This is a genomic window from Campylobacter coli (assembly GCA_039516895.1).
Taxonomy (GTDB): Bacteria; Campylobacterota; Campylobacteria; order Campylobacterales; family Campylobacteraceae; genus Campylobacter_D; species Campylobacter_D coli_B.
Genome location: CP154437.1, coordinates 1,038,089 through 1,499,461, shown reverse-complemented (window position 1 = coordinate 1,499,461; position 461,373 = coordinate 1,038,089). Strand labels below are relative to the sequence as shown.

439 protein-coding genes, 11 tRNA genes, 6 rRNA genes, 1 other RNA gene, 2 pseudogenes, 1 CRISPR repeat array and 1 riboswitch (2 of these 461 only partly in view) are annotated in these 461,373 nt (G+C 31.9%); of the genes and pseudogenes, 312 read left to right on the top strand and 147 right to left on the bottom strand.

What is annotated here, in order from left to right:
* Positions 1 to 1,084, top strand: partial view of an adenosylmethionine--8-amino-7-oxononanoate transaminase gene (locus AAID94_07560; GenBank protein XAK23684.1) — the 3' portion only. 200 nt of this gene lie to the left of the window's left edge; the window shows 1,084 of its 1,284 coding nt (coding positions 201-1,284); its start codon lies off the left edge, out of view; its stop codon occupies positions 1,082 to 1,084.
* Here AAID94_07560 and bioD read toward each other — a convergent pair.
* The 3 genes from bioD to AAID94_07545 are packed head-to-tail and all read right to left on the bottom strand — an operon-like array spanning position 1,058 to position 2,281.
* A complete protein-coding gene (bioD, locus tag AAID94_07555) occupies positions 1,058 to 1,630 on the bottom strand; it encodes a dethiobiotin synthase (protein ID XAK23683.1) in 573 nt (190 codons plus the stop codon). The two genes, AAID94_07560 and bioD, sit on opposite strands and share 27 nt — an antisense overlap.
* Positions 1,631 to 1,637: 7 nt before the next feature.
* Positions 1,638 to 1,952 carry a multidrug efflux SMR transporter gene (locus AAID94_07550; protein XAK23682.1) on the bottom strand — a complete coding sequence of 105 codons (315 nt, stop codon included), beginning with the start codon at positions 1,950 to 1,952 and terminating at the stop codon, positions 1,638 to 1,640.
* A complete protein-coding gene (locus AAID94_07545) occupies positions 1,952 to 2,281 on the bottom strand; it encodes a multidrug efflux SMR transporter (protein ID XAK23681.1) in 330 nt (109 codons plus the stop codon). The genes AAID94_07550 and AAID94_07545 overlap by 1 nt, the downstream gene beginning before the upstream one ends.
* 133 nt (positions 2,282 to 2,414) lie before the next feature.
* Here AAID94_07545 and AAID94_07540 point away from each other — a divergent pair, with 133 nt between their 5' ends.
* The 14 genes and pseudogenes from AAID94_07540 to ubiE all read left to right on the top strand — a co-directional run bounded on the left by AAID94_07540 (position 2,415) and on the right by ubiE (position 16,730).
* Positions 2,415 to 2,951 carry a 50S ribosomal protein L25/general stress protein Ctc gene (locus AAID94_07540; GenBank protein ID XAK23680.1) on the top strand — a complete coding sequence of 179 codons (537 nt, stop codon included), beginning with the start codon at positions 2,415 to 2,417 and terminating at the stop codon, positions 2,949 to 2,951.
* Positions 2,948 to 3,490 carry an aminoacyl-tRNA hydrolase gene (gene pth, locus AAID94_07535; GenBank protein XAK23679.1) on the top strand — a complete coding sequence of 181 codons (543 nt, stop codon included), beginning with the start codon at positions 2,948 to 2,950 and terminating at the stop codon, positions 3,488 to 3,490. Before AAID94_07540 ends, pth begins: the two co-directional genes overlap by 4 nt.
* 1 nt (position 3,491) lies before the next feature.
* Positions 3,492 to 4,550, top strand: a complete 1,059-nt coding sequence (locus tag AAID94_07530) for an LptF/LptG family permease (protein XAK23678.1) — start codon at positions 3,492 to 3,494, stop codon at positions 4,548 to 4,550.
* A gap of 41 nt (positions 4,551 to 4,591) precedes the next feature.
* On the top strand, positions 4,592 to 5,800 hold the full coding sequence (gene lysA, locus AAID94_07525) for a diaminopimelate decarboxylase (protein ID XAK23677.1): 1,209 nt from the start codon (positions 4,592 to 4,594) through the stop codon (positions 5,798 to 5,800).
* Between the two features lies 1 nt (position 5,801).
* Positions 5,802 to 6,569, top strand: coding sequence for an HAD-IIA family hydrolase (locus AAID94_07520; protein ID XAK23676.1), 768 nt, complete (start codon positions 5,802 to 5,804; stop codon positions 6,567 to 6,569).
* A complete protein-coding gene (gene pheA / locus AAID94_07515; protein ID XAK23675.1) occupies positions 6,557 to 7,639 on the top strand; it encodes a prephenate dehydratase in 1,083 nt (360 codons plus the stop codon). The genes AAID94_07520 and pheA overlap by 13 nt, the downstream gene beginning before the upstream one ends.
* Complete coding sequence (hisC, locus tag AAID94_07510) at positions 7,626 to 8,720, top strand: histidinol-phosphate transaminase (GenBank protein ID XAK23674.1); 1,095 nt, start codon at positions 7,626 to 7,628, stop codon at positions 8,718 to 8,720. Before pheA ends, hisC begins: the two co-directional genes overlap by 14 nt.
* An 86-nt stretch (positions 8,721 to 8,806) precedes the next feature.
* On the top strand, positions 8,807 to 10,489 hold the full coding sequence (gene fliF / locus AAID94_07505; protein ID XAK23673.1) for a flagellar basal-body MS-ring/collar protein FliF: 1,683 nt from the start codon (positions 8,807 to 8,809) through the stop codon (positions 10,487 to 10,489).
* Entirely contained in the window at positions 10,489 to 11,517 is a 1,029-nt protein-coding gene (gene fliG / locus AAID94_07500; GenBank protein XAK23672.1) for a flagellar motor switch protein FliG, read from the top strand. The genes fliF and fliG overlap by 1 nt, the downstream gene beginning before the upstream one ends.
* 7 nt (positions 11,518 to 11,524) lie before the next feature.
* A complete protein-coding gene (gene fliH / locus AAID94_07495; GenBank protein XAK23671.1) occupies positions 11,525 to 12,358 on the top strand; it encodes a flagellar assembly protein FliH in 834 nt (277 codons plus the stop codon).
* Positions 12,351 to 14,210 carry a 1-deoxy-D-xylulose-5-phosphate synthase gene (gene dxs, locus AAID94_07490; protein ID XAK23670.1) on the top strand — a complete coding sequence of 620 codons (1,860 nt, stop codon included), beginning with the start codon at positions 12,351 to 12,353 and terminating at the stop codon, positions 14,208 to 14,210. Before fliH ends, dxs begins: the two co-directional genes overlap by 8 nt.
* Positions 14,211 to 14,363: 153 nt before the next feature.
* Positions 14,364 to 14,774: a peroxide-responsive transcriptional repressor PerR gene (gene perR / locus AAID94_07485; protein XAK23669.1), complete on the top strand. Its 411-nt coding sequence runs from the start codon at positions 14,364 to 14,366 to the stop codon at positions 14,772 to 14,774.
* Positions 14,775 to 14,819: 45 nt separating this feature from the next.
* Positions 14,820 to 16,023: pseudogene (locus AAID94_07480) on the top strand (hypothetical protein).
* Positions 16,023 to 16,730 (top strand): bifunctional demethylmenaquinone methyltransferase/2-methoxy-6-polyprenyl-1,4-benzoquinol methylase UbiE, encoded by a 708-nt coding sequence (gene ubiE / locus AAID94_07475; protein XAK23668.1) that lies wholly within the window; start codon positions 16,023 to 16,025, stop codon positions 16,728 to 16,730. Before AAID94_07480 ends, ubiE begins: the two are co-directional and overlap by 1 nt.
* Here ubiE and AAID94_07470 read toward each other — a convergent pair.
* Genes AAID94_07470 through AAID94_07460 form a run of 3 tightly spaced genes read right to left on the bottom strand, consistent with a single transcriptional unit; the run spans position 16,727 to position 19,647 of the window.
* Positions 16,727 to 18,220 (bottom strand): tripartite tricarboxylate transporter permease, encoded by a 1,494-nt coding sequence (locus AAID94_07470; GenBank protein XAK23667.1) that lies wholly within the window; start codon positions 18,218 to 18,220, stop codon positions 16,727 to 16,729. The genes ubiE and AAID94_07470 overlap by 4 nt on opposite strands.
* 13 nt (positions 18,221 to 18,233) lie before the next feature.
* Entirely contained in the window at positions 18,234 to 18,677 is a 444-nt protein-coding gene (locus AAID94_07465) for a tripartite tricarboxylate transporter TctB family protein (protein XAK23666.1), read from the bottom strand.
* 4 nt (positions 18,678 to 18,681) lie between these two features.
* Complete coding sequence (locus AAID94_07460; GenBank protein XAK23665.1) at positions 18,682 to 19,647, bottom strand: tripartite tricarboxylate transporter substrate binding protein; 966 nt, start codon at positions 19,645 to 19,647, stop codon at positions 18,682 to 18,684.
* A gap of 172 nt (positions 19,648 to 19,819) precedes the next feature.
* Here AAID94_07460 and xseA point away from each other — a divergent pair, with 172 nt between their 5' ends.
* Together xseA and serC are read left to right on the top strand one after the other, a co-directional pair.
* Positions 19,820 to 20,983: an exodeoxyribonuclease VII large subunit gene (gene xseA, locus AAID94_07455; protein XAK23664.1), complete on the top strand. Its 1,164-nt coding sequence runs from the start codon at positions 19,820 to 19,822 to the stop codon at positions 20,981 to 20,983.
* Between the two features lie 9 nt (positions 20,984 to 20,992).
* Entirely contained in the window at positions 20,993 to 22,069 is a 1,077-nt protein-coding gene (gene serC, locus AAID94_07450) for a phosphoserine transaminase (protein XAK23663.1), read from the top strand.
* A 130-nt stretch (positions 22,070 to 22,199) separates the two neighbouring features.
* Here serC and AAID94_07445 read toward each other — a convergent pair whose 3' ends face one another.
* From AAID94_07445 to AAID94_07420, 6 genes are all read right to left on the bottom strand, one after another.
* Positions 22,200 to 23,177, bottom strand: coding sequence for a beta-ketoacyl-ACP synthase III (locus AAID94_07445; protein XAK23662.1), 978 nt, complete (start codon positions 23,175 to 23,177; stop codon positions 22,200 to 22,202).
* Complete coding sequence (gene plsX / locus AAID94_07440) at positions 23,170 to 24,156, bottom strand: phosphate acyltransferase PlsX (protein ID XAK23661.1); 987 nt, start codon at positions 24,154 to 24,156, stop codon at positions 23,170 to 23,172. Before plsX ends, AAID94_07445 begins: the two co-directional genes overlap by 8 nt.
* 5 nt (positions 24,157 to 24,161) lie before the next feature.
* Complete coding sequence (gene rpmF, locus AAID94_07435) at positions 24,162 to 24,308, bottom strand: 50S ribosomal protein L32 (GenBank protein XAK23660.1); 147 nt, start codon at positions 24,306 to 24,308, stop codon at positions 24,162 to 24,164.
* 23 nt (positions 24,309 to 24,331) lie between these two features.
* Complete coding sequence (locus AAID94_07430) at positions 24,332 to 24,691, bottom strand: hypothetical protein (protein ID XAK23659.1); 360 nt, start codon at positions 24,689 to 24,691, stop codon at positions 24,332 to 24,334.
* Positions 24,691 to 25,104, bottom strand: coding sequence for a nucleoside-diphosphate kinase (ndk, locus tag AAID94_07425; protein XAK23658.1), 414 nt, complete (start codon positions 25,102 to 25,104; stop codon positions 24,691 to 24,693). Before ndk ends, AAID94_07430 begins: the two co-directional genes overlap by 1 nt.
* A gap of 101 nt (positions 25,105 to 25,205) precedes the next feature.
* Positions 25,206 to 25,490 (bottom strand): 4Fe-4S binding protein, encoded by a 285-nt coding sequence (locus AAID94_07420; GenBank protein ID XAK23657.1) that lies wholly within the window; start codon positions 25,488 to 25,490, stop codon positions 25,206 to 25,208.
* Positions 25,491 to 25,744: 254 nt separating this feature from the next.
* Between AAID94_07420 and AAID94_07415 the strand changes: the two genes are divergently transcribed.
* Both AAID94_07415 and flhB read left to right on the top strand, forming a co-directional pair.
* Positions 25,745 to 26,341, top strand: a complete 597-nt coding sequence (locus AAID94_07415; protein XAK23656.1) for a peroxiredoxin — start codon at positions 25,745 to 25,747, stop codon at positions 26,339 to 26,341.
* A 122-nt stretch (positions 26,342 to 26,463) separates the two neighbouring features.
* Positions 26,464 to 27,552 (top strand): flagellar biosynthesis protein FlhB, encoded by a 1,089-nt coding sequence (gene flhB, locus AAID94_07410; protein XAK23655.1) that lies wholly within the window; start codon positions 26,464 to 26,466, stop codon positions 27,550 to 27,552.
* 14 nt (positions 27,553 to 27,566) lie between these two features.
* Here flhB and motB read toward each other — a convergent pair whose 3' ends face one another.
* From motB to AAID94_07365, 9 genes are all read right to left on the bottom strand, one after another.
* A complete protein-coding gene (motB, locus tag AAID94_07405) occupies positions 27,567 to 28,298 on the bottom strand; it encodes a flagellar motor protein MotB (protein ID XAK23654.1) in 732 nt (243 codons plus the stop codon).
* A gap of 2 nt (positions 28,299 to 28,300) precedes the next feature.
* Complete coding sequence (motA, locus tag AAID94_07400) at positions 28,301 to 29,077, bottom strand: flagellar motor stator protein MotA (protein ID XAK23653.1); 777 nt, start codon at positions 29,075 to 29,077, stop codon at positions 28,301 to 28,303.
* 15 nt (positions 29,078 to 29,092) lie between these two features.
* Positions 29,093 to 31,732, bottom strand: coding sequence for a DNA polymerase I (gene polA / locus AAID94_07395; protein XAK23652.1), 2,640 nt, complete (start codon positions 31,730 to 31,732; stop codon positions 29,093 to 29,095).
* Between the two features lie 63 nt (positions 31,733 to 31,795).
* Positions 31,796 to 32,239 (bottom strand): YqaA family protein, encoded by a 444-nt coding sequence (locus tag AAID94_07390; GenBank protein XAK23651.1) that lies wholly within the window; start codon positions 32,237 to 32,239, stop codon positions 31,796 to 31,798.
* Positions 32,232 to 32,822 carry a hypothetical protein gene (locus tag AAID94_07385; GenBank protein ID XAK23650.1) on the bottom strand — a complete coding sequence of 197 codons (591 nt, stop codon included), beginning with the start codon at positions 32,820 to 32,822 and terminating at the stop codon, positions 32,232 to 32,234. Before AAID94_07385 ends, AAID94_07390 begins: the two co-directional genes overlap by 8 nt.
* Positions 32,819 to 33,505 (bottom strand): hypothetical protein, encoded by a 687-nt coding sequence (locus AAID94_07380; GenBank protein XAK23649.1) that lies wholly within the window; start codon positions 33,503 to 33,505, stop codon positions 32,819 to 32,821. Before AAID94_07380 ends, AAID94_07385 begins: the two co-directional genes overlap by 4 nt.
* Positions 33,506 to 33,520: 15 nt before the next feature.
* The gene (locus tag AAID94_07375) at positions 33,521 to 34,069 is read right to left on the bottom strand and encodes a hypothetical protein (GenBank protein XAK23648.1); all 549 of its coding nucleotides are present in this window, start codon (positions 34,067 to 34,069) and stop codon (positions 33,521 to 33,523) included.
* A 1-nt stretch (position 34,070) separates the two neighbouring features.
* Positions 34,071 to 36,893, bottom strand: a complete 2,823-nt coding sequence (uvrA, locus tag AAID94_07370) for an excinuclease ABC subunit UvrA (GenBank protein ID XAK23647.1) — start codon at positions 36,891 to 36,893, stop codon at positions 34,071 to 34,073.
* Positions 36,894 to 36,980: 87 nt separating this feature from the next.
* The gene (locus tag AAID94_07365; GenBank protein ID XAK23646.1) at positions 36,981 to 37,766 is read right to left on the bottom strand and encodes a sulfite exporter TauE/SafE family protein; all 786 of its coding nucleotides are present in this window, start codon (positions 37,764 to 37,766) and stop codon (positions 36,981 to 36,983) included.
* Positions 37,767 to 38,140: 374 nt separating this feature from the next.
* On the opposite strand from AAID94_07365, the gene AAID94_07360 reads away from it, so the two are divergent.
* The 8 genes from AAID94_07360 (at position 38,141) to AAID94_07325 (ending at position 45,070) form a co-directional block, all read left to right on the top strand.
* On the top strand, positions 38,141 to 39,382 hold the full coding sequence (locus AAID94_07360) for an anthranilate synthase component I family protein (protein XAK23645.1): 1,242 nt from the start codon (positions 38,141 to 38,143) through the stop codon (positions 39,380 to 39,382).
* 1 nt (position 39,383) lies between these two features.
* Positions 39,384 to 40,976: an anthranilate phosphoribosyltransferase gene (gene trpD / locus AAID94_07355; GenBank protein ID XAK23644.1), complete on the top strand. Its 1,593-nt coding sequence runs from the start codon at positions 39,384 to 39,386 to the stop codon at positions 40,974 to 40,976.
* On the top strand, positions 40,963 to 41,562 hold the full coding sequence (locus AAID94_07350) for a phosphoribosylanthranilate isomerase (protein ID XAK23643.1): 600 nt from the start codon (positions 40,963 to 40,965) through the stop codon (positions 41,560 to 41,562). Before trpD ends, AAID94_07350 begins: the two co-directional genes overlap by 14 nt.
* Complete coding sequence (gene trpB, locus AAID94_07345) at positions 41,559 to 42,737, top strand: tryptophan synthase subunit beta (protein XAK23642.1); 1,179 nt, start codon at positions 41,559 to 41,561, stop codon at positions 42,735 to 42,737. The genes AAID94_07350 and trpB overlap by 4 nt, the downstream gene beginning before the upstream one ends.
* Complete coding sequence (gene trpA / locus AAID94_07340; GenBank protein XAK23641.1) at positions 42,730 to 43,479, top strand: tryptophan synthase subunit alpha; 750 nt, start codon at positions 42,730 to 42,732, stop codon at positions 43,477 to 43,479. The genes trpB and trpA overlap by 8 nt, the downstream gene beginning before the upstream one ends.
* 69 nt (positions 43,480 to 43,548) lie before the next feature.
* The gene (locus AAID94_07335) at positions 43,549 to 43,971 is read left to right on the top strand and encodes a hypothetical protein (GenBank protein ID XAK23640.1); all 423 of its coding nucleotides are present in this window, start codon (positions 43,549 to 43,551) and stop codon (positions 43,969 to 43,971) included.
* Complete coding sequence (gene fliN, locus AAID94_07330) at positions 43,971 to 44,279, top strand: flagellar motor switch protein FliN (protein ID XAK23639.1); 309 nt, start codon at positions 43,971 to 43,973, stop codon at positions 44,277 to 44,279. The genes AAID94_07335 and fliN overlap by 1 nt, the downstream gene beginning before the upstream one ends.
* Positions 44,279 to 45,070: a hypothetical protein gene (locus tag AAID94_07325; GenBank protein ID XAK23638.1), complete on the top strand. Its 792-nt coding sequence runs from the start codon at positions 44,279 to 44,281 to the stop codon at positions 45,068 to 45,070. Before fliN ends, AAID94_07325 begins: the two co-directional genes overlap by 1 nt.
* On the opposite strand, the gene AAID94_07320 is transcribed toward AAID94_07325, so the two are convergent.
* The 5 genes from AAID94_07320 to plsY form a co-directional block, all read right to left on the bottom strand.
* Positions 45,067 to 46,527: a Ppx/GppA phosphatase family protein gene (locus tag AAID94_07320; protein XAK23637.1), complete on the bottom strand. Its 1,461-nt coding sequence runs from the start codon at positions 46,525 to 46,527 to the stop codon at positions 45,067 to 45,069. The two genes, AAID94_07325 and AAID94_07320, sit on opposite strands and share 4 nt — an antisense overlap.
* Positions 46,527 to 46,772 (bottom strand): YfhL family 4Fe-4S dicluster ferredoxin, encoded by a 246-nt coding sequence (locus AAID94_07315; GenBank protein ID XAK23636.1) that lies wholly within the window; start codon positions 46,770 to 46,772, stop codon positions 46,527 to 46,529. The genes AAID94_07320 and AAID94_07315 overlap by 1 nt, the downstream gene beginning before the upstream one ends.
* A 113-nt stretch (positions 46,773 to 46,885) precedes the next feature.
* Complete coding sequence (hsrA, locus tag AAID94_07310) at positions 46,886 to 47,557, bottom strand: homeostatic response regulator transcription factor HsrA (protein XAK23635.1); 672 nt, start codon at positions 47,555 to 47,557, stop codon at positions 46,886 to 46,888.
* A 78-nt stretch (positions 47,558 to 47,635) separates the two neighbouring features.
* On the bottom strand, positions 47,636 to 47,953 hold the full coding sequence (locus AAID94_07305) for a dihydroneopterin aldolase (protein XAK23634.1): 318 nt from the start codon (positions 47,951 to 47,953) through the stop codon (positions 47,636 to 47,638).
* The gene (plsY, locus tag AAID94_07300) at positions 47,938 to 48,549 is read right to left on the bottom strand and encodes a glycerol-3-phosphate 1-O-acyltransferase PlsY (GenBank protein ID XAK23633.1); all 612 of its coding nucleotides are present in this window, start codon (positions 48,547 to 48,549) and stop codon (positions 47,938 to 47,940) included. Before plsY ends, AAID94_07305 begins: the two co-directional genes overlap by 16 nt.
* Before the next feature lie 178 nt (positions 48,550 to 48,727).
* On the opposite strand from plsY, the gene AAID94_07295 reads away from it, so the two are divergent.
* The 4 genes from AAID94_07295 to hemJ all read left to right on the top strand — a co-directional run bounded on the left by AAID94_07295 (position 48,728) and on the right by hemJ (position 52,084).
* A complete protein-coding gene (locus tag AAID94_07295; GenBank protein XAK23632.1) occupies positions 48,728 to 49,753 on the top strand; it encodes a cytochrome-c peroxidase in 1,026 nt (341 codons plus the stop codon).
* A gap of 94 nt (positions 49,754 to 49,847) precedes the next feature.
* Positions 49,848 to 51,185 (top strand): phosphoglucosamine mutase, encoded by a 1,338-nt coding sequence (gene glmM / locus AAID94_07290; protein ID XAK24795.1) that lies wholly within the window; start codon positions 49,848 to 49,850, stop codon positions 51,183 to 51,185.
* Positions 51,178 to 51,648, top strand: coding sequence for a signal peptidase II (gene lspA / locus AAID94_07285; protein ID XAK23631.1), 471 nt, complete (start codon positions 51,178 to 51,180; stop codon positions 51,646 to 51,648). The genes glmM and lspA overlap by 8 nt, the downstream gene beginning before the upstream one ends.
* Complete coding sequence (gene hemJ / locus AAID94_07280; protein ID XAK23630.1) at positions 51,632 to 52,084, top strand: protoporphyrinogen oxidase HemJ; 453 nt, start codon at positions 51,632 to 51,634, stop codon at positions 52,082 to 52,084. Before lspA ends, hemJ begins: the two co-directional genes overlap by 17 nt.
* Positions 52,085 to 52,115: 31 nt before the next feature.
* Here hemJ and AAID94_07275 read toward each other — a convergent pair whose 3' ends face one another.
* Positions 52,116 to 53,426 carry a coproporphyrinogen III oxidase family protein gene (locus AAID94_07275; protein ID XAK23629.1) on the bottom strand — a complete coding sequence of 437 codons (1,311 nt, stop codon included), beginning with the start codon at positions 53,424 to 53,426 and terminating at the stop codon, positions 52,116 to 52,118.
* Between the two features lie 123 nt (positions 53,427 to 53,549).
* Here AAID94_07275 and cmeU point away from each other — a divergent pair, with 123 nt between their 5' ends.
* Positions 53,550 to 53,801: a CmeU family protein gene (gene cmeU, locus AAID94_07270; GenBank protein ID XAK23628.1), complete on the top strand. Its 252-nt coding sequence runs from the start codon at positions 53,550 to 53,552 to the stop codon at positions 53,799 to 53,801.
* Between the two features lie 30 nt (positions 53,802 to 53,831).
* Here cmeU and cmeC read toward each other — a convergent pair whose 3' ends face one another.
* The 5 genes from cmeC to ccoG form a co-directional block, all read right to left on the bottom strand.
* On the bottom strand, positions 53,832 to 55,310 hold the full coding sequence (cmeC, locus tag AAID94_07265; protein ID XAK23627.1) for a multidrug efflux transporter outer membrane subunit CmeC: 1,479 nt from the start codon (positions 55,308 to 55,310) through the stop codon (positions 53,832 to 53,834).
* Entirely contained in the window at positions 55,303 to 58,425 is a 3,123-nt protein-coding gene (gene cmeB, locus AAID94_07260) for a multidrug efflux RND transporter permease subunit CmeB (GenBank protein XAK23626.1), read from the bottom strand. Before cmeB ends, cmeC begins: the two co-directional genes overlap by 8 nt.
* On the bottom strand, positions 58,425 to 59,528 hold the full coding sequence (locus AAID94_07255; protein ID XAK23625.1) for an efflux RND transporter periplasmic adaptor subunit: 1,104 nt from the start codon (positions 59,526 to 59,528) through the stop codon (positions 58,425 to 58,427). The genes cmeB and AAID94_07255 overlap by 1 nt, the downstream gene beginning before the upstream one ends.
* Positions 59,529 to 59,635: 107 nt before the next feature.
* Positions 59,636 to 60,271, bottom strand: coding sequence for a multidrug efflux system transcriptional regulator CmeR (gene cmeR / locus AAID94_07250; GenBank protein XAK23624.1), 636 nt, complete (start codon positions 60,269 to 60,271; stop codon positions 59,636 to 59,638).
* Positions 60,258 to 61,634 (bottom strand): cytochrome c oxidase accessory protein CcoG, encoded by a 1,377-nt coding sequence (gene ccoG / locus AAID94_07245; protein ID XAK23623.1) that lies wholly within the window; start codon positions 61,632 to 61,634, stop codon positions 60,258 to 60,260. Before ccoG ends, cmeR begins: the two co-directional genes overlap by 14 nt.
* A gap of 145 nt (positions 61,635 to 61,779) precedes the next feature.
* Here ccoG and rpsU point away from each other — a divergent pair, with 145 nt between their 5' ends.
* From rpsU to AAID94_07205, 8 genes are all read left to right on the top strand, one after another.
* Complete coding sequence (gene rpsU / locus AAID94_07240) at positions 61,780 to 61,992, top strand: 30S ribosomal protein S21 (protein ID XAK23622.1); 213 nt, start codon at positions 61,780 to 61,782, stop codon at positions 61,990 to 61,992.
* 200 nt (positions 61,993 to 62,192) lie between these two features.
* On the top strand, positions 62,193 to 62,795 hold the full coding sequence (locus tag AAID94_07235) for a UPF0323 family lipoprotein (GenBank protein XAK23621.1): 603 nt from the start codon (positions 62,193 to 62,195) through the stop codon (positions 62,793 to 62,795).
* Between the two features lie 9 nt (positions 62,796 to 62,804).
* A complete protein-coding gene (locus tag AAID94_07230; GenBank protein XAK23620.1) occupies positions 62,805 to 63,974 on the top strand; it encodes a glutathionylspermidine synthase family protein in 1,170 nt (389 codons plus the stop codon).
* Positions 63,975 to 63,977: 3 nt separating this feature from the next.
* Positions 63,978 to 64,913 (top strand): D-2-hydroxyacid dehydrogenase, encoded by a 936-nt coding sequence (locus AAID94_07225; protein XAK23619.1) that lies wholly within the window; start codon positions 63,978 to 63,980, stop codon positions 64,911 to 64,913.
* Positions 64,903 to 65,394 (top strand): YajQ family cyclic di-GMP-binding protein, encoded by a 492-nt coding sequence (locus AAID94_07220; GenBank protein XAK23618.1) that lies wholly within the window; start codon positions 64,903 to 64,905, stop codon positions 65,392 to 65,394. Before AAID94_07225 ends, AAID94_07220 begins: the two co-directional genes overlap by 11 nt.
* 91 nt (positions 65,395 to 65,485) lie before the next feature.
* A complete protein-coding gene (locus AAID94_07215) occupies positions 65,486 to 65,875 on the top strand; it encodes a hypothetical protein (protein ID XAK24794.1) in 390 nt (129 codons plus the stop codon).
* 9 nt (positions 65,876 to 65,884) lie between these two features.
* The gene (locus AAID94_07210) at positions 65,885 to 66,706 is read left to right on the top strand and encodes a hypothetical protein (protein ID XAK23617.1); all 822 of its coding nucleotides are present in this window, start codon (positions 65,885 to 65,887) and stop codon (positions 66,704 to 66,706) included.
* Position 66,707: 1 nt separating this feature from the next.
* Positions 66,708 to 68,420, top strand: coding sequence for an ATP-binding protein (locus tag AAID94_07205; protein ID XAK23616.1), 1,713 nt, complete (start codon positions 66,708 to 66,710; stop codon positions 68,418 to 68,420).
* Here AAID94_07205 and AAID94_07200 read toward each other — a convergent pair.
* The 8 genes from AAID94_07200 to AAID94_07165 all read right to left on the bottom strand — a co-directional run bounded on the left by AAID94_07200 (position 68,417) and on the right by AAID94_07165 (position 74,137).
* Positions 68,417 to 68,965, bottom strand: coding sequence for a ferric reductase-like transmembrane domain-containing protein (locus tag AAID94_07200; protein ID XAK23615.1), 549 nt, complete (start codon positions 68,963 to 68,965; stop codon positions 68,417 to 68,419). The two genes, AAID94_07205 and AAID94_07200, sit on opposite strands and share 4 nt — an antisense overlap.
* Positions 68,965 to 69,858 (bottom strand): protein-methionine-sulfoxide reductase catalytic subunit MsrP, encoded by an 894-nt coding sequence (gene msrP / locus AAID94_07195; GenBank protein XAK23614.1) that lies wholly within the window; start codon positions 69,856 to 69,858, stop codon positions 68,965 to 68,967. Before msrP ends, AAID94_07200 begins: the two co-directional genes overlap by 1 nt.
* 61 nt (positions 69,859 to 69,919) lie before the next feature.
* Positions 69,920 to 70,699, bottom strand: a complete 780-nt coding sequence (locus AAID94_07190) for a hypothetical protein (GenBank protein XAK23613.1) — start codon at positions 70,697 to 70,699, stop codon at positions 69,920 to 69,922.
* Complete coding sequence (gene pyrF, locus AAID94_07185; protein ID XAK23612.1) at positions 70,696 to 71,535, bottom strand: orotidine-5'-phosphate decarboxylase; 840 nt, start codon at positions 71,533 to 71,535, stop codon at positions 70,696 to 70,698. The genes AAID94_07190 and pyrF overlap by 4 nt, the downstream gene beginning before the upstream one ends.
* The gene (nusB, locus tag AAID94_07180) at positions 71,532 to 71,930 is read right to left on the bottom strand and encodes a transcription antitermination factor NusB (protein XAK23611.1); all 399 of its coding nucleotides are present in this window, start codon (positions 71,928 to 71,930) and stop codon (positions 71,532 to 71,534) included. The genes pyrF and nusB overlap by 4 nt, the downstream gene beginning before the upstream one ends.
* Positions 71,930 to 72,394: a 6,7-dimethyl-8-ribityllumazine synthase gene (gene ribE, locus AAID94_07175; GenBank protein ID XAK23610.1), complete on the bottom strand. Its 465-nt coding sequence runs from the start codon at positions 72,392 to 72,394 to the stop codon at positions 71,930 to 71,932. Before ribE ends, nusB begins: the two co-directional genes overlap by 1 nt.
* Before the next feature lies 1 nt (position 72,395).
* Positions 72,396 to 73,208 (bottom strand): 3-deoxy-8-phosphooctulonate synthase, encoded by an 813-nt coding sequence (gene kdsA / locus AAID94_07170; GenBank protein XAK23609.1) that lies wholly within the window; start codon positions 73,206 to 73,208, stop codon positions 72,396 to 72,398.
* Positions 73,205 to 74,137, bottom strand: a complete 933-nt coding sequence (locus AAID94_07165; protein ID XAK23608.1) for a DMT family transporter — start codon at positions 74,135 to 74,137, stop codon at positions 73,205 to 73,207. The genes kdsA and AAID94_07165 overlap by 4 nt, the downstream gene beginning before the upstream one ends.
* A 118-nt stretch (positions 74,138 to 74,255) precedes the next feature.
* Between AAID94_07165 and der the strand changes: the two genes are divergently transcribed.
* Genes der through AAID94_07140 form a run of 5 tightly spaced genes read left to right on the top strand, consistent with a single transcriptional unit; the run spans position 74,256 to position 80,795 of the window.
* Complete coding sequence (der, locus tag AAID94_07160) at positions 74,256 to 75,638, top strand: ribosome biogenesis GTPase Der (GenBank protein XAK23607.1); 1,383 nt, start codon at positions 74,256 to 74,258, stop codon at positions 75,636 to 75,638.
* Positions 75,628 to 76,122, top strand: coding sequence for a shikimate kinase (locus tag AAID94_07155; protein XAK23606.1), 495 nt, complete (start codon positions 75,628 to 75,630; stop codon positions 76,120 to 76,122). The genes der and AAID94_07155 overlap by 11 nt, the downstream gene beginning before the upstream one ends.
* A complete protein-coding gene (gene trpS / locus AAID94_07150; protein ID XAK23605.1) occupies positions 76,119 to 77,078 on the top strand; it encodes a tryptophan--tRNA ligase in 960 nt (319 codons plus the stop codon). The genes AAID94_07155 and trpS overlap by 4 nt, the downstream gene beginning before the upstream one ends.
* Before the next feature lie 9 nt (positions 77,079 to 77,087).
* Positions 77,088 to 78,323 carry a serine--tRNA ligase gene (gene serS / locus AAID94_07145; GenBank protein ID XAK23604.1) on the top strand — a complete coding sequence of 412 codons (1,236 nt, stop codon included), beginning with the start codon at positions 77,088 to 77,090 and terminating at the stop codon, positions 78,321 to 78,323.
* Positions 78,324 to 78,332: 9 nt separating this feature from the next.
* A complete protein-coding gene (locus AAID94_07140; protein XAK23603.1) occupies positions 78,333 to 80,795 on the top strand; it encodes a tetratricopeptide repeat protein in 2,463 nt (820 codons plus the stop codon).
* 28 nt (positions 80,796 to 80,823) lie between these two features.
* On the opposite strand, the gene AAID94_07135 is transcribed toward AAID94_07140, so the two are convergent.
* The 7 genes from AAID94_07135 to AAID94_07105 form a co-directional block, all read right to left on the bottom strand.
* Positions 80,824 to 81,438, bottom strand: coding sequence for a hypothetical protein (locus tag AAID94_07135; GenBank protein ID XAK23602.1), 615 nt, complete (start codon positions 81,436 to 81,438; stop codon positions 80,824 to 80,826).
* Between the two features lie 92 nt (positions 81,439 to 81,530).
* A complete protein-coding gene (gene pyk / locus AAID94_07130; GenBank protein ID XAK23601.1) occupies positions 81,531 to 82,973 on the bottom strand; it encodes a pyruvate kinase in 1,443 nt (480 codons plus the stop codon).
* A gap of 51 nt (positions 82,974 to 83,024) precedes the next feature.
* A complete protein-coding gene (locus AAID94_07125; GenBank protein XAK23600.1) occupies positions 83,025 to 84,371 on the bottom strand; it encodes an FAD-dependent oxidoreductase in 1,347 nt (448 codons plus the stop codon).
* 126 nt (positions 84,372 to 84,497) lie between these two features.
* Complete coding sequence (locus AAID94_07120; protein XAK23599.1) at positions 84,498 to 85,127, bottom strand: type III pantothenate kinase; 630 nt, start codon at positions 85,125 to 85,127, stop codon at positions 84,498 to 84,500.
* Positions 85,114 to 85,401 (bottom strand): tram-like protein, encoded by a 288-nt coding sequence (locus AAID94_07115; GenBank protein ID XAK23598.1) that lies wholly within the window; start codon positions 85,399 to 85,401, stop codon positions 85,114 to 85,116. The genes AAID94_07120 and AAID94_07115 overlap by 14 nt, the downstream gene beginning before the upstream one ends.
* The gene (locus AAID94_07110) at positions 85,398 to 86,396 is read right to left on the bottom strand and encodes a hypothetical protein (protein ID XAK23597.1); all 999 of its coding nucleotides are present in this window, start codon (positions 86,394 to 86,396) and stop codon (positions 85,398 to 85,400) included. Before AAID94_07110 ends, AAID94_07115 begins: the two co-directional genes overlap by 4 nt.
* The gene (locus AAID94_07105; GenBank protein XAK23596.1) at positions 86,393 to 86,971 is read right to left on the bottom strand and encodes a hypothetical protein; all 579 of its coding nucleotides are present in this window, start codon (positions 86,969 to 86,971) and stop codon (positions 86,393 to 86,395) included. The genes AAID94_07110 and AAID94_07105 overlap by 4 nt, the downstream gene beginning before the upstream one ends.
* A gap of 132 nt (positions 86,972 to 87,103) precedes the next feature.
* Here AAID94_07105 and gatC point away from each other — a divergent pair, with 132 nt between their 5' ends.
* From gatC to AAID94_07065, 8 genes are all read left to right on the top strand, one after another.
* Positions 87,104 to 87,391, top strand: coding sequence for an Asp-tRNA(Asn)/Glu-tRNA(Gln) amidotransferase subunit GatC (gene gatC, locus AAID94_07100; GenBank protein ID XAK23595.1), 288 nt, complete (start codon positions 87,104 to 87,106; stop codon positions 87,389 to 87,391).
* Between the two features lie 79 nt (positions 87,392 to 87,470).
* Positions 87,471 to 88,031, top strand: coding sequence for a CvpA family protein (locus tag AAID94_07095; protein XAK23594.1), 561 nt, complete (start codon positions 87,471 to 87,473; stop codon positions 88,029 to 88,031).
* 3 nt (positions 88,032 to 88,034) lie between these two features.
* Positions 88,035 to 88,505 carry a Fur family transcriptional regulator gene (locus AAID94_07090; GenBank protein XAK23593.1) on the top strand — a complete coding sequence of 157 codons (471 nt, stop codon included), beginning with the start codon at positions 88,035 to 88,037 and terminating at the stop codon, positions 88,503 to 88,505.
* Positions 88,505 to 90,013 (top strand): lysine--tRNA ligase, encoded by a 1,509-nt coding sequence (lysS, locus tag AAID94_07085; protein XAK23592.1) that lies wholly within the window; start codon positions 88,505 to 88,507, stop codon positions 90,011 to 90,013. Before AAID94_07090 ends, lysS begins: the two co-directional genes overlap by 1 nt.
* Complete coding sequence (locus AAID94_07080) at positions 90,010 to 91,254, top strand: serine hydroxymethyltransferase (GenBank protein XAK23591.1); 1,245 nt, start codon at positions 90,010 to 90,012, stop codon at positions 91,252 to 91,254. The genes lysS and AAID94_07080 overlap by 4 nt, the downstream gene beginning before the upstream one ends.
* Positions 91,251 to 91,796 (top strand): DUF1882 domain-containing protein, encoded by a 546-nt coding sequence (locus AAID94_07075; GenBank protein XAK23590.1) that lies wholly within the window; start codon positions 91,251 to 91,253, stop codon positions 91,794 to 91,796. The genes AAID94_07080 and AAID94_07075 overlap by 4 nt, the downstream gene beginning before the upstream one ends.
* Positions 91,797 to 91,808: 12 nt before the next feature.
* A complete protein-coding gene (locus tag AAID94_07070) occupies positions 91,809 to 92,654 on the top strand; it encodes an SPOR domain-containing protein (protein ID XAK23589.1) in 846 nt (281 codons plus the stop codon).
* Positions 92,651 to 93,442, top strand: a complete 792-nt coding sequence (locus tag AAID94_07065; GenBank protein XAK23588.1) for a shikimate dehydrogenase — start codon at positions 92,651 to 92,653, stop codon at positions 93,440 to 93,442. Before AAID94_07070 ends, AAID94_07065 begins: the two co-directional genes overlap by 4 nt.
* Positions 93,443 to 93,517: 75 nt before the next feature.
* Here AAID94_07065 and AAID94_07060 read toward each other — a convergent pair whose 3' ends face one another.
* A complete protein-coding gene (locus AAID94_07060) occupies positions 93,518 to 94,423 on the bottom strand; it encodes a hypothetical protein (protein XAK23587.1) in 906 nt (301 codons plus the stop codon).
* A 90-nt stretch (positions 94,424 to 94,513) separates the two neighbouring features.
* Between AAID94_07060 and lgt the strand changes: the two genes are divergently transcribed.
* The 7 genes from lgt (at position 94,514) to AAID94_07025 (ending at position 103,612) form a co-directional block, all read left to right on the top strand.
* Positions 94,514 to 95,329, top strand: a complete 816-nt coding sequence (gene lgt / locus AAID94_07055) for a prolipoprotein diacylglyceryl transferase (GenBank protein ID XAK23586.1) — start codon at positions 94,514 to 94,516, stop codon at positions 95,327 to 95,329.
* Between the two features lie 67 nt (positions 95,330 to 95,396).
* Positions 95,397 to 96,182, top strand: a complete 786-nt coding sequence (locus tag AAID94_07050; protein XAK23585.1) for a fumarate reductase cytochrome b subunit — start codon at positions 95,397 to 95,399, stop codon at positions 96,180 to 96,182.
* On the top strand, positions 96,166 to 98,157 hold the full coding sequence (locus tag AAID94_07045) for a fumarate reductase flavoprotein subunit (protein ID XAK23584.1): 1,992 nt from the start codon (positions 96,166 to 96,168) through the stop codon (positions 98,155 to 98,157). Before AAID94_07050 ends, AAID94_07045 begins: the two co-directional genes overlap by 17 nt.
* On the top strand, positions 98,150 to 98,875 hold the full coding sequence (locus AAID94_07040) for a fumarate reductase iron-sulfur subunit (protein XAK23583.1): 726 nt from the start codon (positions 98,150 to 98,152) through the stop codon (positions 98,873 to 98,875). The genes AAID94_07045 and AAID94_07040 overlap by 8 nt, the downstream gene beginning before the upstream one ends.
* A gap of 27 nt (positions 98,876 to 98,902) precedes the next feature.
* A complete protein-coding gene (locus AAID94_07035; GenBank protein XAK23582.1) occupies positions 98,903 to 101,089 on the top strand; it encodes a dynamin family protein in 2,187 nt (728 codons plus the stop codon).
* Positions 101,079 to 102,911 (top strand): dynamin family protein, encoded by a 1,833-nt coding sequence (locus AAID94_07030; protein XAK23581.1) that lies wholly within the window; start codon positions 101,079 to 101,081, stop codon positions 102,909 to 102,911. Before AAID94_07035 ends, AAID94_07030 begins: the two co-directional genes overlap by 11 nt.
* Positions 102,908 to 103,612: a tetratricopeptide repeat protein gene (locus AAID94_07025; protein ID XAK23580.1), complete on the top strand. Its 705-nt coding sequence runs from the start codon at positions 102,908 to 102,910 to the stop codon at positions 103,610 to 103,612. Before AAID94_07030 ends, AAID94_07025 begins: the two co-directional genes overlap by 4 nt.
* Positions 103,613 to 103,634: 22 nt before the next feature.
* On the opposite strand, the gene AAID94_07020 is transcribed toward AAID94_07025, so the two are convergent.
* Positions 103,635 to 104,312, bottom strand: coding sequence for a putative metalloprotease CJM1_0395 family protein (locus AAID94_07020; GenBank protein XAK23579.1), 678 nt, complete (start codon positions 104,310 to 104,312; stop codon positions 103,635 to 103,637).
* 108 nt (positions 104,313 to 104,420) lie between these two features.
* Here AAID94_07020 and AAID94_07015 point away from each other — a divergent pair, with 108 nt between their 5' ends.
* Both AAID94_07015 and AAID94_07010 read left to right on the top strand, forming a co-directional pair.
* Complete coding sequence (locus AAID94_07015) at positions 104,421 to 104,783, top strand: HIT family protein (GenBank protein XAK23578.1); 363 nt, start codon at positions 104,421 to 104,423, stop codon at positions 104,781 to 104,783.
* 75 nt (positions 104,784 to 104,858) lie between these two features.
* Positions 104,859 to 105,431, top strand: coding sequence for a YceI family protein (locus AAID94_07010; protein ID XAK23577.1), 573 nt, complete (start codon positions 104,859 to 104,861; stop codon positions 105,429 to 105,431).
* 10 nt (positions 105,432 to 105,441) lie between these two features.
* Here AAID94_07010 and AAID94_07005 read toward each other — a convergent pair whose 3' ends face one another.
* Both AAID94_07005 and AAID94_07000 read right to left on the bottom strand, forming a co-directional pair.
* Positions 105,442 to 106,392, bottom strand: coding sequence for a hypothetical protein (locus AAID94_07005; protein XAK23576.1), 951 nt, complete (start codon positions 106,390 to 106,392; stop codon positions 105,442 to 105,444).
* 125 nt (positions 106,393 to 106,517) lie between these two features.
* A complete protein-coding gene (locus AAID94_07000) occupies positions 106,518 to 106,766 on the bottom strand; it encodes a hypothetical protein (protein XAK23575.1) in 249 nt (82 codons plus the stop codon).
* 172 nt (positions 106,767 to 106,938) lie between these two features.
* Between AAID94_07000 and AAID94_06995 the strand changes: the two genes are divergently transcribed.
* From AAID94_06995 to AAID94_06970, 6 genes are all read left to right on the top strand, one after another.
* Positions 106,939 to 107,166 (top strand): superinfection immunity protein, encoded by a 228-nt coding sequence (locus tag AAID94_06995; protein ID XAK23574.1) that lies wholly within the window; start codon positions 106,939 to 106,941, stop codon positions 107,164 to 107,166.
* Between the two features lie 8 nt (positions 107,167 to 107,174).
* Positions 107,175 to 107,810 carry a toxin-antitoxin system YwqK family antitoxin gene (locus tag AAID94_06990; protein XAK23573.1) on the top strand — a complete coding sequence of 212 codons (636 nt, stop codon included), beginning with the start codon at positions 107,175 to 107,177 and terminating at the stop codon, positions 107,808 to 107,810.
* A 10-nt stretch (positions 107,811 to 107,820) separates the two neighbouring features.
* Positions 107,821 to 108,237 (top strand): hypothetical protein, encoded by a 417-nt coding sequence (locus tag AAID94_06985; protein XAK23572.1) that lies wholly within the window; start codon positions 107,821 to 107,823, stop codon positions 108,235 to 108,237.
* A 125-nt stretch (positions 108,238 to 108,362) separates the two neighbouring features.
* Entirely contained in the window at positions 108,363 to 109,940 is a 1,578-nt protein-coding gene (locus AAID94_06980; protein XAK23571.1) for an ABC-F family ATP-binding cassette domain-containing protein, read from the top strand.
* Complete coding sequence (locus AAID94_06975) at positions 109,930 to 110,265, top strand: hypothetical protein (protein ID XAK23570.1); 336 nt, start codon at positions 109,930 to 109,932, stop codon at positions 110,263 to 110,265. The genes AAID94_06980 and AAID94_06975 overlap by 11 nt, the downstream gene beginning before the upstream one ends.
* 50 nt (positions 110,266 to 110,315) lie before the next feature.
* Positions 110,316 to 110,693 (top strand): hypothetical protein, encoded by a 378-nt coding sequence (locus tag AAID94_06970; GenBank protein XAK23569.1) that lies wholly within the window; start codon positions 110,316 to 110,318, stop codon positions 110,691 to 110,693.
* 31 nt (positions 110,694 to 110,724) lie between these two features.
* On the opposite strand, the gene AAID94_06965 is transcribed toward AAID94_06970, so the two are convergent.
* The gene (locus AAID94_06965) at positions 110,725 to 111,309 is read right to left on the bottom strand and encodes a YigZ family protein (GenBank protein XAK23568.1); all 585 of its coding nucleotides are present in this window, start codon (positions 111,307 to 111,309) and stop codon (positions 110,725 to 110,727) included.
* A gap of 102 nt (positions 111,310 to 111,411) precedes the next feature.
* Here AAID94_06965 and AAID94_06960 point away from each other — a divergent pair, with 102 nt between their 5' ends.
* The 12 genes from AAID94_06960 (at position 111,412) to rrf (AAID94_06905) (ending at position 126,048) form a co-directional block, all read left to right on the top strand.
* Positions 111,412 to 112,059 carry a GntR family transcriptional regulator gene (locus AAID94_06960; GenBank protein ID XAK23567.1) on the top strand — a complete coding sequence of 216 codons (648 nt, stop codon included), beginning with the start codon at positions 111,412 to 111,414 and terminating at the stop codon, positions 112,057 to 112,059.
* Between the two features lie 228 nt (positions 112,060 to 112,287).
* Positions 112,288 to 113,580 carry an MFS transporter gene (locus AAID94_06955; protein XAK23566.1) on the top strand — a complete coding sequence of 431 codons (1,293 nt, stop codon included), beginning with the start codon at positions 112,288 to 112,290 and terminating at the stop codon, positions 113,578 to 113,580.
* A complete protein-coding gene (gene tcuA, locus AAID94_06950) occupies positions 113,555 to 114,979 on the top strand; it encodes an FAD-dependent tricarballylate dehydrogenase TcuA (GenBank protein ID XAK23565.1) in 1,425 nt (474 codons plus the stop codon). The genes AAID94_06955 and tcuA overlap by 26 nt, the downstream gene beginning before the upstream one ends.
* Positions 114,976 to 116,043, top strand: a complete 1,068-nt coding sequence (tcuB, locus tag AAID94_06945) for a tricarballylate utilization 4Fe-4S protein TcuB (GenBank protein ID XAK23564.1) — start codon at positions 114,976 to 114,978, stop codon at positions 116,041 to 116,043. The genes tcuA and tcuB overlap by 4 nt, the downstream gene beginning before the upstream one ends.
* Before the next feature lie 124 nt (positions 116,044 to 116,167).
* Positions 116,168 to 117,391: a phospholipid carrier-dependent glycosyltransferase gene (locus AAID94_06940; protein XAK23563.1), complete on the top strand. Its 1,224-nt coding sequence runs from the start codon at positions 116,168 to 116,170 to the stop codon at positions 117,389 to 117,391.
* Positions 117,360 to 118,127 carry a prepilin-type cleavage/methylation domain-containing protein gene (locus AAID94_06935; protein ID XAK23562.1) on the top strand — a complete coding sequence of 256 codons (768 nt, stop codon included), beginning with the start codon at positions 117,360 to 117,362 and terminating at the stop codon, positions 118,125 to 118,127. The genes AAID94_06940 and AAID94_06935 overlap by 32 nt, the downstream gene beginning before the upstream one ends.
* A 68-nt stretch (positions 118,128 to 118,195) precedes the next feature.
* The gene (locus tag AAID94_06930) at positions 118,196 to 119,833 is read left to right on the top strand and encodes a methyl-accepting chemotaxis protein (GenBank protein ID XAK23561.1); all 1,638 of its coding nucleotides are present in this window, start codon (positions 118,196 to 118,198) and stop codon (positions 119,831 to 119,833) included.
* 475 nt (positions 119,834 to 120,308) lie between these two features.
* Positions 120,309 to 121,821, top strand: a 16S ribosomal RNA gene (locus AAID94_06925).
* A 100-nt stretch (positions 121,822 to 121,921) separates the two neighbouring features.
* Positions 121,922 to 121,997 (top strand) — tRNA-Ala (locus tag AAID94_06920).
* Positions 121,998 to 122,004: 7 nt separating this feature from the next.
* A tRNA-Ile gene (locus AAID94_06915) sits at positions 122,005 to 122,081 on the top strand.
* A gap of 617 nt (positions 122,082 to 122,698) precedes the next feature.
* A 23S ribosomal RNA gene (locus tag AAID94_06910) occupies positions 122,699 to 125,606 on the top strand.
* 325 nt (positions 125,607 to 125,931) lie between these two features.
* Positions 125,932 to 126,048, top strand: a 5S ribosomal RNA gene (gene rrf / locus AAID94_06905).
* Together the 16S, 23S and 5S rRNA genes with 2 tRNA genes alongside form the textbook arrangement of a ribosomal RNA operon.
* A 794-nt stretch (positions 126,049 to 126,842) precedes the next feature.
* Here the strand turns inward: rrf (AAID94_06905) and murD are convergent.
* Together murD and mraY are read right to left on the bottom strand one after the other, a co-directional pair.
* A complete protein-coding gene (gene murD, locus AAID94_06900; protein XAK23560.1) occupies positions 126,843 to 128,051 on the bottom strand; it encodes a UDP-N-acetylmuramoyl-L-alanine--D-glutamate ligase in 1,209 nt (402 codons plus the stop codon).
* Positions 128,051 to 129,112 carry a phospho-N-acetylmuramoyl-pentapeptide-transferase gene (gene mraY / locus AAID94_06895; GenBank protein XAK23559.1) on the bottom strand — a complete coding sequence of 354 codons (1,062 nt, stop codon included), beginning with the start codon at positions 129,110 to 129,112 and terminating at the stop codon, positions 128,051 to 128,053. The genes murD and mraY overlap by 1 nt, the downstream gene beginning before the upstream one ends.
* A 79-nt stretch (positions 129,113 to 129,191) precedes the next feature.
* On the opposite strand from mraY, the gene gpmI reads away from it, so the two are divergent.
* The 3 genes from gpmI to AAID94_06880 all read left to right on the top strand — a co-directional run bounded on the left by gpmI (position 129,192) and on the right by AAID94_06880 (position 131,896).
* Complete coding sequence (gpmI, locus tag AAID94_06890) at positions 129,192 to 130,670, top strand: 2,3-bisphosphoglycerate-independent phosphoglycerate mutase (GenBank protein ID XAK23558.1); 1,479 nt, start codon at positions 129,192 to 129,194, stop codon at positions 130,668 to 130,670.
* Positions 130,671 to 130,734: 64 nt separating this feature from the next.
* Complete coding sequence (gene fabG / locus AAID94_06885; GenBank protein XAK23557.1) at positions 130,735 to 131,478, top strand: 3-oxoacyl-ACP reductase FabG; 744 nt, start codon at positions 130,735 to 130,737, stop codon at positions 131,476 to 131,478.
* Positions 131,479 to 131,488: 10 nt separating this feature from the next.
* The gene (locus AAID94_06880) at positions 131,489 to 131,896 is read left to right on the top strand and encodes a pyridoxamine 5'-phosphate oxidase family protein (protein XAK23556.1); all 408 of its coding nucleotides are present in this window, start codon (positions 131,489 to 131,491) and stop codon (positions 131,894 to 131,896) included.
* A 19-nt stretch (positions 131,897 to 131,915) separates the two neighbouring features.
* Here the strand turns inward: AAID94_06880 and tenA are convergent, their stop codons facing one another.
* Complete coding sequence (tenA, locus tag AAID94_06875) at positions 131,916 to 132,581, bottom strand: thiaminase II (GenBank protein XAK23555.1); 666 nt, start codon at positions 132,579 to 132,581, stop codon at positions 131,916 to 131,918.
* A 114-nt stretch (positions 132,582 to 132,695) separates the two neighbouring features.
* On the opposite strand from tenA, the gene acpP reads away from it, so the two are divergent.
* The 9 genes and pseudogenes from acpP to AAID94_06830 all read left to right on the top strand — a co-directional run bounded on the left by acpP (position 132,696) and on the right by AAID94_06830 (position 142,722).
* A complete protein-coding gene (gene acpP, locus AAID94_06870; protein XAK23554.1) occupies positions 132,696 to 132,929 on the top strand; it encodes an acyl carrier protein in 234 nt (77 codons plus the stop codon).
* Between the two features lie 33 nt (positions 132,930 to 132,962).
* The gene (locus tag AAID94_06865) at positions 132,963 to 134,177 is read left to right on the top strand and encodes a beta-ketoacyl-ACP synthase II (protein ID XAK23553.1); all 1,215 of its coding nucleotides are present in this window, start codon (positions 132,963 to 132,965) and stop codon (positions 134,175 to 134,177) included.
* Between the two features lies 1 nt (position 134,178).
* Positions 134,179 to 135,117, top strand: coding sequence for an acetyl-CoA carboxylase carboxyl transferase subunit alpha (gene accA / locus AAID94_06860; protein XAK23552.1), 939 nt, complete (start codon positions 134,179 to 134,181; stop codon positions 135,115 to 135,117).
* Between the two features lie 461 nt (positions 135,118 to 135,578).
* A pseudogene (locus AAID94_06855) lies at positions 135,579 to 136,873 on the top strand (SLC13 family permease).
* 10 nt (positions 136,874 to 136,883) lie between these two features.
* Positions 136,884 to 137,714, top strand: coding sequence for a hypothetical protein (locus tag AAID94_06850; protein ID XAK23551.1), 831 nt, complete (start codon positions 136,884 to 136,886; stop codon positions 137,712 to 137,714).
* Positions 137,715 to 137,726: 12 nt separating this feature from the next.
* Positions 137,727 to 138,899 (top strand): CaiB/BaiF CoA-transferase family protein, encoded by a 1,173-nt coding sequence (locus AAID94_06845; GenBank protein ID XAK23550.1) that lies wholly within the window; start codon positions 137,727 to 137,729, stop codon positions 138,897 to 138,899.
* 10 nt (positions 138,900 to 138,909) lie between these two features.
* Complete coding sequence (locus tag AAID94_06840) at positions 138,910 to 139,743, top strand: CoA ester lyase (GenBank protein ID XAK23549.1); 834 nt, start codon at positions 138,910 to 138,912, stop codon at positions 139,741 to 139,743.
* A gap of 243 nt (positions 139,744 to 139,986) precedes the next feature.
* Complete coding sequence (locus AAID94_06835; protein ID XAK23548.1) at positions 139,987 to 142,050, top strand: TonB-dependent receptor; 2,064 nt, start codon at positions 139,987 to 139,989, stop codon at positions 142,048 to 142,050.
* Between the two features lie 78 nt (positions 142,051 to 142,128).
* Positions 142,129 to 142,722, top strand: a complete 594-nt coding sequence (locus tag AAID94_06830) for an NUDIX hydrolase (GenBank protein ID XAK23547.1) — start codon at positions 142,129 to 142,131, stop codon at positions 142,720 to 142,722.
* Positions 142,723 to 142,736: 14 nt separating this feature from the next.
* On the opposite strand, the gene AAID94_06825 is transcribed toward AAID94_06830, so the two are convergent.
* The 3 genes from AAID94_06825 to rpmB form a co-directional block, all read right to left on the bottom strand.
* Positions 142,737 to 143,831, bottom strand: coding sequence for a methyl-accepting chemotaxis protein (locus AAID94_06825; protein ID XAK23546.1), 1,095 nt, complete (start codon positions 143,829 to 143,831; stop codon positions 142,737 to 142,739).
* 9 nt (positions 143,832 to 143,840) lie between these two features.
* Positions 143,841 to 144,056: a YdcH family protein gene (locus AAID94_06820; GenBank protein ID XAK23545.1), complete on the bottom strand. Its 216-nt coding sequence runs from the start codon at positions 144,054 to 144,056 to the stop codon at positions 143,841 to 143,843.
* 198 nt (positions 144,057 to 144,254) lie between these two features.
* Complete coding sequence (gene rpmB / locus AAID94_06815) at positions 144,255 to 144,449, bottom strand: 50S ribosomal protein L28 (protein ID XAK23544.1); 195 nt, start codon at positions 144,447 to 144,449, stop codon at positions 144,255 to 144,257.
* Positions 144,450 to 144,586: 137 nt separating this feature from the next.
* On the opposite strand from rpmB, the gene rpe reads away from it, so the two are divergent.
* The 3 genes from rpe (at position 144,587) to thiC (ending at position 147,457) form a co-directional block, all read left to right on the top strand.
* Entirely contained in the window at positions 144,587 to 145,234 is a 648-nt protein-coding gene (gene rpe / locus AAID94_06810; GenBank protein XAK23543.1) for a ribulose-phosphate 3-epimerase, read from the top strand.
* Positions 145,231 to 145,992, top strand: a complete 762-nt coding sequence (locus tag AAID94_06805) for a 3'-5' exonuclease (protein XAK23542.1) — start codon at positions 145,231 to 145,233, stop codon at positions 145,990 to 145,992. Before rpe ends, AAID94_06805 begins: the two co-directional genes overlap by 4 nt.
* Before the next feature lie 22 nt (positions 145,993 to 146,014).
* Positions 146,015 to 146,119: riboswitch (TPP riboswitch) on the top strand.
* A gap of 45 nt (positions 146,120 to 146,164) precedes the next feature.
* Entirely contained in the window at positions 146,165 to 147,457 is a 1,293-nt protein-coding gene (gene thiC / locus AAID94_06800) for a phosphomethylpyrimidine synthase ThiC (protein ID XAK23541.1), read from the top strand.
* Here thiC and AAID94_06795 read toward each other — a convergent pair.
* From AAID94_06795 to AAID94_06770, 6 genes are read right to left on the bottom strand one after another with little or no spacing between them, the layout of a single operon-like run.
* Positions 147,449 to 147,967: a hypothetical protein gene (locus AAID94_06795; GenBank protein XAK23540.1), complete on the bottom strand. Its 519-nt coding sequence runs from the start codon at positions 147,965 to 147,967 to the stop codon at positions 147,449 to 147,451. The genes thiC and AAID94_06795 overlap by 9 nt on opposite strands.
* The gene (locus AAID94_06790) at positions 147,964 to 148,488 is read right to left on the bottom strand and encodes a hypothetical protein (GenBank protein ID XAK23539.1); all 525 of its coding nucleotides are present in this window, start codon (positions 148,486 to 148,488) and stop codon (positions 147,964 to 147,966) included. Before AAID94_06790 ends, AAID94_06795 begins: the two co-directional genes overlap by 4 nt.
* A complete protein-coding gene (locus AAID94_06785; protein ID XAK23538.1) occupies positions 148,485 to 149,474 on the bottom strand; it encodes a clan AA aspartic protease in 990 nt (329 codons plus the stop codon). Before AAID94_06785 ends, AAID94_06790 begins: the two co-directional genes overlap by 4 nt.
* 8 nt (positions 149,475 to 149,482) lie before the next feature.
* The gene (locus tag AAID94_06780; GenBank protein ID XAK23537.1) at positions 149,483 to 150,106 is read right to left on the bottom strand and encodes a lysophospholipid acyltransferase family protein; all 624 of its coding nucleotides are present in this window, start codon (positions 150,104 to 150,106) and stop codon (positions 149,483 to 149,485) included.
* Complete coding sequence (miaB, locus tag AAID94_06775; protein ID XAK23536.1) at positions 150,090 to 151,391, bottom strand: tRNA (N6-isopentenyl adenosine(37)-C2)-methylthiotransferase MiaB; 1,302 nt, start codon at positions 151,389 to 151,391, stop codon at positions 150,090 to 150,092. Before miaB ends, AAID94_06780 begins: the two co-directional genes overlap by 17 nt.
* Entirely contained in the window at positions 151,388 to 151,630 is a 243-nt protein-coding gene (locus AAID94_06770) for an HP0268 family nuclease (GenBank protein ID XAK23535.1), read from the bottom strand. The genes miaB and AAID94_06770 overlap by 4 nt, the downstream gene beginning before the upstream one ends.
* A 125-nt stretch (positions 151,631 to 151,755) precedes the next feature.
* Between AAID94_06770 and nusA the strand changes: the two genes are divergently transcribed.
* Positions 151,756 to 152,844 (top strand): transcription termination factor NusA, encoded by a 1,089-nt coding sequence (gene nusA, locus AAID94_06765; protein ID XAK23534.1) that lies wholly within the window; start codon positions 151,756 to 151,758, stop codon positions 152,842 to 152,844.
* 26 nt (positions 152,845 to 152,870) lie between these two features.
* On the opposite strand, the gene AAID94_06760 is transcribed toward nusA, so the two are convergent.
* Positions 152,871 to 154,058 (bottom strand): MFS transporter, encoded by a 1,188-nt coding sequence (locus tag AAID94_06760; GenBank protein ID XAK23533.1) that lies wholly within the window; start codon positions 154,056 to 154,058, stop codon positions 152,871 to 152,873.
* A gap of 72 nt (positions 154,059 to 154,130) precedes the next feature.
* On the opposite strand from AAID94_06760, the gene AAID94_06755 reads away from it, so the two are divergent.
* From AAID94_06755 to recG, 3 genes are read left to right on the top strand one after another with little or no spacing between them, the layout of a single operon-like run.
* Positions 154,131 to 155,177 carry a dehypoxanthine futalosine cyclase gene (locus AAID94_06755; protein ID XAK23532.1) on the top strand — a complete coding sequence of 349 codons (1,047 nt, stop codon included), beginning with the start codon at positions 154,131 to 154,133 and terminating at the stop codon, positions 155,175 to 155,177.
* Positions 155,177 to 156,397: a pitrilysin family protein gene (locus AAID94_06750; protein ID XAK23531.1), complete on the top strand. Its 1,221-nt coding sequence runs from the start codon at positions 155,177 to 155,179 to the stop codon at positions 156,395 to 156,397. Before AAID94_06755 ends, AAID94_06750 begins: the two co-directional genes overlap by 1 nt.
* Positions 156,387 to 158,201, top strand: a complete 1,815-nt coding sequence (recG, locus tag AAID94_06745; protein XAK23530.1) for an ATP-dependent DNA helicase RecG — start codon at positions 156,387 to 156,389, stop codon at positions 158,199 to 158,201. Before AAID94_06750 ends, recG begins: the two co-directional genes overlap by 11 nt.
* Before the next feature lie 2 nt (positions 158,202 to 158,203).
* Here the strand turns inward: recG and ctb are convergent, their stop codons facing one another.
* Positions 158,204 to 158,587 (bottom strand): truncated hemoglobin Ctb, encoded by a 384-nt coding sequence (ctb, locus tag AAID94_06740; protein ID XAK23529.1) that lies wholly within the window; start codon positions 158,585 to 158,587, stop codon positions 158,204 to 158,206.
* Positions 158,588 to 158,668: 81 nt separating this feature from the next.
* On the opposite strand from ctb, the gene nssR reads away from it, so the two are divergent.
* From nssR to AAID94_06570, 34 genes are all read left to right on the top strand, one after another.
* Positions 158,669 to 159,265 carry a nitrosative stress-sensitive transcriptional regulator NssR gene (gene nssR / locus AAID94_06735; protein XAK23528.1) on the top strand — a complete coding sequence of 199 codons (597 nt, stop codon included), beginning with the start codon at positions 158,669 to 158,671 and terminating at the stop codon, positions 159,263 to 159,265.
* A 10-nt stretch (positions 159,266 to 159,275) separates the two neighbouring features.
* Positions 159,276 to 159,977, top strand: a complete 702-nt coding sequence (locus tag AAID94_06730) for an amino acid ABC transporter permease (GenBank protein ID XAK23527.1) — start codon at positions 159,276 to 159,278, stop codon at positions 159,975 to 159,977.
* The gene (locus tag AAID94_06725; GenBank protein ID XAK23526.1) at positions 159,970 to 160,626 is read left to right on the top strand and encodes an amino acid ABC transporter permease; all 657 of its coding nucleotides are present in this window, start codon (positions 159,970 to 159,972) and stop codon (positions 160,624 to 160,626) included. The genes AAID94_06730 and AAID94_06725 overlap by 8 nt, the downstream gene beginning before the upstream one ends.
* Before the next feature lies 1 nt (position 160,627).
* The gene (locus AAID94_06720; GenBank protein ID XAK23525.1) at positions 160,628 to 161,365 is read left to right on the top strand and encodes an amino acid ABC transporter ATP-binding protein; all 738 of its coding nucleotides are present in this window, start codon (positions 160,628 to 160,630) and stop codon (positions 161,363 to 161,365) included.
* 133 nt (positions 161,366 to 161,498) lie between these two features.
* Positions 161,499 to 161,574 (top strand) — tRNA-Thr (locus AAID94_06715).
* Positions 161,575 to 161,634: 60 nt separating this feature from the next.
* A tRNA-Tyr gene (locus AAID94_06710) sits at positions 161,635 to 161,720 on the top strand.
* Between the two features lie 6 nt (positions 161,721 to 161,726).
* A tRNA-Gly gene (locus AAID94_06705) sits at positions 161,727 to 161,803 on the top strand.
* Between the two features lie 94 nt (positions 161,804 to 161,897).
* Positions 161,898 to 161,972: transfer RNA gene (locus AAID94_06700), tRNA-Thr, on the top strand.
* A gap of 60 nt (positions 161,973 to 162,032) precedes the next feature.
* Positions 162,033 to 163,232, top strand: a complete 1,200-nt coding sequence (gene tuf / locus AAID94_06695; protein ID XAK23524.1) for an elongation factor Tu — start codon at positions 162,033 to 162,035, stop codon at positions 163,230 to 163,232.
* A gap of 52 nt (positions 163,233 to 163,284) precedes the next feature.
* Positions 163,285 to 163,443, top strand: coding sequence for a 50S ribosomal protein L33 (gene rpmG, locus AAID94_06690; GenBank protein XAK23523.1), 159 nt, complete (start codon positions 163,285 to 163,287; stop codon positions 163,441 to 163,443).
* 11 nt (positions 163,444 to 163,454) lie between these two features.
* Positions 163,455 to 163,530: transfer RNA gene (locus AAID94_06685), tRNA-Trp, on the top strand.
* 18 nt (positions 163,531 to 163,548) lie between these two features.
* Positions 163,549 to 163,728 carry a preprotein translocase subunit SecE gene (gene secE, locus AAID94_06680; protein ID XAK23522.1) on the top strand — a complete coding sequence of 60 codons (180 nt, stop codon included), beginning with the start codon at positions 163,549 to 163,551 and terminating at the stop codon, positions 163,726 to 163,728.
* Between the two features lie 12 nt (positions 163,729 to 163,740).
* A complete protein-coding gene (nusG, locus tag AAID94_06675) occupies positions 163,741 to 164,274 on the top strand; it encodes a transcription termination/antitermination protein NusG (GenBank protein XAK23521.1) in 534 nt (177 codons plus the stop codon).
* A 26-nt stretch (positions 164,275 to 164,300) separates the two neighbouring features.
* A complete protein-coding gene (gene rplK, locus AAID94_06670) occupies positions 164,301 to 164,726 on the top strand; it encodes a 50S ribosomal protein L11 (GenBank protein XAK23520.1) in 426 nt (141 codons plus the stop codon).
* A 55-nt stretch (positions 164,727 to 164,781) separates the two neighbouring features.
* Positions 164,782 to 165,483: a 50S ribosomal protein L1 gene (gene rplA, locus AAID94_06665; protein XAK23519.1), complete on the top strand. Its 702-nt coding sequence runs from the start codon at positions 164,782 to 164,784 to the stop codon at positions 165,481 to 165,483.
* 149 nt (positions 165,484 to 165,632) lie between these two features.
* On the top strand, positions 165,633 to 166,112 hold the full coding sequence (gene rplJ / locus AAID94_06660) for a 50S ribosomal protein L10 (GenBank protein XAK23518.1): 480 nt from the start codon (positions 165,633 to 165,635) through the stop codon (positions 166,110 to 166,112).
* A gap of 16 nt (positions 166,113 to 166,128) precedes the next feature.
* Positions 166,129 to 166,506 (top strand): 50S ribosomal protein L7/L12, encoded by a 378-nt coding sequence (gene rplL / locus AAID94_06655; protein XAK23517.1) that lies wholly within the window; start codon positions 166,129 to 166,131, stop codon positions 166,504 to 166,506.
* Between the two features lie 110 nt (positions 166,507 to 166,616).
* Positions 166,617 to 170,753, top strand: a complete 4,137-nt coding sequence (rpoB, locus tag AAID94_06650) for a DNA-directed RNA polymerase subunit beta (protein ID XAK24793.1) — start codon at positions 166,617 to 166,619, stop codon at positions 170,751 to 170,753.
* On the top strand, positions 170,746 to 175,296 hold the full coding sequence (gene rpoC, locus AAID94_06645) for a DNA-directed RNA polymerase subunit beta' (protein ID XAK23516.1): 4,551 nt from the start codon (positions 170,746 to 170,748) through the stop codon (positions 175,294 to 175,296). Before rpoB ends, rpoC begins: the two co-directional genes overlap by 8 nt.
* 265 nt (positions 175,297 to 175,561) lie before the next feature.
* On the top strand, positions 175,562 to 176,371 hold the full coding sequence (locus tag AAID94_06640; protein ID XAK23515.1) for a hypothetical protein: 810 nt from the start codon (positions 175,562 to 175,564) through the stop codon (positions 176,369 to 176,371).
* 10 nt (positions 176,372 to 176,381) lie between these two features.
* Complete coding sequence (locus tag AAID94_06635) at positions 176,382 to 177,341, top strand: phosphotransferase (protein XAK23514.1); 960 nt, start codon at positions 176,382 to 176,384, stop codon at positions 177,339 to 177,341.
* Positions 177,342 to 177,346: 5 nt separating this feature from the next.
* Positions 177,347 to 178,135, top strand: a complete 789-nt coding sequence (locus tag AAID94_06630; GenBank protein XAK23513.1) for a DarT ssDNA thymidine ADP-ribosyltransferase family protein — start codon at positions 177,347 to 177,349, stop codon at positions 178,133 to 178,135.
* Positions 178,136 to 178,275: 140 nt separating this feature from the next.
* The gene (rpsL, locus tag AAID94_06625; protein ID XAK23512.1) at positions 178,276 to 178,659 is read left to right on the top strand and encodes a 30S ribosomal protein S12; all 384 of its coding nucleotides are present in this window, start codon (positions 178,276 to 178,278) and stop codon (positions 178,657 to 178,659) included.
* A gap of 69 nt (positions 178,660 to 178,728) precedes the next feature.
* On the top strand, positions 178,729 to 179,199 hold the full coding sequence (rpsG, locus tag AAID94_06620) for a 30S ribosomal protein S7 (GenBank protein ID XAK23511.1): 471 nt from the start codon (positions 178,729 to 178,731) through the stop codon (positions 179,197 to 179,199).
* Positions 179,200 to 179,211: 12 nt separating this feature from the next.
* On the top strand, positions 179,212 to 181,287 hold the full coding sequence (gene fusA / locus AAID94_06615; protein ID XAK23510.1) for an elongation factor G: 2,076 nt from the start codon (positions 179,212 to 179,214) through the stop codon (positions 181,285 to 181,287).
* A 27-nt stretch (positions 181,288 to 181,314) separates the two neighbouring features.
* Positions 181,315 to 181,391: transfer RNA gene (locus tag AAID94_06610), tRNA-Arg, on the top strand.
* 77 nt (positions 181,392 to 181,468) lie between these two features.
* The gene (locus tag AAID94_06605; GenBank protein XAK23509.1) at positions 181,469 to 181,624 is read left to right on the top strand and encodes a hypothetical protein; all 156 of its coding nucleotides are present in this window, start codon (positions 181,469 to 181,471) and stop codon (positions 181,622 to 181,624) included.
* Positions 181,625 to 181,626: 2 nt separating this feature from the next.
* Positions 181,627 to 182,328, top strand: coding sequence for a methyltransferase (locus AAID94_06600; GenBank protein XAK23508.1), 702 nt, complete (start codon positions 181,627 to 181,629; stop codon positions 182,326 to 182,328).
* The gene (locus tag AAID94_06595; GenBank protein XAK23507.1) at positions 182,318 to 182,692 is read left to right on the top strand and encodes a YkgJ family cysteine cluster protein; all 375 of its coding nucleotides are present in this window, start codon (positions 182,318 to 182,320) and stop codon (positions 182,690 to 182,692) included. The genes AAID94_06600 and AAID94_06595 overlap by 11 nt, the downstream gene beginning before the upstream one ends.
* A complete protein-coding gene (locus AAID94_06590) occupies positions 182,665 to 183,942 on the top strand; it encodes a tetratricopeptide repeat protein (protein ID XAK23506.1) in 1,278 nt (425 codons plus the stop codon). The genes AAID94_06595 and AAID94_06590 overlap by 28 nt, the downstream gene beginning before the upstream one ends.
* Entirely contained in the window at positions 183,939 to 184,715 is a 777-nt protein-coding gene (gene trpC / locus AAID94_06585; protein XAK23505.1) for an indole-3-glycerol phosphate synthase TrpC, read from the top strand. Before AAID94_06590 ends, trpC begins: the two co-directional genes overlap by 4 nt.
* Before the next feature lie 10 nt (positions 184,716 to 184,725).
* Complete coding sequence (locus tag AAID94_06580) at positions 184,726 to 185,211, top strand: HIT domain-containing protein (protein ID XAK23504.1); 486 nt, start codon at positions 184,726 to 184,728, stop codon at positions 185,209 to 185,211.
* Positions 185,201 to 186,199 (top strand): tRNA 2-selenouridine(34) synthase MnmH, encoded by a 999-nt coding sequence (gene mnmH, locus AAID94_06575; protein XAK23503.1) that lies wholly within the window; start codon positions 185,201 to 185,203, stop codon positions 186,197 to 186,199. Before AAID94_06580 ends, mnmH begins: the two co-directional genes overlap by 11 nt.
* A 313-nt stretch (positions 186,200 to 186,512) precedes the next feature.
* On the top strand, positions 186,513 to 187,748 hold the full coding sequence (locus AAID94_06570; GenBank protein XAK23502.1) for an ammonium transporter: 1,236 nt from the start codon (positions 186,513 to 186,515) through the stop codon (positions 187,746 to 187,748).
* A gap of 71 nt (positions 187,749 to 187,819) precedes the next feature.
* Here the strand turns inward: AAID94_06570 and hemH are convergent, their stop codons facing one another.
* The 4 genes from hemH to AAID94_06550 all read right to left on the bottom strand — a co-directional run bounded on the left by hemH (position 187,820) and on the right by AAID94_06550 (position 191,899).
* Positions 187,820 to 188,731 (bottom strand): ferrochelatase, encoded by a 912-nt coding sequence (hemH, locus tag AAID94_06565; protein XAK23501.1) that lies wholly within the window; start codon positions 188,729 to 188,731, stop codon positions 187,820 to 187,822.
* A 128-nt stretch (positions 188,732 to 188,859) separates the two neighbouring features.
* A complete protein-coding gene (locus AAID94_06560) occupies positions 188,860 to 189,714 on the bottom strand; it encodes a Gfo/Idh/MocA family oxidoreductase (protein ID XAK23500.1) in 855 nt (284 codons plus the stop codon).
* Positions 189,711 to 190,823 carry a 5-methyltetrahydropteroyltriglutamate--homocysteine S-methyltransferase gene (locus tag AAID94_06555; GenBank protein XAK23499.1) on the bottom strand — a complete coding sequence of 371 codons (1,113 nt, stop codon included), beginning with the start codon at positions 190,821 to 190,823 and terminating at the stop codon, positions 189,711 to 189,713. The genes AAID94_06560 and AAID94_06555 overlap by 4 nt, the downstream gene beginning before the upstream one ends.
* Positions 190,820 to 191,899, bottom strand: a complete 1,080-nt coding sequence (locus AAID94_06550) for a DegT/DnrJ/EryC1/StrS aminotransferase family protein (GenBank protein ID XAK23498.1) — start codon at positions 191,897 to 191,899, stop codon at positions 190,820 to 190,822. Before AAID94_06550 ends, AAID94_06555 begins: the two co-directional genes overlap by 4 nt.
* 116 nt (positions 191,900 to 192,015) lie before the next feature.
* Between AAID94_06550 and alaS the strand changes: the two genes are divergently transcribed.
* The 3 genes from alaS to AAID94_06535 are packed head-to-tail and all read left to right on the top strand — an operon-like array spanning position 192,016 to position 197,027.
* Entirely contained in the window at positions 192,016 to 194,544 is a 2,529-nt protein-coding gene (gene alaS, locus AAID94_06545) for an alanine--tRNA ligase (protein XAK23497.1), read from the top strand.
* Positions 194,545 to 194,547: 3 nt separating this feature from the next.
* Positions 194,548 to 195,099: a septum formation inhibitor Maf gene (gene maf, locus AAID94_06540; protein ID XAK23496.1), complete on the top strand. Its 552-nt coding sequence runs from the start codon at positions 194,548 to 194,550 to the stop codon at positions 195,097 to 195,099.
* Complete coding sequence (locus AAID94_06535) at positions 195,096 to 197,027, top strand: penicillin-binding protein 1A (protein XAK23495.1); 1,932 nt, start codon at positions 195,096 to 195,098, stop codon at positions 197,025 to 197,027. Before maf ends, AAID94_06535 begins: the two co-directional genes overlap by 4 nt.
* A 44-nt stretch (positions 197,028 to 197,071) precedes the next feature.
* On the opposite strand, the gene AAID94_06530 is transcribed toward AAID94_06535, so the two are convergent.
* A complete protein-coding gene (locus AAID94_06530) occupies positions 197,072 to 199,645 on the bottom strand; it encodes an AAA family ATPase (protein XAK23494.1) in 2,574 nt (857 codons plus the stop codon).
* Between the two features lie 135 nt (positions 199,646 to 199,780).
* Entirely contained in the window at positions 199,781 to 200,062 is a 282-nt protein-coding gene (locus AAID94_06525; protein ID XAK23493.1) for a metal-sensing transcriptional repressor, read from the bottom strand.
* A 143-nt stretch (positions 200,063 to 200,205) separates the two neighbouring features.
* On the opposite strand from AAID94_06525, the gene AAID94_06520 reads away from it, so the two are divergent.
* The 11 genes from AAID94_06520 to AAID94_06470 all read left to right on the top strand — a co-directional run bounded on the left by AAID94_06520 (position 200,206) and on the right by AAID94_06470 (position 209,818).
* A complete protein-coding gene (locus AAID94_06520; protein XAK24792.1) occupies positions 200,206 to 201,543 on the top strand; it encodes a S41 family peptidase in 1,338 nt (445 codons plus the stop codon).
* Positions 201,544 to 201,545: 2 nt separating this feature from the next.
* Positions 201,546 to 202,256 (top strand): phosphoribosylaminoimidazolesuccinocarboxamide synthase, encoded by a 711-nt coding sequence (gene purC, locus AAID94_06515; protein XAK23492.1) that lies wholly within the window; start codon positions 201,546 to 201,548, stop codon positions 202,254 to 202,256.
* Positions 202,257 to 202,264: 8 nt separating this feature from the next.
* Entirely contained in the window at positions 202,265 to 202,510 is a 246-nt protein-coding gene (purS, locus tag AAID94_06510; protein ID XAK23491.1) for a phosphoribosylformylglycinamidine synthase subunit PurS, read from the top strand.
* Entirely contained in the window at positions 202,510 to 203,154 is a 645-nt protein-coding gene (gene purQ / locus AAID94_06505; GenBank protein XAK23490.1) for a phosphoribosylformylglycinamidine synthase I, read from the top strand. The genes purS and purQ overlap by 1 nt, the downstream gene beginning before the upstream one ends.
* Positions 203,151 to 204,350, top strand: a complete 1,200-nt coding sequence (locus AAID94_06500) for an SH3 domain-containing protein (GenBank protein XAK23489.1) — start codon at positions 203,151 to 203,153, stop codon at positions 204,348 to 204,350. Before purQ ends, AAID94_06500 begins: the two co-directional genes overlap by 4 nt.
* Positions 204,331 to 205,023 carry a lysophospholipid acyltransferase family protein gene (locus AAID94_06495; protein XAK24791.1) on the top strand — a complete coding sequence of 231 codons (693 nt, stop codon included), beginning with the start codon at positions 204,331 to 204,333 and terminating at the stop codon, positions 205,021 to 205,023. The genes AAID94_06500 and AAID94_06495 overlap by 20 nt, the downstream gene beginning before the upstream one ends.
* Positions 205,017 to 205,385 carry a fluoride efflux transporter CrcB gene (gene crcB, locus AAID94_06490; GenBank protein ID XAK23488.1) on the top strand — a complete coding sequence of 123 codons (369 nt, stop codon included), beginning with the start codon at positions 205,017 to 205,019 and terminating at the stop codon, positions 205,383 to 205,385. The genes AAID94_06495 and crcB overlap by 7 nt, the downstream gene beginning before the upstream one ends.
* Before the next feature lie 72 nt (positions 205,386 to 205,457).
* On the top strand, positions 205,458 to 207,287 hold the full coding sequence (htpG, locus tag AAID94_06485; protein XAK23487.1) for a molecular chaperone HtpG: 1,830 nt from the start codon (positions 205,458 to 205,460) through the stop codon (positions 207,285 to 207,287).
* On the top strand, positions 207,284 to 207,604 hold the full coding sequence (locus AAID94_06480; GenBank protein XAK23486.1) for a rhodanese-like domain-containing protein: 321 nt from the start codon (positions 207,284 to 207,286) through the stop codon (positions 207,602 to 207,604). The genes htpG and AAID94_06480 overlap by 4 nt, the downstream gene beginning before the upstream one ends.
* Positions 207,601 to 208,035: a hypothetical protein gene (locus tag AAID94_06475; protein ID XAK23485.1), complete on the top strand. Its 435-nt coding sequence runs from the start codon at positions 207,601 to 207,603 to the stop codon at positions 208,033 to 208,035. The genes AAID94_06480 and AAID94_06475 overlap by 4 nt, the downstream gene beginning before the upstream one ends.
* Positions 208,010 to 209,818: a Na/Pi symporter gene (locus AAID94_06470; GenBank protein XAK23484.1), complete on the top strand. Its 1,809-nt coding sequence runs from the start codon at positions 208,010 to 208,012 to the stop codon at positions 209,816 to 209,818. The genes AAID94_06475 and AAID94_06470 overlap by 26 nt, the downstream gene beginning before the upstream one ends.
* Here the strand turns inward: AAID94_06470 and AAID94_06465 are convergent.
* From AAID94_06465 to mltG, 5 genes are all read right to left on the bottom strand, one after another.
* The gene (locus AAID94_06465) at positions 209,811 to 211,616 is read right to left on the bottom strand and encodes a penicillin-binding protein 2 (GenBank protein XAK23483.1); all 1,806 of its coding nucleotides are present in this window, start codon (positions 211,614 to 211,616) and stop codon (positions 209,811 to 209,813) included. The two genes, AAID94_06470 and AAID94_06465, sit on opposite strands and share 8 nt — an antisense overlap.
* 5 nt (positions 211,617 to 211,621) lie before the next feature.
* The gene (gene fliE, locus AAID94_06460; protein ID XAK23482.1) at positions 211,622 to 211,921 is read right to left on the bottom strand and encodes a flagellar hook-basal body complex protein FliE; all 300 of its coding nucleotides are present in this window, start codon (positions 211,919 to 211,921) and stop codon (positions 211,622 to 211,624) included.
* Between the two features lie 6 nt (positions 211,922 to 211,927).
* Complete coding sequence (gene flgC, locus AAID94_06455; protein ID XAK23481.1) at positions 211,928 to 212,422, bottom strand: flagellar basal body rod protein FlgC; 495 nt, start codon at positions 212,420 to 212,422, stop codon at positions 211,928 to 211,930.
* A 9-nt stretch (positions 212,423 to 212,431) separates the two neighbouring features.
* On the bottom strand, positions 212,432 to 212,863 hold the full coding sequence (gene flgB / locus AAID94_06450; protein XAK23480.1) for a flagellar basal body rod protein FlgB: 432 nt from the start codon (positions 212,861 to 212,863) through the stop codon (positions 212,432 to 212,434).
* A 71-nt stretch (positions 212,864 to 212,934) separates the two neighbouring features.
* Entirely contained in the window at positions 212,935 to 213,939 is a 1,005-nt protein-coding gene (gene mltG, locus AAID94_06445; GenBank protein XAK23479.1) for an endolytic transglycosylase MltG, read from the bottom strand.
* On the opposite strand from mltG, the gene AAID94_06440 reads away from it, so the two are divergent.
* The 21 genes from AAID94_06440 to AAID94_06340 all read left to right on the top strand — a co-directional run bounded on the left by AAID94_06440 (position 213,854) and on the right by AAID94_06340 (position 235,610).
* The gene (locus AAID94_06440) at positions 213,854 to 216,424 is read left to right on the top strand and encodes an AsmA-like C-terminal domain-containing protein (protein XAK23478.1); all 2,571 of its coding nucleotides are present in this window, start codon (positions 213,854 to 213,856) and stop codon (positions 216,422 to 216,424) included. The two genes, mltG and AAID94_06440, sit on opposite strands and share 86 nt — an antisense overlap.
* A 116-nt stretch (positions 216,425 to 216,540) precedes the next feature.
* Positions 216,541 to 218,745 (top strand): NADP-dependent isocitrate dehydrogenase, encoded by a 2,205-nt coding sequence (locus AAID94_06435; GenBank protein ID XAK23477.1) that lies wholly within the window; start codon positions 216,541 to 216,543, stop codon positions 218,743 to 218,745.
* Complete coding sequence (locus AAID94_06430; protein XAK23476.1) at positions 218,742 to 219,650, top strand: malate dehydrogenase; 909 nt, start codon at positions 218,742 to 218,744, stop codon at positions 219,648 to 219,650. The genes AAID94_06435 and AAID94_06430 overlap by 4 nt, the downstream gene beginning before the upstream one ends.
* Complete coding sequence (sucC, locus tag AAID94_06425) at positions 219,647 to 220,810, top strand: ADP-forming succinate--CoA ligase subunit beta (protein XAK23475.1); 1,164 nt, start codon at positions 219,647 to 219,649, stop codon at positions 220,808 to 220,810. Before AAID94_06430 ends, sucC begins: the two co-directional genes overlap by 4 nt.
* 9 nt (positions 220,811 to 220,819) lie before the next feature.
* Entirely contained in the window at positions 220,820 to 221,689 is an 870-nt protein-coding gene (gene sucD, locus AAID94_06420; GenBank protein XAK23474.1) for a succinate--CoA ligase subunit alpha, read from the top strand.
* A 14-nt stretch (positions 221,690 to 221,703) separates the two neighbouring features.
* A complete protein-coding gene (locus tag AAID94_06415) occupies positions 221,704 to 222,015 on the top strand; it encodes a 4Fe-4S binding protein (GenBank protein ID XAK23473.1) in 312 nt (103 codons plus the stop codon).
* An 8-nt stretch (positions 222,016 to 222,023) separates the two neighbouring features.
* Positions 222,024 to 223,148, top strand: coding sequence for a 2-oxoglutarate synthase subunit alpha (locus AAID94_06410; GenBank protein ID XAK23472.1), 1,125 nt, complete (start codon positions 222,024 to 222,026; stop codon positions 223,146 to 223,148).
* Position 223,149: 1 nt separating this feature from the next.
* Positions 223,150 to 223,995 carry a 2-oxoglutarate ferredoxin oxidoreductase subunit beta gene (locus tag AAID94_06405; protein ID XAK23471.1) on the top strand — a complete coding sequence of 282 codons (846 nt, stop codon included), beginning with the start codon at positions 223,150 to 223,152 and terminating at the stop codon, positions 223,993 to 223,995.
* Positions 223,992 to 224,549 (top strand): 2-oxoacid:acceptor oxidoreductase family protein, encoded by a 558-nt coding sequence (locus tag AAID94_06400; GenBank protein XAK23470.1) that lies wholly within the window; start codon positions 223,992 to 223,994, stop codon positions 224,547 to 224,549. The genes AAID94_06405 and AAID94_06400 overlap by 4 nt, the downstream gene beginning before the upstream one ends.
* 128 nt (positions 224,550 to 224,677) lie before the next feature.
* Positions 224,678 to 224,941 (top strand): DUF2018 family protein, encoded by a 264-nt coding sequence (locus AAID94_06395; protein XAK23469.1) that lies wholly within the window; start codon positions 224,678 to 224,680, stop codon positions 224,939 to 224,941.
* Positions 224,941 to 225,471: an exporting protein gene (locus AAID94_06390; protein XAK23468.1), complete on the top strand. Its 531-nt coding sequence runs from the start codon at positions 224,941 to 224,943 to the stop codon at positions 225,469 to 225,471. The genes AAID94_06395 and AAID94_06390 overlap by 1 nt, the downstream gene beginning before the upstream one ends.
* A 16-nt stretch (positions 225,472 to 225,487) precedes the next feature.
* Positions 225,488 to 226,381, top strand: a complete 894-nt coding sequence (locus AAID94_06385; GenBank protein ID XAK23467.1) for a polyprenyl synthetase family protein — start codon at positions 225,488 to 225,490, stop codon at positions 226,379 to 226,381.
* Entirely contained in the window at positions 226,381 to 227,676 is a 1,296-nt protein-coding gene (hemA, locus tag AAID94_06380) for a glutamyl-tRNA reductase (protein ID XAK23466.1), read from the top strand. The genes AAID94_06385 and hemA overlap by 1 nt, the downstream gene beginning before the upstream one ends.
* Entirely contained in the window at positions 227,663 to 229,372 is a 1,710-nt protein-coding gene (locus AAID94_06375) for a proline--tRNA ligase (GenBank protein ID XAK23465.1), read from the top strand. The genes hemA and AAID94_06375 overlap by 14 nt, the downstream gene beginning before the upstream one ends.
* Positions 229,369 to 229,755 (top strand): integral memnbrane protein, encoded by a 387-nt coding sequence (locus AAID94_06370; protein XAK23464.1) that lies wholly within the window; start codon positions 229,369 to 229,371, stop codon positions 229,753 to 229,755. The genes AAID94_06375 and AAID94_06370 overlap by 4 nt, the downstream gene beginning before the upstream one ends.
* Positions 229,752 to 230,678, top strand: coding sequence for a hydroxymethylbilane synthase (gene hemC / locus AAID94_06365; protein XAK23463.1), 927 nt, complete (start codon positions 229,752 to 229,754; stop codon positions 230,676 to 230,678). The genes AAID94_06370 and hemC overlap by 4 nt, the downstream gene beginning before the upstream one ends.
* On the top strand, positions 230,675 to 232,480 hold the full coding sequence (locus AAID94_06360) for a menaquinone biosynthesis decarboxylase (protein ID XAK23462.1): 1,806 nt from the start codon (positions 230,675 to 230,677) through the stop codon (positions 232,478 to 232,480). The genes hemC and AAID94_06360 overlap by 4 nt, the downstream gene beginning before the upstream one ends.
* Before the next feature lie 161 nt (positions 232,481 to 232,641).
* Positions 232,642 to 233,010 carry a FlaG family protein gene (locus tag AAID94_06355; protein ID XAK23461.1) on the top strand — a complete coding sequence of 123 codons (369 nt, stop codon included), beginning with the start codon at positions 232,642 to 232,644 and terminating at the stop codon, positions 233,008 to 233,010.
* A gap of 1 nt (position 233,011) precedes the next feature.
* Positions 233,012 to 234,961, top strand: coding sequence for a flagellar filament capping protein FliD (gene fliD / locus AAID94_06350; GenBank protein ID XAK23460.1), 1,950 nt, complete (start codon positions 233,012 to 233,014; stop codon positions 234,959 to 234,961).
* A gap of 9 nt (positions 234,962 to 234,970) precedes the next feature.
* Entirely contained in the window at positions 234,971 to 235,354 is a 384-nt protein-coding gene (gene fliS / locus AAID94_06345; GenBank protein XAK23459.1) for a flagellar export chaperone FliS, read from the top strand.
* Positions 235,338 to 235,610, top strand: a complete 273-nt coding sequence (locus tag AAID94_06340; GenBank protein ID XAK23458.1) for a hypothetical protein — start codon at positions 235,338 to 235,340, stop codon at positions 235,608 to 235,610. Before fliS ends, AAID94_06340 begins: the two co-directional genes overlap by 17 nt.
* Positions 235,611 to 235,613: 3 nt before the next feature.
* Here AAID94_06340 and rnpB read toward each other — a convergent pair.
* Positions 235,614 to 235,936, bottom strand: an RNA gene (rnpB, locus tag AAID94_06335) — RNase P RNA component class A.
* A gap of 108 nt (positions 235,937 to 236,044) precedes the next feature.
* Here rnpB and efp point away from each other — a divergent pair.
* Positions 236,045 to 236,614 (top strand): elongation factor P, encoded by a 570-nt coding sequence (gene efp, locus AAID94_06330; protein XAK23457.1) that lies wholly within the window; start codon positions 236,045 to 236,047, stop codon positions 236,612 to 236,614.
* A 110-nt stretch (positions 236,615 to 236,724) separates the two neighbouring features.
* On the opposite strand, the gene AAID94_06325 is transcribed toward efp, so the two are convergent.
* The gene (locus AAID94_06325; protein ID XAK23456.1) at positions 236,725 to 237,810 is read right to left on the bottom strand and encodes an FUSC family protein; all 1,086 of its coding nucleotides are present in this window, start codon (positions 237,808 to 237,810) and stop codon (positions 236,725 to 236,727) included.
* A complete protein-coding gene (locus AAID94_06320; protein XAK23455.1) occupies positions 237,807 to 239,039 on the bottom strand; it encodes a glutamate-5-semialdehyde dehydrogenase in 1,233 nt (410 codons plus the stop codon). Before AAID94_06320 ends, AAID94_06325 begins: the two co-directional genes overlap by 4 nt.
* Before the next feature lie 70 nt (positions 239,040 to 239,109).
* On the opposite strand from AAID94_06320, the gene AAID94_06315 reads away from it, so the two are divergent.
* Together AAID94_06315 and AAID94_06310 are read left to right on the top strand one after the other, a co-directional pair.
* Complete coding sequence (locus tag AAID94_06315; GenBank protein XAK23454.1) at positions 239,110 to 240,045, top strand: NAD(P)-binding domain-containing protein; 936 nt, start codon at positions 239,110 to 239,112, stop codon at positions 240,043 to 240,045.
* Positions 240,046 to 240,270: 225 nt separating this feature from the next.
* The gene (locus AAID94_06310; protein ID XAK23453.1) at positions 240,271 to 241,602 is read left to right on the top strand and encodes an MATE family efflux transporter; all 1,332 of its coding nucleotides are present in this window, start codon (positions 240,271 to 240,273) and stop codon (positions 241,600 to 241,602) included.
* Positions 241,603 to 241,624: 22 nt separating this feature from the next.
* On the opposite strand, the gene AAID94_06305 is transcribed toward AAID94_06310, so the two are convergent.
* Entirely contained in the window at positions 241,625 to 242,554 is a 930-nt protein-coding gene (locus AAID94_06305; GenBank protein XAK23452.1) for a DUF2860 family protein, read from the bottom strand.
* Between the two features lie 144 nt (positions 242,555 to 242,698).
* Here AAID94_06305 and AAID94_06300 point away from each other — a divergent pair, with 144 nt between their 5' ends.
* The 4 genes from AAID94_06300 (at position 242,699) to cas2 (ending at position 248,466) form a co-directional block, all read left to right on the top strand.
* The gene (locus tag AAID94_06300; GenBank protein ID XAK23451.1) at positions 242,699 to 244,072 is read left to right on the top strand and encodes a replicative DNA helicase; all 1,374 of its coding nucleotides are present in this window, start codon (positions 242,699 to 242,701) and stop codon (positions 244,070 to 244,072) included.
* Between the two features lie 81 nt (positions 244,073 to 244,153).
* On the top strand, positions 244,154 to 247,156 hold the full coding sequence (cas9, locus tag AAID94_06295) for a type II CRISPR RNA-guided endonuclease Cas9 (protein XAK23450.1): 3,003 nt from the start codon (positions 244,154 to 244,156) through the stop codon (positions 247,154 to 247,156).
* On the top strand, positions 247,146 to 248,048 hold the full coding sequence (cas1, locus tag AAID94_06290; GenBank protein ID XAK23449.1) for a type II CRISPR-associated endonuclease Cas1: 903 nt from the start codon (positions 247,146 to 247,148) through the stop codon (positions 248,046 to 248,048). Before cas9 ends, cas1 begins: the two co-directional genes overlap by 11 nt.
* A gap of 4 nt (positions 248,049 to 248,052) precedes the next feature.
* Complete coding sequence (gene cas2, locus AAID94_06285; GenBank protein XAK23448.1) at positions 248,053 to 248,466, top strand: CRISPR-associated endonuclease Cas2; 414 nt, start codon at positions 248,053 to 248,055, stop codon at positions 248,464 to 248,466.
* Positions 248,467 to 248,612: 146 nt separating this feature from the next.
* Positions 248,613 to 249,571: a CRISPR direct-repeat array (repeat unit 36 nt; unit sequence ATTTTACCATAAAGAAATTTAAAAAGAGACTAAAAC).
* Between the two features lie 148 nt (positions 249,572 to 249,719).
* On the opposite strand, the gene AAID94_06280 is transcribed toward cas2, so the two are convergent.
* The 3 genes from AAID94_06280 to AAID94_06270 form a co-directional block, all read right to left on the bottom strand.
* On the bottom strand, positions 249,720 to 249,989 hold the full coding sequence (locus AAID94_06280) for an EexN family lipoprotein (protein XAK23447.1): 270 nt from the start codon (positions 249,987 to 249,989) through the stop codon (positions 249,720 to 249,722).
* Between the two features lie 429 nt (positions 249,990 to 250,418).
* A tRNA-Ile gene (locus AAID94_06275) sits at positions 250,419 to 250,495 on the bottom strand.
* Positions 250,496 to 250,540: 45 nt separating this feature from the next.
* On the bottom strand, positions 250,541 to 251,647 hold the full coding sequence (locus tag AAID94_06270) for an FtsW/RodA/SpoVE family cell cycle protein (GenBank protein XAK23446.1): 1,107 nt from the start codon (positions 251,645 to 251,647) through the stop codon (positions 250,541 to 250,543).
* A 76-nt stretch (positions 251,648 to 251,723) separates the two neighbouring features.
* Here AAID94_06270 and AAID94_06265 point away from each other — a divergent pair, with 76 nt between their 5' ends.
* From AAID94_06265 to AAID94_06185, 17 genes are all read left to right on the top strand, one after another.
* A complete protein-coding gene (locus AAID94_06265; GenBank protein ID XAK23445.1) occupies positions 251,724 to 252,689 on the top strand; it encodes an RluA family pseudouridine synthase in 966 nt (321 codons plus the stop codon).
* The gene (locus AAID94_06260) at positions 252,637 to 253,869 is read left to right on the top strand and encodes a fibronectin type III domain-containing protein (GenBank protein XAK23444.1); all 1,233 of its coding nucleotides are present in this window, start codon (positions 252,637 to 252,639) and stop codon (positions 253,867 to 253,869) included. The genes AAID94_06265 and AAID94_06260 overlap by 53 nt, the downstream gene beginning before the upstream one ends.
* Complete coding sequence (trmB, locus tag AAID94_06255) at positions 253,869 to 255,065, top strand: tRNA (guanosine(46)-N7)-methyltransferase TrmB (protein XAK23443.1); 1,197 nt, start codon at positions 253,869 to 253,871, stop codon at positions 255,063 to 255,065. The genes AAID94_06260 and trmB overlap by 1 nt, the downstream gene beginning before the upstream one ends.
* Positions 255,066 to 255,113: 48 nt before the next feature.
* On the top strand, positions 255,114 to 255,779 hold the full coding sequence (locus AAID94_06250; protein XAK23442.1) for an ABC transporter ATP-binding protein: 666 nt from the start codon (positions 255,114 to 255,116) through the stop codon (positions 255,777 to 255,779).
* The gene (locus AAID94_06245; protein XAK23441.1) at positions 255,766 to 256,572 is read left to right on the top strand and encodes an ABC transporter permease; all 807 of its coding nucleotides are present in this window, start codon (positions 255,766 to 255,768) and stop codon (positions 256,570 to 256,572) included. The genes AAID94_06250 and AAID94_06245 overlap by 14 nt, the downstream gene beginning before the upstream one ends.
* The gene (locus AAID94_06240; protein ID XAK23440.1) at positions 256,569 to 257,771 is read left to right on the top strand and encodes a peptidoglycan DD-metalloendopeptidase family protein; all 1,203 of its coding nucleotides are present in this window, start codon (positions 256,569 to 256,571) and stop codon (positions 257,769 to 257,771) included. The genes AAID94_06245 and AAID94_06240 overlap by 4 nt, the downstream gene beginning before the upstream one ends.
* Before the next feature lie 51 nt (positions 257,772 to 257,822).
* Positions 257,823 to 258,539: a UMP kinase gene (gene pyrH / locus AAID94_06235; protein XAK23439.1), complete on the top strand. Its 717-nt coding sequence runs from the start codon at positions 257,823 to 257,825 to the stop codon at positions 258,537 to 258,539.
* A gap of 14 nt (positions 258,540 to 258,553) precedes the next feature.
* Positions 258,554 to 258,778: a DNA-directed RNA polymerase subunit omega gene (locus tag AAID94_06230; protein XAK23438.1), complete on the top strand. Its 225-nt coding sequence runs from the start codon at positions 258,554 to 258,556 to the stop codon at positions 258,776 to 258,778.
* The gene (locus AAID94_06225) at positions 258,762 to 260,957 is read left to right on the top strand and encodes a bifunctional (p)ppGpp synthetase/guanosine-3',5'-bis(diphosphate) 3'-pyrophosphohydrolase (GenBank protein ID XAK23437.1); all 2,196 of its coding nucleotides are present in this window, start codon (positions 258,762 to 258,764) and stop codon (positions 260,955 to 260,957) included. Before AAID94_06230 ends, AAID94_06225 begins: the two co-directional genes overlap by 17 nt.
* Before the next feature lie 15 nt (positions 260,958 to 260,972).
* Positions 260,973 to 262,178: a tyrosine--tRNA ligase gene (gene tyrS, locus AAID94_06220; protein XAK23436.1), complete on the top strand. Its 1,206-nt coding sequence runs from the start codon at positions 260,973 to 260,975 to the stop codon at positions 262,176 to 262,178.
* On the top strand, positions 262,175 to 263,266 hold the full coding sequence (locus tag AAID94_06215; GenBank protein XAK23435.1) for a nitronate monooxygenase family protein: 1,092 nt from the start codon (positions 262,175 to 262,177) through the stop codon (positions 263,264 to 263,266). Before tyrS ends, AAID94_06215 begins: the two co-directional genes overlap by 4 nt.
* A complete protein-coding gene (locus tag AAID94_06210; protein ID XAK23434.1) occupies positions 263,266 to 265,236 on the top strand; it encodes an N-acetylmuramoyl-L-alanine amidase in 1,971 nt (656 codons plus the stop codon). The genes AAID94_06215 and AAID94_06210 overlap by 1 nt, the downstream gene beginning before the upstream one ends.
* The gene (mnmC, locus tag AAID94_06205) at positions 265,233 to 267,068 is read left to right on the top strand and encodes a bifunctional tRNA (5-methylaminomethyl-2-thiouridine)(34)-methyltransferase MnmD/FAD-dependent 5-carboxymethylaminomethyl-2-thiouridine(34) oxidoreductase MnmC (GenBank protein ID XAK23433.1); all 1,836 of its coding nucleotides are present in this window, start codon (positions 265,233 to 265,235) and stop codon (positions 267,066 to 267,068) included. Before AAID94_06210 ends, mnmC begins: the two co-directional genes overlap by 4 nt.
* Positions 267,069 to 267,199: 131 nt before the next feature.
* Complete coding sequence (locus AAID94_06200) at positions 267,200 to 268,339, top strand: hydrogenase small subunit (protein XAK23432.1); 1,140 nt, start codon at positions 267,200 to 267,202, stop codon at positions 268,337 to 268,339.
* 5 nt (positions 268,340 to 268,344) lie between these two features.
* Entirely contained in the window at positions 268,345 to 270,060 is a 1,716-nt protein-coding gene (locus tag AAID94_06195; GenBank protein ID XAK23431.1) for a nickel-dependent hydrogenase large subunit, read from the top strand.
* 10 nt (positions 270,061 to 270,070) lie between these two features.
* Positions 270,071 to 270,763: a Ni/Fe-hydrogenase, b-type cytochrome subunit gene (gene cybH / locus AAID94_06190; protein ID XAK23430.1), complete on the top strand. Its 693-nt coding sequence runs from the start codon at positions 270,071 to 270,073 to the stop codon at positions 270,761 to 270,763.
* Positions 270,760 to 271,293: a HyaD/HybD family hydrogenase maturation endopeptidase gene (locus AAID94_06185; GenBank protein XAK23429.1), complete on the top strand. Its 534-nt coding sequence runs from the start codon at positions 270,760 to 270,762 to the stop codon at positions 271,291 to 271,293. The genes cybH and AAID94_06185 overlap by 4 nt, the downstream gene beginning before the upstream one ends.
* Before the next feature lies 1 nt (position 271,294).
* Here the strand turns inward: AAID94_06185 and recR are convergent, their stop codons facing one another.
* Genes recR through AAID94_06170 form a run of 3 tightly spaced genes read right to left on the bottom strand, consistent with a single transcriptional unit; the run spans position 271,295 to position 273,778 of the window.
* The gene (gene recR / locus AAID94_06180; GenBank protein XAK23428.1) at positions 271,295 to 271,870 is read right to left on the bottom strand and encodes a recombination mediator RecR; all 576 of its coding nucleotides are present in this window, start codon (positions 271,868 to 271,870) and stop codon (positions 271,295 to 271,297) included.
* On the bottom strand, positions 271,860 to 273,110 hold the full coding sequence (locus tag AAID94_06175; GenBank protein ID XAK23427.1) for an ArsS family sensor histidine kinase: 1,251 nt from the start codon (positions 273,108 to 273,110) through the stop codon (positions 271,860 to 271,862). The genes recR and AAID94_06175 overlap by 11 nt, the downstream gene beginning before the upstream one ends.
* The gene (locus tag AAID94_06170; protein XAK23426.1) at positions 273,107 to 273,778 is read right to left on the bottom strand and encodes a response regulator transcription factor; all 672 of its coding nucleotides are present in this window, start codon (positions 273,776 to 273,778) and stop codon (positions 273,107 to 273,109) included. The genes AAID94_06175 and AAID94_06170 overlap by 4 nt, the downstream gene beginning before the upstream one ends.
* 145 nt (positions 273,779 to 273,923) lie before the next feature.
* Between AAID94_06170 and dnaJ the strand changes: the two genes are divergently transcribed.
* Entirely contained in the window at positions 273,924 to 275,048 is a 1,125-nt protein-coding gene (gene dnaJ / locus AAID94_06165; GenBank protein XAK23425.1) for a molecular chaperone DnaJ, read from the top strand.
* A gap of 139 nt (positions 275,049 to 275,187) precedes the next feature.
* On the opposite strand, the gene AAID94_06160 is transcribed toward dnaJ, so the two are convergent.
* From AAID94_06160 to AAID94_06145, 4 genes are all read right to left on the bottom strand, one after another.
* Complete coding sequence (locus AAID94_06160; GenBank protein ID XAK23424.1) at positions 275,188 to 276,477, bottom strand: major outer membrane protein; 1,290 nt, start codon at positions 276,475 to 276,477, stop codon at positions 275,188 to 275,190.
* 287 nt (positions 276,478 to 276,764) lie between these two features.
* Complete coding sequence (locus AAID94_06155; GenBank protein XAK23423.1) at positions 276,765 to 278,108, bottom strand: sodium-dependent transporter; 1,344 nt, start codon at positions 278,106 to 278,108, stop codon at positions 276,765 to 276,767.
* A gap of 50 nt (positions 278,109 to 278,158) precedes the next feature.
* Positions 278,159 to 278,827 (bottom strand): MOSC domain-containing protein, encoded by a 669-nt coding sequence (locus AAID94_06150; GenBank protein ID XAK23422.1) that lies wholly within the window; start codon positions 278,825 to 278,827, stop codon positions 278,159 to 278,161.
* Complete coding sequence (locus tag AAID94_06145; protein ID XAK23421.1) at positions 278,824 to 280,524, bottom strand: protein-disulfide reductase DsbD; 1,701 nt, start codon at positions 280,522 to 280,524, stop codon at positions 278,824 to 278,826. The genes AAID94_06150 and AAID94_06145 overlap by 4 nt, the downstream gene beginning before the upstream one ends.
* Before the next feature lie 94 nt (positions 280,525 to 280,618).
* Between AAID94_06145 and ppk2 the strand changes: the two genes are divergently transcribed.
* The 5 genes from ppk2 to AAID94_06120 all read left to right on the top strand — a co-directional run bounded on the left by ppk2 (position 280,619) and on the right by AAID94_06120 (position 287,243).
* Positions 280,619 to 281,500 (top strand): polyphosphate kinase 2, encoded by an 882-nt coding sequence (ppk2, locus tag AAID94_06140; protein ID XAK23420.1) that lies wholly within the window; start codon positions 280,619 to 280,621, stop codon positions 281,498 to 281,500.
* A gap of 4 nt (positions 281,501 to 281,504) precedes the next feature.
* Positions 281,505 to 282,695 carry a M20 family metallopeptidase gene (locus AAID94_06135; protein ID XAK23419.1) on the top strand — a complete coding sequence of 397 codons (1,191 nt, stop codon included), beginning with the start codon at positions 281,505 to 281,507 and terminating at the stop codon, positions 282,693 to 282,695.
* An 81-nt stretch (positions 282,696 to 282,776) separates the two neighbouring features.
* Entirely contained in the window at positions 282,777 to 283,952 is a 1,176-nt protein-coding gene (locus AAID94_06130) for an efflux RND transporter periplasmic adaptor subunit (GenBank protein XAK23418.1), read from the top strand.
* The gene (locus AAID94_06125) at positions 283,952 to 285,877 is read left to right on the top strand and encodes a MacB family efflux pump subunit (GenBank protein ID XAK23417.1); all 1,926 of its coding nucleotides are present in this window, start codon (positions 283,952 to 283,954) and stop codon (positions 285,875 to 285,877) included. Before AAID94_06130 ends, AAID94_06125 begins: the two co-directional genes overlap by 1 nt.
* A 1-nt stretch (position 285,878) precedes the next feature.
* A complete protein-coding gene (locus AAID94_06120) occupies positions 285,879 to 287,243 on the top strand; it encodes a TolC family protein (GenBank protein XAK23416.1) in 1,365 nt (454 codons plus the stop codon).
* A 70-nt stretch (positions 287,244 to 287,313) separates the two neighbouring features.
* On the opposite strand, the gene AAID94_06115 is transcribed toward AAID94_06120, so the two are convergent.
* From AAID94_06115 to AAID94_06100, 4 genes are read right to left on the bottom strand one after another with little or no spacing between them, the layout of a single operon-like run.
* Positions 287,314 to 288,483: a GDSL-type esterase/lipase family protein gene (locus AAID94_06115; GenBank protein ID XAK23415.1), complete on the bottom strand. Its 1,170-nt coding sequence runs from the start codon at positions 288,481 to 288,483 to the stop codon at positions 287,314 to 287,316.
* Positions 288,473 to 289,453, bottom strand: coding sequence for a GDSL-type esterase/lipase family protein (locus AAID94_06110; protein ID XAK23414.1), 981 nt, complete (start codon positions 289,451 to 289,453; stop codon positions 288,473 to 288,475). The genes AAID94_06115 and AAID94_06110 overlap by 11 nt, the downstream gene beginning before the upstream one ends.
* The gene (locus tag AAID94_06105) at positions 289,454 to 290,830 is read right to left on the bottom strand and encodes an MBOAT family O-acyltransferase (GenBank protein XAK23413.1); all 1,377 of its coding nucleotides are present in this window, start codon (positions 290,828 to 290,830) and stop codon (positions 289,454 to 289,456) included.
* 49 nt (positions 290,831 to 290,879) lie between these two features.
* A complete protein-coding gene (locus tag AAID94_06100; GenBank protein XAK23412.1) occupies positions 290,880 to 291,380 on the bottom strand; it encodes a ferritin in 501 nt (166 codons plus the stop codon).
* 452 nt (positions 291,381 to 291,832) lie between these two features.
* On the opposite strand from AAID94_06100, the gene AAID94_06095 reads away from it, so the two are divergent.
* From AAID94_06095 to AAID94_06030, 14 genes are all read left to right on the top strand, one after another.
* The gene (locus AAID94_06095) at positions 291,833 to 292,828 is read left to right on the top strand and encodes a substrate-binding domain-containing protein (GenBank protein XAK23411.1); all 996 of its coding nucleotides are present in this window, start codon (positions 291,833 to 291,835) and stop codon (positions 292,826 to 292,828) included.
* Positions 292,829 to 292,837: 9 nt separating this feature from the next.
* Positions 292,838 to 293,752, top strand: coding sequence for a phosphate ABC transporter permease subunit PstC (pstC, locus tag AAID94_06090; protein ID XAK23410.1), 915 nt, complete (start codon positions 292,838 to 292,840; stop codon positions 293,750 to 293,752).
* On the top strand, positions 293,749 to 294,837 hold the full coding sequence (gene pstA, locus AAID94_06085; GenBank protein ID XAK23409.1) for a phosphate ABC transporter permease PstA: 1,089 nt from the start codon (positions 293,749 to 293,751) through the stop codon (positions 294,835 to 294,837). The genes pstC and pstA overlap by 4 nt, the downstream gene beginning before the upstream one ends.
* Positions 294,834 to 295,574, top strand: coding sequence for a phosphate ABC transporter ATP-binding protein PstB (gene pstB / locus AAID94_06080; protein ID XAK23408.1), 741 nt, complete (start codon positions 294,834 to 294,836; stop codon positions 295,572 to 295,574). Before pstA ends, pstB begins: the two co-directional genes overlap by 4 nt.
* Positions 295,575 to 295,750: 176 nt before the next feature.
* Entirely contained in the window at positions 295,751 to 297,067 is a 1,317-nt protein-coding gene (locus tag AAID94_06075; GenBank protein XAK23407.1) for an MATE family efflux transporter, read from the top strand.
* Entirely contained in the window at positions 297,043 to 297,690 is a 648-nt protein-coding gene (locus AAID94_06070; GenBank protein XAK23406.1) for a SprT family zinc-dependent metalloprotease, read from the top strand. Before AAID94_06075 ends, AAID94_06070 begins: the two co-directional genes overlap by 25 nt.
* Positions 297,691 to 297,736: 46 nt before the next feature.
* Positions 297,737 to 299,254 carry a hypothetical protein gene (locus AAID94_06065; GenBank protein ID XAK23405.1) on the top strand — a complete coding sequence of 506 codons (1,518 nt, stop codon included), beginning with the start codon at positions 297,737 to 297,739 and terminating at the stop codon, positions 299,252 to 299,254.
* Positions 299,235 to 301,421 (top strand): carbamoyltransferase HypF, encoded by a 2,187-nt coding sequence (gene hypF / locus AAID94_06060; protein ID XAK23404.1) that lies wholly within the window; start codon positions 299,235 to 299,237, stop codon positions 301,419 to 301,421. The genes AAID94_06065 and hypF overlap by 20 nt, the downstream gene beginning before the upstream one ends.
* Before the next feature lie 76 nt (positions 301,422 to 301,497).
* The gene (gene hypB, locus AAID94_06055) at positions 301,498 to 302,247 is read left to right on the top strand and encodes a hydrogenase nickel incorporation protein HypB (protein XAK23403.1); all 750 of its coding nucleotides are present in this window, start codon (positions 301,498 to 301,500) and stop codon (positions 302,245 to 302,247) included.
* Positions 302,247 to 302,528 carry a HypC/HybG/HupF family hydrogenase formation chaperone gene (locus tag AAID94_06050; GenBank protein XAK23402.1) on the top strand — a complete coding sequence of 94 codons (282 nt, stop codon included), beginning with the start codon at positions 302,247 to 302,249 and terminating at the stop codon, positions 302,526 to 302,528. The genes hypB and AAID94_06050 overlap by 1 nt, the downstream gene beginning before the upstream one ends.
* Positions 302,512 to 303,603 carry a hydrogenase formation protein HypD gene (hypD, locus tag AAID94_06045; GenBank protein XAK23401.1) on the top strand — a complete coding sequence of 364 codons (1,092 nt, stop codon included), beginning with the start codon at positions 302,512 to 302,514 and terminating at the stop codon, positions 303,601 to 303,603. The genes AAID94_06050 and hypD overlap by 17 nt, the downstream gene beginning before the upstream one ends.
* A complete protein-coding gene (gene hypE / locus AAID94_06040; GenBank protein ID XAK23400.1) occupies positions 303,600 to 304,574 on the top strand; it encodes a hydrogenase expression/formation protein HypE in 975 nt (324 codons plus the stop codon). The genes hypD and hypE overlap by 4 nt, the downstream gene beginning before the upstream one ends.
* Positions 304,574 to 304,918, top strand: a complete 345-nt coding sequence (hypA, locus tag AAID94_06035; GenBank protein ID XAK23399.1) for a hydrogenase maturation nickel metallochaperone HypA — start codon at positions 304,574 to 304,576, stop codon at positions 304,916 to 304,918. Before hypE ends, hypA begins: the two co-directional genes overlap by 1 nt.
* 65 nt (positions 304,919 to 304,983) lie before the next feature.
* On the top strand, positions 304,984 to 305,628 hold the full coding sequence (locus AAID94_06030) for a hypothetical protein (protein ID XAK23398.1): 645 nt from the start codon (positions 304,984 to 304,986) through the stop codon (positions 305,626 to 305,628).
* A gap of 20 nt (positions 305,629 to 305,648) precedes the next feature.
* On the opposite strand, the gene AAID94_06025 is transcribed toward AAID94_06030, so the two are convergent.
* Together AAID94_06025 and AAID94_06020 are read right to left on the bottom strand one after the other, a co-directional pair.
* The gene (locus AAID94_06025; GenBank protein XAK23397.1) at positions 305,649 to 306,614 is read right to left on the bottom strand and encodes a DNA polymerase III subunit delta; all 966 of its coding nucleotides are present in this window, start codon (positions 306,612 to 306,614) and stop codon (positions 305,649 to 305,651) included.
* Positions 306,607 to 308,541, bottom strand: coding sequence for a ribonuclease R family protein (locus AAID94_06020; GenBank protein ID XAK23396.1), 1,935 nt, complete (start codon positions 308,539 to 308,541; stop codon positions 306,607 to 306,609). The genes AAID94_06025 and AAID94_06020 overlap by 8 nt, the downstream gene beginning before the upstream one ends.
* Before the next feature lie 122 nt (positions 308,542 to 308,663).
* Here AAID94_06020 and ilvC point away from each other — a divergent pair, with 122 nt between their 5' ends.
* From ilvC to AAID94_05995, 5 genes are read left to right on the top strand one after another with little or no spacing between them, the layout of a single operon-like run.
* On the top strand, positions 308,664 to 309,686 hold the full coding sequence (gene ilvC, locus AAID94_06015) for a ketol-acid reductoisomerase (protein XAK23395.1): 1,023 nt from the start codon (positions 308,664 to 308,666) through the stop codon (positions 309,684 to 309,686).
* A 2-nt stretch (positions 309,687 to 309,688) separates the two neighbouring features.
* Positions 309,689 to 310,741, top strand: coding sequence for a divergent polysaccharide deacetylase family protein (locus tag AAID94_06010; GenBank protein ID XAK23394.1), 1,053 nt, complete (start codon positions 309,689 to 309,691; stop codon positions 310,739 to 310,741).
* Entirely contained in the window at positions 310,731 to 311,501 is a 771-nt protein-coding gene (gene dprA, locus AAID94_06005) for a DNA-processing protein DprA (protein XAK23393.1), read from the top strand. The genes AAID94_06010 and dprA overlap by 11 nt, the downstream gene beginning before the upstream one ends.
* Positions 311,498 to 311,878: a Holliday junction resolvase RuvX gene (gene ruvX / locus AAID94_06000; GenBank protein XAK23392.1), complete on the top strand. Its 381-nt coding sequence runs from the start codon at positions 311,498 to 311,500 to the stop codon at positions 311,876 to 311,878. Before dprA ends, ruvX begins: the two co-directional genes overlap by 4 nt.
* Positions 311,868 to 312,743: an RsmB/NOP family class I SAM-dependent RNA methyltransferase gene (locus AAID94_05995; protein ID XAK23391.1), complete on the top strand. Its 876-nt coding sequence runs from the start codon at positions 311,868 to 311,870 to the stop codon at positions 312,741 to 312,743. Before ruvX ends, AAID94_05995 begins: the two co-directional genes overlap by 11 nt.
* Before the next feature lie 224 nt (positions 312,744 to 312,967).
* On the opposite strand, the gene msrA is transcribed toward AAID94_05995, so the two are convergent.
* The 4 genes from msrA to aspS are packed head-to-tail and all read right to left on the bottom strand — an operon-like array spanning position 312,968 to position 316,367.
* Positions 312,968 to 313,468, bottom strand: a complete 501-nt coding sequence (msrA, locus tag AAID94_05990; protein ID XAK23390.1) for a peptide-methionine (S)-S-oxide reductase MsrA — start codon at positions 313,466 to 313,468, stop codon at positions 312,968 to 312,970.
* 47 nt (positions 313,469 to 313,515) lie between these two features.
* Positions 313,516 to 314,034 carry an inorganic diphosphatase gene (ppa, locus tag AAID94_05985; protein ID XAK23389.1) on the bottom strand — a complete coding sequence of 173 codons (519 nt, stop codon included), beginning with the start codon at positions 314,032 to 314,034 and terminating at the stop codon, positions 313,516 to 313,518.
* 9 nt (positions 314,035 to 314,043) lie between these two features.
* Entirely contained in the window at positions 314,044 to 314,619 is a 576-nt protein-coding gene (locus tag AAID94_05980; protein XAK23388.1) for an adenylate kinase, read from the bottom strand.
* On the bottom strand, positions 314,616 to 316,367 hold the full coding sequence (aspS, locus tag AAID94_05975) for an aspartate--tRNA ligase (protein XAK23387.1): 1,752 nt from the start codon (positions 316,365 to 316,367) through the stop codon (positions 314,616 to 314,618). The genes AAID94_05980 and aspS overlap by 4 nt, the downstream gene beginning before the upstream one ends.
* A 92-nt stretch (positions 316,368 to 316,459) precedes the next feature.
* Between aspS and AAID94_05970 the strand changes: the two genes are divergently transcribed.
* From AAID94_05970 to mrdA, 12 genes are all read left to right on the top strand, one after another.
* Complete coding sequence (locus AAID94_05970) at positions 316,460 to 317,320, top strand: NAD(+) kinase (GenBank protein ID XAK23386.1); 861 nt, start codon at positions 316,460 to 316,462, stop codon at positions 317,318 to 317,320.
* Positions 317,320 to 318,843 carry an AAA family ATPase gene (locus tag AAID94_05965; protein XAK23385.1) on the top strand — a complete coding sequence of 508 codons (1,524 nt, stop codon included), beginning with the start codon at positions 317,320 to 317,322 and terminating at the stop codon, positions 318,841 to 318,843. Before AAID94_05970 ends, AAID94_05965 begins: the two co-directional genes overlap by 1 nt.
* Positions 318,844 to 318,932: 89 nt before the next feature.
* Positions 318,933 to 320,177, top strand: coding sequence for a diguanylate cyclase (locus AAID94_05960; GenBank protein ID XAK23384.1), 1,245 nt, complete (start codon positions 318,933 to 318,935; stop codon positions 320,175 to 320,177).
* Positions 320,168 to 320,980, top strand: a complete 813-nt coding sequence (locus AAID94_05955) for a TatD family hydrolase (protein XAK23383.1) — start codon at positions 320,168 to 320,170, stop codon at positions 320,978 to 320,980. Before AAID94_05960 ends, AAID94_05955 begins: the two co-directional genes overlap by 10 nt.
* A gap of 2 nt (positions 320,981 to 320,982) precedes the next feature.
* Positions 320,983 to 322,116 carry a transglycosylase SLT domain-containing protein gene (locus AAID94_05950; GenBank protein XAK23382.1) on the top strand — a complete coding sequence of 378 codons (1,134 nt, stop codon included), beginning with the start codon at positions 320,983 to 320,985 and terminating at the stop codon, positions 322,114 to 322,116.
* Positions 322,061 to 322,900, top strand: coding sequence for a septal ring lytic transglycosylase RlpA family protein (locus tag AAID94_05945; GenBank protein ID XAK23381.1), 840 nt, complete (start codon positions 322,061 to 322,063; stop codon positions 322,898 to 322,900). Before AAID94_05950 ends, AAID94_05945 begins: the two co-directional genes overlap by 56 nt.
* A gap of 2 nt (positions 322,901 to 322,902) precedes the next feature.
* A complete protein-coding gene (locus tag AAID94_05940) occupies positions 322,903 to 323,391 on the top strand; it encodes an HAD-IIIA family hydrolase (GenBank protein XAK23380.1) in 489 nt (162 codons plus the stop codon).
* Complete coding sequence (locus AAID94_05935; GenBank protein ID XAK23379.1) at positions 323,382 to 323,894, top strand: hypothetical protein; 513 nt, start codon at positions 323,382 to 323,384, stop codon at positions 323,892 to 323,894. The genes AAID94_05940 and AAID94_05935 overlap by 10 nt, the downstream gene beginning before the upstream one ends.
* Positions 323,895 to 323,905: 11 nt before the next feature.
* On the top strand, positions 323,906 to 324,349 hold the full coding sequence (gene lptA, locus AAID94_05930; protein ID XAK24790.1) for a lipopolysaccharide transport periplasmic protein LptA: 444 nt from the start codon (positions 323,906 to 323,908) through the stop codon (positions 324,347 to 324,349).
* The gene (gene yihA / locus AAID94_05925) at positions 324,333 to 324,923 is read left to right on the top strand and encodes a ribosome biogenesis GTP-binding protein YihA/YsxC (GenBank protein XAK23378.1); all 591 of its coding nucleotides are present in this window, start codon (positions 324,333 to 324,335) and stop codon (positions 324,921 to 324,923) included. Before lptA ends, yihA begins: the two co-directional genes overlap by 17 nt.
* A gap of 1 nt (position 324,924) precedes the next feature.
* Positions 324,925 to 325,419: a hypothetical protein gene (locus AAID94_05920; protein ID XAK23377.1), complete on the top strand. Its 495-nt coding sequence runs from the start codon at positions 324,925 to 324,927 to the stop codon at positions 325,417 to 325,419.
* Positions 325,419 to 327,254 (top strand): penicillin-binding protein 2, encoded by a 1,836-nt coding sequence (gene mrdA, locus AAID94_05915; protein ID XAK23376.1) that lies wholly within the window; start codon positions 325,419 to 325,421, stop codon positions 327,252 to 327,254. The genes AAID94_05920 and mrdA overlap by 1 nt, the downstream gene beginning before the upstream one ends.
* A gap of 49 nt (positions 327,255 to 327,303) precedes the next feature.
* Here mrdA and AAID94_05910 read toward each other — a convergent pair whose 3' ends face one another.
* The 8 genes from AAID94_05910 to AAID94_05875 all read right to left on the bottom strand — a co-directional run bounded on the left by AAID94_05910 (position 327,304) and on the right by AAID94_05875 (position 335,209).
* Positions 327,304 to 329,091, bottom strand: a complete 1,788-nt coding sequence (locus tag AAID94_05910) for an aminopeptidase P family protein (protein ID XAK23375.1) — start codon at positions 329,089 to 329,091, stop codon at positions 327,304 to 327,306.
* Between the two features lie 89 nt (positions 329,092 to 329,180).
* Complete coding sequence (locus tag AAID94_05905; GenBank protein XAK23374.1) at positions 329,181 to 329,738, bottom strand: hypothetical protein; 558 nt, start codon at positions 329,736 to 329,738, stop codon at positions 329,181 to 329,183.
* On the bottom strand, positions 329,735 to 330,811 hold the full coding sequence (locus AAID94_05900; GenBank protein ID XAK23373.1) for a hypothetical protein: 1,077 nt from the start codon (positions 330,809 to 330,811) through the stop codon (positions 329,735 to 329,737). The genes AAID94_05905 and AAID94_05900 overlap by 4 nt, the downstream gene beginning before the upstream one ends.
* Positions 330,801 to 331,676 (bottom strand): GTPase Era, encoded by an 876-nt coding sequence (gene era / locus AAID94_05895; GenBank protein ID XAK23372.1) that lies wholly within the window; start codon positions 331,674 to 331,676, stop codon positions 330,801 to 330,803. Before era ends, AAID94_05900 begins: the two co-directional genes overlap by 11 nt.
* Positions 331,673 to 332,992, bottom strand: a complete 1,320-nt coding sequence (hslU, locus tag AAID94_05890; protein ID XAK23371.1) for an ATP-dependent protease ATPase subunit HslU — start codon at positions 332,990 to 332,992, stop codon at positions 331,673 to 331,675. The genes era and hslU overlap by 4 nt, the downstream gene beginning before the upstream one ends.
* Positions 332,989 to 333,531, bottom strand: coding sequence for an ATP-dependent protease subunit HslV (gene hslV / locus AAID94_05885; GenBank protein ID XAK23370.1), 543 nt, complete (start codon positions 333,529 to 333,531; stop codon positions 332,989 to 332,991). Before hslV ends, hslU begins: the two co-directional genes overlap by 4 nt.
* Entirely contained in the window at positions 333,531 to 333,974 is a 444-nt protein-coding gene (gene rplI, locus AAID94_05880; protein XAK23369.1) for a 50S ribosomal protein L9, read from the bottom strand. The genes hslV and rplI overlap by 1 nt, the downstream gene beginning before the upstream one ends.
* A gap of 14 nt (positions 333,975 to 333,988) precedes the next feature.
* Positions 333,989 to 335,209 (bottom strand): argininosuccinate synthase, encoded by a 1,221-nt coding sequence (locus AAID94_05875; GenBank protein ID XAK23368.1) that lies wholly within the window; start codon positions 335,207 to 335,209, stop codon positions 333,989 to 333,991.
* Positions 335,210 to 335,350: 141 nt separating this feature from the next.
* Between AAID94_05875 and AAID94_05870 the strand changes: the two genes are divergently transcribed.
* From AAID94_05870 to AAID94_05850, 5 genes are all read left to right on the top strand, one after another.
* The gene (locus AAID94_05870; GenBank protein XAK24789.1) at positions 335,351 to 335,596 is read left to right on the top strand and encodes an RNA-binding S4 domain-containing protein; all 246 of its coding nucleotides are present in this window, start codon (positions 335,351 to 335,353) and stop codon (positions 335,594 to 335,596) included.
* Entirely contained in the window at positions 335,593 to 336,000 is a 408-nt protein-coding gene (gene tsaE, locus AAID94_05865; protein ID XAK23367.1) for a tRNA (adenosine(37)-N6)-threonylcarbamoyltransferase complex ATPase subunit type 1 TsaE, read from the top strand. The genes AAID94_05870 and tsaE overlap by 4 nt, the downstream gene beginning before the upstream one ends.
* The gene (gene lptB, locus AAID94_05860) at positions 335,993 to 336,721 is read left to right on the top strand and encodes an LPS export ABC transporter ATP-binding protein (GenBank protein ID XAK23366.1); all 729 of its coding nucleotides are present in this window, start codon (positions 335,993 to 335,995) and stop codon (positions 336,719 to 336,721) included. The genes tsaE and lptB overlap by 8 nt, the downstream gene beginning before the upstream one ends.
* Positions 336,721 to 337,971 (top strand): RNA polymerase factor sigma-54, encoded by a 1,251-nt coding sequence (locus AAID94_05855; protein XAK23365.1) that lies wholly within the window; start codon positions 336,721 to 336,723, stop codon positions 337,969 to 337,971. The genes lptB and AAID94_05855 overlap by 1 nt, the downstream gene beginning before the upstream one ends.
* Positions 337,972 to 338,155: 184 nt before the next feature.
* Entirely contained in the window at positions 338,156 to 339,580 is a 1,425-nt protein-coding gene (locus tag AAID94_05850; GenBank protein ID XAK23364.1) for an anaerobic C4-dicarboxylate transporter, read from the top strand.
* 34 nt (positions 339,581 to 339,614) lie between these two features.
* On the opposite strand, the gene uvrB is transcribed toward AAID94_05850, so the two are convergent.
* Positions 339,615 to 341,588 (bottom strand): excinuclease ABC subunit UvrB, encoded by a 1,974-nt coding sequence (uvrB, locus tag AAID94_05845; protein ID XAK23363.1) that lies wholly within the window; start codon positions 341,586 to 341,588, stop codon positions 339,615 to 339,617.
* Positions 341,589 to 341,742: 154 nt separating this feature from the next.
* Between uvrB and AAID94_05840 the strand changes: the two genes are divergently transcribed.
* The 5 genes from AAID94_05840 to ispG are packed head-to-tail and all read left to right on the top strand — an operon-like array spanning position 341,743 to position 345,618.
* On the top strand, positions 341,743 to 341,973 hold the full coding sequence (locus AAID94_05840; protein ID XAK23362.1) for a hypothetical protein: 231 nt from the start codon (positions 341,743 to 341,745) through the stop codon (positions 341,971 to 341,973).
* Positions 341,963 to 342,208 (top strand): hypothetical protein, encoded by a 246-nt coding sequence (locus AAID94_05835; GenBank protein XAK23361.1) that lies wholly within the window; start codon positions 341,963 to 341,965, stop codon positions 342,206 to 342,208. The genes AAID94_05840 and AAID94_05835 overlap by 11 nt, the downstream gene beginning before the upstream one ends.
* Complete coding sequence (locus tag AAID94_05830) at positions 342,205 to 342,651, top strand: type II secretion system protein (protein XAK23360.1); 447 nt, start codon at positions 342,205 to 342,207, stop codon at positions 342,649 to 342,651. Before AAID94_05835 ends, AAID94_05830 begins: the two co-directional genes overlap by 4 nt.
* A complete protein-coding gene (locus tag AAID94_05825; protein ID XAK23359.1) occupies positions 342,648 to 344,486 on the top strand; it encodes a primosomal protein N' in 1,839 nt (612 codons plus the stop codon). Before AAID94_05830 ends, AAID94_05825 begins: the two co-directional genes overlap by 4 nt.
* A 58-nt stretch (positions 344,487 to 344,544) precedes the next feature.
* Complete coding sequence (gene ispG / locus AAID94_05820) at positions 344,545 to 345,618, top strand: flavodoxin-dependent (E)-4-hydroxy-3-methylbut-2-enyl-diphosphate synthase (GenBank protein XAK23358.1); 1,074 nt, start codon at positions 344,545 to 344,547, stop codon at positions 345,616 to 345,618.
* Positions 345,619 to 345,701: 83 nt separating this feature from the next.
* On the opposite strand, the gene flgH is transcribed toward ispG, so the two are convergent.
* On the bottom strand, positions 345,702 to 346,400 hold the full coding sequence (gene flgH, locus AAID94_05815; protein XAK23357.1) for a flagellar basal body L-ring protein FlgH: 699 nt from the start codon (positions 346,398 to 346,400) through the stop codon (positions 345,702 to 345,704).
* 101 nt (positions 346,401 to 346,501) lie between these two features.
* Here flgH and pta point away from each other — a divergent pair, with 101 nt between their 5' ends.
* From pta to AAID94_05800, 3 genes are all read left to right on the top strand, one after another.
* Positions 346,502 to 348,007, top strand: coding sequence for a phosphate acetyltransferase (gene pta / locus AAID94_05810; protein ID XAK24788.1), 1,506 nt, complete (start codon positions 346,502 to 346,504; stop codon positions 348,005 to 348,007).
* Between the two features lie 13 nt (positions 348,008 to 348,020).
* A complete protein-coding gene (locus tag AAID94_05805) occupies positions 348,021 to 349,211 on the top strand; it encodes an acetate kinase (GenBank protein ID XAK23356.1) in 1,191 nt (396 codons plus the stop codon).
* A 74-nt stretch (positions 349,212 to 349,285) separates the two neighbouring features.
* A complete protein-coding gene (locus AAID94_05800; protein XAK23355.1) occupies positions 349,286 to 349,777 on the top strand; it encodes a hypothetical protein in 492 nt (163 codons plus the stop codon).
* On the opposite strand, the gene AAID94_05795 is transcribed toward AAID94_05800, so the two are convergent.
* Positions 349,765 to 350,655, bottom strand: coding sequence for a hypothetical protein (locus AAID94_05795; GenBank protein XAK23354.1), 891 nt, complete (start codon positions 350,653 to 350,655; stop codon positions 349,765 to 349,767). The genes AAID94_05800 and AAID94_05795 overlap by 13 nt on opposite strands.
* Positions 350,655 to 351,590 (bottom strand): 16S rRNA (cytosine(1402)-N(4))-methyltransferase RsmH, encoded by a 936-nt coding sequence (gene rsmH / locus AAID94_05790; GenBank protein ID XAK23353.1) that lies wholly within the window; start codon positions 351,588 to 351,590, stop codon positions 350,655 to 350,657. The genes AAID94_05795 and rsmH overlap by 1 nt, the downstream gene beginning before the upstream one ends.
* 152 nt (positions 351,591 to 351,742) lie before the next feature.
* On the opposite strand from rsmH, the gene AAID94_05785 reads away from it, so the two are divergent.
* From AAID94_05785 to flgG, 5 genes are all read left to right on the top strand, one after another.
* Positions 351,743 to 353,230 carry a SurA N-terminal domain-containing protein gene (locus tag AAID94_05785; protein XAK23352.1) on the top strand — a complete coding sequence of 496 codons (1,488 nt, stop codon included), beginning with the start codon at positions 351,743 to 351,745 and terminating at the stop codon, positions 353,228 to 353,230.
* Complete coding sequence (ftsA, locus tag AAID94_05780; GenBank protein ID XAK24787.1) at positions 353,227 to 354,615, top strand: cell division protein FtsA; 1,389 nt, start codon at positions 353,227 to 353,229, stop codon at positions 354,613 to 354,615. The genes AAID94_05785 and ftsA overlap by 4 nt, the downstream gene beginning before the upstream one ends.
* A gap of 16 nt (positions 354,616 to 354,631) precedes the next feature.
* Positions 354,632 to 355,744, top strand: coding sequence for a cell division protein FtsZ (ftsZ, locus tag AAID94_05775; protein ID XAK23351.1), 1,113 nt, complete (start codon positions 354,632 to 354,634; stop codon positions 355,742 to 355,744).
* Positions 355,745 to 355,884: 140 nt separating this feature from the next.
* Positions 355,885 to 356,697, top strand: coding sequence for a flagellar hook-basal body protein (locus AAID94_05770; protein XAK23350.1), 813 nt, complete (start codon positions 355,885 to 355,887; stop codon positions 356,695 to 356,697).
* Positions 356,698 to 356,727: 30 nt separating this feature from the next.
* On the top strand, positions 356,728 to 357,519 hold the full coding sequence (flgG, locus tag AAID94_05765) for a flagellar basal-body rod protein FlgG (GenBank protein ID XAK23349.1): 792 nt from the start codon (positions 356,728 to 356,730) through the stop codon (positions 357,517 to 357,519).
* Between the two features lie 367 nt (positions 357,520 to 357,886).
* On the opposite strand, the gene glnA is transcribed toward flgG, so the two are convergent.
* Entirely contained in the window at positions 357,887 to 359,317 is a 1,431-nt protein-coding gene (gene glnA / locus AAID94_05760; protein XAK23348.1) for a type I glutamate--ammonia ligase, read from the bottom strand.
* A gap of 198 nt (positions 359,318 to 359,515) precedes the next feature.
* Between glnA and AAID94_05755 the strand changes: the two genes are divergently transcribed.
* The 19 genes from AAID94_05755 to dnaE all read left to right on the top strand — a co-directional run bounded on the left by AAID94_05755 (position 359,516) and on the right by dnaE (position 376,337).
* Positions 359,516 to 360,217 (top strand): chemotaxis protein, encoded by a 702-nt coding sequence (locus AAID94_05755; GenBank protein XAK23347.1) that lies wholly within the window; start codon positions 359,516 to 359,518, stop codon positions 360,215 to 360,217.
* Entirely contained in the window at positions 360,214 to 361,470 is a 1,257-nt protein-coding gene (locus AAID94_05750) for a peptidase U32 family protein (GenBank protein XAK23346.1), read from the top strand. The genes AAID94_05755 and AAID94_05750 overlap by 4 nt, the downstream gene beginning before the upstream one ends.
* Positions 361,467 to 361,961, top strand: coding sequence for a 5-(carboxyamino)imidazole ribonucleotide mutase (gene purE / locus AAID94_05745; GenBank protein XAK23345.1), 495 nt, complete (start codon positions 361,467 to 361,469; stop codon positions 361,959 to 361,961). The genes AAID94_05750 and purE overlap by 4 nt, the downstream gene beginning before the upstream one ends.
* 10 nt (positions 361,962 to 361,971) lie before the next feature.
* Positions 361,972 to 362,526 (top strand): DUF3972 domain-containing protein, encoded by a 555-nt coding sequence (locus AAID94_05740; protein XAK23344.1) that lies wholly within the window; start codon positions 361,972 to 361,974, stop codon positions 362,524 to 362,526.
* Position 362,527: 1 nt separating this feature from the next.
* Entirely contained in the window at positions 362,528 to 363,391 is an 864-nt protein-coding gene (glyQ, locus tag AAID94_05735) for a glycine--tRNA ligase subunit alpha (GenBank protein ID XAK23343.1), read from the top strand.
* The gene (locus AAID94_05730) at positions 363,378 to 364,103 is read left to right on the top strand and encodes a Nif3-like dinuclear metal center hexameric protein (GenBank protein ID XAK23342.1); all 726 of its coding nucleotides are present in this window, start codon (positions 363,378 to 363,380) and stop codon (positions 364,101 to 364,103) included. Before glyQ ends, AAID94_05730 begins: the two co-directional genes overlap by 14 nt.
* Positions 364,104 to 364,112: 9 nt before the next feature.
* Positions 364,113 to 364,829, top strand: a complete 717-nt coding sequence (locus AAID94_05725; GenBank protein ID XAK23341.1) for a zinc ribbon domain-containing protein — start codon at positions 364,113 to 364,115, stop codon at positions 364,827 to 364,829.
* Complete coding sequence (gene waaA, locus AAID94_05720) at positions 364,826 to 365,983, top strand: lipid IV(A) 3-deoxy-D-manno-octulosonic acid transferase (protein ID XAK23340.1); 1,158 nt, start codon at positions 364,826 to 364,828, stop codon at positions 365,981 to 365,983. The genes AAID94_05725 and waaA overlap by 4 nt, the downstream gene beginning before the upstream one ends.
* Complete coding sequence (locus tag AAID94_05715; GenBank protein XAK23339.1) at positions 365,964 to 366,716, top strand: RluA family pseudouridine synthase; 753 nt, start codon at positions 365,964 to 365,966, stop codon at positions 366,714 to 366,716. Before waaA ends, AAID94_05715 begins: the two co-directional genes overlap by 20 nt.
* A gap of 67 nt (positions 366,717 to 366,783) precedes the next feature.
* A complete protein-coding gene (gene ffh / locus AAID94_05710; protein ID XAK23338.1) occupies positions 366,784 to 368,121 on the top strand; it encodes a signal recognition particle protein in 1,338 nt (445 codons plus the stop codon).
* A 67-nt stretch (positions 368,122 to 368,188) separates the two neighbouring features.
* Positions 368,189 to 368,416 (top strand): 30S ribosomal protein S16, encoded by a 228-nt coding sequence (gene rpsP, locus AAID94_05705; protein ID XAK23337.1) that lies wholly within the window; start codon positions 368,189 to 368,191, stop codon positions 368,414 to 368,416.
* Positions 368,417 to 368,420: 4 nt separating this feature from the next.
* Complete coding sequence (locus AAID94_05700; protein XAK23336.1) at positions 368,421 to 368,663, top strand: KH domain-containing protein; 243 nt, start codon at positions 368,421 to 368,423, stop codon at positions 368,661 to 368,663.
* Entirely contained in the window at positions 368,656 to 369,195 is a 540-nt protein-coding gene (rimM, locus tag AAID94_05695) for a ribosome maturation factor RimM (GenBank protein ID XAK23335.1), read from the top strand. The genes AAID94_05700 and rimM overlap by 8 nt, the downstream gene beginning before the upstream one ends.
* The gene (gene trmD, locus AAID94_05690; protein XAK23334.1) at positions 369,192 to 369,896 is read left to right on the top strand and encodes a tRNA (guanosine(37)-N1)-methyltransferase TrmD; all 705 of its coding nucleotides are present in this window, start codon (positions 369,192 to 369,194) and stop codon (positions 369,894 to 369,896) included. Before rimM ends, trmD begins: the two co-directional genes overlap by 4 nt.
* A 10-nt stretch (positions 369,897 to 369,906) precedes the next feature.
* Positions 369,907 to 370,263, top strand: a complete 357-nt coding sequence (gene rplS, locus AAID94_05685) for a 50S ribosomal protein L19 (GenBank protein ID XAK23333.1) — start codon at positions 369,907 to 369,909, stop codon at positions 370,261 to 370,263.
* A gap of 152 nt (positions 370,264 to 370,415) precedes the next feature.
* Complete coding sequence (uraH, locus tag AAID94_05680; GenBank protein XAK23332.1) at positions 370,416 to 370,829, top strand: hydroxyisourate hydrolase; 414 nt, start codon at positions 370,416 to 370,418, stop codon at positions 370,827 to 370,829.
* Positions 370,830 to 370,853: 24 nt separating this feature from the next.
* Positions 370,854 to 372,197: a 3-deoxy-7-phosphoheptulonate synthase class II gene (locus AAID94_05675; protein XAK23331.1), complete on the top strand. Its 1,344-nt coding sequence runs from the start codon at positions 370,854 to 370,856 to the stop codon at positions 372,195 to 372,197.
* Positions 372,194 to 372,523 (top strand): ArsC/Spx/MgsR family protein, encoded by a 330-nt coding sequence (locus AAID94_05670; protein XAK23330.1) that lies wholly within the window; start codon positions 372,194 to 372,196, stop codon positions 372,521 to 372,523. The genes AAID94_05675 and AAID94_05670 overlap by 4 nt, the downstream gene beginning before the upstream one ends.
* 211 nt (positions 372,524 to 372,734) lie before the next feature.
* On the top strand, positions 372,735 to 376,337 hold the full coding sequence (gene dnaE / locus AAID94_05665; protein ID XAK23329.1) for a DNA polymerase III subunit alpha: 3,603 nt from the start codon (positions 372,735 to 372,737) through the stop codon (positions 376,335 to 376,337).
* Positions 376,338 to 376,353: 16 nt separating this feature from the next.
* Here dnaE and AAID94_05660 read toward each other — a convergent pair whose 3' ends face one another.
* The 5 genes from AAID94_05660 to AAID94_05640 are packed head-to-tail and all read right to left on the bottom strand — an operon-like array spanning position 376,354 to position 380,308.
* Positions 376,354 to 376,986, bottom strand: a complete 633-nt coding sequence (locus AAID94_05660) for a YggS family pyridoxal phosphate-dependent enzyme (GenBank protein XAK23328.1) — start codon at positions 376,984 to 376,986, stop codon at positions 376,354 to 376,356.
* Positions 376,987 to 377,022: 36 nt separating this feature from the next.
* Positions 377,023 to 377,772 carry a flagellin C gene (gene flaC / locus AAID94_05655; protein ID XAK23327.1) on the bottom strand — a complete coding sequence of 250 codons (750 nt, stop codon included), beginning with the start codon at positions 377,770 to 377,772 and terminating at the stop codon, positions 377,023 to 377,025.
* A 36-nt stretch (positions 377,773 to 377,808) separates the two neighbouring features.
* Positions 377,809 to 378,282 (bottom strand): DUF4149 domain-containing protein, encoded by a 474-nt coding sequence (locus tag AAID94_05650; protein XAK23326.1) that lies wholly within the window; start codon positions 378,280 to 378,282, stop codon positions 377,809 to 377,811.
* A 41-nt stretch (positions 378,283 to 378,323) separates the two neighbouring features.
* A complete protein-coding gene (locus AAID94_05645) occupies positions 378,324 to 379,124 on the bottom strand; it encodes a HemK/PrmC family methyltransferase (protein ID XAK23325.1) in 801 nt (266 codons plus the stop codon).
* On the bottom strand, positions 379,121 to 380,308 hold the full coding sequence (locus AAID94_05640; protein ID XAK23324.1) for a M48 family metallopeptidase: 1,188 nt from the start codon (positions 380,306 to 380,308) through the stop codon (positions 379,121 to 379,123). The genes AAID94_05645 and AAID94_05640 overlap by 4 nt, the downstream gene beginning before the upstream one ends.
* Before the next feature lie 129 nt (positions 380,309 to 380,437).
* On the opposite strand from AAID94_05640, the gene AAID94_05635 reads away from it, so the two are divergent.
* Positions 380,438 to 380,623 carry a molybdenum cofactor biosynthesis protein gene (locus tag AAID94_05635; protein ID XAK23323.1) on the top strand — a complete coding sequence of 62 codons (186 nt, stop codon included), beginning with the start codon at positions 380,438 to 380,440 and terminating at the stop codon, positions 380,621 to 380,623.
* On the opposite strand, the gene mog is transcribed toward AAID94_05635, so the two are convergent.
* The 3 genes from mog to AAID94_05620 all read right to left on the bottom strand — a co-directional run bounded on the left by mog (position 380,620) and on the right by AAID94_05620 (position 383,321).
* On the bottom strand, positions 380,620 to 381,162 hold the full coding sequence (mog, locus tag AAID94_05630; GenBank protein XAK23322.1) for a molybdopterin adenylyltransferase: 543 nt from the start codon (positions 381,160 to 381,162) through the stop codon (positions 380,620 to 380,622). The two genes, AAID94_05635 and mog, sit on opposite strands and share 4 nt — an antisense overlap.
* Positions 381,163 to 381,180: 18 nt before the next feature.
* Positions 381,181 to 382,164: a magnesium/cobalt transporter CorA gene (gene corA / locus AAID94_05625; protein ID XAK23321.1), complete on the bottom strand. Its 984-nt coding sequence runs from the start codon at positions 382,162 to 382,164 to the stop codon at positions 381,181 to 381,183.
* Positions 382,165 to 382,550: 386 nt separating this feature from the next.
* Complete coding sequence (locus AAID94_05620) at positions 382,551 to 383,321, bottom strand: basic amino acid ABC transporter substrate-binding protein (GenBank protein ID XAK23320.1); 771 nt, start codon at positions 383,319 to 383,321, stop codon at positions 382,551 to 382,553.
* Between the two features lie 539 nt (positions 383,322 to 383,860).
* Here AAID94_05620 and AAID94_05615 point away from each other — a divergent pair.
* From AAID94_05615 to AAID94_05590, 6 genes are all read left to right on the top strand, one after another.
* Positions 383,861 to 385,373: ribosomal RNA gene (locus tag AAID94_05615) — 16S ribosomal RNA — on the top strand.
* Positions 385,374 to 385,473: 100 nt separating this feature from the next.
* Positions 385,474 to 385,549 (top strand) — tRNA-Ala (locus tag AAID94_05610).
* A 7-nt stretch (positions 385,550 to 385,556) separates the two neighbouring features.
* Positions 385,557 to 385,633, top strand: a tRNA-Ile gene (locus AAID94_05605).
* A gap of 617 nt (positions 385,634 to 386,250) precedes the next feature.
* Positions 386,251 to 389,158, top strand: a 23S ribosomal RNA gene (locus AAID94_05600).
* Positions 389,159 to 389,483: 325 nt separating this feature from the next.
* A 5S ribosomal RNA gene (gene rrf, locus AAID94_05595) occupies positions 389,484 to 389,600 on the top strand.
* A gap of 1,601 nt (positions 389,601 to 391,201) precedes the next feature.
* Positions 391,202 to 391,651, top strand: a complete 450-nt coding sequence (locus AAID94_05590; protein ID XAK23319.1) for a hypothetical protein — start codon at positions 391,202 to 391,204, stop codon at positions 391,649 to 391,651.
* Between the two features lie 308 nt (positions 391,652 to 391,959).
* Here the strand turns inward: AAID94_05590 and AAID94_05585 are convergent, their stop codons facing one another.
* The gene (locus tag AAID94_05585) at positions 391,960 to 392,661 is read right to left on the bottom strand and encodes an energy transducer TonB (protein XAK23318.1); all 702 of its coding nucleotides are present in this window, start codon (positions 392,659 to 392,661) and stop codon (positions 391,960 to 391,962) included.
* A gap of 317 nt (positions 392,662 to 392,978) precedes the next feature.
* Here AAID94_05585 and cfrA point away from each other — a divergent pair, with 317 nt between their 5' ends.
* From cfrA to AAID94_05535, 10 genes are all read left to right on the top strand, one after another.
* Positions 392,979 to 395,069, top strand: a complete 2,091-nt coding sequence (gene cfrA, locus AAID94_05580; protein XAK23317.1) for a TonB-dependent ferric enterobactin receptor CfrA — start codon at positions 392,979 to 392,981, stop codon at positions 395,067 to 395,069.
* A 307-nt stretch (positions 395,070 to 395,376) separates the two neighbouring features.
* On the top strand, positions 395,377 to 396,171 hold the full coding sequence (locus AAID94_05575; protein ID XAK23316.1) for an HrcA family transcriptional regulator: 795 nt from the start codon (positions 395,377 to 395,379) through the stop codon (positions 396,169 to 396,171).
* A complete protein-coding gene (gene grpE, locus AAID94_05570) occupies positions 396,168 to 396,695 on the top strand; it encodes a nucleotide exchange factor GrpE (protein ID XAK23315.1) in 528 nt (175 codons plus the stop codon). The genes AAID94_05575 and grpE overlap by 4 nt, the downstream gene beginning before the upstream one ends.
* Before the next feature lie 21 nt (positions 396,696 to 396,716).
* Positions 396,717 to 398,588, top strand: coding sequence for a molecular chaperone DnaK (dnaK, locus tag AAID94_05565; GenBank protein XAK23314.1), 1,872 nt, complete (start codon positions 396,717 to 396,719; stop codon positions 398,586 to 398,588).
* A 119-nt stretch (positions 398,589 to 398,707) separates the two neighbouring features.
* A complete protein-coding gene (locus tag AAID94_05560; GenBank protein XAK23313.1) occupies positions 398,708 to 400,618 on the top strand; it encodes a class I SAM-dependent DNA methyltransferase in 1,911 nt (636 codons plus the stop codon).
* Positions 400,615 to 401,862 carry a restriction endonuclease subunit S gene (locus AAID94_05555; GenBank protein XAK23312.1) on the top strand — a complete coding sequence of 416 codons (1,248 nt, stop codon included), beginning with the start codon at positions 400,615 to 400,617 and terminating at the stop codon, positions 401,860 to 401,862. Before AAID94_05560 ends, AAID94_05555 begins: the two co-directional genes overlap by 4 nt.
* 12 nt (positions 401,863 to 401,874) lie before the next feature.
* Positions 401,875 to 403,452, top strand: a complete 1,578-nt coding sequence (locus AAID94_05550) for an AAA family ATPase (protein ID XAK23311.1) — start codon at positions 401,875 to 401,877, stop codon at positions 403,450 to 403,452.
* Positions 403,445 to 406,393, top strand: coding sequence for a DEAD/DEAH box helicase family protein (locus tag AAID94_05545; GenBank protein ID XAK23310.1), 2,949 nt, complete (start codon positions 403,445 to 403,447; stop codon positions 406,391 to 406,393). The genes AAID94_05550 and AAID94_05545 overlap by 8 nt, the downstream gene beginning before the upstream one ends.
* A gap of 32 nt (positions 406,394 to 406,425) precedes the next feature.
* A complete protein-coding gene (locus AAID94_05540; protein XAK23309.1) occupies positions 406,426 to 407,445 on the top strand; it encodes an MBL fold metallo-hydrolase in 1,020 nt (339 codons plus the stop codon).
* Between the two features lie 70 nt (positions 407,446 to 407,515).
* Complete coding sequence (locus AAID94_05535) at positions 407,516 to 407,857, top strand: cupin domain-containing protein (GenBank protein XAK23308.1); 342 nt, start codon at positions 407,516 to 407,518, stop codon at positions 407,855 to 407,857.
* Positions 407,858 to 407,935: 78 nt separating this feature from the next.
* On the opposite strand, the gene AAID94_05530 is transcribed toward AAID94_05535, so the two are convergent.
* The 15 genes from AAID94_05530 to AAID94_05460 form a co-directional block, all read right to left on the bottom strand.
* Positions 407,936 to 409,105, bottom strand: a complete 1,170-nt coding sequence (locus AAID94_05530; protein ID XAK23307.1) for a pyridoxal phosphate-dependent aminotransferase — start codon at positions 409,103 to 409,105, stop codon at positions 407,936 to 407,938.
* A gap of 151 nt (positions 409,106 to 409,256) precedes the next feature.
* A complete protein-coding gene (cysE, locus tag AAID94_05525; GenBank protein ID XAK23306.1) occupies positions 409,257 to 409,889 on the bottom strand; it encodes a serine O-acetyltransferase in 633 nt (210 codons plus the stop codon).
* Complete coding sequence (gene speA / locus AAID94_05520; GenBank protein ID XAK23305.1) at positions 409,890 to 411,725, bottom strand: biosynthetic arginine decarboxylase; 1,836 nt, start codon at positions 411,723 to 411,725, stop codon at positions 409,890 to 409,892.
* Positions 411,722 to 412,948: a histidine--tRNA ligase gene (gene hisS, locus AAID94_05515; GenBank protein ID XAK23304.1), complete on the bottom strand. Its 1,227-nt coding sequence runs from the start codon at positions 412,946 to 412,948 to the stop codon at positions 411,722 to 411,724. The genes speA and hisS overlap by 4 nt, the downstream gene beginning before the upstream one ends.
* On the bottom strand, positions 412,945 to 413,523 hold the full coding sequence (gene tmk / locus AAID94_05510; protein ID XAK23303.1) for a dTMP kinase: 579 nt from the start codon (positions 413,521 to 413,523) through the stop codon (positions 412,945 to 412,947). Before tmk ends, hisS begins: the two co-directional genes overlap by 4 nt.
* Positions 413,514 to 413,990, bottom strand: coding sequence for a pantetheine-phosphate adenylyltransferase (gene coaD, locus AAID94_05505; protein XAK23302.1), 477 nt, complete (start codon positions 413,988 to 413,990; stop codon positions 413,514 to 413,516). Before coaD ends, tmk begins: the two co-directional genes overlap by 10 nt.
* 39 nt (positions 413,991 to 414,029) lie before the next feature.
* Positions 414,030 to 414,593 (bottom strand): UbiX family flavin prenyltransferase, encoded by a 564-nt coding sequence (locus tag AAID94_05500; protein ID XAK23301.1) that lies wholly within the window; start codon positions 414,591 to 414,593, stop codon positions 414,030 to 414,032.
* Positions 414,590 to 415,252 carry a flagellar basal body P-ring formation chaperone FlgA gene (gene flgA / locus AAID94_05495; protein XAK23300.1) on the bottom strand — a complete coding sequence of 221 codons (663 nt, stop codon included), beginning with the start codon at positions 415,250 to 415,252 and terminating at the stop codon, positions 414,590 to 414,592. Before flgA ends, AAID94_05500 begins: the two co-directional genes overlap by 4 nt.
* 77 nt (positions 415,253 to 415,329) lie before the next feature.
* Positions 415,330 to 416,106 (bottom strand): MetQ/NlpA family ABC transporter substrate-binding protein, encoded by a 777-nt coding sequence (locus AAID94_05490; GenBank protein ID XAK23299.1) that lies wholly within the window; start codon positions 416,104 to 416,106, stop codon positions 415,330 to 415,332.
* Positions 416,107 to 416,115: 9 nt separating this feature from the next.
* A complete protein-coding gene (locus AAID94_05485) occupies positions 416,116 to 416,886 on the bottom strand; it encodes a MetQ/NlpA family ABC transporter substrate-binding protein (GenBank protein XAK23298.1) in 771 nt (256 codons plus the stop codon).
* Positions 416,887 to 416,937: 51 nt separating this feature from the next.
* Entirely contained in the window at positions 416,938 to 417,711 is a 774-nt protein-coding gene (locus AAID94_05480) for a MetQ/NlpA family ABC transporter substrate-binding protein (GenBank protein XAK23297.1), read from the bottom strand.
* A 191-nt stretch (positions 417,712 to 417,902) separates the two neighbouring features.
* Positions 417,903 to 418,808 carry a methionine ABC transporter permease gene (locus AAID94_05475; GenBank protein XAK23296.1) on the bottom strand — a complete coding sequence of 302 codons (906 nt, stop codon included), beginning with the start codon at positions 418,806 to 418,808 and terminating at the stop codon, positions 417,903 to 417,905.
* Positions 418,805 to 419,815: a methionine ABC transporter ATP-binding protein gene (locus tag AAID94_05470; GenBank protein XAK23295.1), complete on the bottom strand. Its 1,011-nt coding sequence runs from the start codon at positions 419,813 to 419,815 to the stop codon at positions 418,805 to 418,807. The genes AAID94_05475 and AAID94_05470 overlap by 4 nt, the downstream gene beginning before the upstream one ends.
* A gap of 5 nt (positions 419,816 to 419,820) precedes the next feature.
* Positions 419,821 to 422,433, bottom strand: a complete 2,613-nt coding sequence (locus AAID94_05465) for a valine--tRNA ligase (GenBank protein ID XAK23294.1) — start codon at positions 422,431 to 422,433, stop codon at positions 419,821 to 419,823.
* Positions 422,434 to 422,456: 23 nt separating this feature from the next.
* A complete protein-coding gene (locus AAID94_05460; protein XAK23293.1) occupies positions 422,457 to 423,389 on the bottom strand; it encodes a hypothetical protein in 933 nt (310 codons plus the stop codon).
* A gap of 121 nt (positions 423,390 to 423,510) precedes the next feature.
* Here AAID94_05460 and AAID94_05455 point away from each other — a divergent pair, with 121 nt between their 5' ends.
* From AAID94_05455 to AAID94_05370, 18 genes are all read left to right on the top strand, one after another.
* Positions 423,511 to 425,541, top strand: coding sequence for an ATP-dependent helicase (locus AAID94_05455; protein ID XAK23292.1), 2,031 nt, complete (start codon positions 423,511 to 423,513; stop codon positions 425,539 to 425,541).
* A 46-nt stretch (positions 425,542 to 425,587) separates the two neighbouring features.
* The gene (locus tag AAID94_05450; GenBank protein ID XAK23291.1) at positions 425,588 to 426,325 is read left to right on the top strand and encodes a substrate-binding domain-containing protein; all 738 of its coding nucleotides are present in this window, start codon (positions 425,588 to 425,590) and stop codon (positions 426,323 to 426,325) included.
* Positions 426,326 to 426,431: 106 nt separating this feature from the next.
* A complete protein-coding gene (gene tpx / locus AAID94_05445; GenBank protein ID XAK23290.1) occupies positions 426,432 to 426,959 on the top strand; it encodes a thiol peroxidase in 528 nt (175 codons plus the stop codon).
* A gap of 269 nt (positions 426,960 to 427,228) precedes the next feature.
* Complete coding sequence (gene napA / locus AAID94_05440) at positions 427,229 to 430,003, top strand: periplasmic nitrate reductase subunit alpha (protein XAK23289.1); 2,775 nt, start codon at positions 427,229 to 427,231, stop codon at positions 430,001 to 430,003.
* A 17-nt stretch (positions 430,004 to 430,020) separates the two neighbouring features.
* The gene (gene napG, locus AAID94_05435) at positions 430,021 to 430,761 is read left to right on the top strand and encodes a ferredoxin-type protein NapG (protein XAK23288.1); all 741 of its coding nucleotides are present in this window, start codon (positions 430,021 to 430,023) and stop codon (positions 430,759 to 430,761) included.
* Positions 430,758 to 431,543, top strand: a complete 786-nt coding sequence (gene napH, locus AAID94_05430) for a quinol dehydrogenase ferredoxin subunit NapH (GenBank protein XAK23287.1) — start codon at positions 430,758 to 430,760, stop codon at positions 431,541 to 431,543. Before napG ends, napH begins: the two co-directional genes overlap by 4 nt.
* Positions 431,540 to 432,064 carry a nitrate reductase cytochrome c-type subunit gene (locus tag AAID94_05425; protein ID XAK23286.1) on the top strand — a complete coding sequence of 175 codons (525 nt, stop codon included), beginning with the start codon at positions 431,540 to 431,542 and terminating at the stop codon, positions 432,062 to 432,064. The genes napH and AAID94_05425 overlap by 4 nt, the downstream gene beginning before the upstream one ends.
* Positions 432,065 to 432,068: 4 nt before the next feature.
* Positions 432,069 to 432,989, top strand: a complete 921-nt coding sequence (locus AAID94_05420; protein XAK23285.1) for a WD40 repeat domain-containing protein — start codon at positions 432,069 to 432,071, stop codon at positions 432,987 to 432,989.
* The gene (locus tag AAID94_05415) at positions 432,976 to 433,311 is read left to right on the top strand and encodes a chaperone NapD (GenBank protein XAK23284.1); all 336 of its coding nucleotides are present in this window, start codon (positions 432,976 to 432,978) and stop codon (positions 433,309 to 433,311) included. The genes AAID94_05420 and AAID94_05415 overlap by 14 nt, the downstream gene beginning before the upstream one ends.
* A 13-nt stretch (positions 433,312 to 433,324) precedes the next feature.
* Complete coding sequence (locus AAID94_05410; GenBank protein ID XAK23283.1) at positions 433,325 to 433,501, top strand: hypothetical protein; 177 nt, start codon at positions 433,325 to 433,327, stop codon at positions 433,499 to 433,501.
* On the top strand, positions 433,498 to 434,178 hold the full coding sequence (locus AAID94_05405; protein XAK23282.1) for an AzlC family ABC transporter permease: 681 nt from the start codon (positions 433,498 to 433,500) through the stop codon (positions 434,176 to 434,178). Before AAID94_05410 ends, AAID94_05405 begins: the two co-directional genes overlap by 4 nt.
* Positions 434,168 to 434,488 carry an AzlD domain-containing protein gene (locus tag AAID94_05400; GenBank protein XAK23281.1) on the top strand — a complete coding sequence of 107 codons (321 nt, stop codon included), beginning with the start codon at positions 434,168 to 434,170 and terminating at the stop codon, positions 434,486 to 434,488. The genes AAID94_05405 and AAID94_05400 overlap by 11 nt, the downstream gene beginning before the upstream one ends.
* Positions 434,488 to 435,069, top strand: coding sequence for a LysE family translocator (locus AAID94_05395; protein XAK23280.1), 582 nt, complete (start codon positions 434,488 to 434,490; stop codon positions 435,067 to 435,069). The genes AAID94_05400 and AAID94_05395 overlap by 1 nt, the downstream gene beginning before the upstream one ends.
* 43 nt (positions 435,070 to 435,112) lie before the next feature.
* On the top strand, positions 435,113 to 435,361 hold the full coding sequence (locus tag AAID94_05390) for a tetratricopeptide repeat protein (protein ID XAK24786.1): 249 nt from the start codon (positions 435,113 to 435,115) through the stop codon (positions 435,359 to 435,361).
* A complete protein-coding gene (locus tag AAID94_05385; GenBank protein ID XAK23279.1) occupies positions 435,358 to 435,855 on the top strand; it encodes a 2-oxoglutarate:acceptor oxidoreductase in 498 nt (165 codons plus the stop codon). Before AAID94_05390 ends, AAID94_05385 begins: the two co-directional genes overlap by 4 nt.
* Positions 435,824 to 436,939, top strand: coding sequence for a CCA tRNA nucleotidyltransferase (locus AAID94_05380; protein XAK23278.1), 1,116 nt, complete (start codon positions 435,824 to 435,826; stop codon positions 436,937 to 436,939). The genes AAID94_05385 and AAID94_05380 overlap by 32 nt, the downstream gene beginning before the upstream one ends.
* Positions 436,940 to 437,764, top strand: coding sequence for a formyltetrahydrofolate deformylase (gene purU / locus AAID94_05375; protein XAK23277.1), 825 nt, complete (start codon positions 436,940 to 436,942; stop codon positions 437,762 to 437,764). It abuts the gene before it with no gap.
* A gap of 158 nt (positions 437,765 to 437,922) precedes the next feature.
* The gene (locus AAID94_05370; protein XAK23276.1) at positions 437,923 to 438,834 is read left to right on the top strand and encodes an AEC family transporter; all 912 of its coding nucleotides are present in this window, start codon (positions 437,923 to 437,925) and stop codon (positions 438,832 to 438,834) included.
* A gap of 77 nt (positions 438,835 to 438,911) precedes the next feature.
* On the opposite strand, the gene AAID94_05365 is transcribed toward AAID94_05370, so the two are convergent.
* From AAID94_05365 to AAID94_05335, 7 genes are all read right to left on the bottom strand, one after another.
* Positions 438,912 to 442,421 (bottom strand): acyl-[ACP]--phospholipid O-acyltransferase, encoded by a 3,510-nt coding sequence (locus AAID94_05365; protein ID XAK23275.1) that lies wholly within the window; start codon positions 442,419 to 442,421, stop codon positions 438,912 to 438,914.
* Between the two features lie 170 nt (positions 442,422 to 442,591).
* On the bottom strand, positions 442,592 to 444,019 hold the full coding sequence (murF, locus tag AAID94_05360) for a UDP-N-acetylmuramoyl-tripeptide--D-alanyl-D-alanine ligase (GenBank protein ID XAK23274.1): 1,428 nt from the start codon (positions 444,017 to 444,019) through the stop codon (positions 442,592 to 442,594).
* A complete protein-coding gene (locus AAID94_05355) occupies positions 444,013 to 444,744 on the bottom strand; it encodes an alpha/beta hydrolase (GenBank protein ID XAK23273.1) in 732 nt (243 codons plus the stop codon). Before AAID94_05355 ends, murF begins: the two co-directional genes overlap by 7 nt.
* Before the next feature lies 1 nt (position 444,745).
* Positions 444,746 to 444,961: a type II toxin-antitoxin system Phd/YefM family antitoxin gene (locus tag AAID94_05350; GenBank protein XAK23272.1), complete on the bottom strand. Its 216-nt coding sequence runs from the start codon at positions 444,959 to 444,961 to the stop codon at positions 444,746 to 444,748.
* Between the two features lie 59 nt (positions 444,962 to 445,020).
* The gene (locus tag AAID94_05345) at positions 445,021 to 446,061 is read right to left on the bottom strand and encodes a D-alanine--D-alanine ligase (protein XAK23271.1); all 1,041 of its coding nucleotides are present in this window, start codon (positions 446,059 to 446,061) and stop codon (positions 445,021 to 445,023) included.
* Between the two features lie 9 nt (positions 446,062 to 446,070).
* Positions 446,071 to 446,622 (bottom strand): Holliday junction branch migration protein RuvA, encoded by a 552-nt coding sequence (ruvA, locus tag AAID94_05340; protein XAK23270.1) that lies wholly within the window; start codon positions 446,620 to 446,622, stop codon positions 446,071 to 446,073.
* Complete coding sequence (locus tag AAID94_05335; protein XAK23269.1) at positions 446,598 to 448,463, bottom strand: flagellar assembly protein A; 1,866 nt, start codon at positions 448,461 to 448,463, stop codon at positions 446,598 to 446,600. The genes ruvA and AAID94_05335 overlap by 25 nt, the downstream gene beginning before the upstream one ends.
* A 103-nt stretch (positions 448,464 to 448,566) precedes the next feature.
* Here AAID94_05335 and murJ point away from each other — a divergent pair, with 103 nt between their 5' ends.
* Genes murJ through AAID94_05300 form a run of 7 tightly spaced genes read left to right on the top strand, consistent with a single transcriptional unit; the run spans position 448,567 to position 457,154 of the window.
* Positions 448,567 to 450,018, top strand: a complete 1,452-nt coding sequence (murJ, locus tag AAID94_05330; protein ID XAK23268.1) for a murein biosynthesis integral membrane protein MurJ — start codon at positions 448,567 to 448,569, stop codon at positions 450,016 to 450,018.
* The gene (gene cysS / locus AAID94_05325; GenBank protein XAK23267.1) at positions 450,018 to 451,400 is read left to right on the top strand and encodes a cysteine--tRNA ligase; all 1,383 of its coding nucleotides are present in this window, start codon (positions 450,018 to 450,020) and stop codon (positions 451,398 to 451,400) included. The genes murJ and cysS overlap by 1 nt, the downstream gene beginning before the upstream one ends.
* Positions 451,401 to 453,134, top strand: coding sequence for an ABC transporter ATP-binding protein (locus tag AAID94_05320; GenBank protein XAK23266.1), 1,734 nt, complete (start codon positions 451,401 to 451,403; stop codon positions 453,132 to 453,134).
* 45 nt (positions 453,135 to 453,179) lie between these two features.
* Positions 453,180 to 454,238 carry a quinone-dependent dihydroorotate dehydrogenase gene (locus tag AAID94_05315; protein ID XAK23265.1) on the top strand — a complete coding sequence of 353 codons (1,059 nt, stop codon included), beginning with the start codon at positions 453,180 to 453,182 and terminating at the stop codon, positions 454,236 to 454,238.
* Positions 454,235 to 455,476, top strand: a complete 1,242-nt coding sequence (locus AAID94_05310) for a pitrilysin family protein (protein ID XAK23264.1) — start codon at positions 454,235 to 454,237, stop codon at positions 455,474 to 455,476. The genes AAID94_05315 and AAID94_05310 overlap by 4 nt, the downstream gene beginning before the upstream one ends.
* 2 nt (positions 455,477 to 455,478) lie before the next feature.
* Positions 455,479 to 456,375, top strand: a complete 897-nt coding sequence (gene dapA, locus AAID94_05305) for a 4-hydroxy-tetrahydrodipicolinate synthase (GenBank protein XAK23263.1) — start codon at positions 455,479 to 455,481, stop codon at positions 456,373 to 456,375.
* Complete coding sequence (locus AAID94_05300; protein ID XAK23262.1) at positions 456,375 to 457,154, top strand: enoyl-ACP reductase; 780 nt, start codon at positions 456,375 to 456,377, stop codon at positions 457,152 to 457,154. The genes dapA and AAID94_05300 overlap by 1 nt, the downstream gene beginning before the upstream one ends.
* 108 nt (positions 457,155 to 457,262) lie before the next feature.
* Here AAID94_05300 and AAID94_05295 read toward each other — a convergent pair whose 3' ends face one another.
* A complete protein-coding gene (locus tag AAID94_05295) occupies positions 457,263 to 457,568 on the bottom strand; it encodes a hypothetical protein (protein XAK23261.1) in 306 nt (101 codons plus the stop codon).
* A gap of 11 nt (positions 457,569 to 457,579) precedes the next feature.
* A complete protein-coding gene (locus AAID94_05290) occupies positions 457,580 to 458,176 on the bottom strand; it encodes an MBL fold metallo-hydrolase (protein ID XAK23260.1) in 597 nt (198 codons plus the stop codon).
* Between the two features lie 73 nt (positions 458,177 to 458,249).
* Between AAID94_05290 and AAID94_05285 the strand changes: the two genes are divergently transcribed.
* The 4 genes in view from AAID94_05285 to kdsB are tightly spaced (each overlapping or abutting the next) and all read left to right on the top strand, a layout consistent with a single transcriptional unit that may run on beyond the window.
* Positions 458,250 to 458,996, top strand: coding sequence for an NAD+ synthase (locus AAID94_05285; protein XAK23259.1), 747 nt, complete (start codon positions 458,250 to 458,252; stop codon positions 458,994 to 458,996).
* Positions 458,996 to 459,928 (top strand): tetraacyldisaccharide 4'-kinase, encoded by a 933-nt coding sequence (locus tag AAID94_05280; protein XAK23258.1) that lies wholly within the window; start codon positions 458,996 to 458,998, stop codon positions 459,926 to 459,928. Before AAID94_05285 ends, AAID94_05280 begins: the two co-directional genes overlap by 1 nt.
* Positions 459,915 to 461,327, top strand: a complete 1,413-nt coding sequence (thrC, locus tag AAID94_05275) for a threonine synthase (GenBank protein XAK23257.1) — start codon at positions 459,915 to 459,917, stop codon at positions 461,325 to 461,327. Before AAID94_05280 ends, thrC begins: the two co-directional genes overlap by 14 nt.
* Positions 461,324 to 461,373, top strand: partial view of a 3-deoxy-manno-octulosonate cytidylyltransferase gene (kdsB, locus tag AAID94_05270; GenBank protein ID XAK23256.1) — the 5' portion only. The gene runs 670 nt beyond the window's last position; 50 of the gene's 720 nt are visible here — the first part of the coding sequence; it begins with the start codon at positions 461,324 to 461,326; its stop codon lies off the right edge, out of view. The genes thrC and kdsB overlap by 4 nt, the downstream gene beginning before the upstream one ends.

Genomic DNA, 461,373 nt, shown 5'->3' with positions numbered 1-461,373 from the left:
CGCAAATGCTATTAAAAAACAAGTTGATGAGCTAGAGCATGTGATCTTAGCAGGTTTTACGCATGAGCCCATCATCAAGCTTTCTGCAAGACTTTGCGAAAAAGTAGGCAGGAATTTTAATAAATGTTTTTACGCAGATAATGGCTCAAGTGCTATTGAAGTCGCACTTAAGATGAGTTTTCATTATCATTTAAATAAAGGAGTGAAAAAAAGTAAATTTTTATCTTTAAGCAATTCTTATCATGGTGAAACCTTAGGAGCCTTAAGTGTAGGAGATGTAGCACTTTATAAAGATACTTATAAACCTTTACTTTTAGAGTGTTTAAGCACGCCTGTGCCACAAAGTAAAGATTACACTCAAGAGCTTGAAATTTTAAAAGATATTTTAGAAAAAAATGCAAGTGAAATTTGCGCTTTTATACTTGAACCCTTGGTGCAATGCGCGGGAAATATGCATATGTATGAAGCAGGGTTTATTGATGAGGCTATAAAGCTTTGTCATCAATTTGGAGTGCAAGTGATTTTTGATGAAATCGCTGTGGGTTTTGGACGCACAGGGAGTTTATTTGCTTTGCATCAGTGTAAAGAAAGTTCTGATTTTATCTGCCTTTCAAAAGGGATCACAGGCGGATTTATGCCACTTTCTGTAGTGCTTACAAGAGATGAAATTTATAATGCTTTTTATGATACTTATGAAAGCCAAAAGGCTTTTTTACATTCTCATAGCTATACGGGAAATACCTTAGCTTGTGCGGCAGCAAATGCGGTTTTAGATATCTTTGAGAATGAAAATATTTTAGAAAAAAATCAAATTTTAAGCGAGTTTATCAAAAAAGAATTTTCAAGACTTGAAAAATTTGACTTTTTGGGTAATTTTAGAACTTGCGGAATGATCAGTGCTTTTGATATTTTAAGCAGCAAGTATAAACGCGTAGGACTTTTTGTGTTTAGGAAGGCCTTGGAAAAAGGTTTGCTTTTAAGGCCTTTAGCAAATACGATTTATTTTATGCCCCCTTACATCATCACCAAAGAGCAAATTTCTTTCGTGGTAGATACTTTAGAGCAAATTTTTAAGGATTTTTGAGAGATTTTCACAAACCCTATCGTCAAATTCTACGATAGGAATTTGTGTGTATTTGCTGATAAAATCCTTGCTAAAATGATCTTCACTCTTTAGCACTAAGGCAAGGATTTCAATACCTCTTTGTTTTAAAGCTTCTATGCTTAAAAGCGTATGATTGATACTTCCTAGATAGTCTTTGGCTACCAAAAGGGTGGGGTGTTTAAATTCGCTCATATAATCAATCATAGTTTTTTCATCATCAATAGGCGAAAAAAGCCCACCCGCAAGCTCTATGATAAGCTTATCGCTTTGTGGAATTTGTATATCAAAGGCTTTGTAGTTTAGTTTTTCTAAAATTCTTGCCTTATGTGGTGAAGCAGGAGTTTGTAGACACACACCCTCTTTAAAAATCTTAGTTTTAGAGCTGAATTTAGCCACTTCATCACTATCTTTTGGCACCCCTGCTTGAATGAGTTTAAAATAATCAAAACCCAATTCTTTACAAATTCTAGCGCTCAAATAAGTCTTGCCAACATCTGTATCTATACCGCTAATGTATATTTTCATTTTAATCCTATGAAAGAATTTTTAAGCCCACTGTACAGGCGATGATAAGTGCTATTAAAAAAAGTTTTAAAAAGCTTTTGCTTTCTTTGTAAAAAAGCACACCTACTATAACCCCACCTGCAGTGCCAGCTCCTGTCCATATAGAATAAGCCACGCTCATAGCGATATTTTGCATACTAAGACTTAAAAAGCTAAATGATAAAGCAAAACAAGCAGCTAAGGCTAAAAGATAAAATTTGTTTTTAGTGATGACGAGTTGTTTCATCACTATCACGCCTATAATTTCAAAAATAGTAGCTAAAAATAAAAAGATCCACTCCATTATTTAGCCTCCTTGCTGATTAATTTAAGCCCAATAATGCTTAAAAGTAAAATAGCAATTAAAACAATTTTAGCTACCGAAACTTCGATATCAAAAAGAAATATTTCATTTAAAACCACTCCGACAGTCCCAATACCTACAAAAACACTATAAGCAATGCTTACTTCAAGCTTTTCACACGCTTTTAAAAACAGAGTAAAAGAGATACAAACTCCAATAATAGTAAGTATATATTGCCAAAGCTCTGTAGAATACTTAAGTCCGCCTACCCAAAAACATTCTATAAGCCCACCAAAAATAACCATAAACCACGCGATATTGGTATTCATTATGCGCCTCCTTAATATTTTTTGCGCGGCAATTATAGCCAAAACAAAGTAAATAAAAAACTATCATAAATTTACTTTTACCTAAGCCAAAATTAGCTACAATTATAAGCTTATTTTTTAAGAAAGGAAAAAGATGTTAGAAGGTATCGTTAGAGAGAGTATCGGTAGAAAAGCAGCTAAAGCTTTAAAAAGAGATGGTTATCTAATCGCAAACATCTACGGAAAAGGATTAGAAAACATCAATGCTGCTTTCAAAGTAAATGATTTTATCAAAGAAGTTCGCAAAAAAACAACTTTAGCTTTTGATGTAAAAGTAGGTTCACAAACTTTAAATGTTGTTGTAGTGGATTATCAAAAAGATCCTGTAACTGCAGAACTTAAACATGTGGATTTGAAAGTTGCACAAAAAGGTGTTATTTCTAAATACATGGTTCCAGTGAAAATTACAGGAACAGCTATCGGTCTTAAAAATAAAGGTGTTTTAATCCAATCAAAAAGAAGATTGAAAGTAAAATGTGCAGCAGAAAATTTACCAAATTTCTTCGAGCTTGATGTAAGCAAGCTTGATGTGGGTGATGCTTTACTTGTTCGTGATGTTGTAGTGCCTGAGGGTGTAACTATGATAGATGCTGATAGAGTAGCGGTAGTGGGCGTAGAAAAAGCTAGATGATCTTAGTCGTAGGGCTTGGCAATATAGGCAAAGAGTATGAAAATACTCGCCATAATGTCGGCTTTATGCTTGTTGATTTGCTTTTAAAAGAAGGCAATTTCACAAATCTTACAAACTCAAAATTCAAAGGAGAGCTTTTTAAAATGGGCTCTTCTTTATTTCTTAAACCCCATACTTATATGAATAATTCCGGATTAAGTGTAAAAGCAGTAAATGATTTTTATAAATGTGAGAGAATTATAGTCGTTCATGATGATATCGATATTAATTTAGGTGCTTTGCGTTTTAAAAAAGGCGGTTCTAGTGGGGGACATAATGGGCTTAAAAGCATAGATAATTTATGCGGAAGCGATTATGAAAGAGTGCGTATAGGAGTGGGTAAGGGTGAGAATGTTATTTCTCATGTTTTGGGTAAATTTAGAGCCGAAGAAGAGTTAATTTTAAGTAAGGTTTTAGAGCATTCTAAAAAAGCTTTACTTGAGCTTATTCGTAATGATGATTTATCGGCCATATCTTCAAAATATAGCTTAAAGGCTTAAGATGTGGATATTTTTTCGTTTTATTTCAGGAATTTATCTTAAGAATTTTTTCATTATTTTTCTATCTTTGCTGGGTTTTTATTGTGGTATTGATTTACTTTTAAATTTCAATGACTTGCCCGATGCGGCAAATCTTAGCTTGCTTTATGTGATCTTTTTGGCTTTTTCTGCTATTACTTATGTCTTGCCTGTCTCTTTGATCTTTGCTTTAGTGCTTTCTTTAGTTTCTATGATAAGGGCTAATGAATTTGTGAGCCTTTATGCTTTAGGGCTTAGCAAGAATTTGGTTATATTATTTCCTTTTTTATGGGCTTTGTTTTTTTGCTTTGTGTATGTGGGATTAAATTTTACCCCTTTTGCTTATGCAAATGATTATAAAAGAAATATTCTAAAAAATGGCACTATGTTAAAACAAAGCGGTGAAGTTTTTTTGAAATTTAATGATGAATTTGTTTATATTTCTAAGGTTAATAACGGACAAAGTACCGCACAAAATATTAAAATTTTTAATATTAAGGATTTAAATTTAAGTTCTTTTATCGAGGCTAAAAGTGGAGTTTTTGAAAAGAAAAATTGGACTTTAAAAGAAGGAAATTTAACCTTGCTTCCTAAGGAGTATGAGCTTGGCAATAAGGGATTAAATATCAGCGAATTTAAAGAGCTTGATACCCTTGAAGGTTTTAAGCCTAAGATTATCGAAGGGGTGGCTAGCAATAGTGATTATTCTATTTTGGATATACTTGAAAGTTTAGAGCTTTTTAAAACACAAAATATCAGCATAGAAGCACTTAAAATCAATCTTTACAAGCTTGTATTTATGCCATTTTTTGCACCTTTTTTAATGCTTATTATGTATTATTTTTTCCCAGTTATTGCAAGATTTTTTAATTTAGCTTTTGTAGCTTTTGTAGCTTTTGTAGTCACTTTGCTTACTTGGGGTATGTTATTTTTACTATCAAGATTGAGCGAAAATGGTGTGATTTTAAGTGAATTAGGCATTGTTATGCCTATTGTTTTGTTAATTTTTTTAGGTGGTTTTATGTTTTACAAGCACCGATAAATTAAGCTTTAATATAGTAAAATTAAAAATAAAGGTGAAAAATGGATTATAAAAAACTCAAAGATGAATTTCAAACCCCTTTTTATATTTATGATTTTGATTTTATTAAAGAGCGTTTTTTAAGGCTTAAAAATGCTTTTAAAGCTAGAAAATCTCAAATTTTTTATGCGGTAAAAGCAAACTCAAATTTAAGTCTTTTACAAATGCTTGTAAAGCTTGACAGCGGGTTTGATTGCGTGAGCATAGGAGAGGTTAAACGTGCTTTAAAAGCAGGTGCTAAATCTTATAAGATAATTTTTAGTGGCGTAGGAAAAACCCAAGAAGAATTAAAACTTGCTTTGGAATATGATATTTTATATATCAATCTTGAAAGTGAAGCTGAAATGATGCTTTTAGAAAGTGTAGCTAAAGAACTCAATCTAAAAGCAAGGATAAGTATCCGTGTCAATCCAAATGTAAATGCTAAAACTCATCCTTATATTTCTACAGGTTTAAACGAAAATAAATTTGGCGTAGAAATTGATCTTGCAAGAAAAATGTATCTTTATGCTAAAAATTCACCCCATTTAGAGCCTATTGGAGTGCATTTTCATATAGGTTCTCAATTATTAGATATTTCTCCTATCCATGAGGCTGCTACAATTGTTGCAAAATTAGTAAGAGAGCTTAAGGCTTTACAAATAGAGCTTAAATTCTTCGATATAGGCGGTGGACTTGGTGTAAGATATGAAAAAGAAGATATAGAGCCTGATCTTTATGATTATGCGCAAGGAATACTTGCTCAATTGCATGGGCTTGATGTAACCATAGGAATGGAACCAGGAAGATTTTTGGTTGCTAATAGTGGGGAATTTGTATGCTCTGTGCTTTATGAAAAACACAATAAAACAAAGCGTTTTGTTATAGTAGACGGGGCTATGAATGATCTGATTCGCCCAAGTTTATATGAAGCTTATCATGAAATTTTGTTGCCTTATAATCAAGGAGAAGAAAGCCTTTGTGATGTTGTGGGTGGAATTTGCGAAAGTGGAGATTTTTTTGCTAAGGCAAGATTTTTGCCAAGCACTCAAAATGGTGATATAATGGTTATTAAAAATGCTGGAGCTTATGGTTTTAGTATGAGTAGTAATTACAATACAAGAAATAAAGTTTGCGAATTAGCTTTTGAAAATGGTGAGGTAAGAATGATTCGCCAAAGGGAAAGTTTTGAAGAACAAATTGCCTTAGAAGAACAATTTTTAAAGGGATAAAATGTTTTTTTTAGATGTGCAAGGAACTTTGATTTCAGATGCTGATAAATCTTTGATCTATGGCGCTAAAGAATTGATTGATTTTTTAAATATAAAAAATATTCCCTATGTTGTTATTACTAACAATACAAAAAAAATTGATTTCTTAGAAAGATTAAGACAAAAAGGATTGGCCATCAAAGAGGGTGCTTATATCGATCCTTTTAGCGTTTTAAGATATATTTTAAGGCCTTGCAAGGTTGCGGCTTTTGGTGCAGAGGAATTTATACAAAGCCTTGAAGAATTGGGTTTTGAAATGGATTTTGAAAATCCTATGGCTGTACTTGTTGCCAGTTATGATGATTTTAAATTCCAAGATTTTGCTTTGATGATGGAATATGCTAAAGAGGGCGTGCAATTTATCGCTATGCATGAAAGTAGCATTTATAAAAAAGAGGGCAGGCTTTATCCGGGTGTGGGCAGTATAATGGCGATGTTACAAAATGCTATTGATTTTAAATACCAAGTTGTAGGTAAACCTAGCACAGCTTTTTATAAAGAGGCTTTAAGGCTTTTGAGGAATTATAATAAAAATGCTGATTTTGAGGATATTAAAATCATTAGCGATGATTTAAAGGGTGATTTGGTTCAAGCTAAAGAATTGGGTATGAAAACCTTACTTGTTTTAAGTGGTAAAATAAGTGATACCAAAGGATTTGATACAGGCATGGTGGATAAAATTTATCCTAGCGTTTTAGAAATTTTAAAGGATTTGAAATGCCAAATTTAAACTTAGAAGATTTTAGAAATAAAATCGATATGGTAGATGATAAAATTTTAGAACTTTTAAATGAAAGAATGAGCTATGTTAAAAGCATAGGAGAAATCAAGCAAACAAGCGGTGGAGCGATTTATCGTCCTGAGCGCGAAAGAGCGATTATTAATCGCTTAAAAAATGCAAATTTGGGGCTTTTAGATCAAAATGCCATAGAGGCTATTTATCAAGAAATTTTTGCTGTTTCAAGAAATTTGGAAATGCCTCAAATAGTTGCTTATTTGGGTCCTGAGGGTACTTATACTCATCAAGCAGCAAGGAGTCGTTTTGGTGCTATGAGTCGCTATATCGCACTTGCAACTATAGAGGATGTTTTTAAAGAGCTTAACAATAAAGAAGCAAAATATGGAGTTGTTCCTATAGAAAATAACACAGAAGGTGCCGTAGGGGTAACTTTAGATTGCTTAGGTAAGTATAACGAGCTTAAAATTTTTGGTGAAATTTATATGGATATTCATCATTCTTTTGTAGGAATTAATGAAAATCTAAAAGAGATAAAACGCATTTATTCTCATCCACAAGGCTACAATCAATGTCGTAAATTTTTAGAAAGCCATGAGTTAAGTAATATAGAATTTGTACCTTCAAAATCTACAGCAAATGCCGCTTATTTAGCCTCTCAAGATAAATATTCGGCTGCAATTTGTTCTAAAATAGCTGCAAAGCTTTATAATGTACCTGTGCTTTTTGATAAGATAGAAGATAATGCAGCAAATCGTACAAGATTTTTAATTTTAAGTGATATTAAAAATCCAAAAATGCCAAATTGTAAAACTTCTATTTTAGCTCACACTGCACATAAGCCTGGCGGTCTTAGTTCTTTATTAGAGCAATTTAAAAAAGAAAATATCAATCTTACCAAACTCGAATCTCGTCCCGTAAAATCAAAAGAATTTTTACATAGTTTTTATATAGATTTTGAAGGGCATATTGATGATGAAAATGTTCAACGCGCTTTGAAAAATGCAGATGAAGTAGTTTGGCTTGGATCTTATTTATCAGGAGAAAAAAATGAAATTCAATAACTTTTTAAATCACTTAAGCAATTATGAACCGGGCAAGGATATTGAAGTTATCGCTAGAGAGTATGGCGTAAAAGAAGTGATAAAATTAGCAAGCAATGAAAATCCTTTTGGTGCTCCGCCTAAAGCGGTTAAAGTTTTGCAAGAAAATGCTTTTAAGGCAAATCTTTATCCTGATGACAGCATGGTAGAGTTAAAAGGTGAATTGGCGCAAAAATATAATGTAAAAAATGAAAATATCATCATTGGTGCAGGCAGCGATCAGGTTATTGAATTTGCTATACATTCTAAACTTAACCCTCAAAATGCTTTTTTGCAAGCAGGGGTAAGCTTTGCTATGTATGAAATTTATGCTAAACAATGCGGTGCAAAATGTTATAAAACTCAAAGTATCACTCATGATTTATCTGAATTTAAAACACTTTATGAAGCACATAAAGATGAGATTGAGATCATATTCTTATGTTTGCCTAACAATCCTTTGGGCGAGTGCTTAGACACAAACGAGGTGCTTGATTTTATACGCGCTATTGATGAGAATTGTTTAGTGATAATTGATGCAGCTTATAATGAATTTGCAAGTTTTAAAGATCAAAACAAATATCTAAAGCCTTGTGATCTTGTGCAAGAATTTAAAAATGTGCTTTATTTAGGAACTTTTTCTAAACTTTATGGATTGGGTGGGTTGCGCATAGGTTATGGTATAGCAAATGCAGAAATTATCAGTGCATTTTATAAACTTCGTGCCCCTTTTAATGTAAGCAATTTAGCATTAAAAGCAGCGGTTGCGGCTTTGCACGATGAAGAATTTACCAAAAAAACTTTGGAAAATAATTTTTCTCAAATGGAGCTTTATAAGGAATTTGCCAAAAAACATCGTATTAAATTCATCGAAAGCTATACAAATTTTATCACTTATTTTTTTGAGGAAAAAAATAGTACAGATTTGTCTGAAAAATTGCTTAAAAAGGGTATAATAATAAGAAATTTAAAAAGTTATGGTTTAAATGCTATGAGAATTACCATAGGAACGCCTTATGAAAATGAAAGATTTTTTACAGAATTTGAAGAAATTTTAAAATAGGCTTGATTTTTAATTAAAAATAGTTTATTTTGATAATATTTAGAATTAAAATAGGTGAAATTCACTAAACTAAGGGATGAGAATTAATGGATTTTAAAAATATGCTTCACCAAATTGGGCAACTTTATCAAAATTTGACTCGAAAGCAACGCATAGTTATTGCAGCTTCTATTGTCGTAGTTGTCGGATTTTTGGTATTTTTGGCACTATTTCGTGGAAGTGGCAGTAGTGCTAATAATGGCTATGCTGTTTTAGTTGATAATGTTGATCCAAGTTCTTCTGCGGCTATTGTGGCTAAACTTGAACAAAATAGTGTGCCTTATATACTAGAAAACGAAAGTAAAATTTTAGTTCCACAAGATCAGGTATATCGTCAAAGAATGTTTATCGCCAGTGAAGGATTGATAAAAGATAGCCGTGTGGGTTTTGAAGCTTTTGATACGCAAACTTTTGGAGCTACAAATGAAGAACAAAGAGTAAAATATCAAAGAGCTATAGAAGGAGAGCTTGCAAGAACAATCGAAACTTTAGAACCTATACGCAGTGCAGTAGTGCATATAGCTTTTCCAAAAGACAGCGTTTTTACTGAAAGACAAATTCCTCCCACAGCTTCAGTTGTTGTAAATGTACGCGAGGGCTTAAAGCTTACTAGAAAGCAAATCGATGGAATCAAAAACATAGTTTCAGCTGCTATTCCAAAATTAACCAAAGAAAATGTAAGAATTAGTGATCAAAGTGGTGTGCCTTTAGATGAGCAAGAGGCTTATGAAGATGATTTGGTTCGTGCTCAAATTAAATACAAAAGTGATCAAGAAAGAGCTTTAGAAGATAAAATCATAGAAACTTTAGCTCCTTATGCAGGAGGCACGGATAAGGTAAGAGTAAGTGTCAATATAGATTTTGACTTTTCTAAGCAAGAATCCCAAAGTGAAATTTATGATCCAAACCCTATAGTTCGAAGTGAGCAAACTCTTAATGAAGAAAGAACAGGTAGAAAAGAGCCTGAAATTCAAGGTGTGCCAGGTGCGGTTTCAAATATAGGTCCAGTAGAAGGACTTGATAATAAAGGACAAATCGATACCTATAAGAAAAACCAAGTCACTACAAACAATGAGCTTTCAAAAACTATAACAAATACAAAAAAACAATTTGCAACCGTTGTGCGCACTTCAGCAGCGGTAACAATAGATGGAAAGTATCAAGATGTTGTAGATGAAAATGGAGATGTGAAAAGTGAATATGTCCCTTTAAGCAAAGAAGAGCTCGCAAGTGTGGAAAGTATAGTTAAAAATACTATTAATTTTAGTGCTAACAGAGGGGATAGTGTAGTAGTGCAAAATTTACCTTTCCATCGTGAGTCTATTAGAGTGGAAAGTAAAGTTAAAACTTTCTATAATCGTTTTATCGAACCATTTATTCCACCGGTTAAATATTTTATTGCGGCTATTTTACTTTTTATTTTTTACAAAAAAATTATTGCTCCATTTGCACAAAAAATGCTTGAAGATGTTGCAGCACAAGAAGAAGTGCAGCAGGGTCCAAGTGCTGTTTTAGATGATGCTGAGGATGCGTTAGAGAAATTCAATGCCGCTAGGAAAAAGGTTGAAGAGCAACTTGGCTTTGGGGAGAATTTCAATGAAGATTCTATCCAATATGAAGTTTTACTTGAAAAATTAAGAGGCTTAGTAAGCGATAAGAGTGAAGAAATTGCAGCACTTTTACAAAACTTAATCCAAAATGATACCGAATTTGGTGAAAAGGATATGTGATGATAAAACTTAGCGAAGAACAAAAAATGGTTTATGATGATTTATCGATGCCTGAAAAGGTAGCGATATTTCTCATACAACTTGGCGAAGATGCAACGACTTCAGTTTTCTCACATATGGAAATTGATGTTATTACTGAAATTTCACGCTATATTGCTATGGCAAAAAATGTTGACCGCGCCGTAGCTACTGCGGTTTTGGAAGAATTTTATACTCTGCTTCAATCCAATCAATACATTAAAAGCGGTGGTTTGGAATATGCCAAAGAAATACTTTTCCGTACTTTTGGTCCAGAAATTGCCAATAAAATTCTTGAAAAACTTACCAAAAGTATGGAAAATAACCAAAACTTTGCTTATTTGGCTCAGATTAAGCCTCAACAACTTGCAGACTTTATTACCAAAGAACACCCACAAACTATCGCACTTATTTTAGCTCATATGGATTCAATCCATGCAGCTGAAACCTTGGAGTATTTTAGCGATGAGTTAAGAGCTGAAGTTGTTATAAGAATGGCAAATCTTGGGGATATTTCTCCAAGTATCATTAAAAGAGTATCTGCAGTGCTTGAAAGCAAACTCGAAAGTCTTACTTCTTATAAAGTTGAAGTGGGAGGCCCAAGAGCAGTTGCAGAAGTACTTAATCGCTTAGGACAAAAAGCAAGTAAATCTACCATCACTTATATCGAACAAAGTGATGAGCGTTTGGCTGAAACGATTAAAGAATTGATGTTTACTTTTGATGATATACAAAAACTTAGCACTCAAGCTATAAGAGAAATTTTAAAAGTTGCGGATAAGCGCGATTTGATGATAGGCTTAAAGGGTGCAAGCGAAGAATTAAAGCAAAAATTCTTGGCCAATATGTCTACGCGTGCAAGCGAAGCCTTCCTTGAAGAAATGGGATTTTTGGGTGCAGTGCGTGTTAAAGATGTTGAAGATGCTCAAAGAAAAGTAGTTGAAGTGGTGCAAAAACTTGCAGAACAAGGACTTGTGCAAACAGGCGATGCTGATGAAATGATAGAGTAGGTGAGTGATGGTTAATCGTAGTAATGTTATTTCAGGAGGAACTTCTGATCAGCATGTTGTTGAAGGATATCGTTTTAAGGTAATTTCAGAATTTGATAATCATACAGAAGAGAAGCAACATCCACAAATTTCAAATGAAGATAATAGTGCGGCTTTGCCTTCAAAAGATGAAAATCCTATAAATGAAAGTCAAACTCCTGCACCTTCTCAAGTAGTGCAAGAGGTTCAAACTCCTGCATTTCAGCCTAGTTTCGTTGAAGATTTGCTAAAAAAAACAGATGAAATGTCAAGTAATATCATCAAACTTCAAATGCAAATTGAAAGTCAAGAAAGTGAGTTTAACAACCGCTTAAATTCAGAGCTTGAAAGTGCTAAGGAAAAATTTTCCAAAGAGGGTTATGAGCAAGCTAAAGCCGAATTTGAAAAAGAATTGAATGACTTGCGTGATAAATACTTAAAAAGTGTTTCCAAACTAGAAGAAGCTTGTGTAAATCTTAATGTTTTTATTGAAAAAAACGAAAAAGAGCTTGCTGATACAGCTATAGATATCGCTAAAGAAGTCATTTTAAAAGAGCTTGAAAATAATTCAAGTAAAATAGCTTATGCTTTGGCTAAAGATCTTATTAATGAGCTTAAGGGTGCAGGTTCTATCGAGATAAAAGTAAATTCTGTAGATTATAATTATTTAAAAGAGCATTTTAGCGAAAATTCTCATATTAAAATCACTCTTGATGACGCTATTAGCAAGGGTAGTGTTATTATTTTAAGTGATAGTGGCAATATAGAATCCAATTTAAATGCACGTCTTATTAAAATTAAAAAAATGGTTAATAATGAATGAAATAATTAAAAAAGATTATCAATTTGCTTATACTAAAGAACAATTAGAAAAGCTAAATTTAACCCAGCTTGAAGATTTGGCGGCTCGTATTAGAGAAAAAATTATTGATGTGGTAAGTAAAAATGGAGGACACTTAAGCTCCAATTTGGGAGCAGTTGAGCTTACTATAGCTATGCATACAGTATTTGATAATAGGGTAGATCCTCTTATATTCGATGTATCACATCAATCCTATACACACAAGCTTTTAAGTGGAAAAGAAAATGTTTTTGAGTCTTTGCGTCAATTTGGTGGACTCAGTGGATATACCAAGCCTAACGATGGGGATTATTTTGTAGCAGGACACTCAAGTACTTCTATATCTTTAGCCGTAGGAGCCTGTAAGGCTATAGCATTAAAAGGTGAAAAACGCACTCCTGTAGCTTTAATAGGCGATGGAGCTTTAAGTGCGGGTATGGCTTATGAGGCCTTGAATGAATTAGGAGATTCTAAATTTCCTTGTGTAGTCATCTTAAATGATAATGAAATGAGCATTTCAAAACCCATAGGTGCGATTTCAAAATACCTTTCTCAAGCTATGGCAACGCAGTTTTATCAAAATTTCAAAAAACGCGTGGCTAAAATGTTAGATGCCTTACCTGATTCTGCTACTTATATGGCTAAGCGTTTTGAAGAAAGTTTTAAATTAATAACTCCAGGACTTTTATTTGAAGAATTGGGTCTTGAGTATATAGGCCCTATTGATGGGCATAATTTAAGCGAGGTTATTTCTGCATTAAAACAGGCAAAAGCTATGCAAAAACCTTGTATTATCCATGCACAAACCCTAAAAGGAAAGGGTTATAGTTTAGCTGAAGGAAAAAATGCTAAATGGCACGGGGTTAGCGCTTTTGATGTGGATAGTGGAGAAAGCATTAAAAAACCTGATGCTAAAAATTCTGCAACAGAAATTTTTTCTAAGGTATTGTTTGATTTGGCTACAAAATATAAAAATATAGTTGGCATTACTGCTGCTATGCCAAGTGGAACAGGACTTGAAAAGCTTATAGAGCAATATCCTGATCGTTTTTGGGATGTGGGTATTGCTGAGCAGCATGCTGTTACTTCTATGGCGGCTATGGCAAAAGAAGGATTTAAACCTTTTATTGCTATATACAGCACTTTTTTACAACGCGCTTACGATCAAGTTATCCATGATTGTGCGATTATGAATTTAAATGTAGTTTTTGCTATGGATAGGGCAGGCATAGTAGGAGAAGATGGAGAAACACATCAGGGAGTTTTTGATGTGAGTTTTTTAGCTCCCTTGCCTAATTTAACCCTTGTAGCTCCAAGAGATGAGCTTATGATGAAAAATATTATGGAGTATGCTTATATCCATGAGGGATGTTTGGCTTTTCGTTATCCTAGAGGATCTTTTATTTTAGATGAGGAATTTAATCCTTCTAAGATAGAACTTGGAAAAGCGCAATGGCTTGTAAAAAACCAAAGCAATATTGCTTTTTTAGGTTATGGGCAAGGTGTGGGCAAGGCTTGGAAAGTTTTAAGAAAATTACAAGATGAGGGGCAAAACGCTAATTTGATTGACTTGATTTTTGCTAAACCCTTAGATGAACTACTTTTAAAAGAGCTAGCAAAACAGAGTCAAATTTGGTTTGTTTTTAGTGAAAATGCGAGAATAGGCGGTGTAGCGAGTTTGCTAGAGAGTTTTGTGCAGAAGAATGATTTGAAAATCAAAATTGTTTCTTTTGAATATGAAGATAATTTCATCGAACACGGTAAAACTAATGAAGTGGAAAAAGCTTTAAAACTTGATATTGATAGTCTAGTACAAAGAGTGAAAACAAATTGAGTCAATAGCATTCTTTAAATTCGAATCAAAACAATAAAGAATGCTTAAATTTTCATAGCTTCTTATTATCTAATAAAAAATATCATTTGATATAAACTTCTTTTAATAAAAAATTTATTATTATTCTTAGTTAAAAAGAACTAGGATAAAAGAATGGAATTGTTACAAATACTTAAAAAACACGAACTGAAAGCAACTCCTCAAAGACTGTGTGTTTTAAAAATTTTAAAAAGACATGAACATCCAAATATTGAAGAGCTTTATGAGGAAATTAAAAAAGAATATCCTTCTATTTCTCTTGCTACGGTTTATAAAAATCTTAATACCTTGCAAGAACAAGGCTTGGTTGTAGAAATCAATGTGGCAAATCAAAAAACTTGTTATGATATCTATGAAGAAAGACATATACATATCATTTGCAGTAAATGTGGTAATATCGAAGATATGAGTTTTCAAAATGCTGAACTTGATGAATATCAAGAAAAATTAGAGAAAAAAATGGGAAATATCATCGATCATTTAGCAGTTTGTGCTCATGTTAGCACTTGTAAAAAGTGCCATTAAGCAAAATAAAGTTAAAATAACCCAAAGAATTTAAGGGTTATTTTAATGGTTCATGAAATTCAGAAGACTTTTTTACTTCCTGATGCTACTCTTTTAGAAAATTTACAAAAAGATGGAATTGTTTTTGAAATTTATGAAATCGAAACATTCTATACTAAGATAACACATTTTTATGATGTAAAATTTCAAAATCTCAATGGAAATTTTTACAAAATAACCCGATTAAATAATCCGATTTTAGAGCAAAATCAAGAAGAAAAGATTTCTAAAAAGGATTATGAAAAAGCTCGTAAAAAACTCATAGAAAAAAGCATTAAGAAAAAACGCTATGAATTTAAACTTTGTTCTTTTAAAAGCTTTATTGATGTATATGAAGATCTTAATCTATATGTTTTAAAAGTTTTTTTTCCAACTTTGGAGATGGCAAATCTTTTTGCACCGCCTAAAGAATTTAAAATTCAAAGAGAGCTTTGTGGAGTTTTGGATTCTAAAAATATAATACTTTATGGTTTTAACAATTTAGAAATAGATATGGAAAAATGCTTTAAAATTATAGAAAAAAATCAGAACTTTACCCTAGATTTTCCAAGTTCTATTTTAGCTTTTGATGGATATAGAATTTTCTTATTTTATCTATTTAGAAAATTAAAATTATATTGGAATTTGACCTTAGAAAATAGACAAAGAGAGAATTTTTGCGAATTTTTTTCTTATGCGAGAAAAATTTATATTATTTTAATGAGTACAGAAGAAATTTTTGATGAAGAGTTAAATAAAAATTTAGCTCTTAGATTTGAAGACTTAGTGAAACAATCTCATTGTATTTTAGCAAATAATGAACTAGGTGAAAATTTACTTTTATTTTTAAGCAGCGAAGAATTGCAAAATTTATTGAGTGATTTCGATTTTTTTATTAAAGAAGATTCGTTTTATAAGGGCGAGCAAGAAAAATATTTTTTTAAACAAATGATTGCCATGCAGCTAAGAAAAAGACTTGTATTGTTTAAGAAAAATTTATTGAAAAATTTCGAAATTGAAATTTTTGAAGAGAATTTTTTAGAGCTCTCGGTTTTTTTAGAATATTTTCATAATTTATATAATTTGAAAAATTTTGAGTAAATTATATAATAAATATTTTATTTGCGATTTTGAAAAAAAGATGCTTTTAAAATTAACCAAGAAAAAAGAAAAACTTGGAAAATTAATCCATAAAGCAAGTAAGAAATTGAAAATTTATAAAGGATATTAATGCAAAAGCAAGATAAAATCATAAAAATGTTTAATGAAATAGCTCCGACCTATGATAAGGCTAATAGAATTTTGAGTTTTGGTGTTGATGTAAGTTGGCGTAAATTTGCTTGTAAAAGAGTTTTAAAGCTTTACCAAAAGGATAATTTAAACATAGTTGATGTGGCTTGTGGCACAGGAGATATGATAGAAATTTGGCAAGAAAGTGCGAAAAAATTAAATAAAAATATAGCCCACATCAAAGGTATTGATCCAAGCGAGGGTATGTTAAATATAGCAAAACAAAAATTCCCAAATATCGAATTTATAGAAGCTGGAGCGCAAGAATTGCCTTTGCAAAGTGAAAGTGTTGATATCGTAAGTATAAGCTATGGGATACGCAATGTGGTGGAGAGAGAAAAAGCCTTGAGAGAATTTTCAAGAGTGCTTAAACAAGATGGAATTTTTGTAGTTTTAGAATTTACTAAAAGAGAAAAAGGAGGTTTTGTAGCCTCTTGTAGGGATTTTTATCTTAAAAATATTTTACCAAGCTTGGGAGGAATGATAAGCAAAAATAAAAGTGCATACGAATACTTGCCTAATTCTATAGAAGGTTTTTTAAGTAAAGAGGAATTTATTGCCGAACTTAAACAGGTAGGTTTTGAAATGCTTGAATTTAAAAGTTTTAGTTTCGGCGTAAGTTCTATGTTTATAGCTAAGAAAGTCTAAAATTTAGACTTTCTAATCTTTTTTATTAAAAGGGGTATTAGTATAATTAGCACAGCTCCTATCAGTAAACTTTGAGCTATGATCCCACTCCAAAGTATTGAAAAATCTCCATTACTGATAGATAAAGCTCTTCTTAGATTGGTTTCTAATTGTTCTCCTAATACAAAACCGAGTATAAGTGGAGCCATTGGAAATTCAAGTTTTCTTAAAAAATAGCCTAAAATACCAATAATTAAGATTAAAATGATATCAAAATCAGTACTATTGATAGAATAAACACCTATAATTGAAACAATTGCTATAATTGGAGCCAAGCTCCACATAGGTATGCTTAAAATTTTTACGAAAATTCCTACCAAGGGCAAATTCATTAAAAGTAAAATTACATTTGCAAATAATAAGGAAGCTATAAGTCCCCACACTATATTTACTTGATCAGTAAACATTGTAGGACCTGGAGTAATATTATAAAGTGTTAATGCGCCCATCATAACCGCAGTTGTTCCTGAACCTGGAAGACCAAGTGTTAACATTGGGATAAAAGAACCACAGGCTGAAGCATTATTAGCTGCTTCAGGGGCTGCCACACCTTTTAAATCTCCTTGGCCGAATTTACCCTTTTCACCGGCTATTTTTTTCTCACTCATATAAGTAATGGCACTAGCTATAGTTGCTCCAGCACCCGGTAAAACTCCTACAAAAAATCCTATAATAGAGGATCTTATAATGGTCCAAAAGCAAAAGAAGAATTCTTTGATATTTACCAAAATCTTACCTGTTTTATTAATGATGTTTTGACTTGTTTGAGTATGCTCTAACATTAGAAAAATTTCACTAACAGAAAAAAGTCCCATTACTAAAATAACAAAAGAAATTCCATCATATAAATGTGGACTATCAAAAGTAAAGCGATAAACACCTGTATTTCCATCTATACCTATAGTAGTTAAAAAAAGTCCTATCAAAGCTGATAGAAAAGATCTTATAGGTTTTTGGGCTAACATACTTCCTAAAGTTGCTAAACCAAAGACAATAAGAGCAAAATATTCAGCAGGACCAAATTTTAACGACCATTGTGCAATAAGTGGGGCAAAAAGTATAATACCGCAAATTGCTATAAATGAACCAATAAAAGAACTAAGAGCTGAGATGCTAAGAGCTTTTCCTGCTTGACCTTTTTTAGCCAAAGGATGTCCATCTAAGGTTGTCATAATAGCTGCTGCATCTCCGGGTATTCCAAGTAGTATGGAAGAAATTCTACCTCCATATTCACAACCCATATAAACCGTTGCAAGTAAAATAATTGCGGATTCTGCAGGTAAATTCATTGCAAAAGCTAGAGGAAGTAAAATGGCTACTCCATTAATGGGTCCAAGTCCTGGAAGCATACCTACAATAGTACCTATAAAACAACCGATTAAGGCTATAAGAATATTATAAGGATCTAAGGCTATGCTAAATCCTTGCATTAAATACATCCAAGTATCCATAAATTTCCTTTAATTAAAAATTATCAAATATAAAACCAAACGGCAAAGTAATTTGCAATAAAGTATTAAAGAGATAGTATAAAATAATACTACTTGAGATAGAAAAAACAATAGCTTTAATTAAAGTTGCCCCAAAAAGTAAAGTTATTGTAAAAATTAAAAAGATTGTGCAAATTATAAAGCCTAAAAACTCAAAAAAAAGCGCATAAATTAAAAAAGCTAAAGTTAAAACGATGAGCTTTTTCCAAAGAATAAAATCACCCCATTTAACCTTAGTATCTTCAGAGAAAAAAACAAGAAATATAGAACAAAGGGCGATTAAAATTAAAGTACCTACTGGAAAAGGACGCGGTCCTAAGGGCTCATAATTAAAATCTGAATGTATATTCCACCCTATGTAAATTCCAATTAAACTTATAACCAATAAAATTCCAGCGACAATTCTTATACTTGACATGATTTTACTTTATAAGATCGAATTCTTTGGCTAAAATTCTGTATTGATCAGTTTGTTTTTTGACAAAATCTTCTAACTCTTTACCTTTTTTATTGAATTCAAATAGAGATCTTTGTTTTAATTGATCTTTATATTCTTGGGTTTGTTGAAATTTATCAAATGCATCAAGCCACCAATTATAAGCTTCGTCTGAAACTTTTGCTCCCATATAGTAAGCTCTAATTACTGGCCATTCTACCTCATAACCCAATTCTTTAGCAGTTGGAATATTTGCTAAAGTGCCCGGAAGTCTCTTTGGGGAAAAGATAGCCAATACTCTAATAGTTCCTGTTTCGATTTGAGGTACAAGTTCAGCTATGCCTGCGCTAATCACATCAATATGATTTCCTAAAAGAGAAGTTAAAGCATCTCCTCCTCCTTCAAAAGCCACATAGCGTATCTTTTTTACATCGACATTAATAGTTTTTGCAAGTAATGCTGTTTGCATCCAGTCTTGTCCTCCTATTGAACCTCCCGCACCTATACTAATAGAATTTGGGTCTTTATGCAAGGCATTTATTAGATCTTCTAAATTTTTATAAGGAGAGTCTGATTTGACGGCTATCATTCCGTAATCTACACCCGCTGAAGCAAGCCATTTGACATTATTTTCATTATATTTTCCATGTTTTCCTGTGGCTATATTCAGTAATGTCCCACTTGAAAAAGCTACAACAACATTACCATCTTTAGATCTATTATTAACCATAGTGTTATAAGCTACAACACCTACTCCTCCGGGCATATAGGTAACTCTCATAGGCGTTGAAATAATGTTAGCTTTAAGCATACCTACTTGAATTAGCTTACATGTTAGATCAAAACCGCCTCCAGGTTGAGCTGGGGCAATACACTCGGGACGGTTAGGTTCTTTAGCAAAAGTTAACGAAAAACCAAAAATCAAAACAGAACAAAAAATTTTTAATTTCATGATAAAATCCTTTAATTTTTAAGTTTGAAATATATAAGTATTATATATAATCTTTTTTATAAAATTTACTATTTTTATAAGATAAAGATTAAAATTCTTAAAAAAATGTAACTTTATTATACAAAATATAGTTAAATTGATACTTTTTGTAATACTTTATATATGGAAAATCATGAAAGTAAGCGAATTAAATTTAAAAGCCAAGGCTTTATTGGAAACACATTTTAATGATATTGTTTTAAGTGGAGAGCTTTCAAAAATCACTATGCATGGATCAGGACATTGGTATTTTGATCTAAAAGATGAAAAATCAAGTATAGCTTGTGCTATGTTTAAGGGCGCAAATTTAAAAGTTGATTTTCAACCTAAGATAGGTGATTTCTTAGAGCTTGTTGGAAGTGTGAGTTTGTATGCTGAAAGTGGGCGTTATCAATTTATTGCAAACAGTATGAAAAAAGCAGGAATGGGAGATTTAGAGGCTCAATTTCTAGCATTAAAAGAGCGTTTGCAAAAAGAAGGTTTGTTTAACAGTGAACATAAAAAAACTTTGCCTCAATTTCCTAAAAAAATAGGAATCATCACTTCAAAGACTTCAGCGGCCTTGCAAGATATGTTAAAACTTATCAATCAAAAAGAATATTTTCTAGCCAAAATTTATGTTTTTAATGCGCTTACACAAGGAAGTAGTGCGGCTTATTCTTTGATTCAAGCTTTAAAAAAAGCTGATGAGGTGGGATTAGATGTTATCATTATCGCTAGAGGAGGTGGTAGCAGAGAGGATCTTTTTTGTTTTAATGACGAGGGTTTGGCAAGGGAAATTTTTAAAGCTAAAACACCTATCATTTCAGCAATTGGTCATGAGATTGATTATGTGATCAGTGATTTTGTAGCTGATTTTAGAGCGCCCACTCCATCGGCTGCTATCGATACCTTGCTTTATTCTAGACTTGATTTGGAACAAGGACTTGATCTTTTGGAAGAAAAATTGACAAAACTTTGGGAAAGTAAATTAGAATATTGTGAAAATTTACTCAGCAATCTACATAAATTTTTTAAAGCAAAATCTTTAGAAACTATGATAGAAACAAAAGAAAAACAGCTTGCGTTTTTGCTTAAACAAGCAAAAATCATAATGGAAAGCAAAATTCAAAAAGCTGAATTAGAACTACAAAAGCTTCAAAATGCTTTTTTTCAGCATGAAAATTTTTTTAAAAAAAGTAAAAATCTAATTTCTATTAAAAAAAATGGTAAAATAGCAAATTTAGAAGAGCTAAAAAGTGAAGATATCATCACTTTGAGTTCTCAAACTTTACAAAAAGAAGCAAAAATTCTATAAGGAAAAATAATGAGAAAAATTAATTTTAGCGCAGGTCCATCTACTTTGCCTTTAGAGCTTTTAGAATATGCTAAAAATGAGCTTTGTGATTATCAGGGTAAGGGCTATTCCATCATGGAAATTTCTCACCGTTCAAAGGTATTTGAAGAAGTGCACTTTGGAGCAATGCAAAAAGCAAAAGAACTTTATGGTTTAAATGATGATTATGAGGTTTTATTTTTACAAGGTGGTGCAAGTTTGCAATTTGCTATGATACCTATGAATTTATCTTTAGGCGGGGTTTGTGAGTATGCAAATACAGGAGTTTGGACTCAAAAAGCTATAAAAGAAGCTCAAATTTTAGGAGTAAATGTCAAGGTTGTTGCTAGTAGCGAAGAAAGTAAGTTTGATCACATACCTCAAGTTGAGTTTAGCGATAGTGCTGATTATGCATATATTTGTTCAAACAATACTATTTATGGCACACAATTTAAAAATTATCCTAAAACCAAAGCTCCTTTAATTGTTGATGCTTCGAGTGATTTTTTCTCAAGAAAAGTTGATTTTTCAAATATTGCACTTTTTTATGGTGGAGTGCAAAAGAATGCAGGAATTTCAGGTATAAGCTGTCTTTTTATACGCAAAGATATGCTAGAAAGATCTCAAAATAAAAACTTGCCAAGTATGTTAAAATACTCCATACATTCACAAAATCAATCTTTATTTAACACTCCTCCGACTTTTGCAATTTATATGTTTAATCTTGAAATGAAATGGCTTTTAGATCAAGGTGGATTGGATGCTATCGATGCTAAAAATTCTCAAAAAGCCGCAATGCTTTATGAGTGTATTGATTCAAGTGAAGGATTTTATAAGGGGCATGCTGATAAAAAAGATAGATCTTTGATGAATGTAAGCTTTAATATCACTAAAAATTCAGAACTTGAACCGATATTTGTAAAAGAAGCTGAAGAAGCCGGTATGTTAGGACTTAAAGGCCATAGAATTCTAGGAGGAATTCGCGCAAGTATTTATAATGCTGTTAGCTTAGATCAGGTTAAAACTTTGTGTGAATTTATGAAAGAATTTGCTAAAAAATACAACTGATAATAAACTTTCTGCCACACTTTGTATGAACTTCATTCAAAGCAGGCAGAAAATTAACATATATAAAGTTTTTCAGTATTTAAATAGATAGTATAAATTTACACCATATTAGAAGTGTAAATTTAGGACTTTAGGAGAAATTCTCACCACCAAATTTAAGCAAGGCAGAACCCCAAGTAAAACCACCACCAAAAGCGTCAAGCAAGATCAAATTTCCTTTTTTAAGACGACCTTCTTCATAGGCATCATTCATTGCCATAGGGATAGAAGCAGCCGAGGTATTACCATACTTGTGTACAGTTACAATACATTTTTCATCGCTTAAATTTAGTCTCTCTTGCACAGCTTTGATGATACGCAAATTTGCTTGATGTGGGATGAAAAGATCAATTTGTTCGGGTAAAATTTGATTTTTAGATAAAATTTCAACGACATCGTTGCTTAAAGTTTGCACTGCTATTTTAAAAACTTCATTACCTTTCATTTTCATCGCTAAGCTTGAAGCATCTTTTGATTCTTGAGAGCGTTCTGTCATCAGTAAATCACCATAATTTCCATTACTTGCTGTATGTACATCGATTATAGGATTATTTTCATCAAGACTTACAACTCCAGCTCCTGCACCATCGCCAAAAAGTATACAAATACTTCTATCAGTATAATCCATGATAGAGCTAGCTTTTTCAGCTCCTATAATTAAAACATTTTTTTTCAATCCGCTTTCTACAAGAGCTTTAGCTTGTTCTAAAAGATAGATAAAGCCTGAGCAGGCTGCTGAAATATCAAAAGCAGTGATTCCATTGAGTCCTAAATTTGCCGCAATTTTACAAGCGGTTGAGGGCATGGTAAAATAATCAGGGCTTAAAGTAGCTACCAATATCGCATCAATATCTTGAGGTTTTAAATTTGCTCTTTCTATAGCTTTTATAGCTGCTTTGGTACCTAAATCACTTGTGTTTTCATCTTTGCTTGCAATACGTCTTTCTTTTATACCTGTACGTCTTGTGATCCACTCATCTGTTGTATCGATAATCTTTTCAAGATCATAATTGCTTAAAATTTGCTCAGGTACGTAAGAAGCTATGCTTTTTAAACTTGCTTTAGGCATTGTATTTCTCAAGCTCCTTTTCTATTATTTGATTGATGTTTGATTCGCTAAAGTTAATAGCCTGAAAAATAGCATTTTTGATTGCTCTAGCATCGCTTTTCCCATGGCTTATAATAACACAGCCGTTAATACCAAGCAGAGGAGCACCACCATATTCTTGCCAATCAATGTGTTTTTTAAGTCTTTTAAATGAAGGTTTCATTAGTAAAGCACCTATTTTTGATACCAAAGATTGCTTGATTTCATTTTTTAAAATTTGGATAATTGCTGTAGCTACACCTTCGCAGGCTTTTAGGATTACATTTCCATCAAATCCATCACAAACTAAGATATCAACTTCACCATTAAAGATATCTCTACCTTCAGCATTTCCAATAAAACTAGGAATTTGTTTTATAAGTTGATGGGCTTCTTTTGTAAGTTCATTGCCTTTGCATTCTTCTTCGCCATTGGATAATAAGGCTAGGCGAGGTTTTGAAATTTTCATAATTTCTTTTGCGTAAGCATCTCCCATTATGGCAAATTGAAACAAATTTTCGGCTTTACAATCCGTATTTGCACCTACATCTAAAAACAAAGTTTTGCTTACAGTATTTGGCATTAAGGTTGCAATCGCGGGTCGTAATATTCCTTTAAGTCTGCCTAATCTTAAGGTTGCTAAAGACATACTTGCACCACTATGTCCTGCTGAAACAGCAGCTTTTGCTTTTCCATTTCTAACAAGTTCGATGGTTTTATAAATTGTAGTTTCTTTTCTTTTTAAGGCATCTGTTGCATTTTCATTCATAGAGAAAACTTCATTGGCGTTTTCATATTGAATGTATTGTTTTAAATTTTTAGGTATTAGAGGCTCTAAAATATGGGGATCTCCCACTAAGATAGCGTTAAAAGGCTTTTCTTTTAAGGCCTCAATAACACCTTCTATAATGGGTTTTTCTCCGAAATCTCCACCCATTGCATCTATAGCAATGCTAATCATTGATTTTAGTATTCCTTAGTATTTGGATTTGCACGATGAGGCATTTTATAGCTTCCATCTTTGTCTTTTATAGGCATAGGAAGACTTACTTTATAGTGAGTTCTACGTTTTGCCGCGCGAGTTTTACTCACTCTTCTCTTAGGTACTGCCATTTTATCTCCTTTTTTAAAATTTGTTAGCTTTTATTTTTGCAATTATTGCAATAAAAATAATCACTTAAATAAGCTTCAAGTTCGCTCACTGCAACTTCTATTAAATCAATATGACCATCAAAAAATTCAATAGTATTGCTTAATTCATTTGTATTATCTTTAAAAATACCATCACTTGCAAAAAGATCTAAGTCTTCTTTTATTTCAAGTTCAAGTTCTTCACCACAGCTATCACAAGGTCTATAAACAAAACCTTTCATTGTGGTATTTATTTTAACAAGTTTAGGATTTACTTTTACTAAATTTCCTTCAAAAACAACATTTTCAAGGTTGAGTTTAAAAGGATAGTTGGTATTGTTAATCCTAGAAAAGGCTATTTTCATTAGCAAATTTCGTTAGATTTAAAGAAAAATTCAATCTCAATTTTTGCATTTTCTAAACTATCGCTTCCATGAACAGCATTTGCATCAATACTTTCAGCAAAATCAGCTCTGATTGTTCCAGGTTGCGCTTCTTTTGGGTTTGTTGCTCCCATTAAATCTCTATTTTTAAGAACGGCACCTTCACCTTCTAAAACAGAAACCACAACAGGACCACTGATCATAAATTCAACTAAATCTTTAAAAAAAGGTCTTTCTTTATGAACAGCATAAAAAGCTTCAGCTTGCTCTTTGCTAAGTTGAACTTTTTTCATAGCAGCAATTCTTAGTCCATTACTTTCAAAACGATCTAAAATTTTACCTATAACACCTTTTTTTACGGCATCAGGTTTGATAATCGATAGGGTTTTTTCCATGTTGATTATACTCCTTGGTTTTTATAAAGCTTAAAATTATACTTGAATTTGTTTAAAAAAAGTTAAAAAGAGGCTAGCTTTTTAACTAGCCTTTTGTAGAATTATGCAAAAACTGGAATAGTTCCATCTCTCATATCGCTACCGATATTGTCGCGACTTGGTTGACCTGAAGCAATTTCACTCCATACTATACAGCCATCAGTTGGACATGCACTTGCACAGGCTGGTTGATCATTGTGTCCTACGCATTCAACGCATTTGTTTGCATAAACATAGTATCTATCCTCACCCTCTGGGTTATTAGCATCATCAACGATAGCACTAACTGGACATTCATCGATACAAGAACCACAAGCAATACAACTATCTGTAATTTTTACAGCCATTTTATCTCCTTTTTGATTAACTATGAAATTTACTTTTTCAACTAAGCATTTTATCAAAGTATTCTTAAAAAACTCTAATCTTGATAATCAAAAAATAGATATATTTGATAATTTTTAGATTTTGATTATTATTTTATTAATTTGATTAAATTTTGTAAAAAATATTTTTAAAAATTTATTATCATTTAAAAATCTTTAAAGGATTTAAACGATATAATTTCGCCATCAATAAAATTTATTAATTAGGAGAAAACATGATAGTTACAAAAAAAGCTTTAGATTTTACTGCTCCAGCAGTATTAGGAAATAATGAAATAGTTGAAGATTTTAATCTTTATAAAAACATAGGTCCAAAAGGTGCAGTAGTATTTTTCTACCCAAAAGATTTTACTTTTGTTTGTCCTTCAGAAATAATTGCTTTTGATAAAAGATATCAAGAATTTAAAAATCGTGGTATTGAAGTAATTGGAATTTCAGGCGATAATGAATTTTCACATTTTGCTTGGAAAAATACTCCAGTAAATCAAGGTGGTATTGGTCAAGTTAAATTCCCACTTGTTGCAGATTTAACTAAACAAATTGCTAGAAATTTTGATGTACTTTATGCAGAAGCAGTTGCTCTTCGTGGTTCTTTCTTGCTTGATGCAGATGGAACAGTTCGCCACGCTGTAGTTAATGATTTACCACTTGGAAGAAATATTGATGAAATGATTAGAATGGTAGATACTATGCTTTTCACTAACGAACACGGCGAAGTTTGCCCTGCAGGTTGGAATAAAGGTGATGCTGGTATGAAAGCTGATCCTAAAGGTGTTGCTGAGTATCTTGACAAAAACGAAGATAAACTATAATAATAAGCCCTTATAAAAAGGGCTTTTCTTCTTACTAAAATTTCTTCTTTTGATTTTAATTAAAATTCATTATTTTTTTATATAATTTTATCTAATTTTACAGACTTAAATTTAGGCTAATTATGGCAGGTGAAGATCAAGAAAAAACCGAAGAACCCACGTCCAAGAAAATAGAAGACGCAAGAAAAGAAGGTAATGTCCCTAAATCCCAAGACGCAGCAGCTATTGTTACTTTGATAGTTGGTTTTGTGATTACACTTTTTATGATGGGTTTTATTGGTGAAAGAATTACTAATTTATATAGATATTACCAAAGTTTTATAGGTGTTGAATTTGATTTGCGTATTATCCAAGCTATCATGATTAAAAGTATTTTTGAAGTTTTGATTTTACTAGCACCTATAGTTTTAAGTATTATGATTGCAGGTATTTTAGGCAATGTTATGCAGTTTGGTTTTATTTTTACGACTAAACCTATAATGCCTAATTTAGGGAAGATCAATCCACTGAAAGGTTTGAAAAATTTATTTTCTTTAAAAAAGCTTGTTGAGAGTGTTAAAATTGTACTTAAAGTAGGAGTGGTATTTACTATAGCTTTTATTGTACTTTTAAAATTTATGCAAGAATTGCCATTGGTTGAGCGTTATAATATCATCGGGCAGCTCATTTGGCTTAGGGATAGGGCTATTATTTTAGCGGCCATTGTGATTATAGCGTTTTTAGTGATTGCTGTTTTGGATATTTTTTTGGTGCGTTTTCAGTATTTTAAAGGTTTGCGTATGAGCAAACAAGAAATTAAAGATGAATATAAGCAAATGGAGGGGGATCCTCAAGTAAAAGGAAGAATTCGTCGTTTGCAAATGGAAGCAGCGCGCCGCCGTATGGTTCAAGATGTTGCAGGAGCGGATGTGGTTATTACAAATCCGACGCATTATGCCGTAGCCATTCGTTATGATACAACAAAAGAGCAAGCTCCTAGAGTTGTAGCTAAAGGGGTAGATTTTTTGGCTCTTCGTATAAAACAGGTTGCTTATGATAATAATGTTGTTGTTTATGAAAATCCACCTTTAGCAAGAGAGCTTTATAAGGCTTGTGATATTAATGATCTTATCCCTAGGGAAATGTTTAAAGCTGTAGCAGAGGTGCTCGGATTTGTTTATAATACCAACAATAAAAGTCGTTTAGCAGGACAAGTTAAGAAAAATAGTTAAGCAAACAATTTTCATTATTTGCTTTTTTCAATAAGATCAAGTACTGATCGTTTTGCATCGTTATCTTTAATATCTACTTTAAAATAAATTTGCACTCTATTGTTTTCTAAAGCTTGTGGATTTCCATTGATAGGATTGTTTAGTCCATAGCTTTTAAGGTTGATATTTTTGGTGCTCACTCCACCTTCTATAAGGTATTTTAAAACATTTTCCGCTCTTGCATAACCTAGATCATAGCTTCTTAAAGCCGAGTCGCTATTGTCAGTGTAACCTCTGATTTCAATTTCTATTTGAGGAGGTAGGTATGAAATAAGCTGGGCAATGCGTTTGAGATAATCTTGAATATCTACAGATACTATTTGTGCACTCCCTCTTTCAAATTCAACTTTAGAAGGTAAGTTAAGTATTTCTTGATTTTCAGATTGATCAAGAGCGGCTTGAAGTTTTTTAATAACTTCTTGTTGATTTGCAGTCATTTGTTTAAGTTTGCTTAACTCATCTTCTTTTTCTTCTTGAGAGCCCTTATATTTGTAAGTATCTTGCGTTTCTTGTTGTACGGTTTGAGTCGCAGTATAATCAAAGATTTTTACAAATTCGGTTTTTAGTGCTTCTACTTTAGCGGGATTAGTTTTAGATATCGCCCAAAGAGCAATAAAAAGTGCCAAAAGCAAACTAAGAAAGTCTGCATAAGGCACAGCCCATTTTTCACCAGCAGGACATTCAGGACATTTATGTTTTTTAGCCATGATTAACCTTTATCAAATTGTGAAATTTTTGGATCATCGTGACTTAAAAAGTTAAAAAGTTTTGCTTCTAAGTCTCTAGGATTAGCCCCTTCTGCTATGCCTTTAATCGCTTCTGTTATAACAATTTGCTCTTTTACAAGATCCATACCATTTGCTTTCATTTTTCTTCCCCAAGGGGCAAAAAGTGCATAGGCGCCAAAAATACCTGTAACCGTAGCTGTAAAGGCACCTGAAATACCTGCTGCCATTGCTTGAGGATTATCTAGAAGTTTAAGTGCCAAAATCAAACCAAAAACCGCCCCTACTAGTCCCATAGTAGGACAAGTTTCACCAAAAATTATCCAATATTCCGCACATTCTTTATAGTGCTCTTCAAGTTGTTCAGTTTGAATTTCCATACTTTCATGAATTTCTTCGAAGCTTTTTCCATCTACTAGCATCATCATAGCATTTCTTAAAAAATCGTTTTCGATTTCATTTGTTCTTGATTCTAGAGCTAAAAGGCCATCTCGGCGTGCAATGATTGCAAATTCGATAAGCTGAGCTATTCTTTCGGGTAGATTTACACCTGAACCTTTAAAAACGATTTTGAGTTCTTTATAGGCTGCTTTTACAATTTTTTTATGAGTTGAAGTCATGGCACAAAAAGCTGCTGTTGGCATAACGATTAGAAAAGAAGAAAGGTGGATAACATGCAGAGGATTTCCTCCCTCTAGTATATCTCCTACTGAGATACTAGTTACTGCAAGAACCATTCCCAATATGGTTGAAAGATCCATTAAATCACTCCTTGATTATTTTAAATCGCCCCATTTTTTGGCGATACTTGAGCTTGTTTTTAATTTTACCTTTAATTTTACTATATTTTCCATAATATCACTAGCTTTTTTCACAAAATTTTCGCATAATTCATCTTTTACTTCAAAGATAAGTTCATCGTGAATTTGCAAAATAAGTCTTTTATCTTGATCTAAAGTTTTAGCGATTTCTAACATGGCAAATTTTATAATATCTGCGGCTGATCCTTGTAAAATCGAATTTATACTTTCTCTTTCGTACATAGCCACTTGCATGGGTTTAGCATTTTCAAAGTCAAAATAGCGTTTGCGCCCACTTAAAGTACTAATAAAACCATTGGCCTTGGCTTCATTTTTTACTTTTTCAAAATAACTTTTAATGCTAGTAAAATTTTCAAAATATTTTTCTATATAGGTTTTAGCTAAATTGGCTTCAATTTTTAGATTTTTACTTAAGGTTTTATAACCCATACCATAAATCAAGCCAAAATTAATACTTTTTGCTATGCTTCTTGTTTCGTAATTACTCTCGCCAAATATCATTATAGCAGTTCTTGCATGTATATCCTCATCGTTTTTAAAAGCATTTAAAAGTTTTTCATCTTCACTAAAGTGTGCTAGCATTCGAAGTTCAATTTGAGAATAATCAAGACTGATAAAGCTAAATCCTTCTTTGGCTACAAAGCAGGATTTATAATCTTTTGCATATTGTCCATGCGCAGGGATATTTTGTAAATTTGGATCCTTAGATGAAAGACGGCCTGTAGCAGTGCCTGTTTGTAAAAAGCTCGAATAAATTCTTGAATTCTCATCTTTTAAAGCAAGTTTTAACAAAGGCTCGCAATAAGTCGAATAAAGCTTAGCCAGTTCTCTATAATCTAAAATTTTAGAAACAACAGGATGTTTATCTAGGAGTTCATTTAAGACTTTTTCATCAGTAGAATACCCTGTTTTACCTTTCTTTCCGCTTGGAAGTTTGAGTTTTTCAAAAAGTATATCGCCTACTTGTTTTGGAGAATTAAGATTGAATCTATCCTCACATAAAGTGTAGATTTCTTCGCTTAAAATTTTAATTTCAGATTCAAATTTTTTCATAAGAATTTCAAGAGCATGTGTATCAAGTTTTATACCATTTTCTTCCATCATCATAATAATTTTAATGAAATCAAATTCGTAATTTTTCGCAAGATCAAGCAAATGAGGTTCAAGATTTTTTAAAAAATAAAGATAAAATCTTAGAGTAATATAAGCATCTTCAGCTGCATATTTGCAAGCTTTTTCAAGCTCTACGCTTGCAAAATTTTCTCCTTTTTTTACAAGACTTTCAAAATGCAAAGTTTCATAATTAAAAAGCCTTAGGGCTAAATCATCCATATTTACTCTTAAGGAAGGGTTTTTAAGCCATGCTAAAATCATAGTATCAGCATATTTTTGTGGCAAAGAGAGTTTGAAATTATTTTCTATGATTTTAAAATCATATTTAAGATTATGCCCTATGATAAAATGTTTAAAAATAAGCTCTATAGCTTTTTTAGCGCTTTGTAATGATACTTGCTTACCCACACCTAAATAATTATGAGCAAGAGGTACATAAAAGGCTTCATTTTCGCTCATGCAAAAACTAAATCCTACAATTTTTGCTTCTTTAGCATTAATACTTGTAGTTTCGGTATCAAAGGCTATGATACTTTCTTGATCGAGAGAATTTAAAATTTCAAAGAGTTGATTTTCATCTTGGATAAGAGTAGCTTTAAAGCCTAAATTTTTATCTTTATTATCGGGGTTTTGGCGAAGTTTTTTAAGCAAGACATTTAGCTCATAATGCTCTAAAATTTCAAGAACTTTTAAAAGAGGCTCATCTTGTGGAAAATCAGCTTTTTCTAACAAGTTGCTTACTTCTAAATCCTCATACAAAGAAGCAAGTTTTTTACTAAGAAAAGCATTTTCTTTACCTTCTAGAAGCAATTTACGACTTCTTTCATTGCGTACTAGAGTCAAATTTTCATAAATGCCTTCGATACTTCCAAACTCATCAAGCAATGTTTTAGCACCTTTTGCTCCTATGCCTTTAACCCCTGGGATATTGTCCGAGCTGTCTCCGCATAAGGCTAAAAAGTCTTTAATTTGATAAGGTTTTACACCGTATTTTTCCAAGCAAGCTTCTTCGTTATAGTCATTTTTTGAAATAGGGCTATAAATGCTTGTTTTACCATTCTTTATAAGCTGATAAAGATCCTTATCTTGCGTTATAATGCGTACAAAAATATCTTTATCTTTACAAGTTTTAACTACTGAAGCGATGATATCATCTGCTTCATAACCCTCGCAAGAGACACTCATGAAGCCCATTTTTTCTATCATTTCTATGCAGATTGGAATTTGTTCTAAAAGTTCGGGTGGGGGTGGGGTGCGATTTTTTTTATAATTTGGATCAATATCGCTACGAAATGTTTTACCCTTAGAGTCTAGTGCAAAAATAATATAATCACTTTTGTATTCGTTTTTAAGACTGTAGATAAAATTAGCAAAACCGCTAATCATTCCACTAGCTTGCCCTTGAGAATTTTTAAATCCTTTGAGGGCATAGTAAAGACGAAAAAAGAAGCCAAAAGTATCGATAATAGTTAAAGTTTTCATGGTTTTCTTTCTTAGTGGGTTTTAAATTATTATCCCAAAATTCACTTTAAAGATAGATGATTTTTATAAAGAATTAGCGATAAAAATTATAAAAATATAGCGACTTAATTTGCCAAGACTTATGAAAAAACAAGTTTTGATGAAAGGGTATTTTGCAAAACCAAGGCCTAAGGCAAAGATATCGCCTATTAAGGGTAAAAAGGTTAAAAAAGCATAAATGCTTCCAAATTTGGTAAAATTTGCATTGAATTTATCAAGCTTTTTTAAAGATTTGGAAAAATACTTTTCTAAAATTTTTTCTTTACCAAGATAGGCTAGAGCATAGGTACTTAAGCTTCCTAAGGTATTACCTAAAGTAGCTATAAATAAAACCAAATTAGCATTAAAATCAAGTTTTATGAAAGCTACAACAAAGGCTTCACTTGCAAGAGGCAAAAGCGTGCTTGAAAGAAAACATACGATAAAAAGCCCTAAATAATTGATATCATTGTATAAAAAATCAAACATTAAAACTCTTTTTACGCATTAAAATCAATAAAATAAAAAGATAAATAGGCAAAACAAAAGGCGTGGTAAAATCCATAAATTTAAATTCTGTTAAAATTGTACACAAACAAGCACATACAAAAAAGATTTTAAAAAGGTGACTTTGAAAAAATTTATCTAAAAACAAAAGATAAATTAAACAAACACCAACATCAAGAAATCCCTTGTAATACCAAAAAATACTTTCTTTTTGCTCTATACCTTCAAGTAAATTAGCAATAGCACTTATTACCATAAGCACAAAACAAAAAAAGGAATAAGGTATAAATTTTTCTTTTCTAGAAATATAAAAGAAAAATAAATGCACAAAGAAAAATGATATTGTTAGTAAAAAAGCTAAAATAGAATGTAAAAAGCGTAAATTTTGCCTCAAATGATAAAGTTTTTGATCAGCTAAATTTAGCATTTCAAAGCTTTGTGGCGGTGCTTCATAAGCACTATAATCAATAATTAAATAATGATTAAAAATAAAAACCAAAGCACTCTGGCTTAGACTTATAAAAATGATAAATAAAATACTAAATTCAAATATTTTCTTTTTCATTGGATATAAGCTTTAAGTTTGATATTTTGGTTTTTACTAAGCGCGAAAGCAAATAGTGCGTAATAAATGGTAAATAATAAGCCTGCAAATAGAAAAATCATAAAATAAGCGATAATTAAAGCAAGAGAATGCTCGCTATAAATTAGAACAAACATAAATATATAGATAATTATCAAAATCGCACTTTTGAAAATAAAACAAAGTGTAAAATAAATCTTATTTTCGCATAAAGTTTTTAAAGCCTTAAAAAATATAAAAGTGCAAAAAATGGCTATTGCAAGACATAAAAAAGAAAAGCCATATAGAAAAATACGTAATATCTTATCAACAACAACAGGACTAGCAATAAGATAATTCAAGCTTAATAAAGCGATAAATTGAGTAAATGCAGCTATAAAAAAACTGATCAATAAAACCTTGCTTTGACTTACAAAATAAAGTTTTAAAATCATAATCAAATAAGAAATTAAAAAAATTGCATTAAAAACCATGGCTAAAATATTAGTATTAGAATTAAATTTCAACAATTTTAAATCATAAGCAAAATCAAGAATAATGGGTAAAAACTGAAAACAAACACAAAGTAAAAAACTTACAAAAACTACCCACGCAAGCTTTTTGATACTTTTAAAATCATTTTGTCTTTGAATTTCAAATATTTGATGAAAGTTTAAATTTGACATTTTTTTCCTTTAAAATTAAACTCGATACAGCTTTTTTAAAGTTTCATACCTATCAAAAGCATAAGCAAAAGTTAAAAAATGCCACGCTAGAAAAAGGAATAAAAGGCTTAAATTCTCAAAAAATATAAAAAATAAAAACACTAAAGGCGCAAATAAAAAAGCAAAGAAAAAGGACATTTTCACTTCTTTAAAAAGCGAAGCAAGAGTGAGTGAAAATAAAAAATAAAAAACGAAAAATAAAGCTAAAAGCCCTAAAAATAAAATTTTATTTTCCAAAAGAAAAAAAGATGAGCCAAGGCTTATAATGGCAAGCAAAAAATAAATTAAAATTTTATTAGAAGAAAATAAAAAATAAATTCTTACCACCATAAAAATAAAAGCAAGAACTATATAAATCCAAGAAAAAAAGCATAAAAATCTACCGCTGATACAAAGAAATTCACAATGTAAACTTCCCACATTTTCATAAGAAAAAAAGTAAAAAAAATTATATAAAGCACAAAAAAATATATAAATACTTAATCTTTTAATCTTAAAAAATGATATTTTTTGTTCCTGTGTCATTTTAACTCTTTGCGCTTTTAAGCTCTAAATCCAAATAATATCCTGTATAAGATTTTGTTTTTTTATGATCTTTTGCGACTTTTTCCACGCTTCCTGTGCTAATGATTTTTCCACCCTTTACTCCACCTTCTGGGCCCATATCGATGATATAATCAGCATTTTTAATCACATCTAAATTATGCTCTATCACAAAAACGGAATTTTTAAGATCAACTAAGTGTTGTAAAACTAAAATGAGCTTATTTACATCTTCAAAATGTAGTCCCGTGGTCGGCTCATCAAGTATGTAAAGGGTTTTTCCTGTATCGCTGCGGCTGAGTTCTTTTGCAAGTTTTATTCTTTGCGCTTCACCCCCGCTTAAAGTCGTTGCATTTTGTCCTAAGGTAAGATAATCAAGTCCGACTTTTACCAAGGTATCAAGTTTTTGTTTGATTTTTGGCACAGCTGCAAAAAATTCACTCGCTTCTAAAACACTCATATTTAAAATTTCACTGATATTTTTGCCTTTATACTTAATCTCTAATGTGGCATCATTATAGCGTTTGCCATGGCAAGTATCGCAAACTACCATTACATCGGGCAAGAAATGCATTTCTATCTTGATTTCTCCATCGCCACTACATTTCTCACATCTTCCACCCTTAACATTAAAGGAAAAACGCCCCGCTTTATAACCTCGCATTTTAGCTTCTTTAGTAGCAGCAAAAAGATTGCGAATTTCATCCATGGCACCTGTATAAGTTGCAGGATTTGATCGCGGAGTTCGTCCTATGGGGCTTTGATCAAGATAAATAACCTTATCTAGTTTTTCAAGCCCTTCAATTTGCACCCCACCTATTTTTTTTACTTTTTTGGCGCGGTTTAATTCTTCTTGCGCAAAAGGCAGTAGGGTTTGAAGTATGAGAGAGCTTTTTCCAGATCCCGAAACACCTGTGATCGCAACTAAATTTTGCAAAGGAAAAGAAACGCTTAAATCTTTGATATTATTGATATTTACATTTTTAAGTTCTAACCATTCTTTTTGTTTTCTGTTTTGAAGCTGTGAAATTTGCTTTTTGCCGTTCATATAAAGTGCGGTTTCGCTTTTGCTTTTTAAAAGTTCTTTATAAGTTCCAGCAAATACCACTTCGCCTCCAAATTTTCCTGCTTTTGGGCCAATATCTACGATAAAATCAGCTTCTTCTATGGTCATTTTATCGTGCTCTACAACGATTAGAGTATTGCCTTTTTGTTGTAAATTTCTTAAGGTTTTGATGAGTTTTGCTGTATCTCTTTCATGAAGTCCGATACTGGGTTCATCTAAAACATACATCACCCCACTTAAACCACTACCAATTTGCGAAGCGATACGAATTCTTTGTGCTTCACCTCCGCTAATCGTCCTTGCATCACGCCCTAAAGATAAATAGCCTAGTCCCACATCATATAAAAAGAAAAGTCTTTCGTTGATTTCTTTTAATATAGGTTCAGAGATAAGTCTTTCTTGCTCGCTTAGATAGGAGAAATTTTTCTTATTGGCAAAAAAGCTAGTGCTATCTTCTATACTCATATCTAAAATTTCACCCAGTCCTTTAGAAGCTACTTTTACAGCCAAGCTCTCAGGTCTTAAGCGATGCCCTGCGCAATCTTTACAAATTTTTTCACTCATGTACTCTGCTAAGTCTTTTTCATCTTTTAGCATTTCATAAGCCATTTTTACTACGCCTTCAAAGGTGCGTTTTAGGCGATTTCTTTTCCAAAAAAAGTCAATGGTTTTTGCATTCCCATATAGCACAAGGCGTTTTTGTTCTTCACTAAGTTCAGCAAAAGGTAGTTTAAGAGGAATTTCATTTTGCTCGCAAAAAGCAATTAAAAATTTATAATAATAGCTTTTATTAAATCCATACATTATTTTCACCGCGCCATTTTCAAGGCTTAGGCTTTCATCGATGATTTTTTTCATATCTAAGGTATAGCGAATTCCAAGTCCGTCGCAGGCTGCACAAGCTCCTTTTGGAGAGTTAAAAGAAAAACTTAAGGGCTCAAGAGGAACGAAGGAAATTTTACAAGCAAAGCAAGCAGAGTGTTCGCTAAAATGATAATGCTTATTAAGTCCTACTTCATCAGGGTTTAAGACTTCTATCTCGATTTCTCCAAAGCTTTCTTCTAAACCTTTTTCTATATCGCTTGCAAGGCGAGAAAGTAGATCTTCTTGTATTTCAAGCCTATCAATAACGAGTTTTATCGTATGTTTTTTGGTTTTTGAAAGTTCTATATCTTCATCAAGTCTCACCAAAACTCCATCAATTTGAGCTCTTACATAGCCTTTATTACGCAAATTTTCAAGTAAGTCCGCATAAGTTCCTTTTTTTTCACGCACTAAAGGGGCGTAGATGATGATTTTAGCGCCTTTTGGGAATTTTAAAATTTCTCCTACTATATCGCTTGCACTCATAGATGAGATTTTTTGTCCGCATTGATGGCAATGCTGAATGCCCACTCTTGCATATAAAAGTCTTAAATAATCATAAATTTCAGTGATAGTTCCTACTGTAGAACGCGGATTTTTGGAAGTGGTTTTTTGATCAATCGCGATAGCGGGAGTTAGGCCTTCGATTTTATCTACATCGGGTTTGCCCACCTTGTCTAAAAATTGTCTTGCATAAGCACTCAAACTTTCTATATAACGGCGTTGTCCTTCGGCATAGAGTGTGCCAAAAGCAAGGGTTGATTTTCCACTACCGCTTAATCCTGTAAAAACAATGAGTTTATTTTTTGGAATTTCAAGATGAATATTTTTGAGATTATTTTCCTTTGCACCAATGATTTTTATCGTATCATTCATAAGTTTTTCCTAAGCATTAAATAAATTTGGTATTTTAGCATAATAATATAAAAATTATGTTTTTAAATCTTTTAGCATTTTAATGGATTAAAATGCTAAAATTCCAAGTTTTCTAAGTAGAGAATGGGTGGTTGCAAGTATAGATAAAGCATATACGCAAAGTAAAATTTTTCTATGGGCTGAAATATGCATTTTTTCTATGATTTTTATGCCTATGAAAACGCCTATCATAGAGGCAAAACCTACCAAAACACCTTTATGGATAACTTCAGCGTCAATCACACCTGAATTTGAAAAAGAGATAATGCCAGAGATTGAAGCAAAAATAACAAAAAATAAAGAAAGCGAAACCACTTTTTTGCTATCATAGCCCAAAAAATAAGCCAAAATTGGCGCGATTAAAAGTCCCCCACCTATACCCAAAGAAATGGCAAAAATTCCTGTAAAAGCTCCAGCTATAAACAAAATTCCATTTTTAACCCATATACTTTTATGGCTTTTAACAACACTTTCTTTAATACCAAAAGCATATTTGATAAAAAATATACAACTTACTCCTAAAAATATAGCAGTAAGAGCTACATCGCTTAAGGCTTGTAATAAAATTCCACTAAAGCTTGCCCCTAAAAGACCGCCTAGTCCTATAACAATACCATCTTTTAGATTTAAATTCTTTTTTTTATAATTAATATAAGAACCAAAAATAGCCGCAAAAATCATTTGCAATACAGAAATTCCAATAGCATGATGAGCACTTGCTCCTAATGCAAACATTGAAGGCACGATAATCATCCCTCCACCTATGCCAAAAAGTCCTGAAGTAATACCTGAAAATATACCTATAAAAATATAGGGTAAATCTGCAAAATTCATACTTTTTCCTAAATTTATATCATTTCTTGATTAAATAAGGAGTAATTTTATCTTATCAAGCTTATCTTAGTTTTAAAATGTTTTATAAAGCTTGTTTTGACAAAATATTTTTCACAGAGTTACATGGATTTATTTTTTTGAAGATTAAATAAACATTAAAGGATAATTTTATGTTTTTTTCTCTAAAATTAATAAAAGTCATCATAGTTTAAAAAATGAGGCTTAATTTTTGAAAGGTAGAAGATGAATAAAAACGATTTTTTAAATAATTCTTTAATTTTAATATCAACACACACTCTTCGTTCTTGGCGCTTCTAAGCTTCTTTTTTTAACTCTTCATATTTTTTATTTTATTTTTTTACAAAGGTTGTATTATGCTTGAAATGAAAGCAAATTTATATTATAGGCAAATTTTAAAAAAATACCCTTCTTCTTACTTTGCTGAAGATTCTACTAGGGTTATTATAGGTATTGATTGTGATTTTTATGACGCTAAGAATATCACTCTTAGCGAATTAAAGGCGAAATTTTATGAAAATGCTTCAAAGGAGCAAATTTGTAAATATTCTGGATTTTTTGGTGTTTTTAGTGCAAATTTTATCTCTTTGTTTGAGAATTTACCCTCAAATGAAAATAAAAATTATGATTTTCCAAATTTTTTATTTGCTAATGCCAAAGCTTATTTGGTTTATGAAAAAACTAGCAAAATGTTTTTTAAATACGGAGAAAGTAAGTATTTTGATTTCTTAAAAGAAGATTTTATTTTCGATAAAAAAGCTTGCGAATATAAAATCTTGCAAGATTTTCAAGAAGAAAAAAGAGATTTTATCCGTAGTGTGGAAAAAGCTAAAGAATATCTTTTAAGCGGAGATATTTTTCAAGTGGTTTTAAGCAAGCAGCTTTGTATAGAGCATAATTTTGATAGCTTTGAATTTTATGAAACTTTAAGCGAGTTAAATCCTAGCGCTTATATGTTTTATTTTCCGACTCAATATGGGGTTGTGCTAGGTTCTTCTCCGGAGTTTTTACTGAAAATAAAAAATAAAGAAATTTTTTTAGCTCCTATAGCAGGTACTCGAAATTTGGATGAAAATTCAGATATTTTAAAATTAGAAAAAGATCTTTTAAGTGATGAAAAAGAGTTGAGTGAGCATAAAATGCTTGTTGATTTAGCTAGAAACGATGCGTCCAAATTTGGCAAAAATACGCGAGTTGAAAATCTTTTTAGTATAACAAGAAATAAATTTGTGATGCATATAGTCAGCGAAGTTTATGCGACGATGGATAAGCAAGCTAATATTTTTGACATTATAGGAGCGGTTTTTCCAGCAGGAACTTTAAGCGGTGCTCCAAAGATTAGGGCTTTAGAGATTATCAATGAGCTTGAAAATTTAGACAGAGGAGTTTATGGAGGTGCTGTTGGATTTTTAAATTTTAACGAGGATGTGGTTTTAGCTATCGTTATAAGGTCAGCTTTCTTTAAAGAAAATAAAGCTTTTATAGCAAGCGGGGCAGGCATAGTTTTGCAAAGTGATCCACAAAAAGAATATGAAGAAATTTGCGCCAAGCGTAAAGCTTTATTAGTAAGTTTTGAAAAAATGGCTAAAGGGAGTTAAAATGATACTTTTGATTGATAATTATGATTCTTTTGTTTTCAATATCAAGTCCATGCTTGAAAATGTATATGAGGGTGAAATTTTAGTTGTTCGAAATGATAAAATCACTCTTGATGAAATCAAAGCTTTAAATCCAAACTACATCATTTTAAGTCCTGGCCCAAAACATCCAAAAGATAGTGGAGTATGTCTTGAAATTTTTAAATCACAACTCAACATCCCTACGCTTGGAATTTGCTTAGGACATCAAGCTTTGGGTTTTAGTTTTAAGGCTGAAATTGCTAAATTGCAAAATCCTATGCACGCAAAAAATTCCCTAATTAAAATTTATAATAAAAATACCATTTTTAAAGATTTTGAAGATGAAGTAAGTGTGATGCGTTATCACTCTTTAGAGGTTAAAAATTTGCCTGATGATTTTGAAATTTTGGCTTTGAGTGATGATAATGTTATCATGGCTATGAAACATAAAACTTTACCTTATTTTGGCGTACAGTTTCATCCTGAAAGTTATTTTAGCGAATACGGAATCAAAATTTTTGCTAATTTTTTAAATCAAGAAAAAGCAGTTCAGGATAAAAAACATACTCTTGGATTTTATTTGCAAAAAATGAGTGAAAATCATTATTTGGAAAGTGAAGACTTTTCAGAAATTTGCAAGATTATTATGAGTAGGGATTATGAGCCTTTACAAGCGGCTGCTTTACTTGTTTTAATCAGTGAAAAATCCCTTAATCAAAAATCTTTAAGCAGTCTTGTGCGTGAAATTTTACGTTATTCTAAAACCTTTAGCGATGAAAGTGATATGATAGATATATGTGGTACTGGAGGAGATAATTTTAAAAGTATTAATGTATCAACAGCAAGTGCTTTTATTTTAGCAGCTTTAGGAGTAAAGGTAGCAAAACATGGGAATAGAGCGATTTCCAGTTCAAGCGGAAGCACTGATGTTTTAGATGCTTTAGATGTAAAAATTCCTGATAATTTAGAATGTGCTTTAAATGATTTGCAAAATAAAAATTTAGCCTTTTTTCATGCTCCGTATTTTCATCCTTTAGTAGGTGAGCTAAGGGAGCTTAGAGCAAAGCTTGGCATAAGAACTGTATTTAATGTTTTAGGGCCCTTACTTCATCCTAATTTAAAGCTTAAATATCAAATGATGGGAAATTATCACGCACCTGTACATAAACTTTTGGCTGAAGTTTTAAGATCACTAGGACGAAAAAGAGCTTTGGTGGTGCGTGGCAATGATGGTATGGATGAGATTAGCATTTGCGATGAAACAAAGATTTTTGAAGTAAGAGAGGGTGAAATTTATGAATACGGCGTTACACCCGAACAATTTGGCTTTAAACGAGCTTTCCATAGTGAGATTATGGGAGGCAATGCTTATGAAAATGCTAAAGATTTAAAAGATATCTTAGGTGGAAAAATGCAAGGGGCTAAATTTGATATTGTGGTTTTAAATTCTATGTTTGCACTTTATACAGCCAACAAAGTTTCAACACCTTTAAAAGCAAAAGATATTATTTTAGAGGCTATATATTCTGGTAAGGTGATGGAGTATTTTAGGAGCCTAAATGACAAAGCTTAAAATTTGTGGCATTAAGGATGAAAACAATGCCAAGGAAATTGCTGAATTAAATGTCGATTTCATGGGGCTTATTTTTGCAAAAAGTCCTAGACAGGTTAGTTTAGAGCAAGCGATGAGTTTAAGCGATATCATCCATGCGGGATTTAAAAAGAGTGTGGGGGTTTTTGTCGATGAAAATTTGGAATTTATTTTAAAAGCAATCAAGCAAGTAAAGCTTGATGGAGTGCAAATTCATAGAAAAATGAGTAAATTTGAGTTTAAAACTTTAAAAGAAAGTGGAGTTTTTGTTTGGCAGGTTTTAAGTGTAGGGGATCGTTTGGAATTGGAAGAAAATATTTATGCGGATTTAATTTTATTTGATACTAAGGGAAAATTTCATGGAGGCAATGGGGAAAGTTTTAACTGGGATCTTTTGAAAGACTTTAAAAAAGATTTTGCCTTAGCAGGAGGCATAGGAACTCATAATATCAATGAAGCTTTAAGTTTAAAACCAAAAATCATAGACTTAAATTCAAAGATAGAAAAGGAAAATCATTTAAAAGATGTGGAAAAAATCAAATATATTTTAAAGGAGATGAAAAAATGAAAAAGGCGTATTATGGTGAATTTGGTGGGCAGTTTTTGCCTGAGAGTGCGATGTTTGCTTTAAATGAGCTTGAAAATGCTTTTTTGAAATTTGCACAAGATAAAACCTTTAAAAAAGAGCTTAAAGAACTTTTAACTACTTATGTAGGACGCCCCACTCCGCTTTATTTTGCTCGAAATTTAAGTAAAAAATATGGACATGAAATTTATCTTAAGCGCGAAGATTTAAATCATACAGGAGCGCATAAAATCAACAATGCTATAGCTCAAGCACTTTTAGCAAAAAAAATGGGTAAGAAAAAAATCATTGCTGAAACAGGAGCGGGACAGCATGGATTAGCTACTGCTACTGCTGCGGCACTTTTAGGACTTGAGTGTGAAATTTACATGGGAGCGACTGATGTGCAACGACAAGCTTTAAATGTTTATAAAATGGAGCTTTTAGGAGCTAAGGTTAATGCTATACAAAGTGGACTTAAAACCTTAAAAGAAGCTACAACTGCTGCTATTCAAGCTTGGGTGGGGGATATTAAAAATCTTTTTTATGTGGTTGGAAGTGCCGTAGGACCTTATCCTTATCCTAAGATGGTTACACATTTTCAAAGCGTTATAGGAAAAGAATGCAAAAGTCAACTTAAAAAACTAGGTAAAAAAGTAGATTATATCATCGCTGCAGTAGGGGGCGGAAGTAATGCGGGTGGAATTTTTTATGAATTTATCAAAGATGAGGGTGTAAATCTTATTGGAATTGAAGCAGGAGGATTGGGTGTTGATACTCCTTATCATGCAGCAACTTTAACCAAGGGAAAAACAGGTATTATTCATGGCATGAAAACGAAGGTTTTGCAAGATGAATTAGGAAATATCTTGCCTGTGCATAGTGTTTCTGCGGGACTTGATTATCCAGGAATTGGTCCTTTGCATGCTTTTTTATCTCAAAGCGGTAGGGCAAAATATTACGCAATTACTGATGAAGAATGTATGATAGCTTTAAAATTGCTTTGTAAAGAAGAAGGGATTATCCCTGCTATTGAAAGTTCTCATGCTTTGGCATTTTTGGAAAAACTTTGTCCTAAATTAAACAAAAAGAGCGTGATAGTGGTTAATTTATCAGGTAGAGGCGATAAAGATATGCAAACGATTAGAGAATATAAAAAAGGAATGATTTATGGTTGATTTTACAAAATTTTACAAGGATAAGGCAAATGTAGCTTATATGGTTTTAGGCTATCCAAATTTAAAAATTAGTGAAGAGTTTTTAAAGCGTTTGGATGAAAGTTCGATCGATGTTTTAGAATTAGGAATCGCATACAGTGATCCTATTGCCGATGGTGAGATCATTGCTAATGCTGCAAAAATTGCCCTAGAGCAAGGTGCAGACATTCATAAAATATTTGAGCTTTTAGCCAAAATAAAAACAAAAAAAGCTCTTGTTTTCATGGTGTATTATAATTTAATTTTTTCTTACGGCTTAGAAAATTTTGTTAAAAAAGCTAAGGCTTTGGGAATTTCTGCTTTGATAGTTCCTGAGTTAAGTTATGAAGAAAGTAAGCCTTTGTATAAAGAATGTCAAAAGTATGACATAGCCTTGATTACTCTTGTAAGCATTACAACTCCTAAAGAACGCGTTGAAGAACTTGTAAAAAATGCTAAGGGTTTTATTTATTTACTTGCTAGTGTAGGTATAACAGGGGGGCAAAGTGTGGATAATAAACTCTTGCAAGAAAAAATACAAGAGATTCGATCATTTACAAAATTACCTATTTATATAGGTTTTGGAGTAAAAAATAATGCGGATGTAAGAAATATGCGCAAACTAGCCGATGGGGTGATAGTAGGAACAAATATAGTAAAACTTTTTGCAAGTAATGATGTGAATCAAATTTTAAAAGGGGTGGAAGAAATTTTTGAAAAATAATTTTTTAAAACATATTTTTATTTTATATTTACTATAATTTTTAATTAAGTTTTTTATAAAGGTGATATTATGTTAAAAGTTCTTGAATATTCAATAACGCATTTTTTTGAACATATCTTAAGACTTCGTATCGAAAAGGCTGAAGATATAGTAGGTGAACTTTATGGAGCCAGTATTCCTATAATGGAAAAAAGTGGTAGAGAATATCATTTTTATTTATTTTTTCCAAAAGAATTTTTACAAACAATTGCCAATATTCTAGTTCGTGATGAAAAATTTAAAGAAGATGATTGGTGTGACTTAAGTAAAGAATGCGCTAATCAAATCATAGGCTATGCAAAAAATTTACTCAATGATGCCAAGGGAGATGATGAGTATAAGCTTGGTATACCAGAGTATTTGGGCAGAGTTGATTTTTCATCTATTATCTTAGATGAATCTTTAACTTATGGCTTTGAAAATCATTATTTTAGAATAGGATATTGTAAATAATGGGCAGTGACATTGATTTTGGAGATCGTCACGGACTTTTACAGTCTTATGAAGATATTTTAGATATCACTGTAGATTTTGTTAGTGAGCTTGGTACTACAAATATGAGTGTAGCTGAACTTTTAAAGCTTGAAGTAGGTTCGGTTATCGATCTTGAAAAACCTGCTGGAGAAAGTGTTGAATTATATATTAATAAGCGTATTTTCGGCAAAGGCGAAGTTATGGTTTATGAGAAAAATTTAGCAATTAGAATTAATGAAATTCTAGATTCTAAAACCGTACTTCAATATTTTAAAAAAGAAATTTAATGAAAGTTTTATTATTAAGTATACTCGCGCTGCCGCTTTTTGCTGTAGAATTGATCAGTTATAATATTTATGATAGAAATGATAGAGTGGATTTAATGTTATCTTTTGATAGTGCTTATGGGGGCAAAATTTCTCAAAAAAAAGAAAAAAATCTCACTCTTTTAACTTTCAGTGATTTGAAATACAGCAAAGAAGAGCTAAAAAGTTTAAATTCAGGGCTCGTTGATAAGATTAGTATCAGTTCTAAAGATAACAATACATACATCATGCTACAAAATAAACAGCCAGTCTCTTTAGAATTAAGCTCCATTAATGATAAATTTGGAGTTAGGATAAGAGCAGTTCAGCAAGGCAAAGAAAGTATAAATCCTGAACAAAATAATTTAAGCACAAATGAAGAGCTGATTTTGAATTCTAAAAAAACAAGTTTAGAAGGCTATGATTATACAAATTACATTTTAGTAATGTCGGTTTTATTTATTTTGCTTATAGTGCTTTGGTGGCTTAAGAGAACCTTAGCGTTTAAAAATGCAGGTATTTCTAGAGATTTTCATGTAGTATTTCAAAGATTTCTAGATAAAAATAATCAATTGATAGTTTTTGAATATGCAAGCAAGCGTTATACTATGATAGTGGGTAATTCTAATATTGTATTAGAAGAAACTGAAATTTCAGATTATGAGCCAAAGACTACAGAAAAATCTGAAAAAAATTTCGATTCTTTTTTTGAAGAGAATAAAAAGCGTATCCAAAATCTTATAGAGCAGCGTCAAAAAAATAAGAAATCTTAAGGCTTTTGATTGATAGCTAGGGCTATCGTAGCTGGTTTGGTAATTTTTTTGAGCTCATCTTTGGGTAGATCAAGAATTTTTGATTCGCTATAAATATAAAGCGTATTATTGGCAAAGGCAATTTCAATTTTATTTTCATTTGTGCTTAATATTTTGGCTAAACTAAGAATAAAATTCAGCCAAGAAATGATATGAGTGTTTGGTAAAAGCTGCTTATAGGGTTCAAGATTATAAGGATTGACTTTCTTGCCATTGAGTCTAATAAGAGTTGCAATCAACACTTTTTCTTGATGTGAAAAGCCATAATTTAACCCATTTAAAATAAAATATGCTGAGTGTTCGTTAGCAAAATAAAAATTTAAATATTCACCCAAATGACAAAGTTTTGCGGCATTTAATAGACTTTGTTTGTATTTTTCATGGATTTTATGAAGAGTTTGCAAGACTTTAAAAATTTGCATAGAAAAATAAGGTGTTTTATTGTTTATATTTCCTTGAAGAAATCTATCTTGTAGAGATTTTAAACTAGGGTTAAAATTTATAGGAAAAGTATGTTTAGGACGTAATAAATCTTGTAAATATATACCCTCGCGAATACCTACCCCACTAGTAATAATTTGCTTGGTTTTGAGTTTTTCTGCTATTTTTAGAAAGATAAAAATACCTTCTTTAATAGTATCAAAACGATCTTTTTTGATACCAAAATTAATCAACGCATCTGCTTTGCAATTAAAAATTTTTAAAATATGCTCTTTTTCATCTTCAAGCATATATCTAAAATCATGTATATTTTTTAAGGGATAAGAGTTTTTTTGCATAATAGAATTTGAGATTGCTCTTAAGCTTCCACCTATTGCAATGAGATTTTGATTGCAAAATTCAGAAGGAATTTGTTCTAAAATCGGATTGATAAAATCATCCAAAGCATCTGTTTTGCCTTTATCGTAAAACAATTCTTTTAATCTTACCGTTCCTATGTCTAATGAAATACAAGAGATGATTTTATTATTTTTAATAAGGCAAAGTTCGCTTGATCCCCCACCTATATCAAGCGTCGTGCCATCTCTAAAAGGACTCAATAAATTCAAGGTTGCAAGACCACCAAGATAACTTTCGTTTTTCCCATCAATACATCGAATATTTAAGTTTAGCTTATCTTTAATTCTTTTAATAAAATCTTTAGAATTTGGAGCATCTCTTAAGGCCGAAGTACCTATAATGAATATTTTTTTACATTTATGCTTTAGGGCGCATTGTTTAAAAAAAGCCAAAGCATTTTCAGCTCTTTGCATAGAGTCTTCTTGAAGAATTTTTCCATTATTATAAGCATTTTCCCCAAGTCTGACTTTGCGTTTGTATTCACAGGTAGTGTAAAAACTATACCTCGAAGTTTTTTCAAAAACCACCATTCTAATGGAATTTGATCCTAAGTCTACAACAGCGGTTTTTTTTGCCATTAAAATTCTCTATTGCGATTTTTTAATTTTAACTCTTCTATGCTTTCAACATTATCAGGATCAGGTATGATACATTCGTAAGGACATGCTACTATACAAGCAGGTTCTGAAAAATCATTAACACATTCTGAACAAAGATCAGCATCAATCACATAGATAGGACTATGTTCATAAATAGCCTCATCTGGACACTCTTCCCTACAAGCATCACAACATACGCAATCTTTAGTAATCAAAAGAGCCATTGTCACCTTTCAAAATTTTAAAAATAATTTTTAGTTTATACAATAACAAAACTTAAATAAAATATAAAAAATAAATATAAAGATAAAATTTTGCACCAAAGGGTGCAAAATGGTTAGGATTTTTTAGGAAAACAGAAGCGATATCCTCTACGTCGAACAGTTTCTATGGTAGAGATGTTTAAAGGTTTGTCCATTTTTTGGCGTATTTGATTGATTGCTACTTCGATTACATTAGGTGTAACGAGTTCAGGTTCTTCCCAAATAGCATCTAAAAGTTGTTCTTTAGACACAATTTGATCCGAATGTCTTGCTAAATGAGTTAAAACTTCAAAAGGCTTTCCTTTAAGCTCTATATCTTGTCCCTTATAAGTTATTTTCTCTTCATCAGGGTCAATAACTAAATCTTCTATTTTGATTACATTGGTGCCGCCAAGTCTAAGTCTTGCTTCTATTCTAGCCAATAAAATATCAAAATCTAAAGGTTTTTTTACAAAGTCATCCGCTCCAGCTTTTAATGCTTTAATTTCTGTATCTTTGTCTGTTTTTGCAGACATAATCATCACAGAAGTTCTTGGAGACTTATGCTTAATTGTATTTACAAGCTCTGCGCCATCACCATCAGGTAAATTCCAGCTTGCTAATACCAAATCATAGTGTCTTATCCCAATAAAATATTCACCATCTTTGAAATTTTCTGAAGAGTCAGTTTGATAACCAAATTCATTAAGATTATCTATAATAGTTTTATTAAGGCTAATTTCATCCTCTATAACTAAAATCCTCATCATTATATCCTTCGTTAAGAAATTTTTAAAAAATTATAACATAGTTTAAGTAAATGTTTAGATATCTTTAAACAAAATTTAATAAAATTTTTTTAATTTTACTCCAACTCTTGTATTTTTGATTATTTCAGGTTTATAAGTTGAAATTTTGATATAGTAAATTTGTGGAAATTTTTTATGTAATTTTGCACAAACAAATTCTAAAGATTCTTCTAGGGTAAGAAATTGTTCTTTTTTATAGTATTTTTTGATTTTTTTTGACACTTTAGCATAATCTAAAAAATCGTTCGCCTTAGCCTTAAGATGAACGCAAACTTTTTGTTTTTTCTTGCGTTCAAATTTTAATATTCCTATAATGCATTTAAACTGCATTTTGATATTTATATAACTTTGCATTCTTCTTTGAAAACCAATCTTTTGATATTTGGCAAATGTTTATAAATAATTATAAAAGCTATAATAAATACAGGCGCATGCGTCTTGATGGTTTGCATATCATAATTAAAGATAAAAGAACTTCCTATAAAAACTAATAAAGCCAATAAAGATGCTAAAGATGAAATTTTAAAAATTTTACCCACGATAAACCAAACTATAAATGCTGTTAAAAGTTCTAAAGGCAAAAGCACTATCATAGCGCCTGCTCCAGTTGCAACCCCTTTACCACCTTCAAATAAAAGATAGATTGAAAAGCAATGTCCAAATACCGTTAAAACCGCAACAGTCCAAAGTAGATTTAAATCATAATTTAAAAATTTAAGTATAAGCAAGGGTATAGTTGCTTTTGCAAAGTCTAAAACAATAGTGGCAATAGCAAGTTTTTTAGCTAAAACTGGATCTTTTTCCTTAACAACTCTTAACACATTTGTTGCGCCTATGCTTTTTGAGCCTTGATTTTGTATATTAATCTTAGCAAATTGTTTGGCCAAAATTAAACCAAAAGGAATAGAGCCTAAAAGATAAGCAATTGCATAAATGATTAAATTTTCCATTATTAACCTTAAGAAATAATTGAAGTATTATATGCAAAAAAAATAAATAAATCAAAAAAATAGGATATATTTTGTATTAATTAATTATTAATATTATTTAATAATTTTTATAAATATTTAAGTAATAAAGCTATATTATTTAGTTTAAGTTTATATCTAAAAGTAAAGGAGTTTGTAAATGAAAGTCAAATCGTTATTGATTGCATCATTAGTTGCTTTTTCAAGTTTAAATGCCCAAAGTCTTATAGAAGAGGCTAAAAATTCAGGTTTAGTTGCTTTACCAAAAGATCAAAAAGGTGTGGATGAGATCTTGAAAGCAAATGGAGTAAAGGCTACTGAATTTACTCTTGATAAAGTTGAGCTAGGTAAAAAGCTTTATTTTGAGCCTCGCCTTTCAAAAAGCGGTATTATTTCATGTAATACCTGTCATAATCTAGGACTTGGTGGAGCCGATGGTATTAGTGCAGCAGTAGGACATAAATGGACTGCAAACCCTCATCATTTAAATTCCCCAACTGTATATAATGCCGTTTTAAACACGACTCAATTTTGGGATGGACGTGCAGGAACTTTAGCTGATCAAGCCAAGGGACCTATCGAATCTGAAGCTGAAATGGCAACTCCGGCAAAATTAGCTGTAGAAAAAATCGCTTCTTTGCCTGAATATGTTGCAGAATTTAAGAAAATTTATGGCAAAAGCGGTGTGAATTTTGACAATATTGCCGATGCAATAGCAAATTTTGAAAGAACTTTAATTACTCCATCTCGCTTTGATAATTTCTTAAATGGAGATGAAAAAGCTTTAACTAAAGAGGAGCAAAAAGGTTTAAAACTTTTCATAGATAAAGGTTGTGTAGCTTGTCATAATGGTGTAAATTTGGGTGGAAATATGCAAGCATTTGAGGTTGCAGGTAAATATAAATTTGCAAATTTGGGTGATTTTAAAGGGGATGAAAATGGTATGGTTAAAACCCCAACTTTAAGAAATGTAGTTGAGACAGCTCCATATTTCCATAATGGTGCGATATGGAAATTAACCGATGCGATTAAAGAAATGGGTAGTGTGCAACTTGGTATTCAAATTTCTGATAAAGAGGCAAAAAGCATAGAAACCTTCTTGAAATCTTTAACTGGAACTAAACCAGTGGTGGTTTATCCTCAACTTCCTGTTTCTACGGAAAAAACTCCAAAGCCTGAACTATAAGGCCATCAAACCCTAAATCTTTTTAGGGTTTGTTTAAATTTCTTTATCCTAGCTCTGCTATAATTTCTAGAATTTCATTGAGAAAGGTTTAATGATGAAACTTTTTGGAACAGATGGCGTTCGTGGAAAAGCGGGCGAATTTTTAGATAGTTTTTTAGCTATGCGTCTTGCCATGGCCGCTGGAATTTATTTTAAAGATAAGAGTGTTACAAATAATATTTTAGTAGGTAAAGATACAAGAAGAAGTGGTTATATGATAGAAAATGCTATTGTTTCGGGTCTTACCTCCATAGGATATAATGTAATACAAATAGGTCCTATGCCAACGCCTGCGATTGCGTTTTTAACTGAAGATATGCGTTGTGATGCGGGTATTATGATTTCAGCTTCGCATAATCCTTATTATGATAATGGGATTAAGTTTTTTGATGCACACGGAAATAAGCTTAGTGAAGATATAGAAAAAAAGATTGAAGAAATTTATTATGATGATAAGCTTATTCAAAGCTCTAAAGTTGATATGGAGAAAATCGGTCAAGCCAAAAGAATTGATGATGTTATAGGAAGATATATTGTTTCTATTAAGAATTCTTTCCCTAAGGATTTAACTCTAAAATCATTGCGTGTAGTCTTAGATGTAGCTCATGGAGCAGCCTATAAGGTGGCTCCGACTGTTTTTAAAGAACTTGGAGCCGAAGTTATAGTAATGAGTGATAAACCTAATGGGCTTAATATCAATGAAAATTGCGGTGCCTTGCATCCTTCAAATTTAGCTGCTGAAGTAAAGCGCTTGCGTGCGGATGTCGGTTTTGCTTTTGATGGAGATGCGGATCGTTTGGTTGTGGTAGATGAGAAGGGTGAGGTAGCAAATGGAGATAGCTTGCTCGGAGTTTTAGCCCTTTTCTTAAAAGAACAAGGCAAATTAAAATCTAGTGTAGTAGCTACTATTATGAGTAATGGAGCTTTGAAAGAATTTTTAAATCAGCACGGTATAGAGCTTGATACTTGTAATGTAGGCGATAAATATGTGCTTGAGAAGCTAAAAGCCAAGGGTGGAAATTTCGGTGGAGAGCAAAGCGGGCATATTATTTTTAGTGATTATGCAAAAACAGGAGATGGTCTTATAGCAGCTTTGCAATTTAGTGCTTTGATGCTTTGTAAGAAAAAATCTGCGAGTACTATTTTAGGGCAAATCAAACCTTATCCACAACTTTTAACCAATCTTAAAATTTCAGAAAAAAAAGATTTAGATAAGATTAAGGGTTTGAAAGAGTTAAAACAGGATTTGGAAAATAAAAATATTAATGTGTTATTTCGCTATTCTGGAACAGAAAATTTGATCAGACTTTTACTAGAAGCTAAAGATGCTAAAATTTTAGAAAAAGAAATGAAAAATGTAGTTGAATTTTTCAAGAAAGCATTGAATGGTTAAAAAATATAAAACTATCTTGATATTTATTTTAGTTTTTATCGTAGTTTTTGCTTTTGATCAGTGGGTAAAGTCTTTGACTTTATCAGGTTTGCGTTGGCAAAGTGAGTATTTGGATTTAACCTATGCTCTAAACACAGGAGTTGCTTTTTCTATGTTTAGTTTTTTAGAGCATTATTTAAAATACTTACATTTAGCTTTGATATTAGCGCTTTTTATATACCTTTTGTGGCAAAAACAATTCTTAAGAGAGCATTTGGTAGCTTTTGGCATGATGCTAGGAGCGGGGTGTTCGAATTTGCTTGACCGTTTTATACACGGAGGAGTGGTGGATATGTTTTTTTGGCACAAATGGTTTCATTTTGCTATCTTTAATGTAGCAGATGTGATGATAAATATAAGCGTTGCTTTAATTTTATTAAAAGAAATTTTCATAAAAAAGGAAAAAAATGACAGAATGGATTAATGAGTATTATTTTTGGATTAAATGGGTGCATTATTTAGCATTTGTTTCATGGATGGCAGGACTTTTTTATTTGCCTCGTTTGTTTGTATATCACGCAGAAAATAAAGACAATAAAGGTTTTGTTGATGTTGTAAAGATTCAAGAAAGAAGACTTTATTTTGGTATACAAAATCCCGCGATGATAGCAACCGTTATTAGCGGGAGTTTGATGCTTCATGCCCATAAAGAAGTTTTGATGGTAGGTTCTGGATTTATGCATGCAAAACTTACCTGTGCTACACTTTTGATTATTTTTCATATACATAATTATTTTTGTTTAAAAGCTTTGGCAAATGATACTTCTACAAAAAGTGGAAGATATTTTAGAATTTATAATGAATTTCCTACTTTAATGTTTATTATCATTGCCTTAATGATGGTAATTCGTCCATTTTAATTTTCATTATCTATTTAATTTCAAAAAGAAATTAAATAGAGCTTATATTTTCCTTCATTATATTGATAAAATCTTTATTTTTTAAGCGTTTGCTGTCTCTAAATACTGCGCGTACAAGATCCATCCCTGTGTAAAAATCCTTCATTAAAACTACAAAGAGATACTGTCCAAATTCACTTGTAATCAAAGTACCATTTTCTTTTTTGATAGCATTGCTTATTTTAAGTCCTAAAAGTTCTTTAAAGAGTTCTTTTTCAAGATCGCAATTAAGGGTTTGATTGAATTTATCAATTTGTATTTTTCCTGCAAACATTTCAGTTAAAAATATGTATTTGATAATTTCTTTTTGTGTAAAACTCGCTTTTGCTATATTGGCATTTTGTTTTTCTTGTATCATTTTTGCATAATCATTTAAATCAAAAGCATTGATAAGCAACTCCCCGTCTAAAAAGCTAAAAGCTCCACTTCCAACTCCTAAATATTCATGATGAGAGCTTACATATTCATCGTTGAGTTGATTTTTTTCTAAAGAAAAACTCCAGCCATTATTTTGCTGATAATCCTTGAAAAAATCTCGTATCATTTGATAGTATTTAAATTCATTGTCTTTAATCTCAACGCCAAGACTTTTGGCTATATTGTCTTTGGTTAGATTGGATTTCATTAAAGGATAGGTTGTGATTTGTTGAGGGGCTAAATTTTTGGCGATTTCTAAATCATTTAAAAGTTGTTCTTCTGTTTGCGATGGGAAATTAAAAATTAAATCAAGACTAAAAATCGGTAAAATTCCTAAAGCTTTTGAAATTTTTTCTTGCAATTGTTTAGAAGATCCAAATTTATTGTATCTTGCTATTTTTTTTAAAATTTCATCATCAAAACTTTGAATTCCACAGCTTAAGCGATCAATTATACCTTTAAACATAGAGAGTTTTTCAGGGATTATATGATTAGGATCACTTTCGCAAGAAATTTCTTTGATATTAAAAAGTTTTTTACAAAGTTCTAGAGTTTTTAATAGTTCATTTTCGTTGATTAATGTTGTTCCGCCTCCTACATACATTGAGTTAAAATCAAAACCTTTATCTTTTATAAGTACAAGCTCTTTTCTTAAATTTTCAAAATAAATTTTAGCTAATTCCTCATCATAATAGTATTTATGAAAACTACAATAAGGGCAAAAAGTATGACAAAAAGGTATATGAGCATAAAGCATATAGCTTTTATCTTGCTTTGCTTGTTTTTCTTGAGGATTTTTTAAAAGTTCGACATTGAAACTTTTATGCAAAGATTTTTCCATCATGGCATGAGAATATTTTAAAGCCAAATTTTGAAACAAATTCATTAACTCACCTTAAAGGGTAAAATATAATATAACTTTATCAATTTTTTACTAAATCAAGTGTAAATTTCTTTATTTTTAGCAAAAAAATGCTATAACTTTCAAAATAATTAGAAAGGATGGTTTATGGATAAAACAAAAGTAGTGGAAAATTTAAATGCATTGTTTAAACAAAGGGCGGAATTTTATTCTTATTTTGATAAGAATATTTCAAAAGTTGGCAATACTGAAGTGTTTGATTTTAGTAATGCTAAGGATTTAAATGCGGAGGAGGTTTATAAGCAATTTTATCATTTAGATTATGCGATGAGAAAATTGCTGCCTGCTATTTATAAAGCGTATGAGGTTAGTGATTCTGATTTAAATAGAGATTTTTAGCAAGAACAATTTAATTTAGAGAGTAAATTCTTACTCTCTAAAAGACATATCTAAATTTTTTGATTCTTCTTCTATATTTTTACCAATATCTTCATTTTTTTCAAAACCACCACCAAAAGCTTTGATAACATTGACTATAGAATTGGCATAAGAATATTTGGTGTTATTAAAAGCAACTGTAGCATTTAGCCAATCTTGGCGTGCTTGTAGATAATCTTGCAAAGACATTTCACCCACATCATAACGCTCTTTACTTATTTCATAAATTCTTTTATAAGATAATTCACTTGCTTGCGCGTTGTTATACTGCAAGCGAATAGTCTTTCTAGCAATTAAAGCATAGCGAATTTCTCCAAAGGCTGCGACTAGGGTGTTTTGATAATTTACAAAAGCTTCATCTTTATTGAGTTTTGCTAAATTCACATTTTGATAAATTTCTCCCCAGTGGAAAATTGGCATTGTGAAATTCCCACCTATATTCCAAGTTCTAGAGCCCGCTTCTACAAGTGTATTTAAATCCCCACTTTCAAATCCTAATAAGCCCGTCAAAGAAAGATTAGGCAAGAAAGCTGTGCGAGCTACTCCTACTAGATAATTTTGTTGAGTAAGTTTTTCCAAAGAAGAACCAATATCAGGACGTTGCAAGAGTATAGTACTTGAAATTCCACTTGGTATATCAAAATCTTTGAGCTTGAAAACCTGATAAGCTTGATCTTGATAAAGAATATCGTTTAAATCATTTGAAGTTAGAATTTTTAAAGCTTTAAGATAGTTTTCTTTATTTAATTTTGCTTCATTGTATTGTAAAGCAGTACTTTCTAAATTTGCTCTTGATTGTGCGATTTCGTATTCTCCTACTGCTCCTACTTGAAATTTTTCATAATTAATTTGATAAATTTCTTGTGCTGAGTCATAAGCATCTTTTAAAGCTTTTTCATTTTCGTTTGCATTTACAAAATTAAAATAAGTCTGAACTACGCTTGAAACTATAGAAAGTCTTGCAGCTTCATAATCGTACTGACTAGCTTTAAAGCCTGATTTTGAAGCGCGGTAAGTATCGCGATATTTTCCCCAAAGATCAATTTCGTAGCTTAAATCCAGTCCCATTTTAAAATCATTGCCATAACTGACTTCCCCAGTGCGGTTGCTTGGAGCGTTTATGGCTGTTTTTGCACGATTTGCGCTAGCGCTACCATCTAATTTTGGCAACAAATCACTAAAATCTATGCCTAATTGAGCAGCAGCTTGTTCCATATGAATAAAAGCAAGCTTTAAATCATTATTGTTCTTAAGGGCTAAATCAACAACTTGATTTAATTTCTCATCATCAAATTCTTTCCACCATTCCTTAGAAAGAGTATAATTGTTTTCTTTTTCCCAAGATAGAGCACCTAGCTTATTATCAAGACTATAATTTGCTTCGGGAATATTTAAATTTGGACTTAAAGAACAAGCTGAAATAAAAAGGCTTAAGCTTGCTATAACACTTATTGAAATTATTTTATTCATGAACTTTACCCCTTTTCTTATCTAGCCATTCGTTGAAATTTTCTAAAAGATAGAAAAATAAAGGTACAAAGAATATAGCTAAAGTAGAAGCAGCTATCATTCCACCAATAAGCCCTGTCCCTAAAGAATGTCTTGAAGCACTTCCTGCTCCAGTTGCAAAAATCATTGGTAAAACCCCAAAAGTAAAAGCTAAAGAGGTCATAACTATCGGCCTAAAGCGAAGTTTTGCAGCTGCGATAGTTGCATCAAATATTTTCTTACCTTTCTTAAAGCGTTCTTCCATAGCAAATTCAACGATCAAAATAGCATTCTTAGCTGAAAGTCCAATTAAAAGCAAGAGTCCGGTTTGAAAATATATATCATTAGTAAATCCTCTTAAGTATACAAGTAAAAACGAACCAAAAACGGCAAAAGGTACAGCTGTAACAACAGCTAAAGGTATAAGCCATCTTTCATATTGTGCTGCTAAGATTAAGAATACAAACACCATACCCAAAGCAAAGGCATAGCTCCCTGTTCCCTTGCTTGAAACTTCTTGATAGGCTGAACCACTCCAAGCTATAGAGTAATCATCACTTAAAGTTTCTTGTGCTACTTGGGAAATCGCTTCTATGGCTTGTCCTGAAGTGTATCCTGGAGCAGGTTGTCCTTGTATTTGTGCTGCTGGGAAAATATTAAAACGTTTTACATCATCTGGCCCTGAACTTCTTTGTAGAGTTAAGAAAGAGTCAAGTGGTATCATTTTTCCATCATTTGAGCGCACAAAAATATTTTTCAATGCATTTTGGGTATTTATAAAATCTCCTTTTGCGCGAATATTGACTTGAAAATTTTTACCAAGCATAGTAAAATCATTAACATAATATGTTCCGATGGTTGCATTCATTGTACTGAAAACATCTTGCATATTTAAATTAAAATGCTTTAGTTTATCTCTATCAATGATGAGTTTATATTGAGGAAAGCTCGTATCAAGAGTAGTTCGAACCCCATATAATTCCTCTCTTTGATTGGCTGCTGCTACAAGTTTATTTACATCTTCTTGAATTTGATCGTAACTTTTTCCGCTTTTATTTTGCACATACATTTCAAAACCACCCGTGATACTTAGCCCAGGTATAGGAGGTAATCCTCTAAATACACTTGCAGCATTGCGATCAGGAGCAAATTTTTTATTAAGCTCCATGATGATTTCATCAGCGCTTACATTTCTATCTTTCCAATCTTCAAGCCCTATAAACATTGCAGCGGCATTTTCTTTAAGTGAGCTTGTAAATAAATCAAAACCTATCATAGCCATAGCATCTTTTACGCCATTGGTTTTTAGAATTTCTTGACTCATAGAGTCAACTTCCGAGATCGTTCTGTGTAGAGCTGAAGCCGAAGGAAGGTTGATAATACCTATCATTAAACCTTGATCTTCTTCAGGAACCAAAGAGCCAGGAACTTGTTTATAAAGATAAAAAATTGCTCCGAGCATGATACAGAAAATCAAAACAAAACGAATGGTTCTTTTAAGCATATAAGCAACGCCTGCACTAAATATAGAAGTGCTCCAGTCAAAGAAATCATTAAATTTTTGAACAATATAAAAAGGCTTGCTTTCATTGCGTCTTAAAAAGAGTGCACATAAAGAAGGTGTTAAAGTAAGGGCTACAAAACCTGATATGGTCACAGATATAGCTAAGGTGAGTGCAAATTGTTTTTGAATTTCTCCCACAAAGCCTGAAATAAAAGATACAGGTATAAAAACAGCACAAAGTACAAGGACAATCGAAATTACAGGTGAGCTTACTTCTTGCATTGCTTGAATGGCTGCATCTTTAACGCTGATATTTTCATCTTCGTGTAAAATTCTATCTATATTTTCAACCACAATAATAGCATCATCTACGACTATACCTATGGCTAGTATCAGGGCAAATAATGTTAAAAGATTTATACTAAATCCTAATAAATAAAGTCCCGCAAAAGTTCCTAGTAATGAAACAGGAACGGCTATCATAGGAATGAGTGTTGAGCGGAAATTTTTTAAGAACATATACATAACAATAATAACCAAAATCAACGCTTCAACAAAGGTTTTTATAACTTCTTTAATAGACTCGATAACAAATTTAGTTGTATCGTATGGAATTTTATATTCTAAACCTTCGGGAAAGCTTTTTGATAGTTCTTGCATTTTAGCTTCTACAAGCTTTGCTGTATTGAGTGCATTTGCTCCTGATTGAAGATTGATCATAATTGGAACCGCATCATTTCCGTTTAATCGCCCTTGAGATTTATATTGTTGAGAGCCTATCTCAATATCTGCTACATCTTTTAATCTTAAAAAAGAACCATCTTCGTTTGTTCTTAGGATAATATTTTCAAATTCACTAGGGCTTTGCAATCTTCCTTGCATGGTGATAGAATAAACATAAGGTGATTTTTGAGTCAAGGGCTCTTCGCCGATTTTACCTGTGGCATATTGAGCATTTTGATCATTGACGGCTGCGATAACATCAGTAGCTGTTGCACCAAATTTATTTAATAAATCAGGTTTGAGCCAAATTCTTAAAGAATAATTACGATTTCCTATAGCGTTAGCATCTCCAACGCCTGGAACCCTTTTTAATTCATCTAAAATATTTAAAGTAATGTAATTATATACATCCACTGCACTCATTGAACCATTGCTTGAATACATAGAGATAGCAGCAAGTGTTGTAGAAGAGGTTTTTCTAACTGTAACGCCCAGTTTTTTTACTTCATCGGGCATTTTTGCAGTTGCGGCTGAAATTCTATTGTTAACATCTATGGTTGCTTGATCAGGATCTGTACCGATATTAAAATACACGGTTAAATTCATGGTTCCTGAGGAACTTGAAGTCGAATCCATATATATCATATTATCAGCACCATTAATTGCATCTTCGATAGGGTTTGCAACTGTTGTGGCAATGGTTTGAGCATCCGCACCCGTGTAGGTTGCGCTTACTTTAACTGTAGGAGGAGTTAAGGATGGGTATTGTTCTATGGGCAAATTTACAAGTCCAATAGCTCCAGCCAAAGAGATGATAATAGCTACAACAGAAGCAAAAATAGGTCTTTCGATAAAAAATTTAGAAAACATTATTGTGCTCCAACTTCTTTAACTTCGCTACCTAGTCTAATTTTTTTAAAGTTATCCAAAATGATTTTATCTCCATTTTGTAGCCCTTTATCGATAACAGCATATTCATTATCTTGATAGCTTATATGCACAGGAGCTTTAGCAACCTTACCTTCTTTTAAAAGAAAAACATAAACCTCGTTTTGATCTTGCTTGATTGCAATTTGAGGAATTTTAAATCCATTTTTTTGGATAAAACCATTTGAAGTAATTGTTGCAAAGGCACCTGGCAAAAGAGTAGAGTCATTATTGTCAAAAATTGCTTTAGCTTTTACTGTTCCACTATCTGCATCAATGACTGAATCTATAAAATAAAGTTTGCCTTTAACTACTTCTCCATTAAGATTTAAATCTGCATAGATATTGCTTAAATCCCATTTTCCATCTTGAGTATTGCGAACGATATTGAGTTTATCTGTATCTGAAATGTAAAAATCCGCATAGATTGGATTGAGGTTTGTAATTCTTACGAGTTCGGTTGAAGAGGAATTAACATAATCTCCTATATTGATTAAAGCATCTCCTACAATACCATCAAAAGGAGCTTTAATTTCAGTATAAGCTAAATCAATGCGTGCATTTTCTAAGTCTGCTCTAGCGCTAGTGAGATTTGCTTTTGTATTATTAAAATTTGCTAAGGCACTATCGTATTCTTTTTGAGAGATTGCACCTTTGTTGTAAAGAGTTTTTGAGCGGTTATAATCTTTACTAGCATTATCAAAATTTGCTCTAGCCATTAAAGCCTTTCCATAGGCTGAATTTACACTTGCTTTAAATTTATCTTGTTCAATAATAAAAAGAGTTTGTCCTTTTTTAATTAAATCACCTGCTTTGAAAAGTTTTTCTACAATAACACCGCTTACTTGAGGTTTGATGATGACATCATAATCACTAACAAGTTTTGCAGGATAAGTAAAGCTAAGCGGTAAATTTTCGGCTTTGACACTCATAGTGCTAACAGATTGAGGAGGTATTTGTTTTTGAGGTGCTTCTTCCTTACTACAAGCGGAAAATAAAAATAAAGCGCTTAGAAGTAAAAGGGTATTTTTTTGAAACGAATTCATGATTTTTGCCTTAAAATTTTTAATTTAAATATATTGTAATATTTATTACAAAATTTTTAAGACGTATTATAACTCAAATTTGGTTAATAATTTTTACATTTACTTAATTAAATTGAAGTTTTATTTTCAATTCCTTTTAAAAATATATTGACAATAAAATCTACATGTTCTTTTTGTTCTTGTTCACTCATTAAAGGAGTATCAGCTAAAACATTTAAGCTATGATAAGGCTCTCTTAACATAGCGCAAAAAAGCACAGCAAGTTTTTGAGCATTATTTGAAATATAGCTACTATTTTGTTTTTTAAAAAGTTCTATAAGTATGCTATAGGAGAAAATTTTCTGATTATTTTCAATCCAATTTTTAACATGCTTATGTTTATCATAAACTTGAGAAAAAATAATTTTACCAAAGGCAACAGTTTGGACTTGATTGAAAATATCAACAAAAGTAAGCCCAAAAGAGGTTAAAAATTCCTTTAAATTTTCATTTTTAATGGTTTGAGTTTGGGAGGCTATCAAATCAAAATGTTTTTTGCAAACATCATCTAAAATTTCAAAAAATAAACCTTCTTTACTATGAAAACTATCATAAATATTAGAATACGAACCGCCCGATAATTTAATAATATCACTTAAGCTAGTTTCTTGAAAACCTTTGGTTAAAAATAGATCAAAAGCAACATTTTTAATCTTTTCTCTTCTTGCTAAAACTTTTTTAGAAGGTGCTTTATTTGGATTCATTATACCCCTTTAAAATCGTGCTTTTAGGATAAACAAAAATGCTTTCTCTAAAAATGACAATCTCTTTATTATCTTTGGCATAGGCTTTGATGTGAAGTGGAAAAATCACATCTTTTTGATCATTATCAGCCAGTTTTTTAGTAGCTTTTATTACAACAATTTTCTTAGCTTGCTCTCCTGCTTTTAATGTAAAAGCTTTGCTTGGACGAATGATTTCTATGCCATTATCAACGCCTTCTAAGCTGGCTTCAAAATAATATTCATGAGTTTTAGAATCAGTATTTTGAAACAAAAAAGTATACGCATTTGAAATTTCTATACCCTTGTGAGTGTGTGAAATTTGATAAAGCTCACTGCTACGATTGATATTTAAAAGCATATTTTCTTTTTTGCTACCCATGATTATCAAAGCAATCAAAGCAATTAAAAGAACAATAAAATAAGCAATGGTTCTAAAGCGGAAATAATTTACTTTTTTGCGTGTTTCTATGGCTTTTATGCTAGTCCAATTAATCAAACTTGGTCTGTTAAATTTGCTTTGCACTTTAGAACAGGCATCAGCGCATTCTAAACAATTGATACATTCAAGTTGCATGCCTTTGCGTATGTCTATATGGGTAGGACAAATACTTACACAGGCCTCACAACCTATGCATTCACCTTCAGGTGGTTTTTTATAAAGTTTGGTATGTCCATCATAAATCACTCCTCCGCGTTTTTCATCATAAATCACTTGCATGGTATCGCGATCAAACATTACGGATTGAACTCTTGCATAAGGACATACATAAATACAAAATTTTTCTGCTAAATAGGTAATATCTAAGGTTAAAAATAAACTTGCACAAAATAAAATACCAAGCAAAAGCAAATGTTCGCCAGGATTTTGTATATAAGCAAAGAAATCTTCAGGCGGAACAAAATACCAAAGTAAATTACTTACAGCTAATAAAGATATGAAATAAAATAAAATCACACCTATAATTTTTTTAAAATAATACCCTTCATATTCTTTTTGTTTATTGTTGATATTTTTACGAATTTTTAAAAGCTTAGTTTGGATAATATCTCTATAAATCACCCTAAAAATAGTTTGAGGACAGCTCCAAGCACACCAAATTCTTCCTCCCAAAGTAGTTATAAAAAATATAAATAAAAAAAGAAAAATAAGTAAAAAAGGCATAAGATATAATTCTTGAGTTGAAAATGAAATAAAAAATAGATTCAGTTTGGAATGATCAAAACTCAATAAAAAGAAATGGTTTCCATTAATTGTAACAAAAGGTAAACAAAATATTACAATTGTTGCAACTAAATATGTAAAATAACGCTTTTTAGTATAGTTGGTGATATGATTTTCCATAAAAAACCTCGTAAAAAATTAGTAATTACGATTATAGCCCAAAAAACTAAAACAATTTTTAAATGCTTTCTAAGTTTGGATTAATAAGAAATGTTCTATAATCATAATTCACAACAAAAATTTACACAGAAAGGTGGTGAGGATAGTGCCAGGAATCAAGGTACATCCTAACGAGTCTTTTGACGAAGCGTATCGTAAGTTCAAAAAACAAGTAGATAGAAATCTAGTTGTTACTGAAGTAAGAGCAAGAAGATTTTTTGAGCCTATGACTGAAATTCGTAAAAAACAAAAAATTTCAGCTCGTAAGAAAATGCTTAAAAGACTTTATATGCTTAGACGCTACGAGTCAAGACTTTAACCCAAAGCCCGAAAGGGCTTTTTATCCTAATAATTTCGTTATAAAATTACTTTGTTTTAAAATCCTAGTTTTATTTTATATATATTAAGTTTGCGTTTTGTTTCTTTAAAATATTTTCATTTTTGTAAGATTTAATTGATTATTTTTTGTTAGAATTTTATCAAAAAATAAATTCCAAATCTCATTTGAGGATCAAGACTATGAAAAAAATTAAAAAAATTATCCAAATTGGTATGATAAGTGGCCTTACAGCTGTTGCAGGTGGAGCTTTAGTAGGATGTGGAGGTAGCAATGATAATAGCGATACTTTAAATCAAGCAGCAAATGCTCAAGGAGCTTTTGTTATCATTGAAGAAATTGCCCCAGGTCAATATAAAATCAAAGATCAATTTCCAAGTGATGAAACTAGGGTTGTTTTAAAAGATATTAATGGTACAGAAAGAGTATTAAGCAAAGAAGAAATGGATGCACTCATCAAAGAAGAAGCAGCTAAGATTGATAATGGGACTTCAAATTTGACTAAAGAGGGTGGTCAAATCAGTAGTGGAGGATTGAGCTTAGGAGAAACTTTACTTGCAAGTGCTGCAGGTGCGATTTTGGGTAGCTGGATAGGCTCTAAACTTTTTAATAATCAAAATTTTGCTAATCAACAACGAGGTGCTTTTTCAAATCAAAGTGCTTATCAAAGAAGTGTTAATAGCTTTAATAAAGCAGGTACAGCAGGCTCTGCTTCAAGTGCTTCAAAATCAGGATTTTTCGGTGGTGGTTCTAAATCATCTTCAAGTTCTTCTTTTGGATCTTAAGGAGAAAAGATGAGAGTAGTACAGGTTGAAAAACTTCAAAAAGATTATTTAGAAAGTATAGGATTTTCATGGCATAGTGATGAAGATGGAAGTGATTATATAAGTGATAAGTTAGTATGTGTAAGTGAAAATGAAGCTAATGCTTATTATGAAGCAGTGAATGAGCTTTATGATATGTTTGTAGCTGCAGCGCAAAATGTTATAGATAATAATCGTTTTGATGAGCTTGGAATTCCTTTTAATCTTATTGACGCTATTAAAATGAGTTGGGAAAATGAAGTGCATTGGCATTTATATGGTCGTTTTGATTTAGCAGGTGGTCTTGATGGTAAACCTATAAAGCTTATAGAATTTAATGCAGATACCCCAACTGCTCTTTTTGAAAGTGCGATCTTGCAATGGGCGATTTTAAAGCAAAATGGTATGGATGAAAGTAAACAATTTAATAGTATTTATGAAAGTTTAATGGATAATTTTAAAAGATTGATCACTCTTGAGGAGGATACTCAAGGTTTTGAAGAGTATTATCAAGGATGGAAAATTCTTTTTTCAAGTGTGGCAGGAAGTAAAGAGGAGGAAATCACTACAAAATTACTTGCTCATATCGCAAATGAAGCAGGATTTCAAACTGATTTTTCCTTTGTAGATGAGGTTGAATTTAGCGAAGAAGGAATTTTTAAAGAGGGTGTAAATTATGAATATTGGTTTAAACTCGTTCCTTGGGAGGATATAGCCATAGAAGAAGGCGAGCTTGCCATGCTTTTAACACAGATTATGAGAAATCAAAAAGCTATTATTTTAAATCCTGCTTATACACTTTTATTTCAGTCTAAGGGAATTTTAAAAATTTTATGGGAGCTTTTTCCAAATCACCCATTACTTTTAGAAACACGAGATACTCCTTTAGAAGGAAAAGACTATGTGAAAAAACCTGTTTTTGGTAGAGAAGGGGCAAATATTAGTATAATCAAAGAAGGTAAAATTTTACATGAGAATGTAGGTCCTTATGGAAACAATAAAAACATTTATCAAGAATATGTAGAATTTAACTCACATGATAATGAATATTATCAAGCAGGCGTTTTCTTTGCTTATGAGGGTTGTGGCTTGGGCTTTAGAAAAGGTGGGCTTGTGCTTGATAATTATTCTAAATTTGTAGGACATGTTATTGAAGGGTAAAAAATGAAAATTGTATGCTTAGATGCGGCAACTTTAGGGGGTTATGATTTAAGTATTTTTAAGCATTTTGGAGAATTTCAAAGTTATGCTTTAACGGATAGAAAAGAAACCATAGAGCGTTTAAAAGATGCAGATGTGGTTATGACAAACAAAGTTGTTATTGATAAAGAAGTTATGGATGCTTGCCCTAATTTAAAGCTTATTTTAGAAACAGCTACGGGCGTAAATAATATCGATGTTGAATACGCCAAAGAAAAGGGTATTATCGTAAAAAATGCTGCTGGATATTCTACTATGAGCGTAGTTCAGCATACTTTTGCATTTATTTTTGCTTTTTTAAACCATATTCCTTATTATGATAAATGGAGTAAAGAGGGTAAATGGTGTGATAGCCCCATCTTTACGGATTTTAGTAGAATTTTAAATTCAATGGAGGGTAAAAAGCACGGTGTTATAGGACTAGGCAGTATAGGCAAAGAAGTGGCTAAAATTTCTAGTGCTTTTGGGGCTAAAATTTGTTATTATTCAACAAGCGGACTCAATCAAAATGCCGAATTTGAATGCCTAAATTTGGAAGAGCTTTTAAGAACTTGCGATATTGTTAGCATTCACGCTCCTTTAAATGAAAAAACAAAAAATTTGCTTACTTATGAGAAGTTAAAATTTTTAAAAGATAATGCGATTTTGGTTAATGTAGGCAGGGGTGGAATCATTAATGAAAATGATTTGGCAAAAATAATAGATGAAAAAAATATCCGCGTAGGACTTGATGTTTTAGAGAGTGAGCCTATGGTTAAAAATCATCCTCTCTTAAATATCAAAAATAAAGAAAATCTCATTATTACTCCACATGTGGCTTGGGCGAGTAAAGAAGCGGTGGAAAAATTGATGTCTATGGTTTATGATAATTTAAAAGAATGGATAGAAAATGGCAAGTGAACATAGTTTTGATATTTCAGCGGCTTTGGATAAACAAGAGCTTAAAAATGCTTTTGAGCAGGCAAAAAAAGAGCTTGATTCTCGCTATGATTTAAAAGGTATTAAGTGTGAAATTGAATTCAGTGAGAAAGACAGTGTTTTTAAGCTTCATTCTTCAAGTGAAGCAAAACTTGATGTTTTAAAAGATATTGTGATTTCAAAACTTATAAAAAGAGGCATTAATCCTAATGCTATTAAAGAGCTTTCACGCGAAAGCGGGGCGATGTTTCGCTTGAATTTGAAAGCCAATGATAGCATTGATAGCGAAAATGCTAAGAAAATCAATAAGGCTATTAAAGATAGTAAATTAAAAGTAAGTTCTTCCATACGAGGAGATGAAATTCGTGTGGTTGCAAAGCAAATTGATGATTTGCAAGCTGTGATGAAAATGGTTAAAGAGCTTAATTTAGAATTAAATCTTAGCTTTAAAAATTTAAAATAGGTCAAGAGTATTGAAAAAAATTTTTATCTTTTTTTTGCTTTTATTTTTTAGTGCTTGCGCTTTAAAAAATCAAGACTATTCTAGTCAAAAAATGAAGGTTGTATTTAATACTCCAGCTATTAAAATCAACGATTTTGGTTTTTTAAAAAAAGAAAATAAAGCCTTGAATTTAGAAGTTTATAAACTAGGCCAAGCCTTTTTCAAGCTTAAAATAAGAGAGGATATTTGTTTAAATTCGGTATGTTATAGTAAGACAGTATTTAATCAAAAATTTTTCAAGAATGCTTATTATGAAGATATATTAAAAGATATTTTAGAAGCAAAACCTTTATGGAATGGTAAAGATATGCAAAAAACCCAATGTGGTTTCAATCAGAGTTTAAATAGTGCAAATTATGAAATTTTTTACGAAGTGTGTGATAATAAAATAAGTTTTTTTGATAAGACTTCGCATATAAAAATTATTTTAGTGAAATTTTAAGGATAAAATTTGAAAATAGGGCTATTGTTGTGCTTTTGTGTAAGTTTGATTTGTGCGCAAATTTATAAGGGTGAAATTTATTTTTACGATTTAAAAGATAAACAAATTTTTGCTATAGTTTATGATAATGCCCCTTTCGTGCCCATTTTTGATAGGGATGTTAATCAAACTAGTTCCAGTTTTTTAATACTTAGCGATCTTGATACAAATATAGAAATAGCTCTTTTTCAAACATCAAATTCATGGGAAGATGAACAAAAAAAATATAGAATTTCCTCTTCTAAGGAGCTGATGTTTGATAATAAAACAATTCAAGGAGATAGACTAGGAACAACAACTCTTGAACTTATAAAAGAGCAAAACAATACAAGAATCAAACGCAGTCTCGATTTTTTAGTTTATAAAGATGAGATCAGGGAGTTCCATCCTATGCATAAGCAAGTTGTTAGTTTTGAACAAATTCGCCAAAAGCCTATTGTATTAAAAGATGGAAAGCTTGGTTTTGAGGAATGGTATTATTTTTATGAAGAGGATAGTCGTGCAATTTTAGAGCTCAATAATTTTGTTTTCGATATGGATAAAAAAGTATTTTTAAATTTAAATGAGCTTTATGATGTGGATAATTTGAAATTTAAAGAACTCTTGCATCAAAAACTTAAACTTGTTTGTGATGAGTGTTTTGATGATATGGAGCAAGTTTCTTTTAATAATAATTTTTTACTTACAAATTCTGGTTTAAGATTGTGCTATCTTCCTTATGAGAATCATTATTTGGATGAAAATATTTGTGTTGATTTTAATGAAAATGAGATAAAGGAATTTAAAAAATAAAATGGTTAGGCTAAAGGAATTTTTAAGTCTTAAAAACATAGAAGAAAGTCAAATTTATAAAGAATTAAAGTGTTCAAAAAACGAAGCTTTGATTTTAAGAGAACTTTGTAAAAACTATGTCATTTCCATATCTTCCATCAATGCTTTTACTTTATTAACGGGAATTTTTGGCAGTGAAAAATATTCTTATTTGGATACTTTAGAGGATTTAAAAAGGCTTATTGAAAGAGGTTTTATAAATCAAAATTCTGGTTTTTTTAAAAATATAGAAAGCAATAAAAGCCAAAATTTAACTCTTAGTTTATTGCAAAGTGAATTGAGTTTAAGTGAATATTTTTTAGAATTTTTGGAAGCTAAACCTCGTTTGAATTTGGATAAGAAAGAGGCTTATGGAGAGTATTTAGAATACTTAAAAGATGAATTTATGAGAGTTGAGCTATATGAGAGATTGAGTTTTATACGCTCAAGTGCATACAGTGATGAGCTGAAAGCACAAATCAAGCTTTATGAAAAATATATTAAAGAAAGACTTAAGAAAAGTAAATTTTATAATATTTTAGCAGATATCTTTAAAGAGTATAATCTTGAAAGCAAAGAGCAGATTATTTTTCTAGCTCTTCTTAAAGAAGAATATACCTTAAGCAATGAAAACTCAGTATCTAGAGAGATGAACTCTTTACTTTCTTTAGTCAGTGAAAATGATTTGGAAAAACATAAAAATAAAAGCTTATTGCAAGAAAATGCTCCTCTTCTTAATCTGATAGAGTATGATGAGTATTTAAATGCTTTTGGCGATATTTCTAAAAGTTTTTTTATTACAGATGAAATTTTGCAAAGAATTATAAATTTTGAGCCAAAGCAAAATAAAAAAATTAAAATCGAAAATGTTTTAAAAGAGCAAGATATTTTCGAACTTATAGAGCCAAGTATAGATATAAATGATATCATCATGCCTCAAAATACTAAAGAGCTTTTGGAAAATATCTTAAAACAGCAAGATAAAAAAGTACTCGAAAGGCTAAATTCTTGGGGGATAAAAAGCAATAAAAATATAGAAGCAAAGATTATTTTTTATGGACCTGCTGGAACAGGGAAAACTATGTCAGCCTTAGCTATGGCAAAATCAATGAAAAAAACAGTACTTAGTTTTGATTGTTCTAAAATTTTAAGCAAGTGGGTGGGCGAAAGCGAACAAAATGTAAGGAAAATTTTTGATACTTATAAAAATATAGTTCAAACTTGCAAACAAAGTCCTATACTGCTTTTAAATGAAGCAGATCAGTTTTTAAGCACAAGGGTTGAAAGTAGCAGTGGAAGCGATAAAATGCACAATCAAATGCAAAATATTTTTTTAGAGCAAATCGAACGCTTTAATGGTGTTATCATTGCCACAACTAACTTTTTAGAAAGTTTAGATAGTGCCTTTTCGAGAAGATTTGACTATAAGATCGAATTTAAAAAACCTGATTTTAAAGACAGGCTTAAGATGTGGGAGAAATTTTTACCTAGAAAAGCATCTTTTGAAAAAGCATTCGATGTTAATATTTTAGCAAATTACGAATTAAGCGGAGCGCAAATTTTAATGGTTGTTAAAAATACTGCCTTAAAAGTAGCGGTGACCGAAGATGGAGTATTTAAAATGCAAGATTTTATAGAAAGCATACAAAAAGAATTAAATTCCAGCTTCGATAAAAGTAAAATTGTCGGTTTTTAGTTTTTTTTGGGTTTAAAAAATCTTAAATAGCGTATTGCAAAATAAACAAGACTGAGTATTAAAGCGCTCCATTCCCAAAACATAGGAACTTTAGGACTTAAAAAATAATGATAGCTTGCTAGCACTAAACATACATAGCCTAATTTTCTTATCTTTTCAATTCTTTTAAAAACCCTAAAAGAGCTTAAAAACATAAAAAAGATAATAATGAAAGCAAAAAAACCACTTGCTTCTAATAAACGATGAGAGATATCATCAAAAAGTCTTAAAAAGTTAGCATTTCTATCAAAAATAAAATAATTTAAAAAATGTAAAAATGCCCAAAATGCAGCAAATATTCCTAACAGCTTAGGATAGCTTTTGGTTTTTTTGAATTTGCATAAAGAAAATAAAAGGCTTAAATTTAAAAAAATTAAAGCAAAAATTCCTGTATAAATATAAGCTTCTTTGACAAAATCAAAGGCTTTTAATATATGATAAAAGCCATAAATCAAGCTTGCTAAAAAAGCAAAATAGGCAAGAAATTTAAAATATTTTGCGTGCATTAGTAATTTGCCTTTAAATCCATGCCCGCATAAAGACTTGCCACTTCTTTTTCATAGCCATTAAACATTAAAGTAGGTTTGGTAAAAAAGTCTCCTAAAGCCCTTTCATTGGCTTGTGACCATCTAGGATGAGATACATTAGGATTGACATTAGCATAAAAGCCGTATTCATTTGGGGCATATTTTTCCCAAGTGCCAATAGGCTGCTCTTTTACAAATTCTATTTTAACTATGGATTTAATGCTTTTAAATCCGTATTTCCAAGGCACTACAAGGCGAATTGGTGCTCCATTTTGTGGTTTTAAAGCTTTTTTATACATACCTACTGCAAGTAGAGTAAGCGGATGCATGGCCTCATCCATGCGGAGTCCTTCCACATAAGGATAATCAACAGTTGGAAACAAAGCGTCTTGATCAGGGAATTGATTTTTATCTAAAAGAGTGGTAAATTTGATAAATTTTGCCTCACTAGTCGGCTTTGCCATATCGATTAAACGGCGTAGTTCAAAACCTACCCAAGGTACTACCATTGACCAAGTTTCAACACAGCGGAAACGATAAATTCTTTCTTCTAAAGGAAATTTTAAAATATCCTCCATACTAAGACTTAAAGGCTTTTCTATTTCTCCACTTATATCGATTTTCCAATTTTGGGTATTGAAATTTTGTGCTAAAGAGACTGCCCTTCTTTTATCTGTTGAAAATTCATAAAAATTGATATAATTTGTTGCAAGCTCTTCGTCGCTGATTTCAAGCTTGTTTGCATTTGTATCGTTTATAAAATTTAAAGCAGAGAGCTTAGAAGCAATTAAAGAAGAGCCAATTAAAGCTCCTGCTCCAAGCTTAAAAAAATCTCTCCTTTGTTTATAAAGCTTTTCAGGTGTTATAATCATAATTTTTCCTTATTAAAAATTTTTGTTATTAAACTATAACAATGTTAATATAGGATTAATTTTATATGATTTTTTCAAGCTCGATGTTGTAAAATATTTCTTCGCAAAATTCTTTATAGTGATTGAGTAGTTTAATTCTTGACGTTTCTTGCATTAGAATTTTAAATTCTAAATTTTTTAATTTTTTAAGTTCGTTTTTAAGCTCTTCATCCTTTGGAAATAATAAAAAATATTCTTTAAAGATGAGCTCATAAATTTCAAAAGTTCCATCAATAAGATAATTAATCGCTTTATCAAGATGTCGATTAGAGTCCTTAAAATTTAAAGGATTTAAAACCATAAAACAAAGATGAATCATAGCAAGGTGAAAATACTGAAGGCATTTTTCAGGCAATGTAAAAAAGTCATTTTTTTGAAAATTTTGCAAATTGTTAAAGTCAGAATTTAGAAAATGACAGCCGAAGTATTCGTGAATATTTGAAATCAAATTTTTCATTTTTTGCTCTTCGTCAAGCTTTTTTCTAAAGCTTACAAAATAAGCTAAGGCTTTATAAAATCTTTGAAAAAATTCAATATGTTTACTTTCTCTTAGACAAATAAGACTTAAATCTTTTGGAGAAGTAGAGTATTCTTGCATATAATTATGAACTTTAAGGGCGATTTTATTTCTTACTCCAAGTAAAAAATTTAAGTCTTTTTGTTTTAAAATTTGATGATAGAAAAATATAAAATCCTTAATCAAGCTTTTATGATTTTTTTCAAATAATGAAATTTGAAAATCTACGCTAAGAAATTGATTATAAAGATTAAAATAATCACATTCTAATTGCTGATAATTCAATATTTTATCCCGCACTTAGTATAAAATTCTTTTAAAGCTTGCTCCTTATCAGGTTGGGTTTTGATCCATTCTTCAAAATGATTACACATATCCCATTCTTTTTGCTGAATTGCTTCATAATTTTGCTCTATATCGTTTTCGCTTATATTTTTTCTGTGTATTTTATCTAAAATTTTTTCACACACAGCTCTAGGATCTTCATTTTTATATATAGGCCTTCCCACAACGATATAATCGCTTAAATTTTCTCTAGCCATTGTAAGATTAGCAACGCGTTTTTGATCATCGCTTGTTTCTCCGAAAGGACGAATTCCAGGAGTAAGGGTTAAGAAATTTGAACTTGTATGCTCTTTAATTTTTTTGCTTTCAAAAACCGAGCATACCATACCATCAAGTCCATTTTGATAAGACATTCTTGAAAAATTAATCACTGCTTCATCGATATTTTGTTTATAAATGCTATAAAAATTTTCTTCATCAAAGCTAGTAAGTGCTGAAACTGCTAAAACCAAAGGTCTTTTATTTAAGCGATTGAGTCTAGTCATTACTTCTTGCATGGCGACTTTTCCAGCACTTGCGTGGATATTGATCATATCAACACCAAGTTTTGAAATTTCCTCACAAGCATCTGCCATGGTATTGGGAATATCGTGAATTTTAAGATCGAGAAAAATTTTAAATTCATCGATTTTTTTAAGCTCTTCTATGAATTTAAAGCCATCTCTTAAATAAGCTCTTAAGCCCACTTTTAACCAAAGATCCAATCCTTTTAAGTCTTTAGCAAGTCTTAAACATTCTTCTTTAGTGGCAAGATCAAGGGCTACACAGAGTTTCATTGCTTTGCCTTAACAAGAGTGTCTAAAACTCCGTTGATAAATTTTGGAGAATTATCATTAGCAAGTTCTTTGGCAAGCTCTATGGCTTCATTAATTACTATAGCATTAGGCGTATCTGTGAAAAGTAATTCATAGGCACCAAGTCGCAATATGGCTCTTTCGATATGTCCTAACTTTTCAATTTCATTTTCGTTAAGATAAGGATTTAAATTCTTATCTATATCATCAAGATTTTTTATAATTCCTTCGTATAAACTCAGTGTAAAATTTTTTTGCTCATTGCGGATTTTTTTTTCATTTAGAAATTCATCAATGAAATTTTCATTCTTTTCATTCATTTCTAGGGCATAAAGCAAAGAGATTACACTTTGTCTTACTTGGTGACGCGTTGCCATTAAAGTTCCTTGCTTAAATTTAGCATTTCAATAACAGTTGTCATTGCTTCAAAGCCTTTATTTCCTGCTTTGCTTCCTGCTCTTTCTATGGCTTGTTCTATAGTATCAGTTGTTAAAACTCCAAAGCTTACAGGGATGTTATGATTTAAGCTTACATTGGCAATCCCCTTAGTAGTTTCTGCTGAAACATAATCAAAATGTGGGGTTGAGCCACGGATGACCGCACCTACACAACAAATTGCATCAAATTTTTTACTTTCTATAGCTTTTTTTAAAGCAAAAGGAAGTTCAAAAGCACCTGGAACAAGTATAAGGCTAAGATTTTCTTCTTTGCCACCATGTCTTAAAAAAGCATCTCTTGCACCTTCTACAAGGCGATCGGTGATGATGTGATTAAATCTTGCATTGATGATAGCAATTTTTGTATTTGAATCTAAATTTAATTTTCCTTCAATGATAGTCATATTATTTTCCTTCGATGATGTTTTGAATTTCTAAAAGCGTTTTCACGCAAGCTTTAAGACGGTTAAGATCAAGCATATTAGGCCCATCACATAAGGCTTCACAAGGATTGGTATGTGTTTCAAAGAAAAAGCCATCTACTCCTACAGCTGCTGCTGCTCTTGCTAAAGGTTCTACAAATTCGCTTTTTCCTCCGCTACTTCCCCCTGCAGCTCCTGGCATTTGCACGCTATGAGTAGCATCAAATATAACAGGAGCAAATTCACGCATGATAACTAAAGATCTCATATCTACGACCAAATTTCCATAACCAAAGCTAGCTCCTCTTTCAGCTACAAAAATACCATTTTTATCGGCTACTTGATAGCCTTCTTCTTCTATACCCCGTGTTTGAAGTATTTTTTTGACACTGTATTTAATATCGCTTGGATTGAGAAATTGCCCTTTTTTGATATTAACTTTCGCCTTTGTTTTAGCTGCTGCGACTAGCAAATCAGTTTGTCTGCATAAAAAAGCAGGAATTTGTAAAACATTAGCTACCTCGCTTACAGGTGCTGCTTGCGTGCTTTCGTGTATGTCGGTTAAGATCTTCATACCGAATTCATTTTTTACGCTTTGTAAGATTTTTAATCCTTCTTCAAGACCAGGGCCTCTAAAAGAATTAATACTCGTTCGATTTGCTTTGTCAAAGCTTGACTTAAAATAAAATTCTATATTTTCATTTTCATTAAATTCTTGTAAATTTTGTGCTACTTTAAAAACCAAATCCTTGTTTTCTATAACACAAGGACCGGCAATGAGTATCATTTTTTTCATTTTTTTCCTTTATTTTTAACCAAAATTATTCCACCAAAAATAATGCCTATTATACCTAAAAAAACCATAGCGCTTGGTAAATCATCACCCAAAATTATACCCACTATCATGCTAAAGACTACATCAAGATAACTTATGCCTGCTACAACCCCTGCTTGTTTGGCTATGCCATAAGCCTTAGTTACATGAATTTGATAAATAGTACCTAAGGCCCCCATAATGGCGATGATGAGCCAAGCTGTAAGACTAGGCATTACAAAAGGTGCTAAAATAAAATCCAAATGTAAAGCATCAAGATGTTTTGGTTCAAAAAATTCAGCACTTATCATAGAGATTAGAGGCATTAAGGCCCCTAAAAAGATAAAAGAAAATGCAATTTGTTCCGTGGTATAAAATTTTCTAAGCTCTCTTACGCTTGTAAGAGCTAAGGCTGCTAAAAATCCGCTCATAACACCTATGATGGAATTTTTCAAATCAAAACCTGAATGAGTTGAGTTATCTGCCCAAGGTTGTGCGATTAAAAGCACTCCGCTAAATGCGATTAAAATCCCCAGCCAGCCTTTGGTTCCGATATTTTCTTTGAAAATAATAAAAGCTATTAAAGTAATGAAAATTGGAGCGGTTTTTTGAAAGGCAAAAGCACCCCCTAGGGTAATATTTGAAACATTATAAAAAAACATATAAAGCGAAAGTGTTCCTGTTACTCCGCGAAAGACTAAAAGCCAAAAATGTCCCCCTTCTTTGTGAACTTTGGAACGCTTTAGTAGATAAACTATAAAAAATACGCCGATGATATTTCTAAAAAACATAATTTCAATCGAACTCATTTCTTTGCTAAGAATTTTAGCACAAGCTCCCATGAGTGCAAAATCCAAGCACGCTAAAATCATAAAATAAATTCCTAAATTATGCTTGATGACTTTTAGCATCTTTTTTTCCTTGATTAAATTATGGTTAATTCTAGTCTTTTTTTGCTTAATATTAAGGCAAATTTTATATAATTTTTTTAAAAAAAATATACATTAAAAAATTTTATTAGGTAAGCAAATGCAAAGCATCATACTTATAGGTAAGCCAAATGTTGGAAAATCAAGTTTATTCAACAGAATGGCAAGACAAAGAATAGCTATTACAAGTGAAATTTCAGGCACTACAAGAGATACCAATAAAACAGAAGTTTTTATTAATTCTAAAAAAGCTTTATTGATTGATAGTGGTGGTCTTGATGAAAGTAATGAGCTTTTTAAAAACGTTAAAAAAAATACCCTAAAAATTGCAAAAGAAAGTGATATTATCCTTTATTTGGTTGATGGAAAATTAAGCCCTGATGATGAAGACAGGCAGTTTTTTCATTCTTTGAAAAAACTAGGAAAGCCTATTGCTCTAGTGATTAACAAAGTAGATAATAAAAAAGATGAAGAAAGATCGTGGGAATTTGCTAATTTTGGTGTAAAAGAGGTTTTTAATCTTTCTGTTACCCACAATATAGGGCTAGATGAGCTTTATAATTGGCTTGAGAACTTTTTGGATGAAGAGTTTTTAGTCCCTGATGAGGAAGAAAATTTAGAAGATTTTTTAGAACATTATGAAGAGGGAAAAGAATTTCAGTTTAAAGAAGTAGATCAAAATCATATCAGAGTGGGTATAGTAGGGCGTGTCAATGTTGGAAAATCAAGCCTTTTAAATGCCTTGGTAAAACAGGAGCGTAGTGTGGTGAGTTCTATTGCGGGAACGACGATTGATCCTGTTAATGAAAGCATAGTTTATAAAGATAAAGTGATAGAATTTGTTGATACTGCAGGTATTAGAAAGCGAGGTAAAATTCAAGGACTTGAGCGTTTTGCGCTAAACCGCACAGAAAAGATTTTATCTAATTCTCAAATTGCACTTTTGGTTTTAGATGCTAATGAGGGTTTTAATGAGCTTGATGAAAGGATAGCTGGGCTTGCGGCAAAGCATTATTTGGGCGTGATTATTGTATTAAATAAATGGGATAAAACTGAATTTGAATTTGACAAAGTGGTAAAAGAATTAAAACTTGATCGTTTTAAATTTTTAGCTTATGCGCCCATTGTCAGTGTTTCTGCTTTAAGCGGAAAAAGAGTGCATGTTTTATTGGAAAAAATTTTAGAAGTCTTTGCTAATTTTACGCAAAAAATTCCAACCTCAAAACTCAATGATTTAATCGCAAGTGCGACTAAGGCTCATCCTTTACCGCATGATTATGGAAAATTGGTAAAAATTTATTATGCAGTGCAATATGATTTAGCACCTCCTAAAATCGCACTTATTATGAATAGGCCTAAGGCTTTGCATTTTAGCTATAAGCGTTATTTGCAAAATCAAATCAGAAAAGAATTTAACTTTGAAGGTGTTCCTTTGGTTATTGCTTCACGCAAAAAAGGAAGCAAGGAAAATGATGAAAGTTAGAAATATTATTTTTATTGGCTTTATGGGAAGTGGAAAAAGCACCATAGCTAGAGCTTTAGCTAAGGATCTAGATCTTGTTTTTTTAGATAGCGATAGCTTGATTGAGATGAAATTTGATCAAAAAGTCAGTGAAATTTTTAAAGAAAAGGGTGAGGCTTTTTTTAGGCAAGAAGAGCAAAAAGTAGCAAATTTTCTTTGCTCTTGTAATGGAGCTTCTATAGCTAGTGGTGGAGGTTTTATACATGTTTTGGACTTTGATAAAATAGGTTTTTGTGTTTATTTAAAAGCAAGTTTTGAATATTTAAAGAAGCGTTTAAGTGAGAATGAAATTGCTAAAAGACCTTTATTTTATGATGAAGTTCAAGCAAAAAGATTATATAATGAGCGTCTAAATAAATACGAGCAAAAAGCGAATTTGATTTTAGATGTTGAAAATAAAAGTATTGATGAGCTTGTGATAGAAATAAAAAAGGTGATAAAATGAGAGTATTAACAGGACTTCAACCCAGTGGTGATTTACATATAGGTAATTATTTTGGCGCCATAAAGCAAATGGTGGAAGCTCAAGAAAAAAGTGAAATGTTTATGTTTATAGCAAATTATCATGCTATGACTTCAAGTCAAGATGGAAAGAAATTAGAGCAAAACTCACTTAAAGCCGCTGCAGCTTTTTTAAGCCTTGGCATAGATCCGCAAAAAAGTGTTTTTTGGTTGCAAAGTGATGTAAAAGAAGTAATGGAGCTTTATTGGATTTTATCTCAATTTACTCCTATGGGTTTATTAGAGCGTGCTCACAGTTATAAAGATAAGATAGCTAAAGGCTTAAGTGCGTCGCATGGACTTTTTTCTTATCCTGTTTTAATGGCAGCAGATATTTTGCTTTTTGATACTCAACTTGTGCCAGTAGGCAAGGATCAAATTCAGCATGTTGAAATAGCTCGCGATATTGCCTTAAAAGTAAATAACGAATGGGGTGAAATTTTTACTTTGCCTGAGGCTAAGATAAATGAAGAGGTGGCTGTGGTTGTAGGGACTGATGGGGCTAAAATGAGCAAGTCTTATCAAAATACCATAGATATATTTGCTAGTCAAAAGGCTTTAAAAAAGCAAATTTCTTCCATAGTTACAGATAGTACAGCCTTAGAAGATCCTAAGGATTATCAAAATTGTAATGTTTTTAAGATTGCAAAATTATTTTTAAATGAAGCAGAGCAAAAAGAATTGCAAGTTCGTTATGAAAAAGGTGGCGAGGGTTATGGACATTTTAAAATGTACTTAAATGATCTTGTAAATGAATACTTTAAAGAAGCAAGAATGAAATACGATGAGCTATTAGAAAAACCTTCACATTTAAAAGAAATTTTAGAATTAGGTGCAAGTAAAGCTAGAAAAATCGCTCAAGAAAAAATGCAAAAAATTTATGAAAAAATAGGACTTTAAGGAGTAAAAATGCTTGATTTGAAAAATTTACAAAATAATTTCGATGAGGTAGCTAAAAAGCTACAAAATAAAAAAGTAGATGAAAGCATATTAAAAAATCTTGCCGAGCTTTTTGCAAATTTGAAAAAAGAAAAAGCGAGTTTGGAAGAATTTCAAGCTTTTCAAAATAAATTTAGCAAAGAGTTAGCCACTGCAGAAGATAAAGAAAGCTTGAAGGCAAAACTCAGTGAAAACAAAATTAAAATCAGCGAACAGAACGCAAGAGTAAATGCTTTGGAAAATGAGTTAGAAACCATTGCGCATGCTATTCCAAATATCCCTGATGAATGCGTTCCTGTGGGTGAAGATGAGGAAGGAAATGTTGAAATAAAAAAAGTTTTAACACCTCCTCAATTTGATTTTATTCCAAAAGAACACCATGATTTAGGAGAGAGTTTAAATTGGCTTGATTTTGTGAGGGGGGTAAAAATTTCACAAAGTCGTTTTTGTGTGCTTAAAAACGAAGGAGCTTTGTTAAGTCGTGCTTTGGTAAATTATATGATAGATTTTAACCGAAGTCGCGGGTTTGAATTTGTAAATGTACCTTTTTTGGTAAATAGTGCTACAATGTTTGGCACAGGACAGCTTCCTAAATTTAAAGACGATATGTATAAGATAGACGATGAGGATTTGTATTTAATCTCAACTTCTGAAATTCCTGTGACAAATCTTTATAGCGGGGAAATCTTAACAAGTGAAAGTTTGCCTATTAAAATGACTTGTTATAGTGCTTGTTTTAGAAAAGAAGCAGGAAGTGCAGGGCGCGATACAAGGGGTATTATCCGTCAGCATCAATTTGAAAAAGTAGAGCTTGTAAGCATTACTAAACCTGAACAAAGCGATAGTGTTTTTAATGAAATGGTAGAATGTGCGAGTGATTTGCTCAGCTCTTTAGGTTTAGCTCATAGACATTTGATGCTTTGTACTGGAGATTTGGGTTTTAGTGCGGCAAAGACAATAGATCTTGAAGTATGGATACCATCGCAAAATAAATATCGTGAAATCAGCTCTGTTTCTAATTGCCGTGATTTTCAAGCAAGGCGTGCAAAAATTCGTTATAAAAATGAAAAAGGAAAAAATGAATTAGTGCATACTTTAAATGGTTCTTCTTTGGCAGTAGGTAGAACCTTGGTTGCCATTATGGAAAATTATCAAGATAAAGAAGGTAAAATTCAAATTCCTGATGTGCTGAAAAAATATTTTTAAAGAGTGTAAATGGCAGATAAAGAAGATATAGTTCTTGAAAAACCTGAAGATACTTTAAATGAGCCAAGACTTGATGAAAGCTTGGGGGAATTTAAAGGGCAAGAAGGTCAGGCTCCTGAAGATGAAGAATTTACGTCTTTACCAGATGAGTTGCCTAGAGAAAATAGCGGTAGTGGTTTTAAATTTACAAGAGAAAGTGCGCCAGAAGAAACATCAACTTTTGAAGAAGTAGAAGAAGATGAGCCTACTCCATGGTATAAGGATCGCAAATTTATGTCCCTTGTGGGTTTGTCTTTGGGTATCATTTGTATTTTGGTATTTACTTTATTTTATTTAACCTTTAATGATGGAAAAGTCAAGCCTGATATCATTGCAACAAAGCCTATTGAACAGCCTGTAATTATGCCTGATGAGTCTTATGATTATAATGATATGACAAAAGTTGATGGGATGATACAAAAAGCAAATGCGCTTTATTTAAAGGGTGAAGTGGAGCAAGCTTTAAAGGTTTATGAGCAAATTGCAGTTTATAATGAGTCTTTGTCTAATTATAACCTAGGTGTTTCTCAAATGAATGAGGGGAAATTTGATGAAGCTTTTGAAAGTTTTAAAAGGGCAATAGCTAATGGAGAAAATCAAAGCGTAGCAGCTATTAATGCTGCTGTTTGTGCTTTAAAGCTTAATGATAGGGAGAAATTTAAATATTATATAGATTTAGCGCAAGTTTATCTTCCTAAAGAGGGAAAATCTAAATTGTATGATTATTATTTGGCTTTGATTAATTATTACAAGGGTTATTATCCTGAAGCCTTGCAAATGCTCCAACGTGTAAATTCAGAGCCTTATGCGGATGTATCTAAATATTTATCAGCTAAAATTTATGCAAAAATGGATTTTGATGCAAAATCTGTTCAGCAATTAAATACCCAAGGAAGTTTTGAACCTAGCCTTTCCTTGGGACTTTTGTATGCAAGAATGGGAGAATACGATAAGGCTAAAATAGCCTTAAATACAGCGATGAAAATTGAAAGAGATTTTAACCAAAGCCTTTCAGCCTTAACTTTGGTTGATATTAAAACAGGGGATTTTCAAGATATGCTATTGCGCTTGCAAAGCACATATAGAAATGATGAGGATAAGTATAAAATTTTAGATAGATATAAGATCAAGGTTCGTTTAAACAAGGAGTTATTTAATATAACCATAGCACAGAGAAATTTTTCTAACGATATCTTAAAAAAACAAAAAGATCAGTTTGATTTGCTTTTTTATTTTGCGCCTTATCAAGTTTTTGATTCTAAGCAAGCCTCACTTTATATTAAAAAAGCTAATATTACAAATTTTGTAGATGATAGTTCGGATGGTCAAAGCTATTTGGCTACTAGCAAAGCCTTATCTTCGACTAATGTTAAAATTGCTAATATTATCAATAACGCATTAAATCAAAAATTAAGACTCGCAAACCAAGAATTTCTAGCTTTGTTGGAGGATTATCCTGAGCATAGTATTTTGCAATATAATCTTGCTTTAACTTATGCACAGATGCAAAACTATGAGCTTGCTTATAAGCATTTTTCTAGTTCTTATCATCTAAATCCTAAAAATTATTTAGCAGGTGCTTTTGCGATGTTTTGTGGAAAATTGAGTGATAATGATACCACTAAACTTTATCATGAAATTCTTGATAATATTGCAGCCGATTCAAATTTTAAAGCCAATATGCAAAAAAATATGCTGTTTTTAGCTAATGGCGATTATGTTTCTATGTTGCCTTATTTGGATGAGAATGGGCAAAAAACACCTTTAAACCTTATTTTTGAAGCTATTATTGCAAAAAATAATAATCTTAATAATCAAGTAGATGTAAAAATTGCCAAATTAAGATCAGAGCTTCCACAAGATATTGTGGCAAATATTTTGTATTTTAATTCCTTAAATTCAAATTTAAATATTAAAGAGTATGCCCAAAATGCCCAAATTCATTTTAAGAATTTGCAAGTTGATTACCGTAGTGTTTTTGGAGGTTCAAATATTGCTAGGGAATTGTATGTTAATTTAATGCATATTGCAGGACTTTTAAATTTAGAAAGACAAAAATTTAAAACACTGATCAATACCTCTAAGGTTAAAGATGAGGGTATGGTACAGACTTTAGCTTATTTAGATATTTTTGCGCAACAGTATGAGGAATCTTATGCCTTATATAATATTTTAATCGATGAATACGGAGCTAAGGATGCTAGAACTTTGTTTTTAGCCTCTGTGGCTGCTGTGGGTGCAAATAATCCAAATTCAGCAATTGCTCTTTTGCAACTTTCAAAACTTACAGATAAAAATAGTAAGGAAAGTAAAGTAGCTTTAGGTTTGCTTTATCAAGAAGTAGGTAATTACGAAGCAGCTATCACGCAGTATAGAACTTTACCTAATGCTTTTAAGAGTGAATTTTTTACTTTTGATATTAAAAATCAATAAGATGTTTGGTATGATCCAAACATCTTTATTATGCTTTAAGGTCTAAAGTTTTTCCGCCAAGTTCATCGATACGATCGCTAACTTTTTTTATTGTTGCTTCGATTGTATCTTGACTGATTTGAGGAAGCTCTCCGCCCCAAATTTTTTCTGCTTGCTCAAATCCTTGCTTTATACCTTCTAGTCCCTTTTTAAGCTTTTCAACATCGTTTCCAGCACCTTTTATGACAAAATCAGCAATACGATTTGCTGTGTTGTCAATACCAAAAAATCCCTCTTCGCTGATGAGCTGATTGAGTTCATCAGTGTTCATTGCAAGTGGGTTTTTGCCATTATAACCCAAAGACGCAAAGTCAATATCTGAAAGCATAGACTTTATAGAGTTTAAATCATTGCCTCCTAAAAGATTGTTAATCCCAGCTTGAGCATTGCTTGTGTTTAAAACAGTACTCATAGTTTGTTGCTGAAATTGCACTAGATAAATTTGACTAATACCCTTGCCACCAAGAGCATTGAGCTTGTCTAGGACATCTTGATTTGAATTAGCACTTTGAACGTTTGTGTCTTTTGTGTTAGTATCTGCCTTCTTATTGCTAACCTGAGCTTGTGCTATACTAGCGACATTTGAAAAAGTATTTATTTGCATTTCTGCTCCTTTTTATAATGAGGCTAATTTGTATATCGACTATTTTTATTTGAATTTTAGATCAGATTGAAATAGGCTTAAAAATTTTAAGCCTATTTAAGATAGTAAGCAATTTGTTCTTTTGCAAGTATGCGTATAAGATTACTTGTGCCTTCTACTCCGGTTGGAAAACCTGCAGTGAGTAAATAGCATTTATCTTTATCCATAAAACCTTTTTCAACGCTAGATTTTACAGAATCTCTAAGCAAATCTGTTAAATCTTCACTTTTATTAACTAAAATAGCAGGATTAACACCCCAAACTATGCTTAAAGAATTTAATGTTTTTTCAGAATGAGCTACTGCTATAATTTCCATATTTGGACGATATCTTGCAATTTTAATAGCAGATTTTCCACTACTAGTCAAGGAAAAAATAGCATCAGCATTAAGATCTGTCGCAAGATGTGCGGAAGAACGCATGATTTTATCTGTATTGTCAAGATTTACAAATTCGTTAAATTTGTTATAAGGATAGCGTTTTTCAGTTTCTATGATAGTTTGACACATGATATCAACTGCATTTGCTGGATCTATACCTACTGCACTTTCTTCGCTAAGCATTACAGCATCTGTCCCATCTAAAACAGCATTAGCAACATCTGAAATTTCAGCTCTTGTAGCCGTTTTGCTTTTTGCAAGAGAAAAAAGCATTTGTGTAGCTGTGATAACAGGTTTTGAAGCATTATTGGCTTTGTGGATGATTGCTTTTTGTATATTAGGTACTTTATAATAAGGAACTTCTATACCAAGATCTCCACGTGCGACCATTATACCATCGCTAGATGCTATGATTTCATCTATATTTTCTACCGCATCAAATTTTTCTATTTTTGCAAATATAGAGATTTTAGCATTATTTTGAGCTAAAATTTCACGAACTTCATCAATATCATGAGCATTTTGAACAAAAGAAATAGCTAAGAAATCTACTCCATTTTCTATACCCCAAAGCAAATCTTTTTTGTCCTTTTGTGTGATGACATCGATATTGATTTTTGTATTTGGAAAATTAATACCCTTATTTGAATTTAAAAAACCATCATTTTCTATAAGGGTCTCAATTTTTTCATTATCCTTGGCAGTGACTTTTGCTTTGATTGAACCATCATAGAGATAGATGTATTCATCTAGTTTTAGCATATTTAAAATTTCGCTTTGATTAATGCTAAGTTTATAATGATTTGGAGTGATTTGTTCGCCTATAATTTTTTCATAATAAAAATCAAGTTTATCACCTTTTTTAAGTTCAAAAGGAGTTTTCAGCTCTCCTGTGCGAATTTTTGGCCCACTTATATCTTGCAAAATTCCCACACGAGTATTAAGCTCTCTTGAAACTTTGCGTATGGTTTCAAGATTGTTTTTATGATATTCATGTGTTCCATGAGAGAAGTTTAAACGAAAAACATTTACGCCATTGATTATCATCTGGCGCAAAACATCTTCTTTTTCGCTTGCTGGTCCAACTGTAGCCACAATTTTAGTTTTTTTTAGCATACTGTTCTCCTTTTTTTGTTTAATTATAATCAAACTTTGGAAACAAAAAGACTACAATAGTTCTGAAGCAAATTTATCCTCGTCAAATTTAGCCCCTAAATATTCACACATAAGCTTGGCATCTCTTTCAGCATTACCTAAACAGCTTGTTGCTCCAGGACTTGGGGTCATATTGAAAATAATTCCAGGAGTTTCGGTGATACTTGCTTCGCCTAGCATTAATTCCCCTTTGGTTTTATCAATTACTTGAGGACGGACTCCTCCAAAGCCCTTTGCATAATAAATATCGCTTGTTTTTAAACTAGGGACTATTTTTTTAGCATCTTTTACAAATAAACCTTTATCGATAAAAGGTAATTCAAAAAGATAGTTATAAAGTATATAGTTTCTAATCGTTGGATCTTTAAACATACTAAAAGTAACTTTTAAAACGGTTTTATCAAGTTTTAAAGCTTCAAAAAACTCAGGAACGGATTTTAAACCGTGATAGCGTTCAAGTTTTGGAATAACTAGTGCAGTAGGACCAAAACGAGTATTCATATCTGCAAGCAAATCAGGATCTCCATGAAGAGCTGCAAAAGGTAATTTTGGATTTTGCACCATATAGACTTTACCATTGAGTAATTTTTGTTTGGTTAAATAAAAGCTTCCTGCTACAGGCCAACAAGATTTATCCATACCCAAATTCATTTTATGTGCTAGATATAAAGAATGCGCACCAGCATTTACAACTACAGCTTTAGAACGGTATTCTTGATAAGTATTTGTTTTTAAGATAAAAATATCGTCTTTTTTTTCTATGTGAACAATTTCTTGATTGAAAGCTACAAAGGTGTTTTTACCTTGTTTTTGTCCTTGTTCAATTAAACTTGCACTCATTTTCCCAAAATCTACTGTGGTAAAAACTTCTCCAGCTTCAACCCCCATGGCACAGATATTTTCAGGTCTATCATCTATACCATTTTCTCCAAGAGCTACTTTAGGTTCGATTTGTTTAATTTTTTCTTTATCAAAAAATTTCATATAAGGATAAAGTTCGCCAAATTCTTCATGGCGTTTTTTCATGTACTCACATTCTGTATCGCCAACGGCCAAGGCCATTTTTTGATGAGAAAACATAAATTGATTCTGCGCATTTTGCAAAAGCCCATATTTTACTATCATATCAGCAGTTCTTTTAACTTTTTTAGCTTTTTCTAGAGTGTAGTTTGTTTCGATATCTCCACAATGAATAGTTTGAGAATTGCTTGTTCCTTTAGAATTTAATGTTGCAGGAGCATGATATTTTTCTATCAAAGCAATATTTTTAATATCAGTGTATCTTGCAAGCTCATAAAACAAAGCTGCTCCAGAAATTCCTGCTCCGATGACAATTACATCGAATTCTTGTTGAGTCATTTTTTTTCCTTTTTTTGCTTCTAGCAAAGTTAATTTTTCTAAATAAAAGTGTAATCCAATTTATTTTATAAAAAGTTAAAATTGATTGAAGAATATGCAAAATGAGAATTTTTGTAACATTGTAAATTAAAAAAGTAGATTTGGATTTTCTTGTATAATCTTCTTCATTCCTCTAAAAATGAGAAGTTTATCGTAAATAGCATAATCAAAATAATTTGCTAAAAATTGCCCATCTCCACCCGTAAAATAAAGTTTTTTATTTTGTGCAGCATCTTTGATAAGCAAATAAATACTTTTAAACACCCCATAACTTAAGGCATCGCTTGTTTTTTGCGGGAAAGCATCAAGACTGATTTGAGTATTGAATTCATGTTTTAATCTAGGGGAAATATGAGCATAAATTTTTCTATAATTAGCAATACCTGGCAAGATGAATCCTCCCAAGTGTATGGAATTTGATACTATATCTACCGTAATTGCACTACCAGCATCTACTACAACCCCATCTTCTATAGTGTAACAAGCTGCAATGCGATCTACACCCAAACCCTGATAAATAGTATCAAATACAAAATAGGGTTCAAGATTTATAAAGTTTTTACGTGCTTTTAAATGCTCTTTGATGTGTTCATTAACATTGATATAAAAAATTTTTTGTTCACTTTTAAATTCTAAAAATTGTTCTATGCTAAGGGTAAAAAATTTATTATCGTCTAAAAAACTAGCATTGGAATTGCCAATATCACAAAATAACATGAATACGAAATCCTTTTTCTTCAAGGTAATGTTTTGCTTTTGAGCATAGTGGGCTTTTGGTAAAAAAATATTTGTATTTTAGATTAAAACTATTTGCTAAGTTATCTACAAATACAGCATCTTTATTAATAAATCTTGCTTTTCCTGTATATATTAAAAGTAAATTTTCATCATTTAAAGCACAAAGATAAGTTTTCTTTTTTGTTAAATTTGTTAAATCAAAAGGTTTTAAATCTAGTTTTAAAACCTTCATTGCTTCATTTAAAATATTCATAATAAATCTAAAATTTTATTTCCATAATAAAACTTTCCATTACCCATAAAAGATGTTTTTTCAACTGCGTTTGGAAGTTCAAAGATTTGAATATTTTCAAAATTTAGATCACATTTGATTAAATAGCCTGTTTTTTCAAAAGTGTAAAGATGATCATTGTGTATGCTAACTTTTGTAAATATAGCAAAATCAAATTTTTTCTCAGTGATTTTCCTTAGATTATAATCTGTTTTTATGATATTGCCATTTTTTTCTAATATAAATATTGCATTATTATCAAATGCAATATCCTTAATATCAGCGTCTAAATAAAGAGTTCTAGCAGGGCTTACTACTATAACTTTTTTAGCTGTTGCAGCTATCATTTTATCATCACTTATCCCAAGGTGAATGACATTATTAAAAAAACTTTCCGCTGAAATCACTACATCTTTGACAACTTCAAAAGTATTTTTTGACACAATTATAATTTTTCCATCTAGAGTTGGATAGATAATAATATTGTCTAAAAAGATAGGATTTGCAACGCGACTATCTTGTGCTGGTGCGGGTGTTAAGTTTTGGTTAAATTTTATACCCAAAGAGCGATTGGCTAAAACGATGCTATTATTTGCTAAGATTAGTGCTAAATCATCTCCATGTAAGGCTATGCCAAGAACTGCAGCATCAAATTTGTAAGAATAAACTTCATCGTGAGAGCTATTATAAATCTTTAAATTTCCATTATCGTCCGCTTCGATAAATTCACCTTCTTGATATGCTAAAAGCATATAACCTTTATCTAGTTTAAAATCTTCAATTATTATATCATTTTTTAAAATTACTTGATTGTTTTTGAGTTTTGCTGAAATTGTATTCCAGTCTATAATGCTAGCTTTTAAGCTATCGTTAGAACTTAGTTTTCCATCAGTTTGTGAAGGTTCAAAGTATTGTCTTTTTGTTCCGCAAGCGCAAAGAAAAATAAGGCAAAATGAGATTAAAACAAACTGCCTCATTGGGAAATACCTTGATAATGTTTAAGATTTTTAGCAATTTGACTTAGAGCTGAGTCATCTTTAACTTGAGAAAGTAAAATATTAGCTTGTTCGATTTTTCCTTCTCCTAAAAGTCTATAAGCTTGTAAAATTTTATCGTAATTTTTTAAAAATATGGATTTTTCCCCCAAAGAAAGAGAAGCAATATTTTTAAGCAAATGATTTGTATCAGAATGAGTACTTAGGGTTTGTAGTTGGCTTTTAATCTCAGTATTATTAATATCTTTTGCTAATTCTTTCATTAAAAAAATTGCATAAAGGTTGGTATTTTTATTTTTAAGTTGTTCAAGAAGTACTTTATCGTTTGGGTTCTTTAATAAATTTGTATAAATTTTATTACTTTCTTCAACATTATATTGATCAATTTTTCCACTTATAAAGCTTATGGCAAACCATACAATTAAAATTGCTATAAGTGCAAATATATATAATTTATACTTTCTTATAAATCTTTCACCTTTGATAAAATTTTCAATGAATTGTTCTTCGGTATTGATTTCTGCTTTTACAGCTTTTAAATTATCTTTTAATCCCAAAATTTATTCCTTGTAATTTTTAATTTTAAAAAACTGCAGTATTGTATCATATAAATTACAAAATATCCTAAACAATTTAAAGCTTTTTATGATATAATTTTAAAAATTGACTTTATTTTAGTAAGGTTTAGGATGCAAATAGATGAAAAATTGCTTAGCAAACTTGAAAAACTAAGTGCTTTGCAAATTGAAGAAGAAAAAAGAAGCGAAGTGATTCGCGAACTTAGCGAGATTGTGAATTTTGTCGAGAAGTTAAATGAATTGGATTTAAGCTCTTCAGAAGTTACAATCAGCACTATTAAGGGTGGAACACCTTTTAGAAGTGATAGTGTCAATAGTAGCAGTGTGGTAGAAACGGTTTTAAATCATGCTCCAAAAAGCAATGATCATTTTTTCATTGTTCCTAAAATCATTGAGTGATTAATCTAGTGTTTGGTTCTTGTTTGTATAATTTGTAATTTTAAGTGATTTTTAAATGCTTGGTAAGGTGAATTAAAATATGGAATTTTACTGGTTTGATGCTTTTATTTTAGGTTTTACGCTACTTTTGGGTCTTAAGGGTATTGTAAATGGTTTGATTAAAGAAGTATTTGGCTTACTCGGGATCATTGGTGGTGTTTTTATTGCTTCAAAATACGCTTCGCAAGCTGCAGAATTTATTCAAAATACTTTCTATAAAATAGAAAATCAAAGCTTGGCTGAGTTTGCAGGATTTCTAGCGACTTTAATTATTGTTTGGATAATTTGTCTTATACTCGGCAATTTTCTTTCCAAATTAGTTAAATTAAGCGGTTTGGGATTTTTAGATCGCTTGGGAGGATTTATTTTTGGAGGTGCAAAGGTGTTTTTAATTTTTGCAATTTTAGTTTTTTGCGTAGCACGCATCGATTTTTTAAATGATAAATTAAATCAATTTGCCCAAAATAGCTTCACCTTAACTCCTCTTAAAAATATAGGGTCATTTATAATGAATCAGCCTCTAGCGGCAAATGGCTTGGGTCAAATTGATCAAAATTTGCAAGATATTAGAGACGATTTAAGTACTACTCAAGGAGAATAAATTATGTTGATTGAGAATGTAGAATACGATGTATTATTAGAAAGATTTAAGAAAATTTTACGACAAGGCGGTCTTAAATATACCAAACAAAGAGAAATTTTACTTAAAACCTTGTATCATAGTGATACACACTATACTCCTGAAAGTTTATATATGGAGATTAAACAAGCAGAACCGGATTTAAATGTAGGTATTGCTACGGTTTATAGAACTTTAAATTTGCTTGAAGAAGCAGAGATGGTTACTTCTATATCGTTTGGTTCGGCTGGAAAAAAATACGAGCTTGCAAACAAACCACATCATGATCATATGATTTGTAAAAATTGTGGAAAAATTATAGAATTTGAAAATCCTATCATTGAAAGACAGCAAGCCTTGATTGCTAAAGAGCATGGATTCAAACTTACTGGCCACTTAATGCAACTTTATGGTGTATGTAACAATTGTAATCAAAAAGCTAAGGTAAAAATTTAATGTTTGACAATATTTTAGAACAACAAAGAATTCAAAAGGCTAACGAGTTTAAAAACGTAGGAGTAAATCCTTATCCCCATTTTTTAGTTAAAGAACTTTCTTTAGCAGATTTTAAAAAGAAATTTAGCTATATTTTTGATACTGAAAATAAACGTGATGAAAGTATTTCTTCGGTCGTTTCTGGACGCTTAAAGCTTCTTAGGATAGCTGGAAAATCTATATTTGCCAATATAGAAGATGAGAGTGAAAATTTGCAAATTTATTTTAGCAAAGATTCTTTAGGCGAGGAAAAATTTAATTTATTTAAAAAAAATCTTGAAGTAGGTGATATTATCCTTGCAAAAGGCTTCCCTTTTGTTACCAAAACGGGAGAATTTAGCTTGCATGCAAGTGAAATCACTTTAGCAACTAAATCAATAGTGCCATTGCCTGAAAAATACCACGGACTTACGGATGTAGAGCAAAGATATCGTAAGCGTTATGTAGATATGATTATGAATGCAGAGGTTAGAAAGGATTTTTTGATTCGCTCTAAGGTTGTAAGTTTGATTCGTCACTTTTTCGAAGAAAAAGGCTTTTTAGAGGTTGAAACTCCTATGATGCACCCAATTGCAGGTGGTGCAAATGCTAAACCTTTCGTAACTTTTCATAATTCTTTAGGAGTTGAGAGATTTTTAAGAATTGCACCCGAACTTTATTTAAAAAGACTTGTAGTAGGTGGCTTTGAAGCGGTTTTTGAAATCAATCGTTGTTTTAGAAATGAAGGTATGGATCTTACCCATAATCCTGAATTTACTACAATTGAATTTTATTGGGCTTATCATAATTATAAAGATTTAATGGATCTTACCGAAGAACTTTTTGCCTTGCTTTTAGAAAAATTGCAATTGGGAAAAATCATAGAATTTGATGGACAAAAAATCGATTTTTCTAAACCTTTTGAGAGAATTACTTATAAAGATGCGCTTAAAAAATATGGTGCTTTGAGTGATGAGATTATTGAAAATAAAGATAAGATTTTAGAGAAATTAAAAAAAGATGGCTTTGAAGCAAATGATAAGCTTGATTTAGGACATTTACAAGCTGAGCTTTTTGATAATTATGTAGAAAGTAAGCTTATTGACCCTACTTTTATCACAGATTTTCCAATATCCATTAGCCCACTTTCTCGTCGTAGTGACAAAAATTCCGAGATAGCAGAACGCTTTGAGCTTTTTGTGTGTGGTAGAGAACTGGCTAATGGTTTTAATGAATTAAATGATCCTTTGGATCAATATGAAAGATTTTTAAAGCAAATTGAGGCTAAGAACGCAGGTGATGAAGAAGCTTGCGAAATGGATGAAGATTTTGTAAATGCTTTAGGATATGGTATGCCACCAACAGCAGGACAAGGTATAGGGATAGATAGATTGGTAATGCTTTTAACAAATAAAAAATCTATTCGAGATGTGATATTGTTTCCAGCTATGAGGCCATTAAAAACAGAATTAAAGGAGGATAAAGAATGAGTTTAGAGCAGTTTGATAAAGAAATTTTTGATTTAACTAACCAAGAGTTAGTGCGTCAATGTGAAGGTCTTGAAATGATAGCAAGTGAGAATTTCACTTTGCCTGAAGTAATGGAAGTAATGGGAAGCGTTTTAACTAACAAATATGCAGAAGGTTATCCAGCTAAGAGATATTATGGAGGCTGTGAATTTGTAGATGAAATCGAAAATTTAGCTATAGAAAGATGTAAAAAACTTTTTAATTGTAGTTTTGCAAATGTGCAACCTAATTCAGGCTCTCAAGCTAATCAAGGCGTTTATGCTGCACTTTTAAATCCAGGTGATAAAATTTTAGGAATGGATCTAAGTCATGGCGGACATTTAACACATGGTGCAAAGGTAAGTTCATCAGGAAAAATGTATGAGAGCTTTTTTTATGGTGTAGAACTTGATGGAAGAATAAACTATGAAAAAGTTAGAGAAATTGCTCATATTGTAAAACCAAAGCTTATTGTATGCGGTGCGAGTGCTTATGCTCGTATTATTGATTTTTCAAAATTTAGAGAGATTGCGGATGAAGTTGGAGCTTATCTTTTCGCAGATATTGCACATATTGCTGGGCTTGTTGTAGCAGGCGAGCACCCAAGTCCATTTCCTCACGCTCATGTAGTAAGTTCTACAACCCATAAAACCTTACGTGGTCCAAGAGGTGGTATCATCATGACTAATGATGAGGAGCTTGCTAAAAAAATAAATTCAGCTATTTTTCCAGGTATCCAAGGTGGACCATTGATGCATGTTATCGCTGCTAAAGCTGTAGGATTTAAATTTAATCTTAGCGAAGAATGGAAAATTTATGCCAAGCAAGTAAGAAGCAATGCACAAGCTTTAGCTAAGGTTTTAATGGATAGAAAGTATAAACTCGTAAGCGATGGAACAGATAATCATCTTGTATTAATGAGCTTTTTGGAGCGCGAGTTCAGTGGAAAAGATGCTGATTTGGCTTTGGGTAATGCAGGAATTACGGCGAATAAAAATACTGTGCCTGGTGAAACTAGAAGTCCATTTGTAACAAGTGGATTAAGGTTAGGAACACCTGCTCTTACAGCTAGAGGTTTTAAAGAAAACGAAATTCAAATAGTTGCCAACTATATAGCTGATATTTTAGATGATATTCAAAACACTCATTTGCAAAAAGAAATCAAGGAAAAACTCAAAACTCTTGCAAGTAATTTTATAATCTATGAAAAGGCAATGTTTTGATTTCACCTATGGACCTGTCGCTGATTAAAATAATTAGCGATCATTACTATATACGACGCGATAAGATTATGAAAAAAATAACACATCGAGGTCGTTTATTTTTTGATAAATTTGAAAGGATTGACGCTCCTTTAAATTTAAACATAATGAGAGAACATGCAGCAAAGAAAATTGTTGTTGCCCATGATTTGATCACCAAAGACAATAAGGTAGAAAATATTGTTTTTGATTATAATGGTTTTAATGCTGAAAGATTTTACCATCGTGCGCAGCTTATTTTGCGTGAAGAAGGTTTTATAAATTTTACAGCTTACAAAACGAAGACTCCAGGTCATTTACATCTTTATATTCACAAAGGTCATACTGCATTAAATGAAGGTTATTCTTTAGCGTCTAAACTTTCAATGATGTTTGCAAGTAAAATGCCAGTTGAATGGAAGGTGTTTCCAAGTATGGATATTCCTAGAGAGTTTAATATATTAATATTGCCCTACGAAGTCTATCAAAAAGAACGAGGCAGTTCTTGGTCTAAACATATGTAAGAAAGGAATATTATGGAAAATAATAAGAATGAATTTGATGACATTATTTTGGAAAAAAGTAATAAAAGTGAAAAAATGAAAAAAATTCTCTTACGCGTTATTGCTTTGGTAATTTTATTTCTAGTGATTATGATAGTGATGAAACTTATTAATAGTGGCGAAGAAAATGCTGAAAATCAAAGCATTTTACCAAGTGAACCCTTGAATATAACGCAAGATAATAATGCTGATTCTTTTGAGAGTATGCCTATCACTGAGAATACTTCAGCTGAAGATCAATTTGAAGCCTTAAGAAGACAGATTCAAGGAGAGCAAAATGATAATTCTTCAGTATCGACTTCTAATTCTAATGCAAATGATAATATCAATTTAACTGTACCTGATCAAGAAGTGCCTGCTGAACCAAATACGATAAATTCTGAAAAAGCAGCACCTTTAAATACTACAGCTCCTAAGCAAGAAGCAAAACAGGAAAGTAAGCCAAAAGAAGAAGTAAAACAGACTGTTACAAAAAAGGAGCCTGCAAAGCAAGCACCAAAACAAGAAACTAAGCAAGAATCAAAAACAAATGCTAATGATTTGTTTAAAAATGTAGATGCTAAACCTGTTCATCCAAATGGCTTGGCTTCTGGAATTTATGTTCAAATATTTTCAGTAAGTAATTTAGATCAAAAGTCAAGAGAGTTAGCAGCTGTAAAGCAAAAAGGCTATGAATATAAGCTTTATAAAACTACAGTAGGCGGAAAAGAAATCACTAAGGTTTTAATAGGGCCTTTTGAAAAAGCAAATGTTGCAACGGAGTTAGCTAAAATTAGAAAAGAAGTAGCTAAAGACGCTTTTTCCTTCACTCTAAAATGAAATTTTTAGCTGTTATTGGTGATCCTATCTCGCATTCTAAATCACCTAGAATTCATAACAATGCCATTCAAGTTCTTAAACTTGATGGTATTTACACACGCTATCATCTACAAGATTATCATCAATTAAGACAAGATTTTTTTAAGTTAAAGCTTCAAGGTGCAAATATTACTTTGCCATTTAAGGAAGTAGCTTTGGAAATAGCTGATGTCAAGGATGAGTTTGCTCGTAATATCGGCTCTGCAAATACTTTGTGTTTAAGAGATGGAAAAATTTATGCTTACAATACAGATGCCTTAGGTTTTTTAGAAGCCATTAAAGAATTTGAAGGTATTAACAAAGCTTTGATTTTAGGAGCTGGAGGGACTGCGCTCGCTCTAGCATTTGCTTTAAAACAAAAGGGTGTAGAGGTTTGTGTGGTAAATCGTAGTGAAAAAAGATTTAAGGATTTTACTCTATATAAAACTAGTCTTTATGATGCTTTAGATGATTTTGATTTTGATTTAGTGATCAATTCAACTTCAGCAGGCCTAAAAGATGATGATTTGCCTTGTGATAAAATACTTTTAGATAAAATTTTAAGTAGAGCAAAATTTGCCTTTGATGTTATTTATGGCAAAGAGACTTCTTTTTTAAAATTGAGTAAAGAGCATAACTTAAAAACAAAAGATGGATTTGATATGCTCTTATGGCAAGCAGTTTTTGCCTTTGAACTTTTTTTTGATGTTAAAGATAAAAGAGAAAAGATTAAAAATGCCATGCAAGAAGCTCTAAAGCTAGAGTCTTAACTTTTCTTAAAATAATAAAATATTAAGAGAAATTAGAACGCTATTGCCAAGTGGCAATAGCTAGAATTTAAGAAATTATTCAAAAATGATAACCCCATCTTGATTTTTGTTTGTGTTATTTTCATATTGTATATTTGAATTTGAAGATGTTTGCTCTTGAAAAGAAATATCTTGTGAATTGTTATCTAAATTTTGTTCTTGAGGTAAATTTTCTTCAAAGATTGTGTTGGTATCAAAATGATTAAAGCCGCCAGAATCAGTATTGCTATTTGGTACAGTTTTTCCTATATCTGTGGCTTTTGACAGGTTGTTATAGAGCGTATTTAAAGTATTTTTATAAAAATGTAAAAAGCTTTTATCTATTTCAAAAGCCGGTTTTTCTAAACCTTTATTAAGTTGTGTGGGTACTGTTGAAATAGTAGTTTTAAACATATTTATTCCATCTTTGGTTTTAATAGGATAATTTAAATCTACCAAAGAGTCAAGTTTGGTATGACTTGTTAGATTGGTTGAATTTTGAGGGTTATGCTGGTCAATAAAATCAATTTTTCCTTGAAATTTAATTCCTAGATTGGATTTAATAGATTCTCCACTCATGAAATTATTTGATTTTTGTATATTTTTTTCTTCTATAAGAATGCTTACTAAACTTTTCAGGGTATAGTCAGGATTTGAAGTTACTATTTTATAGCCTTTAAGCTGTGCTATGGTTTTAAATTGTTCTTCCAAATTTTCCTTTAAAAGAGCCACTTCTTTGTCGATGCGAATTTTAAGTACAGAGTTTTCAAAATAATCTGAATAATTATTATTTTGTTCTATATTTATAGGTTCTAGCATGATTGAAACCCCAGAATCTATAGGCTCCACTTTGGTAGGGGTTTGAGGCTTGAAATTGGGCATTGAAACATGCACAAAATTATTGCTAGCACCACTGCAAGCAGCTAAAAATAAAGCAATAACAAATAAGAAATATTTTTTCATTTTTTAACCTTTAAGATAAGAAATTATGTTTAATTATAGCAAGTTAAAGTTTTTTTGCTATATTTTTATAAAATAAATAATGGAAAAAGTATGGAATTTTGGCAAAATATTTATTCAAATTTTGATGTTGTAGCTTTTAGTGTTTTAGGGTTTAAAGTACATTGGTATGGAATTATGTATGTTTTGGCTTTACTTTTAGCCTTGCTTTTAGCTAAATTTTTTGTAAGAAAATTCAAGTTAGATATCAATGAAAAACGCCTAGATAGCTATTTCATTTGGGTGGAAATTGGCGTGATTTTAGGAGCAAGACTTGGATATATTTTAATTTATGATGCACATACTATGTATTATATTACTCATCCTTGGCAAATTTTTAATCCTTATGCAAATGGTGAATTTGTAGGCATTCGTGGTATGAGTTATCATGGAGCAATTATAGGATTTTTAATAGCCACTTTTTTATTTTGCAAAAAATATAAAGAAAATCCTTGGAAATTTCTTGATTTGGTAGCTTTGAGCGTGCCTTTAGCTTATGTTTTTGGTCGCATAGGAAATTTTTTAAACCAAGAGCTTTTTGGACGCATTACTAATGTACCTTGGGGTATTTATGTGGAGGGAGTTTTAAGGCATCCATCACAACTTTATGAAGCCTTTTTAGAGGGAGTTGTGGTTTTTATCGTTATTTATCTGGTAAAAATGAAACAAAAATTTCAAGGTGAACTTATTCTTGTTTATGCTTGTGTTTATTCTTTGGCGCGCTTTGTGTGTGAATTTTATCGTGAACCAGATTTTGGTTTGGGCTTTATTTTTTGGGGTATGAGCATGGGACAAATTTTGAGTTTGCTTATGTTTGTAGCAGCCTTGTTATTTTATATTTGCATAAAGTTTAAAAAAGTAAATATTTAATGTGTATTAAAGGCTATTGTACTATAATGAAGAGATTTTTTAAATTTCTTTCTATAAAGGAGTGAAGATGAGTGAGCTTATCGAAGGGTATTTGGGTAAGAGCATTGATGGCAAAAAAAGTAAAATGCCTGCAAAGTTAGATTTTATCCAAAGTGCTTCTGGGCTTTTTCTAGGTCTTTTCATGTGGGTACATATGGTTTTTGTATCTACTATCTTGGTGAGTAAGGATTTTTTTAATTCCGTTGTCCATTTTTTGGAATTAAAATTCATTTATAACGATCCAATGATGAGTTATATTACCTCATTTTTAGCCGCCTGTGTTTTGGTGGTATTTTTTGTGCATGCTTTATTGGCTATGAGAAAATTTCCTATTAATTTTCGCCAATACCAAATTCTTAGAACTCATGCTAAAAAAATGAATCATGGTGATACTTCATTATGGCTTGTTCAAGCATTTACAGGTTTTGTAATGTTTTTCTTAGGTTCTGCACACTTGATTTTTGTTATCACAAATGGAGATAAAATTTCTGCTGATATGTCAGGTGATAGGGTGATCAATCATTTTATGTGGCTTTTTTATATCGCACTTTTAATCTGTGTGGAATTGCATGGTAGTATAGGGCTTTATAGACTTTGTGTAAAATGGGGCTGGTTTGAAGCAAAAGATGTTAAAGATATTCGCAAGAGTCGTAAAAAACTCAAGATGGCAAAATGGATAATCAGTATTTTCTTCTTGGTTTTAGGAGTTTTAAGTCTTGCAGCATTTGCTAAAATTGGATTTGAAAATTATCAAAATCAAACAACTGCAATGGTAAAAACTTATAATGGAGCAAATTATGAATATTCAATATAGTGATGCTTTAGTAATAGGCGGAGGTTTAGCAGGCCTTAGAGCTGCAATAGAGGTGGCAAAAAGTGGTCAAAGTGTAACACTTTTAAGTATTTGTCCAGTAAAGCGTTCGCACTCTGCTGCGGTGCAAGGAGGTATGCAGGCTTCTTTAGGAAATGGTGCTAAAGGTGAAGGCGATAATGAAGATCTACACTTTGCAGATACAGTAAAAGGAAGCGACTGGGGTTGCGATCAAGAAGTGGCAAGAATGTTTGCACAAACCGCTCCAAAAGCTGTTCGCGAACTTGCTTCTTGGGGGGTTCCTTGGACTAGGGTAACTAAAGGGCCAAGAACGGTTGTTATTAATGCACAAAAAACTGTAATCGAAGAAAGAGAAGAGGCTCATGGACTCATCAACGCTCGTGACTTTGGTGGAACTAAAAAATGGAGAACTTGCTATATAGCTGATGCTACAGGCCACTGTATGCTATATGGCGTAGCTAATGAAGCTATCAAACATCAAGTAAAAATCATCGACAGAATGGAAGCGGTTAGAGTTATCCATGATGGCAAAAAATGCTTGGGCGTAATTGCAAGAGATTTAACTAATGGACAATTGATTGCTTATATTGCAAGAGGAACAATGATAGCAACGGGTGGTTATGGTAGAATTTATAAGCAAACTACAAACGCAGTTATCTGTGAAGGAACAGGTGCAGCTATAGCTCTTGAAACAGGACTTTGTAGACTTTCAAATATGGAAGCTGTACAATTTCACCCAACGCCTATTGTTCCAAGTGGAATTTTGCTTACTGAAGGATGTCGTGGAGATGGTGGAATCTTACGCGATGTGGATGGATATCGTTTCATGCCTGATTATGAGCCAGAGAAAAAAGAACTTGCAAGCCGTGATGTGGTAAGTCGTAGAATGATGGAACATATTAGAAAAGGTAAGGGTGTAAAAAGTCCTTATGGTGATCATTTATGGCTTGATATTTCCATACTTGGTCGTGCACATGTAGAAAAAAATCTTCGTGATGTGCAAGATATTTGTAAAACTTTCAATGGCATCGATCCTGCTGATGAAGGTCCAAAAGGTTGGGCTCCGGTTTTACCTATGCAGCATTATTCTATGGGCGGCATTAGAACAAAACCTACAGGTGAGAGTCAATGGTTAGATGGTCTTTTTGCTTGCGGTGAAGCAGCTTGTTGGGATATGCACGGATTTAACCGCTTAGGAGGAAATAGCTGTGCTGAAACTGTTGTTGCGGGTATGATTATAGGGGATTATTTTGCAGATTATTGTAAAAATAATGGAGAAGTTATTGATACAAATGTAGTAAAAGACTTTTTAACAAAAGAATATCAATATTTAAAATCTTTGGTAGACAAAGAAGGTAAATATTCTGTTTTTGAAATTAAAAATAGAATGAAAGAAATCATGTGGGATAAAGTAGCAATCTTTAGAACAGGTGAAGGCTTAAAAGAAGCTGTTGATGAGCTTGAAAAACTTTATAAAGAATCTCAAAATGTAAAAGTGCATTGCAAAGAACTTGACTGCGCAAACCCTGAGCTAGAAGAAGCTTATAGAGTTCCAAGAATGCTTAAAGTCGCACTTTGCGTAGCTTATGGGGCGTTATTAAGAACCGAAAGTCGCGGGGCGCACTATAGAGAGGATTATCCAAAAAGAGATGATTTAAATTGGATGAAGAGAACTCTAACTTATTGGGTAGAAGGTGAAAGCTTGCCTCGTGTTGAATACGATGAACTTGATATTATGAAAATGGAAATGCCACCTGCATTCCGTGGGTATGGTGCTAAGGGAAATATCATAGAAAATCCTTTAAGTGAAAAGCGTCAAGCTGAAGTTGATGCAATCCGCGAAAAAATGGAAGCTGAAGGTAAAAATCGTCACGAAATTCAGCATGCTTTAATGCCTTATGAATTACAACCAAAATATAAAGCGCTAAATCAAAGAATAGGAGTGGATTATGAGTAGAAAATTAACGATAAAGGCGTTTAAATATAATCCTTTAAGCAAAATTTCAAAGCCTCATTTTGTAACTTATGAGCTTGAAGAAACTCCTTTTATGACAGTTTTTGTATGCTTGACTTTAATCCGCGAAAAAATGGATGCGGATTTGAGTTTTGACTTTGTTTGTCGTGCAGGAATTTGCGGATCTTGTGCAATGATGATTAATGGTGTACCAAAGCTTGCTTGTAAGACTCTAACAAAAGATTATCCTGATGGAGTTATTGAGCTTATGCCTATGCCTGCATTTAGACATATTAAGGATTTGAGTGTCAATACAGGCGAGTGGTTTGAAGATATGTGTAAGCGCGTTGAAAGCTGGGTGCATAATGAAAAAGAAACCGACATTTCAAAAATTGAAGAACGCATAGAGCCTGAAGTAGCAGATGAAACTTTTGAACTTGATCGTTGTATCGAGTGTGGAATTTGTGTAGCTTCGTGTGCAACTAAACTTATGCGTCCGAATTTTATCGCAGCAACAGGGCTTTTAAGAACAGCTAGATATTTACAAGATCCGCATGATCATAGAACAGTGGAAGATTTCTATGAGTTAGTGGGTGATGATGATGGTGTTTTTGGATGTATGTCTTTATTAGCTTGTGAGGATAATTGTCCTAAAAATTTACCTTTACAAAGTAAAATTGCTTATATGAGAAGACAACTTGTTGCTCAAAGAAATAAATAATATTTTCCCCTTAAAAAGGGGAAAATTATGAAAGAATTACTCCAAAAACTCTGGCAAAATGAACTCCAGCTTTTAGATTTTAATGCAAGCTTTAAAGATAAAAATATTCTTGATGTTGCCGAACTTGCTATAATATTAAGTGTTAACAAAGACAATTATGAAAGATATTTTCTCTTAAAAGAATTTGGCAATATTTGTAAAAAAATTGATTTAAGAGTAGATATTTTTAGTATTCAAAAAGCTCAAATTTGTGTTTTAAATATGTTTAGAGAAGGTTTTATACCTAAACAAGATTTGTTAAAAGCCTTGCGAATTTTGCAAAAAATTTCAAACAATACTGAAATTTTAGAATATATACAAAATATTCAAGTTCAAAGCGTTGATAAAAAAGCTTTGTTTCAAAGTGGTTTTAATGAGCTTAATCATATCAATATAGAGCTTAGCAAATTGAGTTTTGATGAAAATAGTAAAATAAGACTTCAAAAAACTTTGGAAAAATTTCAAAAATTAGAATTCAATATAGCTATAACAGGGGTTATGAATTCGGGAAAATCAAGTTTACTCAATGCACTTTTAAAAGAGGATTTTTTAGGCGTTTCTAATATCCCTGAAACCGCAAATTTGACTTTACTAAGTTATGGCAATACCCAAGAAGCTGTGATTTATTTTTGGGATACTCAAGAATGGGATAATATATTAAAAAGTTCCAAATTTAGCAAGGAATTAAAAGAATTTATCGATGAGCTTGCTTTAAAAGTAGATATAAAAGAATATGTTCAAGATAAAGCTTTAACGCAAAAAATTAATTTAAATGAACTCAAGGATTTTAGTTCTGCTAAAAACCAAATTTCTGCTCTTATTAAAAAGATAGAAATCAAAAGTAATTTGGAATTTTTAAAAAACAATATCTCTATAGTGGATACTCCAGGGCTTGATGATATAGTCGTGCAAAGAGAAATTCTAACTAATGAGTATCTTAAAGAAAGCGATTTTTTAATCCATCTTATGAATGCTTCTCAAGCTTTAACACAAAAGGATGCTGAATTTTTAATCCATTGTTTATTGAATTCTCGGCTTAGCAAATTTTTAATTGTCCTTACCAAGGCAGATTTGTTAAGCCAAAAAGATTTAGATGAAGTGATAAATTATACCAAGGAAAGTCTTAAGGCTAGACTTGAAAATTTTGACACGCATTTGATAGAAAAGATAGATTTTTTATGTGTAAGTGCAAAAATGGCAAGTGATTTTTACAAGGGTTTATCTTCTGAAGAAAGCTTTAAGAAAAGCGGTATGAAAGAATTTGAGGAATACCTTTTTAATGAGCTTTATTCTGGAGAAAAAAGTAAAATTATTTTACAAGCCTATAAAAAAGAATTGCTTTTAGAGCTTAAAAATATTTTAAATGAATATGAAATGCAAAATAAGCTTATAAAAGAAGATGGACAAGGTTTAAGCGAAGAAAATAATAAACTTTTATCAGAATTTAAAGCCAAAGAAGAAGCGCTTAGGGAAGCAAAGGAAGAGATTTCAAATTCTATTTTAAATCTTGAGAATTTTGAAAATGGGGTGGATAATCTTGTTTTATTATTGGCTAAAAAACTCAAAGAGCGTTTGATTGATGAAATTAAATATTTAAAAGATAAAGCTCAAAAAATTAATATTAATCGTATCTTAAATATGATAGATATCACGGTTAAAGATGGTATTAATGATATTTTAAGAGAGGTTAAATTTGAAAATATTAAAAAAATAGAAGAATTAAAAACAAGTTTGGCTTTAAAATATGATTTCTTAAAAGATGATTTTGACAATGGATTTGAAGGCTTTAAAGACGAAATTTCTAAAAAGATAGAAAATATTTTTAGCGATGAAAAATTTGCATTGTTAAGACTGCAAATCGAGCAAATTATCTCTACCAAAGTCGATTTGTTCGAGCTTGAAACAAGACTAACAGAAGTGATTTTTAGCACTTTTGAAAGCTTTAATATAGGTGCTATATTAAAGGATTTGGATATCAATGGCGCCTTTTTTGCTTTCTTGAATGAAAGAATGGCAAATTATGAAGTGTTACAAAAAGAAAAGCTAGCGAGTATTGAACATTTGATCAATAATCTTAAAAATCAAAATGCTGACATTTTATTTTCTTATGAGGAAAATTTGGAAAAAATTGCAAAATTACAACAGCTTGAAGTGGAGCTTATGAATGCAAATTAATATTTTAAATCATTTTATAAAGGCTTATGAAGATGCCTATAATATAGATTTTGATAAAAGTTTTGAAGGGCAAATTAAAATGCTATGTAAAAAACTAAACGAGCCTTTCATGCACCCAAGCTATAATCTTACTCAAGAGCTTGAAGAATTGAGTTTTTCTTTAGAAAAAAATATTAATATTGCTATCATAGGTCAATTTTCAAGTGGAAAATCCACCCTTTTAAATTTAATCCTAAAAAAAGAATGCTTACCTACAGGAGTGGTGCCTGTTACTTTTAAACCTACTTTTTTGCGTTATGCGGATGAATATTTTTTAAGAGTTGAATTTCAAGATGGAAGTGATGAAATCACTCATATAGAGGAGTTGGCAAAATATACAGATCAAAGAAATAACATAAAAGAAACAAAAAGTTTGCATATTTTTGCACCCATACCTTTGCTTAAAAAAATTACCCTAGTGGATACTCCAGGACTGAATGCTAACGAAGATGATACTTTAACCACTCTAAAGGAGCTTCAAAATATCCATGCGGCGATTTGGTTAAGCTTGATTGATAATGCAGGAAAAAAGAGCGAAGAAGACGCTATAAAGGCGAACTTAGAGCTTTTGGGCGAAAACAGCATTTGTGTTTTAAATCAAAAAGATAAGCTTAGTACTCAAGAATTAGAAAATGTATTAAGTTATGCCAAAACAGTTTTTTCTAAATATTTTAAAGAATTGATTGCCATTTCTTGCAAGGAAGCAAAAGACGAAACAAAATATAAAGAATCTAATTTTAATCTTTTATTAGATTTTTTAGATAGCTTAGATGAGAAAGCTTTAAAACAAAAATTTACAAAGAGAAAAATGCTTCATTTGTGTCAAGTTTTAGAAGATGAAAATAGGCTTTTTGTGGATATTTTTGACAAACTTGTGAATCAATTTCAAATTTATCAAGAGAAATTAAATTCTTCTTTTGATGATTTTATAAAAGAAGTTCAAATTTTAAATCATCAAATTTTAAATAAGCTTAAAAGTATTGGTGAAAGAATTGCAAGTGAAATTTTTAATTGTATTAAAGAAAAAGAGGCTCATTTTTACAAAGAAGCTAAGGGGTTTTTGAAAAAGGATTTATATGTAAAATACGATTATAAAGCTCCTTTTATCTCGAGTGATGATGCTTTTTTGGCAATGTTTTATAACAGCGATATAATGAATAAAGAATTTAAAAAAATCAAAAATGAAATTTATGAATCGTTTGAAAAAATAAAACAAAAATTGAAAGATTTTATAGACAATTTAGAAAAAGATATATTACTTTTTAAAGCCGAATTTTCAAATATACAAAAAGATCATATCTTGCAAAGTGATAAAAATTTTAGTGAACTTAGGGCTTTTTGCAATGCAAGTGATGAGTACTTTTTAAAAGACTTTAAAGAGCTTTTATTTAAAAGTATTTTGGAGTTGGATTTATTTTTTGAAAAACTAAATCTCAAAGCTTTTGCAAATTATGAAAATGCTACAAAATTAAGCTTGGCATTTTTTAGTAGAAAAATCAACGAAAGTCGAGTTCTTTATGAGTTGGATAGCTCCGAATTTACTCTTTTTTATCCTAAGAAGAGTGAAATTTATGAGAGAGTTTTAACCGAACTCAATGTCTATGAATTTGAAGCTTTGCTTATCAATAAGCCGATTTTAGTAAAAATATCTAATCATTTTTTAGAACAAAATAAAAATATAATTGAAGAAAAAAATAAAATCTTAGCTTTAAAAAAAGCAGAATTGCAAAAACGCAAGGAGCAAATTTCAGAAGTAAGAAGTGTATTGAAGGAAAATTTATGAGGATATTTTTCATTTTATCTTTATTTTTTCACACTCTTTTTGCTGTGGACGATTTAGATAATGCTTTAAGGCTTTATGAGGGAAATAAATTTGTAAAAGCATATGAAATTTTTGAAAGACTTTGCGAAAAAGATAATGCTAAAGCTTGTTTTTCTTTAGCTTATATGAATGAAAATGCTCAAGGGGTTGCAAGAGATTTTAACAAAGCGTATAAATTTTATGATAAGTCTTGCAAACTTGGTTTAGCTAAAGCTTGTTCTAATATGGCCTTAACCTTACAAGATCGAGGTTATGTTAATGAATCTCTTTTAGCATTTAACAAGGCTTGTAATTTAGGCGATTCTTCAAGTTGTAACCATATGGGTTTGGTTTATGAAGATGAAAAAGATGGTCAAATGGCTACACATTTTTATAAAAGATCTTGCGATTTAAAAGATGCTAGAGCTTGTTATAAATTAGGCTTTTTGTACGAAAGAGGAGAGCTTGTAAGGCAAAATCTTAAATCGGCTTTAGCTTTTTATTCTAAATCTTGTACTTTAGGTTTTGGGGAGGCTTGTTATTTGATCGGACGTTATTATGAGCTTGAGAAAAAAGATTTGAAAAAGGCTAAGAGATATTTGGGCATGGCTTGTGACAAAAAACACCAAGAAGCTTGTGCTGCTTACAGAAAGCTAAATTCTCAAGATATAGAAATTTATTAAAATATCATCAAAAATATATTATTTAAGAAACTAAACTAAAATTGATTTGATTATTTTGTGAATTTTGTTGATAGATTGTACCAATGAAATTTCGAAAGTCTTTATTTGTTTTTGCTTTTTCGGAGCTATCTTTAGAATCTTGATTATTTGTATCAAGATTTTCTTGTTTTTCTTCGTTTTCTTCTTTTTTCTCTTGTGCTTCTTGTGCTTTAAGTTTTGTTGCTTCAGCTCTTGCTTCAAATTCCATTTTTAAAGCATTTGCAGCGACTCTGTAATCTTGCGGACTAGGATCGGCAGGTGCCATGGCCGCTGCAACAACTTGACGCGCATTGGCTATGGTTTCTTCAGGTGTTCTTCCTTTTTGCATTCTTATAGGAACTTCACCTGCTGTGGCATACATTTGATTATCAGGTCCTCTTGTGTAACTAAAACTTGCAGCCCCTGCCAAACCACCTCCAGCAGCTTGATGCGCTGCTTCGTGAGCTTTTACATTTCTATCTATGCTTTGAAGTTCACGCACTTGTTGTACTTGTTGCATAGTAAGTTCAACTCCGTTTATCATTTGAGTTTGTTCGTTATTTTGCTTTGGGTCTTTATTTTGCGAGTTTGTGTTTTCTGTATTTTCTTGTGCGGTATTATTTTTTTGTGTATTGTCAAAAGAAGAGCTGCTAATATAATTGTAATTTAAATTAATTTGCATTTTTCCTCCTTTGCTTTTTTGTATATTTTAGAAATATTAACGCATTTTGACTTAAAAATTTGATAAATTTTGTAAAATAACAATCAATACAATTTTAAAGGAAGATTAATGATTTATGAAAATAAATGGATTTATATAGAAAAAGAAGAATCTCAAGTACCATGGATTAAAATTTTTACCAAGCAAATCTATAAAGAATTTAGTAATTGTCCCTATGAACTTCAAAAAGAAATTTTTGATAAAATTTTGCGTTGCGAAAAGGCTATGATAGAATTTTACAAACCTGAAAAAATCAATATTGCTTCTTTTGCAAACTATGTTCCAAGAGTGCATTTTCATGTAATGGCAAGATTTAAAGAGGATGCTTTTTTTCCAGAATGTATGTGGGGCAAGCAGCAAAGAGAATTAAGGGATTTAAATTTACCTAGTTTTGATGAATTTGTGATTTTTCTTAAAAATAAAATGGACTAAAATTATCATTAATGGTTGATTGTTTTTTGTTTAATAGAATTCTTCTTACATAAAAAATACAAAAAAAGGAAAAAAATGAAAAAAATTTTATTAAGTTCCCTTGTTGCAGCTTCTTTGCTAAGTGCAGGTTTATTTGCTAAAGAATTTACTTTAGATAAAACTCACACTGATGTAGGTTTTAAAATCAAACATTTACAAATCAGCAATGTAAAAGGAAATTTTCAAGATTATGATGCGGTAATCGATTTTGATCCTGCAAGTTTTGAATTTAAAAAACTTGAAGCAACAGTTAAAGTAGCATCTGTAAATACAGACAACCAAACAAGAGATAATCACTTACAACAAGATGATTTTTTCAAAGCAAAACAATTCCCTAATATGACTTTTGTAATGAAAAAATACGAAAAAATCGACAATGAAAAAGGTAAAATGACAGGAACTTTAACCATAGCAGGTGTTTCTAAAGAGGTGGTTTTGGATACTGAAATCGGCGGTACAGCTAAAGGCAAAGATGGTAGAGAAAAAGTAGGTTTTTCTTTAAATGGCAAAATCAAACGTTCTGATTTTAACTTTGCGCCAGATACTTCAACTATTACTTTAGGTGATGATGTTCATCTTAATATCGAAGTTGAAGCTAACGAAAAATAATTTTTAAGCCTTAGAGTTTTACTCTTAGGCTTTGTAAATTCTGATTCAAATTTCCTTCTTTTTCTTTCCACACAAGTTTAAATTCGGGTTTAAAAGTTTCATTTTCAAGTTTTAATTCTGTGTTTTTTAATGTAGATTCTAAAAAAGCAAGATGTTTTAAAGCTGTATCTTTGTCATCAAAAATTAAAACAAAATCATTTTCTACGATAAAAATTTTTGCTTTAAAGCGTTTTAAAATTTTTGCAATTTGTTTTAGAATAAGCTTAATATATATTTCTTGAGTATCCTTAAATTCGTTAAAGTGAAGTAAAGCTATAGTGTAAGAATTTTTACCTTTGATAAAGCGATTGAGATTTTTTTCATTAGGAAGTTTGGTTAGGGTATCAAAAAATGCGATTTTGTAGGCTTGATAAATCAAATAAAAGCAAAAAACCAAACTTGCAAATTCAAAATAAGCAAATCCCCAAAAACTTTCAAATAAAAATTGAAAATTTGCTCCCAAAAAAGCTAAAAAAAGATAGTTTTCTTTGCTTTTAAAGGCTTTGATGATTAGGATAAGTGAAATAAACATAAAAAATAAAAAGCTAAGCTCACTAAGAGGTCTAAAAAAATTTAAATTTAAAAAATGAAAATTCAAATTTGCAGCGCTAAAACCGGTATTTCTTGGCAAGAAAAAGCTTAAAAGTATTATAAAAATAAGTAAAATCGCAGAGCTTAAATTTTTTTGTTCTATTATAAGTTTTCCCATTTGTTTGACGCTAAGTAAAATAAAAACCAAAGGCAAAAATAAAGAAACAAACAAATGTGCTTGAAAGGTACTTGTATAAAGATAGGGCAGATGAAAAATAAACAAGGCGAGTGTAAGAAAAAAAATTCTTGTATTTTTGAAATAAAATGCCAAAGCAAGTGCTAAAAATTCAAAAAATATACTAAAAATACTTAAAGATTGTAAAAAAAACATTAAATAAAACCTTAAAATTTTAAAGATAAAAGTAGAAATTGTATAGAAAAAATCTTAAAAATTGGTTTTATTTGAATTTATTGATTATAATTTGAGATTTTTTGGCATATGAGATATTGAGCGATCTATTCCATTTGTGTTTTTTTAAATTTGGCATATAAGTCAATAACATTTAAATCACTTTTTAAAACTTTCTTTTCTGCATTTTCACTAAATTTGGCAAGCTTGTGAAAATTTTCATAACTTTCGTTAATTGCTTCATCAATAGCCAACCCTTGTAGTATTACGCGATAAAGATTTGGTCTAGTTTTTTTCCAATTTCGTAAAGTTTGCACATCAACCCCCAAAAAGGCAGCCATATCTCGTTTTGTCATCATTTCTCTTTATATTGTTTTTTGAAATGATAAAATATAAGTTTTTAAATTTTATATATAATAATATTTATGCTTAATTTATAAAAAAAGCATAAATATTATTGTTTTTAAGATTTATTAAAGTTTTTTAAATTTATAATTTGGAGTAATTTTTATATTTTAAGGAGAATTAATGGAAGGCGTAAGTGGCGGATCTATTTTTGTAACAATGTTATTGTTTGTATTATACATGTTACCCGCTATTATTGGTTTGAGTAGAAAGCATTCTAATTGGCTGATAATTTCTTTGCTGAATTTGTTTTTTGGTTGGACTTTTATTGTTTGGCTTGTGTGTTTAATATGGTCTTTTACAGGAAGTTTTAAACAAACTATTATTATTAAAGAAAAAAATGAAAAATAGGAGAAAAAATGACAAAATTTTTAAGTGTTTGTGGTTTAATTGTGGTATTGTTAAATGGTTGTGGAGGCGATTTTCCTGGGCAGCCAAGTGATGTGGTTAAGGTTCAACAAAATAAATACTCAACAACTGGGAATTTAAAAGAAGAAATTCCTTACAATAAAGAGTCAAGGATACATGGAATAAAAAGAACCTTTTATGATAATGGCCAACTAAGAACAGAAGAGAACTATAAAAATGGAAAAAGAGATGGGGTTAGCAGAGAATATTCTAAAGATGGACAACTTTTGGAAGAAATGAATTTTAAAGATAATCGTGGATATGGTGATTATATTGGCTATTATGAAAATGGAAACATTAGAGCGAAGGGTAAATTACTTGGTTTTGATGAAGATGGAATGCAAGAGTTTGAAGGTAACTATAAAGAATATTATGAAAATGGCACTTTAGCTCTTGAATATAATTTTAATAATCAAGGCAAAATGGATGGGTTGCAAAAATCCTACAATCAAAATGGTTCCTTAGAGAGTGAAGAAAGTTACAAAAACGGAATCAAAAATGGAATTTTTAGATACTATAAAAATGGTGAAATTATTAAAGAAGAAGAGTTTACAAATGGAATTTTGATACCAAAATCTAAAAGCTAAAGGAGCAAATATGTTTAAAAAAGTGATTTTGTTTTTATTTATAGGATTTATATACCTTCAAGCCAATCCATTGGAACAATGCGATAATGCTAAAATTATTTCAAGTCTTAAAAAGCAAATTCCTATTGAAATTTTTAAAAATATGTATGAATTGTCAGGATTTAAAGCTCAAGGAATTGATTACGAATCTTATGAAAAAAGTATGAAAGAAATGGCTAAGCATTATGGAAAAACAAATTATACTGATATGATTGAAATTAATTCCATTTCAAATTTTGTTCTTAATTCTGATTCTTGCATGGTTATGGTAAATGCTATCTTAAAGGGGGAAAATAGAAAAGGTCTTTGGAGTGTTACTTATAAAGTTTTCAGTGCAAATAAAGTAAAAATTTCAGAATTAGCTTATGTCAATGGAGATTTTAAATAAGACTTATAAAAAATTAAGTAATGAGAAATCATTGCTTAATTAAATTTTACTACTCAATTAACTTCAAGTCTTTTTTCGCTACAATTTCTTAAAAATTTTTATAAGTAAAAAATTGAAGGAAAATTATGGTTGAAGTTAAAAATCTTACTATGCGCTTTGCAAATCAACTCTTATTTGAAAATGTAAATTTGAAACTTGTTCGCGGCCAAAGATATGGACTAATAGGAGCTAATGGTGCAGGAAAATCTACCTTTTTAAAAATTCTTTCGGGCGAGATAGAGTCAAGTAGCGGAGAAGTCGTCTTTGATGAAGGATTGAGAATAGCTGTTTTAGGTCAAGATCAATTTGCTTTTGAAAATTATACCATCAAAGATGCGGTAATGTGTGCAAATAAGCGTTTATATGATGCCTTAAAAGAAAAAGAAAAACTTTATATGAGCGAAGAATTTACAGATGAGATCAACGAACGCTTAAGCGAGCTTGAAATGATAACAGCTGAAGAGGATCCTAATTATGATTGTGAAACGCGTTGTGAGAAAATTTTAAGCTCTTTAAAAATCAAAGATTTTGATGCTTTGATGAGCACCTTGCAAAGTGCAGATAAATTTAAGGTTTTACTTGCACAAGTATTGTTTTTGGGCGCAGATGTACTTTTTTTAGACGAGCCTACAAATAACCTTGATTTAGAAGCGATTTCTTGGCTTGAAAATGAGCTTTTAAGACATGAAGGAACCTTGGTGGTGATTTCTCATGATAGGCATTTTTTAAATAAAATTTGTACAAGAATTTTAGATGTGGATTTTAAACAAATTCGTGATTTTGCTGGAAATTATGATGATTGGTATATGGCTTCAACACTTTTAGCTAAACAAGCTGAGCTTAAACGCGATAAAACCTTAAAAGAAAGAGAAGAATTAGAAAATTTTATCCGCCGTTTTAGTGCGAATGCCTCTAAAGCAAAACAAGCTACAAGTCGCGCAAAGGCTTTGGAGAAATTAGAGCTTGAAGAGATTAAAATTTCAAGTCGCAGGGATCCAAGTATAGTTTTTAGAACAAATCGTGAAATAGGAAATGAAGTTTTAGAGCTTAAGGGTATTAGTAAGGCTTATGATAAAGAATTGTTTTCAAATTTAGAATTAAAAATCGAAAAAAATGACAAAATTGCTTTAATTGGTGCAAATGGTGTAGGCAAGTCAACTTTGGCTAAAATCATTGCCAATGCTATTGCTCCTGATAGCGGTTCTATGCACCTTGGAGCGACTATAGAACTTGGATATTTTCCTCAAGATACAAGCAATTTAATTTGTGAAAATTTGAAACTTTACGAATGGCTTATGAGTGAAAAATTCAAAGATTTGGATGAAATTCGAAAGTGTTTAGGTAGAATGCTTTTTAGTGGTAGTGATCAAGAGAAAATGGCAGCGAGCTTAAGCGGAGGAGAGAAGCATCGTTTGATGCTTTCGCGTTTAATGCTAGAGCGCCCAAATTTTTTACTTTTGGATGAGCCTGATAACCATTTGGATCTTGAGAGTATCATAGCCCTTGGTGAAGCTTTGTATAATTTCAAGGGTGTTGCACTTTGCATAAGTCACGACAGGGAGCTAGTTTCTGCTTTTGCCAATCGTATTTGGCACTTAAAAGATGGAGAACTGACTGATTTTCGTGGAACTTACCAAGAATTTTTAGGAGAAAATGATGGCTAAATTTAGAATTCAGTATAGCGCAGGCTTTGGACATTTTACCCAAAATCATAAAGGCTTTGGACCTACTATTTATATAGAAGAAGTGGTGGAATTTGATAATGGTAAGGATTATTTTGATTATATAGATTTTTACAATACTTATTCAAAAAGCGATGATACTTATTTCCATATCAGTTTTTTAGAGGATAGACCTTTAAGTGATAAAGAAATCACTATACGTAATGAATATCGTAAAATACGCGATGAAAATTGCAAGAGAGCAAAAGAAGAATTTATAAGAGATAATGAACTTGATGTAGAACATTTACCAACTCATGGTGATTAAGGAACACTTTTTGCTTGTATAGTTTTTGCATATTTTGAAAGGAGAAAGCTATGCAAGTAAGTTATAAAACTATTAGCTCATATGAATATGATGCGATTAGTGGTCAGTATAAGCAGGTGGATAAGCAAGTAGAAGATTATTCTTCGACTTCTGATTCTGATTTTATGGATATATTAAGTAAATTAGAGGAAAATTCGGGTACTTCTAGCACGGAAGAAAATTTACAAAACAATACCCAAAGTTCAAACTCTAATTCCTCTCAATACGCACAAATGTCAAGCATGTATGCTTATCGTTTTAGGCAAAACGAGGGCGAACTTTCTTTAAAAGCTCAAAGTGCGAGTGTGCATAATGATCTTTTAAATCAAAATGCAAATGGACAAAATAAAGACAGTAGTCTTTTGGGTGATTTACTCAATGCGATTTAAATTAAAGCCTCAAACGAGGCTTTAAGATAGATTATAATTTCTCTATTTCAAAAGGTGTAAATTTGGTGCAAAAGATTTCAAACTTTTGCTCTTCCTCTTCGTTTAAATTTAAGTTTAAAATCACTTTTTCATTTTTAAAGTCTCGCTCAAATTCCAAAGAGTGAGTTCTTAAAAAATGTTCGAAGCGATTGAGATTTTTAAAATCTATGGCAATTTTGATATTTTTTTTAAATTCAAAAGTTAGCAAGGAGGCATTGTTAATCGCTGCATTTGCCGCATCACTATAAGCTCTTACAAGTCCTCCTGTCCCAAGTTTGGTGCCACCAAAATATCTTACAGTGATGACTGCAGTATTGATAAGTTCATATCCTCTTAAAACGTTTAAAGAAGGTATGCCTGAAGTGCCTTTAGGCTCGCCATCATCGCTTTTATCTTCTATGATTTGATTGTATTCATTTAAAGTTCGATAAGCATAAACAAAATGAACGGCTTTGGGGTGTTCTTTTTTTAAATTTACAAGCAAATTTTTAAAATCCTTAAAAGGGCAAAGATAGGATAAAAAAGTAGATTTTTTAATTTCAATTTGTGCTTGAAAAATTTGATCAATTGTTTGCATTTTCGCCTTTTTATTTGGTATTATGATTAAATAAGGTAAAATATAATGTATTAATAAAATTTTTAAAAATATACTATAATTTTACAAAAATTAAGGAAAGAAATGTCAAAAACAAGTCAAAAGAATTCAAGTTATAAAATTTATGAGTTTATCATAGAGTCTATAAAAGAAGGAAGTTTAAAACCTAATGATAGAATAAAAGAACAAGATATCGTGCAGCAAACAGGCTTTAGTAGAACACCTATACGCGAAGCTTTAGGACTTTTGCAAAATGATGGAATTTTGGTACAAGATAGTAAAAAAGGGCTTGTTGTCGCTGGACTTGATTTGATTTCTATTACAAAATTATATGAAATAAGAGAATTACTAGAAGGCGAAGCAGCTAAACTTGCTGCCCAATATGCTTCTTCATCGGAGATAGAAATTTTAGAAAATATAGTTCAAGCTCAAAAAAATATCACAGAATTAAATGAATTAAAATCAAATAATGTTTTATTCCATCAAACCCTATATCGTTGTTCAGGAAATCATTATTTGTATAAAATTATGGAAAATTTAGATCGCTCCTTATTGCTTTTAGGAGATAGCACTTTAGCTAAAGAAAATCGTGCTAAAGAAGCCTACAAAGAGCACCTTGCTGTTGTAGAAGCAATAAGAAATAGAGATATTGCAAAAGCAGAAGAAATGGCTAAATTTCATATAAGGCAGGCTTATAAAGTACGTTTAAGTAATATTTTAAATCAATCATAGATTTATAACTCATACTTTTATTATTCTCACACTAGAACTTTCAAAAAATTAAACTTTCAAATTTCTTAAAATAAAACAATCAAATATTTAGTCTTTTAATATTTTTGAATATTTTTAAATATTTTTGTGTAAATATGTAACTTAAAAAATACTTTTGTATGCAAAAAGATATTTTAGTATATTTTTTTTCAAAAACTAGTTTATAATGAAAAGAAAAAAGGAGGTTGCATGGCAACAAGGTCTAAAAGTGATGCTAAAACCATTTTTAGTGTGGCTAGTGGTAATTTTTTAGAAATGTATGATTTCGCAGTTTATGGTTTTTATGCTGCTTTTATTGCTAAAGTATTTTTTCCAGCTGAAAATGAGTTCATTTCTTTAATGCAAAGTTTTATGGCATTTGGTGTGGGATTTTTGATGCGTCCTATTGGAGCTATTGTTCTTGGATCTTATATGGATAAGTATGGTAGAAAAAAAGGACTTGTTTTAACTTTAGGCATCATGGCTTTAGGAACTTTAAGTATAGCCTGTTGTCCTAGTTATGAGAGTATAGGAATTTTAGCTCCTATTATCGTAGTGATTGGAAGACTTTTACAAGGTTTTAGTGCAGGTGCTGAGGTAGGAGGAGCAAGTATTTATTTAGCCGAGATTGCTCCAAAGCATTTGCGTGGTTTTTATGTGTCTTGGCAAAGTGGTTCCCAGCAAGTAGCCACTGTTTTTGCAGGTGCTTTAGGTGTGCTTTTGCATTATCTTGTAGGAGATGCACTTATGCAAGCTTGGGGATGGAGAATTCCTTTTATTATCGGTTGTTTGGTTGTACCTTATATTTTTTATATAAGAAGAACTTTGGATGAAACTCCTGAATTTAAAGCTAAAATTCATCAAGCGCCAAAAACCTTAGGAGCAATATTTCAAAGCATAAGACAAAATATACCTATTGTATTTTTTGGAATTATGTTTGTAATGATGACAACGGTAACTTTTTACTTTATTACAGCTTATACTCCAACTTTTGCTAATAAGGAACTTCATTTTAGTAAGCTTGAAAGTTTTGCAATTACTACCATTATAGGTGTTAGCAATACTTTTTGGTTACCTTTTTCAGGATATATAGGAGATAGGATAGGAAGAAAGCCTATTTTATTGACTGTAACTTTTTTAGGTGTGATTAGTGCTTATCCTATGTTAAATTTCTTAACCAATAATATCTCTTTTACTAATTTGGTTATAGTTGAATTATGGTTTAGTTTTATTTTTGGTGCTTACAATGGAGCTATGGTTGTATCATTATCTGAAATTATGCCAAAAAATGTAAAAGCCTTAGGTTTTTCTTTTTCTTATTCTATAGCGGTGGCAATTTTTGGAGGCTTTACTCCAGCGATTTCAACTTATTTAATAGAAAAAACTGATAATCCTGCTTCACCTGCATTTTGGTTGACTTTTGCGGCACTTTGTTCTTTAATTGCTTCTTTAGTGATATTTAAAAAGGGCGGAATTTATGAAAGACAGCAAAAAGGAGAGTGAAATGGAATTTGATATAGTAGTTATAGGAGGGGGAAATGCAGCACTTTGTGCTGCAATATCAGCTGCTAGTAAAGGAAATGTTAAAATAGCTCTTTTGGAAAGCTCTCCAAAAGAGTGGAGGGGTGGGAATTCACAACATACGAGAAATTTACGCTCGATGCATGACGCTCCTACGGATGTTTTGGTTGAAAGTTATAGTGAAGATGAATTTTTTGAAGATGTTTTTAAGGTAACTAAAGGGCAAACCAATGAAGAATATGCACGTTTTGTTATCTCTCATACTCCACAAGCTGTAGAATTTGCAAAAAAATACGGAGTTCGCTTTCAGCCTTCGATGCGTGGAACTTTGCATTTAGGACGAACAAATGCTTTTTTTCTAGGTGGTGGAAAATCTTTGGTGAATGCTTATTTTAATACAGCTCAAAATTTAGGCATTGAAATTTTTTATGAATTTGAAGCTTTAGATTTGGTTATAGATGAGGGTTGGTGTAAAGAAATTTTAGTTTTAGACAAAAAACAAAATAAAGAATTAAAATTCAAAGCAAAGGCAGTGATTGTTGCAAGTGGTGGTTTTGAGTCAAATTTAGAATGGCTCGAAGAAGCTTGGGGAGAAAAGGCAAGAAATTTTATTATCCGTGGTACACGCTTTAATCAAGGTAAAATGCTAAGGGCTTTGCAAAAAAATCATGCTCAAATTATAGGAGATCCTACACAAGGACATATGGTTGCTATTGATGCAAGGACTCCAAAATATGATGGAGGCATTGCTTCAAGGGTTGATTGCGTGTCTTTGGGTATAGTGGTTAATAAAAAAGCACAAAGATTTTATGATGAAGGGGAGGATTTTTGGCCTAAGCGTTACGCAATTTGGGGTCGTTTGGTGGCAAATGAGGAAGATCAGATTGCTTATTCAATCACAGATTCTAAGGTGCAAAAATGTTATATGCCATCACTTTTTGAGCCTATAGTAGCAAATTCAATTGAAGATTTAGCAATCAAGATAAATTTAGACCCAAAAGCTTTAAAGGCGACACTTGATGAGTATAATCAAAGCGTTGTAGAGGGTGAGTTTAATCACACTATACAAGATAATTGCTATACACAAGGTTTGAAGATAGAAAAAACACATTGGGCTTTAAAGATTAATACTCCGCCTTTTTACTGCTATCCTTTGCGTCCAGGTGTTACTTTTACTTATATGGGGGTAAAAGTGGATAAAAATGCAAGAGTTTATCAAGATGATGGCGAACTTTTTAAAAATGTTTTTGCTGCCGGTGAAATCATGGCGGGCAATATTCTAACTCAAGGTTATGTCGCGGGTTTTGGTATGAGTATAGGAAGTGTTTTTGGGCGTTTGGCTGGTGAAAATGCGTATGATTTAATAAAGGAAGTAAAATGAAAATTACAAAAATTTATGAAGATGCAAATAAATCTTGCATTATATGCAATTCTTGTCGTTATTGTGAAGGACTTTGTGCAGTTTTTCCAGCAATGGAAAAAAAGCGTGAATTTTCTTTAACAGATATGGATTATTTAGCAAATTTATGCCATCAGTGTTCAGAATGTTTTTATGATTGCCAATACGCGCCCCCGCATGAATTTAATGTTTCCATTCCTAAGCAATTTGCTGCACTTAGACAATATAGCTATGAAAAATACTCTTTTCCAAATTTTTTAGGAAGTGCATTTAGAAAAAATGCGGTTTTAACAACTATAGTTTTAATTTTATGTCTATTTTTTGGTTTTTGGAGTGCTAGTTCTTATGATGGCGAAAGCACAAATGGTAACTTTTTTGCTGTAGTTTCATATGAATATATGGTTAGTGTTTTTAGCATAGTTTCCCTTCTGGTTTGTATCGCACTTTTTGGCGGGATTATTAAATTTTATCGTGCCATTGAAATTCAAAATGTAAATTTCAAAGTTTTTGTTCAAAGTATCAAGGATGCAATGACATTAAAATATCTTGGTGGGCATAAAAATGAGGGTTGTACTTATCCTAATGAAAAGCGTTCAAATATAAGAAAAATATTTCATCATTTTACAGCTTATGGTTTTTTATTTTGTTTTATAGCTACATGTTTGGGTGCGATTTATCATCATTTTTTAAATTTGGTAGCACCTTATGATATCACACAGCTTCCTAAAATTTTTGGGATTTTGGGTGGAATTATGCTTTGTATAGGATCTTTAGGTTTATTTGTTTTAAAATGTATAGCGGATAAAAATATCATTGATGAGCAAAGTGTGAGTATGGATTATACTTTTATTTTTATGCTTTTCTTGGTGAGTTTTACAGGAATTTTACTTATGTTTTTAAAGCACAGCTTTTTCTTATCTTATGCGCTTTGGTTTCATTTAAGTTGTGTTTTGGCTTTTTTTATTATGATGCCTTATTCTAAATTCATTCATATGTTTTATCGTTTTATTGCTCTTTTAAAATACAATAGCGAAGAAGAAATTTGATATAAAAATGCCTATTTTTAGGCATTTTTATAGAAAAGTTCATTTTAAATGATACTGATTTTTGAAAAGTATTTTTCAATTTGTATTGGTTGATATTTAAGTTTAATTTTGTAAAATCAAATTTATGGAAAAAATCAAAAATTATAAGCTTATTATTCTTTTACTTGCTTTTGATTTATTGGCTCTACTTTATGGAATTTCAACCCTTAGTATAAGCACAGATGAGGCTAAGATTTATTTTGAAGATAAAGGCAATTTTCTTTTTTTGAATCATAGTTTGCTTTATTATCTTACACATTTTGGAACTTTTGTTTTTGGACAAAACGACTTTGGCTTGAGAATTCCTATTTTATTTTTTCATTTTTTAAGTTGTATTCTGCTTTATATTTTGGCTTTAAAATATACAAAAACTCATTTTGATAGTCTTTTAGCTCTTCTACTTTTTGTCTTGTTGCCAGGTACTGTTGCAAGTGCTTTGTTGGTAAATGAAGCTTCTATAGTGATTTTTTTAACACTAGCTATAATTTGTGCGTATGAATATGAAAAAAAATGGATTTTTTATCCGCTTTTGATTTTAGCTTTATTTATAGATAAGTCTTTTAATATTTTATTTTTAACCTTTTTCTTTTTTGGAATTTATAAAAGAAATTCTTTTTTATTGACTTTGGCTCTTGTGCTTTTTGGCTTGAGTATAAGTTTTTATGGTTTTGATACGGGTGGGCGTCCAAGGGGATATTTCTTAGATACTTTAGGAATTTTCGCTGCTTGTTTTTCGCCGCTTGTTTTTATTTATTTTTTTTATGTGGTTTATCGTTTAACTTTTAAAGAGCAAAAAAGTTTACTATGGTTTTTAATGAGCGTAACCTTTATTTTTTGCTCTTTGCTTTCTTTAAGGCAAAAGCTTTACTTGGAGGATTTTTTACCTTTTTGCGTGATCTGTACGCCATTACTTATCAAAACCTTGATGGCAAGTTATAGGGTGCGTTTACCACAATTTAGGTTAAGATATAAAATTTTTATAGAATGTTCTATCATTTTTTTACTATTTTGTTATTTTGTTATCATAGGAAATCAAATTTTGTATTATTTTGTTTCTGATCCAAAATATAATTTTGCCAACAATTATCACCTTGCCAAAGAATTAAGTAAAGAGCTTAAAAAACAAGAAATTTTTGAATTAAGAGTCGGCACATCTTTGCAGCCAAGATTAAGATTCTATGGTATTAAAGATAGTAATACTTTTTATCTAAAAAGCATTAAAAATAAAGAACAACTTGATAAAAATAAAAAAAATATTATAATAAAGCTAGGAAAATTTGAAAAAATTTATCAAATTCAAAGATACTAGCGATGCTTTTACGCTTTTTGAGCTAGTTTTGGTCGTTTTAATTTTAGCCCTTGTGATTTCCATAGCACAAATCAATCTAAAGCAAGATAGATTGATGCAAGGCGCAAAACAAATTCTTAATGACATACGCTATGTAAGATCTTTAGCGATGATTCAAGAGAGCTTTAGGGATTTGGAATTAGCAGTGGCAAAAAGAGAGTGGTATAAAAGCAGATGGCAATTATATTTTATCAATTCAGCAGCAACAAATTATGAGCAAACCTATACAATATTTTTAGATAAAAATGGCGATGGAAATGCTAATTTAGGGAAAACTGAAATCAATATCGACCGTGAAATTGCTGTAGATATCATAAACCCTAAAAAATTAATGAATTCAGGACAAAGTGGAGTCATTGATAAGAGTGATAACAAGACTACGCAAAGATTTAATATTTTTAAAAAATTTGGCATAAAAAAAGTAGAATTTAGAGGTTCGTGCAGGGGTTCTACAAAGATAATTTTTGACGAAAAAGGAAGATTATATTCTCCTTTACGAACTTCTCAAGGTATTTATGATAAAAATTTAGCTAAAACCAATCAAGACTGTATCATACGCTTAAGCTCAATACAAGCAAATCAAATTTGCATTATAGTCAATCCGCTTAGTGGTTTTGCTTACATACCTAAATTTCAAGATTTTAACAAGCAAATGATAATGATAAATGGTACAACTTCTCAATGTTCTAAAATTTAGAATACTTTAATTTTTATATAAATTTTGCTATAATTTGAATGCAAATATTAAATAAAAAGGGGAAAACAATGAATCGATTGGGAATTTCAGCAAGATTGTATTTAAGTTTTGCTTTGATTATTTTTATTATGCTGTTTATAGCTATTTTTTCGATAGCTAAAGTGAATTTTTTAGATAAAACTCTCACAACAGCAACAGGAGAAAACGCTTTGATTTCTCGTCAAGCAATTAATTTTAGGGGAAGTATTCATGATAGATCGATTTTAATTCGAGATGTTGTTTTAGCACAAGATCAAGAAGACTTAAGAAAAACTTTAGCGCAAATACAAAAATTGGAAAAAGATTATGAAGAAGCCGAACTTATTTTAAACGATATTATAGCTAAGGGTGGAGGCGATTCAAATGTGCGCTCTATGATGGAAGATATTGCAAAAACTAAGAAAAATACCGTGCAAATTTATCAAAAGATTATTGACACAGTGGTAAAGAAAAATGATATTCAATCAGCAACTAAGATGGTTTTGGACTTTGCTAGACCGGAATTTATTTTATGGCTAGCACAGACTAATAAATTGATTGATTATCAAGAATTAGATAATCAAGAATTAACTCAAATAGCGCTTTTAGAAAGTAAATCCTTTCAATTTATCATGATGAGTATCATTATAATTGCTTTAATTATTTCTATAATTATTGCTTATTTAATAGTAAGATATATTAAAAAATCCGTAGGTGGCGAACCAAGAGATGTAAATAGAATTATCACCGAGGTAGCTAATGGAAACTTAACACAGCAAATTCATACAGAATATAAGCAAAGTATACTTTATTCTATTTCTAGAATGCAAGATCAATTGCGAAATATAGTTCAAAAAATGATTACTATTTCTAATGAGCTAAACCACAAAGCTGATCTAGTGGTAGATCGTATAAGCAAAACTGAAAAGGCAGTGATTTTTCAAGGTGAAACTTCTAGAGAATCTGCTCTTAAAATTCGAGAAATCAGTCAAAAAACACAAAATGTTTCCAAAATGGCCCTAGAAACAGAAGAAAATTCAAAAAATACTACTCAAGTTTGTCAGAACAACAAAAAGCATGCCGAGGATACAGCTTCTCAAATGGAATACATAGCAAGCAATTCTTCTAGAGTTTCTCAGCAAATTGCTTTGCTAAGTGAACATGCTAAGAATATAGGAACAAGTACAGAGCTTATTAGTGAGATTACAGATCAAACCAATTTACTTGCTCTAAATGCAGCTATAGAAGCTGCTAGAGCAGGAGATGTAGGTAGAGGCTTTGCTGTTGTTGCTGATGAAATTCGCAAATTGGCTGAAAAAACAGGTGGAGCAACAGATCAAATTGCTATGATTAACAAACAAATTCAAGAAGAAACAATAGCAACAGTAGGCGTTATAGAAGAGTCAATACCATTGATTTCTCAAGGTAAAAGCTTAAGCGAAGAGGTAAGAGATAGCGTAGATTTAATCTATAAACAGGCCAATGATAGCCTTTTTAAAGCACAAGAGGTAAATCAAGAAGTGGCCGCTCAAGTAAAATTAATGGAAGAAATTGAAGAAAAAATTATAACAGTAGCAGATATTTCTTCCAAAACCCAACAAGCTGTCAGTGAAAATAAAAATGCAATGAAAGAACTAAAAAATATTTCAGATAATCTTCAAGCTGAAATAACTATTTTTAAACTCTAACACCCATTTCCAAAAATTTTTTAAAATAAGGCTAAATTTCTAGCCTTATTTAATCCTCCTTTAAGCTTAATTAGTTATACTTTCATTTCCTTTTTCAAAAAAGGACTTTAAAATCTTTAAATTATAAACTAAAGTTTATAAAGCTAAATGAAGATTTTGTAAACCCTTGTTTCTAGTTTTAAATTAATTTTAATCCTAGTCAAATCAATTCAAGTTTATAAAACTTTATTATTACTAAACTTTATTTATAAACAATAAATGATTTTTTGTTTTTGTTCTTTAAAATTAATATTGTTATTTCAAATCTTATTAGTCAATCTTTGAAATCTAAATAAGTGATCGATTGAGCCAGAAAAGATTTAGGCATAAGCAATTATGTAAAATCTATTCAATCTAAATATTTAAAGATTAAAAGTTTTTATTTTTAATCTTCATTACTTTTTCTTTGAAGAAAAAGATTAAACTATCTATAATTTTTATGGAGAGTTTGATCCTGGCTCAGAGTGAACGCTGGCGGCGTGCCTAATACATGCAAGTCGAACGATGAAGCTTCTAGCTTGCTAGAAGTGGATTAGTGGCGCACGGGTGAGTAAGGTATAGTTAATCTGCCCTACACAAGAGGACAACAGTTGGAAACGACTGCTAATACTCTATACTCCTACTTAACACAAGTTGAGTAGGGAAAGTTTTTCGGTGTAGGATGAGACTATATAGTATCAGCTAGTTGGTGAGGTAATGGCTCACCAAGGCTATGACGCTTAACTGGTCTGAGAGGATGATCAGTCACACTGGAACTGAGACACGGTCCAGACTCCTACGGGAGGCAGCAGTAGGGAATATTGCGCAATGGGGGAAACCCTGACGCAGCAACGCCGCGTGGAGGATGACACTTTTCGGAGCGTAAACTCCTTTTCTTAGGGAAGAATTCTGACGGTACCTAAGGAATAAGCACCGGCTAACTCCGTGCCAGCAGCCGCGGTAATACGGAGGGTGCAAGCGTTACTCGGAATCACTGGGCGTAAAGGGCGCGTAGGCGGATTATCAAGTCTCTTGTGAAATCTAATGGCTTAACCATTAAACTGCTTGGGAAACTGATAGTCTAGAGTGAGGGAGAGGCAGATGGAATTGGTGGTGTAGGGGTAAAATCCGTAGATATCACCAAGAATACCCATTGCGAAGGCGATCTGCTGGAACTCAACTGACGCTAAGGCGCGAAAGCGTGGGGAGCAAACAGGATTAGATACCCTGGTAGTCCACGCCCTAAACGATGTACACTAGTTGTTGGGGTGCTAGTCATCTCAGTAATGCAGCTAACGCATTAAGTGTACCGCCTGGGGAGTACGGTCGCAAGATTAAAACTCAAAGGAATAGACGGGGACCCGCACAAGCGGTGGAGCATGTGGTTTAATTCGAAGATACGCGAAGAACCTTACCTGGGCTTGATATCCTAAGAACCTTATAGAGATATGAGGGTGCTAGCTTGCTAGAACTTAGAGACAGGTGCTGCACGGCTGTCGTCAGCTCGTGTCGTGAGATGTTGGGTTAAGTCCCGCAACGAGCGCAACCCACGTATTTAGTTGCTAACGGTTCGGCCGAGCACTCTAAATAGACTGCCTTCGTAAGGAGGAGGAAGGTGTGGACGACGTCAAGTCATCATGGCCCTTATGCCCAGGGCGACACACGTGCTACAATGGCATATACAATGAGACGCAATACCGCGAGGTGGAGCAAATCTATAAAATATGTCCCAGTTCGGATTGTTCTCTGCAACTCGAGAGCATGAAGCCGGAATCGCTAGTAATCGTAGATCAGCCATGCTACGGTGAATACGTTCCCGGGTCTTGTACTCACCGCCCGTCACACCATGGGAGTTGATTTCACTCGAAGCCGGAATACTAAACTAGTTACCGTCCACAGTGGAATCAGCGACTGGGGTGAAGTCGTAACAAGGTAACCGTAGGAGAACCTGCGGTTGGATCACCTCCTTTCTAGAGTACAAAGTAATAAGTCTCACAACTATTACTTCATTATAAACTCAATTGATTCTTGTTTAGATTTCAAAGATTGATGATAAAGCTAATTGTTTATGGGGAATTAGCTCAGCTGGGAGAGCGCCTGCTTTGCACGCAGGAGGTCAGCGGTTCGATCCCGCTATTCTCCACCATTATTAAGGGCCTATAGCTCAGCTGGTTAGAGTGCACCCCTGATAAGGGTGAGGTCACAAGTTCAAGTCTTGTTAGGCCCACCATAGAAATATCAATCTTAAAAGATAAAAACAAGATTTGAAATCAAGTTTTAAAATCTAAAGCAAGTATATATTTTATAAATATACTTTGATATATCATATACTTCCTTTAGGTTTTAAACCTAAATGTTCTTTATAATTATCATTGTTAAGAGTCACAAGCAAGTTTTAATAAAAACAATTTTACAGGACTTGTTAAAGGATAAAACCCAATTATCTTTTCTTTGGTTTTACTTATATCTTTTAACTATCTTTATTTTTTATAATAAAGAGAATATTAGATCTAAAGTTTATAAATTAAAGATAAGTTTCAAACTCACGACTTGGTTTAAATATTAATTGAATTTTAGTATTTATATTAAGTGTTTGAATGCTTTCCGTCTTAAGATAATGAAGTCTTATCATAAAAACTTTAACAAGGAAGTGATGCGTTTTAGAATCAATAAAAAAGGTAGAAGTTAGATTATATCTAACTTTTATGCATATTCTTAGCAGAAGAAGCAAGAAAGACTACTAGTCTTTAACTTACTTTATCAGCCTAATATCTTTTAGGTTGGCGGGGTAGGCCTTTAGCTTGCTTCTTAGTCAAGGCTTTGCCTTGACGCTAAAGAAGGTAAAAAAGGTAAGCTACTAAGAGCGAATGGTGGATGCCTTGACTGGTAAAGGCGATGAAGGACGTACTAGACTGCGATAAGCTACGGGGAGCTGTCAAGAAGCTTTGATCCGTAGATTTCCGAATGGGGCAACCCAATGTATAGAGATATACATTACCTATATAGGAGCGAACGAGGGGAATTGAAACATCTTAGTACCCTCAGGAAAAGAAATCAATAGAGATTGCGTCAGTAGCGGCGAGCGAAAGCGCAAGAGGGCAAACCCAGTGCTTGCACTGGGGGTTGTAGGACTGCAATGTGCAAGAGGTGAGTTTAGCAGAACATTCTGGAAAGTATAGCCATAGAGGGTGATAGTCCCGTATGCGAAAAACAAACCTTAGCTAGCAGTATCCTGAGTAGGGCGGGACACGAGAAATCCTGTCTGAAGCTGGGTCGACCACGATCCAACCCTAAATACTAATACCAGATCGATAGTGCACAAGTACCGTGAGGGAAAGGTGAAAAGAACTGAGGTGATCAGAGTGAAATAGAACCTGAAACCATTTGCTTACAATCATTCAGAGCACTATGTAGCAATACAGTGTGATGGACTGCCTTTTGCATAATGAGCCTGCGAGTTGTGGTGTCTGGCAAGGTTAAGCAAACGCGAAGCCGTAGCGAAAGCGAGTCTGAATAGGGCGCTTAGTCAGATGCTGCAGACCCGAAACGAAGTGATCTATCCATGAGCAAGTTGAAGCTAGTGTAAGAACTAGTGGAGGACTGAACCCATAGGCGTTGAAAAGCCCCGGGATGACTTGTGGATAGGGGTGAAAGGCCAATCAAACTTCGTGATAGCTGGTTCTCTCCGAAATATATTTAGGTATAGCGTTGTGTCGTAATATAAGGGGGTAGAGCACTGAATGGGCTAGGGCATACACCAATGTACCAAACCCTATCAAACTCCGAATACCTTATATGTAATCACAGCAGTCAGGCGGCGAGTGATAAAATCCGTCGTCAAGAGGGAAACAACCCAGACTACCAGCTAAGGTCCCTAAATCTTACTTAAGTGGAAAACGATGTGAAGTTACTTAAACAACCAGGAGGTTGGCTTAGAAGCAGCCATCCTTTAAAGAAAGCGTAATAGCTCACTGGTCTAGTGATTTTGCGCGGAAAATATAACGGGGCTAAAGTAAGTACCGAAGCTGTAGACTTGACTTTGTCAAGTGGTAGGAGAGCGTTCTATTTGCGTCGAAGGTATACCGGTAAGGAGTGCTGGAGCGAATAGAAGTGAGCATGCAGGCATGAGTAGCGATAATTAATGTGAGAATCATTAACGCCGTAAACCCAAGGTTTCCTACGCGATGCTCGTCATCGTAGGGTTAGTCGGGTCCTAAGTCGAGTCCGAAAGGGGTAGACGATGGCAAATTGGTTAATATTCCAATACCAACATTAGTGTGCGATGGAAGGACGCTTAGGGCTAAGGGGGCTAGCGGATGGAAGTGCTAGTCTAAGGTCGTAGGTGCTTATACAGGCAAATCCGTATAAGAATACACCGAGAACTGAAAGGCTTTTTGAAGTCTTCGGATGGATAGAAGAACCCCTGATGCCGTCGAGCCAAGAAAAGTTTCTAAGTTTAGCTAATGTTGCCCGTACCGTAAACCGACACAGGTGGGTGGGATGAGTATTCTAAGGCGCGTGGAAGAACTCTCTTTAAGGAACTCTGCAAAATAGCACCGTATCTTCGGTATAAGGTGTGGTTCGCTTCGTATTAGGATTTACTCCGAAAGCGAAGAAACTTACAACAAAGAGTCCCTCCCGACTGTTTACCAAAAACACAGCACTCTGCTAACTCGTAAGAGGATGTATAGGGTGTGACGCCTGCCCGGTGCTCGAAGGTTAATTGATGGGGTTAGCATTAGCGAAGCTCTTGATCGAAGCCCGAGTAAACGGCGGCCGTAACTATAACGGTCCTAAGGTAGCGAAATTCCTTGTCGGTTAAATACCGACCTGCATGAATGGCGTAACGAGATGGGAGCTGTCTCAAAGAGGGATCCAGTGAAATTGTAGTGGAGGTGAAAATTCCTCCTACCCGCGGCAAGACGGAAAGACCCCGTGGACCTTTACTACAGCTTGACACTGCTATTTGGATAAGAATGTGCAGGATAGGTGGGAGGCTTTGAGTATATGACGCCAGTTGTATATGAGCCATTGTTGAGATACCACTCTTTCTTATTTGGGTAGCTAACCAGCTTGAGTTATCCTCAAGTGGGACAATGTCTGGTGGGTAGTTTGACTGGGGCGGTCGCCTCCCAAATAATAACGGAGGCTTACAAAGGTTGGCTCAGAACGGTTGGAAATCGTTCGTAGAGTATAAAGGTATAAGCCAGCTTAACTGCAAGACATACAAGTCAAGCAGAGACGAAAGTCGGTCTTAGTGATCCGGTGGTTCTGTGTGGAAGGGCCATCGCTCAAAGGATAAAAGGTACCCCGGGGATAACAGGCTGATCTCCCCCAAGAGCTCACATCGACGGGGAGGTTTGGCACCTCGATGTCGGCTCATCGCATCCTGGGGCTGGAGCAGGTCCCAAGGGTATGGCTGTTCGCCATTTAAAGCGGTACGCGAGCTGGGTTCAGAACGTCGTGAGACAGTTCGGTCCCTATCTGCCGTGGGCGTAAGAAGATTGAAGAGATTTGACCCTAGTACGAGAGGACCGGGTTGAACAAACCACTGGTGTAGCTGTTGTTCTGCCAAGAGCATCGCAGCGTAGCTAAGTTTGGAAAGGATAAACGCTGAAAGCATCTAAGCGTGAAGCCAACTCTAAGATGAATCTTCTCTAAGCTCTCTAGAAGACTACTAGTTTGATAGGCTGGGTGTGTAATGGATGAAAGTCCTTTAGCTGACCAGTACTAATAGAGCGTTTGGCTTATCTTTAATAAAGCATCACTTCCTTGTTAAGGTTTTTAGTAAAGCTTTGAATAACAATAATCATTCAAAGTGATATGGAAATCTTGCAAGTAGGGTTTATATTAGAACTTGCTCTTAACATTGTTTTTTAAGTATTCTAAAATAAAAGCTTATCAAAGAGAATAAAGATTTTATTCATTGATAAGATGAAAGATAAGATTTAAAAAATAAAAGAATATAAAGCAAAAGAAATAAAAAAGAATAGAAGAAAAGCAAAAAAATAAAAAAATAGAATAAAAAATAAAAGCTTTATTCTTAAGTTAAATCTTTCAAAGAATATTTAAATAACAATGTCCGTGATTATACAGATGTGGAAACGCCTTGCTCCATCCCGAACCAAGAAGCTAAGCACATCGTGGGTGATGATACTACGCCTTACTGGCAGGGGGAAAGTAGCTCATTGCGGACTTGTTAATTCTTCTTTACTTACTTTATATATAAATCATATGTTTGTTTTTATTGTTGTTTTAGATGGGATTTAGAATAATTATCTTTATGTTTATTGAATCTGTTTTTGTATTAATTGTTCTTTTTTATTATGTTTATTGAAACTGTTTTAATATATTGAATTTGTTTTTATATGTTGATTGTTCTTTATTATGCTTGGTTAGTTTGGTTCAATATGTTGAATTTGTTTTTATATGTATTAATCATTCTTTTTATGCTGAGTTATGGTTATGCTTAGTTATAGTTAGGTTGCTTAGAGTTGTTCACTTTAATCTGTTTTTAGTTTAATTGTTGTCTTTGTGTTTGGTTTATAATTTCATTGTATGGTTTTTTGGGTGGTGTTAAGATATTGATTTACTAGGCTGGTAAATTTGTTTAGGTTATATTTTTATTGTTTGAATACACTTGCTTTAGTTGGTGGGTTGATTGATTGTGAGCTTAGTTGGTTGAGTTGGGCTGATGGTTTAATCATTTTTAATCTGTTTTTAGTTTAATTGTTAAATTTGGTGTTTGCTTGTATATTTTTATCTATTAAATTTATTTTTTATATGCTAATTAAATATGTTTTTGTATTAATTGTTCTTTTTATTTATTGAATCTGTTTTTTAGTTTAATGGTTGTCTTTGTGTTTGGTTTATAATTTCATTGTATGGTTTTTTGGGTGGTGTTAAGATATTGATTTACTAGGCTGGTAAATTTGTTTGGGTTTTTTTATTGTTTGAATGTGTTTGGGGTGAGAGAAGTGAGTTGGGGTTGTTAAATTTTACTCACATATTCTTTAAATTTTTCTCCACGTTGAGCATAAGAGCTAAATTGATCTAAGCTTGCACAAGCAGGGCTTAATAAAGCTACCTCATTATTTTTTAATGTTTTGGAAATTTCTTTTACGGCATTTTCTAAAAATTCACACTTATGAGCTTTTAAATTTGCTTTTAAAGCATAATCTAACATTTTTTGAGTACTAACCCCTATGGCATAGAGTTCTACATCAAAATCTTTCATAAAATTAAATAACATGCTTAAATCTACACCCTTATCATCACCGCCTATAATGAGATGAATTTTTTTATCTTTATAGCGGTTAAGAGCGGCCATTACAGCGTTTTCATTGGTCGCTTTAGTATCATTGACCCAAAGTCTACCTTGATTATCTTGCAATTCTTCAAGTTTATTTTTTTCCATAACAAAATGATTTAAAAGTTCATAGCTTAAGGTATCAAGTAAAATTTTTTCTATACTTAAAGCCATAACAGCATCAAGCAAAAAAGGACTTTTAAAAGATATTTTTTTTATATCAATATCCATTTTTTGAGCAAGATCAAATTCATCTTTATAGGAGATAATATAAGCTTTTGTAGGTGTTTTTGCATAAATTTCAGGCAAAATCGCAATATCACACTCATTCATTCTTTCTAAAACACTCAATTTATCTTTTACATAATTTTCAAAACTTCCATGCCATGAAAGATGATCCGCGCTTATGGGTAAGAGTGCGTAAATTTCAGGTTTTGCAGTATGGGTATAGTGAAGTGTAAAAGATGAAGTTTCAAGTATCCAAATTTTGGCATTTAAATCAAGTTCGGCTAGAGGAAAACCAACATTTGCTCCCATTATTGCTCCTACATGCGAAAGCAGGTGTGTAGCCATTTGTGTAGTTGTGGTTTTGCCATTTGTGCCACTGATCCAAATAGATTTTGGCATAGCATCATAAAAAAAATCATATTCGCTTTGTAAATTTTTTGCTTTTTTTATAAGAATATGATTGGGTGGAAATCCAGGGCTTGGAATTTCAAGCTTGCTTAGTTTTTCATCAAATTCTTTAGGATTTAAAAGATGATTGCCCCATTCATCTTTATTTTCTTCTTGAAAGTGATCATCATAGATGTCAAAAGGACCGAATTTATTAACTAAATTTTTGGCTATTGCCTGTGTGGTTTTTCCATATCCAAAAAGCGAAATTTTCATTATCTTAACTTTATCGATGCAAGTGCAAGTAAATTAGATAGCAAGGCTATCATCCAAAAACGCACTATGATTTTATTTTCTACCCAGCCTATTTTTTCAAAATGATGGTGTATAGGCGCCATTTTAAATACTCTTTTGTTAAAAATTTTAAAGCTTCCTACTTGTAAAATGACAGAAATGGTTTCAAGTACAAAGACAAAGCCTACGAGTAAAAGTAAGATTTCATTTTTACTTATAATAGCTAAAAAGCCTATAAATCCACCCAAAGCCAAGCTTCCACTATCTCCCATAAAAACTTGTGCAGGGTAGCAGTTGTACCATAAAAATCCCATAAGAGCTCCAATCAATGCTGCACAGATAATCACTACTTCACCTAGGCCTTGAATTTTAGGTAAAAGTAAATATTCGCTATAGTTTAAATTTCCACTCAAATATAAAAATATACCCAAGGTAGATAAAGAAAAAATACTAGGAACAGTTGCAAGTCCATCAAGCCCATCGGTTAAATTGACAGCATTAGAACTTGAGATTAAGACCAAAATCCAAAAAGCAAGAGCAAAAATTTTCATATCAAAAAGCGGATATTTATAAAAAGGAAGATAAAATTCCGTATTAAATTCAGGACTAAAATATAAAGGCAAAATACAGATCAATGCCACGCTTATTTGGGCTAAAAGTTTTGCTTTTGGACTAAGTCCTGAGTGGTTGTCTTTTTTTAAAATTTTACCCAAATCATCCACAAGTCCGATAAGACAAAAAAGCACAAGACAAAGTAAGGCTGTGATTGTAAATACATTATCTAATTTGACACAAATAAGGCTTGTAAAGACTGCACAAGCTATGAAAATAACCCCACCCATTGTAGGCGTTTGAGATTTTACCTTGTGAGTTTGGGGTGCTAATTCATAAATGGGTTGATTTGCATTTTTGTTTTTAGCCCAAGCAATAAATTTAGGCATAATGAATAAAGATAAACATAAAGCAATGAAAAATGCAAAGCCTGCGCGCACACTGATATAAGTAAAAAAAGCATAATCACTAAAATAAGAAAGATAATACAAAAGCTAGCCTTCTTTTTGGTTTTTAAAAGCTTAATTTTAGTAAAATCTAGCCAAAAAATTTCTTATAAAAGAGTAAAAAATGAGACAAAAATGTATTTTGGTTATTACAGACGGGATAGGTTTTAACAAGGAAAAAGATTTTAATGCTTTTGAGGCTGCTAAAAAGCCAAATTACGAGAGGCTTTTTAAAGAAGTACCAAATTCTTTAATTAAAACCAGTGGTTTAGCAGTAGGTTTGCCTGAAAATCAAATGGGAAATAGCGAAGTGGGTCATATGTGTATAGGTAGTGGGCAAATTATCTATCAAAATTTGGTGCGCATTAATAAAGCTATAGAGAGTTATGAACTTGAAAAAAACGCAAATTTGAAAAAACTTTTACAAAAATGCAAAAGGGTGCATGTTATCGGTTTATATAGTGATGGCGGGGTTCATTCTATGGATACGCATTTTAATGCTTTGCTTGAAATTTGTGCTAAAAATGGAAATGAAGTTTTTGCACATGCAATTACCGATGGACGCGATGTAAGTCCTACAAGTGGACTAGAATTTATAAAAAAGCTTAAAAATCATTGTGAAAAAATAGGTGTGCATTTTGCTACGCTTTGCGGGCGTTTTTACGCTATGGATAGAGATAAGCGTTGGGAAAGAGTCAAGGAATATTATGATTGTTTATTGGGTAAAAGTAAGGGTGTGCCAAATTTGGTTGATTATGTGGAAGAATGTTATCAAAATGAAATAACTGATGAATTTATCCAAGCGGCTAAAAATGAGAATTATAAAGGTATGCAAGAAGATGATGGATTGATTTTTGTTAATTTTAGAAATGATAGAATGAAACAACTGATCGAAGTTTTAAATTCTCAAAATTTCAAGGAATTTGAGAGAGAGAAAGTGTTTGAAAATTTACTTACTATGAGTGTTTATGATGATAAATTTAATATTCCAGTACTTTTTGAAAAAGAAGAAATTAAAAACACACTTTCTGAAACCATCTCTAAAGCAGGACTTACTCAACTTCACACTGCAGAAACTGAAAAATATGCCCATGTCACTTTCTTTTTCAATGGAGGAAAAGAAGAGCTTTTAGAAAATGAAACAAGGGTTTTAATCCCAAGTCCAAAGGTAAAAACTTACGATGAAAAGCCTGAAATGAGTGCTTTTGAAGTATGTGATGCGGTTAAAAAAGGGATAGAAAAGGGTGAAGATTTTATAGTGGTGAATTTTGCAAATGGTGATATGGTAGGTCATACAGGAGATTTTAACGCTGCTGTTAAGGCTGTAGAGGCAGTAGATACTTGTTTAGGTGAGGTGGTTGAGTGTGCGAGAAAGCATGGTTATGCCTTTATTATTACAAGTGATCATGGAAATTGTGAAGCAATGCAAGATAAAAAAGGAAATTTATTGACCAATCATACAACTTTTGATGTTTTTGCTTTTGTAGAAGCTAAGGGAGTGGATAAACTTAAGGAAAATATGGGACTTAGTAATATCGCTGCGAGTGTGCTTAAAATATTAAATTTAGAAATTCCAAAAGAAATGAACGAGGCTTTATTTTGATCTGTTTGCCTTTTGATATAGATTTTTGTTAAAATTTAATTTTATATTTTTTTTAAGGATAGAAATGAAATTTAGTGGAAAAAATGTTTTGATTACAGGTGCAAGCAAGGGTATTGGTGCTTCTATTGCAAAAACTTTGGCAAGTTTTGGATTAAAGGTTTGGATTAATTATCGTTCAAAACCAGAACTTGCAGATGCTTTAAAAGATGAAATTCTTGCACAAGGTGGCAATGCAGCTGTGATTAAATTTGATGCAAGCAAAGAAGATGAGTTTGAAAATGGTATAAAAACTATAGTAGAAAGCGATGGAGAACTTAGTTATCTTGTAAATAATGCAGGTGTTACAAATGATAAACTTGCCTTAAGAATGAAACTCGAAGATTTTACCAGTGTGGTAGATACGAATTTGAGTTCTGCATTTTTAGGTTGTAGAGAAGCTTTAAAAACAATGAGTAAAAAGCGTTTTGGCGCGGTTGTAAATATTGCTTCAATTGTCGGTGAAATGGGGAATGCGGGTCAGACTAATTATTCTGCTAGTAAGGGCGGAATGATTGCTATGACTAAGTCTTTTGCTAAAGAGGGAGCAAGTAGAAATTTACGCTTTAATTGTGTTACTCCAGGCTTTATTAAAAGTGATATGACAGAGATTTTAAGCGATGAAATCAAACAAGCTTACCAAGATAATATCCCTTTAAAACGCTTTGCAGAACCTGAAGAAGTTGCAAATTGTGTAGCGTTTTTATTAAGCGATTATGCTTCTTATGTGACAGGTGATGTGCTTAAAATTAATGGCGGATTATACATGTAAGGAAAAAGGTATGGATTTAAAAGAAATCGCGCAATTTTTAGATGAAAATACTCCTGCATTTTTGGCAACTTTAGGAACTTGTGGAAATCCTAGAGTTCGTCCTATGCAAAGCCCTTTGCTTGTAGGAGATAGAATTTATTTTTGTACTTCTAACAATAAAGGACTTTTTAAACATATACAAAATTATAATGGTATTGAATTTTGTTCTTGCTCTAGAGAGGGTGTTTTTTTAAGACTTAGGGCAAATGCAGTTTTTGAATCTAATGCAACAGTAAAAGAGCTAATGTTTGAAAAATATCCTTATCTTGTAAGTCTTTATGAGACTCCACAAAATTCTAGATTTGAAGTTTTTTATCTTGATAATCTAAGCGCTAAAATGCAGTTTCCAAACGGAGATTTTAAACTTTACAAAGCTTAAAGCAAGGATTTTCCTTGCTTTAAATATCCATTTTCATTTGTAAAGCATGCTCCCAAAAGGCACTTTCTAAACGCACTACATTATAAAAAATTTCACTAAGATTTTCAAATTTTTCTTGAGATATTTTTTGAGTGTAAGAATTTAAAAAGTCTTCAAATTCTTTAATTTCATTTTGAAATTCATCTGAGCTATAGGTTAAAATCCATTCTTTATAAGGATGATTTTGAAGTTTTTCTTTGTCAAGTCTTTTGTAAATTTCAGCTCCTATATAACCATAACCTATGGCACAAGCACTTAAAGCCACTAACATATCTAAAAAATCTCCACTTTCACCCACGCTTAACATATAGCGTGTGTAAGCTATATTGGTCAAACTTTCATCTTTAACATTTAATTTATCAGCATTGATGCCAAGTTTTAAAATACTTTTATGAAGTTCAATTTCTCCTTCTATAATGTAGTTTTGAAATTTCATTGCAAAGCGTAGTTCTTCGGCATTTTTTGCATTTAAGGCAAGTCGTGCATAGCACTTAGCATAATGGATGAGATAGATATAATCTTGTTTGAGATAAAAAAGAAAATTTTCTTCTTTTAAACTTCCATTTTCTAATTTTTTTACAAATTCATGATGTAAATATTCATCCCAAATGTGTGAATTTGTTTCAATAAGTCGAGAAAAAAGCATTTCTTACTCCTAAAATTCAATGGTTTTTATAAAGTATAGTCAAAAACTATAAATATTTTAAGTTTTTTATTGTAAAATACGCTTTATTTTAATTTTTATCAAGGAGATATATAAATGGCAACATTTGATGATGTAAAAGCAGTGGTAGTAGAGCAATTAAGCATTGATGCGGATGCTGTTAAGATGGAATCAAAAATCATTGAAGATTTAGGTGCAGATTCTTTGGATGTTGTAGAGCTTATTATGGCATTAGAAGAGAAATTTGAAGTAGAAATCCCAGATAGTGATGCTGAAAAACTAATTAAAATTGAGGATGTTGTAAATTATATCGAAAATCTTAAAAAATAATTTTAGAAAATTCACTTTACAAGGAGCTTGTTCTTGAAAAGAGTTGTAGTAACAGGTATTGGCATGATCAATGCCTTGGGTTTAGATAAAGAAAGTTCTTTTAAGGCGATTTGTGAAGGTAAGAGTGGTGTGAAAAAAATCACTCTTTTTGATACTACAGACTTTCCAGTTCAAATTGCAGCAGAAATTGAAAATTTCGATCCTCTAGAAGTAGTAGATGGTAAAGAAGTTAAAAAAATCGATCGTTTTATTCAGCTAGGTATTAAAGCTGCTCGTGAAGCAATGCAAGATGCTAATTTTGATCAAAATTTAGACAAAGAAGAATTTGGAGTTGTTTCAGCTGCGGGAATTGGAGGTCTGCCAAATATAGAAAAGAATTCTGTTATTTGTTCTGAACGTGGTCCTCGTAAAATTTCTCCATTTTTTATACCTTCAGCTTTAGTAAATATGCTAGGCGGTTTAATTTCTATAGAACACGGACTTAAAGGACCTAATATTTCTTGTGTAACGGCTTGTGCAGCAGGAACTCATGCCATAGGAGAAGCTTATAAAAGTATAGCTTTGGGTAATGCTAGTAAAATGTTAGTAATTGGCGCAGAAGCTGCTATTTGTCCTGTAGGAATCGGTGGTTTTGCTTCGATGAAAGCCCTTTCTACTAGAAATGATGATCCTGCTCACGCTTCAAGACCTTTTGATAAAGAAAGAGATGGTTTTGTAATGGGAGAGGGTGCAGGTGCTTTAGTTTTTGAAGAGTATGAAGAGGCTAAAAAGCGTGGAGCTAAGATTTATGCTGAATTGGTTGGTTTTGGAGAAAGTGCTGATGCGCATCACATTACCTCACCTACATTAGATGGACCTTTAAGAGCGATGAAAAAAGCCTTAAAAATGGCAGGAAATCCAAAGGTAGATTATATTAATGCACATGGAACTTCAACGCCCGTAAATGACAAAAATGAAACAGCTGCAATTAAAGAGCTTTTTGGAAGTGAAATTCCAGCGGTTAGCTCAACAAAAGGACAAACAGGACATTGTTTGGGTGCTGCAGGAGCTATTGAAGCGGTTATTAGTATCATGGCATTAGACAATGGAATTATGCCACCTACTATTAATCAATTTGTTAGCGATGAAGAATGTGATTTAGATTATATACCAAATGAGGCCAGAAAAGCGGATTTAAGAGTTGTGATGAGTAATTCTTTTGGCTTTGGCGGCACAAATGGTTGTGTGGTATTTAAAAAAGTAGATTGATATGGCTTCGTATTTAGATTTTGAAAAGAATATTCAGCAAATTGATGAAGATATTATCAATGCTCAAATTAAGGGTGATACCGAGGCTGTTGCTATACTTAAAAAAAATCTCGAAAAAGAAATTGCTAAAACTTATAAAAATTTAAGCGATTTTGGACGCTTGCAACTCGCTCGTCATCCAGATCGCCCTTATGCACTTGATTATATAGATCTTATTTTAAATGATGCTTATGAAATTCACGGAGATCGTGCTTTTAGAGATGATCCTGCTATTGTTTGTTTTATGGGATATTTAGGAGAAAAAAAACTTATAGTTATAGGAGAACAAAAGGGACGTGGCACAAAAGAAAAGATCGCTAGAAATTTTGGTATGCCTCATCCTGAAGGTTATAGAAAAGCTTTAAGAGTGGCAAGACTTGCAGAGAAATTTCAAATTCCTATTTTGTTTTTGATAGATACCCCAGGTGCTTATCCAGGTTTGGGAGCAGAAGAACGTGGTCAAAGTGAAGCTATTGCTACAAATTTGTATGAACTTAGCGATTTAAAAACTCCTACTATAGCTGTGGTTATAGGAGAAGGAGGAAGTGGTGGAGCTTTGGCTATAGGTGTGGCTGATAAGCTTGCAATGATGAAAAATTCAGTTTTTTCTGTTATTTCTCCTGAGGGTTGTGCGGCTATACTTTGGAATGATCCTTCTAAAAGCGAAGCAGCAACAAAAGCTATGAAAGTTACTGCAGATGATTTAAAAAGTCAAGGCTTAATTGACGATGTGATTGAAGAGCCTATCAACGGAGCCCATCGCAATAAAGAAGCTGCTGCTGTTGCTATAGCTGATTATGTTAAAAAAGCCTTGGATGAATTAGAAAAAATAGATCCACGAGAACTTGCTTCAAATCGCATGCAAAAAATTCTTCAACTTGGAGCTTTTAGCGAAAGCTAAAAACTCTACTTAATAAAAATACTCTTTAAAATTTTCAAATTATTCTAAAAAATTAAAATTTTGACAATAAAGCAAAACCTACAAAAAAAGTTTAATAAATATAAGAGATAAATAATGAATACTTTATATCCTCTATATCACAAATAAAACAATATAGAAGATGTAAAGAAGCATTTATACTTTTTAATGGATAAAAAATAATTTGACAAATGGGTAATATTGTAATAAAAATTTATTAATATTTAAAATATCACTTTTATATTAAAAATATATAAAAATGAAATATATGATTTTTTTAAATTTGCTTAATTAAGTAACAATAAATTTAAAATATGAGAATATTGGTAACATTATTAAATAAAATTTTTATTTGTCAAAAATTTGTTGATAGTATTTAAGTGTTTTTTATTGGAAGTTAGTAGAAAATTATCTTAAAATTACTCAAGATAAGGAGCTAAATGATGGATACTATTAATATTATTATTTTATTTTCCCTCATAATATCAATTGCTTTGGGCTATGTTCTTAAAGCAAATATCGGAGTCTTCGCGATGCTTTCAGCCTTTATTGGGGCATACCTTTATGGTATAACACCAGAAAAGGTGATTAATCTTTGGAATGGAAGTTTAAGTTTATTTTTTATACTTCTTTCTATTACTTATTTTTATGGTTTTGCGATTGCAAATGGTACGCTAAACAATCTTGCGTTAAAAGCTGTGTATTCTGTTAGGAACAGACCTTGGAGTATTCCTATTGCACTTTATATTACAGTTATGGTATTTGTAGGAATTGGACCAGGACATTATGCAGGCTTTGCTTTTATGAGTCCTTTGGTTCTTTATATTGCTAGCAAAATCAAAATGAATAAGATTTTAGCAGCTATTATTATTTATTCTGGTTCCTGTGCAGGTGGATTTAATCCCTTTACCCTTGGTGGCAGAGTAACTTTTGATCTTATCGAAAAACTTGGTTATTCAGCAGAAGCTTCTGCAATAATGCAATTAAATTTAGGTAAAAATATGTTTATTGCACATACTTTGATTTTTATAATCGGATATTTTTTGCTAAAAGGTTATAAGGTGAAAATTACTTCGCAAATTACAAAACCAAAAAGATTAAATGCTGCGCAATGGAAGACGATTTTTATTGTGTGCTTTGTTTTTGCGGTTATTATGATCCCATCTTTTTTTCTTGCTTTAAATCCTCATGATGAAACACTAAAAAAGTAACTTCCATTTTTAACCCTGTTTTTGTTTCATTTCTTGGAATCGTTTTAGCAGTAATATTTGGAATTGGTAGTGAAAAAGAAGCATTTAAGAATGTGCCTTGGGATTTGATTTTTATGATTGGAGCACTTTCTATGCTTATTGAGCTCAGTAAAACAACAGGCATAATGGAAAATATCACAACATTTATGAGTGCACACGGTTCAAGTAGCAGTAATTGGCTTTATTATTTGCTTGGAATTTTATCTTCTTGTATGAGTGCGTTTGCCTCAAGCATGGGGGTGGTTATGCCAACATTTTTCTCTATCGTACCATCAATCAAAGCGCTTGAGCCATCACTTGCATTTTCTATAATCGCAGTATTTGCAACATTTACTGGATATTCAAGTTTTTCAACAGGCGGAGCCTTGGTTTTGGCTGGTGCACAAGATGAAAGTGAAAAACGCTATCTTTTTATAAGATTGATAATATTACCTTTAATTTTGGTAGTATTTGGTTTTGTATTATTATTTTTAGGTATTTTAAATTAAGGAGAAAAAAATGAGTTATGAAAATTTTATTGGAAAACAAGAAAAATTTACAGAAAACATCAATGAAAAACAGGTGCAAAAAATTGTTGCAACGCTACAATCTAAGCAATTAAAAAATGGCGATGCCCTTCCATATCTTTGGCAATGGTGCTTTTTTAATGAAGCACTAACTCCAGATAAATTAGGCAGAGATGGCCATCCTAAACTAGGACTAGATAAAAATAGCTTTTTGCCAAGCTTTGGTGAAGTCAATCGTATGTGGGCAGGAGGTAGATTTAAATTTATTACCCCTTTGATTATTGGAGAAGATGCAACAAAAATAACCACAATAAAAAAGATTCAAGAAAAACAAGGAAAAAGTGGAAAACTTACTTTTGTTACCTTAGAACACTGCTATTATCAAAAAGAGCAGTTAAAAATCGAGGAAGAACAGGATATTGTTTATAAACAACCAGCACCTCCAAAGCTTACGAGCGATGTAGTTGCTATGAATGCAGATTATTCTGAAAAAATGCAACCTGATTCCACGCTTTTGTTTCGCTATTCTGCTTTAACCTTTAATGGCCATAAGATCCACTATGATTTTCCTTATGCAACGCAAGTTGAGGGTTATCATGGTTTAGTTATACATGGTCCTTTATTGGCAACTTATATGATTAATTGCTTTGTAAAAAATCATCCCGATAAACAAATTGTTAATTATAGTTATAGAGGTATGCATGCACTTTGTGTTCCTGATAGTTTTGCTGTGGAGTCAAAAATTACTGATAAAAATACTGCTGAAGTATGGATAAATAAAAATGGATTTGTAGCGCATTCTGGCACTATTCATTTTAAATAAAAAGGAGAAGAGATGTTACCTTTAGAAGGAAAACTGGTTTTAAGTATAGAACAAGCAATAGCAGCACCTTTTTGTACAAGACAATTGGCGGATTTAGGGGCTAGAGTTATTAAAATAGAAAGACCTGAAGTGGGAGATTTGGCAAGAGGATATGATAAAAGAGTAGATGGTATAGCTAGTCATTTTGTCTGGGTAAATCGCAGTAAGGAAAGTTTGGCTATTGATTTAAAAGATCCTGACGCGCTTGAATTTATCAAGACGATTTTACCAAAAGTGGATATTTTTGTGCAAAATTTAGCATTTGGCGCATCTAAAAGATTGGGATTGGATTATGAAAATCTAAAAAAATACAACCCAAAGATTATAGTTTGCGATATTTCTGGATATGGCGAAGGTGGAAATTATGGACATAAAAAAGCATATGATCTTTTAATACAATCAGAAAGTGGCTTAGTTTCCATAACGGGTACGCAAGATGAATGTGTAAAAGTTCCAATCAGTATCGCAGATATTTCCGCAGGAATGTATGCTTATAGCGGTATTTTGCAGGCATTATTATACTTAGAAAAAACTGGAAAGGGTTCTAGGGTAGAAATTTCCATGCTAGAATGTATGGCTGAATGGATGAATTATCCTCTTTATTACACCTATAAAAATGCGACTCCTCCAGAGAGAAAAGGTGCATTTCATGCAAGTATTACTCCATATGGTCCTTATAAGGCAAAAGATGGAGTTGTAATGTTTGGCTTGCAAAATCCAAGAGAATGGGAAAGCTTTTGTAAAATTGTATTGCAAGATGAATCATTAATTGATCACGAAGATTTTAAAAACAATACCTTAAGAACCAAAAATGCATCAAAAGTAAAAGAAATAATCGAAGACGCTTTTAAAAACCTTAGCGCAAAAGAAGTGATAAAGCGTCTTGATGAAGCAAAAATTGCAAATGGAAATGTCAACGAACTCAATCAAGTATGGGAACATCCACAGCTAAAAGCTAGAAATCGTTGGAGGGAAGTTGATAGCGAGGTTGGGAAGATACCTGCACTTTTACCGCCGGCAACAAATAACAATTATGAGGCTAGAATGGACAAAATTCCAGCCCTTGGGGAACACACAGAATCAATTCTTAGAGAATTTGGTTTTTCTGATAAGATAAATTTATTCAAAGAAAAAAAGATTATTTAAGGATTTTTCTATGAAAGCTAAAAGTTTTTTATTTGTTCCATCAATTTATCCAGAAAGGTTTATAAAAGCCTTACAAAGCGGCGCTAATCAAATTATTATTGATTTGGAAGATTCTGTTGAAGAGGCAAAAAAAGAAGTTGGAAGAAAAAATATTGCAGATTTTTCAAGTCAATGTGCTGAAAATAACGATAAATTTCTTATAAGGATTAATGAAACACAAAGCGCGGAATTTCAAAAAGATTTGTCCTTAATTTCAACTATTAAAGAATCTAACAGTATTGTTGGCATTGTATTACCAAAGGCGCAAAATTATGAGGATATAGATATACTTAGCAAATTTGAACTTCCTATAATACCCATCATCGAAAGTGCATTGGGAGTGGAAAATTTAGATGATATTGCTAGGCATCCGAGTGTTTTAGCGTTAAGTTTTGGAAGTTTAGATATGACTTTGGATTTAAATTTGCAAGAGGGAGAGGGGAAGAATTTTATTTTAAACAGCATTAGAACGCAGATTGTTTTAAAAAGCGTAAAATACAATCTTTTATCACCAATCAATGGAGTTTATCCTGATATAAAAAATATTGATGGATTAAAAGAAGATTTGCTATTTGCAAAATCAATGGGCTTTGGAGGATCTTTGTGTATTCATCCAAATCAAGTTGTACCAATCAATGAAGTTTTTAGCCCATCAGCTCAACAAATTGCATGGGCAAAAGAAATTTTATCACTTAGAAAAAACAGCAATGATATCATTTTTAATCATAATGGAATGATGGTGGATCTACCCGTTATTAAGAAAGCAGAACAAATTCTGTTAGATAGCAATTCAAATCTCTCATAAGGAGATTTGAATAAATTATTTGTGTTTAAATATAATACTTTTTTTAAGATATTTTTTCCTCTTACTTGTCTTTTAAAATAACTTATAATATTTCTAAAAAGCTATGTTTTGTGCAAATTTTAAGCTTTAAAATTGTTTTTATAATTATTATCAAAGTTAAGTGAATTTAAAGTCATTTTTATCTATACTTCAAAATTGATTTTAACTATCATAATAGCCTAATACAAGAAAGGAAAAAGGACGATGAATGCTAAAAGGCTTAAATTAAGCATTTTGTGTTTTTGTTTGATGGGATTAGGTGAAATTAAAGCAGAAGAACAATACCAACTTGATGATGTGGTAGTGAGCGCAAGTGGTTTTGAGCAAGACTTAGTGGATGCGCCTGCTAGTATTTCTGTTATTACCAAGGAAGAACTTAATAAAAAACCCATTAAGGATATAGGAGAGGCAATTTCAGATATTCCAGGTGTTGATGTTACTATGAATAAAACCGGTACTTATGATTTTAGCATACGAGGTTTTGGGAGTTCTTATACTTTGGTTTTGATTGATGGAAAGCGTCAAAGCGTTGCTAATGGTTTTTATGATAATGGTTTTAGTGGTAGCGAATCAGGATATTTACCTCCCGCATCTATGATAGAGCGTATTGAAGTGATACGCGGACCTGCTTCTACGCTTTATGGTAGTGATGCAGTAGGCGGGGTAATAAATATCATTACTAAAAAAAATCCTAATAAAACCGAAGCGAGTATAGAATTTAACACCCTTTTACAGCAGCATTCTAATAAATATGGAAATGCGAGTGGTTTTAATGCTTATGTGGCTACACCTTTGATTGAAGATACGCTTTCAATTTCTGCTAGGATTAAGTATTATGATAAGGCAGCTTCTGATTTAAAATGGCCTACGCCGGTTTGGAGTAATGGTACTCAAAGACCTGAAAATTATCAAATCGCAAGTCATAGTCCTGGATATTTTACGAGTTTGGGTTTTGGGTCAAGACTGAATTGGACTGTGAATGATAGCAATAATGTTTATTTAGATGTTGAGCGTTATGTCAATGAAATTTCAGTAAATTCTACAAGTGGTAGGGCTATCAAAAGCGAAAGGCAGCTGTTTAAAGATAATGTTGTTTTAAACCATGATGGAAATTATGAATTTGGAACAAGTAATGCGTATTTACAGTATGGCAGCACCAAAGATAAAGAACTACATAGTCAAATTTGGGTAGGGGAAGGAAAGGTTGTCTTGCCTTGGAATTTGGATAAATATGGAAATTTGGTAAGCACTTTTGGAACAAGAATAGACTATGAGACGCTTAAAAACGATCAAGAAAGTGCAGGTAGTGAAGTAAGGGGTAAAAATCTTGATCAAACTACGGTTGCGCTTTATGGTGAGGGTGAATATTTTATTAGCGATGATTTGATTTTTACTACAGGCTTGCGTTATATTTATAGCGATTTGTTTGATTCTGAACTAACTCCTAGAGTATATCTTGTTTATCATTTAAATGATAATGTTGCTTTTAAAGGAGGTGTAGCTATGGGCTATAAAACTCCAGCAGCAAAACAACTTACTAATGGTTATTATAATTATAGCAACGGAAGTGCTTCTTTTGGAAATCCTGATTTAAAACCTGAAGAAAGTACAAATTATGAGTTGGGAGTTGATTTTAGGATATTTGATTTTGCTCATTATTCTATTACAGGGTTTATTACTGATTTTAAAAATCAAATCAGTAGTGAAGAATTAATGGGAACACAAAATGGTATTGATTGTGCCAATGGTGTTACATGCGAGCGTTCTATCAATCTTGGCAAAACGCAAACCAAGGGTGTTGAATTTGCTTTCAATACAAAACCTTATAATGGCTTTAGTGTCAATTCAAGTTATACTTTCATGGATAATCGTTATAAGGATGGACAGACAAATTGGTTTGGTGGAGATAGAATAGAAAATTTGCCAAGACATATTGCTATGCTAAAATTAAATTACGAGCAAGGCAAATTCAGCTCTTATGTTAAAGCACGCGCAAGACTTGATACTATAGCCAGATCAAAAGGTGGCGGTAGTGGAACTTTGCCATGGCAAAAATATAAGCCTTTTTATATAGTGGATTTGGGAGTAAATTATAAAATCGATAAACAATCAAGTTTAAGTTTTACAGTGCAAAATCTTTTCGACAAAGATTTCTTTGATCCACAAGTTACAAGATGGGATAATGCTAATCCAGGAGGCTATGCAAATCGCTATCAAGATTATACAGAAGGAAGAAGTTTTTGGTTAAGTTACAAATATGATTTTTAAAATGAAAAAAAGGAGAGTATCTTAACTTAAAACAAGTAAAAACAAAGTATAATGAAGAAAAAATAAAGGCTTTGTTTTATGATATTTAAAAATTTAAAAGAGCTTCCTTTTTGTGAGTCTAAGTATATCAAACCTAAAAGATTCAGCTATGAAAGTAATGGCAAGCTTTGCACTTGGGATTTTATAGAATCTAAAGATAGCGTTTCAATTCTTTTATACCATAAAGAATTGAAAAGCTTTATTTTCGTTCGTCAATTTCGCATACCGCTTTGGTATCATCAAAAGCAAGATAAAAACTATCAAAAAGATGAAAATATGGGCTATACCATAGAACTTTGTTCAGGACTTGTGGATAAAGATTTACCCTTGGAACAAATAGCTAAAGAAGAATGTATCGAAGAAGTAGGTTATGCTCCTAAAGAATTTGAAAAAGTGGGTGATTTTTATACAGGCTTTGGTTCAGGAGCTAGCAGACAAAGTTTTTATTTTGCAATTGTAGATGAGAATGATAAGGTTTGTGAAGGAGGTGGCGTTGAGGATGAGCAAATAGAGGCTGTTTTTGTAAAGATTAACGAATATGAAGAATTTTCTAAAAAGATAATCCATACACCCTTGCTTGATTTTGCTTATTTGTGGTTTTTAAAAGAAAAGAAAGAGCTTTGCCTTAAATAAGGCAAAGAATTTGATTAATTCGTTTCATTAAGCATTTCTTTAAATACATCAAATAAATGTAAAGATGCATTTTCAGCATTTTCACATTTTTTGATAATTGCATCTTGAGTATTGCCTAAGCTTGCATCTTCTGTGCTCGCGATACGGATAGCACTATTCATATTTTCATGCACTTTTTGATGTGGCTCATTGATTTTTGTAAAGCTTTTGCTGTTGCCAAATCTTTCTTTTCCAGTACTTGCTACCCATTTGCCTAAACGACAACTTGTATGATCTGCTAATTGTTGTCCAGATTTTGCAAAAATTTCTTTATATCCATTGAGTTTAAATGCTATATGATCAAGCTTTGCCAAAGATACAAATGCTTCTGAAGCAATGCCTACGGCATTTGAATTTGTAGAGTGTGCTTCATTGACTAAGTGGGTAAATTTTTCTGAAAAACTCATAATATGTGCATTAGAATTAATAGAAATTTTTTCCACTTGCTCACTTTGAGTATACATTTCATTTGCATTTTGTTTTAGAAGATTGATATTCATTTCCACTTCTGTTGTAGCTTTTTGAGTTTTTTCAGCTAATTTTCTAACTTCATCTGCCACAACAGCAAAACCTCTACCATGTTCTCCTGCTCTAGCAGCTTCTATGGCAGCATTTAATGCTAGAAGATTGGTTTGATCGGATACATCTTTGATAAGATTGATTACATTAGTAATCTCATCAACACTACGATGTAAGGTTCCTGCAACATCGCGTGTTTTATTAGCTGATTCTGTAATATCGCTTAAAGAAGCATTTATAGAATTAGCTATATGATTTAATTCATCCATTTCTGCTAGTGAAGTTTTAGAATAATTAGAAATAATTTCAGCTTTATTAACATTTTCAAGCATATCGCTTTGAACTATGGTAATATTTTTCAAAACACCGCCTAATAATACATTTAAAAGATCGGTTTTTAATTTTGACTCTAAAGCTTCTTGCTCTAAGGTTGAAATTTTATCTTTTAACTCTAAATTTTCAGCCTTGATTTTCTCAAGCTGATGAGCAAGATTTTGGTTTTCATTTTTGATATTTTGAAGTTCTGTATGATTTATTTTACTTCCAAACATATTTGTACCCTATTTTTTGTAGTTTGATAGATATTGGTTCAACTCATCTTTAATATGTAATTTTTCTTTTTTAAGATTTGAAATTTCAATATCACTTAATAGGGCTCTTCCTTCTTCTGCGTCTTTAATTTGATCGTCAAGTTCATTATGGCGCTCAAATAACTTATCAAAATGCGCATCTTTTCCTTTTAACTCTGACATAAGTTCGCGATATTCATGTAGCATAAAATTCTCCTTAAAAATTGATAAAATTTAAAAAATATTAAATGATATGTTACATTATAGCTAATTAAATGATATTTTTGGCTTAAAAAATACTGAACAATTCAATAAATCTTAAATATGTTACAAATTAGCAATTTGTTAAATAAAGTAATGATAATTGAAGAATTTTAAGGTCATTGAGGACGAATCCTCAAGAGTTTATTTAGAGTTTTGTTTTTTTAAAGTTCTTAAAGTAGAAGCAGCAATTCTCATTTTTCTTGTAGTACCATCTTCTAGGGTTACGCGAACTGTTCTAAGATTAGGTAAAAAGCGTCTTTTTGTTTTATTGTTAGCATGGCTGACATTATTACCCACCATTGGTCCCTTGCCTGTGATTTGACATATTCTTGCCATATTTGCATCCTTTGGAAATTTTAAATCAAGATTCTATCAAATTTAAGCTTAAAATATTCAAATATTTATACTATTTTTAATTTATAAATAGATAAAATGTTTTTCTTTAAAATTTTTTACTTTATGAGGCTAATTTTATGTATGTAGCTCCGAGTTTATTATCGGCCAATTTTTTAAAACTAGAAGAAGAGATTAAAGCAATCGATGAGGCGGGAGCTGATCTTTTGCATATTGATGTTATGGATGGACACTTTGTTCCAAATTTAACCTTTGGACCCTGTGTGATAGAAAAAATTTCAACTATTACTTCAATTCCTTTAGATGTTCATTTGATGGTAAAAGATGTAGGTAAATTTGTAGATCTTTTTACCCCTATCAAACCTAAATTTATTTCTTTTCATATAGAAAGTGAGCCTCATCCTATAAGGCTTTGCGAGTATATAAGAAGTCAAGGAATTCACCCTGCTATTGTTTTAAATCCACATACTCCTATAAATTCTATAAAACATATGATAGACTTTGTAGATATGGTGCTTTTAATGAGTGTTAATCCTGGCTTTGGCGGACAAAAATTTTTACCTTTAGTATATGATAAAATCAAAGAATTAAGAAGACTGATCGATGAAAGAAATGCTAAGGTTTTTATAGAGGTTGATGGCGGAATCAATGGTTTAAATGCAAGCGATTTAGAAGCCGCGGGTGCAGATATTTTAGTCGCTGGAAGTTATATTTTTTCTTCAAATGATTATAAAACTTCAATTTCATCTTTAAAGCTTGAATTTTGAGTTTGCAGCAAATTGATCAGATTATTTCTGTTTTAAGTAAGCAAAGTAAGCCCTATGAGTGGGTAATCAAGGAATTTAAGAAGATTGAAGAATTAAAAGATTATGAGCTTGATTTGGAAACTTTTGAGCTTTTGGGTTTGGGTTTGACCTTAGATAAAAATAATATTTTTACCTTGCAAACGCGTACAAAAAAGATTAAAGAAGAAATTTTTTGTATTGTAGATATAGAAAGTACAGGTGGGATTAAAAACGGACAAATTTTAGAAATAGGTGCAGTTAAGATAAAAAATTTGCAAGAAATTGATCGTTTTAGCTCCTTAGTGCAGGTAAAAGAAATTCCTGAAAATATTACAGAACTTACAGGAATTAATTTAGATATGGTAAAAGATGCGCCTAGTTTGACTAAGGTTTTAAATGATTTTAGACTTTTTTTAAAAGATAGTATTTTCGTCGCACATAATGTGCGTTTTGATTATGGTTTTATTTCCAAGGCCTTAAATGAATGCGGTTTTGGAATTTTGCTTAATCGTCGTATTTGCACCATAGAATTTGCGCAATGCTGTATAGAAAGCCCAAGATATAAACTAGATGTTTTAAAAGAACTTTTAGGGATAAAAAATGCTCATCACAGAGCCTTAAATGATGCTTTGGCTGCGGCTGAAATTTTTAAACATTGCCTTGGCAAACTTCCTTATCATATCAAAACCACTGAAGAACTTATAAATTTTACTAAGACTTCTCGTATAAAGCAAAAATAAAATATTTAAAGAGTATAATTAAAACATAAATGACGGGAGCTTGTGATACAGGCTGAGAGTAAGCTAAAAGCTTAGACCGAACCGGAACTAGATAATGCTAGCGTCGGGAAGATTTATACTTTCTACAATTTACTTGCACCCTCATTTATCCAAATTTTTTAAAGGATAAATTATGAAAACTCAAATGCTTTATGCTAAAGAAGGTATTTTTACCAAAGAAATGGAGATTGTTGCCCAAAAAGAAGAAGTAAGCAAAGATTTTTTGCTTGAAAATATAGCTTGTGGTAAGATTATCATTCCGGCGAATATCAATCATAAAAGTCTTGATCCAAATGGCATAGGACTTGGACTTCGTACTAAAGTGAATGTGAATTTAGGTGTTTCAAATGATTGTGTTGATTATAGTGAGGAGATGAAAAAAGTAGAGCTTGCTCACAAATTTGGAATCGAAGCTATTATGGATTTAAGTAATTATGGCAAAACAAGTCGCTTTAGAGACGAGCTTATCGCAGTTTCAAAAGCCATGATAGGAACAGTTCCAGTTTATGATGCGGTAGGGTTTTTAGAAAAAGATCTAAAACAAATCAGCGCTAGAGATTTTTTAGATGTGGTTTATCATCATGCAAAAAGCGGAGTTGATTTTATGACTATACATGCGGGTATAAATTCGCGTGCGGCTAGAGTTTTTAAAGAAAGTAAAAGACTTACTAATATAGTTTCTAGAGGAGGATCGGTGCTTTATGCGTGGATGGCTATGAAAGAAGCTGAAAATCCTTTTTTTGAATACTATGATGATTTGCTTGAAATTTGTTTAAAATACGATGTGACCCTATCTTTAGGCGATGCTTTGCGTCCAGGATCTACACATGATGCAAGTGATGCGGCGCAAATTTCTGAACTTATCGAATTATCTTTACTCACTCAAAGAGCATGGGAAGCAGGTGTTCAAGTGATGATAGAAGGACCTGGGCATATGGCAATTAATGAGATTGAAGCCAATATGCAAATTGAAAAACGCATTTGCAAAGGTGCTCCTTTTTATGTTCTAGGGCCTTTGGTTACGGATATTGGTGCTGGATATGATCATATAAGCGGAGCTATCGGTGGTGCTGTGGCCGCTGCTGCGGGTGCTGATATACTTTGTTATGTAACTCCTGCTGAGCATTTAAGATTGCCTAATTTAAATGATGTTAGAGATGGTATAGTAGCTACTAAGATTGCAGCTCATGCAGGAGATTTAGCTAAACTTCCAAAAGAAAGAAAAAGAGATGATGAAATGAGTAAGGCAAGACAAGATATTGACTGGGAGAAAATGTTTAAACTTGCTATTGATGGCGAAAAAGCTAAAAAAATGTTTAACGAAAGACGCCCTGATGATTTAAATTCTTGCTCTATGTGTGGAAAAATGTGTGCTATGAATACAATGAATCAGGTTTTAAAAGGCGAGAATGTAAGTTTAGTTTGAGTAAATTTGCACATTAAGATTTATCATTATCCCATGATCACTAGCCTTTAAGGTCATGGGATAATCAATCTTTATAAGATTGTTATATTGAGCTAAGGCATCTACAAAGTCATATAAGCGTCTAGGATTATTTATCAATGCTCGAATGTTGATTCTATGGGTAAGATATTTTTCTTTTTTATCTAGTTCAAGTTCTGTTATCTGTATATTTTCAAAGTATTTTTCTAAAAAATTTTGAAGATGTGCTAGATTGAATTGTTGTTCAAATTGTTCTAAGCTTTTATTGTTTTCTGTTCTTAGTGTGATTAGTTTATTTTCACTGGCATCTAACTTAGCTTTCGCTGCATTAAATATAGCTGCTTGTGAATTTTTTCTTAAATGGGTTTGCTTGTAATCTTTTAGCACAGGCAATAATAAAAATAAAATCAAAGCAGTACATACAGTGATAAAGCTTAAAACATAAACAATAATCTTTAAAATATTTAATTCTTCAAGACTTTTATCTTTCATTGTAAAACTCCTGAATTTTGTTTACTTATACTAATGAAGCGATACCAACCATTGTTTAAGCGATAATAAGTTGTAAAACTCTGATCAAAAATACTTTTCAATGGAGTTTCTAAAAGTAAGGCAAACATTTCTTTTGTAGGTGTAACCCCTATAAGCTTAAGAGAATTTTTTTCTTGCTCTACGCTTTCAAGAGTGATTCCATCGGTCTTGACTATTATGTCAAAAAGATTTTTTAAGCTATTTTTAAAAGCTTGGTTTTGGGTATAAAAGGTATTTGCAATTTCACTTTGTTCTAAGAGAATATTATATAATTGTCCATTTTCTTGTGTTTTATTTTGAAATTGTAAAACTTGTTCTTTTTGTTCTTCTATTAGATTATGTGTTAATGCAATCTTGGTAAGGTATAAAAAATATATTGCAAATATAAAAAATATACCAAAACTAAAAAGTCCCAGCCATATTTTATCAAAGAGTGTAAAGATAGGCTTTTTTCTAGGCTTTATGAAGCTATAGGTTGTCACTGAAGCTCCTTTTGCATGAGTTCTGTAATTGAATCTAAAGTATTGATTTGTTTAGTTTGAATTTCTAATAAAGTTTCTTCTTCCAAAAATTCAATAGCGCTTTGATCGAGTTCTTTTGTGCTAAGGATAAAAATATTATCAATAAAAACACTCTGATATTTTTCATCCTTGTAAAATTTTTCAATACTCATGACTATATGGCGACAAAGCTCCATGTCGTTGCCAAATTGATTCATCTCTTCAAGATCGAGTTTATCCCTACCATCTAAGAACCCTGAATCATCTTCGTTATGTTCTAGATCATTATCATCAAATTGATCAAGAGCGTTGAGCTTATCTTCTAGAGTTTCATTAAAATTATCAAGTGTTACTTCAGTATCGCTTAATATATCTTTGCCTAGGCTATCTAAATTCTCTTCTTGATTTTCAATTTCTAAGCCCAATTCTTCTTCAAAGAAAATGATATCTCCATATAAAATTTCAACACCTCGGCAAATTATAAGGGTTAAAATGTACTCATGTCTATAAGCATAAAGAGTTATTTTGTCATTACTTGGTTTTTCTTTTAAAATATTATGATAAAGTATAGCAAAAGGAGAATATAAAAAATCCAAACCACCATAATCCTCAAAAAATTCATTAAAATATTCTATGTGTTCTGTCGCTGTGTATATTAAAGCATTATTTAATGTGACGGATTTTAAGCTCATTTTGCCTACATTAAATCGTTCAAAATCCTTATCATTTTTACTAGGAATCAAACCTTGCTCTTTAACATTTAAAAATAATGCTGTATGGTAAAATAAAAATTTGCTATTGAGTGTTTTTACATATTCTAATAATTTTTCACTTTTGTCGAAAGTTTTTTCATTGCTACTTATAAGTTTTTGGTTTTTATATATAGAAGTTTTAAGGATGTTTTTTTTGTCTTCTAAAATAATACTTGTGAAAAGTTGTGGTAATATTTTTTTAAGTAAAAATAACATTTTATTCCTTAAAATTTATCCATTTGTTCAATATTTTTAAAATGTTCAAGTAAAAAAAATTTAGCTTGATCTTTATCTAAACTTGAAATATCCAAGGGTTCGCTAAGCCTATAGACTAAATGAGTAAAAGGCTTAGGTAAAATCATTTTATCCCAACTTTTAAATTCCCAAAAATTTCTCGCCTCATAGTTTAAAATTCTTATTTTAACATTTTTTTTCTGCGCAAGCAATACTGCTCCATCTGAAATACTATGATAAGGTCCGCGTGGTCCATCAGGAGTGATGACTACATCGTGATTTTCGTCTAGAATTTTAAAAGCACTTCGAAGAGCTGTGCTAGCTCCCTTTGAAGTACTTCCTCGCACTGTATCTAGTCCAAATAATTTAATAATTCTAGCAATTTGCTCTCCATCTCTATGATGAGAGATCATAACATAAGCTTTTTTCCCTTTTTTACCAAAATGCCTAAAGGCAAAAGGCATAAGGGCAAGACGCCCATGCCAAAAAAGTATCACATAAGAATCCTGATCAACTTTATCGCCTTTATAAGTTTTTTTGCAAGTAATAAAAATCAGCCATTGTAGAATGAAAACTAAGCGTGCTATAAAAGCTATTTTAAATGATTTCCCCATATAAAACCATACGCTTTGCATTAGTAATTTTTACTTCTTTAAAAGTTCCTAAGAGTTCTTCACTGCCTTCAACTTGCACCAAAAAATTATTATCTGTTCTACCCGCAATAGCATTGCCCGCTCTTAATTCTTCAAAAAGAACTTTAAAAGTTTTATTTTCTTGTTTTTTGACAATATCGTCTAAAATTTCATTATGACGAGCTTGTAGAGTACTAAGTCGACTTGAAGCTATTGCTTCATCGATTTGATTTGGCATAGTAGCAGCTTTGGTTAAAGGACGCTTGGAGTATTTAAAAGAAAACATTTGTTCAAAGCGTACTTTTTCTAAAACCTCCATAGTTTCTTCAAAATCTTTATCGCTTTCTCCTGGAAATGCAACAATAATATCTGTTGATATGCTAACATTTGGGCAAAGTTCTCTTAACTTTAATGCCCTATCTAGATACCACTCTTTAGTGTAGCCACGCTTCATAGACTTTAAAATTTGACTTGAGCCGCTTTGTAAAGGCATATGCATTGATTTGCAAACTTTTGGATTTTTGGCAAATACTTCTAAAAATTTATCATCCATATGTAGAGGATGAGGACTTGTGAAGCGGATACGTTCTAAACCTTCTATGGTGCTAAGTTCTTCTAAAAGATCTGAAAAATCCATTTTTTTATGTTCATTTCTAAATCTTTTGCCGTAATTATTAACATTTTGTCCTAGTAGGAAAATTTCCTTAGCGCCTTTATCTACTGCTTTTTGTGCTTCTTTGTAGATAATATTTAAAGGGATAGAAATTTCATCTCCTCTTGTGTGCGGAACTATACAATAAGTACAATGTTTATCACAACCTATAGAGATATTAATATATGATTTGTAAATGCTATTTCTAAAATCACCAAAAGCAAATTCACTCTCATCATAATCTATATCAACGCTCATAAATTTAGGAGTGTTAACAGCTTCGGTAATTTTAGAAATATTCCTAGCTCCTAATACAAAATCCACATAAGGGGCACGACGAAAGATTTCACTTCCTAAATGCGAAGCTGTGCAACCACAAACTCCTATTTTTGCACCCGATTTTTTAACCTTTTCAAATCCACCCACTTCTGAAAAAAGCTTATGTACAGGTTTTTCACGCACAGAGCAGGTATTGATAAGTATCAAATCTGCTTCTTTGATATCTTCTGTTAAAGTATAATTATCCTTTTGTGTCAGTTCTGCTATCATATGTTCAGAATCTCTGACATTCATTGCACAGCCTAAGGTTTGAATAAAAAGTTTTTTCGAGCTCAAAGAATGTGAACCTCATACATAAAATCATTACTATCTAAACCATATCTGATAGTTCTATGATAAACACTTAAGCCTTTTTTTTCAAAGTGCTCAACCAAGGCAATAAGATCTTTGTGTGAATTTTCTTTATCAAAATAAAAAAACTTTTGTCCTTCTTGATTTACAGCCTCTTCAATTTTAGCTAGACTAATATTTTTAGGCTCTTCATTGATTAAATTTCTTGCCAATTTTAAATCCATAATTGTATCCTTAGCGTCTTTTAAATCTATAATTTTATCAAATTTTACTTTTAATTAAACTTATTAAAGATATACTTTTAATCTACTTTCTTAAAAAAATCCCAAAAGAAAAGGTATCGATAATTATGGAAAAAATCGCAGACATTATAGAAAGCATTGCGAATGAGAAAAATTTGGATATAGAAAGCGTAAAAGAAAAAGTTATTACAGCTTTGATAAATACAGCAAAAAGAATTTATGGGCAAGAATATGACTTTTTTGTAGATAGAAAAAATTTAAATCTTTATCAAAAAATTACAGTTGTGGCTGACAATGATGAGAGATTGAATGAAAATAAAGAAAGTTACATTGAATTTAGCAAAGCCAAAAAAGAAGCACCTGATGTTGAAATCGGTGATGAGCTCACCTATGAATGCTCTTTAGAAAATTTAGGAAGAACAGCTGTAAATATTTTACACAAAGAATTAGAATACCACATACAAAAGCTGCTTGAGCAAACTATTTTTGAAAAATATAAAAATAAAGTCGGCCAAATGGTTTTTGGAAATGTTGTGCGAATTGATAATGAAGAAAATACTTATATAGAGATAGATGAGTTAAGAGCTTTTTTGCCAAGGAAAAATCGCATTAAGGGTGAAAAATTTAAAGTGGGCGATGTTGTTAAGGCTGTGATACGTCGTGTTTATACAGATAAGGGCATTAAAATGGAGCTAAGTCGCACGAGCCCTAAATTTCTAGAATGCTTGCTTGAAGCAGAGGTGCCTGAAATTAAAGACGGATATGTAAGCGTAGTTAAATGTGCTAGAATTCCTGGAGAAAGAGCAAAAATTATACTTCAAGCAAATGGAGCAAATATTGATCCTGTGGGAGCTACTGTAGGTGTAAAAGGGGTTAGGATCAATGCAGTAAGCAAAGAATTACACAATGAAAATATAGATTGTATTGAATTTAGCAATGAGCCTGAAATTTTAATTGCAAGAGCCTTAGCCCCTGCTATAGTGAGTTCTGTAAAGATTGAAAATGAAAAAGCAATTGTAACTTTAAACAGCGAGCAAAAAAGCAAAGCTATTGGAAAAAGTGGTATTAATATTCGTCTTGCGGGTATGCTTAGCGGTTATGAAATCGAACTTAATGAGGTTAATACTCATACCACAAACAATACTCTAAGCAATGAAGAAGCTCTAAAAAACTTGCAAGATTTATTTAAAATTTAATCTTTTAATTTGTGAATTTATAAAATTCACAAATATTTCTTATCAAACCATTTCCAATAAAAAGCTGCAAATATAAATATGATTCCAAGCAAAGCTGTAATCGTAGCGAGTTTAAGGCCTTGTTCGAATAATAAACCCATGAGTTGAGAAATAAGAGCACTAAAGCTAAGATAAACCATATCCGTATAAGCAATAACTCTTCCATAGTAAGCTTTATCGCAGTTTTTCTGAATCATTGTATAAGTATAAGCCCAAAGAGATGAGGTGCAAAATCCCGCAGCAATAAGACCTATAAACGAAATATAAAAATTAAACTGAGTTAAAGCCCAAAGTATAATTCCCAAACCTTGACCTAGATATAGAAAAAATATATTTTTATTGTTTGTAATTCTACTTAGAAAAAGAGGACCAAAGGCCAAAGCTAAAGCTCTTATAGCATTTAAAAATCCTATAACTAAAGCAGCAGATAAAACTTCTTTATATTCGTGTTGAGCTAATAAAGTTACGAGTGTTTCATAAGCAGTAAATCCTATAAAAGCATGCAATATGATAAGATGAAGGATGATTTTGTTTTGCAAAACATATAAAAAACCTTCTTTAATCAAAGTGAAAAATTTATTTTGAATTTTTTGTTTAAAATGAGGAATATGAAGTCTGGTTAAAAGTAAAATTCCAATAATTATAAGGCAACAATCAAACAAAAATGCTGCTTTTATACCAAAAAAATTGATAAAAATTCCTGCACTTGCCATACTTGCTGTATAAGAAACTGCCCAAATTACACTATGCATTTCATTGGCAAGTTTGAGTTCTTCTGGATTTAAAATTTTAGCTAGCAAACTCATTTCAGCTTGGAAATAAATCGAAGCCACGCAAAGTCTAACAAAAATTAAAATAAATAAAAGCCAAAGCATACTAAGACTTGTTACAAAGATAAGACAGAAAATGGAAACAAGCTCTATGCTAATCATACTCAATAAAAGCTTTTTAGGCTTATTTTTTTCTACTATAACCCCATTAATAGGAGCAAGTAAAACTCCTGGTAAAAAAGCAAGCATAGCGCTTGTAGCCGTTGCCCAAGTGGGAGCGTTAAGGCTTACTAAAAGAGTAAAAACACCTGTTTGGGAAAACCACGCACCAAAATATACGATAAATTGCACTAAGGTTAGTATTCTAATATTTTTATTATTTTTCAATAAGTCAATATAATTCATAAGCGAAACTATAGCATAATTTATGTTTTTAAATGCTATAATAAAGCTAAAAATGGATTTTAAGGAAATAACTTGAAAAGATTAGATAAAGAAGAAGCTCTTTATTTGTTAAGGAATGCAAATTTAGTAGAGCTTGGAGAAATGGCTTACCAAAGAAAATTAGAACTTCATCCTGAAAAAATCACTACCTTTGTTGTGGATAGAAATATAAATTATACTAATGTTTGTTGTATAGATTGTTCTTTTTGTGCTTTTTATCGCCATCATAAAGAAGATGATGCTTATATTTTAAGCTTTGAAGAAATCGGTAAAAAAATTGAAGAGCTCGAAGCTATCGGAGGGACGCAAATTCTTTTTCAAGGTGGGGTGCATCCTAAACTAAAAATAGAATGGTATGAAGAGCTTGTTTCATGGATAAAAGAGCATTATCCAAATATTACCGTGCATGGCTTTTCTGCAGTTGAGATTGCTTATATTGCTAAGGCTTCTAAAATTTCAATTTCTGAAGTTTTACAAAGACTTCAAGCTAAAGGTTTGTTTTCAATACCTGGAGCGGGTGCTGAGGTATTAAGCGATAGAGTGCGAGATATTATCGCGCCTAATAAATGCGATACTGCTACTTGGTTAGAAGTGCATAGAAGAGCTCATGAAATTGGTATGAAAAGTACTGCTACTATGATGTTTGGAACGGTTGAAAGTGATGAGGAGATTATCGATCATTTTGAACATTTAAGAAAATTACAAGATGAAACAGGAGGTTTTAGGGCCTTCATCTTATGGAGCTTTCAAAGCGAAAATACAGCATTAATCCAAAAGCATCCTGAAATTATGAAGCAAAGTTCAAACAAATATTTAAGACTCTTAGCTTTAGCTAGACTTTATTTGGATAATTTTAAAAATTTGCAAAGTTCTTGGGTAACGCAAGGTTCATTGATTGGGCAACTTGCTTTAAAATTTGGGGCCAATGATTTAGGTTCAACTATGATGGAGGAAAATGTTGTAAGCGCTGCGGGTGCGAGTTATAGAATGAATCAAGATGAGATGATAAGATTGATTAAAAGTTTAGGCGAAAATCCCGCTAAGCGCAATACAGCTTATGAAATTTTAGAAAGGTTTTAATGCAGAATTTAGAAGTTAATGAGATAAAAATTCCTTTTATTTTTGAGGAAAATAATGATTTTCCTATTGTTATTTTAAAGCTTGTTTTTAGAAACTGTGGAAGAAGTTATGATGAGATAGCAGGACTTGCAAAGATGTTTGCAAGAATTTTAAACGAGGGTGTAGACGATAGCTTTTTTAAAGAATTGGAATTTAAAGCTGTAAATTTGGAAGCAAGTAGTGGTTTTGAAAGTTTGGAAATCAATCTTTCTTGCTTAGAAGAAAATTTTGAATTTGCTTTAAAACACTTAGAAAATTTACTTTTAAATCCTAGATTTGAAGAAAAAATTTTAGAAAAACTAAAAATTAATGCCCTAGGTGAGCTTGCTAGTAAAAATAGTGATTTTGATTATTTAGCAAAAAATTTGCTTAATAGCGAAATTTTTGGATGTAAAGAATTTCAAAGTCCAAATGATGGTGATGAAAAAACTATCAAGCAAATTTCTTTAAGCGACTTGGAAAGTTTTTATAAGAAAAATATTAATTTAAGCAATCTTGTAGTGATTTTAGGTGGAAATTTAGCCCAAGAAAAGGCTAAAGGCTTATTAGATAAATTATTAGCAAAACTTCAAAAAGGCAGTCAAAATTCACAAAAAACTTATGAAATTAACTCAAAAAATAAAGACATAATCCAAATCAGAAAAGAAAGCGAACAAGCCTATATTTACTTTGCTGCACCCTTTTTTACAAAATTTAATGATAAGGATTTTTATCTTGCAAAAATCGCACTATTTATTTTAGGTCAAGGCGGTTTTGGATCAAGGATAATGGAAGAAATTCGTGTTAAAAGAGGGCTTGCGTATTCTGCTTATGCTATGCTTGATATGAATGCATCTTTTACTAGAGTTTTTGGTTATTTGCAAACTAAAAATGAAAGCGCTAAAGAAGCTAAAAAGATAGTTAAAGAAGTATTTAAAGATTTTGTAAAAGAAGGGGTGAGTCAAAATGAGCTTGTGCAGGCTAAAAATTTTCTCATAGGTTCAACTCCTTTGCGTTATGAAAGTCTTAGTAGGCGTTTGTCGATAAGCTTTAACGAGTATTATCAGGGATTGCCAAAAGGATATTATAAAGAAGAATTAAAGCTCATAGAAAAAGTAGAACTTCAAGAGTTAAATGCTTACATACGAAAGCATAATGAAATTTTAGATTTAAATTTTGCAAGTATTGCAAATGAAAATTAAAGAAAATGATTTTGATTTTTTTAAAAAATTAAAAATTAAAAGCGCGATCGATTTAGCGCTTATCTTACCTAAAAAAATCGAAAATTTGAGTCCTAGTAAAATGCCGAAAGAAAATGAGCTGTGTACTCAAAAAATAATCATTAAAAGTATTCATTCGAAAAAAGGCCAGCTTTTTGGTTTGGGATTTTGCAAGGAATGGAATCAAGACATTTCTTTTGTGTTTTTTCATCCTAGGGCTTGGCACTTTGGAGTTTGCAAAATAGGCAAAGAGCTTATTTTACATGCAAAACTTACGCGTTTTGGTCATATTTGGCAGTTTAATAATCCTAAAATTTTAGCTTCTTTTGCAGGCTTTGCTCCAAAATATCAAATTCAAGGCTTACAAGATAACAAAATTTCTGAATTTATACACCAATATCTTAATTATGAAAATTTAAAAGAAAGCGGGATTGAAGATAAATACATCCATTTTCTTTTAAATTTGCATGCTTATGATGAAAAAAGTTTTTTAATGTTTGAGAATTTGGAGCGTTTTGAGAAAGATTTAAAATATATTGAAATTTATAATTTTTTAAAACGCTTAAAAGCTAAAAAAAACCATTTTAAAGCTTATGAAATTGAAATTTTTAATATAGCCAATTGGTTAAAAAATTTACCTTTTTCACCCACTCGCGATCAATTAAATGCTTTAAAGGATATAGAGCAAGATTTAAGCTCTAAAGAGGCTAAAAGACGAGTGATTATGGGAGATGTGGGCTGTGGTAAGACTTTGGTTTTGCTAGGTGCTGCTTTAATGGTGTATCCAAAACAAGCTATCTTAATGGCTCCTACTAGCATACTTGCCCATCAGCTTTATGAAGAGGCAAAAAAACTTTTACCTGAATTTATGGATATTTTATTTATCAAAGGGGGCAAAAAAGAAAAAGATTTGGAAGAAAAAATCAAAAAAACCAATTTGATTATAGGAACTCATGCGCTCATTCACCTTCAAAGTCATAATGCTGTACTTGTAATGATAGATGAGCAACATCGCTTTGGTTCTGCGCAGCGTCAGCAAATTTACTCTTTAAATGAAGATGAATTAGCCCCACATTTTATACAATTTTCCGCAACGCCCATTCCAAGAACTTTAAGCATGATACAATCAGAGCTTTTAAATTTTAGTTTTATCAAGGAAATGCCTTTTAAAAAGGATATTACCACTCTTTGTATACAAAATGAGGGTTTTGCAAAACTTAGTGAAAAAATCAAAGAGGAAATTGCGCAAAATCATCAAATCATCATCATCTACCCCTTAGTCAATCCAAGTGATAAAATTCCTTATCTTTCTTTAGAGCAAGCAAGGAAATATTGGGAGGATAATTATGAAAAAGTTTTTGTTACGCATGGGAAAGACAAACAAAAAGATGAAATTTTGGAGCGGTTTCGCGATGAGGGAAATATTTTGTTAAGCACTACGGTTGTAGAAGTAGGAATTTCATTGCCAAGGCTTAGTACTATCGTTATTGTGGGGGCAGAACGCTTAGGTCTTGCTACCTTGCATCAACTCCGTGGACGCGTAGGTCGTGTCGGACTTAAAAGCACTTGTTATCTTTATACAAAACTCAAAGAAATTCCAAATCGATTAAAAGAATTTGCTAGTACTTTAGATGGTTTTAAAATCGCAGAGCTTGATCTTAAAAATCGTTTGAGTGGAGATTTGCTTGATGGATTTATCCAGCATGGAAACGAATTTAAATATTTTGATTTTTCCAAAGATGAATACATTTTGGAAAAAGCAAAAAAAGATCTGATGAAAATATAATCTTAATGTCCGCCAAAACGATAAAGCATATTTTGAAAATGCGAGGCTATCATTTGTGCACGCTGTAAAATAACATTTTTCATTTCTTCATTGTAAATTTTATCTAAACTTTCTTCAAAAAGCCCTAGCCAAATTCCAAAAAATTCTTGTGGAAAAGGAGGTAAGTCAAGATGTTTTTTCAGAGGTTGCCCGATATAATCACCTTCTCCTAGTAGCATTCCAGCCCAAAAATTTCCTATTTTTGCCTTATGTTCTTTCCATGCTTCATCACTGGTTCCTATGGCGTTGTTGAAAATAGGTCCTAAATCTTTATCTTTTCTTATTTTGTCATAGAAAAGCTCCATAAGTTTAGCTATACTTTCTTTGTTTATGGTTTCATATTTCATTATGTTTGCCTTTGGATAAAAATTTATCGTTAATATAGCACAAACAAAATGAGATAAAATTAACATAGGTTAAATATTACAATGCAAGAGTATTTGGATTTTTTAAAAGGTATAGGCAAAATAAGAAAATTTGAAAAAAATAATATTTTATTTTTTGAGGGCGAAAAGGCATTAAAATTTTTTATTCTTTTAAAGGGTAGGGTGCGTGTATATAAGAGTACAGCAGGTGAAAAGGAGATTACTTTACATTATTTTACACCACCCAATTTCATAGCCGAAATGCCTACATTTAAGCGTTTGAGATATCCAGCAAATGCTATTTGTGAAGAATATTGTGAAATTTTAGAAATTGATTTTGAGGACTTTGAAACCCTATGCAGTCAAAATAAAGAATTTAATTTTTTGCTTATTTCATCTCTTTTTGAAAAAATCAAAATTTTAGAAAAAAAATTATTAGAAAATTCTTTGGATTTAAAAAGTAAACTTGCAAGATATCTTTTGGAAAATGAAAAGAATTTGACTCAAATTTCGCAAAGACAAATTGCGGTGGACTTAAGCGTTCGTGCTGAATCTTTGTCAAGAATTTTAAAAGAATTTAAAAATTCAGAGCTAATTGAGACAAAAAAGGGTAAAATTGAAATACTAGATAAAGAGGGTTTAAAAAAAGGACTTTGGTAATAGGAATAAAATGGATTTTGATTTTATACTGGCCAATTCAAATGCTTTCGTTGCAGCTGCTTGGCTTACTTTAAAACTTAGTTTCTTTGGTATTATTTTTTCTATAATTATAGGCTTTTTTTGTATTTTAATGAGTTATTTTAAAATAACGATTATGGAAGCTTTTTGTAAGGTTTATATAGAATTTTCTCGTAACACTCCTTTGTTAATACAGCTTTTTTTCTTATATTATGCTTTGCCTAAATTTAATATTCATTTAGAACAAATTCCACCTTTGAATTTGATCTGTTTAAGCGTAGATGAGGCTTTACGTCCAGCGTTTGCATGTGCTATTGTAGGACTTAGTTTCTTGGGTGGTTCTTATATGGCAGAGAGTTTTAGGGCTGGTTTTGAGGCTATTAAAAAGCAGCAATTTGAAGCAGGGCTTTCTTTAGGTTTTACTAAATTGAATAATTTGCGTTATGTTATATTACCTCAAGCTTTAGGAGTTTGCTTGCCAGGAATAAGTGCGAATATTGTTTTTCTTATTAAAGAAACCTCTGTTGTGAGTATTATAGCTTTGCCGGATTTAGTCACTGTTATGAAGGGTTTAAATTCTCTTACTTATAAAACAGATGAGCTTTTATTGCTTTTGTTTTTGGGGTATTTGTGTATCATTCTACCTATTTCTTTGTTTTTGTTCTTTTTAGAAAAAAGGTTTTCAAATGTTTGATTTATTAAATCCAGATACCCTAAGCCGGCTTTGGAAGGGTTTGTATATTACGCTTGAAATTTCTATCGTAAGCATTATTATAACTTCTTTTGGAGGGCTTTTTTTAGGTATTTTGATGAGCCTTAAAAATCGTTATGTTTATATTCTATGCCGTTTTGCTTTGGAATTTGTTCGTGTTATGCCGTTGTTAGTATGGCTTTTTATGGTATATTTTGGACTTTCTAGATGGTTAGGTATAAATTTAAGCAGTGTAAGTTCGGCTATTATCGTTTTTAGTATTTGGGGAAGTTTTGAAATGATGGATTTGGTGAGAACTTCTTTAAAAAGCATTCCTAAGCACCAATACGAAAGTGCAGCAAGTCTTGGTTTAAATAAAACTCAAAGTTATTTTTATGTCATAATCCCACAAGCTATGCGTCGTTTAACGCCTATGAGTATGAATTTGTTAACACGCATGATTAAAAGCACAACTTTTGCTTATTTAATCGGTGCGGTAGAGCTTGTAAAAGTAGGACAGCAAATCATAGAATTTAATAACAAAAATGATTTAGCACCATTTATTATATATGGTTTAATCTTTTTTATCTTTTTTATAATTTGCTATCCTGTTACTTTATATTCTAGAAAATTAGAAAAAAAATGGAGTTAAAATGAGTATTTTAAAGATAAAAAATTTACAAAAATATTATGGCTCTCATCATGCTTTAAAGAATATTAATTTAGAAGTAAAACAAAAAGAAGTGGTAGTAATTTTAGGTCCAAGTGGTTGTGGAAAATCCACTCTTTTGCGTTGTATTAATGGACTTGAGGAAATTGCAGATGGGATTATAGAAATAGGACAAGATAAGATCGATAAAAATTTTAAAGATTGGACAAGGGTGCGTCAAAAAGTGGGCATGGTATTTCAATCCTATGAATTATTTGAACATTTAAGCGTGAAAGATAACATACTTTTAGGTCCTTTAAAAGTACAAAAAAGGGCTAAAGAAGAAGTTTTACAAGAAGCTAAAATTTGGCTTGAAAAAGTAGGTTTGGCACATAAAATTGATGCTTATCCAAGAGAGCTAAGTGGGGGGCAAAAACAAAGAATAGCCATAGTGCGTAGTCTTTGTATGAATCCAGAGCTTATGCTTTTTGATGAGGTTACAGCAGCACTTGATCCTGAAATCGTTCGTGAGGTTTTAGAAGTGATTTTAAATTTAGCAAAAGATGGAATGACTATGCTTATAGTTACTCACGAGATGGGATTTGCAAGAGCAGTAGCTGATAGAATAATCTTTATGGATAATGGAGAAATTATCGAAGAAAATACTCCCGATGACTTTTTTAAAAATCCTAAAAGTGAAAGAGCTAAGAAATTTCTTAATTTATTTGATTATCATAAATAATTTTAATGAAAATCCTAGTTTTTGGATTTTTGATGAGAAATTTTAATTATTAGAATGTTTTTTAAATAATTTATAGTGCTTAATCTTGACAAACTATTTTTTTTAAGATATAATATCGTCTTTAAATTAATTTGCTGGTTTAGCTCAGTTGGTAGAGCAGCTGCCTTGTAAGCAGCAGGTCGGGGGTTCAAGTCCCTTAACCAGCTCCATTATTTTAGCAGTGTTTGACCAGAATATTACGATAAAATTAGATGTAATATTTTATTTATGGTGAGTTACTCAAGTGGCCAACGAGGGCAGACTGTAAATCTGCTGGCTTTCGCCTTCCGTGGTTCGAATCCACGACTCACCACCATGCTTTGCGGGAGTAGCTCAGTTGGCTAGAGCATCAGCCTTCCAAGCTGAGGGTCGCGGGTTCGAGTCCCGTTTCCCGCTCCAAAGTTTGACTGGGAGCTGTATTTTTTTCTAACTTACAGTAAATCCCCTAAAATTATTTTTTAGTTGTCTATGTTTTTATATAATTTTTCTGAGCGCTCGTATGGCTCAGAGGTAGAGCACTCCCTTGGTAAGGGAGAGGTCGCGGGTTCAATTCCCGCTATGAGCTCCATAAAATTGAAAAAATTATAAATATAGACTTGCCTTGTTAAATTTTTATATGGAGGAAAAAATGGCTAAAGAAAAATTTTCACGTAATAAGCCACATGTAAACATTGGTACTATCGGTCACGTTGACCACGGTAAAACTACTTTGACAGCTGCTATTTCTGCTGTTCTTTCAAGAAGAGGTTTGGCAGAACTTAAAGATTATGATAATATTGATAACGCTCCTGAAGAAAAAGAAAGAGGTATCACTATTGCAACTTCTCATATCGAATATGAAACAGATAATCGCCACTACGCACACGTTGATTGTCCAGGTCACGCTGACTACGTTAAAAACATGATTACGGGTGCTGCTCAAATGGACGGTGCTATTCTTGTTGTTTCTGCAGCAGATGGTCCTATGCCACAAACTAGAGAGCACATTCTTCTTTCACGCCAAGTAGGTGTTCCATATATTGTTGTTTTTATGAATAAAGCAGATATGGTTGATGATGCTGAACTTTTAGAATTGGTTGAAATGGAAATTAGAGAATTATTAAGTTCTTATGATTTCCCAGGTGATGATACACCTATTATTTCAGGTTCTGCTTTAAAAGCTCTTGAAGAAGCAAAAGCTGGACAAGATGGTGAATGGTCAGCGAAAATTATGGATCTTATGGCTGCTGTTGATAGCTATATTCCAACTCCAACTCGTGATACTGAAAAAGATTTCTTAATGCCAATTGAAGATGTTTTCTCAATTTCAGGTCGTGGTACCGTTGTTACAGGTAGAATTGAAAAAGGTATTGTAAAAGTTGGTGATACTATAGAAATCGTTGGTATTAAAGATACTCAAACAACAACTGTAACTGGCGTTGAAATGTTTAGAAAAGAAATGGATCAGGGTGAAGCAGGAGATAATGTTGGTGTTCTTCTTCGTGGTACAAAAAAAGAAGAAGTTATCCGCGGTATGGTTCTTGCTAAACCAAAATCAATTACTCCACATACTGATTTCGAAGCTGAAGTTTATATCTTAAATAAAGATGAAGGTGGTAGACATACTCCATTCTTTAATAACTATAGACCACAATTCTATGTAAGAACAACAGATGTAACAGGTTCTATTAAATTAGCTGATGGCGTTGAAATGGTTATGCCAGGTGAAAATGTAAGAATCACTGTAAGCTTGATTGCACCAGTAGCTCTTGAAGAAGGTACTCGTTTTGCTATCCGTGAAGGTGGTAAAACTGTTGGTTCAGGTGTTGTTTCTAAAATTATTAAGTAATTTTAAAAGCCAAGTTTAGTGCTTGGCTTTAAATTTTTTAAGGAAAATATAAATGAGAATTAAAGTTGGTTTGAAATGTGAAGAATGTGGTGATATTAATTATAGCACCTATAAAAATAGCAAAAATACTACAGAAAAATTGGAATTAAAAAAATATTGCCCAAGATTAAAAAAACACACACTTCACAAAGAAGTTAAGCTAAAAAGTTAAGCTTATGCCCTAGGGCAATAGCTCCAACGGTAGAGCGCCGGATTCCAAATCCGATGGTTGGGGGTTCGAATCCCTCTTGCCCTGCCATGATTAAGGTTTAAATAAATGGAAAAATTAATAACTTATTTTAAATTATCAAAAGCCGAATTAAGGAAAGTAATTTTTCCTTTAAAAGAACAGGTAAGAAATGCTTATATTACAGTTTTTGTAGTAGTTACGGTTATTTCTTTGTTTTTGGCGCTAGTGGATTGGATTATGTCCTCTATTGTTTCTGCGATTGTATAAGGAGAACAAATTTTGAGTACTCATAAATGGTATGCAATCCAAACTTATGCTGGTAGCGAAATGGCGGTTAAAAGAGCCATTGAAAATTTAGTAAAAGATAATGGAATCGAAGAGCAACTAAAAGAAATTGTTGTTCCAACTGAAGATGTTATTGAATTTAAAAATGGAAAAGAGAAGATAAGCGAAAGAAGTTTGTATTCTGGTTATGTTTTTGCACATCTTGATTTAAATACAGAACTTTGGCATCGTATCCAATCTCTTCCAAAAGTTGGTCGTTTTATTGGAGAATCAAAAAAACCTACTCCTTTGACAGAAAAAGATATTAATTTAATTTTGGAAAAGGTACATAACCGTGCTGCTCCAAAGCCTAAAATTTCTTTCGAAGAAGGGGAAAATGTAAGAATTACAGAAGGTCCATTTGCAAACTTTACTGCTATAGTAGAAGAATACGATATGGTTCGTGGATTACTAAAACTTAATGTTTCTATTTTTGGACGTTCTACTCCGGTAGAGATCTTGTATTCTCAAGTTGAGAAAATTATTTAATTTTATATCAAGTAAGGAGATTTGTTATGGCTAAAAAAGTCGTAGGCGAAATTAAATTGCAAATTGCAGCTACAAAAGCTAATCCATCGCCACCTGTAGGCCCTGCTTTAGGTCAACAAGGTGTAAATATTATGGAATTTTGTAAAGCTTTTAATGAAAGAACAAAGGATATGGCAGGATTTAATATCCCTGTTGTTATTACTGTTTATGCTGATAAAAGCTTTACTTTTATTACAAAACAACCACCTGCTACAGATTTAATCAAAAAAGCAGCTGGAATTTCTAAAGGTACAGACAATCCACTTAAAAATAAGGTAGGTAAATTAACTCGTGCCCAAGTTTTAGAAATTGTTGATAAAAAAATTGCAGATTTAAATACTAAGGATAGAGATCAAGCTGCGAAAATTATTGCAGGTTCAGCTCGCTCTATGGGTGTTGAAATTGTAGATTAAAACCTTTTACCGCTAAGGTAAAAAGCGGTAGCACTTTAAAAATGCGGAGAAATATATGGCTAAAATAACTAAAAGATTAAAAGAATTATCACAAAAAATTGATGTAAGCAAAGAGTATGCTTTAAATGAAGCAATTGAAACAGTAAGAAATTTAAAGTCAGCAAAATTTGATGAAACTGTTGAAATCGCACTTAAACTTAATGTTGATCCAAGACATGCCGATCAAATGGTTAGAGGTTCTGTTGTGCTTCCTGCGGGAACAGGTAAAAAAGTTCGTGTGGCTGTTATTGCAAAAGATGCTAAGGCAGATGAAGCAAAAAATGCTGGAGCAGATATTGTAGGAAGTGATGATTTGATAGAAGAAATTCAAAAAGGCAATATGAATTTTGATGTATTAATCGCAACTCCTAATTTAATGGGTCTTGTAGGTAAAGTAGGTAGAATCTTAGGTCCTAAAGGTTTGATGCCAAATCCAAAGACCGGAACAGTTACTATGGATGTAGCTCAAGCAGTTAACAATGCTAAAAGTGGACAGGTAAATTTCCGTGTAGATAAACAAGGAAATATTCACGCAGGTCTTGGAAAGGTAAGTTTTTCTAAAGAGCAACTTTGGGATAATATTTCTACTTTTGTTAAAGCAATTAATAAACATAAACCAGCAGCAGCTAAAGGTAGATATATTAAAAGTGCGGCTTTATCTTTAACAATGAGTCCTTCTGTAAAACTTGAAACACAAGAATTACTTGATATGAAGTAAGAGTTGCTATAATGCAACTCTTTTTAAATAAACATTTGAAAGAATTTTTAGTTTTTTGAGATGTTTATTTTAGATTGGAGATAGTCGAGGCGAAAGCTTAATTTGGGTAAAACCACTCTGCTTGAAATCTCAATCGGAAAGGAGAAAATGTGACTAGAAGCGAAAAAGTTGAGATTATTGCTAAACTTCAAGAAGAATTTAAAATTAGCGAAGCAATTGTAGTTTGTAATTACAAAGGCTTGAGCACTAAAAAGCTTGAAGAACTTAGAAATAATGCGAGAGAAAACAATGTAAAAGTTCAAATTATTAAAAACACTTTGGCTAGCATTGCTCTTAATAATTCCGGTAAAACAGGTCTGGTTCTTAAAGATACTAATATTTATCTTTGGGGCGAGGACCAACTTAGCGTTTCAAAAGTAGCAGCTAAATTCGAAGAAAATAATGATAAATTCGAAATTAAAACTGCCCATATTGAAGGCGAAGTTGCAGATGTTGCTAAGGTTAGAGCTTTAGCGAAAATGCCTTCTCGCAACGAGTTGCTTGCTATGCTTTTGCAAGTTTGGAATGCGCCAATCACCAATTTCACTATTGGTTTAAATGCGCTTAAAAATAAAAAAGAATCTGAATAATAATAAAGGATAAAAAATGGCAATTTCTAAAGAAGATGTATTAGAATTTATTTCAAATTTAAGTGTTCTTGAGCTTTCTGAGCTTGTAAAAGAATTTGAAGAAAAATTCGGCGTATCTGCTGCTCCTGTAATGGTAGCAGGTGGTGCAGCAGCAGGTGGTGCAGCAGCTGCAGCTGAAGAAAAAACTGAATTTGATATCGTTTTAGTCGATGGTGGTGCTAAAAAGATCGAAGTAATTAAAATCGTTCGTGCTTTAACTGGCCTTGGACTTAAAGAAGCAAAAGATGCAGTAGAGCAAACACCTTCAACTTTAAAAGAAGGCGTGGCTAAAGCTGATGCAGAAGAAGCTAAAAAACAACTTGAAGAAGCTGGTGCTAAAGTAGAACTTAAGTAATTAAGCTTTAAAAGTTTAAGAAGATTTACTTTTTTAGTAAGTCTTCTTTTTTATTTTTTACCTAGATATTAGGTCTTCTTTTTTAAATTTACAAAAATTTACCACGAGGTATATGCAATATGTTAGACAATAAATTAAGAAATCGTTTAAGAGTAGATTTCTCCAATATTTCAAAGCAAATAGAAATTCCAAATCTTCTTCAACTTCAAAAAGCAAGTTTTGATTATTTTTTAAATCTTGAAAACGGTGAAAGTGGAATAGAAAAAGTTTTTAAATCAATCTTTCCTATCCATGATCCACAAAATAGGTTAAGTCTTGAGTATGTTAGCAGCGAAATTGGAAAACCAAAATACACAATTCGTGAGTGTATGGAAAGAGGTTTAACTTACTCTGTAAATTTAAAAATGAAAATCCGTCTTACTTTACATGAGAAAGATGAGAAAACAGGTGAAAAAGTTGGTATAAAAGATATCAAAGAACAAGAAATTTATATCAGAGAAATTCCATTGATGACAGATAGAGTTTCTTTTATTATCAATGGAGTTGAAAGAGTTGTGGTTAATCAGCTTCATAGAAGTCCGGGTGTAATTTTCAAAGAAGAAGAAAGCTCGACTGTTGTTAATAAGCTTGTATACACTGCTCAAATTATTCCTGATCGCGGTTCTTGGCTTTATTTTGAATACGATGCCAAAGATGTATTGTACGTAAGGATTAATAAAAGAAGAAAAGTACCAGTAACAATGCTTTTTAGAGCTTTGGGGTATAAAAAACAAGATATTATTAAATTATTTTATCCTATTCAGACAATTCATGTTAAAAAAGATAAATTCTTAACAGAATTTAATCCAAATGATTTTATGGATAGAATAGAATATGATATCAAGGATGAAAAAGGAAAAATTATCCATCAAGCTGGTAAAAGACTGACTAAGAAGAAAGCTGAGCAGCTTATTAAAGATGGTTTAAAATGGATAGAATATCCAGTAGAAATTTTATTAAATCGTTATCTGGCTAATCCTATTATTGATAAAGAAAGTGGCGAAGTTTTATTTGATTCCCTAACCTTACTTGATGAAAGCAAACTTGCTAAAATTAAAGAGCAAAAAAGTTTTGAAATAGCTAACGATTTGGCAAATGGAGTGGATGCAGCTATTATTAACTCGTTTGCACAGGATAATGAAACTTTAAAATTATTAAAACAAAGTGAAAATATTGATGATGAAAATGATCTGGCAGCTATTAGAATTTATAAAGTAATGCGTCCAGGTGAGCCTGTTGTAAAAGATGCAGCTAAAGCCTTTGTTAATGATTTATTTTTTAACCCTGAAAGATATGATCTTACTAAAGTAGGTCGTATGAAAATGAATCACAAATTAGGGCTTGAGGTTCCAGAATATGTAACAGTTCTAACCAATGAAGATATTATCAAAACTGCAAAATATTTAATTAAAGTAAAAAATGGTAAGGGTCATATTGATGATAGGGATCACTTAGGAAATCGTCGTATTCGTTCTATCGGAGAACTTTTAGCGAATGAACTTCATTTGGGTCTTGCTAAAATGCAAAAAGCTATCAAAGATAAATTTACCTCTTTGAATGCAGATATTGACAAAGTAATGCCTTATGATTTGATCAATCCTAAAATGATTACAACGACAATTATTGAATTTTTCACAGGTGGACAACTCTCACAATTTATGGATCAAACCAATCCTTTAAGCGAAGTCACGCATAAACGTCGTTTGTCAGCTTTAGGAGAAGGTGGACTTGTTAAAGAAAGAGCGGGTTTTGAAGTACGGGATGTTCATGCGACGCATTATGGTAGAATTTGTCCTGTTGAAACTCCAGAAGGACAAAATATCGGTTTGATCAATACCTTATCTACTTATGCTAAAGTAAATGAGCTTGGATTTGTTGAAGCGCCTTATAGAAAAGTAGAAAATGGAAGAGTAACAGATCAGGTTGTGTATTTAACAGCTACTCAAGAAGAAGGCTTGTTTATTGCTCCAGCTTCTACAAAAGTAGATGCTAAAGGCAATATAATAGAAGAATTTGTCGAAGCAAGACAAGATGGAGAAACTATACTTGCAAGACGTGAAGAAGTACAGCTTATAGATCTTTGCTCGGGTATGGTTGTGGGTGTTGCTGCTTCTTTGATCCCATTTTTAGAGCATGATGATGCAAATAGGGCATTGATGGGCTCAAACATGCAACGTCAAGCAGTTCCACTTATAACTTCTTCAGCGCCTATTGTTGGAACAGGTATGGAAAATATCATTGCTCGTGATGCTTGGGAAGCTATAAAGGCTAAAAGAGGTGGGGTTGTTGAAAAAGTAGATAACAAAAGCATATTTATCCTTGGTGAAGATGAAAAAGGTCCATTTATAGATCATTATATTATGGAAAAAAATCTCCGTACAAACCAAAATACAAATTTTATGCAACATCCTATTGTTAAAAAGGGAGATGTGGTTAAAGCAGGGCAAATTATAGCTGATGGTCCTTCTATGGATCAAGGTGAACTTGCTATCGGAAAAAATGCTTTGATTGCTTTTATGCCTTGGAATGGATATAACTACGAAGATGCTATAGTAGTAAGTGAAAGAATTATACGCGAAGATACTTTTACTAGTGTTCATATTTACGAAAAAGAAATAGAAGCTAGAGAATTAAAAGATGGTATAGAAGAGATTACTAAAGATATACCAAATGTTAAAGAAGAAGATGTTGCGCATTTGGATGAAAGCGGTATAGCAAAAATTGGTACCCATATAAAACCAGGTATGATTTTAGTAGGTAAGGTTTCTCCAAAAGGTGAAGTTAAGCCAACGCCTGAAGAAAGACTTTTAAGAGCGATTTTTGGTGAAAAAGCCGGCCATGTGGTGAATAAATCCCTTTATGCTACTGCTTCTTTAGAAGGTGTAGTTGTTGATGTGAAAATTTTCACCAAAAAAGGATATGAAAAAGACGATAGAGCTTTAAAATCGTATGATAAAGAAAAAATGTCCTTAGAAAAAGAGCATCATGATAGACTTTTAATGATGGATAGAGAAGAGATGCTACGCGTTTGTGCATTGCTTTCTAAATCTGCTTTAATGAGTGATCAAAAAATAGGTGATAAAAACTATACAAAAGGACAAAAAGCAAGCCTAGAGGATTTGGAAAAAATCAATCGTTTTACCTTGACTACTTTAATTAAAGCTTATTCTAAAGAAGTTCAAAAAGAATACGAAGAATTAAAAAATCATTTCCAAAATGAGAAGAAAAAGCTTAAAGCTGAGCACGATGAGAAGCTTGAAATTTTAGAAAAAGATGATATCTTGCCAAGTGGAGTAATTAAGCTTGTTAAGGTGTATATCGCAACAAAACGCAAGCTTAAAGTGGGTGATAAAATGGCAGGACGCCACGGAAACAAAGGTATAGTTTCTACTATAGTACCTGAAGTGGATATGCCTTATTTACCAAATGGAAAAAGTGTAGATATCGCACTTAATCCACTTGGGGTTCCAAGCCGTATGAATATAGGACAAATTTTAGAAAGCCATTTAGGTCTTGTAGGACTTAGACTGGGTGATCAAATTCAAGAAATTTTTGACAGAAAACAAAAAGATTTCATTAAAGAATTAAGAGCAAAAATGCTTGAAATATGTTCTATCCCAAGACTTGCAAATGAAAAAGAATTCATTAAAAATTTAAGTGATGAGGAGCTTTTAAATTATGCAAGAGATTGGAGCAAGGGTGTTAAATTTGCAACCCCTGTTTTTGAGGGAGTAAATATAGAAGAGTTTGCAAAACTTTTTGAAATAGCAAAGATTGACATGGATGGTAAAACAGAGCTTTACGATGGTCGTACTGGAGAAAAAATCGCTGAGAGAGTTCATGTGGGATGTATGTATATGCTAAAACTTCACCATTTGGTTGATGAAAAAGTTCATGCTAGAAGTACTGGACCTTATAGTTTGGTTACTCAGCAACCTGTGGGTGGTAAAGCACTCTTTGGTGGACAAAGATTTGGTGAAATGGAGGTTTGGGCACTTGAAGCTTATGGGGCAGCTCATACTTTAAGAGAGATGCTTACTATAAAATCTGATGATGTTGAAGGTAGATTCAGTGCCTATAAAGCGCTTACCAAAGGAGAAAATGTCCCAGCAACAGGAATTCCGGAGACATTTTTTGTATTGACTAATGAACTTAAATCTCTAGCTTTAGATGTTGAGATTTTTGACAAGGATGAAGACAATGAGTAAATTTAAAGTAATAGAAATCAAAGAAGATGCAAGACCTAGGGACTTTGAAGCATTTCAACTTAGACTTGCGAGTCCTGAAAAAATTAAATCTTGGTCTTATGGCGAAGTAAAAAAGCCAGAAACTATTAATTATAGAACCTTAAAACCAGAAAGAGATGGACTTTTTTGCGCGAAAATTTTTGGTCCTATTAGAGATTATGAATGTCTTTGTGGTAAATACAAAAAAATGCGTTTTAAGGGTGTTAAATGCGAAAAATGTGGGGTTGAAGTTGCAAATTCAAAAGTTCGTCGTTCTAGAATGGGACACATTGAACTTGTAACTCCAGTAGCTCATATTTGGTATGTCAATTCTCTTCCAAGTCGTATAGGAACACTTCTTGGCGTTAAGATGAAAGATCTTGAGCGCGTACTTTATTATGAAGCTTATATTGTAGAAAATGCAGGAGAAGCATACTATGATAATGAAAGCACAAAAAAAGTAGAATACTGCGACGTATTAAACGAAGAGCAATATCAAAATTTAATGCAGCGTTATGAAAACAGTGGTTTTAAAGCAAGAATGGGTGGCGAGGTAGTTCGCGACTTGCTAGCAAATTTAGATCTTGTGGCACTTTTGAACCAGCTTAAAGAAGAAATGACTGCTACAAATTCAGAGGCTAAGAAAAAAACCATTATAAAACGTTTAAAAGTTGTAGAAAACTTTTTAAATTCAAATTTAAACGCAAATACAAACAATGAAGATGCAGTACCAAATCGTCCTGAATGGATGATGATTACAAATTTACCTGTATTACCACCTGATTTGCGTCCTTTGGTTGCTCTAGATGGAGGTAAATTCGCAGTTTCTGATGTAAATGATTTATATCGCCGTGTTATCAATAGAAATACACGTCTTAAAAAACTTATGGAGCTTGATGCACCTGAAATTATCATAAGAAATGAAAAAAGAATGCTTCAAGAAGCTGTAGATGCGCTTTTTGATAATGGTCGTCGTGCTAATGCAGTTAAAGGAGCAAATAAGCGTCCATTAAAATCTTTGAGTGAAATTATCAAAGGTAAGCAAGGTCGTTTTAGACAAAACTTGCTGGGTAAAAGGGTAGATTTTTCAGGTCGTAGCGTTATTGTTGTAGGGCCAAAACTTAGAATGGATCAATGTGGCTTGCCTAAAAAAATGGCTTTAGAACTTTTCAAACCACATTTATTAGCTAAACTTGAAGAAAAAGGTTATGCTACTACAGTAAAACAAGCTAAAAAAATGATAGAAAACAAAACCAATGAAGTTTGGGAATGTTTAGAAGAAGTGGTAAAAGGGCATCCTGTTATGCTAAACCGTGCTCCGACTCTACATAAGCTTTCTATCCAAGCTTTTCATCCTGTTTTGGTTGAAGGAAAAGCAATACAGCTTCATCCTTTGGTTTGTGCGGCATTTAACGCAGACTTTGACGGGGATCAAATGGCAGTGCATGTGCCACTTTCTCAAGAAGCGATTGCAGAGTGTAAGGTTTTAATGCTTTCTTCCATGAATATTCTCTTGCCTGCAAGTGGAAAGTCTGTAACTGTACCTTCTCAAGATATGGTTTTGGGAATTTATTATCTTTCTTTGGAAAAAATGGGAGCAAAAGGCTCACATAAAATATGCACAGGCATTGATGAAGTTATGATGGCTCTTGAAAGTAAATGCCTTGATATTCATGCTAGTATTCAAACCATGGTTGATGGCAGGAAGATTACTACAACGGCAGGAAGACTTATTATTAAATCTATTTTGCCTGATTTTGTTACTGAGAATATGTGGAATAAGGTTTTAAAAAAGAAAGATATTGCTGCGCTTGTGGATTATGTATACAAACAGGGTGGTTTACAAATTACTGCAAGTTTTTTAGATAAACTTAAAAATTTAGGTTTTGAATATGCAACTAAAGCAGGTGTTTCTATATCTATTGCTGATATTATTGTTCCTAGTGATAAACAAAAGGCTATTGATGAGGCTAAAAAGCAAGTAAGAGAAATTCAAAATTCTTATAATCTTGGTTTAATCACTTCAGGTGAAAGATATAACAAAATTATTGATATTTGGAAAACTACCAATAATACTCTTTCAAGAGATATGATGAAACTTGTAGAAAAAGATAAGGAAGGCTTTAATTCTATTTATATGATGGCAGATTCAGGTGCTAGGGGTAGTGCAGCTCAAATTTCTCAGCTTGCTGCTATGAGAGGGCTTATGACTAAACCTGATGGATCGATTATTGAAACACCTATTATTTCAAATTTCCGTGAAGGTTTGAATGTTCTTGAGTATTTTATTTCAACTCACGGAGCCAGAAAAGGTTTGGCAGATACTGCTCTTAAAACAGCAAACGCGGGTTATTTGACAAGAAAACTTATCGATGTGGCACAAAATGTAAAAATCACTGTTGAAGATTGCGGAACGCACGAAGGTGTTGAAATTAATGAGATCACCGCAGATAGTTCTATTATAGAAACTTTAGAAGAGAGAATTTTAGGTAGGGTTATAGCTGAAGATGTAATAGATCCTATTACAAATTCTGTGCTTTTTGCAGAAGGCACTTTGATAGATGAAGAAAAAGCTAGAATATTGGGAGAAAGCGGTGTAAAAAGTGTAAATATTCGCACTCCAATCACTTGTAAAGCTAAAAAAGGAATTTGTGCAAAATGTTATGGAATCAATCTTGGCGAAGGCAAGCTTGTTAAGCCAGGTGAGGCAGTGGGTATCATTTCTGCTCAATCTATTGGTGAGCCAGGAACTCAACTTACACTTAGAACTTTCCATAGCGGGGGAACTGCTAGTACGGATTTACAAGATAGGCAAGTAAGTGCCCAAAAAGAAGGTTTTATAAGATTTTATAACCTTAAAACTTATAAAAACAAAGAAGGTAAAGATATAGTAGCTAATCGTAGAAATGCGGCTATTTTACTTGTGGAGCCAAAAATTAAGGCACCATTTAAAGGTATTGTCAATATAGAAAATATTCACGAAGATGTAATTATTTCTATAAAAGATAAAAAACAAGAAGCAAAATATATTCTTAGAAAATACGATCTTGCTAAACCAAATGAATTAGCAGGCGTTAGCGGAAGCATTGACGGAAAACTTTATTTACCATATCAAAGTGGTGCTGAAGTTGAAGAAAATGAAAGTATTGTTGAGATGATTAAAGAGGGTTGGAATGTTCCAAACCGTATTCCATTTGCAAGTGAAATTCTTGTAAAAGATGGAGATCCTGTTGTACAAAATATCAAAGCAGGGGAAAAGGGGATTCTAAAATTCTATATTCTTAAAGGTGATGGACTTGATAGGGTTAGAAATATCAAAAAAGGTGATATAGTAAAAGAAAAAGGATTTTTTGTTGTAGTTGCTGATGAAAATGATAGAGAGGCAAAAAGACACTATATTCCAAGGGAGTCAAGAATAGAATTTAATGATAGCGAAGAGGTTAATTTTGATTCTATAATTGCTAGTGCACCAAAACAAGAAAAATCTATTATCGCAGAATGGGATGCTTATAATAACACTATCATTGCAGAGATTGATGGTGTGGTAAGTTTTGAAGATATAGAAGCAGGTTATAGTGCAGATGAGCAAATCGATGAAGCAACAGGCAAGCGCTCGCTAGTGATTAATGAATATTTGCCAAGCGGGGTAAGACCAACCTTAATAATCGCAGGCAAAGGCGATAAAGCAGTGCGCTATCAATTGGAGCCAAAAACGGTTATTTTCGTTCATGATGGTGATAAAATTTCTCAAGCGGATATTTTGGCAAAAACTCCAAAAGCGGCGGCGAAATCAAAAGATATCACAGGGGGTCTTCCAAGAGTTTCAGAGCTTTTTGAGGCAAGAAAACCAAAGAATGCAGCAGTAATTGCAGAGATTGATGGTGTGGTTCGTTTTGATAAACCTTTGCGCTCAAAAGAAAGATTGATTATCCAAGCAGAAGATGGTACAAGCGCTGAGTATTTAATCGATAAATCAAAACATATTCAAGTAAGAGAAGGAGAATTTATTCACGCGGGTGAGAAACTAACTGATGGGGTAGTTTCAAGTCATGATGTGCTTAAAATTTTAGGCGAAAAAGCCTTGCATTATTACTTGATTTCTGAAATTCAACAAGTATACCGAGGTCAAGGGGTTGTTATTTCTGATAAGCATATTGAGGTTATAGTTTCTCAAATGTTAAGACAGGTTAAAATTATTGATAGCGGACATACTAAGTTTATCGAAGGGGATTTGGTTTCAAGACGCAAATTCCGTGAGGAAAATGAAAGAATTCTTAGATTGGGTGGAGAACCAGCTATTGCTGAGCCTGTGCTTTTAGGTGTTACAAGAGCAGCGATAGGAAGTGATAGTGTGATTTCTGCAGCTTCATTCCAAGAAACAACAAAAGTACTTACCGAAGCAAGTATCGCGGGTAAATTTGACTACTTAGAAGACTTAAAAGAAAATGTTATTTTGGGTAGAATGATTCCTGTTGGAACAGGGCTTTATGGTGAGCAAAATTTAAAACTCAAAGAACAAGAATAATTTAAAATAGCCTATCTTAGGCTATTTTTCATTTTGCCTCAATTTAAAAACTTAAATTAATTATTTTTTCTTCTTTTACTATCATTATAAAAATTAAATATTTATAAAGTCATAATATCAACAAATGCCAAATAGTATAAATTTATTTTCCATCAGTAAGGTGCTCATTTTATAAATTTTGCAAAAATACTTAAATTATTTATAGTTTATAATTTTATAAGTAAAAATTAAATATTATCTTTATTTTAAAACACAAGGATGATGTGTGGCAAAGCAAGCAAGAAGTAAAAAAAAATATTTTGTCGTATGTGATAATAAAGTACTAGAAAGAGAAATAGAGTATGATTATTTTGGAGGTTTTGCAAACTCTCAAAAACAGAAATGTATAAAATCTTTACATTCTGAGATTAAAAAAGAATATCCAAACGCTCAAATATTAGAAGTATCTACTAAATCTCCTAATAAAATTTTAGGCATAAAGCTAAGCGCCTTTAATTTAAAGCTGAATGGGAGTTGCGTTGAAGATATTTTTCAAACATCAAAAGTTTTTTTAGATAAAGATGGAAATAGGAGAAGTTTTTACGATATAAAAAATGATATAGAAAGTGATATATTTTTATTGGATAAAGTAAAAAAAACAGAGCAAACACAAAAACTTTATCAACAAATAAAAGGAGTGTTTTTTTTAGATACGAAATTAAAACGTAGATTAAACAAGCTTTATTTGTTATTATATCCTGATTCTGTATTAGATTGTTTTTGTTTTAAAAATAAATTATATCCAAATATGCCAGTAACTTTTTTTTACGATTATATTTATATCAAGGCGCTCTTGGAGAACAATATAGATATATCTAAATATAATATATTTACAGATATAGAACTCAGTAAAAATTCCATTAATTGCCAAGCTAGAAGTTGTGCCATATATAATTATCTCTATGCAAATAATGAATTAAATGCTTACATTAGCAAAATTGAAAATATGCAAGATTTCAGTGAAGTAAATTTTAAAGACATAGAAGAATTTTATCAATATAAAATACAAAAATATCATCCAGAAGTATTATTTTAATATCAAAAGCATGCGCAATAATATCTTAAAATCAATTATTTCTACAAAATATATTCAAAATATAATTAGAGAAAAATATAATCTTATAGATATTGAAGATGTAATATTGGTTAAAACTGAAATTAATGATATATATAAAATTGCTACTAAAAATAAATCAACATATATTTTAAAAATATACAGTATGGAGAAACAGTTAAACGACTTGAAATTTGAAATTGACTATATTTTTTATTTAATAAAAAAACAACTATTAGTCCCATGTCTTATAAAATCTATAGAAAATTTATACTATATATTCATTGAATATCCAGAAGGTAAAAGATTGGCTATTCTGATGGAATATATACCCGGTGTGAAAATACAATATAATTTTTCTAGCGCTAGTGCGCTTGGAAAAAATATAGCAAAACTGCATAGCTTATCAGACTTGTTTAATAATTCTATGCTAGATATGAGGGAATACAATGTTTTAAAAATATTAAACGATAGTAAAATAATAATTGATAAATTTGTAATGAATTATTATGCAAAATATTCTTCTGAATTTTATAACATATTTCACTCTTTAGAAATTTTAAAAGAAATAAAATTTACAAAAAGATATTGTCATAATGACTTGCATAGTGATAATATAATCATATATAATAAAAAAATTTATATTTTAGATTTCGATTTTATCGGGTTTGGTTGCGCTTTATATGATCTAGCTGTTTTTAAGTGGAGCTGTATTTTAAATAAGCGTACCGATATATGGAATGATTTTTTAAAAAATTATCAAAATGCTTCACCGATTTTAGATAATGAAATAAGATATATTGATTTTTTTGTTATAGCTAGAGATATTATAACAACTGCCATTTATATTAATAAAATTAATTGTATTGGTAGCAGATTTGTTAATGAGACTTTTATAACAAAAAGAATAAAATTTATCAAAAGTATACTGAATTGTTGCAAAAGGAGATAGATACAATGAGTAGCGAAGCGTTATTTATACAAGATAGTATGGGTGGATTTGATGAATTTGGAGTGCCAAATTTTGTAAAACAAACAAAGAATTTTTATGGCTATAATGAAGAATATAATGAAGAATATAATGAAGAATACGATGAAGAATATAATGAAGAATACGATGAAGAATTGCAAACTTTTCTAAATACTAGAGGGATAAAATTTTTACTCCATTTTACAGACTCTAGAAATATTCCTTCAATATGGAGATATGGAATGTTATCAAGAACTCGTTTAGATGAGATGGGGTTTTCATATTGTTATAGTGATGAAAAAAGGTTGGATAATAGATTAAACTATATTTCATTATCTATTACCAACTATAATAAATTTCTATATCAAGCATATAAAGAAAGAGGTACCATAAAAGATGGTGTTTTGGTATATATTGATGCAAGTATATTATATAAAGAAAACAATGATAGAATATATTATTCATCTAATGCTGCCTCAAAAGATGTTCCACACGGAAGTGAAATACGAGATTTAAAAAATTTATTTAACGATGAGATACATTGGGTAACATCTTATGGTAGAAGATCTGCATACAGAGAAGAAAATAAAGCTGATAACGAACCTACCAATATTCAAGCAGAAATTTTATTTGAAGGTGTTATTCCACCAGAATATATTAAAAAAATTGTTAGAATTGACGAAGAATATGAAGAATATGAAGAATATGAAGAATATGAAGAATATGAAGAATATGAAGAATATCGTTGCAGAGATGATTTCGAACCTCCATTTTAACATAGTAATATAATTAATTTTTATATTTATCAGTTGTTTAATGTTTGTTTTGGTGCTAAAACAAGATCGGTTTATAATCTTATAAGTAAAATTTAGATATCATCCAAAGTTTATTATATTTTTTAAAGAAAGGAATTATTGTGCCTACCATAAATCAATTGGTTAGAAAAGAGCGCAAAAAAGTTTTAGAAAAATCTAAATCTCCAGCGCTTAAAAATTGCCCACAAAGAAGGGGAGTTTGCACTAGGGTTTATACAACAACTCCTAAAAAACCAAACTCAGCGTTAAGAAAAGTTGCCAAAGTAAGACTTACTAGTGGCTTTGAAGTGATTAGCTATATCGGTGGTGAAGGTCACAACCTACAAGAACACAGCATTGTTTTAGTGCGTGGCGGTAGGGTAAAAGACTTGCCAGGTGTGAAATATCATATTGTGCGTGGTGCACTTGATACTGCGGGTGTTGCAAAAAGAACAGTTTCTCGTTCTAAATATGGTGCAAAACGCCCTAAAGCAAGTGCTAAGTAATTTTTTAGACAGACGAATCCGTTAGATTTGATTTTGTTTGAGTAAAATTTAAAATTTGAAGGAAAAATAATGAGAAGAAGAAAAGCTCCAGTAAGAGAAGTCTTGCCTGATCCGATTTATGGTAACAAAGTAATCACAAAATTTATTAATTCTTTAATGTATGATGGTAAAAAAAGCACAGCTACTACTATTATGTATGGCGCTTTAGAACTTATCGATAAAAAAGGTGGCGAAAAAAAAGGTATTGATATCTTTAATGATGCGATTGAAAATATTAAACCTTTGCTAGAAGTAAAATCTCGCCGCGTAGGTGGAGCGACTTATCAAGTTCCAGTAGAAGTTCGTCCTGCTAGACAACAAGCTTTGGCAATTCGTTGGATTATTTCTTTTGCTAGAAAAAGAAGTGAAAGAACTATGATAGATAAACTTGCAGCTGAACTTTTAGATGCGGCAAATAGCAAAGGTGCTTCATTTAAGAAAAAAGAAGATACTTATAAAATGGCTGAAGCAAATAAAGCATTTGCTCACTATCGCTGGTAAGAAGGAGAAAAAATGTCTAGAAGTACTCCTTTAAAAAGAGTTAGAAATATCGGTATTGCTGCACATATTGATGCGGGAAAAACAACTACAAGTGAGAGAATTCTTTTCTTTACAGGTATGAGCCATAAAATAGGCGAAGTGCATGATGGTGCTGCGACTATGGACTGGATGGAACAAGAAAAAGAAAGAGGTATTACTATTACCTCTGCTGCGACGACTTGTTTTTGGAAAGATCATCAAATCAATCTTATAGACACTCCGGGCCACGTGGATTTCACCATAGAAGTTGAAAGATCTATGCGTGTTCTTGATGGTGCTGTTGCAGTATTTTGTTCAGTAGGTGGGGTACAACCTCAAAGTGAAACTGTTTGGAGACAAGCAAACAAATACGGTGTTCCAAGAATAGTTTTTGTAAATAAAATGGACAGAATCGGTGCAAATTTCTATAATGTAGAAGATCAAATTCGCAATCGCTTAAAAGCTAATCCAGTTCCACTTCAAATTCCAATCGGTGCTGAAGATAATTTCAAAGGTGTTATCGATCTTGTAACTATGAAAGCTTTAGTTTGGGAAGATGATACTAAGCCAACAGATTATGTAGAAAAAGAAATTCCCGCTGAACTTAAAGAAAAGGCGGAAGAATATCGCACTAAAATGATAGAAGCGGTTTCAGAAACTTCAGATGAGTTGATGGAAAAATATCTAGGCGGTGAAGAATTAAGCCTTGAAGAAATTAAAACAGGTATCAAAGCAGGATGTTTAAGTCTTTCTATTGTTCCTATGCTTTGTGGGACTGCATTTAAAAATAAGGGTGTTCAACCTTTACTTGATGCTGTTGTAGCTTATTTGCCAGCTCCAGATGAAGTTGCAAACATCAAAGGAGAATATGAAGATGGTACAGAAGTTTCTGTAAAATCAACTGATGATGGTGAATTTGCAGGACTTGCATTTAAAATCATGACTGACCCATTTGTAGGACAATTAACTTTCGTGCGTGTTTATCGTGGATGTTTAGAAAGCGGTTCTTATGCTTATAACTCAACCAAAGATAAAAAAGAGAGAATCGGTCGTTTGTTAAAAATGCACTCTAATAAAAGAGAAGAGATTAAAGTTCTTTACGCAGGAGAGATCGGTGCAGTTGTAGGACTTAAAGATACTTTAACAGGAGATACTCTTGCGAGTGAAAAAGATAAAGTAATTCTTGAAAGAATGGATTTCCCAGATCCTGTTATTTCTGTTGCAGTAGAGCCAAAAACCAAAGCAGATCAAGAAAAAATGTCTATTGCATTAAATAAACTAGCTCAAGAAGATCCAAGCTTTAGAGTTTCTACAGATGAAGAAAGTGGTCAAACTATCATTTCAGGTATGGGTGAATTGCATCTTGAAATTATCGTTGATCGTATGCTTCGTGAATTTAAAGTAGAAGCTGAAGTGGGACAACCTCAAGTTGCTTATCGTGAAACTATTAGAAAAACTGTTGAGCAAGAATACAAATACGCTAAACAATCAGGTGGACGCGGTCAATATGGACATGTATTCTTACGTCTTGAGCCACTTGAGCCAGGTAGTGGATATGAGTTTGTTAATGATATCAAAGGTGGGGTAATTCCAAAAGAATATATTCCTGCAGTAGATAAGGGTGTTCAAGAAGCCTTACAAAATGGTGTTTTAGCAGGTTATCCAGTAGAAGATGTTAAAGTAACTGTTTATGATGGAAGCTACCATGAGGTGGATTCATCAGAGATGGCATTTAAACTTGCTGCTTCTATGGGCTTTAAAGAGGGTGCTAGAAAAGCAGGTGCTGTAATCCTTGAGCCTATGATGAAGGTTGAAGTTGAAACTCCTGAAGATTATATGGGTGATGTAATTGGCGATCTTAATAAGCGTCGCGGTCAAGTAAACAGTATGGATGAAAGAGGTGGAAATAAAATCATCACAGCATTTTGTCCTTTGGCTGAAATGTTTGGATACTCAACTGATCTTAGAAGTCAAACTCAAGGTCGTGCGACTTATTCTATGGAATTTGATCATTATGATGAAGTTCCTAAAAATGTTGCTGAGGAAATCATTAAAAAGAGAAATGGTTAAGTATTAAAGCGGGATTTTCCCGCTTTTGTCCTCGTAGCTCAGCAGGATAGAGCGCAAAATTCCTAATTTTGAGGCCGTGAGTTCGAATCTCGCCGTGGACACCATTTAAAGTTTGTATTTATTTTGCCAAGCTAAGTTTTTTAAATAAACTCAAAATAGAATTCAAATTTCAAGGAAAATTATGTTGAAATTTTTTTTCGTAATATCGTTATTATCTTCTTTACTTTTTGCTCAAAATTTTATAGATTTCGCAAGTCAAAATAATGTTTTAAAACAAGAACAAAACACAAGCAAAGAAAATGCTCCTTTGAAAAGAGTTAAAATTCCAACTCATTGAAAATGCAAGATAATATTAAATTAGCTCAATTGAATGATGGTTATCGTTACAATAGCGATTCTTTGCTTTTGGCTGATTTTGTTTTAGAAATGGGTGTAAGAAATCAAGTCCTAGAAGTAGGTTCAGGATGTGGTATTATAGGAATTTTACTTAAAAAATTTGTTTCTAATTTAGATTTATCTTTGCTTGATATACAGCAAGAAAATATAGAATTAATTCATCGTAATTTAAAACAAAACAATATACAAGCTGAGATATTCCACGAAGATTTTAGGAATTTTCAAAACAATAAAAAATTTGACTTTATAGTTTGCAATCCACCTTTTTATAGAGATGGAGCTCATGAGAGTAAAAATATGCATAAAAATATAAGTAAATTTCAAAAATATTTAACATTAGATGAATTTATTGCTAGATCTAATACTTTGTTAAAGCCTATGGGGGTATTGTATTTTTGTTACGAGGCTTTAGCTTTGGATAAAATTTGCCTTGCTTTAGAGAGTAAAAAGCTAAAATTAACTAAAATTCGTTTTGTGCATACTCATCAAAACACTCAAGCAAGGCTTGTATTGGTGCAAGCTAGAAAAAGTGTAAAGTCACCATGTGAGATTTTACCTCCTTTTTTTGTTTATAAAAATGAGAATTTAAGTGAACAAATGCAAGAGATTCACTCTAGATTTAGGTTGGAGAGTTATGATATTTAATAAAGATTTTTCTTACGGATTTGATGAAAATGCTTGTCAGAAATGTGGTGGAAAATGCTGCACAGGAGAAAGTGGAAATATTTTTGCAAATAAAGAAGAGTTAAAGGCTTTGCGAGAACATTTGCAATTAGATGAAAAAGAATTTGCTTTAAAATATTTAAAAAAGGTAGGCTTTAGAATGAGCTTTAAGGAGGTTGAATTTGAAGATGGATTTGCATGTATTTTTTTTGATAAGGAGAAAAGAAACTGCTCTATCTACGATTTTCGTCCGATGCAATGCCGTACCTTTCCTTTTTGGGAATATTTTAAAACACATCAAGAGGAGCTAAAAAAAGAATGTATAGGAATTTGTTATTTGTCTTAATAGGCTTTTTTTTAACAGCGTGCGGGGCTTCAAAAACGGTTATAGCTTATCCTAATTATGAGCAACAAAAGAGTAATGAATTTGATTTAAGAATCATGAAGGCTTATAATTATGAATATTTTAATCAATACGAAGAAGCTAGAGATGAGTTTTTGGCACTTTTTAGGGATTATAATATTACTAATTTTTTAGAAAATGCTTTTTTGCTGACTCTAGCAAATAATCTTGACAAAAAAGAAGAAATAAATAATATAGCTAAACCTTATCTTGATAAGAGTGATAATCTTAAGCGTCTTAGTGCACTTTATGCCTTAAATTCTTACAATCTTAACGAGGCTCAAAAGCTTATCGAAGAGCTTTTAAAGAAAAAAAGTGATGATCCAAGAAATTTAGAGCTTTATGGAGATGTTTTAATGCGCCAAAACAATTTAAAAGATGCCATAAAGTATTACCAACTAGCTTATAATCAAATTCAAAACGAGGAGATCTTGTTTAAGCTTGTGGGTGTTTATGCGATATTAAACGATACTTTAAGCATTAAAAATATACTTGAAACTTCAAAAAATATTAATGGTTGTACTCTTAAAACTTGTATTTTACTAGCAAAGATTTATAATGACGAGGGAAATGACAAAGCTTTACAAGAAATTTATATAGAGCTTTATAATATTACAAAAAATCAAAGTTTTATTCTAGCTCTTATCGAGCTTTTAAATGCTCAAAATAAAGATAAAGAAGCATTGCATTTTGCCTTAAAATATAATGTAGATGATGATGTAAAGCTTTATTTGTATCAAAGGTTAAAACTATACGGCAAGGCAAAAGATCTTAGTATGCAAATTTATAAACACACTCAAGAGAAAGAATATCTTTTGCGTGCAGCAATTTTTGAATTTGAAGAAGCAAATTTGGAAAAAAAAATTACCCCACAAGTTGTTACTCTTGTGAGTGAAAAATTTTCCGATGCAATTGATGAAAATAGTGATGCCTTGTATTTAAATTATTATGGATATTTGTTGATAGATTATGATTTAGATCTTGAAAAGGGTATAAAATTAGTTCATCTTGCTTTGAAAAAAGAGCCTCAAAATTTATATTATTTAGATTCTTTAGCGTGGGGGTATTATAAACAGGGTGATTGTCAAAAGGCTTGGGAAATTTTGAAGCAAACTTTAGAGGATAAAGAATTTGCAAATTCTGATGAGAGCAAAGCTCATGCAAAAGCGATAAAGGCGTGTATTAAACCATGATTTTAGATAAAATTTTTGAAAAAACTAAAGAAGATTTGAAAGAGCGTAAGGCGCAACTGCCTTATGATGTGTTGGGACGATCTTTAGCATCAAATCCTTTTTTTCCTAAAGATGTTAAAGCTGCTTTAAAAAGAGTAGAAAATGAAGTAAGAATTATCGCAGAGGTTAAAAAAGCCAGTCCAAGCAAGGGGGTTATAAGGGAAAATTTCGATCCTTTGGATATAGCTTTAAAATACGAAAAAAATGGCGCCGCTGCTATTTCAGTTTTAACAGAACCGCATTTTTTTCAAGGGAGTTTAGAATACCTTAGTATGATACGCCGTTATACGCGTGCTCCTTTGTTGCGAAAGGATTTTATTTTTGATGAGTATCAAATTTTAGAAGCTTTGGTTTATGGGGCGGATTTTGTTTTGCTTATTGCTAGAATGTTAAGTATGAAAGAGCTTAAAAGATTACTCGAATTTACAAGGCATTTGGGACTTGAAGCCTTGGTGGAAATTCACGATAAAGAAGATTTGAGTAAAGCGATTTTTTCAGGAGCTGATATTATAGGTATAAATCATCGCAATTTGGATGATTTTTCTATGGATATGAATTTATGTGAAAAGCTTATTCCACAAATTCCAAATTCAAAAATTATTATCGCAGAAAGTGGTTTAGAGGATAAAGATTTTTTAAGACATTTGCAAAATTTAGGTGTTGATGCTTTTTTAATTGGAGAATATTTTATGCGTCAAAACGATGAAGGAGAGGCTTTGAAAGCCTTGCTTTAAAAGGATAAAAATGCAGTATTTGTATGCACCATGGCGAAGTGAGTATTTTGAAAAAGAAAAGAGCGAGTGCCCTTTTTGTGATTGTGCTAATAAAATCAAAAGCGATGAAGAATTAGGGGTGATTTTTAGAGCCAAGCATTGTTTTGGCGTGATGAATCGCTATCCTTATTCTGCAGGGCATTTTATGATAATACCTTATTTGCATGAAGAGCATATAGAAAATTTAAGTGATGAAGTTTGGCAAGAGATAAGTAAATTTGTGCGTCTAGGGGTAAGAATTTTAAAAAGCGAACTCCATGCAGGCGGGGTAAATATCGGTATGAATTTGAGTAAAGATGCAGGTGCTGGGATAGCTCCTCATTGTCATTATCATCTAGTGCCGCGTTGGGCAGGAGATACTAATTTTATCACCACTATAGGAGAGACTAGGGTTTGTGGTACCAATATAGAACAAGTTTATCAAAAACTTGTTTTGGCATTTAAAAATGTTAAATGAAGTAGATTTTACGGAATTTCAAAAAGAAAATTTCTCTCTTTTAATCGATGCAAGAAGTCCTAGGGAATTTTTACATTCTCATTTGATAGGGGCGTTGAATTTTTATGCTTTAAATGATGAAGAATATCAAGAAATAGGGACAATTTATAAAAAAAATCAAGCTTTGGCTAAGGCTAGGGGCGCGAGTTATATTTGTCAAAATATGTCAAAGCATATCTTAGAGCTTACTCAAAAATTCCGTATAGGAGATAAGATCGGAATTTACTGCTCTCGTGGGGGTTTGCGTTCAAAATCTATTGCAGTGATTTTGAGCGAATTAGGCTATAGAGTGGTGCGTTTAAAGGGTGGCTTTAAAGCTTATAGAAGTTTTTTGGCGCATTATTTTGATAATGAAATAAATTTAGATTTTTTTGCTCTTTGTGGTAATACAGGCTGTGGAAAAACAGAGCTTTTGGAGCTTTTGCCCCATCATTTAAATTTAGAAAAAATGGCAAATCATCTAGGATCTTCTTTTGGTGATATTTTAGGTGCTCAGCCTACGCAAAAAGCTTTTGAAGCAAGCCTTTTTCATGCTTTAAATTCTTTAAAAGATTTTATCTTTATAGAGAGCGAAAGTCGTAAAATAGGTGAAATAGTTTTGCCTTTAAAGCTTTATGAAAAAATGCAAAAAGCATTTAAAATTCATTGTTTTTGTTCTTTAGAAAAGCGCATAGACAGGATACAAAAGATCTATCAAGAAAAAATGACTCCTTTAAAATTTAAAGAATGTCTTGCTAAGATTAGTCCTTATATCAGTGTAAATTTTCGTCAGGATTTGCTAAAAAGTTATGAGCAAAGAGAATGGCAAAGGCTTATTGCCTTGCTTTTGGCTTATTATGATAAGAGTTATAAAAAGCCACAAAAAATAGATTTTGAGCTAAACACTGATGATATCTTCAAAGCCAAAGAAGAGCTTTTAGGCTATTTTAAAACGCAATTGCTTTTTTAATACTAGATAATTTCTACTTTTAATTTAAAAAACTTTTACCAAATCATCAAAATTTTTCTTTACCATCTTGCAAGAATTCTTTTTTAATTTTGTTAAATTTTTTCAGTTTAGCTCCAATTTTTTATTTTAATGCTAGTAAATTTGAGTTATAGAGAAGTGAAATATTTTTTTAAAGTACCTATTTATGGTAATTTAAGATAAAAAAATAAACTTTGATAAAAAAATATATAAAATATTTCTTAAATTTATATTTTTTTAAACCATTTTAAATATAATTATCTCGCAATTAAATTTTGTAAGAAAGGATAGGTAAATGAATGCGATAAATTCAAGTTTTATTGTGTTGTGTACTTTGCTAGTTTTGCTTATGACTCCAGCTTTGGCAATGTTTTATTCAGGTATGGTAAGAAGTAAAAATACTCTTAATACTATAATGAATTGCTTTATCGTTTTTGGTGTCATTACTTTACAATGGGTAGTGCTTGGATTTAGTCTTTCTTTTGGTAAAGATGAAGGACTTGGGCTTGTAGGAAATTTCGAGAATTTCCTCTTAGAGGGTATTAGCGGATACAACGCTTCAGGCGTTCCAAATATTCTTTTTGTGATTTTTCAAATGATGTTTGCACTTATTGCATCTGCTATTATAACAGGCTCTTTGGTGGGAAGAATTAAACTGGGTGTCTTGGTGATATTTCTACTTTTTTGGAGTACTTTAGTTTATGATGTGTTAGCGCATATGATTTGGAGTAGCGAGGGATTTTTGCTTAAAAGAGGAAGTCTTGATTTTGCTGGGGGCGGTGTTGTGCATATTAGCTCTGGGGTTGCCGGACTTGTAGGAGCTTTGATGGTAGGCGCTAGAAAAAGTGATGATGAGGATAAAAACGCGCATTCTATTCCTTATGCTTTCTTGGGTGCGATTTTGCTTTTTATAGGATGGTTAGGTTTTAATGCTGGAAGTGCTGGCGAAATGAATGATATTGCTATCAATGCTTTTATAGTAAGTATTATATCAGCGGCTTGTGGCTTTTTATCTTGGGTAGTACTTGAGTGGCTCATCCATAAGAAACCGACTATTTTAGGTGGGCTTAGTGGGCTTGTAGCAGGGCTTGTGGGGATTACTCCAGCTTGTGGTTATGTAGATATTTACGCTTCTCTTGTTATAGGGGCTTTGTCTTCTGTATTTTGTTATTTTGGTTTGAGTTTTATCAAATACAAACTCAAATGGGATGATTCTTTAGATGCTTTTTCTTTGCATGGAATCGGAGGTATTTGGGGAGGAATTGCCACAGGGCTTTTTGCAAGTGCTAAAGTAAATCCTAATGTGATTGCCCAAAATGCACTTGGCGAGGGATTTTTTATCAGTGGAAGTTTAGAGCTTTTAAAAGAGCAAATTTTTGCTATTGTGATTTGTGTAGTTTTGTCAGCTCTTGTAAGCTTTATTATTTTTAAGATCATTTCTTGTTTTACAGACTTAAGGGTAAAAGAAGAAGTAGAGCAAAAAGGCTTAGATGTAAGCTTGCACGGAGAAAAAGCTTATACTTTGGCTTAGTTGGCTAAATTTTTACCGAAAAGTCCTTGTTAATCTTTAAAAAATGATAGACAAGGACTCCAAATTCATTCTTAGTTAAAATCAGACAAGTACTTTAAAACAAATTGAGTAAATTCATCGCTATCATTTGGGCAGGTGATTAAATCATAATCACATTTTGCTAAATGTTTATACTCTATACCTAGCTCAAAAATCGTTTCAGAACAATCTATACAAAAAGAAATAGGATAAATCAAAGCTTTGTTATCTAAATTTGCCAAAATATCGCTTGTATTTGGTTCAAGCCATTTTACTGGACCTAATTTTGATTGGTAAGCTAAGATAATCTTATCAAAATGATCTTTTAATCTTTCTTTTAAAAGTTCTACATGATGATTGACATGTTTTTCATATAAATCACCCTTATCGATAATGCTTTGCGGTAAAGAATGTGCTGAAAAAATCAAAGTTTTAGCATCAAACTCACTTTTTTTAGCCAAAATGTGAGAAATAATCATTTCATTATAAAGCGTATTTTCATAAAAAATGTCCACAGTCTTTATTTTTGCTTTGATTTTTTGTTTTGAAATTTCATTTTGTAAAACTTCAAGTGATGAGGTAACTGTGGTGCTTGAGTGATGTGGATAAAGCGGAAAAAGAATGATTTCATCATTTTCGTTTAAAGTGTATTTTTGCAAAACTTCATTTGCAAAAGGTGGCACATAAAGATTGACAAAGTCAAATTTAAAGTCTTTTGTTTTTGCATTAAGTTTTTCGCACAAACTTTGAGTAAGCTCATTGAGTGGAGATTTTCCACCCATTTGTTTATAATTTTCTCTCATAGCTTTTACGCGAGATTTTGTAATGATCCACGCTACAAATCTTCTTATAAATTTATTTTTAATACCCAAAATATAAGGATCGTTAAACATATTTTTTAAAAAAGTTTCACAATCTTGTAAATTTGTGGCTCCGCCCATATTTAAAAATAAAACCAATTTCATTTAAAAACCTTTTTTAGTTTTATTTTACTTCAGTATGGATTTAAAATCAATAAATTTTTTATCTTAAGTATTTGAAGATTTTATTGAAGCTCAAGTTATTTGAAAGATATTGCATTATTTTAGAAAAATTAAAATTTTTCTAAAATTTCTTGCACAGCGTAAGCATTTTGTATATTTGCTAGGTAATTTTCCTTATTTAAAAACAAATCATATAAAGCCATATGCTCCCCAAAAAGCGGTGTTTGTGTCATCAGCTCCAAGCTTTGTCCGTCTTTGCTTAAGGAAAAATCTACTAAATTTGCCTCGTAAAAATGATTTTTACTTACAAGTGTAATTTTTCTTAGTCTTTGCGTACTGTTCCAGCTTTGATGCACACAAGCGATCGTTTTTTCTAGCTTGCAAGTTATAATGCTTTCATCTTCTCTTTGTTTGTCTTTATTGAAGCTTTTTAAAATGTTAGCGTTTATAATTTTCCCTCCGCTTAAAAAATGAAGCAAGTCAAGATCATGCACAGCCAAATCTTGTAAAATTCCTACATCACTGATTCTTTGTGGGTAAGTGGAAAATCTTTGTATATTGATGCTGATAATTTCCTCGTTTTGAAGCTCTTTTTTTAGAGCTAAAACCGCAGGATTAAATCTCTCGCAAAATCCCACACCCACTTTTACATCATGGTCTTTAGCCAAATTTGAAATTTCATCTATTTCATTTAAATTCAGTGCTAAAGGTTTTTCAATCAATACGCATTTGCACTTACAAAAAACCTTTCTAGCTATTTCTAAATGTGAATTTGTCGGCGTTGCAATGATGATGATATCATTATCTTGATTTAAAAATTCATCCAAATTAGTAAAAAAGGGTGCATTTAAATTTTTATTTTCAACCATATCAAACAAAGCATTGATTTTAAAATTTTTATTTTTACCAAGCTCGTTTAAATGGTTTTGCCCCATTTTTCCAAGGCCTATAATTCCTATTTTCAAGAGAAAAATCCTTCATTTTCAAGCTCACTTAAAACTTGTTTTAAAAGTTTAATTTTTTCCCATTGAGAATGAGTGAAGATTTCATTTCCTTCTTCAGTGGAGCTAAAGCCACATTGTGTGCTGATTTCAATTTGTTTTGGACTTAAAAATTGAGCTGCTATTTTCACTCTTGCTTTTAACTCTTCTACGCTCGGACTTTCATTGGTTTTGCTAGTAAGAATTCCTAAAACCGCAATTTGATCATTTATATATTTTAAAGGTTCAAAATCTCCAGCCCTTTCATCATCAAATTCTAAGAAGAATTTATCGACTCTAAGTTCGCCAAAAAGTTTCTTGGCAACTTTCATATAGCCTCCGCTTGCCACATAGCGACTGCGGTAGTTTCCACGACAAATATGAATCGCGCTCATTATGTTTTTTGGCATAGTTTTTAAACTCTCATTTAAAAAATCTACATATTCTTCACAAATATCATCTGCGTTAATTTCATTTAAAGCGCAAAATTCATAATCACATAAAGAACCAAAGCTTGTATCATCAAGTTGCAAATATACTCCGCCAAGAGCTGCAAATTCTTTGTAAAAATTTTCATAAGCATTTAAAATATCATTTTTAAGTTTTGTAAAATCTTTGCCATAGTAATTAAATTCTGTGTTTTTGCCCCCACGGATAAAAAGCATATATAAAAGCATTGATGGACTTGGAATGGTAAGTTTTAAGCGATTCGTATCTATTTTTAAACCTTTTGCGATTTGTATTAATCTTTCAAAATCTTTTAAAAAAGGATGATTATTGCACTCGATTTTACTTTCAATTTCAATACCTTCAGCTCTTGTTTCTATCCCTTTAAAGACATAACCCTTTTCTTTTTTGATTTTTTTAATACCACCAAAACCCCAGTAAAAATCAAGATGCCACCAAGAACGGCGTAATTCTCCATCGCTTAAATAATAAATTCCCGCCTTATCACACTCTTCTAAAAGATCTCTTATACAAGAATCTTCAATGCTGCGAAGTTGTTCTTCATCTATTTTTCCCAAGGCAAAATTTTCTCTAGCTTCTTTTAAAATTTTGGGTCTTAAAAAAGAGCCCACTTGATCTAATTTCATAGTCCTTCCTTAAATATTTTAATTACACTTTCTTGCTCACTTTGACTTAAAAATGCTGAAAATGGCAAGGATAAAATATGCTCACTCGCAAATTCTGATTTTTCTAATTTTAGACGCGAAAATTCACTGAAGCAAGGTTGTTTATGAAGTGGCGTAGGATAATGGATAGCATAAGGAATGTTTGCTTTTTCAAAAGCTTTTAAAACTCTAGCTCTATCTTCTACTAAAACGCTATATTGTGCATAAGCACTGATAGCGTTTTCATCAATTTTTGGAATTTGACAATTTGTCAAATTTTCGTTGTAGAATTTTGCTATTTCTTGTCTTTTGTTAATTTCTTCATCTAGGTGTTTTAATTTTACATTTAAAATGGCTGCTTGAAGAGTATCAAGACGAGCATTTATCCCTATAAATTCATGTTTATAGCGATCAGTTTGTCCGTGGTTGAGTAAAATTCTTAATTTTTTAGCTATGCTCTCATCATTGCAAAAAATCGCTCCACCATCGCCATAAGCCCCCAAAGGCTTAGAAGGAAAAAAGCTAGTGCATGAAATTTTGGCAATAGAGCAAGATTTTTCACCCTTAAAGCTTGCTCCAAAACTTTGTGCGCCATCTTCAATCAAGCTTATATTTTTACTTTCGCAAAAGGTGTTTAATTCTTGTAAATTACTCATTTGACCAAACATACTCACAGCAATAATTGCTTTTGTTTTGGGGCTGATGGCATTTTTTAAGAGTTCAAAATCGATATTAAAATTATCTAAATTTATATCTACAAATACAGGCTTAGCTCCCAGTAGTGCTACCATTTCAGCGGTGGCTATAAAAGTAAAGCTAGGAACTATGACTTCATCTCCTTGTTTGATATCTAAAGCCCTTAAAGCAAGATATAAAGCACTTGTGCCACTTGAGCATCCTATGGCGTGTTGCACATGAGTGTATTGGGCTAAATTTGTTTCAAATTCATTTAATTTTGCACCCCCTATAAAAGAGGAGCTTGATAAAACACTTGCGATTTCAGAATCGATTTCTTCTTTATATTTAAGATATTGAGCTTGAAGATTGATAAAATTCATAAAAAACCTTGAAAATTAAAGAAATTAATTAAAAAGGCTTATTGTATTTTAGTTTTACTTAATTTAAAGTAATTTTGGTATGATATGCTTTTATAAAAATTTCTTAGGAAAATCTTATGGATGTTAGAAGTGAATATTTAAATTTTTTTAAGTCTAAGGGTCATGAAATCACCCCTTCAAGTCCTTTAGTTCCTGATGATGCAACTTTGCTTTTTACAAATGCAGGAATGGTGCCTTTTAAAAGTATATTTATAGGAGAAGTGCCTCGTCCAAACCCACCACGCAAAACAAGTTGCCAAACTTGTATAAGAGCAGGGGGAAAGCACAATGATTTAGATAATGTAGGCTATACCGCTCGCCATCATACTTTTTTTGAAATGTTAGGAAATTTCAGTTTTGGGGATTATTTTAAAGAACAAGCTATCGCTTATGCTTGGGAATTTGTAACTGAAGTATTAAAACTTCCTAAAGATAGACTTTATGTAACCGTGCATGAAAGCGATGATGAAGCGTTTGAATTGTGGCAAAAACATATTCAAAAAGAAAGAATTTATAGATTTGGCGATAAGGATAATTTTTGGCAAATGGGCGATACAGGTCCTTGTGGTCCTTGTAGTGAGATTTTTTATGATCAAGGCGAAGAGTATTTTAATGGTGAAGAAGATTATATGGGTGGAGATGGAGATAGGTTCTTAGAAATTTGGAACCTTGTTTTCATGCAGTATGAAAGAAGTGCTGATGGTAAACTTACACCTTTGCCAAAACCAAGTATTGATACAGGAATGGGGCTTGAGAGGGTTACGGCTATCAAAGAGGGTAAATTTAGCAATTTTGACAGCTCGCTTTTTATGCCTATTATCAATGAAATTGCAAAACTTTGCGGAAAAACTTATGTTTATGAAAGTGGAGCTAGCTTTAGAGTCATAGCTGATCATATAAGATCGAGTGTATTTTTGCTTGCTCAAGGAACGAGTTTTGATAAAGAAGGTAGGGGCTATGTTTTACGCCGTATTTTACGCCGTGCTTTAAGACATGGGTATTTATTGGGGCTTAAAAAACCTTTTATGTATAATTTAGTTGATGTGGTTTGCAAGCTTATGGGTGATCATTATACCTACCTTAATGAAAAGAAAGATTTTGTAAAAGAGCAAATCCGCTTAGAAGAAGAGAGATTTTTAAGCACTATAGAAAACGGTATTGAAATTTTTAATGAAGAGCTTAAAAACACCAAAGAAGTTTTTAGCGGAGAGGTTGCATTTAAACTTTATGATACTTATGGTTTTCCACTTGATTTAACGCAAGATATGTTAAGAGAAAAAAATCTTGTGGTAGATGAGGCTAAATTTGAAGAATTGATGAATGAACAAAAAAATCGTGCAAAAGCTTCTTGGAAAGGAAGCGGCGATAAGGTAGCAAGTGGAGATTTTAAAAATTTACTTGAAAAATTTGGAGAAAATTGCTTTGTGGGTTATGAAAAAACAGAATGTCAAGCCACCGTTTTAGCTCTTTTAGATGAAGATTTTAAAGAAGTTTCAAGTCTTAAAGGTTTAGGCTGGGTTATGCTTGATAATACTCCTTTTTATGCAACAAGTGGGGGGCAAATTGCTGATACAGGATATATAGGAACTAGCGAAGTGCTAGATACTCAAAAGTTTTTCAATCTCAATCTTAGTCTTGTAAAAGCTAATGAAGAAATCAAGCTTAATGATAAGATCATAGCAAAAATTGATACCGATAAAAGAGAACAAACTGCACGCCATCATTCAGCTACTCATCTTTTGCACCACGCTTTAAGAGAAATTTTGGGCTCTCATATCAGTCAAGCAGGTTCTTTGGTTGAAAGCAATAAATTAAGATTTGATTTTACTCATCACAAAGCTTTAAGCAAGGAAGAATTAGAAAGTATTGAAAAAAGAGTCAATGAAATGATCATTAACTCAAGCGAAGCAATCTTAGAGAATATGCCTTTAGAAGATGCTAAAAAAAGTGGAGCCATTGCTTTGTTTAATGAAAAATATCAAGGCAATGTACGCGTTTTAACCTTAGGTGAAAGTAAAGAGCTTTGCGGAGGAACTCATGTAAAAAATACAGCTCAAATAGGAAGTTTTTACATAGTTAAAGAAAGTGGTGTAAGTGCAGGTGTAAGGCGTATAGAAGCGGTTGTTTCAAGAGCAGCTTTAGAATTTTGCAAGACTTTTATGAATGAAAATTTAAATCTTAAAGAAGAGCTTAAAAGCAATGATTTAAGTCTTGGGGTAAAAAAACTTAAAAATGAAATTCTAAAATTAAAAAATGAGCTTAAAAATTCCAATAAATCACAGCTTAACTCAAGCAATATCAACGGAGTTCAAATTTGCGTTGAATGCGTAGAAAGTGGTGATATAAAAACTATGATTGATGAATTTAAAAACAAATTCGAAAAAGCTGCTATTTTGCTAATACAAGCAAAAGATGATAAGATAACCCTTGCAGCGGGTGTGAAAAATTGTCCTTTAAAAGCTGGAAATTTGGTTAAAAATATTGCTCAAATTTTAGGTGGCAATGGCGGCGGAAGAGATGATTTTGCTACGGCAGGTGGTAAAGATATAAGCAAGATAGATGAAGCTTTAAAACAGGCTTTAGATTTGATCCAAAAAGGACTTTAAGCAATGTTAATTCTTGCTTCAAGTTCTGTTTCTAGATCGAATTTACTCAAAGAGGCAAAGATTGAATTTCAACAAATAAGCTTTGACTATGATGAAAATTTAGACAAAAATTTAAAGCCTAGTGTTTATGTGCAAAAAATTGTCCTAGAAAAAGAAAGACAATTTTGCACAACTTATGAAGAAAAATTTAAAGATAAAACTTTACTCTTTGCAGACAGCATAGTTTGCATAGGAGATAAAATTCTTACTAAGGCAAATACCAAAGAAGAAGCTTATGAAATGCTTGATTTACAAGATGGAAAATGTGCTAGTATTTTAAGTGCTTTTTTGTTAAAGAATTTAAAAAAAAGAGTTTTCTCTCTTTCAAAAACAACGCTTTATTTTTCAAAATTTGACCCTCATGATTTGAAAGATTATGTAGAAAATGGACTTTATAAGGGCAAGGCAGGAGCGATTATGTGTGAGGGTTTTCATAAAAACTATATTATCAAACAAGAAGGAAATTTAAATACTGCTTTAGGGCTTGATACTCAAAATTTAAAGGCTTATTTATGAAAATTTTAAAATATATATTTTCATTTTTTGTGGTGTGTTTCATCGCTGTATTTGTTTATGTAGCTTATCTTTTTACAAATGCAGATACACAAGGATATACTTTTAAAGAATACAAACCTCCACTTACAACGCAAATTTACGATAGAAATGGAAAATTAGTAGCTAATATCTTCGAACAACATCGTTTTTATGCAAATTATGAAGAATTACCTCCACGCCTTATAGAAGCTCTTGTAGCTATAGAAGATACTAGCTTTTTTGAGCATGATGGGGTGAATATTGATGCTATTTTTAGAGCTGTTGTTAAAATTATAAAAAGTGGTGGAAAAACCATGGAAGGAGCTTCAACGCTTACCCAGCAATTTATCAAAAACACAGAATTAACTCCTGAAAGAACCATCACTCGTAAAATTCGTGAAGCCTTGCTCGCCTACAAAATGGAAACGATTTTAAGCAAAGAGCAAATTTTGGAAAGATATTTAAATTATATCTTTTTTGGGCATGGGTATTATGGGGTTAAAACAGCTGCGCAAGGATATTTTCATAAGAATCTAAACGAGTTAAGTCTTAAAGAGATTGCTATGCTTGTGGGTATGCCAAAAGCACCAAGCAGTTATGATCCTACAAAACATTTAGATCTTTCTATCGCAAGAGCAAATAATGTTGTAGCAAGAATGTATACATTAGGTTGGATTTCTAAAGCAGAATACGATGAGGCTATGAAAGAAATTCCTCAAATTTATGATGATACTTTAACGCAAAATGCAGCTCCTTATGTCGTAGATGAGGTGATTAAGCAATTAAGTCCTAGCATTAAAGATCTTAAAACAGGTGGCTATAAAATCACTTTAAATATAGATTTAGATGTACAAGAAATGGCTCAAAACGCCTTAAAATTTGGTTATGATGAAATAGTAAAACGCGATAAAGATGCAAACTTAAGCACGCTAAATGGAGCTATGGTGGTTGTTAATCATCAAAGCGGAGATGTTTTAGCTTTGGTAGGAGGGGTTGATTATGAAAAAAGCAATTACAACCGAGCCACTCAAAGCACGCGACAACCGGGTAGTTCCTTTAAGCCTTTTGTATATCAAGCAGCTATTAATCTTGGTTATTCGCCTGTGAGTGAGATTGCGGATATTTCTAGAATTTTTGAAGGTGGGGCAGGGGATAATAAAGACTGGAAACCCAAAAACGATGGAGGTAAATTCCTTGGCTTGATTACCCTAAAAGAAGCCTTAACACGCTCAAGAAATCTAGCTACTATCAATCTCGCACTCAATATGGGACTAGATGTACTTCATTCAAAACTTGTAGAATTTGGCTTTAGAGATATTCCGGCTAATTTATCGATTGTTTTAGGAAGTTTTGGAATTTCTCCTTTGGAGTATTCTAAATTTTATACTATGTTTGGAAATTACGGAGTTATAAAAGAGCCACAAATTATTAGGCAAGTGCAAGATAGAAATGATCAAATTATTATGGAATTTAACTCAAATGAATACAGAGTGAGCGATGAAGCACAAAGCTTTTTGGTTTTAGATATGATGAGAAATGTTGTAGAGCATGGCACAGGGCGCAATGCAAGGGTTGAAGGTATAGAAATAGCAGGAAAAACGGGAACTACAAACAAAAATATCGATGCTTGGTTTTGTGGCTTAACGCCTGAGATTGAAGCTTTGATTTGGTATGGAAATGACAATAATAAGCCTATGCGTTATACAGAGGGTGGGGCTAGGACCTCTGCTCCTGTATTTAGAGAATTTTTAAACAAATACTTAGAGAAATTTCCTGATACTACAAGAAAATTCAGTATTCCAAATGGGGTATATAGAGGAAGTTACAAGGGGAAAAATGCTTATTATACTATCAAATCGCCTCTACCAAGAGCAAATATGAAATTTAACGAAAGTGAGATTTTATTTTAAAAAGTATGCGAAGAAATAGAAAAATCTATTTCTTCTAAAAAGAGTTAAACTTTTTCGATAACAATCTCATCATTTTTTGCATCGATGATGATCTCATCGTTTTCATCAAGCTTATCTGCAAGTATCATATCGCTTAGTTTGTCTTCGATTAAATCATAAATAGCCCTTCTTAAAGGTCTAGCACCAAAGTCAGGATCAAATCCGTCCTTAGCGATTAAAAGTGCAGCATTTTCACTAAGACTTGCTTTTATGCCTTTATTTTCCAAACTTTTTTGCAAGTCTTTAAATAAAAGCTTAACTATTTCATATGCCTCATCTTTTCCAAGTGGATTAAAGGTGATGATATCGTCTAAGCGATTTAAAAATTCAGGCTTGAAGAAATTTTTTAACTCATTTTTTACCGCATCTTCTTGTTCTTTTCCATTTAAATTCATGATAGCACTTGAGGCGATATTTGAAGTTAAAATGATAATGGTATTTTTAAAATCCACGGTTACACCTTTGCTATCGGTTGCTCTACCATCATCTAAAATTCCTAAAAGCACATTAAATACATCTTTATGAGCTTTTTCGACTTCATCAAATAAAAGCACACTATAAGGCTTTCTACGCACCGCTTCAGTGAGCTCGCCACCCTCTTCATGTCCTATATAGCCAGGAGGTGCTCCTAAGAGTCTTGAAACACTATGTTTTTCCATAAATTCACTCATATCAAAGCGAATCATTGCTTTTTCATCATCAAATAAAAATTTCGCCAAAGCCTTAGCAGATTGTGTTTTTCCTACTCCTGTAGGTCCTAAAAATAAAAAGCTTCCTATAGGTTTGTTGTCTGCATTTAATCCTGCTTTATTGCGTTTGATAGCTCTTGCTAAAGCGCTTAGAGCTTTATCTTGTCCAATTACGCTTTCTTTTAGGTGTTTTTCTACTTCCAAAAATTTTTGTTTTTCTGAAGTCAGCATTTTTTGCACGCTAATCCCTGTCCATTTACTTAAAATTCCAGCAACCAAATCTTCATCAACTTGATTTTTAAGCAAGACTCCATTTTCGCTCATTTTTTTCCATTTTTCTTCCAAATTTGCCACTTCTTTTTCGCATTCTGGAATTTTGCCATATTCTAATTCTGCAGCTTTTTGGAATTCACCCTTGTTTTTCGCAAAAACGGCTTCATTTTTTAGACTATCAATTTCTTTTTTCTTTGCACTTATGCTATCAAAGACTGCTTTTTCATTTTCAAATTGAGAGTTTAAGGCACTTTGTTTTTCTTTTAAATTTGCTAGCTCCTTGGAAATTTCATCTAGTCTTTTTTGATTTTTTTCATCATTTTCCATTTTTAAAGCTTCATTTTCTACTTCTAAGGTTTCTATGTCTTTGCGTACTTTTCTTAAAGAGCTTGGTTCGCTTTCAATTTGCATTTTAAGTTCAGCCGCAGCTTCATCGATTAAATCAATTGCTTTATCGGGTAAAAAACGATCGGCTATGTAGCGTTTTGAAAGCTTAGCTGCCGCTACTAAAGCGCTATCATTTATGGTGACATTGTGATGAATTTCAAGTTTTTCTTTAATACCTCTTAGCATTGCTAAAGCTTCATTTACGCTAGGCTCACCTACATTTACGGGTTGAAAACGGCGTTGTAAGGCTGCATCTTTTTCAAAGTATTTGCGATATTCTTTAAGAGTGGTTGCTCCTATGGTGTGTAGTTCGCCTCTTGCAAGTGCTGGCTTTAAAATATTTGCCGCATCCATACTTCCTTCGCTTGCTCCTGCGCCTACTATGGTGTGAATTTCATCGATAAAAAGTATGATATTTTCACTTTTAATAACCTCATTTACCACCGCTTTTAATCTATCTTCAAATTCTCCACGATATTTTGCCCCTGCGATCAATGCACTCATATCAAGTGCTATGACTTTTTTATTTTGTAAAGATTTTGGTACATCTTTTTTGATAATTCTTTGTGCTAAAGCTTCTACGATTGCTGTTTTTCCTACTCCTGGTTCACCTAAAAGTATAGGATTGTTTTTCGTTTTGCGTATAAGAATTTGCATCAAGCGTTCGATTTCTTCTTCTCTGCCTATAACAGGATCAAGCTTTCCTTCACTTGCTTTTGCGGTTAAATCTATACCAAATTTATTTAAGCTGTCTAAGGTTTCATCACTTGTTTTGCTTTCGATTTTGCGTCCCGCTCTTAGATTTTGGAGTTCTTTTTGAAATTCTTTAATATCTATAAATTTAGCTAAAATTTCTCTAATAGGGTTTTTTTCACTTTCGCTTATAAGCCAAGTATCTACGCTTAAATAGTTATCACCATTGGCACTCATGAGTCCTTTAGCACTTTCTAAAGAATTGATAAATTCATTAGAAAAACGCATATTTTCACGATTTACATTAGAGCTTGTTGCAAGATTTGAAATTTTGCTTTTGATTTCAAGCTCTAAAGCTTCTTTTGAAATATTAAATTTATTACAAATTTGATTTAAAATACTTGAACTGTCTACAATTAAAGCCCATAAAAGATGCAAAGGGACAACTTCATTATTTTTAGAATGAATTGCTAAAGATGCCGCACTTTCAAGATTTGAAAGCATATTGTCGGTTAAAAATTCTTGTATATTTGCCATTGTATATCCTTTTCAAGTTTTATATATACAGCATTATATAACTTTAGTCAAATAATGTCAAGTTATTTTATAATATTTTTGCAATAAAATTAAGTATTTATTTGAAAGTATTCAATTTAGAGTATTAAAAAAAGGCTACTTGACAAACATATCAATAGCTTTGTTTAAATCTTCTATGCTTTGCGTATCTTTTTCCATCACTGCATGATACATACAATGGGCTAAATGTTCTTTAAGTATGGCTTTGGCGGTATTGTTAACCGCTGCTTTGACCGCAGCAAGCTGGATAAGAATATCACTACAATCCTCATCTCTTTCAACCATTTTTTTAATAGCTTCTAAATGTCCTATGGTACGACTTAGGCGATTACTTATGGCTTTGATATGTTTTGGAGAATGTGTATGAGTGTGTTTCATTATATATTCTTTCTTGCTTTAAAATTAAAAAATATAAAATATTTTAGCATTAATTTTTTTAAATCCATTAAACTTATAACAAATTTAGTATTATTTACGAATTTTTAAGCAAAAGTTATTAAAATTTGGGCTTAAAATATTTAATTTTGGAGTTCATTTTGAGTAGTAAAAGATTTCTAGCCGCTATTACAGGCTTTACAGGCTCTTTGGCTCTTTGTGTTTTTTTAGCAAGCAACCTACAAGCAAAACCAAAGAATCAATCTGATTTAATGCAACAACGCTTAGAGTCTTTGGATAAACTGACTAAAACTTTAGCTATAGTCGAGCAGTATTATGTAGATGATGAAAATATTACAGATTTGATTGATAAGTCACTTTCTGGGCTTCTGAGTAATCTTGATGCACATTCCTCTTTTTTAAATGAAAAAGATTTTAACGATATGAAAATTCAAACAAGTGGTGAATTTGGTGGGCTTGGGATCACTGTAGGTATGAAAGATGGTGCCTTGACTGTTATCTCTCCTATAGAAGGAACTCCAGCGGATAAAGCAGGGATTAAATCAGGTGATATTATATTAAAAATCAATGATGAAGCTACTTTGGGAATCAACTTAAATGATGCAGTAGATAAAATGCGTGGAAAACCAAAGACACAAATCACTCTTACTATATTTAGAAAAGGAGCGACTAAGCCTTTTGATGTTGCTTTAACGCGTGATATTATCAAAGTAGAAAGTGTTTATGCAAAGCTTATTGAAAATGAAAATATACTTTATTTAAGAGTTACAAATTTTGATAAAAATGTTGTAGATATGACAAGCAAAGAGCTTAAAAAACATCCTGATGTAAAGGGTGTAATTTTGGATTTAAGAAATAATCCTGGCGGCCTTTTAAATCAAGCCACTGGACTTGTTAATTTGTTCGTAGATAAAGGAGTGATTGTTTCTCAAAAAGGACGCGTTACAAGTGAAAATCAAGAGTATAAAGCAAATCCAAAAAATAAAATTTCTGATAGTTCTTTAGTGGTGCTTGTAAATGGGGGAAGTGCGAGTGCTAGTGAGATTGTTAGTGGGGCTTTGCAAGATCTTAAGCGAGCTATAATTGTAGGAGAAAATACTTTTGGAAAAGGCAGTGTTCAGCAAATTATTCCGATTAATGAAACTGAAGCTTTAAGACTTACTATTGCAAGATATTATTTGCCAAGTGGACGCACTATTCAAGCAGTGGGTGTAAAACCCGATATTGAAGTGTTTCCAGGAAAAGTCAATACTCAAGAAGATAGTTTCAATATCAAAGAAAGCGATTTAAAGCAGCATTTAGAGAGTGAGCTAGAAAAACTTGATAAAAATGAGAAAAAAGAAGACAAGAAAGAACAAAAAAATGATAAGAATATTATTACTCAAAAGCAAATTAATGATGATGCGCAGTTAAAATCTGCCATAGATACTATCAAAATCTTAAATATTAAACAAGGACAATAATTATGAAAAAAAAAGAATTACTTTATGAAGGTAAGGGTAAAAAACTCTATGCTACCGAAGATGAAAATTTTCTTATAAGTGAATTTAAAGATGATTTAACAGCTTTTAATGCCGAAAAAAGGGGGAGCGAAAGCGGAAAGGGCGCATTAAATTGCAAAATCAGCACCGAGCTTTTTCATTTACTTGAAAAAAATGGCATAAAAACCCATTTGGTTGAAACCATTAACGACAATGAGCAAGTGATAAAAAAATGTAAAATTATACCTATTGAGGTTATAGTACGCAATGTTGCAACAGGATCGCTTACAAAAAGATTGGGTATTAAAGATGGCACGGTTTTACCTTTTGTTTTGGTGGAATTTTGTCTTAAAAATGATGAGCTAGGAGATCCTTTTATTAATGATGAGCATTGTTTGATTTTAAATTTAGTACAAAATGAGGCACAGATTAAAGAAATTAAAGAAATGGCTAAAAAGATTAATGCGATCTTAAGTCCTTTTTTTGATGCTAAAAATTTAAGACTTATTGATTTTAAAATTGAGCTGGGTTTAACTAAAGATAACGAGCTCGTTTTAGCAGATGAAATCAGTCCTGATAGCTGTAGATTTTGGGATAAATTTAGCAATGAAAAGCTAGATAAAGACAGATTTCGTCAAGATTTAGGAAATGTTAAAATGGCCTATGAAGAGGTTTTAAAAAGAATTCTAAACTAAGGAATATAATGAAAATAGTTGTCAATGTTTTTTTAAAAAATGGTGTTTTAGATCCCCAAGGAAAAGCTATAGAAAAGGCTTTACATTCTTTAAATTTTAACGAAGTAAAAGAAGCAAGAGTAGCTAAACAAATTATACTTGATTTAGATGAGAGTAATGAACAAAAAGCAAAAGAGCGCGTAAAAAGTATGTGTGAAGAGCTTTTGGTAAATAGCGTAATCGAAGATTATGAGCTTATTGTAAGTGAGAAATGATGAAAGTTGCTATTATTAGATTTCCTGGAACAAACTGCGAATTTGATACCCAATATGCTTTTGAAAAAATCGGCGTAAAAGCGCAAGTCGTTTGGCACGAAGAAAAAGAAATTAATGCAGACTTAGTGGTTTTACCTGGAGGATTTTCTTATGGAGATTATTTAAGATGTGCAGCAATTGCTAAAATTGCTCCTGCTATGCAAGGCGTTATTGCACATGCGAAAAGAGGTGGATATATTTTAGGAATTTGCAATGGTTTTCAAATTTTGCTTGAAAGCGGACTTTTAGAAGGTGCCATGAAGCATAATAATAATTTAAGCTTTATTTCAAAAAATCAAAATTTAAGAGTTGTTTCGAATAATAATGTTTTCTTAAAAAATTTTAAGAAAGATGAAATCATCAATCTTCCTATTGCTCATGGCGAAGGAAATTATTATGCAGATGAAGCTACTTTGAAAAAAATGCAAGATAAGGATTTAATCCTTTTAAAATATGAACCAAATCCTAATGGCTCTGTGTTAGATATCGCAGGAATTTGTGATGAAAATAAAAAAATTTTTGGTCTTATGCCTCATCCAGAGCGTGCTTGCGATAAAATTTTAGGTAATGATATAGGCTTAAGAATGCTTGAAGGCTTTATGTGAGAATAATACTTTTTCTAGTTTTTGTTTGTTTTAGTCTTTTTGCTCGAAGTGAAATTTCTGTTTTTGATGGTCAAGATGAAAATATGCAAAAAGAACTACAAAAACTTCCAAAAGAGGAGCAGCAAATTTATCAAAATATCGCTCCAAGTGATGAAAATTCCGATTTTGATAGTAATATATATGATCCTTTTATACCCCAAAGCTCTTTAGTTCTTACTACTGATGATTATCTTAGCAAAGTATATGTTGGAGAGGCGTTTCCCATAATCCTTCATGCCAAAACTACAGAAGATACAAATTTTGATTTTAATATCACTTTGCAAAAAAGCAAGGACTTGGTTTTTTTAAATCCTGATTTAAAATGGGAGTACATTAAAGGCGATTATAGGGCTGTTTTGTGGTTTGAGGCTAAAACTTCAAATGCAAATTTGGAACAGATTTCAGTCAGTCTTTTAAGAAATGGAAAAGTTTTTCAAAGTGCTAGTATTAGTATAGGTACTATCCAGTTTGAAAATACGCCCAATAATAAAAACTTTTCACATCTTGTGGCAAGTTCTTTGGAAGTTAAAAAAATTAAAACCAGTTATTTTGATGATTCAAATATTATTACAATGATTGAATTAAGTGCTACAAATACAAATCTTAAGAGTTTTTTTGTAAATGGAGTCGAGAAACAGGGTATTGAAAATTTAAAGGGTGATTTTAATTCTTCTAATGCTTTTTATTATGCTATTTTTCCATCGACTAAAACAGATTTTGAATTTTCTTATTTTAACAAAGACACTAAAAAAATGGAAAATATGAGCTTTAAGCTTAAAATCAGCGATGATGAGGTAAGCACTCAAAGCGATTTAAATCCTACAAATAGGGATTTTAATATTTATAAACAATATGCTCTTTGGGCTTTAACTTTTATTTTGGCATTATGGTTTGTTTGGAAGAAAAATTATTTTATTTTAGCAGGAGCGCTTTTATGTTTTATACTTGGTTTTCTTGTAGATACTAACACAGAAAATGCAATTTTAAAAGCGGGTTCTAGAGCTAAAATTTTACCAACTGAGTCATCAACTTATTTTTATACAGCAAATTCTAACGAAAAGGTTGAGGTGTTAGGTAAAAGACTTCATTACGTCAAAGTGCTTTTTCAAGATGGTAGGATAGGATGGGTTGAAAGTAGTGATTTACAAAAAAATTAAAGCTTTATATTTTTGGTTATTTTTTATTATAAGCGTAGCTTTTGTTGTGTTATGCTTTTGTTTTATAAAGTCCCAAGATACTCTTTGGAAACTTCGAAAATCTTGGGCTAGATTTCAAAAAAATATTCTTTTTTGCAAATATGAAGTCATAGGAGAATTTAATCTTAGTGCAAATATGATTTTAATGAATCATCAAAGCACTTTAGACATTATAGCTTTAGAGGATTTGTATCCTAAAAATTTATGCTGGATTGCTAAAAAAGAATTGGGTGAAATTCCTCTTTTTAAAATCGCCATTAAAAAACCCAAGCTTCTTTGTATAGATAGAAAAAATCCACGCGATTTGGTGCGTGTTTTAAAAGAAGCTAAGCAAAGACTGAGTGAAGATAGAGTTTTGGCAATTTTTCCTGAGGGAACGCGTTCTAGAAACGAAAAATTGCTTAAATTTCAAAGTGGTGCTAAAGTTTTAAGCGATAAGCTTGACTTAAAGGTGCAGCCTATTTTAATTGTCGATTCTGCGAAAATTTTAGATACTAAAAGTTTTAGTGCTAGTTCTGGAGTGTTGAAAATCATCTGCATGGATTTAGTGGATACGAGTGATGATAAATGGCTTGAAAATACTAGAAAAAAAATGCAAGAATTGCTAGATCAAGAAAGAGCTAAGCTTTGCTAAATACTATTTTAGTTGTGGGTTTTGGGGGTTTTATAGGGGCAGTTTTAAGAATGCTTTCTATCAATTTGATAAATAAAATTTTACCTCATTCTATAAGCTTTGGTACTCTTTTTGTTAATATCTTAGGATCTTTTATGATGGGACTTTTATTTTCTTATGCGCATCATAAGGGTTTATCTCCTGCCATTAAAAGCTTTGTAAGTACAGGATTTTTAGGGGCTTTTACGACTTTTTCTACTTTTTCTTATGAAAATTTACTGCTTTTACAAAGTGGAAATTATTTTAATTTTTCTTTAAATATTTTATTCAATATAATTCTTTGTCTCATAGCAGTTTGGCTTGGTTTTATAATTTTTAAGTAAGCTCTTGAAATTTACCTTAGAATTTGTATTTTTTGCTAAAATATCTGTTTCAAAATTTATAAAGGAGAAAAAATGCAGTTTCAAACTGAAGTAAATCAACTTTTACAATTGATGATTCATTCCTTATACTCAAACAAGGAAATATTTTTAAGAGAACTTGTATCAAATTCAAGTGATGCTTTAGATAAACTTAATTTTTTAAGCGTGAGTGATGATAAATATAAAAGTTTAAAATTTGAACCTAGAATAGATATTAAAATCGATAAAGATAAAAAAACCCTTACTATTAGTGATAATGGTATAGGTATGGATAAAGATGACCTTATTAACAATCTTGGAACCATAGCAAAAAGTGGTACAAAAAGCTTTTTAGAGAATTTAAGTGGTGATGCAAAAAAAGATTCTCAACTTATAGGACAATTTGGCGTAGGTTTTTATTCTGCATTTATGGTAGCTAGCAAAATCGAAGTTTTAAGCAAAAAAGCTTTAGATGATAAAGCCTATCTTTGGATTTCTGATGCAAATGGCTATGAGATTGAAGATGCGACTAAAGAAGAGCAAGGGACAAGTATCACTTTATATTTAAAAGATGATGAATTTGCAAATTCTTATAAAATTGAAAGTATTATAGAAAAATATTCAAATCATATTCAATTTCCAATTTTTATGGAAAAAGAAGAATTTATCCCTGCTAAAGAGGGCGAGGAAGAAGGAAAAACCGAGCTTAAAATTTCTCAGATTAACAAAGCTAATGCTCTATGGAGAATGCAAAAATCAAGCCTTAAAGCAGAGGATTATGAAAGATTTTATGAGCAAAATTTTCACGATTCTAACAAACCCTTGCTTTATCTTCACACCAAAAGCGAAGGAAAATTAGAATACAATTCTTTATTTTTTATCCCGCAAAATGCACCTTTTGATCTTTATCGTGTGGATTATCAAAGCGGTTTAAAACTTTATGTAAAGCGTGTATTTATCAGTGATGACGATAAAGAGCTTTTACCGACTTATTTGCGTTTTGTACGCGGGATCATCGATGTAGAGGATTTACCACTTAATGTAAGCCGTGAAATTTTACAAGAAAATCAAATTTTAAAAGGTGTAAAAGAAGCCAGTGTTAAAAAAATACTTAGCGAGCTTGAAAAACTTAAAAATAAAGATAAAGAAAAATATTTAAGCTTTTTTAAGAATTTTGGCAAGGTATTAAAAGAAGGACTTTATGGTTTTGGTGGCGAAAAAGACAGTCTTTTAAAACTCATGCTTTATAAAAGCACCAAAGGCGAAAGCTTGCGCTCTTTAGAAGAATACAAAAACGATATACAAGGCGAACAAAAAGAAATTTTTTATATCACTGGAAGCAATGAAAGCTTGCTTAGAAATTCACCTTTGCTTGAAGAATATAAGCAAAAAAATATAGAAGTATTACTCATGGATGATGAGATCGATTCTTTGGTTACTCCTATGCTTGGAGAATATGAGGGCTTGAAATTTGTAGCTATTAACCAAGTTGAAGATAAAAATGAATTAAGTAATGAAGAAAAAAATGAATTTGCTCCATTGGTGGCTAAATTTAAAGAGCTTTTAAAAGATCAAGTTGAAGATGTGAGACTGACAAGTCGTTTAAAAGATAGTCCAAGTTGTATTGTTTATGATAAAAATAAACCTGATTTTGCAATGCAGCAGCTTTTAAAACAAATGGGACAAGAGCAAAACTTTAAACCTATTTTGGAAATCAATCCAAAGCACGCAATTTTTACAGGCCTTAAAAATAATGAAACTTTTAGTGCTGATATAGCAACTTTGGTTTTAAACATGGCAAAACTTAGCGAAGGTATGGGCGTGGATAATCCGGCTGAATTTAATGCAAGTCTTACAAAAATCATTACTAAGGCTTTCTCATGATTACAAATCTCCCAGCAAGTGTTTGGATGAAGCAGGATTTAAGCGAATATCAAATTTTTGATGTTCGCACTCCAGCTGAATGGGAAGAGGGTGTTTTACCCCATGCTGAATGTGTAGCTTTATATGATAATCACGGACTTTTAAATGCTAATTTTTTAGAAGAATTTCAAACAAGAAGGGATAAAAATAAAAAACTTGCTTTTATTTGTCGTGGAGGTCATAGAAGTATGATGGCTGCCAATTTTATTAAAAATGAACTTGGCTTAGAAAGTGTAAATTTAGATGGTGGGATGTTGGCATTAAAAGGTTTGATATGATAGGACTTTATTTGTTAATAGCAGCATTATCTTTTTTACTTCTTTATTTTGCACTTAAAAAACTTACTTTAAATATAGATGAAAAAGCACTGCTTGAGCCTATAAAATCAGATATTTATCCTAAATTTTGTGATATTATTGATGAAAGAATTAGAGAATTTAAGGATAGAATTCAAAATAATAGTTTTGCCTTAAAAGATCAAGATAGAAAAGATGAATTATTGGAAAAATTAGGGGATTTAAGCAGAGAGCTTACCTTTATACAAACAATGAATTTAAGTAATAAAAGTGATAGTGTATGGCAAAATGAGCTTTTTGATTTTTTAAAAGAGCTTGAAAATTTATTGCTCGAGTATTTGGAAAATGGCGAAGAAGAGGCTGAAAATTTAAGAGAAAATTTAATGAGTGAATTTGAAAAGCTTAGAGGATAGGGTGCAAGAAGACAAAAACTTTTTAAAATATCTCAAGATAAGTTTTTGGGGTATTTTTACCTTGATTTTGATCTTTGCTTTAATTCGCTTTAGTGAATTTGCCAACTTATTAGCTGGAGTTGCAATCTTACTTATAGGAATGACAAATTTAAGTTTAGGGTTTAAATCTTTTAGTGGCGGTTTACTTGAAAGAATCCTTGCTCGCTCAACAAATACGAAATTTAAAAGCATACTTTTTGGTGCTATTAGTACTCTTATCATGCAATCTTCGACTTTAGTTTCAATTATTTCCCTTTCTTTTTTAAGTGCAGGACTTATATCTTTGACCGCTGGTGTGGGGATTATTTTTGGTGCAAATTTAGGAAATACTGCGAGTTCTTGGCTGATTGTTTGGCTTACAAGGGTTAATATTTCTATCTTGGCTATACCCTTGCTTGTGATTGGAGTTTTATTTTTCTTTCAAAAAGACAATATTATAAAAAGTTTTGGGAATATTTTTATAGGTATAGGTTTTTTCTTTTTGGGAGTGGATTATATAAAAAATGGTTTTAATGAATTTCAAGATGCTATAGATTTGTCTTATTTTGATTTTACAGGTTTTAAGGGAGTGCTGATTTTTGTAGGACTTGGGGCTTTGCTTACAGGTATTATTCAATCAAGCACAGCGACAATAGCCATCATAGTCGCAGCCTTATTGGCAGGACAAATCAGTTTTGAAAATTCTTTAGCAGCGACTTTAGGTACTAGCGTAGGAGGTGTGGTAACAGCTGTGCTAGCTTCTTTAAGCACTAATGTCGAAGGTAAGAAGCTTGCTTTTGCAAATTGTATTTTTAATTTTACTATTGCAATTATAATCATAGCTATTTTTCCTTATTTTATTGATTTTTTAAATGGGATAGCAGGAATTTTGAATATAGAAAATTTAGCTTTGAAAATGGCTTTATTTCATACCTTGTTTAATCTTTTAGGAATATTTGTTTTTGTATTGTTTATCCCGCAATTGGTAAATTTTTTAAACAAGAGCGTTAAAGCGTCTAAGGATAAAAACAAGGATCGACCTTTATATCTTGATTCTAATTTATTGAAATTTAGCGATACAGCTATCGAAGCCTTGCGAAAAGAAAGCGAGCATCTTTATGATAATGCGTATGCGATTATCGCTCATGCTATAGGTTTAAGTCGCAAGGATATACAAAGCAATAAAAGTTTTGAAGAAATTTTACAAAATAAAAAATGGTTCAGCAGAAATGTGGATTTGGATTATTTGTATCAAACTAGAATCAAAGTGCTTTTTGAAGCGATCATCGATTTTTCAACCAAAGCACAAATTCATATAGATGATGAGCTTAAAAATCATAGAATTTTTACTTTTAAAATCGCTGCTAAAAATCTTACAGAGGCAACTAAAAATTTAAAATTAGTTCAAGAAAATATCAAAAAATACTCTAATTGCAACAATAAAGATTTGGCCTTAGAATACAATAAAATAAGATCTAATTTAGGAGAATTATTAAGAAGTATTCAAGAGCTTAGGGCTGTTGATGATGAAAAAATGTATTTAATTATTAAAAATCTTCAAAAAGGTAAGGAAATTTTAAAAGAAATTGATGGTTTAACTCTTAATAATGTCGAACATCTTATTTTGGTTAGAAAAATCACTACCGCAGAAGGTATATCCATAATCAATGATACAAGTTTTATCGCTAAGATCGCTAAAGATCTCATAGATGCTGTTGAAATCATTTTTGCAAGAGAAAAGGTGCTTTGGGATGATATTAATTAAGAGTTTGGTTATTTTCTACAATGACAGGGGTTAAAAAATCCTCATTGATTAAAATATCTACAACATCTTTAAACATAGGCAAAGCACTTTGCGCAGCATAATAACTATAAGGTTTAGTAGGATTTCTTACTAAAACTCCTATGGTATAATTATGTTTTGCATCATTAGCAAAACCGAAAAAAGAAGCATTGTAGCGATTAGAAGTATAGCCTTGTCTTTCTGCAATACGTGCGGTTCCTGTTTTGCCTCCTATGATTATGCCTTGAGTGATGGCTTTTTTTCCTGTACCTTTTTCTATAACATCAATAAGAATTTTTTGCATGGTTTGTGCTGCTTGCGGGGTTAAGATAACTTCTTTTTTGATATCCTCTTCAAGACTTACAAAGCGTCCATCTTGATAGAATTTTTCAGCCAAATGTGGAGTTATATAAACCCCATTGTTATTAAAAACATTATAGGCAGCAAGAAGTTGTATAAAGGTTGTTTTTAAACCATATCCATAACTTAATACCGACTTTTCTATATCTCTTAAACGCTTGGAATTGGGAATTTCTCCTTTTTGTTCGTAAGGCAAATCAATCCCACTCTTTTCACCAAATTTAAAAATTTTAAGCCCAGCAATGATTTCAAGATTGCTCAATCTTTTGGCAATTTGTATCATCCCTATATTAGAAGAATACCTAATTACCTCTTCCATAGTCATTTGATCCATTTTATGATCATCTCTAATGGTAAAACGACCCAGTTTATAGGCTCCGCCATAGGTATTAATCACTTCATCTGTCTTGAGTTTGCCAAGTCTTAGAGCAGTTGTAAAAATAAAAGGCTTGATAACCGATCCTGCTTCGTATCCATACTCTATGGCGCTTGCATTTAAAACAGATAAATCTTTGCCGCGATTTTGCGGATCATAACGTCTAGAGCTTGCAAGAGCTAAAATTTGACCTGTTTTACTATCCATGACTCCGACTATGATTTCATTAGCTTTTAAATCTTCATTTCTTCCATCAATCGCTTTTTCAATGCTTTTTTGAAGTTTTAAGGATATATTAAGATATAAAAGACAACCATCAATCTTTTTTTGCTGTAATGAATTTAAATTTAAGATTATATTTCCACCTATATCTTTTAAACCTTGAATTTTCTCGTTTTGGAGCGGATTTAGACAAGCATCGTAGTATTTCTCAAGCCCTTTTACTCCAACATTTTTTAAAATTCCACTTTGAGGATCTAAAACCATTTTTGTATAACCTATGGCTGGAGTTAAGGCATCTTTAGACATATAAATTCTATCTTCTTCGTGTTCTATGATGCTCAAGCCCCTTGTTTCGGCTTTTCCTAAGTTATTGGTAAATGCTTTAAAAAATCCTTGTATATAAAGCTTTTTTGCAAGATCTTTAAGATAACTTGCTTGTTTAGAATCTAAATTTTGAGAAAGGATAAAATGATAGGATCGTTTTTTTTGTTTTTGGATTCTTTTTTTAATATCTGCAATTTCACTATCGCTAATCCCACTATATATTTGAAAAAGTTTTAAAAATAAATCAAATTTATCTTTATTGATACTTCTTAAATCAATTTCTGCGCGATAAATTTGTCTCGAGCTTGTGATAGTAAAATTATCTTTAGTGATGATGTTTCCGCGCAAGGCAATAGAGTATTGATCTTTTTCGGTATTGGGGATATGGCGTTTTGAAGTGAGAAAAAAGGTAGAGCTAAGAAAAATAATCATAAAAAAAAGTGCCATGCAGTAAGCAAAGGCGACTTTTGAAACGCGATTTTTCTTATGCTCTTGCATATAAGTTAAATTTGTGTTCTTGTGATTTCTTTATAAGCACTGATAGCTTTATTTCGGACTTCTAGCATAAATTTCATACTGCTTTCAGCTTTTGTAATAGCAATAGCTGCTTGGTGTAAATCTTTTACTTGTCCTGTTGCAATATCCGTCATCGCAGCTTCTGCAGTTTTTTGAGTTTTATCTAAATCTTCAATTTCATTTTTAAGCATTTTGGCAAATTCATCACCGATTCTATCACTAGAGTTTTGGCTTTTGTTTGTATTTGAAATGTTGTTATTTAATCTTAAATCATTAATATTATTCATATTTTATTATCCTCTTAATAAATCAATCGCACTTTGAGCTATAGTCTTTGCGCTTGTAAAAGCACTAACGTTAGCTTGATAAGCTCTTGTTGCTTCAATTAAATCTGCCATTTCGATGACAGGATTTACATTTGGATATGCTACATAGCCTTGTGCATTAGCATCAGGATGAGAAGGATCGTATTTCATACGAAAATCTTTATCATCTCTTACGACTTTATCTACAACAACACTTTGTATAGCAGGCTTTGCCTCTTCAGGCGAGCTTGGATCATTTAAAGGATTTTCATATTTTAAAAAGTTATTGTCTTTATTGATTTGCTCATTTAAAAGCTTGTCAAAATCTGTTGCTTTAAAGATCACTTCGCGTCTTCTATAAGGTCCGCCTTCAGCTGTTCTTGTTGTATTTGCATTAGCTATATTGGAGCTAATAACATTCATTCTAAAGCGTTGAGCACTTAAACCATATCCGCTAATATCAAAATCACTTAAGTATGCCATAATTTACCTTTAACTTAATTTAGAACTTGCATCAAGTATAGAGCTAAAAATATTACTTTGTCTTCTTAAGACCCCATCAAGAGCTGTAATCATCACTGTATTTTTACTCATCTCAGTAGTCTCAACATCTAAATCTACAGTGTTAGCATCATTTCTTGCTAAATGTCCATCTCTTAGATAAATAGTAGATTTGCTAGGATCTGGAAATTTCCAAGGTTTTTGATGCCCTTCTTCGGTTATTGCTAATTGCAATTCTTTATTGTCATTTTTTTTAAAGATTTCATTTGCACGATTTACCAAAGCAGTTTCAAATTCAATATCTCTTGCTTTATAAAAAGGAGTGTCAACATTTGCAAGGTTTGCATTGATGAGTTGATTTCTTAAATTTCTACCCGCTAAAGCACTTGTGATAAGTTCTTTTGATTTGAATGGGTTAATCATTTTTTATCCTTTTTATAATTTCAAAAATTAACAAGCAAATACTGTTCCAACTTGCATAAATTTTTACAATTTCAATTATTTGTTTTTTGCAAATTAATAGCCTTGTTGTGATCGTTAAGATTGGTGCTAAAAATATGCGCTCCTGTGGCTTTATCTCTTACAAAATATAAATAATCAGTTTTTGCAGGAAAGATAGCAGCACGAATTGCAGATAGAGAAACATTGCAAACTGCTTCTTTAGGCAAACCTTCAAATTTATAAGTATTATAGGAACTATTATCTTGTCTTATTCTTTGAGGAGTGATTTTTGCATGAGAATAAATTCCATAGTTTAAAGTCCCATCCATTTGAAGTTTCATACCTTTTTTGATACGATTATAAATAACGCTTGCAACTATAGGCATTTCGCTTTCATTAGCCGCTTCTTTTTGAATGACTGACGCTGTTATGATATATTGGTGCCATTTTTTAGCATTGTATTCACCAAAAATTTTTTCCGAAGTTTTTCTATTTGTATTTTCTGCATGTTTGAGTAAAACTTGAATTAAAAGTGCTTCTGTGATTCCTTTTGGAATTTTGTAGGTTTCAGGAAGAAAAACTCCTTCTTTATATGTGGCTTGTTTTTCAAATTCAGCTAAAAGCGTGTTTTTATCAAGTTCTAATTGTTGTGCAGCTTGTTCTAAAAAAATTACACTGGTTTCTCCAGGGATTAGAGTAAGAGTTTCTAATGCTGCCTTGGCTATGGTAAGTTTGTGTAAAAATTCTATCCTATTGAGTTCTTTTGTGCCTATATTTATCCAACCTGATTGAGGATGGCCTAAGAAAAACAAGATATATTTATCAATCGAGTTCATTTCGTATTTATTTTGCTTTAGATGTGTTATAATTTGAGCAATAGAACCTTGAGGCAAAAAAACAACAGAATTGCTTTTTAAAGGTTGTGTTAAATAATAAAAAATTCCTAAAATAAATATCAAAAAGAAGTTTCTAATGAAAAAGAAAATTGTATATGTATTACTTGTTTTAATTGTATTTATCTCGGCTATATTTTTAGTTCTTAAGAATGGTATTCTCATATCTAATATCCAATTAAGTTTTTTAAATTTGGAGCAATTATATATTAAATTAGATAAAAAACTCATTGTGCGAGCAAAAAATATTACATTTAATGAAGATACTAATGCAAGCATTCAAGATGATAAGAATGAAAATTCTGATTTTGCTTCTAAGGAGTTGTTAAAGATTACTAAGAATTTAAAATATCTTTATACTTTTGTTGAGGAAATAGACATACAAAATCTCAATATTAAAGATAATCATATGCGTATATTGTTTAAAAATGATGAATTTTTTGTAGATAATGATTTATTGTTTTTAAAACTTGCCTTGCACAGAGAGGGGCAAGAAATCAATGCTGATATCAAAAATCTTTGGCTTAAAGATTATAATTTAAGCGTAGATGGAAATTTAAGTATTAATGCAAGAAGTGAATTTTATAATTTTAAAGGCCAAGCAAGTGGTGATTTGATTGATTTTAAAGTAAATATTTCTTATAAAAATCAAAACTTAGCTTATAAATTTGAAGATATTAACATTAGAGATATTACTACTATTTTCAATCAAGCAGAAAAAAGAATAACACTTCCTAAACCTTTAGTTCTTTGGGTTGCACACAGAGCTAAAGGGGATTTCTATCATTTTGACTTTATTCAAGGTTTTGTTGATTTATCTAAAAATAATTATTATTTTGATGATATCAGTGCATGGGGTTATGCAAATAATGTAAAAGTTCGTTTGGACAATCAAATGAATGCCATTAATTTTCCAAAACTTGATTTAAATTTAAGCAATCAAAAATTAAATTTTACTTTCAATAAGGCAAGTTATAATGAATCAGACTTAAGTGAAAGCAAGGTGTTTTTATATGATTTATTTGACAATAAAAAACATGGAATTTATTTGCGTATCAAATCTAAAAATTTAAAATTTGATGAAAAGCTTGCCAAGGCATTAAAAAATTATAATTTAAATTTACCTTTTTATCAAAAAAGTGGAAAGCTTGGAAGTGATTTAGAGCTTATAATCGATTTTAATGAAAAAGGTGATTTAAAATACAATGGCACTTTGTCTTTAGAAAATGCGGAGCTTACATTGGCAAATTTTAATGTGGCTAAAGCTTTTGTTAAACTGAATCAAAATGACTTGAGCATAGAAAATGCAAGTGTAAAAAATGAGTTTTTGGAAGCAAATTTTAATGCTAAAATCGATCTAGCCAACCACAAGGGTATTTTTGATACTCAAATTTCAAGATTGTATTTTGACAATGGTGAGCTTTTTGATATGAGAAATCAAAAAACAGTGATAAATTTAGACTATAAAGATGATTTACAACTTAGTATGCCAGAATGGGATTTGACTTTAAATTTTAAAGAAGGACTTGAAGTATATGCCAATAATTCTAGTGTTTTAATACCTCATTCGCCTTTATTAAAAAATTTCGGTTTTATGAGTGCAAAAAGTATTTATTATAAAAGTATAGATTTTAATGACTTTAATGCACAAATACAGGATGCTCATTTTAAAAACAACTTGTTAGTCGATAATAAACCTTATGAAAATGATAGCTTTGGTATTGTCCGTAAAAATGGTGTTTTAGACATAAATACACAAAGTGGTTTGGTCAGTGCCAAGATTATTGATAATAATAAAACCATACATCTTAAAAATTTGACTTATACTTATCAAAAAGATAAAAATGCTTCCGCTTCTTCATTTGATATAGCAAAAAATACTCAAAATATTATACTCAATGGAGAAAATCTTGCTTTGATTTTAGCAGATTTTAATAAAACTTTAAAATTTGATAAACTAGAGGCAAATTTAAAGAGCGATATCTTAGATGCTAGGGCTACTCGCAAGAATGCAAATTTTGATCTTCATTATAGTCCTAATGATTTGAAATTATTTGTCAAAAATATAAACGATGAGCATCTTAATGAATTTTTACAAAAGCGAGCCGTGCAGGAGGGTGTTTTTAATTTTAGTGTGGTAGGCAGCAGCATAGATTATTTTGAGGGGGAATTTAATTTTAAAGATACTTTTATAAGGGACCTTAAAGGGGTTAATCAGCTTATATCTTTTATCGATACGGTTCCAAGTCTTTTGATGTTTAAAACTCCTACTTTTAATGAAAAAGGTTTAAGTTTGCATGATGGAAGGGTTGTTTTTAATCGTAAGAAGGATTTGCTTAGTTTTGAAGCGATTAATTTAAATGGAGATAGTATGGATTTGTATGGTTTAGGTAGCGCAAACTTAAGATTAAATACCGTTGATGTAGATTTGGAATTAAAAACTTTAAAATCAGCTTCTGAAACTATTTCAAAGGTTCCGATTTTAAATTATGTTATTTTAGGGAAAAATCAAGAAATAAGTACCAATATAAAAGTCGATGGCGCTTTGGATAATCCAAAATTTCATACCCAAATTTTAAGTGATACTTTAAAAACTCCTTTTAACTTGATTAAAAATATCATACAACTTCCTTCTAATCTATTTAATTAAAAGTATTTAAAGTTTGTTTTAAAACTAAAACAAACTTTAAATTTACTCTTGCATTTTTTTTTAATTGTAATATACTTTAGATTGAAAAATAAAATTAGTGTTTAAAAGGACAGAAAATGCAAGTTACTTACACTTTGACAGACGAGTCTCCAGCGCTTGCGACCTATTCGTTTTTACCTATAGTAAAAGCTTTTTTAAGCAAGGCGCATATAGGAGTAAAAACTTCTGATATTTCGTTATCTGGAAGAATTTTAGCTACTTTTAGTGAGTATCTAAAAGAAGATCAAAGATGCGAAGATGCTTTGGAGCTTTTGGGTGAGCTCGTAAAAAAATCAGATGCAAATTTAATTAAGACTCCAAATATTTCAGCTTCTATTCCACAGCTGAAAGCTGCTATTAAAGAATTGCAGGAAAAGGGTTATATGTTACCAAACTACCCAGACGAACCAAAAAACGATGAAGAATTTCAAATAAAAACAAAATATCAAAAGGTTTTAGGTTCAGCGGTTAATCCTGTGCTTAGACAAGGCAATTCAGATCGCCGTTCTACTAAAGCGGTTAAAGATTATGCGAAGAATAATCCTTATCGCGTGGTTGAGTTTAATCCTAATTCTAAAACTCGTGTATCTTATATGAAAGAAGGTGATTTCTTTTCAAATGAAAAAGCGGTTTTAATCGATGAGGATTGTGTAGCAAGTATTGAATTTGTCGCAGATAGTGGCAAAAGTGAAATTTTAAAAGAGGGTTTAAAGCTTGAAAAAAATGAAATTTTAGATGCAACCTTTATGGATGTAGAAAAATTGCAAGATTTTTATGCTAAAGAAATCAAAGCAAGCAAGGATAATGATTTGCTTTTTTCTCTTCATTTAAAAGCTACAATGATGAAGGTAAGTGATCCTATACTTTTTGGCTATGCGGTAAAAATCTTTTTTAAAGAATTATTTGATGAATTTAAAGATGAATTTGAAACACTTGGAATTAATCCAAACAATGGATTAAGCGAGCTTTTAAGCAAGGTAGAAACTTCAAGTAAAAAAGATGAGATTTTAAAAAGATATAATGAAATTTTAAATAGTCGTGCTGATATTTCTATGGTAAATTCAGATAAGGGCATTACTAATTTGCATGTTCCAAGCGATGTTATTGTTGATGCTTCTATGCCTGCTATGCTTAAAAATGGGGCAAGATTATGGGATAAAGAAGGCAAAGAAAAAGATACAAATGCAGTTATCCCTGATCAAACTTATGCGACTATCTATGAAGCAGTTATTGAAGATTTGCATAAAAATGGCACTTTAAATCCTGCAAAATTAGGCAGTGTATCTAATGTAGGCTTGATGGCTAAAAAAGCTCAAGAATACGGCTCACATGATAAAACTTTTGTTGCTAAAGAAGATGGAGTGTTTAAAATCATTGCTAAGGGTAAGGTTTTATTAGAGCATAAAGTTAGAAAAGGTGACATTTATAGAGCTAATCAAGCTAAATTTGATGCTGTTTTAAATTGGATTGACTTGGGCATAGAAAGAGCTGATTTAACAGGGGCTGAGGCGATTTTTTGGTTAGATAGCAAAAGAGCTAGCAATAAAATTATGATAGATTTAGTTCAAAACCGTCTTAAGGAAAAAAATAAAAATATAGCTATCCTTGCTCCTTATGAAGCTTGCTTAAAAAGCTTAGAATTGATTCGCGCTGGAAAAGATGCCATTTCTATTACAGGAAATGTTTTAAGAGATTATTTAACTGATCTTTTTCCTATCTTAGAGCTTGGAACAAGTGCAAAAATGCTTTCAGTTGTACCAATGTTAAATGGTGGAGCTATGTTTGAAACCGGAGCAGGGGGTTCAGCACCAAAGCAAGTAGAACAATTAGTAGAAGAAAACCATTTGCGTTGGGATAGCTTGGGTGAATTTTTAGCCCTACAAGCAAGCTTAGAATTTTATGCTAATAAATGCAATAATCATAAAGCTAAAGTCTTAGCAGAATGTCTTGATGAAGCTATAGGAGAATGGCTTGAAAATAATAAAGCTCCATCAAGAAAAGTAAAAGAAGATGATAATCGTACAAGCCATTTTTATTTAGCAATGTATTTTGCAAATCATTTAGCAAGACAAGCAAGTGATATGGAGCTTCAAAGCTTTTTTAAAGATATTGCTTTAGAACTTTCCTCTAATGAAGAAAAAATTAGAGCTGAATTTAATGACGCTCAAGGCGTGAAGGTTGATTTAGGCGGTTATTATAAATTTGATGATGAAAAAGCAAATAAAATTATGCGTCCAAGTGCAACTTTTAATGCTATCATAGAAAAAATAGGACAAAGATGAAAATCACAATCATCGGTGCAGGGAATGTAGGTTCAAGTGTAGCCTATGCTTTAATTTTGCGTGAGTTGGCGAATGAGATTGTTTTAGTTGATATCAATGAAGATTTATTGATTGCAAAGGAATTAGAATTATCCCAAAGCATAGCTGCTTTAAATTTGGATATAGAATTAATTTGCACCAAGGATTATTCTTATACAAAAAATTCTGATATTGTGCTTTTTAGCGCAGGATTTGCAAGAAAAGATGGTCAAAGCAGAGAAGAGCTTTTGCAACTTAATGCAAACATTATGCTTGATTGTGCTAAAAAAATTAAAGAATTTAATTCTGATCCACTTTTTATCATTTTGACAAATCCTGTGGACTTTTTGCTCAATACTCTTTACGAGAGCGGAATTTTTTCTTCTAAAAAAATTGTTGCTATGGCAGGGGTTTTAGACAATGCAAGATTTAAGTATGAGGTAGCCAAAAAATTAAAAGCCAAAATTTCAAGCGTGGATACAAGATTAATTGGTTTTCATAATGATGATATGGTTTTAGTAAAATCTTATGCAAGTGTTAAAAATCAAAAACTCGGAGAGCTTTTAAGCGAAGAGGAATTTGAAGATTTGGAAAATGAAGTTAAAACCGGTGGTGCAAAGGTGATTAAACATCTTAAGACTTCAGCATATTTGGCACCTGCAAGCGCTTGTGTAAGAATGCTCGAATCCATAAGAAGTGGAGAATTTTTGCCTATGAGTGTGATTTTGCATGGGGAATTTGGAGTGCAAAATAAAGCCTTAGGAACTATGGCAAGATTGGGTTTAGAGGGTGTTGTTGAGATTATGAAGCTTGAGCTTAGCGACGAAGAAAAAGACAAGGTAAAAAAATCATTAATAAAATATCAATATATAAAGGAAGATAAATGAATATACATGAATATCAAGCAAAAGCGATTTTTGCAGACAATGGTATCCCTACTTTAAAGGGAAAGGTTGCATTTAGCGTAGAAGAAGCTGTAGAAAATGCTAAAGAGTTAGGCGGTAGTGTTTGGGCTGTTAAGGCTCAGATCCATGCAGGTGGTCGTGGTCTTGGCGGTGGTGTTAAAATCGCTAAAAATTTAGATGAGGTAAAGGCTTATGCAAGTCAAATTTTAGGTATGAATTTGGTTACTCATCAAACAGGACCTGAGGGTAAATTGGTGCAAAAACTTTACATAGAAAGTGGTGCAAATATAGTAAAAGAATATTATTTAGCTATTTTATTTAACAGAATGGCAGAGCAAATTACAATCATTGCCTCAAGCGAAGGAGGAATGGATATAGAAAAAGTAGCTAAAGAAAGCCCTGAAAAAATTGCAAAAGTAGGTATTGATCCACAAATTGGCTTTAAAATGTTCCATGGTCTTGAAGTAGCAAAAGTTCTAGGACTAGATAAAGATGAAAGCAAAAAACTTATTTCTATGATAGCAAAACTTTATAAGCTTTACATGGATAAAGATATGAATATGCTTGAAATCAATCCTTTAATTAAAACTGCAGAAGGAGATTTTTATGCTCTTGATGCAAAATGTAGTTTTGATGACAGTGCGCTTTATCGCCATCCAGAGATTGCTGAACTTAGAGATATTACAGAGGAAAATCCTGCTGAAAGAGAAGCGGCTGAATTTGGTTTAAGTTATGTAAAATTAGACGGTGATGTTGCTTGTATGGTAAATGGTGCAGGACTTGCTATGGCAACGATGGATATTATCAATTATAGCGGTGCAAAACCTGCAAATTTCTTAGATGTGGGTGGTGGTGCATCTGCTGAAACAGTCGCAAAAGCTTTTGAGATTATTTTAAGAGATAAAAATGTTAAAGTAATATTTATCAATATTTTTGGTGGTATTGTTCGTTGCGATAGAATTGCAAATGGTATTTTAGAAGCAACTAAAAATGTTGAGGTTAATATTCCTATCGTAGTGCGTCTTGATGGTACAAATGCAGCTGAAGCAAAAGCGATTTTAGATAGCTCAAATCTTAAAAATATCAAAGCAGCAACCAATCTTAAAAATGGTGCAGAATTAGTAAAAAGTTTAGTAGGATAAGGATAAAAAATGAGTATATTGGTTAATAAAAATACAAAAGTAATAGTTCAAGGTTTTACAGGTAAAGAAGCAACTTTTCATGCAGAGCAATGCATAGCTTATGGTACAAATATAGTAGGAGGAGTAACTCCTCATAAGGGTGGTCAAACTCATCTTGGCAAGCCTGTTTTTGATACAGTTGCGGATGCAGTTAAGGCTACGGGAGCTGATGTAAGTTTGATTTTTGTTCCTGCTTTTGCTGTGGGTGATAGTGTAATCGAGGCAGCGGATGCGGGTATTAAGCTTGCTGTTGTAATTACAGAACATACTCCGGTTAAAGATATGATGTTTGCCAAGCAGTATGCAAATAAAAAAGGTATGAAAATTATAGGACCAAATTGCCCAGGAATCATTACTTCTGAAGAATGCAAATTAGGCATTATGCCAGGCTTTATCTTTAAAAAGGGTTGCGTAGGGCTTATTTCAAAAAGTGGAACTTTAACTTATGAAGCAGCTAATCAAGTAGTTCAAGGTGGGTATGGAATTTCAACAGCAGTAGGAATTGGTGGCGATCCTATCATAGGACTTGCTTATAAAGAACTTTTAAGTGAATTTGAAAAAGATAACGAAACAAAAGCTATTGTTATGATAGGGGAAATCGGCGGTAGCTTAGAAGTAGAAGCAGCAAAATTTATTAAAGAAAATATTAGCAAACCTGTGGTAGCATTCATTGCGGGAGCGACTGCGCCAAAAGGTAAAAGAATGGGACACGCAGGAGCTATAGTAGGTAGTGCTGATGAAAGTGCTGCAGCTAAAAAAGAAGCGTTAAAGTCTTATGGAATTCATGTAGTGGATTCTCCAGCTTTAATCGGTGAAGAAATACAAAAAATATTAGGCTAAAAAAGGAAAAAGATATGAGTATAGCAGCTCCAAAAGATACCCCTGTTTGGGTAGATGAGCATAGATGTAAAGCTTGCAATATCTGCGTTAGCTATTGCCCTGCAGGGGTTTTAGCTATGCGCGATGATGTTCATGCGGTTTTGGGACAAATGATAGAGGTTGTACACCCTGAGTCCTGTATAGGTTGTACTGAGTGCGAAACACATTGTCCAGATTTTGCTATTATGGTGGCAAAAAGAGATGAATTTAAATTTGCCAAACTGACTCCAGAGGCTAAAGATAGAGCCGTAGCAGTAAAAAATAATAAATATAAAAAATTAGCATAGGAAAGACAATGAGAGAAGTTATAGCAACAGGTAATGTTTTAATTGCAAAAGCAGCAATTGATTGTGGATGTAAATTTTTTGGGGGTTATCCTATTACACCAAGTTCTGAAATTGCACATGAATTAAGCCATATGCTTCCTGCAAATGATGGAACTTTTATACAAATGGAAGATGAAATTTCAGGTGTGAGTGTGACTATCGGTGCTGCTATGAGCGGTGTAAAATCAATGACTGCAAGTAGTGGTCCTGGAATTTCACTAAAAGCAGAGCAAATCGGTCTTGCGTTTATCGCTGAAATTCCACTTGTTATCGTAAATGTTATGCGTGGTGGTCCTTCAACAGGTCTTCCAACAAGGGTGGCTCAAGGAGATTTGTTTCAAGCAAAAGCACCTACTCATGGGGATTTTGCCAGTGTAGCTATCGCACCAGCGAGCCTAGAAGAAGCTTATACAGAAACCATAAGAGCGTTTAATTTAGCTGAAAAATATATGACTCCTGTGTTTTTACTTATGGATGAAACTGTAGGGCATATGAATGGTAAAGCGGTATTACCTGATTTAAAAGATATAGAAATTATTAACCGTAAAAAATTCACAGGCGATAAAAAAGATTATAAACCTTATGCGGCGGGCGAAAACGAACCTGCAACACTCAATCCATTTTTTACTGGCTATCGCTATCATGTAACTGGACTTCATCATGGAGATATAGGTTTTCCAACAGAAGATGGCGCTATAGTTAAGAAAAACATAGAAAGACTTATAGGTAAAATTAAAAATAACCAAGATGATATTTGTACTTATGAAGAGTATATGCTTGATGATGCTGAATTTTTAATTATAGCTTATGGAAGCGTAAGTCGTTCTGCCAAAGAAGCTATCAATAGGCTTAGAGAAGAAGGTATTAAGGTAGGACTTTTCCGCCCTATCACGCTTTATCCTGTAGCTGAAAAGAAAATTGCTGAAGTAGTAAGCAAATTTAAAAAAGTAATGGTAAGCGAATTAAATATGGGACAATATCTTGAGGAGATTGAAAGAGTAAGTTCTCGTCGCGATTTTATTAGCTTACATCGTGCAAATGGCCGTCCTATAACACCTAGCGAAATCATTGCTAAAGTAAAGGAGAATATATAAAATGGCATTTAATTATGATGAATATTTAAGAACTGATAAACTTCCTACTCAATGGTGTTGGGGTTGTGGTGATGGTGTAGTTTTAAAATGTATTATCCGTGCGATAGAAAAGCTGGGTTGGAATATGGACGATGTTTGTCTTGTTTCAGGTATAGGATGTAGCGGTAGAATGAGCTCTTATGTAAATTGCAATACCGTGCACACTACTCATGGTAGAGCTATTGCTTATGCGACAGGCATAAAACTAGCCAATCCTAGCAAACATGTTATTGTAGTAAGTGGTGATGGCGATACTTTGGCAATTGGTGGAAATCATACTATACATGGATGTCGTAGAAATATAGATTTAACTCATATTGTAATCAATAACTTTATTTATGGGCTTACTAATTCCCAAACTTCTCCAACTACTCCAAAAGGTTTTTATACAGTAACTGCGCAATTTGGAAATATTGATCCAAATTTTGATGCTTGTGAATTAACTAAAGCTGCTGGAGCTTCTTTTGTAGCAAGAGGAAATGTTATTGAGGCAAATAAATTAGAAAATTTAATTTATAAAGCTTTAGCACACAAAGGTTATAGCTTTGTTGATGTTTTCTCAAACTGCCATATTAACCTAGGTAGAAAAAATAAAATGGGTGAAGCAGTGGCTATGCTTGATTGGATTAAAAATCGTGTTGTGGATAAGTCTAAATTTGAAAGTATGGATTTTGAAGAAAGAAAAGACAAATTCCCAACAGGTGTTTTATATGAAGATAGCACGCAGCCAGAATATTGTCATGCTTATGAAGAAGTGCGTCGTGCAGCCAAAGAAAAAAGAATGGTTGATTTAGGAGCCTTAAAATGAAATATCAATTAAGATTTGGTGGTGAGGGTGGTCAAGGTGTTATCACCGCAGGAGAAATTTTAGCTGAAGCAGCGATCAAAGAAGGTCGTCAAGCTTTTAAAGCTTCAACTTATACTTCCCAAGTGCGTGGAGGTCCAACTAAGGTTGATATTATCATTGATGATAAAGAAATTCTTTTTCCTTATGCAGTAGAGGGCGAAGTAGACTTTATGCTTTCAACTGCAGATAAGGGTTACAAAGGCTTTCGCGGTGGAGTAAAAGAGGGTGGTATCATAGTTGTAGAGCCGAATTTGGTTCATCCTGAAAGCGAAGATTATAAAAAATGGCAAATTTTTGAAATTCCTATCATTACTATAGCTAAAGATGAAGTAGGTAATGTGGCTACTCAATCAGTTGTTGCATTGGCTATTGCCGCTTATATGAGTAAATGTATTGATTTGGATATTCTTAAAGAAACTATGCTTCATATGGTTCCAGCTAAAACAAGAGATGCAAATTCTAAAGCTTTTGATTTAGGTGTTAAATACGCACAAGAAACTAAAGCTCATTCTTAAATAAATTTGGGTTTATTCCCAAATTTATTGCTTCTTAAAATAAATTTTTAAACTTTTTCATTTTTTAATTTAGCTACTTTTAACGATTAAAATTTTATAATCAAAAACATATTTATTAAGGAAATTCAATGGATATTTTTGACGAAATGTTTAATAAAACTCCTAAGGAAAAATTTATAGAAATTATACAAAATGGAAATTTAGGAGCCTTAGAAAAAGTATTTGAAAACTTTTTTGCTGATCATATTGCTATGATCGAGCTTTTAGAAAAACAAGGTTTCAATGAAATGGATGTGAAAAGCTTTATACTTGAAAATGGAGATTTTATTCAAGAAAGGCAAAATGACCTTTTTATAGAATTAGGTGCTAAAATTTTAGGACATGAGGGCTAATGAGCATTAGGCTTTTGGTTTTTTTTGCTTTGATGGCAAATTGTATTGTTTTAAATGCTGCTCCTGTTTTTGATTATACATATAAATTTACACTTAAAAAAGATGAGAGAGCTAGCGTGGAGATTAAAGAGCTTGGTTATGATAATGGGGTTCAAAATTTCGATTTTTATTGGACTTTGTTTGATAATACCAATATAGTCGTTCATTCTAAATTTCGCAAATATCCGCGTCAATTTGTGATGAGTTTAAGAAGAAATTTGGACTGGGTAACTCAAACTTTAATTCCTGATTATAAAAATCCACATATTGATAGAGCAAGACTTATTTTAGAATTTAGCGAATACAAAAAAGGCGAGGCAATTTTTACTGTGTATATAGAAGATAAGGATTCTAGACTTGAAGTGAAATTTCTTGATCCAAGAAAAATGCAATTAACAAATCCACCTCAAAATAATCAAGTAGTGCCTATGATAGATTTTAATGAGCCTCAAGTAAAACCATTAATACAACGAGAAAATACCACAAACTAAATTTGAAGGATATAGGGTGCAACCAATAGATGATTTGATAAAACAATATTTGCAAGAGCTTGATTATGAGCCTGTTTTAACTATGCTTGCTAATACCAAATCAGGCAAAAAATTGCGTTCAAAGTTACTTTTAGCAATTGCAGGAGAAAATGCAAATTCTTATAAAATTTGTGCCGCAATAGAACTCATACATTTAGCAAGTTTGTTGCATGATGATATCATAGATGAAAGCAAATTAAGACGCGGTGCAAAGTCTGTTAATGCTGAATTTGGTACAAAAAACGCCCTTATGCTTGGAGATATTTTATATTCAAAAGCTTTTTATGAATTGAGCCAACTAGATGCTTGTTTTGCAAGTATTATTTCAGATGCGGTTGTTAAGCTTGCTGTGGGCGAGCTTATGGATGTTGAGCTTAGCAAAAGTTTTAATGCAGATAAAGATAAATATCTAAAGATGATTTATAATAAAACCGCAGTTTTAATCGAAGCAAGTGCAAGGTGCGGGGCTATTTTGGCAAATTTAGATGAAAAAGCTTTTGGGGAATATGGCAAAAATTTAGGCCTTGCATTTCAAATGATTGATGATATTTTAGATATCAAGGGTGATGAAAAAACCCTTGGTAAACCTGCTATGAATGATTTTAAAGAGGGTAAAACCACTTTGCCTTATATTTATCTTTGTGAAAATTTAAATGATGAGGATAGGACCCAATTAAAGAATTTGTTTCAAAAAGATTTAAACAATGATGAAAAAACATGGATGCAAATAAAATTTGAAGAAACAAAAGCTTTAAATAAAGCTATATCGGAAGCTAAAGAATATGCCCAGCAAGCAGCATTAGCCATAAAAGATTTTTCTAATGAAAAACTCCAAGGTATAATTCAAGCTATGATAGATAGGGATTTTTAATGTATTATTGTATATCTTTTACTCATAAAAATACAGATATCTCTTTAAGAGAGAGATTGAGTTTTTCTGATGAGGCGAAAAAAAATGAATTTTTGAGATTGCTAAGCATTCATGAAAATATTGAAGAATGCTTGGTTATAAGCACTTGCAATCGTGTAGAAATAGTAGCTTACGTAAAAGAAGCTTGTGCAGAATATATCATCAAATCCTTAGCTTTATTGTGCAATGTAGACAAAGAAAGCTTGGTTCAAAAAGCCGATATTTTCGAAGATAGCGGAGCTATTCATCATCTTTTTTCAGTTGCAAGTTCGCTTGATAGCTTGGTTGTTGGAGAAACACAAATTGCAGGACAATTAAAAGATGCTTTTGCTTTTGCTTTAAAAAATAATTTTTGTGCAGTACATCTTTCAAGAGCAATTCACAGTGCATTTAAATGTGCAGCTAAGGTTCGCAATGAAACTCAAATTTCAAAAAATCCTATTTCTGTTGCTAGCGTGGCAGTAGCCAAAGCTAAAGAACTTTTGCCTTTAGAGGGAAAAAGTGCTATCGTTATAGGTGCAGGTGAGATGGGAGAGCTTGCAGCCAAGCATTTAATCGCTGCTGGAGCTAGGGTTATAATATTAAACCGAGATATAGAAAAAGCCCGTATTCTTTGTGAGAGATTAGGTGTTTTAAGTGAGTGCGATAGTTTAAATAATTTAAAAAAATATCTTGATGAATACGAGCTTTTTTTCTCAGCTACCAATGCTTCAAGTGCTATTATTACAAATTCTTTAATCGATGAGGTTTCTCATAAGAGATATTTTTTTGATATTGCTGTACCGCGAGATATTGATGTCAGTGAAAATGAAAAAGTATCCGTTTTTGCAGTTGATGATCTTGAAGTTGTCGTGCGAAAAAATTTGGCTTTAAGAGAACAAGAAGCGCGTATGGCGTATGGTATCATCGGGCGTGAGACGGCAGAATTTTTTAGATATTTAAATGATTTAGCTTTAACTCCTATTATCAAAGCGATTCGCTTGCAAGCAAAAGAATGTGCTAACAAACAGCTTCAAATCGCTTTAGATAAAGGATATTTAAAACATTCTGATGAAGAAGAGGCAAGAAAATTAATCCATCAAGTATTTAAGGCTTTTTTGCATACTCCAACTATAAATTTAAAGCATCTACAAGGGAAAATGCAAAGTGATACAGTGATTAATGCTATGCGTTATATTTTTGCTTTAGAAAACAATCTTGAAGGTTTAAATCAATACGCATGTGAATTTAATATGGAGAATAATGATGAAATTTAGCAAATTATATGCACCAAGTCTTAAAGAGGCTCCAAAAGATGCGACTTTACCGAGTCATATTTTTTTAACACGTGCTGGTTTTGTTGAGCAAATCGGTAGCGGGCTTTATAATTTTTTACCTTTGGGAAAAAAAGTATTGGATAAAATTCGCACCATTGTTAAAGAAGAAATGGATAAAGCAGGGGCACAGGAAGTAAGCTTGAGCTTTGTGACTCCAGCAACTTTATGGCAAGAAAGTGGGCGTTATAATGTTTTTGGTAAAGAGCTTTTGCGTTTTAAAGATAGAAAAGAAAATGATTTTGTTCTAGGTCCAACGCATGAAGAGGCTATGCTTTCTTTGGTAAAAAATAAAATCACATCTTATAAACAACTTCCCTTGCATTTGTATCAAATAGGGCTAAAATTTCGCGATGAAGCAAGACCAAGATTTGGGCTTTTAAGATGTCGTGAATTTTTAATGAAAGATGGCTATAGTTTTCATGCAAATGAAGAAGATTTAACGCGTGAATTTGATTTGATGTATAAGACTTATTCTCAAATCTTACAAAGAATGGGCTTAGAATTTAGAGCTGTTGATGCCGATAGTGGAGCGATTGGTGGAAGTGGTTCTAAAGAATTTATGGTTTTGGCAAAAAATGGCGAGGACGATATTTTAATTTGTGAAAATTGTGATTATGCTGCAAATGTTGAAGCTGCAATTAGAGCCAATAAAACTTGCGATGAAGAGCGTCCTGAGGCAAATTATGCAAGTAAATTTCACACTCCAGATGTTAAAACCATAGAAGCTTTAGCACAATTTTTCAAAATCAATGCTTTTTATACCATTAAAGCTGTAGTAAAAAAAGCTATTTACGAAAATGAAAATAAATTAGTTGTATTTTTTATACGCGGTTGTGATGATTTGCAAGAAACTAAAGCACAAAACGCTTGCAGTGCTCTTGAGCTTGTAGATGCAAGCGAAGAAGAATTAGAAAAAGCGGGATTGGTTGCAGGTTTTATAGGCTTTGTGGGTTTGAAAAATGTTGATTTTTATTTAGATAAAGAGCTTGAGGGCGAAAAACAAATGATAATGGGAGCAAATGAAAAAGATTATCATTTGATAGGCATTGATGTGGTTAATTTAAACAAGGATCGTTTTAAGGATTTGGTAGAAGTTAAAGAAAATGATTGTTGTGCTAAATGTGGTGGAAAATTAAGATTAAGCAAGGGTATAGAAGTAGGGCATATTTTTAAACTAGGGCAAAAATATTCTAAGGCTATGAATGCAAATTTCTTAGATGAAAATGGCAAAAGCAAGCCTTTTTACATGGGATGCTACGGTATAGGAGTTTCGCGCTTGCTTGCAGTAGCGATTGAGGCAAATCATGATGAGAAGGGTTGTATTTGGAATAAAACCTTAGCTCCTTTTACACTTGAAATTATAGTTTCAAACATCAAAGACGAGAAGTCTTTAGAATTTGCTACCAAGCTTTATGAGGATTTAAGCAATGTGGGCATTGAGGTTTTACTTGATGATAGAAATGAGCGTTTTGGGGTCAAGATGAATGATTTTGAGCTTATGGGCTTTCCTTATGCTTTGGTTGTGGGTAAGGGTTTAGAAAAGGATGAGCTAGAATTTATAGATAGAAAAACACTAGAGAAAAAAATTCTATCAAGTAAAGAAGCTTTTGATTTTATTAAAAAGAGTGTAGAATGAATTACAAGCTCAGCCTTAGTCCGCTTTTTTTATTAGAACTTGTTGCAAGTATTTTATTTATCGTATTTTTTGGTTTGGGAAATTTTTTAATTTTTATTTTGGCTAGTATGATTTTTGGAGTAATTTTGCTTGGAATTTTTTGGAAAAATATGCTTGAGTTTCGTATAAGTGATTTTAAAAATATGCTTACCCAGTTTGCTTTTATAATGGCGGCTTTTTTGTTTATCTTTCCAGGAATAGTAACGAGCATTTTTGGATTTTTTGTTTTATGTTTTGGCTTGATTTTTAACTTTGCCAAACCTAGATACAAAAGAAACTATAGGCAAAATAATACTTCTGATGAAGAAATTATCGATGTTGAAATCATAGAGGAGAAAAAATGAAAGAACTTGTCATAGCTACAAGAAAAAGCCAATTAGCTCTTTGGCAAAGTGAATTTATAGCAAATTTTTTAAGCAAAACTCATGGCATAGCAGTTCGTTTAGAAGGTTTTAAAACTAAAGGAGATGTGATCTTAGATAGTCCCTTGGCAAAAATAGGGGGTAAAGGGCTTTTTACCAAGGAGCTAGAAGAAAGTATGCTAAGAAATGAAGCACATTTGGCTGTGCATAGCTTAAAAGATGTACCAAGTTTTTTTCCTCAAGGTTTGGTTTTGGCTGCGATCAGCAAAAGAGAACAAAGCAATGATGCGATGTTGAGTCAAAATTATAAAGATTTTCTTTCTTTGCCAAAAGGTGCAAGGATTGGCACTACAAGCCTTAGACGCAAAATGCAACTTTTATTATTAAGACCTGATTTAGAAATTATTTCCTTGCGTGGCAATGTGAATTCTCGTATAGAAAAATTAAAAAATGGGGATTTTGATGCGATTATCTTAGCTATGGCAGGTATTAAGCGTTTGGATTTAGGTAAACAAGTGAATTTTGTTTATGCATTTAGCAAAGATGAGCTAATCCCAGCAGCATCTCAAGGGGCTTTGGGTATAGAGAGCATAGATGATGAAAAAATTTTAGAATTTTTAAAGTGTTTAAATGATGACAATGCTTTGATAGAAACTACCATAGAAAGAGAATTTATCGCTACTTTAGAAGGAGGATGTCAAGTGCCTATTGGTATTAATGCAGAACTTCTAAATGATGAGATTTGTGTGCGTGCCATACTTGGTTTGCCTGATGGTAGTGAAATTTTAAAAGAAAAAAGAATGATTAAAAAAAGCGAATTTAAAGGTTTTGGTGAGAGTTTAGCAAAGGAATTTATCGCCAAGGGAGCTAAAGAAATTCTGAAAAAAGCTGAAAGTATGATATGAAAGATTTTATTAAAATTCTAAAAGACAATGATTTGCTAAAAGTGTATGAAGAACCTGTAGATGTAGATCTTGAAATCGCCCATTTAGCTTATATAGAAGCTAAAAAAGGTGAAAATGGTAAGGCTTTACTTTTTAAAAATCCCGTAGATAAACGAAACAATAAACAATATAAATTTCCTGTTTTGATGAATGCTTTTTGTAATGAAAAAGCATTAAATTTGGCTTTTGGACGAGATTATAAAGAGGTAGCTGATGAAATTTCAAAGCTAACCAAACTTCATATTCCTACTAGTTTTAAAGCAAAAATAGATTTTTTTATGAATTTATTAAGTCTTAAAAATGTCCCACCCAAAAGATTAAAAGCAGATAAAGCTTTGTATGATTATGAGCTTTTAAATTCTCTTGAAGAACTTCCTATACTTAGGACTTGGGAAGAAGATGCGGGTAGATTTATTACTATGGGGCAAGTTTATACACAAAATTTGGATAAAACTCAAAATAATCTTGGTATGTATCGTTTGCAAGTTAGCGATAAAAATGAGCTTTTAATGCACTGGCAAATTCATAAAGATGGGGCAAATTTTTATCACGAGTATAAAAATGCTGGCTTTAAAAAAATGCCTGTAAGTATAGCCATAGGTGGGGATCCTCTTTATATTTGGTGTTCTCAAGCTCCTTTGCCTAAAGGAATTTTTGAACTTTTACTTTATGGTTTTATTAAAAAAACTCCAGCCAAACTGACACCTTGTGAAAATGGTATTTTTGTGCCTTATGATAGTGATATAGTGATCGAGGGTTATGTGGATTTAGAAGAATTTAAAATCGAAGGACCTTTTGGCGATCATACGGGTTTTTATACTCCTGCAGAGCTTTTTCCTGTGATGAAGGTAGAAAAAATTTATACCAAAAAAGAGGCTATTTATCAAGCAACCGTTGTGGGAAAACCTCCTTTAGAAGATAAGATTATGGGGCTTGGAACTGAAAGAATATTTTTACCCCTTTTGCAAACTTCAGTTCCTGATTTAATCGATTATAAAATGCCTGAAAATGGGGTTTTTCATAATCTTATCTTGGCAAAAATTGATGCAAAATACCCTGCTCATGCACAGCAGATTATGCATGCTTTTTGGGGAGTGGGACAAATGAGCTTTGTTAAGCATGCTATTTTTGTAGATAAGAAAGCCCCAAATTTAGATGATTATGATACATTAATACCTTATATTTTAAATCGTTTTAATGCAAATAAAATTTTAATTTCTGAAGGAATTTGTGATCAATTAGACCATGCTTCGCCTAATTCTTGCTTTGGAGGAAAGGCAGGGCTTGATGCTTGTGAAGAAACCATAGTAGAAGAGCTTGAAATTTTAGAAGATGAAAAATTATTAGAGCTTTTTAAAACCAAAATAGAGCTTGTTGATCTAAAGCAATTTTACAAAGAAAGTAAAAGTCCTATAGTTTGTATTTTGCTAGATAAAAAAGAAAAAATCGAGCAAAGTTTTGAAAAACTTTTGGAATTTAAAAAACATTTTAGAATTTTAGTATTTTTAGATACCAATAACAAACTCGAAAATCCTTATATGCTTGTATGGCGTGTGGTAAACAATATAGACGCTAAAAGAGATATTTTTATTAAAGCAGATAGAGTAGGGATTGATGCTACTGCTAAAGGCTTAGTGGAGGGTTATGAAAGAGTTTGGCCTAAACAAACTGATTGTACTAAAAGCGTGATTGAGGATTTGATTTTAAGAAATATTTTGGAAAATAACCCAGAACTTTTTTCAAAATTTGAAATTCTAGGCTAATTCTATCTTAAATTCAGCTTTTTGATAACTTTTGGCACACTTTTTGCTTGTTATTTTTTTGTAATGAAAAATAGATTTTTCTTTATAAAGTATTCATAAATTTATAATTTTGTCGATATAGCCTTTAAACAGCAATATTAAATTTTAAAAAGGATTTTAAAATGGAAATATCAAAGGCAAATGGGCAGTTAGATGCAGCTTTTGCGAATTTAGCTCAAAGAGCAAGTGGAGCGCATCAAACTAATTCAGATATTCAAGCTGGAGGAAATCAAAGCCAAGGAGGCGATGATAAACAGCAAGGAAATTTGAACAATAAATTGACAGATATTGTGCGAAAATTAAATGAGCAAATGGATTCGCTAGATACTAATGTCAGATTTGGATATAGCGATAAAATTGATTCAATGTATATAAGCGTGACAGAGAAAAGTACCGGAAGAGAAATTCGTCAAATTCCTAGCGAAGAAGCTATGAGATTGGCTGAATATTTTAGAGATGTAATCGGTATGATTTTTGATAAGGAGAGTTAAAATGGCATTTGGTAGTTTATCAAGTTTGGGATTTGGATCAGGGGTTTTAACACAAGAAACTATAGATAAATTAAAAGAAGCAGAGCAACAAGCTCGTGTTAATCCTTATACTACAAAGATTGAAGAAAATACAACAAAACAAAAAGACTTAACAGAGATTAAAACTAAACTTTCTACTTTTCAAAGCGCGGTTTCTTCTTTGGGAGATGCTACTGCTTTTGCTAAGAGAAAGGTTGTGGCAAGTATTACAGATAATCCTCCTGCAAGTCTTACAGCTACTTCGGGTGTGGCCTTGCAAAGTATGAATATCAATGTCACTCAACTTGCACAAAAAGATGTTTATCAAAGCAAAGGCTTAGCAAATGATACAGGGTTTATCAATGCAAGTTTAGCAAGTGCTACAAATTTAACCTTTTTTTCTAAAGGTAAAGAATACACCGTAACCATAGATAAAAATACAACTTATAGTGATTTAGTAGATAAAATCAATAGTGCTACAGGTGGAGAAATAGTAGCTAAAATGGTAAATACAGGCGAAAAAGACACTCCATATCGTTTAACTTTGACAAGCAAGGAAACAGGCGAAGATAGTGCTATAAGTTTTTATCCAGGTGCGAAAAATGGCAATGGAAAATATGAAGTAGATAGTAATGCAACAGAAGTATTTAAAAGATTAGGATGGAATCTTGATGAAACAGCTTTAAGTGATAAAGATTTTGATCCTGCTACAAGTAAAAAAGGCGTAGGCATTATAGATAATGCTGAAAATCCTTTGCATATCCAACAAGCTCAAAATGCTAATTTTACCATGGATGGCATTAAGATGACAAGATCGAGCAATACTATTACCGATATTGGTGTAGGAATTACTCTGACTTTAAATAAAACGGGTGAAATTAATTTTGATATTCAGCAAGATAGCGAGTCTATCACTCAAGCTATGCAAGAAATGGTTGATGCTTATAATGATTTAGTTTTAAATCTTAACGCAGCAACCGATTATAACAGCGAAACTGGAACCAAAGGATCTTTACAGGGTGTAACTGAGGTAAATTCTATACGTTCAAGTATTGTTTCGATACTTTTTCAATCTCAATCAGTGGATGGAACAGTAGAAGATGCTAATGGTAATAAAGTAAGCGCTAAGGTTATGCTTTCTTTGCAAGATTATGGTTTAAGCATGACAGAATCAGGAACTTTAAATTTTGATTCTTCTGCCTTTGAAAGCAAGGTAAAAGAAGATACAGCTATGGCCGAGAGCTTTTTTTCAGGCATTACTCAATATAAAGATATAAATCATACAGGAGAGTTGATTAAAGAGGGTAGTCTCAGTCAGTATTTAAGTACAACAGAAGATGATGGTAAAGGTATAGATTTCGAATCGGGCAAATTTCAAATTGTAAGTGATTTTGAAACCTATGATTTGTCTAAAAATGCCGATGGAACAGCTTTTAAGTTAAGTGGCACAACAGAACAAGAAATGCTTCAGAAATTAGCTGACCATATCAATAGTAAAGGGATTGAAGGTTTAACTGTAAAGGTTGAATCTTATAATCAAAATGGAGAAAAAGGTTTTAAGCTTAATTTTAAAACAGATGGGAATGCTGACTTTGCGATTAAAGGGGATAATAATTTTCTTAAGCAATTTGGCTTGAGCCAAGTTTCTATAGCAGCTGAAGCTGTTGAGGGTGCAGGTGTTTTTGCACAGCTTAAAACAACCTTGCAGGGTATAACAGGAACTGATGGTTCTTTAACAAAATATGATGAAAGTTTAACCAATGATACAAAAGCTCTTACTGAATCAAAAGAATCAGCCCAAAAACTGATAGATACTAGGTATGAAACTATGGCAAATCAATGGTTGCAATATGAAAGTATTCTAAATAAGCTTAATCAACAACTCACTACTGTTACAAATATGATTAATGCAGCAAATAATTCAAATAATTAAGGATAAATCATGCAAAATAATTTAGCCTACAATGCTTATTCTCAAAATCAAGCGGGGATAGAATCTCCGCAAAAACTTATCGAAATGCTTTATGAAGGAATTTTGCGTTTTTGCTCAAGGGCTAAAGTAGCGATAAGAAACGAAGATATAGAACAAAGAGTGCATTTTGTAAAAAGAACTACGGCTATTTTTATAGAGCTTATCAATACTTTAGATTATGAAAAAGGTGGCGAAGTGGCTCATTATCTTAGCGGTCTTTATACAAGAGAGATTCAACTTTTATCTTTGGCAAATTTAGAAAATAATGAAGCAAGGATTGATGAGGTTATCAATGTAACTAAAGGCTTGTTAGAAGCTTGGAGAGAAGTGCATAGTAATGAAGCAATGGCTTAGTGATTTTAAACTCGCGCTCATACAAGAGGATGTTAATAAGCTTGAAGGCTTGCTAAATACACTTGATTTAAAAAAAATGCTTGAAGATCTTGCAAGAGATTTTCAAAGTGATGAGTTAAAAGATAAACTAAATGATAATTTAAGTCAAGTTAAAGCACTTTTACAAGAAGCGGTTGTTTTAATAAGTGAAAAAAAGAATTCTAAAGCTTGTGAAATTCAAAAAATTCAAAAAGCTTTAAAATATTTCAAAGATTAAAATTTTTAAAGCATAGCGATAAGCCGAGTTCTGTCTAGAATGCTCATTTATCTAGTTTTGTTTTCGCAAACAAAATCAAGCGAAGGGTTAAAATAAAGACCTTAACCATCCCTTCTTGCTGCACATTGGGTTTACATAGCCGAAATTGTTGCCAAAATCGCTGGTAAGCTTTTACCTCACCGTTTCACCTTTTCCACTTTCGTGGTAGTTTTCTTTCTGTTGCACTGTCCCTTAGGTCGCCCTAGCCATCCGTTAGATGGAATGTTTGTCTTTTGCAGCTCGGACTTTCCTCTTCTTTTTAAAGAAGCGAGCATTTACTATGCTTTAAAGCTAAATTCTAACAAAAAAATGCTTATTTTATTATCAATTATATTGTGATATCAAATAATTTTTGTTAAAATTATAATTTATTTTTAATATAAAAAGGAAAATTTATGGCATCTTATTCAATGGGTGATTTAAAAAAAGGGCTTAAAATCGAAATCGATGGAATTCCTTTTAAAATAGTTGAATATCAACATGTAAAACCAGGAAAAGGTCCTGCTTTTGTGCGTATAAAAATCAAATCTTTTATTGATGGTAAGGTTTTAGAAAAAACTTTTCACGCAGGAGATAAATGTGAAGCTCCAAATTTGGAAGAAAAAACCATGCAGTATCTTTATGACGATGGTGAAAATTGCCAATTTATGGATACAGAATCTTACGAGCAAGTTGCAATCAGTGATGAAGATGTAGGGGAAGCAAAAAAATGGATGCTTGATGGTATGATGGTAGATGTACTTTTTCACAACGGCAAAGCTATCGGCGTGGAAGTTCCGCAAGTTGTAGAACTTAAGATTGTAGAAACAGCTCCAAATTTTAAAGGCGATACTCAAGGTTCAAACAAAAAACCTGCTACACTTGAAACAGGTGCAGTTGTACAAATTCCTTTTCATGTTTTAGAGGGTGAAGTTATACGCGTTGATACAGTGCGCGGGGAGTATATTGAAAGAGCTAATAAATAAATATCAAATTTTGTAAGCTTTTATAAATTAAGATATTTATACAGGAATTTTTAAAATATATTATTTCAGCTTTTAATGCGCATAGGCTTAAAAGCTGAATTTTAAAAGAATTATCTATTTGTCAATCTTACTCTAAAAATGTATTTTGCAATGTATTCAAAATATTTTCTTAAATAAGGTTTATGGATAACAAAACCCCCTAGAAGCCCCAAAAGACTACCTATGATAATATCTTGCAGGCGAGCGTGTATCAGCATATCAACACTTAAATTTCCAAAAGAAGCTGCTTCAGCTAAATAAGTCACATAAGGGGTAAGAAAAATTACGGTTAAGGCATAGTTTCTAACTACCAAAAACTCTATTATAAAGGCTAAAAACATCATCAACAAGACAAATTCTAAAGGAGTAAATTTGATTTTTAAAAGCCACCATGCAAATAAAATTCCAACCGTTGTCCCAAGAATGCGTTGAAGCTGTTTTATCCAGACTGATTTTAAATTAGCTCCTTGCAAGATAACAGTCGTGCTAACTGCAACCCAATAACTTCTATCAAGTTCTAAAAATGCTCCTAGAAATACAGCAAATCCGACAAAAAAAGCAATAATTATAGAATCTACAAAGATAATATCAAAGCCTAAATTCCCATTTTGCAAAACAGGTTTGGGTGGGGAATTTTTAAAAATATAAATGACAGATACAGAGTATAAAAAAGCAGCTATGTTGGCAATGATACCACCTATACAAATCAATCCCACTAGAAAAATATAATCTTTTGCTGGAAAAGGAAAAAATGAAGCCAATAAACAGGAAAAAACAAAGAAAAAATACCCCGGCGCGCCTATGTTATAATAGCGTATCAAAATAGAACTAGCCATAGCCACTAGACCAATTATAAGCGGAGAAAACGCAGGAAAAAAATGGGTGCAAAGTCCTATTAAAAAAGATAAGCACAAACCAAAAGAACAGCACATTGTAACAGCCATTCTATGATACATAGGCGTATTGGTTGTATAAACAAAAGCCATGATTCCTATCATAGCGATTAGTCCCAAGTCCATACGCTCATAATATGCAGCAATGCTAAGTGCAAATCCAACTGCTAAGGCAAAGAAAAAAGGCATTTGCCAAACTCTTTCAGTTGGATTAAGTTGTATGATTTCTTTATATTGTTGTTTTAAAATTTTTCTTTTACTCATTTTCTTATTTGTCCTTCTCCGCTGATTAGGTATTTATAAGTGCAAATATCTTCAACACCCATTGGACCTCTTGCATGAAGTTTGCTTGTGGAAATTCCCACTTCCCCACCAAAGCCAAATTCACCCCCATCACTAAAACGAGTCGAGGCATTGACATAAATACAAGATGAGCGTAGAAGGCGTTGAAATTTGTTTATATTTAAAGCATTGTTTGAGATTATGGTTTCAGAGTGTAAAGAGCTGTGTTGGTTGATATGCTCTATAGCCTCATCGCAATCTTTTACTGATTTTACACTGATAGCAAAATCAAGCCATTCAGTATCAAAAATGCTTTCATCAGCCTTTGAAAGTTCTAATTTTGAGTTTTTAAAATGTTCTAAGATATTTTCATGTGCGTGAATTTTTACCTTAAATTTTTCAAATTCAGGGATTAAAAGTTCTATAAAATCTTTAGCAATTTTTTCATGGATTAAAAGGGTTTCTAGGGCATTACAAACACTTACTCTTTGGCATTTTGCATTAAGGATGATTTCTAAAGCCATATTTAAATTTGCACTCTCATCCACAAAAGCATGGCATAAACCTTTGTCTTGTTTGATGAGTGGAATTTTTGTATGACTAGCGATTTCTTGTATCATATTTGAACTTCCACGAGGGATAATCACATCGATTAAATCATCAAAAGCTAAAATTTGCATGATCTCATTTCTTTCATAAAACATAGCAAAACAATCTTGCAAATTAAACTCTTCTAGTACTTTATAAACAAGATCAAATATTGCTGAATTTGTAAATTTTGCTTCACTGCCTCCTTTAAGCACGCAAGCATTGGAGCTTTTTATCATTAAAGCAATGATTTCAGCACTTAGACTCGGTCTTGCCTCATAAATTACACTGATTAGTCCTATGGGAATGCTGATTTTTTCTATCTTTAAGCCCGCATAATTAACCCAACCTTTAGAAATTTTACCTATAGGATCTTCTAAATAAGCAATTTTTTCCAAAGCATCACAAAGAGAAAAAATGCGTTTTTCATCTAGTAAAAGCCTATCTCGCATTGCTCCACTTTTGGTGAAATTTGCTATATCTTTTTCATTGGATTCTAATATGGTTTTGAAATTCTTTCTTAAAGTGTGAGCTAGTTTCAATATAATATTTTCTTTATCTTTGGGTGTTAAATTGAGCAATTTTTGAGAATTTTTCTTAATATTTTCAAGTAAATTTCGCATTTTTAATCCTTTATTTACAAAAAACTTGATAAATTATACAAAAAAATTTAGAATTGAAAGGTAAATTTGAATGAAAAAAGTAGATTTAATTGTAGTTGGTGCAGGGCCGACAGGAATTGGTTGTGCGGTTGAAGCCAAGCTTAAAAATAAAGAAGTTTTGGTATTGGAGAAATCAAACAATATTTGTCAAACTTTGATGCAGTTTTACAAAGATGGTAAAAGAGTTGATATGGCTTATAAGGGTTGTGAAGGGACAAATCACGGACATGTCCCTTTTCAAGATGGAACCAAAGAAAGCACCATAGAAACTTTTCAAAACGCTTTAAATGAGCATAATATAGAAGTTGAATTTGGCTCTGAAGTAGAGAGTGTTAAAAATGAAAATGGAGTATTTTTAGTAAGCACAGGCAAGGGTGTTTATGAGTGTAAAAATATCATCGTTGCTATAGGTAGAATGGGTAAGCCTAATAAGCCTGATTATAAACTTCCTGGAACTTTAACAAAGATTATTAATTTCAATGCTAACTCTGTTTTAGGTGATGAAAAAATCCTTGTTGTGGGAGGTGGAAATTCAGCTGCAGAATATGCGGTGGATTTAGCTAACTCAAATAAAGTAAGCCTTTGCTATCGCAAGAAAGAATTTACAAGACTAAATGATATCAATCTTAAAGATATTCACGAAGCTGGAAATTCAGGCAAAGTAGAATTAAAACTCGGTATAGATATAGAAGAGCTTGAGGATGATAATGGTAAAGCTAAAGTGAAATTTAACGATGGCAGCAGTGAGACTTATGATAGAATCATTTATGCTATCGGTGGTTCTACTCCTCTTGATTTTTTACAAAAATGCGGAATCAATGTCGATGATAAAGGAGTTCCTTTAATGGATGAAAATAAACAAAGCAATGTAAAAGGCATTTTTGTAGCAGGAGATATTGCAACTAAAAATGGCGCAAGCATAGTAACAGGCTTAAATGACGCTGTAAAGATACTTGCTGTAATTTAATCAAATTTGGCCCTTGGGCTAAATTTGACTTATTAAACTTTCAATATTATAATTTCTTTATTATATTTTAATTTTTAAATATTATTATGCAAACACAAAACAAAAACAATAAAAAAATCATACCGATAGAAACCTATCGCTTAGCTTTCTACATACTAGGACTTCAAACACTCTATTAGCTCCTTTTAAGATATTTGTATTGTTAAATATTTTAAAGGATTTTTTATGTCAAATATTTTTAGCACCTTAAGCCCTTTTAGGCTTTTTGTTAAATGTGCTGTGCCTAATGTAATAAGCATGGCATTTATTTCTTTTTATTATATTGTTGATGGAATTTTTGTTGGAAAATATCTAGGAAATGACGCTTTAGCGGCTTTGGCCTTGATTATTCCTTTTATTATGATATCTTTTGCTTTGGCTGATATGATAGCCATTGGTTCAGCTGTGCAAATTTCTATGCATTTAGGACTTGGGAAGAAACATTTAGCTAGAAAAATCTTTAGCTCTAGTATGTTAATTATCTTTCTTATTTCATGTTTGGTGGGCATTTTAGAATATCTTTTAAGTCCTGTTTTGATTAATTTTTTAGATGTAAGTGAAGATATCAAATCAATGGCAAAAGAGTGTATGCTTGTGTTTGCTTTGTTCGCACCCTTTACCATGTGTTCTTTTGCTTTGGATAATTATCTTAGAATTTGCGGAAAAACAACTTATAGTATGATGATGAATGTGATTATAGCATTGAGTAATATAGTGCTTGATTATATTTTCATCGTTGTGTTAGGTTGGGGCTTGTTTTCAGCAGCTCTTGCGACTTGTTTGGGACTTATGCTAGGCGGTATTTTTGGAATTTTCCCTTTTTTATTTCAAAATTTAGAGCTTAAATTCTCAAGTTTGTATATGAATATGAAGATTTTTAAAAACATAGTTTATAACGGAAGCAGTGAATTTTTTGGCAATATCTCAGGTTCTTTATATGGCATATTTGCCAATTTAGTTTTATTAAAAATTTCAGGCACTCAAGCGGTTGCTGCTTTTTCTATCGTTTCGTATATTGATAATTTTATCATTATGCTTATTATCGCTATGGGTGATGCGATGCAGCCTGCATTAAGTTATAATTATGCTAAAAAGGATTTTTCAAGGATTAAAGATATTTTAAAGGTAATGTTTTTTGCGGGTGCGATTTTGTCTTTGCTGTCTATCGTGATGATATTTGTTTGCGGTAAGGATTTGGTAGGATTGTTTACTCAAGAAGGTGATCAAGAATTTATCATTTTTGCTTATATGGCTTTGATGTTGTTTTCTTTTAATTATCTTTTTGCGTGGTTTAATGTTTTAAGTGGTTCTTTTTTAACAGCGAGCAATAAAGCGAGTTTTTCTTTGATTTTAAGCTTGAGTCAAAATCTTTTTATTCCTTTGTGTTTTCTTTTGATTTTATCTTCTATCATGGGTTTAAAAGGAGTGTGGCTTAGTCCCTTTTTTGCTGAACTTTGTGTTTTGATTTTGGCTTGTATTTTTGTTAGAAAAGTCTTTAAGAAACTATCGTTTTTATGATGATAGTTTCTTTGGATTGATTTTAGAATTTATATCCTACACCTGTAAGCAAGATGTGGTATGTTTCATCGTAAAAATCTATATCACTATTTCTTTTTTCTAGGCCATAATTTACAAAGCCATAAAGTGAGTCATAGCCTAAGAATTGATTTTTTACGAGCTTGAGATTAAATTTTGTGATACTACCATCTTGTTTTTGGTTAAAAATAGGATCTGTGCCATCTGCTTTGTATTGATTTAAGCTTAGGCTTGGAGTTAGGATATAATTTCTTGCAAAAACTAGATGTGTGCCTATTTTAAAGCCATATCTTGAGTAGCTTTGAGCCTTTCCATCAGCGTCATTATAATCATAGATTAAGCCTAAGTTTAATAAAGAATAATTATAGCTTAATTCTAACTCATGATAATTTCCCTCTCGTTTAAGAGAATCAAATTCTATACTTTCTTTATCTAGTTTGTTTTTTGCAAAAACATAAGAAGCATTGAATTTTCCAAAATCACTTTCGTAAAGTTGTGAAATTCTAAAGCCGTATTTACTCACATCAGTTTCTTCACGATTACCTATAAAATAAGGATTAGCATAAGCTTTTTCTCTTAAAGATGAAATGAAAGAAAAAGAAGTGCTAAAGCGTTCTAAATAAGCTCTTTCATAACCCAAAGCAATACCGCTTAAATCTCTTCCGTTATAGTTTTTAAGAAATACTCTATCATTATCGATTAAATTGCCATAATAAAGCTCAAGACCTATAAAAGGTATGGCAGCAGTATCGGAATTTTTAGCGTTATACCCACCTAGATAGTTGCTATTTGCTAGAGGTGAGATATTGCTTTTAACATCTCTTACTCCTATCCCTAAGCTTAAATTTCCGCTAAGACCACTTTGAAATTCTATGGATGAAGCTTGACTTACAAATAAAGAGGCCAAAGCAAAAGAAAATAAGGTTTTTTTCAAGATAAACTCCTTGATAGTTTTTGATTAAAATTATAATTTTATTGTAACTAATATTACTTTAATTTTTTATAAAAAGCTTATGTGAATTTTTAGATTCTTTTAGATAAAATCTTTCAATAAATTTTACTCAAAAAAGGAAAATAGGTGCAGCAAGAGCATTTTGATTTGGATTTAGAACGCGCAATTTTAAGTAGTTGTATTATGAGCGAGGACGCTTATTCTAGCATAGCAGGAGATATAGAACCTAAAGATTTTAGTCTTAAAGCTCATCAGGATGTTTTTAAAGCTATTATTGCTTGTGTGAATGCTGGAGAGCCTATATCGATTAGCTTTTTAAAAAAGCATAAAAAAATAGATGAGCAAATTTTAACAGAGATTATCGCAACTCCTTCGATAATAGATCTTCCCGCTTATGTCAATGAACTTCGCGAAAAGTCGATTAAAAGACAGCTTTTAAGTTTTGCCCATCTTTTGCCAACAAGGATCAATGATAATCGCGCAGTCAGTGAAATTTCTGATGAAATCGGCAAGGAAATTTTTAACATTACCAATCGTGTAAACACCAACGATATCAAAGATATAGAAATAGTCTTAAGCGAGCTTTTGGAAGAATTTAAAAAACAAAAAAGCCTTGAAAACAAATCCGTGATAGGACTTGATACAGGATTTGAAGATCTAAATACTATGACTAAGGGTTTTAAAGGCGGGGAGCTTATCATCATCGCAGCGCGCCCAGGTATGGGAAAAACAACTTTGTGCTTGAATTTTATAGAAAAGGTTTTAAGACAGGATAAGGGAGTGGTGATGTTTTCGCTTGAAATGCCTGCTGCTCAAATCATGCAAAGAATGCTTTCGGCAAAAACTTCCATTCCTTTGCAAAAAATCTTGACTGCGGATTTAAATGATAATGAATGGGAACGCATTGGCGATGCTTGCAATTATTATTCTAAAAAGAAATTATTTATCTATGATAGTGGTTATGCGACTATCACAGATGTAAGAGCGATTTTAAGGCGTTTAAAGGCTCAAGAAGAAAGTATAGGGCTTTGCGTGATCGATTATATAGGGCTTATGATGAGTAATTCTAATTTTAATGATAGACATTTACAAGTCAGCGAAATTTCAAGAGGGCTTAAGCTTTTAGCAAGGGAGCTTGATATGCCTATCATCGCACTTTCGCAGCTCAATCGTTCTTTAGAACAGCGTGCAAACAAGCGTCCTATGATGAGTGATTTGCGTGAAAGTGGGGCTATAGAGCAGGATGCGGATACGATTTTATTTGTGTATCGTGATGAGGTTTATAGGGAGCAGGATGAAAAAGAACGTGAAAACAAGGCTAAAGCCGAAGGCAAACCTTATCAAAGAAATTTCATTCCTAATCCTATGCAAGAAAATGCTGAAATTTTAGTCGGCAAAAATAGAAATGGCCCTGTAGGAGTTGTCGAGGTTTTATTTTTAAAAGAAAAATCTTGCTTTGTGGATAAACCAAGATTTGAGAGTGTTGAATTTCAGGAGTAGGGTTAAATTGTTAGAGGTGCTTTGATATGAAAGCAATGTTATTTAAAATCAATCATAAATACTATATAAAAGTGAGAACGAATGAAAATTTTAGGTTTTGATATAGGGATTAACTCTATAGGTTGGGCTTTTGTTAAAGACAATCAATTGCAAGATTGTGGTGTGAGATTATTTACTAAGGCTGAAGATCCTAAAACAAAAGAATCTTTAGCTTTACCTAGACGCAATGCAAGAAGCAATAGAAGACGACTAGGAAGAAGAAGATCAAGACTGATTGCTTTAAAGCATATTATTTCAAAAGAATTGAAATTAAATTATCAAGATTATATAGCAAACGATGGAGAATTGCCTAAAGCTTATGAAGGAAGGCTTGTAAGTCCTTATGAGCTAAGGTATAAAGCACTTAATGAAAAAATAGAACCCAAAGATTTAGCAAGGGTGATTTTACACATAGCAAAACATCGTGGCTATATGAATAAAAATGAAAAAAAATCAAGTGACAATGAAAAGGGTAAAATTTTAAGCGCTTTAAAAACAAATGCTTTAAAATTAGAAAAATATCAAAGTGTAGGAGAGTATTTTTATAAAGAATTTTTCCAAAAATATAAAGAAAATACAAAAGATTTTATAAATATACGCAATAAAAAAGGCAGTTATGAAAATTGCGTTCTAGCAAGTGATTTAGAAAAAGAATTAAAACTGATTTTAGAAAAACAAAAAGAATGGGGATATTCTTATAATGATAATTTTATAAAGGAAATTCTAAAAGTTGCATTTTTTCAAAGATCTTTGAAAGATTTTTCATATTTAGTAGGAGCTTGCACTTTTTTTGAAGATGAAAAAAGAGCTTGTAAAAATTCATATAGTGCTTGGGAATTCGTAGCGTTAACCAAGATTATCAATGAGCTAAAAAGCTTAGAGAAAGAGAGTGGAGAGCTTGTATCGAGTCAGATTATCAATGAAATTTTAAATCATATCTTAGATAAAGGAAGTATCACTTATAAAAAATTTAGAGAATACATTAAACTTCATGAAAGTATGAAATTTAAAAGTCTAAAGTATGATAAAGACAATGCAGAAAGTGCAAAGCTGATCGAATTTAGAAAATTAGTCGAATTTAAAAAAGCCCTAGGAGAGCATTCCTTAACTAGGGAAGAACTAGATCAAATAGCGACTTATATCACTCTAATTAAAGATAATGAGAAATTAAAAATTACTTTAGAAAAGTATAGTTTAAATAACGAGCAAATCAAGAATTTAATAGAAATTGATTTCAATGATCATATAAATCTTAGTTTTAAAGCACTTAATCTAATCTTGCCTTTGATGAAAGAGGGAAAAAGATACGATGAGGCTTGCAAGCTTTTAAATTTGAAAACAAAATCAAACAATCAAAAATTCGATTTTTTACCTGCCTTTTGCGATAGTATTTTTGCACAAGAGCTTACCAATCCTATCGTAAATCGTGCTATAAGCGAGTATAGAAAAGTTTTAAATGCTTTGCTTAAAAAATATGGAAAAATGCATAAAATTCATATAGAATTAGCAAGAGATATAGGGCTGAGTAAAAAGCTTAGGACTAAGATCGAAAAAGAGCAAAAAGAAAACTATGAGAATAATATTTGGGCTTTAAATGAGTGTGAAAATTTTGGGCTTAAGGCAAATGCTAAAAATATCTTAAAATTAAAACTTTGGAAAGAACAAAAAGAATTTTGTATTTATAGTGGTAAAAAAATATCCATAGAACACTTAAGAGATGAAAAAGCTTTAGAGGTTGATCATATATATCCTTATTCACGAAGTTTTGATGATTCTTTTTTAAATAAGGTTTTGGTTTTTACCAAAGAAAATCAAGAAAAACTCAATAAAACACCTTTTGAAGCCTTTGGAGCAAATGAAGAAAGATGGAGTAAAATTCAAGCTTTGGCTCAAAATCTTCCCTACAAAAAGAAAAATAAAATTTTAGACGAAGCTTTTAAAGGTAAGCAACAGCAAGATTTTATCAGCAGGAATTTAAATGATACAAGATATATTTCAACTCTTATTGTTAAATACACAAAAGAATATTTAGATTTTTTACCTTTAGATGAAAAAGAAGATATAAATCTAAAAAGTGGAGAAAAAGGAAGTAAAATACATGTGCAAACAATCAATGGAATGCTTACATCAGTTTTAAGGCATACTTGGGGATTTGCTCAAAAAGATAGAAACAACCATCTTCATCACGCACTTGATGCCACAATAGTCGCTTATAGCACAAATGCCATTATAAAAGCTTTTTCGGATTTTAAAAAAGAACAAGAGCTTTTAAAAGCAAAACTTTATGCTAAAGAACTTACAAATGATAGTTATAAACATCAAGCTAAGTTCTTTGAGCCTTTTGAGGGGTTTAGAGAGCAAATTTTAAATCAAATAAACAAACTTTTTGTTTCAAAACCTCCTAGAAAAAGAGCAAGAGGAGCTTTGCATAAGGAAACATTTTACTCTAAAGATGAAATGATTAAAAAATACAACTCACAAGAAGGTGTAGAAATAGCACTAAATTGTGGAAAAATAAGAAAAATAGGTACAAAATATGTAGAAAATGACACCATGGTAAGGATTGATATTTTTAAAAAACAAAATAAATTTTATGCCATACCTATTTATACTATGGATTTTGCTTTAGGAGTTTTACCAAATAAAATAGTAATTATAGGTAAAGATAAAAAGGGCAATCCAAAGCAATGGCAAGAAATAGATGAAAGCTATGAGTTTTGTTTTTCTTTGCATAAAGATGATTTGGTTTTGATACAAAAAAAAGATATGCAAGAACCCGAATTTGCTTATTATAATGGTTTTGATATCAGTAACTCAAGTATTTGTGTTGAAAAACATGATAATAAATTTGAAAACTTAACAGACAATCAAAAGCTATTGTTTACAAATGCAGAAGAAGGAAATGTAAAGGCTAAAAAAATAGGAATTCAGGGATTGAGAATTTTTGAAAAATACATTATAACCCCGCTTGGAGAAAAAATCAAGGCTGATTTTAAACCAAGGGAAGATATCGCCTTAAAGACGAGCAAAAAACATGGCCTATGATGAAGCTTTTAAAAGTATATTGATATCCAATCAAGCAAAACTAAGCCTTGAGTTTAATCATCTTGTGATAAAACAAGACGATAAAGAAGCCAAGTTTTTTCTCAAAGATATCAATTTTATCATACTAGAATCTTTGCAAGCAAGTATCACTTCAAGCTTGCTTAGCGCTCTAGCCAAGTATAAAATCATACTTTTAACTTGCGATGAATCTCATCATATCAATGGAATTTTTTCTCCATTTTTAGGTCATTTTATCAGTGCAAAAGTAGCTAAAAAGCAAATTAAAGTAACACTACAAAGAAAAGCGATTTTGTGGCAAAAAATCATTAAAAACAAAATTTCAAATCAAGCCCATATTTTAAAAATTACCCATCATATCAAAGAAGCTAAAGAGCTTCTAGCTTTGGCTAAAAATGTAAGCTTAAATGATGCTAAAAATTTAGAAGCGACTGCAGCTGCTTTGTATTTTAAAACTTTGTTTGGTAGCAATTTTACAAGAAATGAGATATGTTTTGTAAATTCTGCTCTAAATTACGGCTATGCTGTCATAAGATCACTTATAGTTAGAGCGGTTTGCATAAGTGGACTTTTACCTTGGCAAGGTATAAAGCACGATAATATCTATAATGATTTTAATCTTTGTGATGATTTGATAGAAGTATTTAGGCCTTTGGTTGACTTGTGCGTATTTGATTTAAAAGATATAAAAGAGAGTGAATTTTTAGATAAGGAAGCAAAGCAAAGATTAATTGGTATTTTGCAAGAAGAAATCATTATTGAAAATAAAGCTTATCCTTTGAATAGGGCTATAAATTTTTATATTCAAAATTTTAAAAATGCTTTATTGGAAAATGATGAACTTATGATGGTAAATTTATATGATAGAAGATAAATTTATGAGAGTATTATTGATGTTTGATATACCCACTAAAAGTAAGAAAGAGCAAAAAAGTGCAAATAAATTTAGAGTTTCGCTTGTAAAACTTGGCTTTTTTATGATGCAATTTAGCGTATATGTTAAAATTTGTAAAGGAATGACTTCGGCTAAAACAGCAATCAAATCCGTAGAAAGAATTTTACCCCCTTGTGGCAATATAAGAGTATTAACCATAACCGAAAAACAATTTGACAATATGCAAATACTTTTAGGTGGAGTTACTTTTAATGAAAAAATGAATGATGATAAAAATTTAGTTCTTTTTGAGTATGATGAAAAAACACAAGATTTTAAATACAGCAATGACAAGATATACAAAGAAAACAAAACTAAGTCTAATAAAATTAGACAAGCTAGTTTGTTTGAATTTTAACGGTTTTAAAGGGATTGTAACCCTGCGTGGCTAACCGAAAACCACTTATTTTAGTCTCTTTTTAAATTTCTCTTTTAAAATGATAGCATATTTTTATACATTTTTGTATACAAAAAGCTCTATTTTTCTTTATTTGTTCAAAGTCTATTTTACCATAAAGAAATTTAAAAAGAGACTAAAACTTTGCAAGAATATTGCCCTACTAAAATATTATTTTACCATAAAGAAATTTAAAAAGAGACTAAAACAGTGAATTAAGAGTTGATGTAGATAAACCTATTTTACCATAAAGAAATTTAAAAAGAGACTAAAACAAAGACTTTAAGGATGTCATATCCAGAGCTATTTTACCATAAAGAAATTTAAAAAGAGACTAAAACATGATTTTAAATTCGGCTTGCAAGCCTATAATTTTACCATAAAGAAATTTAAAAAGAGACTAAAACTTTGCGCAGCAATTCTTACAAAAAATGACAATTTTACCATAAAGAAATTTAAAAAGAGACTAAAACTTCGCCTTCTTTTATATTAATTTCTAATTCATTTTACCATAAAGAAATTTAAAAAGAGACTAAAACGTAAGTGTTTTTTCAATAAGAGTGGCGTTGATTTTACCATAAAGAAATTTAAAAAGAGACTAAAACTCTGTGGCAAGTTTAAATGATATAATTACAATTTTACCATAAAGAAATTTAAAAAGAGACTAAAACATTATATTCACCATTAACAAATTCACAAAAATTTTACCATAAAGAAATTTAAAAAGAGACTAAAACAGCACAAGCACAATAATTAAAAATCTTGATATTTTACCATAAAGAAATTTAAAAAGAGACTAAAACTATCCTGCAGGGTTTGTGCAAAATTTTAAAATTTTACCATAAAGAAATTTAAAAAGAGACTAAAACGCGTCGCCATCTTCAAGCAAGGCATTTTCATTTTACCATAAAGAAATTTAAAAAGAGACTAAAACAATTAAAAGTCAATATTCAATGTCAGATGAATTTTACCATAAAGAAATTTAAAAAGAGACTAAAACCTTTCTAAGTCTTGTTGTATTTGCAATTCTATTTTACCATAAAGAAATTTAAAAAGAGACTAAAACAAAAATTCAAAATATCTACAAACAAGCGGTTTTAATAAGAGGCGTCCAAGATAAGAGTCCATTTCGTATTATATTTAAAACGCCTTCCGCATTTTCAGCTCCAAAAGCTAAATTTGGAGCAAGAAAAATTAAAAAAATAATCGCTAGTTTATTTCCATTTAAGAGCGTCTGGGTTTGATTTACCCCAAGTTTTTTCAATATAACCTGTATCTTCTGTTTCAACTGCCCATTTTGCATTAGAACAATCCCTTTGTTGAGTTTCATTCATTTTCTCCATTTTTTTACATTCTGCAACTCTAGCTTTTGCCTCATCTAAGTGCGCTTTATAATAATCGCTTGTTTTTGCCTCATCGCTACAACCTGCTAAAAAAGCCAAAGCACCTAAACCAATTAATCCGCTAAAAATAAAATGTTTCATTGTTTTTCTCCTTGATTTAATATAGAAACAAAATATTTTAACATTATTTTATTTCTATTTAAAAATATTAGGACTTGATTGATAAAGATTATTATTTTTTATCTTTTTGAAAAAGTTTTTTATTTTTACTTGTTTTAAAATATCTTTATTATTTTGTGGCTGACATATTGCTTTGATTCGCAATTAACTGATTTTGTTTTTTTAAGCAGTTTTCATAGCCTGTAAATTTCCATTGGAATTTTGCTTAAGTTTTACAGATAAGCATCTTCGCTTTATAAGTTTTTGTATCGAAGTTTTAATTGTTGCAATGTGTTATTTAATTTAATATAATGCAGTTAAAATACACTAAAAATTTTTAATCTAGTTTTGATTTATTAAGCAGGTAAAAAAATATAAGTTTTTTAGATTGTATAAGTGTAATTAATATAATGGTGGATTTAGCAGGACTCGAACCTGCGACCAACCGGTTATGAGCCGGTTGCTCTAACCAACTGAGCTATAAATCCGCCTTAATTTTTAAAGATAAAATTATATCTTATTTTTGCTTAAAATTATTTTATTTTATTTTTACTATCTATCCAAAAATATCTAAAAGTAATCAAATGCTGTAAAATTCCAAAGAAAATCATAAAAATCGTAAAAGAACTTCCTCCATAGCTAAAAAAAGGCAGCGGGATACCAACAACAGGCGCAAATCCTATAGTCATCGAAATGTTTACCGCAGCATAAATAAAAATAAACAATGCTACGCAGTTTATAGCAACCCTAGCAAAATAATCTTCCTTAAGCTTTTGATTTAAGCTTAGCAAATGAAAAATGAGTAGAGTATAGAGCAAAATCAATACAAATCCCCCCAAAAAACCAAACCTCTCTATAAGATACGCAAAGATAAAATCACTTGTGGAGATAGGCAAAAAATTAAAATGTGTTTGCGTAGCTTCATCTTGAGATTTTCCTATAAGGCCTCCATTGCCTATAGCTATCATGGATTGTGCGACTTGATAACTCGGTTTTTCTGAGATAAAATCATGAATTCTTTGTTTTTGATAGGGTTTTAAAAAATGTGTATAAATAATAGGAGAGCTTATACCGATGGCGATGATGATACTAAGCCAAATTTTATAATGCACACCCATGATAAAAAGCACGCCAAAGCCTACGATTAAAAGCACCATAGCACTTCCTAAATCAGGCTCTTGAGCGATCAGTAAAAAAGGCAAAATGATAAAAAAACTAAGTTTTAGAAATTGTTTTAATTTATAGCCATTTTTAGGCGGTGGATCTTGATAGATCAAATAAGCAAGCATTAAAATAAAACTAGGTTTAAAAATTTCAGAAGGTTGAATGGTAAAATGAGTAAAAGGAATTTCAAGCCATCTTTTAGCGCCTAGCTTTTCAACACCAAAAAGATCTGTGCTTAAAAGTAAAAGAATATTTACCCAATAAGCTATAGGTATAAGCCACATCAGTTTGCGGATAGGCAACAAAAAGAACACGCTAAATGCAGCAATTCCTACACAGGCATAGACAAATTGTTTTTCAGCTAAAAAAGCATTGGCCTCAAATATCAAAAAAAATGAAATCAAAATAATAGGTATAAATAAAATAGGTTGCATATAATCAAAATGTGTTAAAATTCTTCTATCGGGTATAAACAAAATTTGCCTTCAATTTGTAGTATTAAAATATAATTATAAAATAAAACTCTAAATTATATAAAATTATAAGGAAAAAATGCAAACTTTTTTGGTTGATGAATCTTCAAGGCTCGATACTTTTTTAGCTAAAAATCTTCAGCAAAGTCGCAATCAAATAGCCTTGATGATAGAAAAAAACTGCGTTTGGGTTAATGATAAAATTCAAAATAAAAATTCATTTAAGCTAAAAGTCGGAGATAGACTTGTTTTAAATTTACCGCTTGTAGAGGAAGTTAAACCTAAATTTGATATAGATTTTGATATAGAAATTTTATACGAAGATGAGGATTTGTTGGTTTTAAACAAACCCTCAAATTTGGTAGTTCATGGTGCAAAGAGTGTTAAAAGTGCGACTTTGGTGGATTGGCTTATAGAAAAACAATACACCCTTTCTACTTTGGGTGGAGAAGTGCGTGCAGGGCTTGTTCATAGGCTTGATAAAGAAACAAGCGGAGCTATATTGATAGCGAAAAATAATTTTACCCACCAAAAGCTTAGCGAGCAGCTTAGCGATAAAACTATGGGAAGAATTTATCTTGCGTTAATTGATTTGCCACTAAAAGAGGATAAAATTATCATAGATAAAGCTTTGATTCGATCAAGTGCTAATGCTATTAAAAAAATAGTTACAAATAGCTTTGTTAAGGGTTCTAAGGAGGCTAAAAGTGCTTTTGCTAACTTGGCAAAAAGCGAGGATGTGAGCCTTATTGCAGCTAAGCTTTTTACAGGTAGAACGCATCAAATCAGAGCACATTTAGCTAGTATAAATCGTCATATTTTAGGAGATGAACTATATGGCTATAGGGGAAAATACGAGTGTAGGATTATGCTGCATGCGTATTTTTTGTATTTTATTCATCCTAGAAATGGAGAAAAAATATTTATTCAAGCTCCATTAATGGACGATTTTAAACAAATTTTAGAAAAAAAATTTATTTTAGGAGAGCTTAATGAAAAAATTTCACTTGAGTCTTTGCTTGGGTGCTTTGACTCTTTTATTTAGTGCTTGCAGTGTTTCGCAACTTTCCAATATAGGTTCAAAGAAAGAACTTTTAGTCAATGAAAGCTTGCCAAAGATTGACAATCTTAAAAGCCTTAGTGATATTAGTAATATAGCGTTTGAATGGGATCCTTTATATGATGATAATATCAAAGGATTTTATTTATATCGTTCAAATGATGCAAATCCTGAATTTAAACTTGTAGGAACGATTAAGGATAAATTTCAAACCCATTATGTAGATGCTAAGCTTGAGCCAAATACGAAATATTACTATATGATGAGAAGTTTTAATAATCAAGGACATATTTCAGAAGATGGAAAGGTGGTTGAAGTAAAAACTATGCCAAGATTAGAGGCTATTGCTTTTGCACAAGCTATTACCAATTTACCAAGCCGAATTAAATTGATTTGGCGTCCGCATTCAGATCCAAGAGTAGCTTCTTATATCATAGAAAGAGCTAAGGCAGATGGACAAGAATTTAAAAAAATTGCTGAGGTAAAAAATCGTTTAAATGCTGAATTTATAGATGAGGATTTAAAGCCAGAGGAGAGTTTTAATTATAGAATTATAGCGGTTGGGTTTGATGGAGTGCAAAGTGAGCCAAGTTCTGTTTTAAATTCTACAAGCAAGGCTTTGCCACCTCAAGTTGAACATTTAAATGCGAGTTTAGATGGAGCCAATAAAATAGTTTTAACATGGGATGCTCCTAAATATAAAGATTTTTCGTATTATAAAGTTTATTCTACGAGTTCAAGTTTACTTCCTTATACTCTTTTGGCGAAAACCGAGCAAAATTCTTATGAGGATATAGTTGAAGGTGCTGCAAAGAGTAGATACTATAAGGTAACTATGGTAGATATAGATGGGCTTGAAAGTTCTATGCCTAAAAATGGAGTAGAGGGCAAAACTTTAGGGAGCCCATCTTCTCCTAGTGTGATTTTGGCTCAAAGTACAAGTGATGGTATTGAATTAGAATGGGTAGATAATGACTCAAGAGCAGTTGAATACGAAGTTAGACGCTATGGCGGTGGGCAAAATGCTATTTTTAAAGGTATAAAAGAGAAAAGATTAAAAGATATCAAAGCTTTACCGGGTGTAGAGTATAGTTATGAAGTGATAGCGATTGATTCTGTTGGCCTTCGTTCAGAGCCTTCAAAGAGAGTTAAGGCGGGGCAATAGTGCCAAATTTTAAAGCTAGAACACTTAAAGAAATCATTCTACCCTTTGAAAAAGATGGGGTAGAATTTGTTTGGATGGCATATAATGATAATGTGAATTTAATCTACACAAAGGTCGAGGAAGAAAGCTTTTTTTTACAGGTTAAAAAAGGAGAAAATGAATTTGTAGTTAAGGTAGATAAACACACTAAGCCTTCTAAAATAGCCTATTTACATAAGGCTTTATATGTTTTTAAGCAATATTTTTGCGAGGATATTATCAGCGAGGCTTTTGGTATAAAAAACAATGCTTTGGCTGAAAAAACTCCTTTGATTGCTAATGATTTTGAGGAAGTATTGGCAAGACTTGAGGGGAGAATTTACATTGAAATTGGCTTTGGTTCAGGAAGGCATTTGCTTTACCAAGCTAAAAATAATCCCCATGTTTTAATTCTTGGGATAGAAATTTATAATCCAGCCATCACACAGGTGGCTAAGCTTGCGAAAGCACAGGGTATTGATAATATTTTATTGGTTCAAAGTGATGCTAGGCTTTTATTAAGCGTTCTTCAGTCTTATTCTGTAGAAAAAATTTTCTTACACTTTCCAGTTCCTTGGGATAAAAAGCCTCATCGTCGTGTTGTTTCTAAAGCATTTTGTAAAGAATGTGCAAGGGTGCTTACAGCCCAAGGGGTGTTTGAACTTAGAACGGATAGTTATGAGTATTTCGACTTTACTTTTAAGGAATTTTTAGATTTTTCATCGCCACAATTTAGCATTAGAAAAAATGAAAATTTAGAAATTTCTAGCAAATACGAAGACAGATGGAAAAGACAGGAAAAAGATATTTATGATCTTTGGGTTTGGAATTTAGATAAAGAAGAAAATAATCCTTTATCAGAAGAATTTGATTTTTCGGATATACATTTAGATAAAAATGATTTAATGCTTTTAGAGAAAAATTTTGAAAATTTTACTTTAAAGAAAGAGGATTTCTTCTTGCATTTTGAAAATATTTACAAGCAAGGGGAAAGTTTATTATTAAAGATAGCCTTTGGTGCGTTTAATAAACCTGAGCATTGTTATTTGCATATAGGAGAGACGATTAGCTTTGTTTTTAAGGAGCCTTTTAAAATACAAGAAAATTTAAAAGCTATAAAAGAGCTTAAAAAAAGTGTTAAATTTCACTTTAATATGAAACATTTTCTTGAAAATTAAGCAAAAATAAAGCATAATTTACGAATTTTGAAATTCAAAGAGGATGGGATGTCAAATTTAATTCAAGCACATAAACTTTCTTTAGGTTATGATGAATTGGTTATTAAAGAAGCTAGTTTCACTTTTAAAGATGATGATTTTGTTTTTATCACAGGTAAAAGCGGAAGTGGAAAAAGCACTCTGTTAAAATCTTTTTATGGGGATTTGGAGCTTCTTTCGGGTCAACTTGAAGTGTGCGGATCTTCTATGCGAAAAATTGGAAATTTAGAGCTTTTAAAATTGCGTCAGCAAATTGGTATTATATTCCAAGATTATAGACTTATACAAGAATATAGCGTAGAAAAAAATGTTATGCTTCCTCTTATGATTAAAGGTTATAGTAAAAAAGTTTGTCATGATCAAGCAAGCAAGCTTTTAAAACATGTAAATTTGACATTTAAAGCAGATAAATTGCCCAATCAACTAAGCGGAGGAGAGCAGCAAAGAGTAGCTATGGCTAGAGCTTTAGCACACAATCCTAAGCTTTTGCTTTGTGATGAGCCTACGGGAAATTTAGACGAGTATTCTTCAGATATTATTTGGACGCTTTTAAAATCAGCCAGAGAGCTTTTGGGTACTTGTGTTGTGGTGGTTACACATAGAATTCCGAGTAATTTAAGACTGAATTATCGTCGTTTTAATATAGAAAATGGAAATATGAATGAAATTTTTTAAAACCCACTTATCTTTGATTTTACCCTTATTATTTATGATGTTTGCTTTTGAGTTTATTTTGCTTACAAATGCTACCTTAAGATATTACGAAGAACTTGTCAATAAAGATTATAATATCATTGTCGCAAGCTCTACTGAACTTGACAAGAATGTTATAAAAACTAAACTTTCTTCCTTTTCTGACTTAGAACTTTTAGATCCTAAAAATTTGATAGATCGCTTAAAAAATGATATTTCCGATAAAAATTTAAAAATTTTACGAGATTCTTTGCCGAGATTTTATAGCATTAAGCTTAATTATTTACCTACGCAAAATGAGCTTAATATGATTAAAAATCAACTTTTAAGTATTCCAAGCATTAGCAAGGTTGAGACTTTTGCTAAAACACATGATAAGGTTTATTCCTTACTTGTTTTGATGAAATTTGTATTTTGGTTATTTTTATTTATCATTATTTTGCTTTCATTTGTTTTATTTTTAAAACAAATGAAAATTTGGCTTTTTGAGCATACTGAGCGTGTGGAGATTATGTGCTTGTTTGGCGCACCTTTTTGGTTTAGATCTTTTATGTTGTATAAGATTGTGGTTTTGGATTGTTTTATTGCTTTTGTTATTTTATTTATATTTTTTACACAAATTTATAATCTTTCTATAGTTCAAGATAGTCTAAAAGCGGTTGATATTATCTTGCCTCCTATTAATTTTATCGTGCATTTGGGCGTGATTTTTTTAGTGACTTTATTTATATGTTTATTGTGTGTAAATTCGGTGATGTTTAGGGTGAAAAAATGAGAAAAATTTTAATTTTTCTTTGTTTTTTTTTACTAAGCAATGAAATTTATGCTAATGCAATCAATGAAAAAACTAAAAATTTAGAAGAAAACAAACGCATTCAAGAGCAGGTAAATAAAAAGCTTGAAGATTTGGCAAATGATATATTAAGCGGAGAAAAGAGCCTAAAAGAATTAAGCGCTCAAATTGAAACTCTTAATTCTCAAACCCTTAAGCTTGAAGCTCGAGCTAAAGCACAAAATAAAGACTTAAATTTACTCACGAGTCAAAATACGGATCTTTTGAAAAATAAAGCCAATATGGAGGGCAAGCTTATAACTTTAATGGCTAAAGATTTTGCTTATGATTTACCTATTCCGCAAGGTTATGTTGAAAGTAAGGAAAGTTTTATGGCTTTTGAGGTTTTAGGTAGCTTGGATAAAATTTTACAAGATGAAATTTTTAAACTCTCTAAAGATTATGAAGATATAAGCAAGCAAATCGACAGCAAGCAAGATCAAATCAAAAAGATCAATGAGGATTTAAAAGATTATAATACCCAATTGGCAAAACTTCAAAATTTAAGACAAAAGCAAGTCAGCGAGATTAACAAACAAAAAACCGATCGGGCAATTTACGCTAAAAAACTTGAAAATTTGCAAGATCAGCAAGATGAGTTAAGAAAAACCTTAAATCAGTTAAAAATTATAGAAAGCAAGCAAGAAGATAAAAAGCAAACTCAAAAAACTGCTAGTGATAGTAAAATCACTAATAATACCCAAAAAATTCGTCAAATTGGCTCTAGTTATCAAGGAAGCTCTACTAAGCGTTATACAGGTAAAAAAACCATAGCTCCTTTAGAGTCTTTTACTGTAAAGCAAAAATTTGGAAATTATATTGATCCTGTTTATAATATTAAAATTTTCAATGAAAATGTTGTTTTAAGAAGTAAAAAAGCTGATGCTGTGGTAAAAAGTGTTTTAGATGGAAAGATAGTTTTTGCTAAAGATACGAGTATGCTAGCAAGAGTTGTGATAGTCGAACATGATAATGGAATTCATACTATTTATGCACATTTAGACAAGATAGCGCCCAATATCAAAGTCGGTAAAAATGTAAAAAAAGGTGCGGTAGTAGGTAGGATAAAAAATGATTTAACTTTTGAAGTAACACAAAAGAATTTTCATATCAATCCTTTAGAACTTATTAGTTTAAATTAGCTAATTTTAATGCAATTTTCAATATAATTTCAAGCTGATTAAGGAGAAAAAATGCAAGAGAGAAAAAGAGTTTTAGTAAAATTTTCAGGAGAAGCTTTAGCCGGAGAAAATGGTTTTGGTATTGAAAATTCTATTTTAAAATTCATAGCAAATGAGATCAAAGAACTAGTTAAAAACAATATAGAAGTAGGTATAGTAATAGGTGGTGGAAATATCATTCGCGGTGTTTCAGCGGCAAAAGGTGGTCTTATCAAACGCACAAGCGGAGATCACATGGGAATGCTTGCGACTGTTATTAATGCTATTGCTATCCAAGAAGCTTTAGAAAGTTGTGGACTTGATGTGAGAGTGCAAAGTGCGATTCAAATGGAAGCTTTTTGCGAAACTTATATCATGAGAAGGGCTCAAAGACATTTAGAAAAAGGTAGGGTTGTAATCTTTGCTGCAGGCACAGGAAATCCTTATTTTACAACAGATACAACAGCTATCTTAAGAGCGGTTGAAATTGATGCACAAATGGTTATTAAAGCAACAAAAGTAAACGGAGTTTATGATAAAGATCCTAATAAATTTGAAGATGCAGTATTTTTACAAACCCTAAGCTATGATGAGGCAATGCAAGATAACATTAAAGTTATGGATGACACTGCAATCGCTCTAGCTAAGGACAATTCTTTACCTATAGTTGTATGCAATATGTTTGAAGAAGGAAATTTATTGAAAATCATACAAGGCGATAACAGTCTTTGTTCTATAGTTAAAAACTAATCAAGGAGAAATAAATGGAGAATAGAATAGAAGAAATAGCAGCTAAAGCACTAGAAAGAATGGGAGATGATCGCTACCGTCTTTCTTTGGTTGTTGCAAAAAGAGCAGAGCAGTTAGCTGATGGTGCAGCACCTTTGGTTGATATTGATAAAAGTAAATTAAAATTCGCAGATATTGCTTTATATGAGATAGCAGAAAATAAAATCACTTTAGAGGGTCTAGTTGAAACCAGTCGATGAGGAATTATTGCTCGAAAAACTCATTGAAGATATTAAAAATTGTAGAGATTTAACAAGAGCAAAAGAACTACTTTTTAGCATTTGCCAAGAAGATGCTATTGTAGAAAAAGCTGTGGATTATTGCATAAAGTCTCACGAAGGTCAGGTAAGAAAAAGTGGAGAACCTTATGCAGTTCATCCCATCTTGGTTGCAAGCTTAGTTGCTTTTTTAAGTGAAAATAAAGCCACAATTTTAGCCGCGCTTTTACATGATGTGATTGAAGATACACAATGTACTGAAGAAGAGCTTAGAGATCAGTTTGGATCTGAAGTTTTAAAGCTTGTTTTAGGCCTTACAAAAATCGTAGAAATCAGAGAAGATAATCTTATTCCTTCAAAATCAAAGAAAAGTTTAACCAAATCTGCTCTTACATTTAGAAATATGCTTTTAGCAAGTATTGAAGATGTTGGGGTTTTGGTGGTAAAACTTTGCGATAGACTTCACAATATGCTAACCTTAGATGCTTTAAGAGAAGATAAGCAAAAGCGTATTAGCGAAGAAACTTTAGTCGTTTATGCACCCATAGCACATAGACTTGGAATTTCTAGTATTAAAAATTATTTAGAAGATTTAAGTTTTAAATATTTAATGCCTGATGAATATAAACTTATTGATAATTATATCAATTCAAACGATCAGCAAATGCAACTAGGCCTTAATGAATTTATTTCAAAAATCGAACTTTTATTTCTTAGCAATGGCTTTAGGCAAGGAAGCTTTCAAATTCAAAAACGTATCAAGCACAGTTATTCTATCTATCTTAAAATGCAAAGAAAGGGTGTAGGTATAGAAGAGGTCTTGGATCTACTTGGCGTGAGGATTTTGGTTGAAAATGTGAGCGATTGTTATTTGGCTTTAGGGGTTTTACATACAAATTTTAATCCCTTGGTTTCGCGTTTTAAAGACTACATAGCCTTACCAAAACAAAATGGTTATCAAACCATACACACAACACTTTTTGATACGAAAAATATTATCGAAGCACAAATTCGTACTTTTGATATGCATAAAATCGCTGAATTTGGTATAGCTGCACATTGGAAATATAAAGAAGATGGAAGCGTTGTAGCTCCGCGACTTGATTGGCTTGCTGATATTTCAATGCAAAGCACAAACAATCTTGAAAACGCGGAAGATTATAATGCTATTGAGCTTTATGAGTATGCAAAAGATAGTCTTTATGTAGAGGATGTGGCTGTTTATTCTCCAAAGGGTGAAATTTTTACCCTACCGCGAGGGGCTACCGTGCTTGATTTTGCTTATGAAGTACATACTAAAGTAGGGCTTCACGCAAAAAGTGCTTATGTTAATCGTGTAAAAGTCCCCCTTTTAACCGAGCTTAAAAATGGAGATATAGTACGGGTTGTAACTTCCAATGATAGATTTTATCGTTGCTCTTGGATTGATAGTGTAAAAACAGGAAAAGCAAAAGCGAGTATAAGAGAATTTTGCAAGCAAAAAATGAGAGAAATCAATCTTTTAAGCGCGATTAATATGTTAAGTTTTATTTTTAGTGTAGATAAGAATAAGATAGAAAATTGGATCGAAAAAGAGAATTTAGGTAGGCGCATACGACAAGTAGCTAGCGATAGTGCTTATTTAAAAGATATAGTCAATGGGCTTAAAAAATATGCTAAGAAGTCTTATTGGTTTGATAAATATGAAATCAAAGAACAAAAAATTGGAAATTTTTTATTATATTCTAATCATAAAATTGCTAATGTGGATTTTGATTACTGTTGCCATCCAAAAAGAGGTGATGCTGTGCTTGCATTTATCGAGAATGGAAACGCTATAGTTCATCATAAACTCTGTGATAGAGCAGACAAAATGATAGATAATAATAAAGACATGGTTTTGATTAAATGGGATTCTAATATACCTAAATCATACAAATTAATTTTTTCTTTAGAAAATAAAAAAGGAATTTTAGCAGAGTTTTTGGCAGTTTTGGCTAAAATGCAGATTAATTTATTAACGATTAGTTTGTCAAGTGATACTAATACAGTGGTGGATTATTTTGAAATCACGATAGAAATTCCTGACAATATAAATCCTGATAATGTCCGAGATAGATTGAAGTCTTATTGTAAAATTTTAGATTTTACTTCATTAAATGACGCTTATAAAGAAGCTTAAACTAAAAGGTGGAAAATGGATATAAAAAATATACTTGCAGAAATCAAACGAGGGTGTGCAGAAATCATCGATGAAGAAAGAGTTGAAAATTTGATTAAAAATTATTACGAAAAGGGTGAAAATTTTTTCGTAAAAGCGGGATTTGATCCTACTGCACCTGATTTACATTTAGGCCATAGCGTGGTTTTAACCAAAATGGCATATTTGCAAAAACACGGAGCTATAGTTCAATTTTTAATCGGTGATTTTACAGGGCAAATTGGCGATCCTAGTGGAAAAAGCGTTACACGCAAAAAGCTTGATAAAGAACAAGTATTAAAAAATGCCAAAACTTATGAAGAGCAGGTATTTAAGATTTTAGATCCTCAAAAGACGCAATTAAAATTTAATTCTCAATGGCTCAATGAACTAGGAGCTGCTGGAATAGTAGAGCTTACTTCAACCTTTAGTGTGGCAAGAATGCTAGAGCGCGATGATTTTACAAAGCGTTTTAAAGAACAAAGTCCTATTTCTATATGTGAATTTTTATATCCTTTACTCCAAGGATACGATAGTGTAGCTTTAAAATGTGATATAGAAATGGGTGGAACAGATCAAAAATTTAACCTCTTAATGGGAAGAACCCTGCAAAGAATTTATAATACCGGAAAAGAACAAGCTGTGATGATGATGCCTCTTTTAGAGGGTTTAGATGGTGTAAATAAAATGAGTAAAAGCTTGGGAAATTATATCGGCGTTACAGAAAAAGCTAATGATATGTATGCTAAAATTCTAAGTATTAGTGATGAGTTAATGTGGCGTTATTACGAGCTTTTAAGTACTAAAAGTTTAGAAGAAATTGAAAATATGAAAAAAGAAATTTCTAGTGGCAATTTGCATCCTAAGCTTGCTAAGGAAAATTTGGCACTAGAGATTACTGCGCGTTTTCACAATGAAGAAAGTGCTAAGGCTGCAAAAGCCGAATTTGATAGCGTGCATAGTGGAAATGCTTTGCCAAGCGATATAAAAGAATTTGAGATACAAGGCGAAATTTGGCTTGCTAAAGCTTTAGTAGAATGCGGTTTGGAAAATTCTACCTCTGCAGCAAGAAGAAGCATTAATGCAAATGCAGTGAGTGTAAATTCACAAAAAGTAAGCGATGAGCAAATGCAACTTAGTGCAGGGGAGTATATTTTACAAGTAGGTAAGAGAAAATTTGCAAAATTAAAGGTGAATATATGAGTTTAAAATCCCTTCAAATAGGAAAACACACTATAAAATATCCCATTTTTCAAGGCGGAATGGGGCTTGGTATAAGCTGGGATAAATTAGCTTCGGCAGTGTCATTAAATGGCGGTCTTGGTATTATCTCATCTGTTGGAACAGGATATTATGAAAATCGCACCCATATTAGCAAAGAACTGAATGCTAAGCCTTATGGTAGTGAAAATTTTTATTCACGAGAAGGCTTGCAAACTTTGATAAATAATGCAAGAAAAGTATGCGGTGATGCGCCTTTGGGTTGTAATATTTTATGTGCAAGTAATGATTATGCAAGAATTGCTCGTGATGCTTGTGAAGTGGGTTTTAATGTTATAGTTTCAGGCGCTGGACTTCCTACTAATTTACCTGAATTTACAGCAGATTTTCCTGATGTTGCTTTAGTTCCTATAATCTCTTCACCTAAGGCTTTAAAAATCATCTGTAAAAGATGGCAAAGCAGATATAACCGTCTGCCTGATGCTGTTGTGCTTGAAGGACCTAAGAGCGGTGGACATCAAGGTTTTACCTATGAGCAGTGTTTAGATCCTAATTATCAACTTGAGAATTTAATCGCACCTGTGGTTGAAGAGGCTAAAAATTGGGGTTCTTTTCCAGTGATTGCAGCGGGTGGAATTTGGGATAAAAAAGATATAGAAAATGCCATTTCTTTAGGTGCTAGTGGGGTTCAAATGGGAACTCGTTTTATAGGCACTTTTGAATGTGATGCAAGTGATGAGTTTAAAAATGTATTGCTTGCATGTAAAAATGAAGATATAGAACTTATCAAGTCTCCAGTAGGATATCCCGCAAGAGGAGTAAGGACTAATTTGCTTGATTTAGTCGATAAAAGAATGGGACCAAAGATCAATTGTATCAGTAATTGTGTAGCGCCATGTGGCCGAGGTAAAGAGGCAACAAAGGTGGGTTATTGTATAGCAGATAGACTTTTTGACGCATGGTCGGGAAAAAAAGAAACAGGATTATTTTTTACAGGAGCTAATGGCTATCGTTTAGAAAAATTAATCAGTGTTAAAGAGCTTATGGATAAACTTGTTAATGGTGAATAATGCTTAGAATTTTAGTTTTTTGTATCGCGCTTTTTAGTATTTGTTTTGGGGCGTATGAAAATGAGCTTGCTAACTTTGATAAGAATTTCATTATGTCAAAAAATGATGCTCAAGTTAAATTTCATCACCAGCTAAAAAGTCTTTATATACAAAGTGTAATTAATGAAGATGAAAAAACTAAAATCGAAATTTTAAAAAGATTGATTATAAGTTCCAATGCTTTAAATTTAGATGATAAATCTTATGCGAATGAACTAGAAGAAAGCGGAGTTGGTAAAGCTAGTATCAATGCTTTAAGAAAGGCAGTTATTCAGGATAAACAAAAACTTCAGTCTAGTTCTAAAAATGTCGAGCTTTCTAGTTTTGATCCCCCTAAAAGCACTCCAAAACCCCAACAAGCTAAACAAGAAATTGTAAAAACGCAAAACAATAAACCCCAGCAGACAAAAAAAGTAGATAAGGTTTATGTTTTAAAATCAAGTAAGACAAGTCAAGGAGTGGTGCTTGATTTAAATACTAATTTAGAGCAAGAAGATATAAAAAGTTTTGCATTGGATGAAAAGGGAAATTATCGTTATATCAGTGATTTTGAAGGTGTTTTAGAAGGTGGAAGAAAAGAATATAAATTTGATGATTACCGCATAGTGATTTCGCAATACAATCCAAAAACTATTCGTATTGTTGCTTATGCTAAGGAAAAAATTCCTATAGAGTTTGATTTTGAAGATGAAAAAATAAATATTTCTAAAAAATCACAACCTGTTCAAAAAAATATTCCTGCTAAACAAGAAACAAAGACAGCAGTAAAACAAGAAAGTGATAAAGTAGTTGCAAAACAAGAGCCTAAGCAAGTTAAAACTCAAGAAGCTAAAACAAATACTAAAAAAGAGCAAGCAGATGATGAACCTTTATATGTTTTAGATGTAGATAAAAGTTCTAATTCTGTTGTTTTAAATTTAAGTGATGAGCTTGATGAAAAAGATATTACAAGTTTTAGCACAAAAGATCAAAAATTCTTTAGACAAGTAGTGAGCTTTCAAGGAATTTTAGAAGGTAGTCGCAAGAATTTTACTTTTGGGCAAAATGCTGTTACAGTTACTCAGTATAATCCAAAAACAGTTCGCATTGTACTTAGTTCACCTAAGGAATTTAAACTTTTTAAAGAATTAGATGGCAAAAATTTGACTTTAGGCTTTGGTGGTAGTGTAAGTAAAAACACTTCTGTTTCAAGTAAAAGCACTTCAAAAACTAGCAATAAAAATGTTTTAAATTCTAATTTCAAATCCGATAAGCTCATAGTGCTTGATGCGGGACATGGAGGTAAGGATAGCGGTGCTTTAAGTGATAAAAAGGGCACTTTAAAAGAAAAAGATATAGTTCTAAGTACGACTTTAAAGCTTGGAAATGAGCTTAAAAAACGCGGTTATAAAGTACTTTATACAAGAAGTTCAGATAAATTTATCAATCTTAGAGATAGAACAAAGTATGCTAATGATAAAAGGGCGGATTTGTTTTTATCTATCCATGCGAATGCAGCGCCTAGTGCATCAAGGGCAAAAAGCAGTGAAGGTGTGGAGACTTTTTTCCTAAGTCCTGCTAGAAGTGAAAGAAGTAAAAAGGCTGCCGAAAAAGAAAATCAAGGTGATTTTGAAGAGATTAATTATTTTTCAAAACAAAGCATTTTAAATTTCTTAAACAGAGAAAAGATTGTGGCTTCAAACAAACTTGCTATCGATGTGCAAAAAAATATCTTAACCCAAACTCGCAAGAAATATAAAATTGTTGATGGTGGAGTAAGAGAAGCTCCTTTTTGGGTTCTTGTTGGGGCTCAAATGCCTGCTATTTTGATAGAAATCGGATACATTACTCATCCAAGTGAAGGAAAAAGAATCGCAAATAAAAGTTTTCAAGACACTTTGGTTAAGGGTATAGCTGATGGTGTGGAGAATTATTTTTATAACAATAGATGAAAAAAGCTAATTTAATCTTTAAAGATAATACTCCATTTTCTTTGGATTTTGATGATTTTTATTTTAACTCAAAAGATGGTTTAAATGAAAGTAAATTTGTTTATAGCGAGGCTTTTGAATTTAAAGAAAATGATACATTTATCATAGCTGAAAGTGGCTTTGGTATAGGACTTAATTTCTTTTTAACTCTTAAAAGATTTCTTCAAGCAAAAAAGCGTCCTAAAAAATTATTTTATGTCAGTGTTGAGGGTTTTTATATCGAAAAAGACAAGCTTAGGGAAATTTATCAAAAGCTTGGATTTTATGAAGAATTTAAAGAAATTTTAGAAGCTTTTTTAAAGTTTTATCCTAAGGCTAAAAAAGGATATTATCGCTTTTATTTCAAAGACTGCTTTTTGGATTTAATCTTTGATGATATTGCTGTTCTTAGTGAGCTTGATTTTAATGCTGATGTTTGGTTTTTAGATGGTTTTTCTCCGAGTAAAAATTCAGCTATGTTTGATGAAAATTTCATAGCTCAAGTTGCTCGACTTTCAAAGATTGATACCCAAATTTGCACCTTTTCTGCTTCGAGTATTTTACAAAAAAATCTTATAAAATATGGCTTTGAAGTTCAAAAAACTAAAGGTTTTAGAAAGCGAGAGATGATCAAAGCTTTTTTACGCAAAGAAAATCCAATCCTAGATAAAGAAGCTTATTTTCAAAGAATTCCAAGTTTATATAAAAACAAAAAAGTAGCCATTATAGGCTCGGGTATATGTGGTGCGACTTTGGCTTATGAGCTTTCTTTGCGTGATTTTGAAGTCAGTGTTTTTGAAAAAAATGATAGTTTAGGATGCGGTGCAAGTGGCAATGAAAGTGGAATTTTAAGCTCTTTGATTTTAAAACCTGATGTTGCTTTGGGCGAATTTTCTCAACTTGCTTTTGTCGAGGCGAGTCGTTTTTATAAGCAAATTTTAAATTTAAATCTAAACGGAGTGATAGAATTTGCTCATACTCCTTTAATGCAAGAGCGTTTTATAAGCCAAAAAGATAATGTTTTATTTAAGATTGACAAGAATGAAGCTTTTTTGGAAGATGGCGGACATATCAAGCCTAAAGAAATTTTAAAATCACTTTTTGAAAAAAGTCAAGCAAAAATGTATTTTAATCACGAATATGATTTTTTTCAACACCAAGAAGACAAATTTACTTTACATTTTAAAAACCAAAAAGCAATCCAAGATTTTGATATTTTAATCTATGCTATGGGTGCTGATACTAAGGATTTTTTAGTTTATGATGGAATACTTTTAAGTAAGGTTAGAGGACAGATTACTCATCTAAAGCCTTTTTTAGATAATGCGTTTGCTCTTTCTTCAAAAGCTTATATTTGTCCTAGTGATGGGGATTTGCAAGTTATTGGTGCAAGTTATGATAGGCTCAATTTAAATCCAAATCCACAAAAAGCTGATGATGAAGAAAATTTGCAAAATATACAAGAATTTTTAAAAGGTGATGAGGAAATTATCATCAAAGGCTCTAGAGTGGGTTTTAGATCTTATTCTAGCGATAGGTTTGCTATTGTAGGGGCAGCTTATGATGAAGCTTTTTATAAGCAAGAATATAAAGCCTTATTATGGACAAAAAACAAGGCACAGGCTTTGCCTCAAAATATCCCCAATTTATATCTTAATTTTGCTCATGGTTCAAGAGCTTTTAGCACCTCTGTTTTAGCTGCAAGATATCTTTGTGCTTTGATTAATGAAGAGCCTTTGGGGGTATTTAAAAAATTTATTCCTTGTATACACCCTGCAAGATTTTTGATTCGCAAGCTAAAGAAAGGGATATAAATTTTTAGCTTTTATTAATATATCTTTAAGTTTTGTTTATATTTTTCTATCGAAATTTAAATTTTAATACATTTTTAATTTGCTTTGTTTTATTATTAAGTAGAACAAATTACATTAATTAAGGAATTTCAATGATTGATTATAATCAAATAGAGTCCCGTTTAAGTGCACTTGAGAAACTTCCTTCTTTAAATCCTGAAAATTCTATACCAAAAGCTTTAGAAAGATCCGGCTTTACTAGAAGAGATTTTATGAAATGGGCAGGGGCGATGACAGCATTTTTAGCATTGCCAGCGAGTTTTACCCCTATGGTGGCAAAAGCTGCAGAACTTGCAGACAGACTTCCTGTGATTTGGCTTCATATGGCTGAATGTACGGGTTGTAGCGAGAGTTTATTAAGAAGCGATACTCCAACTATTGATAGTTTAATATTTGATTATATTTCTTTAGAATACCATGAAACCGTTATGGCTGCAGCGGGTTGGCAGGCTGAAGAAAATTTAGAAAGTGCCATTGAAAAATATAAAAACAAATATATTTTAATGGTTGAAGGCGGTATCCCTATGGGAGATACAGAGAAATTTTTAACCATAGGACCACATGGAAAGAGTGGCTATGAGCTTTCTAAAGTGGCAAGTGAAAATGCTTTGGCTATTTTTGCGATAGGAACCTGTTCGAGCTTTGGTGGAATTCAAGCTGCAAGACCAAACCCAAGCAATGCTCAACCTCTAAGCAAGGTAACAAGCAAAACGGTTATTAATGTCCCAGGTTGTCCGCCAAGTGAAAAAAATATAGTAGGAAATGTTTTACATTACTTACTTTTTGGCGAGTTGCCTGCGCTTGATGTTTATAATAGACCAAAATGGGCTTATGGTTTGAGAATTCACGATCTTTGCGAAAGACGCGGACATTTTGATGCGGGTGAATTTGTACAAAACTTTGGCGATGAGGGTGCAAAAAATGGTTATTGTCTTTATAAAGTGGGTTGTAAGGGTCCTTATACTTTCAATAACTGCTCTAGAGAAAGATTTAATCAGCACACTTCTTGGCCTATCCAAGCAGGACATGGCTGTATAGGTTGTTCTGAACCAAATTTCTGGGATACTATGGGGCCTTTTGAAGAGCCTATGGCAAGTCGTAAATTTGATACTGTTTTTGGGCTAGGGGCTGATAATGTATCAGATAAAATAGGTATAGGTGTTCTAACGCTTACAGGCGTTGCTATTGCAGCACATGCGGTGATCGCATCTATGAAAAAAAATGAGGAATAAAATACATGAGTCAAAAGATAATAGTAGATCCAATTACAAGAATAGAAGGACACTTAAGAGTTGAAGTTGTTGTTGATGATAACAATGTGGTTAAAGAAGCTTATGCGGGTTCTACTTTATGGCGTGGTATTGAAACCATTGTTAAAGGACGCGATCCAAGAGATGCGGGCTTTATGACCCAAAGAATTTGCGGTGTTTGTACTTTTTCTCACTATAAAGCGGGTATAGTTGCGGTTGAAAATGCTTTGGGTATTACTCCGCCTTTAAATGCGCTTTTAACAAGAACTTTAATGAATGCCGCACTTTTCTTACACGATCATATCGTGCATTTTTATCAACTTCATGGACTTGATTGGGCAGATGTAGTAAGTGCTTTAAGTGCTGATGTTAAAAAAGCAAGTGATGAGGCTTTTAAATATACTTCAATGCCTTATGCAACAGGAGCGGATAAACTTCTTGAAGTACAACAAAGACTTAAAACCTTTGTAGATAAAGGAAATCTAGGACCTTTTGCAAATGCTTATTATGGTCATCCTACTTATCGCTTAAGTCCTGAACAAAATTTGATCGTTTTATCACATTATTTAGAGTGTTTAAGAATTCAAAGAATCATAGCTCAATGTATGGCTATCTTCGGTGCTAAAAATCCTCATCCGCAAAGCTTAACCGTGGGTGGTGTAACTTGCGTTATGGATTTGCTAAGCCCTGCTAGAATGGGTGAGTATATGGAAAAATTCAAAGAAGTACAAGACTTTGTTAACCGTGCTTATTATCCTGATCTTGTTATGGCAGGAAAAGCTTATGCAAACGAACCTAGTGTGCTAAACGATATTGGGGTAAATAATCTTTACACTTTCCAAGAATTCCAGCTTGGTAGAGATGAGTGGTTGTTTGAAAGTGGAATTATTAAAAATGGCGATTTAAGCAAGGTATATGAAGTAGAAGAAGATAAGATCACTGAAGAAGCGACTCATTCTTGGTATGCAGATAATGAGCCTTTACATCCTTATGATGGTAAAACAAATCCAAATTATACAGGACTTGTAGAGGGTGAAAGCGTAGATCATCATGGAAATACAGTGCATTCTAAAGTATTTGATACTAAGGGTAAATATAGCTGGATTAAAGCTCCACGCTATGAAGGAAATCCTATGCAAGTAGGACCTTTGGCTAATATCGTTGTAAATTATGCTAAGGGTAATCAAAATGTTGTTCCTGTGGTAGATGAGTTTTTAAAAGAAACAGGACTTCCTTTAAATGCTGTATTTAGCACTCTTGGAAGAACTGCTGCGCGTTGTTTGGAAGCAAAAATTGTGGCTAATAATGCCTTAAAAGCTTTCCGTAATTTAGTAGAAAATTTAAAAGTAGATGAGAGCACTTGTGCGCCTTATGTGATCGATAATTCTAAAGAGTACAAAGGCCGCTATATGGGGCATGTGCCACGCGGAACGCTAAGTCATTGGTGCAGGATTAAAAATGGAGTGATAGAAAATTGGCAAGCAGTTGTTCCTTCTACTTGGAATGCAAGTCCAAAAGATGCTAATGGCGTGGGTGGAAGCTATGAGCAATGTTTGATAGGATTAAAAATCGCTGATGTAAAACAACCACTTGAAATCATTAGAAAAATTCACTCTTATGATCCTTGTATTGCTTGTGCGGTGCATGTAATGGATACTAAGGGAAATAATCTAAGCGAATACAAAGTAAACGCGAGTTTATAAAGGGGCTTTTATGCAAAATAAAGAAGAAAAATTGCAAAGAAAGGCTGAATATGAATTTAGCATAGGTTTGCGTTTAACACATTGGGTGAGAGCTTTTGCTATAGTGATTTTGGTTGTAACAGGATATTATCTTTCCTATGTTTTTCAAAATCCTGTAAGCAATGGCGAGCCGGTTAATTTCATGCAAGCAAAATACAGAATGGTGCATCAAGCTGTCGGTTTTGTTTTGATTGCTTGTGTGATTTTTAAAGTTTATCTTTTCTTTTTCGATAAGATAAGTCGCAAAGAGCGCATCAGTATAGCGGATGTGCTTAATCCAAAATTATGGATAGAGCAGATTAAATTTTATCTATTTTTGGGAAAACATCCACATTTAAAAGGTGTTTATAATCCTTTGCAATTTGTAACTTATGTATTTTTTTATATTGTTATGGTGGGGATTATTCTAACAGGATTGATTCTTTATACTCATACTTATCATGAGGGCTTGGGAGGATTGTTGTATGAAGTGTTAAGACCTTTAGAGGCCGCTCTTGGAGGTTTAGCTGATGTTAGAACTTACCATAGAATTTTAATGTGGGTTATTTTAATCTTTGTGCCCATTCATATCTATATGGCATTTTTCAATGCGATTAAAGGTAAAGATGGTGCGATCGATGCTATAGTTAGCGGTTATAAATTTGTTAAAGAAGAGAAAAATTGAAATTTCTTATCCTTGGTATAGGAAATATTATGTTTGCAGATGAAGGCATAGGCGTTCATCTTTGCAAACTTTTGGAGAAAAATTATAAATTTACCCATCCAAATCACAGTTTAAATTTCGTCGATGGAGGCACCTTAGCCTTGCAACTTAGCTATATTATCGCAGAATATGACAAGATGATAGTGCTTGATTGTATAGATGCAGATGATTCAAAAATCGGCGATGTATTTTTCTTTCCTTATGATGCAATGCCTAAAAAGATCAATTGGAGCGGTAGTGCACACGAAGTAGAAATGCTTCAAACCCTGCAATATATGGAATTAATGGGAGATTTGCCCCCTACGCAAATTTTAGCTTGCGTTCCAAAGCGTATCAAGCCTATGAGTTTTACTCTATCGCAAGAGATTATTAGTGCGGGTAAAATCATGGAGAAAACTTTGCTTGAGTATTTAGCTAAAGAGGGCTTTAGCTATGAAAAAATAGCAAATCATTCTTTGCAGGAATTAGCTGACATTTCTTATAAGAACTGATTTAAACCTTAGTACGAAAATTAATGGCTTTATTTAGAGATATAAAGTCAACATTTTCCAAATTAACTCCACTTGGAATACCCTGCGCGATTTTGCTAAATTGCAAATTTAAATCCTTAAGTTTATCTTCTATATAAAAAATCATTGCATCGGAATTTAAATTGTGAGTAAAAGCAAAAATGAGTTCTTTGCTTTGTAATTTTAGTATCATTTGCCTTAGCTGGGCGAGTTTTTCATCGTTTAAATCATCTAAGACAAAATACAAACCCCCATAGCTTTTACTTTCTTCTATAACCAAAACATCTTTAGGACTTTGCACTATACATAAGAAATTCTTATCCCTTTCTTCATCGGTGCAAATTTCGCAAAGTTCATTTTCACTTAAAGCTCCGCATTGCTGACAAGGTTTTATAAAGCGTATGGCATTTTCTATATTGTGTGCGAGTTTCATACCTTCAAGTTGATTTGCTGTGCAGATATGATAAGCAAGGCGAATAGCAGTTTTTTTACCGATAGTGGGCAAATTTGCAAAACTTTCTACAAGTTCGTTAAATTTTTCTACACCCTTATGTGTCATTGTTTGTTTTTACTCCGAAAAAAATTTTAAAGCAATGTTTGCCTTCTTCGTAAAAATAAATAATATCAAAATTATGTAGTTTACACACTTCAAAAACGATATAAAGTCCTAAACCCATCCCCTTAACTTTCTGATATGGCTCACGCGTAAAAGCCTCAAAATAATGTTCTATAGGCTCACTTAATGGATTGCCAGGATTTTTTATCACAAAACATTCTTTACAACAATAAAGCTCACAAGTCCCATTGCTTGAATATTTTAAAGCATTATCAATGAGATTTTTTAAAATCAAAGGAAAAATTTCCATATCTACATTAATCAAGGCATCGTGTTTTAAGTTAAGCTTGACAACTTTATTGAAATCATCACGCATTAAATAATCTTTGGCTTCATTAAGTATAGTGCTAAAATGTACAGGTTTAAACTGAAGATTGTAGTTTTTTGAAAAAAGATTTTCTATTTTTGCAAATTCATTAATCAACGAATCCATTCTTAAAAAAATATCAATCAATCTTTCTTTTTGTTTCTCTTCTTTTAGCATTTCAGATATAATCCTACCTTTTCCGATAGGAGTTTTAAGCTCATGCATGATGGTGCGTAGAAAAAGTTGTCTTGATTGTATAAGTTCTTGATTTTTTTTAAAAGCTTTTTGAAATTCAAAGGCTATTTTACCTACTTCATCTTGTTGGTAGTTTTCAAAATCAGGTTTTCCACCATTAGCCACTTCTGCGACTTGTCTTCTTAATTTTTTGAGCGGTTCGAGGGATTTTAATACTGAAAAATACATAAAAACTACTAAGAAAGAAAAAAAGAAAAAGCCTATTAATAAAAGATTATACACTCTATTGTTAGTATCCTCTTCAAATAAAGCGTTGAAATCTTTGCATTGGACATCAAGATAGAGTTTGTTTTGATATTTTAAAGAAGAGAGGGTACAGGAATTTTCTCCATTTCCTGCACGAAAAAGGTTTTGTCCATCTATCCTTACGATTTTTACAAAATAGTCATTTTGTATGGCAACAAATCCACTATTATTAAGATGAGCTCCTATATCAACCCCAGAAGAATTGCCATAAGAATTGATGATATTTTTTATAAAACTTTCTTGTTTAAAGCCTTCTTCTTCGCTGTAAGTATTGCTTTCTATTTTTAAAAGTACAATAAATAAAACACAAACTAAAAAGAAGGTTACAACAAATAAAATAACAAGTTTGGTATAAATAGAATAATTTTTTGTCATCCTATAAGTTTATATCCTATACCTCTAACTGAAAATATATGTTTTGGAGATTTAGAACTATCATTTATCTTAGTTCTTAAACGACCGATGATAACATCAAGGCTTTTAGAGTCTTTATCTTTAAGATTTTTACAGCGACTTACAAGTTGTTCTCTTGATACGCTATATCCGTGTTGCTGTATGAGGTATTCTAAAATTTCATATTCGGCAGGAGTTAAAGTTAAGACCTTGTTTTGATAAGTGATTTCGTGTTTTCTTTCATCGATTTTAAAAGCTGAATTGATATTTTCATTGCTAGTATTTTCAGCTCTTTTTGTGCGACGAATAAGACTCATGATTCTTGCGTGCATTTCTTTTGGATCATAAGGTTTTGGCAAATAATCATCTGCACCGATTTGAAGTCCTACTACTTTATCACTCAAATCTCCTCTAGCAGATGAAATGATGATGGGAATATTGTATTTTTGTCTGATTTCTCTACAAACTTCAAGTCCGTCTATTCCAGGTAGAGTTAAATCTAAGATTAAACAATCATAGCCTTGTATACCTACATTTAAAGCTTCTTTAGGATTTTCAAAATTTGTGATTTTGATATTAAATTGAGTTAAATATTCTGACAATAATTGAGCAAAATCAGGATCATCTTCTATCATCAACACATTAATCATTTTGTTATCCTTTATTATTTATGTAAGATTTATATATTTACATAATTTTATTTAAATTTTGATAAATTATTGAGTTTATTTTTGCTAAAATTATATTTTTTATTTTTACAAATTTTATAAATATTTTATTATTTAAAGGAAAAATATGGAGTTAAGCTACTATGAAATTTTAGAAATTACTCAGAGTGCTGATAAAGATACCATTAAAAAAGCTTATAGAAAAATGGCTTTAAAATACCACCCCGATAGAAATCAAGGAGATAAAGAAGCTGAAGATAAATTCAAGCTTGTAAATGAAGCTTATGAAGTTTTAAGCAATGAAGAAAAACGCGCTATTTATGATAGATATGGTAAAGATGCTTTAAAGGGTGGCGGTTTTGGATCAGGGGGAGCAGGTTTTGGTGGCTTTGAAGATTTGGGTGATATTTTTTCTAGTTTTTTTGGTGGTGGCTTTGGTGGATCATCGCAACGCCGCAAAAAATCAAGTGATGAAAAATTTCAAGCTGAACTTGTGGTGAATTTAAAACTTACTTTTAAAGAAGCGGTGTTTGGCTGTAAAAAAAATATAGATTTTACCTACAAATCTTCATGTAAAACTTGTAGTGGAACAGGAGCTAAGGATGGAAAGCTTCAAACTTGTCCAAAATGTAAGGGTAGGGGACAAGTAGGAATTTCTCAAGGTTTTATCACTTTTGCGCAAACTTGTCCTGATTGTAAGGGTAGTGGAGAAAGTGCAAGTGAGAAATGTAAAGATTGTAAGGGTAGGGGCTATGAAGAGCTTAAGGATAGTGTAGAAGTAAACATCCCTGAAGGTATAGACAATGGCATGAATTTAAGAGTTGCAGCTAAAGGCAATCTTAGCAAAAGTGGCAATAGAGGGGATTTGTATGTTAAAGTTATCGTTGAAGAGGATGATACTTTTATAAGAGATGATGAGGATATTTATATAGAATTTCCAGTATTTTTTACTCAAGCCATATTAGGACAAAGTATAAAGGTGCCTACCATACGAGGGGAGGCGACTTTAAATTTGCCAAAGGGTGCAAAAGATGGGCAAAGATTTGTGCTTGAAAGAGAGGGAGTAAAAGATGTGCATAGTTCTCGCATAGGCAATCAAATCGTGCAAATTGCTATCAAATTTCCAAATTCACTCAATGATGAGCAAAAAGAACTTTTAGAAAAACTCAGTGAAAGTTTTGGGATAAAAGATGGTATGCACCATGAGCAAAAAGGATTGTTTGAAAAAATAACCCATTGGTTTAAATCTTAATTTTCTTCAAGCTTTTTAGCTTGGGAAAATTTCTTTGAACTTAAGTTAGAAAGATATTTTATATAAATTTAAGTTTTAAAAAGAAGACATAAAAAAAGGTGGAGTTTTACTCCACCTTGAAGTTAGACTTTAGAGCTTCTTAGAATTTGTAAAGAGCTTGAAGTCTTACAGTATTGTGATCAGCATCTCCATCATTTTTATCAAAATTTACATAAGAGTACCATGCTGAGAAGTTAAGTTTTGGAGAGTATTTATAATCTACTCTTGCAACTGCTTCAAGTTTGTCTCCGCCACCGCCACCGATGTCTGCTTTAGTTCCGCCGAATACGAAGTCACCACCTACACGAACTGTTTCGTTGAAGGTATATCCTGCTTTAACATATCCGAAGATATTTCTACCTGTGTCACCATTTAGTCTTGAACCTTGAGTATAGAAAATTTCTTCACCTGCAAGTAAAGATCCGATATTTCCTTGATCTTCGATTACAGTTAGAGTACCTTTATCTTTTTTACCGTAGTATAAACCACCAAGAGTTGCATCCCAGCCATTTACTTCAATACCACCATTTAAAGCAAGGAAGTTACCATTTCCTAAGCCAGCATCTTTGAGTTCATTGTCAAGGCTGTTTCCTAAATAAGCACCTTCAAGAGTCCAATTTACTCCATCAAAGATAGTAGTGCTATAAGCTGCATCTACAGCATATAAGAAAGCATTGTCAGTCATATAAGCTAACCATAATTGTGGGTTTAATTGACCATTAAATACTTCATAAGAACCGATAGCAGCAGCACCATAAATATTTTTACCCCAATTTAAAACACCGCTTGCATCACCATCGCCATATCTATTACCTGGGTTAAATGCACCAGCACCATTATTAGCAGTTTGATCCCATTCCGCTCCTACTTGTTCATTTGAGCTATCAACAGCAAAAGCAGCTAGGGTTAAACCATCGATGCTGTTATTTACTACTTTGATACCTGTTCCTACTAAACCATCGATTGCATTGTCTGACCAGATGGTGTTGAGTTGTTGTTTACCTAGGATTACACTTGTAGCTACATTTTCATCTGTGTAAGTTAAGTATAATTGGCGAACATTTAAAGTATCACTTGTGTTGCTAAAGCTATCTGCTCCATAACCACCATCTTTTGAATTGTAGTCAAGTTGAACGAAAGCTTTGAAGTTATCCGCTATAGCACCGCTTAGATTGATTTGCGCTCTATATTTGTGCTCTTGCTTGCTATCATTAAGGCTACCTCTTACATTTTGACCAAAATTGTTATCAAAAGTACCTGTTTCGTATCTGTATCTTAAAACACCTGATACATCGATATCTTTGATCGCTTCTTCAAGTGGAGTAGCATTAGCCACTGAGAAAGCACCTGCAGCAAGAGCTGCTACTAAACTAAGTTTAACTAGTTTCATGAGAATTCTCCTTGTTTAAAATTAAGTAAAACGCTGTAATTGTAGCACATAAATCTATAGTTTTTTCTTAAAAGGCACTTAAAATAATAAAAATTCTAAATTTTTAGAGTAGAAAATATAATAAAAATAGGCCTAGCTTGGTATTTACTAGGCCCATTATTTAAGGAGTTTTTCTTATGAATGTTTTCGGTTCATTTGGAAGTATAAGCCTTAAAAGTAAATGAGAAGTAATCAAACATAAGAGATAAAGCGATTCAAATCGCTTGTGTTTATACATTTATAAAAAATTAATTTGTAACTCCATAAACGAAAATTGTAAGAATGATTAAAGGTATAATGAACTTAATATAATAAAACCAAATTTTAAATCCCACGCTTTTTAATTTACCTTCATTACTAAGCTCTTTTATGCTTTGCTCTTTGCCAAGAATCCAACCTACATAGATACAGCAAAAAAAGGCTGTTAAAACAAATAAGATATTTCCGCTGATAAAATCAAAACTATCGAAAATATTTTTTCCTTTAACAAGAGTAATATCTCTCCAAGGCCCATAAGTGAGTATACAAGGAATGTTTCCTAGTATGAAAATCGAACCTAGGGTTAAATTAATAGCTGTTTTTTTAGAAAGTTTGAATTTTTCTTCTAAAACACTGATGATAACTTGATATATAGGCAAACTTGTCGTTAATGCTGCGATGAGTAAAAGTATAAAAAATAAAATGCAAATGATAGTCCCAAAGTGGATATGAGAAAACGCAATAGGCAGGGTTTGAAACACTAAAGAAGGTCCTTTATCGGGCTCAAGTCCTGCTGCAAAAAGTGCAGGAAAGATCATAAAGCCTGCTAGCACAGCAATAAGAGTGTTTAAAACTCCTGTATAAATGGCAGTTTTTGTCATGTTTTCATTTTTGCTAAGATGAGATGAAAGAGTTATCATCACGCCAAAACCCAGAGAAAGCGCAAAAAAGACTTGTCCTAGAACATCGATGAGTAGTTTTCGGGATAGAATTTTGTCAAAATCAGGCGTAAGATAAAATTTTACACCATTCATGGCACCTTCAAGGCTTAAGTTGCGTCCTACAACAAGTATAAGACAAATGAAAAGCAAAGGCATGAGGAATTTAACTGATTTTTCTATACCATCTATAATGCCACGCCTTAAAATGATATAATTGATAAGGACAAAAAGTGTAGTAAAAATTCCTACACCTAAAGGATTGAAAGAAATTTTTTCATTAAAAAATTGCTCGGTAAAATCTTTGGTTACAGTATGAGAGAGATTGAAATTGCCTATGATTAACTCAAAAACATAGACAAAAACCCAGCCACCCAAAACCATATAATAAGCCATGATACCAAAACTACCCAAAAGTCCCATATAGCCTATAAATTTCCATTTACCTTCAAAAGCATCGACGCTGTTTGTCATGGATTTTCTACCGATGACATTTTCAGCTAAGATAACAGGGATACCAATGAGTATCATTGCTATACAAAATACTAAAACATAAGCACCACCCCCATTTTCTCCTACAAGATAAGGAAAACGCCAAGTTGCACCAAAGCCTATGGTTGCTCCTGCGACGGTTAAGATATAAGTAAGAGTGCTACTCCATGTTTGTCTTTGCATGCTTATCCTTTCAAAAAAATTAAATTGTAGCCTAAGAATACTTTAAAAAATTATAAATTTTGCATATAGTTTAAATCGTAGGTATTTTTTAAGCGTTTTTGTATAGTTTCGTGCCAATTTTGTGAAATGAGCGTATCGAGTTTGCTTAATTTTTCAAGCAAAGTTGGATTTTGTTTGAGTGCTTGATGAGGATTGTAAAATAAATGATTGAGTTCTAGGACGCTTAAATTTATAGGATTTCTTTCTATAAGCTGAATTTTAGAATGTGCATGAATTTTTTTACCCTCTAAAATCCGATAATACCACCCGCTTAATCCTGTTTTAAAAATCTCTTGTGTGAAATTTGGATTGTGATGAATTTTTGAAATTTTCACACAAGGTTTGCGTGGTTCGCTTACTTGCAAGATAGCATCTTCAAATCGATGTATATCGCCTATACAAACATTTTGTTCGTGTAAATTTTCAAGGGTTAAATTCTCTCCCATCATACCACACTCAAGTTTTTTTCCAAGAAAATTTTCCCAAAGGGGGTAATTATGATAAGAATTTGCAAACAAGGCTTTATTTTTTCCGCCATGATGTTTTGTATCTGCTATATTGTCGTTAATAATGCCCGAAAAATCAATATCCACTTCTTTTAAATAAATATTTTTTATAAAGGCGCTTTTAAAGCCGCCATAATCCTTGATATGTCCTATTTGCAAGCTTTTAATTTTCATTTTGTCAATTTTTGCAATAAATCATCTGCACTGATAAAACCAGTGATTCTAAGATTTTCTTTACCATTTTCAAAAAATATCAAAACCGGTGGGCCAAAAACACCAAATTCTTTCATGATTTCTAAGTCCTTGTCACTATTTTGAGTGAGATCGATTTTGATTAAATGAAAATTTTTGAGTTTTTCTTGAATTTTTTCATCACTAAAAGTAAGCTCATCTAAGAGTTTGCAATTTTCACACCAAGATGCTGTAAAGTTAAACATGATAGGACGGGTGCTGGTTTTAATCTCTTTTTGAAGAGCATTAAGATCGTTTATAAAGTTATAATTTAATTTTGAAGAATTTAAGAGTGTATTTGAATTTAAATTCAAAGGATTTAAGAAATTTTTTGCGCCAAATATCCCACCTAAAAATATACTTAAAGAATAAGCCAAAACCAAAATCAATAGACTTTTTTTAATCTTAGTTATCACGCTAAAAGCTTGTTCGAAAATTCCCATAAATACACTAAAAAATACGCCCAAAATTCCAAAAGCGATCAAAATATATCTTGTTTCAATGATACGAGAAAGTATCCAAATAGCCATAGCTAGCATAACAAAACCAAAGAAAATTTTTACTTTTTGCATCCAAGCTCCCGCCTTTAAAAAGCCAAGACCTAGACCAATGAAAAGTAAAGGAATCCCCATGCCAAAACTCATGACAAAAAGAGCGCTAGCTCCTAAAAGCGCATCGCCTGTGTTGGCTATGTAGATCAAAGCACCAGTTAGAGGAGCGGCTACGCAAGGACCTACGATAAGAGCGGATAAAAAGCCCATGAGGGCTACACCTAGCACTCCTTTGCCTTTTTCACTTTTTTTGTGGAGAAAATTTTGAAATTTTAGGGGTAGCTCAAAGCGAAAACTTTCAAACATTGCTAAAGCAAGCAATACAAAAATCAATGCAAAAAAGATCAAAACACTAGGTTTTTGCAAAAGTCCTTGAACGCTTGCTCCTAAAAAACTTGCTATAACTCCAGCGATAGCATAAGCTAAAGACATAGAAAATACATAAATAAAAGATAAAAAAAAGCTGTGTTTTTTAGAAAATTTTGTTTCACTTTTGGCTACGATGAGTGAAGATAATATAGGAATCATTGGCAAAATACAAGGAGTAAGTGAAAGTAAAAGTCCATAGCCTAAAAAGCTTAGTAAGATCCAAAAAAGCTTATCTGTGGCTAAGAAATTTGCTATCATACTTTCTTCGGATTTTACCTGAAGAGTCTTTTTCTTTTCTTTATAGGGGGCTGAAATTTCAAAATTTTTATCTTTGTGCTTTAGATCAAAATACCAAGTTTGGGGGTTGTAACACAAGCCTTGTTCGGAGCAGCCTTGAAATTCGAGTTTGATTTGATTGTTTTGACTTTGTGCAAAACGCTCAAGCAGTAGGCTAGGCAGGGCTAAATTTAAATCTTGATAATACACTTTTTCGTTGAGTCTTTGAGTGCTAGGCGGAAGATTGATTAAATGGCTGATATCGTTTTGATTAATATAGAGTTTGAGTTTATCAGAATAAAGATAAATATCTTTTCCCAATTTAATATCGATTGATACAGCGCTATCATAAGAACTCGATTTTACTTCAAAGGCTTCATTTAAAGATAAAACAGAAGCAAATAAAAAATAACAGCTAAATAAAAGTGTAAAAATAAAACGCATTATTATCCTAAACTCAAGTGTAAAATTTATGATTTTAATGTGAATTATAGTTTGTTATGGTAAATTTGCTTTAAATATTTTATAAAGGTTGCTTATGCAAGAAAAAATTCCGGCAAAAATTCAAGAGGATACAAAAAAAGATGAAATTTATGTTTCTATCAAGAAGAAAAAAAGCACTATAGAATATGAAAAAGATTTAAAAAATTTGCAAATCGAGCTTTTAAAATTTCAAAATTATGTAAAAGCAAAGGGTTTAAAAGTGCTTATACTTATAGAAGGACGCGATGCAGCAGGCAAGGGTGGTGCGATCAAGCGTTTGATAGAGTATCTAAATCCTAGGGGATGTCGTGTGGTAGCACTTGAAAAGCCTAATGATGTTGAAAAAACACAATGGTATTTTCAACGCTATGTGACGCATTTGCCTTCAGCGGGTGAGATTGTGATCTTTGATAGATCATGGTATAACCGCGCAGGAGTAGAGCCTGTGATGGGTTTTTGTACCCCACAGCAGCATAAAGACTTTTTAAGAGAGGTGCCTTTGTTTGAAAATATGATTTCAAATAGCAATTTGATGTTTTTTAAATTTTATTTTTCTGTTTCTAAAGAGGAGCAAAAAAGACGCTTTGAAAAACGCCGCATTGACCCTTTAAAGCAATACAAACTTTCTCCTGTGGATCAAAAATCTCAAGAATTATGGGATAAATATACCTTGGCAAAGTATTCTATGCTTTTAGCATCTAATACCCCAACCTGTCCATGGACTATCATTTCTTCAGATGATAAGAAAAAAGCAAGACTTAATTTGTTGCGTTTTATATTGTCAAAAGTGGATTATGCGGATAAAAAAATTGGAGATTTTTCTAAAATTGATCAAGAATTAGTAAGAAGCGGCGAAGAAGAAATTCGTAAAATGGAAGCAAATTTAGAAAAAATAGACAATAAAAAAGCAGATGAAAAAATAAAGGATTTGGACTAAAACTATGTTAGAACGCGTTAAAAATTTAAGTGATAAATACTATGAAAAAATTGTCAATTTAAGACATCAAATTCATATGCACCCTGAGCTTGAATTTGAAGAAGAAAATACAGCAAGATTGGTGTGCGAAATTTTAGATGAATTTGGCATTAAATATGAAAAAAATATAGCTAAAACCGGAATTTTAGCAAGCATAGAAGGAAAAAAACAAAGCACTAAAAAACCTCAATGCGTGCTTTTAAGAGCGGATATGGACGCTTTGCCTGTGCAAGAGCAAACAAATCTTAGCTATGCTTCAAAAATCAATGGAAAAATGCACGCATGTGGTCACGATGGACACACAGCAGGGCTTTTGGGAGCGGTTTTGATCTTAAATGAGCTAAGAGATGAATTTAGTGGAACGATTAAATTTATGTTTCAGCCTGCTGAAGAAGGAAGTGGGGGTGCTAAGCCTATGATAGAAGCGGGCATACTTGAAAATCCCCATGTAGATGCGGTTTTTGGATGCCATTTATGGGGGCCTTTGCTTGAAAATACTGCTCAAATTGTAAGCGGTGAGATGATGGCAGGGGTTGATGTTTTTGATCTTGAATTTATAGGAAAAGGTGGACATGGAGCACACCCTCATACAACTATCGATCCTATAGTCATGGCGAGCAAATTTGTCAGCGATGTGCAATGTATCATTTCAAGGCGTTTAAGGCCTGTGGATGCGGGGGTTATCACCATAGGAAAATTCCATGCAGGAACGACTTTTAATGTGATCCCACAAAATGCTATTTTGCAAGGAACAGTGCGTTTTTTAAGCGATGAAAATCAAAAACTTTTACAAAGCTCCATAGAAAATACAGCCAAAGCTGTTGCTTTGGAATTTGGGGGTGATTTTAAGCTTGATTATAAAAGAGAATACCCTCCTTTGATCAATGATGAAAATGCTGCAAAAATAGCTAGAAAAGCTTTTAGCAAGGTATTGGGCGAGCAAAATATCATTAGCGTAGCTAAGCCTGATATGGGGGCTGAGGATTTTGCTTTTTTAACGCGTGAGAGAATGGGCGCTTATGTTTTTGTGGGTATTTCAAAAGATTTGAAAAACCCTACCTTGCACCATAGCTCTACTTTTTGCTGGGAAGATGAAAATTTAAAAGTCTTAATGCAAGGCGATAGTATGATGGCTTTAGAATTTTTAAATTCTTAAAAAATGAATTAAAAAATTCACAAAAAATTCACTTTGCCCAAGTAGAATTCTAAGATTTATTTTTTTGGTTTAAGGCTTAGGATGAAAAATAAGATCGTTTTGATTGTAGTGATTTTAGCGCTTTTTGGAGTGGGTGCTTATTTTGTATTTTTCAATAATGGTGAAAAAATCAATTATCTCACCCAAAAGGTTAAAAAAATAAATATTTCTCAAACCATAGAAGCGGTAGGGAAAGTTTATGCTAAAGATCAAGTTGATGTGGGTGCTCAAGTGAGCGGGCAAATCATCAAGCTTTATGTTGATGTGGGTTCGTATGTAAAACAAGGTGATTTGATCGCACAAATTGATAAAGATAAACAGCAAAATGATTTAGATATCACAAAGGCGCAGCTTGAAAGTGCTAAGGCCAATTTAGAAAGTAAAAAAGTCGCCCTTGAAATCGCAAGTAAACAATACCAAAGAGAACAAAAACTTTATGCTGCTAAGGCAAGTTCTCTTGAAAATTTAGAAACTCAAAAAAACAATTTTTACACTTTAAAGGCAAATGTTGCAGAGCTTAATGCTCAAGTAGTTCAGCTTGAAATCACTCTTAAAAACGCTCAAAAAGATTTAGGATATACAACCATCACTGCGCCTATTGATGGAGTTGTGATCAATGTAGCAGTCGATGAAGGACAAACTGTAAATGCCAATCAAAACACCCCAACCATAGTCCGCATAGCCAATTTAGATCAAATGGAAGTAAGAATGGAGATAGCTGAAGCGGATGTTGGTAAGATAAAAATCGGCACAGAACTTGATTTTTCTTTGCTTAGCGATCCTCAAAAAACTTATCAAGCAAGCATAGCAAGCATAGATCCTGCAGATACTCAAATAAGTGATTCAAGTACCAATTCTACTTCTTCTTCAAGCTCTAGTTCTTCAAGTTCAAGTTCTAACAATGCCATATATTATTATGCTAAATTTTATGTGGCAAATAAAGATGATTTTTTGCGTATTGGTATGAGTATACAAAATGAAATTGTTGTAGCAAGTGTTAAAGATGTTATTGCTGTACCTACTTATACGATTAAAAATGATGCAAAAGGGTATTATGTTGAAATTTTGCAAGGTCAAAAAGCAGTAAAAAAATATGTTAAATTAGGCATTAAAGATTCTGTAAATACTCAAATTTTAGAAGGTTTAAGCGAGGATGAATTACTGATAGTAAGTTCAAGTGGCGATAGTGCTGCTCCTAAGTTAAGATTGAGATTTTGATGATTTTTTTAAACAATATTTGTAAAAATATAGGCGAGAATGCCATATTAAAAAATGTAAGTTTAAGTATAGAAAAAGGCGAATTTGTCGCTATCATAGGGCAAAGTGGGAGTGGAAAAACTTCGCTTTTAAATATCATAGGAACCTTAGATGAGCCAAGCAGTGGGAGTTATATTTTTGATAATTATGAAGTTACCCAGCTCAATAGCGACGAAAAAGCGAGATTAAGACGCGAAAAAATAGGCTTTATTTTTCAACGCTACAATCTTTTAAATCTTCTAAGCGCAAATGACAATGTTGCATTGCCTGCTGTTTATGCGGGTAAAAAAGTGCAAGAAAGAAATTTTAGAGCTCAAGAACTTTTAGGAAATTTAGAGCTTGAGCACAAGATAGAATCAAAACCCAATGAGCTAAGTGGAGGACAGCAACAGCGTGTTTCTATAGCTAGAGCTTTGATGAATGGTGGAGAGCTTATTTTAGCCGATGAGCCAACAGGAGCTTTAGATAGTAAAAGCGGTATTATGGTGCTTGAAATTTTAAAAAAATTAAACGCACAAGGGCATACCATAGTACTTGTAACGCACGATCCAAAGATAGCAGCACAGGCTAAAAGAGTGATAGAAATCAAAGATGGAGAGATTTTAAGTGATAGCAAAAAAGATAAGTTTGCCTATCAAGGACAGGTTAAAAGTATGCCAAAAGAGAAAAAAACTTTTACCTTGTTTAAAAATCAAGCCTTTGAATGTTTAAAAATAGCTTATTCTTCCATACTTGCACACAAACTTCGTTCTATTTTAACCATGCTAGGGATCATCATAGGTATAGCTTCGGTTGTGTGCGTGGTGGCCTTAGGGCTTGGCTCTCAAGCTAAGGTTTTAGAATCCATCGCAAGACTTGGAACCAATACCATTGAAATCCGCCCTGGTAAAGGTTTTGGGGATTTGCGTTCAGGCAAAACAAGGCTTAATTTTAGCGACTTAGAAACACTTAGAAGTTTAGATTATTTAGAAGCGGTAGATGCGCACTCTAATACTTCAGGCGTAGCAACTTATACTAACATTTCTTTAAGCGCTAGAGCTGAGGGAGTAGGGGTGAATAATTTTGCCATAGAGGGTTTAAAGCTTCAAGTTGGGAGAATTTTAAATAATGAAGATATAGAAACTAATGCTAATGTAGCGGTGCTTGACTTTAATGCTAAGAGAAATCTTTTTCCTCATCAAAAGAGCGAAGATGTTTTAGGGCGTGTGGTGATTTTTAATTCTCAACCCTTTAAAATCATAGGAGTTTTACAAAAAGACACAGAAAAACCCATAGAAGATAATGTAGTACGCCTTTATATGCCTTATACTACACTGATGAATAAGCTTACGGGTGATAGAAATTTGCGTGAAATTATAGTAAAAGTAAAAGACGATGTGAGCTCTACCTTAGCTGAAAATGCCATTATTAGAATTTTAGAGATCAAACGCGGACAGAGGGATTTTTTTACTTTTAATTCCGATACTTTCAAGCAAGCTATCACGGCAAATAAACGCACGACAACTATACTTACTGCTTCGGTGGCGGTGATTGCTTTGATTGTTGGAGGTATAGGCGTGATGAATATCATGCTTGTTTCAGTGAGTGAAAGAACAAGAGAAATAGGAATTCGCATGGCAATAGGTGCTAGAAGAGAAGATATCATGATGCAGTTTTTGATCGAAGCTGTGATGATATGCTCTATGGGTGCGATTTTAGGAGTTTTGCTTTCTGTTTTTGTGATTTTTGGTTTTAATACCTTAAGCACTGATTTTCCTATGGTTTTAAATGCGTATTCTGTGCTTTTGGGGCTATTGAGTTCTGTTTTAATCGGGGTTGTTTTTGGATTTTTCCCTGCAAGAAATGCAGCCAATTTAAATCCTATCAGCGCCTTATCAAAGGAATAAAATGAAAAATTTATTGAGTATTTTACTAGCATTTTTTTTAAGCGCCTGTGGAGTAAAACTTAGCTTACCTAAAGAGCCAACAATGAGCGAGGAGAGCTTTAAAGACTTAAATATCACTTATGATTGGTACAAGGCTTACGATAATGCTAAATTGAATGAATTTTTAAATTTTGTTTTGTTAAACAATAGCGATATAAATACAGCTAGAAGTACTTTGCTTGCAGCTTTAGCAAGGGCTGATTTGATAGATTATGATTTGTATCCGACTTTAAGTGCAAATTTGGGGCTTGGTGGAGATAAGAAGTTAAATTCCGGAGTCCAAAGTAAGAATTTTAATAATAGCTTAAATTTAAGCTATGAGCTTGACATTTATGGAAAGATAAGGGATAGCTCAAGTGCGAGTGAATTCAGTGCAAAGGCTAGTGCTTATGATCTAGAAAATTTAAAAATCAGTATGATTAATACAGCTTTAAATGGTGTTTTTGAACTTGCTTATTTTAATGATGTGGATAATTTACTTAAAGAGTATCTAGCTAATTTAGAACAAATGAGAGAGCTCTATGCTTATAAATTTGAGCTTGGAAAAATCGAAGAACTTGATTTGCTTAATATCGAGCAAAATTTATTAAGAGCAAAACAGAATTTATTACGCAATGAGCAAAATCGAAATTTACTTATAAAAAATCTACAAGATTTGATAGGCAAGCAAGAGGGTTTTGCTTATATTGATTATTTTAAAGCTTTAACTCTTTCTGATTTTAAGAATTTAAATCCTAATTTTAACATCCCTTTAGAAGCTCTTGTGTATCGTCCTGATGTGCGCTCTAAGCTTAATACCCTTAAATCCGCTTTTAAAGACTATGCTTCGGTGCAAAAATCAATCTTGCCAAGTATTTCTCTAAATGGGGCTTTAAATGGTAGCGATAAACAATTTGATGATAGTTTTAAATTTGAAGTTCTTAGTGGTAATATAAAAATTTCTTTGCCTTTCTTAGACTATGGCAGAGTAAAGCAAAATATCAAAATTTCGCAGTTTGATTATGAGAGTGCACTTATTACTTATGAGCAGAGTTTGCAAAGTGCTATGAATGAATTTGCTTTAAATTATAAAGACTATCAAAGCAATACTATGTTGCTTCAAATTTTAAAAGATACTAGCTTTAAACAAGAGCTGATTACTCAAGCTTATTGGGAAAAATATAATTTGGGTAAAAGTGAATTAAAAGATTATTTAGATGCTTCTAATACTTTAAATTCCACTAAACAAAGTTTGTTAGAAGCTAGGTTTAATCTTCTTAAAACCATCAATTCTTATTATCAAATCACAGCTTTAAGCTATGATGAAACCCATTTGGAAATGCCTTAATTTTATATCTCTTCTGCTAAAAATATCAAGCAAATAAGGCTTTTTTAAATTATATTGATAAAATTAAAAATCAATAATGCACATATTTTTTTAAATCATCAAGCAATTTTTTAGCCATTAATTCATAGCCTTTAATGGTTAAATGTACATCTTGCAAGGAGAGCTTTTGTTCTATCCATTTGTTTTTTCCACCACTATCTTGCATGAATTGGTGCATGTCAAAAAGAAGAGTTTTTTCTTCCTTGGCTACCTCATAAAGTGCTTGCCTTATAGCAAAAAAATCAGGAGCTAGGGTATAGTTTTTACCTTGTTTTTTTACCACAGTAGGAGGGGAAACAAGCATGATAAGGGCGTTTTTGTTATAAGTTTTGAGTGTGCGAATCCAATCTTTTAAATTCTTTTTAAATTTATTTTTTTCAAAGCCCTTAAAAAGTGCGTCATTAGAACCATAAGCAAGTAAGATTAAATCATTAGATAGGAGTTTTAATTCTTGCTCGCTTACTTTTTTATTCCACGACATCCAAAGATCACTTTTTGCTCCATTGATCGCTATGGTATCTAAATAGGCATTGTCTTCTTTGCTGGTGATAAAATATCCTCCCAATTGAGCGTTTTTTTGTAGAGCAGAAATTTGCAAAGGAAAAACAAGTTCGTATTCTTTATATGACCATTTATTAGCCACTGATCTTAACTCATAACTTTTGTTTTGAGCATCTTTAATACTAAAGGCATTGGTGTTATTTTGAGCCTTAAAGACAAAACCTACTTTAAATTTTTTTTTGTCTAAATTGGTATCAAGAGTGATTTTTGCACCTTTTTCTTTAGCTTTGGCTATTATCCCACCTAAAGGAAAGTCAATACCTGCGGTGTCTGTATTTCTTGAGTTTAAAATTTCATAATTTTTATAAGAATAATCAAGATTTAAGTTTTGTTGATATTTAGGTTGTAAAGGATAAGCAAAGCCTATGGAATTTGATTTGATTAAATATCCTCTAATAACACGCGGAAAAAAATCTGCTGCTGTGTGAGAATCTCCATAAATTCTAATGCCTATATTTTTTTGATCTTTGAGTTTTTGTTCTAAAATCTTTAAATCTTTTTTAGAAGCATAATTACTCAAAGCGCTTTGATTTTTGGTTTGATTTAAAATTTCATCTATGATATTATTTGTGTTGTTTGCGTATAAATTGATTGAAAATATAAGGATTAATAATATAGCTTTAAATTGCTTAATTTGCATTTTCTTCCTTGATTGTTATATGTTCGAGCAAGAGTTTTGACATCTCTTTTGCGCCATTTGGGGTAAAATGAATTCCATCATCTGTTCTCATTTTTACACTTTTGTTGTTTTCGTTTTTGATATAGGTTGAAAATTCATCATTGACGCTAAAAAATAATTTTGTATTGATAAAAATTTGCTTGTTTTTTAGAATTTCTTCGCTGTAAATTTTGTTTAGAATTTGTATTTTTTCATTGAGCTCATCTTTTTTAACAGGAGGGACTTCAAACCAAAGAATTTTTGCATCATGTTGTTTGGCTATATTGATGATTTCATTTACTCTATAAGTGTAGATATCAATCCAGCTATCTGAACCAAAGCGATGATAAACCCCACCTTTTTTGATATCCCAAGGATCGTTTGCTCCAACTAGGACGACGAGATATTTAATGTTAGGATTTTTTGCAAAAGCTTCTTTGGTTGCTTTTGCCCAGTCAAAATAAGATTTATAAGAAAGTCCTGTATTTTGCTTGCTAAGATCATTGGCTTTTAAACCTAGATCAATTAAATCGCGATTAAGTGCGATTGCCACGCCTTGCATTAAAGAATCACCTATAAATAAAAATTCATCACCTTTGTGAATTTCTAGCTTGGTATTGTCAATAAAACTGACATTTTCATCTTCTGTTTGCTGTATATCTTCAATAGTGGTGTTTTTATCGATAAAATCATTACTTGCATTAAGTTCATCCATATCTTCTTGAACCATGATATTTTCTTCTATATTTTGAGGCAGGGGCTCATTGCTTAGTATTGCACGGATTTGTTCTAGTTTATTTTTAAAACCATTGGCCTCTTGTAAAATATCGTTTTTAGGATAAAATGCAAAGTGATATTTTTGCTCGATATAAGAAAAAATGCTTTGATTCATCACAAGGCAAACAAGTATAAACACTATAATTAAAATAAAGAAAAATCTAATAATTTTCATTTAAAAACTCGAATAAATAAAATCAGGAATACCATTTGGCATAAAAGCAAACACCAAAAGCAAAATAAAAGTGATTACAAACGGCTTTAATAAAAACGGCGTAAGATTTAAAATCTTTACACAATATTCTCTAAAATTGACAAATAAAGGATAAATCATAAAAAGCACAGCAAAACTTACAAGCATATAGATATCATTATAGCTAGGAATTTGGAAAAAGTTATTATAGCAAGCTTTGAAGTATTCTAAAGCATCTTCTAAATTTTTATTATAATAAAAGAAAATCCAAGTAAAACATACAAATTGAAAGGTTAAAAATCTTCCTAAAGCTGGAATTTTTTGAAGACTGAATTTGGTTAAGGCAAGCAAGTGGATAAATACAATACCTAATCCATGCAATAATCCCCAAAGTCCAAAAGCCAAAGTACTTCCATGCCATAAGCCCGAAAGGATAAAAGCGATGAGTATATTGGCTATGGTGCGAGGCATTCCTTTTCTATTGCCTCCTAAAGGAATATAGATATAATCCCTTATGAAAGTTGAAAGACTGATGTGCCATCTAGCCCAAAATTCTTTAAGATTTTTTGCTAAATAAGGCATATTAAAATTCGGTGGTAGAGTAAAACCTAACATTAAAGCAAAAGCACAAACTAGATCTACATATCCACTAAAATCGCAATATATTTGCACCGCATAAGCATAAATTGCACTTAAAAGTTGTATGAAATTATAAGATTGAGGAAAATCTAAAATATTTTTAGCGTAAATTCCTAAATAATTAGCAATAAGAACTTTTTTAACTATACCAAAAATAAGCAAAATGATGATCAAATTTGCATGTTTAAATTCGCGTTTTTGATAAGCTTGTTCGAAAAAAAACGCACTACGCATAATCGGTCCTGCAAGTAGGGTAGGGAAAAATGATAAAAAGGTTGCTAAATTTAAAAAGCTTTCTAAATGGTGTTTTTTATATACATCTACAAGATAAGTAATAGAAGCAAAAGTATAAAAACTAATACCTATAGGTAAGATAAGTTCGATATTTAAAAAATCAAGCCCCAAAAAGCTTAGCACTTGATCAAGACTTCCTTTGATGTTTGGAAAATATTTGAAAAAACATAAATTTAATATTATAAAAGTTAGACAAGTAGCAAAGATATATCGTTTACGACGCACAAAGATAAGTAAGGCGAAAAAATGTATAAAAAAAGTATAAATAAATAAAATTAAAGCAAAATAAGGATTAATCAGTATATAAATAAGATATGAAAAAGCTAAGATTAAAATATTTTGTATTTTATAATTATCTTTAAATGCCCAATATATGGCAAAAAATACAATCATTAAAATGCTAAATTCTAAAGAAAAATAAGTCATACGCTACCTAAGATGAAATTGTAATTTTGCCTTTTTCAAGGCAAAAATATTATTTTTTAGACAAGGCTAAATTTTTGATATATTGATCAGCTAGATACAAGCCGTTTCCATTATCACTGATGAGTTTGATTTTGTCTACTATACCACGGAAAAGTGCTTCTTCTTCGTGTTGTTCGCTTACATACCATTGAAGAAAATTAAAAGTAGAATAATCTTTATTGGCTAACATGTGCTCTACAAGATCATTAATGGATTTTGTAATGCTTTGTTCATGCTCGTAAGTTTTTTCAAAAACATCAAGTAAAGATTTGAAATTTTGTTCAGGTTGCTTAACTTCTTTAAGCTCTACATGTGAATCTGTTTCATTAAGATAAGTTATAAGTTTTCTTGCGTGTTCACTTTCTTCGCTTGCGTGTTGAAAAAGAAAGAGTCCAGCTCCATCAAGACTATTTTCATAGCACCAAGAACTCATACTTAGATATAAATTAGCTGCATACATTTCTTTATTGATTTGCTCGTTTAATAAATCAACTACTTTTTTTGAAAGCATTCTATCTCCTTGTTTTTATTTTTTAGAATGTTTTTAAAATGATATATTGATTTTTTTAAAACAAAATAAATTTTTAAAGGATTGAAATCAAAATATATAAAATAAAAATAAAATGTTTCTAAATGAAATAATTTATATTTTGTTATGAGATAGAATTTTAAAAAGGCTGAAAATCTGCAAAGATTTTTAGGTGGGCGTGCCTTTAGAGGTTTCAAAAGGACTTAGTCCTTTGTCGTAAGACGGAATTTATTTCCGTTGCGAAGTAAGAGAATTTTAAAAAGGCTGAAAATCTGCAAAGATTTTTAGGTGGGCGTGCCTTTAGAGGTTTCAAAAGGACTTAGTCCTTTGTCGTAAGACGGAATTTATTTCCGTTGCGAAGTAAAAAAAATGTTTCCAAAATGTTTCCCACTTTTCCTAAACTTCCGTTACTTTTTTAAAAGTAAGGAGAAAAAATGAAAAAAATTCTAGCTTTAAGTGTTGCAAGTTTTGCTTTAGCAGGTGCTTTAAATGCGGCCGATTTAAAAATCGCAGGTTCATCAACTGTGTATCCATTTACTTCTTTTGTAGCTGAAGAGTATGCAGCGATTCACAATACAAAAACTCCTATCGTAGAGAGTTTAGGAACAGGGGGTGGATTTAAAGTATTTTGCGAGGGTATAACTGATATTTCTAATGCTTCAAGAGCGATGAAATTTAGCGAATTTGAAACTTGCAAAAAAGCGGGAGTTACTGATATAGTAGGGATTATGGTAGGTTATGATGGTATAGTTTTAGCGCAAAATAAGGCCAACACACCTTTAAATATCACTAAAAAAGAACTTTTCCTAGCTCTAGCTAAAGAGGTTCCACAAGGTGGCAAACTTGTCCCAAATCCTTATACAAACTGGAATCAAATCAATAAAAATTTACCTAATCGTAAAATCAGTGTTTATGGTCCTCCATCAAGCTCAGGCACAAGAGATACCGTAGAAGAACTTATAATGAGTGATATTTCTAAAAAAATTTCTGAATACAAAGGCGAGTATAAAACCATACGCCAAGATGGAGCTTATATCCCAAGTGGTGAAAATGATAATCTAATCGTTTCAAAACTTACTATCGATAAAGATGCTTTTGGACTTTTTGGTTATGGATTTTTAGTAAGCAATGTGGATAAAATCAATGCAGCAGATATCGATGGTGTAAAAGCAGATGAAAAAAATATTGCTGATGGAAAATATGATCTTGCAAGAAGTTTATTTATATATATCAATGCAAAGAAAAACCCTAAAGAAGCCTTTGAATTTGCAAAAATTTATATGAGTGATGATTTAGCAAAAAGTGGAGGAGAGCTTGAGAAAATAGGGCTTGTTCCTTTAAATAATGAGCTTTTAAAAGCTTCTCAAAAACATATAGAAGATAGAAAAATTCTAACCGATGAGCTTGTAAAAGCTGGAAAAGTATTTTAAGGAAAAACTTTGCTAAAAGAAAAAATAATTAAATTTATGCTTTTCTTATGCGCTTTTGTTAGTGTGGTGGTAAGCTTTGCCATCATGCTAACGATTTTAATCGAAGCTTTAAAATTCTTTCAAAAAGAAAGCATAAGTACTTTTTTATTTTCAAGCGAATGGGCAGCTGATGCAGCTTTTATGAATGCAGATGGCACGAGCAAGCAAGGGGTTTTTGGTGCAGTGTCGCTTTTTTGGGGAACTTTTTATATCTCTTTAATTGCTATGTTAACAGCTCTACCTTTGGGGGTAATGTGTGCTATATATTTAGGTGTTTTTGCCGGTAAAAAATCTAAAAATTACCTCAAGCCTATCCTAGAAGTTATCGCAGGGATTCCTACTGTTGTTTTTGGATTTTTTGCAGCTATAATCGTAGCACCTTTTATAGTATGGTTTTTTTCTTTGTTTGGTATACAGGCGAGTTTTCAAAGTGCTTTAGGTGCGGGATTTATCATGGGGATTATGATAGTGCCTATAGTGGCTTCTTTGTCGCAAGATTGTATCGAAGCTGTGAGTGAAAAAAGGATTAACGGAGCTTATGCTTTGGGGATGACAAAAAAAGAAGTGGTTTTTGCTGTGATTTTACCTGAGGCTATTCCAGGTATAGTAGCAGCTTGTCTTTTAGGGCTTTCAAGGGCTTTAGGTGAAACCATGATAGTGGTAATGGCAGCTTCTTTGCGTCCAAATTTGACAATGAATTTCTTAGAAGATATGACAACGGTTACGGTTAAGATCGTAGAAGCATTAAGTGGGGATCAAGCTTTTGATAGTTCTTTAGCTTTAAGTGCCTTTTCTTTAGGTTTGGTGCTTTTCATCATCACTTTAATCATCAATATGTTTAGCGTTTATCTTATCAACCGCTTTCACAAAAGGAAAAATTTATGAAAAAGCTTTTCAAAAAACGACAAAAAGCCTCAAAGTCTTTTAAAAGACTTTGTAAAATGGGACTTTATATCAATCTCATTTTTCTTTGTATCTTTTTAGGAAGTGTGGCATATCTTGGAATTGGGGCGTTTAAGCAAACTTATATTTATGTGGAAGCGGATAGAAATTCACCTGCTTATGAGCTTTTATCGCGTGCAGAGCAAAGAAAGATAAGAACAGGACAAATCACTGAAAAATCATGGCTTTTAGCAAATTCAGAAGTGGATCAGTATATGAAACAAAATTACAACCGCTTAAATGAAGAGCAAAGAGCTTTGGTTGATAATCTTGTACAAAAAGATGAAATAGCACTTCGTTTTAATACGAATTTCTTTTTAAATGGGGATTCTAAATCGCCTGAAAATTCAGGAATTTTATCTTCAGCTGTAGGAACTTTGCTTGTTATGCTTGTGTGTATGGCAGTAAGCGTTCCAGTAGGAGTTGCAGCGGCGATTTACTTGGAAGAATTTGCACCGCAAAATTTATTTACACATTTTATAGAAGTGTGCATTAACAATCTTGCAAGTATTCCTAGTATTTTGTTTGGACTTTTAGGACTTGGCGTGTTTATCAATCTTTTTGGAATGCCACGTTCAAGTGCTTTAGTAGGCGGGCTTACTTTAGCGATCATGAGCTTGCCTATCATCATAGTTTCAACCAAAGCAGCTTTAAAAAGCGTGGATATCAACATGAAAAATGCTGCCTATGCTTTGGGTATGACAAAGGTGCAAATGGTAAAGGGCATCATGCTTCCTTTGGCTATGCCTATGATTTTAACAGGTTCTATCCTTACTTTAGCAGGAGCCATAGGTGAGACTGCGCCTTTGATGATTATTGGTATGATAGCTTTTATCCCTGATGTGGCAAGTTCAGTGCTTGATGCAACTAGTGTTTTACCTGCTCAAATTTATTCATGGTCGGCTATGCCAGAGCGTGCGTTTTTAGAAAGAACTGCAGCGGGTATCATCGTACTTTTAGGGCTTTTAGTGGTGCTAAATTTAAGTGCGGTTTTATTAAGAAAATATTTTCAAGGAAAATTAAAGTGATAGCAAAAACAACAAATTTAAATTTATTTTATGGAAAAAAACAAGCTTTATTTGATATCAATATGCAAATCGAGCAAAATAAAATCACTGCATTAATCGGTGCTTCAGGATGTGGAAAGTCTACCTTTTTGCGTTGTTTTAACAGAATGAATGACAAAATCGCAAAAATCGATGGTTTAGTAGAAATCGAAGGAAAAGATGTAAAAAATCAAGATGTAGTAGTTTTGCGTAAAAATGTCGGTATGGTTTTTCAACAAGCTAATGTTTTTGTAAAAAGCATTTATGAAAATATCTCTTATGCTCCAAAACTTCATGGTATGATTAAAAGCAAGGATGAGGAAGAAGCTTTGGTGGTGGATTGTTTGCAAAAAGTAGGGCTTTTTGGAGAGGTTAAAGACAAGCTCAAGCAAAATGCTCTAGCTCTTTCAGGCGGACAACAACAACGCCTTTGTATCGCAAGAGCTTTAGCGATCAAACCTAAACTTTTGCTTTTAGATGAGCCAACTTCTGCACTTGATCCTATAAGTTCAGGCGTGATTGAAGAGCTTTTAAAAGAATTAAGCCATAATCTTTCTATGATCATGGTTACGCACAATATGCAGCAAGGTAAACGCGTGGCTGATTATACAGCATTTTTTCACCTTGGAGAGCTTATAGAATTTGGGGAAAGTAAGGAATTTTTTGAAAATCCAAAGCAAGAAAAAACCAAGGCTTATTTAAGTGGTGCTTTTGGGTGAGATTTATACAAAAACAAGTATCTTTATATTAAAATTATATCCTTAAAAAAAGAATTTCATAAGGATATAGTTTTGTTTGAAACACTTTTAAAACTAAGCGAAGAACCTTTAAAAAGTAATTTAGCCAAAAAGCTAGAGCCTAAAATTTATGAATACGGCTTTTTAAAAGAATAATCATGGCAAAAAAACAACTTTCCCTAACAAAACTCAGTGTTCCTATTTTTTGGGATTTGCTTTCAAAATACCTTACTATCATCATCAATACTGCTATGGTTTCGCATTATTCAAATTCCCTTGTGGGTGCTATGGGAGCGGGGAATTTAATCGCTGATTTGTTTATCACGATTTTTAGTTTTTTAAGTGTGGGTTGTAGTGTTGTGATCGCTCAAGCCATAGGAGCAAGGGATTTAGTCTTAGCAAGAAAAGTGATACATCAAAGCTTGTTTTTAAATGCGCTCTTGGGTTTTGTTTGCGCGGTGTTTATCATATGGCAAGGAGAGCTTTTGCTTAGGCTTGCTAATATCCCTGAAGAAAAATTACAAGATGGCATTATCTATCTAAGAATGCTAGGAATTTGTTTGTTTTTTGATGCTTTGGGGATTGTATTGGCTGCTATTATCAGGGTTTATAATATGGCTTATTGGGTTATGTTTATAGGCTTTTTGATGGATATCATAGTCATTATAGGCAATTTTTACGCCCTGCATTTTACTCAAAGCGAGCTTTTAGGAGTAGGGCTTAGCAATCTTGTTGCGCGTTTTGTGGCGGTGGCTGCTTTACTTATCATACTTTTTTATAAATTAAAAATTCATCTTAAAATTCAAGAAATGATAAAGCTTGAAAAAGCTGTGGTGAAAAAAGTTTTAAACATAGGCGGTTTTTCAGCGGGAGAAAATTTGCTTTGGATAGTGCAGTATTTTATCGCTTTTTCTTTTGTGGCAAAACTTGGATCAAACAATGATAGCGTGCAAACGATTTATTTTCAAATTTCAATGCTTATCATGCTTATTGGACAAGCAATCAGCATAGCAAATGAAATCATCGTAGGTAAATTAGTGGGTGCAAAATACCAAAATATCGCCTATAAGCACGCTTGGAATGCCTTGTATTTGAGCGTGATGGCCAGTGCTTTTGTGGCGGTTTTAAATTTTGTTTTCAAAGATTTTACCATGGATTTGCTTGATTTAAAACCTGAGCTTAGAGAGCTTATGCTTCCTTTATTTACGCTTTCTATTTTTCTTGAAATTTCACGCACTTTTAATATAGTCATGGTCAATGCCCTAAGAGCGAGCGGAGATGCGAAATTTCCATTTTTTAGCGGACTTGTTTTTATGATGGGTGTTTCTTTACCGGTGGGCTATGTGCTTTGTTTTCATTTTGGGCTTGGAATTTTGGGGGTATGGATAGGTTTTTGTGCAGATGAGTTCTTAAGAGGGCTTGTAAATGCTTATAGATGGAAGAGTAAGAAATGGCAAGGCAAAGCTCTAGTGTAAAAAGTTTTCGTTACTTAAATAGGGATTTTTTCTATCAAATCAAAAACATTAAAACCTTGCGTTTAAAGCTCAATGAAAAGGGCGAATTTCATTTAAGTATCCCTCAATTTTATCCGCTAGAAAAAGCAAAAGAATTTTTATATAAAAATGAAATTTGGATACAAAAAACTTATCTTAATTTTCAAAGCAAAAAAGCAAGGCTTAGCGAAAATGAAATATATTTTTTAGGTAAAAAATATATTTTAAATTTAGATGAAAGCTTTAAAAAAACGCGAATTTTAAAGGGTGAAATTCAAAGTGCTTCAAGAGAAGATTTGGATAATTTTTTAAAACAAAATGCAAAAATCATTTTTTCTTTTTATCTTAAAAAATGGAGCAAAAAAACAAATTTGCATTATTCTCATTTAAGCATTAAAAAAATGAAAACGCGTTGGGGATCTTGCAATCATAAAAAAGGCTATATCAACTTAAATTTAAGACTTTTAGAAAAAAACTTAAGAGCTATAGAATATGTGATTTTGCATGAATTAAGCCACATTAAATTCCCAAATCATAGCAAAGAATTTTATGATTTTATCTATTCTTTTATGAGCGATTTTAGGCAAAGAGAAAAAGAATTTTAAGTAAAAAATGCTATATTTATAGTTTATTTTTCAAAAAAGGCACAATATGACTTTGGAATTTGATTTTGTTTATAGTGCGGATAATGATATATTTGAATATTTGTTGCGTTTTTATGCGAAAAATTATCGTTATACTTTAGAAAAACAAGAGGATAAATATCATTTTAGCATTGATGCGGACGAAGAAAATTTAAAGGCTTTTTGTGATTCTTTAAATTCTATGAGTCATAGTATTTTTTTGAAAAAATTTGATGTTAGGGCAGGAGAATTTCATCAGCAAGAAGTAAAGGATAAAGAATTTTTCCCTTTTACTTATCTTACTTATCTTAATTCAAAGCTCTATCAAGAAAAAAAAGAATTAAGTAAAAACGAATGGGGTGTATTTTGCGAGTGTGAATTTTCAAGTGATTTAAACGAATTTCAAAGTCTTAATGAAGATAATTTTGATAAAAATTTAAACACTGCTTTTGATTTGTTGCTAAAAGAAAAAAGTATTTATTTAAAGGATAAAAAGGGCATTTATGAAATTTCTTTATTTAAAGGGGATTTTGAGTGCGATTATTTAATGCCTTGCGATATCAAAGCTATAAATTCTGTCTTTGTTTGCTCAAATGAAAATCTAAAACTTCTTGCGAGTTTGGAAAAACCATTGATGAAGCTAAGATTAAGCGCTGTATTTAGAAAAAATCACGATCTTGATTTTAATGAATTTAAGTTAAGACTAGCGCAGGATTTGTTTTCTTTTGCTTTAGGATTAAAGCTTTGGCAAAATGAGTATAAATTTTTAAGTGTTAAAAAGATAAAAGAATTTCAAAAAGATTTTTATATCACGACTTTAGATAATCAAATAGTAGTCTTAGAGGGTTTTGAATTTATCAACCCAAGAGCAAGAGAGCTTATCTTTTCCAAAGAAGATAAAAATATGGCAAGAATCTCTTATCTTTTAAGTCGTTATGGAGAAAAGGCTTTTGTGTTAGAGCTTAGTAAGGAGTATGAAGATTTATTGCTCGCAAATAAAGAGATCAATTTGCTTTGCCTTTCTTTACCTAAAAATTCTAAAGAGCTTTATGAAGAGATACAAAAAGATGAAATCGGCGCAAGACTTTTAGAAAATTTTGCCAAAGAATTTCCGCTTTTAAATGAGAGTTTTGAACTTAAAAACAATTTTTATTCTTTACTTTGCTTGGTGGGCAGGGTGTTAAATTTGGATGAAAATTTACACAAGGCAGGAGAAAAGCTTTTAAAAATCGCAGACGAATCTAAAATGCCTCGTGGGGTGAAGATTGATTATCGTTTGAAAGAAGATAAAAGTTTTGATTATACTAGGACCTTAAGATCTACTATGAGCTTTATGCTGGCAGGGGTAGATAGTGCAAATATCGCTTATGGAGCTGTGGAAAGCTTGGCTTATTTTTTACGCGATACTTATGATGGCTTAAGAGAAAAAAAACAGAGTGAAATGGCGCTAATTAGTGGATCTTTGTTTGAGCATAAAGCCTTGCTTAGAAATACTTTAAAACATCTTAAAAATTGTCAGTTAAGCGATGTGCCGCTTAGGATATAAACTTCAAATTTCAGGACTTGTTCAAGGTGTAGGTTTTCGTCCTCTTGTCTTTGAGCTTGCCTCTGAATTAGGACTTTGTGGAGAAGTAAAAAATGATGGTTTTGGGGTAGAAATCATTCTTGCTTGTACCAAAGAAGAATGCGAGCATTTCATCTATAAGCTCAAAGAGAAGCTTCCGCCTTTAGCAAGGATAGATAGCATTGATATCACAGAGCAAACGACTACAAATTATACCCATTTTAGCATAGGTACTTCTTTGCAAAATACAAAAACTACTCCAATGCTTAGTGATTTTGCACTTTGCAAAGAGTGTAAAAAAGAATTTTTTGATGAAAAAAATCCGCGTTTTTTATATCCTTTTATCACTTGTACGCATTGTGGGCCAAGATTTAGTATTATTAAAAATCTCCCTTATGATAGGTGTAATACCACAATGGAAACATTGAAAATGTGTGAGTTTTGCAAAAGTGAATATGAAGATCCTAAAAATAGGCGTTTTCATGCCCAGCCTATAAGTTGCCCTCAGTGTAAAATCGATGTTTTTTTAAAAAATAAAAAGGGTGAAATTCTAGCCCAAGATAATGAAGCTTTTAAGACCTGTGCTAAGCTTTTAAAGCAAGGAAAAATTTTAGCTATCAAAGGCATGGGGGGATTTCATTTGATGTGTGATGCCTTTAATCTTGAAGCCATAAAAGAATTAAGACTTAGAAAAAACCGCCCCAAAAAACCCTTTGCTTTAATGTGTAGAGATATAAGCGATGCTAAAGAGCTTTGTTTTGTGGATAAAGAGGAAGAAAAACTGCTTGGTTCTATTTTAGCTCCTATCGTGATTTTAAAAGCTAAAAAAGCCTTTTCTTTAATCGCCCCTGATGTAGATAAACTCGGCATTATGTTAGCTTACACTCCACTGCATCTTTTACTTTTTAGATATTTTGATGGGGTTTTGATAGCAACAAGTGCAAATTTAAGTGGTGAAAGCATTATCAAAGATGAGGATAATTTGCTTAAAAAGCTTGGCAATGTTTTTGATTTTTATCTAGACTATACAAGAGAAATTCACAATCCAAGCGATGATAGCATTGCTCAAGTTGTAAATGGAAAAACTATGTTTTTACGCACTTCAAGAGGTTTAAATCCGACTTATTTGGAAATTAAAAGCGATAAAAAAGGAGTTTTTTTAGCTTTGGGCTCCGAATTAAAAAATGAATTTGTGATTTTTTATGAAAATAAACTTTTGATTTCTCCTTATATAGGGGATTTAAAAAGTGTTGATGTACACGAGAGATTTTTTTCTTTGCTTGATTTTTTTAAACAAAGTTATGATTTAAGTTTTGATCAAATACTTTGCGATAAACATCCTAATTTTAGCTATACAAAAGAATTTTACAATACTTATAAAATTCAGCACCATTACGCACATTTTTGCGCACTTTATTTTGAATACGAAAAAGAATTTAAAAAAGATGAAAAAGCTTTGGGTTTTATCTTTGATGGCACGGGTTATGGCGATGATGGAAAAATTTGGGGTGGAGAGATTTTTATAGGGAATTTAAAACAATACGAAAGAATCGCGCATTTTGAGAATTTCACCCTTATCAATAGCGATATAAAAAATATACAAAATTTAGCTTTGAGCTTGATTTGGCATTATGATTTAGAAGATGAGGCTAAGACATTTTTATCTAAAATTCCAAAAATAAAACTTGAAAATCTTAAAAAAATTCACACCCACTCTACACTTCAAACAAGTTCTTTAGGACGCATTATCGATGCTTTTGGGAGTATAGTTTTTGATATAGAAAAAATTTCTTACGAAGCACAAATTGGGCTGATGTGCGAAGCATTTTATGATGAAAATTTAGACTTTTCTTACGAGCTTTTTTTCAAGGATGGAGAAATCAACTTTAAAGAACTCATTGAGGGTGCTTTAAAGGATGAAAAAAGCAAGGCTATTACGGGTATGTTTAATGCTTTGGCAAATTTGATTATAACTTTTAGCAAAACTTATGATTTAAAAGTGCTTTTAGGGGGTGGAGTTTTTCAAAATAAAACCTTACTTCAAATTTTAAAAGCTAAAAATTTTGACTTTTTTACATCTTTAAAATACCCTTGCAACGATAGCTCCATAGCCCTAGGACAAATGGTGCATTTTTTAAAAAAAGACTGATAATATCTTTAAAACTCATTAAAATTTAATACTTTTAAAGATAAAATCAAAGAAAAACTTTCAAAAGGAACATAATATGTGTAAGGATTGTGGCTGTTCAGTAAATTCGGCTCATACCCATGAGCATTCTCATCATCATGATCATCATCATGAAAATCCAAGCCTAAAAGAAAGCAAAACCATAGAAGTAATTTCTAAAATCTTAAGTAAAAATGATGAAGAAGCCAAGCACAATAGGGCGCATTTTAATGAAGCAAATACACTTTGTATCAATCTCATGAGCTCTCCAGGAAGCGGAAAAACTACGCTTTTAGAAAGCACGATCAAGGCTTTGAAAAACGAACTTAAAATCGCAGTGATTGAAGGGGATTTAGAAACCAATAACGACGCTTTAAGAGTAAAAAATGCTGGGGCTTTAGCGTATCAAATCACCACAGGACAAAGCTGTCATTTAGATGCTTTTATGGTGCATGAGGCTTTGCATCATTTAGATATTAAAGGAGTGGATTTACTTTTTATAGAAAATGTAGGGAATTTAGTTTGTCCTGCGAGCTATGATTTGGGTGAGCATTTAAATGTAGTCTTGCTTTCTGTGACTGAAGGCAGTGATAAGCCACAAAAATATCCTGTAATGTTTAAAAAAGCAGATATTGTTTTGATTACCAAGGCGGATTTGGCTCATCATTTTGATTTTGATATCAAAGAAGCTACAAAACTCATAAAAGAACTCAGTCCAAGAGCTGATATCATCACTCTTGATGCTAAAAATGGAACCAATATGGAGCTTTGGTATAAACTACTTAAACTCAAAAAGGAGCTTTTTTAATGTGTTTATCTATACCTTCTGAAATTTTAGAAATCGATGAGCTTAATAATGCCTTGGTGCAAACTCTAGGTGTTAAAAGAAAAGTGAATTTGGATTTGATCGATGAGCCTTTACAAAAGGGTGATTATGTTTTAATCCATGTAGGTGTTGCCATGGAAAAAATCGACAAAGAAGCCGCTTTAGAAAGTATAAAAACCTATCAAGAAATAGTAGAAAAGATGAACAGTGGCGAGATCAAAAGCGATGAAGGGGATATGGGTTTAAATGAATTTCATCGATGAATTTAGAGATAAAGACAATATTTTAGCCTTAAAAAAGCTTATAGAACAAGAAATTAAAACACCGATTAATATCATGGAAATTTGTGGTGGGCATACGCATAGTATTATGAAATACGCCTTGCCTTCTATTTTGCCTAAAGAGATCAATTTTATCCATGGGCCAGGCTGTCCTGTTTGTGTGATGCCAAGAGTTCGCATTGATACTGCGATCAAACTTGCTTCTATGAAAGATACGATTTTTTGCACCTTAGGAGATCTTTTAAGGGTTCCAGGAAGTGAAATTTCTTTGCTTGATTTAAGAGCAAGGGGAGCGGATGTAAGAGCGCTTTATTCTCCGCTTGAAGTTTTGGATATTGCTAAGCAAAATTTAAACAAAACCATCATCTTTTTTGCCATAGGTTTTGAAACTACTACGCCTATGAGTGCTTTACTTCTTGAAAAAGTGATAGAACAAAATTTAAAAAATGTCTTTTTTCATATTAACCATATCACAGTTCCAGCACCTGTAGAAGCGATTATGAATGATGAAAATGTAAAAATCAATGCCTTTTTAGGACCTTCTCATGTGAGTGTGATCACAGGTTATGGGATTTATAAACCTTTAGCGGCTAAGTTTAAAACCCCTATAGCAGTGAGTGGTTTTGAGCCTGTGGATATCATGGAAAGCGTTTTAAATATAGTAAGACAAATCAATAAAGGCAGTTTCGAAGTCTTTAATCAATACAAAAGAGCAGTGAGTGAAAAAGGCAATGAAAAAGCACAAAATTTGGTTAAAAAATACTTTCAAGTTTGTGATTTTGAATTCCGTGGTTTAGGGCTTATAAAAGAGGGTGGTTTGGAGTTAAAAGAAGAATTTAGCGCTTATGATGCGAGCAAGCAATTTGACTGCGCAGTGCAAAGTAAAAGTGAAAGTAAGGCTTGTATTTGCGGACAAATTTTAAGAGGTTTGGCAAAGCCTTATGATTGTAAGGTTTTTGGTAAAGCCTGTACTCCAAAAAGCCCTATAGGAAGCTGTATGGTTTCAGGCGAGGGAGCTTGTGCGGCGTATTATAAATACTCAAAGGTGAATGCATGAAAAATATTTCTTTGGCTCATGGGGGTGGCGGAGAAGAGATGAACGAGCTTTTAACTAAGCTTTTTAAGATCTTTGATAATAAAATTTTAAATGAAAACAATGATGCTGCGATTTTGGGAAATTTGGCTTTAAGCACGGATTCTTTTGTCTTAAGTCCTATCTTTTTAGATGATGAGGTAAATATAGGTAAGCTTTGCGTTTGCGGTTCTGTTAATGATGTTTTAATGGTAGGGGCAAAACCAAAATACCTTAGCTTAGGACTTATTTTAGAAGAGGGCTTTGAGCTAGAAAAACTTGAACGCATTTTAAAAAGCATTAAAGAAGAGTGTGAAAAATGCGGGGTTGAGTTGGTTTGTGGCGATACCAAAGTGGTACCAAAAGGCAAGGGAGATGAAATTTATATCAACACCACTGCTTTAGGTGAAATCATCGCTAAAAAAGAGAGTAAAAATATCAAAGCAGGACTTAGCATACTTGTTTCAGGTGATGTGGGCAGGCACGGGGCTAGTGTTTTGATCAAAAGAAATGAACTAGAAGCAGATATAAAAAGCGACTGCAAGGCTTTAGATAAGGAAGTTTTGGAACTTTTGGAAAAAGATATAAAAGTCGTAGCTATGCGTGATGCAACGCGCGGGGGACTTAGTGCAGTTTTAAACGAATGGGCAAAGCAAAGCGGGAATGATCTTTTGATTTTTGAAGAAAAGATAAAAATACAAGATGAGGTTTTAGGACTTTGTGAGCTTTTTGGCTATGAGGCTTTTGAACTCGCAAATGAAGGCACTTTTATACTTTGCGTTGAAAAAGAGGATGAACTAAAGGCTTTGGAAATTTTAAAAAAATACAATGCAAATGCTAGTATTATAGGAGAAGTTTTAGAAGAGAAAAAAGCTCGTGTGATTTTAGAAAATGCTTATGGAGCTAAACGATTTTTAGAAGCTCCTAAGGGCGAACTTTTACCGAGAATTTGCTAATGCACGAGCTTAGTATAGTAGAGTCTTTAATCGAACTTTGTGAAGAAAATGCTTTTGCTCATAAAGCTAAAAGTGTGCAAGAGATTTATGTAAAAATAGGTCGTTTAAGTGGTATAGAAGTAGAGCTTTTTAGGCGTTGTTTTGAAACTTTTAGGGAAAATTCAGAGCTTTGCAAAAATGCAAAGCTTTTTATAGAGCTTGCACCGCTTGAAATTTTGTGTTTAAAATGCGATCAAACAAGTATTTTAGAAGAAAATGTTTTTAAGTGTCCTAAATGCGAAAGTATAGAGTATAAAATCTCACAAGGTGAGGATTTGCACCTCATGCGACTTGTGATGGAGTGAAATCGTAGGAATGATTTATTCAAGAACGAGATTTATTAATATTTTTAAATATTTGGAGTTTGGAAATGAATGTATATGCGGAATATTTTAAAGATAGAGAGCATTATTTTAGAATAAATACTTTATTGTGTTTTGGTCAAAGTACTAAGCTTTTAGGAAGTGTTGTTATGTTAAACCCTGGTTCTGCGGAACCCAAAGAATCTCTTACATCTGATGAATTAAATAAAATACGAGAATTTTATAAGGATAAAAAAGATGTAGAAGATTTTGATTCTTGGAAAAAATTTTCTCCTGATAGCACAATGAGAGAAATCGAAAGAATTTTTAATGGACAACATATAAACAAAAAAATAGAATTGAACGGAATTATTCAAATTTTTAATTTATTTAATTTAAAAAATTCTAAATCCGATAATGCAATTAAAGAAATGTGTAAAATTAAAAGTCGGTATTTATTTAGTGATGATATACATCTTAGATTTTATAACAAAATTGTTTATTTTGGTTTTGGTAAAAAAATATTTAAATGTGATATTTTAAGAAATAGGGCATGTGACATTTTTAAAAATACTCCTATTGTATGCAAAGAAAACTATGAAGTATCGTTTGAAAAAAATAATTTTTATCATCCAATGTATATTCTTAGAACTTCAAGCAAGCATAAAGATTTTTTAGAGAAATTTTACAATAAATTTAAAGAGCAAAAATAAGAAATGAGATTGTCAATAATCTAACTTTTTATAATCCTTGCAAGCTTTAGCAAAGTGGCGATTAGAAATTCTTTTTTAGCGAGTTTGGAATTAGTTTTAAGCTCATATTCACTTTTAAGTAAAAGGTTGAAAATTTCTTTATAGTGTTTGATTTTTAGACTGAAAGCTTGCTCGTTTAAATTTTGTGCTACTTGAGGCGGGGGAGTATAGCCTAAGAGTTCTTTAAAATCCACCTTCCCATAAATTTTAGCATAAAGAGCGATCTTAAAAAGGCGGTAAAAGGCAGAATTTAAAGAGTTGATCAGTGTGATTTCGTTAAAATTGTCTAAAATCTTCTCAAGCTCATTTTTAAAATCAGCTCTTTTTAAAATTTTTTCAAAGAAGCTTTCAAAACTTCCTATGTTTAGGCTATAACAATACTGCTCTATGATTTTTTCATCTACTCTTAAGCCGCTGAATTTATTAAGCTCACTAGCAGCAAGATACAAATTCTCATCAAAGCTTGTAAAAAGGGTAAATAAAGCATTTTGAGTGATTTCTATATGGAGTTGTTTTGCTTTTATGCTTAAAAGTTCTATCCCTTCTCTTGCGTTATTGGCCTTGAAAAAACGCACAAAATTAGGAGAAAAGATTTTTTCTATATCGTTTTGTTTAGAGCTTTCATCGTAAAGTTCTAAAAGTAGGAAATTGTCTTTATTATTTTTGCAAAGCTCAACTAAAACTTTAAGTTCTTTTGTGGGAATTTTTTTAGAGGTTTTGATTTCTAAAAGTTTTTTTTCGCTAAAAAGCGAACCTCCGCTTAGAAAATCACTTGCACGAGTAAAGCTGTATTCTTCAAAAAATAATTTTAAAATTTCATCCGCTTGGTATTTTTCCTTGATAAAATCAGCATAAAGCTCACTTTGAAAATTATCAGCTCCATAAAGAAAGAAAAAATTATCAATTTGATTTTTGGAAAGTAAATTTTGAAGTTCTTTTCTATACATTACTTTCCTTTCTAAGTCTTTGGGTGATTTTTGCATAAATTTTTGCCATGATGATGTCAGCTTCTAAAATTTGCACTTCTACGCTTTCTAGTAAATTTACCCGCGTATCATAAAGGATGATGTCAGCTCCTTTGATCTCATCATCAAGTTTTGCTATACAAATTCCATCATTTTGCACTACTAGGGCTTTAAATTTTTTGCCTATATTTTTAGCTGCCCATCTTGCAAATTTTCTATCCATAAAATCATAAGCGACTTTATCAGCTTCTCTTTCAAGCACACTAAGGTTTTCGCAAGTGCTTTGTATATTTAAAAGTAGGTAATTAAAAAGTTTTTCATCTTTTTTTTGTTTGGCTTTTAAAAGTCTATGCAAGATAAGATCAGAATATCTGCGTATAGGGCTTGTAAAATGTGAGTATTTGTCAAAACCCAAGCCAAAATGCCCCCCGTTTTCGCTAGAATACTCCGCCTTTTTTTGAGCTTTAATGATGAGTTTATCCACTTCTGCCCTTAAGCCAAGCTCATCGGCTAAAGCTTGTATATCGCGTATAAGCTCAGGCAGGTTAGGTTTTAATTTCACATCGATTCCAAGCTCTAAAAGCTCATTTAAAAGTCTATCTATCTTTTTCATGTCCGCACTGGAGTGATTTCTAAAAACACCTACATCGATGAGTTTTGCGGCGGCTTTGTTGGCTAAAAGCATACAATCTTCGATTAAATTATGTGAAGGTGTGTCTTTTTCAAAAATCGTGCTTTGAAGACTTAAATTTTCATCCAAATTCATCCTTAGTTCTTCAGTGCGGAATTCAAAGGCGTTTTTAAGGCGATTTTTGCGTAAAGTTTTTGTGACTTCAAAAAGCTTATAAAGCCAAGAAAGTTCTTTTAAGTCTGGCTTTTGAATCAAAATTTCATCCACTTCATCATAATTAAAACGGCGTTTTGAGTTGATGATGGTTTCAAAAAGTTCTTCTTTTACGACTTTGCAGTCTAAATCAAGCGTGATTTTAAAACAATACGCCAAGCGATCTAAATGAGGCTTTAAAGAACAGATGTTTTCACTCAAAGGGCGAGGCAACATAGGTATGGCAATATGTGGAAAATATATAGAAAATCCACGATTTCTAGCTTCTTTATCAATAGCGCTATAAGCATAAACATATTCGCTTACATCGGCGATTGCGACATAGAGTTCGCGTTTTTCTGTATCAAAATAAATTGCATCATCAAAATCTTTTGCATGCACAGGATCTATAGTGCAAAAAGGTAAAGCTCTTAGATCTAAGCGATTTTCATACATGCTTGCATCAACGCTATCTCCATTGGCTAAAGCTTCTTTGATACAAGCATCGCTAAATTCACTGTTTTTGTTAAAAAGTGCAAGAGAAATTTTTTCATCTATGCTTTCATCATCGATATGTCCTAAAACTTCTATGATGTTGTTATCTTGATTTTCTATTTTTAAAATCGTCCCCAAAGGTAGTGCTTTTAGGGATTTTTGCGAGGCTTTTAAGGCGGTGCTTAATCCTGTTTTAATATTCATCCCAAGAACTGCTTCGCCGTATCTTTTGGTGATGACAAGTGAGGTTTCGTTGGCTCTTTTTAAAACCAAAACTACTTTAGCACTAGGGCGTTTTTTCTTTAAGGGAAGTAATTTAGCAGCAACGATATCTTTGTAATTTGCTCCTTTTAAATTTTTATTTTCTATAAGCAAATCTTTTTTAAAACTCTCATCAAAACATTGTAAAAATCCTGTGCCTTTACTTGAAATATCAAGAGTTCCAAAAACATAGCCGTTATTAAGATAATATCTATTTTTGTGTTCTTTGATGATGTTATTAGCTAGAAGCTCTCTTAGAATTTGTTTAAATTCATTGCTAACTTCATGAGCACTTATGCCATAATTAAGATTGTTTAAAAATTCTTTCACTGCTTTACTTTATGTAAATTTTCTTGAGAATTCTTGCATAAAGTTTATAAAAAAAATATGAAATTTAAAACTTTATTGTTATAATAAGCTCTTTAATTTTGAATTTATTAAGGAGTAAAATAATGGCTGTTACAGTTTATTATGACAAAGACTGTGATTTAAGTTTGATTAAATCAAAAAAAGTGGCAATTATAGGCTTTGGATCTCAAGGACATGCTCATGCTATGAATTTAAGGGACAATGGAGTTAATGTTGTCATCGGGCTTCGTGAGGATGGATCAAGTTTTTCTAAAGCAAAAAGTGCAGGTTTTGAGGTGATGAGCGTGAGCGAAGCTTCAAAAGTAGCAGATGTGATTATGATTTTAGCTCCGGATGAAATTCAAGCTGATATTTTTAATGCGGAAATAAAGCCAAATTTAAGCGAAGGTAAGGCTATAGCTTTTGCACATGGTTTTAATATCCATTATGGTCAAATCGTAGCTCCTAAGGGCATAGATGTAATCATGATAGCTCCAAAAGCACCTGGTCATACAGTAAGAAATGAATTTGCTATAGGTGGAGGAACTCCTTGTTTGATAGCGATTCATCAAGATGAGAGCAAAAATGCTAAAAATTTAGCTTTAAGCTATGCAAGTGCTATTGGTGGAGGTCGTACAGGTATCATAGAAACGACTTTTAAAGCTGAAACAGAAACAGATCTTTTTGGTGAGCAAGCTGTACTTTGTGGTGGGCTTAGTGCTTTGATTCAAGCAGGATTTGAAACTTTGGTTGAAGCAGGATATGAGCCTGAAATGGCTTATTTTGAGTGTTTGCATGAGATAAAACTTATCGTAGATTTGATCTATCAAGGTGGAATTGCAGATATGCGTTATTCTATTTCAAACACTGCAGAATACGGTGATTATATTACAGGGCCAAAAATTATCACTGAAGAAACTAAAAAAGCCATGAAAGGTGTTTTAAAAGATATACAAGATGGAAACTTTGCTAAAGATTTCATTTTAGAACGCCGTGCAGGCTTTGCAAGAATGCATGCAGAACGCAAAAATATGAATAATTCTTTAATCGAGCAAACAGGCCGTAATTTACGCGCAATGATGCCTTGGATCAGTGCTAAAAAATTAATTGATAAAGATAAGAACTAAAATTGTCAAAAAAACTGATTCAAATCAAGCGTTACTTAATCATCGCTATACTTTTTTTAATATGCGTGATTTTATTTTTGGGAATTTTGATTCAATATCAAGATTCTCAAAATGCATTAAAATTTGCTCAAAACTCTAGTAAAAATACAACAATAGAACCTAAGCAAGAAAATATATCTAATGAAAATCATTCGGGTATTTTTAAAGAAATTCCTTACAAAGATGAAAATGATAATTTCCAAGAAAATAATCAAAGTATCTTAGAACAACAAAACAAAGATTTAAATTTAAGCAGTGTTATAGAACAAAATTTAAGCAAAATAGATGAAAATTTAAGCCTTGTGCCAGATCAAAATCTAAGCAAGGAAGAAAATCTTATAAAAGATACAAATTCAAGCAAAATTAAACAAGCTCGTCTTGCTATTATTATAGATGATATGGCAAATATAAGTCAAGTTAAGGCTTTACAGGCTTTAAAACTCAAGCTTATCCCTTCATTTTTTCCGCCTGATAAAAATCATATCGATACTCCAAAGCTTGCTTTAAAATTTGATTTTTATATGGTGCACTTGCCTTTAGCGGCGATGAATTATACTAAGCCTGAGCTTGATACCTTAAATCCAAGCGATAGTGAAAAGCGTATTTTTAAAAAAATAAAACAAATAAAAAAAGATTTTAAAGATTTAAAATTTATCAATAATCACACAGGAAGCTTATTTACAAGTGATGAAAAAGCAATGAAAAAACTCTATAAGGCTTTTGAAAAAGAAGAATTGATCTTTGTAGATTCTAAAACCATAGCAAGTTCTAAAGCACCTAAAGTAGCTAAAGCCTTAGGTCAAATTTATATACAAAGAGATGTATTTTTAGACAATCAAGACGATGTTGCTTATATTAAAAAACAACTCATGGAGGCGGTAAATCTTGCTAAGAAAAAAGGCTTTGCGATAGCTATAGGACACCCTAGAAAAAATACCTTTAAAGCCTTAGAGCAAAGTAAAGATTTACTTGAAAGTGTTGAGTTGGTGTATTTAAGTGAAATTTATGCAAAATGAACTTCCAAGCAATTATCTAGAACTTTTTAAAGAGTTGAAAAATCCTCCTAAAAAACTTTATTATAAAGGAAATTTAAAACTCTTAGAACAAAGAAAGATAGCCATTATAGGCTCTAGGCGTATGAGTACTTACACTAAAAATTGTGTTTTTGAACTTTCAAGCTTGCTTAAGAATTCAAAAATAAGTGTTGTAAGCGGAGGTGCTTTAGGTGTTGATATAAGTGCAAGTATGGCGGCTATGCCAAGCACCATAGGGGTTTTTGCTAACGGTCTTGATGAAATTTATCCTAGAAGTAACGAAAAAATTATAAAACAAATTTATGAAAATGCTTTGGCTTTAAGTGAAAATGAATCCCATTATAAGCCTAAACCTTATGATTTTTTACTTAGAAATAGACTGATTATCGCTTTGAGTGAAGCTGTTGTTGTTGCGCAAGCAGATTTACAAAGTGGTTCTATGCAAAGTGCAAGGCTTGCTTTGGAGCTTAATAAACCTTTATATGTTTTACCCCAACGCAAAAATGAAAGCGATGGGACAAATTTACTTTTACAAGAAAGAAATGCAAATTTACTTTTAGATTTTAAAGAATTTGTAAGTTGTTTTGGTATTATAGAAGAAGAAAAGGATGAATTTTTAGACTTTTGTAGACAGGGCGTAAGCGTGGATGAGGCAACTCAAATTTATGGAGAAAAAGTCTATGAGTACGAGCTTGAAGGAAAAATTTCCATAGAAGGTCTTTTTATAAGGGTTTTGGTATGAGAGCTTTGGCTTTAGATGTGGGTTTAAAGCGTATAGGCGTGGCGCTTTGTATAGATAAAATCACCATTCCTTTAGAAGGTATAATCAGAAAAAACCGCAACCAAGCTGCAAATGAAGTTAAAAATTTAATCCAAATTCATAATATTTCTTTGTTAATCGTAGGTATTCCCAAAGGAGGTTCAAGCGAAGAAGAAATGACAAGACGCATTAAGCATTTTGTATCTTTACTTGAATTTGATAAAGAAATCCGCTTTGTAGATGAAAGTGGAACAAGCAAAGAAGCTTTAGGGTATGGCGTAGCTAATACACGCAAAAAAGATGCTAAATTAGACTCTTTAGCAGCTTTAATCATGATAAAGGATTATTTTGGAATATAATCTAGCCAGTATTTATAATAATAAAGAGCTTGAAAATCTTAAAAATTCTTTTAAATTGCCTAAAAAAATATGCTGTTTTATAAATCGCTTAAAATGTGATAATTTAACACTTGAAAGAGAATTTCAAGATTTGAAATTAGAGTATGAAAAGCTTAATGAGTACTGCTATCTTTTTAAGGCTTGTAATAAAAGTGTTTTAAGTTCTATGCAAGCTTTTAATGAATTTAAATTTTATATACAAAATTATGCATCTTATTTGTGTACTTTAAATTTAGATGTAAAAGCAGGGCAAAGCGTTTTAGATATGTGTGCAGCACCTGGTGGAAAAAGTATAAATCTTGCTAATTTTATGCAAAATGAAGGCTATCTAGCTTGCAATGAGGCAAGTAAGGACAGGTTTTTTACTTTGCAAAAGAATTTGAAAAATTATGGAGTAAAAGCTCGAGTTTTTATGAAAGATGGTAAAAATATAGGAAATTTATGTCCCTTAAAATTTGATAAAATTTTACTTGATGCACCTTGTTCTACTTTAGCAAAAATGGGTTTAGAATTAGAAAAAAGTTCTAAAGAGATTAAAAACATAGCCAAACTTCAAAAAAAACTTTTACATTCTGCACTCAAGGCTTTGAAAGTAGGTGGAGAGCTTGTTTATAGCACTTGTACTTTTACCAAAGAGGAAAATGAAGAAGTGATAGAAAATGCTTTAAGAAGTGATTTTGATATAGAACTTTTGGATATAAATTTAGAAAATGCTTTGGCTAAAAATGGGCAAAGTAGAGAATTTGAGGAGATTTCTAAATGCAAACGCATTTTGCCCTGTGAGGAATATGACGGGTTTTTCATCGCTAAATTAAGGAAAAATTGATTTTCAATTCTTTAAGATTAAGTTCGTATAGAAGCTAAAATTTTATTATATATTAAAATTATTCACATCTTCAAATAAATTCACAAAAAAACTTAAAAAACAATAAATGTTTTTTCGGAAAATTTAAACCTTAAAGTCCTATTTTTAGGTACTTTGAAAAGAAAATCACATCGTGAAAAGCCTGTGAATAAAAAGTAAAATTTTCAAAACTTAAAAAGATAATTTCACTCGTAATTTTTGATTTTTTCTAGCTTAGGCGCTATAACAAAACGACAATAGCTTTGGTTGGGATTGTGTATAAAATAATGTTGATGATAATCTTCTGCTTTGTAGTATCTTTGAAGTTTGTAAATTTGTGTGACAATTGGAAGTGGGAAATTGACTTGTTCTTTTTTTATAAAATCTTCTATAGTATTTTTATCGCTTTGGCTTTCATAAAAAATCGCCGAACGATATTGAATTCCTATATCAGCTCCTTGCTTGTTAAAGCTAGTTGGATCATGAATTTTAAAAAATAAGCTTAAGATTTGTTCTAAGGAAATTTTGGCTTCATTGTAAATGATTTTAACTACTTCTATATTACCATCGCCATTGCAAACGCTTTCATAGCTAGGGTTATCGTTTCCACCTGTGTAGCCCACTTCAGTATGCACAATGCCTTTGCAATTTTCAAAAGCAGCTTCTACGCACCAAAAACATCCACCACCTAAAATGATATTTTTCATAGGGAATTTCCTTAAAGATTTAGCCTATAAAAGGCTAAATAAAGAATTTATTTGTAGTTTTTAATCGCTTTTTCTAAAATTTCAATAGCAGCTTTTTCATCTTTGAAATCTTGCACTTTTACCCATTTGTTAGGTTCTAAGATTTTATAAGTTTCAAAGAAATTTTTGATTTTATTTAGAGTTGCTTGTGGTAAATCAGTATAGGTTTTGATATTGTCATATCTTGCATCGATTTTAGAATTAGGCACAGCAAGAAGTTTTTCATCCATTCCACTTTCATCTTCCATGATTAAAACACCGATTAAACGACATGGAATAACTGCGCCTGCTTGGATAGGGTATTCATTTAAGACTAAGATATCCACAGGATCGCCATCATCAGCTAAGGTATTTGCGATAAAACCATAATTTGCTGGATAAAACATCGCGCTAGCCATAACGCGATCCACCATGATCGCACCGCTATCTTTATCGATTTCGTATTTAATGCTTGAGCCGTATGGAATTTCAATTACAGCATTGATTTTGTTTGGAATATCTCCGATTTTGATTTTGCTTAAGTCCATTTTTTATCCTTATATACTTTGAATTTTTTTAATCAGTTCTTTCATATCAGCAACGATAGGTTCGATAGTGCGTTCTCCATCGATGATGAAATGAAGTTTTTTCTTTTGATAAAAAGAAATGATTTCTTCTAGCGGCTCAGTATATACTTTCATTCTATTGTAAAATACTTCTTCGTTATCATCTGCACCACGACTTCTTCCTAAAACGCGATCTTTAGCTACTTGCTCGCTAACTCTTACTTCGATTACACCCTTAAGACAAATTTCATTTTGCTCGCTTAAAACCTTATCAAATTCTACCATTTGTTCTACACTTCTTGGATAACCATCGATAATAACTGTTTTTGTAGGAGCAGTTTTTAGTGCTGAAACTATGGTATTTACCACTACATCTAGCGGAACTAAATTTCCTTTAGAGATAAAACCATCTATGGTTTTACCAAGCTCGCTACCACTTGCTACTTCCGCTCTTAAAAGATCCCCTGTAGAATAATGAGTAACATCCGCATCAGCTTGTGCAATCAAACTAGCATCTGTAGTTTTTCCACTTCCTGGCGCACCTATAATTAAAAATAATTCTTTCATTTTACATTCTCCCTTAATTTGATTCCTAATTCTCTCATGGCTTCATTGCTAGCAACTGAAGGCGCATCTGTCATCAAGCATTGCGCTCTTTGAGTTTTTGGAAATGCTATAACTTCTCTTATACTATTTGCTCCCGTTACTAGCATGATAAGTCTGTCAAGTCCTATGGCGATACCTCCGTGTGGTGGAGCACCAAAACTTAGTGCATCAAGTAAAAATCCAAATTTTTCTTTTTGTTGTTCTTCATCGATGTTAAGCAATTTAAAGACTTTTTGTTGGATATCGTTTTTATGAATTCTTATACTACCGCCACCTAGTTCAACGCCGTTGAGTACAACATCATAAGCGATAGATGAGATTTCTTCTAAGTCAGTCTCATCGATATTTTTTGGCATAGTGAAAGGATGATGCATTGCAGAATAGCTTCCATCATCATTTTGTTCAAACATAGGAAAATCAACTACCCATAAGAATTCTAAAGCATCAGGGTTGATTAAATTAAGTTCTCCAGCTAGGAAAATTCTAAATCTTCCCATATAATCAAGCACAGTTTTCTTAACTCCTGCGCCAAAAAACACTACATCGCCTACTTCAAGTTCGCAACGCTTGGTAAGCTCGTTTAAATCCTCTTCATTAAAAAATTTGCAAAGAGGACCTTTAAGTCCATCTTCTTTAACTTGTATAAAGGCTAAGCCTTGAGCCCCAAATTTGCGCACAAATTCTTCAAATCTTTGCATTTGTCTTTTTGAAAAGATAGTATCACCCTTTGGAACGCGTAAAGCTTTAACACGATTTTTCTTACTGTCTTTGGCAATATTTGCAAAAATTTCATTATTTGACTTTGCAAAGATATCTATAACATCGATCAGTTTCAAATCAAAACGCAAATCAGGCTTATCGCTTCCATAGTTTTCCATAGCTTCTTTATAAGGCATTTGTCTAAAAGGAATTTGGATTTCTTTACCGCAAGCTTTGAAAATATCTTTTAAAAAGGTTTCAGCTGTGGCAATCACATCTTTTTGCTCGCAAAAACTCATTTCAACATCAATTTGTGTAAATTCAGGCTGACGATCTGCTCTTAAATCTTCATCTCTAAAACATTTAGCAATTTGAAAATAACGATCAAAGCCGCTACACATTAAAAGTTGCTTGAAAAGTTGTGGGCTTTGAGGAAGGGCATAAAATTCTCCTTGATGCACGCGTGATGGCACAAGATAATCCCTTGCTCCTTCTGGAGTGGCTTTAGTTAGGATAGGAGTTTCAACTTCTAAAAATCCCATATTTGCCAAAGAATTTCTAGCGGCTATACAAGCTTTAGAGCGTAGTGCAAAATTTTCATAAAGCTTAGGATTTCTTAAATCTAAAAAGCGATATTTAAGACGCAATTCTTCATTTACACTTTCATCGCCTATGCCAAAAGGAGGGACAGTGCTTTCATTTTCGATAATGAGCTTGCTTACTACCACTTCAATTTCACCGGTTTTTAATTTAGGATTTGTAAGTCCTTCTCCTCGGGGTCGAATTTTTCCTTCGGCTATTAAAACAAATTCATTTCTTGTGCGAGAGGCTATTTCGTGAGCTTCTTTGCTATCATTTGGATCGCATACAAGTTGAATAATACCGCTACGATCTCTTAAATCAATAAAAATTACGCCGCCATGATCTCGGTAGCTATTGACCCAACCGCAAAGTTTAACTACTTCGCCTATGTGGGCAGAATTTAAGTCTGTGTTGTAATGACTTCGCAAAATTTTTCCTTGAAAATTAATTTTTTTAACATATAAGTTAAAATTATAATATTTTTATTCTTTTGCTTAGCTAAGATTTGTTATAATTTTTTATGCAAAATAAAATAGATTATAAAAACATTAAAAAAATAGGGCTTGCGGCGCGTCCAAATTCAAATTTAGACAAGGAAATTTTAACTCTAAAAGAAATTTTAGAAAAAAAGGGTGTAGAACTTTTGCTTTATAAGGAAAGTTCTGAAAATATAAAATTGCCAAAATACGACCTTGATACTTTGTTTGAGCTTTCGGATTTTGTAATTTCCTTAGGGGGTGATGGAACTTTGATTTCTTTATGCCGAAAAGCTTGTGAGCACAATAAAGCGGTTTTAGGAATTCATGCAGGTCATTTAGGATTTTTAACGGATTTTAAGGTGGATGAAGCTGAAGTTTTTTTTGAAGCTTTTTTCAGGGGAGAATTTAGGGTAGAAAATCCTTTTTTATTGAGTATTATTTTAGAAGCTAATGATGGTCAAATCACGCAAAAATTTGCTTTTAATGATGTAGTAATCAGTAAGGATAGAAAAGCTTCTATGGCACATATAGAGGTATTTCGCAAAGCTAAAAAATTTAATGAATATTTTGGAGATGGTCTTATAGTAGCTACTCCAGCAGGCTCTACAGCATACAATTTAAGTGCAAATGGACCTATAGTTTATACTTTAGCACAAGCTTTTATACTCACACCTGTTTGTTCGCATTCTTTAACCCAACGTCCTATAGTATTGCCTAAGGGTTTTGATCTTGAAATAGGCGCGAAAGATTGTATTTTTAGTATAGATGGACAAGAAAATTACAAAATGAATGATTTTAAAAGTGTTAAGGTGGGGCTTAGCGATAGAAGTGTGGCACTTATACATCCTAAAAATCGAGATTATTTTCAGATATTAAGAGAAAAATTGAATTGGGGACATTGATGATAAATAGAGTTTTAATGAAAGAAAATCTTGGCTTTAAAGAAGTTGAGCTTGAAATTTCTCAAGGACTTACAGTCTTTACGGGTTTAAGCGGAGCAGGAAAGTCTGTACTTTTTAAGGGTATATTGTCTGCTTTTGCATTAAGCGATAGTGAGGCAAAGCTTGTTGAGATTGCACTTGATGATAAGATAGATTTAGAAGAATACGGCATAGAAAGTGAAGATGAAAATGTTTTTAAACTTTTAAAGGATAAGAATGCGAAATATTTTATCAATAATCAAAGCATTTCTAAAAAAAGTTTGATTCATCTAAGTAAAAAATTTATTAAATACCTAAGCGCCAAAGAAATCAATGAATTTAGTAATGAGAAATTTTTAAATCTCTTAGATGCTTTAGAATGTGCGAAAAATCCTGAATTTGAAGATTTTTTATCTCATTTTAAAGACGATTATAAACAATGGCTTCAAATTTCAGAAGAATTGACTACAATTTTAGAAGAGGAAAAAAGGATTGAAGAGCTTAAAGAATTAGCAAGCACACAGATTGAAAGAATTTCTAAAATCAATCCTAAAATCGGAGAATACGAAGAGCTTTTAAATCTTAAAAAGAAATTATCAAAAAAAGACAAAATAGAAGCAGCTTGGGAAAAGGCAAGTGCTATTTTTGAATTAGAAAAAGTAGTCATTGATGCTTTAAATCTCAGTGAAAAAGATACAAGTTTTTTTAGCGAATGTTTAAATGAACTTCGTATCATAGCCGAAAATGAAAAAATCGAAGATTTGGATTTTGATATAGAAGAAGTACTCAATAGAATCGAGGATTTATCCTCTTTGATCAAGCGTTATGAGAGTATAGAAAATGCTTTAGAAGTGCTAGAAAATAAAAAAAATGAACTCGCTCATTATGATAATTTAAGCTTTGAAAAAAAAGAACTTGAAAAAAAACTAGAAAAAATAGAAAAGAAAATAAATCAAAATACCCAGTTATTAACTCAAGCTCGCATGCAAAATTTAAAAACTTTAGAGGATTATTTAAATGATTATTTAAAAAATCTTTATATGAAAAATGTGAGTTTAGAATTAGTAAATACTTCAAAAATCACCTCTTTGGGAAAAGATGAGATCAAGTTAAGTATCAATACTGCAAATTTAAAAAATTTAAGCTCAGGTGAACTTAATCGCTTAAGACTTGCTTTTATTGCTACTGAGTGTAAAATTTTAAATTCAGGCACAGGGATAATATTTTTAGATGAGATTGATGCTAATTTAAGCGGTAAGGAAGCGATGAGTATAGCCAATGTTTTAAATGAGCTTGCTGCTTTTTATCAAATTTTTGCTATATCTCACTTGCCACAGCTTTCTTCAAAAGCTCATAATCATTTTTTGGTTGAAAAAAATGCTTCTTATAGCACAGTTAAAAAACTTAAGAATGAAGAGAGAATTAAAGAATTAGCAAGAATGATAAGTGGCGAGACTATTACAGATGAAGCTTTGGAATTTGCTAAAACTTTGTTTAAAGCTTAAGCGGAATTTTTATTTGTTTGTGTTAGAATTGGGATTTTTTTAATTTTATTATAAAGATTTAGTTTTAAAAAAAGGTATTTTTATAGATTATGAATAAAAAAATTTTACTTATTGATGATAATAAAATGCTTGGAAAGCTTTTAGCTAAAAAGATACAAACTACTTTAAATCGTGAAGTTGATATTGTTTTTAGCCTTGCTGAAGTTAAAGCATTGCCCGATGATGAATATTTTTTAACTTTTGCAGATTTATGCTTGCCTGATGCACCTAATGGAGAAGTGGTGGATTATCTCTTGGCGAAAAATTGGCCTGTTATTGTATTGACTGCAAGTAATGATAAAGCTACAAGAGATAAATTTATGGATAAAGATATTTTAGATTATATCTTTAAAGAAAGCGATACCTGTATAGATCAGATCATAGATTCTATTGTTAAGCTTGAACACTATGCTAAAACCAAGGTTATCTTAGCCCTAAGTAAACTTTCTGAGCGTAATGAAATAAAAAAACTTCTCACACAAAGAAAATTTAGTGTTTTGGCTGCTGCTCATGGCGAGGAAGCAATGAGCTATTTAAATGATAATAATGATATAAAGCTTATTATTGCTGATGCAAATATGCCTGTTATCAGTGGAAGCGAGCTTTTAAGTGAGGTAAGAACTCGTTTTAGCGATAGCGAATTGGGTGTAATTATTTTAGGCGACAAAGATGATGCTTTAGAGGCTAGTTTGCTTGTAAGTGGGGCTAATGAGTATTTGGTAAAACCTTTAAGCAAAGAAAGTTTAAATTGTCGCTTAGATAAATGTCTTCATTATATGGCCAATATGCAGTTTTTAAGTATTTATAACAATCTTGATCCTATTTCCGGGATAAAAAATTCCAATGCTTTGTTGAATTGTGTTGAGGATTATTTAAATGAAATTGCATGCAAAGAAGAAGAATTTGCTTTTGCGTTCTTGGATATAGACAATTTAAGAAATTTAAATGAAGAATATGGCTATGAAGTAGGGGATAAAATCGTCAAAATTTGTGCTGATGAGATTATTAACGAAACCAAAGGACGTGATATAGTTGGTAGATATAGTGCTGAAAAAATTTGCATAGTATTAAAGAATATTTCACAAGAAAGGGCGATTAAAATTCTTTCTCGCATTCGAGTCAATATAAAAAAAGCTGGAATTTTAGTCAATTTGGATGAAGTCTTTTTTACCGCTTCCATAGGAGTGGTTTTTGCTAAGAGTGGAGATAAATTTGAAACCTTAGTTGATAAAGCTTCAAAAGCACTTTCGCAAGCTAAGGCCAATGGTAAAGATAGAGTAGAAGTATGTTCTTAAATCTTGAATTTAAAGATGGTTTAAAGATCGTCGATACTCATTGTCATTTAGATAGTGAAGTGTTTAAAGAGGATTTAAACGAGCTTTTAAAACATTCGTTTGATAATGGCATAGAAAAAATCATCATACCAGGCGCAGATATTAAAGATTTGCCTTATGCGGCAGATCTTGCTAGTAAATATAAAAATGTATTTTTTGCCGCAGGCGTACATCCTTATGAGCTAGAAGGTTTTGATGAGAAAATTCTAAGAGCGTATTTAAAAGATGAAAAATGCGTGGCTGTAGGTGAATGCGGGCTTGATTATTTTCGTTTTAAAAGTGAAGATTTTAAAGAAAGAGAAAAAGAAAAAGAAGAGCAAAAAAGACTTTTTGTAGCCCAACTTGAACTAGCTAAAGAATTCAAAAAGCCTGTTATCATCCACTCTCGCGAAGCAAATAACGATACTTATGAAATTTTACATGAACATTCTAAAGATCTTGTTGGAGGGGTTTTGCATTGTTTTAATGCAAGCGAACATTTATTGCGCCTTAGCAATGATGGATTTTATTTTGGAATCGGTGGTGTTTTGACATTTAAAAATGCTAAAAATTTAGTAAACATTTTACCACAAATTCCAAAAGATAGATTGTTGCTAGAAACAGATGCGCCCTATCTTACTCCAGAGCCTTATCGCGGTAAAAGGAATGAGCCTTTATTGACTCAATTAGTGGCCAATAAAATGAGTGAAATTCTTGATTTACCAAGACAAGAGCTTTTAGGGATTTGTTTGGAAAATTCTTATAGATTATTTTTTAAAGGTTAAATATGAAAAAAATTATATTATGTTTTATTTTATTTTACAACTTTCTTTTTGCGCAAACTACTACTCCTGAATTTTATGAAAGACAAATGAGTGTTTTAAGAAATTTAGATATTGATCCAAGTTTTATAAGTGATTTGGCTTTTGTGCAAAGTCAACAGGATTTAAGATCGAAGCATGCACCGACTTTGATTGATGGTATACAAAATTTCTCAAAAGTTACTCCTATGATAAGAAAAATTCTAGCGCAGCAAGAAGTTCCAGAAGAAATATTATATCTAGCAATGGTAGAATCGGGATTAAAAGCACATAGTGTTTCTAATGCTAAGGCTGTAGGCGTGTGGCAATTTATGCAACCAACAGCAAGAAATTTAGGACTTAGAATTGATGCTTATGTTGATGAAAGACGCGATCCTGTGAAGTCTACATATGCTGCGGTTCATTATTTAAAAAGTTTAAAAGAAGAGTTTGGCAAATGGTATTTAGCACTTTTAGCTTATAATTGTGGAAATGGAAAATTGCGTCAAGCAATAAAGCAAGCAGGAAGTGATGATTTAAGAATTTTGCTTGATTCTGATAAAAAATATCTTTCTTTGGAAACTAGAAATTTTATACGTAAAATTTTAACTCTAGCTTTCTTGGCTAACGACAGAGATTTTTTACTTGATAAAGATGGCTCTTTGGTTAATTACGCTTTAAATAATGATTTTGCAAAAGTTGATGCTCCTTCTTCAGTTGCATTAAAAGATTTAGCTAAAAATTTAAATATGGACTTAGCAACTTTTAAAAAATATAATCCACAATTTAAACATGGTTTCACTCCTCCAGGTAAGGGATATTATATGTATATTCCTTTAAATAAAGTAGCTTTTTTTGATAAAAATTTTAAAGTTGAAAAGCTTGCAAAAGTGGATACAACTATACCTATGACTAAAGTTTATGTTGTAAAATCAGGTGATTCTTTATATAAAATCGCTAAAACTTACAATACTAGCGTAGAGCAAATTCGAGAATTGAATAAAATCGCTAAAAATCACTTAAGCATTAATCAAAAATTAATCATACCTATTAAGGAGAATAAAAATGCAAACTATAAAACAAAAGCTAAAGAAAACTTTACCAAAGTTGTTAGCCGCTAGTTTAGTTGCAACTTTTTCTAGCGGATGCTTTGGAGGTCTTTTTTCTAGCGTAGGTTCAGCACAAATATATTATCCAAGCAACGATTTTCATAGTAGTCCCTCAGGTTCTGGAAGTAAGGGGACTATGAAACCTTATACCATAAATGGCAAGACTTATTATCCAACTGTTGTATCAGTAGGTGAAACAGCAGATGGTATAGCAAGTTGGTATGGGCCAGGCTTTCATGGTAAAAAAACTTCTAATGGAGAAACTTATAATCAAAATGGTTTAACCGCAGCTCATAAAACTTTGCCTATGAATACCATTTTAAAGGTAACCAACTTAAATAATAACCGCCAAGTTACCGTGCGTGTTAACGATAGAGGTCCTTTTGTAAATAATAGAATTATAGATCTTTCCAAGGGCGCTGCAAATCAAATCGATATGATTGCTGCAGGAACAGCACCTGTAAGACTTGAGGTTATAGGTTTTGGTTCGGCTAATTCAGGTAATAATGTCGTTCATTCAAATATAAATTATGGAACTAGCGGTGGAATTGCCAATAACGGTCAAATCTATGAGGGTGGAAATTTTATGGTGCAAATTGGAGCGTTTAAAAACCCATCAGGAGCTCAAACTATAGCATCTAGATATAAAACTTATAGAACGTATTCTTCAACTATACGCAAAAGTTCAGTTGATGGTTTGAGTCGTGTTTTCTTGACAGGATTTAGAAGTGAAGAGGAAGCAAGAGATTTTGCGGCAAGTGGTGCATTTGCTGGTGCTTTTGTTGTGCGTGAGTAAAAATGATAGAATTGATATTTTTAGATGTAGATGGTTGTCTTACAGATGGTAAAATCATCTACACTTCTAATGGAAGTGTGATTAAAGAATTTGATGTCAAAGATGGTGCGGCTATCGAAGCTTGGATTAAATTGGGTAAAAAAATTGCTATTATTACTGGAAGAAACTGTCCTTGTGTGAGTGCTCGTGCTAAGGATTTGAAGATAGAAATTGTGCATCAAGGTGTTAAAGATAAATTAACTTGTGCTAAAAAAATTTTAGAAGAGCTGAATTTGGATTTTTCTCAATGTGCGGCTATAGGGGATTATTTTAATGATAAAAATTTACTTGAAAATGTAGGTCTTAGTTTTAAACCTAAGGATGCACATAAAGATTTAAAAGTCGATATCACACTTGATAAAAAAGGTGGTAAAGCAGCTGTGGCTCAAATGATAGAATATATTATAAAGAAAAATAATATGCAAGAGGAATGGGATAAGCTTTGGCTATAAGAATATTTGGAATTTTGATTGCGCTTTTTACTATTACTTTTACAATTTTAAGTTTGCAAGATCCTTATTCTTTAAATATTAAATCCTATGCTTTAAATTTTAAAAATATCGAAGCTTTCAATTTAAATGCTTATGAGCTTAATGCAAGTAATGTAAAATCATATTACAAAGCACAAACTTGGACGCGTTATGTAGATAAAGATGAGTTTGATAATTTTGTTAATTTCAATTTGGATTTTAATTTAAGTGCAAATAAACTAGAACTTAAAGGCAAGGAAATGGATAAGGTTTTGTTTGAGGGAAATGTAACTTATATAGGCTCTAATAATACTAAAATACTTGCTGATAAAGTTGAATATGAGCCTAAGAATAAAATTTTAAGCACGGATACAGGATTTAAAGCTTTGATAAATGGAAGTATTATTAACGGAAATACTCTAAACTACGATGTGGAAAAGAAAATTTTACAAGTTCAAGGAGTGAATGCGTGGTTAGAAAGATAATTTTATTTTTGATGAGTATAAGCATATCTTTAGCTAGCCAGATAGAGGTTAAGGCCTTAAATTTTTATTCAGATGAAAACAAGGGCGAAAGCATACTCAGTGGTAATGTTGAAATCATAAGGGGCGATGATGTTTTAACTGCTGAAAAAGTGATTATATATACAGATAAAAATCGCAAACCTATTCGTTATGAAGCTGTGCAAAATGCTAATTTTAAAATCGTTTTAAAGGGAAAAACCTATAAGGGAAGTGGGGATAAATTTATTTATAATGTAGCTAAAGATATTTATGAAATTGACGGAAATGCCTATATCAACGAGCTTGAAAGCAATCAAAAACTTTATGGAGATAGGATAGTAGTAGATAAACGAAATAATGTTTATCGTGTTGAAAGCAAGGATAAAAAGCCTGCTCGATTTATATTTGATTTAGAACAAAATGATAATAAGCGCTAAATTTATCAGCTCTTTGGATAAATTCGATAAAAATTTTGCATCTCATTTTAGCGAAGTGGCATTTTTAGGAAGATCAAATGTGGGAAAAAGTTCTTTGATTAATTCCTTATGTAAACAAAAAAAACTCGCCAAGAGTTCTGCTACTCCTGGAAAAACGCAATTGATTAATTTTTTTGAAGTTTTATGTAAAAAAAATGAGGATAAATTCAGTATTCATTTTATTGACTTGCCTGGCTTTGGTTATGCGAAGGTTTCAAAAAATCTAAAAGAAATATGGAATAAAAATTTGGATGAGTTTTTAAAATTGAGAAGTTCGATTAAACTTTTTGTGCATTTGATTGATTCAAGACATACGAATTTAGATATTGATTTAAATTTAGATGAGTATTTAAAAAGTTTTTTAAAGCCTGATCAGAGAATATTAAAGGTTTTTACAAAATGTGATAAGCTTAATCAAAGCGAAAAAGCTAAACTTAAAAATAATTTTAAAGATGCTATTTTGATATCTAATTTAAATAAAATGGGACTTGATGATTTAGAACATGAAATTATTAAGCAAACTTTAGGTTTATAAAATGAGAAAAAGTATCAGCACATATAAAGTAAAACTGAATGGAAGTTATATTTTTTTAGGCTTTTTGTGTATTTTATATCAAATTTTAGGTTCTATTTTTTTTTATATGCCTTTGCTTTATGGTGTATTTTTTTGCTATATGTATTTTCTTTTAGAAGAAAGACAAAAAACATTTAATAAGCTTGATTTTAGATGGTATTTTTCTTTGTTTTTTTTGTTTTTTACAGATATAACTTACGATTTTTTTCTATTTTCTTCTTGGTTTGCTTTTGCTATTTTTTATTATACTTGCGCGGATTGGATTAAAACAAATTTTAAAATAGGAAAAATTATCCCCGTTATACTCGTTCTTTGTGTTTATGCTTTTATTTTTGTTTTGGATGCTATTTTTTCTTATGTGGGAGATCAAGAGTTTAAAATGCCAAGTTTTGGCTATATGATATCGATTATGTTTGAGTGTTTGTTTGCTTATATGCTATTTAGGAGTAAGTTTTAATGAGAATGCGTTTGGTTGTTGGCTTTATACTGCTGTTTTTTATATTTTTGTTAAGCCGTGTATATTATCTAAGTATAAAATCAAATGTGTATTATGAAGAACTCGCCAAGCAAAACGCTGTAAAAACCGAATTTATAGCTCCTACTCGTGGTCAAATTTCAGATCGTAATGGTACTCCTTTGGCGATTAATGATTTGGGTTTTAGTATTTCTATTAAGCCTTATTTAACTTTAAAAAGAGCAAATAGAGGTGTATTGGAAAAAGAATTAAATCAACTCCAAGAATTTTTTCCTGATTTAAATGTTACCAAGCTTGCTGAACTTTATAAGAAAAATGACTCTTATTATAATCAAGATTTTATTAAAATTATAGATTTTATACCTTCACAAGAAATGATGAAGCATTATTCAGAACTCAATTTAAATGAAAATATACGCATAGATCCTGCAGGGCAAAGAAAATATCCTTTTGGAAAATTAGCTTCTCATATTATAGGCTATGTAGGTAAGGCAGACTTACAAGATATTAAAGAAAATGAAATTGCAAAGCTGACTAATTTTACAGGAAAGAGCGGAATAGAGCGTTATTATAATGATGTTTTGCAGGGAGAAAAAGGAACTAAAGTTTATAAGGTTAATGCTTTAAATCAAGAAGTGGAGCAGCTTTCCTATACTTCGGCACTTTCTAATGATATAGAACTTACCATAGATATAGAACTTCAAAGCTTTTTAACACAACTTTTTGAAGGTAATGCGGGTGCTGCTATCATTATGGATATTAGTGATGGTTCTATTTTGGCAGCAGGAAGTTTTCCTGAGTATGATTTAAATCCTTTTGTAACTGGAATTTCTTATAAAGAATGGGACGAGCTTTCTAATAATCTTGATCATCCTTTTACAAATAAGCTTATTAACGGATATTATCCCCCAGGTTCTGTTGTGAAGATGGGCGTTGGTTTGTCTTTTTTAAATTCAAAAAGTATTAATCCCTCAACCCAATTTTTTTGTAATGGTAGCATAGAGCTTGGTGGGAGATTTTTTCGTTGTTGGAATAGAGCAGGGCATGGGGCTGTAGATTTAAAACATGCGATAAAAGCAAGCTGTGATGTTTATTTTTATGATGGAAGTTTACAAGTGGGTATAGATCAAATAAGTCGTACTTTATCGCGCATAGGTTTTGGTGCTAAAACTGGTGTGGATTTACCTAATGAATTTGTGGGGATCTTGCCAAGCAGGGAATGGAAAATGCAAAGATATAAGCAAGCTTGGTTTCAAGGCGATACCTTAAATACTTCCATAGGGCAAGGAAATTTCTTGGCTACACCTATGCAGATTGCTAGATATACAGCTCAAATTGCAAAAGGCGGTGAAGTTATTCCCCATTTTCTAAAAAGTGTAGAAAATAATAATAGCATCACAGAAGATAAAACACAAGATAGTAATGAAATTTTCACTCTTTTTGAAAAAAGCCAACTTCCCTATATAAGAGATGCGATGTATGCAGTTGCTAATGAGCAAGGTGGTACTTCTTATCATTATTTGCGTAATTTAGAAGTAAAAGTTGCTGCTAAAACAGGAACTGCACAAGTGGTAGGTTTTTCTCAAGCTGATAAAAATAGAGTTGATGAAAAGCAACTTAAGTATTATACAAGATCGCATGCTTGGGTAACTTCTTATGCGCCTTATTCTAAACCGCGTTATGTGGTTACTGTTTTGGTAGAACACAGCGGAAGAACTATAAGCTCAGGTGTTGCTACGGCAAAGATTTATCAAAAAATGATAGATCTTGGATATTTTAAGTCAGAAAGCAAAGTTAATAACTCGAAAAAGAACTAGAAAAATTAATTTTATACAATATTAATTTTTCTAAGATTTTAATTTTTAGTTAAATCGCCTCAGTTCTTTCTTTTAGCCATTTTAAAGCCTTTGGATTGTCATGAAGCTTAGGGGAGAGTTTTTCGTAAACTTCCTTATGATAAGCATTAATCCACGCTTTTTCTTTGGTACTCAATAAGGTTTTGTCAATACAACTTATTTCAAAAGGACAAAGTGTTAAGGGTTTAAAATATAAAAATTCACCAAAATCTTTGTTTTTGGGATTTTTTATTTTTGTATTAACAACTAAATTTTCAAGCCTAATGCCCCATTTTCCCGTCCTATAAATTCCAGGTTCTATAGAAGTTAGCATACCTTCTTTAGCCTTTGTTTTTTCAAGCACAGGGCTAAAATAAGAAAGAGTTTGCGGACCTTCATGGACATTTAAAAAATAACCCACTCCATGACCGGTGCCGTGTGCATAATCAAGTTGTTCTTGCCATAAAGGAGCCCTTGTGATAGCATCAAGTAAAGGCATGGCAATATCTTTTGGAAAGACAGTGCTTGATATGGCTATGTGTGCTTTTAAAACTAGGGTATAATCATGAATTTGTTCTTTGTTTAATTCACCTATAGCTACAACTCTAGTAATATCCGTGGTGCCATTTTTGTATTGCCCACCCGAATCTATAAGCAATAATCCATTTTTTTGAATATAAGAAAAGCTTTCTTTTTCAGCTTTATAATGCGGCAAAGCTGCATTAGCGTTAAATCCTGCTATAGTGGCAAAACTATTGCTAATATAATAAGGACTTTGAGATCTAAATTCGGTGATTTTAGTATCGATGTCAAGTTCGCTGATTTGTGTATTATTTTCGATATTTTCTTCAAGCCAAGCAAAGAATTTACATAAAGCCACCCCATCTTCTATCATGGCATTTTGTATGTGAGCGATTTCTTTATCTGTTTTGATGGCTTTTAAATGGGTGCTAGGGTTGATTTCTTCTAAAATTTCAACGCTTTTATCTAAAATTTCAATGAGTAAAGCAGTTGTTTTTGAAGGCTCAATGAGTAAATTTGTATTTTGGAGTTTTTTAAGTTCATTTTGAATTTCATTATAGTCTTTAAGCCAAATTCCATCGAGATTTAATTTTTTTTCAAGCTCAAAATCAATTTTTTCCCTATCTATAAAAAGCAAAGCCTTTTCTTCCAAGATTAGCAAATGACTTAAAAATACAGGATTGTAGTTTACATCGCTTCCTCTTAAATTAGTAATCCAAGCTATGTCATCAAGACTGGAAATAAGATGGTTTTGTGCTTGTAGTTTAGCCATTTTTTCACGCACTAATGTTAGTTTTTCTTTTCTAGAATAGGAGCAATATTTTAATTCGTGTTCATAAACTTTATTTTTGGGTAGTGCAGGACGATTTTCCCAAATAGGGCTAATTAAATCGATATTTTTTAGTTCGGCTTTGCAGTTTTTTTGTATTTCTTTTTGCAAAGCTAAGGATAAAACTGAAAAATCTATACCTAAATTTTGTTCCTTGTTTAAATTTTCTTTTAGCCATTTTAAAAAGGTATTATTTGCATCTTGTTTTTGTAAAAGTATGTCACTACCTTCTAATTCCTTTTTTGCCTGAATCCAGTATCTTCCATCTGTCCACAAAAAAGCATCTTGAAGAGTGATGATCAAGCTTCCAGCAGAGCCTTTAAAACCGCTCACAAATGCTCTACTTTGATAAAAACTAGGCAAATACTCATTTAAATGTGGATCGGCACTTAGTATCAAATAAGCGTCAAGTTTTTCTTTTATCATAAATTGTCTGATTTTTTCAACTCTTGTTTTGTAAATATTCATTTTTTTCCTTTTAAATTTGCGTTATTTTATAAATTTTTCTATCAAAATAAAATTATAGCTTTTATAGATAAAAAGCTATAGTATTTGTTTTAGTTTTTATTTTTTACTAGGGCAATAAAAGAAAGCGTTAGTTTTAAATGGAGGTTTAAATTTGATGTATTGTCAATTTCAAATTTTTGAATTTCATAGTGTAAATTTGAATTTTCAACATCTTGTATAAAAGAAAGTATAGGATTAAAATCACCCAAAATATCGACTGAAATTCTATGATAAGAATTTTCTTCTTGTAATCTTGATATATTAGAGATCCAAAGATTGTTTTTAAGGGCTAGATTTTGTAAATTTTTAATATATGTTTCGTAGTCTTTATTGAAAGTGCTAAGATGATTTTCATAGCTTTTTATTTTATCTTGGATAGAATTAAGTTTTTCTTCAAGCTGTTTTATTTGTTGGTTTAAATCTTGATTTGTTATGATTATTTTATTTACTTCATCGCTTTGGATAAAAAATTCATGATTAAATAAACTTTTTAAGTAAGAATGGTAAAAATGAAAGGATAACAATACTGCTAGAAGTATGGTTGTAAGATATATTAAAATTTTTTCTCTAGGACTTAGATTTTCTAAAAATTGTTCAATTTGATTCATTGTAATGCTCTTAAGGTGATTTCATATAAGAATTTATCCTGCGAGATGAGGTTAAATTGAGGACTTGTAAATTGAAGAGCTTTATTAAAATTCTCTTCGTTGCTAAATTTTATGGTGATAAGGGTTTTATCTATCATGAGATTAGCAATTTTTAAAGAATGATCATTTAACCATGTAATAATCTTTGTTAAAATCAAAATTGTATCTTTATCAGCTTTAAAATTTTGCGTAATTTTAGACAATTGTTCAGAGTATTTTTCTAGTAAAAGATCTTGAGTTTGAATTTCTAATTGAAGTTTTTCTATATCGGCCTTAAGTTTTTGATTTTGATTTTCTTGAATTTCATAGATTTTATTTTGTGAAATTTCATTTTGTATATGTGTTTTTTTAGCACTTTGGTATTGTGTAAAATCAATCAATGATAAAATTCCAATGCTGATTATAAAACTTAGAACAAATAAAAAAATAAATTTGAAATACCAAGTAAGATGTTTTTGATAATACTTGATGAAATTGGCATTTTTATCAAGATGATGAATACTGTGATTTGAAAGTGTGATTTTATCTTCTTGAATTATTTTCAAAGGAAGTTTTGCCTTTGTGCTTATAAGATCGATAATTTCATGAGCTTTTCCGCTTAGCAGTATTTTGCTTTCATAATGTTGTAAAAGCTCTAAAATACGGCTTTTATTTATAAATTCTTCTACATTGTCACAAAAATTGAGTGTTTTAAAGGTTTTAAATTTACCTTGCTCATAAAAACACAAAAATACCTTTTTTGAGCTTATTTCTAAGATGCAAAAATTCTCTTCTTTGATTTTATTTTCTAAAAATAAGCTTTGAAAGATGAGAGGTTCGGGGAAGCAAAATTTGGTTTTGGGTAGTTTTGTAGCCCAAGTTAAAAAGCAATGATAGATTTGATCTTGCTTTAAAAAAGCCAATTGATATTCAAAAGGATTTTGAAGATCACATTCTTTTGTTAGCTCTTTAAAAAGGCTATCTTCTTCGAAATTACCATTTTTTTGTTTATAGATAAGATTTTCAAAACCTATAAAATGAGCTTTATTCTTCATAATTTAGAATTTTTTTAAGAAAAACTTCATCTTTTTGCCAATTTTTCTTTACAACGACAAAAAGCTTTAAAAGCACTTTATTTTGAATGAGTTTTGAGATTTTAAATCTCGCATCTTTGCCTATTCTTTTAAGTGTTGCTCCATCTTTTCCTATAAGCATAGCTTTATGGGAATTTGTATCGGTGATGATTCGTGCATCGATGATAAAAAGATTGGGTGTTTCTTTGGTATTTTTTATCATAATTTCACAAGAATAAGGTAATTCTTCGCTTAAATTTTCATAAATACTTTCAAGTATAAATTCTCTAAAAATATCCTTTTGAGAACTAGGAGTTAAAAATTCACTATCATAAAAATGTTCATGTTCAGGTAAGAGCTTACATAGCTCATTTAGCAATGGTTTTTGATAACTCTTTTTCTTGCAAGAATAAGGCAAAATAGCCTTAAAATGCTCACTGAATTTTGCATATTCGTTGAGTTTTTTTAAAAGTGCGCCATTATCAGCTAGATCCACTTTGTTAAGAACGATGATATGAGGAACTTTGGGGTTTAAGCTTAGGAAATTTTCATAATCTTTTACACTGTCAAAAATACTAGCAACAAACAAGATAACATCGCAATCACCCATAGATTTTATAGCGCTTTGGATAAGAAATTGATTAAGTGTTGCTTTGCTTTCATGAAGACCAGGTGTATCTATAAAGATGATCTGATCTTCACCGTTCATGACTATAGCTTTGATTTTACGCCTTGTGGCGTTTTGTTTGTGCGAAACTAGGGCGATTTTTTCTTCTAGCAAGGAATTAATAAGAGTACTTTTCCCCGCGTTGGTACGCCCTATGATGCTAACAAAGCCGCTTTTCACAAAATATACCTTGCAAGATCTTTATTTTCTATAATATCTCCGAGTTTTTCTTCTACCATTTTTTTATCAACTACGAATTTTTTACCCGCATATTCATCTGCTTCAAAACTTAGATCTTCGAGCAATTTTTCTATAACCGTATGCAAGCGTCTAGCGCCTATATCTTGCATTTCTTCATTAGCCTTAGAAGCAATTTTTGCAATCTCTTTGATCGCTTCATCATCAAATTCAAGTTCTAAATTTTCAGTTTTTAAAAGTTGTTCGTATTGTTTTAAAAGTGAATTTTTAGGGCGTGTTAAAATTTCATAAAGTGCTTTATCATCAAGACTATCTAGCTCCACCCTTAAAGGGAAGCGACCTTGAAGTTCAGGGATTAAATCGCTTGGTTTGCTAAGATGGAAAGCTCCTGCTGCTATAAAAAGGATATGATCAGTTTTTAAAGTGCCGATTTTTGTTTGCACACTTGAGCCTTCAACTATAGGAAGTAAATCTCTTTGCACACCCTCTTTGCTTGGATCTTGACGATTTGAATTTCCGCTTGAAACTGCAATTTTATCAATCTCATCTATAAAAATAATTCCTTCATTTTCTGCTCTTTTTAAAGCTTCACTTTTGATACTTTCTTGATCTAAAATTTTCTCTCCAGCTTCATTTTTAAGAGCATTTTTGGCATCTTTAATTTTCATTTCTTTTTTGACTTTTTTACTGCCAACGCCTATAACTTTAACTATATCTTGCATTGCTCCCATTTCAGGTGGTAAATTAGGATTTGTATCAAACATGCTTTGTGAAATTTCTATCTCTATCACACTTTCATCTAAATCCCCATTTCTAAGTTTTGTTCTCATTTTTTCAAGGCTATTTTTATACTCTTCTTGTTTTTCATCACTGATACCTTTAGGCAAAGGGGGAAGAAGTTTTTCTAAAATTTTATTTTCTATAAATTCATCGATTTTATCTTTATTTTTTTCTCTTTGTTCATTTTTTACCAAATTTAAAGCTGCATTTGCAAGATCTCTTACCATACTTTCTACATCGCGACCTACAAAGCCTACTTCTGTGTATTTACTTGCTTCGATTTTGATAAAAGGAAAGCCCATCATCTTAGCCAAACGCCTTGCAATTTCAGTTTTGCCCACACCTGTTGATCCTATCATAAGGATATTTTTTGGCACTATATCATCTTGGAGTTCAGGGCTGAGTTGCATTCTACGATAGCGGTTTCTTAGAGCTATTGCTATAATTTTTTTAGCTTTTTTTTGTCCTATGACATAATCATCTAAAAATTTAACGATTTCTTTAGGAGTTAAATTCATTTTTCATCCTCAATTACATAAGTTTTTATATTGGTATTGGTATAAATGCAAATTTCACCTGCGATTTGAAGGCTTGATTTAACCAGTTCTTCTTCATCTAAATTTGCATGTTTTGCTAAAGCTCTAGCTGCTGAAAGCGCGTAATTTCCACCGCTTCCTATGGCAGCGATTTGTCCATCTTCAGGCTCGACTACATCGCCTGTGCCCGAAAGTAAGAAAATATGATTTCTATCAAGTACTAGCATCATAGCTTCGAGTTTTCTTAGATATTTATCCTTTCGCCATTCTTTAGAAAAATCAATCGCTGCTTTTAAAAGATCACCCTTAGAACTTTGAAGTAGATTTTCAAACATATCAAAAAGATTAAAAGCATCGGCTGTTGATCCTGCAAAACCTGCTAAAACTTTGCCATTATTGAGTTTTCTTATTTTTACTGCATTACCTTTTAAAACAGTATTACCAAAGCTTACTTGACCATCTCCGCCGATTACGGATTTGTTTTTGCCTTTGTAAGCTAAAATAGTTGTTGCATGAAACATTATTCAGCCTTTATGTTTATATTAAATTTTGCATGGATAGCATGACCTAATTTAACGCTGACTTCATGAGTGCCAAGGCTTTTTAGGGTATCGCACTCCAAGCTTTTTTTATCGATTTCTATATGGGTTTGCTCTTTTAAAGCATGGGCAATTTCATCTTTAGTTACCCCACCAAATAAACTTCCATTAGCTCCTACAGGCTTTGAAATTTCAAGCGTAACTTTACTAAGCTCTTCTTTTAGTTTTTCTAAGTTTGCAAGCTCAAAGCGTAAATTCTCCGCTTCTTTTTTCTTGTCGCTTTCGTATTTTCTTAAAACCTCATTTGTTGCTGCCTTAGCAAAGCCTTTAGCAATGAGAAAATTTTGACCATAACCATCTTTTACTTCTTTGATTTCACCTGCTTTTCCAAGAGCTTTAACATCTTTGATTAATAATACTTTCATTTTTTAATCCTTGTTTAAAATTTTCTTCCGTTTTTTCCCGCGATAATAAAACGTAAAGCATTCAGTTTGATAAAACCTGCTGCGTCTTTTTGATTGTATACTTCATCTTCTTCAAAGGTGCAATAAGCTGCATTAAATAAGCTATCATTAGCACTTTCTCGGCCTATAACCATTACATTGCCTTTATAAAGTTCAAGTTTTACTCTACCATTGGCATGTTTTTGAGATTCATCGATTAGGGCTTGAAGCATCATTCTTTCAGGTGAGAACCAATAGCCATTATAAATCAAACTTGCATATTTTGGCATAAGCTCATCTTTTAAATGCGCAGCTTCTCTATCTAGTGTAATACTTTCAATAGCACGGTGTGCTTTTAAGAGTATAGTTCCTCCTGGTGTTTCATAGCAGCCACGACTTTTCATTCCCACATAGCGATTTTCTACTATATCAAGGCGTCCTATGCCATGTTTTGCACCAAGCTCGTTAAGTTTGCTTAAAAGCCCAGCAGGACTTAAATGCTCTCCATTGATCGCAACTAAATCTCCCTTTTGAAAATCAAGTTCTATAATTTCACTTTCATTTGGCGCTTCTTTTGGGCTTTTGCTCCATCTCCACATATCCTCTTCAGGCGCGTGCGCAGGATCTTCTAAAACAAGTCCCTCGTAAGAAATATGAAGTAAATTTGCATCCATAGAATAAGGGGATTTTCCTTTTTTCTTAGAAATATCAATGCCATGTTTTTGTGCATAAGCTAAGAGTTTTTCACGGCTGTTTAAATCCCATTCGCGCCAAGGAGCGATGATTTTTAAATCAGGATTAAAAGCTAGATAGCCTAATTCAAAACGCACTTGATCATTTCCTTTACCTGTAGCTCCATGACTTACCGCATCAGCACCTGTTTGTAGAGCAATTTGCGCTTGAGTTTTTGCAATCAAAGGTCTTGCTATGCTAGTTCCAAGTAAGTATTCACCTTCATAAATGGTATTGGCTCTAAACATAGGAAATACATAATCTTTAACAAATTCTTCTCTTAAATCTTTAATGAAAACATTTTCTTCTTTAATCCCCAATGAAAGAGCTTTTTTTCTAGCAGGTTCAAGCTCTTCACCTTGTCCAATATCTGCTGTAAAAGTTACTACTTCGCATTTGTATTCATCTTGAAGCCATTTTAAAATAATACTTGTATCAAGTCCGCCAGAATATGCCAAAACGACTTTTTTTACTTCATTTTTCATAGAGTATCCTTTGTTAATATTGATTTAATTGTTAAATTGTATCCAAAATTCATTAAAGAAAAGTTTTTAAATTGATGAAGAAAGGCTAGTTTGGATAAAATGGGTTTTAAAAATTTAATTTTTTTGGTAAAATTCTGTACTATGAGAGTAGATAAATTTTTAAATGCGGTTAATATTACTAAAAGAAGAGCTATTTCTGAGGATATGTGTAGAAGTGGTGTAGTGGGGATTAATGGAGTGATAGTGAAAGCGAGCAAAGAGGTTAAAGTAGGAGATATTATCACTTTGCATTTTACTGATTATACGCAAGAATATAAGGTTTTGGCTTTACCTACTACTAAAAATATTCCAAAAAATGCACAAAGCGAGTATGTGGTGAAATTATGAAAGAATTTGTTTTAGCCAAAGATGAATTAAAAACAATGCTCCAAACTTTACCAAAGCAAGGTGTTGTTTTATTGCAAGGAGAATTAGCCAGTGGTAAAACAAGCCTAGTGCAAGCTTGGGTGAGCTTTTTAAATTTAGATGAGAAAGTAGATTCTCCCACCTTTTCTATCATGCAAAAATATGAAAATCAAGATATATGTGTTTATCATTATGATATATATCAAGAGGGTTTGGAAGGACTTTTAAAAAATGGTTTGTTTGAGAATTTTTTTGAAGAGGGCTTGCATTTGGTTGAATGGGGGGATGAGAATTTAAAAAAAGCTTTGCTAAAACTTGGAATTCCTACCTTGGAAATAAAAATCAGTGTAGAAGATAATAAAAGAAAGTATGTAATTCATGAGTAAATTAGAAATTGTAAATTTAGAAAAAATTATTAAAAAAACAAAGATTATCCAAGGTATATCCTTAGAACTAAATAGTGGTGAAGTTGTTGGACTTTTAGGACCTAATGGAGCGGGAAAAACAACTACATTTTATATGATATGTGGACTTATAGCTCCAAGTAGCGGAAAAGTGCTTTTAGATGGTTTGGATATTACTAAAGAGCCTTTAAATAAACGAGCAAGGCTGGGCATAGGTTACTTACCTCAAGAAAGCAGCATTTTTAAGGATTTAAGCGTTGAAGATAATTTGCTTTTAGCTGCTCAAATTTTTTACAAAGATAAGAAAATTTTACATGAAAAAGTGGAGCAAATGCTCGAACTTTTAAGTATAGAACCTATTCGTTTAAGAAAAGGTTTGAGCTTAAGTGGCGGGGAAAGAAGGCGGTGTGAAATCGCAAGATCTTTGATGTGTGAGCCTAAATTTTTGCTTCTTGATGAGCCTTTTGCTGGAGTGGATCCTATCGCGGTAGCTGAAATTCAAAGTCTTATCAATGAGCTTAAAAAGCTTGATATTGGAATTTTAATTACCGATCATAATGTTCGTGAAACTTTGGCAATTTGTGATAGAGCTTATGTGATAAGATCAGGCTCTTTGCTCGCAAGCGGAAATGCTGAAGAAATAGCAAATAATAAAGATGTTAAAAAATACTATTTAGGAGCGGAGTTTAAACTCCTTGATTGATGTTAAGGCAAAAGATTACCCAAGCTCCTAAAACCAAGATTTCTCAAACTCTGCGTTCATGGTTGCCTATATTACAAGCAAATATAGAAGATTTAAAAGAAAATTTAGATAAATTTGCCGAGGAAAATCCTTTTTTAAGTGTTCAAGAACCCATTCAAACCCACGAGCATAATAAGAATTATTTTGATTCTTTTTATAAACGCAATGTAAATTCAGCATTTGTGGACAATAAAGGTTTTGCCACAAAAAGTGTATATGAACTTTTAAGCGAACAGATTATACCTCCTCTTTTTCCTACAAATAAATCCCAAGAACTTGCAGGTAAAATCATAGAATGCTTAAATCATGAGGGATATTTTGAATACGATGAAGAAATTTTAAAAGATTATGATATAAATGAAATAGAGCGCATAAGAGCAAGATTTAAATTTCTTGATCCTGTGGGAGTGGGGGCAAAAGATTATAAAGAAGCGTTTTTATTTGCATTAGAAAATATAGAACTTGATGCAGAGCTTTATGATTTTTGTAAAATGCTTATTCAAGATTTTGAAAATATACAAAATTATACTAAAGAGTCCTTGTATAAAGAGGCATTAGCGATTTTTAAGCGTTTTAGTATACCGCCTTTTTTGGAGTATTTTGAAGATTCTCGCGTTATTATACCTGATATCTTTGTTTATAGGGAAAATAATGAAATCAAGGTAAAAATTAATGATGATTATTATCCTGAAATTTCTATTGAAACTGATGGTTTAAATCATGAATATTTAAATCACTACATAAAAGAAGCAAAAAATTTAGTCGATGCTTTAACGATGAGAAAAGCAACGCTTTATAAAATAGGACTTATGATAGTAGAATATCAATATGATTTTTTCATGGGTAAAGATATTAAACCTATGACTTTTAAAGATCTAGCTCTTGATTTAGAGCGTAATGCTTCAACCATTTCAAGGGCAGTGGCAAATAAATATCTAAGTTGCGATAGGGGACTTATCCCTTTGCGTGATTTTTTTGCTTTTGCGCTTGATGAAGAGGGCGAGACTTCAAATGTCGGTGTTAAGGACTTTGTCGCAAATTTAGTTAAAAATGAAAATCGTTTAAAGCCTTTAAGCGATAGTAAAATTCTAGAATTGATCAAAAAAGAATTTAAAGTCGATATAGGACGACGCACTATTACTAAATATCGTAAACACTTAAATATACCAAGTTCAACAGATAGAAAAAAATTATACGAACTTGAAGGATAATACTCAATTTATCACTTTTTTAATCTTGAAATCAAAAATATAAAAATACACTGAATTTGTATTAATGATATTTTAATGTATATTTTAATATTCATTAGTATATTATTTTAATTATATGTTTTTTTATTTAAAATTGTGTTATAATCACAACAATTTTTAAATTTATTCCATAAAAGGAGTTAAAATGGACTTTTTAACCAGTCTAGATGAGAGTATTCAGTTTTTAATACAAATCATCATTGTTTTAATTTGTCTTTTTTACGGTGCGAAAAAAGGTGGTATAGCCCTTGGCTTACTTGGAGGTATAGGTATTTTAATGCTTGTTTTTGCTTTTCATATAAAGCCTGGAAAGCCTGCTATAGATGTAATGCTTACTATCTTAGCTGTGGTCGTTGCAAGTGCGACTTTACAAGCAAGCGGTGGTCTTGATGTGATGCTTCAAATAGCTGAAAGAATTTTAAGACGCAATCCTAAATTCTTAACCATTTTAGCTCCTTTTGTAACTTGCTTTTTAACCATACTTTGTGGGACAGGACATGTGGTTTATACTATCATGCCTATTATTTATGACATAGCGATTAAAAATGGAATTCGTCCAGAACGCCCTATGGCAGCAGCTTCTATATCTTCGCAAATGGGTATTATTGCAAGTCCTGTTTCTGTTGCAGTTGTGAGTTTAACAGCTTTGCTTTTAAATGCAGAGCATAAATTAGCAGGTTTTGATGGCTACATCAATCTTCTTCAAATTACTATACCTAGTACGCTTTTTGGTGTTTTATGTGTGGGAATTTTTTCTTGGTTTAGGGGAAAGGATTTGGATAAAGATGAAGTTTTTCAAGAAAAACTTAAAGATCCTGAATTTAAAAAATATGTTTATGGCGATTCTAAAACACTTTTAGGTGTTCAGCTTCCAAAAAGCAATTGGATTGCAATGTGGATTTTCTTAGGAGCTATTGCATTGGTGGCTTTATTGGGTATATTTGATTCTTTACGCCCAAATTGGGGACAAGTTGTAAAAAATGGTATCCCTCAAGTAGATGCTTTAGGCAATCCTAAAATGGATGTTTTATCTATGGTCTCAGTGATTCAAATGTTCATGCTTTTAGCGGGCTCTTTGATTATTATCTTTACTAAAACAGATGCGAAAAAAATCGGTTCAAATGAGATTTTTAAATCCGGTATGATAGCTCTTGTTGCAGTTTTTGGAATTTCTTGGATGGCTGATACTATGTTTGCTGTTCATACTCCTATGATGAAAAAAGCTCTTGGAGATGTGGTTGTAGATTATCCTTGGACTTATGCAATCATGCTTTTACTTATTTCAAAATTTGTAAACTCTCAAGCAGCAGCTATTGCGGCTTTTGTTCCTTTAGCTTTAGGAATAGGTGTTGAGCCAGGTGTTATCGTGGCTTTTGCAGCAGCTTGCTATGGGTATTATATTTTACCAACTTATCCAAGCGACTTAGCTACTATACAATTTGATAGATCAGGTACAACTCATATAGGCAAATTTGTTATCAATCATAGTTTTATTTTACCAGGTCTTATAGGTGTGATTAGTTCTTGTGTTGCGGGATATTTCTTAGCTTTAATAGCGGGATATCTTTAATATTTTGCAGGATTTTTCCTGCAAAATAAAAATATCATAAATCTTTTAATTTATTGATCTCATCTCTTAAAGCCGCTGCTTTTTCAAATTCGAGCGCTTTAGCAGCTTCAAGCATTTGTTTGCGAAGTTCTTTTATGATTTTAGCTCTTTCATTAGCAGGCATTTTTTCAAATTTTTTACCTTTGCGATAAATTTCTCCCAAATTCTCTTCATTTTTTAAACTTTCTTCAATATGTCGTTTGACTGAAGTTGGAGTAATATTATGTTTTTGATTATAAGCTTCTTGAAGTTTGCGACGCTCATTTGTGGTATCCATAGCTTCTTGCATGGATTTTGTAATCTTTTTACAAAAGAGTAAAACCTTACCATTGACATTTCTAGCGGCTCTTCCCATGGTTTGAATTAAACTTGTAGTGCTTCTTAAAAAACCTTCCTTATCCGCATCCATAATGGCAATAAGCGAAACCTCAGGTAAATCAAGTCCTTCTCTAAGCAAATTTATGCCTATTAACATATCAAAAGCACCACTTCTTAAGCCTCTTATGATTTCATTGCGCTCTATTGCATCAATATCTGAATGCATGTATTTTACTTTAATGCCAAGTTCTAAATAATATCTTGTAAGTTCTTCAGCTAGTTTTTTAGTCAGCACAGTAACCAAAACGCGTTCATTTCTTTGTATAACTTTTTTGGCTTCATCAAATAAAATTTCAACTTGATTATCGCTATCTTTAAGTTCTATCAAAGGATCAAGCAATCCTGTTGGACGCATGATTTGATGAAAGATATTTTCTTTACTAAGTTCAAGCTCAAGTGGGGCAGGGGTAGCTGAAACAAAAAGAAACTGACAATCTTTATGGATAAATTCATCAAACATTAAAGGGCGATTATCAAGAGCTGATGGAAGACGAAAACCATAATCTACTAAAGTTTGTTTCCTGCTTCTATCTCCTGCAAACATACCGCGAAATTGTGGCAAAGAAACATGACTTTCATCCACAATAACAAGAAATTTTCTATTTTTTATAGCAAAATAATCAAAAAGTGTATAAGGTGTATCTCCTTCTTTTAATCCTGTTAAATGTCTAGCATAGTTTTCAACCCCTTTGCACATTCCTGTACTTGTAAGCATTTCAAGATCAAATTCAACGCGTTGTTTAAGGCGTTGGTATTCTACAAGCTTGTTTTCATGTTCAAATTGCGCCAAACGCTCATTAAGTTCTATCTTTATATCTTTAATAGCTTGCTTTAGTCTAGTTTCTCCTACGCTAAATTGGCTTGTAGGATAAAGTATAAAGCGTTTTAAATCTTTACCTTTTTTGTTTTCTAAAACATTATAATGATACATTGCATCTAGCTCATCACCGAAAAATTCAAGCCTTACTACTTCATCTTCATAATAAGCAGGATAAATATCTATAATATCACCTTGTACGCGAAAATCTGCACGATCAAAGAAATTATCATTTCTTTTATAGCCCATATCTACAAGTTTTTTCAAAAGTTCTTTTTGTGAAATTTGCATGCCCAGTTCAAAAATCAATACCATTCCAATATATTCATTTGGATTTCCCAACCCATAATTAGCTGAAACACTAGCGATGCAAACCACATCTTCGTAACTTAAAAGCGAAGCGGTTGCACTAAGTCTTAAGCGCTCTAGATCTTCATTTGTAGAGCTGTCTTTTTCTATAAAAACATCGGTACGTGGTATATAAGCTTCAGGCTGATAATAATCATAATAAGAAATAAAATATTCTACATGATTGTTAGAAAAAAATCCTTTAAATTCGCTGTAAAGTTGTGCACAAAGGCTTTTATTGTGGCTCATGATAAGAGTTGGCATATTGAGTTCTTTTATGACATTTGCCATAGTAAAAGTTTTTCCGCTTCCTGTTACGCCAAGCAGGGTTTGATATTTATTACCTTTTTTTATGCTTTTGACAATACCTTGTATTGCTTGTTTTTGATCAGGACTTGGTTTAAAATCACTTGTAAGTTCTAACATTTTCCTACTTTTTGAAAGTTTTTTAGAAAAATTTTAAAAGAAAATGCTTTAATTAAAAATTAATTGACTATAAAAAACCTAAATTTAAATTTTTTTCTGCTACAATTACAAAAAAATATTTTTATTTTAAATTTCTATAACAGAAGGCAAACCTATGTTCGATGAAAAAATTATTAACACAATGTCAGATAAAGTCAATGAGTTGATTGAAAAATACAATGAAGTGTGCGAAGCAAATGAAAATTTAAGAAACGAACTTGTAAGCGTAAAAGCGCAAAATGAAGCAAAGAGCAATCAAATCATGCGTTTAGAAGAAGAGCTTAAGTCTCGCAATATAGAAAGTGAAGATATTTTCAAAAAAATAGAGGCTGTACTTGGCAAGTGATAATTTAAAACAAGTTATTATCAATGTTTCTGCAAAGGATTTCATTGTTAAATGCAGTGGAGAATTTGCGAATTTTTTGGAAGATGATATCGCTCTTATTTCTGGTGGCACTAAAAAAATAGAATTAAAGCGTTTCGTCGATGCTTTTGTAAAAAAAAGCTATGAGAATTACATCTTAGAAAGAGAACTTAAAAAACTTATAAAAGCGATCAATGAAGAACTCCCTGTAAAATGAAAAAGGCTTTTACTCTTTTAGAGCTTATTTTTGTGATATTGATTTTAGGGATATTGGCAAGTTTAAGCTTCTCTTTTGCCAATCAAAATAAAAATAATGCGAAATTATTAAAATTGAAAATAGACTATGAAATGCTAAATTCAGCTTTAGCTCTTATGCGTACTCAAGTTGAACTCAAACAAATCAGTGCTTTTTCTCCTAATCTTGATGAAGCAAAAATCAATACTCAAAAAGAAAAGTTATTTTATTGTCAAGCTAGTCAAAATTGCACTTATTCTTTACTCCATGCACCTATTTACTCTAATTTAAATGCTTGGATGAAAACAGCACCTAATCGATATAGATTTTTTTTAAATGCAAAAGAATGGGTTGATTTTTTTTATAATGCTGATTTTGCTATTTTAGAATGTCTTAGTGAAAAATATTGTAAAGAATTATTATGAGATATTATGAATTAGCAGTTTTTGGACTTTATTTGCAAAATTTAATCTTTCATAGCGAGGAAGAAATTCCGGCTTTAAGGGAGGTTATTATTGATTTAAAAAATAAAAAAAATCTTAGAGCTTTAGTATTAAAAGAATGCCAAAAGCCTGAATTTCAAACAAAAGAGATTAAAGAAATTACACCTTTTTCGTTAAGCTGTGTGCAATTTGAATTGGCGAAATTTATTTCGTATTATTATACTTCGAAACTAGGCTTTGTATTAGGACTTTTTTCTACTCATCAAACCTATACTTGTGATCCGGTTAAAATAGAAAATGAACCCAAATTAAGCCAAAAGCAAAAAGAAGCTTTAGAATTTGTAAAAACTAATCCCACTTCTTTGCTTTTTGCAGATACAGGTAGTGGGAAAACTGAAATTTATATTTGTTTAATAAAGCAATATTTAGAACAAGGAAAACAAGTTTTGCTTTTAATGCCAGAAATTTCTCTTACTCCACAGATGCAAAAGCGTTTAGAGGTATATTTTAAAGATAAATTTTTTCTATGGCATTCTAAAATTTCAAAGAAAAAAAAGCAAGAAAATTTAGAGCGTTTTTGCAAGGGTGAAACACTTTTGGTCGCAGGAGCAAGATCGGCTTTATTTTTACCTTTTGTAAATTTAGGACTTGTCATAGTGGATGAAGAACATGATAATTCTTACAAAGCGTCTAATCAACCCTATATTAATGCTAGGGATTTAGCGCTTTTTTTGAGTTCAAAATTTGATATCAAAGTGCTTTTAGGCTCTGCTACCCCTTCTTTAACGAGTTTTTACAAGCAAAAGAGTTTCAGGCTTAAGGGTACTTTTTTTGAAAGTAAGAAACATTTTTTATACGACGAAAGCGAACTGGGTATAACCCCTATGCTTTTAGGTGAGTTGAAAAAAAGTTTGGAAAATCAAAAGCAAGCTATCATTTTTTTACCCACAAAGGCTAATTTTAGGCAAATTGTTTGCAAAGATTGTGGGCAAACCATAAAATGTCCTTTTTGTTCTATTGCTATGAGTTTACATAAAAAAAGAAATGTTTTAAAGTGTCATTATTGTAATTATACTTCTTTGATAGAGCAAAATTGTCCTAGTTGTCAAGGTGCAATGCTAGAGGCTAGGAAGATGGGTACAGCAGAATTACAAGAACTTTTGCAAGAAGCTTTACCTTTGGCAAGGATAGCTAAATTTGACAGCGATGAGATTACAAGCATTCGAAAACTTAATGCCATTTTGAAAGATTTTAACGAAAATAATATTGATATACTTATAGGAACTTCTATGCTTGCTAAAGGACATGATTATCATAGTGTAGATTTAAGCGTTATTTTAGGACTTGATGAGTATTTGTTTCGCCCTAATTTTAAAGCAAGTGAAGAAACTTTAGCTTTGGCTATGCAAGTAGCAGGAAGAGCAGGGCGCAAAGGCGAAGGAAGGGTGCTTTTACAAACAAAAAATAGGAATTTTTTTGAACGATATATAGAGGATTATGATAGCTTTTTGCAAGATGAATTAGAAAACAGAAAAGATCTTTATCCTCCTTTTAAGCGTCTTTTGAGAATTGTGATCGAAGATAAAGAGCAAAAGCAGGCTCAAAATTTGTGTAAAAAATTAGTTGATCAAATCAGTCACATTTTAAAAGTTGAAATTATAGGATATGGAGCTTGTAGTATAGAAATGTTAAAAGGGCAATATCGTTTTTATATATTACTTCGTAGCGATTTTTATAAAGCTTTAATTAAAATACAAGAATATGCTTTAAATTTTAAAAATGTTAGCGTAGATATAGATCCTATTGATTTTTTATGAGGAATTAAAGCAAAAAATAGCTAAAATTTTAAAAATTATTTACAAAAAGAAGCTGAAAATGGAATATAAAAGATTTAAGACAAGACAAATTAAAGTGGGTGATGTTTTAATAGGTGGAGATGCGCCTATTTCGGTGCAATCTATGCTCTTTACTAAAACAAGAGATATTGAAGGTTCTTTAGAGCAACTTAATCGGCTTTATTTTGCAGGAGCTAATATCGTGCGTTTGGCATGTTTGGATATGGCGGATGCAAGAGCTTTAAAAGAGATTAAGGCAAAAAGTCCTTTGCCTTTGATTGTAGATATACATTTTAATCACAATTTAGCTGTATTTTGTGCTGAATTTATTGATGGAGTTCGTATAAATCCAGGCAATATAGGCTCAAAAGAAAATATTAAAGAAGTAGTAAAAGCTTGCAAGGAGCGAGGTATTCCTATACGTATAGGCGTCAATCATGGCTCCATAGAAAAAGAATTCAGCGATAAATATGGATATGGCGTAGACGCAATGCTAGAAAGTGCATTGTATAATATCAAGCTTTTAGAGGATTTGGATTTTTTTGATATAAAAATTTCGATGAAAACCTCTGATACTCAAAAGACCATAGAAGCCTATGAAAGATTAAGACCGCTTTGTGATTATCCTTTTCATTTAGGAGTAACAGAAGCAGGGACTAAATTTCACAGCACGATAAAAAGTTCTATTGCTTTGGGCAATTTGCTTCTTAAAGGTATAGGTGATACTATGAGAGTTTCAATGACCGGTGAGCTCGAAGAAGAAATCAAAGTCGCAAGAGCAATTTTGCAAGATAGCGGAGTGCAAAAAAGTGGAGTAAATATCATCTCATGTCCAACTTGTGGAAGAATTCAAAGTGATTTAATTAGCGCTATTAAAATCGTAGAAGAAAAAACTAAACATATCAAAGAGCCTCTAAATATCAGTGTTATGGGCTGTGTTGTCAATGCTTTAGGCGAGGCTAAGGGTGCTGATGTAGCTATAGCTTTTGGAAAAAATCAAGGACTTGTTATAAGACATGGAGAAGTTGTAGCAAAACTCAAAGAAAATGAACTTGTGGATAGATTTTTAGCTGAAGTAGAAGATGAGGTTAAGAGTAGAGAGATAAAAGAATAGATTTTATTTTAAGTATGGATGTTTAAAATAAAATCGCAATAAAATTTAAGTCCTAATTTTAAGGACTTAAATTTTAAGTTTATTTAAAAAGGCCATATAGCTTCTATGACTTTGCTTCCCCAAGGTTTTCTAGTACTTCTATCCACTTCACCTTCGGTTTTGTAAAGAATTTTTGCATCTGCTATATATCTACTATCTATAGTATTATCTTGACCGATATCATAAGGACGAATCACACCGCTAAGTTGTATGATTTGTTTTTCTCCATTAATCAAAAGCTCTCTTGAACCTTCGATAAAATAATTGCCATTAGATAAAATTTTAATCACGCGTGTTGAAATTGTAGTATTAAAACTTTCATTACGACTTTGAGCACCTGTTCCTTGGTAGTTGTTAGTACTATTGGTTTGAAAGCCTATATTAGAATAAGCATTTACTTTATCAATTGCAGTTCCAAGCAAGCCACTTCCACCTGTTAAAGCTCCCCCTCCTAAATTGGAAGTATTGGTTCTACTTGTGGCCTTATTGGCTTGAGTGCTTTGAGTGGTACTTTCTTGGATAACCACAGTAACTAAATCATTTACATTCATCGCCTTTTTATCAGAGAATAAAGGATTATCTCCTTTTCCAAAAAGTGATCCGGGTGCAGTTTCTACATTGTTGCTTTGTTTGGGTGCAAGCTCTTCTACATAAGCAGGCGGCTTCATAGAAATTTGTGGATCTACTGTTGCAGAACATCCAAAAAATGCAAAAGGTAACACATAGAATAAAACTTTTTTCATTTTCGTCCTTTAAATGATGAAATTTCATTTTTATTTGTTAAAATAGTTTTTCAAGTAAGTATAAAGCAAAGAGTGTTCCACTTTTTAAAACCAAGGAGAAAATAATGGCAAATCTTTATTTGATGAGATCTAGGAGTGATGAGTTAAATACATTAATCACCACGAAATTATTGAAAAACTATAGCAAGATATATAAAAATATAGCTATTTATTGTCCTGTGATTTATGTACATCGTATTCCTGTTTTGCAAGGATGGCTTGAGGAATTTGATATCAAGCAAACATTAAAAAATGCTTATAGTTTTACTTTTAGAGAAGCTATGGAAGAATTTAGCAAAGATCCGCATAGTTTTTTCAATACCATCTTAGAAGAATATGAAGAATTAAATCGTAAATATGATTTTGTTCTTGTTAATAGTTTTTGTGAATTTGGAATACTTGATGGTTTTGATCTAAGTATAAAATTGGCGAAAAATCTTAACACTCCTATAGCGGCTATTATCAATGATGAAGATAAGTTAATAGCTCAAAAGTATTTTGATGAAGCTTTAGATGGCAAAGATTACGCCTTGATTAATGAAAATTTTAATTTTGAAGAAGTGCATAAGTTGCAAGCTTATGATTTTATGACTCCACATCGTTTTAAATATGAACTCATTAAAAAAAGTGTTAAAAATAAAAAAACTGTTGTTTTGCCAGAAAGTAATGATGAAAGAATTTTAAAAGCAGTTGAAATTTTGTTAAAAAGCAGTGTGGTTGATCTTATTTTGTTGGGTGATGAGCAAGATATCAAACAAAAAGCTGATGAATTAGGGCTTGATTTAACCGCAGTAAAAATACTCAATCCGCTTAATTCAGAATACAATGAAGAATTTGCTACTTTGTTATATGAAGCAAGAAAATCTAAGGGAATGAGCCTTGAAGAGGCTAAAGAATTAGTTAAAGATAGGACTTATTTTGGAACCTTGTTAATACATAGTGGAAAAGCTGATGCTATGGTAAGTGGAGCATCTACAACTACAGCTGAAACTATTCGTCCTGCACTTCAGATTATTAAAACTCAAGAGGGTGTTGATTCTGTTTCGGGAATTTTCTTTATGGGGCTTGATGATAAAGTCTTAGCTTTTGCAGACTGCGCTGTAAATCCAAATCCAAATGCTGAACAACTTGCAACCAGTGCTTATGTGAGTGCCATGACTGCGAAGTCTTTTGGTATTGAGCCAAGGATAGCTTTACTTTCTTATTCTAGCGGAGACAGCGGCAAAGGCGAGAGCGTAGATCTTGTTAAAGAAGCTTTGAAAATTGCCAAGGAAAAATATCCAGAATTAAATATCGATGGTCCTATGCAATTTGATTGTGCTTATGACCCTAAAACCGCTGCTAAAAAAATGCCAAATTCTAAGATAGCGGGCAATGTAAATGTATATGTTTTTCCTGATCTTGATGCCGCAAACATTTGCTATAAGGCTGTACAAAGAACAGCAAATGCTTTAGCAATCGGTCCTATTTTGCAAGGACTTAAAAAACCTGTAAATGATTTAAGTCGCGGATGCTTGGTTGATGATATAGTGGATACAGTTATTTTAAGTGCCATACAAGCACAGTAAGAAAGGAAAATAAATGAAGATTTTAGTTTTAAATTCAGGCTCCTCGTCTATTAAATTTAAATTTTTTGATGATAAGGTGGTTAAAGCTAGTGGTTTGGTGGAAAAAATTGGAGAAGAAAAATCAAAAGTTATACTAAAAAATGCTTTAAATGATGAAAAATTTGAAAGAGAACTTCCTATAAAAAATCACGAACATGGTTTACAAATTGTCAATGAGCTTTTTAAAGAATCTGGAATTTTAGAAGATTTAAATGCGCTAGATGGCTGTGGTCATCGTATAGTGCATGGGGGAAGAAATTTAAGCGAGCATTGTTTGGTTGATGATTATGTATTAAAAGAAATTGATAGAGTTAGTATTTTTGCGCCTTTGCATAATCCTGCGCATTTAGCGGGCATTAAAACGATGATGAAGGCTGCGCCTAATGTTAAAAATACAGTGATTTTTGATACAGCATTTCATCGTACTATGCCTGATTTTGCTTATATGTATGCTTTACCTTATGATTTTTATGATAAGCACAATATAAGAAGATATGGTTTTCATGGTACTTCTCATGCTTTTGTAAGTGCTAGAGCTGCTAAATTGCTTGGAAAAGACAAAGAAGATTTAAATGCAATTTCAGCACATCTTGGAAATGGTGCAAGTGTTTGTGCTATTGAAGGAGGTAAAAGTATAGATACTTCTATGGGTTTTACTCCTCTTGAAGGTCTTGTTATGGGAACTCGCTGTGGTGATTTAGATCCAGCAATTTTACCATTTATCAGTAATCTTAAGGGCTTAACAATAGAGGAAATCGACACTTTGCTTAATAAAAAAAGCGGACTTTATGGAATTTGCGGTTCTAATGATTTTAGAGATATAGGAGCGAAAATAGAGCAAGGCGATGATAGAGCGCGTTTGGCTTTTGATATGTTTTGTTACCGCCTTTTAAAATATATAGGGGCTTATTTTACGGTTTTACCTAGAACGGATGCTATTATATTTACAGGTGGTATAGGTGAAAATGCCGCTTCGGTTCGCCAAAAAGTTTGCGAAAGATTATCTCATCTTGGTGTCGAACTTGATATAGGATTAAATAATGAAAAATCAAGCTGTGAAAGAATGATTAGCACCGCTAATTCTAAAGTAAAGATTTTTATCATTCCTACAGATGAAGAGCTTGAGATTGCTAGAATTACAGAAGAGTTGATAAACAAAAGCTAAAAGCTTTTGTTTTAACCCAAATTTAATTTTCTTTAGATAGTATTTTAAACTAAAAATTTAAAAGTGTAAAAAATATGAAAAAATTTAAAGATTTTAGTTGTAATTTTCTTTTTAAGATATCCGATCAGCCTGTTCTCTTGCGCGATTTACTTGAAGCTAATGCTTTATTTAATGATGGAATGCTTGTGGATCCTTCCAAACTTAATTTTAATTTTAAAATTTTAAATTCTTATATATATTTTGGAATTTTCTGCGCTTTGATTTTATTACCATTATTACTCATTACGCATTATCTTTTTACTCGTCTTGATTTTCATATCAGTATAATCAGTGCCGTAGCTGTTACCGCATGTGTTTTTATTTCTTACGATATTTTTAAGGTTTATGCTCGCAAAATGATTTCAAAAAAATTAATACAAAAAGCGTGGGCTTTGCATTTTCCTTATTTTGCGTATGAAAAATATTCTATTATGGCCGGCAATTTTTATAAAGAAGCCTTAAAGGAAGAAATTCCAAAAGCAAATTTAGAACAATATGTTTTAGAAAAAATCATTCATTCTAAATAATCTAAAATTTGATTTTGAAAGCGCATGATTTCCAAGCGTCTTTTTAAATCTTTATTTTCTTCATCAAGTACACTTTCTTCTACTCTTAAAGTAGCAATTTCTCGACTAAGATAGTAAATTTGATTTCTTATATAAATTTGTGGTGCAAATAAAACAAGAGTAAAACTGACAAATAATACAGCAAAAAGCAAATGATTAAAATTGAGATTTTTATCTTCTTTAGTAGCATTGCTAAATCCTTCTAGTAATACATTTTTAACTTTTTGCGCATCTTCATCGTATTCTGTTTTAATGGGCTGAATTTCGGGTTTTTCAATCTCTGCTTTTATTTCTTGTGTTTGTATTTTTTTTTGTAAATTTTCTAGGCTTTGTCTTATATCAGGTTTTAAGTCAGTTTGTGCGGGTTGGATCTTATCATTTTGTAATTTTTTAATTTCTGTTTGCTTGTCTGTGTGCAAATATTTTTCTTGAGTGTTATTGTGAGTAGTTTTATTTTGTATAGCTTGAATTTCTTTTTTCTTCAGAAAAGAAAAAAGTTTTTTTGTTTTTTTATTTTTTGGTTCTTGGTTTTTATTTTTTTCTTTTATTTTGGAAAAAATTTTTTTAGCCAAAGATTGTTTTTCTTCTAATTTAACATTTATCAAGTCTTCTTTTAAATATATATTTGATTTTTTTGTATATTCTAACTCATACTCTTCTTCTACTTCATCTAAGAAACGATTTGAACGTTTTTTAAAGCGGCGTCTTAAAATATCATCACTAGAGATTTCTTCTTTTAAATCATCATCCAAAGGTTTACCTTGATTGACGGCACGAGAAAATTTAAGCATTTTTTGGCGTATATTTTGTTTTTCTTTTAAGAAATCATCATCTAGCATTATTTATCCATATTTTTAAAATGAAATATCCGCATTTTTGCACAGCTTGAACGAGAGTTAATCATAATTTCCTCTTTGCTTGGAACTATGGCTTTTTTACTTATAATTTGTCCTAAAGCATGATTATTTCCACATTCACATTTAAAGGCTCTTTCATCACAGATGCAATTTTTAGCCCATTTTTTAAAATAGTTTTTTACTATCCTATCTTCTAAAGAATGAAAACAAATAATAGCTAGGATACAATTTTTTAATTTAATTTTTTCTAATTTTTCTAAAAAAGTTTTTAAAACTTCAAGCTCCTGATTGACTTCTATTCTGATAGCTTGAAAAACTAGAGTTGCTTTAGAAATTTTTCTATGATTTTGTTTTGTTTTTCCTATGATTTCATAAAGTTCTTTAGCGCTTTTTATTTTATTTTTTTGTCTTTCTTGACAAATTTTTTGAGCGATAAAGTATCCATCATTTAATTCTCCATATTTTTTAAAAATATCACTCAATTGTTCTTGGGTGTAATTATTAACAATATCAAAAGCTGAATTTTTAGCATCTTGATTCATTCTCATATCTAAAAAATCAGAATGAAGATTAAATCCGCGTTTATTATCATCAAGTTGATAAGAAGATACTCCAATATCAGCTAAAATGCCTTTGAGATCGTTCAGTTTATCGTGTGAAATTTGGTCTAAAATTTGACTAAAATTACTCAGAACAAATTCTGTTCTATCTTGAAAATCATGAAGACGCTTTTTTGAAAATTCAAGCGCTTCTTTATCTTGATCGCATGCTATAAGTTTAAGGTTTGGATGATTTTTAAGTAAGGATTCGCTATGACCACCAAAACCCACAGTACAATCTAAAAAATACCCCGAGTCTAGTTTTTTAAATGCTTGATTTACTTCATTGAGTAAAACGGGAATGTGTGGAATTTTCAAATCCTATATCCTATAAAATTTTTATAAGCTATAATTATAACGAAATTTTAACTAAAATCAAAATGAAAATATTTAACAAAAAACTACTAATTAAACTCTAATTAAACACTTCTGCGATAAAATATGTAGTTTAATTTTTATCAAGGAATGATATGCTTACTTGGATGCAACATCACAAAAAATATCTTGTTATTACTATATGGATTAGCACCATAGCTTTTGTTGGAGCCGGGTTTTTAGGTTGGGGTGCTTATGATTTTAATCTTAATAGAAGTTCGAGTGTTGCTGTAGTTGGAGATGAAAAAATCAATTATAATGAATTTAATGTAAGATATAATCAGATTTTTAATTATTACAACCAAATTAGCAATGGTGGTTTAAATGAAGAAAGCGCTAAGCAATTAGGAATCGAAAATGCCGCATTAAGCTCTTTAGTTGAAGATAAACTTTTGTTAAATTTTGCTAAAGATTTGGGATTAGGTTCAAGCGAAAATGAAGTTATTCAAGCACTTGCTGAAACTAGAGCCTTTCAAGATCCTTCAGGTGATTTCAATAAAACAATTTACTACGAACTTTTAAATGCAAACAATATGACTCCAAAAGAATATGAAAAAACTCTTTCAAATGAAATTATTATCGGTAAACTAGAGCAAATATTTAATCTTCCTCAAACAGATGAAGAGTTGAAAATGCTAGGAGCTAGCTATTTTATGCAAGATTCTTTAAATATCGCAAAACTAGAGCAAGATAAAGAAAATATACAAGTTAATGAAGAAGAGCTTAAAAAACTTTGGAATGAACACAAAGAAGATTATAAAACAAAAAAAATATATGAGATTTCCACTTATTATCTACCAGTGGATATGCAAAAAATCGATGATAGCAAGCTAGAAGAATTTTATAATAATGAAAATAATAAATTTAAATATAAAGATTTTAGCGGAAAAATCATGAGTTTTGAAGCGGCTAAAAAGGATGTTGCCAAAGATTATGCTTTAGCGCAGCTTAAAAATACGGCTAATGCTAAATTTTTAGAATTAAAAGAAGGTAAAGATAATTTCCAAAAAGATGAAAATATCACAGACTCAGATGTTTATTACCCACTTGAAGCTTTATCTAGGGCGAAAAATGGAGATGTGTTAAGACCGAGTGAATATCAAAATGGTTATATTATCATCAAGCTTAACAAAACCAATCCTATAAGAACTAAGACTTTTGATGAGGCTAGGGAAGAGCTTATGCCTATTTATATCAGTGAACAGGTGAAAAAGAATTTAGAAGAAAAAGCTAAGCAAAATTTAGAAAATTTTAGCGGAACTAATATAGGTTTTGTAAGCAGAGATACTGTAAGAAATGATGCTAAGATTAGTAATATATTAAATGAAGCGGAATTTAGTTATTTTCTAATGAATGTTTTTAATTCTGATCAAAACCGTTCTTATGTTATTTTAAATGAAGATAAGGCTATACTTTATAAAATTAATAAGCAAAAGCTTGATATGAATCCTGAAAAATTTCAGCAATATCGCACAATGCTTAATCAGAATTTACAAAACTTAAAAGCTAATGAAATGAAACAGGAATTGATCGAAGAGCTTAAAAAAACATATCCAATAAAAATTTATTATAAAGGTAAATAATTTTGAATATATTAGGAATTGACTTAGGTTCGACACAAACTTGTGCCATTGTCGCTCAAAAAGATGAGGAAGGTTTAAAAATTATTGGTTTTGCAAAAGCAAAAACTAATGGTGTAAAAAAAGGCGCTATTACCAATATCGAACTTGCCTCAAAATCGATTGAAGAAGCAGTTAGAAATGCAGAAATGATGAGCGGTGTTCATTATGATAAAGTGGTGGTTTCTATTTCAGGTGCCTATACTAAAAGTGTTGACAGCATAGGTGTGGTAAATATACCAAATCATGAGATAGGTATCAAAGAAATTCATCGTGCGGTAAGTACAGCCAAGCACACTGCAAATCTTCCAAGTGGTTATGAAATTATCCATGTTTTACCTTATAATTTTAAGGTGAATGATTTAGAACATGTAGATGATCCTTTGGGTATGAGTGGAAATCGTTTGGAGGTTTCAACTCATATAGTTATTTCTCAAGAATCTCATATTAAAAATTTAAAAAAAGCTGTTGAGTTGGCTGATTTAAGAGTTGATAATATAGTCCTTTCTGGTTATGCTTCGGCTATAGCTTGTTTAGATGATAGTGAAAAAGAACTAGGTGCTGTTTTGATTGATATGGGTGGAGCCATCTGCGATATGGTAGTTCATACTGGAAATTCAATTCGCTATAATGATTGTTTACAAATTGGATCGATTAATATTACCCAAGATTTATCGATGGCTTTGCATACCCCTTTAAAAGAAGCTGAGAAAATTAAATTAAATTATGCAGCTCTTTCTCAACAACCTAATGCATTGATACAAATTCCTTCTATGGGAGATGAAAGAAAAGTAAATGAGGTTTCTTTAGATATCATTTCAAATGTAATTTACGCGAGAGCTGAAGAAACTTTAATGATTTTAGCTAAAATTTTAAGCGATAATCGTTATGCAAATAGTATAGGTGGTGGTGTTGTATTGACGGGTGGAATGACTAAATTAGCAGGTATTGACGAGTTGGCTCCTGCAACTTTTGATAACCGTTCTGTTAGACTTGCTACTGCTAGAAAAGATTTGATTACTGGATTTAGTGAAATTTTTAACGATCCTGAAAATACTTGTGCTATAGGACTTTGTTTATATGGTGCAGGTTATTTTACACCTTATGAACTTGATTCAAATGAAAAGTTAAGATATAAAGGGGAGATAGAAAATTACAACCGTCAAATTAGGCAAGAAATAATTCCACAAAAAGAAGTGGAAAATGAAACAAAATCTGATTTTTTTGGCGAAAATTTGCAAGAAAATGATACAATAATATTACAAGAACAATTAGATTTTAAAGAGCCAAAAGAGAAAAAACCTAATGTTTTTTCAAATATTTGGCATAAAATAATGAATCAATTTTAACAAGGAGAAAGTTTTTATGAGCGAATTTTTAGTAGAAGAGATGCAACATAATAAAGGCGCTAAAATTAAAGTTATAGGCTGCGGTGGTGGCGGTGGAAATATGATTAATCATATGGTCAAGATGGGCTTAAATGACCTTGATTTAATCGCGGCTAATACTGATGCACAAGCTATTTCAAATTCATTAGCAAAAACCAAAATTCAACTTGGCGAGAAAAAAACAAAGGGACTAGGCGCAGGTATGTTGCCAGAGGTTGGGGCAGAGAGTGCTAGAGAAAGCTTTGAAGAGATTAAAGCTAGTCTTAGCCAAAGCGATATCGTTTTTATCGCTTCAGGTTTTGGTGGCGGCACAGGAACGGGCGCTACTCCAGTCATTGCACAAGCAGCTAAAGAAATAGGTGCTTTAACTGTTTCTGTTGTAACTATGCCTTTTGCTTTTGAAGGAAAACAAAGAAAAAAACTTGCTGAAAATGGACTCCTTGAACTCAAAAAAGAAAGTGATTCTATCCTTGTGATTCAAAATGAAAAGCTCTTAAGTATTATTGATAAAAAAGCAGGGATTAAGGATGCTTTTAAATTGGTTGATGATATTTTAGCTCGTGCTGTTAAGGGTATGGTTTCTATACTTTTAGATAATGGCGATATCAATGTTGACTTTGCCGATGTTAGAACTATAATGAGTCATCGTGGTTTAGCACTTATGGGTGTAGGTAGTGCTAGTGGAGAAAATGCTATCGAAGAGGCTCTTTCTAATGCCATAGAATCTCCATTATTAGATGGTATGGATATTAAAGGGGCTAAAGGGGTTATTTTGCATTTTAAAACAAGTTCTAATTGCTCTTTGATTGAAATTTCTGCTGCTGCAAATAATATTGAAGAAATTGTTGATGAGAATGCAAAGATTATTTTTGGTTCTACTACTGATGATAGCATGGAAGATAGGGTAGAAGTTACTATTATTGCTACAGGATTTGAAGATAGAGACAGTATGGCTAAAAAAGCTGCAGAAGAGGCTGAAGCTCCTAAAAAAAATCCTTATTTAAACCTTAGAAAAGTAAGTGGTGGTTTTGATGAAGAGATAATGGCTCAAATTGAAACTCCTACTTTCTTACGCCGTCAAATGGACTAAAACGAAATATTTTTTAGCAAGATTTTTATAAATCTTGCTTTTTATTTTTATTCATCTAATCCCCTAAAATTCATTCTTTTAAAAAGTTGGAACACTCTTTGCTTTATAAATTAAAATATTAAAATTTATAGGTGAAAAATATGCAAAATGGATATTATCAAGCAACGGGCGGGATGGTAACTCAATTTAACAAACTTGATGTTATCACAAATAATCTTGCCAATATTAACACGAGTGGTTACAAAAGAGATGATGTTGTAATTGCAGATTTTAAAAGGATTTTTAAAGAAACTCAGGATGAGTTACCTATAGAAAATCACACAAGAGATGCATCAAGATTTGTAAATACTACTATAGATGGTGTTCCTCAAGTTTCACAAGGATATACAGATTTTAGCTTAGGCTCTTTAAAAGCGACTAACAATCCTTTAGATTTGGCTATGACTAGGGAAGATGCTTTTTATTTGGTTCAAACTAAAGATGGTGAAATAAGATTAAGCAAAGATGGAAATTTTCAGCTTAATGAAGAGGGTTATTTGGTCAATAAGCAAGGGTATAGAATTTTAAGCAGTGATTATTTTAATAATCCTCAAAATGCAGGAATTCGTATCCCAAATGGCGCGGTTTATATCAATGTGGACAGAAATGGAAGCATTGAAGTAGATGGTGTTCAAAATGCAAGATTATTTATCGCTCAAGTAGATGATATAAGAGCTTTGCAAAAAGATGGGGATAATGTTTATAGGATAGATGATTTAACGCGTATTAGAGATTTGGATAATTCCAATGCAGTCCGCCAAGGTTTTTCTCAAGGCTCTAATGTCAATCCAGTAACCGAAATGGTAGGGCTCATAGAGGCAAATAGAATGGTAGAAATGTATCAAAAAGTTATGACAGCTCATATGGATGATTTAAACCAAGAAGCTATCAATAAACTTGCAGCTGTTAAATAAAATAATATAAAATAGATTAAAGGATAGAAAATGATGAGATCACTTCATACTGCTGCTACGGGAATGGTAGCACAGCAAACACAAATTGATGTTACTTCAAACAATATTGCAAATGTCAACACAGCAGGTTTTAAAAAGGGTCGTGCAGAATTTGCTGATCTAATGTACCAAGTTATGAAATATGCAGGAACTTCAACTTCAGCAACAACACTTTCTCCATCGGGTATAGAAGTAGGTATTGGTGTACGCCCGACAGCTGTGACAAAGGTTTTTACTGAAGGTAATTTAAAGGCTACAAGCACAGATGGTCTTGATATGGCAATTGCTGGAAATGGTTTTTTTCAAATTCAACTCCCTGATGGCACGATAGCTTATACAAGAAATGGGCAATTTACAAAAGATAATGAGGGGAATATTGTTAATGCAGATGGTTATAGGCTTTTGCCTGAAATGACTATACCAGAAGGAGCAACTGCGATTAATGTGGCTACCGATGGCACAGTTTCTGTAATGCTTCCAGGGGAACAACAAGAAACGCAAATCGGTCAAGTTGAACTTGTACAATTTATCAACCCAGCTGGACTTCATTCTATGGGAGATAATCTTTATCTTGAAACAGGAGCAAGCGGTGCACCTGTAGCAGGTATAGCAACTCAAGATGGACTTGGAACAATAAGACATGGTTTTATAGAGCTAAGCAATGTGCAGCTTGTTGAAGAAATGACCGATCTTATCACAGGACAAAGAGCTTACGAAGCAGGTTCAAAGGCTATCACGACAAGTGATGATATGCTTGGAATTGTCAATCAATTAAAAAGATAATTTAAATTAGTTATATAAATTTATGGTATTTTTATGCCATAAATTTTTCCAATTATTAATTGACTAAAATGTTTACATATTTAATTACATTATCCGATTATATTTCTCAACAATGGTATAAAATTATCAAACATTAAATCTAAAATATTATTCAAGTTTAAAATAATGAAAAAACAATTCAAATGAAGTATAATCGATCAATTTCTAAAATATATAAAATTAGGGATTAGAAATTCTGATGCAATATTAACAATAATAATTTTTGATTCTTTATGAAAGTGAATTTATACAATATTGAAAAGTAAGAATTTAAGAAGTTATCAATAAAAATAAAGCAAAGCGTTTAAAATTTCGCTTTGCTTTTTATTTAGCAAGAGTAGCAAGTTTTAAATTCGTATGCAGTTGGACGTGCTTCAACAGGCCAAACTTGGGTTTCAAATTTTAAATGTTGATAATCATCTATAAAGATATCGCTCATTACAGGTTTTAAGAAAGCGTTGTAACGAATTAAAGCTTCAAGACTTCCTCTTAGGGTATGTGGTAGTTGCTCTATGCCTTTTTCACGAATTTCATCTAAGGTGAGATCAAATAAGTTTTCATCCATAGGTCCTACAGGAATGGTTTTGTTTTTAATTCCATCAAGCCCTGCCATTAAAAGACTAACAAAAGCTAGATAAGGATTAGCAGTGCTATCAGGGAAACGAATTTCAACACGAGCTGAATTTTTACCTATTCCATAAGGCACGCGACAACTTGCACTTCTATTTTGGCAAGAATAGGTTAAAATACAAGGAGCTTCAAAACCTGGAACTATTCTTTTGTATGAATTAGAGCTTGGATTGGTAAAAGCTGCAACAGAACGAGCATTTTTCAAAACCCCGCCTATATAGTTAATAGCAGTTTGACTAAGTCCTCCATAGCCTTCTTTGTCATAGAATAAATTTACACCGTCTTTCCATAGACTCATATGAACATGCATACCGTTTCCATTGTCACCATAAAGAGGTTTTGGCATAAAAGTTGCTGTTTTTCCATTTAAATGAGCTACCATTTTAACGATATATTTGTAGATTTGTACATTATCCGCAGCTTCTACAAGTGTTCCAAAATTTACCCCAATTTCTGCTTGCCCTTGTGCAACTTCATGATGGTGAACAAAGGTTTTAAGTCCTACTTTTTCAAGAGTTTGAACCATTTCAGAACGAATATCTACTAAAGAATCTATAGGTTGAACAGGAAAATATCCACCTTTATTTCGTGGACGATGGCCTGTGTTGTAGCCATCTGCGAAATCTTTATCATCATTCCACTCTCCCTCTTCTGTATCCACTTCGTATTTAGAACAATGGGTTGTATCTACAATTTTTACACTATCAAAAACAAAAAATTCATTTTCTGGACCAAAATAAGCAGTATCAGCTATACCACTATTTTTAAGGTGCTCCATTGCTTTTTTTGCTATACTTCTTGGACATTTTTCATACATTTGTCCTTTATATATATCATAAACATCACAAAAAACTATAACCGTAGGATCCGCTGTAAAAGGATCTAAAAATGCACTTTGCGCATCAGGTTTTAAAATCATATCTGATTTTTCAATAGGCTGCCATCCGTGAATCGAGCTACCATCAAATGGAATTCCTGCTTCAAAAGTTTCTTCGCTAATTGCATGAAGATTATAAGTGATATGATGCCAAGTTCCTATCATATCAGTAAAGCGAAAGTCTACAAAAAGAACTTCGTTTTGTTTGCAAAAATTAAAGAATTCATCAACATTGTTAACAAATTTGCCCATCTTTTACTCCTTCTTTAAGATAATTTATGAAAATTGTATCATATTTTTTTTAATTCAGGTTTAATTAATATATTTTTTTAATCATTTTTTGAAATTTACTTACAAAACTATGAAAATTTAAATTTATATTTTCATTTTAGATAAATTTGATTATAATCGTAGTACCAAAATAAAATCTAGGTTTAGAAAAGGAAAAAGATGACTCAAGAAGAACTTGACGCCTTGATGAATGGTGATGTAAATTTTGATGAGGATGCAGAGTCTAACAATAAAAGCGAAACAGAGTCTCATATAGAATCTGAAGAGGGATTGATGTTAGAAGATGTAAAGGTGTCTGATTATAAACCAGATCCTAGTGTTGTATGGCCACCACCCCCGCCAAACCAAGAGCATAAAGTGGTTCATCAGCTCGATGATGTTACTAAAGATAGCGAATTAAAAGCTACCGAGATGATGGATAAATTAGAAAGTATTAATAGTTTCTTTGCAGATTCTGAAAGTTTGTTTAGTGAAATTGATAAGGCATTGAGTAAGAATATTGAAATATTTTCAAAACTGAACGAGAAATTCCCAAATGTTGTTAGTTTTAATGAGGCATTACAATTAAATTCAAAAGTGAAAAAAGCAAGCCAAGAAATTATTGATAAATTACAATGCGGACAAGATGAGGTAATGATGGCAATGGATGCTATGCAATACCAAGATATTCACCGTCAAAAAATTGAACGCGTTATCAATGTAATGCGCGCCTTGAGTCGTTATATGAGTTCTTTATTTGAAGGTAGAATTGATGATAAAAAACGTGTGAGTTCTGCGGTTCATATTGAAGGTGATTCTACTACTGATATTGTAAGTAATGATGATATAGAAGCACTCATAGCGAGTTTAGGTCAAAAATGATTATTCCAGAGATTGTAGCTCCTGCGGGAAATTTTACTAAATTAAAAATCGCCTTAGCTTATGGAGCCGATGCAGTTTATGCAGGGGTTAATAATTTTTCTTTGCGTTCTCGCACAGCTAGGGAATTTAATTATGAGAGTTTTGAAGAAGCTATTAAATATACTCATCAAAGAGGCAAAAAGGTTTATGTTACTTTAAATGGCTTTCATTTGGGCGGACAAATAGAATCTTTAAAAAAACATATTTTAAAACTTAAAGAAATGAAGCCCGATGCTTTTATAGTAGCTTCAGTGGGTGCGATGGCCTTGGTTCGAGAGTTAGCCCCTGAAATAGCTTTACATGTGTCTACTCAAGCTAATGTTTTAAACTATCTTGATGCAAGAGTTTATAAAGATATGGGTGCAAAGCGAGTCGTTATCGCAAGAGAATTGAGTCTTAAAGATGCTAAAAGCTTAAAAGAAAATTGTGATATTGAGCTCGAAGCTTTTGTGCATGGATCGATGTGTTTTGCTTACTCAGGTCGCTGTTTGATTAGTTCTGTCCAAAGTGGAAGAATGAGTAATCGTGGCTCTTGTGCGAATGATTGTAGATTTAATTATGAGCTTTATGTAAAAAATCCTGAAAATGGAGTACTTTTTCGTTTGGAAGAAGATGAAAATGGTACTCATGTATTTAATTCTAAAGATTTAAATTTGTGTTCTTATATAGAAAAAATTATGCAAGAAGATTGTATAAGTGCATTCAAAATAGAAGGGCGTACTAAAAGTGAGTATTATGTCGCACTTACAACTAGAACTTATAAAATGGCTATACAAGATGCTTTAGAAGGCAAATTTGAAGCAAGTAAGTATGAAAAAGAAATTGCCACACTTAAAAATCGTGGCTTTACAGATGGTTATCTTGTTTCGCGTCCTTTGGAAAAAGCAGATACGCAAAATCACGATACAAGTATAGAAGAGGGCACTCATCAAGTGCATGCTATCGTTGAGGATGGTGAATATTTTAAATGCAAGGGCAAGATTGTTTTAAATAAAGCCTATGAAATTTTAATGCCTTTAGGAGATAAAATCGAGTCTTGTGATAATGAATTGGGTAAAATTTATAAAAAAGAAGATAAATATTTTGTAGAATTTAAAAAACTTATTTCTAAAAATAATAAAGAATTTAATGAAATTCATAGCGGAAATGAAAACGAAATTAAAATGCCAAATAAAATCAGCAGTTTTAGCTTTTTAAGAAAGGAAATTGGATGAAATTTGTATCAATTATGATGGGAAGCAAGAGTGATTATGAAATCATGAGTGAATGTGCTAAAACACTCGAAAAATTTGGTGTAAAATATGAACTTATTATAAGTTCTGCGCACCGTAGTCCAAAGCGAACTAAAGAATACATTAAAGAAGCAGAAACAAAAGGAGCTAAAGTTTTTATCGCAGCTGCTGGAATGGCAGCACATTTAGCAGGAGCAGTTGCGGCTTATACAACTAAACCTGTTTTAGGAGTGCCTATGCCAGGAAGTGCTTTAGCGAGTATGGATTCTTTATTTTCAACTGTACAAATGCCAGGTGGAATTCCCGTAGGAACTTTAGCAGTGGGTAAGGCAGGAGCTAAAAATGCAGCTTATTTGGCTATGCAAATTCTTGCTTTAAATGATGAAGCTTTGGCAGAGGCTTTAAAACAAGATAGAAAAAATCAAGAAGAAAATTTAATAAGCGATTCTAAGAGCGTAGAAGTTTTATTATAAAAGGATGAAAATGCAAACTTATTTAGAGCTCCAAGAATTTTGCAAACTTGTGCATTTAAATGAAGATGTTGTAAAAGGAATGATGGCAAATGGCGCTTTGAATTTTAAAGAAGAAGAGGGAAAAATTTATATCGAGGCAAATCAAGGAACTTTTAGCGTTGTTCCAAGCGCTTCTAATTCAAAGCCTGCCATGGTAAATTCTATGACTTTAGCAGGAGAAAGCTTTGTAGAAAAAACTATAGGGACAATTTTAAATTTGCATGAGAAGGTTTTAGATGCAAAGGATGAAACCCTTGATGCTTTAAAAAATGAAAATAAATTTTTAAAAGATGCGCTTTATTCAATGCAAGAGCTTTATGATGAAGATAGAAAAACTATTGAAACTTTAAACCATGAATTAAAACATGCCCGAGAAGAAATAGAATTTTTAAAACGCAAATATAAGCTTATGTGGAGTAAGACAGCTGAAATTTTTGGGGCAAGAACTGAGCCTGATTTGGAAATGAAAAAAGATGAAAATTCTAGCACAACAAATGAAAAATTAAATGAAAATAAAGAAGGTTAAAATGACTTTTTCGCAAATGATATTAAATTTACAAGAATTTTGGCAAAAACAAGGTTGTGCTATCATGCAGCCTTATGATATGCCAGCAGGGGCTGGAACCTTTCATCCGGCAACTTTTTTAAGAAGTTTAGGTAAAAAACCTTGGGCCACTGCCTATGTAGCTCCTTCGCGCCGTCCAACAGATGGAAGATATGGAGAAAATCCTAATCGCCTGGGAGCTTATTATCAATTTCAAGTTTTAATGAAGCCAAGTCCTGATAATATTCAAGAGCTTTATTTAAAAAGCCTTGAGAATTTGGGCTTTGATCTTAAAAGTCATGATGTGCGTTTTGTTGAGGACAATTGGGAAAGTCCAAGCCTTGGCGCTTGGGGCCTTGGATGGGAAGTTTGGCTCGATGGTATGGAAGTGACTCAATTTACCTATTTTCAGCAAGTTGGTGGAATCGCAGTAGATTTAGTAAGTGCTGAAATCACTTATGGACTTGAGAGAATTGCCATGTATCTTCAAAATGTGGATAATGTTTATGATATTGTTTGGAGCGAATTTAATGGAGAAAAAATTAAATACGCAGACGTACATAAACGCAGTGAATATGAATTCAGTAAATATAATTTTGAAATCAGTAATGTAGATTTTTTAAATCAGCAATTTGAGAACACTTATAAAGAATGTAAAAGTATTTTAGAACAAGGTTTGGCTTTGCCTGCTTATGATTATTGTATGCTTGCGGCTCATACTTTTAACTTGCTTGATGCAAGGGGTGCTATTTCTGTTGCGCAAAGACAAGATTATATGCTAAAAATTCGCGAGCTTTCGAAAACTTGTGCTGAAATTTATAAGAAAAATTTAGATGAAACTGATTGAAATTTATAATTTTTTAGATAAGCTAAGTCCTTTTGAAACTCAAGAAATTTGGGATAATAGTGGTCTTTTACTTGGAAATTTTGACGATGAAATTCATAATGTTTATTTAAGTCTTGATATAGATGAGCAATTGATTCAAAACGCAGAAGAAAATTCCTTGTTTATCACACATCATCCTTTGATTTTTAAAGGTTTGAAGGATTTGGCAAATTCAGCTTATCCTAGAGCTTTTATTAAGAAGATGCTTAGAAAAAATCTTTCTTTAATTTCTATGCATACTAATTTTGATCTCAGTCATTTAAATACTTATTTTATAGAAGAAATTTTGGGATTTGAAATTTCTTTTAAAGATAAATTTTTAGCTTATGTAGATGTGGATATGACTTTTGAAGAGCTTTGTGCCTTGGTTAAAAAGCGCTTAAATTTAGAAATTCTAAGAACAAGTTTTTGTGGCAAGGAGCATTTAAAACGCTTGGCTGTTTGCACAGGGAGCGGGGGAGATTTATTAAATGAAGTTAAGGCAGATTGCTATTTAAGTGGCGATTTTAAATACCATCAAGCCTTAGAAGCCATAAGCAATCATCTAAATTTGATTGATTTAGGACATTTTGAGAGCGAACGCTATTTTGCTCAATGTTTAGCAAAACACTTGAAAAATTTGCCGCTAAAAGTTATAATAACAGTTTCAAAAAATCCATTTCAATATTTTTAAGGAAAATAAATGAATAAATATCTCGAACAATTAGTGCTTTTATCAAAAATAGATCAAGAAATTGACAGCTTTGAACCGAAGATGGAAAGCATTAGCAAGACTTTAAAAGATGCTGAAAATAAGATTGCTAAATTTAATGTTGAATTAAATAATTTAGAAAATGAAATTCAAGATGTAGAAAATCAAAAAGTTCAAAATAACGCTCATATTTCAGAGTTTTCAGCTAAAATCAAAGAGCTTTCTAAAAAGAGTGGAGCTGTTAAGACAGAAAAAGAAGCAAATGCTTTAAAAATCGAAGAAGATATCGCTAAAGAGCAGCTTGATGCGGCTAATGATGAGATTGTTCGTTTGGATAAAATTTTAGAAAATAAAGAGCTTTTCAAAAAAGAACTTTTGGAAGAAAGAGCAAAAGAAGAGCAAAATTTAGATGAAATAAGAGTAAGCATTAGTTCTCAAATGGATGGCTTGGAGAAAGAAAGAATGAATGTTTATGCTAAAAAGACTAAATTAGTTGCAGAGATGAATCAAAAAGTTTTAAGCTTTTATGAGAAGATTAGAAAATGGGCTAAAAATACAGCCGTAGTTCCCGTTAAAAAACAAGCTTGTTATGGCTGCTTCATGAAAATTTATGATAAAACTTATTTGTCAGTGATTAAAGGTGAAGAGATTATAACTTGCCCTCATTGTGGAAGAATTTTATATAAAGAGCAAGAAGATCAAAATTGATTTTTCTTTATTATATTTTAGTGTGGATAGCTTTTTTACTCTGCGCTATCCCACTTTTTTTACTTTCTTTATTTAAGCCAAAATATAAAAATAGCTTAAAGGCTAGATTTTTTCTCTTTCGTAATATATCTCAAAAAAGATCGGATGTGCATTTTCATGTTTGCTCATATGGAGAGGCAAAAAGCATTAAAGAGCTTGTTTTGAAATTTGATTCAAGAATTACGACTATTACGCAGACGGGTTATGACTATGCTAAAGAAATTTGCAATAAAGTAAATTATCTTGCTTTTGAAAATTGGATTCCATTTTGGCTCAAACCTAGCAAGGTTTTAGTGATTTTTGAAGCTGAGTATTGGTTAATGTTCGTTTTTATAGCAAAGCTTCAAAAAAGCAAGGTTATTTTACTAAATGCTAGAATTTCAGATAATTCATATGCAAGCTATAAAAAATTTAGATTTTTTTATAAAAAAATTTTTTGTTATATTGATGAAGTTTTTGCACAAAGTGAAGCGGATAAAAGAAGATTGGAAGATTTAGGTGCTAAAAATGTTAAAATTTTTCCAAATATTAAATCTAAATTGCAAATATGTCCCGCACAAAAATACTTTAAACCTAAGCAAAAATTGATTATTTTTGCAAGCACTCATAAGGGCGAAGAAGAACTTTTACTCAAGCATTATAAGATGGATAAACAAGAGAAATTAATCATCGCCCCAAGACATCCTGAACGTTTTTTGGAAGTGGAGCAATTGCTGCATGATAAAGGTTTGAAATTTGATAAATTTAGTTTATTGCAAAATGAAGATAAAAAATTTAATCAAGATATTTTATTATTGGATTGTTTAGGTGAGCTTATAAATTTTTATGCCATTTCAGATGTGGTTGTATTAGGTGGTTCTTTTTTTGAAGGGATAGGAGGGCATAATCCCATAGAAGTAGCTCATTTTAACAATGTATTGATAAGTGGAGTTTATATACATAATCAAAAAAGCTTATTTCAAGAAGTAGATAATGTCTGTTTTTGCAAAGATTTAAAAGAACTTGATGGTATAATTCATAATTATAATTTAAAAGCAAAAATAGTACAAAATAATGATTTATCAACAATAATCCAAGCTATACAGGAAGGTATCGATGCAAGAAAAAGCATATAAACTTTTAGCTTTGCAAGAAAATATTTCAAATCGTGAAGCAAAAGATTTGATAGATAAAGGTTGCGTTTTTTCTCATGGTAAAAAGGTGGTTGTGGCAAGAGCTTTGATGAGTGATAAGACGAAATTTAGTATTGTGAAAACGAGCAAACCTAAAGTAATTTTTGAAGATGAAAATATCATTGCTATAAATAAACCCTATGCCTATATCAGCGAGGAGCTTGAAAAAAAATTCAATGCGAAGTTGCTTAATCGTCTTGATAAAGAAACTAGCGGTGTCATATTGCTTTGTAAAAATGAAGATTTTCGAAAGATATGCATTGAAGAGTTTAAAAAACAAAGAGTTCATAAAGGTTATATAGCTGTTTTAGATGGAATTTTAGCAGAAGAAGTTGAGATTAATGAGCCTATATTAACTATAAAAACTAAAAATGGAGCTTTAAGTAAAATTTCTAAAGAAGGTTTAAGCGCGGTTAGTATTTTTACTCCTATTATGATGCAAGCTAAAAAAACTTTAGCTAAAATTATTATTAAAACAGGTAGAACTCATCAGATAAGAGTGCATGCTAAATTTATAAAGCATGGAATCATAGGAGATGAAAAATATGCTAAGATTTCAAGCGATAGGATGTATTTGCATAGTTATGAAATTCGAATTTTAAATTATCAGTTTAAGGCAGAATTAGATCCTAGTTTTGCAAAGCTTGGTTTTGAGATAAAAAATTTAGATTTTTAAAGCCATTTAAGAAAAGATTTTGTATAATGCTCAACTTAAATTTGAAAATATATAGAAAGGTAATAAAGTGTTTGAACTAGTCAGCGAATCTTTTAAATCAGCAATTAATAAACTTCGTTTTGTTGATGATGAAAAAGCGCTTAAAAATGCTTTAGATACCTTAAAAAAAGCTCTATTAAAAGCAGATGTACACCATAAGGTGGTTAAAGATTTACTTTCTCTTATTGAAGAAGATGTGAAAAAAAATGGCATAGGGCAAAAGCAATTTTTAGAAGCTATTAAAGCAAATTTAGAAAATATTCTAAATGGTGATGGAAAAAATCAAGGTTTTGTTTTTGCTACTAAGCCTCCAACTGTTGTTTTAATGGTGGGTTTACAAGGTGGAGGTAAAACTACAAGTACTGTTAAGCTTGCTAACTACTTAAAACTTCGCAATAAAAAAGTTTTGATAGCTGCTTGTGATTTACAGCGTTTAGCTGCAGTAGAACAACTCAAACAGCTTTGCGAAGCCAATGAGTTAGATCTTTTTTATATTGAAAATGAAAAAGATCCGATTAAAGTTGCAAAACAAGCTTTAGAAAAAGCAAAAAATTCTATGGCGGATGTATTATTAGTCGATACTGCAGGAAGATTAGCTATCGATGAAGCTTTAATGAATGAATTAAAAGCGGTAAAAGATACCTTAAACCCAGATGAAATTTTTTATGTTGCTGATGCTATGAGTGGGCAAGATGGGGTTAAAACAGCTTCAAGTTTTAATGAACTTTTACAGATTACAGGAGTAATTTTATCTAAATTTGATGCAGATACCAAAGGAGGTATAGCTTTAGGTATCACTAAGCAAATTGGAATTCCTTTGAGATTTGTAGGCGTGGGTGAAAAGATAGCGGATTTAGAAATTTTTATTCCCGAAAGAATAGTTAATCGTATAATGGGTGAGGGAGATTTGGCGACTTTAGCTGAAAAAACCGCGACTATTATCGATGAAAAAGAAGCTAAGAAATTAAATCAAAAAATCAAAAAAGGCGAGTTTAATTTTAATGATTTTTTAACTCAAATGGAGAGTGTTAAAAAATTGGGTAGCATGAAATCCATTATAGGAATGATACCTGGACTTTCTAATGTTGCTTCAAGTGTAAAAGATCTTGATCTAGATAATTCTAAAGAAATCATACATATCAAAGCTATGATCTCATCTATGACGCCAAAAGAAAGAGAAAATCCAGATTTGCTTAATAATGCTAGAAAGCGTCGTATTGCAGAAGGTGCTGGCTTATCTCAAGTTGAGGTTAATCGCTTTTTAAAGCAATTTGCAAATGCTGCTAAACTCGCCAAGAGATTTTCAGGAAAAAAGGGCATGGATAGTTTAATGCAAATGATGAATCAAGCTAGAAGACAATTTTAGATTTTTTATCTATAAATACTTTTCATAGTATCTATAGTTAAAAAATTTTTATTTTTAAGGAGAGTATATGACAGTAATTAGACTTACAAGAATGGGAAGAACTAAAAGACCATTTTATCGTATAGTAGTAACAGATAGTAGAAAACGTCGCGATGGTGGATGGATAGAAAGTATTGGGTATTATAATCCTATGGTTGAGCCTGAAGTGGTGAAATTTGATTCTGAGCGTCTAGCTTATTGGAAAAGCGTTGGTGCAAAACTTAGTGATAAAGTAGCTTCTATTACTAGTAAATAATTTCATGGTAGAAAATTTTTTAAGAGAGTATGCTAAACTTATAGCAGATTATCCAGATAAAATTACAACAGAAAAAATAAAGCTTGATGAAAATTTTGCTGAAATCATACTTTATGCTGATAAAGTTGACACGGGTAAACTTATCGGTAAAAATGGAAAAATGATTAATGCAATAAAGACAGTCGTTTCAGCTTGCAAGAGCAAAGATTCAATGAGCTATCGTGTAACGGTTAAAGCACTTGAGTGAAAGAAATTTTATTCAAGTTGCCAAACTTGGAAAAACTGTTGGGCTTAAAGGATATCTAAAACTTTATAATTTAAGTGACTTTATCCAGCAATTTAAAAAAGGAGCTTCTTTTTTCACTGAAAATGGCAAAAGTCAGTTGAAAATTAAACACTACAATTTAGCTAACTCTTCTGTTTTGTTTGAAGGTTATGAGAATGTTGAAGCCGCAAAACAGCTTATTAATCTAATTCTTTATCAAAGTATTGAAGCTACAAGACAAACTTGCATATTGAAAAAGGATGAATTTTTTTATTTTGATATTTTAAAATGCGAAGTATTCGATGATGAGCGAAGGTTGGGGAAAGTGGTGGATATTCTTGAAGTAGGAGATTCTTATTTATTTGAAATTCAAAGCGATCAAGAGTTAATTGATAAAGCTTATGCTAAAACTTTTTTTATTCCCTATATTGATAAATATGTCAATAAAATTGATATAGAAAAATATTCTATTTTTTGCACCAAAGATGCTTTTTTAATCTTAGAAAATTCATGAAGTTTAGTTTTGTTTCTTTGTTTCCTAATTTGCTTGAATTTTATTTTAAAGATTCTATTCTTTCTCGAGCAATCCAAAAAGAACTCTTTCAGCTTGACTTTTTAAATCCTAGAGATTTTACGGACAATATTTATCATAAAGTAGATGATTATAAAATTGGCGGTGGAGCTGGCTTATTGATGCAAGTTGAACCCCTTTATAACACTTTAAAATTTATCAAAGATAATGAAGAAAATCCTTATTTTATTTTTCTAAATCCAAGTGGAAAAACTTTTAATCAAAAAGATGCAAAGAGATTAAGCAAGAAACAAAATATTGTTTTTGTTTGTGGGAGATATGAAGGTATTGATGAAAGAGTAATAGAAATTTTTGCTAATGAAGTATTTAGCATAGGAGATTTTATTTTAACAGGCGGAGAACTTCCAGCGCTTACTCTTTGTGATGCTATCGCAAGAAATATCAATGGAGTTTTAGGCAATGCTTGCAGCTTAGAAGAGGAAAGTTTTGAAAACGGTTTATTGGAAGCTCCTTCATTCGCAAAACCATTTATTTTTGAACAAAATTTCAAGAAATTTTATACTCCTTCAGAGTTTTTAAAGGGTAATCACGCTAAAATTGCGACTTTAAAAACTACTTTAGCGTCTTGCAAAACGAAATTTTTTCGTCCAGATTTATTTTTAGAGCATGAACGCAAAAAATAAGGAATTTTTTATGAAAAATAAATACATAGAGCAATTTGAGGCAAAACAAATTGAGGGAAAAAATGTTCCAGAATTTCGTGCTGGCGATACTTTAAGACTTGCAATTCGCATCAAAGAGGGCGATAAAACTAGGATTCAAAATTTTGAAGGAATTTGTATAGCTAGAAGAGGTAATGGTGTAGATGAAACCTTTATTGTTCGCAAAATGGGTGCTAATAACGTTGGTGTAGAAAGAATTTTTCCAATTTATAGTGAAAGCTTAGAGAGCATTACTGTTTTAAGAAAAGGTCGTGTTCGTCGTGCTAGATTGTTCTATCTTAGAGATAGACGCGGTAAAGCAGCACGTATTAAAGAACTTAAAAAATAATCTGCAAAATAATAATTTTGCAGATTTAGTATCTTTCTGTTTTTTGAATAAATATATTTTTAACTAATTTATAAAATTTATTATTTAGTTATTATTGTTAATAATATTTTGTTATGATTTAAATATATAAAATATTATTAAGGGAGAAAAATATGCTTTCTATGAAAAAAATTTTGTTGGCTCTCATAAGTATACCAATATTTCTAAACGCAGCCGAATATCAGTTAAGCACCCATATTTTAGATATTAATTCTGGCCAGCCCGCATCCAATGTAAAAGTAGAACTTTATAGTTTGAATAAAAATCAACAATGGATTAAGATAAGTGAAAAATTCACAGAAAAAAATGGCAGAATAAGCGATTTGCTTCCTTATGAAAAAACAGAAAATCGTCCTTCTGGAATTTATAAACTCAAATTTTATACCAAAGATTATTATATGTCACGCAAAGTTGATAGCTTTTACCCCTTTGTAGAAGTAAGTTTTGAACTTTTAAAAGATCAAAAACATTACCATGTACCTATTACCTTATCTCCTTTTGGTTACTCGACCTATAGGGGAAGTTGAAATTATATCTTTTAGGAAATAACGATGACTTGGACTAAGAATTCTTGGAAAAATTTTTCTATTAAACAACAGCCTATTTATTCTAATCAAGAGGAGTTGAATAAAGTTTTAAATAAACTTGAAAAACTTCCTCCTTTGGTTTTTGCAGGTGAAGTTAGAGAGCTTCAAAATGCTTTAGCAAGAGTATGCCGAAAAGAGGCCTTTTTACTCCAAGGTGGAGATTGTGCAGAAAGTTTTGCAAATTTTGGAGCAGTAAATATACGAGATATGTTTAAAATTTTACTTCAAATGGCTATAGTTTTAACTTTTGCGGGTGGTTGCCCAGTTGTTAAAATTGGTCGTATGGCAGGGCAGTTTGCTAAGCCACGAAGTAGTGATTATGAAGAGATAGATGGAGTAAAACTTCCAAGTTATCGAGGCGATATCATTAATGGCTTTGAATTTAATGAAAAAGCTAGAATTCCCGATCCAAATAGAATGCTTGAAGCTTACTATCAAAGTGCTACTACTTTGAATTTATTGCGTGGTTTTGCTAAAGGAGGGCTAGCTAATTTACACGAGGTACATCGATGGAATTTAGGCTTCTTGAAAAAAAGCGAATTGCATCAACAATATACTGATATCAGCGAGAAGATCTCTCAAGCTTTAGATTTTATGGAGGCCTGTGGTATTAATACCTATAATACTCCAAGTTTAAAAGAAGTTGATGTTTATACTTCTCATGAGGCTTTGCTTTTGCCTTATGAGGAAGCTTTAACTAGAGTAGATAGCTTAAGCGGTGAAATTTATGACTGTTCGGCTCATATGCTTTGGATAGGTGAGAGAACTAGAGGTCTTGATGAGGCTCATGTGCATTTTTTAAGTGGGGTTAGAAATCCTTTAGGAGTGAAAATAGGTCCAAATGCAAGTGCTGATGATGTGATAGCTTTAGCTAATGCTTTAAATCCGAACAATGAAGAGGGTAGATTAAATATCATCATCAGAATGGGTGCTGAAAAAATAGCAACTCAATTGCCTAAAATTTTCTCTAAGCTTAAAAAAGAGGGCTTAAATTTAGTTTACAGTATAGATCCTATGCATGGCAATACCGTAAAAGCAGGTGATTTTAAAACGCGTGAATTTGATAAAATCATGCAAGAGGTAAGATATTTCTTTGAAATAGCTATGAGTGAAGGTGTATATGCGGGTGGAGTTCATCTTGAAATGACAGGACAGGATGTAACTGAATGTACGGGTGGTGCTAGTAATGTTACTGCGCAAAGCCTAGAAAAACGCTATGAGACACAGTGTGACCCAAGACTTAATGCGGATCAAGCTCTTGAGCTTGCGTTTTTAATTGCTGATTTGGTTAAAAAGGCGAGAAAATGAAAGTTTATGGGATTAAAAACTGTAATTCCGTAAAAAAAGCTCTAGAATTTTTAAATCAAAAAGCTCTAGAGTTTGATTTTATCGATATTAAAAAGATTGATTTGAATATACTTGAAAGTTGGCTTAAATATAAAAAATTTAGCGAAATTATCAATACTGCAGGCACCACCTCAAAAAAACTCGGTTTAAATAAAGACAAGATAGAGAGCTTAAGTGAGCTTGAGTTGAAAAATATCATTTTAGAAAATCCAAGCTGTATTAAGCGTCCTGTTATAGAAAGAGATAATCAAATTTATATTGGCAAAGAATATGAACAAATTTCGTAATTTTATTTCTTGAAAGATAACTCATTCTTTCAATCTTAAAAACTTTTACTGTTTTATTTTTTAAAATATTCTTAAAATATATTTGTTCATGGTGATAAAATCACCATGATAAATTTCAGGTAATTTTTAGCCATAAATTCTTTCAAATTCAGCAATAAAAATTTATAATTTTTATCAAAATCTTTAGTATTTATATTTTTCAAGGAAGACGATGAGCCAATTTACCCATCTTCATTTACATACAGAATATTCTTTACTTGATGGAGCTAATAAACTTAAAGAACTAGCTAAAACTCTTAAAGAGCAAGGTGCTACAAGTGTAGCTATGACAGATCATGGCAATATGTTTGGAGCAATTGATTTTTATCAGACTATGCGTTCTCAAGGATTAAAACCTATTATAGGTCTTGAGGCATATTTGCACAATCATGAAGATATTTCAGATAAAAGCTCGCGTCAAAGATTTCACCTTTGTTTATATGCAAAAAATGAGGTTGGTTATCAAAATTTAATGTATTTAAGTTCTCAAAGCTATATTAAGGGTTTGTATTATTATCCCCGTATCAATAAAAAGCTTTTAGAAGAGCATAGCGAAGGACTTATCTGTTCTTCAGCTTGCTTACAAGGTGAGGTAAATTGGCATTTAAATATTCATAGTGAAAGAAATGTTCGTTTTGGAGCTAAGGGTTATGAAGCGGCTAAGGAAGCGGCTTTATGGTATAAAAAAGTTTTTGGCGATGATTTTTATTTTGAAATTATGCGTCATGGTATAGGAGATCAAAGAGCCATAGACGATGATATTATAAGACTTTCAAAAGAATTGAATATTAAAATTATTGCTACAAATGATACCCATTATACTTTTAAGGAAAGAGCGGCTGCTCATGAAGTATTTATGTGTATTGCTATGGGTAAAAAGCTGAATGATCCTGATCGTTTACGCCATAGCGTTCATGAATTTTATGTCAAATCTCCAGCGCAAATGAGCGAGCTTTTTGCTGATATACCTGAAGCTATTGAAAATACTCAAGAAATTGCTAATAAATGTAACTTAGAGCTCAATTTAGGAAATCCGACTCCGCCAAATTTTAAATTTACAAGAGAATATGCAAAAGAATATAACATAAGCTTGCCTGAAGAGGGTAAAGAATTTAGTTTTGATAATGATGATGTGGTTTTTGATGAGCTTTGTAAAAAAGGACTTGAGGAAAGGTTAAAATTCGTTGATACAAGCAAGCATGAAGAGTATAAAACAAGGCTTGAAGTTGAAATCAATATCATAAAAAAAATGAAATTTTCAGGCTATATGCTAATCGTTCATGATTTTATCAAGGTGGCTAAAGATAAAGGAATTCCAGTAGGTCCTGGAAGGGGTTCAGCCGCGGGTAGTTTGGTTGCTTATTCTTTGAAAATCACGGATTTAGATCCGATCCCTTATAGTTTGCTTTTTGAGCGTTTTTTAAATCCAGAACGCGTATCGATGCCCGATATTGATGTGGATTTTTGTCAAGATAGACGCGGAGAAGTGATTGATTATGTGATTGATAAATATGGAGCTGATAAGGTTGCGCAGGTTATTACTTTTGGTAAGCTTTTAGCTCGTGGGGTGATTCGTGATGTGGCAAGGGTTTGCGATATGAGTATTCCTGATGCAGATGAACTTGCCAAGCTTATACCTGAAGAGCTTAAAATCACTCTTGATGCAGCTTATGAAAAAGAACCAAAGATTAAAGAATTTATAGAACGCCATCCAAAGGGTCCTGAAGTTTGGGAGTATGCTAAGGCTCTTGAAGGACTCAATAGAAATGCGGGTATGCACGCAGCAGGTGTTGTGATTTCTAATGAGAGTTTATGGAAAAAAACTCCTCTTTTTAGGCAAAGCAAAAACGATGAAAGACATTTAGTTACACAATACTCTAAAGATCATTTGGAGGATGTAGACCTTATCAAATTTGACTTCTTGGGTTTAAAAACCCTAACTTTAATCAATAATGCTATCAAGCTCATTAAAAAGCGTTACAATAAAGACATAGTTTGGGAAGCTATTGATGTAAATGATGCTAAAGTTTATAAAACTATACAGAGTGGAAATACTTTAGGGATATTTCAAATAGAATCAGGCGGAATGCAAAACTTAAATGCAAGGCTAAAGCCTGAGCGTTTTGAAGATATTATTGCGGTTCTTGCTCTTTATCGCCCAGGTCCTATGGAATCAGGAATGCTTGATGATTTTATAGATAGAAAACATGGGCTTAAAAAGATAGAATATCCATTTGATACTCTTGAAAGTGTATTGGAGCCTACATACGGGGTTATTGTCTATCAAGAGCAAGTTATGCAAATTGTTCAGATTATAGGTGGATTTTCACTAGGTGGTGCTGATGTGGTGCGCCGCGCTATGGGCAAAAAAGATCCCGAAAAAATGAAAAAATTAAAAAGTGAATTTGCTGATGGTGCAGAAAAGCAGGGTTATGATAGAGTAAAAGCCGAAGAGCTTTGGGAGTTAATTGTCAAATTTGCAGGATATGGTTTTAACAAATCTCACTCTGCGGCTTATGCCTTGATCACTTTTCAAACAGCGTACTTAAAAACCTACTATCCTAGTGAATTTATGGCAGCATTGCTAACAAGTGAAGAAAATAATGTCGATAAAATCGCTGTTTATATCGATGAAATGAAAAAAATGAATATCAAACTTCTCCCGCCTTCTGTTAATAAAGCTATACGCGAATTCAGTGCAGTAGAGCAAGAAGATGGTAAAGATGCTATTGTTTATGGACTTGGAGCTATTAAAAGTGTGGGAATCCCTGCAGTTGAAAATTTGCTTGAAGCAAGAGAGCGAGGCGAATTTAAAAATATTGATGATTTTTTAAGCAGGATAGAGCCTACAAAGATCAACAAAAGAACCCTAGAAAGCCTTATTAAAGCGGGGGCTTTTGATGAATTTGGTTATACAAGGAAGTGCTTGTTTGATAATATGGACAATTTAACCGAAGGCTCTAAGAAAATGGCTGATGCAAGGAAAAATGCGGCAAGTTCTCTTTTTGGAGAAGATGAGTTAACTGTTGGGTTGCAAGTTAATATAGTGGCCAAGGATGAAGAATTTGAGGTTATGGAAAAGCTTGAATTTGAAAAAGAGATTTTGGGAATTTATGTTTCAGGACATCCGCTTGATCGTTTTTATGAGAAATTTAAGGATATAGATTATATAAAAAGCATAGATTTTTCAACGCTTAAAGGCAATGGAGAAATTTTAAGCATAGGGAAGATTGAAAGTTTTAAATCTATGATGAGTAAAAATAACAAGCGTTATGGTAGGCTTGAGATATTGGATTTTTATTCTACTTTTGAAGTGACGGTTTTTGAGTCTAATATAGAAGAGATTGAAAATATTTTAAAAAATGAAGCCTCTAAAAATGAGGCTTATGGATTTTTATTAAGCTATAAAGCAGAGGAGGGTAAATTAGATAGCTTAGCTTTAAGATCAATTAAAACTCTAGAGGAGCTTCAAGAAGGAGAGGTTAAGGCGGTAAAAAAATTTAGCGCTAAGAAAAACGCTTTAGAAAATAAAGACTTTGTAGCAGAACCTAAAGAATTTGAAAACAATATCATAGAGCTTGATCTTTCAAGATTGAATCGAGAGCTTGTTTATGAAATTCACGAAATAGCAAGGAATGCGCATAATCCAAATGAAAAAGGCAATAAAAAGCTTGTTTTGAAAATTGTTAGCACGGGTTCTTGTTTGCTTTATCATACTGATTTTGTTATTTCTGATAGCGTTAGTGAGAAAATTATCAATAAGTATGCAGGATAAAAGATACGAAGGGATTTTATTTTAAATTTTTAAATAAAATACTTCCAAGTCTTACCATATTAGATCCGCATTTAATAGCGATTTCAAAATCATTACTCATTCCCATGGAGCAAATTTTAGCTCCGTGTTTTTGAAGTTTTTCATAGATTTTATAGGTAATTTCAAAACTTTTTATAATTTCTTTTTGTTCTTCGCTGTGTGAGCCTATGCTCATAACTCCGCAAAGATTTAAATTAGGACATTCTTCTTGAATTTGTAAATATTCTTCTATAGCTTGATCCGGATTAAGCCCACTTTTGCTGAGTTCATTGGCACTATTGATTTCTAGTAAGGTATCTAGTTTATAATTTAGTCTTTTATCCATGGCTTTTGCTATTTTTAATCCATTACAAGAATGCCAGAGCATTGGTTTTTGCTTGATTAAAAGATTGATTTTATTGCTTTGTAGCGTTCCTATAAAATGCCATTTTATATTTAAATCTTTTTTATCAAGAATTTCTTTTTTTTGTATTAAAGCTTGAACTTGATTTTCTCCAAATTCTGTGATTCCTTGAGCAAAAAGTTTTTCGATAATATTTGCATCAACATATTTGCTTGCTGCTACAAGACGGATATTTTTGGTTTTTTCTAAAATTTGTTCTAAAGTCATTTTTATAAAAAGAGAAGCCCTAGATTAGGGCTTTTATCATTGCAATAAGCTAGCAATTTTGCTTTGAAGCTGCATATTAGATTGTGCAGCAACAAAAGCAGCTGCATTTTCTTTTAGGTAATTGCTATTAAAATCATTGACATTTTTTGCCATATCATTATTGAGCAAATTATTTTCAGCTGCTTTAGTATTGATGCTATTTTGTACGCTAGCATTGATATTAGATGTGATAGCATTAATACCTGAACCTATTTCACTTCTTAAAGCACCAAGTTGATCCATAAAACTTGTAATGCTGTCTTGATTATCTATGCTAAGACCACTAGTTGCCAATGGATTTAAATTGGTTGTTTCAGTTCCACTTCCTACTACAAAATTCATAGTTTGAAATACATTTTTTCCATTATAAGTAGCATTATTAAAAGAATCATTGATGGATTCTTGTATGCGTGTTGCTTCTGTTCTTAACATACTTTTTTGAGAATCGCTTAATGCCGCATTATTCATCTTTACGGAGAGTTCATTAAGTCTATCAGCACTTTGAGAAATATTTGTAAGGCTTGCATCTGCAATTTGTAAAACACCGATGGCATCATAGGCGTTTGCAATGCCTTGATCTATAGTGCTTGATTGAGATCTTAAAGAATCAGCAATAGCTAAATTAGCACTATCAACTCCACTTATTGCACGGACAGCTGCAATGTTTTCTAAAGCTTTTTCACTAGCTTTTTGAGCATTGTTTAGATAATAATTTTGCTGCATCATACTTGCATCAGAGATCATCATAGCCTACTCCTCCTTATTAAATTTTTATAAAATATTTTAGCATTTTTTTGCTATTTTAAAACTTAAGAAATATAGAAAAACTTGCATCAATAAAATAATTTTTATAACCACTTCGCTTGCATTATGTATGCTAAGAAATTCTTGACTTTTTGTAGCTTGCTCGCCTAAATTTTGAAGCTCAACAATGGTATTTGTAAAATATAAAACAAATACTAAGCTTAAGATTAAAATCAGTATGCTAAGTATTAGTTTTGAGAATTTAATCTGAAATTTCATATCTTCCTTTATAAAAGAATAGATTTCAAACAATAAGTTGAAAATAGAAACAAAAATTAACAAATACCCCATTTTAATGAAAATTTGAGTCATCATTAAACCGCTTTGAAAATGACTTAAAACTCCCTCGCCTATAAAGTTAGCTGGGTAAAAAATCACCGGAGCAACAACTATGCCAAGTATAAGTTCTATGCCAATCATTGCTGCAAGTAAAAATAGATTGATTGCTTTCAATTTTTCTCCTTAATTTTTTAACTTATCATATCATACAAAGCTTATTTTTTAGCAAATTGAGCGACAAAAGCACGATCATATCCTTGTTCATCTTGAAAAAATTCAGCTTGAAAATTTTTTTGATATAAAATTTGTTTTAAAATTGCTTTTTGATCATATCCAAATTCGCATGCTAAAAATTTAACCTTTCTTTCAAAGGAGAAAGTTATAATTTCTTCTAAAATTTCATATCCTTTTTCTCCTCCAAATAGAGCTTCTTTTGGTTCGTTTTGTACCCAAAGATCTATGGGGTATGAATTTTGGATATAGGGAGGATTTGAAAAAATAAAATCATAACTTTCTTTTATTTGTTTAAAATCATAAAGTTTAAAGTCGATTAAATGTTCAACTTTGTGTAATTTAGCATTTTCTAAGGCCAGTTGTAAAGCTTTGGGGTTGATATCACAAGCTGTAATTTTTATTCCCAATTCTTTAGCTAAAACTATACTTAAAATTCCGCTTCCAAAGCCTATTTCTAATATATTTTGAAAATTATTATTTTTGCAAATTTTAAGAACTTGTGAAAGTAAAATTTCACTATCATAACGTGGGATTAAAACCCCTTTTTTTACTTTAAATTCCAAGCCCCAAAAATCTGTTTTTTCAAAGATGTATTCAAAAGGCTCCCCTGATTGAAAGCGCTTGATAAGTTCAAAATAGGGCTTAGAGTCAAATTCTAGATCTTGATTTAAAAAAATCCAAGTCCTATCTTTTTTTAGATATTCGCAAAGTATAAACAAGGCTTCATTTTCATGCTTTTCAAGTCTAGATTTGGCTTCTATAAGAGCGTTTTTTATGGTCAAGAAAGAGCCTTGATTCTATCGCTAATGCTTGGATGACTAAGGTAAAAAAAGGTATAAATCTTACTTGTTTTAATAAAAGCTTTATTTTCTCTTGCTAAAGCTATGAGTGCATTTTTCATATCTTCCTTGCTAGTAAGCTTACTTCCGTGCTGATCCGCGGCAAATTCATTTTTTCTACTCAAAGCATTTATTAAAGGAGAGATAATAAAGCTAAAAATATTTGCAAATATAAATAAAAGAGCAAAAACACCCCCATTAACTCCTTCTAGATGACTTTCTAGATATGCAAAATCAGGCAAATGAGCAAAAATAAAGAAAAGCAAAAACATAGTGATTGCTCCATTAATCAGTGCTTTTATAATATCTTTGTGGACAAAATGTCCAAGCTCATGTCCTAAAACTGCCAAGAGTTCTCTCTCGCTTAAGGCTTTTAAAAGCGTGTCAAAAAGTACTACTCTCTTGCTTTTAAAAAGTCCACCAAAATAAGCATTTAAACGCTTATCTCTTTTACTAGCATCAATCACATAAACCCCATTTGCATTAAATCCACATCGCTTCATGAGATCGTTGATTTTACTTAGCAAATTCTCATCTTCTAATTTTTCCATTTTGTTAAATATAGGAGCGATTAGAGTAGGATAAATAACATTTATAATCACTATCACACAAAAAGCAAAAACAAAAGCTGCAAACCACCAAAAAGTGCCAAAAAAGTCATAACAAAAAAGTAGGGCATAAAGGATTAAAAATCCAAAAATCAAAGTTAAGATAAGACTTTTTATAGTGTCTTTAATAAAAAGTTTTAAAGTCATATTTGAAAAACCATGAGCTTTGTCTTTAACAAAATTTTCATAAATGCTTAAAGGTAAATTTAAAATACTTGTGATAATTAAAAAAGCAAGTAAAAATAGAGTATTTTCAAGACGAGAGTTTTCGCTGATTAATAGTTCTTTTAAGTAGAGAAATCCAAAGCCTATCCAAGCGATATTAATAATCAGAGTATAAAAATTTGAAAAAAGCTTGAATTTTTCATTTTCTATAGCAATATCGGCTGCGTTTTGATAATCTTCCTCGCTTAAAATTTGAGCTTGTTTGTCTTTTTCTTTTTCTAAAAAGCGAATTTGATTATAAGAAATCCAAGATAAAAGTGCTGTATAAAGACATAAAATTGCAATTAAAGTCATTTATTTTCCTTGATTTATTTTTTTGCGAATTCTAACTTAAAATCATGAAATAAAGTTAATAATGATATAAATATTAAAAATAATATTTTTTTCAATTAAAATAATGTATATTTACAAAAAAGGATAAAAATGTTTTTCAAGAAAAAAGTTCCGCATAGACAAAATACAAGACCTAAAATTCCAACCAATGATATAATTTTAGACGATAGGCTTTATAAATTTAAAAATAAAATACAAAAAATAAGCAAGGATGAAGCATCAGTAAGCCTGCTTGCTAGGCAGTTAAGCAGGCTTATTAAAGCTAATAAGTTTTAATTTTGGCATTTTTTCTTAGGTCTAAAGACTTGAATCACTTCATCATTTCCTTCTATATAAGCTCCCCCTATTAAATCGATGCAATAAGGTATTGCAGGAAATACAGGCTCTAGGCATTCTGCTATGGCTTTAGGATTGCCAGGTAGATTGATGATAAAAGATTTGTTGCGAATTCCTGCTGTTTGTCTTGAAAGTATAGCTGTGGGTACGAATTTTAAGCTTTCTAAACGCATGAGTTCTCCAAAACCTGGCATTAATTTATCGCATACTGCTTCTGTAGCTTCTGGTGTTACATCACGAAGTGCTGGTCCTGTTCCGCCGCTAGTGATTATTAAGTCACATTCTTTCTCATCTGCTAGATAAAGTAATTTTTTAATAATCAAATCATAATCATCCGGTATAAGTTCTTTAAAATAGATGATTTCATTTTTAATATATGAATTTAGAGTTCTTTCAACTTCAGCAGTGGCTTTATCTTCATATACTCCACTACTTGCCCTATCGCTTAAGGTTAAAATTCCTATTTTAATGATATCCATTTTATCTCCTTTAATGTATTATAGCCAACCCTTTTTCTTAAAAACAATAACAGGTACAATGATAGAAATTATCATCACTGCAAGCACTATAGGATAAGCATAGTGAAGCTCAAGTTCAGGCATAAATTTAAAGTTCATACCATAAATTGTTCCTATGAGAGTAGGGGGCATCATGGCAACAGTTGCAACGGTAAAAAGTTTGATGATTTTATTTTGCTCTATGTTAACTTGACTTGCTAGAATGGTTTGAATATTATCTAGAACATTAAGTTGTGAAACACTAAATTCAACTAAAGAATTCAAGTCTTTTAAAACTATAGTTAAATTTTGTTTTATATCCCTATCGATTTTATCACTTTTCAGTAAGGAAGTCATAGCACGACGTTTATCAAATAAAGAATCTCTAACTCGCATATTAAGTTCTTGTAAACTTGAGATATCTTTTAACATCTCATCATAACTATACTCATCTTTTTTCTCTAAAACAGTTGTTCTTAAGCGTCTTGCTTCTTTATCTATCCACTCGAGCAAATCCGCATCTTTTTCAACTCGTACTTCAAACATTTTATCGATAATATCAAAACCATCTTCAAAATTCTTTGGACTTGCTAATATCCTTGCTTGAATTTCTTCAAAGGTGCTAAATTCATTATATCTTATTGTAAATAAAATATTTTTAGCTGTTGCAAAAGTTACAATTTCAGTGCGAAGCTTAATTGAGTTTTGCTCTTCGTTATCATTCTTAAATTCTCGAATCAAAAAATGAGCATTGATAGTTATAGTAGCATTATCCTCCCAGTACTTTGCGCTAAGTTCTATTTCTTCTCTCTCTTCCTTTGTTGGAAATTCAAGATTAAATTCATTTGATATAAAGGCAATTTCTGCCGCGCTTGGATGAAGCAAATCAATCCATAAGATATTTTGCGGTAATTCTTGATTATCAAGATTAAAATTAATTCTTTGCACTAAGGCATTTTGTGTTTTTATGTAAATGTAAAGCATAGTCGTTCCTTATTTTGACTTTGAAATTATAGCTTTGATTAGTTAAAAATCAACTTGTATCTAAAATGTTTCTAGAACTTAATTCAATTTCTAATTTTTTTTAGATTTGTAACTCGTGACTTTATTATTCTAAAGATGAAAATTGTTTGATTTAGTATGGTATTTAGATATTAGCGTGGTAGTGCTAAATTTTGACTTAAAGAATATCTAAGTAAAGATTATAAAAAGTAGCAAATTTCTTTTTTAGTAATTTTATAATTGATTTGTCTTTATTAGAGTGTACTAGCAAGATTTTTGTATGCAATAACAATAAAAACTTTTAAAAGTTGCAAAAGAGAGAAAATATGATATTTAAAATTCTAGCATAGAAGCGTGAAATTTCACGCTTATTCTAGTTCGTATTTTTTTATAAGATTATCATAAAATCCACTAGCCTTTGCTTCATCTATACCTTCATTAAATATTTCTATAACTTCTTTTTGTTTATCTTTATCAAAAGCAAAACTAAAACCTTCGCCACCATCTGTTTCTTGATAAAAGCTTACTAAATCAGAATTTTCAGCCAAAAAGCCTTTAGCAGTATCCTCATCGGCAACAATAGCGTCGATTTTATTATTTTTTAGTGCTAAAACAGCTATATTCAAATCCTTATTACTTTGAATTTGTGCATCTTTGATAGTCTTTGCTGTATTTTCTTGCAAAGTTCCTAACTGAACTCCTATTTTTTTACCTTCTAGATCAGTTTTTGTTTGAAGAGCTTCATTATTTTTAAGTTTAATATAAAGATTTTTACTCATATAATAAGGTTTTGTAAAATCTACACTTTGTCTTCTTTCATCTGTAGCACTCATAGCTGAAGCGATCATATCGATCTTGCCCGCCTTTAAAGCAGGGATCAATCCATCAAAATTAGTTTCAACCCAAACAATTTCAATACCATTTTTTTGAGCAATTTCTTCAACCAAATCAGTATCAAAACCCGTAAGTTTAGAATCTTGCTTATAATTAAAAGGTTTGTAATTTGGAGCAGTCCCAACCTTTAAAGTGAGTGTGGTATTAGCTTCATTGCTTGCATTATTTTCTGTTTTGGTGTTTTGGCAAGCTACTAAAAATAAGCCCGTGAAGGCAACTAAGAAAGCGGTTAAAAACTTTTTCATTGTTTTCCTTTATAGTAAAATTTTCTCTATGATTATATCAAAGTTAGCTAGCTGATTGGCAAAAAAATCTAGTTTTTAATTTTTTGCCAAAATTAATTAAAAAAATAATTTATTTAATCCTCCTTTAAGCTTAATTAGTTATACTTTCATTTCCTTTTTCAAAAAAGGACTTTAAAATCTTTAAATTATAAACTAAAGTTTATAAAGCTAAATGAAGATTTTGTAAACCCTTGTTTCTAGTTTTAAATTAATTTTAATCCTAGTCAAATCAATTCAAGTTTATAAAACTTTATTATTACTAAACTTTATTTATAAACAATAAATGATTTTTTGTTTTTGTTCTTTAAAATTAATATTGTTATTTCAAATCTTATTAGTCAATCTTTGAAATCTAAATAAGTGATCGATTGAGCCAGAAAAGATTTAGGCATAAGCAATTATGTAAAATCTATTCAATCTAAATATTTAAAGATTAAAAGTTTTTATTTTTAATCTTCATTACTTTTTCTTTGAAGAAAAAGATTAAACTATCTATAATTTTTATGGAGAGTTTGATCCTGGCTCAGAGTGAACGCTGGCGGCGTGCCTAATACATGCAAGTCGAACGATGAAGCTTCTAGCTTGCTAGAAGTGGATTAGTGGCGCACGGGTGAGTAAGGTATAGTTAATCTGCCCTACACAAGAGGACAACAGTTGGAAACGACTGCTAATACTCTATACTCCTACTTAACACAAGTTGAGTAGGGAAAGTTTTTCGGTGTAGGATGAGACTATATAGTATCAGCTAGTTGGTGAGGTAATGGCTCACCAAGGCTATGACGCTTAACTGGTCTGAGAGGATGATCAGTCACACTGGAACTGAGACACGGTCCAGACTCCTACGGGAGGCAGCAGTAGGGAATATTGCGCAATGGGGGAAACCCTGACGCAGCAACGCCGCGTGGAGGATGACACTTTTCGGAGCGTAAACTCCTTTTCTTAGGGAAGAATTCTGACGGTACCTAAGGAATAAGCACCGGCTAACTCCGTGCCAGCAGCCGCGGTAATACGGAGGGTGCAAGCGTTACTCGGAATCACTGGGCGTAAAGGGCGCGTAGGCGGATTATCAAGTCTCTTGTGAAATCTAATGGCTTAACCATTAAACTGCTTGGGAAACTGATAGTCTAGAGTGAGGGAGAGGCAGATGGAATTGGTGGTGTAGGGGTAAAATCCGTAGATATCACCAAGAATACCCATTGCGAAGGCGATCTGCTGGAACTCAACTGACGCTAAGGCGCGAAAGCGTGGGGAGCAAACAGGATTAGATACCCTGGTAGTCCACGCCCTAAACGATGTACACTAGTTGTTGGGGTGCTAGTCATCTCAGTAATGCAGCTAACGCATTAAGTGTACCGCCTGGGGAGTACGGTCGCAAGATTAAAACTCAAAGGAATAGACGGGGACCCGCACAAGCGGTGGAGCATGTGGTTTAATTCGAAGATACGCGAAGAACCTTACCTGGGCTTGATATCCTAAGAACCTTATAGAGATATGAGGGTGCTAGCTTGCTAGAACTTAGAGACAGGTGCTGCACGGCTGTCGTCAGCTCGTGTCGTGAGATGTTGGGTTAAGTCCCGCAACGAGCGCAACCCACGTATTTAGTTGCTAACGGTTCGGCCGAGCACTCTAAATAGACTGCCTTCGTAAGGAGGAGGAAGGTGTGGACGACGTCAAGTCATCATGGCCCTTATGCCCAGGGCGACACACGTGCTACAATGGCATATACAATGAGACGCAATACCGCGAGGTGGAGCAAATCTATAAAATATGTCCCAGTTCGGATTGTTCTCTGCAACTCGAGAGCATGAAGCCGGAATCGCTAGTAATCGTAGATCAGCCATGCTACGGTGAATACGTTCCCGGGTCTTGTACTCACCGCCCGTCACACCATGGGAGTTGATTTCACTCGAAGCCGGAATACTAAACTAGTTACCGTCCACAGTGGAATCAGCGACTGGGGTGAAGTCGTAACAAGGTAACCGTAGGAGAACCTGCGGTTGGATCACCTCCTTTCTAGAGTACAAAGTAATAAGTCTCACAACTATTACTTCATTATAAACTCAATTGATTCTTGTTTAGATTTCAAAGATTGATGATAAAGCTAATTGTTTATGGGGAATTAGCTCAGCTGGGAGAGCGCCTGCTTTGCACGCAGGAGGTCAGCGGTTCGATCCCGCTATTCTCCACCATTATTAAGGGCCTATAGCTCAGCTGGTTAGAGTGCACCCCTGATAAGGGTGAGGTCACAAGTTCAAGTCTTGTTAGGCCCACCATAGAAATATCAATCTTAAAAGATAAAAACAAGATTTGAAATCAAGTTTTAAAATCTAAAGCAAGTATATATTTTATAAATATACTTTGATATATCATATACTTCCTTTAGGTTTTAAACCTAAATGTTCTTTATAATTATCATTGTTAAGAGTCACAAGCAAGTTTTAATAAAAACAATTTTACAGGACTTGTTAAAGGATAAAACCCAATTATCTTTTCTTTGGTTTTACTTATATCTTTTAACTATCTTTATTTTTTATAATAAAGAGAATATTAGATCTAAAGTTTATAAATTAAAGATAAGTTTCAAACTCACGACTTGGTTTAAATATTAATTGAATTTTAGTATTTATATTAAGTGTTTGAATGCTTTCCGTCTTAAGATAATGAAGTCTTATCATAAAAACTTTAACAAGGAAGTGATGCGTTTTAGAATCAATAAAAAAGGTAGAAGTTAGATTATATCTAACTTTTATGCATATTCTTAGCAGAAGAAGCAAGAAAGACTACTAGTCTTTAACTTACTTTATCAGCCTAATATCTTTTAGGTTGGCGGGGTAGGCCTTTAGCTTGCTTCTTAGTCAAGGCTTTGCCTTGACGCTAAAGAAGGTAAAAAAGGTAAGCTACTAAGAGCGAATGGTGGATGCCTTGACTGGTAAAGGCGATGAAGGACGTACTAGACTGCGATAAGCTACGGGGAGCTGTCAAGAAGCTTTGATCCGTAGATTTCCGAATGGGGCAACCCAATGTATAGAGATATACATTACCTATATAGGAGCGAACGAGGGGAATTGAAACATCTTAGTACCCTCAGGAAAAGAAATCAATAGAGATTGCGTCAGTAGCGGCGAGCGAAAGCGCAAGAGGGCAAACCCAGTGCTTGCACTGGGGGTTGTAGGACTGCAATGTGCAAGAGGTGAGTTTAGCAGAACATTCTGGAAAGTATAGCCATAGAGGGTGATAGTCCCGTATGCGAAAAACAAACCTTAGCTAGCAGTATCCTGAGTAGGGCGGGACACGAGAAATCCTGTCTGAAGCTGGGTCGACCACGATCCAACCCTAAATACTAATACCAGATCGATAGTGCACAAGTACCGTGAGGGAAAGGTGAAAAGAACTGAGGTGATCAGAGTGAAATAGAACCTGAAACCATTTGCTTACAATCATTCAGAGCACTATGTAGCAATACAGTGTGATGGACTGCCTTTTGCATAATGAGCCTGCGAGTTGTGGTGTCTGGCAAGGTTAAGCAAACGCGAAGCCGTAGCGAAAGCGAGTCTGAATAGGGCGCTTAGTCAGATGCTGCAGACCCGAAACGAAGTGATCTATCCATGAGCAAGTTGAAGCTAGTGTAAGAACTAGTGGAGGACTGAACCCATAGGCGTTGAAAAGCCCCGGGATGACTTGTGGATAGGGGTGAAAGGCCAATCAAACTTCGTGATAGCTGGTTCTCTCCGAAATATATTTAGGTATAGCGTTGTGTCGTAATATAAGGGGGTAGAGCACTGAATGGGCTAGGGCATACACCAATGTACCAAACCCTATCAAACTCCGAATACCTTATATGTAATCACAGCAGTCAGGCGGCGAGTGATAAAATCCGTCGTCAAGAGGGAAACAACCCAGACTACCAGCTAAGGTCCCTAAATCTTACTTAAGTGGAAAACGATGTGAAGTTACTTAAACAACCAGGAGGTTGGCTTAGAAGCAGCCATCCTTTAAAGAAAGCGTAATAGCTCACTGGTCTAGTGATTTTGCGCGGAAAATATAACGGGGCTAAAGTAAGTACCGAAGCTGTAGACTTGACTTTGTCAAGTGGTAGGAGAGCGTTCTATTTGCGTCGAAGGTATACCGGTAAGGAGTGCTGGAGCGAATAGAAGTGAGCATGCAGGCATGAGTAGCGATAATTAATGTGAGAATCATTAACGCCGTAAACCCAAGGTTTCCTACGCGATGCTCGTCATCGTAGGGTTAGTCGGGTCCTAAGTCGAGTCCGAAAGGGGTAGACGATGGCAAATTGGTTAATATTCCAATACCAACATTAGTGTGCGATGGAAGGACGCTTAGGGCTAAGGGGGCTAGCGGATGGAAGTGCTAGTCTAAGGTCGTAGGTGCTTATACAGGCAAATCCGTATAAGAATACACCGAGAACTGAAAGGCTTTTTGAAGTCTTCGGATGGATAGAAGAACCCCTGATGCCGTCGAGCCAAGAAAAGTTTCTAAGTTTAGCTAATGTTGCCCGTACCGTAAACCGACACAGGTGGGTGGGATGAGTATTCTAAGGCGCGTGGAAGAACTCTCTTTAAGGAACTCTGCAAAATAGCACCGTATCTTCGGTATAAGGTGTGGTTCGCTTCGTATTAGGATTTACTCCGAAAGCGAAGAAACTTACAACAAAGAGTCCCTCCCGACTGTTTACCAAAAACACAGCACTCTGCTAACTCGTAAGAGGATGTATAGGGTGTGACGCCTGCCCGGTGCTCGAAGGTTAATTGATGGGGTTAGCATTAGCGAAGCTCTTGATCGAAGCCCGAGTAAACGGCGGCCGTAACTATAACGGTCCTAAGGTAGCGAAATTCCTTGTCGGTTAAATACCGACCTGCATGAATGGCGTAACGAGATGGGAGCTGTCTCAAAGAGGGATCCAGTGAAATTGTAGTGGAGGTGAAAATTCCTCCTACCCGCGGCAAGACGGAAAGACCCCGTGGACCTTTACTACAGCTTGACACTGCTATTTGGATAAGAATGTGCAGGATAGGTGGGAGGCTTTGAGTATATGACGCCAGTTGTATATGAGCCATTGTTGAGATACCACTCTTTCTTATTTGGGTAGCTAACCAGCTTGAGTTATCCTCAAGTGGGACAATGTCTGGTGGGTAGTTTGACTGGGGCGGTCGCCTCCCAAATAATAACGGAGGCTTACAAAGGTTGGCTCAGAACGGTTGGAAATCGTTCGTAGAGTATAAAGGTATAAGCCAGCTTAACTGCAAGACATACAAGTCAAGCAGAGACGAAAGTCGGTCTTAGTGATCCGGTGGTTCTGTGTGGAAGGGCCATCGCTCAAAGGATAAAAGGTACCCCGGGGATAACAGGCTGATCTCCCCCAAGAGCTCACATCGACGGGGAGGTTTGGCACCTCGATGTCGGCTCATCGCATCCTGGGGCTGGAGCAGGTCCCAAGGGTATGGCTGTTCGCCATTTAAAGCGGTACGCGAGCTGGGTTCAGAACGTCGTGAGACAGTTCGGTCCCTATCTGCCGTGGGCGTAAGAAGATTGAAGAGATTTGACCCTAGTACGAGAGGACCGGGTTGAACAAACCACTGGTGTAGCTGTTGTTCTGCCAAGAGCATCGCAGCGTAGCTAAGTTTGGAAAGGATAAACGCTGAAAGCATCTAAGCGTGAAGCCAACTCTAAGATGAATCTTCTCTAAGCTCTCTAGAAGACTACTAGTTTGATAGGCTGGGTGTGTAATGGATGAAAGTCCTTTAGCTGACCAGTACTAATAGAGCGTTTGGCTTATCTTTAATAAAGCATCACTTCCTTGTTAAGGTTTTTAGTAAAGCTTTGAATAACAATAATCATTCAAAGTGATATGGAAATCTTGCAAGTAGGGTTTATATTAGAACTTGCTCTTAACATTGTTTTTTAAGTATTCTAAAATAAAAGCTTATCAAAGAGAATAAAGATTTTATTCATTGATAAGATGAAAGATAAGATTTAAAAAATAAAAGAATATAAAGCAAAAGAAATAAAAAAGAATAGAAGAAAAGCAAAAAAATAAAAAAATAGAATAAAAAATAAAAGCTTTATTCTTAAGTTAAATCTTTCAAAGAATATTTAAATAACAATGTCCGTGATTATACAGATGTGGAAACGCCTTGCTCCATCCCGAACCAAGAAGCTAAGCACATCGTGGGTGATGATACTACGCCTTACTGGCAGGGGGAAAGTAGCTCATTGCGGACTTGTTAATTCTTCTTTACTTACTTTATATATAAATCATATGTTTGTTTTTATTGTTGTTTTAGATGGGATTTAGAATAATTATCTTTATGTTTATTGAATCTGTTTTTGTATTAATTGTTCTTTTTTATTATGTTTATTGAAACTGTTTTAATATATTGAATTTGTTTTTATATGTTGATTGTTCTTTATTATGCTTGGTTAGTTTGGTTCAATATGTTGAATTTGTTTTTATATGTATTAATCATTCTTTTTATGCTGAGTTATGGTTATGCTTAGTTATAGTTAGGTTGCTTAGAGTTGTTCACTTTAATCTGTTTTTAGTTTAATTGTTGTCTTTGTGTTTGGTTTATAATTTCATTGTATGGTTTTTTGGGTGGTGTTAAGATATTGATTTACTAGGCTGGTAAATTTGTTTAGGTTATATTTTTATTGTTTGAATACACTTGCTTTAGTTGGTGGGTTGATTGATTGTGAGCTTAGTTGGTTGAGTTGGGCTGATGGTTTAATCATTTTTAATCTGTTTTTAGTTTAATTGTTAAATTTGGTGTTTGCTTGTATATTTTTATCTATTAAATTTATTTTTTATATGCTAATTAAATATGTTTTTGTATTAATTGTTCTTTTTATTTATTGAATCTGTTTTTTAGTTTAATGGTTGTCTTTGTGTTTGGTTTATAATTTCATTGTATGGTTTTTTGGGTGGTGTTAAGATATTGATTTACTAGGCTGGTAAATTTGTTTGGGTTTTTTTATTGTTTGAATACACTTGCTTTATTTGGTGGGTTGATTGGTTGTGAGCTTGGTTGGTTAAGTTGGGCTGATGGTTTAATCATTTTTAATCTGTTTTTGGTTTAATTGTTAAATTTGGTGTTTGCTTGTATATTTTTATCTATTAAATTTATTTTTTGTATGCTAATTAAATATGTTTTTGTATTAATTGTTCTTTTTATTTATTGAATCTGTTTTTTAGTTTAATGGTTTAAGATATTCTTTTATGGGGTTGATGGGGTTGTTTGTGCTAATAATGATTTAATTTAGTTTGTATTTGTTAATGGGTTAGAGTTAATCATTTATTGTTTAGGTTCTTTTATTGGATTGACTGAATTAAACTTGGATTGTTTTAGTTATTATGGTTGTATTTAGGTTCATGGGTTTAATTTACTTGTTTAGATGGATTGAAGTAGTTTATTCCAATGGCTCTAATTTATTTAATCCCTTTAGAATGCTTTGTGTAATACTTTTACTTATCTATGCTTATATTAATTATTGGGTTATTTGATTTAAATGGGTTAATTGATTTAGCTTATTTATTTGATTTAATTAGTTTAATTAGTTTTAGTTAAACACTTTATCAGTCCTTGCTTTAATCAGTTTATTTGAATTTAGTGTGTTTGGTTGATCGATTGCTTCGTTTATGTTTTATGGTGTTAATTATTAGCTTATTTAATCTTTTAAAATATTTAGCTAAGAGGCATAGTATTTTGAATGTAGATTTTAATTTTATTTTTTAAGTTGTGGGTTTGTAGGAATTAATATATGACTAGATATAGTGGAATAAATATTGCTTGTAAACATTTGTAAAATTTACTTAAGGATGTAAAATGTTTCGTGTTGATCAAAAAGGATTAGTTAATTTAAATTTAAAACACAAGAATGAAATTCAAGCTACGCAATCTAATCAAAAACAAACATTTTCCTTTGAGCTGGATTTAGGCGCTAAAGAAAAATCTAGTTTATATGATAGACCTTTAAAAGAATTATTTCAAGAAGCAAAAGAAGCTTCGCAAAATGCTTTAAAAGAATACAGAGAGGAAATACATTACAATAAAAAAACTCAAAGATATGAAAGTAGTTTTGTAGAAAGCAATGAAAAATATAAAGAAAAGATAAAAGAAAAAATAGAAGAACAAATTAAAGAAAATATTCAAAATAATATACAAAGTAAAATTTCTCACACAAATATTCATTTAAACCCTAAACAATTAATTGCTCAAGCACAATTTGAAGAAAAGCAAAAAGCTGCGCTTAAATCATCAGATCTTTTTATATGATTAGCTAAAGAGGAATTAATAAAAAATTTTAGTATTGTTTAATAAAGGAGTATTGATAAAAGTTTCATTTGTAAGTATTGTAACTTTTTGACTAGCCATATGAAAAAAAGTTGCAAAGTATGAGTAGTAATTTAAATATAAAATAATTAAAAATAGAACTTTTACTTTCTAATTAAAATTTCATATGCAGTGGTTGCATTGTAGAATCATTTTATTTTAATAAAATTTTAAAATAAAAGATATCAAGAAAGAATAACCTTGTATTTTTATACTCAAAGATTATGAAAAGAAAAGAAATATTTTTTATCCTAGCTTAATTTATAAACCAAGGGTATTTTTATATGGAAAGTTTTTTCATATTGTGGAAATTTTTTAGAAGCTACGCGTATGGTTTCTAAGGCACTTTTATTTAGGAAATCATATTTTGAAGGTTTAAGTATCTTTAAATTTTCTAATTTCTTTTCTTTTGTCCAAGTAAATTCTACAAGAACTTCCCCGCTCATACGCATTTTTCTAGCTTGTCTAGGGTAGATTAAGGCTTCATCAATTGCTGATTTTATTTCTTTTAAAAGCTCGCTATTGCTAGTTAAAGATACACTTTGATAAGAGTTGGTTTGTGGGGCTTGTTGCTGCGTGATTGGTTGTTGTGAGCTTGTATCTTTTTTGGGTTGACTTATTGCCTTTGCATTTGTTGGAGGGATTATTTTTTTAGGTTTAATGATGGGTTTTTCTTTTCTTGGTTTTGTTTTTTTGATTATTTCTTGCACAGGTTCTTTAGGTAGTATATTGGAAGGTTCTTGTATGGTTTGTGTTGGCTGTGTCGGTTTTATATCGGAGGAATTTTGTACAAAATGTTTTATTGCCATATTAAATTTATTTTCTTTAATAACGTCATTAGGCTGTATGTGTAAAAAATTTTTAGAATAAAGAAAAACAAAAAATAAAGGTGTAAAAACAAATAAAGTAATAAGAGAAGATTGGTTTTTATGATTACTTATAAACATTCTCATCTTTTTTCTCCGTTATGATTTTAATTTTTATTTTTTAGTTTAAATATCTCTAATTTCATTGTAAATTGTTTAAAAAATAAATTTTTAACAAAAATTATAGAGAAAAATAGCAATAAAACACTCAAAAATACATTCAGTATAAGTATTTTATTTTTCTATTTATTTCTTTAAAAAACTTATTTTTCAAGAATTATAGCAAGAAAAAATAAATTTTTAATTAATACTAATTATCACAATTGATACAAAATTTATCTTAAATTAATAATTATTATCATAATATTTTGATTTTTAAATCAATATTTAACAAAAGGAGAAAAATGAAGAAATTATGTCTATCAGTTTGTGCTATTGGCCTCTTAGCTTCCAATGCTATATCACAAAATGTAGAGCTAGACAGTTCGATCGTTAGTGCTTCAGGGTTTGCTCAAGATATTAAAGAAGCTCCTGCTACTATCAATGTTATCAGCAAAAAAGAATTACAAAGTAAGCCTTATAGAGATGTCGCAGAAGCTATTGCAGATATCCCGGGTGTTGATTTATATGCTAGCAAGGGAAAAACAGGTTCTTATAATATTACTATGAGGGGTATTACTGGATATACTTTGGTTTTGATTGATGGACGCCGCCAGGGTATTGGTGGAGAGGTTGGTCCTAATGGTTTTAATGAAATTTCAAATTCTTTCTTACCGCCAATTTCTAGCATAGAAAGAATAGAAGTTATAAAAGGTCCTATGAGTACTTTATATGGCTCCGAAGCTTTAGGCGGGGTGGTAAATATCATTACTAAAAAAGTGAGTGATAAATGGGAAACTTCTGTAAGTTTGGATGCTCTTTTAAATGAAAATAAAGATTGGGGCAATACTTATGGGACAGGTATTTATTCTAGTGGTCCTTTAATGAATGATAAATTAGGTCTAACACTTCGTTTTAGAGAATTTTATAGACAGCAATCTAATGTTGAATTTACAAATGGAAGTGGGCAAAGAGTTCAAGGGGATCAAGCTCAAAGTCCTACAAAGGCAAATAATTTTAACATAGGAACAAGAGTTAGTTATTTGGCTAATGATTACAATACTTTTATATTTGATATAGATTTTTCAAGAAATCATTACGACAACAAACAAGGTCAATTAGGAACCATCACAAGACCAGGTAGTGCACAAGGTAGCTTAACGGGTGGTTATGCAGATATTATGGAAGTTGATAAATTTGTGACTTATTTAAGCCATGAAGGTGTTTATGAAAACTTTTCTATCACTTCTGGTTTGCAATATAATAGAGTGAGCAATGATGGCCGCGAAGTCGTAGGGCAAGCTACACAGCCGTTTTTGGGAGAAAATAGAGATATAGTCGCAGAAGATATTATCTTAGATACAAAATCTGTCATTCCTTTAGGACAAAGTCATATTTTGAGTGCAGGTGGTGAGTATAGACTTGAAAAAATGCAAGATAAAATAGCTAGTCCTACTAATTTTGATCAGTATTTATTGGCAATTTTTGCAGAGGATGAGTATAGTATAAAAGATGATTTAAGACTTACTTTTGGAGCAAGATATAATCATCATGAAATTTTTGGAAACAATGTTTCGCCAAGAGCTTATGTGGTTTATAATCCTACCAATGAGCTTACTTTCAAAGGCGGTGTATCTACAGGCTTTAGAACCCCTTATGCAAATCGTTTGATAAATGGGACTTATAATTATAATGGTCAAGGTAGATTTCCTATATATGGAAATCCTGATTTAAAAGAAGAGACATCTTTAAACTATGAAATAGCAGCTATTTATAATAATGATTTATTTTATGTTTCAGCAACAGGTTTTTTAACGAATTTTAAAGATAAAATTTCAAGTCAAAGTTATAACAATGGCACTATGATTCCAGGTATTGGCGCTTGTGATGCTGATAGATGTTCTAGAGCAATCAATCATGGCAAGGTTGAATACAAAGGTGTAGAACTTGGAGCAGGGATAAGCCCTCTTGATAATTTAAATGTAAATTTTGCTTATACTTATCTTGATACTGAAGTTAAAGAAGCGCAAGATAGAAGTGTGATAGGTAAACCTGAACAAGATAGTTTAAAACACAATATCATGTTAAAAACCGAATACAGCTTCTATAATAAATTCACTCCTTGGATAAAAGGCGAGTGGCAAATAGATCGCTATATGGGTGATACTAATATCAATAGAGAATATTACAAGGATATCTTTTTAGCTTCTATGGGTGTGCGTTATGATATCAATAAACAATGGAGTATCAATGCGGCTATTTATAATCTTTTTGACAAAAGCTTTACAAATGGCTGGGAATCTTATGCAAATGGGAGTGATAACACTTGGGTAAATACTTATAACCGCATAGAAGAAGGAAGAAGAATGTATATTTCTATCAATGGTAGCTTTTAAGCTTTGATAGAAGAGCCAAAGAGCTTGCAAAGGCTTCTTTGGTTTTTTTGTTTTTAACACCTTATACTTAAAAAATCCATCATCAAGCCCATTTAAAATTCATTCTTTGTTTTCATCTTTAATCACCTTGTTTTTTTAATCATGAAATATATCTTATCCTTGTAAAAAAGTAACTAATAAAACTTTAGTCATATAGACTAAATAAAATTAAGTATATTTTTTTATATTTATACTTGACAAAATAACACTCAATGTTGTATAATATATCTAGCAATCAAAAAATAGAGTGCTAGTTTTGAAGGAAAATATGATGAAAAGTCGAGATAAAAAGAATTTGATTTTAGAGTCTATTATCCAAACTTATCTTTTGGATAATGCACCTATTGGTTCTAATGAATTAAATTCAAATCTTTGCATACCCGCTTCAACTATACGCGTTTATCTTAAAAGACTTAGCGATGAGGGTTTGATCACTCAGCTTCACATAAGCGGTGGCAGAATTCCTACTATTTTAACGATGCAAAATTATTGGCAAAATTTTTGGGAAAAAGAGCAAGATAAAAACATTCATATCAAAAATGAAAGCTTTTTAAAGGAACTAAGCAAGGAATTTGAAATTTATTGTCTTGTTTATGGAGGTAGAAGTTTGGTACTTAAAGAAGTGTTAGATCTTAACGCTAAGTTTATAGTGCTTGATTTTAAAGATGAAGAACTGGTTTTAAAATACGAAAAAGAAGCGTGGAATTTTCTACAAAGTCTTATAGGACTTGATCTTTCTAGTATAGAAAAAATAGCCTTTAAAGTTCATTTTGTAGAGCTTGCAGAAAAGATAGCAAGTCTAAGACAAAATCTGATTTGTTATAGAAGTAATGAAGAAAGAGCTTACCAAATTTATCAAAACGATGAATTTGTTAAGCTCTTGGATTGTCAAATCCATCGTCATTTTAAGGAAAGTCTTGAATTTGAACCCTTGTTTAAAGAGGGTTTTATGGGGATTAAGGTGGATGCGCAGTTTTTGGGCGAGGATGTAAATATTATCCTAGCGGGTAGTGTTTATACGGATTATAAAAAAATATTACAATACATAAAGGAGGCAGCATGAGCGAACAAAAGCAAGAATTTGAAAACGAAAATGCGCAAAATTCTGAAAATTTGCAGGATGATTTGCAAGATAGCGAAGAAAGTGAAACAAATGAATTACAAAAAGAATTAGATGAATTAAAAGATAAATATATGCGTGCAAACGCTGAATTTGAAAATATCAAAAAAAGAATGGAAAAAGAAAAGCTAAGTGCTATGGCTTATGCAAATGAAAGCTTTGCTAAAGATTTGCTTGATGTTTTAGATGCTTTAGAAGCTGCTGTTAATGTAGAATGCCAAGATGAGATTAGCTTGAAAATCAAAGAAGGAGTACAAAACACTTTAGATTTATTTCTTAAAAAACTTGAAAAACATGGAGTGGCTCTTATCAAAGATGAAAAAGAGTTTGATCCTAATTTACATGAAGCGATGTTTCATGTAGATAGTGAAAATCATCAAAGTGGTGAAGTGGTTCAAGTGCTTCAAAAAGGTTATAAAATAGCCGATCGCGTGATCCGCCCAACCAAAGTTAGTGTAGCAAAATAAATTTTAATAAAAGGATAAAAAATGAGTAAAGTTATAGGTATAGATTTAGGAACAACCAATTCTTGTGTTGCTGTGTATGAACGCGGCGAGAGCAAAGTAATCCCAAACAAAGAAGGAAAAAACACAACTCCTTCAGTAGTTGCTTTTACAGATAAAGGTGAAGTTTTAGTAGGCGATAGCGCAAAACGCCAAGCGGTAACAAACCCTGAAAAAACTATTTATTCTATCAAAAGAATCATGGGTTTGATGATCAATGAAGATGCGGCTAAAGAAGCTAAAAATAGACTTCCTTATCACATCACTGAAAGAAATGGTGCGTGCGCGATAGAAATCGCAGGTAAAATTTACACTCCACAAGAAATTTCAGCAAAAGTTTTGATGAAATTAAAAGAAGATGCAGAAGCTTTCTTGGGTGAAAGTGTTACTGATGCGGTGATTACTGTGCCTGCTTATTTTAACGATGCACAAAGAAAAGCAACAAAAGAAGCAGGAACTATCGCAGGACTTAATGTACTAAGAATTATCAATGAGCCTACTTCAGCAGCTTTAGCTTATGGACTTGATAAAAAAGATAGTGAAAAAATCGTAGTTTACGATCTAGGTGGGGGAACCTTTGATGTTACCGTGCTTGAAACAGGGGATAATGTAGTAGAAGTTTTAGCAACAGGTGGTAATGCTTTCTTAGGTGGTGATGATTTTGATAACAAGCTTATCGATTTTCTAGCAAGTGAATTTAAAGATGAAACAGGCATAGATCTTAAAAATGATGTTATGGCTTTACAACGCTTAAAAGAAGCTGCAGAAAATGCTAAAAAAGAGTTAAGTTCAGCTAATGAAACAGAGATTAATTTACCATTTATCACAGCTGATGCGAGTGGTCCAAAACACTTGGTTAAAAAACTTACTAGAGCTAAATTCGAAGGTATGATTGATTCTTTAGTGGCTGAAACTATCACTAAGATCAATGAAGTGGTAAAAGATGCAGGGCTTGATAAAAACGAAATTAAAGAAATCGTTATGGTAGGGGGTTCTACTCGCGTTCCTTTAGTGCAAGAAGAGGTTAAAAAAGCTTTTGGAAAAGAACTTAACAAATCTGTAAATCCTGATGAAGTTGTGGCTATCGGTGCAGCGATTCAAGGTGCAGTTATAAAAGGTGATGTAAAAGATGTACTTTTGCTTGATGTAACTCCACTTTCTTTAGGTATCGAAACTTTAGGCGGTGTGATGACTAAAATCATCGAAAAAGGTACAACTATACCAACTAAAAAAGAGCAAGTTTTCTCAACTGCAGAAGACAATCAAAGTGCTGTTACCATCAATGTTTTACAAGGTGAGAGAGAATTTAGCCGCGACAATAAATCTTTAGGAAATTTCAACCTTGAAGGAATTCCACCAGCACCACGCGGTATGCCACAAATCGAAGTAACTTTTGATATCGATGCGAATGGTATTTTAACTGTTTCTGCAAAAGATAAAGCAACAGGTAAAGCACAAGAGATCAAAATCACAGGTTCAAGCGGACTTAGTGAAGAAGAGATTAACAATATGGTAAAAGATGCCGAACTTCACAAAGAAGAAGATAAAAAACGCAAAGAAGCTGTAGATGCAAGAAATGCAGCAGATAGCTTGGCACACCAAGTGGAAAAATCTCTAAATGAGCTTGGAGAAAAAGTAGCTGATAGCGATAAAGAAAATATCCAAAAAGCTCTTGATGATTTGCGTGAGACTTTGAAAAATCAAAATGCAAGCAAAGAAGAAATCGAAGCTAAAATGAAAGCTTTAAGCGAGGTTTCTCATAAATTGGCTGAAAATATGTATAAAAAAGATGAGCCAAATGCAGCAAATGATAAAAAGAAAAAAGACGATGATGTAATCGACGCTGAAGTCGAATAAAACTCTCACACCCTTCAAATCAAGCTCAAATAGGGCTTGATTTTTATAATTTATTTAAATTATCTGTTTTTTAGAATAATTTGATATAATACTTTTTTATAAAATATTAAGGAAATTTCATGGATACAAATCAGTTTCAAACCATTGTAAATTTTATATGGAGTGTGGTAGATGATTTACTCCGTGATATTTATGTAAAGGGCAAATACCGCGACATTATACTACCCATGACAATCATAAGAAGAGTAGATGCTGTCTTAGAGCCCACAAAAGATAAAGTTCTTGAAGTCTATAATGCCTACAAGGATGAAATGGAAATTTTAGAACCCTTGCTAGGCGGAAAGCAAGGAAATAATTTAGGCTTTTTTAATTATTCTAAATTTAGCTTACAAACCCTTTTAAATGATCCAAAAAATATAAGAGTAAATTTTGAAAATTATCTTGATTGTTTCAGTGAAAATATCAAAGACATTATCTCAAAATTCAAATTCAAAAACCAACTCGACACTTTAGAAGAATCAAACATACTTTTTGGCGTTATAGAGAGATTTTGCTCGCCTAAAGTAAATTTTGGCATAGAGGATATCTTAGATGAAAAAGGAAATGTTATCCATAAAGGCTTGAGCAATCTTGGCATGGGATATGTTTTTGAAGAACTCATCCGTAAATTTAACGAAGAAAACAACGAAGAAGCCGGAGAGCATTTCACCCCAAGAGAGATCATAGAGCTTATGACTCATCTTGTATTTTTGCCCGTAAAAGAGCAAATCAAGCAAGGAGCATGGCTTATTTATGATAATGCTTGCGGAAGTGGCGGAATGCTCACCGAGTCAAAAGAATTTATCACAGATCCCGATGGGCTGATAAAATCTAAAGCAAATATCTATCTTTACGGACAAGAGATAAACCCCGAAACCTACGCCATATGTAAAGCAGATATGCTGATAAAGGGCGAAAATCCAGATCATATAAAATTTGGCTCTACCTTAAGCAATGATCAACAAAATTTAAAATTTGATTTTATGCTTACTAATCCACCTTATGGTAAGTCTTGGGAAAATGATCAAAAAATTCTAGGCGTAGAAAAGAAAGGCTCAAATTCAACTTGCAATGATCCAAGATTTAGCGTGGGTATCACAAGCAAAAGCGATGGGCAAATGATGTTTTTACTCAATATGCTTAGCAAGATGAAAACAGATACTCCTTTGGGTTCTCGTATCGCAAGCGTGCATAATGGCTCATCGCTTTTCAACTCAGATAGCGGTATGGTAGCTATAAGAAGGCATATCATAGAAAATGACTATCTTGAAGCCATAGTCGCCCTGCCTACAAATATGTTTTACAACACAGGAATTCCTACTTTTATATGGATCATCACCAACAAAAAGCCAGAGCACAAAAAAGGCAAAGTTCAGCTTATAAACGCTACAAGCGATAGGTATTTTTCCAAGATGAAAAAGTCTTTAGGCTCTAAACAAAATGAAATGACAAAAGAGCATATAGAAAAAATCACAGATTTGTTTTTAAATTTTAGTGAAAATGAAGATTGTAAAGTGCTAGATAATGAAGATTTTGGTTATACTAAAATCACCATAGAAAAGCCAAAAAGTATAGAATTTCTAAAAGAGGATGAAAAATTTTCAAAACTCAAAGACAAAGAAAAAATCCTAGAAAAACTGCAAGAGCTAGAACAAAATCCGCAAGATTTTAAAGACAAGGAAGAATTTATCAAATTTTTAGGTGTAAAGCTCAAAAAAAGCGAAGAAAATCTCATCATCGATAGCGATAAAACCAACAACACTGAAAAAATTCCACTCAAAACAAACATACAAAACTACTACGACACAGAGGTAAAACCCTATGTAAAAAACTCTTGGGTAGCGTGGGATAGTGCAAGTGTGGGTTATGAAATACTTTTTAACAAATGCTTTTATACCTATACTCCACCAAGAAAGCTAGAAGAGATAAATAATGAATTAGAAAATTTAGAAAAAGAAGTGCAAGATCTTTTAAGAGAGATCATGCAATGAAAAATTTCAAAGATAGTGGCATAGAATGGATTGGGGAAATTCCGCAACATTGGGAAGTATCCAAATTTAAATATTTTTATCGCTCTAATATGGGAGAAACTATTTTGGCGCAAGATTTAAAAGATGAAGGAGTTCCTATTTATTCTGCTACAGAAGATGATAAATTTTTTGGAAGGATTAAAAATCCTATTAATCTATTAAATATTAACGATTTTGTTATACCTGCTAGAGGAAATTCTATAGGAGCTGTTAAAATAGTCAAAGAAAAATCAACCTGTACTCAAACTACAATTTTTTCAAAACAATTTAAAGAAATGAATCCTTATTATGTTTATTATTTTTTATCAGGATATCGAAAATTTTTATTTGAATTTACTCAAACAGCTATTCCACAAATAACTATTAGTCAAGTTAATGATAACCCTATTTTATATCCACCTTTAAAAGAGCAAGAGCAAATCGCAAATTTTTTAGATGAAAAATGCGAGCAGATAGCAAATTTCATAGAGAAAAAAGAAAAACTTATCAGTCTTTTAAAAGAACGAAAGCAAGTTTTGATAAATGAAACCATCACAAAAGGACTTGATAAAAATGTAAATTTCAAAGATAGTGGTATAGAACATTTGGGAGAGATTCCAAAGCATTGGGAAATAAAACGACTTGCAACTTTTGGTAGGTTTTCTAAGGGTGGTAATATCTCGCGTCAAGATTTAGTAGAAAGCGGTGATTCGGCTCTTCTTTATGGGGATATTTATATGAATTATGAAATTAGCACGAGTTGCTTAGATTCTAAAATATCTAAAAATACTTCACTTGGTGCAATTCCGATATATAAAGGAGATATTCTTTTTGCTGGTTCGGGTGAAACCAAAGAAGATATAGGCAAAAATATTGTATATTTAGGAAAAGATAAGGCATTTGCTGGTGGCGATGTGATTATTTTTAGGCAAAAAGAAAATAATGCTTTGTATTTATCTTATGCATTAAATACTAAGTATGCTAAGTTTTGCAAGGGCATTGAATCTAAGGGGGAAATTATAGTTCATATTTACGCTTCAAATTTAAAAGATATCAGAATCCCACTTCCGCCACTAAAAGAACAAGAACAAATCGCAAAATTTTTAGATGAAAAATGTGAAAAAATAGATTTATTGATAGAAAAAACAAAAAAACAAATAAAACTCATAAAAGAATACAAAACCACACTCATAAACCAAGCGGTTTGTGGTAGGATTAATTTATAAAAGGAGAAAAAGATGAGAATTAAAGAAATTCAAATTAAAAATTTTAAAAGATTTGATGATTTGACTCTTAGAGGTGTAGAAAATTCTAAGCTTGTTGTATTAGTTGGACCTAATGGTAGTGGAAAATCTTCAATATTAGAGGCTTGCAACACATGGCAAAAAACTAAAAAATGGAGTAGTATTATAATAGATACAACATATCACAATAAATACATAAATGAACAATATGATATAAAGATTATATTTAATAATGATATATCAAGCGGTTTTGACTACCAAAAATTAATGCATTTTCGCAGTGCTCATAGAAATGAAGCAGATTTTACAATTCAACAATTTTCAAGAATGAATAAACCTTATGAGGATTTAAGACTTAAAAAGATTATAGATAATGATACTTCTGTTTCTGATAATTTTAAAAGATTGGTTGGAACGACAATATCTGATGTGTATGATGAAAAAAATTCTAAGATACAATTAGAAGACTTAAAAGAAAGATTAATAGGTAAAATAAGAAAATCTATGATAAATATTTTTGGCGATTTGATTCTAGAAGGAATAACAAATCCTTTTGAAAATGGTAGTTTTTACTTTAAAAAAGGTAAAGTTGAAAAATTTCATTATAAAAATTTATCATCAGGAGAAAAAGCAGCTTTTGATTTATTATTGGATTTGGTTTTAAAAATAGAATATTTTGAAGATGGGATTATTTTCATTGATGAACCAGAAACTCATATGCACACTTCATTACAGTCAAAATTAATTGAAGAAATTTATAATATTATTCCAGATAATAATCAATTATGGATTACAACCCATTCTTTAGGAATATTGCAAAAAATAAAAGAATTAATTGCATGCAAAAATCAAGATATATCTATTATTGATTTTTCGGAACAAAATTTTGATAAAGAAACAGTATTAGAACCTTGTAATATTGACAATATAATTTGGGAAAAATTTTTATCTTTTACCATCGGAAATTTATCAAATTTTATAGTACCAGAGGTAATAATTTTTTGCGAAGGAGATTTATGCGGTGAAACAAGAAAAAATTTTGATGCTGGGATTTATAATAATATTTTTAATAAAAAATATCCAAATACTACTTTTATATCCGGTGGTGGCTGTGAAGAACTAAAAAAAGATAATAATCAAAATGTAAAATTATTAGAATATATACTGCCAAAAACTAAAATTATTAAATTAATTGATAGAGATACGCATACAGATGAAGAAATTAAAAATCTTAATAATCAAAATATAATCGTTTTGAATAAAGCAAATTTGGAAACATATTTATTAGATGATGAAATTTTAGAACTTTTTTGTCAAAATAAATTTGATGATTATTCAAAAGTACTTGAACAAATAAAACAAATAAAGCAAAAAGATATATATGATCTTAAAAAAGTAAGAGGGGAAATTTTTAATGTTTTAAAAGAGCAGTTAAAATCAGAAGGTAAAGATTATAGTATTGGGGGTACTGCTGATGGTTTTTTAAAGTCGACATTATGTAAATATATTACAGAAAATACTAAAATTTATAAAGAATTAGAAAATATTATTTTTGGAACTAACAATGACTAACTACCAAGAAAAAGATTTAGAAAATTTCATAGAGTCTTACTTGTTAGAAAACCATGCCTATATCAAAAGAACAAATGAAAACTTTGATAAAAATTTATGTATCGATACAGAATTTTTTGAGAATTTCTTACAAGCTACACAAAGTGTAGCACTTGAAGAGCTTAAAAAGCGTTGTGGACAAAACTATAAAAAAGAACTTTTTGATCGTATTTTCTCACAGATTAAAACCAAAGGCATAGTCAAAGCCTTGCAAGGCTATGTAGAGATCAAAGGCATTAAATTTTATCTAGCCTTTGCCAAGCCAAACACCAACGCAAACGCACAAAGCCTGCACAACTACGAGCAAAATACCCTTTCTATCATACGCCAGCTTTACTATAGCACGCAAAATAAAAACTCCATCGATATGGTGCTCTTTTTAAATGGCTTACCCCTTATCACCATAGAGCTTAAAAACCATTTCACCGGACAAAATGTCTTTCACGCTATAGAGCAATACAAAAAAGACAGAAACCCAAAAGAAACGCTATTTAACCATACCATAGTGCATTTTGCATTAGATCATGATCTTTGCTATATGAGCACAAGATTGGATCAAAGTGCGACTACATTTTTACCTTTTAACCTTGGCTTAAACAATGGTAGTGGCAAGATAGGCCTAGCAAATGGAGCAGGCAATCCACCAAGTGATGGTATAAAAACAGCGTATTTGTGGGAGAAAATCTTTAAAAAAGACACCTTGTTAAATTTGCTTTTTAATTTCGTGCAAGTTATAAAAAAGGAAAACAAAGAAATCATCATCTTTCCTAGATATCATCAATTCGATGTGGTAGAAAAGCTACTTGCTCATGCAAAAGAAAAGGGCACAGGACAACGCTACTTGATCCAACACAGCGCAGGAAGTGGCAAGAGCAACTCTATATCTTGGCTCGCTCATCATCTAGTAAGCTTGCATAAACTAGAAGAAAATAGCTTTAAAAATATCTTTGATTCTATCATCGTAGTAACCGATAGAAAAGTGCTTGATAGTCAAATAAGAGAAAATGTCAAAGCCTTTTCTCACACAAAAAATTTAGTAGAAGCCATCACTCATGGGAGCAAACAGCTAAAAGAGGCCTTAGAAGAGGGTAAGAAAATCATCATCACGACTATCCAAAAATTTCCTTATATTTTAAATGAAGTCAAAAGCTTAAAAAGCAAAACTTTTGCTATCATCATCGATGAAGCCCACTCAAGCCAAAGCGGAAGCAATGCACAAAAAATGGCAGAAGCTATAAGAGATAAAAGCGGTGATGAAAGCCAAAATTTAGAAGATGAAATTCTAGAAATCATAAAAAGCAAAAAGCTCCAGCCTAATGCCTCGTATTTTGCATTTACTGCTACACCTAAGCCTAAAACTTTGGAAATGTTTGGTATGCCTTGTGAGGTTGATGAAGGGCAAAAATTTATCCCTTTTCATCTTTACTCGATGAAGCAAGCCATAGAAGAAGGCTTTATACTCGATGTATTAAAAGGCTATACGACTTATAAAAGCTACTATAAAATCATATCTTGCACAAATGATAATCCAAAATACGATAAAAAAAGAGCCAACGCAAAACTAAAAGCTTATGTGCAAAACAATATCAGAACAATCGAGCAAAAATCACAAATCATGTGCGAGCATTTTTTCCAAAACAGCTTTAAAAAGATAAATGGCAAAGCAAAAGCTATGATCGTAACAAGTTCAAGAGAGAATGCTGTGAAGTATTATCTTGTTTTTAGGGAGTATTTGAGAAAAAATTATCCACATTTTAAGGCTATCGTGGCTTTTTCGGGTGAAATCAATTTAGAGAGCGAAATTTATAGCGAAAGTGGCTTGAATGGTTTTTCGGAGAGTGTTTTAAAGGACGAATTTAAAAAAGATGAGTATCGCTTTTTAATCGTTGCTGAAAAATACCAAACTGGATTTGATGAGCCATTGCTCCATACTATGTATGTCGATAAAACCTTAAGCGGAGTGAGTGCGGTGCAAACCCTATCGAGGCTTAATCGAACTTGTAAAAATAAAGAAGATACCTTTGTGCTAGATTTTGCAAATACTCATGAAGATATAGCCAAGGCTTTTAGTGTGTTTTATGAGCAAACTTATCTAAATGAACCTACTGATGATAATAGAATTTTTGATCTTAAAGCAAATCTTGGCGAATATGAAATTTACACCCAAGAAGAAATAGATGATTTTACAAATGCTATTTTAGGAAGAGAAAAAGAAAATGTCATACACTCAAAATTAGATATAATGCTTGCTAGATTTGATGAAAAAAGCGATGATGAAAAACTAGATTTTTATAGTAAGGCAAAAACTTATCTTAAAGAGTATTCTTTTTTGGCTCAAATTTTACCTTATGAAGATGTTGAACTTGAAAAGCTTTATATACTGCTTAAAAAACTTGCAAGTAAGATTATTTTACCTAAATCGCAAGATTTGGCTAAAGGAATTTTGGATAATGTAGATTTTGATAGCTATCGCTTACAGCTTGATAAAACACAAGATATCTTTTTGCAGGGAAATGGAGAGTTAAAACCCTCTTTTGCAGACGGATCAAGTAAGAGTGTTGAAACTGAGCTAGAAGAGCTTTCAAATATCATCAAAGACTTTAATAACAAATACGCAAATATAGACTTTAATGAAAGCGATAAAATCGCTAAAATTTTATATGATATAAAAGATGATATAGCAAAAAACGAAAGAATTCTCGAATCTTTAAATAAATCCGATATGCAAAATTCTCGTATTGAATTTAGTATGCTTTTGGAAGATAAAATTCAAGATATTTTGGATTTAAATTTAGAGCTTTTTAAGCAATTTAACCAAAATAATGAATTTAAAGATAAGATAACAAATGCAATGTTTAATATGATTTGCAATGATTTTGCACAGATAGAATCATCGCATTAGGTTTTATTGTAAAAGGATAAATTTTCGTGAGTATGGATTTTTTTAAAACCTTTGATCTTTCAAGTAAAGAACACCCAAAGGCTAAAAAAGTACAGGGTAAAAAATATGAAATTTTTCTTAATGAAAACCGCCAAACGCACAATGCTTTTAAAGCGTCTTTTAGGGAAGTTTTGAGATATTACTACCTTTATCCTAAAAATGCTAAAGCGACTTTTAAACTTCCTTTTTTTAAGCCGAATTTAAATCATTTTCATACCCCTCACATCACTTGGCTTGGGCATTCATCGCTTTTTGTGAGCTATAAAAACTATAAAATTTTAATCGATCCTATCTTTAACACTCATGCTTCGCCTTTTTCTTTTATCAATAAAGCTTTTAAAAATGCACCTGTTTATAATGCAAATGATTTTGATGAAATTTTTGCTGTGATTATCACTCATTCGCATTTTGATCATTTAGATGAAAAAAGCGTGAAAGCTTTAAAAAATAAGGCTAAATTTTTCATCACACCTTTAAAGGTGGGAAATTATCTAAAAAGTTATGGAGTGAGTGAGAAAAAAATCATAGAGCTTGATTGGTGGAGTGGGGTGGAATTTGATGATTTAAGGATTATTGCAACGCCTGCACAGCATAGCTCAAGTAGGGGCGATGGGCTCAATAAAACTCTTTGGGCTTCCTTTGTGATGGAGTTTTTAAGTGCAGATAAAAGGGTGTTTTTTAGTGGCGATGGAGGATATTTTACACATTTTAAAAAAATCGGGGCTTATTTTGGTGGTTTTGATTTGGTTTGCCTTGAAAGCGGTCAATTTAATACCGCTTGGCCTTTTTCACATTCTTTCCCTGATCAAATTTTAAAAGAAGCAAAAGATTTGAACGCAAAAGCTTTAATGCCTATACATTGGGGCAGATTTTTAGCAGGAACTCATGCATGGAATGGGGTGGTGGAATTTCTTTATGAGAATTTAAATTTACCTTTGATTACACCAAAAATGGGCGAAGCTTATGAGGTAGGAAGTGAATTTAAGCAAGATTTTTGGTGGAAAGAAGGATAAAATTAACACAAGTTTATAGTCTGCATTTTGGTTTTTGCTACAATTTTATAAAAGTAAAAAAGGAGATTGTATGAAGATCGTTCAATGGAGCAAGGCTGAATTTAATCCAAAAGAAGTTAAAATCAATGTTTTAATCGATGATGAGCACAGCAAGGAAATTCAAATTTTACTTGCTAAAGATAGCGTGATGAAAGAGCATAAAGCACCCTTTGCTATCCGCGTGCAAGTTTTAAGCGGTAAAATTTGGTTTGAGGTAGAAAACGAAAGATTTGAGTTTAATGCTTTAGATATGATAAGCTTAGAAGCAAATGTGCCACATTCTTTGGGTGGATTAGAGGATTCTGTGATAAGGCTTAGTTTAAATAAACTAGATAAAGTTCAAAGAGTAAATGCAGTACTTAAAAAACCTTGATTTTAGGGTTTAAATTCGTTGGTAAAATTTGATTTGATTGCCTAGAAAAGTTAATAATTCTAGGTTTAAAACCTAGAATTATTTATAATTTTTAACAAAATTTGCTATTCTTTCTATACCTTTTTTGATCAGTTCATCACTTGTAGCATAAGAAAGTCTAAAGTATCCATCCATCCCAAAACCAATACCTGGAACCACGGCAACTTTTTCTTCTTCTAGTAATTTTTGGCAAAATTTCATAGAATCTTTTTCAATTTTTTGAGTATTTACAAAAAGATAAAAAGCTCCTTCGGGTTTATAAACACTAATATTTGGAATTTGATGAAGCATATTTAGAGCTAAGTCGCGACGCTTTTCAAAAGCTTGACGCATTTTTTCTATATCCTCATCACATTCTCCATTTAAAGCGGGTATAGCAGCATGTTGAGTGATGGAGCAAATATTTGAAGTGCTTTGGCCTTGAAGTCTTTTAACAGCTGAAATCAAGGCTTTATTTTTACTTGCCATATAGCCAAAACGCCATCCAGGCATAGCACCGCATTTACTAAGCCCATTGATAGTTACAGTGCGATTTAAGGCATCTTCACTTACACTTGCAAAAGCTACAAATTCAAAGCCATCATAGCGAAGTTTTTCATACATTTCATCGCTTAATACGATAATCTTTGTGCCTTCTAAAACCTTAGCAATACTTAAAAGCTCTTCTTTGCTATAGATGGAACCTACGGGATTTGAAGGAGAATTAAGCATTAAAATTTTAGTTTTAGGGGTGATAGCTTTTTTAAGTTGCTCTGCGTTGATTTTAAAGCCATTTTCTTCTAAACCCTCGATAAATACAGGTTTTCCACCCGCAAATTTGACCATTTCAGGATAACTCACCCAATAAGGACTAGGGATGATGACTTCATCGCCTTCTTCAACTAGACATTCTATACATTCAAAAAGAGAATGTTTTGCCCCTACATTTGTGATAATTTCACTTGTTTCATAGCTTAACTCATTATCTTTTTTAAGTTTATTTTGAATAGCCTTTAAAACTTCAGGAATTCCTGCAACAGCAGTGTATTTACCACAACCCTTTTCTATGGCAGCAATGGCTGCATTTTTGATAGTTTGCGGGGTATCAAAATCAGGCTCGCCTGCGGAGAAGCTGATCACATCTTCACCCTTGGCTTTTAAATCATTGGCTAATGCAGTGATAGCTAGGGTGATGGATTCTTCTAAAACTTGTGATCTTTGGGTTAACATCTATTGTCCTTTTGAATTTTTTGTCTAATTTTAGCAAAAAAACACACCTATGCAGCGAATTTAATTAAAAATTAATATTGCAAAAATAGATTAATGTGAAAATTTGTTAAAAGCTAAAATACATAAAATAATATAAAATTTTTTATGTATTTTATTTTATATTAGATAAAGCTTTTTCAAGCTCTGCGATTTTTCTCTCTAATTTTTCGAGTTTATCTTCGCAGTTTGCATCAACAGCTCTTGTATTTTCTTTATTTTTGCGTCGTTCTTCTACTATATAAGCAGGAATTCCTACTGCAGTTAAATTTGCTCCTACATCTTTAACAACAACAGCATTAGAGCCTATTTTGGCATTTTCTCCTATGGTGATATTGCCAAGCACCTTTGCACCTGAGCCTATAATCACTCCTTTTTTTATAGTAGGATGGCGTTTGATACCTTTTTCAAGACTGGTGCCACCTAAGGTTACACCTTGATAGATCAAAACATCATCTTCTATGATCGCAGTTTGTCCTATCACCACTCCATTAGCATGATCTATAAAAATACGCCTGCCTAAAGTTGCACCTGGATGTAGATCTACACCTGTTAAAAACTGCGAAATTCCGCTGATTATCCTAGCGGTGCGCTTGAAATTTTTTGTATAAAAAAAATGCGCAAAGCGGTAATTTACTACCGCCCATACACCCGGGTAATTGAAAAAAAGTTCTATACAAGAATTATACGCTGGATCTTGTGCTTTTGGTTGGGAAAAATCTTCTTTTATGATGCTGAAAAATCCCATTTACACTCCTATACTTTTTAGATAGCCATTATCGTTTAAGAAAAGATAAAGTTCGCCTAAAATGTGTTTTTTCTGTTTTTCATTGACAAGTTTAGAATTGCTAATGCGTTCATTGAGTATATCCATAATTGTATGTATGTCATAGTCTAGATCCTCTAAAGCATCAAGTATGGATTGGGCTTCTATAATCCCTTCGATTTCATAACCTTTTTCATTTACGCTTATCGTTGCTTCAGTAGGATGGGTAAAAAGATTGTGTTTCATTCCAAGTACTTCTTGGTAAGCCCCTACAAGGAAAAAACCTAGAAAATAATTTTCTTTTTCTACATCTACATCATGCAAAAATAAAGGATTGTTTTTAGAATACGAAATTTCACCATCGCTATCGCAGGTTATATCCCATATGCTTGCACTTCTTGTTGGCTCTTCATCGAGTCTATCAAGTGGCATGATGGGGAAATTTTGCTCCAAGCCCCAAAAATCAGGTATGCTTTGAAAGAGTGAAAAATTTACCAAATACCTTTCTTGCACTTCATCTTGTATGGCGAGTAAATCCGCAGGATTTTGTTTATCGCCTAAAAGTAAAATAGCTTTTTTTGTGATTAGATGAGTTAAAATTTCAGCATTAGAACGATCTTGCAAATCCACATAACCCAAATCAAAAAGTGTTAAGATGCTTTCTAAATGATCGATACTATCGTGCAAATACTCTAAAGCATTGGAAGGTTTTATGCTTTTATAAAGATCGTAAAGCTCATCGATGAGTTTTGGATTTTGTTTTTTTAGTATAAGCTTACTTTCTGTGTATTCTTGAGAGAAAAGCTCTAAAACAGGAGCGACTAAAACTGCGTGATTGGCCGCGACAAAACGCCCACTTTCTATAAAAATATCAGGCTCAAGATCTTTTTTTTGTTCGGCTATATTTTTTAAGATAAATACCACATCGTTGGCGTATTCTCTTAAGGTATAATTTCGGCTTTTTTCATTTTTAAATTGTGAGTATTCCACCGCTAAACCGCCGCCTAGATTGATAGCTTTTAAATTTTTAGCCCCCATTTTTCTAAGTTCGGTATAGATGTTGCCTGCTTCATTTAAGGCTTTTTTAAGAGGATGAATTTCAGTGATTTGCGAACCAAGATGAAAATGTATCATGGTAAATTGCTCTAAAAGCTTGTTTTCTTTGAGTAAATTAACCGCTTCTATAAGTTCAGTAGAGGTAAGTCCAAATTTAGAATTAATCCCCCCGCTTTTTGCCCAAATTCCTACGCCAGCAGAGTGCAAACGCACACGCAAGCCTATATTAGGCTTAGGTTTAAAGCGTTCTTTAGCTATATCAACAATAGCTTCAAGCTCATTTAGTCCTTCTATGGTTAAGGTGATATTGTGTCCCATTTCAGCAGCTATAAATCCTATGTTTATAAGCTCTCTATCTTTAAATCCATTTACGGTAATGGGCGCATCTTCGTTATTGTAAGCCATAGCAAGCAAAAGTTCAGCCTTAGAACCTGCTTCAAGACCGTAATTATAATCTTTACCTAAGCGAACGAGATTTTTTACAAAACCAGGATATTGATTGACTTTTAAAGGATAAACAGCATTAAATTTTCCTTTATAGTCAAATTCCTTTCTAGCTTTATTAAAACTTCCATAAATACTTTCAATTTGCTTTTGGATTAGATGAGGAAATCTTAAGAGTAAAGGCCCTTTGTATCCATCATCTCTTAGCTCTTTTACTATATCGATAATGGCAGGTTTTTTTTCGTGATTGATGCAAACTTTACCATTTTTGATGATAAAATTTTCATTTCCCCAGATATCAATTCCATAATTCATCATAAAGCATTCTCCAAATCTGAAATTTTAATCATTTTTTCATCTTTATTTTCTAAATTTTTATAAAACAAACTTTCGTTTTTTGCTTCATTTTCTCCCATGCAAAGAAAATGTTTTGAATTTATCTTATCTCCATTTTCTAAGTGCTTGGCAAGTTTTCTAGCTTCATAGCTTAAGATCACTTTATGTTTTTTTCTAAGTTTGGTGGCAATTTGTAAAAGTTTTGGGATATAAATTTCATCCATAGCGCAAAGATAAATTCCCTCTCTTTTTTCTAACTCTTCTTTTTGTTCTAAGATGGCTATAATTCTTTCTATACCCATGGCAAAACCTATGCCATAACCACTTTTTCCACCCAAATACTCTATAAGTCTATCGTAGCGTCCTCCACCTGCGATAGCAGCTTTTGCACCTATTTCATCGCTTATAAATTCAAAAGCTGTTTTAGAATAATAATCCAAACCTCTCACAAGCTTTGAGTCTAGCTCGAATTTAACTCCATTATCCTTTAAAATTTGTTGTAGCGTTTCAAAGTCTTTTTGGCAAGAGGTGCATAAATTATTGATCAAAAGTGGAGCATTTTCAAGTAAATTTTGACAATGTTCGTTTTTACAATCTAAAACACGAATAGGATTTAAATTTTTTCTACGCAAACAATCTTCGCAAAAACCTTCTTTAGAATCTAAGAATTCAATAAGCTCATCGCGGTATTTTGGCAAGCATTGTGAGCAACCTAAAGAATTAAGCTGAAGTTTAAAATCAATACCAAGGCGTGAGAAAATTTCTACTAGCATTAAAATAATGCTCGCGTCTTCATAAACGCTAGGTATGCCAAAGCTTTCAACTCCAAATTGATGAAATTCTCTTAAGCGACCCTTTTGAGGCCTTTCATAGCGAAACATAGAACCATGATAAAACCAACGCTTTACGCTGATGTTTTTATCTAATTTTTTTTCTATATAAGCACGCACGACCCCTGCTGTGCCTTCAGGGCGCATACAGACTTCATTGCCCCCTTTATCTACAAATTCGTACATTTCTTTGCCAACGATGTCAGAACTTTCTCCTACGCTTCTTTTGAAAAGTATGCTTTGCTCTAAATGCGGGGTATTGATAAAATTAAACCCGTAGTTTTTTGCAACTTCTTCACAAGTTTTGATAATTTTTTCATAATAAAGCGCATCCTTATCGCTTAAATCTTTCATACCTTTTAGAGCATTAATCATCGTAAAAAATCCTTTATTTTTTGGTGTAAATTTTCTTTTGTATCATTTGCATTTAGGGTTAAAACTTGAAGATTTATTTTTTCTTTTAAAAAATGAAGAGTATTTTCAAGTTTATCTTGGACACTTAAGAAATAATCAATTCCGCGTTTTTCTATAGCGTCTTGTTCTTTTTGATTAAGACGCTCTTTGATTAAATTTTCATCGCCTTTTAAAAAAATAACTTTTTGCGGGAAAAAATTTTCCAAAGCAAAAGCATTAAGTCTAAAAAGCTCTTCATTTTCAAAATCTTTTGCATAAGCCATGCCCGAAATAAAACTTCTATCGCTAATGATGAGTTTATCTTGATTTGCTTTTAAAATTTCCTCACAGTGTTGCGCACGATCAGCTAAAAAAAGCAAAAGCTCGGTTTTTTTATCGAGTTGATAGGGTTTGTGAAGTAAAAGTTCTCTTAAATGAGAACCTAGCTTGGTTCCTCCAGGCTCTGCGGTAAAAATAGCTTCTTTAAAATATTCTTTTAAAAGTGAAATTTGCGTACTTTTACCAACGCAATCCACCCCTTCAAAAACTACATACAAGGTAAATCCTTTAAAAAAGGTAAAATTTCTTTAGGAACTAAGGCGCTGACATCTCCTCCATGGGAAGCAATAGATCTAACTATGGAGCTTGAGATGAATGCATTTTTTAAATTTGGCATTAGATAAATAGTTTCAATTTCTTCCCAAAGGGCATGATTGGCATAGCCAATTTGCAATTCGTATTCAAAATCACTTACCGCCCTAAGTCCCCTTACTATAGTATTTACTTTAAGTTCTTTGGCTAAATCTACAAGGAGATTATCAAAAGTGATAATTTCTACATTGTTTAAATGCGAGGTGGCAAGCTTTGCAAGCTCTTTTCTTTGCTCTAAACTAAAACAAGGCTTTTTATGCTCGCTATTTGCTATAGCTACGATCACTTTATCAAAGATCTTAAGCGCTCTTTTAACTACATCTAAATGTCCATTTGTGATAGGATCAAAAGTCCCTGGGTATAAACAAGTCATTTTTACTCCAAAAATTTTTAAAAATATAACAAATTTAAGCTAAAAATTCTGCCATTTCTCATATAAATTATGAGAAATTCCTAAAAGATCTAGCCATTTTCCTATGATAAAATTTTCCATTTGCTCTAAATCGCTAGCATGAGAATAGCTTGCTATAATAGGAGGTGCGATGATAACGCCTAGTTGGCTAAGCTTGTGCATATGTTCTAAATTTAAGGTTGAAAAAGGCATTTCTCTTACTCCCAAAATCAAGCTTTTTCTTTCTTTTAGGGCCACAGCAGCAGCTCGCATTAAAAGCGTGTCGGCTAATCCTGCGTGAATTTTAGCAAGGCTTGAGATAGAGCAGGGTGCAATGATGGTTTTTTCTATACCAAAAGATCCGCTTGCAACGCTTGCGCTTAAGTTGTTATCGCTTAAAAAACAGATATTTTGAAATTCTTCTTGGCAAATTTTTTCTAAGTTTTTCTTATTTTCAGCTTCAAAACTTATTTTTGCACCTTCAGTGATAATACAATAAAGCTCGCATTTATTCTCCAAATTTTTTAAAAGTTTAAGTCCTAAATGCGTACTGCTAGATCCTGAAATTCCTAATAAAATTTTCATTGTATAATCATCCTATTTTTTCCTGTGACTATACCTTGCATGACTTTACCTTCTTTGTTTTTTGCTCGAATTCTTTCTCCCATATCGGCACTGTGTAGGGCTGTGAGTTCTATTAAAACATCGACATTTCCATCGCTTAAAATACCTATTATAGGATCATTGCGGCGAATAAGAGCCATGGTTTTAAACATATTTTCTTTTAAAATGGTATTTTTGCTAATATTACTTTTTGCTATGAGATTGTGAGTATCTTCAGGGGTTAGAGCATTAGATGGAACTTTATCAAAGTCCATGAGTACGCTTTTATAGTCAAAAGCGCCAAGTTTATCTCCTCTTTGTATGGAGCGTTCGCTTCTTAATACTTCTAAGCTTGCTTGCATAAAATAACGAAAAAATACATTTTTCTGTATATTTTGCGGGGTTTTAAATTCAGCTCTTATAAATCCTTGAGCTTGGTTAAAACGAGCATTGGCTATTCTTATAAATTGATATTGTTCAAAATCTTTAGGTAAGGTAGTGATTTTTAAATCGATATTTTTGATGATTAAACTTGGAAAATTGTTTTTAAATTCTTTAGCAAGTGCAGTTTTAATCTCTTCTAAATTTGCACCATGACTTAAACCAATAAAAACAAAAAAAATAAAAGATATAATTCTCATTGCTAGCCTAATACGGTATTAATCTTTTATATTTTACCCAATACAAATTTACAAAGCCTTTAAAGGCTTTGCTTGGATTAAAAAGTAGGTATAACAGAGCCTTTGTATTGCTCGTTGATGAAATTTTTTATTTTATCACTGGTTAGAATTTCTTTAAGAATTAGACTTTTTTCACTTTTTTCATCGCCTTGTCTTACTGCTAGAACAATAGCATATAAGCTGTCTTTGTCTTCAATAAAAATTCCATCTTTTAGAGGATTAAGTCCTGCACCAAGAGCATAATTTGTCGTAATGACTGCTAAATCTACATCATTTAAAGCTCTTGGAAGTTGTGCAGCTTTTAGTTCTATAAATTTAAGATTTTTAGGATTTTTACTGATATCAATCGGAGTTTTAAGAGTGCTTGAGGTTTTAAATTCTATCAAACCAGCTTTAGCAAGCAAATCCAAAGCTCTGCTTTCATTGGTAGCATCATTTGGAATGGCGATTTTGGCACCATTTGGGATATCTTTAATATCTTTAATATCATTAGAATAAATAGCCATAGGAACCAAAACAATAGAACCCAAAGAACTTAATTTTGTCCCTTTGTGAGCGTTAAAATCCTCTAAAAAAGGATTGTGCTGATATAAATTCGCATCTAAATCTTTTTCATTAAGTGAGATATTGGGTATATTATAATCACTAAATTCTTTTACTTCAAGATTCCAACCTCTTTCTTTAAAAATAGGTTTTGCAAAATTTAAGATTTCAGCATAAGGAGTAGGCGTTGCTCCTATAATGATATTCTTTTCAGCTCCAAAGAGAAAACTTGTTATACAAAAAATACTTAGTAATACTTTTTTAAATTTCATAAAAACTCCTTAAAATGCAGGGATTAGCACATCTTTGTAGTGCTCATTGATGATATTTCTAAATTTATCACTTCTTAAAATTTCATCTATGATTTTAGTTTTTTCACTATCTTTATCTTCAAAGCGGACTACAACATAATTTACATAAGGGCTGTTTTTATCTTCTCTAAAGATTGTATCTTTAATCGGATTAAGTCCAGCTCCAAGGGCAAAATTAGAATTAATCACAGCAATATCAACATCATCTAAAGCTCTTGGAAGTTGTGCGGCTTTTAATTCTATGAATTTAAGATTCTTAGGATTTTTCTTTATATCTAATGGGGTTTTGAGTGTGTTTTGATTGAGTTCGATTAAGCCAGCTTTTTCTAAAAGTTCTAAAGCTCTACTTTCATTCGTAGCGTCATTAGGTATGGCAACCCTAGCACCTTTTTTAAGATTTTTCAAATCTTTGATCGTTTTGCTATAAATTCCTACTGGTGCGATGACAACAGGTGTTATCGCGGTTAATTTTGTGCCTTTTTGAGCATTGTATTCTTCTAAAAAAGGTTTGTGTTGATATAAATTTGCATCAAGTTCTTTTTCTTCTAAGGCTCTATTAGGCAGTATATAATCAGAAAATTCTATTATTTTCAACTCATAACCCTTATCTTTAAAATCATCTTTGACTTTTTCTAGCAAGCTTGCAAAGGGATTTGGCGTAGCTCCTATGGTTATGGTTTTGGCAAATATAGGGCTTAGGTTAAATAAACAAAATAATAAAATAAGTTTAAGTAATTTCATAAAAAACTCCTTTGGGGTTTAAGAGAGAAGTCCCTAAAAAAGGGACAAGGATTAAAATGCAGGTAGAACTGAACCTTTATATTTTTCGATGATAAATTGTTTAACTTTCTCACTTTGTAAAGCTTTTACTAAAGCTTGAATTTTTGGATCATTTTCATTTCCTGTTTTTACTACAAGGATATTTGCATAAGGGCTTTCTTTATCTTCTATAAATACGCCATCTTGAGCTGGGTTTAGATTTGCAGAAAGTGCATAATTAGAATTAATTACAGCAAAATCAACATCATTTAAAGCTCTTGGAAGTTGTGCAGCTTTAAGCTCTACAAATTTTATTTTTTTTGGGTTTGTTGTGATATCAAGTGGGGTTTTAAGAGCTTTTTCTTTAAATTCAACCAAACCTTTTTTTGCGATAATATCCAAAGCTCTGCTTTCATTGGTCGGATCGTTTGGTATAGCTATAGTAACACCCTCTTTAATATCATCTAAACTTTTATATTTTTTAGAATAAACAGCCATAGGCTCGATATGTACACTTGCTACTTTAGTGAGCTTAGTGCCTTTGCTTTTGTTAAATTCTTCCAAATAAGGTGTGTGCTGAAAGAAATTTGCATCTACTTCTCCGCTGTCTACGGCTAAATTAGGTAAGACATAGTCTGTAAATTCTTTAATTTCGAGTTTATAACCTTGTTTTTCTAATTCAGGTTTTGCCTGCTCTAATATTTCAACATGAGGAACTGGAGTTGCTGCGATACTGATAGTTTCTGCGGCTGTTAAATTTACAGCCAAACCTAAAAAACTTGCTACGATTAAATTTTTGATATTCATTTTAATTTCCTTATATAGTCATTTTTGTGCTTGCTTTAATCTTAATCACTCTGACTATCAGGAAGAAGCATACGAGAACTTTTGATAGTCAGACTAGCGCATCTGAGGCATCATCTGTTAATCCTTTTAAAAATTTTTGGCTTATTCTACTTAAAAAAACTTATATTTAAATTAAAATCAGATTTAATTTTTTATTTTTTAAGGAATTTATAAATAGAATACAGAACAAGAACGATTAAAATAATCGCTTGCCAAACAAAACTTTCATCGTTGTTTATATTGATGATTATGCTAATTATAAATAAGACTATTAAAGTAGCAAGAATGTATAAAGTTTTGCTATTTTTAGCCCAAGTATAAAATAAATTACCTAAAATTTGAACCAACTGCACCAATATAAGCAAGATAATTACTGTTTGAATCATGATTTCTTTATTAAAACGTTCATAACCATAACGAATCGCAACATCTCCAAGTCCGCCACCACCGACAGTTCCTGCAAGTGCTGAAAAGCCTATGGTAAAAATCAAGGTTAGGGTAATACCGCTGATGATGTTTGGTAAAGCTTCGCTAAAAATCACTTTAAAGATGATTTGAGTATTGCTTGCACCATAGCTTTTTGCAGCTTCTATGATGCCATGATCTACTTCTTTAAAAGCACTTTCTAACATCTTTGCCAAATAAGGTGCTATACCTATAGCCAAAGGAACTATGGCCGCATTTGTACCAATGCTAGTACCCACTATAATCTTAGAAAGAGGCAAGAGTACGACAATCAATATAAGAAAAGGAAAGGCTCTTAAAAGATTAGTGATAAAATCTAAAACCGCATAAGCGATTTTATTGTGCTTGATGCCATTTTTATCCCAAATAGCAAGTAAGATTCCAGGAATGATAGCCAAAATAAAACCAAAAAACACAGCCATTAGACTCATATAAATAGTTTCATTTAAAGCAGGTTTTAAAATATTTTCATAGTTTTGTCCAAAGGTTTCGATAGAATTTAGAGAGACCTCTTTGATACCCTGCCAAGAAAATTCAGTAAAAAATTGTGAAATTCTTCCTAAAAATGCATCAAATATAGATATTTCATTCATGATACTACCTCCCATAAAACCCCGCTTTGCTCTACATAATTCAGAACTTTATTTTTATCTTTTTCATCGATATTAATCACTAAATTTCCCAAAGCATTTCCATTAAGCTTTTCAATTTTACCCCAAACAATATTAAAATCAATATTAAGAGTTCTTGCCATATGTGTAATAATACTATTTTGTGCTACTTCTTTTGGAAAATAAAGCTTAATATTTAAACCTGTTGGAGGCAAGAAATCACTTTCGCCTAAAAATTCTTTCATTTTTTCATTAGGCTTTAAAAAGAGTTCATCAATTGCACCACTTCCTATAATCTGACCATGTTCTAAAAGTAAAGCTTTTTGAGCAACATCTTTTACAACATCCATTTCATGTGTGACTAAAACTACGGTTATCCCAAATTCAGCATTGATTTTAGCAATGAGTTCTAAAATATTTTTTGTTGTATTAGGATCAAGAGCCGAAGTGGCTTCATCGCTAAGTAAAATTTTAGGATTTAAAGTCAAAGCTCTAGCAATAGCCACGCGTTGTTTTTGTCCTCCGCTAAGTTCTCTAGGGTAGGATTTGTTTTTATGATCAAGCCCTACAACCTCAAGTAAGGAATTTACTTTTTGATTTAAATCTTTTTCGCTCATGTATTCTTTGCCAAAAAGCTTAGAATAAATTTTGCATTGGCTATAATGTGTTCTTAAAGGCATTGCAACATTTTCGAATACATTTTTTCTTTCCATTAAGGCAAAATTTTGAAAAATCATACCTATATCTTTTCTTAACATTCTAAGCTTTTTAGGATTATTTTGACTCAGATCTTTTATTTCAGCATCAAGCACTTTTAAACTTCCTTCTTGATAGCTTTCAAGTCCATTGATACATCTTAAAAGAGTAGATTTTCCAGCACCGCTGTGTCCTACGATAGCATAGATTTCACCTTTTTTTATCTCCAAAGAAACATCATTAATAACCAGTTCTTTTCCGTAATATTTTTTTAAATTTTGTATTTTTATCAAAGTTTTTAACCTTTTAAATTTGCTAGTTCAGCTGATATTTTTTCAAGCTGAGTGTTTAAATTTGCCAAAGCTTCCTTATTTTGTTCTACAACTTCTTTAGGTGCATTGGCGATAAATTTTTCATTTGATAACATAGCATTTAGCTTAGCACTTTCTTTTTCTAGTTTTGTTTTTTGATTTTCAAGTCTTGTTAAAATACCACTTAAATCTACATTATCAAGTGCAATGAAGATTTCTAAATTCTCACTCACATCGCAAATGGCTTTTTGTAGCTTGTTTTCTGTAAATTCTATATTTTCACATTTAGCAAGCATGGTGATGAACTTCATATAGGATTTGATTTCATCTTGCATTTTTTTATCATTTAGTTTAATATAGGCTTTTTCTATTTTTGAATTTCCTAAATCCACAAGGCTTTTAGCGCGGCGTATGCTAACAATGCTTTCTATAATCAAAGAGAAAATTTCTTCTATATTGGAATTTTTTGCATGAAATTGTGGGTATTTGCTTATCATTATGGAGGCACTTGTTTCAAGTTCACTTTTGCTAAGCTTGTGATACAAATACTCGCTGATAAATGGCATAAAAGGATTTAAGAGTTTTAAAGCTTCTTTGAAAATACTTCCTAATTCTTTTACCGATTCTTTTTGGGCTTTGCTAAGTTCTATCCCCCAATCACAAAAATCATCCCAGAAGAATTTATAAAGCGTGTTTGCTGCATCATTAAAGCGATAATTGTCCAAATTTTCCCTTACATTTTTTACGCAATCTTGAAATCTAGAATAAACAAATTGAGCCAATGCACTTTTAAGTTCTATCTTTTCTAAATCTTCAAATTGCTCTTCATTTAAAAGTAGATAATTTGTCGCATTATAGATTTTGTTTGTGAAATTTCTAACTTGTAAAAGCTTGTCATTACTAAGCTTGATATCGCGTCCTTGTATAGCAAGCAAAGCTAAGGTAAAACGCAATATATCGGCACTGTATTCTTTAATGCTTTCATTTGGATCGATAACATTTCCAAGACTCTTACTCATTTTTCTACCTTGCTCATCTTTAACAAGAGCATGTAAATAAATGTCTTTAAAAGGCAAGGCTCCTAAAGCATTTGTGCTTTGAAACATCATTCTAGCTACCCAAAAAAACAAAATATCAAAACCAGTTATCAATAAAGAATTAGGATAAAATTCTTTCAAATCTTCTTCAAACCAAATTTTATCTTTTCCCCAAGTGCCATTTCCCCATCCAAGTGTGCTTATTGCCCAAAGTCCTGAAGAAAACCAAGTATCGAGTACATCTTCATCTTGTTTGAAATTTTGCCCTCCGCATTTTGGACAAGTTTTAGGTGTATCTTGACTTGCCCATTCATGTGAGCATTCACAATAATACACAGGAATTTGATGTCCCCACCAAAGCTGTCTTGAAATACACCAAGCCCTTAAATCTTTCATCCAAGCATTAAAGCTATTAACCCAATGGCTTGGATAAAATTTACTCTCGCCAAGGGCTACTTTTTCTATACTCTCTTTGGCAATTTCTTGTTTTACAAACCATTGTTTTGAAATATAAGGCTCGACTACATTGTTGCAACGATAGCAATATCCTACTTGATTGTTATGTTCTTCTATTTTATCTATAAAGCCAAGACTATCCAGTTTAGCTACAATTTTATCTCTAGCTTCTAAGCGTTCTAAACCTTCAAATTCCAAACAATGCTCGTTTAAAATTCCTTTTTCATCAAAAACACTTATAAATTCTAAGTTATGTCTAAGTCCTACTTCATAGTCATTCATATCATGAGCAGGGGTAACCTTTACAACCCCTGTTCCAAATTCTTTTTCTACATGTTCATCAGTTATGATTTTAATGGCTTTATTGCTTAAAGGTAAGATCAGTTCTTTTCCTATAAATTGTTTATAACGCTCATCATCAGGATGAACCATGACTGCAGTATCACCAAAAAAAGTCTCAGGACGCGTTGTTGCTACGACTAGGTATTCATCACTATCTTTTAAGTAGTATTTTATATGATAAAGTTTGCCTTTGTTTTCTTTGTATTCTACTTCTATGTCGCTTAAAGCCCCATCGTGGGTGCACCAATTGATCATATAATTTCCACGCACGATAAGTTTTTTATCGTAAAGTTCCACAAAAGCTTTTTTTACTGCATTTGCTAAACCCTCATCCATAGTAAAGCGCAAGCGACTCCAAGCAGGAGTGATTCCTAGGGTTCTCATTTGATCTAGGATTTTGCCACCGCTTTTTTCTTTCCATTCCCAAACTTTTTCTATGAATTTTTCACGACCTAATTCTTCTTTTTTGATATCTTGAGCAAGAAGTTGTTTTTCTACAACATTTTGAGTGGCAATGCCTGCATGATCAAGTCCTGGTTGGTAAAGAACTTTATAGCCATCCATTCTTTTGTATCGTGTTATGATATCTTGCAGGGTAAAGGTTAAAGCATGGCCTATGTGCAAAACGCCTGTTACATTAGGCGGTGGCATCATGATGCAAAAATTTTTATTTTTTTCTTGTATGGCTTTATTTCCATCGATTTCAAAATATCCGCGCTCTTCGCAAATTTGATAATAAGTCTTTTCTATGCTTTTATCATACATTATTTTTTACCTTTTTAGACGGCTTATTTTACAGAAGTAATTTCTATAATTTCACAAAATGGAAAAAAGTATTGAGCCTTATTAAGACCAGCTTTTAAGCTATTTATGTGCTTAGAAAAATCACTTCCTTTTCCTTCTTTTTTAGTTTGAAGTTTAAATCTTTCTATAATTTCTTCACGCGCTACATATTGATTAAGCACTTCAGGGGTTTTAATATAAGGTGAAATTTTATCCATACTTATATATTTATAAGATTTTTTCATATCGGAGAAAATAATATCTTTATTGTAAATAGTTAAACTCATCTCTCCCTTAGGTAGCATTTTGACAAAAACGCTAAGAAAATAGTCTTTGGAATTATCCTCTATAATTGCTAACATATCTTTCAAAAGCTTGATTCTATAATCGCTTAAGAATTTACCATCAAGTACATAAACTTTCATATTTTCTGTACTTAATTGAGGCTCAAGGCGGCTATTTTTTCCTAAGCTTAAGTATTCTTGCGCTGGGCTTAGTTTTTTAGCTTGATAATTTGTTTTATTGTTATTTGTATTTTGAGGCTTAAATATTTTTTCTTGTTCTAAAATTTTTTGCTGTTTACTGATTTCTTTTTCAATTGCTGCTAGTTTTTTTTCATTATTTGGTTTTGTAATTTGAGAAGATTGTGTGATACTTTTATTCTCATCGTTAATAATGTTATTTGTATCCTTTTCATCTTGCTTATCTTGTACTAAATTTACATTTTCATTATTATTTGTATCTGTAGTATCGGAAACATAAGAGTTTTGAGTTGTTGTATAAGTATTATTGCTGTATTGGTTTTGTTCTGTTGAAGTTTGTGTTATAGGTGTATAGCTAGGTTTGGAATACTCAAAAAGATAGTAATAAGTCCCACTAAGTATTAATATTACAACAATTAAAATTCCTACAATAATAGAAAAAAATTTAAAATTCATCTTTAATTCCTTAACAAATAAAATAAATTGAATATTGTACTATATATTAATATAAATAAATGTTAAATTTTTATGTTTTTAAGCATTTTTTTTCTATAATTCGTGCTTTTTAAGGAAAAAAATGCCACTTTCTAGATTAAATGAAGAGCAGTATTTAGCTGCTACTGCAAATTTTGGACACAATCTGATCATAGCAAGCGCGGGGACAGGAAAAACTTCTACCATAGTTGCAAGAATTTCTTATCTGTTAAGCCAGGGTATATCGCCGCAAAAAATCATGCTTTTGACTTTTACTAATAAAGCTAGTAAAGAAATGATAAGTCGTTTGGGAAAATATTTTGATAAAAACATCACAGGAAAAATTTTAGCAGGAACTTTTCACAGTACAGCCTATACTTTGCTTAAAAGCGCAAACAAAGATGTGGTTTTAAAACAGGCCAGTGAGTTAAAAACCTTACTTAAGAGCGTTTATGAAAAAAGAACTTTTAGGCATTTAAGCGATATAAAACCTTATCAGCCAAGCTATTTGTATGATATATATTCTTTATTTCAAAACAAGGCTTATGATCAAGATTTTTACCATTGGTTTTGTATAAATTATGAAGATCAAAGTATTTATGCGGAAATTTATGAAGATATATTAAAAGAATATAGTGAAGAAAAAAAGCGTTTTAATTATGTGGATTTTAACGATTTACTTTTGAATTTAAAAACTCTTTTAAATGAAAAAAAATACGAATTTGATGAAATTTTGGTAGATGAATACCAAGACACTAATGCACTTCAGAGTTCTTTAATCGAAGCTTTTGAAAGTAAGAGTTTATTTTGTGTGGGCGATTATGATCAAAGTATTTATGCTTTTAATGGCGCAGATATCAATATCATAGGTGGATTCAAGCAGCGTTTTAAGGATGCTCAAATTTTTTCTTTAAACAAAAACTACCGCTCTTCAAGAAGTATCCTATCTTTGGCAAATAAGGTGATTTTAAATAATGAAAGACTCTATCCAAAAGAACTTATAGTTACAAGGAAGGATGAATTTAAAGCTCCTTCTTTACTTGCTTTTGAAGAATTATTTGATCAGTATCAAAATATAGCTAAAATGATACTTACTAGCGGAGTGAGCTTGGAAGAAATTGCCGTTATTTTCCGCAATAATTCGAGTGCAGATGGTATCGAAGTAGCCTTAAGAGAGCAAGGGATTGCAAGTGTAAGAAAAGGAAGTGGGAGTTTTTTTGAAAGTTTAGAGGTTAAAGCTTTTAGCGCTATGCTTGCTCTTGTGGTAAATCCTAAGGATATCATGGCATTTATTCATTTAGTTCAATACACCAAAGGCGTAGGTGGAGTTTTGGCAAAGGAAATTTTTGACGCTCTTTTAAAATTAGGTCATGGTAGCTTGATAAGGGGTTTTTTAGAACCTGATAAAAGTGTGAATTTGCAAAACCATCAAAAAAGAAATTACCAGCTTGGACTTTTTGCGGATTTAGAGGAATTAGCCAGTGAAAATCGTTTTAAATTCGAGAGCGAGTTTAATGCCCATCCTATCTTAAAGCTTTCAAAGATCAATGATTTGTGTGCTAAAAATTTAGAAAAAATTTATTTTTTCTTAAAAAAGGCTATGGAAACAAAGCATTCTTTAGCCTTGGTTAATTTAATTTGTGAAAATTCTTTTTATAAGGAAATTTGTGAAGAACTAGCCATCAAAAGAGCAACAAATAAAGCCGGACAAGTAGATCTTTTAAGAAAGAAAGAAAATTTAGAAAAGATAGAAATGAAATTTAATGTCTTAAAAGAACTCACTAAAAATTATAGTGATATTTATAAGTACTATAATTTCTTAACCCTAGGTGCAAGCGAGATGAGCAATGGCAAGGGTGTAAATTTACTGAGTGTGCATGCGAGTAAGGGTTTGGAATTTGACTTGGTATTTGTAATTGATCTTGCGCAAGGGCGTTTTCCAAACCAAAAACTTATGAGTATGGGCGGAAGTTTGGAGGAAGAAAGAAGACTTTTTTATGTTGCAGTAACAAGGGCTAAAAATATACTTTATCTTAGTTATGCAAAATACGATAAAAATAAAAAAACCGCTTTTGCACCTTCGCGTTTTCTTATAGAAGCAGGGCTTTGCAAGGGAGAGTTAACTATAGATTGATAATATTTTCTTTCAAAATTAATATCATTAAAGAAAGGTTTAATTTATGAAAAAATATTTATTTTTAAGTTTAATTGCAGCAAGTTTTTTAAATGCCGAAGTTTTAGTTTATGGTCCTGGTGGTCCTGCGCCAGCTATGAAAGAACTTGCATTAAAATTTGAAGAAAAAACCAAAGAAAAAGTTGTAGTTACTGCAGGTCCTACTCCATCATGGTTTAAAAAGGCTAAAAAAGATGCAGATTTGATTTTTTCAGGCAATACTTCTATGATGGATGGATTTATCAAAAGAATTCCTAGCTTAAAATTAGAAGATTTAGTTGTTTTAAATATGCGTCCTTCAGGCATCATCGTGCGTCCTAATAACCCAAAAAATATCAAAAGCTTTGAAGATATTTTAAAAGATAATGTAAATGTTATGGTTGTTGATGGTGCGGGGCAAGTTGGACTTTACGAAGATATGGCTTTAAAAAATGGTAAAAGAGAAAATTTAGTCAAGTTGCGTAAAAATATTAAAGTTTATGCTAAAAATTCTAAAATAGCTATAGATGAGTGGAATAATAATCCAAACATAGATGCTTTAATCATTTGGTCACATTGGGCCAAGGCTTTAGGAGATAAGGCTTTGTTTATCGAAGATGAAAAAGCAGTGGTTTATCGATCAGCTGAAATAATTCCTACCAAAAAAGGCCTTCAAAACAAACAAGCTTTAGAATTTGTGAAATTTATTCAAAGTAAAGAAGCTCAAGAAATTTGGAAAAAGCATGCTTGGAATGAAGTTGACTGATTTTAAGTCACACATTTAAAGAATTAATAATAATTATTAAGATATAATAATTGTTGAAATATTTAATTACAAAAATGTTTCAATTTATAAAAATAAAGGATGACAAATGAGTTCAGTAAATTTTAAAGGAAACCCAGTAAAACTTAAAGGAAATTCAGTAGAAGTTGGAGCAGATGCTCCTAAGGTAGAGCTTAAAGCTAAAGACTTAAGTGCGATTGAAATCGGTGCTGCAGGTAAAACACAAATTGTTTTAAGTCTTCCAAGCTTGGATACTCCAGTTTGTGCAACTGAAGCAAGAGAATTTAACAAAAAAGTAGCAAGCTACAATGGAGCAGAAGTTGTGGTTGTAAGTATGGATTTACCTTTTGCTATGGGTAGATTTTGTAGCACTGAAGGTATAGAAAATCTAAGCGTTGCTAGCGATTTTGTAGCAAAAGAATTTGGAGAAAAATACGGAGTATTGATCGGTGAAGGTCCACTAGAAGGTCTTTTAGCTCGTGCTGTATTTGTAATCAAAGATGGCAAAATTGCTTATAAAGAACTAGTAAGCGAAGTGACAGAAATGCCAGATATTGCAAAACTTGATGCATTTTTTGGCGGTTCTAGCTGCTGCGGTGGATGCGGTTGTCATTAATTTTTTATCTATAAAGCCCCAATGGGGCTACTCTCCTAGCTTTTAAAATAAATCATCAACAAAATATTTTTAATTTATATTTTTGTAAAATTAGTGCTTTCTAGTTTATTTTATTGTACATAATTTTATTATTTCAAAAATGATAAAAGGAGAATAAAAGTCCTATAAAATAGGGCTTTGAAATTATTATTTTTTATAAAAAATTCAAGATAATTTTATTTTCTATTTTTTATAATAAAATGATTTTTATTATTTTGGAGGATTAGAGTATGAATAGAAGGGATTTTATTAAAAATACCGCTATTGCGAGTGCTGCTAGTGTTGCAGGTCTTAGTGTTCCAAGCCCAGTATTGGGTGCACAAGAAGAAGAGTGGAAATGGGATAAAGCCGTTTGTAGGTTTTGTGGAACAGGCTGTGGAATTATGATAGCTAGAAAAGATGGTAAGATTGTAGCAATCAAAGGCGATCCTGCTGCTCCTGTAAATCGAGGTCTTAATTGTATTAAAGGATATTTTAATGCTAAAATCATGTATGGAGAAGATCGTCTTGTTATGCCTTTGCTTCGTGTGAATGACAAAGGAGAATTTGACAAAAAAGGAAAATTCAAACAAGTTTCTTGGCAAAGAGCTTTTGATGAGATGGAAAAGCAATTTAAAAAAGCTTATAATGAGCTAGGAGTAAGCGGTGTAGGAATTTTTGGAAGTGGTCAATATACTATCCAAGAAGGCTATGCAGCTTTAAAACTTGCAAAAGCAGGCTTTAGAACAAACAATATTGATCCTAATGCAAGACATTGTATGGCTTCTGCTGTGGTTGGTTTTATGCAAACTTTTGGTGTGGATGAACCATCAGGCTGTTATGATGATATAGAGCTTACTGATACTATCATCACTTGGGGAGCAAATATGGCTGAAATGCACCCTATACTTTGGTCAAGAGTTAGCGATAGAAAACTAAGCAATCTTGATAAGGTCAAAGTTGTAAACCTAAGCACTTTTTCTAATCGTACTTCAAATATTGCCGATATTGAAATCATTTTCAAACCAAATACGGACTTAGCTATTTGGAACTATATAGCAAGAGAGATTGTTTACAATCATCCTGAAGCTATGGATAAAAAATTTATTAAAGATCATTGTGTCTTTGCAACAGGCTATGCAGATATTGGTTATGGTATGAGAAATAATCCAAATCACCCTAAATTCAAAGAAAGTGAAAAAGATACCGTTGCAAAAGAAAATGCAATCACTTTAGATGAAGAAGAAGCCACTTCTCTTTCTTATCTTGGTGTGAAAGCGGGTGATAAATTTGAAATGAAACATCAAGGTGTAGCTGATAAGAATTGGGAAATCTCTTTTGAAGAATTCAAAAAAGGTTTAGCACCTTATACTTTAGAATACACTGCAAAAGTAGCCAAGGGTGATGATAATGAATCTTTGGAAGATTTCAAGAAAAAACTTCAAGAATTAGCTAATTTATATATAGAAAAAAATCGTAAAGTGGTAAGTTTTTGGACTATGGGCTTTAACCAACACACAAGAGGTTCTTGGGTAAATGAGCAAGCTTATATGGTGCATTTTTTACTTGGCAAACAAGCTAAACCAGGTAGCGGAGCTTTCTCTTTAACAGGACAACCAAGTGCTTGTGGAACTGCTAGAGAGGTAGGAACATTTTCTCATCGCTTGCCTGCAGATATGGTTGTGGCAAATCCAAAACATAGAGAAATTTCAGAAAAAATTTGGAAAGTACCTGCAAAAACAATCAATCCAAAACCAGGTTCGCCTTATCTTGGTATTATGAGAGATTTAGAGGACGGTAAGATTAAATTTGCTTGGGTTCAAGTGAATAATCCATGGCAAAATACTGCAAATGCAAACCATTGGATCGCAGCAGCTAGAGAGATGGATAATTTTATCGTTGTAAGCGATTGTTATCCTGGAATTTCAGCAAAGGTAGCTGATCTTATCTTGCCAAGTGCGATGATTTATGAAAAATGGGGCGCTTATGGTAATGCTGAAAGAAGAACTCAGCACTGGAAGCAACAAGTTTTACCTGTGGGTGCTGCTATGAGTGATACTTGGCAAATTTTAGAATTTGCAAAACGCTTTAAACTTAAAGAAGTTTGGAAAGAGCAAAAAGTAGATGATAAGCTTACTTTGCCAAGCGTATTAGAAGAAGCAAAAGCTATGGGTTATAGCGAGGATGATACACTTTTTGATGTTTTATTTGCCAATAAAGAAGCAAAAAGCTTTACTTCAAATGATGCTGTTATGAAAGATTTTGATAATAGCGAAGTTAAAGGCGATGAAAGAAAAATTCAAGGCAGTGATGGAAAAGAATTTAAAGGATATGGCTTTTTCGTTCAAAAATATCTTTGGGAAGAGTATCGTAAATTCGGCTTAGGTCATGGTCATGATTTGGCTGATTTTAACACTTATCATCAAGTAAGAGGTTTAAGATGGCCGGTGGTAAATGGCAAAGAAACACAATGGAGATTTAATACTAAATTTGATTATTATGCTAAAAAAGCTGCTTCAAATTCAGACTTTGCTTTTTATGGTGAATTTAATAAAATGCTCACCAATGGAGATTTGATAGCTCCTAAGGATGAAAAAGAGCATAGTATTAAAAATAAAGCTAAAATTTTCTTTAGACCATTTATGAAGGCACCTGAAAGACCAAATGAAGAATATCCATTTTGGCTTTCAACTGGAAGGGTTTTGGAGCATTGGCATAGCGGGACTATGACTATGCGTGTGCCCGAGCTTTACCGTGCTGTCCCAGAAGCACTTTGTTATATGAGTGAAAAAGATGGTGAAAAATTAGGTTTAAATCAAGGAGATTTAGTTTGGGTAGAATCGCGTCGTGGTAAGGTAAAAGCAAGAGTGGATATGCGTGGTAGAAACAAACCGCCTGTAGGGCTTGTTTATGTACCTTGGTTTGATGAAAATGTTTATATCAATAAAGTTACCCTAGATGCGACTTGTCCGCTTTCTAAACAAACCGACTTTAAAAAATGTGCGGTAAAAATTTATAAAGCTTAAGATGAAGGTTTGATTTGATGAAAGATAGAAGAGAATTTTTTGCTAGTGCTTTTAAAGGCTTGTGTCTTTGCACTGCGGGTGGATTTTTGGCAAATTTAAGCCTAAAGGCTGATGATGATTATGCCTTGAGGCCACCAGGGGCTGAAGATGAAGCGAGATTTTTAAGCAAATGTATTCGTTGTGGCTTGTGCGTAAAAGCCTGTCCATACGATACCTTAAAACTTGCTACTTTGCTAGATAGTGCAAAAAACGGAACCCCTTTTTTTAAAGCTAGAGAAATTCCTTGTTATCTTTGCAAGGACATACCATGTATCAAGGAATGTCCAACCGATGCTTTGGATAAAAAACATTTAGAGCAGGGCATAGAATCTTTAAAAATGGGTATTGCAATCGTAGATAGTGCTTCTTGTGTAGCACATTGGGGAATTCAGTGTGATGCTTGTTATAGGGCTTGTCCTTTGATAGATAGGGCTTTAAAACTTGAGCTTAAACGCAATGAACGCACTGCTAAGCACGCCTTTTTATTGCCTAGTGTCGATCATGAAGTGTGTGTGGGCTGTGGGCTTTGTGAGCTTGCTTGTATTACAGAAAAGCCTGCTATTCGTGTTTTACCACGCGAGTATGTTTTGGGCAAGGCTGGTTCGCATTATGTAAAGGGTTGGGATCAAGAGGACGAAGATCGTATAAAAGATGCAGATACTTCTAAATATTTTGATGCTAAAAAGGCAACAAATTATTTAAATGAGGGGGAAATTTGATGAGGTATTTAATCGCTAGACGCATCGTTCAAATCGGAATTTTAGCTCTTTTTAGTTTTAAGGCTACAGATTTTATTTTAAAAGGAAATTTAAGTTCCTCTAGGCTTTTTAACACCCTACCTTTAAGCGATCCTTTTGCAGTGATTCAAATTTATTTAGCAAGTTTTAGTGTAGATTTAATGGCACTTATAGGGGCATTGATCGTTTTGATTCTTTATGGAGTTTTCTTAGGTCGTGCTTTTTGTGCTTGGGTGTGTCCTGTAAATTTGATTACTGATTTTGCTGCTTTTGTTCGTTCTAAAATGGCTTTTAAACAGAGTAAGGTTTTAATTTTAAGCAAAAACTTAAGATATTATATTTTGGCTTTGAGTTTAATTCTTTCTTTTGTATTATCTTTGCCTGTATTTGAAAGCATATCTTATATAGGCATTATACATAGGGGAATTATTTTTGGCACTACTTCTTGGATATTTGTAGCTTTTATACTTTTTTGTATAGATACTTTTTTAAGTCCTAGGGCGATATGCTCACATTTGTGTCCTTTGGGAGCTTTTTATGCTCTCATCTCTCGTTTTGCACTTTTGAAAATCAAGCACAATCATCAAAATTGCACTAAGTGTTATAAGTGTATTGGAATTTGTCCTGAAAAACAAGTTCTTTGGATGATAGCTAAAGAAAGTGCGAGTGTAAATTCGGGTGAATGTATAAGATGTGGACGCTGTGTGGAAGTATGTAATGATGATGCTTTAAATTTTAATATATTTGATTTAAGGAAAAAATGATGAAAAAGAAAATAGTTTTATTAGCAAGTGTTGCTACAATGTTTTTAGCCGCTTGTGCGTTAAATAGTGGGGTGAGTTCAGAGCAAATTGGACTTAGAAAAGCAAGCTTAGAAAATGAAAATAAGGTAGATTTGGTCGATGCTAGTTTTACTACCTTGCAACCAGGTGAATCTATCCTTTTTGAGCGTTCTTTTGAAAATGCACCACCGCTTATTTCACATACTATCGAGGATATGTTGCCTATTACCAAAGATAATAACACCTGCCTTACTTGTCATGATAAAGCAATTGCAAGCGATGTTGGCGCAACTCCTCTTCCTGCGAGCCATTATTATGATTTTAGAACCAATAAAACTACGGGGGATGCAATCAGTGATTCACGTTTTAATTGTACCCAATGCCATGTTCCACAAAGTGATGCAAAACCTTTGGTTGGAAATAGTTTTAAAGCTGAATTTAAAAATGAAGGCTTAAAAAATCGTTCTAATTTAATCGATGTAATTAATGAGGGTGTTGAGTAAAATAATGAAAAAAATTCTTTTCATTTTAAGTTTTTTATATATTTTATCTCCTGCTTATGAGCTAAAGCTTAATTCAAATATTACAGCTTTAAAGCTTGATCAGCAGGAGCTATATATAGGCACCGATAAAGGCGAGATTTACGAGTATAATTTAAAAGATAAAAGTTTAAAAGAGCTTTTATCTTTGCCTAAAATTAAGAATTATTATGAAGGCGATTTTGCTAGAATTTATAGCATCGATGTTTATAAGAATTCTCTTTTGGTACTTAGTGAAGGAGATTTTGGAGGAAAGAATTTAAGTCTTTATGATAAAAATCTTCAAATTCAAATACTTCAAGAAAGTAGTGTTAAGGAAGCTTTTTTTATAGATGAAAACACCTATCTTTTGATTTTATTGGGCTCTAAAATAGAATTGGTAAATAAAGATTTAAAGCGTATAAATCAGTTTAAATTCTCTCATTCTAGCTTAAATGATGCGGCTTTAAATGAAGAAAAAACTAAGCTTGTGGCAGGATTTGAAAGTGGAGAAGTAGAGCTTTTTGATTTAAAAAAATGGAAAATATTAAAAAACTATGATAAAATGCACAAAGATAATATCTATCAAGTTGATTTGAAAAATGACACTATTTTAAGTTGTGGTACAGATAGGCGTATAGGCTTGGTAAAAAATGAAGAACAATCTTTTTTACAAAAGGATTTTTTAATTTATACTTGTGCTTTAAGCCCTAGTGGGAAATTGGCTGCATATAGTGATAATGAAGCGGGTTTTAATGAGGTTTTTGATACAAATACCTTAAAAACCATTAAAATTTTCAAGGATGAAAATTTAATGAGTGAAATCATCATTTTTATCAACGAAAGAGAATTGATTGTCTCAGGTTTTGGAGATAAAATTGTATTTAGGAGTTTAGATGAATCTTTCTAGTGTTTTGATTGTAGCAAAAGTACAACATATAGAAGAATTAAAAAAAGAAATTTTAAGAATTCCATCATGCTCAATAGAACTTTGTGAAAATGAAAAAATCATCGTTGTAATAGAAAGTGAAAATTTAGAAAAAGAACTCCAGTCTTATAAAATGCTTGAAAAATTACCTCATATTATCAGTATAAATATGGTTTTTTCTTATCAAGATTTGGATAAAGATATCCAAAAAGCTATCAGTAGTGGAGCTATACAAACCATAGAAAAAAATGAAAATGCTGAAAATATTCGTTATTATGGCAGCATTTATAATCAAATTTCTTGATTAAAGTTTTTAGATGGTTTTTTTAATTCCTTTGCTTATTATTATAGCTATTATTTTTGGTATTGATTATTTGTATTTTAATGATGAAAATGCTAAAGTAAAAGAAGAACAGCAAATTAATAAAACTGATCCGAATTTAGACAAACAAAGAGAAGAATATCTAAAACATTTATTCAAAGAGAAGAAATGAAGCAAAGAGAACTCTTTATTCTTACTATCCCTGTTTTAATGGGTTATATCCCTTTAGGAGCTGCTTTTGGAATTTTAGCTGCTAGCAAAGATTTTTCTTTGCTTGAAATTTTGCTTAGTTCAATTTTTATTTATGCAGGTGCTGGGCAATTTCTTTTAGTAGCTTTAGTGGCGCAAAATGTATCTTTTTTGATGATTTTTTTTACTTTATTTTTATTGAATTTTCGCCATTTTTTCTACACTTTATCGCTTTTAAAAGAGTTAAAATCCATTAATTTTCTAAGACACTATATTATCTTTGCTTTAACAGATGAAAGTTTTGCTCTTTTAAGCTCTATTAAAGAGAAAATCAAAAATCTTAGCCGTACGCAAAGATCGCTTGTTATGTTTGAAGTTTGTTTATTAAATCAAATTTATTGGGTAATAGGTTCTGTTTTGGGTTATTATTTTAAGCAAGGACTAAATATCGATTATTCGGGGGTAGAATTCAGTTTAAATGCTCTTTTTGTTGTATTAGCTTATGAGCTTTATAAGCAAAATCCTAATTTAAAAATTTTACTTTATTCTTCTTTTGTAGCACTCTTTGCTTTATTTTGTATAGATAAGCCTTATATGCTAGCTTTTTGTATTTTTATCGCTTTGGCTATTTTGATTTTTGGAAAAAAATATGTTAGATAAAAATATCTTGTATGCAATTTTAGCAGCTTCTTTGGCGACTTATTTAACTCGTGTTTTAGCTTTTATTTTGTTTAAAAACAAAAAAGAAAATCATCATTTGCTTTTTGTGCAACATAATATGCCTTTGGTTATTATCATCATTTTATTTTTTTATACCTTTTATGAGGTGGATTTTTATTCTTATCCTTATGGGATTGATTTTATTATTTCTTGTATTTTGGTATTTTTGATACATATACTTTTTAAAAATGCACTTCTTAGTATTATTTTAGGAACCATTTTTTATATGTTTGTTTTAAGATTGTTTTAATGGACTATACTTTATTTATCTTAACTTTTGTTTCCGTTTCTTTACTTCCAGGATTGTGTATGAGTCTAGCTTTTTCCTTGGGGCTTTCTTTAGGATATAAAAATACTTTATGGATGATATTTGGCGAGCTTGTGGGATTGGCATTGGTGGTTTTATGTTGTGCTTTGGGGATAGAGTTTGTTTTGCGGTATGAAAATTTATTTAAATTCTTTCAAATAGCGGGTGCTTTGTATCTTTTATATATCGCTTTTGTATTATTTAGATCAAAAAGTCAAATTACTCAAGAAAAAATCATCAATAAGAAAAAAATTTCTCTCATCATTCAAGGTTTTATAGCTTCTTCTTCTAATCCAAAAGCATGGATTTTTATGTTTTCTATCTTGCCTTCTTTTTTAAAATTTCATGTGAGTGTAAATGTTTTGCTTTTGATTATTTTATTGATAGAATTTTGTTCTTTAAGTCTTTATGCTTTAGGTGGAAGTATATTTAAGATCTTTATGAATAAGCATTTGGATAAAATCAATAAAATCAGCGCTTTGTTTATCTTTGTGATGGCTCTTAGTATATTATATAAAGTTTAACTTAAAATGCTTTTTGCTAAAATTAAAAAAAATATTAGGAAAGATAATGAAAAACACAGTTACAGAAGCTTCTATTTATGAAGCCCAAGGGCTTAAAGATGAAGCTTTAGAGATTTATAAAAATATTTTAAAAGAAGATCCTAATAATCAAAATGCAATCGATGCGGTGCGTCGTCTTAGCGGGTTTCGTTCTAAGCATCAGGATTTAAACACTCAAATGCTTGATTTTTTTATAAATATGAAAAGCGATGAAGAGATCAATGAATTTAAAAGGTGGTTGATAAAAATATGAATTTAGAAGATTTAGCAAAGAAAACTATCAGTGAAGTTAGCTCTATCATGGAAGAACAAAGAAGGCAAAGTGAAATTCTAAAAGAACAAGAAGAGCTTAGAAAGACTCAAATTCAAGAGGATATGCCTACGGTTGAGCTTAAGGAAGAGCCTATTGTGGAGCAAAAATTAGAAGATAAAATTTCTATGGCAAAATTTGAAGAAGAGCAAAAAATTCAAGAAGAGATTAAAAATTTAGATGAGTTAAATCAAGAAGATAAAGAGCCTGTTAAAGAAGAAGCTGTTTTGCAAAGTGAAATTTTAAACCCTAGTGTTATAGCAGAAGTGCAAACTCTTAATGAAGATATATTTTTAAAACACCTAAGAGAAAGAATTTTAGTTCTTTTTGAAGGTTTAAATAGCACTAAAGAGGAGAATTTAGAACATAGACTTCAATTAACTATTAATTTTTTAGAGTTTTTACTTGCAAACATCGAAGATAAGCTTAAAAAATAATGCAGATTTAAAATTTGTCATTGATTTTTTAAGCCCTTATACCCAAAGAGCTTATTTGGTTGGTGGGAGTGTAAGGGATTTATTTTTAGGTTTGGAAATTTATGATTATGATATAGAGCTTTATGATGTAAGTCCTAGTGATTTTGAAAAAATGATGAAAAAACTAGGCGCACAAGGCTTTGGAAAAAGTTTTTTTGTATACAAATTTAAAAATTATGATTTTGCTCTTGCTAGAACTGAAAACAAAACAGGTTATGGACATACGGGTTTTGAGGTGCAAATTTGCAATGATGAAAAATTAGGTGCCAAAAGACGCGATTTTACCATAAATTCTATGATGATCAATCTTTTTAATAATGAATTTTTAGACTTTTATGGAGGGTTAAAAGATCTAGAACAGGGTATTTTAAGGCATATTGATCTAACGAGTTTTCAAGAAGATAGTTTAAGAATTTTAAGAGCAGTGGCTTTTGCTTCAAGATTTGATTTTAAAATAGCAGATGAAAGCTTAAAATTAATGCAAAGCATGAACATAAAAGATCTTAGCAGAGATAGGATCAATGCTGAGCTTTATAAATTTTTTAAAAGCTCCAAACTTGAAGTGGGCTATAAATACTTACAAGAGCTTAAGATAGAAAAAGAAATTTTTGGCTTTGATAGTGCTTTTAAAAGCATGGAATTTCAAGCTCTGCTTAAACAAAGTAGGAAGGTGATTAAAGATGACGCTTTGTTTTTGTATTTGTATTTAAATTTTTTTAATTTAAATAAAGAAGAATTTTTTAAAAAAAGTAAAATAAAAAAAGAGTATTTCAAAAAGGCAAATCAAGCCTTTTATCTTGATAAAATGAGCGATTTTGATTTGGCAAGCATTGCTTTGGATATGCCTTTAAAGGAATGGCTTGGGCTTTGGGATGAAGAGCGCATAAAGCGGGCTAAAAAATTCAAACTCTATGAGAATAAATTTAAAACAAGTATTTTAGCAAAAGATTTTATCGAAGCTGGAATTTATGGTAAAATGTTAGGTTTAAAGCTCAAAGAAGCAAGAGAAAATGAATTGTATGAATATATTAAAAGGTTAAATTAAATGATTTCTGTATTAAAAATTTGCACCAAGGATCAAAAAGGATTGATTTATCGCATTTCTGATGTGATTTTTAAATATCATATTAATATAGTAAAAAATGATGAATTTGTAGGCGAAGAAATGTTTTTCTTTCGTGCTATTTTAGAGGGTGAGTTTGATAAAAAAGCCTTTGTTGGAACACTTGAGGCGATGTTGGGTGAAGAAGCTTATATAGAGCTTTGTGAAAAAAGAAAGAAAGATATTATTGTTTTTGCTACCAAAGAAAGCCATTGTTTGGGAGATTTATTGATTAAGCATTATAGTAATGAGCTTGAGGCCAATATCAAAGCCGTGATTTCTAATCACGACACTCTTAAAAACTTAGTGGAGAAATTTGAAATCCCTTATCATCACATCAGTGCAGAAAATTTAGAACGCAAAGAACAAGAAAAACAAGTTTTAGAATGCTTGAAAGAATATCAATTTGATTATTTGGTTTTGGCAAAATATATGAGAATTTTATCCCCTGATTTTGTCAAACATTTTGAAGGAAAGATAGTAAATATTCATCATTCTTTCTTGCCCGCATTTATAGGAGCAAATCCTTACAAGCAAGCTTTTGAACGAGGGGTGAAGATTATTGGAGCTACGGCACATTTTGTTAATAATAATCTTGATGAAGGTCCAATCATCACTCAAGCAGTTTTGCCTGTAAGTCATGAGTATACTTGGCAAGATATGCAGCAAGCCGGACGCAATGTAGAAAAAAATGTGCTTTCAAAGGCACTTGATTTGGTTTTTGATGATAGAATTTTTATACACAAAAATAAAACCATAGTATTTTGATAAAAAATTGAGTATTTTTAGATAAGCAAGTTTTATATTTTCATATAAAAATATAAAACTTAAAACATTTTAAGTTCTCTTTTAATTATAAAGAATATAATTTTTTCCATTTTTAAAATTACCTTTATAAGTAATAAAATAAGAAGAGGATATAAAGTATGTTTATTTTTACTCCTTTGTTTACGATTTTTATCTTGCTTGCTGGTGGATATTTTGCTAAAAGAGTGGGCATCTTAAAACAAAAGCAAGCAAGAACCTTTTTGGATTTTGCTATCGTTTTTGCTTTACCTTGTTTAATTTTCGATAAAGCTTATCATTTAAATTTTGACTTTTCTTTGGTTGTTTTGATATTTATAGGATTTTTTAGTTGTGCTCTTGCTGCTTTTGTAGTTGTATTTTTAGGTTTTATTTTTAATTTTTCAAAAGCAACTTTAGTGAGTATGTTTTTACTTTCTTGCTTTGGGAATACTATTTTTGTGGGCATGCCTATCATTGAAGGCATTTTTGCTAATGCGCAATTTGGCGCAGAAGTAATACTTTATGATGCTTTAGCTACTACTTTGCCTATTTCTCTTATAGGGCCTTTTATCCTTTCTTTGGGAAGTGGAGAAAAAGTAAGCCTGATGGCAAATATTAAAAAAATTCTTTCTTTTCCACCTTTTTTGGCTTTGCTTTTGGGTTTTTTGTGTAAATTAATATCCTTACCTGAATTTATTTTCTCTCCCATTCGTTTATTTGGCGGTGCGGCCACTCCAGTAGCACTTTTTGCTATAGGTTTGGGACTTGGTTTTATGGCGATTAAAACCGCCTATAAGCCTACCATTCTTGTGATTTTAGCTAAAATGGTTTTAGCACCTTTGATTTTTGTGCTTTTATTAAAGCTTTTTGGTTTTCAAATGCAAGCTTCAATTATAGTTGCCATCATAGAAAGCGCCACGCCTACCATGACTTTAGCAGGGGCTATGGTAATGAAGGCTAAATTAGATAGCAATCTAGCTGTAAGTTCTGTGGCTTTTGGAGTGCTTTTTGCTTTTATTTCTATGCCGATTTTAGTTTGGGTTTTGGTGTAAATTTTTAAGCATATGAAGGAATGATAAGAAAATTAAAAAGCAAAGAGTGTTTATCTCTTTGCTAAAAATTTGTTATTTTAAATCAAGCTTTTTGCTAATTCCTTAGCGCCTTTTAAATCCACTTTCCCAGAGCCTAAAAGTGGAATTTTTTCTACTTTTAAGTAGCGACTTGGCTTGAAAATAGCAGGCATACTTGAGCTTTTTATGGCTTCGCAAACACCTTCAAAGAATTCTTCATCGCATTCTACAAGTAGGGCAACTTGTTCGCCTTTTTTCTCATCTTCTAGGGCCACAGCGCAAAATTTCACTATATTTGTATCGATAAATTTAGCAATTTCTTCTTCTAAGGCACCCAAAGATATCATCTCTCCACCAATTTTTGCAAAACGTGAATAACGATCTACGATATATAAAAATCCATCTTCATCTAAATGTCCTTTATCACCAGTGTTATACCATCTTATACCATCGATTTCTTTGATGACTTCATCGGTTTTTTCTTTGTTGTTAAGATATCCTACCATGACTTGGTGTCCGCCTATAAGTATCAGTCCATCTTCGTTTGTTTTTAGAGTTTCGTAAGTATTAGGATCGACAATGCGAACCGCAGTTCCAGGTAAAGGCATACCCACACTTCCTTCTTTGCTTGCGCGGTGAACTATCCAATAATCTGCATCAAAGCGATTAGGTAAATTCACACTTGCAACAGGAGTGGTTTCAGTCGCTCCATAACCTTCAAAAATAGTCTTTTTAAATTTCATTTCAAAAGCAGATCTGACTTCATTTTTAAGTTTTTCAGCTCCTGAAACAACCACTCTTAGGCTTTCAAACATAATGGCATCAAGCTTTTTATTTCTAGCATAAATTCCTAAGAAAGTTGAGGTTCCACACATTATCGTAACATTGTTTTTGGCTACAGCTTTTGCTACACCCAAAGCATCAGTTGGATCAGCAAAAGTGATACTTTTAATGCTTTCAAGTAAAGGTAAAAATGTAGTCACAGTTAGCCCAAAAGCGTGAAAAGGGGGCAAGGATGAAAGTATCACATCATTATTTCTTGTGCAAAGCACATCTGAAATTTGAGCGATATTACTTAAAATATTGCGGTTGTTTAACATTACGCCTTTTGGAGTGCCTTCGCTACCACTGCTAAAAAGAATGGCTGCTATGGCGAGATTATTCTTAGAAGGAGCAAAGATCGCTTTTAATATAAAGCTAGGTAAAATACTAACTGTCATCATCATTGCTAAAATTTTACTTTTTTGTTTTTTAAAGATTTCAACCACATCTTCCATATAGATAAGATTTACCTCTTCGCCAAAATTAAGAGAGACACCTTTACTTTCTAGTTTTTCTAAGAATTTTTTAGAAGTATAAATTTGTGAAATTTGAGCGCTTTTTACTGCTGCTTGCAAAGCTTTTTCTCCTGCAGTAAAATTTAAATTTACTACAACTTTTTGTGCAAGTAAGACGCTTAAATTCAGTAAAGAGCTAGCAAAAGAAGCAGGGAGTAAAATTCCTACACATTCTTCTTTAGGTGCATAAGATCCGCGTTCAAGATTGTTATTGATTTTTTTTGAATTTTCTTTTATAAGGGTGCTTAAAATAAAACTAAGACTCAGTAATTTTCTATAACTGATCGCCCCTGCTATAGAATCGATTATAGCTATATTGCTAAGATTTCTTTTAGCGCTGGTGATAAAAGCTCTTGCTATGGTATGCATTGCTTCGCATTGAGATTTCCAAGCCATAAAAGAAAGTTCAAAAACTTTAGCCTTTACTTCTTCTTTTTTAGAGTGTAAAGACATAGGAGCACCAAAAGCTATAGCGATATTTCTTTTGCTTAAGGTGCGATTTCTGGCCGAAAATTCTTCATCGCTTCTTGAAAAAGTACTGCCCCAAAGTCCGCGTATATAAAAAGGCAAGATCACTCCATCATCTTCTTCTAAATTTGAGCAAACATGCTCAAATCCACCTTTAAATTCATTGAGTTGTCCATGTCTTGAAAGCACGCCTTCAGGAAAAAGACAAACTAAATCCCCTTGTTTAATACGCTCTGCAATAAGCTCTAAACTAGCCTTGCTTGCTGCACTTGAAACAGGAATGACACCAAATTTATCAAGAAAAATTTTAATATACCATTTAGAATAAATACTTCGCTCCATGACAAAATAAATTTTTCTAGGGATTGCCATTTGCACTATAGCCCAATCAATAAAAGAAATATGATTGCCCAAAAGCAAAGCGCCGCCTTTTTCAGGGATATTTTTAAAGCCTTCCACAAGCAAACGATAACGCCCTAAAAATGCTATGCTTAAAAGCATTCTTACTAAAGAAAAAGGGAGTTTAAAGACTACATAAATCGCACCCAAAAAAGCAACAAGAGTGATGAAGTAAAATAAATAAACCACATTGATTTCTAAATTGGCAAATAAAGTTGCTAAAACAAGAAAAGTGAGCATTGCGATATTTTGCACGAAGTTATTTCCTGCTAAAATTTTACCCAGCTCATTTTCTTTTGCATGAAATTGTATAAGAGAATTTAAAGGTATGATAAATAATGCACCACAAAAACCAAAGATGAAAAAGATAAAACTATATGTAATCAAGCTTGTAAAATAGGGCATAATTAAAGCCATTAAAAATACACCTAAAGCTCCAAAAGGAATGAGTCCAAGCTCGATATAATTTTTAGAAAATCTACCTGCTATTAAGGAACCTAAAACTACCCCAATCCCTGAAAATCCTAAAGAAACTTGTACAAAAAAAGTATTTTCAACAAAAAGTTCATTTTTGCTAAATACGGGAAAACTCACAAGATATAATTGTGATATCGCCCAAAATATCGAAATTCCAACGATACAAAGCCAAATTATTTTATTTTCAAAAATAAGTTTTAAATTGCTCATCAGCAATTTTCCGCTCAAATAGCGTTTAGAATCAAATTTTAATTCTTTTATCTCATCTTTAAGCTTAGGTAAACGCCATGCCAAGTAAAGCTCTATAAGGGAAAAAAGTATAAGTAAAAATCCCAAAGGCGCGACTTGTTTTAAAACCTCTTCTGAGCTGCTATAATTTGCATCATATAAGCTTTCAAAACTTAAAGAAAAAAGACTCATTCCAGCCAGTATAGCTACGATACTTACTGCATTAACTGCACCATTTCCCATCGCAAGTAAATCTTTTCCAACTAATTCTTTAATAAAGCCGTATTTGCTAGGAGAATAAAGTGCTGCTTGAATTCCCATGATAAAAGTAAGGGCAAAAGCTGTCCAAAAAGCCCCATTGTAATAACTTATACAAATGATAATCGTAAGTATAACGCTAAAGGCTGCTGAGAGTTTCATGATAAGATTTTTTGGATATTTATCTGCTAAAAATCCCGATGGCGAAAGCATTAAAATAAAAGGTAGAAGGATAAGAGCATTAACAATGGCTGTTAAAAGAAGCTGTGTGCTACCTTCATAAACTTTATAAATAGTATTTTGAATAATAATCTTGTGTCCTAAATCCACAAAAGCATTGATAAAAGCTACAAGCAAAAAGGGTATGAGTCCGTGGATTTGTAAAAAAGAATTTTTTTGCATATAATTTACTCCTAAATTTGTGAAAAACTTTTATAAATGTGGCACTGATTTTATCATAAAATTCTAACAATAAAATAGAAAATGATTGAGAACAAGAACTGACAATCTTTTAAAAAACAATAAGTCTAAAGGTAAAAATTTTTACCTTTGAGATTATCTATAAGATAAAATTACATAAAACTAGGCGCATCATTGGAAAAAAGTATCAAATCGCCCTGTTGAGTTTCTTTTGCTAAAACCTTTACTAGATCTGCTTTTTCTTTGAGTATGATGGTTTTTATTTCAAGTTCTTTTTTAAAGATATCAGCATTAACTTGTGCTGTGATGATGGCAAGATCAAAGCATTCGTTGATGATTTTGGCTAATTTTATATTTTCATCTTTATCTACTTCTACTATACCAGGGCTTACTAAAACCTTGCGTCCTTTATAGCTTTTGCAAAGTTTGTAACTTGCACTCATACCTTTATAATTTCCATTAAAACCATCATCAATGATGAATTTAGGTTCTTTAGAGATGATTTGCAAGCGATGCTCTACTGAATTGATTTTTAAAACTTGCTTTTGAATTTTTTCTATTTTTACACCTAGATAATTTGCACAAAGTATGCAAGCACAAAGATTTTGAGCGTTAAAATCCCCTAAAATTTGGCTTTTAAATTCATGTGTTTTATTTTCTAAATTGATTTTAAATTCCAAACCTTGAAGACTTGCTTGAATGTCTTGTAATTTATCATCGTAAAGTAAGATAAGCTCATCTTCACTTTTTTGAGTGCTAGTATGCAAAAAAGCTTTTTCCAATCTTTTGGAATTTAAAGCTTCAAGTTTAGTGTTTCGCGTATTTTCTATATTTTTAAAATACTCTAAATGTGCATTTCCTATCTCTCCTACAATGCAAATTTGAGGCTCTAAAAAACGCGTTATAACATCAATATCGCCTCTTACTCTAGCTCCTGCTTCTGCTATGTAAATTTGTGTATCATCGCTTAAATTTGTATTAATATCTGCGATAATGCCAAGTAAGGTATTTACAGAGCGAGGCGTTTTGTAGGTTTTAAAATCATCTTTTAAAAGCTCATAGAGGAAATTTTTAATACTTGTTTTTCCAAAACTTGCAGTAATGAGTATGATTTTTAGCTGTGGATTGTTTTGAAGTTTGGCTTTGGCTTTATTTTTAAAATATAAATTACTAAATAACTCAAAGATTTTAAGACTTATAAGAGCAAAGGGTAGGGTAAAAAGATTAAAAAGAAAAGAAAAACGCAAAGCAAGTATGGCAAAAAGGGTATTATAGATAAATACAAAAACAAAAAACCATTTAACCTTACTTGTAAAGACGAGTTTTTTATCTATGCTTTTGTTCCAAAAATACAAAATCGGAGTATGAATAAGTGCAAAATATGCTAAAGAATACAAAGGAAAAGTCAAAAAGAAAAAATAAGGCAAAAATAAAAAATACAAATGCCACAAAGGTCTATGATAGTGAAAAAATACGCGTTTGAATTTATAAGAATACCATTGCAAGGCACTCATAAGATAAAAAGCTACACAAAAATTAAAAAATAAAGAATTGAGAAAATAAAGTGTATTGGTTAGCATAGGTTTTCCTTGATTTTATTAGCTATAAATAAAGAATGTTTTAAAAAGAAAAAATGATCCCCTTCTAAAGGATAAAATTCGCTAGTTTTGATAAGCTTGTGCATTGTTTCTCCACTTTTTAAAGGGGTGGCTTTATCATCAATCCCCCAAAAAATAAGGCTTTTGTTATCGATTTTGGCAAAAGTTTGACTAAGATCTTCATCCACTACATTTTTAAAAGTTTGATACATTAAAGGATTTAAGTTTGCTCCATCTTTGCTTGCAAAATAACGATAAAATTTACCCAAACCCAATTTTTTTAGAAATTTAAACAGTATGATTTTAAAACGCACTTTAAAAGATTTTTTTGCAAGTATGCCTGAATTTGAAAGCAAAACAAGTTGAGCTTTTTGAAAATCCAAAACAAGCAAAGCAGCTATTTTCCCACCAAAAGAATGCCCTAGAAAAATATCAATATCGAGTTTTTTTTCTTTTAAAAATTCTTTTATGATATTTACATAATCTTGACTATAAAGGCTTTTTGGCGCACTTGAATTTCCAAAGCCAGGCAAATCTAGATAAATTTGACAAAAATCATTTAAATTTTTAGAAAAAGCTTGCTTCATAAGCTCTTTGTTTGCGCCCCATCCATGCAATATGAGTAAAGATTTTTTCTTATCTTGATTTAAAATTTCATAACTTAGCTCATAAGTATCATTATTATAAATCACATTTGCAAGCGCCATCTTAAACCTTTTGGTTTTTGTAAATATTTTCTAAGAGTTGCATAGCATTTTGCAAGCGTTCAAATTCTTTCATACTGAGCAAAACGGCTTCAAATTTATTGTTTTTTAAGATGACCATTTTGCCCGATTCGCTTTTTTTTAGTTTTTCGATCAAAGGACTAAAGTTTCGCACAACTTCCGTAGCAGTATAGATTTCATCTTGTTTAAAAGAAAGCATAAATTTTCCTAAAATACATAAAATTTTATGTAAAATTTAACATACTTTCTCTTAAAGCTTTATAATTTGCCTTTTTGTCCATTAATAGAATGCAAAAATTCATAGGTGATTTTAATCTTCTTTTCGCTTTCTATATTTAGAGCAAGTTGTTCTATAATTTTGTTAAAATCCTTGAAAAGATAATTTGCTAAAGAGCCTGGATTTGGGTTGATTTCATTTAGATAAACTTCATTATCTAGGATGAAAAAATCACAACGGATTAAAGCACCTTTAAATAAAGGATTGTAAATTTTGGCAAAATTATCTTTAAGTTTTTGTTTCAATTCTTCGCTCAAATCAGCTTCGATAAGTTCGTTATGCCCTGAAAAACTAAGATATTTTTGCTCAAAATCCAAAAATTCTTTTTTCTTTGGCTCTTCGATGATTGAAAAGATAAATTCATCTTTGATCATACATCCTGCAAGATTGTACTCTTTGATATCACTTTTAAAATCCTCTACCAAAATATCAGTATCAAATTCAAAGCCCACATCTTTAGCATAATCCAATTCCTTTTCATTTTTAGCTATGCTGATTCCTATACTACTTCCAAGTCGCGCAGGCTTTAAAATGCAAGGAAAATGAGCTGTAAAATCTTGCTTTTGGTTTTTTCTAAGCATTTGATAATCTAGAGTTTTAACCCCAACACTTTGTGCATAAAGTTTTGTGAACTCTTTATTAAAAGATAAAACACTTGCTTCAACCCTAGGACCTATGAATTTGATATCAAAAAATTCAAGCAAAGAAGCTATCTTTCCATCTTCTCCATCTCTTCCGTGGATGAGGTTGATCACACAATCTAATTCTAAGCTTTTTTCGCTCCACAAGCTTTTAAAACAAAAAGCCTTTTGTCTTAAAAACAACTCTTTTTCTTTTTGATAAGCACCGCTGCTAAAGGTTTTAGAATTCATTTTTTCACTAGGAATTAAATAAAATTTTCTCTTTTCATCGCAAAAAATAAATACCAAATCCGCATTTATCACTTTTTTTAATACCACAGCACTTACAATGCTGATTTCATGTTCGTAAGAATTTCCTCCAAAAAGTATTGCTAGTTTCATTAATTTTCCTTATGCTAGTTTTTTTAGTGCTTCTTTGATAAGTTCGCTTGTATCTTTTCCGTTGCAAGTACTTAAAACGCTTAATATTTTATCCTGTTTAAATCCCAAAGAAAGCAAAGCAGCCAAAGCTTCGCTTTTATCATCACTCACGCTTTCAAGTTGTACTTTAGCATCTCCAAGTTCTACGATGATGCGTTTGGCGCTTTTTGGACCAATACCTGGAACTTTTTTAAGTACGCTTTCATCTCCCAAATTTAAAGCCTTATAAAAAGAATTTACATCCAAACTTGAGCATATAGCCATCGCAGTACTTGCGCCCACTCCATTTACTTTTAAAAGCATTTCAAACATTTTTTGCTCATCTTTATCTAAAAAACCATAGAATTTATTAGAATCTTCTTTGATGATTTGAGTGATGAAAAGCTCATATTTTTGATGAGTTTCAAGCTTAGCAGCGCAAAAAAGTGAGATAAAAACTCCATAGCTTAAGCCACTAGCACATTTTATAATGGCAAAAGTGGGTTCTTTTTTTGTGATTATTCCTTCGATGGCAACAACCATTCTATATCCTTTTCTTCGTAATCAAGTTTTTTATCGATCTCTATATACTCTTGGTTATTTTGTATGATTTTTTTCAAAGCTATAAATTTTGCATTTTCTTTAGTGGAAGAAGAATAAAAAACATCTTCCTTAGGCTCTAAAAGCGAAAATCTAATTTCATTCATATCGCTCCATTTTCCACTTTTGTTGATAAATTTGGCTTTAAATAAATCTTCCTCAAGTACTAAAAGTTCATCATGGATTTTTTTTCTATATTCTAAAAGCCCTTTTTCTTGATTTTGAAGTTTGTTTAAATTTGCATTTTGTATGGAAAAATTCTTCAAAAATTTCTCATATTGATTTGGTATATTTTGCCCTTGATTTTTAAGCTCTAAGACTTTTTTTTCTATATCTAAAACATTGTTTTTGTTTAATAAAATGTATTGTTTGAGTTTGCTTATTTTGTGATTAAGGGATAAAATTTCATTTTTTATTTTTAAAAGCTCTTGATCGTAGTCTTTATCCATTTTTTTTATTTTAATATGAAATTTATTATTTTCACCTTCAAAGCGTTCTATGACAACATTATTGTAAAACACACATGAATTATTGCTTTCTAATTGTTCTATATAAATTCTATCTGCTTCTATTACTCCGCCTAAGCTTTTTTTAATCCTTACTTCTTTAGCTTTTACATTGCCACCCTCTAAGAGATCTATGTTTAGCTTTTCTGCTTGAACAAAACCGCGATGCGTTTTTATATAGGCTTCTTTGGCGTAAATTTTAGATTTTGTGTGCGTAGTGCCTTCAATTCTCATTCTTGTAGCTTTTAAATTTGTATTACTTCCGACACTTCCTGTGATATTGAGTTCTTCGCATTCTATTCCTACGCCTGAATTAACAGCATCTTGCATATCGGATATAAATCTAATATTTATTTTTACATTTTTATCCAATCCTGCGCGGATTATGCCTATATTTTTAAAATCAACTTTATTATTAAATTCAAGCAAAGTTCCAATATCAAATTTATCTTGATCTTCAATTACATAGCCTTTTTTTAATGCTAAATATTCTGTGTAATCTTCGTATTCTACGGCCTTAAATGCCAATGAGGAGCAGTTAAATTTGATTTTGTTTTGGTTGGCATCTATAACTTTTAAAGTATGTAAATTTAAGTCTTTTCCTTCTTTACCTTGTTTGAATTTATTATATCTTAATACAACTTCATTTTCATCAACTACTATGATTCCTGAGCGTTTTTCATCTATGGTGTAATCTTTAGCCTTTTCTTTATAGAGCAAAACCAAAGCTTCATCTTGGCTTTGTATGGGTTCAATACCTTTGGCTACATTGATTTGTAAGGTTTTATTTAAAGCATTTTTTTTGTGCTCATTGCATATACGGATGAGTTCTTTTTTAAAATCAAATATGCGAATACCTATTAAAAACTTAAGTTTCAACATTTTTTTGTAGATATTTTGCAAAAGTTCAAAGGCTAATTTTTCATGATGTTTTAGTTCGTTAAAATTAATTTGAGCAACAATTTTTGTTAAATTTTTATTGGCAATTAGCTTAATGGCATTAGCGGTTTTATCTTGGCTTGTTTGATGAAAAATTTCGATTTTATATTCTTGTTTGATTTGCAAATCCTCTTTTAAAAACATTTCATCTTTTTCAAAAAGAACAAGATCTTTTTCTGCAATTTTTACCCATTCGGCATTTTCAAGACGATATTGTGTTGAAAAAGCTAAAAGATGAAAATCAAGTTCATTTAAAGCGATATTAGTTCTTGAAGCTACAGATAAAAGTTCGCGAGAAGGATTTTCAGTATAGGAAATGATTTTCTCATCTAAAGCCAAAACTTTCCCCTTTGATATTCAATTTAAGTTCAATATTATAGTCAATTTTTAATCAAATTTAGTTAAAATGATAGTTTTTATATTTGAAAATTTGTGAAAATTTATGAAGAGTTTAGTGTTTAAAAATTTTATCATCAATGCTTTAGGAATTTTATTTTCTCGCGTTTTGGGTTTGGCGCGCGATGTGCTAATCGCCCTTTTTTTGGGAGCGGGAATTTATAGCGATATTTTTTTTGTAGCATTAAAAATGCCTGCTTTTTTTAGAAGAATTTTTGCCGAAGGGGCATTTGGACAAAGCTTTTTACCTAATTTTGTAAAAGCAAGGAAAAAAGGTGCTTTTTGTGTTAGCGTTATGTATCAATTTAGCGTTATAGTGTTTTTATTTTGTCTTTTAGTAAGCTTTTTTTCTTCATTTTTTACCAAGCTTTTTGCTTTTGGGTTTAGTTCTGACACCATAGCTTTAGCTTCTCCTTTGGTGGCGATTAATTTTTGGTATTTGTTTTTTATTTTTTTGGTTACCTTTTTAGGAGCGATTTTAAATTATAGACAAAAATTTTTCATCACTTCTTTTTCGGCGGCTTTGTTTAATCTAAGTATAGTTATAGCCGCATTTTTTGTTGATAAAGATGCTCCTCAAGATACGCTTTATTATTTTTCTTATGCGACTGTATTAAGCGGTGTGGCACAATTGATTTTGCATTTAATGGTATTGCGAAAAAATCCTGTAATACGCGCTATGGCATTAAGTGTGAAATTTAGACGAGCAAAAGCTAAACTAGAGGGTTTTTATAGCAATTTTTTTCATGGAGTTTTAGGCTCTTCTGCTACACAAATAAGCTCTTTGCTTGATACGACGATTGCAAGTTTTTTAATGACGGGCAGTATTTCTTATCTTTATTATGCAAACCGCGTTTTTCAGCTTCCTTTAGCTCTTTTTGCCATAGCCTTAACTCAAGTTTCTTTTCCTAAAATTTTAAAACATTTAAAAAGTGATCAAGAAAATTTAGCTTTAAGTTTTATGCAAAGAGCCTTGGCGGTTTTAAGTGTTTTGTTGATTGTTTCAAGTATTGTAGGTTCTGTATTTGCCTTAGAAATTTCAAAGCTTTTGTTTGAAAGAGGGAATTTTACTCACGAAGATAGTATTATCACAGCCTATGTTTTAATTGCTTATTTAGTAGGACTTTTGCCTTTTGGCTTGCAAAAATTATTTTCTTTATGGCTCTATGCTAAATTTAAACAAAAAACCGCCGCTTTTATCGCCTTTAAAGCTTTGCTTATCAGTGCTTTATGTTCTGTGCTTTTTATTTTTTTAATCAAAGATGAGAGTTTAAAGGTTATAGCTGTGGCGCTTTCAAGTTCTTTAAGTGCTTTTTATTTGCTTGTTGCCAATATCAAAGAATTTGGTTTTAAGAACTTTTTTGCTTTAATATCTTTTAAATTTTGTTTTTTAATGATTATAGGACTTGTTGTTTTTACAATTTTACTTTATGGGATCAAACCTTATCTTATAGAGGCTTTGTTGTGGATTGTTGCTAGTGTTAAAGGAGTGTTTTGATGAAATTAATGGATAGTGTTTTAAAAGAAAAAATCGAACTTGAGCAAGATAATATCAATATTTATTTATGCGGACCTACTGTATATGATGATGCGCATTTGGGCCATGCTAGAAGCAGTGTTTGTTTTGATTTGTTGCGTAGGGTTTTGCTTTCTTTGGGTTATAGGGTGCAATTTGCTAGAAATTATACAGACATAGACGATAAAATTTTAAAAAAAATGAGTGAAAGTGGTAAGAGCTTAAATGAGCTTGTTGAGTTTTATATAGCAAATTATGAAAGAGATATGAAAGCTTTAAATGTCTTAGAGCCTGATTTTAAACCTCGTGCGACATATTATATAGAACCCATGCTAGATCTTATCCATAAGCTTAGTAAAAACGGCTTTACTTATACCTTAGAAGATGGAGTGTATTTTGATACTAGTAAAGATGAGGATTATTTAAGTTTATCTCACCGCAATACAGAAGAAAATGTTTCAAGACTTAGCAATGAAGTTGAAAAAAGAAATGAGAGTGACTTTGTTCTTTGGAAATTTGATGAAAATTTTTATGATAGTGAGTTTGGAAAAGGGCGACCAGGTTGGCATACTGAATGTGTGGCTATGATCGATTCTATTTTTGGTGATACTCTTGATATACATGCGGGTGGGGTGGATTTGTTATTTCCTCATCATGAAAATGAGGCAGCACAATGTCGTTGTGCGTGCAAAAGAACATTAGCAAAAATTTGGCTTCACAATGGTTTTGTAAAAATCAATGGAGAAAAAATGAGCAAAAGCTTAAATAATAGCTTTTTCTTAAAAGATGCGTTGAAAGATTTCATGGGAGAAGCTTTGAGATTTTATCTTTTAAGTTCCCATTATAGAGCCCATTTTAATTATTCTTTAGAAGATTTAGAAAATGTGAAAAAACGCTTGGATAAGTTTTATCGTCTTAAAAAAAGACTTGCTGTGGGAAAGAGCGAGGATTTTGGAATTTTAAATGATATAGAGATTCGTAGCAATATCGCCAAGCAAATCTTAGAAGTCTTAAGCGACGATTTAAATATTTCTAAGGCCTTAGCTCTTTTAGATGAGTTTATAACCAATGCAAATTTAGAGCTTGATCAGCAAAGTAAAAATAAAGAATTAAAACAAAAAATCAAAGAAGCCTTAAGTGAACTAGCTAAAATTTTTGGCTTTGGTTTTATGGATGAAAATTTATATTTTCAATGGGGTGTAGCTGAAGAGTTGAAAGAAAAAATTCAAGATCAAATTTTGCAAAGAAACGAAGCTAAGAAAAATAAAGATTTTGCCAAAGCAGATCAGATCAGAGAAGACTTACTTAAGCTTGGTATCGCCTTGCAAGATACACCACAAGGAACGATTTGGGAGAAAATTTAAATGCATAAAGATATGACTCTTAAAGATGTTTTAATCCGTTTTAAGCCCTTTTATAAAAAATACAAGAAAGAATTTGCCATCGCTATTTTTGGTATGATACTTACTAGTATAGGAACGGCTGGAAGTTTTGCATCTTTAAAGCCTATTTTAGATTATATTTTTGTTGAAAAAAATGAGGCCTTGCTCTATACCTTGCCTTTTTTGCTTGTTGTTATTTATATTTTAAAGAATTTGGGTTTTTATTTGCAAACTTATTATTTAAGTTTTATAGGGATGGATACTTTAAGAATTTTGCGTTTTAAGGTTTTAAAAAATCTTTTAAGACTTGATCTAGATTTTTTTAAGCGCAATAGAAGTGGAGAGTTGGTAAGTCGTTGTACTAATGATATTAACGCTCTTCAAAGTATAGTTTCTAATATCATTCCTGATTTTTTTAGAGAGCTTTTAACGATTGTGGGTTTGTTGATAGTTGTATTTTATCAAAGTCCTATTTTGGCTTTTTTCGCTTTAGTGGTTTTACCTTGTGCGATTTTGCCCTTGGTGCATTTTGCTAGAAAATTAAAAAAATACGCTAGAAGCATACAAGAAACAAATTCTGATTTACTCTCAAGATTGAGTGAAATTTTTTCAAATATTGAGCTTATTAAGGCGAGCAATACCCAAAACAAAGAAGGCGAAAAATTTGCTAAACAAAACAATGAGCTTTGTCGTTTAAATTTAAAATCCACTCGCATTGACGCTCTAACTAGTCCGCTTATGGAGATTATCGGATCGCTTGGAGTGGCTGCGGTAATTATCATCGGAGGAAGAGAAGTGATCCATGGCACGATGAGTGTGGGTAGCTTTTTTGCTTTTATTACAGCACTTTTTGCTATTTATACACCCTTAAAAAGACTATCTTCGCTTTATGGCAGGCTACAAGGCGCGATAGCAGCAAGTGAGAGAACTTTTTATCTAATCGATTTAGAACCACAAATTCTAAATGGAAGTAAAAATTTAGAAAGTATAGAAAGGATTGAATTTAAGCAAGTAGATTTTGCTTATGAAAATCCTTATAAAAGTGTTTTAAAAAATATTAATTTTGAATTTAATAAGGGTGAAATTCTTGCACTTGTTGGAACAAGTGGGGGCGGAAAATCATCTATTATCAATCTTTTAATGCGTTTTTATGATAAGCAAAAGGGTGAGATTTTATTAAATGATTTAGATATCAGTGAATTCAGCATAGAAAGTTTGCATGATAGAATAGGCCTTGTAACGCAAAATATTTATCTTTTTAATGATAGCTTTGCTGAAAATATAGCTTACAGCGAAGAGCCTAATGAAGAAAAGATTATCAAGGCTTTAAAACTAGCTAATGCTTATGAATTTGTCCAAGAAATGGGAGGAATTTATGCAGAGATAAAAGAGCATGGTAAAAATTTAAGCGGAGGTCAAAAACAACGCATTGCCATAGCTAGAGCCTTATACAAAAATCCTGATTTACTTATCTTTGATGAAGCAACTTCAGCTCTTGATAATGAAAGTGAAAAAGCTATCATCGAGACTATAGAAAATTTAAAAAAAGATAGACTTGTTTTAATGATAGCTCATCGTTTAAGCACTATAGAAAATGCAGACAAGATCGCAGTGATTGATCAAGGGCAAATGATTGCCATAGGAACCAATAAAGAGCTTTTACAAAGTTGCGAACTTTATCAGAAATTTAAAAACAAAGAAGTAGATAAAGTCTAGTTTTAAGTTAAATTTAGTTAAAATTTTAAAAAAACGAGGGATAATATGCTTTATAATTTTATAAAACCTTTACTTTTTAAACTCGATCCTGAAAATGCCCATGCTTTAGTAGAGGGCAGTTTAAGAACTTTAAATGCTGCTTTGCCAGGTTCTTTGAGCTTTTTTGCTTATAATTATATTGTAAATGATGATAGCTTGAAGCAAAAATTGTTAGGACTTGATTTTAACAATCCTGTGGGTTTAGCAGGAGGATTTGATAAAAATGCTACCATGATACGCCCTTTAGCAGCTCTTGGTTTTGGTTTTTTAGAATTTGGAACCTTTACACCAAAGCCTCAAGAGGGAAATGAAAAACCGCGTTTATTTCGCCTTGTAAAGCAAGAAAGCATACAAAATGCAATGGGTTTTAATAATCAAGGAGCGGAAAAAATCGCCGCAAGATTATCAAAAATTTATCCTTTTGTTTTGCCTTTGGGGGCAAATATAGGCAAAAATAAGATTACAAGCAATGATAAAGCTTTGGAGGATTATTTTACTCTATTTAGAAATTTTAAAGATTTGTGTGATTATTTTATCGTCAATATCTCTTCGCCCAATACTAAAAATTTAAGAGAACTTCAAAATGATGATTTTTTAAACCATCTTCTTGAAGAAGCTAGAAAAATCACAAATAAGCCTATTTTGATAAAAATTGCTCCTGATATGCCTATAGATAGTGCTTTAAAGCTTTGCGAAAATGCTATCTTAAAAGGAGCAGATGGCTTTATCATAGCCAATACAAGCGTAGATTATTCTCTTCTTGATAATAATAGAACTTTTGGCGGTATAAGCGGAAGACTCATCACTGAAAAAAGCGGTATTTTCTTTAAAGAGCTTGCTAGGGTTTTATTTGGAAAGACTTTACTTATTGCAAGTGGAGGGATAGACAGCGGCGAGCTTGCTTATGAGCGAATCAAAAATGGGGCTAATTTGATACAAGTTTATACAGCATTGATTTATAAAGGGCCTTCATTGGTAAGAGATATTAATAAAACTCTTATAGAATTATTAAAACAAGATGGTTTTATGCATATTAGTGAAGTGGTGGGAGCAAATTTAAAATGATAGACTATAGTAAAATTACATTAAAAAATAAATTAGATGTTTATACTTTTCCTGTAAATAAAAACAGTGATGTTATCAGTGTGGATATTTTTTACAAAGTGGGTTCAAGAAATGAGATCATGGGAAAAAGCGGTATAGCTCATATGCTTGAACATTTGAATTTTAAAAGCACTAAAAATTTAAAAGCAGGAGAATTTGATGAGATAGTTAAGGGTTTTGGCGGGGTTGATAACGCTAGCACAGGCTTTGATTATACTCATTATTATATTAAATGTTCTAAGAAAAATTTAGACAAAACTTTAGAACTTTTTGCAGAGCTTATGGAAAATTTAAGCCTTAAAGATGAAGAATTTCAGCCCGAAAGAAGCGTGGTTTTAGAAGAGCGTAGATGGAGAACGGATAATAATCCTTTAGGATATTTGTACTTTAGACTTTTTAATCACGCTTTTATGTATCATCCTTATCATTGGACTCCTATAGGCTTTTTTAAGGATATAGAAAATTGGAGCATAGAAGATATTAAAGAATTTCATAGCATTTATTATCAGCCTAAAAATGCTATTTTGATAGTAAGTGGGGATATTGATAGCGAAGAGGTTTTTAGTGGAGCTAAAAAACATTTTGAAAAAATCAAAAATACCAAACCTATTCCAAAAATTCATACTAAAGAGCCTAAACAAGATGGAGCTAAAAGGATAGAGATTAAAAAACCAACTCACACCGAACTTCTTGCCATAGGTTTTAAAATTCCTAATTTTAAACATAAGGATATACCTGCTTTAAATGCTTTAGCAGAGCTTTTAGGAAATGGAAAAAGTTCTATGATGAATGAGGTTTTGGTTGATGAGTTAAATTTGGTTAATGAATTTTATTCTTTTGCAAATGATTGTATAGATGAGAATTTGTTTATTTTTATTTGTAATTGCAATGTAGGTGTAAAAGCAGAAAAAGTAGAGCAAGAGCTTTGGAAGATTATAGACAGGCTTAAAAAGGGTGATTTTTCAAGCAAGGATTTGCAAAAAGTAAAAAATAATGTCAAGAGCGATTTTATCTTCTCGCTTGATACAGCAAGTGCGGTTTCCAATACTTATGGTTCTTATTTGGCTAGAGGGGATTTAAAACCTCTCTTAGAATATGAAAACAATATAGCCCATTTGTGCGAGCAAGACTTGGTTAAAAGTGCTAAAAAATATTTTGATAGATCAAATTCGACTACATTGATTTTAAGAAAGGATTAAGAATGGATAAAAATATCATTATCGGAGCAATGACAGCTTTGATTACACCTTTTAAAAATGGCAAGTTAGATGAGCAAAGTTATGCAAGATTGATACAAAGACAAATTGATAATGGCATTGATGCGGTAGTTCCTGTTGGGACGACAGGAGAAAGTGCAACTTTAACCCATGAAGAACATAGAACTTGTATTGAAATTGCAGTAGATATTTGTAAAGGAACTAAGGTTAAGGTTCTAGCGGGTGCTGGAAGCAATGCTACTCATGAGGCTGTGGATTTGGCTCAATTTGCCAAAGAGCATGGAGCAGATGGAATTTTAAGCGTAGCTCCTTATTATAACAAACCAACACAGCAAGGACTTTATGAGCATTATAAAGCGATTGCAAATAGTGTGGATATTCCTGTGCTTTTATACAATGTCCCTGGAAGAACAGGCTGTGAAATTAGCACCGAGACTATTATTAAATTATTTAGAGATTGTGAAAATATTTATGGAGTTAAAGAAGCGAGTGGAAATATAGACAAATGCGTTGACTTGCTTGCACATGAACCAAGGATGATATTGATTTCAGGTGAAGATGCGATCAATTATCCTATACTTTCTAATGGGGGCAAAGGGGTGATTTCGGTTACTTCAAATTTATTGCCTGATATGATTAGCAAGCTTACCCATTTGGCTTTAGAAGAAAATTATAAAGAAGCTAAAAAGATTAATGACGAGCTTTATAATATCAATAAAATTTTATTTTGCGAGAGCAATCCCATCCCTATAAAAACTGCTATGTATATAGCAGGACTTATTGAAAGTTTGGAATTTAGACTTCCTCTTTGCCCTCCAAGTAAAGAAAACTTTGCTAAAATAGAGGAAGTGATGAAAAAATATAAAATTAAAGGATTTTAATGGAAACAGAATTTAAAGGAAAAACCTTAGTTATTAGTGGCGGAACACGCGGGATTGGTAAGGCTATTGTATATGAATTTGCAAAAGTAGGAGCAAATGTAGCTTTTACTTATAATTCAAATGCGCAAATCGCTAATGAAATGGTTGAGGATTTGGAGAAGAATTATAAGATCAAAGCAAGAGCTTATGAATTCAATATTTTAGAACCTGAAACTTACAAAGAGCTTTTTGAAAAAATTGACATGGATTTTGATAGGGTGGATTATTTTATTTCAAATGCTATTATTTCAGGTCGTGCAGTTGTGGGTGGTTATACTAAATTTATGAAGTTAAAACCAAAAGGAATTAACAATATCTTTACTGCTACTGTAAATGCTTTTGTTGTGGGAGCCCAAGAAGCAGCTAAGAGAATGGAGAAAGTAGGGGGTGGAAGTATTATTTCAATTTCATCTACTGGAAATTTAGTTTATATAGAAAATTACTCAGGACATGGCACAGCAAAAGCTGCGGTTGAAGCAATGGCAAGATATGCAGCAACAGAACTTGGAGAAAAAAATATCCGTGTAAATGTAGTCAGCGGTGGACCGATTGAAACAGATGCTTTAAGAGCTTTTACAAATTATGAAGAGGTTAAACAAGCAACTATAAATTTAAGTCCTTTAAACCGCATGGGACAGCCTGAGGATTTAGCCGGTGCTTGTCTTTTTCTTTGCTCAAATAAAGCAAGTTGGGTAACAGGACACACTTTCATCGTAGATGGTGGAACGACTTTTAAGTAAAATAAAATTTTAATTTTACTTAAAAAATATTATTTATTTTTTGAGTGCTTGCTTAAAAAACTTGCACTTATAAAAATAAATTTTTTAAAACAATCATAAAAACAGAGTTTAATCAAGTTTTAGTTTCCAGCCCACATAAGCAGTCAAAAGCGTAAATAAGAAAATCAAATTTAAAAATAAATCGCCAAACCCAATATAACCTATAGACAATACACTATAAAAAAATCCGCCCACAGCTGAATAAATACAAATTGTACTTAAAGAGCCATTTTCCGCCATTTGTTTACAGGGACAAATTTTATAAAATTTTTTATCATTAAATTGATTTTTTTTCTTATTTCCTAAAAATAAACCTAAAAGTGCAAAAGCATCTAAAAAAACAAAAAAGCAAAGTAACACAAAATCCAAATTCACAAAAGCCACCTTTAAAAATATCTAAGCCAAGAAGGCAAATGCACTTGTTCAGCTCTAAGGCTTGTTTCTTGCCCATGCCCAGGTAAAAGTCTAAAGTCTTCTTTATAAGCCATCACTTTTTCCAAGCTTTGTTTCATTAAATTGGCATCTGAATAAGGAAAATCCCATCTTCCTATACTTCTATAAAATAAAAAATCTCCACTAAACATCAAATTTTCACCCACAAGTTCTATCATGGTACAGCCTGGTGTATGTCCAGGGAGAAAATGAAATTTAAACCGAGTGTTAGAAATTTCAAGCTCATCTTCATTTTCGATTAAAATATCTGCATTGCTTGGCTCAAAACCTTTTCCAAAAGGATCTTGTAGCATAAATTCATCATTTTTATGGATATAAATTGGAATGTCAAATTCTTTTTTTACTCTAGCATTATCCCATACATGATCATAATGCCCGTGAGTATTTAAAATCGCTAGAGGTTTTTTAGCGTATTGTTTTATAAAGCTTAGAGCATTAAGGCCAGGATCTATTATAAAATCCCCTTTAGAGGTATTTAAAATATAGCAATTTGTCTCATAAGGTCCGCAAGCTTGTTTTAGAATTTGCATTTTTAGCCTTTTTTATTGAAATTTGAACTTAAAATGAATTATAATTATACATTGATTGTTTAAAGGTAAGTTTATGGATTATGAAAAAATTTCTCAAGCTTTATGTGAATTTATTCAGCGCAAGGTTCAAGACTCGGGTTTAAGTGGTGTTGTTTTAGGACTTAGTGGGGGAATTGATTCTGCTTTGGTGGCGACGCTTTGCAAGAAGGCTTTAGGCGAAAATGTTTTTGCGCTTTTAATGCCCACAAAATTTTCTAATCAAGAAAATTTAAACGATGCTTTAGATCTTTGTCAGGAATTAAATTTAAAATACAAAATCATAGAAATTCAAGACATTTTAGAAGCTTTTTTAAAACAAAGTGAAAATACAGATGAGTTAAGCAGGGGAAATTTTGCCGCACGCATTAGAATGAGCTTGCTTTATGATTATTCTGCTTTAAAAAAAGCTTTAGTGGTTGGTACTTCAAACAAAAGCGAATTGCTTTTGGGCTATGGGACAATTTATGGAGATTTAGCTTACGCTTTTAATCCCATAGGAGAGCTTTATAAAAGTGAAATTTATGAATTAGCAAGATATTTAAATTTAAATGAAAAATTCATTCAAAAAGCTCCAAGTGCAGATCTTTGGATAGGACAAAGTGATGAGAAAGACTTGGGTTTTTCCTATGAGCTTATAGATAAAGGATTAAAAGCACTTGAAAATCAAGATGTGAAAGTATTAGAAAATTTAGATAAAAAATTATTAGACATGCTTCAATCAAGAATAAAAAACAATGCTTTTAAAAGAAATATGCCTGAAATTGCGAGTTTGAATAAATAATGAATGAAGAAAAAAAGTATCAACTTTGGCTTGATAATTATTTTTTTAAACCCAGCTTTTTTCAAAAATGTTTAGCTTTTATTCTTTTGCCTTTGAGTTTGCTTTATGGTTTGTGTGCGATTTTAAATACTTGTTTTCGTCAAAAGATTGATTTTAAAAAACCCATTATAAGCGTAGGAAATTTAAGCTTTGGAGGAAATGGAAAAACACCTATTTGTAAGGCTATAGCAAGGGAATTTGAAGGCGTTTTTATAGTGCTTAGAGGTTATAAGCGTAAAAGTAAGGGTTTAGTTGTAGTTAAAAATGAAAATACAATTTTAGCTCAAGTTTCGCAAAGTGGCGATGAAGCGATGGAGTACGCATTTGAAGAATGTGTCAAGGGCGTGATCGTAAGTGAAGATAGGGTAGTAGGAATTCAAAAAGCTTTTGAGCTAGGGGCTAAAATAGTGCTTTTAGATGATGCTTTTTCTAAATTTCATATCCAAAAATTTGATATTTTACTTGAAAGCAAGATCAAGCCTTATTTTAATTTTACCTTACCAAGCGGTGCTTATCGTTTGCCTAAATTTTACGAAAAAAAAGCTGATTTTATAGCTTGTGAGGGTAGGGATTTTATACGCTATTCTTATGTAAAAGAAAATCCTAAGGCGGTTTTGATTACAGCTATTGCAAAGCCTTTTAGGCTTTATGAGCATTTTATAAAGGCTAGGGCTTGTTATTTTTTTAAAGATCATTATGAATTTAAAAAAGAAGAATTGCAAGCTTTGTTGGATAAGCATCATTGTGATACTTTAATGCTAACTTTTAAGGATTATGTTAAGGTGAAGGATTTTGGATTTAAGTGTCAGATTATAGAATTAAATATAGAATTAAAAGAAAATTTCAAAGAAAAATTATATCAATATATAAGGAGTTTTAATGTTGCTAGTTGAAAGTAGAAATATAAACAATAAAGTAGATTTTAAAAATGCATTAGTTAATCCTAATGCTCCACAAGGTGGGCTTTATTCGCCTTTAAATTTGCCTCAATTTGATGGAGAAAAATACGCAGACTTATCTTATAAAGAATTTGCTTTAAAGTTGATAGAGAGTTTTGAATTTGGACATGAGGCTTTGTTTGATAAGGCTTTAAAAAGTTATGAAAAATTTGATGATAAAAACTCACCTATCGCTTTAAAAAAGATAAAAGATAAAACATATATTAACGAGCTTTGGCATGGGCCTACAAGAGCTTTTAAAGATATGGCTTTACAACCTTTTGGAGTGCTTTTAAATGAATTTTCTCAAAATGAAAAAATTTTAATCATTTGTGCTACGAGTGGAGATACAGGACCTGCAACGCTTAAAAGCTTTGAAAATTTAGAAAATATTAAAGTGCTTTGCATGTATCCAAAAGGTGGAACAAGTGCTATACAAGAGCTTCAAATGAGAGCTTTAGATAAGGGAAATTTAAAAGTTTTTGCTATCAGGGGAGATTTTGATGATGCACAACGCACTTTAAAAAATTTGCTTGCAAAAGAAACTTTTAAAGATGAATTGAGCAAAGTAGGATACGGACTTTGCGCTGCTAATTCTGTAAATTTTGGTAGAATTTTATTTCAAATCATCTATCATTACTATGCAAGCTTAAAACTTTATCATGAGTTTAAAGAAGAGATTGAAATTCTTGTACCAAGTGGGAATTTTGGCAATGCTTTAGGGGCGTATTATGCTAAATTGATGGGAGCTAAAATTTCTAAGATAAAAATTGTTTCTAATGCTAACAATATTCTTACTGATTTTTTTACCAAAGGAGAATATGATCTTAGGGATAGAAGTTTAAAAAAGACGATTTCTCCGGCTATGGATATACTTATTTCTTCAAATATCGAAAGATTGTTATTTTCTAAATTTTCAGATCTTAGGACTAATGAATTGATGAATTTGTTAAAAACTGAGAAATATTTCAAATTAGAAAAAGAGGAGTTACAAAGTTTGCAAGAGGATTTTGAAGCTGATTTTTGTACCGATGAAGAATGTATGAATTTTATTAAAGAGAGTAAAATTTTAATCGATCCGCATACTGCAACTTGCTTTAAAATGCTTGATACTTCAAAGCCAAGCATCATCACTTCAACAGCAGAATGGACTAAATTTACTCCAAGTATGGTAAAAGCACTTTTTGGTAGAGAATGCAAGGATGAAAAGGCAGATTTTGAGCTTTTGGCTAAAGAATTTAAAGTAGATATCAAAAAAGATCTTTTAGAGCTTTTTGATCTTAAAAATGCTGATGAAAAAGTCTATGAGATAGGGGATATCGAAGGTGAAATTTTAGAATGGATTAAAAAATGATTATTATACCGACAAGATTAGCTTCAACGCGTTTTCCTGAGAAAAT

Excerpts from the sequence above, each read along its gene's own strand:
- AAID94_05770 (XAK23350.1), top strand. The coding sequence starts at position 355,885 with ATGCAAAATGGATATTATCAAGCAACGGGCGGGATGGTAACTCAATTT.
- AAID94_07205 (XAK23616.1), top strand. The coding sequence starts at position 66,708 with ATGGTTAGGCTAAAGGAATTTTTAAGTCTTAAAAACATAGAAGAAAGT.
- AAID94_05345 (XAK23271.1), bottom strand. The coding sequence starts at position 446,061 with ATGAAACTAGCAATACTTTTTGGAGGAAATTCTTACGAACATGAAATC.
- AAID94_05730 (XAK23342.1), top strand. The coding sequence starts at position 363,378 with ATGAAACTGATTGAAATTTATAATTTTTTAGATAAGCTAAGTCCTTTT.
- AAID94_07045 (XAK23584.1), top strand. The coding sequence starts at position 96,166 with ATGAATATTCAATATAGTGATGCTTTAGTAATAGGCGGAGGTTTAGCA.
- AAID94_05585 (XAK23318.1), bottom strand. The coding sequence starts at position 392,661 with ATGAGAATGTTTATAAGTAATCATAAAAACCAATCTTCTCTTATTACT.
- AAID94_06835 (XAK23548.1), top strand. The coding sequence starts at position 139,987 with ATGAATGCTAAAAGGCTTAAATTAAGCATTTTGTGTTTTTGTTTGATG.
- AAID94_06135 (XAK23419.1), top strand. The coding sequence starts at position 281,505 with ATGTTAGAACGCGTTAAAAATTTAAGTGATAAATACTATGAAAAAATT.
- AAID94_05900 (XAK23373.1), bottom strand. The coding sequence starts at position 330,811 with ATGAAGAATAAAGCTCATTTTATAGGTTTTGAAAATCTTATCTATAAA.
- cas9 (XAK23450.1), top strand. The coding sequence starts at position 244,154 with ATGAAAATTTTAGGTTTTGATATAGGGATTAACTCTATAGGTTGGGCT.
- speA (XAK23305.1), bottom strand. The coding sequence starts at position 411,725 with ATGATGAATTATGGAATTGATATCTGGGGAAATGAAAATTTTATCATC.
- AAID94_05365 (XAK23275.1), bottom strand. The coding sequence starts at position 442,421 with ATGCAAAAAAATTCTTTTTTACAAATCCACGGACTCATACCCTTTTTG.
- pstA (XAK23409.1), top strand. The coding sequence starts at position 293,749 with ATGAAAAAGCTTTTCAAAAAACGACAAAAAGCCTCAAAGTCTTTTAAA.
- AAID94_06070 (XAK23406.1), top strand. The coding sequence starts at position 297,043 with ATGGCAAGGCAAAGCTCTAGTGTAAAAAGTTTTCGTTACTTAAATAGG.
- ppa (XAK23389.1), bottom strand. The coding sequence starts at position 314,034 with ATGGACTTAAGCAAAATCAAAATCGGAGATATTCCAAACAAAATCAAT.
- ppk2 (XAK23420.1), top strand. The coding sequence starts at position 280,619 with ATGCAAGAAAAAATTCCGGCAAAAATTCAAGAGGATACAAAAAAAGAT.
- AAID94_05480 (XAK23297.1), bottom strand. The coding sequence starts at position 417,711 with ATGAATATCAAAAATTTAATCGTAGCAAGTTTTTTAGGTTTGGCTGTA.
- xseA (XAK23664.1), top strand. The coding sequence starts at position 19,820 with ATGAAAGTAAGCGAATTAAATTTAAAAGCCAAGGCTTTATTGGAAACA.
- AAID94_06130 (XAK23418.1), top strand. The coding sequence starts at position 282,777 with ATGAAAAATAAGATCGTTTTGATTGTAGTGATTTTAGCGCTTTTTGGA.
- AAID94_07460 (XAK23665.1), bottom strand. The coding sequence starts at position 19,647 with ATGAAATTAAAAATTTTTTGTTCTGTTTTGATTTTTGGTTTTTCGTTA.
- AAID94_06095 (XAK23411.1), top strand. The coding sequence starts at position 291,833 with ATGAAAAAAATTCTAGCTTTAAGTGTTGCAAGTTTTGCTTTAGCAGGT.
- AAID94_07030 (XAK23581.1), top strand. The coding sequence starts at position 101,079 with ATGCAAATTAATATTTTAAATCATTTTATAAAGGCTTATGAAGATGCC.
- AAID94_07155 (XAK23606.1), top strand. The coding sequence starts at position 75,628 with ATGAAAGTTAGAAATATTATTTTTATTGGCTTTATGGGAAGTGGAAAA.
- dapA (XAK23263.1), top strand. The coding sequence starts at position 455,479 with ATGGATAAAAATATCATTATCGGAGCAATGACAGCTTTGATTACACCT.
- AAID94_05945 (XAK23381.1), top strand. The coding sequence starts at position 322,061 with ATGCAAACTATAAAACAAAAGCTAAAGAAAACTTTACCAAAGTTGTTA.
- cmeC (XAK23627.1), bottom strand. The coding sequence starts at position 55,310 with ATGAATAAAATAATTTCAATAAGTGTTATAGCAAGCTTAAGCCTTTTT.
- AAID94_05300 (XAK23262.1), top strand. The coding sequence starts at position 456,375 with ATGGAAACAGAATTTAAAGGAAAAACCTTAGTTATTAGTGGCGGAACA.
- AAID94_06465 (XAK23483.1), bottom strand. The coding sequence starts at position 211,616 with ATGCAAGAGCATAAGAAAAATCGCGTTTCAAAAGTCGCCTTTGCTTAC.
- AAID94_07025 (XAK23580.1), top strand. The coding sequence starts at position 102,908 with ATGAGGATATTTTTCATTTTATCTTTATTTTTTCACACTCTTTTTGCT.
- AAID94_07065 (XAK23588.1), top strand. The coding sequence starts at position 92,651 with ATGAAATTTTTAGCTGTTATTGGTGATCCTATCTCGCATTCTAAATCA.
- AAID94_05875 (XAK23368.1), bottom strand. The coding sequence starts at position 335,209 with ATGAAAAATGAAGTAAAAAAAGTCGTTTTGGCATATTCTGGCGGACTT.
- AAID94_06630 (XAK23513.1), top strand. The coding sequence starts at position 177,347 with ATGAGTAGCGAAGCGTTATTTATACAAGATAGTATGGGTGGATTTGAT.
- hypA (XAK23399.1), top strand. The coding sequence starts at position 304,574 with ATGCACGAGCTTAGTATAGTAGAGTCTTTAATCGAACTTTGTGAAGAA.
- AAID94_05725 (XAK23341.1), top strand. The coding sequence starts at position 364,113 with ATGAATAAATATCTCGAACAATTAGTGCTTTTATCAAAAATAGATCAA.
- AAID94_06980 (XAK23571.1), top strand. The coding sequence starts at position 108,363 with ATGGTTGAAGTTAAAAATCTTACTATGCGCTTTGCAAATCAACTCTTA.
- AAID94_05825 (XAK23359.1), top strand. The coding sequence starts at position 342,648 with ATGAGATATTATGAATTAGCAGTTTTTGGACTTTATTTGCAAAATTTA.
- AAID94_06435 (XAK23477.1), top strand. The coding sequence starts at position 216,541 with ATGCAAGTTACTTACACTTTGACAGACGAGTCTCCAGCGCTTGCGACC.
- AAID94_05955 (XAK23383.1), top strand. The coding sequence starts at position 320,168 with ATGTTCTTAAATCTTGAATTTAAAGATGGTTTAAAGATCGTCGATACT.
- hemH (XAK23501.1), bottom strand. The coding sequence starts at position 188,731 with ATGAAATTGGTTTTATTTTTAAATATGGGCGGAGCCACAAATTTACAA.
- msrA (XAK23390.1), bottom strand. The coding sequence starts at position 313,468 with ATGAAAAATATCATTTTAGGTGGTGGATGTTTTTGGTGCGTAGAAGCT.
- AAID94_07420 (XAK23657.1), bottom strand. The coding sequence starts at position 25,490 with ATGGCTGTAAAAATTACAGATAGTTGTATTGCTTGTGGTTCTTGTATC.
- AAID94_05465 (XAK23294.1), bottom strand. The coding sequence starts at position 422,433 with ATGTATGATAAAAGCATAGAAAAGACTTATTATCAAATTTGCGAAGAG.
- AAID94_07415 (XAK23656.1), top strand. The coding sequence starts at position 25,745 with ATGATAGTTACAAAAAAAGCTTTAGATTTTACTGCTCCAGCAGTATTA.
- ccoG (XAK23623.1), bottom strand. The coding sequence starts at position 61,634 with ATGGAAAATCATATCACCAACTATACTAAAAAGCGTTATTTTACATAT.
- hsrA (XAK23635.1), bottom strand. The coding sequence starts at position 47,557 with ATGAGGATTTTAGTTATAGAGGATGAAATTAGCCTTAATAAAACTATT.
- AAID94_07220 (XAK23618.1), top strand. The coding sequence starts at position 64,903 with ATGGCAAGTGAACATAGTTTTGATATTTCAGCGGCTTTGGATAAACAA.
- gatC (XAK23595.1), top strand. The coding sequence starts at position 87,104 with ATGCAAATAGATGAAAAATTGCTTAGCAAACTTGAAAAACTAAGTGCT.
- AAID94_06360 (XAK23462.1), top strand. The coding sequence starts at position 230,675 with ATGAAAGATTTTATTAAAATTCTAAAAGACAATGATTTGCTAAAAGTG.
- AAID94_06725 (XAK23526.1), top strand. The coding sequence starts at position 159,970 with ATGTTTGATTTATTAAATCCAGATACCCTAAGCCGGCTTTGGAAGGGT.
- AAID94_06730 (XAK23527.1), top strand. The coding sequence starts at position 159,276 with ATGGATTTTGATTTTATACTGGCCAATTCAAATGCTTTCGTTGCAGCT.
- napA (XAK23289.1), top strand. The coding sequence starts at position 427,229 with ATGAATAGAAGGGATTTTATTAAAAATACCGCTATTGCGAGTGCTGCT.
- hslV (XAK23370.1), bottom strand. The coding sequence starts at position 333,531 with ATGTTTCATGCAACAACTATTTTAGCTTACAAAGGCAAAAACAAATCC.
- dxs (XAK23670.1), top strand. The coding sequence starts at position 12,351 with ATGAATGAAATAATTAAAAAAGATTATCAATTTGCTTATACTAAAGAA.
- AAID94_06395 (XAK23469.1), top strand. The coding sequence starts at position 224,678 with ATGGATATTTTTGACGAAATGTTTAATAAAACTCCTAAGGAAAAATTT.
- AAID94_05415 (XAK23284.1), top strand. The coding sequence starts at position 432,976 with ATGAATCTTTCTAGTGTTTTGATTGTAGCAAAAGTACAACATATAGAA.
- fliF (XAK23673.1), top strand. The coding sequence starts at position 8,807 with ATGGATTTTAAAAATATGCTTCACCAAATTGGGCAACTTTATCAAAAT.
- AAID94_07430 (XAK23659.1), bottom strand. The coding sequence starts at position 24,691 with ATGAAAATAGCCTTTTCTAGGATTAACAATACCAACTATCCTTTTAAA.
- AAID94_06030 (XAK23398.1), top strand. The coding sequence starts at position 304,984 with ATGAATGTATATGCGGAATATTTTAAAGATAGAGAGCATTATTTTAGA.
- AAID94_07140 (XAK23603.1), top strand. The coding sequence starts at position 78,333 with ATGGCAGATAAAGAAGATATAGTTCTTGAAAAACCTGAAGATACTTTA.
- AAID94_05960 (XAK23384.1), top strand. The coding sequence starts at position 318,933 with ATGAATAAAAAAATTTTACTTATTGATGATAATAAAATGCTTGGAAAG.
- AAID94_06110 (XAK23414.1), bottom strand. The coding sequence starts at position 289,453 with ATGAAAATTATTAGATTTTTCTTTATTTTAATTATAGTGTTTATACTT.
- AAID94_07360 (XAK23645.1), top strand. The coding sequence starts at position 38,141 with ATGCTTGAAATGAAAGCAAATTTATATTATAGGCAAATTTTAAAAAAA.
- AAID94_06580 (XAK23504.1), top strand. The coding sequence starts at position 184,726 with ATGCAGTATTTGTATGCACCATGGCGAAGTGAGTATTTTGAAAAAGAA.
- tcuB (XAK23564.1), top strand. The coding sequence starts at position 114,976 with ATGAAAATTACAAAAATTTATGAAGATGCAAATAAATCTTGCATTATA.
- AAID94_06195 (XAK23431.1), top strand. The coding sequence starts at position 268,345 with ATGAGTCAAAAGATAATAGTAGATCCAATTACAAGAATAGAAGGACAC.
- AAID94_07005 (XAK23576.1), bottom strand. The coding sequence starts at position 106,392 with ATGTTTTTTTTACAATCTTTAAGTATTTTTAGTATATTTTTTGAATTT.
- AAID94_05660 (XAK23328.1), bottom strand. The coding sequence starts at position 376,986 with ATGACTTTAGAACAAATTTTAGAAAAAACCAAAAATATCCGTCTTGTA.
- AAID94_06960 (XAK23567.1), top strand. The coding sequence starts at position 111,412 with ATGTCAAAAACAAGTCAAAAGAATTCAAGTTATAAAATTTATGAGTTT.
- rplK (XAK23520.1), top strand. The coding sequence starts at position 164,301 with ATGGCTAAAAAAGTCGTAGGCGAAATTAAATTGCAAATTGCAGCTACA.
- AAID94_05455 (XAK23292.1), top strand. The coding sequence starts at position 423,511 with ATGCCACTTTCTAGATTAAATGAAGAGCAGTATTTAGCTGCTACTGCA.
- coaD (XAK23302.1), bottom strand. The coding sequence starts at position 413,990 with ATGACTTGTTTATACCCAGGGACTTTTGATCCTATCACAAATGGACAT.
- ispG (XAK23358.1), top strand. The coding sequence starts at position 344,545 with ATGGAATATAAAAGATTTAAGACAAGACAAATTAAAGTGGGTGATGTT.
- AAID94_07335 (XAK23640.1), top strand. The coding sequence starts at position 43,549 with ATGTTAAAAGTTCTTGAATATTCAATAACGCATTTTTTTGAACATATC.
- serC (XAK23663.1), top strand. The coding sequence starts at position 20,993 with ATGAGAAAAATTAATTTTAGCGCAGGTCCATCTACTTTGCCTTTAGAG.
- AAID94_05535 (XAK23308.1), top strand. The coding sequence starts at position 407,516 with ATGAAGATCGTTCAATGGAGCAAGGCTGAATTTAATCCAAAAGAAGTT.
- mog (XAK23322.1), bottom strand. The coding sequence starts at position 381,162 with ATGGATATCATTAAAATAGGAATTTTAACCTTAAGCGATAGGGCAAGT.
- AAID94_05400 (XAK23281.1), top strand. The coding sequence starts at position 434,168 with ATGTTAGATAAAAATATCTTGTATGCAATTTTAGCAGCTTCTTTGGCG.
- AAID94_05940 (XAK23380.1), top strand. The coding sequence starts at position 322,903 with ATGATAGAATTGATATTTTTAGATGTAGATGGTTGTCTTACAGATGGT.
- maf (XAK23496.1), top strand. The coding sequence starts at position 194,548 with ATGTTAATTCTTGCTTCAAGTTCTGTTTCTAGATCGAATTTACTCAAA.
- rpsP (XAK23337.1), top strand. The coding sequence starts at position 368,189 with ATGACAGTAATTAGACTTACAAGAATGGGAAGAACTAAAAGACCATTT.
- nusA (XAK23534.1), top strand. The coding sequence starts at position 151,756 with ATGGAAAAAATCGCAGACATTATAGAAAGCATTGCGAATGAGAAAAAT.
- pyk (XAK23601.1), bottom strand. The coding sequence starts at position 82,973 with ATGCTAAAAAAAACTAAAATTGTGGCTACAGTTGGACCAGCAAGCGAA.
- hisS (XAK23304.1), bottom strand. The coding sequence starts at position 412,948 with ATGATTAATGCTCTAAAAGGTATGAAAGATTTAAGCGATAAGGATGCG.
- napG (XAK23288.1), top strand. The coding sequence starts at position 430,021 with ATGAAAGATAGAAGAGAATTTTTTGCTAGTGCTTTTAAAGGCTTGTGT.
- AAID94_07090 (XAK23593.1), top strand. The coding sequence starts at position 88,035 with ATGTTGATTGAGAATGTAGAATACGATGTATTATTAGAAAGATTTAAG.
- hypD (XAK23401.1), top strand. The coding sequence starts at position 302,512 with ATGAATTTCATCGATGAATTTAGAGATAAAGACAATATTTTAGCCTTA.
- AAID94_07530 (XAK23678.1), top strand. The coding sequence starts at position 3,492 with ATGTGGATATTTTTTCGTTTTATTTCAGGAATTTATCTTAAGAATTTT.
- AAID94_06430 (XAK23476.1), top strand. The coding sequence starts at position 218,742 with ATGAAAATCACAATCATCGGTGCAGGGAATGTAGGTTCAAGTGTAGCC.
- dnaK (XAK23314.1), top strand. The coding sequence starts at position 396,717 with ATGAGTAAAGTTATAGGTATAGATTTAGGAACAACCAATTCTTGTGTT.
- pth (XAK23679.1), top strand. The coding sequence starts at position 2,948 with ATGATCTTAGTCGTAGGGCTTGGCAATATAGGCAAAGAGTATGAAAAT.
- hemA (XAK23466.1), top strand. The coding sequence starts at position 226,381 with ATGTATTATTGTATATCTTTTACTCATAAAAATACAGATATCTCTTTA.
- serS (XAK23604.1), top strand. The coding sequence starts at position 77,088 with ATGCTTGATTTGAAAAATTTACAAAATAATTTCGATGAGGTAGCTAAA.
- AAID94_07070 (XAK23589.1), top strand. The coding sequence starts at position 91,809 with ATGGAAAATAATAAGAATGAATTTGATGACATTATTTTGGAAAAAAGT.
- cmeR (XAK23624.1), bottom strand. The coding sequence starts at position 60,271 with ATGAATCCAAATAAAGCACCTTCTAAAAAAGTTTTAGCAAGAAGAGAA.
- hisC (XAK23674.1), top strand. The coding sequence starts at position 7,626 with ATGAAATTCAATAACTTTTTAAATCACTTAAGCAATTATGAACCGGGC.
- acpP (XAK23554.1), top strand. The coding sequence starts at position 132,696 with ATGGCAACATTTGATGATGTAAAAGCAGTGGTAGTAGAGCAATTAAGC.
- AAID94_06415 (XAK23473.1), top strand. The coding sequence starts at position 221,704 with ATGAGTATAGCAGCTCCAAAAGATACCCCTGTTTGGGTAGATGAGCAT.
- AAID94_07165 (XAK23608.1), bottom strand. The coding sequence starts at position 74,137 with ATGCTAAAAGTCATCAAGCATAATTTAGGAATTTATTTTATGATTTTA.
- alaS (XAK23497.1), top strand. The coding sequence starts at position 192,016 with ATGGATGTTAGAAGTGAATATTTAAATTTTTTTAAGTCTAAGGGTCAT.
- AAID94_05500 (XAK23301.1), bottom strand. The coding sequence starts at position 414,593 with ATGAAAATTTTATTAGGAATTTCAGGATCTAGCAGTACGCATTTAGGA.
- pheA (XAK23675.1), top strand. The coding sequence starts at position 6,557 with ATGCCAAATTTAAACTTAGAAGATTTTAGAAATAAAATCGATATGGTA.
- murJ (XAK23268.1), top strand. The coding sequence starts at position 448,567 with ATGAAGAGTTTAGTGTTTAAAAATTTTATCATCAATGCTTTAGGAATT.
- thrC (XAK23257.1), top strand. The coding sequence starts at position 459,915 with ATGTTGCTAGTTGAAAGTAGAAATATAAACAATAAAGTAGATTTTAAA.
- trpC (XAK23505.1), top strand. The coding sequence starts at position 183,939 with ATGATTTTAGATAAAATTTTTGAAAAAACTAAAGAAGATTTGAAAGAG.
- rplS (XAK23333.1), top strand. The coding sequence starts at position 369,907 with ATGAAAAATAAATACATAGAGCAATTTGAGGCAAAACAAATTGAGGGA.
- AAID94_07080 (XAK23591.1), top strand. The coding sequence starts at position 90,010 with ATGAGTTTAGAGCAGTTTGATAAAGAAATTTTTGATTTAACTAACCAA.
- hemC (XAK23463.1), top strand. The coding sequence starts at position 229,752 with ATGAAAGAACTTGTCATAGCTACAAGAAAAAGCCAATTAGCTCTTTGG.
- ubiE (XAK23668.1), top strand. The coding sequence starts at position 16,023 with ATGCAAAAGCAAGATAAAATCATAAAAATGTTTAATGAAATAGCTCCG.
- cysS (XAK23267.1), top strand. The coding sequence starts at position 450,018 with ATGAAATTAATGGATAGTGTTTTAAAAGAAAAAATCGAACTTGAGCAA.
- AAID94_07295 (XAK23632.1), top strand. The coding sequence starts at position 48,728 with ATGAAAGTCAAATCGTTATTGATTGCATCATTAGTTGCTTTTTCAAGT.
- perR (XAK23669.1), top strand. The coding sequence starts at position 14,364 with ATGGAATTGTTACAAATACTTAAAAAACACGAACTGAAAGCAACTCCT.
- rpsG (XAK23511.1), top strand. The coding sequence starts at position 178,729 with ATGAGAAGAAGAAAAGCTCCAGTAAGAGAAGTCTTGCCTGATCCGATT.
- AAID94_07115 (XAK23598.1), bottom strand. The coding sequence starts at position 85,401 with ATGAATATTTTAAATGAAGCAATGAAGGTTTTAAAACTAGATTTAAAA.
- kdsA (XAK23609.1), bottom strand. The coding sequence starts at position 73,208 with ATGAAAAAAATGATACTCATTGCCGGTCCTTGTGTTATAGAAAACAAG.
- cmeU (XAK23628.1), top strand. The coding sequence starts at position 53,550 with ATGGATAAAACAAAAGTAGTGGAAAATTTAAATGCATTGTTTAAACAA.
- AAID94_05425 (XAK23286.1), top strand. The coding sequence starts at position 431,540 with ATGATGAAAAAGAAAATAGTTTTATTAGCAAGTGTTGCTACAATGTTT.
- AAID94_07035 (XAK23582.1), top strand. The coding sequence starts at position 98,903 with ATGAAAGAATTACTCCAAAAACTCTGGCAAAATGAACTCCAGCTTTTA.
- ftsZ (XAK23351.1), top strand. The coding sequence starts at position 354,632 with ATGAGCGAATTTTTAGTAGAAGAGATGCAACATAATAAAGGCGCTAAA.
- trpS (XAK23605.1), top strand. The coding sequence starts at position 76,119 with ATGAGAGTATTAACAGGACTTCAACCCAGTGGTGATTTACATATAGGT.
- AAID94_06170 (XAK23426.1), bottom strand. The coding sequence starts at position 273,778 with ATGATTAATGTGTTGATGATAGAAGATGATCCTGATTTTGCTCAATTA.
- AAID94_05490 (XAK23299.1), bottom strand. The coding sequence starts at position 416,106 with ATGAAATTTAAAAAAGTATTACTAAGTATTTTTTGTATAACAAGTTTT.
- lspA (XAK23631.1), top strand. The coding sequence starts at position 51,178 with ATGGTTAAAAAATATAAAACTATCTTGATATTTATTTTAGTTTTTATC.
- rpe (XAK23543.1), top strand. The coding sequence starts at position 144,587 with ATGTATGTAGCTCCGAGTTTATTATCGGCCAATTTTTTAAAACTAGAA.
- AAID94_05830 (XAK23360.1), top strand. The coding sequence starts at position 342,205 with ATGAAAAAGGCTTTTACTCTTTTAGAGCTTATTTTTGTGATATTGATT.
- AAID94_05965 (XAK23385.1), top strand. The coding sequence starts at position 317,320 with ATGATAAATAGAGTTTTAATGAAAGAAAATCTTGGCTTTAAAGAAGTT.
- msrP (XAK23614.1), bottom strand. The coding sequence starts at position 69,858 with ATGATTATAACACCTGAAAAGCTTTATAAACAAAGGAGAGATTTTTTT.
- rpoC (XAK23516.1), top strand. The coding sequence starts at position 170,746 with ATGAGTAAATTTAAAGTAATAGAAATCAAAGAAGATGCAAGACCTAGG.
- sucD (XAK23474.1), top strand. The coding sequence starts at position 220,820 with ATGAGTATATTGGTTAATAAAAATACAAAAGTAATAGTTCAAGGTTTT.
- AAID94_05910 (XAK23375.1), bottom strand. The coding sequence starts at position 329,091 with ATGAATATTTACAAAACAAGAGTTGAAAAAATCAGACAATTTATGATA.
- AAID94_06065 (XAK23405.1), top strand. The coding sequence starts at position 297,737 with ATGACTTTGGAATTTGATTTTGTTTATAGTGCGGATAATGATATATTT.
- AAID94_06530 (XAK23494.1), bottom strand. The coding sequence starts at position 199,645 with ATGGCAAATATACAAGAATTTTTAACCGACAATATGCTTTCAAATCTT.
- tyrS (XAK23436.1), top strand. The coding sequence starts at position 260,973 with ATGGATATAAAAAATATACTTGCAGAAATCAAACGAGGGTGTGCAGAA.
- AAID94_07550 (XAK23682.1), bottom strand. The coding sequence starts at position 1,952 with ATGGAGTGGATCTTTTTATTTTTAGCTACTATTTTTGAAATTATAGGC.
- AAID94_07050 (XAK23585.1), top strand. The coding sequence starts at position 95,397 with ATGAGTGAGCTTATCGAAGGGTATTTGGGTAAGAGCATTGATGGCAAA.
- bioD (XAK23683.1), bottom strand. The coding sequence starts at position 1,630 with ATGAAAATATACATTAGCGGTATAGATACAGATGTTGGCAAGACTTAT.
- AAID94_06025 (XAK23397.1), bottom strand. The coding sequence starts at position 306,614 with ATGTATAGAAAAGAACTTCAAAATTTACTTTCCAAAAATCAAATTGAT.
- AAID94_05635 (XAK23323.1), top strand. The coding sequence starts at position 380,438 with ATGTTTTTCAAGAAAAAAGTTCCGCATAGACAAAATACAAGACCTAAA.
- corA (XAK23321.1), bottom strand. The coding sequence starts at position 382,164 with ATGCTTTACATTTACATAAAAACACAAAATGCCTTAGTGCAAAGAATT.
- rplI (XAK23369.1), bottom strand. The coding sequence starts at position 333,974 with ATGAAAGTATTATTAATCAAAGATGTTAAAGCTCTTGGAAAAGCAGGT.
- AAID94_06355 (XAK23461.1), top strand. The coding sequence starts at position 232,642 with ATGGAAATATCAAAGGCAAATGGGCAGTTAGATGCAGCTTTTGCGAAT.
- tsaE (XAK23367.1), top strand. The coding sequence starts at position 335,593 with ATGAAAGAATTTGTTTTAGCCAAAGATGAATTAAAAACAATGCTCCAA.
- AAID94_07040 (XAK23583.1), top strand. The coding sequence starts at position 98,150 with ATGAGTAGAAAATTAACGATAAAGGCGTTTAAATATAATCCTTTAAGC.
- fliD (XAK23460.1), top strand. The coding sequence starts at position 233,012 with ATGGCATTTGGTAGTTTATCAAGTTTGGGATTTGGATCAGGGGTTTTA.
- AAID94_05715 (XAK23339.1), top strand. The coding sequence starts at position 365,964 with ATGCAAGAAAAAGCATATAAACTTTTAGCTTTGCAAGAAAATATTTCA.
- AAID94_05870 (XAK24789.1), top strand. The coding sequence starts at position 335,351 with ATGAGAGTAGATAAATTTTTAAATGCGGTTAATATTACTAAAAGAAGA.
- tpx (XAK23290.1), top strand. The coding sequence starts at position 426,432 with ATGAGTTCAGTAAATTTTAAAGGAAACCCAGTAAAACTTAAAGGAAAT.
- AAID94_05420 (XAK23285.1), top strand. The coding sequence starts at position 432,069 with ATGAAAAAAATTCTTTTCATTTTAAGTTTTTTATATATTTTATCTCCT.
- lysS (XAK23592.1), top strand. The coding sequence starts at position 88,505 with ATGTTTGACAATATTTTAGAACAACAAAGAATTCAAAAGGCTAACGAG.
- rpmB (XAK23544.1), bottom strand. The coding sequence starts at position 144,449 with ATGGCAAGAATATGTCAAATCACAGGCAAGGGACCAATGGTGGGTAAT.
- AAID94_05560 (XAK23313.1), top strand. The coding sequence starts at position 398,708 with ATGGATACAAATCAGTTTCAAACCATTGTAAATTTTATATGGAGTGTG.
- AAID94_06590 (XAK23506.1), top strand. The coding sequence starts at position 182,665 with ATGTATAGGAATTTGTTATTTGTCTTAATAGGCTTTTTTTTAACAGCG.
- plsY (XAK23633.1), bottom strand. The coding sequence starts at position 48,549 with ATGGAAAATTTAATCATTTATGCAATTGCTTATCTTTTAGGCTCTATT.
- purE (XAK23345.1), top strand. The coding sequence starts at position 361,467 with ATGAAATTTGTATCAATTATGATGGGAAGCAAGAGTGATTATGAAATC.
- murF (XAK23274.1), bottom strand. The coding sequence starts at position 444,019 with ATGCTAACCAATACACTTTATTTTCTCAATTCTTTATTTTTTAATTTT.
- AAID94_06120 (XAK23416.1), top strand. The coding sequence starts at position 285,879 with ATGAAAAATTTATTGAGTATTTTACTAGCATTTTTTTTAAGCGCCTGT.
- secE (XAK23522.1), top strand. The coding sequence starts at position 163,549 with ATGGAAAAATTAATAACTTATTTTAAATTATCAAAAGCCGAATTAAGG.
- flhB (XAK23655.1), top strand. The coding sequence starts at position 26,464 with ATGGCAGGTGAAGATCAAGAAAAAACCGAAGAACCCACGTCCAAGAAA.
- hypE (XAK23400.1), top strand. The coding sequence starts at position 303,600 with ATGAAAAATATTTCTTTGGCTCATGGGGGTGGCGGAGAAGAGATGAAC.
- AAID94_05670 (XAK23330.1), top strand. The coding sequence starts at position 372,194 with ATGAAAGTTTATGGGATTAAAAACTGTAATTCCGTAAAAAAAGCTCTA.
- AAID94_05800 (XAK23355.1), top strand. The coding sequence starts at position 349,286 with ATGAAAAAATTTAAAGATTTTAGTTGTAATTTTCTTTTTAAGATATCC.
- mnmH (XAK23503.1), top strand. The coding sequence starts at position 185,201 with ATGTTAAATGAAGTAGATTTTACGGAATTTCAAAAAGAAAATTTCTCT.
- sucC (XAK23475.1), top strand. The coding sequence starts at position 219,647 with ATGAATATACATGAATATCAAGCAAAAGCGATTTTTGCAGACAATGGT.
- AAID94_06325 (XAK23456.1), bottom strand. The coding sequence starts at position 237,810 with ATGAGTAAAAGAAAAATTTTAAAACAACAATATAAAGAAATCATACAA.
- AAID94_07350 (XAK23643.1), top strand. The coding sequence starts at position 40,963 with ATGACAAAGCTTAAAATTTGTGGCATTAAGGATGAAAACAATGCCAAG.
- thiC (XAK23541.1), top strand. The coding sequence starts at position 146,165 with ATGAAAACTCAAATGCTTTATGCTAAAGAAGGTATTTTTACCAAAGAA.
- AAID94_07520 (XAK23676.1), top strand. The coding sequence starts at position 5,802 with ATGTTTTTTTTAGATGTGCAAGGAACTTTGATTTCAGATGCTGATAAA.
- AAID94_07225 (XAK23619.1), top strand. The coding sequence starts at position 63,978 with ATGAAAATTGTATGCTTAGATGCGGCAACTTTAGGGGGTTATGATTTA.
- AAID94_07200 (XAK23615.1), bottom strand. The coding sequence starts at position 68,965 with ATGCACGCAAAATATTTTAAATTTCTTGCCTATTTTGCTTTTTTAGCA.
- AAID94_06475 (XAK23485.1), top strand. The coding sequence starts at position 207,601 with ATGATAGGACTTTATTTGTTAATAGCAGCATTATCTTTTTTACTTCTT.
- uraH (XAK23332.1), top strand. The coding sequence starts at position 370,416 with ATGCTTTCTATGAAAAAAATTTTGTTGGCTCTCATAAGTATACCAATA.
- AAID94_06260 (XAK23444.1), top strand. The coding sequence starts at position 252,637 with ATGAAAAAATTTCACTTGAGTCTTTGCTTGGGTGCTTTGACTCTTTTA.
- AAID94_05385 (XAK23279.1), top strand. The coding sequence starts at position 435,358 with ATGAATTTAGAAGATTTAGCAAAGAAAACTATCAGTGAAGTTAGCTCT.
- AAID94_05640 (XAK23324.1), bottom strand. The coding sequence starts at position 380,308 with ATGACTTTAATTGCAATTTTATGTCTTTATACAGCACTTTTATCTTGG.
- AAID94_05320 (XAK23266.1), top strand. The coding sequence starts at position 451,401 with ATGCATAAAGATATGACTCTTAAAGATGTTTTAATCCGTTTTAAGCCC.
- AAID94_05920 (XAK23377.1), top strand. The coding sequence starts at position 324,925 with ATGAGAAAAAGTATCAGCACATATAAAGTAAAACTGAATGGAAGTTAT.
- AAID94_06405 (XAK23471.1), top strand. The coding sequence starts at position 223,150 with ATGGCATTTAATTATGATGAATATTTAAGAACTGATAAACTTCCTACT.
- AAID94_06600 (XAK23508.1), top strand. The coding sequence starts at position 181,627 with ATGCAAGATAATATTAAATTAGCTCAATTGAATGATGGTTATCGTTAC.
- ilvC (XAK23395.1), top strand. The coding sequence starts at position 308,664 with ATGGCTGTTACAGTTTATTATGACAAAGACTGTGATTTAAGTTTGATT.
- glnA (XAK23348.1), bottom strand. The coding sequence starts at position 359,317 with ATGGGCAAATTTGTTAACAATGTTGATGAATTCTTTAATTTTTGCAAA.
- tcuA (XAK23565.1), top strand. The coding sequence starts at position 113,555 with ATGAAAGACAGCAAAAAGGAGAGTGAAATGGAATTTGATATAGTAGTT.
- AAID94_06525 (XAK23493.1), bottom strand. The coding sequence starts at position 200,062 with ATGAAACACACTCATACACATTCTCCAAAACATATCAAAGCCATAAGT.
- purS (XAK23491.1), top strand. The coding sequence starts at position 202,265 with ATGAAAATAGTTGTCAATGTTTTTTTAAAAAATGGTGTTTTAGATCCC.
- AAID94_07305 (XAK23634.1), bottom strand. The coding sequence starts at position 47,953 with ATGCAAAGTTATATAAATATCAAAATGCAGTTTAAATGCATTATAGGA.
- AAID94_06480 (XAK23486.1), top strand. The coding sequence starts at position 207,284 with ATGATTACAAATCTCCCAGCAAGTGTTTGGATGAAGCAGGATTTAAGC.
- motB (XAK23654.1), bottom strand. The coding sequence starts at position 28,298 with ATGGCTAAAAAACATAAATGTCCTGAATGTCCTGCTGGTGAAAAATGG.
- AAID94_05540 (XAK23309.1), top strand. The coding sequence starts at position 406,426 with ATGGATTTTTTTAAAACCTTTGATCTTTCAAGTAAAGAACACCCAAAG.
- AAID94_06985 (XAK23572.1), top strand. The coding sequence starts at position 107,821 with ATGTTTAAAAAAGTGATTTTGTTTTTATTTATAGGATTTATATACCTT.
- lptA (XAK24790.1), top strand. The coding sequence starts at position 323,906 with ATGAGTATAAGCATATCTTTAGCTAGCCAGATAGAGGTTAAGGCCTTA.
- glmM (XAK24795.1), top strand. The coding sequence starts at position 49,848 with ATGAAACTTTTTGGAACAGATGGCGTTCGTGGAAAAGCGGGCGAATTT.
- lgt (XAK23586.1), top strand. The coding sequence starts at position 94,514 with ATGGAATTTTGGCAAAATATTTATTCAAATTTTGATGTTGTAGCTTTT.
- AAID94_06310 (XAK23453.1), top strand. The coding sequence starts at position 240,271 with ATGTCAAATATTTTTAGCACCTTAAGCCCTTTTAGGCTTTTTGTTAAA.
- recG (XAK23530.1), top strand. The coding sequence starts at position 156,387 with ATGAAAATTAAAGAAAATGATTTTGATTTTTTTAAAAAATTAAAAATT.
- AAID94_05970 (XAK23386.1), top strand. The coding sequence starts at position 316,460 with ATGCAAAATAAAATAGATTATAAAAACATTAAAAAAATAGGGCTTGCG.
- hemJ (XAK23630.1), top strand. The coding sequence starts at position 51,632 with ATGACAGAATGGATTAATGAGTATTATTTTTGGATTAAATGGGTGCAT.
- AAID94_05395 (XAK23280.1), top strand. The coding sequence starts at position 434,488 with ATGGACTATACTTTATTTATCTTAACTTTTGTTTCCGTTTCTTTACTT.
- AAID94_06595 (XAK23507.1), top strand. The coding sequence starts at position 182,318 with ATGATATTTAATAAAGATTTTTCTTACGGATTTGATGAAAATGCTTGT.
- flgG (XAK23349.1), top strand. The coding sequence starts at position 356,728 with ATGATGAGATCACTTCATACTGCTGCTACGGGAATGGTAGCACAGCAA.
- AAID94_06550 (XAK23498.1), bottom strand. The coding sequence starts at position 191,899 with ATGAATTTTATCAATCTTCAAGCTCAATATCTTAAATATAAAGAAGAA.
- tuf (XAK23524.1), top strand. The coding sequence starts at position 162,033 with ATGGCTAAAGAAAAATTTTCACGTAATAAGCCACATGTAAACATTGGT.
- AAID94_06105 (XAK23413.1), bottom strand. The coding sequence starts at position 290,830 with ATGACTTATTTTTCTTTAGAATTTAGCATTTTAATGATTGTATTTTTT.
- AAID94_07230 (XAK23620.1), top strand. The coding sequence starts at position 62,805 with ATGAGAGTAGTACAGGTTGAAAAACTTCAAAAAGATTATTTAGAAAGT.
- AAID94_06785 (XAK23538.1), bottom strand. The coding sequence starts at position 149,474 with ATGTTATTTTTACTTAAAAAAATATTACCACAACTTTTCACAAGTATT.
- lptB (XAK23366.1), top strand. The coding sequence starts at position 335,993 with ATGAGTAAATTAGAAATTGTAAATTTAGAAAAAATTATTAAAAAAACA.
- fabG (XAK23557.1), top strand. The coding sequence starts at position 130,735 with ATGAAATTTAGTGGAAAAAATGTTTTGATTACAGGTGCAAGCAAGGGT.
- AAID94_06970 (XAK23569.1), top strand. The coding sequence starts at position 110,316 with ATGCAAGTAAGTTATAAAACTATTAGCTCATATGAATATGATGCGATT.
- fliN (XAK23639.1), top strand. The coding sequence starts at position 43,971 with ATGGGCAGTGACATTGATTTTGGAGATCGTCACGGACTTTTACAGTCT.
- AAID94_06750 (XAK23531.1), top strand. The coding sequence starts at position 155,177 with ATGCAGAATTTAGAAGTTAATGAGATAAAAATTCCTTTTATTTTTGAG.
- trpA (XAK23641.1), top strand. The coding sequence starts at position 42,730 with ATGGTTGATTTTACAAAATTTTACAAGGATAAGGCAAATGTAGCTTAT.
- AAID94_05750 (XAK23346.1), top strand. The coding sequence starts at position 360,214 with ATGATTATTCCAGAGATTGTAGCTCCTGCGGGAAATTTTACTAAATTA.
- AAID94_06555 (XAK23499.1), bottom strand. The coding sequence starts at position 190,823 with ATGAAATTAGATCAAGTGGGCTCTTTTTTAAGACCCAAAATTTTAAAA.
- AAID94_06150 (XAK23422.1), bottom strand. The coding sequence starts at position 278,827 with ATGAAAATTAAAAGCTTGCAAATAGGACATATCAAGGATTATGGCGGC.
- flaC (XAK23327.1), bottom strand. The coding sequence starts at position 377,772 with ATGATGATCTCTGATGCAAGTATGATGCAGCAAAATTATTATCTAAAC.
- AAID94_06410 (XAK23472.1), top strand. The coding sequence starts at position 222,024 with ATGAGAGAAGTTATAGCAACAGGTAATGTTTTAATTGCAAAAGCAGCA.
- AAID94_06990 (XAK23573.1), top strand. The coding sequence starts at position 107,175 with ATGACAAAATTTTTAAGTGTTTGTGGTTTAATTGTGGTATTGTTAAAT.
- AAID94_07465 (XAK23666.1), bottom strand. The coding sequence starts at position 18,677 with ATGTCAAGTATAAGAATTGTCGCTGGAATTTTATTGGTTATAAGTTTA.
- AAID94_07015 (XAK23578.1), top strand. The coding sequence starts at position 104,421 with ATGATTTATGAAAATAAATGGATTTATATAGAAAAAGAAGAATCTCAA.
- AAID94_06720 (XAK23525.1), top strand. The coding sequence starts at position 160,628 with ATGAGTATTTTAAAGATAAAAAATTTACAAAAATATTATGGCTCTCAT.
- cybH (XAK23430.1), top strand. The coding sequence starts at position 270,071 with ATGCAAAATAAAGAAGAAAAATTGCAAAGAAAGGCTGAATATGAATTT.
- ctb (XAK23529.1), bottom strand. The coding sequence starts at position 158,587 with ATGAAATATGAAACCATAAACAAAGAAAGTATAGCTAAACTTATGGAG.
- AAID94_07020 (XAK23579.1), bottom strand. The coding sequence starts at position 104,312 with ATGCAAATTAATTTAAATTACAATTATATTAGCAGCTCTTCTTTTGAC.
- AAID94_06200 (XAK23432.1), top strand. The coding sequence starts at position 267,200 with ATGATTGATTATAATCAAATAGAGTCCCGTTTAAGTGCACTTGAGAAA.
- AAID94_06115 (XAK23415.1), bottom strand. The coding sequence starts at position 288,483 with ATGCAAATTAAGCAATTTAAAGCTATATTATTAATCCTTATATTTTCA.
- grpE (XAK23315.1), top strand. The coding sequence starts at position 396,168 with ATGAGCGAACAAAAGCAAGAATTTGAAAACGAAAATGCGCAAAATTCT.
- purC (XAK23492.1), top strand. The coding sequence starts at position 201,546 with ATGAAAAAAAAAGAATTACTTTATGAAGGTAAGGGTAAAAAACTCTAT.
- AAID94_05850 (XAK23364.1), top strand. The coding sequence starts at position 338,156 with ATGGACTTTTTAACCAGTCTAGATGAGAGTATTCAGTTTTTAATACAA.
- hypB (XAK23403.1), top strand. The coding sequence starts at position 301,498 with ATGTGTAAGGATTGTGGCTGTTCAGTAAATTCGGCTCATACCCATGAG.
- AAID94_07235 (XAK23621.1), top strand. The coding sequence starts at position 62,193 with ATGAAAAAAATTAAAAAAATTATCCAAATTGGTATGATAAGTGGCCTT.
- cas1 (XAK23449.1), top strand. The coding sequence starts at position 247,146 with ATGGCCTATGATGAAGCTTTTAAAAGTATATTGATATCCAATCAAGCA.
- AAID94_06370 (XAK23464.1), top strand. The coding sequence starts at position 229,369 with ATGAATTACAAGCTCAGCCTTAGTCCGCTTTTTTTATTAGAACTTGTT.
- htpG (XAK23487.1), top strand. The coding sequence starts at position 205,458 with ATGCAGTTTCAAACTGAAGTAAATCAACTTTTACAATTGATGATTCAT.
- yihA (XAK23378.1), top strand. The coding sequence starts at position 324,333 with ATGATAATAAGCGCTAAATTTATCAGCTCTTTGGATAAATTCGATAAA.
- AAID94_06850 (XAK23551.1), top strand. The coding sequence starts at position 136,884 with ATGAGTTATGAAAATTTTATTGGAAAACAAGAAAAATTTACAGAAAAC.
- AAID94_05795 (XAK23354.1), bottom strand. The coding sequence starts at position 350,655 with ATGCTAGATGATGATTTCTTAAAAGAAAAACAAAATATACGCCAAAAA.
- AAID94_06240 (XAK23440.1), top strand. The coding sequence starts at position 256,569 with ATGAGAAAAATTTTAATTTTTCTTTGTTTTTTTTTACTAAGCAATGAA.
- AAID94_05575 (XAK23316.1), top strand. The coding sequence starts at position 395,377 with ATGATGAAAAGTCGAGATAAAAAGAATTTGATTTTAGAGTCTATTATC.
- flgB (XAK23480.1), bottom strand. The coding sequence starts at position 212,863 with ATGATTAACCCATTCAAATCAAAAGAACTTATCACAAGTGCTTTAGCG.
- AAID94_06175 (XAK23427.1), bottom strand. The coding sequence starts at position 273,110 with ATGACAAAAAATTATTCTATTTATACCAAACTTGTTATTTTATTTGTT.
- AAID94_07540 (XAK23680.1), top strand. The coding sequence starts at position 2,415 with ATGTTAGAAGGTATCGTTAGAGAGAGTATCGGTAGAAAAGCAGCTAAA.
- hslU (XAK23371.1), bottom strand. The coding sequence starts at position 332,992 with ATGAATTTAACTCCTAAAGAAATCGTTAAATTTTTAGATGATTATGTC.
- AAID94_05785 (XAK23352.1), top strand. The coding sequence starts at position 351,743 with ATGCTTACTTGGATGCAACATCACAAAAAATATCTTGTTATTACTATA.
- ruvA (XAK23270.1), bottom strand. The coding sequence starts at position 446,622 with ATGGTTGTTGCCATCGAAGGAATAATCACAAAAAAAGAACCCACTTTT.
- pyrF (XAK23612.1), bottom strand. The coding sequence starts at position 71,535 with ATGAAACTCTGTGTAGCCCTTGATCTTGCCACTAAAGAAGAATGTTTA.
- fliG (XAK23672.1), top strand. The coding sequence starts at position 10,489 with ATGATAAAACTTAGCGAAGAACAAAAAATGGTTTATGATGATTTATCG.
- flgA (XAK23300.1), bottom strand. The coding sequence starts at position 415,252 with ATGAGAATTATATCTTTTATTTTTTTTGTTTTTATTGGTTTAAGTCAT.
- polA (XAK23652.1), bottom strand. The coding sequence starts at position 31,732 with ATGAAAACTTTAACTATTATCGATACTTTTGGCTTCTTTTTTCGTCTT.
- nssR (XAK23528.1), top strand. The coding sequence starts at position 158,669 with ATGCAAGAGTATTTGGATTTTTTAAAAGGTATAGGCAAAATAAGAAAA.
- AAID94_05675 (XAK23331.1), top strand. The coding sequence starts at position 370,854 with ATGACTTGGACTAAGAATTCTTGGAAAAATTTTTCTATTAAACAACAG.
- tenA (XAK23555.1), bottom strand. The coding sequence starts at position 132,581 with ATGCTTTTTTCTCGACTTATTGAAACAAATTCACACATTTGGGATGAA.
- AAID94_05620 (XAK23320.1), bottom strand. The coding sequence starts at position 383,321 with ATGAAAAAGTTTTTAACCGCTTTCTTAGTTGCCTTCACGGGCTTATTT.
- AAID94_05905 (XAK23374.1), bottom strand. The coding sequence starts at position 329,738 with ATGAATCAAATTGAACAATTTTTAGAAAATCTAAGTCCTAGAGAAAAA.
- AAID94_06265 (XAK23445.1), top strand. The coding sequence starts at position 251,724 with ATGCAAACTTTTTTGGTTGATGAATCTTCAAGGCTCGATACTTTTTTA.
- AAID94_05855 (XAK23365.1), top strand. The coding sequence starts at position 336,721 with ATGTTAAGGCAAAAGATTACCCAAGCTCCTAAAACCAAGATTTCTCAA.
- fliS (XAK23459.1), top strand. The coding sequence starts at position 234,971 with ATGCAAAATAATTTAGCCTACAATGCTTATTCTCAAAATCAAGCGGGG.
- AAID94_06315 (XAK23454.1), top strand. The coding sequence starts at position 239,110 with ATGAAAAAAGTAGATTTAATTGTAGTTGGTGCAGGGCCGACAGGAATT.
- AAID94_05460 (XAK23293.1), bottom strand. The coding sequence starts at position 423,389 with ATGAATTTTAAATTTTTTTCTATTATTGTAGGAATTTTAATTGTTGTA.
- AAID94_05805 (XAK23356.1), top strand. The coding sequence starts at position 348,021 with ATGAAGATTTTAGTTTTAAATTCAGGCTCCTCGTCTATTAAATTTAAA.
- AAID94_07215 (XAK24794.1), top strand. The coding sequence starts at position 65,486 with ATGAAGGTTGTATTTAATACTCCAGCTATTAAAATCAACGATTTTGGT.
- AAID94_06760 (XAK23533.1), bottom strand. The coding sequence starts at position 154,058 with ATGAATTATATTGACTTATTGAAAAATAATAAAAATATTAGAATACTA.
- uvrA (XAK23647.1), bottom strand. The coding sequence starts at position 36,893 with ATGAATGATACGATAAAAATCATTGGTGCAAAGGAAAATAATCTCAAA.
- AAID94_06245 (XAK23441.1), top strand. The coding sequence starts at position 255,766 with ATGAAATTTTTTAAAACCCACTTATCTTTGATTTTACCCTTATTATTT.
- AAID94_06280 (XAK23447.1), bottom strand. The coding sequence starts at position 249,989 with ATGAAACATTTTATTTTTAGCGGATTAATTGGTTTAGGTGCTTTGGCT.
- ruvX (XAK23392.1), top strand. The coding sequence starts at position 311,498 with ATGAGAGCTTTGGCTTTAGATGTGGGTTTAAAGCGTATAGGCGTGGCG.
- cfrA (XAK23317.1), top strand. The coding sequence starts at position 392,979 with ATGAAGAAATTATGTCTATCAGTTTGTGCTATTGGCCTCTTAGCTTCC.
- plsX (XAK23661.1), bottom strand. The coding sequence starts at position 24,156 with ATGATTAGCATTGCTATAGATGCAATGGGTGGAGATTTCGGAGAAAAA.
- AAID94_05550 (XAK23311.1), top strand. The coding sequence starts at position 401,875 with ATGAGAATTAAAGAAATTCAAATTAAAAATTTTAAAAGATTTGATGAT.
- AAID94_05405 (XAK23282.1), top strand. The coding sequence starts at position 433,498 with ATGAAGCAAAGAGAACTCTTTATTCTTACTATCCCTGTTTTAATGGGT.
- AAID94_05700 (XAK23336.1), top strand. The coding sequence starts at position 368,421 with ATGGTAGAAAATTTTTTAAGAGAGTATGCTAAACTTATAGCAGATTAT.
- AAID94_06215 (XAK23435.1), top strand. The coding sequence starts at position 262,175 with ATGAGTTTAAAATCCCTTCAAATAGGAAAACACACTATAAAATATCCC.
- trmD (XAK23334.1), top strand. The coding sequence starts at position 369,192 with ATGAAGTTTAGTTTTGTTTCTTTGTTTCCTAATTTGCTTGAATTTTAT.
- pyrH (XAK23439.1), top strand. The coding sequence starts at position 257,823 with ATGCAAGAGAGAAAAAGAGTTTTAGTAAAATTTTCAGGAGAAGCTTTA.
- flgC (XAK23481.1), bottom strand. The coding sequence starts at position 212,422 with ATGGCATACTTAAGTGATTTTGATATTAGCGGATATGGTTTAAGTGCT.
- AAID94_07255 (XAK23625.1), bottom strand. The coding sequence starts at position 59,528 with ATGAATTCGTTTCAAAAAAATACCCTTTTACTTCTAAGCGCTTTATTT.
- flgH (XAK23357.1), bottom strand. The coding sequence starts at position 346,400 with ATGAAAAAAGTTTTATTCTATGTGTTACCTTTTGCATTTTTTGGATGT.
- AAID94_06230 (XAK23438.1), top strand. The coding sequence starts at position 258,554 with ATGGAGAATAGAATAGAAGAAATAGCAGCTAAAGCACTAGAAAGAATG.
- AAID94_06780 (XAK23537.1), bottom strand. The coding sequence starts at position 150,106 with ATGGGGAAATCATTTAAAATAGCTTTTATAGCACGCTTAGTTTTCATT.
- AAID94_06535 (XAK23495.1), top strand. The coding sequence starts at position 195,096 with ATGAAAATTTTAAAATATATATTTTCATTTTTTGTGGTGTGTTTCATC.
- mltG (XAK23479.1), bottom strand. The coding sequence starts at position 213,939 with ATGAGAATACCATTCTTAAGAACTAAAAATATAGCCGAGATAAATACA.
- rpmF (XAK23660.1), bottom strand. The coding sequence starts at position 24,308 with ATGGCAGTACCTAAGAGAAGAGTGAGTAAAACTCGCGCGGCAAAACGT.
- dnaE (XAK23329.1), top strand. The coding sequence starts at position 372,735 with ATGAGCCAATTTACCCATCTTCATTTACATACAGAATATTCTTTACTT.
- AAID94_05555 (XAK23312.1), top strand. The coding sequence starts at position 400,615 with ATGAAAAATTTCAAAGATAGTGGCATAGAATGGATTGGGGAAATTCCG.
- hypF (XAK23404.1), top strand. The coding sequence starts at position 299,235 with ATGTGCCGCTTAGGATATAAACTTCAAATTTCAGGACTTGTTCAAGGT.
- AAID94_06995 (XAK23574.1), top strand. The coding sequence starts at position 106,939 with ATGGAAGGCGTAAGTGGCGGATCTATTTTTGTAACAATGTTATTGTTT.
- AAID94_05370 (XAK23276.1), top strand. The coding sequence starts at position 437,923 with ATGTTTATTTTTACTCCTTTGTTTACGATTTTTATCTTGCTTGCTGGT.
- gpmI (XAK23558.1), top strand. The coding sequence starts at position 129,192 with ATGAGACAAAAATGTATTTTGGTTATTACAGACGGGATAGGTTTTAAC.
- AAID94_06145 (XAK23421.1), bottom strand. The coding sequence starts at position 280,524 with ATGCGTTTTATTTTTACACTTTTATTTAGCTGTTATTTTTTATTTGCT.
- AAID94_06770 (XAK23535.1), bottom strand. The coding sequence starts at position 151,630 with ATGGATTTAAAATTGGCAAGAAATTTAATCAATGAAGAGCCTAAAAAT.
- AAID94_07365 (XAK23646.1), bottom strand. The coding sequence starts at position 37,766 with ATGAATTTTGCAGATTTACCCTATATTTTTATAGGTATATTTTCAGGT.
- AAID94_05590 (XAK23319.1), top strand. The coding sequence starts at position 391,202 with ATGTTTCGTGTTGATCAAAAAGGATTAGTTAATTTAAATTTAAAACAC.
- AAID94_07470 (XAK23667.1), bottom strand. The coding sequence starts at position 18,220 with ATGGATACTTGGATGTATTTAATGCAAGGATTTAGCATAGCCTTAGAT.
- AAID94_07445 (XAK23662.1), bottom strand. The coding sequence starts at position 23,177 with ATGCCTAAAGCAAGTTTAAAAAGCATAGCTTCTTACGTACCTGAGCAA.
- nusB (XAK23611.1), bottom strand. The coding sequence starts at position 71,930 with ATGGCAACGCGTCACCAAGTAAGACAAAGTGTAATCTCTTTGCTTTAT.
- AAID94_05355 (XAK23273.1), bottom strand. The coding sequence starts at position 444,744 with ATGGCGCTTGCAAATGTGATTTATAATAATGATACTTATGAGCTAAGT.
- uvrB (XAK23363.1), bottom strand. The coding sequence starts at position 341,588 with ATGTTAGAACTTACAAGTGATTTTAAACCAAGTCCTGATCAAAAACAA.
- ndk (XAK23658.1), bottom strand. The coding sequence starts at position 25,104 with ATGGAAAAAACCCTATCGATTATCAAACCTGATGCCGTAAAAAAAGGT.
- rplA (XAK23519.1), top strand. The coding sequence starts at position 164,782 with ATGGCTAAAATAACTAAAAGATTAAAAGAATTATCACAAAAAATTGAT.
- AAID94_07380 (XAK23649.1), bottom strand. The coding sequence starts at position 33,505 with ATGTCAAATTTAAACTTTCATCAAATATTTGAAATTCAAAGACAAAAT.
- AAID94_07275 (XAK23629.1), bottom strand. The coding sequence starts at position 53,426 with ATGAATTTGTTTCAAAATTTGGCTTTAAAATATTCTCATGCCATGATG.
- AAID94_06320 (XAK23455.1), bottom strand. The coding sequence starts at position 239,039 with ATGCGAAATTTACTTGAAAATATTAAGAAAAATTCTCAAAAATTGCTC.
- AAID94_06375 (XAK23465.1), top strand. The coding sequence starts at position 227,663 with ATGATGAAATTTAGCAAATTATATGCACCAAGTCTTAAAGAGGCTCCA.
- AAID94_07385 (XAK23650.1), bottom strand. The coding sequence starts at position 32,822 with ATGAAAAAGAAAATATTTGAATTTAGTATTTTATTTATCATTTTTATA.
- AAID94_07320 (XAK23637.1), bottom strand. The coding sequence starts at position 46,527 with ATGGCAAAAAAAACCGCTGTTGTAGACTTAGGATCAAATTCCATTAGA.
- AAID94_05410 (XAK23283.1), top strand. The coding sequence starts at position 433,325 with ATGGTTTTTTTAATTCCTTTGCTTATTATTATAGCTATTATTTTTGGT.
- AAID94_06075 (XAK23407.1), top strand. The coding sequence starts at position 295,751 with ATGGCAAAAAAACAACTTTCCCTAACAAAACTCAGTGTTCCTATTTTT.
- AAID94_06840 (XAK23549.1), top strand. The coding sequence starts at position 138,910 with ATGAAAGCTAAAAGTTTTTTATTTGTTCCATCAATTTATCCAGAAAGG.
- glyQ (XAK23343.1), top strand. The coding sequence starts at position 362,528 with ATGACTTTTTCGCAAATGATATTAAATTTACAAGAATTTTGGCAAAAA.
- motA (XAK23653.1), bottom strand. The coding sequence starts at position 29,077 with ATGGATCTTTCAACCATATTGGGAATGGTTCTTGCAGTAACTAGTATC.
- AAID94_05315 (XAK23265.1), top strand. The coding sequence starts at position 453,180 with ATGCTTTATAATTTTATAAAACCTTTACTTTTTAAACTCGATCCTGAA.
- AAID94_06210 (XAK23434.1), top strand. The coding sequence starts at position 263,266 with ATGCTTAGAATTTTAGTTTTTTGTATCGCGCTTTTTAGTATTTGTTTT.
- AAID94_06250 (XAK23442.1), top strand. The coding sequence starts at position 255,114 with ATGTCAAATTTAATTCAAGCACATAAACTTTCTTTAGGTTATGATGAA.
- mrdA (XAK23376.1), top strand. The coding sequence starts at position 325,419 with ATGAGAATGCGTTTGGTTGTTGGCTTTATACTGCTGTTTTTTATATTT.
- AAID94_06125 (XAK23417.1), top strand. The coding sequence starts at position 283,952 with ATGATTTTTTTAAACAATATTTGTAAAAATATAGGCGAGAATGCCATA.
- AAID94_07135 (XAK23602.1), bottom strand. The coding sequence starts at position 81,438 with ATGCAAATAAATACTTTTTCAAATGTCGCTAGTATAGCACAAGCTCAG.
- AAID94_05290 (XAK23260.1), bottom strand. The coding sequence starts at position 458,176 with ATGCAAATTCTAAAACAAGCTTGCGGACCTTATGAGACAAATTGCTAT.
- rplL (XAK23517.1), top strand. The coding sequence starts at position 166,129 with ATGGCAATTTCTAAAGAAGATGTATTAGAATTTATTTCAAATTTAAGT.
- AAID94_06930 (XAK23561.1), top strand. The coding sequence starts at position 118,196 with ATGAATCGATTGGGAATTTCAGCAAGATTGTATTTAAGTTTTGCTTTG.
- AAID94_07390 (XAK23651.1), bottom strand. The coding sequence starts at position 32,239 with ATGTTTGATTTTTTATACAATGATATCAATTATTTAGGGCTTTTTATC.
- AAID94_06400 (XAK23470.1), top strand. The coding sequence starts at position 223,992 with ATGAAATATCAATTAAGATTTGGTGGTGAGGGTGGTCAAGGTGTTATC.
- AAID94_07110 (XAK23597.1), bottom strand. The coding sequence starts at position 86,396 with ATGAGGCAGTTTGTTTTAATCTCATTTTGCCTTATTTTTCTTTGCGCT.
- AAID94_06965 (XAK23568.1), bottom strand. The coding sequence starts at position 111,309 with ATGCAAACAATTGATCAAATTTTTCAAGCACAAATTGAAATTAAAAAA.
- AAID94_06880 (XAK23556.1), top strand. The coding sequence starts at position 131,489 with ATGGATTTAAAAGAAATCGCGCAATTTTTAGATGAAAATACTCCTGCA.
- efp (XAK23457.1), top strand. The coding sequence starts at position 236,045 with ATGGCATCTTATTCAATGGGTGATTTAAAAAAAGGGCTTAAAATCGAA.
- fusA (XAK23510.1), top strand. The coding sequence starts at position 179,212 with ATGTCTAGAAGTACTCCTTTAAAAAGAGTTAGAAATATCGGTATTGCT.
- AAID94_06955 (XAK23566.1), top strand. The coding sequence starts at position 112,288 with ATGGCAACAAGGTCTAAAAGTGATGCTAAAACCATTTTTAGTGTGGCT.
- AAID94_06845 (XAK23550.1), top strand. The coding sequence starts at position 137,727 with ATGTTACCTTTAGAAGGAAAACTGGTTTTAAGTATAGAACAAGCAATA.
- AAID94_06155 (XAK23423.1), bottom strand. The coding sequence starts at position 278,108 with ATGCAAAGACAAACATGGAGTAGCACTCTTACTTATATCTTAACCGTC.
- AAID94_06390 (XAK23468.1), top strand. The coding sequence starts at position 224,941 with ATGAGCATTAGGCTTTTGGTTTTTTTTGCTTTGATGGCAAATTGTATT.
- AAID94_06440 (XAK23478.1), top strand. The coding sequence starts at position 213,854 with ATGAAAAAGAAAATTGTATATGTATTACTTGTTTTAATTGTATTTATC.
- purU (XAK23277.1), top strand. The coding sequence starts at position 436,940 with ATGATTTCTGTATTAAAAATTTGCACCAAGGATCAAAAAGGATTGATT.
- AAID94_06975 (XAK23570.1), top strand. The coding sequence starts at position 109,930 with ATGATGGCTAAATTTAGAATTCAGTATAGCGCAGGCTTTGGACATTTT.
- fliE (XAK23482.1), bottom strand. The coding sequence starts at position 211,921 with ATGAATAATATTAATGATTTAAGATTAAATAACAACATTTCAAATACA.
- AAID94_05310 (XAK23264.1), top strand. The coding sequence starts at position 454,235 with ATGATAGACTATAGTAAAATTACATTAAAAAATAAATTAGATGTTTAT.
- AAID94_06570 (XAK23502.1), top strand. The coding sequence starts at position 186,513 with ATGAATGCGATAAATTCAAGTTTTATTGTGTTGTGTACTTTGCTAGTT.
- accA (XAK23552.1), top strand. The coding sequence starts at position 134,179 with ATGGCTTCGTATTTAGATTTTGAAAAGAATATTCAGCAAATTGATGAA.
- AAID94_06830 (XAK23547.1), top strand. The coding sequence starts at position 142,129 with ATGATATTTAAAAATTTAAAAGAGCTTCCTTTTTGTGAGTCTAAGTAT.
- recR (XAK23428.1), bottom strand. The coding sequence starts at position 271,870 with ATGACACATAAGGGTGTAGAAAAATTTAACGAACTTGTAGAAAGTTTT.
- AAID94_05350 (XAK23272.1), bottom strand. The coding sequence starts at position 444,961 with ATGCTTTCTTTTAAACAAGATGAAATCTATACTGCTACGGAAGTTGTG.
- lysA (XAK23677.1), top strand. The coding sequence starts at position 4,592 with ATGGATTATAAAAAACTCAAAGATGAATTTCAAACCCCTTTTTATATT.
- AAID94_06160 (XAK23424.1), bottom strand. The coding sequence starts at position 276,477 with ATGAAACTAGTTAAACTTAGTTTAGTAGCAGCTCTTGCTGCAGGTGCT.
- AAID94_05475 (XAK23296.1), bottom strand. The coding sequence starts at position 418,808 with ATGAATGAAATATCTATATTTGATGCATTTTTAGGAAGAATTTCACAA.
- AAID94_05950 (XAK23382.1), top strand. The coding sequence starts at position 320,983 with ATGAAAAAAATTATATTATGTTTTATTTTATTTTACAACTTTCTTTTT.
- ribE (XAK23610.1), bottom strand. The coding sequence starts at position 72,394 with ATGACTATCATTGAAGGAAAATTAAATTTAGATTCAAATACAAAAATT.
- AAID94_07120 (XAK23599.1), bottom strand. The coding sequence starts at position 85,127 with ATGTTATTTTGTGATATTGGCAATTCCAATGCTAGTTTTTTAGACGAT.
- AAID94_07095 (XAK23594.1), top strand. The coding sequence starts at position 87,471 with ATGGAATTTTACTGGTTTGATGCTTTTATTTTAGGTTTTACGCTACTT.
- rpmG (XAK23523.1), top strand. The coding sequence starts at position 163,285 with ATGAGAATTAAAGTTGGTTTGAAATGTGAAGAATGTGGTGATATTAAT.
- AAID94_07010 (XAK23577.1), top strand. The coding sequence starts at position 104,859 with ATGAAAAAAATTTTATTAAGTTCCCTTGTTGCAGCTTCTTTGCTAAGT.
- cas2 (XAK23448.1), top strand. The coding sequence starts at position 248,053 with ATGAGAGTATTATTGATGTTTGATATACCCACTAAAAGTAAGAAAGAG.
- AAID94_05840 (XAK23362.1), top strand. The coding sequence starts at position 341,743 with ATGTTCGATGAAAAAATTATTAACACAATGTCAGATAAAGTCAATGAG.
- mnmC (XAK23433.1), top strand. The coding sequence starts at position 265,233 with ATGAAAAAAGCTAATTTAATCTTTAAAGATAATACTCCATTTTCTTTG.
- AAID94_06050 (XAK23402.1), top strand. The coding sequence starts at position 302,247 with ATGTGTTTATCTATACCTTCTGAAATTTTAGAAATCGATGAGCTTAAT.
- AAID94_05755 (XAK23347.1), top strand. The coding sequence starts at position 359,516 with ATGACTCAAGAAGAACTTGACGCCTTGATGAATGGTGATGTAAATTTT.
- AAID94_05545 (XAK23310.1), top strand. The coding sequence starts at position 403,445 with ATGACTAACTACCAAGAAAAAGATTTAGAAAATTTCATAGAGTCTTAC.
- AAID94_07545 (XAK23681.1), bottom strand. The coding sequence starts at position 2,281 with ATGAATACCAATATCGCGTGGTTTATGGTTATTTTTGGTGGGCTTATA.
- purQ (XAK23490.1), top strand. The coding sequence starts at position 202,510 with ATGAAAGTTGCTATTATTAGATTTCCTGGAACAAACTGCGAATTTGAT.
- dprA (XAK23393.1), top strand. The coding sequence starts at position 310,731 with ATGCAAAATGAACTTCCAAGCAATTATCTAGAACTTTTTAAAGAGTTG.
- AAID94_06605 (XAK23509.1), top strand. The coding sequence starts at position 181,469 with ATGTTGAAATTTTTTTTCGTAATATCGTTATTATCTTCTTTACTTTTT.
- AAID94_07000 (XAK23575.1), bottom strand. The coding sequence starts at position 106,766 with ATGACAAAACGAGATATGGCTGCCTTTTTGGGGGTTGATGTGCAAACT.
- AAID94_06340 (XAK23458.1), top strand. The coding sequence starts at position 235,338 with ATGAAGCAATGGCTTAGTGATTTTAAACTCGCGCTCATACAAGAGGAT.
- AAID94_06100 (XAK23412.1), bottom strand. The coding sequence starts at position 291,380 with ATGCTTTCAAAAAAAGTAGTTGATTTATTAAACGAGCAAATCAATAAA.
- AAID94_05740 (XAK23344.1), top strand. The coding sequence starts at position 361,972 with ATGCAAACTTATTTAGAGCTCCAAGAATTTTGCAAACTTGTGCATTTA.
- cysE (XAK23306.1), bottom strand. The coding sequence starts at position 409,889 with ATGGGATTTTTCAGCATCATAAAAGAAGATTTTTCCCAACCAAAAGCA.
- AAID94_05450 (XAK23291.1), top strand. The coding sequence starts at position 425,588 with ATGAAAAAATATTTATTTTTAAGTTTAATTGCAGCAAGTTTTTTAAAT.
- trpD (XAK23644.1), top strand. The coding sequence starts at position 39,384 with ATGATACTTTTGATTGATAATTATGATTCTTTTGTTTTCAATATCAAG.
- AAID94_05285 (XAK23259.1), top strand. The coding sequence starts at position 458,250 with ATGGATTATGAAAAAATTTCTCAAGCTTTATGTGAATTTATTCAGCGC.
- AAID94_06635 (XAK23514.1), top strand. The coding sequence starts at position 176,382 with ATGCGCAATAATATCTTAAAATCAATTATTTCTACAAAATATATTCAA.
- AAID94_07060 (XAK23587.1), bottom strand. The coding sequence starts at position 94,423 with ATGAAAAAATATTTCTTATTTGTTATTGCTTTATTTTTAGCTGCTTGC.
- der (XAK23607.1), top strand. The coding sequence starts at position 74,256 with ATGCAAAGCATCATACTTATAGGTAAGCCAAATGTTGGAAAATCAAGT.
- AAID94_07125 (XAK23600.1), bottom strand. The coding sequence starts at position 84,371 with ATGACTCAACAAGAATTCGATGTAATTGTCATCGGAGCAGGAATTTCT.
- AAID94_05485 (XAK23298.1), bottom strand. The coding sequence starts at position 416,886 with ATGAAATTACTTAAACTTATTTTATTATTTTGTTTATTTAACCTAAGC.
- dnaJ (XAK23425.1), top strand. The coding sequence starts at position 273,924 with ATGGAGTTAAGCTACTATGAAATTTTAGAAATTACTCAGAGTGCTGAT.
- AAID94_06795 (XAK23540.1), bottom strand. The coding sequence starts at position 147,967 with ATGAAAGATAAAAGTCTTGAAGAATTAAATATTTTAAAGATTATTGTT.
- murD (XAK23560.1), bottom strand. The coding sequence starts at position 128,051 with ATGAAAATTTCGCTTTTTGGATATGGAAAAACCACACAGGCAATAGCC.
- fliH (XAK23671.1), top strand. The coding sequence starts at position 11,525 with ATGGTTAATCGTAGTAATGTTATTTCAGGAGGAACTTCTGATCAGCAT.
- AAID94_05530 (XAK23307.1), bottom strand. The coding sequence starts at position 409,105 with ATGTTAACCCAAAGATCACAAGTTTTAGAAGAATCCATCACCCTAGCT.
- AAID94_07315 (XAK23636.1), bottom strand. The coding sequence starts at position 46,772 with ATGGCTCTTTTGATTACTAAAGATTGCGTATGTTGTGATGCTTGTAGG.
- AAID94_07325 (XAK23638.1), top strand. The coding sequence starts at position 44,279 with ATGAAAGTTTTATTATTAAGTATACTCGCGCTGCCGCTTTTTGCTGTA.
- AAID94_06825 (XAK23546.1), bottom strand. The coding sequence starts at position 143,831 with ATGTTTGGAAGTAAAATAAATCATACAGAACTTCAAAATATCAAAAAT.
- AAID94_05280 (XAK23258.1), top strand. The coding sequence starts at position 458,996 with ATGAATGAAGAAAAAAAGTATCAACTTTGGCTTGATAATTATTTTTTT.
- cmeB (XAK23626.1), bottom strand. The coding sequence starts at position 58,425 with ATGTTTTCTAAATTTTTTATCGAAAGACCTATTTTTGCTTCTGTTGTA.
- AAID94_07375 (XAK23648.1), bottom strand. The coding sequence starts at position 34,069 with ATGACACAGGAACAAAAAATATCATTTTTTAAGATTAAAAGATTAAGT.
- AAID94_06940 (XAK23563.1), top strand. The coding sequence starts at position 116,168 with ATGGAAAAAATCAAAAATTATAAGCTTATTATTCTTTTACTTGCTTTT.
- AAID94_05980 (XAK23388.1), bottom strand. The coding sequence starts at position 314,619 with ATGAAAGAATTATTTTTAATTATAGGTGCGCCAGGAAGTGGAAAAACT.
- trpB (XAK23642.1), top strand. The coding sequence starts at position 41,559 with ATGAAAAAGGCGTATTATGGTGAATTTGGTGGGCAGTTTTTGCCTGAG.
- AAID94_06820 (XAK23545.1), bottom strand. The coding sequence starts at position 144,056 with ATGCTACATGAATATCGCGAACTTATGTCAGAGTTAAAAGGAAAAGAT.